The organism is Fictibacillus solisalsi (assembly GCF_900103485.1).
GTDB lineage: Bacteria > Bacillota > Bacilli > Bacillales > Fictibacillaceae > Fictibacillus_C > Fictibacillus_C solisalsi.
The window spans coordinates 1,242,511-1,703,883 of record NZ_FNHW01000001.1; the positions used below are offsets into that span (position 1 = coordinate 1,242,511).

Consider the following 461,373-nt stretch of genomic DNA (forward strand, 5'->3'; position numbering starts at 1 on the left):
GAACTGAAGGAATGGCTAAAAGGGACACATGCCAAATTTATTGTCATGGACGCTGAAAAACATGATTTATTAACAGGGGTTGTCAGCCATTTTCCACATGTCGTGGCGGCCAGTCTGGTACGCCAGGTTGAGCAATATGCCAATTCCCACGCTCAAATCAATGATTTGGCTGCCGGAGGGTTTAAAGATATTACCCGGATTGCATCGAGCAGCCCGGCCATGTGGAAGGATATCATTAAGCATAATAAAGAGAACATACTGCAGCTGATCGATGAGTGGGCTTACGAAATGGAATACGTGAAAGACTTGGTTAAAAGTGAGAATGATCAGGGGCTCTACAACTATTTTTCAGGTGCTAAATCCTATCGTGATGCCTTGCCGATCAAAGCAAAAGGAGCGATTACTTCCTTTTATGACCTTTATGTTGACATCATTGATGATATTGGAGTTATCTCCCGTGTCACCTCAATCCTTGCCGACAACAAGCTCAGCATCACCAATATCCGTGTCATCGAAGCAAGAGAAGACATTTACGGCGTGCTGCGGGTAAGCTTTCAGTCCGAGGACGATCGTCAGTCGGCAAAAGAAAGCTTGGAAAAATTGCAATTTACAACGTATGTTGCCATGTAGTAAATAAGGAGGTTTAAAACATGTTGAAAACGTTGCGGCCTGTATCAGGTTTGCGGGGGACCCTAAACGTTCCCGGAGATAAATCGATTTCTCACCGTGCAGTTATGTTCGGATCCATTGCAGAAGGCACAACAACCGTGAACGGTTTTCTTCCCGGAGATGATTGTTTGAGCACCATCGAATGTTTCAGGAAGATGGGGGTATCCATCGAGCAGAAGGACGATACAGTTAAAATAGAAGGAAAAGGTTTGGACGGTCTGAATGAACCTACGGATATTCTGGATGTTGGAAACTCAGGCACTACGATCCGTTTAATGCTTGGCATCCTTGCCAACACACCTTTTCATTCATGTCTTACTGGAGATTCTTCAATTGCCAAGCGGCCAATGAAAAGGGTGACCGGGCCATTGCGGGAAACGGGGGCCGCCATTGATGGAAGAGACGATGGAAATTTTGTTCCGCTCTCCATCCGGGGTGGTAAAACGAAAGGTTTTCATTATACTTCACCCGTTGCGAGTGCTCAGGTGAAGTCTGCCATGCTGTTGTCCGGTTTAAAGACAGAAGGAACTACTTCTGTAACCGAACCGCATACCTCAAGGGACCATACTGAGCGCATGTTGAAGGCCTTCGGATGTGAAGTGGAGGTAAGTGGGAAGACCGCAAGCCTGAAGGGTGGCCAAACCCTAAAAGGAACACATATTGAGGTCCCGGGTGATATTTCATCTGCCGCGTTTTTTTTGGTGGCAGGGGCCATCATTCCTAACAGTGAAATAACTTTGAAAAAAGTAGGTATGAACCCCACCAGAACAGGTATTATTGATGTTCTCAAACAAATGGGAGCCGATCTGACCATCTCCGGGCTGTCCGGAGAGGAATCAGAGCCCTATGCCGATATTACCGTTCGTACGTCCAAACTTAATGGAATTGAAATCGGCGGAGAAATTATTCCACGCTTAATCGATGAAATTCCGATAATTGCACTCGCAGCAACTCAAGCTTCCGGCACAACAGTAATTATGGATGCAGCTGAATTGAAAGTAAAAGAGAGCAACCGTATCGACACGGTAGTTAATGAGCTTAAAAAGTTCGGAGCAGATATAACTGCTACTGCAGACGGAATGATTATCAAGAAAACTGAACTTCTGCAAGGGGCGGAGACTGACAGTCATGGTGATCACAGAATTGGAATGATGCTGGCGATCGCTGCCTGTCTAAGTGCAGGAGAAACGACACTGTTGAACAGCCAGGCTGTTACCGTTTCATATCCCAACTTCTTTGAACAGCTCGAGCAGCTGCAAAAGGAAAACATCGAAGTATAATATAATAGTAGAAAAAATTTCAGAACAGCATAAACTGCGGAGGAGTGGAATTCTTCTCCGCTCTTTTTCGTGGGAAGAAAAGCAGTTTTAATCCACTTGCACGGTGTACGCCAGAGTATGGTATGATACAATCATTGAGATTATGGAAATCAGCGAAGGAGAAGTAAAATTTATGATTACAGTTACTAATGTAGGTCTCCGGTACGGAGACCGAAAATTGTTTGAAGACGTGAATATTAAATTCACACCCGGCAATTGCTATGGTTTAATCGGCGCAAACGGTGCCGGCAAATCCACCTTTATAAAAATTTTGTCCGGTGAAATTGAAGCACAAACCGGTGATGTTCATATAACACCAGGAGAACGCCTGGCCGTTTTAAAGCAAAATCACTTCGAATATGAAGAAAATGAAGTTCTGCAGACGGTCATCATGGGGCATGCCCGATTGTATGAAATCATGCAGGAAAAAGACGCAATCTACATGAAGCCGGATTTCTCCGATGAAGATGGCATTAAAGCGGCAGAGCTAGAGGGAGAATTTGCTGAATTGAACGGCTGGGAAGCGGAATCGGAAGCTGCTATTCTCTTAAAAGGGCTCGGCATCGGAGAAGACCTTCATTATAAAAAGATGGCTGAGCTTTCAGGCTCGGAAAAGGTGAAAGTTCTTCTTGCACAGGCCTTGTTTGGAAAACCTGACATCCTGCTTCTGGATGAGCCGACCAACCACCTGGATCTTCGTGCGATTCAATGGCTCGAAGAGTTTTTAATCAATTTCGAGAACACCGTTATCGTCGTATCGCATGACCGTCATTTCCTAAATAAGGTCTGTACACATATGGCAGACCTCGACTTTGGTAAAATCCAGTTGTATGTGGGCAACTATGATTTCTGGTATGAATCTAGCCAACTGGCACTAAAAATGGCCCAGGAACAGAATAAAAAGAAAGAAGAAAAAATTAAGGAGCTGCAAAACTTTGTGGCACGTTTTAGCGCCAACGCTTCAAAGTCAAAGCAGGCAACGTCCAGAAAGAAATTGCTGGAGAAAATCTCCCTTGATGACATCCGTCCATCAACCCGCAAATATCCTTATGTGAATTTTTCCATTGATCGTGAAATCGGAAATGACCTTCTTCGCGTGGAAGGTTTGAGCAAAACCATCGAAGGGGAACAAGTGCTAAACAACATCAGCTTTACGATGAATAAAGGGGACAAAATTGCTTTCACAGGTAAAAACGAAATTGCGGTAACGGCCCTTTTTAAAATTTTGATGGGTGAAATGGAAGCAGACAGTGGAAGCTTCAAATGGGGTGTAACCACTTCGCAGGCTTTTTTTCCAAAAGACAACAGCTCTTTCTTTGAAAATAACGAACTTAATCTTGTTGACTGGCTCCGCCAATATTCACCAGTGGATCAGTCGGAAAGCTTTTTGCGCGGCTTTTTGGGACGCATGCTGTTTTCCGGTGAAGAAGTGATGAAAAAGGCAAAAGTTCTTTCAGGTGGAGAAAAAGTACGCTGCATGCTGTCCAAAATGATGCTTAGCGGCAGTAATGTATTACTGCTCGATGATCCAACCAACCACCTGGATCTGGAATCCATTACGGCGCTGAACAACGGATTGATTAATTATAAAGGGGCGGTGTTGTTCACCTCCCATGACCATCAATTTGTTCAGACAATCGCCAACCGAATTATTGAAATTACGCCGAACGGTCTTCTTGACAAGCAGATGACATATGATGAATTCCTTGAAAATGTTGAACTTCAAAAACAAAGAGAAAAAATGTACCAATAAACAAAGCGGCCCTTCTGGCCGTTTTTGTTTTTTTAACTGGATTGATTATAAAACAAAAAGGGAAAAATAGAGAGAAACACCCTTTTAGAAATAATATCAACCGGACGGCGGGGAATAATCGCAGAAGAATTGAATTATTTCCCATTGTCAGAATTCTATTGTTTTTTATCCGGTTTCTAGGTATAGTGTGGTTTAACTGGATTGGGAAAGGATGCTGTAATGTTTCAAAATATTAACTACTTAAGCTTTGGAGAAGCAGGAATTCTCCTGGAGTTTGGCTCTGTCATGGACAAAAAGGTAAATCTTCAAATACATAAAACGGCAAAATGGCTCAATGATCATCCGTTTGACGGCTTTATTGAAACCGTTCCTGCCTACACCACGCTGACTGTTTTATATAATCCTGTAATATTCATCCATCCTAATAAGTCAGCATTTGAATTGGCGGTAGAACAAATCAAAAAAAGGATCGAATTGATGCCGGAAGAAAGCCTCACGGTAGGCCGGACGGTTGAAATTCCTGTTTGTTATGGCGGTGACTTTGGCCCTGATCTTGAAAAAGTGGGAGAGATCAACGGGCTGAGCCCACAGGAAGTCATCTCAATACATACTGAGGAAACATATTACGTGTATATGCTTGGTTTTGCACCAGGTTTCCCGTTTCTGGGAGGAATGGCAAAAAAGATCGCTGCTCCACGTTTATCATCTCCCCGTCTGTCCATTCCAAAAGGAAGCGTCGGAATTGCAGGGGAACAGACCGGCATTTATCCCATTGAAACACCTGGTGGCTGGCAGCTGATTGGCAGAACACCAACACGTCTTTTTACACCTGAACAGGATCCTCCTGTATTGTTACAGGCCGGGGATCAGGTGAAATTTTATGAAATCACGCTGGATGAATATCACGCATGGGAGGCTGAACATGAGCATCACGATTAATAAACCAGGAATGCTGACAAGCCTTCAGGATTTGGGGAGGTATTCCTATCAGCAATTCGGCGTAATTGCCAGTGGTGCCATGGACCCCTTCGCTCATACCGTGGCCAATCTGCTTGTCGGTAACCCGGAAAATGAAGCGACCATTGAAGCAACCCTTCTGGGACCGCGGATTACGTTTGAGATCGATACCTATATTGCCGTATGCGGAGCTGATCTTACTCCTTCTCTAAATGGGAAACGCATTCAAAATTGGCGCCCTTATAAGGTAAATAAGGATGATGTCCTCGAATTCGGCAAATGCAAATGGGGTTGCAGGGTATATATTGCCGTTGCTGGTGGATTCGATACGGAGCCGGTTATGGGAAGCAGGAGTACATACCTTCGTGCTGGTATCGGGGGTCATCAGGGAAGAGCATTAAAAGAGGGAGACAGGCTGAAAACGGGGTCATTCAATCCAACATTTCAGCCTGTTTCGTTAAATTGGAAGATGAGTCGGGGCATGCGCTCTGTCTATGAGAAGATGGGATCTATTCGCGCGGTAAAAGGCAGGCATTTTAATTACTTTACATTGGACAGCCAAAAAGTATTTTTTGAAAAAGAATTTATGATCACGACCAAATCCGACAGAATGGGTTATCGTGCAGAAGGGACATCCCTTCAGTTGGAGCGGAAAGAAGAAATCTTGTCAGAACCCGTATTGTTTGGCACTGTTCAGGTGCCGGCTGAAGGAAACCCTATTATATTGATGGCTGACCGGCAAACGACCGGTGGCTACCCCAAAATCGCACAAACGGCTTTTGTAGACTTGCCCAAGCTGGCACAGGCCAAGCCGGGGGACAAGATCGTATTTCAGGAAATTTCTGAAGAGGAAGCGCAAATCAATTACATCATTCAAAAAATACAGCTCAAATACTTGCAGACGGGAATTCGTCTCAAAAACAGAGAAGGGTGAGAACATGCAATTGTTGGTGGATATAAACTGTGACATGGGAGAAAGTTTCGGCCGCTATAAAATTGGTCATGATAAAGAAATGATGGAGCATATTTCTTCCGCGAATATTGCCTGCGGGTTCCATGCAGGGGATCCTTCCATTATGAAGGAAACGGTCAGGCTGGCACTTAAAAATAACGTGGCGGTTGGTGCCCATCCCGGACTTCCTGATCTGATTGGTTTTGGGCGCAGAAATTTTTCCCTCACACCTCAGGAAGCCTATGATTATGTACTTTACCAAACAGGAGCATTGCATGCGTTTGTACAGGCAGAAGGCGGGAGAATCCGCCATGTTAAGCCGCATGGAGCGCTTTATAACATGGCGGCTGTGAATAAAGAACTGGCCAAAGGGATCGCTGAAGCTGTCTATAACCTGAACCCAGACATTATTCTTTTCGGACTTGCGGGAAGTGAGTTGATCAATGCAGGTAACGAAACAGGCCTTCAGACTTGCAGTGAAGTGTTCGCGGACAGAACCTATCAGCCGGACGGCACCCTCACCCCGAGAAGTCAGCCCGACTGTATGCTGACGAACGATGATGATGCTGTGAACCAGGTCATTAAGATGGTCAAGCAGGGCAAGGTGACCACTCACGCTGGTGATATTTCCATTAAAGCGGAAACCATTTGTATTCATGGAGACGGTGAACACGCCCTTTCGTTTGCTGAGAAAATCAATTCAGCTTTTGAAAAAGAAGGCATTCAACGCATAAACTACGGATGAAACGAGGAAAATAGATGAAACAAAAAAGCAGTTGGCAGCTCCTGCTGGGAGCGGCATTCCTGATGGCAACCTCTGCCATCGGACCCGGATTTCTAGTACAAACAACGGTTTTTACTCAATCATTGCTTGCAAGTTTTGGGTTTGTTATTTTAATATCCATTCTTCTTGATATTGGCGCTCAGCTCAATGTTTGGAGAATCATAGCTGTATCCGAACGAAAGGCCCAGGATATTGCCAATACACTTTTACCTGGCCTGGGTTATTTTATCGCCCTGCTTGTCATGATTGGCGGTTTTGCCTTTAATATCGGTAACGTTGGTGGAGCAGGTCTAGGGCTGAACGTTATCTTTGGCGGACTGTCCCCGCAAGCTGGAGCAGCGATCAGCGGAGCAATTGCCATCTCCATCTTTTTGGTGAAGGAAGCGGGTAAAGCGATGGACCGTTTTGCCCTGATTGCAGGCTTTGTCATGGTCGCTCTTACTGTGTATGTAGCCATTGTTTCGTCACCGCCGGTCGGTGAAGCGGTGGTTAAAACATTTGTTCCCGATAAGATTGATTTTGCCGCCATTGTTACACTTGTAGGTGGAACAGTCGGAGGCTACATCACGTTTGCTGGAGGACACAGGCTGTTGGACGCTGGTGTCAAGGGAGAAGAAGCTATTGGGGAAGTGAATAAGAGTGCGGTCTCAGCCATCGGTATTGCTTCCATCATGCGTATTTTCCTTTTCCTTGCGGCGCTCGGTGTGATTGCAAGTGGTGTAACCCTGGATCCAGGGAATCCTCCTGCATCGGTCTTTAAGCATGCAGCGGGAAATATCGGCTATAAGATATTCGGTATTGTCATGTGGTCGGCGGCTGTTACCTCTATTGTTGGTGCTGCGTACACGTCAGTATCTTTTATCCGCTCATTTCATCCGAGGCTTGAAAAGTACGGTAACCTGCTCATTGTAGTTTTTATTCTTTTATCTACGATTATCTTTATCCAAGTCGGGAATCCAGTAAGATTACTTGTGTTCGTTGGCGCGTTAAACGGCTTAATTCTGCCGATTACACTTGGAGTGATGCTGGTTGCCGCTTATAATAAAAATATCGTCGGTTCTTACAGACACCCCCTGTGGATGACGCTTGTCGGAGCTGTTATATCCATTGGGATGGCAGTGATGGGCGTCCTGGCATTTTTGAAACTGTAGCCTGTATTAATATAAAATAGAGGTGATTATGGTGAAAAGCTTAAACGAGTGGTTTCATGAAGGTTTAACGAACAAAGAATATGTGGACAGTATGACCGTCAACAAGAAGGAACTGCAGTCCATCTATGACCGCTTTACACTTCCTGAAAAAGACAAGGACTTTTACCAGACACTACCGAAGAAACAGCTCAAGGCTGTTGTTCTTACGGCGGACTGGTGCGGAGATGCCATGCTCTGTGTACCCATCATTGAACGGATTGCCGAGTATGCCGGAATTGAATTGAAATATTTAATTAGAGATGAAAACTTGGAGCTGATGGACCAGTATTTGACCAATGGGACCTCGCGCGCCATTCCAAAGTTCATCTTTATGGATCAGGATGGGAACGAAAAAGCGGTATGGGGACCAAGATCCCCAGAGGTGCAAAGCCTGATCGAGCAAGAGAGGGGCAAGCTTCCTTCCAAAAACGATCCGGCATTTGAACAAAAACAGCAGGAGATGTATAGACTCTTTAAAGAAAAACTGACGAGTGATGAAGACCTTTGGCAATCGGTCAATCATAGCCTTAAAAATGAGTTGCAAAAACTTACAGTTTAATGTAATAGACGGAGCCGCTTAACAATTAGAGCGGCTTTTTTGTTTGGGCAAAGTATTTTGCCTTTCGATCCGGCAGCACTATAATTGAGTAAGAAAAATCTGTTAGAGAATAGGGGTTACTGCCATGAGAAGTCAAAATGAACAAACCACCGGCATCTGGTACGCTGCACTTTCTTATTTGATGTGGGGATTTTTGCCGCTATACTGGAAACCGCTGCAATCCGCCGGATCAGGTGATGTTTTGGCCCACCGCATCATCTGGTCTTTTGTATTTATGCTCCTGATCATTGTGATCATGAAAAGAACCTCGGCGTTTGTAGGGAATTTGCGTAGCTTGTTTCTTGATAAAAAAAATTTTTTTGCGGTCCTCGCCTCTTCACTGCTGATCAGTGCCAACTGGCTGATTTACATCTGGGCCGTCAATTCAAACCATGTCGTTGAAGCGAGCCTTGGTTATTATATTAATCCGTTGATTAGTGTTCTTTTGGGAATCATCGTTTTAAAAGAAAAACTCAATGCTTGGCAGGTGGCCTCTTTTGTTGTTGCACTGGCAGGCGTTTGCCTATTGACGGTTCAGTATGGCCGATTCCCATGGGTTGCATTATCGCTCGCATTAAGCTTTGGCTTGTACGGACTGGCCAAAAAGGTGGGAAGCTTCGATTCTATTATCGGTCTGACATATGAAACGATGTTTGTGACGCCCCTGGCGCTCGTCTATATCATTTTCGCGCAGCAAAGGGGTACAGAAGCCTTTGCCGCCCAAAACAGCACAGTGACCCTGTTATTAATGGGAGCAGGGATAGTGACGGCGATTCCATTGCTTTGCTTTGCCCAGGGAGCGAAACGTATCTCCCTTTCCATGATCGGGTTTCTCCAATACATTGCTCCGACGATCATGCTTATTTTGGGCGTTTTCCTGTATCATGAGGATTTTTCTAAGACACGTTTATTTTCTTTTATCCTGATTTGGCTGGCACTTATTATCTTTTCATTTTCCAAAACAAGGTGGCTGGCACGCTTACAGCCTAGAAATAAGCAGAAAACATACGGAATGTGACAATTTTCGGCCGGAATTCGTAACTTCCGGTCATTTTTCTTGTAACTTTACTTTTGACCTATGCCCAGACTGTGCTAAAATAACCATGAAAACGTTTAATACAGAAGTTCGACATATACCTTCGCTTTAATGCAAAAGAGGGAATTTTACCGAGATTTGTAAAAAATCGTTTTGTTGTTGAGCATTCAGGGGATGTAATTCAATGAAGTTAGGTTTGCTTTTGCGATTAAAAACAGGCATTTTGAGAACTTCTAGTCGTTCTCCTAGTTAAGATGTTAAAATTTGCAATTAAAATGCAGCAGGGGGTATCAACCGATGAGTACAAACCGTCCAAGCCAGGATTCTCCTTGGCAGGGATTCTACGGACCGAACCTTGGTTATGTCATTGAGCTGTTTGAGCAGTATACTGCCGATCCCAGTTCAGTTGATGAGGAACTAAGAAAACAGTTTGAAGAGTGGGGTCCGCCACCATCTTCTGATGAAGCAAATCAAGAATCTGCCAACTATCAACAAGCACCAAGCGGAACGTCCATCAGCAAAATCGTGGCAGCTTCGAAACTCGCTGAAAATATCCGTGTATACGGACATTTGGCAGCTGAAATTCATCCCCTTGAAGAAGTGTCTAAAGACATTAAACTGCTTGATCCATCTCATTATGGACTAAGTGAGGCGGACTTGAAAACGATTCCAGCCTCTTTGATTTGGGCAGAAGCACCAAGAGACGTTCAAAATGGCCTGGAAGCCATCCAGCGTTTGAAGGATATCTACACAAAATCTATGGCATACGAATTCAGCCATGTGCATGTGGAGGAAGAACAAACCTGGTTAAATAATATGGTGGAATCAGGATATATTTATCCCGAAATGACAAATGAGGAAAAGATCGAACTATTACAGCGCCTGACTGAAGTGGAAGGCTTTGAAAAGTTTTTGCACAAAACATTTGTAGGACAAAAACGTTTCTCCATTGAAGGATTGGATATTCTTGTGCCAATGCTTGATGATATGATTCATCAAAGCGTGAAAGGCGGTACACAAAACATCATGATCGGTATGGCGCACCGCGGCCGGCTGAATGTGCTTGCCCATACATTAGGCAAGCCGTACGAGAAGATTTTTGCAGAATTCCACCATTCGCCAAATAAGGAGCTCATACCTTCTGAAGGTTCAAGAGGCATTAACTTTGGCTGGACCGGGGACGTGAAATATCACCTTGGTGCTGATCGTTCCATCGAGGAATCCAGCACAGCAAGGGCAACACTTACATTGGCCAATAACCCTTCCCACCTTGAATTTGTTAATCCGGTGGTTTGCGGATATACTCGAGCTGCCCAAGAGGTTCGTACAGAGCCAGGCTATCCAAAGCAGGATGTAAATAAATCATTTGCCATTTCCATTCATGGGGATGCGGCTTTTCCTGGTGAGGGAATCGTTGCTGAAACCCTGAACCTTAGCAGGCTCAGAGGATATCAGACAGGCGGTTCGGTTCATATCATCGCCAACAACATGATTGGTTTTACAACGGAGAGTGCGGATTCACGTTCTACGAAATATTCAAGTGACCTGGCAAAAGGATTCGAAATTCCTATTGTTCACGTGAACGCTGATGATCCGATTGCGTGTATCGCGGCCGTAACGCTCGCTTATCAATACCGTATGCGGTTCCAAAAAGACTTCCTGATTGATCTGATCGGATACAGACGTTTTGGTCACAATGAAATGGATGATCCAGCTGTTACACAGCCGGAAAAATACGAAAAAGTAAACAGCCATCCTACCGTCCGCGCCCTGTTCGCCAAGCAATTGGAAGCAGAAGGCGTTATTCCTGAAGGAAAAGGCGACCAGATGGATCAAGAAGTACAGCAAAAACTTCAGGCAGAATACGAAAAAGTAAAAGGCGTTTCAAAAGACGGAGAAGTAAAAGATGTGGAGGTTCCTGAGTCTATTGTAAAAGGAATCCCGGCAGTGGATACTTCTGTGGCTTTGGATCAATTGAAAGAGATCAATAAGGCGCTCCTTGAACGGCCGGAAGGATTCACCGTTTATCCTAAGCTCGAGAGAATTTTGGCGAGACGGGGAAATGCGTTGGATGAAGGCAACAAAGTCGATTGGGCACTGGCTGAAACCCTTGCGTTTGCATCCATCCTCAGCGACGGAACACCTATCCGGATTACCGGCCAGGATTCTGAACGCGGAACGTTTGCCCAGCGTCATCTTGTCTTGCATGACAGCAAAAACGGCAAGCTGTTTTCACCGCTTCATCATATCCCGCAGGTGAAAGCATCGTTCGGCATCCATAACAGCCCGCTTTCTGAAGCATCTGTTGTTGGATTTGAGTACGGGTACAACGTGTTTGCTCCGGAAACGCTAGTTCTTTGGGAAGCTCAATATGGTGACTTCGCAAATGCAGCACAAGTTTTATTCGACCAATTTGTCTCTGCAGGACGAGCTAAATGGGGGCAAAAGTCAGGACTCGTTCTTCTTCTGCCACATGGTTACGAAGGTCAAGGGCCAGAACACTCCAGCGGCCGTATTGAACGTTTCCTTCAATTGGCTGCAGAAAACAACTGGACTGTAGCGAATCTTTCAAGCGCTGCACAGTATTTCCACATCCTGCGTCGCCAGGCTGCCATTCTTGGAAAGGATGAGGTTCGACCACTCGTTATTATGACGCCGAAGAGCCTGCTTAGAAATCCAAGAACATCTTCTCCTGGAGAGTTCCTTGGCAATGGACAATTCAATCCTGTTCTTGAACAAGAAGGACTTGGGAAGAACACGGATAAGGTAAAACGCATCGTGCTTTCAACGGGGAAAGTGGCAATAGACCTTGCTACAGAAGCAGAAGGAAAAACGGAAGAGCTGGATCATCTGCATGTTTTACGTGTTGAGCAGCTGTATCCGTTCCCTAAAAATGATATCAAGGCCATTTTTGATCGCTACCCTCATCTTGAGGAAGTCGCTTGGGTACAGGAAGAGCCGAAAAACATGGGGTCCTGGGCTTACATTGAGTCCAAATTGCGTGCCCTTGCACCTGCTGGCGCTACTGTTAAGTACATTGGACGCCCTGACCGGTCGAGTCCTTCAGGCGGAGATCCTGATATCCATAAAAAAGAACAAGAACGTATCATAACAGTTGCATTACGAGCTGAGCAAGTAAAACCGATAACTCAAGAGGGAGGCAATGAACGTGATTGAAATTAAGGTACCAGAATTAGCAGAATCCATCTCAGAAGGAACAATCGCACAATGGCTGAAAAATGTTGGTGACAATGTAAAGAAGGGCGATAACATCGTCGAGCTTGAAACGGACAAAGTCAACATTGAAATCAGCGCTGACTATGATGGTATTATCCAGGAAGTTCTTCGTGAAGAAGGCGATACCGTTGAAGTGGGAGACGTTATTGCTGTATTGAAAGAAAATGGAGAAGCTGGCGGTGAAGCAGCACAAGCTACTGAAAGCAAAGAGGAAGCAAAACAGCCTGCAGTTGAACCTATTGGAACCGCACAGGAAAAGCAACCGCAAGAAACCCAGCCAACCGAAGAGCGTAAGGAAACAGATCGTCCTTTGGCATCTCCGGCAGCACGCAAGCTTGCTCGTGAGCTTGGCATTGATCTTTCTAAGGTTGAAGCCCGTGATCCGCTTGGACGTGTCCGTCCTGAAGATGTAAAAGCGGCATCCGAAAAAGCTTCCCAGCCAGAACAAAAAGCACCTAAGGCACCTGAGAAGAAACCTACAAGTGCTCCTAAAACTGCGGATGTACCAGGAAAACCAGTGGAACGTGTGAAGCTTTCCCGCCGTCGTCAAACCATTGCAAAGCGTTTGGTTGAAGTTCAGCAAACTGCTGCCATGCTGACCACGTTTAACGAAGTAGACATGACTGCAATCAACGACATCCGTAAGCGCAGAAAAGATGCTTTCCTTCAGCAGAACGATGTAAAGCTAGGCTATATGTCTTTCTTTACAAAAGCGGTTGTCGGCGCATTGAAGCAGTTCCCGCTTCTTAACGCTGAAATCCAGGGAGATGAAGTCCTTCTTAAGAAGTTCTATGACATCGGAATTGCAGTTGGTGCTGAAGAGGGTCTTGTAGTACCTGTCGTACGTGATGCTGACAAGCTTTCATTTGCCGGTATTGAAAAAGAAATCCTTTCACTTGGTAAAAAAGCAAGAGACAATAAATTAACGCTTTCCGAGCTTCAAGGCGGAACGTTTACAATCACCAACGGCGGAATCTTTGGTTCCCTGATGTCCACTCCGATTTTGAATGCCCCTCAAGTTGGTATTCTAGGAATGCACGGCATTAAATTACGTCCTGTAGCCATTGACGCAGAACGTATGGAAAACCGTCCGATGATGTATATTGCTCTTTCTTATGATCACCGAATCGTTGATGGGCGTGAAGCAGTAAGCTTCCTTGCAAAAGTAAAAGAAATGCTTGAAGATCCTGAATCACTATTGCTACAAGGCTGATTGATGACGCTGGGGAAATGTTTCCCCGGCGTTTTTTCTTTGCTAAAATGTAGGCAAAAGAAGGCTTCCGCATTACAATAAGGGTAGAGAAAATAAAAAACAAAGGGGTTGTATCCTATGGGCATGCCGATGGAATTGAATACAATGATCGTGACAAAGAATAAAGAAATCCGATTGAAATCATCAAACCTATACACACTGACAAAAGAAGGCTACCGACTGTACCCGCTGGATATTCCGCTGGAAATTCGTAAAACAAAAGAAACCAAGCCAGTAGCGATTGCAAAAATCAACGAAATGACCTGGAAGGACGGCCAAACGGAGCTCACTTATGAACTGCTTGACTTGAATACTGTAAATTAATAAATCAAAAATCGAAATATGTCGAACGGAAGTACGATAAAATCCCCCTTTTAGCGAAATGATATGTATAGAGCTCAATCTACAGTAAAAGGGGAGCACGCATGCATGAAATTGGACGAACTGCTAAAAGAAATAACGATCACTGACCGTGTGAATCACCTTCCTTCCGTATCAATCAACGCTATTCAATTTAATTCAAAAAAAATCCGTCCAGGAGACCTGTTTGTAGCGATTAAGGGGTTTGCCGCAGACGGCCATCAGTACATCCAGCAAGCGATCGATAAAGGGGCTGTTGCCATTGTCGGTGAACAGCCTCCCACTCAGTTGGATGTTCCGTACTACCAGACACCGGATTCAAGAAAAGCCCTGGCTCACCTTGCAAGTCAGTACTATGGCCATCCCTATCAAAATCATGTAATGATTGGAATCACGGGGACGAACGGTAAAACAACCACTGCTTATTTGTTAAAGCATATGCTTGAAAAAGCAGGGAAAACTTGCTCTTTGATCGGAACGGTTCATAACATCGTAAATAATGAAAAGATTCAATCAAAGAATACAACACCTGATCCTCTCGAATTGCAAGCCCTCCTTGCCGAGAGCCGTGACGAAGTTGTGATTATGGAAGTATCTTCACATGGCATTGAACAGCAGCGTGTGGAAGGGATACAGTTTGATTATGCGCTTTTTACCAATCTTGGGCATGACCATTTGGATTACCATGATAGTATTGAGGAATATTTCAATGTGAAATCTAAACTATTTAAACAACTAAAGAAAAATGGTGTTGCGGTTATTGCTTCCCATAACGAATGGGGAAGAAAGCTCATACATCGAATTAAAGCAACGGAACATGACGTCTATACATTCGGCCTTGATGATCGTGACGACATGAAACTCGTCCATGTTTGTACAGAATACTTTCCATTAATTAAATTAAAACAAGAATCACTTGAATATACCTTTCAATTACCGCTTCCGGGCCTTCATAATGCCTGGAATACAATCGGCGCATTGCTGACCGTTTCAAAAATGAACCTTTCGCTTGAAAAGGTGATTGCTACATTGGATATGTTCCCCGGTGTACCAGGCCGGTTTGAAACATACAGCCACACTTCAGGTGCTACATTTATCGTTGATTATGCCCACACGAAGGACGCTATAGAGTATTGCTATCAAACCGCCAAACGAGAAAATGCAGAGCGGATCGTCCATGTATTAGGTTTCAGGGGTAACCGCGATGTGACAAAGCGAAGTGAAATTGTCTCCCTTTGTTCCTCTGTCTGCGGCCAGCTTATTCTTACCTTCGATGACTTGAATGGGGTTCCCGAGGAAAAAATGATCAGTGAACTGGAACATTTGAAAGAAAACGGTGCGAAAAACAATGCCATCGTTATCCCGGACCGCACCAAAGCCATAGAATACGCCTGGAAAGAAGCCAGAGCAGGAGATTGGGTTTTTGTTACAGGAAAGGGCCAGGAATCCTACAAACAAAAATTCCAACTTCCTGCTTCCAACGATAAAGAAACCATTCAGTTTTTGCAGCAGGAACGGTTTGCGCTTCCAAAATAAAACGCCTCTTTGAGAGGCGTTTTTTTTACTGGTATTTATGCTGAAGATGCTCAATTTCATTGATTAGTTTTTTTCCTGCCGCAGGTTCATACAGCTGGTATAGGGGATGCAGTTTTTTTATCCACTTCTTTTTCTCTTCTGCATTCAGTGTATGAATCTGAATATCGGATTCTTTTTTGATCGATTTCAACTGTTTTTTATTCATGGAAATGTAATGTTTCTGGTTCCAGGTTACCGTTTCTTTAATTGCGTCGTGAATAATGGTTTGCACATTTCTTGGCAGTGAATTCCAGTAATCGTTGTTGATCAGAATTGCATAACCAAGGAAACCGTGATTACTGATCGTCATGTGATTTTGCACTTTATAATATTTTTTGGAATAAATATTGGAAATTGTATTTTCTTCTCCATCCACTTCTCCGGATTCCAAACTTCTGTATGTCTCATTAAAATCCATCGGAACGCTTTGACTGCCAAGAAGATCGAACTGCTTCTTCAGGACCGAGCTCGACATAATCCTGAAATTACGCCCCTTAAAATCATCAGTCGATATGATGGCATGGTCTTTGTTGGTGATCTGCTTTAATCCGTTCACCCAGAACCCCAGCCCTTTAATGTTATGGCTGTTCAGCGAAGATAGCAGAGTCCTTCCGATTGTTCCGTCCAATCCTTCATTAATCGCCGCTTCAGTAGGGAATGCAAACGGAAGATCAAGAGCCTGCCATTTGGGCGAGATGCTACCCAGCTTTGAAGTGGCAGGAGCAATCATCTGTACGTCTCCTTCCCAAAGAGCATGAAGTTCTTCCTTGTCTGAATAAAGGCTTCCATTTGGAAAGACCTCTACTTTAACTTTATGGTTTGATTTTTGGTCCACCAGATCAGCGAATTTTCGGGCTGCCAGTCCCTTCGGTGTATTTTCTGCGACCACATGACTAAATTTTATTACTATCTGCTCTTTAATTCCTTCCTGGTCATCATCAGATACCAGCTTTCGTTCTGAAAAATCAAAATGAAAACCTATATAAAATGAAAGCAGCAGGCCAGTGATAAGAAATAAGGCAATTCCTAAAAATGTTTTCATTTTATTCTTTTCTCCACGTTCTTTAATTTTCCATCAAGGCTTCTATTTTCTCTTTACAGTCTAGCATATCTTAAAAACCATGATACAATGTTCTGTAGAATTTACGGAAGGAAGACGGTCATGAATGTTCTAAAATTGCCCATCCGGTGGAAGATTATTTTTCTCTCTTTTGGAATCGTTCTCTTTTCCCTTTTGATTGGTGGAATTATTATCACTGGCAAAATCGTTGATATGAGGGAGGATGAGCTTGGAAAGAGGGGAATGATTACCGCCAGGACGGTGGCACAGCTGCCAGAAGTACAAAAACAAATCCAAAAAAAGAATGGTATGGCAGTCATTAACCCCATTGTGGAAAATATCCGCGTAATCAATAACACTGATTATATTGTAGTTTTAAACATGGATGGCATCCGCTACTCCCATCCGGTTCAAAGCCTGGTCGGCACAACGTCTTCCGGTGAGGATGAGGGCCCTGCTTTCGCGGATCATACCTATCTTTCCAAAGCGAAAGGAGAACTTGGAATTGCTGTCCGGGCTTTTATGCCGATAAAAAATGAAAAGTTAGAACAGGTTGGTGTCGTGATCGTCGGCAACATCCTTCCCGGTTACCTTGAAATTTTACAGGGATTGAAAGCACAAATTGCATTGATCATGTTCCTGACCCTTCTGTTTGGGCTTTTGGGTTCCTGGATGCTTGCACGGCATATTAAACAGCAGATGTTTCAACTCGAGCCCCATCAGATCGTGCGTATGTATGAAGAAAGCACTGCTGCGTTTCATGCCATGCATGAAGGAGTAATAGCCATTGATATGAATGAGAAGATCACTATATTTAATGAAAGGGCGAAAGAGATCTTTAATGTGAGCGGCCATCTTCTGGGAAAACCGATACGGAGTGTTATTCGGGATACCCGTTTACCCGAGATTATAGAATATGGGAAAGCGGTGTTCAATCAAGAAATCAATGTGAGCGGAAACATCATCATGAGCAACCGGATCCCCATTAAAGTGGACAAATCGGTAATAGGTGCAGTAGCGATTTTCCAAGATCGGACAGAAGTTGCAAAAATGGCAGAAGAGCTGACTGGTGTAAAAGCATTTGTTGAAGCCCTTCGCATCCAAAATCATGAACATTTGAACAAATTGCATACGATTGCCGGGCTCATTCAGCTGGATAAAAAAAATCAGGCACTGCAGTATGTGTTTGACATTACGGAACAACAGGAAAGCTTGACGCGGCTGGTTACAAAAAAAATCCGGAATGACAGTATTGCCGGGTTGCTGTTAAGCAAAGTGAGCAGAGGAAAAGAACTGAAAATCGAGGTCAATATTGACAGTCAAAGCCATCTCCAAAATCTTCCTCCTCACCTGAATGAGCATGATTTTGTCATCATCCTCGGAAACCTGATTGAAAACTCATTTTATGCCTTGAATGAAATCGATACTTCACCGAAAAAAATTGACGTTAGTATCGAACAGGATAATGACGTATGCGCGTTGCTTGTTGAAGACAACGGACCGGGTATTCCAGAGGAACTCCTTCCCTATATCTTTGAAAAAGGAATCACGACTAAAGGAGAAGATGGACTCGGGATTGGGCTTTACCTTGTAAAGGATATCGTGAGCAAGGGAAAAGGGGAGATTTCTCTTTCAACTTTCCCGTACGGCGGTACCAGCTTTTATATCACATTTCCTATGAAATAAAGGAGAATTGCGATGATTGAAAATAGCATTGACGTGTTGTTAATAGAGGATGATCCCATGGTTTTAGAAATTAACCGGGCATTTATTGAAAAGGTTTCCGGGTTCAAGGTGACGGGAATGGCCACAAATGGGGCGGAAGGGTTAAAACAGATCAAGAAACTGCAGCCAGATCTCGTCGTTCTTGATATCTATATGCCGAAGCGGGACGGAATTCATACCATCCACGAGATTCGAAAACACAAGTCCAAGGTGGATATTATCGTGATTTCTGCGGCAAATGACCGGCAGACCATACAAACCATGCTGCAGCAGGGAGCGATAGATTATATCATTAAGCCTTTTAAATTTGAGAGAATCCAGCAAGCGCTTGAACGGTACAAGGAATTCAGATTGCAGCTAAATACGCAAGGAGAAATGTCACAAAAAGAGGTGGATGCTCTGCTGTCGGTAGCGACAGTTTCCGAACGGAAACAAGAAGAAATACCAAAAGGGCTGAGCCAAAATACACTCATGCAGATCATCGGTTTTTTGAAAGACCAATCCGGAGGAAAATCATCAGAAGAAGTAGCCGAAGGAGTCGGCATTGCACGGGTAACCGCCCGAAGGTATCTTGAATACCTGGAGAAAACGGGGGAAATTAAGCTGGATGTCCAATATGGAGGTGTGGGCAGGCCAATCAACCGGTATTTAATGAAATACAAGGAGATTTAAACAGAGAAAGACCAAAAAGACCAAAAAGGACAATATCACCTAAATATTCACTAAATTTTCAGAAAGCGTTATCATCGTTTTATCGGTGATAACGCTTTCAGTTTTTCATAAGGAGGAAAAACCATGAAACCATTATTCAAAAACCTGACCTTCCAAGTCATAATTGCCATTATTCTTGGTATTACAGTAGGGCTTATTTGGCCGGATGCCGGTAAGCATATGAAACCGCTCGGTGATACATTTATCAATGCCGTAAAAATGGTGATCGCTCCGATTATCTTTCTTACCATTGTCTTAGGGATTGCGAAAATGGGAGACATGAAAAAAGTAGGAAAAGTCGGAGGAAAGGCTTTTATCTATTTTGAAGTGGTAACGACGTTTGCCCTGGTGATTGGCCTTATTGTTGTTAACATTATTAAGCCTGGGGCAGGACTGGACTTTGATAAGCTGCAAAAGGGGGATGTTTCCCAGTTCACTTCCGAAGGTGGAGAAGGGGGCATTAACTGGCTCGACTTTTTCACCCATATCGTTCCTAGCAACATGGTCGATGCGTTTGCAAAAGGTGATATCCTGCAGGTCCTCTTCTTTTCCATTTTGTTTGGAGTGGGGTTAACCGCCTTAAGAGACAAAGGAAAGCCTGTTATTGAGTTCTTCGATAAACTGCTTACGATTTTCTTTAATGTAGTTGGCTACATTATGAAAGCGGCACCTATTGGTGCTTTTGGCGCGATGGCGTTTACGATCGGTAATTTCGGACTTGCTTCTCTTCTCCCGCTTGGGAAATTAATGATTTCGGTGTACACCACCATGTTCCTGTTCGTTGTTGTGGTATTAAATATCATTTGTAAAATGTACGGCTTTAGCTTATGGAAATACCTGAGGTACATTAAAGATGAAATCCTGATCGTTCTTGGAACAAGTTCATCAGAATCAGTGCTTCCGCGCATGATGAATAAAATGGAAAAATTCGGCTGTTCAAAATCCGTCGTGGGTCTTGTCATTCCAACAGGTTATTCGTTTAACCTGGATGGAACCTCCATCTATCTATCCATGGCTGTTGTTTTTCTGGCTCAAGTGTTTAATGTGGATTTAAGCCTGACCCAGCAATTAACCATCATTGCCGTTCTGATGCTTACTTCCAAAGGTGCTGCCGCTGTGACAGGAGGAGGATTTATTGTCCTTGCTTCCACACTTTCCGCCATGCAGGTCATTCCTGTTGAAGGGCTGGCATTGCTGCTTGGTGTTGACCGCTTTATGAGTGAAGCCCGTGCAATCGTGAACTTGATCGGAAATGGGATTGCTACGATTGTAGTTTCTAAAAGTGAGAAAGAGTTCGATGAGAAACAAAGCGAACGGGCGGTACTTGACCTTGAAGCGGCAAGTAAACCCGCATAACAAAAAAAGCGCCCTGCTGGCGCTTTTTTTGTTTCTATCTTCGTTGATTTTCTTCATCTTTTAAGCGGTTTTGTTCGTCCGCCAGACGATTTTTGTTTGCTGAATCGTCTGTAGGCTTCTGGTTGCCCTGTACATTCTTTTCAAATTCAAGAAGACCTTCTTTGTTATTATTTGAATCAGCCATGATGAATCAGCTCCCTTTTTTTGATGTATAGTTTGTTTTCCCTGCAGCAGACGATTAAAACCGTTTAAATCATGATAAAAAGGGTACAGTATTTTTATCAACAGGGAGGGATGGACATGACTGAAAACAAGAACCAATCAAATAATGAGTCTGTAGAACAAAAAGAGAAGGAAACGAGACATCAGGATATTGATCCTCAGCGCGATCCTGATAAATCCGAAAAAAGGGAAGAAGACAAAAATCCTGATGATTTCGAATAGGAAGGCCTGAAATAATCAGGCTTTTCTTTTTGTTTGCCTTCTTCACTTTAAAAACAAAGGATATTGCATTAAAATAATAGGTGACCAGATAAGGAGGAACCAAAATGATTCATCAAACATGGAATAACAAAGAAACCGTTAAAAAAGTAATATGTGTACATACGAACGCTGCAAAGTATATGGTAAACCGTGTGCTCACAGAAGGAAAAACGTATGAAGTGAAAAACGAGACTGACGAATTTTATTTTGTGTTGGATAATTCCGGCAAGATTGGCGGTTTTTATAAAGATTATTTTCAAGTGGTGCAATGAGCAGAGTGCTCATTGCTTTTTTTTGTTTGTGATTAAAACTTTCCGGAGAAGGAGAAAAAAATGGATTCGTGGATTTATGCCTTCTTTACGATAGGTTATGTGGTTTTGCTCTTGATGGGGTTTTACCGGGCCAACCAAACCGGATTATTTACACTCGGCAATCTGCTGATTTTTGTGACGATGGGGCTGGTGTATGACAATGGTGTAATCGCTATTGGAAGATGGATCGGCAGCGGTTCTTTTCTGGAGAAACTAAGCTTTTACCGCTTTGTTTTTCATGCGCTTTTTACACCTATGCTTGTGTTGTTTTCGTACTATGTTATAAGGGAATCTGGGGTGGGGTGGGCTAAAAGCAAAAGTGCAAAACGCTTATTTATTGCATTCACTGTACTGCTGATTGTCCTGGAAATTGTGACGGAAACCATGGACGTAAAATTGAAAGTGGAAGAAAAATTTGGTGCACTTCGCTACGTGGATGCTGAATCTGGCGGCCCTCCGCTCATGGTGCTCCTTACTATTATCCCATTGCTGTCAGCGGGTTTCTATATTTTAAAGCGGCAGCTCTGGATCTGGATGCTCGGAGGGGCGGTCATCATGACGGCAGGAAGAGCCATCCCCCTGGAATTGGACAGTACGGCAGTTACCAATGCGTTCGAGCTTATTCTGCTCATTTGTCTTTGGGCAACCAAATTTTATCTTGATCAAAAACAAAGAGGTGTTGAAGTATAAAAAAGGAAGCCCATGATGGCTTCCTTTTTAATGGATCGGCTGTGTACGATATTTGATAATTACAGCTTTGATGGCGAAATAGGAAATTTCATCACCAAGCTCATCTTTTAATGGCTTTAATTTTTCAGAACCCAGTGTTTCAATTGCATTCAGAATTTTTTCTTCCTGTCCTTGAGGAATGATCCTGTTCCAGTTGAAGCTCATATCTTCTTCCGCACATCGAAGGAGATGGTTTTCAATAGTTTGTACAGAAAGATCTCTGATATTTGCGATGTGTTCAATGGTGTGATTTTCATTAAATAGAGCATAGGAGTCGAGATAACTGTTTTTTTGATGGTTGTCAGCCTTTCTCTCGGAAACCGTCGCCTCTGGCCCTGCTGTCTTTCCTTTTAACGCGTCAAGAAAGAGGGAACCATAGCGTTCAAACTTGACCTGGCCGACCCCTTTGATCTTCAGCATATCCTCTTCCGTTTGCGGGATCTTCTCACTCATTTCCTTCAGTGCACTGTCAGCAAACACAACATAAGGAGGAACATTTTCCTGATCAGCCAGTTCCTTCCGCAAGACTCTGAGGAGTTCAAACAGTTCGTTATTTTGAGCAACCCTGACAACCATCTGCCGTTTTTCCTTCCGATATACTTTTTCTTCCCCTTTGAGTACATGAACGGCCCGCTGGGTGAGCATTAACACCGGATATTGGCTGTCGGATAATTGTAGCAGTCCTTCCGCGGTTAAATAGTCAATCAGCTGCATGATCTCTTTTTGAGAAAGATCTTTCATGAGTCCATAGGTCGATAGGGAAGTCAGCCCAAGCTCCTGAAGCCGTTTGGTCCGGGAACCATTAAGCACTTGGGCGACAGCTGTTTTTCCAAAACGTTCATTCATGCGCTTGACGCAGGAAAAAACCATTTGTGCCTGTGTGGTGATCTCTTTTTGGTCACGCTCATCTGTACAATTTCCGCATTTGCCGCAGTCAGAGGCGGGTTCATCTCCGAAGTATTCCACGATAAACCGCTGGAGGCATTGTTCGGTGTGGCAGTAGTCTGTCATCAACTGAAGTTTTTTGTATTCGCTGCCTTTTCTTGTTTCATCCTGTGTTCCTTGTTCAATCAGAAACTTTTGAAGCTGTACATCCCGTGCAGAAAAGAAAAGCAGACATTCGCTTGGTTCTCCATCCCTTCCGGCACGTCCTGCTTCCTGATAATAGGCTTCAAGATTGCGTGGCAGATTGTAATGGATCACATATCGGACATTCGTTTTGTTGATTCCCATTCCAAATGCATTGGTTGCGACCATGATGGAAGTATCATCATAGATAAATCGGTTTTGTGATTCAGATCGTTCCTCTTCGGACAGTCCTGCATGATATTTTGACGTGCGGTAGCCCTGTTTAACGAGCAACCCGTGAAGCTGGTCCACCTCATTTCTTGTGGAGGCGTAAATGATACCCGGACTGGATTGGTTTTTTTCAATATATTTTAATAGAAATTCCCGTTTCACTTCATCCTTAATGATAGAAAAGGTAAGATTGTCCCGTTCAAAGCCGGTCACTACCGTTTCGCCGATATTCAATTGGGAGCATATATCCTCTGTTACTTCCTTTGTTGCCGTTGCTGTCAGGGCAACGATAACAGGACGGGGATATAAGTTATTGAGCATATCCTTGATTCTAAGATAGCTTGGACGGAAGTCGTGTCCCCATTGCGAAATACAGTGGGCTTCATCAATGGCAATCATCGAAACATTGATCTGCCCAACCAGTCTTCTGAAGCTTGCAGATTCAAGCCGCTCAGGGGCAATATAAATCAGCTGATACGTACCTTTTTCAGCTTGCTGTAACCGCTCCTGAATTTCCATATCCGATAATGAACTATTAATATATGTAGAAGGGATTCCTGCATTTTCAAGAGAATCGACCTGGTCCTTCATAAGGGAAATCAGGGGTGAAATGACGAGTGTCACACCTTCCAAAAGCACTGCCGGAACTTGGTAGCAGAGAGATTTTCCGCCGCCTGTAGGCATGATGCCAAGCGTGTTCTTCCGTTGAAAAATGCTTTTGATCACTGCTTCCTGTCCAGGACGGAAGGACGGGTAGCCGAAATGACGTTCTAATATTTGCTGTGCCAGATTAAGCATAAAATCTCCTTTCCAAAAAAGAGAGAGTAAAACTGCGGTTTAAAAAACATAGGACAACGATTAATTATACAACAATCAGCAAAAACCTGCAGAAATTATAAAAGGTGGTTCTGCATTTTTCGGGTGGATTTGAAGTTAAATGATGGAAACTGGGGAAACATGTAGAAATTTGTAACACAATTGTAACCTTACTAAAATAGTTTTGTTAAGAAATTTTTATATGATAGATTTATTGGTAATGCAAGAAAATTTTAGGGGGAAAGCACGACTTGAAAAAATTACTTATGGGGTTAGGGATTGCCGGCGTATTGGCCGCAAATCCAATTGTTGGACAAGCTGCACTTGGAGACCATACATTAAGATATGGAATGACACATACTGAAGTAAAGGATTTACAACAAACGTTAAAAACAAAAGGCTATTTTACGTATAGCGGAACACCAACTACGTATTTTGGGACCTATACGCAAAGCGCGGTAAAGAGCTTTCAAAAAGCTAAAGGGCTTACGGCTGATGGAATTGCCGGGCCGGCAACATTCAAGGCATTGGGCGTCACGAAATCGTACAGTGCCACAAATATTGTTTCAACAGCTAAACAATACATAGGTGTGCCGTATGTATGGGGCGGTACATCACCATCCGGCTTTGACTGCAGCGGTTATGTTTATTATGTTTTTAAAAAATCGGCAGGTATTACTCTACCAAGAACAACAGCAGAAATGTACAAGCAGGGAACAAAAGTAACGACCCTGAAGACAGGAGATCTTGTTTTCTTTACTACCTATACAACAGGTGCTTCACATGTAGGCATCTATATTGGGAACAACCAATTTATTTCTGCGACTTCTTCCAGTGGCGTATCGATTGTTTCCATGGACAACAGTTATTGGAAGGCGCGTTACTTGGGAGCAAAACGAATCTAATTGGAAAACCGGGGAACTTATGCAAATTAAGTTCTCCGGTTTTTTTATTTTCTTGATAATTGGGTATAAGAGTAAAAGTATGGGAATCAGAACATAAAAAAAGAATTACAGGGAAAAATAGGAAGAGACAGGAGGGAATAAACAAATGACAAACAGTAAACTGCCGCAGTTTTCCGAATCCTATTGGAGAGATTCCTGCACAGTGAAAGGATATGAACCTTTGAATGCTGACGATGAAGCGGATGTCGTTGTCATTGGAGGCGGAATTTCAGGAATTACAACTGCCTACCTTTTAAGTAAAGAGGGTCAAAGAGTTATCCTGCTCGAAGGAGGAAAGCTGTTAAATGGTACGACAGGCCATACAACAGCAAAAGTGACGAGCCAGCATGGTGTCATTTACGATGAATTAATCCAGCACTTTGGAGAAGAAGTTACAAGGCAATATTATGAAGCCAATAATTCAGCACTGAATTTTGTAAAGTCCACCATTCAGGAACATAGCATTGACTGTGATTTTTCCGAACAGGATGCGATTATTTATGCAGAATCCGAGCAGTACCTGGAGCAGGTAAAAAAAGAATACGATGCCTATCAGAAGCTTGGAATTGATAGTGAATATCTGGACTCCATTCCTTTAGATATACCGGTTCTTGGAGCCGTTTCCATGAAAAAGCAGGGCCAATTTCATCCACTTAAATATTTGGCATCCCTGGTTGATGAATTTGTAAAAAACGGGGGGAGAATATTCGAAGGGACCACTGCTTCTGACATTCAAACCGGACCGCAGCCAGTTGTCGTCACAAGGGAAGGGCATAAGGTTCGTTGCCGTCATGCAGTTGTTGCTTCCCACTTCCCATTTTATGACGGAGCAGGATTTTACTTTGCGAGGATGCATCCTGAACGCTCCTACTCCATAGGAGTGAAAACAACGATGGATTATCCAGGGGGCATGTATATCAGCGCAGACAGTCCGACCCGGTCAATCCGATACACCGAAAATAACGGAGAAAAGTTGCTCATTGTCGGTGGTGAAAGCCATAAAACAGGGCAGGATGATAATACCGAAAAGCATTATGAAGCACTTTGTAAATTTAGCGAAGACGTGCTGGCAGCAACCGAAATTCCTTACCGCTGGTCTGCTCAGGATCTTGTAACTTTGGATAAAATCCCGTACATCGGACCCATTACCTCTGTTCACAGCAATATATTGGTTGCCACTGGCTACAGAAAATGGGGGATGACCAGCGGAATTTTTGCTGGCATGCTGGTCAGAGATTTGATTCTAGACCGGGAAAATCCGTACCGGGAAGTCTTTACCCCTTCAAGGTTTAAAGCCGATCCCAGCTTAAAAACATTAGTTGTGGAAAATGCCGATGTCGCCAAACACTTAGTTGAAGGAAAATTGGAGATGCCTGACCGGACGCCCGCGGATCTTGGACCGGATGAAGGCGCTCCTGTTACCTATAATGGGAAAAGAGCCGGTGCCTATAAGGATGAACGGGGACAGCTTTACGTTCTCGATACAACCTGCACCCATCTTGGCTGTGAAGTGGCCTGGAACAACGCGGAAAGGACGTGGGATTGTCCATGCCATGGCTCAAGGTTTTCCTATGAAGGAGAAGTCGTGGAAGGACCGGCTACCGATTCGCTGACGAAATTGAATGACGAATAATGCGTATAATAAAAAGGCTTTCAGTAATTGTTTACTGAAGCCTTTTTTTGTTGGCATGACAGGCTCTAATGAACCCCTCAAGCAAGGTTGCCCGTGACGGGGTATCATTCAATTCCTCGGGATGCCACTGAACGCCTAAGATAAATTGTTTCGGGTTCACTGATTCTACTGCTTCAATCACGCCATCGGGAGCAAAGGCGACCGGGCGGAGAGCAGAGGGGATCGATTTAACTGCTTGATGGTGAAAACTGTTGACCCGCAAATTCGTTTTCCTCCCTGTAATGTCATGCAGCAGGGAATTTTCCACAACAGCAATCGAATGAGTGGGCACACTGCGCGGGGCCTCCTGATGATGTTTAATATAATTTTTCAGTTCGGAGCCCACATCCTGAAACAAGGTGCCGCCGAGAGCGACATTTAAAATGCCCGTCCCCCTGCATATGCCTAAAACAGGCTTGTTCTGCTCTAGTGCTTCGTTTAGCACTCCGATTTCATAATCGTCTTGCTGCGGGTTTACTTTTCCAAGGCTTTGTACTGGTTCTTCTCCAAAAAAGAATGGATCGATATCATCGCCACCTGGAAGCAGGAGACCGTCACAAAGTGCCAGACTTTTGTATGCTGCCTCACGATCCACAGACGGTAAAAGAATAGGTAACCCTCCAGCTTTAATAATGGCTTTACTGTAGGCCAGGTTTAAAATGGAACTGAGGTTTCCATTGTGCATGGAAGAGGAAACTGTTATCCCGACCACGGGAAGAATTCCATTCATGAATAACCATCCTTTCCTCTCATTCGGTTTCTACAAGTATGCCCAAATATAAATGAACGTTTGCAAACGAAGTAAAAGGGTATACATAAACCGGTTAATTATCTAAAAATTCAAAATTCAGGGAGGTTAAGCATGAAGCAAAAATTCTCAGTTTTTTTGATCATGGTTCTCAGTTTTTTGATTGTATTCCAGCCCAGTGGAGGACTGGCAAAGGCGTCACAGAAGCCTGAGAAAAATCATTCGTATTCACAAGTTGCCTATGGCCAGGACGGAATGGTAGCCAGCGCCACCCCTTTCGCTTCCAAAATTGGAGCGGAGGTACTCAAAAGTGGCGGCAATGCGGTAGATGCAGCTGTTGCCATACAGTTTGCGCTCAATGTCACGGAGCCAATGATGTCGGGGATCGGCGGAGGGGGTTTTATGATGGTGTATGATGCCAGCACCAACAAAACTTCCATTGTGGACAGCCGGGAACGTGCCCCGGCGGGAGCTGAACCCGATATGTTTCTTGGCGGGGATGGAAAACCGATTCCCTTTGAAGAAAGGGTCACTCAAGGAACAGCAGTAGGTGTTCCAGGAACGTTGGCCGGCCTTCAAAAAGCACTGGATAAATGGGGAACCAAGCCAATGAGCGTGCTTATCAATCCGGCCATTGGCCTGGCTCAGCATGGCTTCAGGATTGATTCAGTTCTTGCAAAATCAATTGAAGAGAGCAAAGATAAGCTCTCAATGTCAGCGGCTAGAGATGTTTTTCTGCCGCATGGAAAACCATTAAAAGAAGGAGACAAGCTCGTTCAAAAGGATTTGGCCAGAACCTTCCGCCTGATTCGCAAGGACGGACCTGATGTGTTATACAAGGGTGAAATTGGACGTGCACTTGCGCGGACGGTGCAAAAAAAAGGAGGAACGATTAAGCCCTCCGATCTCAGAAAATATCAAGTGACTGTTGATCAGCCGGTATGGGGTGATTATAAAGAATACCAGGTCGCCAGCATGCCGCCGCCAAGCTCAGGAGGGGTTTTCCTCTTGCAGATGCTGAAGTTGCTTGATAGCTACCATTTATCTCAATACGACGTGGAATCGTGGCAAAAGTATCACCTCCTTGCTGAAGCCATGCATCTTTCCTATGCCGATCGGGCAGCTTATGCCGGTGACCCGGAATTTGTAAAGGTGCCAGTCAAGGGGCTTCTGCATCCGGATTATATTAAAGAGCGCCAGGCTCTTATGGGTCTTGACCATATGAATAAGACGGTAAAGGCAGGGAACCCTTGGAAATATGAAAATGACACCCCGAATTACAAAGTCGTTCCCCAAAATGACGACAAAAAAATCGGACAGACGACACATTTTACAGTAGCCGACCGATGGGGGAATGTGGTTTCCTACACAACGACCATTGAGCAAGTGTTTGGAACGGGAATCATGGTTCCGGGTTATGGATTCATGCTCAATAACGAGCTCACGGATTTTGATGCGGTTCCTGGTGGAGCGAACGAGGTGCAGCCCAATAAACGGCCGTTAAGCAGCATGACACCGACCATCATCTTCAAAAATAATAAACCATATTTAACCGTTGGTTCACCAGGCGGCCCAACGATTATCACTTCGGTATTACAGACCATTCTCCACTCTATCGAATATGAAATGGAATTAAAAGCGGCGGTGGAAGAACCAAGAATATATACGAATAATGTGAACAACTATCAGTACGAAAAAGGAATTCCAGCCGATATTCTTTCAGCATTGAATAAAAAAGGTCATGCTTTTGGCCAGCCCGGCGATGAAATCGGCAACGTCCAAAGCATCTTTATCGACAGCAAAGAGGGCTATTTTAAAGGTGTGGCCGACTCCAGCCGAAAGGGTGCCGCCATTGGTGTCACACTAAACAACAGAAAATAATGAAAGAAGACACATGGACAGTCCATGTGTCTTCTTTCAATTTAAAATGCCGATTCATACTCCCGCAAATCTTCCACTTCCGCTACCTTAAACCCGCTGTGTTCAAGTTTGTGGACAAGCTGGTTTACTTGATCTTCCGTAACGGTCCGGTTGAGGGTGATGATGATTCTGCGCACGAACTGTTTTCCAGCATCCTGTGTAAACACACCTTCTATGTTGTATTCTTCTCCGATGGAGGAAAATAATTTTTTTAGTGAGCCTTTACCTTCGGTTGTAGAAACGGTCAGCGAATATCCGCCCTTTTTTATGCCATATGAATCTTCAAGAATATCCATCACTTTTGAGTGGGTGACAATTCCCTGAAAATGGCCGTTTTGGTCAAGAACCGCAAGAAAAGGGAGACGTCTGATGGTAAAAAGAACTTTAAAGAAGGGAGTATCCTCATACACAAAGGCGCTTTTCTCTTTCAGCAGATGACTTACAGGATCAGAGAGTGGTCCATTTCCCTCAATTAAATAATCGGAAGTGGCTTCTTTGTAGATTAACCCCATGAAAGTCTGTTGGGTTTCATCAAGAACGGGTATGCACCTGAACCCCGATTCAACCAGCTTTTTTCGGCTGTCTGCAATAGAAGTATCTGCGGTGACATAGGTAACTTTGGCTTTTGGTACATAGTTCGACTTAATTTTTATCTCCATCTCCCCCTTGAAATCATAAGGGCTTTACTACTACTTTCGTCATGAGTCTCCCGATTCCCTTTTCTGCAGAAGGTATAGTACAAATTTAGACGTGTTTCTTCTCCTTTGGTCAAAAGTCCTGTGTAAATTCTCCCCTTTTTTATCTTCATTTGTCGGATATTTCCTCCTATTGACGCAAGGAGTCAAAAAAACTAACCAGAAATAGGTAAAGGTAATTAAATGCTCATTTTAAGGAGGATAATTAATGAAAAAAAATGCGAACAAAGCCGTTAAAGCAACAACAGCAGCGCTGCTTGCGGCCGGCTTATTTACTGGATCTGCTGCTGCCGCTGCAGCGGAGAGCCATCATTCTTCTCCATCCAAGATACCAGGGGCGTACCAATCTTCAAGCAAAGTGTTTAATGTACCTAAAGTGCCTTTTAAAGGACTGGCTAAAAAAGGAAGTGGCCAGGATGAAATAGGACCTTCTAAACCGAGCTACAAAATGAATGTTTTTTACGATAGTAAAAAGCACCAGATCTCAGGAACGTTAACAGTCAAGTTGAAAAACAACCTGAAGAAAAATCTGAATGAACTATATTTTAATGTTTGGGGCAACGCCGAAGATTTTGCTGAAAATGGTGGCGGCACGGATGTGAGCAATGTGAAGGTCAACGGTAAACAGGCCGTTTACAATGTAGATGGAACAGCGTTACATATCCCTACGGTTAACATTAAAAAGGGGGCTACGGCCTCTGTCAGCATGAATTTTACCGTATCTGTTCCTCATCAGCAGGATCGGTTTGGCTGGTTTAAAAATACCGTTTCCCTTGGTAACTGGTTTCCGATTCTTGCAGTCTATGATAAAGAAGGATGGAATGTAGATCCGTATTTCAATGCAGGGGAATCGTTCTATTCCTTAACCGGCGATTACGACGTAACCCTGACCACGGATAAAAAACAGGTAATTGCGGCGACCGGAGAGGAAATCGGTAAACCCCGAACCGCAGGAAATCTCGCCATCCACAGGTACAAAGCCCATAATGTAAGGGATTTTGCATTAGAGATGGATCCTACGTATAAAGTAAAAAAAGGAATGGTCAACAATGTTAAGATCAATGTTTACTATACGGCAGAACAAGCTGCCTATGCGGATTCAATGCTTGCATCCGGCCTGAAAAGCATTGATCTCTTCAGTGACCATTTTGGAACCTATCCTTGGCCAGAGCTTGATATTGTCGGTATGGAAGGTTGGTTCGGAGGGATGGAATATCCTCAGCTGGTCATGATCAGCATTGCGGGTACCCGCTCACAGGAATGGGTGAAATCCGTTACTGCGCATGAAATCGGCCATCAGTGGTTTTATGGTATTATCGGGGACAATGAATATGATGAGCCGTGGCTTGACGAGTCCTTTGCAACGTTCGCCGCAGCATTGCATGATAATGAGCTGAACCAATTGACAACTCCTCCTGTAGCTAACAAGGAGTTCCACCTTTCTTCACCAGTTTCCACCTTTACCGCATACGGAGATGAGGGTGTCAATGCTTACTACCAGATGATCTATGGTTACGGTTCCCGCACCTTAAATGATCTGCGTGTGAAGTTGGGTGACAAAGTGTTCTATTCAGCTATGAAAGCTTATTTCAAAGAAAAGAAGTTTGGCGTAACCACAACCAAAGATTTTATACGTATTATGGAAAGAGAAAGCGGCAAGGATCTCGGTGACTTCTTCAAGGATCACCGCGTCTATGTATCCGATCAGGAATAATTCAAACGTGTTTAAAAGCTGGCTCTATTTTAAAAGGGCCGGCTTTTTTAATGAACAGATCGTGTGAAAAAGGCAAGCAGAGTAAAAAAGGCAGGAGCAGGGAAGTATGGAAGAAAACGAGACATAAGAAAGGGAGAAACTATGCTTAAAACGTTATTGTTCTGTTCATCTTGTTCCTGCCGGTTATCATGTACGTGTTAAAAGAGAGGTTTGAACCAGCGGCAACTGTGTTCTCATGTCTGGCCTATCTCAGCTTTTTAGCTTTTTCATTATTGCTTCTCTAACGGTCTACGACATGATTGTAACTTATCGTGTGTTTATGACCACGGTGCATCGAATCTTTTTAAACCCGGTTTTCCTTATTTCTTCATCCTATCTGGGATTGCACCTTCTTTATCTGTTATTTTCCGTCATCTTTAAACAGAAAAGCTGATCTTTTTGAAGAATAAGGTAAATACAGGCTATTCAACCGGTGTGTAATCCATTAAGATTAGGATAAAAACGCTTACAAGGGGTATGAATTGTGTTAAAAAAAGTGGGAGTTACCGGATTTTTCGCCCTTTTTATGCTCAATGCCGGCTTAATGCTTTATTTTGGAAGGGAAACATTCCAGGTTACTTCAAACGCACAGCAGCCTTCCCGCTATTCCTATCATTTTGTTTTAATTTCCGAAGAAGTGGACAATGAGTATTGGAGACTGGTAGAAAAGGGAGCGGAAGCTGCATCAGGAAAACATAACATTCATCTGGATTATTGGGGGCCAAAACAGGCGAATAACGAAGATCAGCTTACGTTTATTGACAAAGCGATCGCAAGTAAAGTGGATGGCATCATGACCCAGGGGGTTTCCAGCGACACCTTCAACTATCTTGTCAACAAATCGGTCCAAAAGGGAATCCCGGTTATTACCGTGGATACCGATGCTCCAGACAGTGTCCGTCTGGCTTATGTCGGCTCCGACAATTATCTCGCAGGAAAACTGGCCGGAGAGACAGTGATCAAGCAGACCTCAGGGCAACAAAAAGTAGGGATCGTCACAGGCCGGTTCGAAGCCTCCAACCAGCAGCTTCGCGTAAAAGGGTTTAAAGACGCCGTCTCAAGTGTCTCCCGCATTCAAATTGCCGGAATAGGAGAATCCAACATTACAAAAAGCGGTGCCATACAGGCAACATATGAACTGCTAAAAAACCATCGGGACATTACCGCGTTTTATGGTACCAGTGCTCTTGACGGACTGGGTATTAGTCAGGTGGCCTCTCTGTATCAGCAAAAGAAAAGGCCGTTTATTATCGCTTTTGACACCCTCCCTGAGACATTAACCCTTCTAAACAAGCATAAAATTGATGCAACTGTTGCGCAATACCCTTTTATCATGGGAGAGCGGGCGGTCGAAACACTGTTTGCCATCAAAAAAGGAGCATACCCGGGTTCTCTTCAATATACCAAAACCGATATTATGACAAATTTGAAGGGGAGCCATCCATGAAAACAATACGAAGCAAGCTTATCCTCTATTTTTTTGTCTTTGTTGTGCTTTTTAATGTGGTTTCCATTTCTATTTTTTTCAGCAGCCGTTCCTTTCTCCAGGAATATGATTCCAGCTTTCGGCAATTTCTGCTGCTTAATCAAATCTCTCAAACGTCCAACCAGCTTTATGAAAAAGCAAACCAATTTGTGCTCGGCAGGAATCAGCGTGTGCTGAATGATTTTCAGAAGCTCAGGGTGACATTAAACGAAAAAACAAAGCAGCTTCAAAACCAGAAAGGATTTGGGGAAATTCAGGTGAAATCCTATATCCACATGATTGAAACCTTAATCCAGGAGTGCGAAATGTCGATCGGCTTTGCGATTCGGGATGATATCGACCAGTATTCCCTGCATATTAAGGAAGCCCGTAATACTTCTTCCTATCTTCAGGATACGACTATGTCATTGATCGATCATAAACTAACAGACTATCAAACGTTTTATGATGATTTGGAACGAAGAAAACGCTCTTTCATATGGTTTGCCTTATTTTTGTTCAATACTACCGTATTACTGGCTGTTTTTTTCGCATTATGGTTTTCAAGAGGAATCAACAAGCCGGTTCAAATTTTGTCAAAAGCCGCATCGGAAGTGTCTGCCGGAAAGCTGGATGGGCCTATCATACATATTGATTCAAACGATGAACTTAAGCTTCTGGGTGAGACGTTTAATTTAATGAGAAAAAACATCCGCCAGTATATCGCAGAAATAGAAGAAAAGTCAGAGCTTGATTCCTTATTGAAAGAGTTGGAGCTCAAACATTTGCAAAATCAGATCAACCCGCATTTTCTCTTCAATACACTGAATACAATCTCAAGGACGGCCTATTTTGAGAATGCGGAGGAGACATCCAGGCTTATTCATGCTGTTTCCACACTTCTCCGGTACAGTCTGGGCAATATTAATCAATCGGTTCGATTGCGTGAAGAAATAAAAGTCGTGACAGAGTACTTTTACATTCAAAAAACCCGCTTTTCCGACCGCATCACTTTTTCTGTAAACGTCGCTGAAGAGTGTAAGAAAATTCAGGTGCCCCGGCTTATTCTGCAGCCAATCGTGGAAAATGCATTTATCCATGGCGTCGAGGGGATGGAAGAAGGCGGAAACATCTTATTGAACATTTTTTCAGAGAATGGAAGGACGATTGCCGAGATTCATGATAACGGAGCAGGTATGACTGAAGAACTTGTGACACTGATTACCAATCATCAGGAAAAAAACAGCCAGCATGTAGGCCATTCAACAGGAATTGGCCTGCAGAACGTTATGAGAAGGATGGAGCTTTTTTATCAAGCTGAAAATCTCGTATCCATTTCTTCCGCAAAGGGTCGAGGCACAAGTGTTAAACTAATCTTTCCCATGGAGGAGGGTGATTCACTTGAAGGCAATAATTGTGGATGATGAATCAATTGAAAGGAAAGCACTAAGGAAAATCATTGAAAACCGTTTTCCTGATCTTGAGATTGCTGCTGAAGCGGCAAATGGCAAAATGGCAGTGGAGCTGGCAGAAAAGCACAAGCCGCAACTCATGACGGTTGATATTAAAATGCCGGGCATGAATGGAATAGAAGCGATCCAGAAAATTCGCAAAAAGCTGCCACGCACACAGTTCATTATGGTCACCGCTTATGAGTCTTTTGATTATGCCAAGGAAGCCATGAAACTGGGAGTAAGAGAATATCTATTAAAGCCGAGTACCCATGATGAAACATCAGCGGCAATTCACAGGGTGTTCCAATCCATTTTGGAGGAACAGGAGCGGGAGAGTCTGTTTAGTGAATCTACAGCTGTTGTATTGGAGAATATTCTGTTGAAAATTCTGCAGCACGAGCTGCAGGATGAACCCATTAATATGCTTCAACGACTGTACCCCCACATGGTGAATGCCTATATCACGGTGATGGAAGGAGAAGGAGACCTTTCGGCAGAAGCCATTAAAGGGTTGCTTGATGAACTTTCGCCTTCTCCCTTTATTGCTGTTCCCCATGGAAGTCAGCTGGTTGTTCTTTTCATCAGCGAAAAGAAAGATCCATCGGATGATGCTCTTCTTTTTGCCAAAAGGCTAATTTCCGCCAGTTTCGAAAAATGGAGAATTGGTATCGGGACAACTTACACCCAGTTGAATAAGATCCGACGGTCCTATGAAGAAGCTCTGTATACCGTTATGCGTCTGAAAGTGCAGGACAGCCCCCGCTATGCCTTATTCTCTGAAAATGGTCCAACGCATGAAAGCCCATTTGACAACCTTCTTTCGGCAATATTTAACAATCAACCTTTCGAAGCTTCAGCCATACTTGGCATGCTCATGAATCAGGGAAGATCAGCAGACCTTTATATCGAGCTGAAAGAACGGCTTATTCATGAAGGTTTTGAATCAGCCAATTTGCAATATCCACAGACCAGACAGGCATGGGATGAACTCATTCATGGACTCTGCCAAATGATACAGGATGCTCAAAGAGCAAAGGATCCGGTGTCGCTCGCCAAAAAATACATAGATGAGCATTCACACGAAGCCCTTTCACTGGAGCAGATTGCAGAAATGGTTGGCCTGAGCCCGACCTACTTTACCAAACTCTTTAAAGAGGAAACCAATGTTACATTCATTGAATTTTTAACGGAAGTGCGGCTGAATAAAGCGGTCACGCTGCTGAACAAGAACAAGTACAGCCTGAAAGAGATTTGCTTTATGGTGGGCTATAAGGATCCCAATTATTTTAGCCGTGTGTTCAAAAAGCAGTTTTTGCTCTCTCCAAAACAATATGTCAGGGAAAAGGCACTCAACCAGCACAGAAAGGGATGGGCCGCACCTTAAAAAAGTGAAGATAAAGATAAAAAAGTGCAGAAATTAACGTCCCACTTGAGCGGGTTTCGTTTATATACTTTATTTGTAAGCGTTAACAATACAAAGGGGGAGTTCATTTGAAAAAGAAGGCTTGGATATTGATCGCACTGGCGTTTACACTAATTCTTTCAGCCTGCAGCCAATCCAGCTCAAGCGAGCCGGACAATAAAAAAAGTTCTGGAAAACTGGAGATTTTTAGCTGGTGGACCGGAGCAGGTGAAGAGGACGGGCTGAAGGCACTCATCAAATTGTTTAAAGAAAAAAACCCCGACATTCCGGTTGAAAATGCGGCAGTTGCCGGGGGAGCCGGAACAAATGCAAAAGCGGTTCTGGCGAGCAGAATGCAGGGAAATGATCCGCCTGCCACGTTTCAGGTCCATGGGGGAGCAGAGCTGAACGACGGCTGGGTAGCTGCTGACAAAATGGAACCGTTAGATGATTTGTATGATAAAGAAGGATGGAAGGATAAGTTTCCAAAACAACTGATCGACATGGTATCAAAAGATGGCAAAATCTATTCGGTTCCCGTTGATATTCACCGCGGCAATGTGCTTTGGTTCAATAAAAAGGTTTTTGCTGATAATAATCTTCAAGCGCCAAAAACCTTTGATGAATTTTTTAAAGTGGCCGACAAGTTGAAAGCAAAGGGAATCACTCCTCTTGCGCTTGGAGACAAAGAGCCTTGGACAGCGACCATGATTTTTGAAAACATTCTTCTAGGTACGCTGGGTAATGAAGATTACCAGAAGCTTTGGACCGGTGATTTGAAATTTGATGATCCTAAAGTAAAAAAATCGGCTGAAACCTTTAAAAAGATGCTCTCTTATGTGAATGATGATCACAGCTCAAGAAACTGGCAGGATGCTTCTCAACTGGTCTCCAAGGGAGACGCGGCGATGAACATCATGGGCGACTGGGCAAAGGGCTATTTTGTAAACGACCTGAAATTGAAAGTTAATGAAGATTTTGGATGGGTAGCAACTCCTGGTTCCGAGGGACAGTTTATGATTATCACCGATACATTCGGACTTCCTAAAGGAGTGAAAAACGTAAAAGACGTGAAGCAATTCTTGTCATTGCTTGGCTCTGTTGAAGGTCAGGATGCCTTTAACCCGTTAAAAGGATCCATTCCGGCACGTACGGACGCCGATGAATCCAAGTATGATGAATACGGAAAGCAAACGATAAAAGAATTTAAAGAAGCCAAGCTCGCTCCCAGCCTCGCGCATGGGTCCGCTGCCCCCGAAGGATTTGTAACAAAAGCGAACCAGGCTGTGAATATTTTTGTTACTCAGAAAAATGTGAATCAGCTGATCGATTCCTTGAATCAGGCAAGCAGCGAACTGAAAAAGTAAAAAGTATAAAAAGAGGAGGAGAAACAATCTTCCTCTTTTTCATATCAGCAATCAAACATAGGGAGGAACGGTTTTAATGGAACCCAAAGTCTTGCCTTCATTTCAATCCGGCTCTTCATTGGCCGTTTCAGCGAAGAAACGGAAAAAATGGAATGTCGATCAATGGCTCTCATTTGCTTTTATTCTGCCTTCAATCATCGCTGTTGCGGTATTTGTGTACGGCTTTATTGCCTGGTCAGGTTATGTATCCCTCTCCAACTGGAATTCGCTGGTGCCGGATCTATCGTTTGCCGGCCTGAAAAACTATTTGTTTTTGTTTAAAGATTTCCGCTTCCAGGCTGATTTGCGGAATACCCTTTTTTTTACTTTATTTTTTATTCTCGCTGTTTTGTTCATGGGGCTGCTACTTGCGGTGTTCCTCGATCAGAAAATAAGGGGGGAAAGCCTGTTTCGAAACATTTTCTTTTTTCCAATGGCATTATCGTTCATCGTAACAGGTGTCATCTGGCAATGGCTGTTAAACCCGGCAACCGGTGTGAATCTGTTTCTGAAAAAATTCGGCCTTGATTCTCTCTGGTACACATCAGTTACCGTTATTCCCGGTATTCAATGGAGCAAAATACAGTTTGGTATCCCGGTCGCTGTTATTGCTGTAGTCATTGCGGCCGCCTGGCAGATGACAGGATTTTCAGTTGCCATGTACCTCGCGGGCTTAAGGGCCATTCCGGAAGAAATAAGAGAAGCTGCACGTATGGATGGTGCGACCGAATTCCAAATTTACCGTAAAATTATTTTTCCAATGGTTGCCCCGATTACCGTCAGTGTCGTAATCATTATGGCCCATATCTCACTTAAAATATTTGATCTGATTTATGCGATGACAGGTCCAGGGGCAAACTTCGTAACCGATGTTCCGGGTGTTTATATGTTTGAGACTACCTTCCGCGGCAACTATTATGCCAACGGCGCAGCCATCTCCATCATTATGCTGCTGTCGGTTGCTATCTTTATCGTCCCATATTTGATTTCGAGCAGAAAGGGGGAATCCTGATGGCAATCAGGACTGTCTCAAGAACCATATTGTATTTGCTGCTGATTGTGCTCAGCCTGTTTTATCTCATGCCTGTGTATGTCATGCTGATTACGAGCTTGAAGCCACTGGACCAAATCTCGTTGAGCGAAATGTGGCAGCTGCCGCAAAGCCTTGATTTAAGCAACTATCAGCTGGCATTTGAAAAACTTGCACCGAATCTTATGAACAGCATTTATCTGGTAATACCTGCAACTCTGCTTTCCGCGTTGCTCGGCTCTTTAAATGGCTACGTTCTTTCCAAGTGGAAATTCAGAGGTTCAGACTGGATCTTTACAGCGTTGCTGTTCGGCATGTTTATTCCCTATCAGAGTATTTTAATTCCTCTTATCCAATTTTTAAGGGAAGCCGGGCTTTACAATACCATACCGGGTCTTATTTTTGTTCATGTAGTGTATGGCATTCCGATTACAACGCTGATGTTCAGAAATTTTTATGCCAGCATTCCTGAGGAAATGATCGAGTCTGCAAAAATTGATGGAGCAGGCATTTTCAAAATCTATCAGCATATCATCATACCGTTATCCATTACTGGATTTGTCGTGGTGGGAATCTGGCAGTTCACCAACATCTGGAACGAGTTTTTGTTTGCGGTAACCATCACAACCTCTTCCCAGCAGCCGATCATGGTTGCGCTCCAAAACTTATCCGGCAGCCAGATTGTGCAATGGAATGTTCAAATGGCGGGAGCTTTGCTTGCTGCTCTTCCAACCTTGCTCGTCTATATCTTTTTAGGTAAATTTTTTGTGAAAGGTTTGCTGGCAGGATCCGTAAAGGGCTAAAAGAGGCAGTCATCTCCAACAAGAGGTGGCTGTTTTTTTATGATATGATAAATTTATCAATCATTCATAAAAGTCAAAAAACGAAAGAGGAGAAACGTATTGAAATACGATCTGTCAGAGCAAAACTTGCATGAAAGGTATAAAAAAGAAATCTTTGAACTGTTTGAAAATGAGCCTTATGCCAGCTTTTTGGGAATCAGGCTGACTGAACTGGGGAAGGGTACAGCAGTAGCTGAGATTGAGGTTAAAGATCATATGCTCAATTCGCATGGCACCGCCCATGGCGCCGTTTTGTTTGCACTGGCGGATTTTGTATTTGCGGCAGCCTGTAATTCCCATGGCAAAACATCTGTGGGTTTATCGACCACGATGAATTATATGGCAGCCGGAAAAGCAGGGTCGACCATAAAAGCAACAGCTGTGGAGGAAAAGAAAAATAACCGTACGGCCTGGTATAACATCCGGTTAGAAAGCGACGGAGAGCTTTTGGCGGTAATGGAAGCGCTCGCCTACAGGAAAAATGACTATTTTGTCCCTGTTCAACCTTAATAAACCATTTCTTTTAATCTGTTTAGAACCTAAAGGAAATAGGGTAAATTCTCTAAAAACTCATAACCTTTTTGGAGGAATATAATGAGCATTCAAATGATTGATCAAGAAAAACTGGCAAACGAGTACATGGGAGTCCGCTCCTTTACCGAAAGGCTTGTACAGCCTCTGAACATGGAGGATTTCATTATTCAATCCATGGAGGATGCAAGCCCTCCTAAATGGCATCTCGCGCATACCACATGGTTTTTCGAAAGATTTTTATTGAAGGAGTTCCTGACAGACTATAACGGATTTGATGATCATTTTGACTATCTGTTCAACTCTTATTATGAAACGGCGGGACCATTTCATCCGAGGATTGAGCGGGGGCTGATCACCCGTCCTTCTGTAGAGGAAGTTTTTGCTTACCGGAAGCATGTGGACAAATACATAAAAGAATTGATCATGTCAGACAGTATGGGCGAGATGGGCGATGAAATCGGAAGCCTGCTTGAAATTGGATTGAACCATGAGCAGCAGCATCAGGAACTCCTGCTAACAGATATTAAATACAATTTATCGAGAAACCCGTTTCTCCCCGCCTATCAAAGAAACGAATGTAATGCATCTGAACCTTCAACAGGGCCTGTTTCCTTCATTGAGATGGAGGGAGGTCTTGTCGAGATCGGAAACAATGGGAAGTCGTTTTGCTTTGACAATGAAAAGCCGGTTCATAAAGTATGGCTAGATTCCTACCGGCTCGCCAAAAGACCTGTAACCAACGATGAATTTTGTGCCTTCATCGAAGATGGAGGGTACAAAAAGCCCCAGTATTGGTTGAGTGACGGATGGAGTACCGTTCAGAAAAATCAATGGGAAGCCCCGCTTTATTGGTTTAAGCGGGAAGAGGAATGGTATACCTATACACTAGCCGGGGAACAGCAATTAAATCCCAATGATCCAGTTTGCCATGTCAGTTTTTATGAGGCTGATGCTTTTGCCAGATGGTCGGGAAAACGCCTTCCAACGGAAGAAGAATGGGAAAACGCCTGTACCCTCCAAACCATAGAAGGGAACCTGGCTGATTCTGGAAAATTCCATCCGCAGGCTGCACAACATACAAATGAGAAGCTGTTCTTACAGGCTTTTGGTGATGTTTGGGAATGGACGAAGAGCCCGTATGTATCCTATCCCGGAAACAAACCCTATGAAGGAACTCTTGGAGAATACAACGCCAAATTCATGTGTAATCAAATGGTGCTTCGCGGCGGTTCATGTGCCACACCTGCTTCACACATCAGGGCAACATACCGAAACTTTTTTCAGCCGGAAAAAAGGTGGCAGTTCAGTGGTTTCCGTTTAGCGGAGGACATTCATCAGTAATTTCCTTCTCGTTACATTTTCTCCCCTAATCGGGCAAAAGGTTTAATACCATGAATGAAAGTGAAAAATTAAGGAATGAAAATCAGCATGAAACGGGGGAGACGAATTGGAACGTGAATTTGATTGCATTATTGTAGGTGGAGGAATAGCCGGCCTTCAGGCAGGCATCCAGCTTGGCAGGTATAAACGCAAAACGGTTATTCTCGATGCCAATGAGGGAAGATCAAATCTTTGCAGAAATTACCGGAATATTTTGGGGTGGCCTGATGGTATCAGTGGTGAAGATCTCAGGCAACTGGGAAGAATTCAGGCCGAACGTGTCGGGGTGCAGTTTTTAAACCAAACGGCCATAAAAGCCGAAAATCAGAACGACGGATTTATCATAACTACTAATGCCAATGAAAAACTTATAGGAAAAACCCTGTTGATTGCAACCGGCGTAACGGACAGGCTCCCAAATATTAAAAATATAAAAACCTGCCTTGGAGCTACGGTGTTTATCTGTCCTGATTGTGACGGGTATGAAGTGCAGAATAAAAAAGTCATCGTTCTCGGGTCCGGTGAAGCAGGTGCCAATATGGCAACAACTCTTCATTATTGGTCCTCTTCAATTATTTATATTAATCATGAACAAAAAAAGCTTGAGCCTTCCAAAGAACAAGAACTTACCAAACTGGGTATTGAACATGTACAAAAAGCTATTACCGAGGTTCTGGTAAAAGGAGAAGCTGTGATTGAAGGCGTTGTTTTAGATGATGGAACAACCATAAAGGGTGATCGTGCATTTGTCGCCTTCGGAGGCAACCGGGTGCACAGCGAACTGGCTGAGCAACTTGGTGTACAACTGGAGAATAAGCATATTATAGTAAATGCAAGAACAAAAGAAACAAACATTAAAAACGTTTGGGCGGCCGGTGATGTTGCTGCTCATTCTGAACAGGTAACGATTGCGATGGGCGATGGGGTTCAAGCGGCAATCTGGATTCAGAAAGAGTTACGCAGGAGGGAAAAATGAACGATTTTGATACACAGATCGAACGGTTAAACACCCATTCAGTGAAATGGGACCATACGAAAGAGATTTTTGGCAAAGAAGATCTGTTACCGATGTGGGTGGCAGATATGGATTTCAAAGCACCCCAAGAGGTTATTGATGCCATGAAAACAAGACTGGAGCACGGGGTATTCGGATATTCCAAAGCAACGGAAGATACGATAGACGCGGTAAAACATTGGTTGAAGACCCGACACAACTGGGAAATCGAAAGTGATTGGATAGTGTTTACACCGGGAGTAGTACCCGCAATATCAGCAGCTATTAATACATATACCGAGCCAGGGGACGGAGTGCTGATCCAGTCTCCCGTCTATTATCCATTCGGGGATATGGTTAGAAAAAATGGACGTAAGCTGTATAAGAACTCGCTCCGGTATACAGGCGATAACTATGAAATGGATTTCGGCGATTTGGAGGATCAATTTAAGAACAATAAGATTAAATTGATGCTATTATGCAACCCTCATAATCCCGTTGGCCGGGTATGGAAGAGAGAAGAATTACGTAAGGTTGCAGAACTTTGTATTGCTTATGATGTTCTCCTTTTTTCTGATGATATTCATTTTGATTTGATTTACAAACGGTATAAGCATACCTTGATATCATCTCTTTCAGATGAAATACAAAACCGGACCATTACCGGCATCGCGCCAAGTAAAACGTTCAATTTGGCGGGCCTGCAATTTTCCACCATTATCATTCCAAATGAACGCCTTCGGAACCAGTTTAACACCTATCTTGCGAAAATCGGCTTTTTCTCCCCGGGATCCATGGGTATCATTGCAGCTGAAGCTGCCTATCGGCATGGGGAAGAATGGCTGCAAGGTCTGATGGATTATTTAGATGAAAACCTAAGTTATCTTAAACGGTTTATCTCTGAAGAACTCCCAGAGATCAAAGTCATTGAACCTGAAGGTACCTATCTGGTCTGGCTGGACTGTACAGAATTGAACATGGAGCACAAAAAGCTGGAGGCCTTTATGCAGGATGAAGCAAAGATTGCTTTTGATGAAGGGTATATTTTTGGCAAAGAAGGCGAAGGATTTGAACGCATTAACATCGCCTGCCCTTTGGCCACCTTAAAAGAAGGCCTGAACCGGCTCGCACGAGCGATTAAAAAATATAAGATTGAAAAGCCCTGATCCATCATCAGGGCTTTTTTATATGCCGTAAGGGTTGAAAAAAACCGGCAAAGCTAGTAGAATGGCAAACTGTGTGAAAGATGATGTATTTATAAATAATGTTTGAACAGAGGGGAGGGTCAGGATGCAATCCGTAATGGAACGAAAAGAACAGGAAACCGGACGGGACAGTTTGGAATTTCAGGTGCTGCGTATGCAGAATGATATGAAGGAAATTGCGAAAAAGTGGGATGTTGTTGGTGTAGAACAAACAAAGGAAGAGAATTTGACCATTGTATACAAGGATGAGAACAAACACCAGTGCAAGATCATGCTGAATGACTGCTCCACTTCTTTTCAGGGGATTTGGGATTTTTCAATAGATGCCGTTTATACCAGTGACGAGAGTATTTTTATTGGTGATATAAGAGGCCCTTCAAACAAGGGATATGGATCCATTTGTATTCAGTATCTGAAAGAGCTGGCAGCTGATCATAATATACCTGTTATTCGGGGAGATATTGCCCCTAGGGACTGGGATCATGTGGACCGTTTAATCCATTTTTATGAGAAGCATAATTTTGAAATTGAAGTGAACACAAAAACAAAGACCGGATTTATTGAGTGGAGAGCGTAACGCTCTCCTTTTTTATTGAAAAAAACATAAAAAAGAACGCCTTTTTGAAGAAAAAGCGTTCAGAAATGTGTTTTAACAAAAATGGTCAGTCGATTTGGGAACTGACATACCAAACAGTGGCCTTAAATAAAGCGCTGTGTAGGTACCGAGCATCGCCATGATTCCCCATACATATCCGTGAAGACTGAACGAGGCAATCCCACTGAAATAGGCCCCAACATTACAACCGAATGCTAAACGTGCCCCATAACCCATCAGTAAACCGCCAATAATGGCCGCTATTGCACGCTTCATCGGAATTTTTTTTAATACAAAGAGTCCGCCTAGTGTGGAAGCCAAAAGGGCTCCAACAATTACACCAAAATTCATGACTGAAGTGGCGTCTGTAAAAACGGACTGATGCAGAGGAGCTGCTTTTTCTCCGCCCCAATAGCTCCATTTTGTCACATCGATTCCAAGGGCCATCGCTGCTTTTGAACCCCATAAGGTAAATCCTGAAGTAATTCCCCATGGAGATCCTTTAACGTATAGAGTTGCAGCATTCAATACAGCAAGTACTACAGCTGCGGACATGAGTGGCCATGAACCTAAAAAGATCCGTTTCCAGCCGGATGCGGCAGGAAGTGCTGCCATTTTGGGAGAACGTCTCCTTTTTTCAACGATAACGGTCAATACGGTGATAGCACCAAGTATGACCATTTGCAGCGCCCATCCGCCAAATAAGCCAAGACCGCTGTCATTAATAAGTGAAAACGACTGGAAGGACGGAGTGTCGTTCATCCAGAATCCATAATGCCATGCACCTAAAACCGAGCCTGCGATAAACGCAATCAATGTTAAAAACATTTCAGATCGTCCACCGCCGACTGCGTATAATGTCCCTGATGCACAGCCTCCGCCTAGCTGCATGCCGATACCAAAAAGAAAAGCACCTACAATCAAGCTCGTGCCGACCGGTGACACATTGCCGGCGGGCTCTGCGCCGAACAAAGTGGTGTTTAATGAAAATATGATAGCAAATAAGGTACTGGCTACAGCGAGCATAAGCATGTGCGCCCGGATAGCCTCGCCATTTCCAACAGCCATAAATCGTCTGAAAGCGGATGTAAAACCAAACCTTGCATGAAAGAGTGTAAAACCAAGCAGAAGTCCCAGCCATAGCAGAAGACCCTGCTCCATTCCGCCAATCCTGATTGCGAATATACTAAGGATTACCGCAGCAGCCAAAGCTGAAATAACAATTTTCCGCTGCGGGGAGCCTAAACCGCTATTCTTTTTATTTGAGACAGCCTCCGTTTTTTTCGGAAGAGCATTTGCTGTCATCCCCATCAAATCAACTCCTGATATTTATTTGATACAATTAATTATTTTATACTACAATCAATTTAAAATAAACCATATTGATCAGATATGAATTGTATGTTTTATTTCAGATTACAAAAGATAGTAATGTTGAAGATACTTACCCTTTGTGTTATAATCTATATATAAGATCATTATCAAATTGTTATACAGACTTGCAGCGGGGAACACATTCGATTCCTCGCTTTTTTATTACCAATTGAAGGACTAGGAGGTGTATGATGAACAACGTACATGGCTCAAACATTAAACATTTGCCGATTGCTTATTTTGAGATTGACGAGCAATTGAATATTCTCGCCCGCTCCGATAAGTCACGTGAAACGTTCACTTCTAAGGAAAACTTTTTGGATCTGGTGGATCTGGAGAGCAGGGAGAAAGCGATTTTTCTTCTCGTTTCCGAAAAATTAACGCAAGAAATAGAACTAGTCCTTCAAACGGTAAATTCTCCTTACTCCCTATTCAGCTGCTCCATTCAGTGGGATGACGGAGTCGGTCACCTCGTTTGCATTGAGCAGAGCGGCAAATTAAAGGCATTGGAAAACAAAGTGGAGCAGCAATGCAAAAGGCTGGCTGAAACTGACTTCCAACTGCTGGAACAAAAAGAGGAGCTTGAACAATCGTTAAAGCGTATTTTGGAATTGTCGGCCAATTTTATCCGGTTATCTGAACATGCGGGCTTAGTGCCGCTTTCCGGTGAACTATCTCCGCAGCTTATTAAAGAAAACCATTTATCGCTGACAAACGCAGCCCATGACGGTGATTTCAACATGGTATTCTTTGACTTCAGCAATTTAAACAAACTGACAACCGATGGAATAACTTCACTAAAAGAGCTTATTCACAGTCTGAACCTGGTCGGGGTAATTTGCTATGTCATAGGATTAAAGCCGAGCCATGCTTCCTATATGAAAAACAAAGATATGTATGATAAAACCTATTTTTTAAGAAACCTGGATGAGTTTATACAAATTGATTTGGAATATAATCCGCAACAAAAAGATAATATGATGCTTCATTAAGTAAAAAACATTCGATGATCGAATTCGTTGGGAGGTTTATCTGTTGAGTATCCCTATCTTAAAAGTCAATCATTCATTACTGATTTCCATACAGGAGGAGTTGGATGATCAATCAGCTCTTCGCCTGCAGGAAGATTTGCTTAATAAAATTCAGGCTACAAATGCTAACGGGGTCGTGATTGATTTATCGCTGGTTGACCTGGTAGATTCCTTTATCGCCAAGATTATTGGAGATATGGTGGGGATGTCAGATTTGATGGGAGCGAAGGTGGTGTTGACAGGCGTACAGCCTTCTGTTGCCATTACTTTAAATGAAATGGGAATATCGATGAGAAACATATCCACTGCAGTTGATTTCGAAAAAGGTCTGGCGGCGTTGAATTCACAAAACGACCGGTTTCCAAACTGACAAAGATGAAAAGCAGGCATGCCCTTCATGGGCTGCCTGCTTTTTTATTTTCAATCACGTTTAAAGATGAATTGATAGGGAATGGGTTTGAGAGATGATTAAAACTAATGAAAAGCGGTGAGGTATGTGACAATCAGAGTAACAGTGAATGGTGTAGAAACAGAAGCATCAGATAAATCATCCGTACTGCAGCATTTGACAGCGAGTGATCTAGATATTCCCCATGTTTGCTATCATCCAAGCTTAGGAGCTATTGAAACATGTGATACCTGTATTGTGAGCGTCAATGGTGAGCTTGTTCGGTCTTGCTCTACCGGCCTGAAAAATGGAGACATCATCGAAACGGCTTCTGAAGAGGTAAGAAAAGCGCAAGTGATCGGAATGGATCGGATATTACATAACCACGAATTATATTGCACGGTCTGTGACTATAACAACGGGAATTGCGAGGTCCACAATACCGTTAAGGAAATGAAAATCAACCATCAAAGCATTCCTTTTGAACCCAAAAAGCCATATGAAGCAGACCGGTCTCATCCATATTACCGCTATGATCCCGATCAGTGCATTCTTTGCGGGCGTTGTGTGGAAGCATGCCAGGATGTACAGGTTACCGAGACATTGTCGATTGACTGGGAGCGTGAACGTCCACGTGTTATTTGGGATAATGATGTCCCCATTAATGAATCTTCCTGCGTTTCCTGCGGCCATTGTTCAACCGTGTGTCCATGCAATGCAATGATGGAAAAAGGCATGGAAGGTGAAGCTGGCTATTTGACCGGAATTGACAGGGACACGTTACGTCCCATGATTGAAATTACAAAAGCGGTTGAAACCGGGTACGGTTCCATCCTGGCCATTTCAGACATGGAATCAGCCATGCGCGATGAACGGATTAATAAAACAAAAACCGTTTGCACCTACTGCGGGGTAGGGTGCAGCTTTGAAATCTGGACAAAAGGCCGGGAGATCCTTAAAGTGGAACCACATGCTGAAGCCCCGGCGAACGGCATTTCCACATGTGTAAAAGGGAAGTTCGGCTGGGAATTTGTGAACAGTGAAGAGCGATTAACAAAGCCTCTCATTCGTGAGGGGGATGCCTTCAGAGAAGCGGAATGGGATGAAGCTATTTCACTGATTGCGCGCAAATTTGGTGAAATTAAAAACACCTATGGCCCTGATGCTTTCGGGTTTATCAGTTCGTCCAAATGTACCAATGAGGAAGCGTATTTAATGCAAAAACTCGGCAGGGGTATTATCGGGACAAACAACATTGACAATTGCTCAAGGTACTGCCAGACGCCGGCTACCCTTGGGCTTTTCCGAACGGTCGGTCATGGTGGAGATTCCGGCGGCATCAAGGATATTCAAAACTCAGACCTGGTCATAGGAGTAGGCACAAATACATCAGAGTCGCACCCTGTTTTGGCTACGAGAATCAAGCGTGCACATAAACTTAAAGGACAGAAGCTGATTGTAGCTGATTTGCGAAAACATGAAATGGCCGAACGTGCCGATCTTTTCGTTCGTCCAGCCCCGGGGTCCGATCTTGTCTGGCTGTCAGCTGTCGCCAAATATATCATTGACCAGGGATGGGCGGATGAAGAATTCATCCAAAACCGGGTGAATGGCTATGGCAATTATGTGGAAAGCCTCGCTCCATTTACCTTGGAATTTGCCGAACAGGAAACCGGTATTTCAAAAGAAGAGCTGATTCGCATCGCGGAAATGATTCATGACGCGAAAACCGTTTGTGTTTTGTGGGCCATGGGTGTTACCCAGCACAGCGGAGGCAGTGATACAAGTACAGCCATTTCCAACCTGATGCTGATCACCGGAAACTACGGAAAACCAGGGGCTGGGACTTATCCGTTGCGCGGACATAATAACGTACAGGGAGCAAGTGATTTTGGCAGTATGCCGAACAGACTGCCTGGATACCAGCACATAGAAGAAGAACGAGTACGCAAAAATTTTGAACATGGATGGGGAGTAAAACTTCCGGAGAAACCAGGCTTGAACAATCATGAAATGGTGGAAGGCATGCATTCCGGTACGCTAAAGGCCATGTATTTAAAAGGTGAGGATATGGGGATTGTTGATTCCAATATCAATCATGTTCATTCCGGATTTGAAAAACTCGATTTTTTCGTGGTTCAGGATATATTTCTTTCCAGAACGGCTCAATTTGCTGATGTTGTTCTTCCAGCCAGCCCGAGTCTTGAAAAAGAGGGAACCTTTACGAATACTGAGCGGCGAATTCAGCGCCTTTATCAGGTGCTAGAGCCGCTTGGGGAATCCAAACCGGATTGGCAGATCATACAGGAAGTCGCAAATGCTGTTGGGGCCAATTGGGACTATAAACATCCAAGCGATATCATGGAAGAGGCTGCTCAGTTAACTCCATTATTTGCAGGAGTGACATACGAACGTCTAGAGGGCTTTAAAAGTCTTCAGTGGCCGGTCGCGGAAGACGGAACAGATACACCAAATTTATTCATGGAAGAATTCCCGTTCCCTGATGGAAAAGCCATCGTGTTCCCGCTTCAGTGGACAAAGCCTGTTCATTTTGGAGAAGAATATGATATCCATGTGAACAATGGCCGTTTGCTTGAACATTTCCATGAAGGAAACCTGACGTATAAAGCAAAAGGGATAACGTCCAAAACGCCAAGTGTTTTCCTTGAGGTATCTCCGGAGCTGGCAGCGGAGCGCGGATTGAAAAATGGAACCCTTGTCCGTTTGACTTCACCTTACGGAAATGTAAAAGTGAAATGTCATATTACCGACCGTGTCCAAGGGAAAGAAGTCTACCTGCCGATGAACGATAATGGCGATGCTGCCATCAACCTGCTGACAAGCAGCTATGCGGATAAAGATACGGATACGCCCGCCTATAAGGAAACCATGGCCAAAATGGAAATCTTGCAATCAGAAGGTACAGATCCATTGCCAAGCATCAATCACCGAAATGGAAATCCTCAGCCGCAAATTGGAGTTAATGTTCAGAAAAAGTGGGCAAGAAAAGATTATATATTCCCGGGAGATCTCGTGAAAAAGGAGATGAGATAAGATGGCTAAAGCGACAAAAACCGTCTATCGGCAGGAATTCACGCAAGAAGAACTGCGCAGCAAGGATTTAAGGGAAGTCGAGGATGCTCTCATTGATAATAAAGACGCTCTGCTGGAATCACTGAGCATTTTGAACCACATGCACGAAAGAGGTATTCTTACTCTTTTAAATGGACTCTTCGGCCAGGGAGACAAAGTGCTGAATATACTGGTGAAAACAGCAGATACCCCTGAGACATCGAATACATTGAAAAACCTCCTTCTGTTGACAGGTGTACTGGGAACATTAAATGTAAAACAAATTGAACCTCTGCTTCTTAAAGTGAACTCGGGTGTAGCCAGAGTAGCAGAGATGAATGATACGGAAGAAAAAACGAGTTATTTCAGCCTGGTAAAGGCGCTGAAAGACCCGGAAATCAATCGTGCGATTACCCTGCTTTTGTCCTTTTTGAAGGGAATGGGCGAAAAAACCGAACAAAAAGAACGTCAAACAGAAGAATTTAGTGTTCAAAGAAGAGATCCAGGGAAAAGCCTGGGCTGATTCTCTAAAGATGAAGGGCTCTCCAAAAAAAATGGAGAGCCTTTTTCTTTTTTTCTCCGTCAATTTTCGGCAAAATTAGAAGAAAAACGCTTCTTATTCCCTATCTTTTAACAGATAAGTAATCAAAAGCAGATCTTTTTTTGTTGATTTAAAGAGAACAAAAGGGAAAAGTAAGTGGAAGCAATATGTTTGGTAATTTTAGGAGGTGGTAATATAAAGATACGCTCAAAAAACAAAGGTAAAATTATAGATGGTTTAAAGGAAGGACAGGGAAATAAAAAGGAGGAACTAACATGAAGTACAAAGTAAAAGATTGGCTTCGGCTGACTCCCCGTGAGAGATATCTGCTTTTGTACGCTGTTGCCTTGCTTCAGAAAGAACAAAGAGCTGCTTCCTGATTCCGCTAAATGAAAAGCCTTGAAAAAGCACGGTGCTGGGTGCTTTTTCAAGGCTTTTTTATTGATATTGTTCAAGTTTAGAAAAGAAGTCAATTACAAAATCATAGAATACATTTTCAGCCGGCGCCAATTCTCGCCTTTTCGGCGTGATCAGTCCTACAGTACGCTGCACAAGGGGGAATTCAATCGGCTTTTTTACGGTGTAGCGGGGTGTTGTTTCATAAAATGAACTATCGGGTAAAAGAGTAACACCTATTCCGGCGGTCACCAGTCCTTTGATCGCATCCATGTCTTCACCTTCTGAAGAGATTTTTGGAGTGAAGCCGGCCTCCCTGCAGGCATTCACAACCACTTCTTGCAGCACATACCCCTCCGGAAACAGGACAAAAGAATCATTTCTAAGATCACTGAGCATAAGGCTGTTTTTTTCTGCAAGAGGATGATCAGCCGGCATAAGGGCTGAAATTCTTTCTGTAAACAAGATATGCCCTTGTACATCTGACTGATTGGCTGGAACCGGACCTAAAAAAGCCAGGTCAATGTCCCCTTTTTTTACAGCGTCTATTAAAAAATGATAAGAGCCTTGTCTTAAATGAAACGCGATGTTTGGATGTTCTTCCTTAAATGCGGAAATAATGGTCGGGAGCAAGTGGCTTGCCAAACTGGTAGGAAATCCGATTTTAATGGTACCGCGTTCTGGATCCAAATATTCATCAATCTGCTTTTTTGCATAATCGATGGCCTTTAACGCGGTCGCAGCGTGAGTTAAAAAAAGTTTGCCAACAGGAGTTAACTTTACATTCCTTCCTTCTCTTTCAAACAATTCAACATTTAATTCTGCCTCAAGGTTGGCAATCTGCCGGCTGACGGCAGACTGTGCAACATGCAAATGCTGCGCCGCCTCAGATACGTGCTCACGTTCCGCCACCTCAATAAAATACTGCAATTGCCGCAGCTCCATTTGTCAACCCTCCATTACTTTTCTCTTATTATTCTCAAAATTAGATCAATCTTATCTAAATTATATATTGTTTGGATGAATTATAAAACCTAAACTATAAAAAAGACAACAGAAACGGGGGAGCGAACAATGACATTTCATCAATTACCAAAACGACAGGGCCTCTACCGTCCCGAATTTGAACATGATGCATGCGGTATTGGCTTATACGCCCACATTAAAGGACTAGCTACCCATGATATTGTGAAGAAGGGTTTAAGCATGCTTTGCCAGCTGGACCATCGAGGAGGACAGGGAAGTGATCCACTTACCGGCGACGGTGCCGGGCTTATGGTTCAACTGCCAGACGCGTTTTTCCGAGAAAACTGCAAGGAATTTTCACTTCCCGAAAAAGGAAGCTATGGAGTCGGGATGCTGTTCCTGCCGCAGGACGAGGAAGAACAACTGATCATTAAAGATAAAATCAATCGTTTAATTGAACAAGAAGGCCAAGTCCTTTTAGGATGGAGAAGTGTACCTGTAATTGACGAAAAAATCGGAATACTGGCACAAGAAAGTTGCCCATCGATTCATCAGGTATTTATAAAGGTTTCAGGTGAAGTGAAGAATGGTTTGCCTTTTGAACGGAAATTATACCTGATCCGTAAACAAGCCGAAAGCTGGGGCAAGGAAAGAGACTTGCGTTTTTATTTTTCAAGCCTTTCATCCGAAACCATTGTTTACAAAGGACTGCTAACGCCTGAACAAGTGGATTCCTTTTATGTGGACCTGCAGAATGATGCTTTTGTATCGGCTTTTGCTTTAGTCCATTCCCGCTTTAGTACAAATACATTTCCAAGCTGGGAGCGTGCACATCCAAACCGCTACTTGATCCATAATGGTGAAATCAATACACTGCGCGGCAACATCAATTGGATGAAGGCCCGTGAACAGCAATTTGCTTCAGAAGCCTTCGGAGATGATTTGGCAAAGCTTCTGCCGATTTTGGATACAGATGGCAGTGACTCTGCTGTTTTGGACAATGCCCTTGAATTTTTCGTTCTGGCGGGCAGGGAGCTTGCCCATGCAGCAATGATGCTTATTCCGGAACCTTGGTCCGAAAATAACCCGCATATGACAGAAGAAAAGAAGGCCTTTTATGAATATCACAGCACACTAATGGAACCTTGGGACGGACCTACGGCCATTTCCTTTACTAACGGTCGTCAGATTGGAGCAATTCTTGATCGCAATGGGTTGCGCCCTGCACGTTATTATGTAACAAAAGACGACTATATCATCTTTTCTTCAGAAGTTGGCGTGATTGATGTAGAGCCTGAAAATGTACTATACAAAGATCGTCTCAGCCCGGGTAAAATGCTGCTGATCGACTTGGAGAAAGGCAGAATTGTTTCTGATAAGGAAATAAAGACCGAGCTTTCCATGGCGAATCCTTATCGCAAATGGCTCGATGAGAATTTGATTCGTCTTGATGATGAAGGTCAACCGGAAGAACCACAAGCAGTGGATAACATGACCTTACGCCAAAAAGCGTTTGGCTATACGTATGAAGATGTTCAAAAGTATTTGGTGCCCATTATTAATGAAGGAAAAGATCCGGTGGGATCCATGGGGAATGATACCCCGTTGGCTGTATTATCTGACCGCTCCCAATCCTTGTTTAACTATTTTAAGCAATTATTTGCACAAGTAACAAACCCGCCGATTGATTCTCTAAGGGAGCAGGTGGTTACTTCGACGATTGGCTACCTTGGAGCAGAAGGGAATCTACTGCATACAGAAGCTTCTAACTGCAGGCGCATCCAGCTCGATACTCCAATTTTACCAAGCAGCACACTGAAACTGTTAAAACAAAATTTGCTGCCTGAATTTAAAAGCTGTACATTGCCCACTCTATTTTCTGAAGATTTGGAATCTGCATTAAATACTTTATTCAAAGAAGCGGAGAAAGCCATTGAAGATGGGCATACTCTCCTCATTCTTTCAGACCGAGAAATGGATGAAAAACGCACACCGATGCCTATTTTGCTGGCAACCAGCGGTCTGCACCATCATCTTGTACGTGCAGGATTGCGTACGAAAGTAAGCTTGATTGTGGATTCTGGAGAAACACGTGAAGTTCACCACTTTGCCGCTCTGATCGGTTATGGAGCAGACGCCATTCATCCTTATTTGGCATATGCCACATACCAACAGGCCATTCTGGACGGACACCTTGAAATGTCCTTCGATTCCGTTGTGAAAAAATATATTAAAGGTGTTACAGACGGTGTAGTAAAAGTCATGTCCAAAATGGGGATTTCAACCATTCAGAGCTATCGCGGAGCGCAAATCTTTGAAGCAGTCGGAATTGGTGAAGATGTAATAGACCGCTACTTTACCGGTACTGCTTCTCAGATCGATGGAATTGATCTTGCGACCATTGCTCAGGAAGCGCTGCAGCGCCACGGTGAAGCCTACAATAAGCGGGATACTGAGGCACTGGATTCAGGGAGCGAGTTTCAGTGGAGAAAAACAGGTGAGCACCATGCCTTTAATCCTAAAACGATTCATACGCTGCAGTGGGCTTGCCGCAGAAACGATTACAATTTGTTCAAACAATATTCCTCAGCAGCAAACGAAGAGCGATTGAATTTCTTGCGCAACCTCTTTTCGTTTCCTGCCGGCCAGGGAGTTCCGATTGAAGAAGTTGAGTCTGTGGAAGATATTGTAAAACGATTTAAAACAGGGGCCATGTCCTTTGGGTCATTGAGCAGTGAAGCTCATGAAGCCTTGGCGATTGCCATGAACCGTTTAGGAGGCAAAAGCAACAGTGGGGAAGGCGGAGAAGATGCATCCCGTTATATCCCGGATGAGAATGGGGATTTCCGTCGCAGTGCGATCAAGCAAATCGCTTCTGGCCGCTTTGGTGTCAAAAGCCATTACCTGGTGAACGCTGATGAACTGCAAATTAAAATGGCTCAAGGAGCAAAACCTGGTGAAGGCGGCCAGCTTCCGGGTAATAAAGTATATCCTTGGGTGGCTGATGTCCGTGGGTCTACTCCTGGTGTTGGACTGATCTCACCGCCTCCTCACCATGATATTTACTCGATCGAGGATTTGGCGCAACTGATTCATGATTTGAAGAACTCCAACAGGGACGCGCGAATTTCCGTCAAACTGGTGGCCAAGGCGGGCGTCGGCACAATCGCTGCCGGTGTTGCAAAAGGCTCTGCTGATGTCATTGTTATCAGCGGATACGACGGGGGTACTGGCGCATCACCTAAAACAAGTATCAAGCACACTGGCCTGCCTTGGGAACTTGGCCTTGCCGAAGCCCATCAGACACTGATGCTGAACGGATTGCGTGACCGCGTGGTATTAGAAACTGACGGAAAACTGATGACAGGTAAAGATGTAGTGCTCGCAGCTTTACTTGGCGCAGAAGAATATGGATTTGCCACTGCACCGCTTGTCGTATTGGGCTGTGTTATGATGCGCGCCTGTCACTTGGATACATGTCCGGTTGGCGTTGCCACACAAAACCCTGAACTGCGCAAAAAGTTTATGGGAGATCCTGATCATGTCGTCAACTATATGCGCTTCGTTGCTCAGGAAGTCCGCGAGATTATGGCTGAGCTCGGATTTAGAACGATGGATGAAATGGTCGGGCGCAGTGACATTCTTGAAATGTCAGAACGTGCGAAGAACCATTGGAAAGCAAAACAATTAAATTTGAACAATTTGATTCATACCGTGGATGGTTCAGTAAGAACGTTCCAGACGCCTCAGAATCATAAAATTGAAGAATCACTGGATATGACAACCATACTACCGGCGATCGAACAAGCGCTTGAAGAGCAGGAAAGAGTTTATCTTTCTTTCAATCTTAATAACACCAACCGTGTGACGGGGACGATTTGCGGAAGTGAGGTCTCCAAGCGTTATGGTGAAGAAGGGCTTCCGGAAGATACGATCAATCTGCAATTCAAAGGTTCTGCCGGCCAATCATTTGGTGCCTTTATTCCTAAAGGTATGAGCTTGTACTTGACGGGAGATGCCAACGACTACGTGGGCAAAGGGCTGTCAGGCGGTAAAATTATCGTCACTGCGCCAAAAGAATCCGACTTTTTGTCTGACACAAACGTGATTGCCGGAAATGTTGCGTTTTATGGGTCAACAAGTGGAGAAGCGTATATTAATGGAGCTGCCGGTGAACGATTTGCGGTAAGAAACAGCGGAGCCAATATCGTCACTGAAGGAATCGGCGACCATGGCTGCGAGTATATGACAGGCGGAAAAGTTGTTGTTCTTGGGGAAACAGGAAAGAACTTTGCAGCAGGTATGTCGGGTGGAGTAGCTTATATTCTTGCCAGCGATAAGGAAGCCTTTTTATCACTATGTAATAAAGAGAGCGTGGAGTTTGAATCTTTTGCAACGCATGAGGAGGAAGAAGAGGTAAGGCAGATGATTCTGAGCCATTATCATTATACACTCAGCTCAAAAGCGGCGATTATCCTGAGTAACTGGGATGAATATGCTTCTCAATTTGTAAAAGTCATTCCGAAGGATTATAAACAAATGATCCAACGGATTGCGGAACAGGAAAACTCCGGAAAAAGTCATGATGAAGCCGTAATGAGTGCGTTTCTTGAATCATCATCTTTAAAAAAAAGTCCTTCAGCAAAGAGAAATCAGCTAATTCTTAATTAGGAAAGGGGAGAGGACGTATGGGTAAAACAACAGGATTTATGGAATATGCGAGAGAAGAAGCAAAAGAACGTAATCCTCTCACTCGCTTAAACGACTGGAAAGAACATACCGAACGGATGGATGATGAGACCCTTCATCAACAGAGTGCAAGGTGCATGGATTGTGCAACCCCATTTTGCCACATTGGTATGGATATTGGAGGGATGACTTCAGGTTGTCCCATCCATAACCTGATCCCGGAATGGAATGACCTGGTTTACCGGGGAAAATGGAAAGATGCACTCGAGCGGCTAATGAAAACCAATAATTTCCCTGAATTTACGGGCCGTGTATGCCCGGCGCCATGTGAAGGATCTTGCACCGTAGAGATTTCTTCGCCGGCAGTTACCATTAAGAATATTGAACAAGCCATTATCGATAAAGGCTTTGAGAACGGATGGATTACCCCGCGGATTCCTGAAATCAGGACGGGCAAAAAAATTGCAGTCGTTGGTTCAGGTCCAGCAGGAATGGCAGCGGCTGACCAGCTAAATCAAGCGGGCCATTCCGTGACCGTCTATGAAAGAGCAGAACGTGCCGGCGGACTATTAACCTATGGAATTCCGAATATGAAGCTTGAAAAAGAGGTTGTGGAAAGGCGCATCCAGCTCCTGACACAGGAAGGCATTGATTTTATCTGTTCTACTGAAGTAGGCAAAGATATTACTGCCGATCAACTGAAAGATCAATATGACGCTGTTATTCTCTGTGTGGGTGCCCAAAAACAAAGAGATTTGGTATTGGAGGGCCGTGAAGCAACAGGTGTACATTATGCAATGGATTATCTCACAGGTTCGACACGAAGCCTTCTTAACGAGAATGTTCCGGTTCATCAGCAAATCGATGCAAAGGACAAAGATGTCATTGTTATTGGCGGAGGAGATACAGGTGCAGACTGCGTGGCTACTGCTCTCCGCCAAAATTGCAGAAGCATTGTACAATTCGGCAAGTATCCAAAACTTCCGGAAGCAAGAACACCCGATAACATGTGGCCGGAGCTTCCTAACATTTTTACGATGGATTATGCTTATGAGGAAGCCGAAGCAAAGTTTGGCAAAGATCCCAGACAGTATACAGTTCAGACTAAAAAGCTGGTTGCAGATGAGGAAGGAAATCTCAAGGAACTTCATACTGTACAAACTGTATTTACAACAGACGAAGAAGGAAAAGCGGTACTAAAGGAAGTGCCGGGAACTGAAAAGGTATGGCCGGCGCAGTTAGTGTTCATCGCAATCGGTTTTGAAGGTACTGAACAGCCGCTGCTCCAACAATTCGGCGTAAATTCAAACAATCAAAAAATTGAGGCCAAACATGGAGATTACCGCACCAATGTGGAAGGTGTGTTTGCAGCAGGTGATGCCAGAAGAGGGCAAAGCCTGATCGTATGGGCTATTCAGGAAGGCCGTGAAGCGGCAAGAGAAGTGGATAAATACTTGATGGGAAGTACTGTGCTTGCATAAAAAAACAGCCGTTTGTGAACTGTTGCCCTCTGTTACAGAGGTGACAGTCACTGTCGGCTGTTTTCTTGTTAAAGGGGGTGAAAACTAGGCTTCTTGCTGTGTGGCGCAATGTTCGCATTCCTGAACATAGCATTCATGTTGTTCATCCATCTTTTTCCCGCATTCCCGGCATTGTTTCTCAGGCAAGTTACGATAAAATTCCAATGTCAACATTCAGCATTACCTCCTGTTTTCTGTTAAACACATTGTATTATAACAGTTCCGGAACGTCAATATCTGTTATAGATTATTTTGAAAACACGACAAAAAGACTAGTGCAGCTTAAGAAGATCAGAAAGAACGAGGTACAAAGTCACGCCTTGTGCCTTCGATTTGGTTTATACTAAAGTATATGTGCGCAAGTTCTGTTTTACCCAAGCTTCAGGAAATGCTAAAATAATAACGTTGAGTGAAACAGTGGATGTCCATCTGTTCTAGTACTGTTTTACCTGGAGAATACATTTTTAGAGGACAAAGGAGAAGAAGTTTACGTATGGAAAAAATATTGATATTTGGACACAAAAACCCGGATACAGACACAATTTGTTCAGCGCTTGTTTATGCTGATCTGAAAACAAAACTCGGTGTCAACGCAGAAGCGGTCCGTCTTGGAGAGGTCAATGGAGAAACACAATATGCACTTGATCAATTTGGCACATCTGCTCCACGTCTTGTTGAAACGGTTGCCAACGAAGTGGACAAGGTCATTTTGGTGGACCATAACGAACGCCAACAGAGTGTTTCTGATATTGCCTCTGTGCAAGTACTTGAAGTGATTGACCACCACAGAATTGCTAACTTTGAAACAAGTGATCCATTGTATTATCGCGCCGAGCCGGTTGGATGTACAGCCACTATCTTGAATAAAATGTACAAAGAAAACGGAGTGGCTGTAGATAAGAACATCGCAGGTCTGATGCTTTCCGCAATTATTTCTGATTCCCTGCTGTTCAAATCTCCGACGTGTACAGAACAGGACATTGCAGCAGCGAAAGAGCTTGCTGAAATTGCCGGTGTGGATGCTGAGAGCTTTGGTTTGGAAATGCTGAAAGCGGGTGCGGACCTTAGCGACAAATCAGTGAACCAGCTGATTGCACTTGATGCGAAAGAATTCCAAATGGGAGACAGCAAGGTTGAAATCGCCCAGGTGAATACAGTCGATACAGATGAAGTGTTTGAAAGAAAACAAGAACTTGAAAATGCGATCAACAGTATCGTTCAGGAAAAAGGTCTTGACCTATTCCTGTTCGTTGTGACGGATATCCTGACCAATGATTCCACCGGACTTGCGATTGGTAACAAGGCAGGGGTTGTGGAAAAAGCTTATAATGTAAAACTTGAGGACAATACTGCTGTACTCAAAGGGGTAGTCTCCCGAAAAAAACAAATTGTACCTGTACTTACAGATACATTCAACATTCAGTAAAAATAAAAGAAGCCGGTCTTCCGGCTTCTTTTATTTTTTGATAAACTCCTGTGTCCAGCAATCGTCATTGCCGGTATAACCGATTCCGATATGGGTGTAATCAGGATTTAGAATATTCTTCCGGTGTCCCTCGCTGTTCATCCAGTCGTTGACGACTTGTTCAGGGGACTGTTGGCCGATGGCGATATTTTCTCCAGCCGAATCGTAATCAATGTTCATTTTATCCATTTGGTCAAAAGGGGAACCTTGCGTCGGGCTGTTGTGTGAAAAATAATTATTGTTATCCATGTCATTTGCTTTGGATTGTGCCATATTGGTCAATTGTGGATCGTATTTCAGGTCAGAAAGTCCATGTTTCCTCCGTTCCTGATTGGTGAGTTCTACTACCTGCTGAATCATTTCCTGGCTGAATCCCTGGTTGCCAGAAGGTGGGGCAGCCGGCGGAACAGTTCCATTCATGTCAGGATTGGTTTCCATTTGGGTATCAGGGTTGTTATATGAAATATTTTCTTTTTTTATTTTCGATGTCGTTTTATGCCCTGTGGATGAGCGATAAGGTTGGTTTTCCGATGTGAGATAACCATTGCTCGTTTTAATCGTTTTTTGACCGGATAATGACTTATGATCTTTCTGATCGCTGCGAAGTTCATCCTTACTTACATTGTTGCAGCCTGCAAGAAAGAGAATAATCGCGAAGAATGAAAAGATGATCTGGGAACGCTTCATGTTTGTCCTCCTTTCAAGATGTGCTATTTTTTCCAGACGTCCATAGTATTTCACAATCGGAAAAACCCATACATGATCAGCTTACAGCATCATACAACTGGTCCATTAAGGGAAGTTTATAACCATTGCGATAAGAAAAACGGTCAGTGAGCACTTTTCGTGCTTAAATTACTTTTTGAAAGTATGATGGATGACAGACAGAGAAAAAAGGAGTGTCTTTATGACAAATCAATATCAGCCCTTATTGGATGATTTTACTTTTGATAATGGAATCTCATTGAAAAACCGGGTAGTCATGGCTCCCATGACCAATTTTTCTTCCAACGAAGATGGCACGGTTTCAGAAAGTGAAGTGAACTATTACATCCGGCGGTCCAAGGGCGCTGGAATGGTCATTACGGCCTGTGCTTATGTCAGTCCAAGCGGAAAAGGATTTCCAGGAGAATTTGGCACCCACAATGATGAAATGATCCCAAGCCTTCGAAGACTGGCGGAGAGCATCAAAAAAGAAGGCGCGAAAGCTATTCTCCAAGTTTTTCATGGCGGCCGTATGTGTCCTCCTGAATTGGTGCCTGAAGGCGATGTTGTCAGTGCGAGTGCGGTGGCTCCTGAGCAGCAGACGCCAACCGGTGAGCAACCGCTCCCCCGTGAACTTACAGATGAAGAAATCCAGTCGATCATCCGGGACTTTGGTGAATCGGCTAGAAGAGCTATTGAAGCTGGGTTTGACGGAATTGAAATTCATGGAGCCAACGGCTATCTGATACAGCAGTTCTTTTCCCCGCACTCAAATCAGCGTACGGACAGGTGGGGAGGAACAATTAAAGAGCGTATGGCGTTCCCGCTTGCTGTGATCGACGAAGTGAAAAGTGCAGTGAAGAAGCATGCGAAGGAGCCGTTTCTGGTCGGATACAGGTTTTCACCTGAAGAACCAGAGACACCAGGAATTACAATGGATGAAACATTGTTATTAGTGGATGAACTTGCGAAAAAGCAATTGGACTATGTTCACGTTTCACTGATGGACTTTTGGTCTGTTCCAAGAAGAGGAGTGAATGATACCCGTTCTCGAATGGAAATTATCCAGGAAAGAGTGGGCAGCAAGGTTCCTGTAATCGGTGTCGGCTCCATCTACTCAGCAGATGATGCCTTAAAGGCCATCAAAACGGGAGTACCGCTTATTGCAATTGGCAGGGAATTAATCATCGATCCAGACTGGGTCCAAAAAATTGAAGAAGGGCGCGCTTCTGAAATACAAACAAAGCTAAAAAAAGACGCTCAACATGAATTGGTGGTCCCTGACGCATTATGGCAGGCGATTATTAATACTCCAGGGTGGTTCCCAATAGAGGAAAATCAATAAGAAATGAAACCCCTTTTGTCTTCAGGCAAAAAGGGGTTTTTTTCATGGACATGTATTCAATCTTTGAATGATGCGGCTTCATATTATGGTAGTACCCTACAAAACAGGAGGGCAGATTGGTATGATCCTCCGACATATCTCTTTGGGTCAAAACAAATGTACGGAACAATATAGGGGATGGCTTACTGTATTATGTTCGGTTCAACCTTTAACTTAAACACACCCGAATGATAAAAAAAACATCCCGGATTCGTCCGGGATGTTTTTTTATATCATACTATCTTAAAACCGATTTTTCCAAACTGAGAAGCGTTCTCCATCCGGTCAAAGGCATCTTTATATTGTGACAGCTCATACACCTTGTCAACAATAGGTTTAATATTGTGTTCTTCAATAAATTGCAGCATTTCTCTGTATTCTTCCCCGCTGCCCATCGTTGACCCCAAAAAGTTGAACTGGCCGTAAAAGAACTTTCGGAGATCCAGCTTCACTTCATCACCTGCCGAGGCACCAAATGCCACGATAGTTCCTCCGGTCCTGAGCTGATCGAGCGATTGATTGAACGTGGCAGCTCCTACGCTTTCGATTACAAGATCCATCTTCTGATTTTCAAGCTGGTCGTTCCAATTCTCATTGCTGTCAATGGCTTTTACAGCCCCAAGCTTGAGTGCGGCGTCTCCTTTTTCTTTTGAGCGGGAGGTGACATACACCTCAGCTCCGGCTGCTTTGGCAAACTGAAGTAAAAAGGTCGCGACCCCGCTTCCAATGCCGGGAATCAAAACTTTTTGATTTTCCTTTATTTTGGCCCTCGTGAACAAGACACGATAGGCAGTAAGTGCAGCCAATGATAAGACACCTGCTTCCTCCCATGTAAGGTGAGAAGGTTTTGGCAGGGCGTTTTCCTCAGGGATGACAATCTTTTCGGCGAACGTGCCATGAAACGGAAGGCCAAGAATTTCAAATCCTTTTGGGGGCGCATCACTCGTGTTTCTCCAGCCTGTTCCAGGATTAATAATCACTTCATCTCCGACCTGCACGGAAGTGACGTTTTCACCTACGGCGTCCACAATCCCTGCACCATCGGAACCTATTACCAACGGCGGATCTTCTGGTTGATGTCTTTGAAGAACGAACAAATCACGATGGTTTAATCCTGCGGTTTTCAGTTTAACTCTTACTTCTCCAGCTTGGGGTGTCAGTTCTTCCATTTCTGAAAGATGAAGGCCTTCCAGTCCTTTTTGTTTTTGATGAATAAGTGCTTTCATAACAACCTCCCGTGAATGTAATACTATATGTACGATTATCATTCAGTGTATCAAAGTGAGTGGGAGATGTCCGCTATGTTGTTTTCCATCGGATATTTTTCTTGCTTTTTGTGTTAAGAAGCATATAATATATAGTAACAAACTTACTTTTTGTATGTGAAAAGTTAAAGGAGAATCTCATGAATTTTCATACTGCACCGCAAACCTTTGTTCAGCAAGTTCATTTAATCGTGAAGGATTTGGATCGTTCCTTATCGTTTTATGATGATATATTAGGATTTTCCATTCTCAATCGAAAAGATAACAAGGTCGAACTTACACTGGATGGCACAAGCACCATTTTAACGATTGAACAGCCCCAGAACGCCCAGCCTAAGCAGCCACGCACTGCTGGCTTGTACCACTTTGCATTGCTTGTTCCAACCCGGAAGGAGCTGGCCAAAGTCTTGCGGCATTTGCTCAATATTGGTTATCCGCTTCAGGGAGCGTCTGATCATCTTGTCAGTGAAGCGTTGTATCTGGCTGACCCGGATGGCAACGGAATCGAGATTTACCGGGACCGAGACTCAGGTGATTGGCAATGGAATAACGGACAGGTGGTCATGACAACTGAACCACTCGATGCAGAAGGGTTGCTTGCTGAAAGTATGGGTATGGTATTTGAAGGGCTGCCACCGGAAACCATTATGGGCCATCTCCATCTTCATGTTTCACACTTGGAAGAGGCCGAAGCTTTTTATTGCAAAGGACTTGGCTTTGAGGTTGTCCAGCGACTCGGCAACCAAGCGCTTTTCATTTCAACAGGCAAGTACCACCATCATCTCGGCCTGAATATCTGGAATGGAAAAGGTGCTCCTGCTCCTGCTTCCAATGCTGTGGGAATCGACGAATTTTTGGTTGTATATCCAACGAATGAAGCTAGAAAAGAGGCAGTCATCCGCCTTGAAACTTTAGGATTTGTTTCAACACAAACAGAGACGGATTTTTACCTGACTGATCCGTCCGGAACAAAAATGAAACTTGCTGTAGAATATCAGTAACAAACATTCAAAAACCTCATCACATCGTATAGTATGTGATGAGGTTTTTTTATGATAGAAACAAATTGACCGATTGATATGAAGTCAAAAGTGCTGTTACAAATCCCGCAATCAAAATGGTCACAAATGAAAACAACAAATAGGGATCTTTCAAGACAAGCATGCCCGTTGTAATAATGATTGCATCCAGGATAATCATGAGAAGACCCGGGTTGAATCGAAACCATTTGGACATCAGGAGTGCGAGCAGATCAAGCCCGCCGACACAAGTATTATATCTCATCATTACCCCGACTCCTGTTCCGATCAATGTCCCGCCAATACAGGCACTGATCCAAATGGGAAGGTGGAACAGTCCTTGCAAGGGGAACATACCGTCAATCAGCAGGGAGGAAAGTAGCATACCCATCAGACTGTTAAAAAAATAGAGTTTATTATAGTGCAGCGCCATCAAAAAGATTGGAGCGCTGAGACAGATGATCGTCATCCCCACCTGAAATCCGGCAGTGTACTTCAACAGGAGGGCAAGGCCGATAAAACCTCCGTTCAATATATGCTGTGGCAGGATAAAACCATTAATTCCAATTCCCATTAATGTACTTCCGCAGCCGATGGCTATAAGTTTATTCATAGTTCTTCATCCCTGTCCCTTTATTTATATTACTTTATGTTCAACCACTCTTTATTATTAATTTTCATCCGTTTTCCGTATGAACCGGACAATGAAGTGAAAACTAATTCTATGAAACAGAAACGGAGAAACAATTATGCCCTGTACATCAAGTGAAGAGCTAAAGCAGATTATGATGAAAGCAAAAGAATATACCAAGTTTGGTAAGGTGGCAGACTATATCCCTGCGCTACATAAGGCGGATCCGGACGAGTTGTCTGTTGCAATATCTTATCCTGACGGAAACTGCCTGTCTGCCGGTGATGTGAAGATGAAAATTTCACTTCAAAGCATTTCAAAAGTTTTGGCACTTGCACTGGCGCTTATGGACCAGGGGGAAGATCACGTGTTTTCCAAAGTGGGATACGAACCAACTGGAGATCCATTCAATTCCATCGTAAAACTCGAAATCAGCAAACCATCCAAACCGCTTAACCCGATGATTAATGCAGGGGCGCTTGCTGTTACTCATATGATTAAAGGAGAATCCGTTCAGGAGAGATTTAACCGGCTGCTTGATTTTATAAGGAAGCTCGCTGGTAATCCTGCCATTTCCTACTGTGAGGATGTAGCAGCCTCGGAGCATGAGACTGCGCATCTTAACCGTGCACTGTGTTATTTTATGAAGCAGCACGGTATTATCAATGAAGATGTGGAGCGTTTCATTTATCTGTATACGAAACAATGTGCGATTGAGATGAATTGCCTGGACCTAGCACGAATCGGACTGGTGTTTGCGTTTGACGGAGCCGAGCCGTTAACCAAAGAACAGATTATTCCTGTTTCCGTTGCCCGGATCTGTAAAACCTTTATGGTGACATGCGGGATGTATAATGCATCCGGCGAGTTTGCTGTACGTGTAGGGATACCTGCAAAAAGCTGCGTTTCCGGGGGCATCATGGGAGCTGTTCCGAACCGGTTTGGCATCGGAATTTTTGGTGCAGCCCTAGATAATAAAGGAAACAGCATCGCGGGGGTAAAAATACTTGAAATGCTGTCCAAACAGTATGATTTAAGCATGTTTTAAGTAGAAAAGGGCTTTCCTGCTGATAAGGAAGCTGTTTTTTTATGCACGATGGAGGGTATCTTAAAACTATTTAATGGACCTGTCATCAAAAACTATCGGAAATAAGGGGACATCATTCATGAACATAACGCCAAACCAGCGAATACAATTGCATGGATTCAATAATCTAACGAAATCATTAAGTTTTAATATGTACGATATTTGTTATACGAAAACGAGAGAGGAAAGAGAAGCTTACATTGCCTACATTGATGAAGAGTACAGTGCTGAGCGGTTAACCCGCATCCTTCAGGGGGTCTCCGACCGGATCGGGGCTCATGTCTTGAACATCGCCAAGCAGGATTATGTGCCTCAGGGAGCAAGCGTTACTGTATTAGTATCAGAAGGGCCGGTAGTGGAAGTGCCGACCGATCACCTCGAAGAAAAGCCGGCTGCAATGCCGGAATCCGTCGTTATGCAGCTAGATAAAAGCCATTTGACGGTTCATACGTATCCAGAATACCATCCGGAAGAGGGAATCAGTACGTTCAGGGCAGATATAGATGTTTCTACCTGCGGTGAGATTTCGCCGCTGAAAGCGCTGAATCATTTGATAGATTCTTTCGACACGGATATTATGACGATTGATTACAGGGTAAGAGGTTTTACACGAGATTTTAAAGGACGAAAGCTTTTTATTGACCATGATATCCATTCCATTCAAAATTACATTGATGAAGAACATAAAGAAGAATTTGACATGATCGATTCCAACATTTATCAGGAAAATATCTTTCACACCAAATGCAAATTAAAAAAATTTGATCTAAACAATTACCTGTTCGGCTATAAGAGTGAATCGCTGAGTGAAGAGGAAAAAACAGCAATCACTTCAAGGATTACTGAAGAGATGGATGAAATCTATTTTGGGCGAAATATGAACCGCCGGTAAAAGAAAAGAGACCCGAGAGGGGTCTCTTTTTTTGAAATCCAGCTTTAACGAGGCTGGTTTCTGAGCTGTTGTTCTCCCATAGCGACTAAACGTTTCGTCATTTCACCGCCGACAGAACCATTCGCTCTCGAAGTTGTGTCTGCACCAAGCTTTACTCCAAACTCATTGGCAATTTCCTCCTTCATCTGCCCTAGAGCATTTTCAGAACCCGGTACCAAAAGTTTGTTTCTTGCCATGCTTCAACACCTCCGCTTAAAGTTGAACAGCGATTCGCTGTCCGTTATATAAGATTTCCGAAAATGGGCAGGGGCATTCGTTCTAGGGACAACACTTGTTCAAGAATGGAAAAGAAGGAATAATGCACACACTTAGCCCGGGTGGAGTTCCTGCGTTATAATGAGAAGGAATAAGACATAAGTTCAAGTAAAAAAGGGTGAAGCTGCATGGACATTTTTGATGCAATAAAAACAAGAAGAAGTATCGGGAAAGTGAAAGATCAACCTGTACCGAAAGAGTATATCGAAAAAATCCTGGAATCCGGAACGTATGCGCCAAATCATCACCGTACAAATCCTTGGCGTTTCTTTGTACTGACAGGAGAAGGCAGAAACCGATTCGGGGAACATCTTTCCAGTGTAACCAAGCTTTCAATGAAAGAGCCGCTTTCTGAAGAAGATATTCAAAAACTCGAAAAGACGAAGAAAAAACCGCTTCGAGCCCCAGTCATTATTGCGGTTGGCGTGGAGCCAAATGATGGCCAGAAAATCATCCGTGAGGAAGAAGTTGCTGCGGTAAATGCGGCTGTTCAGAATATGCTTTTGGCAGCACATGCGTTGGGCCTTGGTGCCGTTTGGCGAACGGGAGCCATTTGCTATCATGAAAAAATGAAGGATTTTTTCCAGCTTTCATCTAACGGGGAGATGGCGGGCTTCATTTATCTGGGTTTTCCGGAGGTTAATCCGACAGATCTAAAAAAACAACATTTCAACGAAGTTACTCAATGGATAAACTAGTTTTGCAAGCGAAGAGGCGCTGATTCAATGCTCTCTTCGTTTTTTTGTTGCGAATTGGGGTAAAGGTATCTGTATGTCCAAATCCAGTTGCAAGAGAGGATGACCATTGGTGAAAAAAAGGAAACTTGGCAGTCAGGGCCTGGAAGTATCGGCACTCGGTTTAGGATGCATGGGAATGTCTGACTTTTACAGCGGACAAGACGATGAGGAATCGGTGCGCACGATTCACCGGGCCTTGGAACTGGGTGTGAATTTTCTTGATACGGCCGACATGTATGGTGTAGGGAAAAACGAAGAACTGGTTGGTAACGCCATCAGAGACCGGAGGCAGGATGTGATCCTTGCCACGAAATTCGGCAATGTAAGAGGAGATGACGGTTCTTTTTTAGGAATAAACGGCCACCCGAAATACGTAAAGGAAGCGTGTGAAAAGAGCTTAAGACGGCTTGGAACTGATTATATTGATCTTTATTATCAGCACCGGGTGGATCCGGGCGTGCCTATTGAAGAAACAGTTGGCGCAATGTCCATCCTTGTTCAGGAGGGAAAGGTACGATTTCTTGGCCTTTCGGAGGCTGGGCCGGAAACGATCAGGCGTGCCAATGATGTTCATCCCATCACAGCGCTCCAAACGGAATACTCGTTATGGAGCCGGGATGTGGAGGATCAAAATCTTCCCGCCGTGCGCGATCTGGGAATCGGTTTTGTCCCTTATAGTCCGCTTGGCCGGGGATTTTTAACCGGTCAGATCCAGAACTTTAATGACTTGGCAGAGGATGATTACCGCCGTAATTCGCCACGTTTTCAAGGAGAGAATTTTCAAAAAAATCTCGATCTTGTTCAAAAGATTAAGGAAATTGCCAAAGAAAAAGAATGCACAGCTTCACAGCTCGCACTTGCCTGGCTGCTGGCGCAGGGAGAAGACATTGTGCCGATTCCGGGAACAAAGAGAACCAAGTTTCTGGAAGAAAATATAGATGCACTGGGAGTTCAAGTCACTCAAGAAGATACTAGACGCATAAATGAGGTAGCCCCAAAAGGAGCAGCCGCGGGAGAACGCTATCCGGCAGAAGGCATGAAAAGTGTAAACATTTAATCTACCCAGGAACTCTCTTAGAGAGTTCCTTTTTTATTTATTTGAAAACGGTAGGAGTTCCCTTAAAACCAATCAAGCAGCAGCTTGAAAAGCGGAATCTGGATTCGTTTCTTGAAGTGCTTCAGAAGCAAAAAGCAGATGCTGAAGTCAAAATCAAAGAACTGGTACTCGTTACGAAACGGTTGGACTACCGCATAGCTGAAATTGAGAGAACCAAAACCAATCAACCTCCGGGCCAGGCTGAATTGAAATTCTGTAATAAAAGACCCGTTGTTCAGATCAGGGAACAGGTCGTTTCCCAGTATGAGCTGGAATACTTCATCAGGAGTGGCTTTTTTTTGCGTACAGATTCACGTTTCCGTGCTGTTTAATAAATAAAACATGATCTCCCTGTTCAACTGAATGAAAATCCGGGTAAGATACCGAAAGACTCTCGCCTGAAGAGAGGCGGAGCATATAACGGGGCTGGGTTTGAACGTTCATTCCCCGGTCAACAGCAATTTCAGTATATTCCTTTTGCAGAACGCGGCCTTCCACTTTTGAAAGGTAGAGCTCCTGATCTATATAACCTGACCATGCGGCATAAAGAAAAAAGAGAGCTGAGGCCCAGGCAAGAAGAGTTTTCGTAGTGCTCATTATTTCACCTCCGGTAATAGTATGTCCTATACCCGAATTCCAACTTAAGTGCACAAACAATAAAGGACTTTATGAGTAATTTTCTGAATAATCGGTTAATTATTTGAAATTTAAAAGGAAAAGAGTATACTGTAAGTAATCTTACATACCGACCGGTTAGTAAGTTGAAAGGAGATGAAGCATATGGATTTTTCATATTCTGAGCGGGTTAACAGCCTTCGTAAACGAATTGCAGATTTTATGGAGCAGCATGTTTATCCGAATGAACAGCTTTATGAGGAACAACTTAATCAGCAGGAAAGCCGTTGGAGCGATGTTCCTCCCATTATGGAAGAGCTGAAAGAGAAAGCAAAAAATGAAGGGCTCTGGAATCTTTTTCTCCCTGAGAGTGAATACGGTGCTGGATTGAACAATCAGGAATATGCGCCGCTTTGTGAAGTTATGGGTCGTTCGTTAATCGGTCCAGAAGTGTTCAATTGCAATGCACCGGATACCGGAAACATGGAGGTGCTCGTTCGCTATGGGACAGAGCAACAAAAAGAACAATGGCTAAAACCATTGCTCGACGGAAAAATCCGTTCCTGTTTTTCGATGACCGAGCCTGATGTAGCATCATCGGACGCAACCAATATTGAGGCCCGAATTGAAAAAGACGGTGATGAGTATATAATAAATGGACGCAAATGGTGGTCCTCGGGTGCAGGGGATCCACGCTGTAAAATAGCCATCGTGATGGGAAAGACAAATCCGTCCATGAACCGTTATGAACAGCAATCGATGATTTTGGTTCCACTGGATAGTCCAGGGATAAAAATCGACCGTCTGCTGCCGGTTTTTGGCTATGATCATGCCCCACACGGACACGCCGAAATTACCTATGAAAACGTCAGAGTTCCTGCAGAAAATATTCTTTTGGGGGAAGGAAAGGGATTTGCGATTGCCCAGGGAAGACTGGGACCCGGAAGAATTCACCATTGCATGCGCCTGATCGGTGCAGCAGAACGTGCGCTTGAGGAATTATGTAAGCGTGTTCAAGATCGCGAAGCTTTTGGCAAGCTGATAGCCGAACAGGGGGTGGTCCGCGAATGGATCGCAGATTCACGGATTGAGATCGAACAAGCGCGGCTTTTAACGCTTAAAGCGGCGTATATGATGGACACGGTGGGCAATAAAGCGGCGAAAGCAGAAATTGCGATGATTAAAGTCGTTGCTCCTTCCATGGCTCTTCGTGTCATCGACCGTGCCATCCAGGCTTTCGGAGGTGCTGGAGTTTCCAATGATGTTACGCTTGCCGCGCAATGGGCCAACGCCCGGACCCTTCGTCTTGCTGATGGACCGGACGAGGTACACCGAGCCCAGCTGGCAAAACTTGAATTAAAGAAATATGAAGAACAAGTGGTCCATTAGGAGATGAAACCATGAATGTTATGAAGCTTTTTGACCTGACTGGCAAAACGGCCATTGTCACAGGCGGCGGCAGAGGCCTGGGCCGGCAAATTGCTGAAGCCCTGGCTGAAGCAGGAGCAAACGTGGTGCTTTGTTCAAGAGATGTAGAAGCATGCCACGAAAGCGCGGAGCAGCTCGCCGGCCTGGGTATACGCACGCTTGCATTGAGGTGTGACATCACCAACCCGGATGATGTAAAAAACGTGGTGAGCGAAACCATCCGCACCTTCGGGACCATTGATATATTAGTAAACAACAGCGGGGCCACATGGGGAGCTCCTGTTGCAGAAATGCCATACGAAGCCTGGAAAAAAGTCATCGATGTGAATGTCACAGGGACTTTCCTTATGAGCCAGGAAGCTGGTAAAAAGATGATTAAACAAAAATCCGGCAAAATTATCAATATTTCTTCCGTTGCAGGCCTCGGCGGCACTGATCCCCGCTTCATGGATACCATTGGCTACAACACAAGCAAGGGAGCAGTCATCACCTTTACAAAAGATCTGGCTGTGAAATGGGGACAGCACAATATCAATGTGAATGCCATCGCTCCGGGCTTTTTTCCAACCAAAATGTCAAAGGTACTAATGGAACGCGGAAAGGATGCCATATTGGGAGGAACACCGCTTAATCGGTTTGGTAATGCAGATGACCTGAAAGGAGCAGCTCTGTTTCTTGCTTCCGGCGCTTCCAATTACATTACAGGAGATGTATTGATTATAGACGGCGGAGCTCATGCCATGTAGGTTAACGTAATAAATTCCATTTTATCTTCTGGAGGGTGAATAATGAGTGAGGTAAATACCTGGAAAAGCCATTATCCCAAAACCATTCAGCCAGAGATTCAGATTCCCGAGTATACCATTCCGCAGCTTCTTGAACATACAGCAGAAAAGTATCCCGACAATATTGCCTTGTCCTTTTTTGGTCATAAGTCCACCTATAAAGAGCTGCAGAATCTTGTGCACCGTTTCGCTTCAGCCCTGCAAAAAGAAGGATTGAAGGAAGGGGACAGGGTGGCCGTCATGCTGCCAAACTGTCCGCAATATACCATTGCCTATTACGGAATTCTTGCGGCAGGCGGCATTGTCACACAGGTGAATCCAATGCTTGTTGAACGGGAATTGCTGCATATTATCGAAGACAGTGGTGCGGAGATGATGATTGTCTATGAACCGCTTGTTGACCAGGTGAACAAGGTTGAACAGTTGTTTTTGTTAAAAACGGTAATTTCTGTAAGTTTTGATCAGCAGCCAAAGCTGCAAAATGTTCCCTCTTTCTATCAATTTTTGCAAAAAGGGGATCTCCCATTTCAAAGGGTTCCCGTTTCTCCAGATGAAACAGCGGTTTTACAGTATACAGGCGGTACGACAGGAAGGTCCAAGGGGGCCATGCTGACCCATCGCAACCTCGTCGCCAATGTACTGCAATCGTATGAGTTTTTTAAACTTACTATAGAAATCGGCAAGGAAAAGTATTTAACGGTCATTCCTCTTTTTCATGTGTTTGGAATGACTTCCTGTATGAACATGGCCGTTTACACAGCATCCGAGAGCATCCTGCTTCCAAGGTTTGATCTGGAGGAAGTGCTGGAAACAATCAAAATTGAACAGCCTACTGTCTTTCCCGGTGTGCCGACCATGTACGTGGCCATCACCAATCATCCCCTGGCCGAAAACTATTCGATTGACTCTATTAAAGTATGCAACAGCGGAAGTGCCCCCATGCCGGTGGAATTGCTTCAGGAGTTTGAGAGAAAAACAGGTTCCGCTATTTTGGAAGGCTACGGGTTGTCGGAAGCGTCACCAACAACGCATTGCAATCCTCTCTTTGCCGACAGGAAACCAGGGAGTGTGGGAATCGGGCTGCCTTCAACAGACTATCTGGTGGTAGATCTGGGTTCGGGAACCAAGGAGGTAGAAACCGGTGAACTCGGTGAGCTGATTATCAAAGGCCCGCAAGTTATGAAAGGGTATTGGAACATGCCGGAGGAAACCGAGCATGCCCTGCGGGATGGGTGGCTCTATACAGGGGATATCGCCAAAATCGACGAAGATGGCTACGTTTTTATTATGGATCGTAAAAAGGACTTGATTATTGCGAGCGGTTACAATGTTTATCCCCGAGAGGTTGAAGAAGTCCTTTATGAACATCCTGCGGTCAGGGAAGCTGTGGTGATTGGCGTTCCCGATCCATACCGTGGCGAAGAAGTGAAGGCGATTCTTGTACTGAAAGAAGGAAGAGGCGTGACAGAAGAAGAGATCTTCCATTATTGCAAACAAAACCTGTCCGCCTATAAAGTGCCTCATCTCATCGAGTTCAGAAGTGAGCTTCCCAAAACGAATGTGGGCAAAATCTTACGAAGAGCTCTTCGGGATGAAGCAAGAATTCAATCAAATCAATACAGGAGATGAAAAATAAGAGAATAACGCAGGATGCCTAATTTTTTCTGTAAACAAAAAAGATTGTGAGGATACGAACATGAAAGAAAAAATTACTGAATGCAGCATCTCTTTATTTGAGAAAAATGGATTCAGTGAAACATCCATCCAGGATATCGTGGATGCGCTTGGCGTAACAAAAGGAACGTTTTACTATTATTTTTCCAGCAAAGAGGAATTGCTGATGAATATTCACAATGGGTATATAGATGAACTGTTGTTTCAGCAGGGAAAAATTCTGGAAGATTCTTCAATGACGAGTAAACAAAAGCTGTTTGAAATGGTATATACCTTGATCGGCAGTATCAGACAGGCAGGCGCGAGCGCCAAGGTGTTTTTTCGGGAAATCAAAAACCTGAACGAAGAACGGCTTTCCCAAATTGTGCCTAAGCGGGACCGCTTCCGCTTTAATCTTGAAAAGCTTATTGAGGAAGGGATCATACGCGGGGAATTTCGCGGAGATCTGAATCCGTCCATCGTCACATTCGGAGTACTTGGTGCGGCCAATTGGAGCTACCAATGGTATAACCCGGACGGGGAGCTGTCTGAAAAAGAAGTGGCTGGAATTTTTGTTGAAATGATACTCAACGGCATTGCCAATCATTAATAAAGGATTAGAAGGAGGGCAAAAAATGAGAGTGGAGGATTTGCAGCAAATTACCGTGTTGGGAGCCGGCCAGATGGGGCATCAGATTGCCATGCTCTGTGCGCTTGGAGGATTTGAAACCGTGATTCAGGATATCAATGAACCGGCCCTTAAATCAGCGGAAAGCATACTGCAAGACATTATGAACCGCTGGGTATCCAAGGGACGGTTGTCAGCAGAAGAGAAGGAGAGTGCGTTCAAAAGGCTGCGATTTACAAGCAATTTTGAAGATGCCGTCAGAAATACCGATTTTGTTATCGAAGCGGTAGTGGAAAAATTGGAGGTCAAACGGGATGTGTTCGCCAAGCTGGATGAATTGGCTCCGCCTCATGCCGTCTTTGCCTCCAACAGCTCGACGATCGTCAACAGTCTGATCGCGTCGGAAACCGGCCGTCCGGATAAAGTTGTCAACATGCACTTTTTCTTTCCACCGCTTGTGATGGATTGCGTGGAAGTAGTAATGAGCGAGAAAACGTCAGAAGAAACTGCCCAGCTTGCCATGGATATTTGCAAAAAGATCAACCGCACAGCTGTATTGCTCAAAAAAGAGATATCCGGTTTCATCGCCAACCGGATTTTGGGTGCTTTACAAAAAGAGGCTCTGAATTTGTATGAACAGGGAATCGCGGATTTTAAGGACATTGACATCATCTGCAAAAAAGCACTTAACCATCCGATCGGACCGTTTGAATTAATGGACCTGTCGGGGATTGATGTTGGATATTACGTATCCGAGCAGCGTTATAAGGAAACAGGTAACCCGGAAGACAAGCCGGCTGCCTGCATCGAGGAAAAGGTGAACCAAGGGCATTTGGGCAGAAAAACAGGACAAGGCTGGTACACATACAAAAAAGAAGGAGTGAAATCATAATGGGAAAATTCCTTGATGTCGTGAAAGAAAATGCGGTGGCGGTTATCACCATTCAAAATCCGCCTCTGAATGTTTTGAGTAAAGCAGTTTTTCAGGAACTGGATGATGTGTTCATGGAATTGGAACAAGATCCAGAAACGGTAGCTGTAATAGTAACTGGAGCCGGAGAGAAGGCCTTTGTTGCAGGAGCAGATATTAAAGAATTTCCACAGATGATGGGAAATCCGGACATGAAGAGCTATGTTATGGATGTTCATATGATTCTAAACCGGATTGATTTCTTTCCTAAGCCAACGATTGCGGTATTGAACGGCCTGACGTTTGGCGGCGGGTGTGAACTGGCACTTGCCTGTGATATAAGAATTGCTGAAGAGCATGCACAGATCGGTCTGCCAGAAGTGACGCTCGGATTGTTTCCCGGAGGAGGGGGAACACAGCGGCTTCCGCGTCTCGTAGGCGTAGCAAAAGCAAAGGAAATGATGTTTACGGGGGAACCTGTTACGTCGGAGACGGCTCTCGGAATCGGACTTGTCAATCATGTTGTTCCGTCCGGCGAGGGGCTCAATGAGTCGAAAAAGCTTGCTGCCAAGATTACACGCCATTCCCTGCAGGCCTTATCGAGAATCAAGCGGTCCGTGGATGAAGGCTTGGAAAAACCATTGACTGAAGGCATTGAGCTGGAAGCTTCTCTTTTTCAGGAAGTGTTTCAGACAGAAGACATCAAAGAAGGGGTGCAAGCCTTTTTTGAGAAGCGAAAACCCGCATTTATGCATCGTTAAGCACACAAATAAGGAGAGAACGGTATGCATACCATTGATCTGACCGTACGCTTTTGTGAAACGGACGCTTTAGGCCACGTTAATAATACCAGTTATTTTATTTACCTTGAGGAGGCCAGAGTAAAGTTCTTTGAATCTCTCGGTTTTGGGGTCAGCACGGAAGAATGGAATTTCATTCTCGCCTCCACCACGTGTGATTTTAAGGCACAAGGATATTTCAACGATAAGCTCACCGTTGATACCAGTGTTTCCTCTGTCGGCAATAAGAGCTTTGTTCTCACGCATGAAGTCCGGAGAACAGAGACGAAGGAACTGGTCGCCAAAGGGAGCGCCACCCTTGTATACTTCGATTTTAAAGCCCAAACGACAGAAATTATTCCCGATGAATTGCGCGCGGCCCTGACCCGTCATGCAGGGAGGCTGCCGGTTGAATCGGAATCTTAATTCATTTTCGGATTGAGGAGGGTAACACATGAGTCAGGATACCATCGCGGTCAGAAGTGGAGAAGAGCTCGACACAGGAACACTTGAGCGGTTCCTTCGCCGGTCGTTACACGATCTGCCGGAGGAGCCTTTGGAAATACAGCAATTTTCCGGTGGACATTCCAATTTAACCTATCAGCTGAAAATGGGAAGCTGGGAAGCGGTTCTGCGGCGGCCGCCCCTCGGTCCTGTTGCGCCAAAAGCGCATGACATGGAACGGGAATACAGAATTTTGTCTGAAATCCATGAACTTTTTTCTCCTGCGCCGAAGCCTCTTCTTTTTTCAAATGGAGAGGAAGTGATCGGAAAACCATTCTTTCTTATGGAAAGAAAGCATGGACTTGTGGTCGATTCGGTTTTTCCGGAAGATGTGAATGCCACAGAAAGCTTATGTACACATATTTCCCAAGAAATGGTGAGGCAGCTTGTCCGGCTGCACAGCATTGATTATACAAAAACAGAGCTGATAAACATCAGTAAGCCGGAGGGTTTTATGGAACGGCAGGTACACGGGTGGATCTCCCGATATGAACGTTCAAAAACAGAGGATATTCCCGAAGTGGATCACCTTACACGATGGCTCGCTTCCCACATTCCGGACAACACTGAAGCCTGTTTGATTCACTATGATTATAAACTAAACAACAGCATGTTTGACGCAAACCTGAATGAAATGACCGGTTTGTTTGACTGGGAGATGAGCACGGTCGGCGATCCGCTCGCGGATCTTGGCGTTGCTATGAGCTACTGGATGGAAGCAGATGACCCAGAGCTTTTAATAACAGGGCTTGGAAAACCATCCGTTACGGTCATGAAAGGCTTTTATTCCAGGAATCAGTTTATTGAGGATTATGCGAGTCTAAGCGGCAGAGATGTCAGCTCGATTTCTTTTTACCTGACCTTTGCCTATTTCAAGCTGGCCGTCATCTGCCAGCAGATTTATTACCGTTACCGTAAAGGACAGACTCGTGATTCCCGCTTCTCCGGTTTTCACCATTTTGTAAAAAGCTTGATACTGCACGCATCAGATACGGCGTTTCGGAATTAGGGGTTGAATTAAAAAGCGTGCGATACAAGAGGTGAAATGATGAAGGTACATGTGCTGTTAACAAAGGAAGAAATCAATGCAGAGAGGTTAAGAGAGAATGGAAAAGTGGCGGTTGTTCTTGATGTGCTTCTCGCCACAACAACCATTATTTCAGCCTTGAACGAAGGCGCAAAGGAAGTTATTCCTGTTATGGATGAAAATGAAGCATTTTCTCTCTCTCAATCTCTCAAACACGAAAATTTCATATTAGCTGGAGAACGTGACGCCCGACCGATTGAACACTTTCACTATCCTAGCCCGACCATGCTTTCTCCGCTCGTTCTGGGCAAATCTCTTATTCTCTCTACAACCAACGGAACGATTGCGCTTAAGAAAGCGGAATCAGCGGAACGTGTTTATATTTCATCTCTTCTCAACAATAAAAGAACGGCACAGCAGCTACTGGATTGTCACCTGGAAAGCACGATTGTGATCATTTGTTCAGGCAATGCAGGGGAGGTCAGTCTTGAAGACGTGTACGGAGCCGGACACCTTATCCACTCCTTATTGTACCTCTCGCAACAGAGCATAAATATGAGTGATGCCGCTAAAATGGCCTTTTATTTGTTTTTGGGAAACCAGTACAAAGCCTCTGAGCTGTTGTCCTCTTCCTCTGTGGGGAATCTTTTTGAAAGGTACGGGCTGTTTGACGATCTCCAGCTTGCTGCCACTGCAAATACAGTATCGGTATTGGCGGTGATGAAAAACGGGACTGCCCTGCTGGAAGAGGAGCATGCCTCTCAATCCGAGATCAGAAAAGTGAGGGATATATGATGGAAGATATCCGTACGAGAATCAAAGGATCGCAATTTTTGTTAAAGGGGATGAAGTCGCAAGACATTTTTACCCCCGAAGACTTTTCCGATGAGCACCGGATGATTGAGAAGACCGCCCGGCAATTTATTGAAAAAGAAGTGGAACCTTTCCGGGAACCTATTGAAAAGCAAGATTTTAAAAAAATCATCTCTCTACTGAAAAAAGCTGGGGATCTTGGCCTTCTTGCACACAGTATACCGGAAAGCTATGGCGGTCTTGGACTGGATAAAATCAGCAAGGGCATTGTAGGGGAGGCGATCGGTCACTCCAGCGGCTATGGTGTGGCCCATTCCAATCACACGTGCATTGCGACGCTGCCGATTACTTATTTTGGAACACCGGAGCAAAAAAAAAATATCTTCCGAAAATGGCATCCGGTGAATACATCGGTGCCTATTGCCTAACTGAACCGAACGCCGGTTCCGATGCACTTGCCTCCAGGACAACCGCTGTTCTTAATGAGGAAGGTACTCATTACATCCTGAACGGAACAAAAATTTATATTACAAATGCGGCTTTTTCCGATACGTTTATCGTTTATGCAAAAGTAGATGGAGAGAGGTTCACAGCCTTTATTGTTGAGAAAAGTTTCCCCGGATTGTCACTTGGTCCGGAAGAAAACAAAATGGGAATCAAAGGCTCGTCCACCCGTTCGGTCATTCTTGAAGATTGCCGGGTTCCTGCAGAAAATCTTCTTGGCGAAGTAGGAAAAGGACATGTCATCGCCTTGAACGTATTAAATCTGGGACGATTTAATCTTGGATCGGCGTGCATGGGTGCAGCCAAACACGGTTTGAAAAAAGCGGTCCATTTTGTTCAGGAACGCAAACAGTTTAAACAGCGTATCGCCGATTTTGCGGCCAGCAAAGAAAAAATTGCCAAGCTTGCCGCCCGGCTTTATGCAGCAGAATCACTGCAATACCGAACCGCCCATCTGCTCGAAGATGCGCTTGGGAGCCTTGATGAACATGCGGATTTGAAAACAGTGGGAAACGCGATGAGCGAGTACGCTATGGAATGTGCCATCTGCAAAGTGTACGGGTCGGAAACTCTCGATGTGACGGCAGACGAAGCCTTGCAGCTGCATGGCGGAGCAGGGTTCATTCAGGAATATGGCATGGAACAGCTGTACAGGGATTCCAGGATCAACCGGATATTTGAAGGGACCAATGAGATTAACCGCCTGCTGATCCCCACCCACTTTTTTAGAAAGGAAATGAAGGGCGAGGTGGATTTAGAATCAGCTCTCCTAGAGGCTGCTAGTTATCTGGAGAAGGAGAACGATGATGAGAAAGACGATATGCTGAAAAGCGTGGAAACACTTCGGCACCTGTTTCTTCTTTCAGCCGGACTGGCCTACAAGCGTTTCGGTGAAAAGCTTATGCATGAGCAGGAAATTTTGATGATGCTGGCCGATCTCGCCATTCTCACCTATGCAGCAGAGTCTGCAATTCTTCGCACCATGAAGGAAGCAAAGCAGAACGGGGAAGAACAAGCCTCTCTTAAAATCGCTCTGTCACAGACTTTGCTTGAGGAAAGCTTGTGGGAAGCTGAAAAGCTATCACGGAAACTAATTCTGGAACTGGCCGGGGGAGAAAAAGCACAGCAGCTGCACTTGCTTGTTGTTCAATCGTGTAACCGCTGTCATTCTTATGGTCAAGAAATAAAACGCAACCGGATGATTGCCGAAAAACTATATGATGCAAATCGCTATATTTGCTAAAGGAGACAAAGGATGAAATTTGGAGGTTCGATTGCACTTGTAACAGGGGCAGGAAGCGGTATTGGAAGAGCAGCAGCGATCAAACTGGCAGAAGGCGGAGCAACGGTTCTCCTTGTTGGAAGAACGGTGTCCAAACTGGAAGCTGCGGCTTCAGAAATCAGCAAAATAAGCGGAGCCCAGAAGCCGGAAATCTTTTCTGCCGACGTAACGAAAGAAAAAGATGTGGAAAAACTGGCAGAATATGTTCAAACTCGTTTCGGTGATCTGCACATTCTTGTGAACAATGCTGGCGGCAGCAGCCAGACCTCCATCCTGAACACACCAGTCAGTGAATGGGATTACGTGCAAAGCGCGAACTTAAAAAGTGTCTTTCTCGTTTCTCGCATTCTTGGCAAAGTGATAATCAAAGGTGTAAAAACGGAAAACGAACACAAAGCCAACCGTGCCATTGTGAATGTTGCCAGCTTATCAGGGCATCAGGCTGGTGCACATATCCCCCATTACAGTGCGGCCAAAGCAGGGGTGATCAATTTTACAAGAGCACTCGCCTTGGAGCTTTCCCCCTACAGTATACGGGTGAACTCGGTATCACCAGGATTTATCGAGACACCACTGACCGAGGAAGGACTCGAAAACGAACAATTCGTCAAAGCGATTGAAAAAAATACGGCATTGCGAAGGATCGGCAAGCCTGAGGAGATTGCGAGCATCATCTCTTTTCTCGCGAGCAGTGAGGCTTCCTATATGACCGGATCGGATGTTCTGGCCGACGGAGGCTGGCTAATTAAATAAAACATAGCAGGAGGAATTTGTATGGAACAAGATCATCTATTAATTGAAGCAAAAGGCCCGATTTTAACACTAACACTAAACCGTCCGGAACGCTTGAATTCATTCAGTGAGGAAATGATTACAAGTTTGACAGAAGCTCTGAGAGAGGCTCAGAATTCTGGTGAAATTAAAGTGATTATCCTGAAAGGAGCCGGCCGTTCGTTCAGTGCTGGCGGAGACGTAAAAACGATGGGACAGGCCACACCACAGGATGTTTATGAACATATTGGTAAGCTGAACCAATGTATTTTAACTATGAAAGAAACCGAGATTCCGATCATTGCGGCTGTGCATGGCTTTGCGGCAGGAGCCGGATTTAATCTCGCGATGGCGTGCGATTTGATCGTTGCAGCCGAGAACAGCAAATTTGCGCTCAGCTTTTCACAGGTGGGTTTGATTTCGGATGGAGGAGGATCATACTTTTTGCCAAAACTGATCGGCCCTCACCTTGCCAAGCAGTTCTTTTTCAGCGCAGAGCCGATTCCTGCCGAACGGCTTTATCAGCTCGGGGTGATCAACTATTTGTCGCCGCTTGAGCGAATAGAAGAGGAGGTGGGTCAACTGGCAGCAAAACTTGCCAATGGTCCGGTTGGAGCGTATGGAAAAATGAAAAAGCTGATTGATGCTTCTTATCAGTCTACCCTTGAGGAGATGCTGGAGCAGGAACGGCTGAATCAAACGCTGATGATCACAACAGAGGACCATCAGGAAGGCATTTCGGCCTTCAAAGAAAAAAGGCAGCCTGTATTTACCGGCAAATAGATGTAAAACGCATGCAGGATGAACCATTGACAGGAGGGTCAAAATGAACACAAGCCACTATCCTTATTGGCCGAAACGAGTCAGCAAAACGCTGACTGTCCCTGAAACAACACTGTATGATAACTTGCTCTTTTCCGCACGCCGGTATCCAAAAAAGACAGCGTTATCTTTTTACGGAGCCAGCATGACCTATGAAAAGCTGCTACAGCAGGTGGATCGTATTGCCGGATATCTGCAGCAGGAAATGAACGTTGGGCAGGGTGACCGTGTCATGCTGTTTATGCAAAATTCCCCTCAGTACATCATCTCTTGTTATGCCATCATGAGGGCGGGTGCGGTTGTAGTCCCGTTAAATCCAATGAACACGGTGCATGAGCTGGAGTTCTATATCAAAGACTGTAAGATCGAAGCCGGGATTGTAAGCCAGGAGCTATACCCCCAGATTCAGCCGCTCTTATCAGGCACTTCCTTGCAGCATATTTTAATCGGAGCATATTCTGATTACCTTAGCAGCGAAAGAATCCCTCACCATGTTCCAGCTTCTGTTCTGGAAAGCCGGCATCCGGTGAACCGGAAAAACCATCATTGCTGGCAAGAAGCTCTTGATCGGGAAGTCCCTCCTTCTGACTATGAGGGCCATGCGGATGATATCGTTTGTCTGCCTTACACATCTGGAACAACAGGATTGCCAAAAGGCTGTGTACATACAAACCGGACGATACAGGCCAATGTTACAGGTGCGGTGAACTGGATGAACACCATGTCGGACAGCATTCACCTTGCGACTCTTCCGCTTTTTCATGTGACGGGGATGCTTCACAGTATGCATGCTCCCATTTTTGCAGGTTCCCAAATCGCTGTGCTCACCCGGTGGGACCGAAACGCGGCTGCAGAAACCATTCAATCCGAGAGCGTAAGCCACTGGGTAAGCATCAGCACAATGGTGATCGACTTTCTGTCTCATCCTGACCTTATGGATTATAATTTTTCGTCACTGTCCAGCATCGCAGGAGGAGGAGCGGCCCTTCCGAAGGCAGTGGGAGAAAAACTTTATCAGCTTCTAGGGGTGAAGTTTGTCGAAGGGTACGGCCTTTCCGAGACGATCTCTCATACGCATTTCAATCCGCCTGACCGGCCAAAGCTTCAGTGTCTCGGTATTCCTTCCTTTGATGTGGACGCCCGCATTGTGGACCCTGCTTCATTAAAAGAGCTGGGAGTTGGTGAAATCGGGGAGATCGTCGTGGCCGGTCCGCAAGTGTTTTTAGAATATTATAACCGTCCGGAAAAGACGAAGCAGGCCTTCTTTGAAAAAGACGGTAAACGCTTTTTCAGAACAGGAGATATAGGACGCTTTGATGAGGAAGGCTATTATTTTATGGTGGACCGGGTGAAACGGATGATCAACGCCTCGGGCTTTAAAGTGTGGCCGACTGAGGTGGAATCTTTCCTTTACAACCATTCTGCTGTACTGCAGGCTTGTGTAGTCGGCATTCCTGATCCGAAACGAGGAGAAACGGTAAAAGCTTTCATTATTTTAAAGGAAGAACACAAGGGGAAAATAACGGAACAGGAGATCATTGACTGGTCCAAAGAGCACCTGGCTGCCTATAAATACCCGAGAACCATTGAGTTTAGAGAATCGTTTCCAACAACAGCCAGCGGCAAAATTCTTTGGAGAAAGCTGCAAGAAGAAGAAAAGTCCAAAAGGGAATCTATTTCAGCTTCTAAGTAGTTTTTGCACCAGTTCAGGCAATACAAGAGAAGACAGCGGACAAAAACCGCTGTCTTCTTACATTTCCATTGCACCTTGTACGTTATAAGGAGAAAGATCGAGGTCCGGCTCTTGTCCAAGGGCAAGCATGGCCAGCTGCTTTCCGATGAACGGCCCCATGGTAAGTCCGGAAGCGCCAAGCCCATTGGCAAACAGCAATCCTTCCCATCCGGGAATGGGGCCCACGACCGGAAGGAAACCGGGAGTAAATGGGCGGAAGCCGGTGCGTGCTTCTGAAAATTCCGCATCTGCCAGACCGGGAGCAGTGGCTATTCCTTTTGCAAAAACCTCATTCAATCCGCCGGCAGTAATCCTGGTGTCATAACCCTCAGAATCGTTTTCATGTGTAGCTCCGATTACAATTTTCCCATGATCAAACGCAAGAACATATTGATCACTAGGCGGCATGACAACCGGCCAGGACTTTGTTTTTTTCGAAATATTCAGGTGGGCGATTTGTGCTTTTTGGAAGGTGACCTTCATGTTCATGCCAAGTGGCTCGAGCAATGCATTGGCCCATGCACCCGCACAAATCATCACAGTTTCTGCTTCATACGTTTTCTCCCCTGCTTGAACTCCGGTTATCCTTTTCCCCGTAAAAAGCAGAGAAGCGCTATCCCGAACATGTTGTGCCCCGTGTTTGACCGCACCGCGAATTAATGCATCCCGAAGTGCCCGGCCATCGACGCGGGCAGCTCCGCTTACATGAACCGACCCCATATCACCAGGCAGGAGAGGAAACTTCCGCTTTGTTTCTTCAGGTGTTAACTGTGTAATCTTTCCCATTTCCGGTGCCTCTTCTTTTCGTTTCAAGGCACGTTCTTCCATTTTAATCAATTTTTCTTCGTCCTGATGCAAGCTGATGGCCCCTACTTGGGCATAGCCGGTGTCAACTTCACCATCTGCTTCAAGCTGGCGGATAAGTTCGGGGTAAAATGCTGCTCCATTTTTCGCAAGAGAATACCACGCTTTGTTCCGGCGCTGGGAGATCCACGGACAAATGATGCCTGCAGCGGCATCAGTTGCCTGGCCTTTGTCTTTTCTGTCAATGAGCACAACCTTCACATTTTTTTTACTTAACAGATAAGCAGCGGAGGCACCAAGAATTCCGCCGCCGATAATAATAAAGTTTTGCATGATCAGCATCCTTTGTTTAGAAAATTCCTCTTTTATTATAACCGAATCCTTTCATGGAGAAAAAAGTCCATTTTATGTATAATAAAAGATGTTGAACACTTTGACAGAATGAAAACGAAGTTGAAAGAGAGTGGAACATAATGGGACGTAAATGGAATAATATCAAAGAAAAAAAAGCGTCAAAGGACGCAAATACAAGCCGAATCTATGCTAAGTTCGGCCGTGAGATTTACGTGGCAGCCAAGCAGGGCGAACCCGATCCTGAATCCAACCAGGCATTAAAAGTCGTGCTGGAGCGTGCAAAAACATACAGTGTGCCGAAAACGATAATTGACCGTGCGATTGAAAAAGCGAAGGGTGGTTCTGATGAAACGTATGATGAACTGCGCTATGAGGGATTCGGCCCTAACGGTTCGATGGTGATTGTCGATGCGCTTACCAATAACGTGAACCGTACCGCAGCAGAAGTTCGTGCCGCTTTTACGAAAAACGGCGGTAACATGGGTGTGTCCGGATCAGTCGCTTATATGTTTGATGCGACGGCCGTTTTTGGAGTTGAAGACAAATCAGAAGAAGAAGCAATGGAAATCCTTCTCGAAGCCGATGTCGATGCGCGTGATATTGTACAAGAAGATGATGCTGTGATCGTCTATGCTGAACCGGATCAGTTTCATGCGGTTCAGGAAGCGTTCAAGCAGGCAGGCGTCACCGACTTTACAACCGCTGAGCTAACCATGCTCGCACAAAACGATGTCAGTTTGCCAGAAGATTCTCTGGTGCAGTTTGAAAAGCTGATCGATACTCTTGAAGATTTGGAAGATGTCCGACAGGTGTACCATAACGTTGATTTAGGTGAATAATGATAGTAAAAGACCTTGATAGCCAAGGTCTTTTTTTTTGCTCTCATTTTCTCTCTCTTGATTTCCGGGTTCGGATCAATCTCGTAGCCGGCTGTTTTCTGATCCATTTAATGAATTTGTTTATTTTTTCGTCCTCTCTGAGCAACCGAATGGTATTTAGCCGTGCCGCCAGCTCCTCATTGGTGTATAGAGCATGGATTTGCTTATGACAGGGCAAACAAAGGGAGGACGTCGGTTTAAATGTGCCGCCCATTTCCTTTGGTGTCAGATGATGTATTGTCGTTTCTACGTTTTCTCTCCCGCATAATTCACACTTTCCATGCACGTTTTTTGGCATGTTAATACCTCACTTTTTTCTCTTCTTAACTATGTCACCTTTTTTTGTGAAAATTAAACGTTGAAGGTGCAGACACATGAAACTAGCAATTTTTACACTGAAAAACTTCTTCCAAATTCAGAATAAACTCTCGCAATCTGAATATAGTTTACTAGAAACGAAATGGAAGAAGGGAAATGAAATGAGACTTCAGGAAGTTTACTTCTGGCTGTTGATGATGATCGTTACCACCGTTTACAGTTATTTGTATCTCTCGCCCTTGTTTACTGTCAGCTTTTTTATTACCGGCCTAATTATGGCCAGTCTGGTGTATATGGCGGTCGAGATTAAGGAGGAAGAATGGGATGAGAAACAGCAATAACCGGGTGTTCTCTACAGGTTTGAAGATTTCTCTTTTGAGCGTTCTTCTTTTTTTTATTGCCGGGTTTATCTCATCCGCAGAATTCAAATTTGATGTTTCATCTTCTATTGTAAAAAAATGGTTCAATAACTTTACCGCTGAAGCGATGGTATATGCAATTGGTTCAGAGAATCCGTACTATACGCAGGTGTTACCTAAAGAAAGCAAGCCGCCCGCCCTTTCTTCTGTGATGCTGCAGCTTATGACGAGCCTGCGTCCTGGAGATCCACGCAGCCTTCTCGGGTCGGAGCTTCCTGGCTTTGCCATTTTTGATTCTGAAATTTATATTGCCGGTAAAGGGACCAATTATTCCACATTGCCGATCGAGCCTACGCTTCCTCTGCAGGAGGTGCTGCAGCCGAATGAACCGAACGAAAAAAACGCGGAAGTGCAGCAACCTGAAAAAAATCTTCCGCCTCCTAAGCAAAACACAGAAGGACAAGTTGTTTATATCTACCATTCCCACAGCTATGAATCATTTCGACCTGTGTTAAAAGGAGGAAAGTTCACGAGCACGGATCCGAAGACGAATATTATTTCTGTCGGTGACCGGCTGAAACAGGATTTAGAGACGCGGGGAATCGGGGCAACCCATGATACTTCGAATGTAGGGGAAAAGCTGAACGCAAGGAAATGGGGAACAGGCAAGGCCTATGCACTTTCCCGAGAAACTGTACAGCAGGCTATTTCCCAAAACCGAAAGCTTTCTTATTTCGTTGATATTCATCGCGATTCGCAGCCAAGAAAGTTGACCACCATTTCCATCAAAAACCAAGATTATGCCAGGATTTGTTTTATTGTTGGGCGTGAGCATCCTTCGTTTGAAAAGAATCTGCAGCTTGCCGAAGAGCTCAACCGCCAGGTTAACCAAAAATATCCACACCTGAGCAGAGGAGTCATCATTAAAAACAAATACGAAGGAAACGGCATCTATAACCAGGATCTTTCCAACAATGCCATGCTGATTGAAATCGGCGGCATTGATAATGACTTCCGTGAATTGTATCGAACTACCGACGCGTTTGCCGATGTGTTTGGCGATTTTTACTGGCAGGCGGAGAAGGTGAACGGCGGTGAAACAAAGAAAGAATAAAGAGCTGGAATTGTCAGCTCTTTTTTTGTACAAAGGAGAGGAAGATATGGAAACGATTGAATATGAATGGGTGAAACAGACAAGAAAAATCATGCTGGACGTTTGTGGTAACCTGACAACCGAAATACTTACTGCGAACGTGGAGGGATTTGGCTATCCATCGATCCGCAATCTACTGGTTCATACAGCCGATTGCTACCATGCCTGGCTAGGTTCCTTTCTCTTGTTGCGGACCAGGAACCCGCTCACTCCAAAAGACAGGTTTATGGAGATGAGCCTGGACGACATCCGGGATAGGTTCTTACAAGTTGACCGTTATGTGAAAGAGGTGTGGAGTGAGTATGAAGGAATGATGGAAGAGCCTGTTAAGAGAATTATCCCATGGAGAGATACCGGAGAATCTCTTTCCATGACGCCCCGACAGTTGCTGTTTCATACGGTGAGTCATGAATTTCATCATAAAGGGCAAGTCATGGCAATGATGCGGCAATTGGGCTTAGAACCGCCAAATACTGACGTTTTGGGTGTTGGGAAAGTTGATGAATAAAATTTCAGGTTGACATCGTAAAGCTATTTCTTTAGTATGTTGGTTATAATTAAAATGTTGTGATAATTTCATATTTTTCATTTTCTATCAAGAGAGGTGGAGGGACTGGCCCTTTGAAGCCTCGGCAGCATCGTTTCAGGTGTGCCAATTCCAGCAAGCCCGCGGCTTGAAAGATAGGAAAGGTGTCGGTGATTTTTTTAAAAAATTCAGTAACTCTTTCCTTTTGGAAAGAGTTTTTTTAATACATAAAAAAGGTTGTGTTTAGCATGACAGTATTAGTAACAGCGCCATACAACAAACAGGGCAGAGACGAACTCGAAGAGATGTTTGGAAAAGTGGTCTATTGTTCATGGAAAGACCATGGCCAAGCCTTTCGTGAGGATGAGCTCATTGCTTTGTTAAACGAGACGGGTGCGTCCGGACTGATTGCAGAACTGGATCAAGTTACAGAAAATGTATTTACAGAAGCGGCCGGGCTTGAATTTGTCGGTGTGTGCAGAGGGATGCCCTCCAATGTAAATATAGAAGCAGCCACAAAGCGGGGCATTCCCGTCTTTTATACGCCAGCAAGAAATGCACAGGCTGTGGCAGAAATGGTAGTCGGCTCTCTTATTACGTTTTACAGGCATATTATTGAGGCTTCTAAGTGGCTGAGAGAAAAAAACTGGAAAGACGACTATTTGCAAGCTTACTTAAAATTCAAAGGCCATGAAATTACCGGTAAAACAGTAGGTTTTGTCGGTTTCGGAGCCGTCGGACGTCGGATTGCGACGCTGTTGTCTGCTTTTGAATGCAGAATTTTTTATTACGATCCGTATGTGGATGAACAGGAATTCCCGCAATATGAACAAAAAACACTGAAGGAAGTATTTGCAGAGAGCGATGTCGTATCCGTCCATCTGCCCCGTACAGAAGAAACCATCGACCTGATTTCCAAAGAGTATTTTTCGTTGATGAAAAAAGAGGCCATTTTCGTTAATACATCCCGAGCCGTCGTCGTCAATCGTGAGGATTTGATCTCCGCCTTAAAACAAGAAAAAATCGGCGGTGCTATACTGGATGTCTTTTACCACGAACCTCCAGAAGAACCCGACTATGAGATTATACATCTCAGCAATGTCCTTCCTGTGCCCCACCTTGCCGGCGCAACATATGAAGTCGAGGATCATCACGTAAAGATCATGAACGGTGCGCTGAGAAGATGGCTGGAGGAGAAAACTCTCGATATTCCTGTTTTGTTTAACCGGAACGAATTACAAAGGGAAAAGAAAGGAGCAGTTTCAAATGAGCGATAAAAAGGGATATCTAGTGTTTGATATTGGAACAGGTAACGCCCGGGTGGCTGTTGTGTCGGTTAATGGGGAGGTTCTCGTTATAGAACGAGACGACATACAGTATGAAACGGAGTCACTTTATCCGGACAGCCGCTATTTTTCTCCGAAGCGCTTATGGAATCAGGTGGTCGGACTGGCCAAACAGGCACTTTTAAAAGCAGCGCATATAGAAATAATCGGTATTACATCAACAAGCCAGCGGCAGGGAATTGTGCTTCTTGACGATAATGGCGATCCTTTTTTGGGACTGCCCAATATTGATAACCGTGGACGGGAATGGGAAGCGTCCATTACTGACCGCGATCAATTATTCCGGCTTACGGGCCGTTTGCCTTCAGCTCTTTTTTCCGGTTTGAAATTGTATGGCCTCAAACAGCGCCAGCCGGAACTGTTTGAACGCGTTCGTCAATTTACGAGCATAAGTGAATGGGTGTTGTACCAGCTGAATGGAACAGTGGTGTATGAACCTTCCCAGGCAACTGAAACGCTGCTCTATGATGTTGCCAATAACGAATGGTCACCTTATCTTTGTGATGTATTCGATGTTCCGCTTTCGTTTTTACCAAAAATTAAAGCGTCAGGTACAGTTGTTGGAACGATAACAGAAGAAGCACGACGAAAGATCGGCATTGAACAATCAATCCCTGTTATTGTTGGCGGAGGAGATACACAGCTTGCTGTAAAAAGTACCGGAGCAAATGCAGGTGACATTGTTGTGGTGTCTGGAACAACAACGCCCATCGTACAGATCTCGGACCATTTTGGGACGTCAGAGGAACAGTCCTACTGGACCAATACCCATTCAGAGAAGGGGCAATGGCTTTTTGAGACCAACCCGGGTATCACGGGTTTAAACTATCAAAAGCTAAAATCAATTTTTTATCAGAATGATAGCTATGAAACGATGGATGCTGAAATAAGTGAAATCAAGGGGGACAATGCCTGTGTCTCCGCTCTGGGCTCCTATGTATCCAGCGATAAAAATGCCCTTGCCAAAGGTGGCTTTATCTTTGAAACGCCCATCTCACCAAATTTAAAGAGGGCCCACTTTGTCTGCGCGGCTTTAAAAGAAATCGCCTTTTCAGTGAAATGGAATTATGACTTTCTTACCAAGCAGCAGAAAGATCTTAAGATATGGGGCTGCGGCGGCGGTTTTCAAAGCCGGTTCCTTACCCAGTTTATGGCCAACCTTTTAAACAAGCCGATCCACGTGAAAGAGGGCTTTGAGCACGGATCCATAGCTGGTGCAGCTGTTATTTGCAATGAAACACTTAATCTAGATCAAGAGACAGCAACTTCGCTATCTATTTATGAACCAGAGGGTCATAATATCGAATTTGCACTGTATGAAGAATGGAAACAAACACAGCATTTTTTTGCGGAACTCAGAAATAAAACTGCCGTAACAAGCAGCTGAACGATGCAACCCAGCATCTTTGTCTGCGCGTTTGCTTTAGTCATTTAACGCTTTATTTGAAAAAAGGAGGAGAAGAGAGTGTTAGACAAAATAGGGATACACCCCAAATTAGGTTGGGGTTTTTTAGGAGTAGTGATTTTCATGATGGGCGACGGGCTGGAACAAGGCTGGCTCAGTCCGTTTCTGGTAGACAATGGCGTCACTTTGCAGCAGTCAGCTGCCATTTTTACCGTATACGGTATATCACTTGCCATAGCGTCATGGTTTTCCGGAGTCTGCCTTGAGGCTTTTGGAGCGAAACGGACAATGTTCCTGGGATTGTTGTTCTATGTGATCGGAACAGCTGGCTTTATTACGTTTGGTTTTAATCAATTGAACATTCCTGTTATGTATGTCACTTATTTCATCAAAGGGTTTGGTTACCCGCTGTTTGCTTATTCGTTTTTGACGTGGGTGATTTACCGTACCCCACAACAAAAGCTCAGTACCGCAGTCGGCTGGTTCTGGATTGCGTACTGCCTTGGCATGTTTGTTCTCGGCTCGTGGTACTCCAGTTATGCCATTAAAGAATTCGGTTATCTTCCGACTTTATGGTCCTCGATTTTTTGGGTGGGACTCGGAGCGGTTTTCGCGCTTGTTGTGAACCGTGACCGATTTGAAAAGAAGAAAATCAGCCCGGGGGATACAGCGAAAGAACTATTAAAAGGGATTACCATCTTGAAAACCAACCCCGGAGTGCTAACCGGAGGGATCGTCCGAATTATAAACAGCGTGGGCACCTACGGGTTTCCGATTTTTCTTCCGATGCATATGGCCAAACACGGCATATCAACCAGTGTCTGGCTGCAAATTTGGGGCACCATCTTTCTAGGAAACATTGTCTTTAACCTGATTTTCGGAATTGTCGGAGACAAATTTGGCTGGAAAAACACGGTCATCTGGTTTGGCGGTGTGGGGTGCGGTGTATTTACGCTCCTTCTATACTATTCACCTGTATTATTCAGCGGCAATGTACTTCTGGTGGGTACGATCGGATTCATCTGGGGGGGCCTCCTGGCCGGATATGTACCAATCGGAGCCATTGTTCCTACGGTTGCCGGAAAAGATAAGGGAGCGGGAATGAGTATTCTAAATCTGGCAGCGGGGTTATCGGCTTTTGTTGCTCCACTGGTCGTCAGCCTTTTCATCAATTCGCTTGGAGGAGAGGGAGTTGTCTGGATCTTTGCTGTTCTATATTTTGCCAGTGCGGTTATGACATACTTTATCAAAGTGCCTGGCCAGAATGAGCAGACAGCTCAAAAAGCGGATGCCAATTTCGCATCTTAAAAAAAGAAGAAGAAGAAGAGCATTTTCAAGAAAATGAAGTGCTCTTTTTATTTCATAATTTCACGTACCGTATTTATAATCTTTTAAATAATAATTCAATAAAAAATATTCCATCATAATTACTGTTATAATTCAAATATTTCTGAAAAGGTGGTACACTAAATTTGAAATATCGAAAACTGAGTTTTATATTATAGAACATGGTCGTTACATAACAACCTCAGTTGATATTTTCTTAAGCCCAACCAGCACATGAAAGAGGAGAGATGAAAATGCCTGTAAAATTTCAGGGAGTGATCCCGCCAATTCCAACCATCCTGCATAAAGAAGGGAAATTAGATGAAAAGGGAATGGGAGCACTTATCGACTTTTTAATTGAATCAAAGGTTGATGGGTTATTTTTTCTTGGATCCGGCGGAGAATTCAGCCAGATGCCAATCGAACTTAGAAAGGAAGTCGCAGCCTTTGCAATCCGTTATGTCAATGGACGGGTTCCGGTATTAATTGGAACAGGGACCCCGAGTACACTGGACACCCTTGAGTTAAGCCACCACGCTAAAAATGCGGGAGCCGATGGCATCGTTGTCATTAATCCATATTATTGGACTCTGACAGAGGAGAACCTTTTCAAGCATTTTGCCGATATCGCTGAAGCTATCGATCTGCCTATCTTACTGTATAACTTTCCGGGTCTAACGGGACAGGACCTTACGCCTGAATTTGTACTCCGATTGGTGAAAGCGTATCCAAATATTGTTGGAATTAAAGAAACAGTAGAATCTGTGGGACATACCAGGGAAATGATTTATACTGTTAAGGCATTTAAAGAAGATTTTGCTGTGTTTTCCGGTTATGATGATCATTTTCTTAATACCTTATCTCTGGGAGGAGATGGTTCGATCCCTCTTACCGCCTCATTTGTACCGGAATTCTCTGTAGGTATCTACCAGGCGTTTAAGAAAGGTGATTACAAAAAGGCGATTGAATTGCACAGAAAACTGGCACCAACCCTTTCGCTGTATAAACTGGACTCTCCGTTTGTGAATGTGGCCAAAGAGGCGATTGCTCTTCGCGGGATTGATATCTCGACGGATGTGTTGGCACCCGCGCGGCCATTAAATGAGGAAAAGAAAGCACAAATAAAAGGATTTTTGGAGCAGCTGCTGGATAAATCTGCTGTTTTAGTAAAATAACCATTTGCCACGAGCAAATACGAAAATGCCCAATTTCTTAGGATTACTCCATAGAAATTGGGCTTTTTACTCTGGTTGTTAACTCATAAATTGTATTCCCCAATTTTTCATCGATTCACTAACAGGAGAAATCAAGCCATCCTTAATCAGTTCCTCACATGAAAGATTTATATAAAAGATATGTGTTTAAGTACATAGATTAAAGAGAAGTAAATATTTAATATCTGTACACAAAAAAAGCTTGATTTCTCAGCATTTAAGTTGAAAAATCAGCCTTTTTATGAGGTTTAAGAATCCAAAAACAATAATATTCTTAACATTCGGTTATTGACGAAACAGAAACCCTTCCGATATAATGTTAGAAAATATAACATTGAATTGTAAGGGGTATTTACATGATAGTACAGGATGAGCTTAATCAAAATGTGAATATGCATATGTCGGAAACCGAATTACTTGAGATCCTTCACTTTATTCGAACAAAAAAGGAACAAGAAATTGATAAAATTAAAAGCAAGATTAATAAGTATGTGCAAAAGAAAAATGCTGAGGAAACCTTCTATCAATCACTGTCCCCCATGAGAAAATTATTTACCGGCCGTTCACCGAGCCATCACCAAGCGGTTGAATATATCGCTCATGTAAAAGAGCCTTTACAGCAAATTGAGCACCTAAAGCAAGGGCTTTTTGAACTCAATCATTCCATACGCTCTTTGCAGGAAGAACACAAGAAAGAAATAACGCTATCAACATCCATTTTTAGAGAAGTAAGGAAGAATCATAGAATGGAGAACTTTTCATCATGACGATACAAACATTACATACAGGAATTGATACCATATGGGTGGTTTTAACCGCCGCCATGATTATTTTAATGGAAGGTGGTTTTGCACTGCTTGAAGCAGGGTTTGTACGCCACAAAAATAATGTCAACATCATTATGAAGGTATTTGCGGATATTACCATTGGCACGCTTTGCTTTTATTTGATCGGTTTTGGCCTGATGTATGGAAAAGACGCTTATGGGTTAATCGGAACCAATGGGTTCATGATTAAAGGGGATTTATCCCATTTGAACTTTCTGATTTCTACGGATACATTTTGGCTGTTCCAGGCAGCTTTTGTTATAGCGGTCATTTCGATCGTATCCGGCGCAGTCGCGGAGCGAATCAACTTTCGTGCTTATATTCTTTATGCCGTCCTCATGACCATTTTTATATACCCTGTCGCCGGGCATTGGGTCTGGGGCGGAGGCTGGCTTGGCAGACTCGGAATGCAGGATTTTGCCGGGTCTGGGGTCATCCATGCGCTTGGCGGTTTTTCAGCACTTGCAGCCGCGATGTTTATCGGACCACGGAAAGGGAAATTCACTCCGCAAGGGATGAGTACAGTTTCGTTGCCTAGTAACCTTCCGTTGGCATCGGTCGGAGCTTTTTTGCTTTGGTTCGGCTGGTTTGGATTTAATGCAGGAAGTACGTTGAGCGCAACGGATGCCAGGATTGGCCACATTGCAATTGTAACCATGCTGTCCGCAGCATCAGGAGGAGCGACAGCGATGCTCTTTACATTATTTCGGTACAAGCGGTCTGACGCACCTTCCGTCATTAATGGTTCACTGGCAGGACTTGTAGGAATAACCGCCGGATGTGCCTTTGTCAGTGACGCATCGGCGATAGTTATCGGTGTCGTTTCAGGACTGGTTATGCTGCTTGCGACCCACTGGCTGGAAATCAAACAGATTGATGATCCGGTCGGCGCGTTTCCTGTTCATGCAGCCTCAGGTATTTGGGGAACGATTGCGGTTGGCCTGTTTGCAACCGATAACGGTTTTTTTACTACAGGAAGCTGGCACTTACTAGGGGTTCAATTACTCGGTCTTTTGGTGCTATGCACGTGGGGATTTGTATTAACTTGGTTAAGTTTGAAATTTATTCAGCTATGGATTCCTGTCCGCTCCACTGAAGAAGAAGAAGAAGTGGGACTGGATATCAGCTACCACGGCATGGTCGCCGCCTTTCAGGAACAAGAGTTTATCAAGTATGAGAGCAACTACCTCCATTACAAAGAAGATTAATGCCTGTGCAAAAAAACGCCTTTTGAGGAAGGGCGTTTTTTTACTATACTTTCATTCTTTTTGAAGCACAAATGTTTCTTTATAAAGAACAAAAGTGATATAATAGCAGTACTATCAAACAGGCGGGTGCAAGAGAATGAAATCATGCAAAATGGAAGGGTGCGACAAACCTGTGGCAGGGAGAGGACTTTGCCACATGCATTATAAACGGTGGGCAAGGCATGGTGATCCCGAAGTTACTATGGTAAAAAAGGAATGCAAAGAAGAAGGCTGTGAACGCCGCCATTTTTGCAAGGGATATTGTGAGCCGCACTACCGGCGCATGCGGAAAAGAAAAGCGTAGAAAGTAGAGATCGACCAAATCAACCAGCAAAATAAAATATAAGAATTTTCTTGACAATAATAGATCACGTGCAGCATAATATATTTTAAAAATTGCTAAACGCGTTAACAGGAACCAGTAAATTGGAACGCATGCGTAAGAGAGTGGAATCCACCGGCTGAAAGATTCCATCGTCATGAACCAATTGAGCCTACTCCTCGAGCTGTCAGATGAAAAACCTGACCGTTTACCCACGTTACGGGATCAAAGAGAGCCTCATCATCAGATGATGCTAATCAAGGTGGTACCGCGGATATCAGACTCTTTCCGTCCTTATTACAGGATGGGAAGGGTCTTTTTTAGTTAAGGAAAGGGGCCGGGTTTATGGGCAAAAAACGAATTGTGATCAAAATCGGAAGCAGCTCGCTTACTAACAAAAACGGCGGTCTGAGCCAAAATAAAATCTTGGAACATGCCAGTGCCATCGCTGAACTTCGCAACAAGGGGCATGAAGTGGTTTTGATTTCATCAGGAGCTGTTTCGGCAGGATTCGCAGATCTGGGATATCCGTCCCGTCCGGTGACGACAGCAGGTAAACAAGCGGCAGCTGCAGTCGGCCAAGGACTGCTGATTCAGGCGTACACAGAGGTATTTAAGCAGCACGGCATAATTGCTGCACAACTGCTCTTAACACGAAATGACTTTTATAAAAATGAACAATACACGAACGCTTATGCTACGTTAACCGAGCTTTTAAAGCGGTCAATATTGCCGATCATCAATGAAAATGATTCAGTATCCATTGATGAATTAACCTTTGGAGACAATGATATGCTTTCTGCCCTTGTCAGCGGGCTCGTTCATGCAGATCATCTCATCATTTTGACCGATATCAATGGTTTGTATGACCAAAATCCCCGTACTATACCAACAGCGCGGCGGTATGATTTTCTTGAAGAAATCACAGATAAACACCTTGGGATGACAAATAACCCGTCATCTTCAAAGTTTGGAACCGGTGGAATGAAATCCAAGCTGTTGGCGGCAAAAACCGCTTTAGCCCTTGGGGTTCAGGTATTCGTGGGGACAGGAACCGGTAAATCCAAGCTTCTTCAAATATTGGAAGGCAGGGGTGACGGGACTTATATCGGCAGACAACTAGCTCCGGCGTTAAAAAAACAGAAGCAGTGGATTGCTTTTCACTCTCCGCTCAGTGGTGCGATTGAGGTCGATGATGGAGCAGCCCATGCTATTTTATATGAGGGAAAAAGCCTGCTTCCAGCTGGTGTTAAAAAGATTAGTGGGATGTTTGCTGCGGGTGATGTTGTTGAAATCGTTAATTCAAATGAAGAAGTGATCGGAAAAGGCCAGGTCCAATACTCATCCGATGAACTGCAAAGTATTAAAGGAATGGCGAGCCGGGATGCGAAACTGCACACCAACAATCCACATTCGGAAGTCATTCATCGAAACAAATGGCTATCCATGGCAAAGGAGAAAACAATATGAGTGAACTGCTAATGAAAGCGAAAAAAGCAAAAGAAGCCGTAAGTGACATGCTTACAAAAACCACCGCACAAAAAGATGAAGCACTCAGGCTTATTGCCCGTCAGTTAATTCAGGAAACGCCTTTTATACTCGAGGAAAATACAAAGGACATTGAAACAGCCAGGAAAAAGGGAGTTCATGAATCGTTGGTTGACCGTCTTATGCTTAATGAAGCAAGAATTGAGGATATGGCTGGAGCGCTCAAGCAGCTCACCCACTTAACTGATCCAACTGGTAAGGTCCTGGAGCGATTTGAACGTCCCAACGGTCTTTCAGTAGAAAAAGTCGCCGTTCCTTTAGGTGTGATTGGGATGATTTATGAAGCACGGCCAAATGTAACGGTCGATGCTTCCAGCCTTTGTTTAAAAACCGGAAACGTTGTGCTTTTGAGAGGCAGCTCATCTGCCATTCATTCCAATAAAGCTCTGGTGCGTGTCATCCATCAGGCGCTAGAACAAAGCGATCTCCCAGTCGATGCTGTACAGTTAATTGAAGATACAAGCCGGGAAACGGCGTCCCGGTTGTTCAAGCTTAACCAATACCTTGATGTTCTGATTCCAAGGGGAGGAAAGGCATTGATTCAGACGGTAATCGAAAATGCTTCAGTCCCCGTCCTGGAAACAGGCGCAGGCAACTGCCACATCTATATTGATGAAACGGCTGATCGGCAAATGGCCATCGATATCGTTGTTAATGCCAAAACCCAGCGGCCATCAGTTTGCAACGCTATTGAAAAAGTGATTGTTCATGAGAGCTGGCCAGATGAAAATGTAAAGGAACTAGTTGAGATTCTTCTCCAGCATAACGTGGAAATTCGGGTCAATGGTGCTCTCAGCGATTCGTTTCCTTCTCTTACCTTGGCGACAGAGGAAGATTGGCACAGGGAATACCTGGATTACATTTTGGCGATAAAGAGAGTATCCAGTACGCAGGAAGCAATCGAGCATATCAATTATTATGGTTCAAAACACTCTGAAGCCATTATCACCGAAAATGAAGAAAATGTGAGGCTTTTTTTTCAGCTTGTTGATAGTGCCGCTCTCTACCATAATGCATCTACTCGTTTTACCGACGGCTTTGAATTTGGTTTCGGGGCAGAAATTGGTATCAGCACACAAAAGCTGCATGCCAGAGGGCCAATGGGACTGCCTGCATTAACTTCAAGCAAATATGTGATCCGGGGCAATGGGCAACTTCGTCAGTAATCATAATGTTAAAGGGGCAGCCTGACTTCCGCTGCTCCTGTTCGTTAAAGCGATACTTAAGGATATAATAATAGAAACACAATTGAGAGGAATGACTGTATTGGAAATCACCAGGCATACCATGGAAAAACTGCAAGACCCCACAGGGATTTTGGAGGGGGAACGTTATGAATTTATCATACACGTTGATGTGGAGGAAGATGATGAACTTTATGTGGAAAACGGGATTTATGTCAAATTAATTTATGCCGTTTTGCCTGAGAACTCCCGAATTGTACAATATACACTTTACGAAAACTATACTGATAATGTTCTGGATTTTGAACTGGAGGAAGAGGAAGAACAAGAGCTGGATGCGTTTTGTAAAAACATGTTAAGCACGAGAGAGAGTCATTAAAATGTACAATAAGAGATGACTTAAATGGACAGGTATCGGACCAACCATAAAAGCGAAACGGGAGGGGTATTAACCATAAAAAAGACCGGCTACCTTATTCAGGTAGTTGGCCTTTTTGGTTATTCAACTCTTCTTCTGCTTTATTGACCGTTACCATACGGTGAGCTTCAACAGGCGTTTCCACCGGCCCATTGATGACCGGTTTGTATTCTTCCATGTTATTGTGTCCTGTTCGTTCCGTCATTGTTTTCACCTCTTCTATAGTATGAATCATTTTCATCTTTCTATGTGTTTTGAAAGGTACATTCTGAAGGTGGAATATCTAGCAGAGCTTGTATACTCGGCTGCCGGAGTTTTCCAGCTTCCGTCCATTCTGCAAAATGGATCTTGGCAGTCACCTCCGGCTTTACCCAGTAGGCATCCCGGTGCCGTTCCACAGGGTTCACAAAAGGAAGCTGGGAAGTTTCAATCTTAAGAAGCCTCATAGTTAAATTCCGCCAATCCTGAACAGTAAATTTCCCCGTACCTGTATGACCGATATAAACGAATTGTCCCTGATCATCATATAATCCAAGAAGAACCGCATTCACCACACCGCTGTTCAATGTAAATCCACCGATCACTGCATTTACATCCAGCGTGTTTTTGATTTTCAGCCAAACCTCGTTCTTCTCTCCGATATAGTAGTAGCTATGCAGCTGTTTCATAATAATGCCTTCCATTTCGGAGCTTTTTACCGCTTTAAATAAAGCTTCACCATCAGGATGCGAACGGACCAGCTGCACATGATCATTCGGCGTGATGATGTCAGACAGCAGTGTGATTCTGTCTTCTAACGGCCATTTTGTTATCCACTCACCATTATAAAAAAGAACATCGAAAATCATGTAGGTAATGGGGACATGATGTTGCAGAAGACGAACACGGTCCAGGTTCCTTACCCCATCTCTCCTCATCACTTTATGAAAGCTTGGCCTTCCATTATCTCCAAGTGCAATTACCTCGCCATCTAAGATGACAGATTCGGCCGAACAGTAAGTATGTATAGGAACGAGTTCAGGATAATTCGTTGTCCGTTCTCTTTTCTTCCGATTAAACAGACGTGTGGTTTTGCCATCGAAATAGGTTAGGACGTGTACGCCGTCCCATTTAATTTGAGAAATCCATTTTGAAGAAGAAGGAATGTCTGTCGCGCTTTTCGGTTCCATCGGAAACAGGGGATCCATATGTTCACCTCAGGTATAGATTTATGCTTTTCGTTTACACTAGCAGCATTAGTGATCAATAGCGGGGGAATCGTCATGGAAGTACAAGTGGAAGGCAAAGTCATCCCTATTTCACATCCGGATAAAATAATATGGAATGAAGCCGGTTTTACAAAGGCTGATTATATCCGCTATTTATTAGAAGTCTCCGATTTTCTGCTTCCTTATACAAAAGACCGGATGCTGATGTACTGGCTGTATCCACATGGCATTCACCGATCGAAAGTGGAGAAGCGTTCGAGACCGGAAAAAGCACCGGAGTGGCTGGTAAGCATTTTTTACAAAGAAAAAGAACGAATAGTACTTCATGATAAAGCGACTTTATTATGGCTTGCCAATTGGGGGGCGCTTGAGTTTCACGTACCGTTTGATCAATATACCAAACGCGATTTTCCAACAGATTTGGTGTTTGATTTGGATCATTCTCCGGAAGGATTTGGGGACGTCCTTGAAATCTCATTGGTACTGAAAAAGGTATTGGACGGGCTTGGCCTACACTGCCATGTGAAAACATCCGGAAAAACCGGTTTACATCTTATTGTCCCGATAGAACCTCTGTTTTCGTTCGAAATGACGAGAAGAATAAATCATTTTATCGCACAGTATATTCATGAAAAATATCCAGATAAAGTAACCTTAGAGAGGGTAAAAGAAAGAAGGGGAAACAAACTTTATTTTGACTATCTCCAATTATGGAAAGGAAGGACAATCGCTGTTCCTTATGGTCTGCGGGCTATAGAGAAGGCAATGGTATCGACCCCGGTCACATGGGAAGAAGTAAGTTCAGGTTTTCACCCGAGTGATTTTACTCCATCTGTTGTTCTTCAGAGGATTCGAGAAAAGGGGGACCTGTTTGCAACGACGCAGAAGATTAAAGAAGAGAACACTTCACGTGTATACGAGATATTATCCTTCACAAAAAAACCTTAGACTACATTTCAAAATGAGTAGTATAAGCCTTTTTTGCTTCAAGGGTTATATAGCCAATTCAAAAAAATCCATTAGAATTTACTCCCATAATAGTACATTGAGCCTGCATCTCTAATGTGTTTTTTATTTTTTTAAGGTATAGCTTATTAAATTCATAAGTGATAAAATATCTTGTTGTGTTTAACCGAAAATACTTAAATTTACCATCCCACTAGAGGGTGTGGCAGTAATTCATTCACCAGGGCAGAATAGAAAAACCAGGTGAATCAGGGGGAAAAGACATGAGAAATAAAATAATGGGAGCATTGCTGCTGGTGACGGTTCTTGCTGCGATGGAAGGAACCATCGTCAGTACAGCTGTACCGCGGATCACCAGTGATTTGTCGGGAATTGAGCTGGTGAGTTGGGTATATGCCATCTATATGCTGGCAACGGCAGTGTCCGCACCGATTTATGGGAAGCTTGCGGATTTGTTCGGACGTAAAAAAGTGATGCTGACAGGGATTGTTATTTTCCTTGCGGGTTCTGCACTGTGCGGACTAGCCCAGTCGATGGGGCAGTTGATTCTTTTTCGCGCCATTCAGGGTCTGGGGGCAGGAGCTGTTATGCCAGTCACGATGACCATTATCGGCGACCTGTACACCGAAACCAAAGACCGGGCAAAAGCACAAGGCTGGATTAGCGCGGTTTGGGGTGTAGCCGGGGTTCTCGGTCCGCTGATGGGTGGTTTTTTGGTGGATACTCTGTCCTGGCGCTATATCTTCTTTTTAAACATTCCGTTTGGATTGGTTGCATTTATTATGCTCGCAGCGAACTATAAGGAAGATATCGAAAAGGTAAAGCCGTACATCGATTACAAAGGAGCGGCTATTTTTTCCGTAGGAACCATCGCCTTCTTGTATGCCCTGTTGCAGGGAAGCCAGTCGCAGGAGTGGGGAAGCCCGGTCATCATCGGCTTGTTCCTCTTTACATTAATCGCTTATATCGGATTTTATGGAGTTGAACGAAGATCGCCTGAGCCTTTGATCCCGCTTCATCTCTTTTCCAACCGGAACATTTCACTGATCAACCTTTTAACCCTGCTCGTTGGCGGAGTCGTTATCAGCATTACGGTTTATCTTCCGATCTGGAGCCAGGGGGTTATGAGCAAAAGCGCGACGGAGGCAGGATTTGTATTGATGCCGATGCCAGTTTGCTGGACATTGGGGGCTATTCTTTCTGGCCAGCTTGTCGAGCGTATGAAGCCTAACTGGATCATTACGTTGGGAACGGGAATCGTAACTGCCGCTTCATTGTTCATGTTCTCGCTGACGGCCGATTCTCCTTCTGCCTTTATTTACATGGCAACAGGAATGGTTGGACTGGGCATGGGGCTCATTACCCCGATTTTTATGCTTACGATCCAATCGTCTGTCCAGCAAAAAGAACGTGGAGTTGCAGTGGCACTGAACACCTTTACTAACACGTTCAGCCAGACATTGGGATCGGCGATCTTTGGTACCATTTTCAACCTGACTCTGCTTTCTGAAGCAAAGAAAAAAGGCGAGGGAGACCTGAATTTCAACGCCTCGTTCAGCGAAGGTCATGTACCAGCGGACAAGCTGTCAGAGATGCACGGAATCCTTGCTTCTGCCGTTCATGCCATTCATGGCGGAATGCTTCTGGCTGCAGGCTTGAGCTTTGCTGTATCATTTGCTTTAATCAAACGAAGAAAATCTAAGAGCCAGGAGTATCAATATTTAAAGCATGGATAAATCGTCCATGCTTTTTTTATGACAAATTTTCTCATAAAAGGGTCAAAGGGCGTAAAGAATAGATAAAGAATCTAACTAAGACACTCGCATAGAGTGTGGACGGAAATGGGTGCAAACATGAGAGAAGATTGTGATAGCTCCTCGATGAAAGAGCAAATAGTGAACCATCTCCAGCAGGTTAATCAGAGGATTCAGCATTTTTTACACTCGCTGGAAACAGAGAGTCATTGTTTATTGGGAGATCTTGAGGAACTAAAAGGAGAAATTGAACAAACCCAAACCGTTGCAGCCTCCTTTTATTTGAATTGTTATCTTTCCCCTTACACGGAAAAATTTCTGGAGATCTCTACTTGTATTCAGCATCTCTCCAGTCAAAGACATGGCGCTTTAATCGTAATTGAACGGGAAGAGCCTCTTGAAGCATTGATCAATGCAGGAAACAAAATTGGAGCGGATCTTACGTTTCCCCTGCTGGAATCCATTTTTTATCCCGGCAATCCCCTGCATGATGGAGCGGTATTGGTTAGGGGAGAGACCATTGTTTCTGCTTCAAATGTGCTGCCGGTATCCGGCATAGAAGCAGGAAATAAAAAATTAGGGACCCGTCACCGGGCTGCTATGGGTTTAACAGAAGTGTGCGATGCACTTGTTCTCGTAGTCTCTGAAGAAACAGGAAGAGTCTCGTTTGCGGTGGGAGGTAAGCTATATCCTATTAGTACTTCCAGTTCTATTGTTTAGTTCTATTATACGTGGGGATGAATATACTCCTAAGGATTTCCTATTTCCTTATGAAAGGAAGGCTGGACATGCTGAAAAGCTGTAAAACCTGTAACAATGGATTGGTTTTGCCTATGATTGATATTATCTCTGTTTATCATAAGGGAGCAAGTCTTTACATCCATAATGTGCCTTATACTGTTTGCACCCACTGCAATACCCATGAATTTGTGGATCATTTATCCGAAATCAAACAGGTGGCCAAGAATTTGAATGATGAACACGGAAACCGCACGTTTAAATATGAAACTGTTGAGATCAAGGAAAAGGGGGACAAGCCATCCGTATTTTTATTGGGGGCGCTGGTTGGTGAATCGGGTGCACTATGGTATGCGAGTAAGGATATAAAATAAATGTTAAGAGATAAATACTTGGGTAGCAAACCTTGGATTTATCTCTTAAAAGTTGTTAATCATAACTTTTGCACATAATAGCCGATGATCCTTTGAAAAAAAGCATTAATGGCCGGTGATAAATATCGGTTCTTTAAACGAGTTACGTATACCGTGCGTTGTAATAATGAGGAAGGGATTTTTTTACAAACAATGGAAGGTTCGTTTTGGCGAACTAAGTAATTTTCAGGAATCAAAGTAAGTCCCAAATTCTCTCTAACCAATGTTAATGCAGTTTCAAATCGTTCGATTTCAAATTTAATTGAGGGAGATACTTGTTCATATTCAAACACCTTCAAGATATCATCCCTGGTTTGAAACCCTTCAGTACTAATAATAAAAGGTTCGTTTTCTAATTCTTTAATGGATAGTTCATCTCTTTGTGATAAAGGATGATCCTGATGAATTAGCAGCACTAAATTCTCTTCATATAACGAGACGGATTCTATGTCTGCTTCATTGATGAATTGGTTTGTAATAATAATATGTGTATCATATTTTCTTAACGAATCGATTACATCTTGTTTGCTTAGAACTTCGATTAATTTCACCCGCATGGTCGGAAAACAATTACAATATTCACGTATAACTTCTGGTAACCAATGTTTCACCGACTCTATCATTCCTATCACAAGTTCTCCGTTCCCCAACTCCTTTACTTCCTTCATTTCTTTTTCCAAAATATCCAATTGAGAAAGCAAGGGCATAGTTTTTTTATATAGTATAGCTCCTGCATCCGTAAGACTGATTTTACGAGTATTCCTCTCAAAAAGTGGTGAATCAACAATCCTTTCAAGATTTTTAATTGCAGTACTTAAAGAAGGCTGTGTAATGTGTAATTTTTCTGCTGCTTTTGAATAACTAAGTTGTTCGGCAACAGTCACAAAATAATACAAGTGTTTGATATTCATTAAGATCCCTTTCAATTTATAAATTAAAACTATAAATATATTCAAATTATATATTAGTTTTTATAAATACAAAACTATATAATTGGTTTATATACGAATATTTTAAAATGTTCAGAAAGGGATGGGGTTGATTTGCAAAGAAAATCAGTGACTAATTGCTGGAGTGGAAGAATTGACCATAAAGAACGAAAAAGCAGCTTCCGTTACCACCAGATGGTCGAAGTAGTAGACTCGAGAGAGCTGGTTAAAAAAGTGGATGATACGTGTGTCTTAATCGGTTTTGAATGTGAAGAAGGCGTAAAAAGAAATCAGGGCAGATTGGGGTCTGCAAAAGCACCAGATGAAATTCGAAAAGAACTTGCCAAACTTCCTTGGAGATTTAAAGAGGATGTACGTTTATTGGATATTGGCAATGTAACTTGTACTAATGGAAAACTTGAAACAGCTCAAAAGGATCTGGGTGAAAAAGTTTACCATGTTCTTAGCAAGTCTTTGGTTCCCATCATCATTGGAGGGGGTCATGAAACATTGTATGGGCATTATCTGGGTGTTCGTCAATGTATAGGACAGGAAGCAGACTTAGGTATCATAAATTTAGACGCACATTTCGATTTGCGTTCGTATGAAACCTCATCTTCATCAGGTACAATGTTCCGTCAGATCCTTGAACAAGATCAGAATTGCAATTATTTTGTGTTGGGTATTCAGCCATTTGGTAACACTCAGGAATTATTTGATACAGCGAAAAAGTTGGATGTGCGTTACATGATTGAAGAAGATGTCACGATGAATAACATCAGTAATATTGAGGAATCAATCCATGCATTTATAAAGCAACACGATTATGTTATTTTGACACTTTGTACAGATGTATTGAATGCTGCATTCGCTCCTGGTGTCAGTGCCCCTTCACCATTTGGATTAACCCCTGATATGGTTAGAATGTTAATTCGCAAAATAGCCTCTCATCCTAAAGTACGGTCATTTGATCTTTGTGAAGTGAATCCCGAGCTGGATGAGGGCGGAAGAACCGTTAAGTTAGGGGCTTATTTTGTAAATGAAGCCATTGTAGCAAATACGGAGGAACATACTTTATGACAATAACCATGAATCAAGTGAATACAATCTTTTTGGCTGTAGGATTATTGGTATTAGGTACATATATGGTGGCTAAAATTAAAATGCTAAAAAAGTTTTGCATACCTGCTCCTGTAGTTGGAGGGTTAATATTTGCTGTCATTACTACGATTCTCAAAGCAACCGGGCTTCTTGAGGTCACCTTAGATACATCTCTTCAAAGTCTTTTTATGTTAACTTTCTTTACTACAGTTGGTTTGGGTGCTAGTTTTTCCCTTATTAAATTAGGCGGTAAATTGCTGGTTATTTATTGGCTTGCCTGTGGATTTTTAGCTCTTGCACAAAATTTAATAGGCATTTCACTGGCATCTTTATTCAACATTCATCCTCTAATAGGAATGATGGCTGGTGCAGTTTCAATGGAAGGGGGGCATGGATCTGCTGGTGCATTCGGCCAGACCCTTCAAGATATGGGAATTGAGTCTGCTTTATCCATTGGTATTGCAGCAGCAACATTTGGATTAATATCTGGCGGTTTGGTTGGAGGACCAACAGTAAAGTACTTAATTGGTAAATATAATCTTACGCCTACTGAATTGAATGAAAAGCAATCTTCTAAAGAAGAAAAGGTTGAATCAATTACTACAAATACCTTTTTTATTCAGTTATTAGTCATTACTTTTTGTATGGCATTGGGGACTCATTTAGGGGAATTATTCTCTTCAGCAACAGGGTTTGTACTTCCAAACTATGTAGGTGCCATGTTTGTAGCAGTTATTGTCCGAAATCTTATTGATATAAAAATGCCAGAAATTATTGATATGAAAAGCATTAATTTAATTAGTGATATCACTCTTGGCATCTTTCTATCAATGGCCCTTATGAGTATAAAGCTATGGGAAGTCGCTAATCTTGCCTTGCCAATGCTTATTATTGTACTTGTTCAAGTGATATTTATCGTAGTATTTGGTGTATTTGTCTTGTTCCGATTGTTAGGCAAAAATTATGATGCCGCTGTGATGGTTGCAGGATTCACTGGTCATGGCCTTGGTGCGACTCCGAATGCAATGGCAAACATGGCTGCAGTTACCGATCGATTTGGTCCTTCACGTAAGGCTTACTTAGTTGTTCCTATTGTAGGAGCTTTTCTCATTGATGTTTTTGCGATGCCTATCATTATAACTACAATTAATCTTTTGAAATAAACGCAAAGAGAAAAGTCTTATGTTAATTGGTCATTGATCCAACAGGATGAATGGCCTTCTTTGTTTCTTTTATTATTAGGACAGAGGAATATGTACTTTCAAATCAACTGCAATTTGGCTCGGAGTTATAACCATACGTGCTGTTGAGGGATATGGATTTCTGTAGTTAGTGGTACGTCCATAAGAAAAGCACTATAAACCAAATTTAGGCATTAATAGTTGAAGACGGGCAGGTATACTTTTTTATTTTTAATAGCATTTTCCTTGCAGGCATTTTTAAAGGAACGGGTGTCTGTGGATTTTAAAAAAGAAGGAAAGAGCTTATATAACGGATTCTGCTAGGTAATTCTTTATTTCCATGGACGCGTTAAAATGCTTTATGAATTCGGTGTTATTGTAAAATGTTAAAAAGCTGAAAGAAATATTATAAACAAGCAAAAACCCTGTAATTTAGTCGAACGGACTATATTACAGGGTTATTACAAGTAAGCTCTACTTAATAAGTCAAACCCCTGCCATACGGGTACAGGCCTTCAATTGAAACGGGCAGCTTTCCTCCTGGCTGGGTTCCAAAAATCACATCAACAGCTGCTTTCCATGAAGTTGGAACAGGTGAACCCCAACGCTCAACCGAGTATGTCGAAATGTAAGCGCCGACTTCAGGATAATCTTTTACATCATAAGGGAGGCCGAGGGAAACCGCGGCAACAGGCTTGCCTGTTTTTTGCAGTTCTTTTACCAGCTTTGCCTGTCCGGCAGGGAGCTCACTTGGAGAAAACGTTGGAACGATGATTTGGTCCGCTTGTTCAGCCAGCTTCACTGCCTGTTGAATTTCTGTTGTTGTTGAATCTTCCGAAGTGGTAAAGCTTTTTACATTTCCTGCCGATTTTTCATCGACCATGCTGGCAATACTGTTGATGAAATTGGTGGATCCGTAGATTTCCGGTCCTGTTACGAGTGTTAATTTTTTCTCGGTTGGATTAAAAGGGAGGACATTTTCATTCTTAACGAGCGTGATAGACTTTCTTGCAACTTCGGCAGCCGTTTCTTTATGTGCCGGTTGATTGACGGCTGTAACAGCCTCTTCAAGATCAACATAACGGTGGTCAAAAAGCTTATACTTGATCTTTAAAGCCAGAACTCTTTTTACCGATTCATTGACTCTTCTTTCGGATAATTGGCCGGATTTCATCGCATCACTTAAAGCATTAAAGGTTTCGAGTTGTTCATCCAGATTTCCAGTAGCCATCACAATATCCGCTCCGGCGTTTACCGCCATCACAGCCGCTTGTCCCGCACCCCATTCCTTGGCGATGGCATGCATGCTCATAGCATCCGTAACGATCAGTCCTTTAAATCCCATCTCATTTCTGAGTAACCCTGTTAACACCCTTTTAGAAAGCGTGGCAGGAAGGTCCTTGTCAATCGCGTTAATAATCACATGGGCTGTCATGATGGAATCGACTCCTGCATCAATGGCTGCCTGAAATGGAGGGAGATGTACGGTTTCGAGCGTTTCGCGGTCATATGTAACAGCAGCTAAGCCCAGGTGTGAATCCACACTCGTATCCCCATGACCTGGGAAGTGCTTAGCTGTTGCGACAACACCATTCTCCTGGTAACCCTTAATTTGTGCGGCGGTCATACTGGAGACGAGACTCGTTTTTTCACCAAAGGACCGTACACCGATAACAGGATTGGCAGGGTTCGTATTGACGTCAGCAACCGGTGAGTAGTTCCAATTAAATCCCGTTGCTTTTGCTTCGAGTGCCGTTATTTTGGCCACATCCTTCGCCGCTTTTGCTTGTCGTGTGGCACCAATACCCATTTGTCGAGGAAAAGGTGTTGCATCGGTGACATGTTGTTTTGTCCCAAATTCCAAATCAGCGGAAACCAACAGTGGGAGTTTTGGAGAGGTGTTGGCAGCCCATTTTTGCAGCTGGTTATTATATTGAGCTGTTGTACGGGCATCACGGGCACCATAAACGATAACAGAACCCGCTTTGTAATTTTGTATAAGCTTGCGGGTATCCTCATTCGGCATTTTACTTTCAGTGTCATGTGTCGAAGGCATGACAAGCTGTCCGATCTTTTCCTTATCTGTCATTTTAGTTATGATTTGCTCAATAACCTTATCTTTGGGAGACTTCACTGGACCGGTATTTCCATTTGATTGGTCGGCACTTGCACTAAGAGGTAATAAGAGAGTGGAACCCATAAGTACAGAACTGATAAAAGCACTCATCTTCTTCATTGCACTTTCCCTCCTTAGCATTAAATGTAATCGTTTTCAATGAAAGGGTAGCACCCTTGAACAAGAGGGGTCAATTGCCATTTACATAAAATAGAAAAAATGAATCGTTTTACATATTCATACAGGTGGATATCGGAAGATTATGGTAGATTGGTAGCGTGTATCAAAACGTTTTTGGATAAAAAGCATGAGGAAGGTCTGCCTAGTGATTTAAAAGAGGTTTTCACGTCTTTCACGAGGAATATAAAGCTTGGACGAATCTACTAAAAAGGAGAGTGGGAAAATGGATGTGTTCGTAAGCCAGTATGAGTGGATAAGGCGCACAAGGGAAACATTATTTCGTTATTGCGAAACGTTAGCCTATGAAGATTATGTAAGAGAGTTAGAAACATTTGGCGGTGACTCCATCCGAAACCTGCATGCTCATGTAGCAGATTGTTATCAAACATGGCTTGGAAATCGGGCTCTTGGGCATAAGCTGCCAGAAATTAAACCACAGACCATTAACTGTGTACAGGATATGCGCCAGATTTTTGCGAAAACAGATGATTTGGTTCTTGAATTTCTCCAAGAATATAAAGGGAATTGGGAAAGAAGCATTCAAATCACCAGGAATGGGGAGTGCTGGAAGATCACAGCATTGTGGCTGTTTACGCACACGGCTACCCATGAGTTTCATCATAAAGGACAGATTGTAAAAATCGGCAGGCAGCTCGGATATATTCCGCCAGATACGGACCTCATAGAAGAATTCATTCCTAATTGACAAGTTATTGGAAAGGAATGTCTAGTGTGAATAAAAAGCTGATTAAAAAGTTTAACCGTCAGGCTCAAACTTACGACCGAATGAGGGAAAACCAATTCCAACGAAAATGGAGGGAAAAATTAATTGGAGAGGCTAAAGGACATGTACTGGAACTGGCAGTGGGCGCAGGAGGGAACTTTCCGTTTTACAAGATCGAAAAGATCGATACCATTACTGCGGTAGATTTCAGCCCGGAGATGCTCGGGAAAGCAAAAAAAGCGGCCCGGCAATATCATCTTCCGGCAGCGTTTATTGAAAGCGATATTGACGAGCTGTTCTTTGAAAACCAACAGTTTGATTCGATCGTTTCTACTCTTTCATTTTGTGGATATTCCTCTCCTGCGCGAATCCTGGAAAATGTAAGTAAATGGTGTAAGCCAAATGGACAAGTATTGCTGCTCGAGCACGGAATCAGTTCTAATTTCCTTATCTCGACTTTACAAAGAGCCCTGGACCCCTTGGCTGTTAAAACCGTGGGTTGCCATCAAAATCGAAACATTATGAAGCTGGTTAATCACTCGCCATTGGATATTCAAAAAGCAGAACATCATTGGCTGAATGTTTTTCATCTTATTTGGGCCAAACCACGAAAAGAATAAGGAGTGCTCCAGATGAAGATGGCAGCAGGCTGACAGATACCTGCATTTATTCCATCATTACATAAAAAGCAAATATTATATGACAAAATTTTTAAAGGAGAGTTCAAAATGGGAATGTCAGACTACTATAAAAAACTAAGAGATCAAGTGGGTAATGAACTGATTTTTGTTCCGAGTGTGGCAGGAATTGTTCGAAATAAAGCCGGAGAGATTCTGTTTCAAAACAAAGGTACAGGAGAAAACTGGAGTCTTCCTGCCGGAGCGATCGAACCTGGTGAAGCGCCAGCAGAAGCATTGGTTCGTGAAGTTTGGGAGGAAACCGGCTTGCATGTTATACCAAAAAAACTATTAGGTGTCTTTGGTGGCAATGACTTCCGTTATCAATACCCGGATGGAAATAAAGTAGAGTACAACGTGGTTGTATTCGAATGTGAAGTTCAGTGTGGCGACTTAAAACCGATTGATCCTGAAACCTTCGAATTGCGCTACTTCAAATTGAACGAGACGCCGGAACTTGCTTTGCCATATCCTTCATCCATTTTTGAAAAATCATCTGATGGTGTATCCTTCCAGTGGAACAAAGAGTGGTTGGATAATTTGAAGATTCTTAAATAATTCTGCTTAAACAAGAAGAGATAATTATTATGCTCTTTATGGTGATCGTCAAAGCCTCGAAGAATTCCGAAGCCGGAGAATTGGTCGCCGGCTTCATTCTGATTGATGTGAAGTCTAGGGAAGAAGCCATCGAGTGGGCCATGCGGATGCCGGAACCGCAAGGACATGGGGAAGGCCAGATTGCATTACGTCAAGTATTAGATGCACCGGAGCTGACCGAGAATGCGGAAATGTTGGCCAAGGAAGCGGAATTACGTGAGCTATTGTTTCAAAACGACCGGATGCTTCAGTTGAAGAAGAACTGCGATTTTTGCTTTTTTATATGCCATTTAAGATGTCAGAAGAATTGATTTGCAGCTGGTCTACGTTTATCTTGGCTAGTTACAAATAATTATAATATCTCTCCATAACAAACTTTGAACGATCTCCTCGTACAACGCTGGAAGAAAATTCGATTGGCAATTCCTTTGCGGAATAAGTAATGGATTCCAGTAAAAAAGACGGGGAGCCTGCTGGGATGTTCAACAGTTCGCTCATGGCTTCATTGGTTAGAATGGGCTCGATGGATTCAACTGATCGGTGGATTTCGATCTCAAATTTGCCTCTTAACAATTGAAACAAAGACCCCGAGCAATCTTCCCGCTTCAAACCTGGTGCAACCTTCCAAGGGATAAAAGAGGTGGAATGCTGAAGAGGTTCTGTGCCTCCGTGACGCAAGCGTACCAGCTTGATGACTGGATCCTCTTCATCTATCTCAAGGGCCTGTGCCAAAGAATAATAAGCAGGGATGACTTCAAATGCAAGAACTTTTGAAAAAGACACAAGGCCGGCATCTTTCATCTGCTCTGAAAAGCTCTTCATACTTTGAGAAAGTGCCTCATTGATTTTCGGCTTTGAAACAAAAGTACCTTTTCCCTGAACGCGATGAATTTTGCCGTCCAATTCAAGTTGTTGCAATGCCAGGCGGATTGTTGTTCGGCTGACATCAAACATCCGGCATAATTCGGATTCAGTGGGAAGCTGGCTCCCAATCTGATACGTCTCATTTTTAATAAGCTCTAAAAGTTTTTCTTTAATTAAATAATATAAGGCAGTTCCCGGGCTTCTATTTATCATAATCTCACTCCGATTTATCTCTCCTACCTGAATGGTATATACATATGTTACAACAAATTTATGGATTTATACAAATTTATTGAATACTAGAACTATTACAGAAGAATTCTTTTATCCTAACTACTGTCGTTTTTATTGCAATTACTACCCTAAATTCCTTATTAATTGCTGGGATTCATAGTAAATAGCGGAGATCGATCTAAATATTTAGAAAATTCAGTTGACAAGAGGTTGGAAATCCAATAGATTTGTAATAACAACATAACAAATAAAAGGAAGGAGGAAAATGTTATGACCTATGATGTATTGGTAGAAGGCATCATTTCCACGGATGTTATTTTTTCATCTATTCCTAAAATGCCAAATCCTGGAGAAGAGGTCTATTGCGGGTCGTTTGATTTTACCTGCGGTGCAGCCTATAACACAGCAGTATCTCTTTCAAGACTGGGGCTGAAGGTGGCAGTGATCGGCCCAATTGGCAATGACTTTCTCAGTCAGTTTATGAAAGAGAGTTTGGAGGCGGAAGGCGTTTCCACCTCTCTCATGTTACAAGTTGATCAACCTCTGCGTTGTTTATCTGTTTGCATCAATTATGGCGGAGACCGATCGTTTCTCTCTTTTCAGGACAGCGTTGAAAAACTAAACCTTGCTGATTATGCATGTTCTGTAATTGAAAAGACAGAAGCAAAGGTCTTACATACTTCGGCAGGAAGAGGTAAAAAAGGGGTCATTGAAAGGGCCAAAACCAAAGGAATGTTAATCTCTTTGGATGTCGGCTGGGATGAGGAATGGCTGAAGGACGACCAATTGAGTGAGTTCCTGAAAATGGCAGACATCTTTACACCAAACCAAAAAGAGGCAGAAACCATAACAGGAATAATGAATCCTTATGAAGCCATTGAAAAGCTGGGTAAGCATAACACCTCCGTCGTTATTAAACTGGGAGAGCACGGTGCATTGATGCGACAAAATCATACCATCAAAAAAATAGCGGGTTATCAATGCGAGGCCATTGATACAACAGGGGCTGGAGATGTTTTCTCTGCTGGCCTGTTGGCAGGGATACTAAAGGGATGGTCTTTAGAGGATTCGGTAAAATTGGGCAATTACTGCGGCAGCTGCTCTGTGCAAAGTTTGGGAGGAGCAACCAGCAGTCCAAGCTGGCAACAAGTACAAAAGGTTTTTTTGGAACCTATAAAATAAAACAGGAGGATGAATCATGAAACTGACCATATTAGGCGGAGCCGGGATGAGGACTCCCTTATTAATTGAAGGCTTGTTTAAACAAAATGATCTTTATTTTAAAGAAGTTACCCTCTTTGATGTTGATGAGGAAAGGTTGTCTGTTATGGGAAGCATTTCTCAATTTCTCGTGGACAAATACCACGGAGATTTTACTCTTTCATTTACCACGAATATTAGAGAAGCGGTACGAGGTGCGGATTTTATTTTTTCCGCTATTCGTGTGGGTCAGGAAGAAGGACGCGTTCTTGATGAACAAATTGCTCTAAAGTATCGAGTGCTCGGTCAGGAAACCACAGGACCAGGGGGATTTGCCATGGGACTGCGGACGATTCCCGTCATGCTGGACTACTCCAGAATTATCAACGAGGAAGCACCGGAAGCATGGCTTCTGAATTTTACCAACCCGGCTGGTTTGATGGCCCAAGCCCTCACTACATATGGAAAACATAAAAAAGTAATCGGAATTTGCGATGCGCATGCCGGGATTAAAAATTCGCTGTGCAAGTTTTTAAAGGTGCCTCACACTGACTTGCAAGTTACTTATTTTGGATTAAACCACCTGGGCTGGGTTCCTTCTGTCTATGAGAAAGGTGTGGACCGGCTTCCTGAAATCCTTGATCGTTATGAACACCTATCCCGTATTTCGCACACTTTCCGTTTCTTTGAACCGGAACTGATCCGTAACATGGGGATGCTGCCCAACGAATATTTGTATTACTTTTATTATGCAGATCAGGCAGTAACGAACATTTTGCAATCGAATCAAACGAGAGGCGAGCAAATTGTTCAGTTAAACCGCCCGCTTCTTGAAAGAGTGTCCGAACTTGTCCAGCAGGGCCGCGTGGAAGAAGCCTGGGCTGATTATAAAGGAACACTTGATGCGCGGGGCAGCACGTACATGTCGAGGGAAACGACCGGTCAAATCCATGATGTCCACGAAGATGAAGAAACCGTTGATCTCTCCTTTGAAGAAGAAGGCTATGAAGGTTTGGCCCTCAACATCATCCGCAGTATTGCAAACAACAAACAGCAAATCTTAACGCTAAACGTGCCAAACAATGGGACAATCAGTCAGCTGCATGACGATGACGTGGTGGAAGTTCCTTGTCTTGTAAATAAAAATGGGTATTTTCCAATTACTATTGGCGATGTTCCTGATTTTGCTCTTTCATTAATCCATCCGGTAAAAACGTACGAGCGATTCGCCGTGGAATGTGCAGTAAAGGGAGATTATCAAGCGGGGGTAAATGCCTTGACTGTTCATCCTCTTGTCCCTTCATTTACCTCAGCAAAGGCAATGATGGATGATTATCTGGCGGCTCACCAAGAGCATCTGCCTCAATTCAGGGATAAGAATATTAACGTTTAATATGAGCTTACGAGTTTTCCAGCAAGAATCCAAAAAAAGTTTAAAGGGAGGGTCTGCATTTGAAAAAAGGGAAGGTGCTTTTTCTTTTAATCTTGATTTTTTCTTTATTGGCCGGTTGTAATGCTGCTCCGACAACAAGCGGAAAGAAAAACGAGGCAAAGAGTGAAAAGTTGAGCTGGAATAACAAAAAAGACCTCAAAGGAGAAGAAATCACCTTATTGTGGGTGAATACAGACGGTGCTAATGGGCCGAGAGGAAAAATATTAAAAGAGTTTACCAAAGACACAGGAATCAAAGTGAAGGAAATAGCGGTGGATTACAACTCTCTTTACAACAAGATCACTACCGCTGTTCTCTCCAATTCGGCCGACATCGATTTGGCAGAAATGGATACGATTTGGGCCGGTCAGTTCATGGAAGGTGGGATTGCCTATGATCTGGCGGATGCTGTACCGAAAGACGTTCAGAAAAAATATACGCAATCGTCCCTGAGCTCTGTCATGTACAAAGATCATCTGGTCGCTGTTCCATTTTTTTCCAGCACAAAGCATTTCTACTGGAATAAAGAGCTTCTTGCAAAAGCGGGATATAATGCTCCTCCAAAAACGTGGGAGGAATTTCGGGAAATGTCTAAAAAACTGACGAAGAATGGTGTATATGGTTCTGCCTGGTCATGGAAACAAGCGGAGGGATTAAACTGTGACTTTGTCAGCCTCGTATATGGGTTTGGCGGTAAATTTTTTGATGAAAATGGAGCACCTGTTTTTAATAAAGGCGGTGGTTTGAAAGCGCTTCAATTTATGGTGGATCTCACTCAAAAGGATAATACCGTTGATCCGGCAAGCTTGCAATGGAGTGAGGATGATGTAAAAAATGCATTTTCCACAGGAAAGATCGCCATGATGACGAACTGGGAAGGTATGTATCCCGATTTAAATGATCCATCCAAATCCAAAGTAGTTGATAAAACCGATGTGGGACTAATGCCGGGAAATGGGGACGTGAAATCGGCTGCAGTTACAGGTTCTGAGGGCATTTCTTTAATGAAAGACAGTAAACATAAGCAAGCTGCCCTGGAATTCTTAAAATGGATGAGCACCAAGAAGTTTCAACTCCCATTGTTTAAGAATGACGGAATGTATCCCACAACGGAAGGGTTATATGACGATCCAGACTTAAAGGCGGCGGACAAAACAAAAACTGTGGACAAAGTCATGAAGCAGTTTGAATATGGACAAAACCGTCCAAATGCACCTGGTTACGTGGAGTGGGCGGATATATTATCCGCTGAAATCCATGAAGCACTGTTAGGGAAAAAATCTCCGAAAGAAGCATTGGATACCGCAGCAAAAAAAATTGAGAAAGCGATTGAAGAGTCGAAATAATGATCAGGAAGCGGTTAGGCACTAACCGCTTCTTCTTTCGAAGGAGGATCGAGATGGAAAAACCGGCTGGTAAGTCAGCGAAATTCAGGCTTATGGGTAAAAAACAGAGTAAAGATCTATTTTTTGCTGTAATACTGTTGTTACCCACCTTCTACATACTCTTTAAAACCTTTCTATTTCCCATCTATCAATCGCTGGTCTGGAGTATGTATAAGTATCACATGCTGGATGGTTCCGATGTGGTATTTGTGGGTTTTAGTAATTTTACAGCATTGTTCAAGAACCATGATTTCTGGACGGCAACATATTTTACCGGTTACTTTACTGTCCTCTCCACTGCAGCGGAATTGGTACTTGGCTTGTTTAGTGCCTTGCTGCTCAATCAAATGTTCAGGGGAAGAGTATTTTTCCGGATGATTATCATCATTCCCTGGGCGATGCTGACCCTCGTAAACGGTTTGCTGTGGAAATGGATTTTTCAGCCGGGGAACGGGTCGTTTACGATTATTCTAAAGAAAATTCATGTACTTAGCGCAAGTGAAAACCCATTATGGCTGGCTGACGCCCATCATATTATTAATTCCGTGGTGGTTGCCGATGTCTGGAAAATGACCCCGTTTATGACCTTATTACTGTTGGCCGGACTTCAGGCAATCCCTTCGACACTTTATGAAGCCGCAATGATGGATGGCGCTGGATTCTGGAAAAAACTTCGGTATGTGACCATTCCACAGTTGTTTCCCATCCTGATGATTGCTGTTGTGCTTCGTACCATTGCGGCATTTCGCGTTTATGACATCCTGACCGTTTTCACAGGAGACCCAACCACTTCTATTTCCTACCTGACCTTCAACAAGGCATTCCGTTACTTTTATCTGGGTGAAGCTTCTGCCATGGCATGGGTTTCAACGGCTATCATTCTCGTATTTATTGTCTTGTATATTCGCATGTTAAAGAAAAATTCCCATGAGGTATAAAAGGAGGGATACCCATGTTTGAACCAACGATTGAACAGAGAACCGTCAAAAATGAGGTGGCAACGGTCAAAGGAAAATCCAGGTTGTTTAAGGTGAAAAGCACTGATCTGATTCCTCCCTTTTATTTGTGGTGCGGCTTAATCCTGCTTGCACTATTTACTTTGGCTCCTTTTGTCTATTTGTTTACGTCTTCCATCAGTAAGACCGAAGAGCTGCTTAGCGGTCATTTGGTTCCTCACTCTCCCACACTGGAAAACTATTATCGCCTTTTTACTGGTAATGGGGCTGCCGAATTTATTGCAGCCATGAAAAACAGTATCATAGTTTCCCTTGGCACCACTGTGTTTACACTAGCTTTGGCCATTTTTGCATCGTATGCCTTTTCCAAAGTGGTATTTCCGTTTCGAAATTCTGCTTTATTTACAGTGCTGGCGATGCAGCTGTTGCCGTCCATCTCGATCATCGCTCCGCTCTATGTCATGATGAGAAATGGAATTACTGTTGCCATACCATTCACCAATGTTATTTTGCTTCATACGCCTCCTCTCCTGGATACGGTTTGGTCGTTAATTATTTCCTATACGACCTTTTCACTGCCGTTTGCCATCTGGATCATGACCGGCTACTTTCAAACCATCCCTAAAGCATTGGAGGAAGCTGCGATTATCGATGGGTGTTCACGTATGGGAAGCTTGTTCCGGATCATCATTCCCCTTGCCATGCCCGGGATTGCGGCAACCGCTATTTTTACGCTGCTGTTGGCTTGGGATGAATTTATGTTTGCGAGTGCGTTCACTCAATCCTTTGCTTCCAAAACATTGCCGATCGCTATCCGTGAGTTTATTGGAAAGCACAACATTGATTGGGGACTTATGACGGCTGGGGGTTTTATCGCCTCGCTGCCGCCGGTTCTGGTATCCGTATTTCTTTATAAGTATATTGTCGGTGGCCTTGCAGGTGGAGGTGTGAAGGAATAATGACACACATTTTGATGGGGATTGATGGAGGCGGAAGCAAAACACATGCGGTTATAGCCGATCAGTCCGGTAACCTTCTTGGGAAGGGATTTTCAGGATGCTCCAACTACCAGGTGAACGGGATTGAGCAAGCGTTCGCCAATATTCAGGAAGCGGTTACAACCGCGATGCAGGAGGCCCGGCTTTCAAGCACTGATCTTTCTTTTGTGCAGTACGGGCTGGCAGGCGCTGATCGTGAAATAGATATCCGAACGTTGAAATCAAAGCTTGCAACCCTGCCTTTTAACAAATGGGACCTGGTATGTGACACCATGGAAGGCTTGCGGCTCGGGAGTCATTCCAATACCGGAGTCGTTTTAGTAGCAGGGAGCGGTACAAATGCAGCTGGAAGAAATGAGGAAGGGAATGTGGTCCAAACTGGAGGTTTTGGATATCTCTATGGTGATGGACAGATAGGGGGGAATGCACTCGCGGCAGAAGCATTCAGATCTGCGGTGCGTTCCTGGGAACTTCGGGACATTCCCTCAAGCTTAACCGATCGGATCCCCCGCTATCTCGGATTTCATACGATGGAAGAAATGTGGAATCAATTCTTGGATGACGGGGTAACGAGAGTCGACGGCAGACTGGCGATTGTTCTACATCAGGCCGCAATGGACGGGGATCTGCTTTCGATCCGGATATTACAAAACGCCGGCATCGAGTTGGGCATAGCAGCAAACTCCGTGATCAAGAGACTCGGGAACTTGCCTGTCCCTATTCCCATCGTTCTAACAGGCAGTGTGCTGCAAAAGGGGAAGAATCCTGTAGTGTTGGACGCATTAAGAAAGACGATCGAGAATGAGGGGCACGAAATCGAATTGATTATTCCACATAAGGATCCGGTTTTTGGAGCGGTTTTACTGGCATTTGACCACCTTCATTTGCCGGTTAGCATTGAAATTTTAAACCGATTGGAAGAAGGGTGGATACGTCATGAAAAATGGGCTTAAAGTAGCGGTGATCGGCGGTGGGTCTTCGTATACGCCTGAATTAATTGAAGGCTTTATCGAACGGCATGAAGAGTTTCCTGTACAGGAACTTTTTCTGGTGGATATCAATGAGGGAAAAGAAAAACTTGAAACTATAGGAGAATTAGCACGGAGGATGATTCAAAAAGGCGGCGTTCCCATTCATCTTACGTTAACGTTTGATAGGGAGGAAGCAATCAAAGGAGCTGACTTTGTCATCACACAGCTCCGCATAGGAATGCTCGAGGCAAGATCGAGGGATGAGAGAATTCCCCTCCGTTATCAATGCATTGGCCAGGAAACCACCGGGGCCGGAGGTTTTGCTAAAGCCCTGCGGACCATTCCGGTGATCCTTGATATCTGTCGGGATATTGCAAAATATGCTCCCGAAGCTTTTTTGATTAACTTTACAAACCCAGCAGGTGTTGTAACAGAAGCGGTAAATAAATATTCAACAGTAAAAGTGATCGGGCTTTGCAACCTGCCGATCAACACCAGAAAACAGCTTGCTGAATACTTTAATGTGGAATCCGGCGAAATTGAGATAGAAATGGCAGGAATTAATCATTTAAATTGGACGACAAAAATTCGGGTAAAAAACAAAGATGTTACTGACAGTTTCCTGAATGGAGAAGCAGACCTGAAAGGCTTTAACATGAATAATATTCCTGATCTCGAATGGAATCGTGATTTTTTGCGGGCACTGGGAGCCCTTCCTTGCGGTTATCATCGCTATTATTATAAAGAAGATGAGGTTTTGAAACATCAATTAGAGCAATTGCAGGAGACTGGAACCAGAGCGGATGAGGTAAAAAAGGTGGAGGCCGCTTTGTTTAAACGCTATCAGGATCCCAATCTGTCCATCAAACCGCCGGAACTCGCTCAAAGAGGAGGCGCATTCTATTCCGAAGCGGCGGTTAATATCATGTCCTCCATCTATAACAATAAGAAAGATATTCAGACCGTAAATGTGCAGAATAATGGGATCCTATCCTGTCTTCCTGAGACCGCTTCTATTGAAGTCAATTGCATGATTGACCGGCAGGGTGCTCATCCCATTCAACTTACTACCAAAATCGATGCAAGAATCCGCGGATTGCTGCAAATGGTAAAAGCTTACGAAGAATTAACCATTGAAGCTGCAGTTCACGGAGACTATTCCATGGGACTGCTCGCCTTGACTACGCATCCGCTGGTGAAGAGTGCTTCTGTTGCTGAAAAAATACTTCAAGACATTTTGGATGAAAATAAGACCTTTTTGCCGCAGTTTTTTTCAAAAAGCAAAACGGTATAAGCAACCACTAAAGGAACTGGGAGAAACCTCTCAGTTCCTTTGTTGCATGTGAAGAAGTAACCATGTATCGGTAAAAACCTAAATTTTAAAGTATTTTAAATTTTTCGATAAATTTATTGAAAAGTAAGATTTGGAATGGTTTAATAAAGCTATATATTTCAGTTAATATTTTTTTAAGCTATAGATGAAACGGCGTTTCTTATTACGAAACAATTGGAGGTGGAGTGAATTGCTCGAGACAGTATCTCTGTCGGATTTAACCTCGATTTTATCCCAAGAGCAAATCATGATTGAGGAAGAGAATAACCATCCCCATCCCTTGGGTAATGGTGGGTACATCACCGTTTTTCCTGAAACCGAAGAAGAAATTCAGGGCATTTTACAATATGCCGGTGACCATGGAAAAAAGATAACGATTCAGGGTGGAGGAACAAAAAGGGGATTTGGAGGACAAACTGAAAAAGCTGATATTTTGCTTTCGTTATCGAAATACAAAGGGATTGTTGAACATACGGTTGGCAATATGACAATCACGGTGAAAGCAGGAACTACTTTTCAGGAGTTGCAAACGTACCTGGCTGCGCACCGGCAGCGTGTTTCCCTTGATCCGGCTTGGCCTGAATATGCCACGATTGGCGGAATTATCAACTCGAATGAAAGCGGTCCCAAACGGCTTGGTTATGGTTCCTCACGCGATGTAGTCATTGGATTGCGTGTCGTTTACCCTGAGGGCTCGATCATACGGTTGGGGGGAAAGGTCGTAAAAAATGTGGCCGGTTATGATATGAACAAACTGTTTATTGGATCCATGGGTACGCTGGCCGTTATGTCTGAAGTGATTCTCAAACTGCGTCCGCTTGCGAAGTATGAAAGCTTAATGCTCTTGTCCTTCCCGGATGGAAATTTAGAGGCGGTTCGGCTGTTTGCCACGACTCTTTTGGAATCCATGATGGAACCTGTCACTCTCGAGCTGTTAACACCAGCTCTCTCGGAAAAACTGACCGGTCAACGGGTTTATACGTTGGCGATGAGTTTCGAGGATGTAGAGAGCGCGGTGCATTATCAGGAGGAATTCGTCAAAAGCATTTCTCCTGCACAAGTTCAATTGGACATCTTGCCCCAAGAAAAAGCACAAGCATTTTGGGATCACTTTTATATTCTCAAACCGAATGGAGCCTTACTTTCCACCGACACTAAAACAGCAGCAACTGTCAAAATCGGCGTGACCAACCTTGACGTGCTTCATGTTTTAAAGGAAAGCACCCTCTTGCAGGACAGCCACAATCTGGTGGTTCAGGGGCACGGCGGACTAGGGCATGGCTTGTGTCAAGTGACATTGAAAGGAGCAAGCGATGATATCCTGAGTGCTATTGCTTATTTGCGGCAATTTGTAGAACAGTTTAACGGTTATCTTATCGTGACACATTTACCTTACGTTCTCCGGCAGCAGGTCAGTGTGTGGGGCAATCCACCTTCCTATTTTTATCTGCTGGAAGGAATTAAAGCCAAAGTAGACCCTAAGAGAATTCTCAATGACAAACGTTTTGTGGGAGGGATCTAAGCGTGGGCACAAGGGAAAGCGATGTGAAGGAACACCAGGCATGTACTACCATAAGTCTGAGCAATTATCATTGGAGTGATCCCCCTGACGAAAATAAATGGGCGGATTGTGTGCATTGCGGGATGTGTCTGGAATCATGTCCCACTTATGAACTCACCGGCCAGGAGCAACATTCTCCCCGAGGGCGGGTTCATCTCATCAAATCTGTCGCCGAAGGAAAAATTGAGGTCAATGAGCAGTTTATGGATCCTGTTTTTGCCTGCCTGGACTGCCGTGCATGTACAACCGCCTGTCCGGCGGATGTGGATGTCGGGGGACTGATCGAAGAGGCACGGGGACAAATTCGCCAAGCTATACCATTAACAGGGTACAGAAAAACTGTCAGCAATTTCTTCCTGCATCGTCTGTTTCCCCATCAGAACCGTTTGAACACCGTTGGCGGGTTATTAAAATTTTATCAAAAGAGCGGGATGCAAAAAGTCGTCCGGAAAACTGGACTGTTAAAGATAATGCCTGACCATCTGGCAGAGATGGAAGGAATCATGCCGGAACTGACACAACCCGTACGAAAAAAATACAAGAATCAAAATGTGATTAAGGCAAAAGGCAAAACCAAGCATGAGGTTGCCTTGTTAACGGGGTGTGTTATGGATGTGATGTTCAGTGACATTAATGAGGCTACAATTAACGTTCTTACCCGAAACGGTAATGATGTGGTCATTCCTCAAAACCAAACATGCTGTGGCGCTCTGCATGTTCACGCGGGTGACCGGGAAATGGGAAGAAAGCTTGCCAAACAGAATATCGAAGCGTTTAACGATGCAAAAAAAATCATTGTTAACGCTGCGGGATGTGGCTGCATGATGAAGGAATATGCAGAATTGTTCCGTGAAGAGCCCGAATGGCACGAAAAAGCGCTGTCGTTTTCCGCCAAGGTGGAAGACGTATCAAAATATCTTCATGACACGGGGTATGAACAGCCACAGGCTGAAATAAAAACCCGTATCACCTATCATGATGCCTGCCATTTAGCACATGGGCAAGGAGTGCGTCAGGAGCCTCGAAACATTTTGCTTGATATCCCTGGCGTTGAAATGGTCCATATGCCAAACGCAGACCGCTGCTGCGGAAGTGCTGGAATCTATAATATTACCAATCCGGAAATGGCGGGAGCTGTGCTGGAAAGCAAGATGGAGAATGTACCGGATGACGTGGAGATGATTTCGATGGGAAACCCCGGCTGCATGCTTCAAATGGCGATGGGCGTCCAAAAATATGGACGTAATCAAAAAATTGTTCACACCGTTCAACTGCTCGACTGGGCCTACAAGAAAGAAGATGGCTTAAGGGGGCAGGAATAATGGGACTAAAGGGACTGAAAACAAAAGATAAACACATTAAGAATCTGGCAAAAATCGTGGGCGACCGTTCAATTCTACACCATAAAGAGGATTTGCTGGCATATGACTGCGACGGATTTACAATCCACAAGTATTTGCCAAAAGCAGTTGTTTTTCCTAAAGACACACTTGAAGTTTCCCGTCTTGTCAGCTATTGCTCAGACAACCGGCTGCCTTTTCTAGCTCGCGGCGCAGGCACAGGTTTGAGCGGCGGAGCCATCCCGGTCAACGGAGAAGTGGTCATCAGTCTGGTCAAAATGAAAAAGCTGCTGAGTGTAGATTACGAGAATAAAAGAGCGGTGGTCGAACCCGGTTTTGTCAACCTGAAGCTAACCAACTCTATCTCAGATAAAGGGTATTACTATGCACCTGATCCATCCAGCCAGTATTGCTGTACGATTGGCGGGAATGTGGCAGAAAATGCGGGAGGCGCTCATTGTCTAAAATATGGGGTGACCACAAATCATATTTTGGGACTGGAAGTGGTTTTGCCAAACGGCGAAATCATTGAAATCGGCAATAACGGGATTCCTGATTCACCTGGGTATGATCTCCTCGGATTGATTACAGGCTCGGAAGGAACGCTCGGGATCGTGACAAAAATCACCGTCAGGATTCTGAAAAACCCCGAAGCCAAACAGACCGTGCTTGCCTATTTTGATGACGTTTCAGACGGTAGTCATGCGGTATCGGACATCATCTCTGCCGGTATTGTTCCTGCTGCGCTTGAAATGATGGATAAAACAGCCATTGAAGGGGTGGAGTCCGCAGCCTTTCCTGTGGGACACCCGAGAGATATTAAGGCGCTGCTGCTCATTGAAGTAGATGGCATTGCTGCAGGGATTGATGAGCAAATCAGCCAGATTCTCGACGTCTGTAAAAACCGGAATGTCCGTGAAGTAAAAGTCGCCCAAGATGAAGCAGAACGGGCAAGATGGTGGGCGAACCGCAAGACAGGATTCGGGGCTATGGGTGCCATCTCCCCCGACTATTTGGTACAAGACGGGGTCATCCCTCGCAGCCGGCTGCCGGAAGTGTTAAACAGAATTAACCAGATCAGTGAAGAATCCGGTCTCCGCATCGCCAATATTTTTCATGCAGGGGACGGAAATCTGCATCCGCTCGTTCTTTTTGATGCAAGAATTCCGGGGCAAACGGAATTGGCCCTTTCAGCCGGCAGTGCGTGTTTGCAAGCTTGTGCAGATGTGGGTGGAACCATTACAGGAGAGCACGGCGTGGGAATTGAGAAGAGAGAAGAAATGCGTTTCGTGTTTACTGATGAAGAAATACAGGCCCAGACTGATATTCGAGAGGTGTTTAATCCAGAGAACTTGTTAAACGCCGGCAAGTTATTTCCGAGTCCTGGACGGTGTGCTGAAGTCAAAAAAGAGAGAAAAGAGGCAGCACTTTAAAATTGTGTAAATTTTTCAAAAACAATTGAAAGCGGTTTATATTTTGTGCTATTATTTTTTCAACATCATACAAAACAGCGTTTTGTAATAACAAACAGAAATAGTAAAAGGAGGAACAAGCGATGGAAAATTATGTTCAAAAAGGCGATTTGCAAGTTGCTCAAGAACTTTATGAGTTCATTCAATCTGAGGCGTTACCTGGAACTGGGTTGAATCCTGACACGTTCTGGTCGGAATTTGAAGGACTGATTCTGGACCTCACACCAAAAAACAGGGAATTATTAGCGCGCCGCGATGAAATTCAGGACCAGATTAATGGATGGCATCTGGACCATAAGGACCGGTTCGATTTTGAAGCGTATAAGGCCTTTTTACAGGAAATTGGTTATCTTGAACCCGAAGCAGAGGAGTTTGAAATTACAACTCAAGGAGTGGATGATGAGATTGCGATTCAAGCGGGACCGCAACTGGTGGTTCCAGTGAACAATGCCCGTTATGCAATCAACGCGGCCAATGCCCGATGGGGAAGCCTGTATGATGCGCTTTATGGAACGGATGCCATCAGTGAAGAAAACGGGGCGGAGCGAGGCGCCAGTTATAATCAGATACGAGGTGAAAAGGTCATTGCCTTTGGGAGAGAGTTTCTTAACCAAACCATTCCTTTAAAGGATGCTTCTCACGAAGATGCGGTTCAATATCGTGTGGTCGACGGGGAGTTATCCGTTACGCTACATACCGGGAATACCACAGGACTAATTGATTCATCGAAGTTTGCAGGTGTTCAGGGGACTTTAGAAAACCCAAGCTCCCTTTTGTTCAAGAACAACGATCTTCATTTTGAAATCCAGATTGACCGCAATCATCCTATAGGTAAAACCGATGACGCCGGCGTAAAAGACATCCTGATGGAAGCAGCTATTACCACGATTATGGATTGTGAAGATTCAGTTACCGCAGTTGATGCAGAGGATAAAGTGATTGTTTACCGAAACTGGCTCGGTCTTATGAAGGGAGATTTATCGGCTACCTTCCAAAAAGGAAGCAAATCCATGACACGTACCCTTAACGCTGACCGCCAATATACAACTCCTGCTGGAGAAGAATTCTCCTTGTCAGGGCGATCATTAATGTTTGTCCGCAATGTCGGCCACTTGATGACGAATAATGCCATTTTGGTTAACGGAGAGGAAATTCAGGAAGGGATTCTTGATGGAGTGATTACGAGCCTCTTGGCCAAACATTCTCTTCTCGGCAATGGCACCTATCAAAACTCTTCCAAAGGATCTGTCTACATTGTTAAGCCGAAAATGCATGGATCAGAGGAAGTCCGTTTTGCCAATGAGCTTCTCGATCGTGTGGAAAACATGCTGGGGCTCGAACGCAATACCATTAAAATCGGTGTAATGGATGAGGAACGCCGAACGTCCCTTAACCTAAAGGCATGCATCCGTGAAGTCAAAGACCGGATCGCTTTTATTAATACAGGATTTCTTGACCGAACCGGGGATGAAATCCATACATCAATGGAAGCCGGTCCAATGATCCGTAAAAGTGACATGAAATCATCTGCCTGGCTGCAAGGATATGAAAAGTCCAACGTCTATACAGGTCTGGAGACAGGCTTCCAGGGTAAGGCCCAGATAGGTAAAGGAATGTGGGCGATGCCTGACCTGATGGCAAATATGTTGAAGCAGAAGATTGGCCACCCAAAGGCAGGAGCAAATACAGCTTGGGTTCCGTCGCCTACGGCCGCTACTCTGCATGCCCTTCATTACCATCAAGTGGATGTTTCCAAGGTACAGGATGAATTAAAAAAAGTATCCGAAAATTTACGGGATGATATTTTGGAAATTCCGGTCGTGAACCATGCAGATTGGAGCGCTGAAGATATACAACAGGAATTAGACAACAATGCCCAAGGAATATTAGGCTATGTTGTCCGCTGGGTGGAACAGGGCGTGGGCTGTTCCAAAGTGCCCGATTACTACAATGTGGGGCTGATGGAAGACAGAGCGACTCTCAGAATCTCGAGCCAGCATATGGCGAACTGGCTGCACCACGGTATATGCACTAAAGAACAAGTAAGGGCGACGTTAGAGCGGATGGCCAAAGTGGTAGATGAACAAAACGCCGGAGATCCATCCTATCTCAGAATGTCCGATAACTATGACCATTCAGTTGCGTTTCAGGCAGCCTGCGATCTGGTCTTTAAAGGGTTTGAACAGCCAAATGGTTACACAGAACCTATCCTGCACAGCCGCCGTATTGAAGCAAAAGCCAAATATGCCATCAAGCAGTAGCAGATTACCTGCTCCCATCGGCTTTTTTAGAACGTAAAACTGGTAAAACAGTACTCTCACGGGTACGATCGTGAGAGTACTGTTCAACATTTCGTGAGGAGTTGAGAATATGCAAAACCTTAAGGAAAAATCGCTTGAACTTCACAAACAGTCCAAAGGAAAACTCAGTGTGGAGGTGAAGGTTTCCATTGAAAATGCAGATGACCTGAGTTTGGCTTATTCTCCGGGAGTTGCAGAGCCGTGTAAAGCCATTTACCAGGATCCGCAAAAAATTTACGATTATACGATCAAAGGAAATGTGGTTGCGGTCGTGTCGGATGGTTCAGCCGTATTGGGATTAGGGAACATCGGCGCACGTGCATCGATGCCGGTTATGGAAGGAAAAGCGGCGTTATTTAAGGCTTTTGCAGGAATAGATGCCTTTCCGATCTGTTTAAATACACAGGATGCAAACGAGATTATTCAAATTGTGAAATCATTAGAGCCGACATTCGGCGGGATTAATTTGGAGGATATTTCAGCTCCTAACTGTTTCATTATTGAAGAACGGCTGAAAAAAGAAATGGATATCCCTGTTTTTCATGATGACCAGCATGGAACAGCCATTGTTACGGCAGCCGGCTTAATAAATGCGCTGAAGGTCGTCAACAAACGGATTGAGGATACAAAAATCGTTGTAAATGGAGCCGGGGCAGCAGGAATTGCTGTAACGAAGCTGCTAATCAATATGGGTGTGAAAGATATTATTCTTTGTGATTCCAAAGGGGCGATTTATGAAGGGCGAGCCTATGGGATGAATACCATGAAAGATTGCATTTCTGTACTTACCAACAAAGAGAACGCAGAAGGAAGATTACAAGACGTCATTAAAGACGCCGACGTCTTTATCGGGGTTTCAGTGGCCGAGGCCGTAACGCAGGATATGGTAGAATCTATGGGCAAAGATCCAATTATTTTTGCCATGGCTAATCCTATTCCCGAAATTATGCCTGTGCTTGCCAAGGGAGCTGGTGCGGCGGTTGTTGGAACCGGACGTTCCGATCTCCCCAACCAGGTGAATAATGTACTGGCGTTTCCTGGTATTTTTAAAGGTGCCTTACAGGTCCTTGCTTCTGAAATTAATGAAGAAATGAAAATTGCAGCTGTTTATGCCATTGCCAACTTAATTACAACCGAAGAACTAAGCTATGACTATGTCGTTCCGCATGCCTTTGATAAGAGAGTCGTAGAAGCGGTTGCCAAAGCTGTAGCGGATGCTGCCATTTCTACAGGGGTAGCCCGGATCATTAATATGAAACAACCTTCCAATTACTGAGAGGAGTACCAGAATGCAATATACTAGATTTAAGGTTCAATCTTCTGTTTTAACAGGGGTTTTAACGGAAGACCATACCATCAAAGAAATCAAAGGTGATCTGTTTGGTGAATGGAAATATACAGGACAAACGTTTTCCGAAAAGGATGTTAAGTTTCTTGCTCCACTATCGCCAAACCAAGTCATTGGGATCGGCGCCAACTATGTGTCCAAGACAGACGAACTGCCAAGTGAGCTTCCGGAAATTCCGGTTTTCTTCTTTAAGCCAACCTCTTCGGTCATCGGACCTGAAGAAGATATCATCATACCGGACAATATTGAGCAGGTTAAGTTTGAATCAGAGCTTGCGATTGTCATTGGGAAAGAAGCAAAGAATGTCCCTGAAGAAGAGGTGCTTGAATATGTTTTCGGGTATACGGTGGGCAATGATGTGACCGCACCTCAATATTTCCATGAAGCCGGCCATTGGACCATTGGCAAATCATTTGATACCTTTACTCCACTAGGACCGGTCATTGAAACAGAACTTGATCCTTTCAATGTTACTGTAAAAGCAAAGCTAAACGATGTAGAAAAACAAAACAGTCACACGAATTTAATGATCATTCCCATTCGTAAAATGATTTCCTATCTTACCGGAGTCATGACGCTGAAACCGGGAGATGTGATCTTAACGGGCAGCCCTGTCGGCGCAGAATTTGTGGGAGCAGGCGATGTGATTGAATGCGAGATCAAGGGAATTGGCAAGCTTCGCAACACGTTCGTTGCCGCCAGAGAACGCATTAAAGCTTAAGTAGACCATCCGTGGCCCGGCGGCAGATATGCTATAATTTTCTTATACTTACAGATGAGGTGAAGGGTTTTGGAAAGAGAGAATATGGTGAAGTCCGTCAGCCGGGCACTGGATATCATTACTCTGGTTAGTTTGAAAAAAGGCGGAATGGGTGTTACTGAAATCGCAAAACAAATTGATATAAATAAAAGCTCTGTTTATCGAATCCTGTCCACTTTGGTGCTGTATGGCTATATTGAACAAGATCAAGAAACCGGGCGTTATAAGCTCGGATATAAATTTTTGGAAGTTAGTTCGAAGCTGCTTGAATCCATCGACCTTAGAGCGGAAGCAAAACCGTTTCTGCAAGAGCTGGAAGATGAAACAAATGAAGTCGTCCATCTTGTTGTCTTTGATCAAGGTGAGGTGGTCTATATTGAAAAATTGGACGGCAATGAAACTCTCCGTATGCATTCCAAGGTGGGAAAACGTGCCCCCATGCATTGTACTTCAGTAGGGAAAGCCATTCTTGCTTCACTGCCGGCCAGTGAGGTCGTGGAAATTCTCCAGCGTAAAGGAATGCCTCGTCATACAGACAAAACCATAACAGACAAAGATCTGTTTCTTGAAGAATTAAATCAAGTAAGACAGAGGGGCTATGCGCTTGATTTGGAAGAAAATGAAACGGGCATCACGTGTATTGCAGTCCCCATCTACGATCATTTGGGTATGGTCGTTGGTGCCGTCAGCATCTCTGGGCCGACCCTCCGTATGACCAATGAACGGCTGGAACAGCTTAAGCCCCGCATGCAGAAAATCAGCAAGCAGCTCTCTGCTCGGCTTGGGTATACGAACGAAGATTTTGTCCAGATGGAAAAGGGAAGTTAGTATTTTGATTGAGAATAAGGAAAAAAAGAAGGACGGGTTTTGATCAATCCGTCCTGTTATGTGCCTAATTTTTTAAATATACAGAAAATAAATTGACGTGATTTAATGAAAGCGGTTACAATAAATTTTGAAACTCATCTATTACGGCAGGAAAGGAGTATAAATAAACTACATTAAAACACTACTCTATTTTTATCCATCTCTCTATCATCGATGACCCCACCATTAGCCATTCCTTCAGTTTATGAATCAACTAAGTCGTTCCTTAGTGTTTTTTTATTTAAGAATTTCGAGAAACGTTGTTTTGTAATAACAAACAAAAAGAGGAGGTTTTTTGATGTCATGGAAACAAATCTATGATCCAATTGGAGATAGTATTGGCCTCTCTGCTCTCGTTGCTCTTATCCCTATTTTGTATTTATTGTGGGCGCTGGCAATAAAACGCATGAAAGGATACATAGCAGGATTGACTACATTGATTGTGGCTCTGCTTGTAGCTGTGCTGGTCTATGGCATGCCCGCAGGAATGGCCGCCATGTCCATTTTGCAGGGTGCTGTCTATGGACTGCTTCCCATTGGCTGGATTATCGTTGCATCGGTCTTTTTGTATAAGCTGTCGGTAAAAACGGGGCAGTTTGATATTATTCGAGACTCCATTGTTTCCATAACAGAGGACAGACGTTTGCAGGCACTATTAATCGCCTTTTCCTTTGGTGCCTTCCTGGAAGGGGCTGCGGGGTTTGGTGCACCGGTTGCAATTTCTGCCGCTCTGCTTGTAGGATTGGGTTTTAACCCTCTCTATGCAGCAGGTCTTTGTTTGCTTGCTAATACCGCTCCTGTAGCCTTTGGAGCCATTGGATCGCCAGTTATCGCGATTGAAGGACCAACGGGAATGTCGGCTATTGAGGTTTCGAAAGTGGTCGGCCGTCAGCTGCCTTTTTTATCGCTTTTCGTGCCGTTTTACCTCATCGTTATGATGGCAGGCTTCAAAAAGGCATTTGAAGTAATTCCTGCTATTCTCGTATCGGGGATCTCGTTTGCGGTCACACAGTTCCTTGTTTCCAATTATCTAGGACCGGAGCTTCCGGATATCATCTCAGCATTGGTATCCATTATCGCCTTAACCTTGTTCCTGAAAGTTTGGCAGCCCAAGACATCATTCCGTTTTAAGTCTGAAATGGGGCAGGCAGAAATGGCGGCAGGTAACGCGGAATCCATTCACGTGATTAAATCGGATGGTAAAAAAACCTACACCTTCCCGCAAATTTTAAAAGCCTGGTCACCGTTCATTGTATTAACAATCATCATTTCTGTTTGGGGCATACCGACCATAAAAAAGGCACTAATTGGGCAGTATGAAGGAACAAATACTCTGCTTCAGGGGTTGAATTCTCTTGGGCATTATCTCAGTTTTCATCCAGCCGTCCCCGGATTGAACAATTTAATCATCGACGGAAACGGCCAGCCCATTACGGCCATGTTTAAGTTAGAGCTATTGGCGGCAGCAGGAACGGCCATTTTAATCTCGGCCATTATTTCGAAGTTCATTCTAAAAATCGATTGGAAAAGCTGGTTTTCAACTTTTATTGAAACGCTGAACGAATTAAAGTTCGCCTTGGTAACCATTGCATCGGTTGTAGGGTTTGCCTATGTGGCCAATGCCTCGGGTATGAGTATTACGCTCGGCATGACACTAGCCGCTACAGGTTCTTTGTTCCCGTTTGTTTCTCCGATTCTTGGATGGTTAGGGGTATTTCTGACCGGTTCGGATACGTCCGCTAATTTATTATTTTCAAGTCTTCAAAAGATTACGGCAAACCAAGTGGGGATGGACCCCATCTTAGCGATTGCGGCAAACAGCAGCGGTGGGGTAACCGGGAAAATGATTTCACCTCAATCCATAGCGGTGGCGTGTGCGGCCGTGGGACTGGGAGGAAAAGAATCCGATCTGCTTCGCTTCACTATAAAACATAGCATCATCCTGCTTTTCATCATTTGCTGCATCACGTATTTGCAATCAACGGTATTTTCATGGATGCTGCCGTAGATTGACTCAATGAAAACAAACAGAAGCAGTGATCCAGATCGTAAATCACTGCTTTTGTTTGTTTTCCTTTATTGTTGTATTTCGTTTTGCAGTTTCCTTTTTACAGCTTCTTCAATAACTTCCTCCCACTGCTTAGCATATAAATCCATGTTGAAGTTTTCTTTCCCCTTTTTAATCGCTTTTTTTCCCATTTTAATGGCTTCTTTTTTGTTTTCAAACATCCAGATCATTTTTTCTGCCAGCGCTTATGTCTTATATCCAAGTAGGCAAACGTATTTGCCTGCATCAAAGAGGCATTTGTCAAACCATCACGCTGCAAGTCCAAGGAATTTAGAAGACAGAACATCGTTATTTGATCTTTCATAAAATTCCCTTCTCAATACTTACTGATACGACAAAAAATCCCACATCATTTTTAATTCTATATTACTACAAAAGTTAACGTAAATATAAGAAAAGCTATAATTTGTAAGCATATTCATGGTGAATTACGTTGGATTGCAATGACTATTGTCTGAATTGACTGTGAATTCATTGACAAGCACTTAGAGGTAGGATAAGCTTTGTCGAAAATGAAAGATAAACGTTTGGGTCTATTCAACTACAACAAATATAGGAGGAAATTATGGATACACCGGTACTCGTGATCGAAAGAAAAAAATTGGAAGCAAATATTCAAAAGATGGCAGACATAGCCCGAACACAAAAGGTTCATTTAAGACCCCATACGAAAACTCATAAGAATCCCCAGATTGCGAAGCTTCAGCTGAAAGCTGGCGCCGCTGGCATTACAGTGGCAAAAGTGTCAGAAGCTGAGGTAATGGCGGAGCATGGTATTAATGATATTTTCATCGCTTATCCCCTGGTCTCAAAAACAAAGATTCAAAAAGCCATTGATTTAAGTAGAAAAATAAGGTTGATTACTGCGTTTGACAGTCTCGAAGGGGTACAAAGACTGTCCCAGTCAGCAGAGACAGCTGGCGTTGTGCTCGAAGTGCGGATGGAGATTGATTCCGGTCTTCGCAGAACAGGAGTCCTTTATGATGAGGCGGTTGAACTCGCCAGGAAGGCAAAGGAGCTGCCCGGAATAAAGTTAACCGGGATCTACACCTTCCGGGGACCCATTGTGGATGGAAAGCCAACTTTGGATATTGAGGAAGCAGGAAGACAGGAAGGACAGCTGATGGCGGATTTGGCAGAAAGGCTTAGAGCAAAAGGCGTACCAATCATCGATGTCAGCGTAGGATCCACTTCCACCTCTGCATCCGCTGCAGCAGTAGAAGGGATAACAGAAATCCGTCCCGGTACTTATGTTTTTTATGACAGGATGCAGGAAAAGTATCATTGCTGTTCGCAGGAGGAATGCGCGGCTGCCATTCATGTCACCGTTGTCAGCAAACCGTCCGATTCTCTTTTGATTGTGGACGGCGGAAGCAAAACGTTCGCTACCGATGTGCAGCCAGTTCAGCCCCCTATATTTCTGAATGGATTTGGGGAGATCAAAGGACACCCGGAAATGCTGCTTGAACGGCTGACTGAAGAACACGGAATGGTTGAGGTTCATGGAGAAACGGATGTTCAAATCGGGGATGTACTCCAGATCATACCTAATCACATATGCAGCACAGTGAATCTTCATAATGACGTCTTTTTGAAAAATGAGGATGGGACTCTGGAGAAGCAGGCAGTTCTTGGGAGAGGAAAACTTCAGTAAAGGAGATGTAGGCAATGCTGGATTTAGTCATTCAAAACGGCAGAATTGCGGATGGATCGGGAAATCCCTGGTTTTTTGGAAGCGTTGGCATTAAGGATGGGATCATTGTTGAGGTCGGTGCCGTGAATAGTGAGAGCAAGGAAACAATTGATGCAAAGCGGAATATCATATCGCCAGGATTTATTGATGGCCACTCTCATTCGGACCTGCTTGTTCTTAACCGTCCGATGATGGATATGAAGCTGCAGCAGGGGGTGACAACAGAAGTCGTCGGAAACTGCGGTCTTGCTCCCGCTCCTTTTGTCCCCAAGTATGGATCGTTATTGAAAGAATACATACAGCCTGTCATCGGTGAGACGCAGTGGGAATGGCCATGGCATACTGTATCGGACTATATTAGAGAATTGGATGGAAAAGGAATCTCTGAAAACGTATCAACCTATGTGGCTCATGGCGCCCTCCGGATTGCTGTCATGGGGTTTGCAGGTCGTCCCGCTGAAAAGCAAGAATTGAACATGATGAAGGAAATGCTTGAAGAAGGGATGAAAGCAGGTGCGATTGGCTTGTCGATCGGCCTTTTATATTCTCCAGGAAGGTATGCCTCCAAGGAAGAACTGGCGGAACTATGCCAGGTCCTTCCCAAATTCAACGGAATTTTATCGACCCATATTCGCGGAGAAGGTAACAATCTTATACCTTCCATAAAAGAAGTCATCTGGATTGCAGAAAAAGCAGGTGTTCCTCTACAGGTAAGCCACTTGAAAGCGGCCGGCAGGCGGAACTGGGGCAAGGTGCTTGAAGCAATGGAGCTGCTTGAGGAAGCAAGTGCCAGAGGGCTGGATGTGACTTGTGATGTTTATCCGTATGATGCGGGATCTACATCACTTACCACGCTTCTCCCTCCATGGAGCCTGGAAGGCGGAATTCCCGCTTGTCTGGATCGGCTCAGAGAACCAGCTGCCCGCCAAAGGATAATGGGGGAACTTGGAGAAGAGCAGGAGGAGTGGGACAACCTGGTTGTTTCAACCGGTTGGGATAGTGTTGTCGTTTCTTCTCTTTCCTGCCACATGGAATGGGAAGGAAAGAGCATTGAAGCCATCAGCAATGAAACCGGAAAGAGTCCTGTGGAAGCGGCATTGGATCTGCTGCTAGAAGAGGAAGGAATGGTTTCTATTATTTACTATCACATGTCCAATAAGGAAGTCGAACAGGTGGTGAAATGGGATCGTTCGCTCGTTATTTCTGACAGCCTGGGATGCGAGACAGGTAAACCGCACCCTCGGTCATTCGGAACCTTTCCCCGCCTTTTTTCTAAATATGTACGTGAAGACAAGTCGCTTTCACTAGAACAAGCGATCCGTAAAGTGACATCATTTCCGGCACAGCGGTTTTCCCTGGGTAAACGGGGATTGATTGTTCCTGGCTACCATGCGGATGTAACGATATTTGATGAGAAAAAGATCAGTGACACAGCGACCTATCAGGATCCGATCCAGCATCCCGAAGGAATATCACATGTGATTGTCAACGGGACAATTACCATCAAAAACAAAGAAAACCTCAGACAGAGCGGCGGAATGGCAATTAAAGCCGCTGCGGTAAAGTGTCTGTGCCAACACCACACAAAACAGGAGGCAGCTCATGGCTGACATTGAACTAAGGCTTAAAGAACTTGGAATTGAATTACAAAAAGCTCCACCCCCAGGGGCAGTGTATGTACCGGCAAAAACCGTAGGAAACCTGGTCTATACATCTGGTGCTGATTGCAGGATCAATGGAGAATTAATGTACAAAGGCAAAGTGGGAAGCGATTTGACCGTGGAGCAAGGATATCAGGCAGCAAGGCAAACCATGATTAACCTCCTGGCTGTATTAAAGGAGCATATCGGAGACCTTGATCGGATCAAACAAGTCGTGAAATTGCTCGCATTTGTAAATTCGGCCGACGGTTTCGTGGAGCAGCCCTATGTCATCAATGGGGCGTCAGAACTGCTTGAAGAAGTATTTGGAGAAGAAGGAAAGCATGCCAGATCGGCTATTTCCTCCAATGAACTGCCGTTTAATACCCCAGTAGAAATCGAGATGATCGTCGAGATTGAGTAGAACCGAAAAAGGTTTAAGAAAGGCATAATTCAAGCAAAGGGGAGTAGTACGATGGAAAATAACCAGGGGATTTATTTAGGTGTTTTTATAGCGTTTACAATCCTTATGATAATGGTTGGCTTATGGGTATCAAAAAAGGTCAAAAGCGGGGAAGACTTTCTGATGGGGGGCAGGAGTTTAAGCCTGCCGCTGCTCATCGGAACGACCATTGCTACACTTGTCGGAACCGGTTCCAGTATGGGTGCGGTCGGTTTTGCTTATACAAACGGATGGGCGGGAGCGCTCTACGGCATCGGGGGCTCTATTGGGATGTTTGTTCTTTTGCTCCTGTTTGCTGATGTTCGAAAGTATAACTTTATGACGTATTCCGAGGAATTAAGCTTTTATTTCGGCGGAAACAAATTGATTAAAGGGTTGACCTCAATTATTCTCTATATCGCCTCTATCGGCTGGCTTGGCGCCCACATCATGGGAGGAAGCTTATATCTGTCTTGGATTACAGGCATGGATCCCTTACTGGCCAAAATTATTACCGCTCTTGGTTTTGCTGTTTATACCTTTATTGGCGGATATCTCGCCGTCGTTTATACAGACACCATCCAGGGCGTCATTCTCTTCCTAGGATTTATTCTTCTCACCGTACTTACGCTTATGAAAATTGGCGGATACAGCCATATATCAAGTGAAGCTCCCGCTGAAATGGTATCGTTCCTCGGCGTGGATCAAATGGGAATAATCCCGGCTATATCCCTGGCCGTTGTAATCGCAGTCGGTGTACTGGCCACACCGTCTTACAGACATAGGATTTATTCGAGTGATAGTACAGCAACCGTAAAAAGGGGTTTTTTCGTTTCAGGTATCCTTTTTGTTCTATTCTCGCTTTTCCCTTCTATCATTGGAATGGCCGCGCATATTATGAATCCAGATATCGAAGCGGGATATGCCTTTCCATATCTCGCAACAGAGGTATTTCCCGTCTGGATCGGCGCTATTGTTCTGACTGCCGGTTTAAGTGCGACCATGTCATCAGGAAGTTCGGATTTCATTGCCGCAGTGACTATCCTCCTAGGGGATGTCTACCAGGTTTTCACAGGAACAAATCCAGAAAAGGGAAAGATGATTATGTATTCAAGAATGGCCCTTGTGGCAACTCTTGTTCTTGCTTTCATCTTCACCCTTGGATCAAACAGTATCATCGGATACATATCCAACTTTGTTTCAACTGTTATGTCAGGGCTTCTCGTCGCATCCATACTTGGGAAGTTTTGGCCGCGAGTGACTTGGCAGGGAGGACTGGCAAGTCTGCTTTGCGGTTCGATTACTTCTTTTATTCTATTACAAAGCCCGAAATTACTGGCTTATTGGGGCAATCCTATCCTTCCATCACTGGCCGTAGCCTTTATTGGGGGAGTAGTGATCAGTCTGTTAACCCCACAAAATACCATGTCCAAAGAAGACATTCTAAAGAAACTGGCAAAGGACCGGGAGATGATCAATTCTTCCTCGGCAAAAGAAGTTCTCAGCAATAAGCAGGTAACGCCATAAGATAAAAAGCAGTGTTCCCAGTAAAGCGGGGAAACACTGCTTTTTTGGTTATTCTAACATTTTTCTAGCATTTTCATTTAATGATTGACTAATATCATATAAGAATTTAAGTTCAATAATAGACAAAACGAGATTCAAAGAATCTTCTCTTTTAATGATTATACAGCATTTAGCATAGAAAACATGGGATAATTTAGAAATCATCTCGTAAAAGAGGATATACGGAGGTAAAAGTGATAAAAATACGGGGTGACGAACGTTTGTTCCGTTTTGATTTTTTATATAATATTAAGACTTTCCCTACACTATAATTTCTAATAAATTACATTTATTGATATAATCGGAATGATTAAAAAGTAAAGAGGAGCAACATGAGAAAAAACTACCTTTGGTTTTAATTCCGATTATTGTCATTATGATGTTAACTGGCATCCAGTTGATGGCTCCATTCGACATAGGACAAGTTATAGCTGTGATTGGTCTTCTCAATTATTTCAGGCAGCACAATAGGTTTTATTTTATGGGTTGTTAATAAGTTTCTTTATAAAAGCAAGTGAAGTTAACAGAAAGGGCTTAGGTGTATAAGCCTTTGGCACATATCACAACATCTTTCTACATATAATTAATGGTTTTAAGCGCAAATTATTGAAGCAATTAAAATCAAATTGAATTACATATGTAACAGTACAGCCAGGCTGCCTCTGAATAAAGCGGCTAAGTAAGTTAAATAAAGCTTCTATATAAAAAAGGAGGCTAATAAATGAAAAAGCTTTTAGTTGTTTGGGTAGTTATTCTTGGATTAGTTCTTTCTGGATGTAGTAAGGTGACTAGTAAATCTACCGAAAATTCCCCACAAAATTCGGAGCAAAACAAAAAAACAACAGAAACGGAATTACCAAGTTCCGAACAAAAAACAAAACCTACAGAAAAGACACCACTGTCTAAAAGCTCATCATCTTCAAAAGTAACACAAGCAAGTGAGAATATTACTGGTGTTTGGATGGCAAAAGGAAAACAGGATGGTGTAACTAGCTCTTGGTCCTTCAATAATGGGCAATTAACCGTCAATTACGTGTACCATTTTTCTTATGTAATCGCGAAAAATAAAGGTGGATATATTGTTGTAACGATAAGAAATAGTAAAGGCAAGAACCAGCATGCTTTGTTATTGAAAAGAATGGCAGTCATCTTGAAGGTTTGACTGTTGAAGGAGCGGCTTACAACAAATATTTAGCTGATGGTACAGTTCCCAAAGGACAAATTATCGATTTTACATCCCAAAAAATGCCTGGGGAAGTATGAAAGAAGCTATTGATTTTTATGAAAACACGTATAAGAATACGAATAATGAGATCTCTAAAGAAATAATCTGGGATAATTACCGAAGGGATTTGTGGAATTTGGTTAAGGTAGGAACTTCAGGCAACACGATAACGTTACACTGGACGAATATCGGCGGGGCTGGGGGAAGCTATGATCAATTTGTTAAAAAGGATGGAATCACAGAGGTCACGTTCTTCGATGGAAATGCACAATATCCCGGTCATCCTAGCATGAGATATACGGTTCGAAATTCAGACTATAAAGTGATTAAGACAGAAGAATTGTGGAAGCAATAGTTTCCAAAATAGGTGTTTGTTTCTTTATCGGAAATATGATACGTTAACCCATTTTTTAGTTACAATTAGCGCCGAGCGTTGCTAAAAAATATTCAAAGTCTTTAATAGGAATAACTTCAAAATTGAATTTGCATAAGCGGTTTATTTAATTGATTAAAGAGCCGGAATTTTATTTTAATGTAAGGGGTATTCTTCTAAATACGGATAAAATATTGGTATGTGGGAAATGGAGGGGCTTTTATGACCATAGGATCCCAAAACGATATTGAGGGTCTGAAGCATATTGGCAAAATTGTTGCTATGACGATTAGGGAAATGAAACGTCACACACGTGTCGGAATTACAACAAAGGAACTTGATGATATTGGAGGTAGGTTTTTGGAAAGGCATGGTGCTGTACCTGCTCCAAAAGCAACTTACAATTTCCCCGGGAACACATGTATTAGCATTAACCATGATGTTGCCCACGGAATACCGGGAAATCGAATTATCCAACCTGGCGATTTAATAAACATCGATGTTTCGGCTGAACTAGGAGGCTATTATGCGGATTCGGGACATTCTTTTCCGATACCTCCATACAATCCATTTTTATTACGTCTATGCGAATACACACACAATACGATGATGAAAGTCATCTCTTCACTTAAACATGGAGTTAAATTGAACGAAATTGGAAGGATTATTGAAATCGAAGCTACAAAAGGCGGCTATAATGTTATTAGGAATTTGTGTAGTCACGGTATTGGGAAATCTCTGCACGAAACACCTACAGAAATTCTCCCTATTTATAACAAACATGATAAACGTGTATTAACAGAGGGTTTGGTAATTACAATTGAGCCATTTTTAACTACCGGTGCAGAGCATGTCGTTGAGCAAACTGATGGGTGGACTTTATCTGTGCCTGACAACAGCTATGCGGCACAACACGAGCATACCATAATAATTACAAAGAATCAGCCTGTCATAGTTACTGTTGCATAACCACCCAGACTATTATCCAAAACACCGCTGTTTGCAGCAACTTCCATTTGGTGATAACAGTGAGTAATTGACCATGATTAATCATGATTAATCATGAACAAATAATGTGGTTCTGACTGCAGATATATAAAGAAGTAATCTTACTCTCCAGTAAGATTACTTTTTTATATGGTTTGTAAGAATAAACTATATATAATAATTGGTAAAACCAAATTTTTTGCAAGTTATAAGCGACGAAGATTCGTATAAATAAGGAGCAACTTCGTAAGGAAGTTGGAACCAGTTTGGATCACATACTAGAACGGGATAGGAGTAATATAAATTGTTTTGAAAAATGGACAAAGTGTAATACATTCAAAAACACCAGTTAACAAAAGTACCCTAAAAAAGTCCATTTTCTGGAATTCGATGATAAAATAGTCACAAGTGCAACATCTACTAAAATAAACATTGGGGTTGAAAAAAGATGAAACAATTGGGGACGCTATACTTTTTTTGTGGAAAAATGGGCGCAGGAAAATCAACAAGATCAAAACAATTGGCGATAGATAAACATGCGGTATTGTTGTCTGAGGATGAATGGCTTTCATCTCTTTATCCCAATCAGATCACATCATTTGAGGACTATCTAAAATTTTCACCGCAGCTCAAGCCGTTGGTGAAAAAGCTTGTCCAAAACATATTAAGTGTCGGTACAGATGTAGTGATGGATTTTCCAGCTAACACTCTAAAACTGCGAAAGTGGTTTTTGGATATGACGGCAGAGGTCAATGCAAGCCATCAACTAATTTTCCTTAATCTAAATAACGAGCAATGCTTACGCCAAATTGCACAAAGACGTAACGAACAACCCGAACGAGCAGCTTTTGATACGGAAGCGGTGTTTATTCATGTAACTAGTTTTTTTGAAGCACCAGACGCATCTGAGGGTTTAAATATTTTAGAGTTTAGTGGAAAAGAATAACAAGGAGTTCAACGAAGAAGATAATCTGAGGAGAGGTTTTCTTGTAAGGAGGTACAACTGTTGGACCATCTGATTTTATGACTCAATATGGTCCTATAACTATCGTTTTAATTTCAGCTTTAGTGATGGCATTTGTCGTATCGATCCTTATCAGATTAACAAACAGATTTAAGTAACCCATAAGATTTATCCTTAATTGAATTAATGTTTCATAAGGTGTATTGGAAGGAGTCAAAATGGAGAAAAAGAATTTTAAGTGAGGTACATACAAGCCCCTCCTGTTTTTCCCTGTAAAAGATTTTACGGTATTTTACATTTATTCTAGTATAATAGTTTTATGATTTAGGGGTGATTAATTTGTATAAGAGTAAGATTGAAATAGAGATTATTGATTTTAATGGCGAACAGGTAGAGGCAAAATCATGTAAGGAATGCGAGGAAATAAAACCATTAACAGATTTCTTTAAACAAAAAGGCGGATTAGGTGGGGTACGTGCTCGTTGCAAAGTCTGCTGGTATTCCAGGCATAAAGAAAAACTTAATCAGAGGTCGAGAGAATGGCAGCAAAAAAATAAAGAAAAAGTTAAAGAATATAACCGTGAATGGACAAAAGCAAATAGAGAAAGAATTAATGAACGTGAGCGTAACAGGTACAAGGAAAATCCAGATTTATTTAAGGAAAGAAGACAGATTAAATATCAAAGAGACCCCGAGGCACACAAACAATACCAATATACATATAGGGAGCGGCACAAAGAAAAACATTTAACCTATCAAAGAGCATATTATAAAGGAAATAAAGAAATTTTTCTTGAATCTAATAAAAAATACATGAAGGTAAATAGGGAAGTTGTAAGGGCTCGTACACTACGAAGGAGAGCCAGAAAGAAAAGTCTTCCGGATGATCTTACAGCACAACAGTACAAGTTCATTTTAGAAAGATTTGATTATAAGTGTGCTTTATCAGGACAAAAGTTAGAAGTCCTTGACCTGGATCACTTTATTCCACTAGCAACTGGTTGGGGAGGAACCACACTTGGAAACATGATCCCACTTTCCCCCAGTCTTAATTCATCTAAACAGGATAGAAATCCTTTCGAATGGATAAAACGGAAAGACATTCAGGAGGTCGTTTCTCTTGAGAAATTTCAGGAAGTTGTTGAGTATTTGGCTGAAATTAATGATATGACACCAGATGAATACAAAGAGTATGTGGATGATTGCTTTGCAAATCCAATTTTTATTACAGAAAACAACCTATAAAATGGGTTGTTTTTTTATTTGTATTATTTACAACTCTTGATGGACTGCTTATCGCAAATTTACTGGTATCGTTCTCTAAATACGTAAACAGTTGCCTAAGTTCTTGAAGTGTCATATAAACCGGCAGTTTTTTATCGGATTTGGGTGCTTGTACACCAATCATGAAGTTATGTTCCATGTATTTTTCCTTGATGCAGTAATCACAGAATGATTTTAAAGCGGAAATGCGTCGCTGCAGCGTTCTGGGCTTAATGTGATACTGAATGACTTGTTCCTGGATAAAACGCCGCGTCGTGGCGGGTGTTAAGTCACAAAGCTCAACGGAACGGGCATGTTTGATCAAAAACTCCGCATAGAGCTTGAGATCAAATGGTAGCTTTTTAACGTATTGCGGTGAGTAATTTTTCTCCACGTGCAAATACACCGCGTGAGTTATCGGACGTCCATGAGAGTTATCAGGTCGACACACAATATTATCGTAAACTTTGGCGGCGTAAGTACCGGATATGAGATGTTATAGGAACGTGAGGGAAGGAACTTATGGTACGTTTGTGTTTTATGTTAGTTAACATAATATATATTCTAGGAAGCTATGTAGCGGAAGTTATTTTTTGTATCAATTGATAAGTTTTCTAAGGATATTGAGATGAAATATAAAAAAATGAAACAGCAACCATTCTTTATAACTTTTTGCACATTGCACATGGCATTGAAATCGAATTCGAAGTTTACACACAACCAAAAAAGATTTCTTCCTATCTTTTTTAAGCTGAGTTTTTCAATCTTAACTTAAATGGTTCAATGAGAAATTGGCTTGCGTTTTTTATACTGCCTGATGAGACTATCAATATTCTGTCTGATCAGCAATGTTTTTTCATCCTCGGCTGTTGTAAGATTTAACAGCAAGCCAGGATCACCGATTACGTGAATTTTGTATCACTCTCAGAAAGATTCATGCGTCATGCTGCCGTTTCCCCTGCTACAAATTTGATCCATTTGCTCTTCTTAGGGTTTATTATTATACGTAAAAAGGTTTCATTTCAAATTTTTTATAAATAAAAACCGGATTCTGTTTAACAGAATCCGGTTTTTCATTTATGAGTATTTGATTTTCATGAGTAAATCCTGTTCATAATTGCCGAATTTGGAGCCGAAAATGTTGAGACCCCCTACTTTCTCGGCATCCCGCTTGACACCAAAGGTTACTGAAACATAGGGTCTTTCTTCAAGTTGAAGGGTTTGAACGGTATGATCTGAAATGTACAAACTATCTACGAAACTGCCGCTCTCATTCACCTTCCATTGTTTTAGCATTCCATATTGTGTATTATAGTCTTCCCACCAGGAAGGTGTTAGAAATCCCCGTTCCCCGCCAAAATCTGATGGGCTTGTCCATGTACCGATTTCAATTCCATTGATCCAGCATGTGATATCAGAAGGCCAATCCAGCTTGTGATAAGGAGCTTCTGAACACATTTCCACACTCAGGCTGATTTCTTCCACTTTTGAACCATAGGGTACACGATTTGGAAAGTGATATTCCAAAAATCCTGCCCTGAACCAGATGATTTGCGCATCCTTGCGATCCGGTTCAAAAAAGGAGCGCTGATCATCGATAATGCTGATAATCCCATTCTCGCTTGCAAGACCACAGGTAGGCTCTACTTCGCATTGAACATAATTACCTATCGGCATTTCGAGTGTAATAAACTTCTCAGGCGCTTCTTTTTTACTGGCCAAATCAATTACGATGCGGTCAAATCGTTTGGAACTCATCTTCTGGCTGCCGCGTCCAGGCACGATTTCGGTTGCAATTAAACCCGCTTCTTCCAGCTTTTTAATGTTCACCGCAGCGGTAGAAAAGGGAATTTCCAGCCGTTCGGCTATGTCATTCACATTTTTTGGCCCTTCGGTCAGTACACTCAGCATTTCCATCCGCTGCTGATTACCAAGCGCTTTGCTTACCGCTAATGCTTCTTCTAGTGTTAAATGCAATACTCTCACATAGACCTCCGTTTTATTACAAAAAATGATGTTATAAAAAGATATAATGCATCGGGTACTTATTTGTCAAGGGTTGATCCCCATGGATACTGACAGTCCCTCCTTTTTAACTAGGCCATTTGTATTCGACTAAAGCTTGATTTCACTGGAAAAGTTAGGAAAAAATACACTTAACATATTATTCCAACCGCGTTACGCTTTGTTCGATAAAGTTAAAGGAGGAATGGAAAGAATGAAGATGTTCAAAAAAGGAATCACTGGATTGTTCATTACCCTTTTGACGTTTTCCTTGCTGATCTTACCTGGAGGCTTTAGCAGCAAAGTTCTTGCGGAAACCCATGCGTATGACGGAAAAGCGCCAAGCTACAACAACTGCGATGAAAGTGCCGTTACAAAGAAAAAGTTAAAAATCACAAATGATGATGGATCCTACGCTAATCTTGAACTCAGATTCAGTACTACATGCAAAACAGCTTGGGCCAAAATCACCCTGAGCCGGCCTGCGAAGTCGGATGGTGAGGCAACAGCTTTAGTTGTCCGCAGCACCGACAATAAACAATACGGATGCCATAATACCGGTGGTAACGGGGAGGTCAACAAGGGACAAACTTCCTGCTATACGCCAATGGTATATGACCTTGATCCCAGAAAAGCAAAGGCTGTTGGCTTTTGGCCATACACCCGTGGTGAAACGGACTGGTACTAACCTTAAGGAGGCGCTGATGAATGAAAAAGGTCAAGAGACTACTTATGGTTCTTTCGGTTGTTTTAACTGCCATTCTGGTATCCCTTCATCCTGCGAATTCAACACTAGCTGAAACCCATACGTACGACGGTAAAAGCCCCTATTACAATAATTGCGCGGACAGCGCAGTAACCAAAGACAAGGTGTGGATTGATTCTGTTTCTTACGTTGAATTAAAATACAGTACCTCGTGTAAAACGGCTTGGGCCAAAGTATCGCTCACTAGAAGTGCTACCTCCAACTATGAAGCAGATGCCAGAATTGTCCGCAGTACGGATGGAAAAGCTTATACGTGTGACAGTGCAGGCGGAAACGGAGCTGTTAATAAAGGCCAGACTTCCTGTTACACAGCGATGGTTTATGATTACAATCCCAGAAAAGCACAAGGTCAAGGGAAACATGCCATTGCCAACAGTGATGCGTATAATCAAGAAGAAACCATTTGGTATTAAGTATAATAAAATAATGATATTTTTCTCCTCACCTGAGTATATTTCAATGTGGATAACCATTCACATCATGAAAATGCGTAAGGAGATGAGGAAATGAAAAAGTTTCAAAGTATCTATTGGATTTTCACAGGATTATTGGCGGTGCTAATGCTCGTCGGCTCTATTCCGGATATCGCCAAAGTCGAATCAGCGGTTGACTTGTTTAATCATCTTGGATACCCGGAATACTTGCTTCCATTCCTTGGTGTGGCCAAATTGCTCGGAGTGATCGTTCTTCTATTGCCTGGCTTCACACGTTTAAAAGAATGGGTATACGCAGGATTTGTATATGATCTGGCAGGAGCCACCTATTCCACGATCGCAGTTGGCGATCCCTTCAGCTCCTGGTGGGTAATGATTGTTGGTCTGATTCTTGCTGCCGGGTCCTATGTGTACCACCACAAAAGACTGCAAGCAAAAACAGCGGGAAGTACGGGTTCCTGATGCTAAAAAGGCAGGCTCACATAAAGTGAACCTGCCTTTCCTATTTCTTCATTACTTTTCTTGTCCTCTTGTCTGTTCGGCATTAAAGGTCCATTTCAGGTTTAGAGAATCACCCTGGAACACGTTTTGATCCTTTCCATTATCGACGAATTCGAATTCTACACCTAACATGTCTTTAGAGCCAGGAACAAGTCCTCTTGTACCCCATTCATCACCAAAAATAGATTCGAATTTATTTCTCACTGCTTTTGGATCCATGTTTTTGAGATCTTTAAGTGTAGTTGTCCAAACGACTTCGTCCATTTTATCGATGTTTAATAGGAAATTCACACGGATATGCTCTCCGAAGTCAGCACTTCCGTTGTCACCTTTTGCATCAATCACCGTATAGTCGGTGTTAAGAAAAACACGTTTAATTGGAAGTGTTCCATCATTTTTCAGCTCAAATCCGCGGAACATCTTGTCTCCGGGTTTAAGGTTGCTAAGGTCAACCACCGTTGAAGGATCAACTGATAAATCAAGCGTACCGGCTGCAAATGTGCTGCTCGCCTCCGCTGAATCACTAAAGTATGCGTATGTACCTCCACCGATTAATGATAATCCAAGAGCTGCAGAAGCAACCCCTAACCCCAATTTCTTTTTCAAACTCATGTAACACTCATCTCCTTTTCTCCGCTAACAATTTATATTGAACTTGCTCAGGAGCGTTTCCTGACGCAAAGAACAACCATCTCACTTTAATGTTCTTTTTTAAGAACAACATGTCTTTATCATAGTGTGTATGATCGGATAAAAAAACTCCGAAAATTGTCTGAATTCGGATTGATACTTTAATATTAATACCAATATCTTACTTTATTACCTTATTTCGTACATTTTCATAGTTCTATATAAAGAACGAAAAAATGAAAGAAAAAGAGAGTAATAGTTACTCTCGGCTCTCTTTCTCTTTTAAAGATGAAATAACATGATCAAGTGCTTTGGAATCAACGTTTAACTTTTTTCCTAATGCTTTTTGTTTCTCAAACACTTGTAAATACTCCTTGCTGAGTTTCGCCCTTTTCGCTGATGTTTTCTCTCCATCTTTTTCAGCATTGAGCTTTTTCATTTGGGAATTCAAGGATTCCAGTTGCTTGCGCAGCACTTTTGCTTCTTCCTGATCTTTTTTTGTGGTAACAGTGACCGCTTTCTTCTCTGCTTGAACGTTCTGTTTTTCGACTTTCGTTTTTTCACCAGCCCAAACGTGAGAAGCACCAATGGCCCCTGCCAGGACAATAAGTCCTGCCAAAACAAATACACTCCATTTTTTCATAGTCATACCTCCATATTAGTGATGAAGATAGCTTATGAGAGATAGCCGTCTTTCTTGAATTAAAAGACGGCTTTCCTTGGTTATTCTGTAATTCCTACCTGGTCATAAGCTGAGATAACAGCTGCTTGTTCGGCACTTCCTTCTCCATACAAGTCAACCGCAGACTGGATAAGCGCATGGCGTGAATCAAGAAACGTGGAATTTGGCGTCAAATAGGTAGTTAATGCACGGTAATAAATTTGCGCAAGCTTCGGTTTTCCAATTTTAATACCGGTTAAATAAGCGGCATGGTTGATGATCGACGAATTGATGTGCACGCCGCCGTTATCCAGGTTAAGCGGCAAGTTGTAATATTCATCCATGTTTTTTGGGTACATACCTTTTCCGTTGCCGTACGGTACATAATCCTCTTTAACAGGATACTTGTCCGGCTTGCTTAAGCTGCGGAGTGAAGGACGTCCGTCAAAAATAGCTGCAGGAGCCATCGCATCTTCTCCCACTTCCCAATCGTCCTTATCAATTAACGTTCCAAAAATATCGGAGAACGCTTCGTTCAATGCTCCTGATTGATTTCGGTAAATCAGCCCTGCTGTGTTCGTTGTTACGCCATGTGTCATTTCATGAGCAGCAACATCCAATGCCGCCGATAACGGGATGAAGAAAATGTTGTCACCGTCACCATACGTCATCTGTCTGCCGTTCCAAAACGCATTGTTATAATTCTCACCATAGTGGACCGTAGAAATGATTTCTCCGCCTTTTCCGTCAATGGAGTTTCGGCCTAGTTCATCCTTGTAGAAATGATAAACCTGTTCGGAGTTGTAATGCGCATCTACCGCAGCAGCATCATATTTATCCCTGAATGAAGCATCATTTCCGGAATATAACGTACCCGGAAGCGGAACAGTTCTTGAATCCCACTGGTTTTTAAAATCATACGTAGAAATTGCCTTGAGCCCAGGGTGGGAAATGTCTTTCAGGAAGAATTGCTGTCCATTCTCTCCGCTTGTATGAGAGATATGTAATTGTTTGCGCAGGATACCCTTTATTCCAATCCCATTGCCGGTGCTTGGTGTGAGTTCACCCGCATCCATAATTCCATTATACTGATCAATGACTTTTCCGGTGCTGGCATCCACAAATACAAACCAGTTGCCAGGCTGCTTTCCAAGGAAGTTCACATTAACCTTATAGGCTGTGTAGTGTTTTCCGTTAAAAGGATAAACAACCAGATCACCAGTAGGATCATACTCCAGAACGTCTGGTGCATTTACCGCATTTTTTGCAGTTTTTACTGCCGCATCTTTGGAGACGTAAGGAACCGTATCAAGGGGAGCGGATTCCAATTGATCATTATAGTAGCCCGTTACTCCTTGAACTTCACCCGCTTTGGAATAGTGAACGGTAACCTCTGCTCCTTCAACAGGTACTCCGTTTTTGGTTTGCTGAAGGCGTACGTGTGTCATGCCCAGCTTATCGGTTTCGATTCGCTTTTGTTTGAATGAACTTTCAGGATCTTTCATACCGAGTTTCATCTTATTTGTTTGTAAATAAGAAATGGCATTTGCTTTGTTCTTTGCTTTGAATTTCTGCGACTTAAGCCCTGTCGCAAAAATAGACTCCGCTTTGCCTGCCTTTACTTGCGTCGACAAGACATCTTTGGTTTTAGATTGTGCTGCGGCGGTTGGAGAAGAAACAAATGGCGCGGTAAGGAGTGTAGCAGATAAAAGCATAGGAATAACAACTTTTTTCTTCAATAAAATCCCTCCTGCAAAATGTTGTATTACCATTTTAGTATAGTAGAGTAAAAGAGAAGAAAAAATAGACTGATATTCCTATTTTGTATATTTATTCCATTTTATCGTCTTTTAAAATTTAAGCTATTAAAACTTTATTTCCATAACAAAAAAGAGCCAAATCCACAAAGGACTTGGCTACTCAATGAGGGTATTTCATTAGGGGGTGTGTCAAAATCTTGTTCCCAACGATTATAGATTTATCTTACCATAGCACATTAATAAGTCAACGCTTTTATGCACTAAAAGAAAAAATGGTAAGAACGTCTCGGTTGTCCATCTATTTACCGTTAAAATTTTACTAAAGCATAGTCATATTTACGCTTCAAATATTCTGTACTTTCCATGATAAAAGACTCCTTTGTCCCGCTCTCTGCTCAAACGAAAAAGAGTTCCATAGTTTAATACCTTTCCCGGCTTCAACAATCTTCAGTTTATTATCTTCTACACTAAAAATCTTTAGCATGGGATTACAATCCCGTCACTAAATATGGAGTTTCTAGTTGGCGCCCCGCCTCAATTCCTATGATCACATCAATCAAATTTCTCCGTTTCTGTACAAGCTCCCTCACACTCTCTACAATGTCCATTATCTTGGTGCTTAAAAATTTTTAAAAAAGTCGTACGTAAAATAAACAAAAAAGGTCTGTATCGTTTGGAATTATTACCTTATGGGCCCCTTTATTAAAGCAGGAGATTATTTGGGCAAGTGCATGCAGGAATATAAAATGATTTGTTACTAGCGGCTTTTTGTATTTTTTCCAGGTTTAGTAGTCCCACGAATTGTTAAGTCTCCTGTAATTTCATACTCACCTGGGCTTTTTGAAAATTATCCCTAGTTCCATATTCCCAATTGTGCAAATGAAGTTCAACAATAATTACAATGTGATTTATTATATCAACATTAAATAATCAGGATCCACAAGGCTCCCAAGCTAAATCCATGTTGTTCAAGATACAATAGAGCTCTTTTGTATATCGGGATTTTTTTAATTATGGGATTTCCTTGGTCATCCTGTTTAATCCTTTTATTGCAAACCTCGCAGTACAGAAGATACTTCACTACTTTTTCTGTACCCACATAATTAACAACCCTTACGCCTTTTTCGGGTACAGTGTGCAATCCTTTCTTGCACTGCTTAAGTTTGTCAACACTCATACCAGTCTCCTTATCCATGCAGGTATTTGTAATTTTTTCTATAATTATAAAATAAAAACAATTACAATAGAGAGGTAATTTTAATGGGCCCAATAACTTTTTATAAAACAGTAAATAGCGAGGAATACGGGTTTACCGTCTTTGAGCGAAAATCCACTCAACACTAAATAAATGAAAGGTAAATTAAATATGCCTATAATTAAACATGATATTTTTATTAATGCACCTATCAATGTTTGTTTTGACCTTGCGAGAAACGTAGATGTACACATAGAAACAACAAGTAAAACAAAGGAAAGAGCGATTGATGGTGTTACAGTTGGACTGATGGAAAATGGCGATACAGTTACTTGGGAAGCCATCCATCTTGGAGTAAAACAAAAATTAACCGCTAAGATAATAGAGATGGAAAAACCATATAAATTTAAAGATGCTATGGTAAAGGGAGCATTCCACTCATTTACACATACACACGAATTTATAGAAAGTGGCACAGGGACTATTATGAAAGATACCTTTTCTTATAAATCTCCTTTTGGCATTCTTGGAGTAATAGCAGATAGATTATTTTTAGAAAAATATATGAGAAATTTCATTGTAAATCGTGCTAAAGAGTTAAAAAGGATAGCTGAAAAAAGTAATGGAACCACTTCATTAAGTTAAAATTTAACAGAGCTTATCCATTAAAAAGGAGCAATATGAAAAATTAATATAATAAACTATCATTAGACAAAAAGCGGCAGCGATTAGTTTTTAAAGCCATGGAGTCAAAAGTTAAAAGAACAATTTCAACAGTTCTTAAAAGAAAAACAAAAAGAATTAATGAAGAAAAAGGATTTCCCGAAAAAAAAAGTATAAATTTAATCGAGGTATGATGGTGACGTGATAGAGAGGATTTTTATTTTGGCGAGGTGCCAGGATAGATATCCTCTCTTTACATTTTATGTACAAAAACAACATTCTTTTAGATGTTCAAAAGTCTACCTCCGAAGAGATAGACTTTACTAACATTCGATTTTCAAACCATTAGTTATGATGCTGACGACGCTTTTTCTTTCTTTTACAAATGAAACTAGAAGATGAGCTTGAAGATGAGCTTGAAGATGAACGTCGACGTTTACATTTACATTTGCAATTGAATTTACATTTATTTCTCTTTTTATGAGAAGATGACATTATATTTCACCTCCTCGCCTATCAAATTGAGAATAAGAGAGCATCTCTTATTCTCTCAATATAATATGTAGAAAATAGTAGATTGTGAAAAAAAAACTTAAAAATGTGCGAATAGTACAGTTAGTGTTCATTAAAAATTCAGTTGTTTAATTTTTTTGAGATAAATCAACATTCAAATTTAACAGAGCTTATAATAAAAAAGACCGCGGGCATATAGCCTGCGGCAACAACAATGTTCTAGGGGGTGTTACTTTCATCTACCCAGAAATGTAGCTCTGAAACCTTACATCTGCGAGCTTATCTTTTAAATGTTGAAAAACGTGATCCTTGTCCTGTGTTTTCTCATAGGAATGAAAATGAAGGTGATGCTCTCCTTCTCTTGCAGCTTCAACCAGTTTCTGACCACAGTCTAATTCCTCCAAGATTCCTTATGCAACTTCTTTCTTCCCACTGCGTTTTTAGAATGAAGATGAATTTTACAGGGCTCCTTTACTTTCTTTATGGCATACGCCATAAGCAGTAACATGGTTCGGTTTGTCGTTCTTTCGATAATCCCCTTTACCATTTCTTGCTTGGTTTTCCCGCCATATTCCCAGGTGATAAATCCATCCCCACCCGTGCACAAAATAAATGTTGACCTCCTTCATATACACACCTCCTATTCTCGTGTTTATCCTACAATATTTGTCGAACGAAACATGTGGTATTTGGGCATTGGGGATTTTACACTATTCTTAACAAACAGGTTAACCAGCCTGTTAACAATGAGGAGGGATTCAAATGGTTGCACATGAATTATTGAAAAAAGCACTTGAGGAAATCAGTCATTTGCATGAAGATGAAGAGTTCCTTGTGAAAGACCTATTTAAGGGATACGAATGGAAAAGGATCCCTTTAAACGAGCGGCTTCGCTTAGGCGTATTGTTTTTAAATGAAGTCATGACCCGTTATGAACCATCCATTGAAATCTTAGAAAAGAGCCCTTCCAATCAACAGATATACAAAATAAAGCAGAGTGTAAAGATTTAATAAAGGGGCTGGATTTAAAATTGGGGGCCAAAAAAGGTAAAAGCAAGAATACCATTTACAAAACCTATATTTCTTGGAAGATAATACCCAACGGAATAATTATTATTGGAGGCATACTGGTTTGCATTGCATGGACTGGTGAAAAGGTAAGCTTAGAATGTGCTTCTTTAACAGGGGTATTTGCCCTGCTTGCCGATTACGTCAGTTCTTGGTCCGAATCTGGAGAAGCAAGTCAAAACTTTATTAAACGGCACAAGAAAAACAAATCGCTTATCAGGGAAATAAAGAAGCGTGATCCTTCCTATCTAAACAAAATGGCTCAAGATCGCAAAATCAAAATCTTCAACATCCTAGCAACCACTTTTACCCTTATTTTTTACATGAGTGTTGTTGTTACGATACTCACTTTTCTGATGCCGAGTGTATATGTTTATTCGAAAATGAAAAATTCAGCAAATTTAACGATGCATTCACGCCCATTGCACTAGGGTTTGCTGTAGCTTTAATGGGTCTTAGAAGAAAAACACATGTAAAAAACAATGTAAAAGTATAAAAATAGACAAGATCTTGTTTGAAGTCTATACTTTTACCATCGTCAAAATTTGATCATTGAGTGCAGCATCCATTTACGGGTGCTGCCTTTTTTATGCCCTTCATTTAAAAAGCTGATTAGTTTTAATGAATCTCGTCTTTTTTATTCGGACACAATAAACTTGAGGTGAAAGTTTATGTTGTTTCCTACCTATTTCCCGAAACTGCCAATGGGGTTTTGGTTCGTATCATTTTTCCTTTTGATTTTCGTTTATGGTTTGATTCGAGCATTTGTATTAAGAGCCAGGGATAAAAAGAGAAATGGATAGTTTCTTTACTTACCTTTGTAGAATCAGCTTTGAAAAATGTGTGTCTTTATGTAAAAAAGGGAGAGCTACGCCCTCTCCTTCGTTTCTATGCAATCAGAACCTTCTCGGCCCGGTAGCATTTGTCTAACGACTTTACAGGCTCCCCTGTCTCTTTGTCGTAAAAGGTATTCCCTTTTTTATGATTGTAGCTAATGATCCGAGCAGCGGCTGGCACTTCTCCTTTAACTGCACGGAGGGTATCAATTGCAAACGCATGAACGTTCTTCTTGTTCTCCTCATTTGATTCCATAGCTTGAGCAAGAGGGTCAGTGGCAGATACTCGAATACGATGAATGTAGTATGGCGCGTGAGCTGCATGCTAGCCTGAGCTTACGCCACCAGCCAACAAGGATTGTGTTCCTTCCGGTTTTACGGCTGTTACGTTCTTAGGACGCGGAACACCCATTAGGTCATAACGGTAAGATTCTTCTTTCGTCACTTTACGAAGTTCAGCAAGTAGTGCAATCTCTTCTTCTACCGTCATGCCTACAGCTTCGTTCATATCTACCCAACCGGTTAGTGAGCAGCCGGTTAAGCGGTGCATCTTTTGAATCTCATCCCATTCCGGAAGTTCAAGATCGATGGTTGTCATTCGAACGCCGATGCGTGCGGAAATACGAGCAGCCTGGAGCAAGGTTTCTATTAAGCTTTCCGTTTTCAACATGGTTGATTGCTGGAATAGTAGAGAGGTTGCAGAGGCCTCGATCGTCGAGCAAAATTTCGACACATGGGTTTACTGTTTTAAACCATGGGAAGCGGCGAAGGGCTTCTTTTGCATTGATAAACCCTGGCTCACCTTCATATTTAAGTAGGGAAACGATAAGCTTTAATTGCTCTCGGGAAGGTTTTTTGAAGTAAACAGCGGAGTTATTGGACATCCAGCGATGCTCCAAATGGTAACGACCAGATACAAAAGGAATCTGATTCCCTTTGTCATCAACTACATTCGGATCAAATCGGAATTCCATTTCAGGGACATTCGGATTCGTGGCTTTTAGTTCCTCATAACCGGGCCACCCGCAGCATCATGTACTGAATATCCTCCAGTTAAAAGTTTGTATTTCTGATTGATTGCTGATTGACTTCTACCCAGGCGGTCCATCAAAAATTGAACACCTGCCACCCCATAAGAATCAAGTAAGAACTCTTCCTCCCATTGCGCCTATGGCTTTTTATGGTTTCGAGGCAACTCATCTTGTGATTTCATACTTAAGCACCTCTATAAAGATAACCACCTTCATTAAATGAAGATGGTCAAGTGAGGTGAGGCTAAATGAAAGGGTTATTAACTATCTACCCTTCTACCTCAGCTGTAAACTTAAAAATTATTAATTTAGTAAACTATATAATTGTTTGAATATTTCATGGTATAATTAAAACACTCTAGAATAAGTAGTGGCATTACTACCACGAAGAAAGAACTCCCTCCCCTTGGGAGTTCTTTTTTATGCTTTGCTCTTGTCTTTAATTATAATATAGCAGATCATATACATACCAGAGACCATAAATAAAATACTTATAATATAAGGCACCCATCCTACGGAATCATTTAAAATTGTAGTCAATTTGCCTGGCGGGTCTGACCATCCATTTAACTGGGATGCGTACAAAGAAAATGCTGCATGCATAATCCCAAATATTAAGCCACTCACTGTAAACAAAACTAGGCCGAATATGAATAGTCTGTTTCTCATTTCATCCCCCTTAATATGTAAATATTTTCTATTTTAAGTATAACAAAACCACCCCAAACAGGGTGGCTTTTTTAGATTAGCGAAGATTCTGGCCTTGAATTAATTTGTAGATGTTCACTAGACCGTTACCAAAACTGACATCCAGACCATCCTTACCAAGGTCTACGGAACGTTCCCGAATCATCTTATAGATCATGTCAGGAGATGGTTTAACGCCTTTAGAACGGCAGTATGATTGCATAAAGGCGATGACCCCCGCTAGCCATAGATGTACCTAAAAGCTTTGCATAGCGGTTTACAGGATACGTACTGTAGATATCCACCCCAGGAGCAACGACACAAGCTCTTTCCCGTAGTTGCAGAACACTGCTCGGTCAAGTGCCTGGTCAACGGCTCCTGCGGCAATGACTTCTTCGTATACAGCTGGCCATCCCACAGGCATATTTTCATTGCCAGATGCTGCAACAATGATAATACCGGCTGCCCTTGCACGTTTAAAAGCATCATGGAACTCACGTCCGGGATCTACAGAACAGCCAAGACTCATTGAAATGATATCGACCTTTTGGGAAATCGCCCAGTCGATGACTTTAATAATGGAACCAATATTACCGCTGCCATCGTCACCTAATACTTTAGCTACATATAGCTCTGCTTTTGGTGCGACACCGACAATCCCGAAATTGTTGTCGCAGCCTGCAATGATCCCGGCACAATGGGTACCATGACCAACCTTATCTTTAAAGTTGCTCGCGATCGGGCTGGTGAAATCAATCCCTCTTTTAAAGTTTGGTGCGAGGTCCGGATGAGTGAAATCCATTCCTGTAATCAAGAACGGCAAACCTTAATTCCTTCCCCTTTGGTTACAGACCAAATTTCAGGGGCTTGTACTAAGCTGACACCCCAATCAATCACCTGGCTAGAAGCAGACTTTACATCAAGTACCGTTGATTCAATTCTAAAATCCATGCAATGGCCTGGTATGAACTTTTCTCTTACTTCCATCATCTTCAGTAAATGTCAATTCTCTAACAATTAAGACATCGGGCTTTCCTTTTGCGTATATACTCATAGTTGCATCCCGAAAAAGCTCTAAATAAATCAAAACTTTATTAAGGAATAAATTGTAGGTTCTAGGGAAAGGCTAATTTCGTTCCTATGTTCTAATTATTGTAAGGAGGAATACAAAATGAATGATCTCTATCGCCGTATTTCTAAAGATGATGCCGTTGTACTTTTTGTCGACCACCAAACTGGACTTATTTCTGGTCTCGTACGTGACTATGGGGTTGATGAATTTAAGAATAACGTCCTAGCTTTGGCCAATACCGCTAAATTTTTTGATATACCTGTTATCCTGACCACGAGCTTTGAGAACGGTCCCAATGGTCCATTAATGCAGGGGCTGACTGAGCTCTTCCCGAATGCCCCAATGATCTCTCGCCCAGGTCAAATCAACGCCTGGGATAACGAAGACTTTGTCAATGCTATTAAGGCGACTGGCAGAAAGCAGCTGATCATCGCAGGTGTGGTAACCGACGTCTGCGTGGCCTTCCCAGCACTTTCTGCTGTAAATGAGGGTTATGAAGTATTTGCTGTTGCCGATGCCTCCGGAGCCTTTAGCGAACAGGTCGCGAATGGTGCGCTAATGCGCATGGCCCATGCTGGCGTGCAGATCATGAGCTGGTTTAGCGTGGCGAGCGAACTGCAACGTGATTGGCGTAACGACCAAGAAGGTTTTGGTAATCTACTTGCTGGACATCTGGCGGGTTACGAAAATGTGATTGGGACTTATATGGGAGCCCAGAATGATGTTAAAAAGTAAAATGACCCCGTAATAAATGAAAGAGGGAAGAGCCTAAATTAACGGGAAAAACTCTAAACCACAACTCATGGAGGAATGAACGGGGGGGGGGAAAATGCCCAAGATAACTGTACCTGGTCGAGGCACTTTTGAAGTGGAAAATGGAAAAAAGTTAGTATTGGCACTCGAGGATAGTGGTGTAGATATTCTTCATCGCTGCGGGGGAAGAGCAAAATGTACAACTTGCAGAGTAGAAGTACTGGCAGGTGATTACCTTGAGATAACCAACAAAGAAAAAGTAGCCTTTGCAAATAAAGGGTTAGAGAAGGATCAGTTTATTGATGATTGTCTGCGCTTATCCTGTCAAATCTTTGTAAATGGAGATATTACTGTTCGTCCAATCATGACAGTAAAAAACACTGGTACTGCTGCAGGTCCGAGACCAGCGGACTAAATGTAGACATCATAGCCCAAATCGATATCCACATATGAACTGCTCAACCACTCTATCCACTTGAGTGGTTTTTTTAATGATAATCCATAAAACAATTACATATATTTAATAAAAAATGTAGAAATGAGGGCGTTCTATGTTTATTTATGTAGTTAAAACGGATGATTCCTTATTTTCCATCGCAACAAAATATCAAGTTTCTATAGATAGTATACGGATGATGAATGGATTAAAAACAGATAGATTAGTACCAGGTCAAGATTTACTCATTCCAACGAATATGTATAATGTTCAGCCTGGTGATTCGATATATAAAATTGCACAAATGGCTTTGATTCCAGTTGAAACTATTCGTCTATATAACGGTCTACAATCGGATATGTTAATGGTCGGAATGAGGTTGTATTTGCCTCCCCGACCTAAGTATGAAGCAGATGGCTTTAGTTATGTAACACCATCTACCTCAGAAAGGAATCAAATGATCGTCCAGACCTTTGCACCAATTAATACTTACTTTGGAATCTTCGAGTACCATGTTCAAGAAGATGGAAGTTTGAGTACTTTAAATGATCACCAACTTATTAGGCTATCAAAAGAGAATAAGGTAGCACCCCTTGCGGTTATTACGAATTTGACACCGACAGGATTTAGTCCCGAATTAACAAGGCGGGTATTAAATACTCCTGAAATAAGAGAGCGATTAATTAATAATATCTACAACCTAGTCAAGACCAAAAACTATGCTGGGGTAAATGTTGATTTTGAACGGCTACGTGAAAGTGAAAGGGATTTGTACAGTGGCTTCTTACGTTCGTTAAGTGAAAGGTTGAGGCCCGAAGGATATTATACATCCGTTGCGGTACCGGCTAAAACAAGTGATGATATTCCTTGGTTAAAGGGGTATGATTACGGAGGAATTGGAGCAGCTGTTGATTTTATCTTTATTATGGCCTATGACTGGCACGAAACAAGCACTCCACCTGGACCTGTTGCTCCTATTACGGAAGTAAGAAAAACAATCGAATATGCTCTTAATCACATGCGGGGAAATAAAATTATCCTTGGTGTTCCACGCTATGGGTATGATTGGACAATGATTAATGGAACGGTAGATAGTGCCCGTGCCGTTTCTGTCTCTAGGGCAGTAGAAACGGCTATGAAATATCAAGTGCCAATTCAATACTCTACAGAATATCAGCAGCCTTTCTACCAGTATCGAGACGAAACGGGTAAGAGACACATTGTATGGTTCGAAGATGCGAGGGCTCGTGCTCAAAAACTCCAACTGATGGTTGTCTATCGTTTAAGAGGGATTGGAGCTTGGCAATTAGGATTACAATTTATTCAATCTGCTATTTTAGTGAATGAATTTATGATTCCCAAAAAAATCATTTGATAAACAAAATCTCCTATAATTAGAGATTATGTTTAGTAAAAAGTAGATAAAACTGATCTTTTTTTGAATCCTTTGAGAAACCCTTATTTCGAAAGTAAGGATAACGGATTTACGAGGAGCTTTTTTCTTGAATCATTTACAAATAATATCTACTGACTTATCCGTAACAGTTACTAAATTTAAATTGTAAAGTACAAAATAATTGACTTCTTGAGTTCGATTAACGAAAAGTGTATATTGAGTTTACTACACGGGAAGTAAACTTGGCATCATCTTTGATACGATCCATTTGCTGCAACAATCGATTTTTTAACAAGATTCTTCCTCCTCTACACTGTCCATAAAGCGCCAATCCTCACTTCCGATTGGTCGATAGAAGAACTTGATAACGCCATTTTCATTCTTCGCTTGTTTGTATTCATGAGTTTTATCCTCAAAGTAGATGCCTGCGGAATCTTCCATGGTTTGTGTAGCGATAATTCCAAAGTGGATCTTCAACATATTGCCTGTCACGGGTAATGTAGCTGTTATCATTCAAATCTCCCCTTTACCTCATCCATACAAAAAAGACACCTCAATGTTGAGATGTCCTTTGATATTCGTCATATAAGGTTGTTAATATGTCTAAGCTTGATGCATGTTCAACCCGCAAATTCCATAATGACGTTTTTAATTCGCTTCTCGTCATATTTGGGTCGTCCAATATTGTTTCAAGAGAATCGTCAATCGATTCATATGTATAAATGAGCTGTCTCAATTGATCTCGGTCATAACGAGTTAGCTTTAATTTTCGGGTATCAAGATAAACGTAATCGTCCCGTAACTCCCGAACTTCCTTTTGCATACCGATAAGCTCATAAATATTTAATCTGACATCACCTTTCGTTTTCAGCCAAGGTTGCTCCAGATAGTAAATCGATTTTTGAATATACTGGTTCAATTCAGTGTTTATTTTCTTTTCAAGAACTTTATTTTGTAACGATTTGAGGTCCTTGCTGAATTGGCCAATCAAATGATTATCACCATTCAAAGTATACTCTTTTTTTACTGCAAGAAAGGAATACGGAAAATACCAATTGCAGAACAATAAAATGACTACAATAGCAATCAAAGCTTTAAAAACTTTTCTCTTTATACACTCACCCCCTTAACTCCATATTCAACATACCATTAATTTCTAAATTATGGAATAAATATCAAAAAAATACAGGTACACTGGGTACCTGCCTTCATTTACATTAGGGGTGTTAGGAAACACAAATTTTTTGGCCTAAGCTGATCTTATTGACGTTTTTCACCTTCGGATTCAGGGCCTTAATTTTCGCGGTAGTCGTTTTGAACGTTTCCGCAATCTCCCTTATTATATAGCAACATATGTTCTTATATCAATAGACCTTAAACAAACCTCTAGTTTGAATTGCATAGAACCTGTGTTATGCGCAATTATAATATATCTTATGTAGGGCTTATTAGTCTCCCCCTCTCTTGATGATTAATGACATAAATGTGTTGACCTTGTTTTTGCTATGCAACACTCTAATCAACATTGAAGTGGCAACTAGGATACTATAATATTAATTATGTAATTACTTTGGAAATTCCTTAGGAGGTTTTCCCGTGGATGGTGGTACAGTAACTGGACCAGAGGATTTTATGATTCAATTTGGCCCCATAATTATTGTTTCATTTTCAGCTTTAGTTATCGCTTTCATCATATGGGTTCTTATCAGATTAACAAGAAAAATTGGTAAGGGATTATTACGAACGTTTAGATCTGTATGTATGTTGGACGGACTGGTAGTATATTGACGCGTCTTCGTATGGGGCATTCAAGTGGAAAAATTAGAATCCAATAGTCGCTAAACCATTGAGACACCATATATACCATCTCCCTTACTTAGTCATCAGCTACTTGTTCTTTGTATCTCGCTATACCAGTATTCTGCATCGTCGTTAGCATACTTTGCTTTAAGTATTGTAGGGATCAGAGAAGCGCCAATACCAATGGCTGTAACATTTAGTTTTATGTCCTATTATTCGTAAAATAAGTATTTTACGCAAAATTAAATATTGAACTAGCAATGATAAATATTAATATATCGTGGGTCTTCCCTTATCTCTCTTTGGACTAGGAGATTCCATAATAAGCGACCAAGGGGATGACTTGGTCGCGTAAAAATTGAGGTATCTATTCTCTTTTATATCAACGAAGGTCAACACAATTATAACAGGTGGCACTTAGTTTACTTTAGTATATCCAACAGTTCTTACTTTTTCTAAATCTACCTTTCGAATAAGAACATATGTATTTGAATCATTTGTAATAATGACTTCATCGCCCTCTAAGTCCTTAGTTGCTATCTCTAAAGAATCATATACGAAACCCTTTATTCTCTCATCATTAACTATTATCATGCTATACACTCCATATGCTTCAAATGTGTTCCTTTCTATATATTCTAACAAACTGTATATAAATTGGGCACACAATAATACAAATTTCAACCTACTAAAGAATCTTCCTGGCTTCCTGATCCCTAACATAAAGTAAAATCAAACAGAATCCATGAGAATTCTTCTTAAAAGCATTGGATTATCGTTTAATGAAAAGTTTCCTTCTGGAAAATGCAGATGTTGTCACAGATTTTTATTCGTTACATTATTAATTACTGTTGTTACGCTTGCGTTTTCATCACTACTTGACTCACCATGACCAGGTCCAAAAAGATTCAATATTACAACCCCTACAAGAATTAAAACTATACCAGTAACGCTGGCAACGTTAATTTTCTCTTTCCAAATCAAAATTGATATTATAGTGGTAGCAATAATCCCAAAGCCAGACCAAAGTGCATAAGCGGTATTAAGTGGAATAGTCTTTATTGCTAATGATAAAAAGAAAAAAGAAGCAATAAAAGAAATAATTGTTCCAACTGTAGGATAGATCTTTGAGAATCCTTCAGATGCCTTTAGCATAGATGTACCAGTAAGCTCACTGATAATCGCGAGTACTAAAAATAAATATGACAATACTTAATATCCTCCCTTCCTTTCCAAATGATTTATGATTAGGATATAATTGTAAGTCTACAATAGAATTTATAAATTTATAAGCCTTTAATTTCTCCAATAAATATGCGCAAACTTATATGAATTTAAACTTTTTAAAACATCAAGAAACAACAGAGGTGCGGTTACTCTCACCATCCAATATGGAAGTTTACCCTCTTGCTTTAATATCTTCCAATCCGTGGGATGCAGGATAAATAAATTTACAATTCAAGCATCGAAATGTCTTCTTTTCATTAACAGGTCCCTTCCTAAAACAAAAATTCGCCAGAAGAAGAGAGAATCTTTTAATCGTGATACATGGCAAATTGAATTTCCGGGAGAAAATATACGGGCCAAAAGCAGTTATTGCAACTTGAAACCTTTCACATGCGCCTTGGTAATGGATAATTTCATCCTTATCATTCATATCTTTAGCAAACGCTAATTGATCCTCATACTCTTCTTTTAACTTTAAAAGTCCTAAAAAGAGCCGTGTTCAATAAAAAAGCCGCAATCTTAAAACTAATGTATCCGTTAGCTTACTAACAACTTCAATGTTTTAGAAAAAATTCAACCATTCTATTAAACGCTTTTTGTGCTGATTTTATATTATACTTTTGAGAATATGGATCACAAAATCCATGTTGTCCGTTAAATTTATGTACTTCGATATTCTTTTTTTCTAAGCTTATAATTAAGCCGTCAACATTAAATGATTTCTCTTCTTCTGGAAAAAGAAGCATTGTTGGACATAAAGGTTCTATCCCTAAATAGTTTCTAATTTGAGAACCATAGTATCCAACTATTCCATCGAGACCATCTTCCTCACTACACAACCAAGCAATAGTTGCCCCCACACTAAATCCAACAATATATACTTTTTCATAGTTATCTTTAATATGTAACAGTACATTTTTAATTTGGTTTGAAGCATTCATAAAACCGATATTTTCTATAAAATTACGATATGCAAGCTCTTCTTGAGAGTATTCAAATGGAGCTTCGTCATCTAATAAATTGGGACAAATGACATCAAAATTTTTTTGTGAGAGTGATTGGCAAATATTTATCATATGATTGTTAATTCCATAGATTTCATGAACAATAATGATGACAGTGTTCGAATTATTATGTATGTTTATCATTTTTTCCTCCCATAGCCTTTGATCTTAGTATAAGGTTAAATCTAAAGTTGTACGTATAAATCCTTAGATAAACTGCATCATAGTTTAAGCACATTACTTTCCAATCTTTTTCGTAATTTTAGCATTTTCACAACTTGTTTACTCACAATCGAACCCGTTTTGAATAATTACTTTGAATGAACTGTAAATGCATTCCTTCAGGATTTTTTCTTTCAATAGAAAACTAACAGTATAATTTTTACTCCTAAAGACGACTCTTTCTTGTCAATTACTTAAAAGGACAATACAAATGGATGTATATAGGAATTATCGAAGGTAGCATTAAAAGAAAAAAGCCCATCAGTGCGATGGGTTTTTTTCTTATGTTATTGACAATCATATTAGTTGTCGTTACCCCTTGCTTCCCCTACGAAAATCTAGCTTGATCCTTTCGTGAATTTACGATGAGATATCAGTCACATTTTTTTGTCTTTTTTAAAACCACTAGTAGCCATTTGTTTAATCTAATTCTGTTTATTTTTAGGGATTAAGTGTATTTCCCCTCGCACATTTTTCCGATAGAGAATACTGGTTTTCTCTATCAGTTTTGTTAAGATATTCAAGGCTTTTTTTAGACCTTCTTCTTTCCCTAAGAGAAATTGAGATTCTGCCGATGTCTGGGTTGCTTGATTAGAAATCGTGTTAGCTTCTTCTTCCAACAATCCTTTTAGTATGTGTAATTGCAACTGTCCAAGCTCCCTGTCCAGTAAACGTTCATCCTCCACAGCCTTTTGTTTATTTATCATTTCATCCGCTAATTGATCTATATCCTTTGACTTATAGTGATGGGCATTTTTAAGGATGTCCATATATTCATTCGTTTTGCTTCGAACCAATTTCACGGAATGGTCAGAGTGATCCTTTAAAAAATTAAAGATCAGTTGGCCGCTTTCTAAATGACAGTTATGCAGTAAGGAGTACTCACCTTGAAAGCAATGCCCTTTTTTATCATACTTGCCCAATCGGCTATATTCGTGGCATGTTGGACAGTAAATTAAAAATTCTTCCATAGAATTCACCTCAATAGCTATGGAATAAAAACCCGTCCGTATGGCAACGGACGGGCTAACGGTGTACATTAATTTATACAGATAAAGGGGAACTGCTTTTTTCTTTTTGAACAGGCTCTTCAATGATCACCGCTTCAGTCGTTAAGAACATCGCTGCGATAGACCCCGCATTCTGTAAGGCTGTTCGTGTTACTTTTGCAGGATCAATGATGCCCGCTTCTATCATATTTACCCATTCATTTGTGACGACATTCAGCCCCATGCCGACCACCTCTTTTTTCAACCTTTCAACAACAACGGAGCCGTCGAGACCCGCATTTTGGGCAATAACACGCATGGGTTCCTCAAGTGCTCTAAGAACGATATTGATGCCAGTAGCTACATCCCTTTTTTCCTTGATACCTTCCACGGCTTGGATAACATTCACCAAAGCGGTGCCACCACCAGAAACAATGCCTTCTTCAACAGCAGCTCTTGTTGCATTTAAGGCATCTTCAATCCGTAATTTTTTCTCTTTCATTTCTGTCTCGGTAGCAGCGCCTACCTTAATAACGGCTACACCTCCAGCTAACTTCGCGAGCCGTTCTTCTAACTTTTCTTTATCAAACTCTGAAGTCGTCTCTTTAATTTGCGTACGTATTTGGTGAATTCGACCATCAATATCCTCCTTCTTTCCATTTCCCTCTACGATTGTTGTGCTATCTTTCGTTACATGGATTTTTGATGAACGGCCTAAATGCTCAATTTCGACGGATTTGAGATCTAAACCAAGTTCCTCTGAAATTAATTGTCCGCCTGTTAGCGCGGCAATATCTTTTAGCATTTCTTTTCGGCGGTCTCCGAATCCAGGGGCTTTAACAGCTATACAGTCGAAAGTACCCCGAAGTTTATTAACAACTATGGTTGCTAATGCGTCACCCTCTACATCCTCCGCAATGATAAGGAGCGGTTTGTTTTGTTTTGTCAGAGACTCTAGTAATGGAAGTAGATCTTTAATGGTTGAAATCTTTTTATCGGTTATCAAGATATAGGGATCATTCAACACAGCTTCCATTTTTTCTTGGTCTGTTACCATATAAGGAGATACATATCCTTTGTCAAATTGCATTCCTTCTGCAACTTCGAGTTCAGTTTTTAAACCTCGTGACTCTTCAACGGTAATGATGCCATCTTTCCCTACTTTATCCATAGCCTCGGCAATCAGTTGTCCAATTTGTTCATCGGCGGCTGAAATCGCAGCCACTTGTGCAATGGACTCGTTTGTGTCAATTTTTTTGGAGATCGATTGGAGCTCTGCTACGGCAACCTGGATGGCTTTTTCCATTCCTTTTCGGATGAGCATTGGGTTTGCTCCAGCGGTTACATTTTTTAATCCTTCTCGAATCATGGCTTGTGCCAATACAGTGGCAGTAGTTGTTCCATCACCAGCCACATCATTTGTTTTAGTGGCCACTTCTTTCAATAATTTGGCTCCGATATTTTCAAACTGATCTTCCAGTTCAATTTCTTTAGCTATCGTAACACCATCGTTCGTAATGAGAGGCGATCCAAACTGCTTGTCCAATACTACATTACGCCCCTTGGGCCCAAGCGTACCTTTTACAGCGTCGGCCAATTTATCTACACCACGAAGCATGGCCCGGCGGGAATCTTCACTAAAAAGAATTTGTTTAGGCATGTTGAACCAGCTCCTTTTCAGCAGACTCTTCTACATCATCAATTACTGCAAGAATATCAGACTCATTTAAAATCAAGTATTCTTTGTCATTTTGCTTTATTTCTGTGCCGGCAAATTTAGAATAGATTACTGTATCGCCCTCCTTTACCTCAGGAGGAATGAGTGAACCGTTCTCATAGCGACCTCTACCCACAGCCACTATTTTACCCTTTGTAGGTTTTTCCTTCGCCTGATCGGGAAGTATGATACCACTCGCGGTCGTTTCCTCCTTTACATTGATTTCAAGCAATACGCGACTACCAATGGGTTTTACCATATAAGGCCCTCCTTTTTTATATTTTTTGGTTAGCACTCATTAACCTAGAGTGCTAAACCACTATTAATATAAAATGGTTTTTTTGGGGAATCAAGCTCAAAAAAAAGTGGATTTAGATATTTTTCGCATAAAAATGGTTAAATAAATGAATGTCTTTAATGCTTTTCTGAAAATTTTATGGATTTTCGTAAATTTTTGAGAGAATTATCCTATATTTGGATAAATAAAAAAGAACATCCACAAAAAAACCGCCCACCAATGGATGGGTCGGATGATTATCATTTAATCATTTTCTTTTTTTTGTTCAGTGGATGAAACAAACTTCTTTCCGTTGAAGGAATAAGCGATACACTCTTGTAGTTTTTGATTTTGACTTATGGTCTGTATCAGTTTATAGCCTAATTTGGGAGTCATATGTTTATACCAGTCACCATCGGGATAAACCACTACCGTTGGACCATCTTGGCAGCGACCATTACATAGTGTAAGAGTCGTATGAATGTCATCGGATAACCCTTGATCTTTGATCTCACTCCTAATGGCTTTCGTCGTTTCTTCAGCACCCTTGCGCTTACAACTGGCACCGTTACATAATAAGACATGTTTGTTTACACCTGACAGTTCCATTTTCAAAACACCTCACTCGTGAACTCACGATTTCACTTCAACAACGTAAGGATACACATGGACTTTCCCATTGAATTTAAATTCAGCCCAGATTTTATACACTCCTGGTTGATCAAATTGAGTTTCAAATTTTGTTTCCTTTTCTGAAACTGGATGGACGTGAACGTATTTGTTTCCTTTTTCATCTAGGATCACCACATGTCCAAGCGCTCCTAAATAAGGTTCTGGGAGGCCTTTGTTAAACGAGAAACTTAATGTGACGGGTTCTTTCACTTTAAAAGTCTCTGGTCTTATGGTGACCGTCTGATCTCCTATTGTTTTCGTAAAGGTGGTTTCTGGTTTTAATGTTGCATCTTTATCATGGGCACGATTGGTTCCTACTTCTATCGGTAGTGGCTTCACCATGTATTCTTTATTTTTGGGTTTAATGTCGATAAACGCTTTGTAATTACCCTCCGACAGTTTTTTCGTTACCTGGAATTGCCCTTTTCCTATTTTCTCGGGATGCAAGTGGTAATACTGTTTTAAATCCTCACTAACGATAATCAAATGCATGATTTTCTCATGATTCACTTCTAGTTGGTCAACGGGTTCCCCGACCTTATCTTTTAACTCAATACGTATCTTTCCATCTGTATAAACCATCATAGGATCTACTTCACTTTCTGTTTGCATCTCCCCATTATGTTCCTCATGGATACCGTGTTTGCTCGACTCTTTAGCAGAATTGTGTTCGGTATGATTGTCTGTTGGATTACCAGCTAATGACGCGTATACAGAATATCCACCGATCACTAGTACAAGGATGATAATAGCTGATAATGCCCAACGTATGACGATATTATTTTGCACTGGTGAAAACCCCCTTTACAATTTCACTTTTTGTAATCTTAATGCGTTTAGTACAACCGAAACGGAGCTAAAGGCCATCGCAGCTCCCGCAAGCCACGGTGCTAAAAATCCAAGAGCTGCAACAGGAATACCCAACACGTTGTAGCCAAACGCCCAGAACAGATTTTGTTTGATGTTTCGAATCGTTTTCTTACTCATATAAATGGCATCAGCAATACTGTTCAGATCGCCTCTTATTAACGTGACATCGGCAGCTTCCATCGCCACATCGGTTCCCGTTCCGATGGCCATTCCTATATCTGCAAGGGCAAGAGCCGGCGCATCATTAATGCCGTCTCCTACCATCGCCACCGTTTTGCCTTGTTGTTGAAGCTTTTTCACTTCTTCTGCCTTTCCTTCCGGTAAAACTTCAGCAATGACATGATTAATTCCCACTTCTTTAGCAATAGCGTCCGCTGTCTGTTGGTTATCACCAGTAATCATGATGACATCAAGTCCCATACTCTTCAATCGCGAAACTGCACGTTGTGAAGTATCCTTGATGGTATCAGCAACAGCGATAATTCCTGCATAGTAGTTGTCAATGGCCATCAGCATCGCTGTTTTTCCGTTTCGCTCAAGTTCATCCATAGTCGTTACTGCATCGTTAATGGCTATGTTGTTTTCTTTCATTAATTTGCGTGTACCGATGAGTACCTTCTTGTTGTTAACTACGGCTTGAATACCGTATCCTGGAATGGCATCAAATTCACTGGAAGAAGGAAGGTCGATACCCTTCTCCTTGATTCCTTGTACAATGGCTTGAGCCAGAGGATGTTCTGAATTTTTCTCTGCAGCTCCTACTAGTGTTAATACCTGTTTCTCGGTAAATGGCTGCTTTACCAAAACGTCCGTTAATTCAGGTGTTCCATTGGTCACGGTTCCGGTTTTATCTAATATGATCGTATCAATCCTGTGAGTGGTTTCTAAATGCTCCCCGCCCTTAAACAATATCCCATATTCGGCTGAACGCCCTGATCCAGCCATTATGGATGTTGGCGTAGCTAAACCTAATGCACAAGGACAAGCAATAACGAGTACGGCAATTAGTTTCTCAAGTGCGGCCGCAAAATCCCCAGGGCTCACCCATAGGTACCAGATCAAGAAAGTTAACACAGCGACTCCTACCACGATAGGTACGAAAATTCCGGATATCTTATCGGCTAAACGTTGGATCGGAGCTTTTGACCCCTGAGCTTCCTCTACTACCTTTATGATTTGGGCCAATGCTGTATCCCGGCCTACTTTAGTGGCTTTAATTTTTAAGAAACCATTCTTATTAATGGTAGCTCCAATCACGGTGTCCCCAACCGTCTTGTCGATCGGTATACTTTCACCTGTAAGCATGGATTCATCTAAAGCAGAACGCCCCTCAATAATTTCACCATCTACAGGAACTTTTTCGCCGGGTTTAATATAAACCACATCACCTACTTCCACCTCTTCAATCGGAATTTCTTTTTCTTCCCCGTTTCGAAGAATAGTGGCTGTTTTCGCTTGCAAACCCATTAATTTTTTGATGGCTTCAGATGACCGTCCTTTTGCCTTCGCTTCAAAGAGCTTCCCAAGAAGAATCAGTGTAATTAACACAGCAGAAGTTTCAAAATAGAGCTCTGTCATCTTTTCTTTTGATCCAATGGATAGAATAGAAAGATACAGACTGTAAAAATAGGCGGCTGAAGTGCCTAAAGCAACAAGTACATCCATATTGGCACTTTTATTTCTTAACGCTTTATAGGCTCCCACATAAAACTGTTTGCCTACAACAAATTGGACGGGAGTGGCAAGAGCCAGCTGAACCCAAGGATTCATAAACATCTCAGGCATATAGATAAACGATGTGAATTCAAAGTGAGTCACCATGGCCCAAAGTAAAGGGATTGATAAAATAAGTGAGAAAGTGAACTTTCCTTTTTGTTTTTCAATCTCTATCGCTCGGTGATCCACATTTTCTTGATCATTTTCCTTTTTAAGACTTGCATTGTATCCAAGGTTTTGGACCTTTTTCACCATTTCCACAATTGATACCTCGGAAGGATTGTATTTAACCGTAGCGGTTTCTAAAGCTAAATTCACATTGGCGTTTGTTACACCTGGGAGCTTATTCAAGCCTTTCTCTATTCGTGTAGCACAGGCTGCACACGTCATGCCAGTGATACTAAATTCAGCTTTTTCTGAAACAATCCCATAACCCAAATCCTCAATCTTTTTATGCAAATCAGCTACTTCAATAATCTTTGGATCATAAGAAACGGTTGACTTCTCTAATGCGAGGTTCACACTAGCCTGGTTGACCCCCTCTAGCTTATTCAGTCCTTTTTCAATACGGATTGCACAAGCGGCACATGTCATTCCCGTAATTTGTAAGTTGGTTTCTTTTGAGTGGGTTTCTTTTGATTTTGCAGATTCCATTCCTATACCTCCTATATATACCCAACAGGGGTATAATTCGATTCAAAAGAGAGCGTGCTTCACAGCACGCAAGTTTATCTTAAGCAACTTCATATCCTTGGTCATCAATGGATTCTTTAATTTGTTCTAAGGAAACCTTATTTGAGTCAAACGTAACATCTACTTTTCCTTCGCTTAAGCTAACCTTTACATCGGTTACACCTGCTAGTTTACCCACGTTGCTCTCAATCGAATTCACACAATGATTACAAGACATCCCTTTAACAGTTAACGTTTTCTTTTCCATTTTTGTTTACCTCACTTTTTTTATTTCATTAATTTTTTAACCGTAACAAGAAACTCATCCAGCACTTCTTCATCGCCTTCTTGAATTCGCTCTAACACACAACTTTTCAAATGGCCTTCAAGCAAGATTTTTCCCACACTATTAAGTGCAGATTGTATAGCAGATAGTTGAGTAAGAACATCATCACAATAGGTGTCTCGCTCAATAAGCCCTTTTACACCGCGAATTTGTCCTTCGATGGGATTTAAACGTGTTGTTAGGTTGTTTTTTACTTTTTCAGATTGATGACTTTTACGTTCTTCACTAGAACAACAGCTTTCTGGTAATTCCTCTGGAAGGTTTAGTTCCATGAAACCACCTCCTTTTTCTTTATAATACTATACCCCCCTACCCTATGCAAAGCCCAAATATCAAAAAGGTTACAAGGGCCCATGTTTTCAAGGGGAGATTCTTCACAAGGATTTGTTCCTTTGACTTTTCCATTTACCCCCATGATTTGGCCATATTACGTCCATGCTCCCTATGCCTAAGTCCGGTTTCTTAGTTGTACAAAATGGTTGTGCCCGCCTTTGTATCGTTCTTCTCTTGTTGTTTGAGTAACGGAGAAGGTTCAAATCCCATCTTCTATAGTTTTAGAATCAAGAAAGTCCTGGCTGTCCTTGTCACCTATTTGGATGATAGCTTTTCTCCGCAAATTACCGGCCACCACATGGTTTCGAAGTCTAAACAAGATCACCAGTTTATAAATTAGTTATTTTTCAGTGCTCCGCTGAAAATCGGTTAAGAATGCTATTTTCAGTATACCGACAATCAATTGAACCATCCTGCTGGTTGTTCCGCAAAACGTAATACAATTTTTGTTCTGCGATGACGGATCGGGTAAAGGATCCCATGCATCGCTTTTTAGGTGAGAATTATTTATAAGCGCATGAATGATGAATCCTAAAACACTAAGTAATTTGCGTACAAGTGTAAATATATGTTTAAAACACAAACGTTTACGCAAGTGCACACGAAAAATACAAACGATTTATTTATTCGTTGCGACTTTTGAAGCATTAAACGCGAATTCAGAACCAGAATGTACATTCATTAATCTAATGAATTTAGGTAAATTAAATTGATCACCAACTATTGAGATTGGTACTTTTAAATCCTACTGATACTGATGTAAGCATCTCTCTAAAATCAAATGTTACGAAAATAGCCAAGAAAAAAAACTTTCAAGAAGAAAGTCTGTCTTGAATCTCATCTAGTTATGTCAGCGATCTCTTCAATTTGACCCACGCAATTCCTCATGTGGTTCTAATCTTTTTAGTCTATATGAAACAACCATGATGGTAATCTTGGTCTCTTTGTTTCTATCGAAGCTTACTGCCTAAATCCCATGCAGCGCTCCTAAATTTCCAAGCAGACTTTCCCGTTACAATCACATCTAGTCCCCATTTGTGTGCCCACACCAATCCGCGATTTTCCCCTAGGCCGATGCAGTAAAGATCCAACGGCGCCGATTTGTGAACAGGTGAGGGGCGGCCCTCTAGATCAGCCTTCACGATTTTCCCTAGTCGTTCATCCTGTAGCGCAATTTCTGCACACCTCATCAGAGCTGCCTTGCCGGTTTTTGGATCGACGATTCTCGCACAGTCGCCAATGCTGTATACGGACGGTGCCCCTTGGACGCGATAAGATTCATCCACCAGCACTTGGCCATCAGGAGTAAGTGGCAAGCCCATCATGCGAAGGGCAGGATTCGGAATCAGGCCAATCGTCCATATACATAGACCAACTAGCAGACGATCGCCATTGCTCAACGACACTACTCCTACTTCCTCCCGGATCGCCTTGCGGTTGTAAAGCACTGTCACTCCACATTCGCTAAGTATCTGATCCAGTTTGAGTCCAACTTTCTCAGGTCCTTCCATGAATAAACGATCCTGTGCACTTAGCAAATAGACGGAGATATCGGACGGGTTCAGTCCTAGTGATAATGCTTCTTTCTGCATCTTAAGTGCCAGCTCGGCGGATGTCTCAATGCCACTGACACCCGCCCCCGCAACTGCGACTGTCATCAGTCGTTTTCGTTCTTTCGGATTTGTCTCGCTGGCAGCTTGCTTTAGATTGGCGCGCCAACGCTCTCGGATAACTTTTGCGGTTTGCAGATCGTTTAACGAAATGCCACCCTGATCAGGATCAGGTTGCCGAGCAACACTACCGACCGCCACAACTAAAATGTCATATTGAATTTGGGCATTATTCCCTTGCGCATCCTCATACCGAATCTGTTTATCCGTACTATCCACGGAGGTAACTGTACCTTGCACGAATTTGACTCCTTCAAAAAATTCATAATGCGTCCAAGGAATCATAATCTCTTCTTCGCCAACTGCTGGCCGGAACAACAGCAATTTGCGCACATGACCGGGCTGTTTGTCTAACAAAACAAATCGAATCTGCTGTCCATTTGCCATGCCTTCTGTCTTTTCCTTTATTGCTTTAAGCGCTGCAAGCCCTGCATGGCCGCCACCAATAACGATGCATGTCAAGTCTTTCATCATTCTTTCAACTCCTTTTTTATGTTTCATCCATATAACGAAGTAAGATTCTAATTTGTGACATCAGAAACGAACGAATGAAAAAATTTTTTGCTTAGTTGTCATTAGAATGTTTTTCTACAAAATCAAGGATCCTAGTATTAACTTCGTTACAGAACTCACCATTGATTGCGTAGGTTGAAGAATAGATTAAAACAAATTAACTTGACAAAAAGTAAAGGCTTTTGCTCTAACTCTACAAATCCATTTTTATATTCATTTTCACTTTTGTATACGAAAGTGTACTGTGTCAGCCACAGATATTCCTTTACCATCAACATCAAACGCACCTTCACATTGCCAAATTTGAAAACGATTTGTATAGTCTTGAGCGCCTGAATTCTAATCTAACAAAACAAGAAGTATTACTAGATATTTCGCAGAAGTAACATTTAGTTCATATATCGTTCCGCTGGTGTATTTGGTTTTACACCGATCCAGTTTTTGCTTCAGAATCTAGGAAAATTGGCTACTTAATATGGTGTTTATCCAGATCGTCATACACACCAGCTATGTATGATTTTTATGTTAAGTAAAAAGATTGTTCCAAAGCACATTGATTGACCAAGCTAAAATAGGCATTTTTTAAGTCTGTCTCACTGTTTCGAAGTAACTTAATTTACTAAGTGATCTGTACAGATAATTTTCTTAAGGTGTATTTACATATATTTTTCCTTTCCATCCATACTATAAATGTTTCATTTTGTTAAAACATTTAGGAGATGATCAAATGACAAAACGACAACAAAGTAACTCTAACCAAATTTTAGTTTCAAATTCTTGGGCAGCTATCGAACAAATGAAAAATGAAATTGCCTCAGAGTTTGGAGTGCAACTTGGACCTGATACAACATCTCGCGCCAATGGGTCTGTCGGTGGCGAGATCACAAAGCGTTTAGTCACAATGGCTCAACAACAAATGAGCGGTGGAATACTTCATTAATTTATTTCTTAAAAAGCGATACTTAATGAAAACATCATAAAAGGATGAGGGTTTATAACCACTCATCCTTTTATTTTGATCTTGAGTAATGTTTAGATTTACTCCTGTTATTCATTCTTAATCACAGTACTGATACTTTTTCTGCACCCCCTTCTGTCTCCGCACTTTTTAATATCGGTCTTACAAGAATTTTTATCTGAATTTAATAGGCTCTAAGCTGATCTGAAACTGCTTCGATTTTAATAAATTTCATTAAGACAACAATTACATATTTTTGTATTCTTCACTTCAATTAATTCGTCATTGCTTTTGCAGATAATGCATATATCTGATTACCCTGTAAGGAAAACACTATCCTTATAAAAAACTTCAATAGGTTGACCGGGCTCCGAGGCAAACGGTTTTCTCACTTCGATTGAATCACAAGGCGGCCATATGAATCAAATCCTCTTGCTTAGGCTTATCCGCCGTGATTCCGGATTAGAATTCCTAACATAAACTCCATTTAAATCGGATGTAATCTCCACATGTTCACGGATATCTTTTGGGATAACAATGCGCCTATTCGTTTAAAACTACTCCAGTATGCTTCATAGTCAACAGCTAGTGAAGGCTTATCCAGTGCTCATCATTCAAGTTTTTCTTCACCCCTTCATACAGGAACCGAGTGAAAAAAGAAAGCAAAAAACTATATTACAGTAGAAAAAATTGAAAAATAATCTGGGAGAAAATAACGCTTTAATTTATGGAAAACATAAAAAGGATAGCAACTCTTCCCTTTTTCTGCTTCTTGATGGTGATCTTATATTTCCCATCAGAACCCGATTCTTGTTGAAGGGGTGCGCCATGAAATGCTGATTTACACCGTTAAGGAAATTACATATAAAAAAGCCCAATTAAAGCACCTGATAATAGAGGATGACGTAAGGTCTTCTACTCGGTGCACAGTTGTAGAAAGAAAATCCTATCAGTTATTTTCCTTTTCTGCCGAGATCATTAAAAACATAGGTGTTGGAGTCTCATCCTTCATTTCAGGAATACTCATTAACATTTCATTAGAAGGGCCTGATTTCTTTAATGTATATTGTATGAAGTAAATATAGAGCCCAAGCCTACTAAGAGATTTTATAGACCTTTGTAAATGAAAAACTACAATTATGTGGATAAACTGAAGAGGAAACGCCAGGATGCATCATTCTTCTCTCTCTACCCTAGAGCGATTTGACAATAAGCTCTTTCGCAGCAGTCGCAAACCTCGAAAACTGCTGATCATGGTAATGACAGTGATGGGAAAGAGCCCCATGCGGCTTTAATGAATTAAGTACAAATTCAAATTTCCAGTGATTTTTCAAATACTTTTTTGTGTATCATAATCAGCATCTTGAACCCAAAGTGATAAATATTCCTCTCTTGCTACGCCAATCCGTTTAATCGCTCTGCCACCTGCTTCTTCATTTAGATAACAGGCAGCTGTATCAATCAGTCGATAGCCTGCCATAATAGCGTCATAAACGCTTTGTTCACATTCATTTTGATCTGCGCGATTTGAAAACACTAAAAACGAGTATAGGCATATCAACACCATTGTTCAAAATTACTTTTTGCATTACACCGCCTGTTTTTCCAAAGGGTAAGGAGGAACCGGAGTACCTAAATGACGGACGCCTATCCTAGCCAGGAACGCCCTACAACCCGCGGATAAGGGCACTGGTTAGCCAAACCTGTATGAATGTCACATTCTTCTCCTGGCGACGAAATGCCTGAGGAAAAAAATATTAAATTTCTACAGTACAATCCGTAGCAGGGGATGTATCTGGTTTATGAGTAGCTAATCAAATTATGTTCTCTTTGACACAAAAAAACAGCCTGTTTGGCTGTTTAAATCTTATTGTTACAATATTTGTACCAAATTATTTGATATCTCCTTAATGGCTTCTGGATCAAACCCAATTATCGGGCAAGTATTCCATCCCTTATCCTTCGCTGCGAGCATAAACAACATGGCAGAGAGTGAAGCATTCCGAATGGCTTCATCTTTTTGAGACACTTCACCTCTATTTTTATACATGAGGTTGTATCTTTTAACCTCATAATCATTATCTTTTAAGTTGAATGAAAACATGATTAAAGCGAGTAAACTAATGGACCTATTAAAGCTAATCCTATAGAAATGACAATGAGGGTTAAATTGTATTCATAACCTCCTACTGTATTTGAAAATCCTTTTGCACCACGGGGGAATAACCCCCCGGATAAAATCTTGTTAAAGCCTCCGGCGAGCCTTTAGATTTTCAAGAAAATTTATTGAGCAAGCGCAGGTATTATCTATGGCGCATATACGCAAGACTCATTTGAGTAATTTTCCTTTTATTCTTTGATGAATTCCTTTGTACTTCTCACTGTATCAATTGGGCGCACTAATTTTTCTATTTCTGCACGTTTAGGCTCTAAGAATGGGGGCAAGGATAATTTTTCTCCAAGTGTTTCGTAAGGTTCATCTCCCATAAAACCAGGGCCATCTGTTGCAAACTCAAATAAAATTTGTGGTGCCACTCTTGCGTATAAAGACTCGAAAAAGTGACGATTGACATAACCGGATGTAGAGAATCCAAAACTACTTAATCGCTGGGTCCATTCATCTAATACTGCACGATCCTCTACCCGGAATGCTGTATGATGTACCGTGCCATAACCTTGTCGGGCTTGAGGAAGAATCGTATTATATTCAACAATGACAGAGGCGCCATTGCCACCTTCTCCTACTTCAAATAAATGGAATGATCCTTCCTCCGCAGTCTCTTTAAATAATAGAACTTTTTCCAGCATTTCTTTAAAATAATCAAAGTTCGCAATACGAACAAAGATAGGCCCTAAACCAGTAATGGCATATTCCAGTGGGATAGGACCCTTTTGCCAAGGTGTACCAGATTCCACGCCTTTATTGAATTCATCTGAAATTAATTGGTATTGTTGATCATCAAAATCCACGAAAGAGAGGGTTTTCTTGCCAAATTGCTCTTTAATTCCAGTATGTTGGACTTCTAAACGATCAAAACGTTGTACCCAATATTCTAGTGCTGCATCACTAGGTACACGGAAAGAGGTCTTTGAAATCTCGTTCGAACCATGTACACCTTTTGGAATGCCAGGGAAGTCAAAGAACGTCATGTCTGTTCCTGCACTCCCTTTATCATCAGCAAAGAATAAATGATAGGTTTGAATATCGTCTTGATTGACTGTTTTTTTAACTAAACGCATTCCTAAAACATAGGTGAAAAATTCATAGTTCTTTTCTGCACTACTTGTAATAGCTGTTACGTGGTGTATTCCTTTTAGATGGTTCATTTTATTTTCCTCCTAGGAAATTTATTTTTAATAGTAAGCTTGGTTTAATTGATGGGATCCTGTTCGTTTGTTAATTAATACTCCTCAATGAGTTTTAGATTTTCTTCAATTTCAACTCTACAGTCTTCTAAAAATGGTGGTAAATCTAATTTTTCACCTAGTGTTTCGATGTCTCCATCGATGGTGAAACCTGGTCCATCGGTTGCAATTTCAAATAGAATTCCGTTTGACTCGCGGAAATATAGGTTCTTAAAGTAGAAGCGATCCACTATACCAGTTGATTGGAAGCCACGTGCTCGTACTTGCTCTTCCCAAAAGATAAGCTGTTCTTCGTTTTTTACACGAATGGCTAAATGATGAATACTGCCACGGCCTGGTTTTTTAGACGGACCGTCTAAATATTTCACGAAGATTTCTCCAAAAACCTCTCCTTTGATTGATTGAAAAATCGCTTCGTCATCTGTACGGTTATCTCTGTATAGCCAAATAGGTCTGTAAGTGTGCTTGCTAGTTTATCCCTCAAAACGTGCTTTCCAATAGAATAAACTTGCTTCTGATGGTACGAGTTTTTCCTACTAGTGGAATTTCAAAAAATGATAATTCGGTACCTGGGCTACCTGTTTTATCTCCATAAAAGAAGTGATACATCGATGGATCATCTTGATTCACTGTTACTTTCACACGACGTAGACCAAGCACATGTCGGTAAAAGTGATTATTTTGACTTGCGTTTTTTGTAATCATGGAAATGTGATGATGTCCTGGAATTTTATATATAGATCATTCCTCCATTTTCAATTAACTAGTCAAGTGATAATGAAAAAAATTAATAGCATAGCATTTACCACAAGCAAAGGGATTCTTAATTTTCTAATTTATTTTCAGTATGTTTTTGTAGCTTAGTCATCAGCTTGTATAGTGTTTTTTGCTCATCCTCTGTTATACACTCATTGACAATGGACGTTTGGAAGGTAAGTTGGTGTTCAAAAACTTCATGCATTTTATCTTCCCCTTTTGAAGTAAGGGTAATCCATTTAGTTTTCCAGTCCTGCTTACGCTGTATATATCCCTCTTGCTCAAGTCGAGTGAGCATACGTGAAATTCCCCCCTCTGACACCGTTACTTTTACAGCCAGCTCACTTTGAATGATCGGTTGATAAGTCAAAATCTGATTTAATACATCAAACTGTGCAGCTGTAATACCAAACTGTTTTAAGAATTCATTCGATAGTAAATTACTTTGATGTGTAAAACGAGCAATACGCAACCAGATTAGTGAACCAAGTGTATTTTTTCTCAATTGACTCATTTCCTTTCGTTACTATCACTTTACACCTCAATTGATAGAAATGCAATAAAAGTATCTCAAATTAAGAATATTTTTTACGCATCTATGAATTTCATGCTGAACTATTCTTCTCCTTTAACACGAGAGAATAAACTTGCAGTTGGGATTTCCAGGAGATTAATTGTTGAATAAGAGGAAAAGACCATAATAGGTTCTTATTCAAGACAAAACAGCTTGACTACAGCCTTACGTGATATGGGCCGAATAGAAAGAGCGATCTTTATTTTGAATTACATTTCGGATGAATCATTAAGAAGAAAATACAAAGAGGATTGAATAAAGGAGAAGCCATGAATAGTTGGAAACTTGTCCCTTTTAAATTTTGGGTGTTCTGTGATTACACGCATTAACCATTTGCTAAGTCCACGTCCTCTATATTCTGCAATTACAAAAATATCACCTAGCCAAGAAAATCTGACAAGGTCAGATACAACTCGGGCAAAAACAAAAAATAGGGCTCGTTTTATTTATTATTTCTTCAAATTTACTTTGCGGTCTACAACAGGAACCCTGTCACTAAGCCTACTAGTATCTCTTAGTGATGAATAAGGTTATGTAAAAAGGCATATTTGCTTTTATTTACTTTCGACCGCCAGAATATTCGGTCAGTTAACTTTACCTGTCATCTTTTACTATGTTATATTGGTTTGGACAAACCAATATATGCCTAGTAATCTGCACTTGGGCATATTTATTATGAACTTATGTAAGGATGGTGAGAGATCATTGAAGTAGAAATTGGTAACCATATCGAAACAAAAGATGGGATAAAGGGACAAGTTATAGCCCTACTAACAAACACGGTAGTTATTGATGTATCTACATCTAAAGACAACATTATTAACTTTGATCATCCGAAACAAGTAGTTAGAAAAGCTATGATAAAAAATGTTGAAACTAAATAAATTGGAGAGCGCATCTCTCCTATAAGTAAACAAAAATCCCGCTATTATAAGCGGGATTTTTAATAAAAAGACCATTATTTCTTATTTTCACCTTCATAATTACAAATGCTTACGTATACAAACGTTTGTGCATTGTTAATGGTTCACTCATTGCCTATTTGTATATAACTAAAGTGAAGGATTAAACATAATAAACCTAGGGTTATCAAATAAAGATCCTTCTTGTAATGTTACATCTAAAGTACCTTCTAATATTGGGTAGTCAAAAGATAACGGTTTTTCGCTTAAGGATTGTAGAGTTTTATCAGCAAAATCATAGGCCGATTGTAATGTAATCTGAGATTTAAGTATGGTATCTTTATGTTTGACTGTTTTTTCGTCTGTCCTCTTTATGATGTAACGTCCCTCTATTACTTGTCCTTCATTATAACGCCGGTATGTTTGTCTAAAAATGTAACGAGCTTGCTTCATTCCTGTACCTCCAGTTTGGTCTCTATATATCATCGGGAAGCACATACAAATGTTTAACATCTTTCAAGCATCCTTGTTCTTCTTGTAAAGCCCTGCTGCACGAGTGACAGTACTCCACGAACCGAATAGCCCATGTACAGTATCTATCGAAGGACGTATACCCCTTTTCACATATTCCTGAACGGTTATATATGACTGATCCACTGCACCTCTTTGTAGTGCTCGAATAACTTGTTGCTTTGTATACTTTCCCGCAACTTCACGATTAAAAGGAATACCTGCGGCTTTTAACGCCCTGTTCCACGTACCCAAACTTTTTCTTATCGTGTTTAATGTTGGAGAATAATTTTTCTATCTATAAAGGTTATATGTAATATTATATGCGTTCACATGATAGTAATGCTGCAGTCGTTTGATTATTTCCTCTGGAATAACTTTTTGCAAACTTTCATTTGTTTGGCTAATCCCCGCTTGTTATCAGTATGGTAAGTAAAACATGGACGAAGGAACAAAAAGAAAGATTTTATTCTTTACTGGCGGAGCGGCTTAAAAAGGAGTGCGGTATCTCCCCGCAAGATCTTATGGTTTCGATTACAGAAAACGGAGCGGCCGATTGGAGTTTTGGTCGAGGTGAGGCTCAATTTCTTACAGGTAAGTTATAAACGAAATAGAAGGCTGACGAAACAAGCCTTCTGTTTTTTATTTATGTTAGACTCAATGAGATTATGTCGATTACTAATGTCGTGATCTTTGTTATTCAGAAACTATTTACGTTTAAAAGGAAGGATAGAGAGGTAAATGTAAAGATGGTTAAAAAGACTTATAAGATTCTTCCTATGCCAATTACCTGTAATTGGTTTTTGACATGTCCCTACTATAAAATTCGTGAGAAAGGAGAAAGGAAAATCAACGAAATGGGATCTATTTTGTATGTTCTATTACATGTTTTCATTTCATTAAAAGCATCCTAAAACAAACCCTATCAAACGTATAACCTAAAATGAAATGACAAAGAGCTTTCACGATGATAAAAACATCAAAAGTTGAAGGGAGAATTATCAGTGAAACTGTATCAAGTAAGAAAAGGCCAGTTTGTCTACTTTAACAATGAATTACACAGGGTTTATGGAGTAAAACACATGTATAAGCAATCCGTTCATCTCATACGGCTTAGAGATTTAACACAACACTTAACCAATGCCGTCAGTGTGGAGAAATACAAGCCTAAGGAACTGGACAGCTTTATCTTTAACCATAAGGAGTATACGCTCAGAAGTGATCAAAAAGCACAAGTAGGGGATTATGTTCTGATCCACAATCCAATGCCTGATTCCCTCGATACATATTCTCTAAATGAAATTGATGAGGTAGAAACAGTGGATGCTAAAGGTGTCATGACTAGTAGATCACACGGCATTAAACATAATGAATACATGTTGATGGTTCCCGGACGTTCAAATAACAGCCATGCCATTGATTATCAGGATATTAACCGTGTACCAGATCACTTGCAGAATACTCAGTTTTCTCAGCCAAAAGAAGAGATTCTGCCAACACTAGGAGATATCTACAGAAAGCACGACAGTAACGAACCTTATGAGGCAATGGTCATAGCAATAACTGGTTCAACGGTTTTCCTGGGAAACGGTTTGCAGCTATCTCAGAAAGAACTGATGAACACGGATCAGTGGGAACTACTTTATAATCTGCTTGATAACTAACTCTATTTTGAATGCAGCTTACAGGTTTCAGACATTTTATTAGGAGGATTCTATGGACAGAAAAAACACCGGAAATAGTGTTTTTATTATTTCAATACTTATTACATTGATTTTTATTATCTGGGGTGTGTTTTTTACAGATAATCTCGCCAAAGTTACCAATGCCATTTATAATGGTTCCATTGATTATCTGGGTTGGTTCTATCTTGGTGCCACGTTATTCTTTGTTATCTTTTCCGTTTATTTATTGCTGTCAAAGTATGGAGATATCCGTCTTGGCAAAAAAACAGACAGACCTGATTTTAACACAGCGTCCTGGCTCGCCATGTTATTCGGTGCAGGAATGGGAATCGGAATTGTGTACTGGAGTGTGGCTGAACCGATTACGCACTACACTGCCCCGCCTTACGGAAAAGGATATACGGTCGACGCAGCAAATACAGCAATGAAATTCACATTTTTCCATTGGGGTTTAGACCCCTGGGCTATTTATACTGTGATTGGTTTGGCTCTGGCCTTTTTTCAATACAACAAACGGCTTCCTGCCGCTATTAGTTCGGCATTTCATCCAATATTGGGTGACAAAATTTATGGGCCGATCGGTAAGACCATTGATATTTTATCCATTTTTGCCACAGTTTTTGGAATCGCGACGTCTTTAGGTCTGGGGGCGATGCAGGTTACTGCCGGCATGCATGACATATTTGGCGTTCCCAACGGATTAGTTGTGCAGCTCATCGTGATTGCGGTCGCTACCGTCCTGTTTATCATATCGATCAATACAGGCTTAGAAAAAGGGATTCAATATTTATCGAATACAGCTATGATCTTATCTTTCGCTATAATGCTTGTTATTTTGGTTGTTGGTCCGACCTTGACCATATTTAAAGTTCTTTTTAACACCACCGGTATCTACTTAAGTGACTTTATACACATGAGTTTACGATTAGAACCTTTTGGGGAAGGAAAATGGATAGCATCCTGGACATTATTTTATTGGGCATGGTGGATTGCCTGGGCACCTTTTGTGGGTATGTTTATTGCCCGTGTTTCAAAAGGACGAACAGTCCGGGAATTTGTTATTGGAGTGTTGGTCGTGCCCACCCTGGGCACATTTCTCTGGATGTCCATCTTTGGAGGCTCAGCTCTTGAACTTGTCCAAAAGCAAGATAATCATCATCTGGCAAACTTTATTACAAAAAATGTTTCGTTGTCGATCTTTACATTCTTTGATTATCTCCCATTAAGCTCAGTACTCAGCATTTTAGGGTTCGCAGTGGTAGCCATTTATTATATTACAGTTGCAGATACGGCAACCTTTGTCCTGGGCATGCTTAGCGAGGGCGGAACATTAAATCCATCTAATAAAATTAAAGTAATTTGGGGCGTGATTCAATCGGCCGTAGCGGCTGTATTACTGTTGGCGGGTGGATTAAACGTATTGCAAACGGCCTCTATTGCCGCTGCCCTCCCTTTTGCTGTCATCATGGTGGTCATGTGCTACTCGTTATTGAAAGGTCTAAAAAGTGAAGTTAAAGTACAGCGAGGAAGTAAAGGCAGAGCCCCTGTTCAGCCTTAACATTCATTAAAAACGAAAGGCTGCCCCGATTCATCGGGGCAGCCTTTTTTATTAGTCCTGCAGTTTGAAAAAAGTGCCATTGTCATAGGCTAATCCGTTTACAGTAAGCTTGCGGTGTTCCTGCTCCGGGACGATAAATGATACTTCTTTAAAAGGCAAATCATAGGTTCCTTCCTTATGAACGGTAATCGAAATCTGATCTTTTGATACTTCTGTTTCTACTGTTAAAAACGCAAAAACGTCCTCAAATTGATTACTGATGCCATCGTCCTCATAACATTGATAGGAACTGACTCCGCTTCCCTTTTGAGGGAAAAGCAAGAAGGCTCTCTCATCCTTTTCTTTCGTTTCAAAAGTTACTTCGGCTTGATTGACAGGTATAATGCTTCCCGCTTTTGCAAGTAAAGGTACATAGCTTAGAGGCGCAGGAATTGTAACATGCTGCCCTCCCTCGTACCATTCCCCAGTATGCAGATCATACCATCCTTCAGCATGCTTTGGAAGGTAAACCGGACGTTCACGCTGATTCTTTTCAACCACGGAGGCGACAAGAAGGCTATCTCCGAGCATAAAATCATCATTTTCTTCAAACGTCTGATCATCATGCTCGAAATCCCAAAATGTCGGCCGGATGATGGGCAAATGAGAAGCATGCGCCTCATAGAGTGACGTATACAAATATGGAATAATTTTGTTCCTGAACTTAATGAGTTCACGGATTTCAGGAAGGACTCCCGGATACATCCACGGTTCGTTTACAGTCTCATCATCATTCCACGAATGAATGGTAAACCTCGGATGTACAATACCGTTTTGAACCCATCGTACAAAAAGCTCAGGTTCCGGCGCGGGCCCGGAGAATCCTCCCACATCATGGCCAAAGTTATAAATTCCGGACAAGCTAAGTCCAATGCCCATTTTGTTGTTGAACTTAATGGTCTTCCAGCTGGTTCGGTTATCTCCTGTCCAAGTCTGAACATAGCGGTGCATGCCGACACACCCTGATCTTGAAATCAAATAGGGACGAGTGTCAGGGTTAAATTCTTTTTGAGCTTCATAGGAGGCTTTCATCATAAGCAGGGGCTGCACCGCTCGGATCACATCAAAATCAATGGTTTCACCAAATCCATCACAGCTGGCGGATTGACTCCAAATTTCAAATTCATTATTGTCATTCCAGGTTGCATCAATCCCATATTCCATCAGTTTCTCTTTGACTTGCTGTTTCCACCAGTCATACGTTTCCCGTTTGGTAAAATCAAGATATGCTCCAGTTTCATCCCAGAATTGCGCAATTTCCGGCTGTCCTGTTCCTTGATTTTTGATGAACATTTCTTTTTGCTTTAATTTATCAAACAGCGGATGATTATGAAGCAAACAAGGTTTGATGTTGGCACATAGCTTTACGCCCTGCTCATGGAAATCTTGTGCCATTTTTTGAGGATTGGGAAATTTGGAATCATTCCAGTGAAATACATAACGCTTATCCTCTATGGAAGTATAGCCGGAAGACAACTGAAACGAATCACATAAGATGTCATGCTCTTTACAATGCTGCAGGAACCGGCTGAGCTGTTCCTGAGCATTTGGAGCATCCGTATAACTCATCGTTGAGCCTGAATAGCCCAAGCTCCATTTTGGAGGAAGAATTGTTTTTCCTGTCATCCATGCAAATTTCCGAGTCACATCTTTAACCCGGGGACCCGCAATGATGTAATAGTCCAGGTCGCCTTTTTCTGCTTCATAATACCGGTAATACCCATGGTAATTATCCAGCTCAGAACCCATTTCAAAAATTGAATTGGCCAGATTATCATAAAAGATCCCAAAGGATAATCCCGTTTTCTGGTTCCTTGTAATGTAAAACGGAATATGCTTGTACAGCGGATCTGTAAATTCAGCATCATACCCCATTGCATCAATCGTCTGCATACGATAGCGTTTACCATGCTTGTCCACATGGCCGCTTTTTTCGCCAAGTCCAAAATATTGTTCTTCATGGTTGCGTTTTAAATAATGTGCCGGTCCGTTTGTTCCCAATTCATAATGATAAGCCTGGGTTTTACGGTCACTGGCCAGAGGAATCCACTCTTCTCCCTGACGATAAAACCAGTTCAGTTTAAATGCATCTCTTTTGATTGTTAATTTTAACTTTTTTGTTTTTACTGTATATTCTTCTCCCACAGATTCACACGTGTATACCGGCAGAGCAAAGCCACTTGTGTCCAAACGGCTCCGGCCCTCGGCTGGTATATCATCCATACCGGGTGCCACGCTCCATGTTTTCTTCACTTGCAGGGTGCCGTCCGTGACAAATAACACACGGATTATGTCTTCTTCCAGGATCATTATTTTTACTTCCATATGATCCAGTTCTGATTGGAAATGCAAGATATTGCTTTCTTCTTTTACCAATGTAAAGGCTTGTTTGACTAGAATACTCATAATTTCAACCCGCTTTCTCTTTGATGCTTACAGTCCAAATAGTTTTGGCAATGCCAAACTGACCTGTGGAATAAAGGTAACGATCATTAAGACCATAATGATCACGGCATAAAAAGGTAGTAGTGGCTTTACGACTTGTTCTATTTTTACTTTTCCAACACTGGCTCCGACAAATAAAGCACTCCCTACCGGTGGAGTAATGTTTCCAATGCAAAGGTTAAACGCCACCATGATTCCAAAGTGAACCGGGTCCATTCCAAATGACGATACAATCGGCAAAAAGATCGGTGTGAAAATAAGGACCGCTGGCGTAATATCCATGAAGGTTCCGATAATCAATAGAATGATGTTCATAATGAGCAAAATGACCACCGGATTATCCGTAAAACCTAACAACCCCTGGCTGATCGCTTCGGGAATCCCTGTAAACGACATGACGAGTGATAAAATTGTGGATGTACCGATCAGCAGCATAATGACTGCTGTCATCTCCACCGTTTCAAGCAGCATTTTTGGTAGTTGATTCCATTTAAACGTCCGGTAAACCATCGACAAGATTAACGAATAGGCTACTGCGATCGCCGCTCCTTCAGTGGCTGTGAAAATACCCGCGATGATTCCACCGAGAACAATGACAATCAGCATTAAACTTGGAATAGCCTCCCAAATGACTTTCAAGCCTTCTTTTAAAGGGATCCGCTGGGAAATTAAGTACTTTTTCTTTTTGGCAATTACATATGCGACGACCATGGTGGCAATTCCCCAAAGAATGCCCGGAACATAACCGGCCATAAACAGTGCGGCAACAGACGTGCCGCCGCTTACTAGTGAATAGATGATTAAAAGGCCGCTTGGAGGAATCAATAAACCCGTCGGAGCCGATGCAATATTTACAGCAGCAGAGTAGGTTTGGTCATATCCTTCTTTTTTCTGAATGGGTGACATTACACCGCCGATCGCTGCGGCTGCAGCAACCGAAGATCCTGAAATGGAACCAAACAGCATATTGCCCATGACGTTTGTATGGGCCAATGATCCCGGCAGTCTTCCAGATAAAAGTTTGGCCACATTAATTAATCGAAGCGCAATCCCGCCGTTGTTCATAATAATGCCAGATAAGATGAAAAACGGAATGGCCAGAAGTGCAAAACTATCAAGTCCGGTTACCATTTTCTGAGCTGAAGTAAACACGGCAATATCAAATGGAAACAGGATCAGCATGGTCGCAATTGATGCACCGGCAATGCTTATGGCAATCGGCACCCCGACAAATAACAAAATAAAGAAAATACTTAATAAAAGAATTCCTGCAGTTAACGTCATTGAGATACTCCTTTCTACCCGTGCAGCTGGGTTACAGATTCGCCGTCCATTTCTTTTGAATACAACTCTACTTTTCGTTTTATAATCGCTTCATATATATTGATTACGCTATAACCGATAACAAGAATACCGCTAACTGGAAGCGACAGATAAATGTAACCCATCGGAATGCCCAATGAAGCTGAGGATTGAGCCATCGTAATGTTTACGGTCATAATCCCCCCAACGACCATAACAATCACGGCGAATAAAACAACCAATATTTCAATGAGGATGCTCATCCTTAGAGCTTTTTTAGGCGAGAGCTTTTCTACAATAAATTCAATGGCGATATGCTTTTTATTACCGAACGCATACGCTGCTCCAAGCATGGAGACCCAAATGAGAGAATAGCGGAGCAACTCTTCTGAGATTGTGCTTGGTGAATTCAATACATAACGTGTAAATACTTGCCAAATGGCTACAAGCACCATAAAGCCCATGATGGTGCAGGTAATAAACGCCAACCCCTGGTCCAGCTTCTTTTTTACATTATTCATTGTCCAGAACCTCCCTTCTAGTCTCCTGTAGCTTCTGCTCTGATTTCTTTATAATAACGGGACGTTGCTTTCTTTTTTGCAAATTCCTTATGCAATGGCTCTACTGCTTTTTTAAACGGTTCTTTGTCTGGTTTATTAAATGTGACATTCATCTTTGCTTTGGCCTCTTTTGTTGCTTTGTCAATCGCTTTTTCCCACTCTACTTTGTGAAAGGCAGTGGATTCTTTGGCGGCTTCTGTTATGGCTTTTTTTTGTTTGTTACTCAATTTGTCCCACTTTTTATTGTTCATGATGAGGATATCCGGCACAATGGTATGCTCACTATATGAGTATTGTTTAGCTACCTGACCGTGGTTGTTATCTGTTAAAGCGGTTTCATTATTTTCAGTACCGTCAATTACTCCTTGCTGCAATGCGGTGTACACTTCGCCAAAAGACATTGGGGTGGGTGATCCTCCCATTAGTTCAATCATTTTAATGGATGTCGCACTCGGTTGTACCCTTATTTTCAGTCCTTTTAAATCCTCAGGTTTCATAATGGCTTTATTTTTGGTATAGAAGTTTCTCGTACCCGCATCATAAAATGTAAGCCCTCTGAATCCCACATCTGTTGTAGTTTTATAAATGTCCTGAGCAATACTGCTGTTCATTACCTTATAAAATTGATCTCTGCTATCAAATAAATACGGAAGACTGAAAAGTGAATACACCGGCGAAAAGCTTTCCAGTGCACTGGCACTCACTTTTGCAAAGTCCACGGCACCAGTCTGTGTTAATTCAATCACTTCTCTTTCAGATCCAAGCTGGCCGTTTGGATAAAGCTTGATTTTTACCGTTCCATTCGTTTTCTTATCTACTAATCTTGCGAATTCGACGAGTGATTTATGTACTGGATGTGTCTCGCTTTGATTATGGGCCAACCGCATGGTTATGGTCTGATCTTCACTTTTTGCTGTCGTGCTGCATCCAGAAAACAAGGACAGAACTAAAACGCATACAAAAGTGATTGAAATCCAAGTTTTCATCGGTGAACCTACCTTGCTGATCATTTGACTAGAATCCCCCTTTACATAATGGTTCAAAACTGACAGCGCTTGCAATATCATAAAATAACAACGTTGTTATTTTATGATTTAAGGATTTACTTCTTTACCAGTTCAAATATATAATCGTATTAACAACGTTGTTATTGACCAGTATAAGCCGTATTCTGAAAATTATCAACATTGGATTTAAGGAGGACTGTGATGAGTGTTACCATAAAGGACATTGCACGAGTTTCCGGAGTAAGCTATTCGACCGTATCAAAAGCGCTCAATGACAGCTCTCTGGTAAAACCCGAAACGAAACGCAAAGTGGTAGAAACGGCAAGAGAGTTAGGGTACACCCCAAATCTTTCAGCAAAGAACCTGGTGTCGAAAAAAAGCCGGACCATCGGTCTTGTCTGGCCCGCGATTGATCGTGTTGCTCTTACAGAACTGGTAGCTAAAATCAACGAGATTGTTACCGAGAAAAATTACTTCATGATCCTGTCAGTAAACTCTGCCGACCATGCGGTAAAAATGTTTGAAAGTTTTCAAGTAGAGGGCATTCTTTTATTTGAAGGAGGAATTGAAAATCAGCTTCCTCCACTCTTCTCTTCTTCCGTACCGATTCTAACATATGGCGTGGCTCGAGAAGAACACCCTTATCCAATTGTGGATGTCTACCATAAAAAAGCCATTCGCAAAGCAGTTGAACATCTTGTGTCGTTAGGCCACTCAAACATTCACTATATCGGAGAAAATTCCCACGCTGATAAACGGCAATACGAAAAATGGAACGGCTTTCAAGAAGCAATGGTCAATGCCCAGCTCGCTGTGAATCAAACGGATACAAATGGATTAAGCTGGTATGACGGATACCTGGCAGCACAAAAAGTGCTTCAGCAGGACTTCCTCCCCACCGCTTTGATCAGTGGGAGTTATGACATCAGCATTGGTATTCTTCGGGCAGCGAAAGAACAGCATCTGCGGATTCCTGAAGACCTTTCTCTCGTTTCGTATGATAATATCCCGCAAATGGCCAGCTTAGAAACCGAGTTAACAAGTGTAGGGGTTCCCATTGAAACACTGGCCCATACGATGGTCGATTCGCTACTTTCTCTTATTGATTCCAAAGACACCGCGCATTTTACCCAACGGTTGGAGCCCGAAATACAGATCAGAAAATCTACATCACCTGTATAATTTTTTACCAAAGGGTCAGCTTTCCAAAGCTACCCTCTTTTTCGTTGTTTGGTTAATTTATTTTAAAACACAGTAAAATTTTAACTCGATTTTCATACGACTTTATTATCGATTAGTACCGCATATAAAAATCAGAATAATCTAAATTTACTATTGTAAGCACTTTCAATTAGTGGTACGATTCAACCACCAGTAAAATATTTAGTAAAATTCCATTTCATTTTGAGAGGATACTCTATGGCAACCATAAAAGAAATTGCTCAAAAATCAAATGTTTCCACCGCTACTGTTTCAAGGGTGTTAAATAATGATGATTCAATAACCGTATTAGAGGAAACCCGGCACCGTATCCTGCAAACGGCGAAAGAATTGGGATACCAGACAATCCATGAGCGGCGGAAAAAACAGACACAGACACAGGCGAAAAAATCTGCTCCAAGCATTGGCATCATTGCCTGTCAAACCGTGGAAGAAGAATTGAACGATCCCTACTTTATTTCCATCAGGCAGGGCATTGAAGAAGAATTGTATCGTCAAGGAGTCAGCAGGATCGGTAGCTACCGTTTAAACGATATGCTGACCGTCCCTCAAGAATTTCCTGCTCTCGACGGTCTTCTAGTCATTGGACGCTTGGGAGAAGATGTCTTGAAGCAGGGTTCTCAAAAGATTACTAACATCGTTTACTTAAACTACGTTCCTGATGAAGAACTCTATGATTCAGTGACTGTAGATTTTGAAAAAGCTACGAAAAAGGCACTCGAGCATCTCATGAGTCTTGGACATCACAAAATCGGTTATATTGGTGGTGTTGAGCGGGAGCATTTACAACGGAAGAAAGTAATCTCGGAGGACAAGCGGTTGACCACGTTTGAAAGCATGATCAAGAAAGGCGATTTTGAAGGGAGTGATGCGATTTACATCGGGGAATACACCATGTCATCCGGATATGAACTCATGAAAAAAGCCATTCAGAAAAAGAAGCATCCGAAGGCATTTTTTATTGCGAGTGATCCAATGGCCATTGGTGCATTGCGTGCCTTGCAGGAGGCGGGGTTATCTGTTCCTTCAGATGTGGCGATTGTTGCATTTGATGACATAGAAGCCGCCAGATTCTCCAATCCTCCCCTCTCAACCGTTCGCGTGTACACGAGGGAAATGGGGCAAACCGGAGTTAAACTTCTTATGGACCGCATGAGCGGCAGGAAACTTCCAGTTAATGTGACCCTTCCGACTTCATTGGTCATCCGCCAAAGCTGCGGCTCCCCATTAGCTGTAAATCCTTTTAAGGAGGTGGTTCAATAAGCTGAGATAAAGCAATAAAAAAGGCGAATTCACAAAGAAATGACCGATCTAGTCATCGGAAGGAGTGACTGCCATCACCCACTATTTCTTGCGATCCGCCCGCACTCCCATTCCAAGGAGCAACTATAAATTATATAGTAGCCCCTGATTTTGTGCAAACATTGCTTTTGTTTGTCTGGTTGATGTACCAAAAAATTTGAGGGGGAAATTCTTTGAAAAAGTTAGGTAAAACATTTCTCTTGTCCTCTGCTCTTGTGCTCGCCTTAAGTGCTTGTAATCAACAATCAAGTTCGGATGAGGGCGGAAACGTTCAATTAACCCTGTTTTCCACTGTTACCAATGAATCGGATAAAGCCGCTCTTAACGATGCAATCAAGGAATTCGAAAAGAAAAACCCAAACATTGATATTAAGGAAAACTTCCCGGCCGACAAATACGAAGGGATGCTTCGTGTCAAAATGGCGGCAAACGATATGCCTGACTTATTTGATACCCATGGCTGGTCAAAGGACCGATATGGTGAATATGTTGAAGATCTGCAGGATATGAAGTGGGTCAAGGATCTGGATCCTGCCATGGATAATATCCTTAAGGATCAATCGGGAAAAGTCTATGCCTACCCATTAAATCAAGCGAAAGACGGGATTACATACAACGCGACCCTGTTGAAAAAATACGGTATCACACCGCCTTCAACGTTTGATGAATGGATGAATGCCATGGAAACGGTCAAGAAGAAGAGCAAGGGTGAAGTCACACCGCTTTGGTTTGCCGGGTCCGATAAAAGTTCATTTGGACAATATTTCGATCAGTTCGCCACTCCGCTCCTTGTCACCGACAGTAAGCACGATTATCGAAAAGAATTGCTGAATGGCACATTCAAGGACTGGTCCAAATTTGATTTTCTGCCAGAAAAACTAAAAGAAATGCAGGAGAAAGGCTTGCTGAATAAAGACGTTCTTACCGCACAAAACCAGCAGATGACCGATTTGATGGCACAAAACAAAATCGCATTTGTCATTGGCGGCGGCTTGCTTGGTCCATCCGTCAAGGAACTGAACCCCGATGTGCAGCTCGGTGTCATTCCGATGCCAATCATCTACAAAGGCGACCAGCCGAGCTGGATTGGCGGAGAACGGCATACCTTGGCTGTTTGGAAGGACTCCGAACACAAAAAGGAAGCAAAAAAGTTCCTTGAATTTCTTGCACAGCCAGAGATGGTCAAAAAGATCGCTGAAGCAACCTCCCTGCCTGCCGGCCTAACAAACGCCAAAGCAGATAATTACTTTGCCAAAGACTATGAAAAATATAAAGATGTAAAAGTTGAACCGTATTTTGACCGTGTTTACCTCCCTAGCGGCATGTGGGATGTACTTGGAGCGTCCGGCCAGGAGCTGTTATCGAAATCGATGAACCCTGAGCAAGTGTCAAAGAAAATCGGTGAAGAATATAAGCGATTGTACAAACCGAAAAAGTAAGTGGCTTTTTTCATCCGTGAATTCAAAAGGAGCTGAAATTCATGAATACCGTAGTCGGTGTGAAAAAGGAGAAAGCGGCACTTGCAAAGGTTAACAAACGCACGAAGCATTCTTTACAGTCCTCACTTTGGTGGATGTATTTACCTGCCCTTGCTCTAGTCGTCTTTTTCATTCTTTATCCGTTCTTGAATGGCTTAAAAATTTCATTAACCAATTGGAATGGTTTTTCGCAAACCTTTGATTTTGTCGGTTTAAAGCAGTACAGCCGGTTGTTTAAGGACCCCGATACCTGGCTTGTCGTTAAAAATACGCTGCTTTACGGCTTGGGAAGTACACTGTTTCAAAATATTATTGGCTTATTGTACGCATTATTGCTCAACCAAAGCATTAAGCTACGGGGTCTTACACGAACCATCATTTATTTGCCGGTAATTATCAGCCCGTTGATTATGGGTTATATTTGGTACTTTTTCTTCGCCTATCAAGGCGGCGCGTTGAACGATATTCTTACAGCCATGGGGATGGAAAAAATTAATGCATTGGCTAATCCTGAGGTGAATACCTGGCTGATCGTTTTTGTGAATACGTATCAGTTTGTCGGGGTGGCGATGATTATCTATCTTGCGGGTCTGCAGAGTATTTCTAAGGATTATTATGAGGCGGCCCAGCTCGACGGGGCTTCCGCTTTTAATCAGTTTAAGAATATTACGCTGCCCCTTTTAATGCCTTCCATCACCATCAACATTGTCATCAATGTGATCGGCGGGTTGAAACTATTTGATGTGATTGTTTCACTTACTGGCGGCGGGCCTGGGAATGCATCTCAATCCATGTCAACATTCATGTACGATTTGTACTTTAACCGTCAGGATGCCGGTTATGCAGCGACGGAAGGTGTGCTAATGGCGCTCATCATCCTCATCATAAGCCTCTCTGCCCTGCTCTTTTTTAAACGGAAGGAGGTTGAAGCCTGATGGAGAAGACGAACCGGAAGCCTAAACTATTTTTGTCGGTTATAGCCTTAATTATCGCCCTCTATCACCTGGTCCCGTTCTATATCCTGCTTACCACTGCCTTCAAGGCGAAGGGCGATTTTAGTTCAAAGTGGATATTTCCCAAACAGTTTTCTTTTGATAACTTCCGAGAAGCCTGGGAAATGGCCAATTTGGGACAGTCATTATGGAATACTGTCATCATTACCTTCTTTTCAGCAGGGCTTCTCATCATTTTAGGCTCGCTCGCAGCCTATCCGCTTGCACGGCGTACCACAAAAGCAAACAAGCTGGTTTATGTCTTTTTTATCGCGGTAATGGTCATTCCTCCATTAACTGCATTGGTGCCTCTTTATCAATTGGTGGTTGATATTGGAATGATGAACACACGTACCATTGCTGTGCTTAATAACGTTGCCGCTTATCTGCCACTGGCTATCTTTTTATATGCAGGTTTTATTCGCTCCACCATACCAAAGGAATTGGAAGAAGCAGCAAAAATGGACGGAGCGAATACACTCTCCATATTTTTCAGAGTCGTGTTTCCATTGTTGAAACCAGTCACCGCTTCAATTCTTATCATTTCTTGTGTATACATTTGGAATGATTATCAATTTGCGATTTTCTTTCTCCAGGCGGAAGAAGTAAAAACCATTACTGTTGCCTTATCCAGTTTCTTCGGACAAAATACAAGCAACCTTAATCTCGTAGCTGCAGCGGCCATCATGGCCGTCGCTCCCATGGTTATCCTCTTCCTCTTGCTGCAGAAACACTTTATCCAGGGTCTGGCATCTGGTTCTGTAAAAGGATAAGAAAAAGACAGAGACGAAATGTCTCTGTCTTTCTTATAAAGTCCCGCTAATTGTTGCTTTAAGGGTTAAAACCGCCATTGTGCGTTGTCCGTCTTTCAACACCCCAATTACAGCGGTGCGGGAAAGAACTTCTTGCATTTTTATATTTTATTTTTAAAGTGTTTACGGCAACTCCATTCTGGTATATATGAGACATACTCTGCAGAACACGGTTCACCATTTGTAATTTCAAATGACTTGCTGGATAAATTTAAAATGATTGAGAAAATGGTATTGCTGGCAGCCATTCTTCCAAGATCAGTGGGACAGGTATTGCCATGGCGGCAAATGGAATCAGGATAACCATGATGGTCAGCCAAAAAATGTTTGATTTGCTCTGTATTTACTTTCTCTGTACGATCATTCAGAAGCTCTTTGCAACGCCATAATCTTCCATACGTATCCGGAAACTTTACTCTCCCTGTATCCACCACATTCATCTGGCTGCTTATAAAATGATTGGTATGGCAGAGCCTGCCTTCTTCAGGAAAGAGTACATCAAAATCTGTGCTTGTGGATTCAACATTAAAGGCGCTCCCCTCACTGTCTGCGATTAAAAAATTCGCTGCAGTCCCTCTCTCTGCTCTTGAAATTTGGCCGATGGCTTGAGAAATGGAGCGGCTGTTTAAAATTCCTCGGAGAATAATATGAATAGGAACACCATGAGCGTGTTGCTTGGCGCCAAGCAGGTTCAAACAAACTCCTACTCCTTCACTGTTTAATCCGATTTTCCCTACAATTCCCGCCTCGGTTGCCATAAGTATGGTTGGGCGTGGATCCTGGTTGATTTCAAGCAGAATAACTCCTTGGTTGATTTGTGGATTCCAGTCCCAGTTTTTTGCTAACAAGGTTTCCCTGTTTTCAGTAGCTTTAGGCACAAATGCCATGCTTGTACAGCCATCAGAGTTTAATAAAATTTCACTGCGGGCATTTAATGCAATGATATCCAGCAGGTCCTGTCCAGAACCTTCGCTGATGCCAATGATTTCATCAAAAATTTCCTGGTCGTATTCTGCAATGCTTTGAATATATAACTCGGCAGATCTGCGTGCCTCTGACCAGCCGATGTTGCCCATCTCAAGAAATATCTTTTTATAAGTATCGATGTTATGAATGATGTATTCCCTGGCTTCCACGCCAATCCTTTTGCCCCGTTCCAGGGGAGAGCCTTGAACGCGAATAAGAGGAAAAGTTTTCATCGTCTCACTCCGGAAGGACGCATCAGTTGCTCATTCTTAAATAAAACCTGTCCGTCGACCATGGTCAGCTCAACACCTAAATCTTTTATCCTTGCTGAATCGATCGTTAGCAGGCTTTCACTCAATACAACCAGATCAGCCAGTTTTCCTGCCTCAATGCTTCCTTTCCTTTCTTCGTCAAAACTCGCAAATGCTCCATTGATGGTATAGCACCGAAGAGCTTCCAGCACATCCACTTTTTGTTGTTCTCCCACTTCCTGCCCTGTTTTTGATTTCCTGTTAACAGCAGCATGAATACCAAGCAGCGGATTCACAAAAGTCACTGGCGCATCTGAACCGAAGGCGGCAACGATTCCCTGTTCCTGATAATCACGGGCAGGATACATGACATTTATCCGCTCTCCATAGTATTCCTTGTATACATCTCCGTTTACATACATGAATACAGGGTTTGGAATCGGAATGACTTCAAGCTCTTTCATTCTTTGCTGCAAATCCGGCGAAGCGATTCCGGCATGCTCAATTCGGTGGCGGTGATCGTTTCGCGGATATTCCTTCAGCGCTTTTTCAATACAATCAAGCAGCATCTCAATGGAACGGTCTCCCTGGGCATGGGCAGTAATCTGGAAGCCTTTTTTATGAGCATTTCCTAAATAACAATCCAGGTCTTCCTGGCTGTAATATATAATTCCGCTGTTTTTTGGATCACTTGTATATGGCTGGCGTGTCGCAATAGTTGGACCTGTACTGCTTCCATCAGTAAACAGCTTCACCGGTCCAAGTTTAAAATAATAATCACCTAATCCGGTGACCGTTCCTGCTTGTACCATTTGATGAACAAAATCATGAGAATTCGTCAACGAACCCATGATGGCATAGACTCGAACCCGGATATCTTTATTTCGGACCGCTTGTTGCATGATACGAAGAGTTTCAGAGCCCTTGCCATATGCACCAGCATCGTGAATGCTTGTTATTCCCTCTTTGATAAATGCATCAGAAGCCAATTTCATGGATATACTCAGTTCCTCACTGCTGTAACTGGCAACTTTAAACATTTGCATATGGGCGTTTTCAATCAGCTTTCCTGTAAGTTGACCATTATCATCTCTTTCAATAATGCCGCCTTCAGGATCAGGTGTGTGCTCGTCCATATTTGCGATCTCCAAAGCTTTGCTGTTGGCAATGCACATATGATTGCACGTTCGGATGACAAGAATGGGATGCTCTGTCGATATCTGATCCAGTTCCTCACGTGTGGGAAACCTTTGTTCATTAATTTCCAGCTGGTCAAATCCCCAAGCTCTTACCCATTCTCCTTTTGGTGTTTCTTCCGCTTTCTTTCGGAGATCAGTAAATATGTCCTCCAGGGAATGGATGTGGGATTCAATACAGCTTACACCCAAAAGATTGGTCCCATAAATCGTAAGATGCACATGTGAATCAATAAAACCTGGAACCAATGACTTTCCTTCAAGGTCGATGACTTCTGTTTGTTCTCCAATGTATGACTTTATATCGTCGTTAGTACCAACCGCAGCAATCACGTTTTCTTTGACGGCAACGGCTTGCTGTCTCGAGTTGTGCTTGTCCACCGTAAGCACCTCCCCGTTAATAAAAACAACATCTGCTTTCATATCCTCATCCCTCTCTTTTTAGAATGCTGTTTTCCACTTCTTTTAACGATGCAGACTTTACGGCAAAGGCCCTGGTAATGAAGCTTACGGCCAGCATGACAATGACGTTAATGATTAACGCGATGAATCCAAGACTAATATCGTTGATCATATGAGGAACGTCAGGAAGAAACGTGCTAATCTTAATTTCTTTTGCTGTAACAAAGAGCACCAAAAGAACACTTACAATAATCCCCGCACCGGCTCCATACTTGTTTACGACATTTTTGTTAAACAAACTAAAGAGTAAAGATGGAGCCAATTGTGTAACCAGACTATATGACATGATATTTAACATCGCCAGTGCCTCTCCTCCCGTTATGGTTAATACCAATGCCGCAAAAGAGATTAATAGAATGAATAGTTTCGAAACCTTTAATTGTTGTTTTTCTGTTGCTTGCGGTACGAGGACCTGATAAAAGCTTTTGGTAAGTCCCACCGACGCGGCCATAAGCATGACCGATGCCGGGACCAACGCTGTCAACAAGCCGGCAGCTCCGATCAATCCAATGATCCAGGGATCAAAGGTTTGGATAGCGAGCCTCAATAATGACAAATCACCATCAGCGCCTTCTAAGCCAGGGATCTTGAGCAAAGCCGCAAACCCAATAAAGAATACAAATAACAGCAGAAGTGTATACAACGGCAAGGTAATCGAATTTTTTCGAATGGATTTCTCGCCATTTGCTGACAACACGACGACAAATGAATTAGGCAGCAAATAAAATCCCAATGCATTCAACAGTACAGTAGATATAAACCAGGCAGGACTAAGTCCTTCCGTTGACAAGGTCAACAACTCTGGTTTTACTGCCTGGACATTTTCAAACATTGGCTGAATACCGCCAAAATAATGAAAAGGGATGTAGATTCCAAGAAAGATAACGATCGCAAGAATCATAAAATCTTTAATCAATGCTGTCCATGCTGATCCATGAATACCGGACACCATGACATAGGTGGTCACCACCACAGCTCCAATGATACTTGCTGCCAAAGGAGGAATAGCACCATAAGATGCTTCTCCAACAATAATGCCCAACCCTTTGAACTGGATCACAATGTATGGAACCAGGGCCATGCTGCCCACAATAGCAACAATGATCCCAAGAACTCGGCTGTTGTATTTGGAGGCGAAAAAATCCGGCTGCGAAATAATGTTATGATCTTTCGCATATCGCCATACCTTTGGAGCGAGCCAGTAGGAAAGAACATAAGCCAGAAATATGTATGCAGGAACATAATAGGCTGGAGCACCTTTGGAATAAGCCCAGCCACTGCCACCGAGGAATGTAAATGTGGTATAGACTTCTCCAGCAATAAGCAAAAATATGAACAACGTGCCGAATCCTCTGCCACCAACTGCAAATTGTTCCATATTCATGTCCTTGCCTCTTTTAGCCCGTATACCAAGATACAAAGAGAACAACAGGAACAAAAGAATGATCAGCATTGCACTGTTCATCAGCTATCCCTCCTCCGATTCTCAGGATCCAGTTTATAAATCACAGTTAGTAAAATAGAAGACAACACCATCCAAAATACAATGTAAAACAATAAAAATGGCAATCCAAATACATAAGGTTCAATCCGGTTGGCTGCGGGAATGAACCCCAACAGACCAATAAATGGAACAAAAAGAAGTAGCTTTACTGATTTCAAACAACAACGCCTCCCTCTTTTAATTGATATAGTTTAAAAATTTCAAATTTTTAAACTAATTCCCATTATAATTATTCATACATGAAAATTCATTGGACAATGTGTAAGTATTTTTCTATGATTGGTTAACAAAGTGGTAAATAATGAATAACTCGACAATGAAAACGCAACAATTCCTTAATTTTTCTTACATTAGAGGAAAAGTAATCCAGCTTGTCGAAAAATCTTATAGTTAAAATTTTTTATTTAGGAGGATTTGAATGAAAAAGAAAAAAATCGCGGCAACACTACTATTAAGTACGGCAGCTTTCTTTGGTACGATTTCCCCACAGGTCCATGCTTCTTCCGCTGAGGAAAGGTTTGTTGTTTTGTTCAAAGATACAGACAGCCTCCCCTCAGGGTATGAACAGACCATTAAAGATGCTGGCGGAAATGTTGTGAAATCACTGGACAAGCTTGGAGCGGTTGAAATCAAAACAAATAACCCTAATTTCGCTTCTCAGGTAAAAAAATCGTCCCTTATTCAGGATGCAGCCAAAGAGCATGAGGTAACGCCTGAAACTGCAGTAGATTCAGATTTACTTCCGGATTTTGAAGCGGGGGCAGCAAATGATTTATATCATACATATCAATGGGATATAAAACAGGTAACCCATGACGGTGCATCATGGAAATTGCCAGGGGGTACAGGCAAATCTGTAAATGGAAAAGATATCGTTGTTGGGATTATTGATACTGGCATCGATTATGATCATCCTGATTTAAAACAAAATTATGCTTATGGAAAATCTTTTGTTGCCGGTCATCCTAGTCCAAAAGATGAAGAAGGACATGGAACCCATGTAGCTGGTTCGATTGCGGCTAAAGGAAGAGTGCTGGGGGTTGGTCCGGATTTAAAAGTGGCTGCCTATCGGGTTTTCGCACCAGGTGCTTCTGCCTATACATCTGATATTGCAAACGCCCTAATGACAGCAGCTGATGATAATGTTGATGTAGTAAACATGAGTCTTGGAGGATATGATTGGTTCCAGGATCCTGAATACGCAACGAAAGACATTGTTGCTGATGTCCGGCTGTTTAATCGTGCCATTCAATATGCAATTAAAAAAGGAGTGACTGTTGTCGGCTCAGCAGGAAACAATGCTTCCGATATTTCAAAGCCAGGACAACTTTCCGGTGACAATAACGGAGCGACACACCGCAGTCCAAGCAGCCAAACCATGATTCGGGTATCTTCAAACGGAGAAGCTAAAAACCTGGCTTACTACTCCAATTATGGAGTTGGAAAGATTGATGTCATGGCACCAGGAGGAGACTATGGCCTTGATTGGCTTGAAACAAGAGATCCCGCGTTAAGAGTAGGAACAAAACGTTGCCTGTCCACTGTACCTGGCGGTTATGCCTGGATGCAGGGAACGTCTATGGCGTCACCAAAAACAGCAGCTTTAGCAGGCGTTATTATTGCTCAACATGGAAAGGATGTACTCTCACCTTCACAAGTAAAACACATCATTCAAAAATCAGCAGATGACGTCTTTAAACCTGGCAATGACAGTTATTCCGGATTTGGATTAATTAACGCGGAAAACGCGCTTCGTTAATAAACAAAACACCAGCCTTCTTTTTTAAGGCTGGTGTTTTTATTTTATACCTATTTTTGTATTATAGCGCCCTTTTCTTTACGTTGATTAAGTATAACGACTCTTTGCTCCGATCCAGGCATAAACACACTCAAAACGATTGAAAGTGTTAATCCTGCCATCATAAATCCACCGAATACCCATGGCGACGGACCGAATGATTCTGCCATGGCTCCCCACATAATGGGACCAAAGCCTGCAAGGGCTGCAGCCACCTGATAGCCGACAGACAAGCCGGTATACCGGACATTGGCGGGAAACAGTTCAGAGAACAACGTCCCCTGTGTTGCAAAAATCGCCCCCCACAATACCCCAAGCATGATGGCCTGCATCAGATAAAGCCAGCCGGCACCCTCATCAATAATCGAAAAGTAAGGAACAACGAGGAGAAACATTAACACCAAACCGCCTATGTAAATTAATTTTCGGCCAATATAATCGGATAAATATCCAAAAACTGGGATGGATACCAGCATGGTGGCACAGCCGATTGTGAGCGCCGTTAATGCAGTGTCACGGGAATAGCCGAGATACACGGTGGCAAAAACGAGCAAATAGGACATGGAAAAAACGTTGAAGAACCCATCGCCCACCTTTAAACCTATTGCACGGAGAACGTTCTTCCAATCCTTCCTGAAGGTTTCAACAATCGGCACAGCTGCGATGTTGCCGCTTTCCTTTTCCTTTTTGAAAGCGGGAGTTTCTTCAATTCCGCTTCGTACCCAGATTGCCAAAGCAATTAATACGCCGCTCAGCAAAAAGGGAATCCTCCATCCCCATGCCATAAACTGACTGTCGGTTGTCAGATAACTGATCAACGTTAAGCTGAATGAACCTGTAACCAAGCCGATTGGAACACCCATTTGTGGAATTGATCCATATAACCCGCGCAAGCCTTTCGGGGCATACTCCGTTGCCAGCAAAATCGCTCCTCCCCATTCGCCGCCAAGTGCAATACCCTGAATCAGACGAAGCGCAACCAGCAACACAGGCGCGAGTAATCCAACCTGTGCATAGGTGGGGAGTACGCCAATCAGCATCGAACTGCCTCCCATGCCAATTAATGTAAATATCAAGGATGCTTTTCTTCCCATCCGGTCTCCCATATGACCGAATACGATACTCCCTATAGGTCTTGCAGCATACCCTGCTCCAAAGGTTAAAAAAGCAAGAAGAAGAGAGATAGCCGGATCATGTGAAGGAAAATAAAGCGTCGAAAAAACAAGACCTGTAGCTGTTCCATACAAATAAAAGTCATACCATTCAATGACCGATCCGGCCAGACTTGCGAATAAAATTCGGCTTTTTTTCATGATGCATGCTCCTTTGTTTATGTAATGGTTAAATTGAATAATTCTTTGAAAAGCGGGCTCGAAGCTCCTTTTTCATGATTTTCCCATAGGCATTCTTGGGCAAGGTGTTTACAAAATGAATAATGGATGGCTTTTTATAGCTAGCTAAATTCGCTTTGCAATACTCCTTTATTTCCTGCTCTGTAATGATCTGACCTTCTTTTAAAACGATGGCTGCACAGACCGCTTCACCCCATTCCGGATCAGGAATGCCAAATACATTCAATTCTTCGATTTGTGGATGCTGAAGCAACACGTCCTCCACTTCACGAGGATAAATATTGTTGCCTCCACTGATGATCATGTCTTTTGTTCGGTCCAAAATGTATAAAAATCCTTTATCATCGATGAAACCGACATCCCCTGTGTAGAGCCAGTCATCTTTTATAGCTTTTTCAGTGGCTGACTGGTCATTCCAATAGCCTTTCATCACCAAGTCTCCTTTCACGGCTACTTCTCCAATTTTCCCGGCTGGCAGTTTGCCGTCCTGCTGATTAAAGATGGCAATCTCAACTCCCGTTCGTGCCGTTCCCGCAGATGATAAAACGGTGCTATCCCCCAGTTGATGCTGTTCGCGGCTTAATCCGGTAATGGTCATTGGGCATTCCCCCTGGCCATACACCTGTGCAAAAATTGGACCAAATGAGTGAATGGCCGCTTTTAAATCCTCCACATACATCGGTGCACCTCCGTAAAGAATGCATCTAAGACTATCCAGCCTATATTGTTTTTTCTTATCCGAGTCCGTTAACCGCTTCAAGATGGTGGGCGCCAGAAACGGCAAAACGCTCACTTTATGCTTTTCTATAAGCTCAAAAACACGTTCAGGCATAAAGTTGCTTGATTCTAAAATAACCTGGGTTCCGCCTTGAGCGATAAGAGGTAAAGCATATAAACCAGATCCATGACTTAAGGGTGCCGCATGCAAACCAATATCACTTTGTCTGAAAGGATACAAATCAGTACATAAACTAAGGACCATAAGCAGCAAATTTCGATGTGTCAGCATGGCTCCCTTTGGACGGCCAGTCGTTCCAGATGTGTAAAAAAGCCAGGCCAGATCTTCACCACTAACAGTGGCAATTTCCTCATGCTTATTCCCTTGACTTAGAAAATTCTCGTAGTTTTGGTCAAAGGAAATGAACAGCCGGGCTGATAAATTTCCCTTCATTCCTGCAACTTGTTCCTGATACACGCCATCATAAAAAAAAGCGGCTACTTCACTGTGATTTAAAATATACAAGACTTCGTTTTCATGGAGACGGAAGTTTAGCGGCACAACAACCAGGCCCGCCTTCCAAACTGCAAACATCACTTCAAGGATTTCCGGTCGGTTTGGAGAAAGAATAGCGACTCGATCCCCGGGATTTAAGTTAGCTTTCAGTACAGACGCCAATTGAGTAACCCGATAACTCAGCTGTTGAAATGTTAGAGCCTTTCCTCTATAGACGATGGCATTATGATCCGGATAAGCGGCTGCAGACTTGCTCAACAAATACGCCAGATTCATAGCTGTCATTCTTCACACTCCTTTCACTTTGATAGCGGTTACGCATAGAACTGATTCGTTATGTTATCTCACATAATGATCATTCCTCTCCGTTAAAGATGAAGTTATCAGATTATTCAGCTATTAAATTATCTTCTATAATAGACCTGCCTCCCCAAAAAGTAAATCCTTGTAAAAGTAAAAAGCAACTTCCGAAGAAGTTGCTTATAAATCCGTCATATACCTTTTTTTGTTTCTAAAATACGCCCACTCCCGGAACCCGATCTCCTTTAACCGCTTCTGGACTTCTTCAAATTCATCGCCGACCCGCTTCGGAGTGTGAGCATCAGAGCCGAACGTTACAGCTACACCATGAAACAGAGCCCGTTCAAGTAGTTCATCAGCAGGATACCATCCACCACAGTCTTTGTTCTTTCCAGATGTATTAATTTCAATGGCAATTTCGTACTGCGAAATGGTTTTCAACGTTTTGTCAACGGCCTCGGTTTGGATTGTGGAAAAAGCAGGATAGTATCCTTTCATGGCATCAATATGGCCGAGGATCTGAAAAATCCCGCTTTTGGCCGATTGCTCGATCAAACCATAGTAGGTTTCTTTCGTTTCGTGCTTTTGTTTTTCGGTTAACCCCTCCCAGCGTTTTCTTTTAAAAATACTTAACCCGGTCACATGATGAACCGATCCGATAATGTAATCGAGCGGAAATTGCTCATAGTATTGACGGTACATTTCGACATGCTCAGGGAAAAAGTCTGATTCCACACCCAATAGCACTTCTATTTTTCCCTGGTACTCTTCCTTGAGCTGAATGACCTCCTTGATGTATTGGGGAAAATGACTTTTGGCCATCGCAATACCTGGAAAGAGATGATCTTCTTCGCTGTAAAGATAGGGTGAATGGTCAGAAATTCCGATCATGTCCAAATGGTTTTCAATTGCAGCCTCAATGTATGCGCGAATACAATCTTCCGCATGGCCACAGCGGTCATGGTGAGTATGATAGTCAAATTTCATGTAAACCACCTCTTTTTAAATTAAAGTCTAGTATCTTATTTTTTGATGGAGGTATAAACAATATTGGCGATTTCCCTTGAAAGCGGACCTGTACTTGGATAACTCCCACTTGGGAGTGGTCCGTTATTCTGCTTGTTGGTCAGCACGATAATCTGCAGGTTGTATGCCGGATCAAAAATAACCTGTGTGCCAGTAAAGCCGGTGTGTCCGAAAGCTTTGGAAGAGTAATAGTCTCCCATGTACCAGTTTTTAGCCTTTTCCCAGCCATACCCCTGCCCAAATGCATGCTCCGAAGTGAAGTTTTGAATGGTTTTCGGGGTATACACCTTTTCCTTCCCATAAGAACCGCCGTTCAGCATCATTTGGCCGATGACGGCTAATTCCCTTGCTGTAGAAAACAATCCTGCATGGCCAGCAACTCCTCCATTGGCATAAAAACTGTTGCCATCATTCACTTCTCCTACCAGCGTGTAATGCCGCCAGCCAGGAAACATGTCCGGGTCCTCTTCTACATAATAGCCGAAATCGGGATCATCTATCATTTTATATTCGTACGGATTTCCCCAAGAGGTCGCTGCAATCTTATGCCTCAGTCTGGCATCGGGGGTAAACATGGTATTTTTCAGTTTCAGTGGCTGATAGATTTGAGTTTCCAGATAAACATCAAGCGGCTGGTGAGTGATTTTTTCAATGACAAAGCCCAGGGTCATAAAACTAAAATCACTATAAACGCGTTTGGTGCCTGTTGGGTATTCCAGGGGTAAGTTGTTAATGATCTTCAACACTTGCTTGGGATTTCCGGCATATAAGTAGGTTGGTTTCCAAGGGGTTAATCCTGAAGTATGAGTAAGTAAATCGGCAATCGTCACATGCTCTTTTCCATTTTGTCCGAAGTCAGGGATATACTTTACAACCGGGTCGGAGAGCTTCAGCTTTTTTTCGTCAATGAGCTTCATGATGCCTTGTGTGGTACCCATTACTTTGGTCACAGAAGCTAAATCAAATAGTGTGTTCTTTTTCATTTTACGGGGATGGGAAAGCAGAACACCCATGTCATATTTTTGCGCATCTCCGTACGCGGTTTCTTTTACGACCTTCCCGTTTCTCGCGACCAAGACGACAGCGCCAGGCGTCATTCCGGTTTGAATCGCCTGCTTAGCCACCCCGTCAATTTTCCGTAACGCCCCAGAACTCATTCCTACAGATTCAGCATGCCCGTATGTGAGTTTCGCAACATGAGCAGAAGCCTCCGCTCCGGCAGGTATGGCAGCCGATAGAACACAAAAAGTAATGAAAACACTCAACCACTTCTTCAAAACAATCACTCCTTTACCCTTTTATTTTTACATTCCTCTCCGCTGAAAGTGAACAATCTCCGGGTTAGGGGAATTTGTTCGTCGAATAAAAGCTACATGGGATCTCGTGACAAAAATCTGTGATCGAAAGGCATAGATCACTGAATCTCCAACATTCATTTCATTGTTTTTCTCTAGACTTCCATAATAATCGATATTTTCATAAGACGGAGGCTGAACTCTTGCCTCTTGTTTCAATAGACGTTGAGGGGTATTGCCATAAAACGCTTTTTCCATATTGGACCTAGCGTAAAAACCTCCAGCAATCGTATAAGCCGCGTAATCATCCATATGGGAAATTTCTGAAACATAAACCATACAGGGAGTTTCGTCCAGAGATGGTAAATAGGCATGAAGCGGTGTGGTTCCGGTCATGGCATGCCCTGGCTCTCCATGTGTAATACCATGTTCTTTTAAAAGAGGGATGGTAAAACAGCTGGTTGACCCTGGCGCATTGATATGAGTCACCCGCACACCTTGATCCTCCATGATCCCTCTCGCTTTTTTTAAGGTTTCGAGGTTCGTAGTAAAATCAAAACCCGTTTTATTTTTGTTGAGCTGCAGAACCGGAAAGCTTGTCAGCCCGATCACGTTTATTCCTGGAAGCTTGTTCAATTCAGGGATCACATCATTCATTGTTTTGAGAGGAAATCCTCCATGCTGGCCAGGATACAGCACATCGTGTTCACTGATAACACGAAGTATCACATCCTGCGTTTTTCCAAGAGACAACGCCGCATCAGACAGCTGTTTTGCCCGCTCCAAAGAAAATAGGGTGATCACTTCAGAACAGATTTGGGTAAGAACTGCTTTCCATTGCATGATCCCAGGCTGAACCAAATGCCCGAGGTTACCAATTTGGCAGCCTGCTTCCTTAAGATTAAATCCTTCATCGATATCCACAGCAACTGCTTTTGAAATACCGTTCTGTTCAATGACCTTTCCAATATAACCGCTTCGCCCGATTTGTTTCGTCATATAATACAATTGCAAATCATGCTTTTTGGCACATCGGGAGAGCCTTTGAACATTGAGGGAAAAGGAATCGAGATCAACCACATACGTATTGGGTGGAATGGACCCGTTTTGATGAAGGGCTGCAGCAGTTTTGATTAAAGCTGGGTTTCTCTTTAACATTACGTCTGTAAACATTTGCCGGCAGCCCCTTATGTTATGTCTTCCATTATATGGTGAAATATCGTTATCACGGTGAGTGCGGAGGCTTTCATCGGATTGACGCGGAGACCAAATTCTTTTAAGCGCGGCTGATGTTCAAGGAAACTTCCAGATACCCGGTAAATCATGGGCAACAGTTCATATTTCGATTCAGCGCCAACCGGGTAGGTCGCTGCACCATGGCGGCTTGCGTTTTCAATCACTTTTTGGGCAATAGGCTCCTTCAGCTCTATGATCACATTTTTTGACTGGGAATTGGTAATATACGCTTCTTTTACGAAAGGGACCTCTCCTTTATTTAGTCTTTCGCACAATTCTTCCACCTGTTCATTTTGGATGGCCAGCATGACAGGTGCCATCGTCATGGCGCGAAGCAATTCATGGGCTTCATGTCCTTGAACCTGTCCCCCTCCTGAATAATTGCGCCTATGGAGTGTTTCGATGAAATCTTTCGTTCCCAAAATGACTCCAATTCCTTCCGGCCCCAGAACTTTAAAGCCGGAAAAGGTGGAAACATGAGCCCCATATTCAACGCCTATTCCCTTCATTTTTAAAGCGCAATAGTTATCATCAACCATGATCATCACATCCGGCCGGAGAGCTTTGACGAGAGCGATCACTTCCTCAACCCGATAGGTGTCTGTTGGCTGCTGCCTTGCGTGCTGAACATAAAATACCTTGGTTTCTGTATTTTTTTGCAAGGCTTTAATCAGTTGCTCCTTGTGGTTGTAATTTACCGGTTGCTGCACTAACCCCATTAGGCGAAAGGTTTCCTTTGTGGTCATGTACATCGGTGCATCATGGACAAAAACAGGATCTCCCGGTTCAGCAACAATACTTAACGCTAACCGGATGGCACCGGTGCCGCTTCCTCTTACCAGGGCACACGCTTCACTGCCAAATACATTGGCGATGACTTTTTCCACCTTTGCTGTCGTTTGCGGCCGATGATGGTCAGGATGCAATCCGACATCGCCGAGGGTAAAGAATGAATTGTGGTGAAAGACCCTGGTCATCTCTTCTACCAATCGGAACTGCAGTTTCTTTGCTTCTTCCATTGTTCGGTTCTCCAACACGGAGTCACCATATTTCAGTGGCATACCATTCACCTCCTCTCCTTGATGCTGAACGCTTTTTTTGGATTTTCCATCAACAGCTTCTCGATGACCGATTCTGATACTCCCCATTTTTTCAGTGCGGGAACAAAGGACCGGAGGACAACGTCATACCCTTGTCCTCCGAAAGAACGCAGATGGGATTTTCTTGTAAGATCACTGGAAAGCAGAAGCTGGTCTTCATATCCCTCTTTCAAAAAAAGAAGCAGGGCATTCAAGCGATCCTGATCGGATCGGTAATTTTCTTTACCGATCGTGTCGAGAGCGACATATGCCCCGCTTTTTAATACGTCTAAAACTACTCCGTTATCCCGGTTTAAGTCCTGATGTCCAATGATGACCTGATGAAGAGGCAATCCTTCTGTTATAAATAAATTGATCTGGTCAGCAGCACAAGTACCCAGGGTGGTATGGGTGGAGAGAGGCAAACCCGTCTGACGGGCTGCCTCAATCGCGCCATGGAACAATTCTGATTCAATGGGTTTAAATTCGTTAAAGCTGCTGCCAATCTCGCCAATAACCCCGGGTTTGATGGCTGTTCCAGCAATACCGTGACAAATTTCATCTGTCATCCACTCAGCAAACTGATCACGGGTCCATTGCTTTTTTTCTTCAGGGATAAAAGGGTCCTTATAACAGCCTGTGCTTGCGACAATATGAAGGTCGAGTGTTGTGCTCAAATGTTTCAAGATCTCCGGGTTCCTGCCCATTCCATCATTCGTGACCTCGATCACCGTCCGGCCGCCAAGCGCTTTAAATTGCTCCAAGTCTTCTGCGACTAACTTTTCATCCTGCAGACAGCAATCCTGGTCGTTTTTAATATGACTTAAATCCACATACAGGTGTTCATGACAAGCACAGATGCCCAATTCATCTGGCTCTATCGGGCCTTTCACAGTTTGTATAGGCATGTGTTCTCCTCCTTAGCCTGCAGGCGGTATGTACAATCCAATCCACACGAGGATGTTTCCGAGGATTCCAACGGCAATAGCCCCGATTGGACCCACAGCCATGCGGACAATTGGCCGGCCAGCTGCCTCGTTCAGCAAGTATAGTCCGGCAATCACAAAAAAACCGAATCCTGGGACAATGGCGTTGGCTGCGTTCGCACCGCCGATCAGCAAAGCCACTTCAAGCACCCGTGTCATGGCTGTACGAATGTTTTCGCCCGATTCGCGAATACCCGGGTAGCGGTCAAGCACTTTGGCTAACTGTGTCAGCAGCATTACTTCGGTAAAGATAATGACTGCCCCCAGAATGGCGGCGAGGAAAGGATTGGGTGAAAAAATACCTGCGCCAAAAACAAAGGTAAATCCAACAGGACCATATACCCCCGTTGCAATAGCGGTACTTGCGATTAATGGGACGAACCCAATCGCTTTTGCGAGTGAAGCAATGCCGCCTTCGGAAATCTTGCCGTCAGAAAGCAGGTTAAGAGAAATGGGATCACCGGCAATCATAAGCTGATTGGTGGCAACTGCCACGAGAGCCCCGCTGATCATTAAAACCCAGGAGTACTTCCTGATTTTTGCGACCCGTTCGGTAAACAATGAGGCAAGTATGGAAAGATTCTGGTCTTCAGATTTTTCCTTGATGGCAAACGTAAGCAAAAAGATCATTCCAATGATTAAGGCAATACCTTCTGGACTTAACACGATTTGTGTTCCGTTAATTGAAATCAGTTTTTCGGTGTTGGCAAAAACAATAAGTTGACGCGCAATGGCTGCGACAATAAAAGTAAGTACACCTTTCTTGATGCTGAATTGCAAGGCAACAGCAATGGCTGGAAACACCATAAAAGAAACTACCACCGGTTCGCCGACTTTATTGAATCCATCCACGAAATTAAGAGGCAGCAGTTTAAATACTTCAACGACCGACTGGAGTCCATAATAAATGCCAAGTCCATATAGCGCTCCCGCTATACCAGCCAATATGGCATTCACTTTGCTCCGGTTAAACGCGAGACCGATGATATCAGTACCAAGCAAGATACTGTGAATTAAGATAATACTCCCTGCAATCGAGATCGGAATTCCAAACCCGATGACAAGACCAAAGCTCATGGCAAAAGCAGTTACCCCTAATTCTTTGCGGCTCATCCGTCCTTCCAGATTTTCTGGTACGATCGGACGGAGACCATCATTAAAAACCGCGATGCCCAAATTAGCCATAACTGCAGCAAGCGCACCAATACAAACCATTAACCCCGCTTCCAGCATGATTTATCCCCCTTATTTTTTTGACCTATGTGTATTGTTTCAGCAAAGCCCCCATTACGTATTCCACCGCTTGTTCCTTGTGATCTCCTGTAAAACCAAATGCTTTTGCTCCTGATTCCACCGCTTGTTCCACTTGTTCTTTAACCGGCTTTTTACCAGGCATGGAAATAGTGGCACATTGCGGCTTTCCCAATAGAGCAATGGCCATGGCAAGTGCTCCGCCTCCCCCGGTATGGCAGGCTCCGAGGTAATAATCCGCTCCGCCTGATTTAATGAGCATGGCCGCTTCAAGATCCGATTTTATAACAACGTTAACCTGTTCTCCTCCCGCTGCCTTGACCAACTGTTGAATTTCCTGCTTTTCCACTTGTCCTCCGATTGCAATCCTCATTTGTCTCCCCCTCTGCTAAGCTGATAGCACATTCACAAAATGCAGGTACAAAAACTCTTTTTCTTCTTCCGGCAAGTTTTGATTTAACAGTTTTTCAATCCAGCCGACTCGTCCACGTGCTTCCTCCATTTTCGGAGATTGATAGACTTCCATCATGATATCCGTTGGCGGCGGGAGCAGCTCCTGCTCTCTTTCTATTCTTGTTAGTGCCATTGCGAGATGTGTAATCAGCATGGTGTACTGGTCCGCTTCATTCTCGCTTACAAATTTCTGAATGGTCTTCCGGCAAATGGCATAAGCCGTCTCGGTTATGGAATCGCTGTTTTTTAACAACTCCAGGCGTTCCAGTAATCCTTTCACATGAATCCTCCTTTCAAAAAAGCCTTCATTAGTATTTAGGAAGATGATCTCCCGTTTCTACCAATTCTTGAATCTGTTTTATCTTTTCTAAATTAATCAGGCTGAGTCCATAAGCCCCCTTTTTATTGTCTTTCCGAGCTACACATACAGCTTCCCCCATGTACTCTTCCATCTTTTTAGCTAGAGGCGAAGAAAGCGGCATGGTATGATAGCGTTCATTATCCACCTCATCCAGATTCCAAATAGTAGCGTCGATTGTTTTTGCCTGAATATGCCGAAGCAAATGCATGTAATTCAGCTCGATGTATTGCACATTTTTATTCTTCGTTTCTTCTTTAATCAAAACTTGTTGGTCGGTTGAGAACGGATCTATTCCTATTTTCATGCCGTCTTCAACGCTGATGTATTTTCGGTCTGAAAAAATAACCGCATGTTTGGAAACATAGGAATGGCTTCCAAACGAAAGAAGAGTAGAAAGTTCAGGATGTTCCTTCATGGCTTCGTTTGCTGAAAACCTGGAAACGATGGCAAATTCGTACCTGCCCTGTATCACCTCCTGAAGCCGGAGCTTTGCTCCTCTCATGAATGCAATACTTAATTCCATTCCCTGCACCTGACACTCTGCAGAAAGTCCGGATGCGAGACCTTCGTACTTTTTGGAATAAGGCAATGGCATGATTCCCGTTAATCGCTCCATGCCGCAAAATCTCAACAGCTGAGGGATGTTTTTATACCGTAAAAAAGTTCCCAAATGTCCTTTGGCTTCGAGCCTGATACTTCCGGTTTCCTCCAAGTATTTTAGAACCGTCTGGATCGTACCTCTACCCACACCGTTTACACTCGCCAAATCACCAATTTTTGGAATGCGATGATCCACTTCAATGAATAAGAAAGATTCTGCTATTTTCTGCAGGATCATTCCTTTTTTTGATAAAAGCCGTTCATTCATTTGTGTCATCCCACGCTTTGTACAAAATTTTGTATTTTCAACAACAACATACCATATGTCAAAGAAGGAGACAACAAATTTTTAGAAAATTAAAAAAAGAGCCACCTAACAGGATGGCTCTTGTTCCCTTACTATTTAATTGGATGTTTTATTTCCATACCTCGTTAGCTATAGAAACCACATGTCTGATTTTCTCCCACTGCTGTTCCTCTGTCAGCAGGTTTCCTTCCTCTGTGGAAGAAAAACCACACTGAGGACTGAGACAGATTTGATCCAGTGGCACATATAGGGAAGCTTCACGAATTCGTTTCTTAATAAGCTCGGGATCTTCCAATTCGCCGAACTTTGATGTAATGAGGCCCAGAACAATCTGTAAATCGGAGCGATTCACATGGCGAAGCGGTTCGAAACTCCCTGAACGTTCATCATCAAATTCAAGAAATAACCCGTCCACTTTTAGTTTGCCGAAAATATACTCGGAAGCATTATCATAGCCTCCGCTTGCCGTATAGCTGGACTTAAAGTTTCCTCTGCAGATGTGCATGGTGATGACCATGTCTTCAGGCTTTTTGGCAATGGATTCATTAATGGCACGTGTAAATCGTTCAAGCAATTCATCTATTGAGTAACCTTTCGCGGCAATCTGTTCCTGACCCTTTTCAGAGAAGAAGACAGCCCACGCCGTGTCGTCTAGCTGCAGATACCGGCAGCCAGCATCATAAAAGGCTTGAATGGCTTTTTGGTAAACCGTGATCAGATCGTTAAAAAATTCATCTTTGTCTGGATATACCTTTTCATCAATCGTTCCCCTGAAAAACAGCATGTTAGGGCTGGGGATGGTGAATTTTGCGGCATGGTCCCCTGCAAGATCATGAAGGAATTTATAATCTTCAAGCATCGGATGGTCGCTAAAGTCCAGTTTCCCAACGACCTTGATTCCGTGCGCTTTTGTTTGTACACCGTTAAACTGAATGCCGGCGTCTGTTTCGTAAAGCTCCACGCCTCCTAATTGAGACAGAAAATCAAAATGCCACCATGCACGGCGAAACTCTCCATCTGTTACGGCCTGTAGCCCTGCTTCTTTTTGTTTTTCAACAAGACGGATAATCTCTTCATCTTCAATTTTCCGAAGCTGTTCTCTCGTAATGTCTCCATTTTGGTGAAGGACACGGGCTTCTTTAACTCGCTCAGGGCGCAAAAAACTCCCGACATGATCGGCTTTGTAAGGTCCTTTTGTTAACGTTGTTGTCAATTGTGACAGCTCCTTGAAAATTTTTTAACCCTATTATAACCATAAAATTCAGCTATTTACTATGGTTTTGTCTTAATTCATCAAATTATGAAAATCTTATGTATTTTTGCTATAGCAACGGGGCTCTCCTTGTCATTGAAGGGACAGTATACTCAACTGTCCCACCAAAAGTAGAATATTCACTTAAAATATGACAAAGAGCAGAAGTGATGTGTGCGTGGGTGGGGAAATCACAATCAACGAAAACGGGAAGAACCAGCGTCTTCAAGCTGGGGTTTCGCATTAAACATCCCTTACCAGGGCATATGCAAAGCAAGCCTGTTCAGTGCCAAATAAAAACCCTACCTTTTTAATCATGTGGGGTTTTTATGGTTTACTCAACTAGCGCATCATTTTATTGAATAACTGTTTTTATAGAGAACACGCCTTTATCTCTCGAGCATGACGCACCTTAAACTCATCTTTTTTCTTCAGGATGAGGTAGTACTACGTCGCTGTCACTGCCCCTAGTAGTAACGATGCCCCGCACGCTTGCTCAACACCTCTTCTCATTCCTGAAATGCACCTTATAGTTCGCCTTATCCGGCCGGGTGTAACTTCTTTGACTTTTCAGTATTAAAGATAAGAGTTATCTTTTTTTTCAGCTGGACATAAAACCTCGATGGTAAAACCCCCAGGTGCATTTACATAAAATGTCCAACCATGTGCTCTTTTGGGTGATCCCACTTCAAAACCATCATCTCTCAAACGCTGATTGATCAGGTTTACCTGTTCTTCATTCTCCTGGACAAAACCAATATGAAATGTTTTTGGGTAGTTAACTGCATTACTTTTCATCAATGTAAGGACAAAGCCGTCCTCGTCACTTAGTACTGCGAAGGATTCACCCCTCGAAGCCCTGGTATGTAATTGAAAATATTTCTCCAAGAACTTTCGAGCCTCGTTAACATCTGCAACTGTAAGATTGAGATGGTTTAATCTCATAGAGTTCACTTTCCTTTCTAAATTCGCTTTTTTAGGATTTGTTTTCACAAGCGCAAACTCAAGTGTATTGGTTTTAATATAAAAAAATGATTACTGCCTTAATATTCAATTTACAGCTACAACACAGCAAGTAAAGAACCCTAAATTTATACTTGTAATTATTCCAATCGGAATTTCAACTGCATTTTTAATTAATGATTGGGGTTTTAATTACTTTTGGAGGTTAAAACATTCATATAAAAACTTATCGCTCGCTTCTGTCCCATTTAATTTAGGGTTGTTCCCAATATTGGGATGCTTGTTTATAAGCTCCATTTACTACGCAAAACTTAAAACATTTCTTTCGCTAGCCCTGTTTACAATTTTCACTACATTGATCGAATTTTGTGCTTTAAAAGAAGGGGAAATTATCTATCGAAACGGCTGGAATATCGGTTTCACGGCAATTAGTTATTTCATTGGTTATTTGATTGTATTTATTTATTTTAAATTAATGCGAAAATATAAAATACTGTAGATATGTTCATCTTTCTCAAAAGTGAACACGCTTACGCAACAGGCAGGTTCGGCCTTATTCTTTAGAGGTTATTAGTTTTCTTATATTGATTCAATCGAACCCGAGACGATTTTTCCTTTGAACATCGTAGCTATTCGTTTCGCCCTTCTCGCAATCGCTTCGGCAGAACAAGATGCCTCAACTACTACGATGCTAGCTTCATCCCCGGCTTTTGGCCAAACTTGTTCACCTTTAGAATTAAGCGGTGTTTTTCCATCTGTAATAAAGGAGAGCGTTTGAGCTAATGATTGTTCATCTACCCATCCTGAAATTTCTGCTAAACGACCAGCACGTTCTAATACATCTCCATTACCAAAGGGAGACCAAACATCAAAAATATTATCACATCCAACGGCAACTAATACCCCTTTCTCGTGCAATAAGCTTATCGGCGGAAACCTTCGATCAATCGGAATGCTGGAAATAATGGTTATACCGGCATCAGCGAGTAATTCTGCTATTTCTTCTGCCTGAGATAATGGGATATCCCCGAGTCCAAATGCATGGCTAATCGCAACCTTACCTTGCAGACCGGCTTCTTTTGTTAACTGAGCCAATCTTTTCATAGTGAAAATCCCCAGATGATCGGGATCATGCAAATGCAAATCAATTCCTGCATTTCCTTCTACGGCAAGTTCAACCATCTTTTGTAAAGATGCTTCTATATCGCCGTCCACGGTAGCCGGATCAACTCCACCTACAAAGTTTGCACCTTTGGAAAGTGCCTCCCTTACTAAATCTTTCGTATTCGTTCGCAATAAACCATGTTGCGGAAAGGCAACAATTTCATATGATAGTTTCCCTTCAAATGTTTGCAATGCTTGTTTTACTTCTTCCAAATTCTTCAACCCGACCTCTGGATAAATATCTACATGTGTTCGTACATGCGTTACGCCGGATATCAAATAACGTTCAAGTAACTTTTCCGCACGTTCTTTCGTAGTTGTCTCCAGGGTAGGTAGAACTTCTTTTTCAATTTCAAGTCGTTCAAAGATACTATTGACAGCTGTGACCGGACGCCATCGATCTCCAAGCATCGTTTTGTCTAAATGACAATGTTTTTCGATGAACGATGGAAGCACCAGCTTCTGTTTCGCATCTCTTTTTGGTAAATCATCAGTTATCGTTTCAGCGGACGGTACAATCCTCGCAATCTTTTGTCCTTTGATTAGTAGGTGGAAACATTCCGTCTTTGTCCCTGAAATGACACCATTCTCGAACTGGTAGCCTGTCTCCAACCGTGCATTTGTTATCCAAAAGGTGGAATTCATATATGATCTATCCCTTCTAATTCAATACTTAAAGTGCCCCGAAAACCATATTTCCTTCAAAGAAAACAGCCATCCTTCTTGCTCTCCTTGCAATCGCTTCGGCTGAACAACTCGCATCAACGAAAACGAGATTGGCAGCATCTCCCCTATTTGGCCAAACACGTTCTCCTTCTTTATTTATTGGGGTTATACCACCTGTAATAAATCCCAGGGTTTGTCCAAGTGAACATTCATCAATCAGGTTAAAACGTTCCGCTAATGTCCCTGCTTTTTCCAAACTGTCTCCTTTTCCAAAAGGAGACCAGTGATCTGTGATACTATCGTCACCAAGGGAGACCTTTACTCCTTTCTTCTGCAGGAGAGGAATCGGAATTGTCCTTCCAATAGGAACTGATGATGTAACCGAAATTCCCTGATGTGCGAGTAACTCTGCGACTTCACTTGTTTCTTCAGTTGAGATATCCGCAAAAGCAAATCCATGACTTATGGTAACTCTACCTTGCCATCCGGCTTCTTCGGTCAAAGCGGCTAATCGTTTAAACGTAAAAATACCGAGATGACCCGGGTCATGTAAATGAAGGTCAATGTCTGCATCGCCTTCAACTGCAAGTTCAATTACTGTTTGCAAGGATTTCTCAATATTTTCATCAATTGATGCAGGATCAACACCACCTACTAACGAGGCTCCGTTTCGCAGTGCCTCTCTTACGAGTGAAACCGACTTGCTTCGTAATAATCCATGTTGCGGAAAAGCGACAATTTCAACGGAAGCCTTTCCTTTATAAGCTTCCACTGCTTGTAAAGTTGCTTCCAGATTTTTTAATCCGATAACAGGATCAACATTACAATGTGTACGAATGTGAGTCGAGCCTGAATTCAATAGTAAGTCGATTAATTTTTCCGCTCTTTCCTCTGCAACCGGCAACAAGAGCGGAAGTAATTCTCGCTCTTCCTCCAACCTTGTCAAAAGACCCTTCGTTGGAACCGTCGGTGCTTTCCAAGGACCTCCGTAGTATGTTTTATCAATATGGATGTGCATATCTCTGAAGGATGGAAGCATTAAATAGTTTTTCGCATCCAGGTGAGGTAAATTCGTCATTAATGGTTTTTCAGCTGAGACAATTTCTTTTATCTTCCCATCTTCAATCCGTACATGAAAATGTTCTGTTGTTGTTCCAGTTACTGCACCATTTTCATATTGGTACCCTGCTTCCAAACGGACATTCATTAACCAATAAGCATTGGATGTCATGTTCATTAGCCTTCCTCACATTATGATTGTAAAAAAGTTCTGCTATCAATCACTTAGAATTTAATTCACTCCAATGTTGGTATACCTTAATACTTTCAGCATCTGGTTGTTGAACCATAGGCAACCGGCGATCTTTAATTGGCTTGCAGTATTCATCATAGAATGTTTCCAGTTCAAAGTATTTACGATCATCTTGGTAGTAAGGTGCGTAATCTTCACGTGTGGTAATATAAATTACCTTTTTGGGGCTGCAATAATAAAGAGCCCCCAAACACATTGGGCAAGGACTGGCAAGAATATAAATTTCGCAATCTGTTAAATGTTCCGTTTGCAGTTTTTTACATGCTTCTCTGATGGCAAGCACTTCAGCGTGGGCCGTTGGATCGTTTGTTTGTGCCACCAAGTTTGGACTTTCAGCTATAATTTCTCCATACTGTACGATCACTGTAGCAAATGGACGACCTCCTGCTTCAACATTTTCGCGTGCCAATTCGATAGTACGTTGCACAAAATCCATTGAAATTCACCTCATTTTTATCTTTAAACGTATTGCCAAAAGGATTCGGGTTTATCAATGCCTTCTAAGTCGGTTATAACTTCAGTTGAAGCATCTTAGCGGCTCTTTCTTCACGTGATAGAGAAAGTTGATTGTATACATAGACTTGGCTCGGTAATGGGGGCATAAAAATATAGTGTTTTAATTAGGGTATAATAAATGGCACTAATACACATCGAGCATGGCTCGATGCTTCCATATATTTTGCAACCTTGGAAATTGGTTGTATTCAATCTTTTACAAGCTTCTCGAACTGCCTGGATTTCTGTATGGGTGGTATGGTCAATGGTTGTTAGAACCTGGTTAATTCCAGTGCCTGTAATTTGTCCTTCTTTGACGACAACGGCACCAAGTGGCATACCCGGATTATTTTGCTCATTCACATTGGCGAGGTCAATTTCATAAAATCAGTTTGTTTCATTTAATCTTCCTCTCCTCTTTATTATTTACATTTGTTGTTATTCCTGTTATAGATTTTGTTCGGCTATGCCCCAGCCTCTTTTAATATATCTACAATTTCATGGTATCCATTATTTTGAGCATGCTCTAAAGGCTTTACCCCATCTCCATCGCTAATATTGAGATCGGCCCCATGGTCCACTAACAATTGCACGATTTTTTGATGATCCTTCCCTCCATTGCTTAGAATGATCGCTTCCAATAATGCGGTCCAGTTCAAATTATTAATATGATTAACATCTGTATCAGAATGCGCTAAAAGTTCTTTGACGACGGCAACATGTCCTCGTTCTGAAGCAGGAATAAGTGCTGTTCCGCCATACCGGTTTGTAAGCGTTGTATCAGCTCCCGCTTCAACTGCAAGTTTCACGATGTCTAGAAATCCCTCAGCTCCGGCATATAAGAGCACATTATCCTGGATGTTATTTTGTATATTTATATCTGCGCCTTGTTGTATAAGCACCTCCACAGTTTCTGTTTTATGATTTTTGGTCGCAGCCAATACAGCTGTTATCCCGTGTTCATTCGTTGTATTGATATCTGCTCCATCTTTAAGGAGATTCAGAACTTTTTTCGTATCACCACGTTTAGCGGAATCGATTAATTGTTGATTCATTGTGTCTTCCTCCTTTGCTTTTGGTTGTGTTTCTTTCGACAAGTTTTCCAAGGATTCAGAAATTGATTGACAAGCGGTAAGCAAAAAAATGAACAGCAGAATAAACAACGTTCGCCACATTATCATCGTTCCTTTCCTCCTTTATAAAAATGGTATCATGAAGATATACATACGAAAAATATTAAAAAAATTAATTTCACTTAGGTTTTTCATATACCGCGAAGGGGGTTATTTACGATGGATATCAAACAGCTACGATACTTCATAGCAATTGTTGAGGAAAGGAAAATCTCTGCCGCTGCTAAACGTCTACACATTTCTCAGCCACCATTAAGTCAACAGCTGAAATCAATGGAAGAAGAACTTGGATCCAAGTTAATAGAAAGAGGTGGGAAATACTTTGAAATAACTGAGGCGGGAAAAACGTTATATAAATATGCCTTGCAGGTGACACAATTAATGAATGAAGCTAAAGTGGAGGTAAAAGAAGTGGGAGCAGGGGTAAGCGGAACACTTGAGATCGGTGTTAACACCTTATCTGTGGCTAACTTATCTGAAACTCTTCAACAACTTCAGAAACAATATCCTAAAGTTACCTATAAAATCCAACAAAATGAATCATCGGTTCTCTGCCAGCTTATAAAAGATAGAGCCGTAGAAGTAGCATTTATACGATTGCCACTTGAATTGGATGATTTTTCAGTTCTTCATCTTTATACGGAACCGTTTTATTTTATTACATCCAAAAAAGTGAAATCAATCAACCATGGTGTTTCACTTGATGAAATTCAAAACTGGCCACTTTTCTTACCAAGTACAGAGGGATTAGGTGTACATTATTTAATTTTGGAATCTTTTTCCCACCTTCACTTACATCCCAATATCATTGGGGAGTGTTCCGATATTACGCTTTTATTAGATTTAGTTTCTGCCGGCTTTAGCGCATCAATTGTTCCAGAAACGGTACTTAAACAGCATAAAGGATATCCTATACATGTCCACAGAATTTCCGATACCAAGTTTTCAACCCCAATCAGTTTGATATGGCTAAAAAACCATAGCTTATCCAGGGCTGCTCAGAACTTTATTGAGTTATTCAAAAAAGGAATATCAAATCAATGATGTCATTTACAACATTTCCAATGCCATTATCGCATTTCTGATGTATTTAATGTCAATACCGTATCATTAATATATTTCGCATTCGATTTCCTGTAGGCAATGAAAGGAATTTCGAAAGCTAAACGCAAAAAAAAGGCATCTCAAAGTGGGAAATTCGACTTTGAGATGCCCTTTTTCGTTTGATAAATATGATTTCCTCATTATTCACAAGTGTTATTCTAAATCCCTGTGATACTCACGTAAACCTATCGCTTTCGCGCCTTATACTGCTCCTGCACCAGGAACAAGGAAATCTAAACCCGTGGCAATACCATCTGTCCGTCCACCTTCCCCACGTCGAAGCATTCAGATTTAAAGATGTCTGTTTATACTTGCTTTTCAACAGGGTATTAGAGTTGAAAGGAGGAGAATGCATTGTTTGAACTTTTCACATTAAAACAAATTCAAACCAGTGAAGCCACACTGCGAGTCCGCATTGGCGGAGAAGGACCACCACTACTTTTGCTTCATGGCCACCCCCAGACTCATGTCATGTGGCATAAAACAGCACCCCTTTTGGCCAAACACTTTACAGTGATCGCTCCTGATTTAAGAGGATACGGCGGAAGCTCGAAGCCACAAACGGATGAGAACCACTATCCCTATTCCAAGCGGGCCATGGCAAAGGATATGATATCGCTCATGAATCAGCTTGGCTATAAAGAATTCGCGGCAGCCGGCCACGACAGAGGCGGCAGGGTGGCCTACCGGTTAGCCCTTGACGAACCCGAAAAGGTGACAAAGCTGGCAGTCCTCGACATCGTACCAACCGGTGAAGCTTTCCATAGGACGACGATGGACTTTGGCATGGGGTACTTTCATTGGTTCTTTCTGGCCCAGCCTTACGACCTTCCTGAAAAAATGATTGGTGTAAATCCCGGTCACTTTTACTTCAAAGGAAAAAAGGATCTATTTGACCCAGCGGCACTTAAGGATTATATGCGTTGGATCAAGGAACCCGGAACCATCCATGCGATGTGCGAGGATTATAGAGCGGGCGCCTCGATTGATTATGAGCTTGATATAGCGGACCGAGGGAATAAAAAAATCAAATGTCCCACTCTTGTGCTCTGGGGCAAAAAAGGGATGCTTCCACGTTGGTATAATGTGCTTGACGTATGGAAGGACTGGGCGTACCACGTCGAAGGCAGGGAACTTGATTGCGGACACTATCTGGCTGAAGAAGCGCCAAATGAAACGTATGAAGAGCTTTATCGTTTTTTTCGCAAAAGGGAGTGATGTAATGGAGTCGGGAACACCATTCTCTTTTCCTGGTTATTAAGCCATCGCATGCTACTTAATGTAATGCTTTCGATTTTTTTGTTTTTTATTTAAATTAAAGTGATGAATCCTGTATTGGGATTTTCACTATTTTTCAAATTAAAATTATCTTTTCATTTTAAACCTTTAATAAATGATAAAATGTCTTTATTTAGCTGGTCTGAATGTGTGATGTATAGTCCATGCGGGGCATCTTTATACAAAATAAACCGGTTCTTGGGTAATATCATTGCAGACTTTTGGCCGGAGATTTCTACCGGGATGGATCGGTCTTTATCACCGTGGATAATGAGGACAGGTACGCTAATGGTCCGCATCTCCTCACGAAAATCCGTTTCGATGATCATCTTATTACACTCAATCACTGCTTTTAGAGATGTATGCAACATATCCCACCGAGTCCATTCACCCAATGCGCAAGTATCAGCACGATTGAAGTACGGTAACTCATTCTGAATTAACCAAGTCGGGAAATCTCGTTTCCACGTGTCTCGCACCATGTCAGCAACTTCCTTGGGCACTCCATTTGGGTTATCCTCTGTTTTCATCAAAAAAGGTACAATGGCAGCGACAAGCACGGCACGGTCTACCCGATCGCTGCCATGACGTGTTAGATATCGAACCACTTCACCACCACCCATAGAATGACAAACAAGCGTGACATTCCGAAGATTCAAGTGTTCGATCAATGCAGCGAGATCGTCTGCCAGGGTGTCGAAGTCGTATCCGTTCCCTGAGTCATCGGAACGCCCATGACCACGTCTGTCATATGCTATACACCTCAAGCCCTGATCTGTTAAAAAAACCCTCTGATAATCCCACATTCTAGAACTTAGTGACCATCCAGAAACAAAAACTACCGGATCGCCTGTACCCCAATCTTGGTAAAACAGTCGCAAACGTTCTTTAGTTTCGAAAAATGGCATCGTCAATCCCTCACTCATTTTATAGATTTGTTAAGATCAAAAAATAAGGGCTGTGATCATGAGATTATGTCACTTTAAGTAGAAAGATCTATATTTTCTTTTTAACACATAGGAAAACAAAAGCATCCGAAGCCTCATGTATTGAGAAAACCTTCTTACGGGAGCTATGAAGGCTGGTAAATAGTCATTGTGAACAAATGTCCCGCACTCTCTATCATCACGAATTTGCAATTCGGGTAAGCTTTGAAACTTCTTGTAATTTGATTTGAGGTGTTTTACTAGATCGAGAGTCTGCATAATATTCCTGTTTAATAAACAACTAGATATTTCTTTACCATTAATGTCTTAATGAATACCCACCACACACTCCATTATTTAACAAAATTTACAATATTATTTTATTATTGAATGAACGGTTAGTCAATGGTAAGTTTTTTGAGATCCATGACTTGGAAGTGAAAAAGTTCATCCTTACATAATATATGTTCTAAAAGCCTAGAACTGACTTAGGTTCTTTAATGCACCAATGACTGTATCCACTCTTAACGCATCTCCTTCATTTACACGAGTCGTAGCTCCTAATTTCCTAAAAGAATAACCCATAAAAAATGGGCTAACCAGATAAACTGGTGAACCCTATAATACGAATGTGCCCTATCATTGAAATGTGCGACTCAATACAAATTTCCCATCTCAGGTTCCATACTTGCCCTTGGTAGCTGAACTTCAACATACGTACCCGATTAAAGTACAGTATAACTAGACTATAATGTAAAGCCTGTTTTGCCATGCTTTATAAATTGGCCAGAGTTGCATTTACCGACATGTCCCACCATAGATTATTACAACCGCCCATGATAACGGCAGGAGTGGGCTGATAACGAATAACATACTGGTAAAAGCGACCGGCCATTTCAGTTGTTGTACCTAAATCCCTCTGTTAATTACCTTTTTCTCTCCTAATTCAGCCAAAAACATCGTCCAGGATTTACCTTTTTTGACACCTAATCCTTCTGTCAGACTGTCCCTATTCATAGGATCTTCATTTATTTTTCTCCAAGTAAAACAAACATGTATAAAGGCCGGATATTTTATACCACATTTTCCTCCGCCTCGGTCTCTACTTTTACTGATGTTTTAGTAATGGCACTGAACGCTAACATGACAACAACGTTAACTACAATGGCTGCTATACCGATATCAAGATCTTTTATAAACTGAGGGGCTTTTGGGAAGAACGTCCCCATCGTCGCACTGGATAAGGTTACATAAGCAACCATGATGACACCTGCTATAATTCCGGCAAATGCGCCTGTTTTAGTAACAGGGTTTTTCTTCCACAAACTACAGAACAGGGGAGGAAATAATTGCAGCACAAAGCTGTAAGCCATGATCAGCAACGCAATAATACTGTTTCCACCGTAAAAAGTGAAAAATAAAGAGACTAGTGCCACGATAGGGACAAAAATACGAGTTAATCGCCCAATCTGCTCATCGGAGGTATCCGGTTTGACCGCCTTATAAATATTTTTCGATAATATCGTCGATGCCGTTAGTAATAACATCGAGCAAGGAACAAGTGCGGTTAAGATACCGGCGCCTCCTATGACTCCGACCACCCACGGATCGAACGTTGCCTTTACGATTTTAAAGAGGGCTAAATCTGTATCTGCTCCTTGTAAATTTGGAATTTGTAAAAGGGCTGTGAAACCAATAAATATAATGAACACCAAAATGATTTGGTAAAGCGGTAAAATCGCTGCATTCTGTCGTAACATTCTTTCATTTTTAGATGATAAGCTTGCGCCAAAGACTTGTGGCCACATGTATTGCCCCAACCCGATGGTTAAACAGGTCGAAATATACCAGGATATGCTGTATCCTTCATCAGGGATCAATAAAAACCCCGGCTTTGCCGTTTCCAATGTTTCAAACATCGGCTGGATTCCGCCATGATAATGATATGGTAGATAAATACCTAAGAATAGTATGACAACGAGAAGGAGAATGTCTTTTAAAATGGCTGTAGAAGCTGAACCGTGAATACCGGACAATGTTACAAATATAGTAACAGCAACCACCCCGATGAACACGGCTAGATTTGGTGAAATCAAACCATATGATGTCTCTGAAACAATGATTTTAAGTCCTTTTAACTGCAAAACGATATAAGGAATCATCGAAACGACACCGACCATGGCTACTAAAAGCCCCAATGGCTTACTGTCATATTTCTTTGAAAAAAAGTCAGATTGAGTAAGCACATGATGCTTTTTAGCATAACGCCAAATAGGGGGCAAAATCCAGAACGGCACAATATAGCAAAAGGCATTGAAGATATAAATGATGGGGCCTCCCATTCGGTAGGCTCCTCCGCTTCCCCCGAGAAATACATAGGTTGTAAAAATTTCACCGGCCATTAACACAAACATAATGATCGGACCAAAATTACGGCCACCTACAGCCCATTCCTCTAGCTTCATTTCTTGTCCTTTTCGAGCACGGATTCCTAAATAGAAAGCAAGAAGAAAAGTACCCGTCAGTATGAAAATAGCACTATTCATTTACTTCCCTCCTGTTTATCTAGCAGAATATTAGTGATGGATAAAAATACTGAAGTAAAAATGAGCCAGGCAGTCGCCCAAAAAACGATGGAAGGTAAACCAAGTATATAGGGCTCGATACGGTTTACGACTATAAACGCACCAGCAACAGGGATGAGTCCTAGTATCCAAATTAAAACTTTCACTCTTTAAATTCCCCCTCTGAAAAACAAATGATTTGGAAATGCCGACCTTATGCTCTGTAGAGACAGACCATAAAATACACATGATATTGGTCATTTTGATAGCGCTTTAAATTTCTGGAACACTAAGTGATGCTGCAATAAAAGGGGTTACGATTTATATGAGAAGACATTATGGTTATATTTTCAATAAGGTAGTGAAGCAAGGGATGAACAAAAGCATTAACGTTTCATAGATAGATTATTTGAAAACAAATAATGGGATAGGTATTACAAAAAAGGTTGATCGAAACCTTTTATGTAATACCTAATAAAGCCGGTTTTTCTTTACTTTCGTTTTTATCTATCAGCTTTTCGCATTTTGAGAAAGAACTAGAGAGTTAATCAGTTCTACTACACGGTTTCCTACGTCTGATGTTGAAGAATTTCCATTCATATCCGGTGTCAGGACTTTCTCTTCCACCAAAAGTTGTTCCACTGCATCCAACACTAATTTTCCATAAGTTTCATAACCGAAGAAGTCGAGCATTTGACTCGCAGACCAAATAGCGGCAAGCGGATTTGAAATCTGCTGTCCTGCAATATCAGGAGCTGACCCATGAATCGGCTCAAACATCGACGGGAAGTCTCTTTCCGGGTTAATATTCGCACCAGCAGCAAGACCTATCCCACCTGCAAGTGCCGCTCCCAAATCTGTTAAAATGTCCCCAAACAAGTTCGATGTCACAACGACTTCAAAGCGTTTTGGGTCTTTGATCATCAACATCGCCGCTGCATCGACGAGATATGAAGCCGTTTCGACTTCAGGGTATTCTGCGCTCACTTCTTCAAATACCTGATCCCAGAAAACCATCGAATAATTAAGGGCATTCGCTTTAGAAATACTCGTCAACGACTTCCCGTCTTTTTTTGCCCTTTCGAAGGCGTATCGGATGATTCGTTCTGTACCTTTTCGGGAGAATACACTGTTTTGCAAAACCACTTCATGTTCCTGGTCTTTAAACAGCCAATCCCCTGCACCTGAATATTCGCCTTCACTGTTTTCACGAATGAAAAGCATATCAATGTCCTCCCGTCTCACATCCACAAGCGGCAAGTGCGCTCCTTTTAACAGCTTCACAGGCCGAATATTAACATACTGATCAAAACCTTTGCGGATTCTTAACAGCAGATCCCACAGTGAAATATGGTCAGGGACGCCAGGAAACCCGACTGCTCCCAAATAAATCGCATCATATTCTTTAAGCTGCTCAATTCCATCATCATCCATCATTGTTCCGTTTTTTGTGTAAAATTCGCATCCCCATGGAAAGTAAGTAAAATTAAATTGGAAACCAGAATCCAGTTCGGCTACTTGTTTTAATACCTTGATCCCCTCATCAATCACTTCAGGACCAATTCCATCTCCGGCGATTACTGCTATTTTATATTGTTTCATAATAATGTCCCTCGTTTTCAGCTTTGGTTCCAAACGACCAATTTCAGTTCAGTCATTTCTTCCACCGCGTATTTGATCCCTTCACGACCAGTCCCACTTTCTTTCACACCGCCGTAAGGCATTTGGTCAACACGATAGGTCGGTACGTCATTAATCATAACGCCGCCCACGTGCAGTTCCTGTGAAGCGTACAAAGCATTCCTCACATTGTTTGTGTAAATGCCGGCCTGTAATCCGAAGCGGGAATCATTAACCTGCTCAATCGCCTCTTCCACTGATCCCACTTTGTTCACAACGACAACCGGAGCAAACGCTTCCTGGCAGGATATGTTTAACGTATGATCTGCATCTGTAATAATTGTAGGTTCAAGGATGCCATCCTGCAGTTTGCCGCCCGCTGCAATTGTTGCATGGCCGCTTTTCGTTTCTTCGATCAAACCCAGTACACGTTCAACTTCTCCTTTTGAAATTAATGCGGAAATATATGTGTCCGATTCAAGCGGGTCACCGATTTTTAACTTCTTTGCCGCCTCCGTAAACTTTGCAACAAATTCTTCATACACCTTTTCATGTGCATACACACGCTGCAGGGAAATACAAACTTGTCCTTGGTTAGAGAACGCACCCATGATGCAACGGTCAATAATTTGATCGATGTCAATATCTTTATCTATAATAAGTGCCGAGTTTGAACCAAGTTCAAGCGTCGTTTTTTTCAAGCCAGCCTTGTTCCGGATACCGATGCCGACATTCGGGCTGCCTGTGAATGTGACCATGTTTACGCGGTCATCTTCCACAATCGCTTCCCCAACCGTACTGCCAGGTCCTGTTATGACATTTAATACGCCCGCCGGGAGACCCGCTTCTTCAAAAATTTCGGCGATAAAGAGAGCAGACAACGGAGTTTGTGAAGCAGGCTTCAAGACGATGGTATTGCCAGCTGCAATAGCTGGCGCGACTTTATGAGCGACAAGGTTCATTGGGAAGTTAAACGGCGTGATTGCTCCAATGACACCAATCGGCTCTCTTAATGTGTAACCCATTCGGCCGACACCGCCAACCGCTGCATCAAATGGAATCGTTTCTCCGTGAATTCTTTTTGCTTCCTCCGCCGAAAACTTATACGTTTCAATCGTTCTCGCCACTTCTGCTTTCGCGAACATGATCGGCTTGGCAGATTCCCGAGTTATGATTTCTGCCGCTTCAATTGCTTTTTCTTTTAATAGTGCCGCAACTTTTTCCAAGATGTCCGCCCGGTGATACGCCGGCATTTTCGCCATTACACCCCGTGCGTTATAAGCAGCATCGATTGCCTGGACTGTCAGCTTTTTATCCGCCATCGCAATTTGGGCGATTTCTTCCCCCGAATAAGGAGAGTATAACGAAGCATAATTCGTTGCTTCTACTTTTTCTCCATTGATCATCAAAAACTGCTTCGCCGATTTTGCCTCATTCACTAATCTACTCATTGAGGGCCTCCAATACCATTTCATGAAATTGTACAATTGCTTTTTCCGAAGACGAATATCTTCCTTTATTAAAGGCACGGGAGCGGAAACCGATTTGTTCTAACTCTACAAGTTCCACATCTTCCAGGCGAACTTGTTCAGCAAAAGCAACTAAGTCTTTTTCTTCCGTAGTCAAATTCTCGTCACGGAAATAATAAGTGTATAGAATCAACGTTGTTTCATGATCAATCGGCACCAATTGGATGGTCGCCATATTTCCAGGACCTGGATAAATAGTCAGCATTAAGTTTGGCCACAGCCAGAAGAACGATCCGCCTTGCATTTCAGCCTTATTTAAATCGACTGTGCCATAATTTTTATCCGGTTTAACAATGGAGCCTTGAAGTGAATAATTTTCACATGTAATGATTTGATAATCATCCATATTAAGTGCTGATACAAAGCCTGGGTGAGCGACATGGCAATGGTCACACTCTAAATAGTTGTCAATGAAGGCTTTCCAGTTTGCTTTAATCACCCGTGATGTTTGGTTTGTCCTTTTTAACTCACTTAAAAATGGAAATTTGCTCAAGCGATCGAAGAAATCACCATAAGATTCGGAAAGCGGCTTCGCGTTATCGTCCAAGTTTACGAAGATTAAAGATTCCAAGATTTCCATGCGGACTGAACGTAAACAGGCATCTTGTACACAAACTGCATCTTCCCCTTTAAAGTTCGGCGCTTTGTTTAACTTACCGTCCAGTTTAAACGTCCAGCCATGGTAGGCGCATTGTAAGATCTTCTTCTTTCCCGACTCATTTTTTTCAAGCTTTGTCGCACGGTGCGGACAGACATTATAAAAAGCGCGAATGACTTCATCTTGGCCGCGAGTCAAGATAATCGGCTCGTCTGCAACTTCTGTCGTAAAGAAAGCACCTGCTTTTTCCAACTGGCTGACATGACCCACTAACTGCCAGGATTTAGAGAATACTAGTTCCTTTTCCTTTTCAAATACCTTCGGGTCTGTGTACTTGTCATAAGTCAATGTTCTTTCAAACGTCCGCTTAGTCGCATTTTCTACATTGTTATACGCCATAATTACCTCTCCCTCAAAATAAATAATAATCAAGCAATTGATGGTAAAACTTTATTATTGAACAATTTATTCGATGATCTGGCATGACATTGAATCATCCAGCTTGAACGGATTTACAAGTAAAAGGTTCAGAAGACACTTTAATCGAATCAGTTGGACATCCGTCTAAAGCATCTTTCAAATCTTCTTCCAGTTCATGAGGCACTTCCGTTATCCCTAAGTTGTCATCAAGGATGGCAAATGCGATTCCTTCATCATTGTAATCAAAGATTTCCGGCGCCGATGCTCCACATGCCCCGCAAGCGATGCACGTTTCTTGATTAACTACTGTATATGTAGCCATGTGGATTCCCCTTTATATATTTCTAATTTATATCCATTAAACGGCAGAGCCGCTTTTTTCTTTTTCCCCCATAATGCTCGTGCTGTGAAGAGGTTGGACTTTTGCACTCGGATCGATATATGCTTTTGCATTGCTCACAGCTGTCGGTGCTTCGCCAAAACCGCTCGCAATCAGTTTCACTTTTCCCTCGTAAGTGCAAATATCTCCTGCTGCGTATATCCCTTCGATGTTCGTTTCCATTCTGGAGTTGACAACGATGGTATTGCTTTTGATTTCAAGGCCCCAGTCTTTAATTGGGCCGAGTGATGAAACAAATCCGTAATTAACAAGGACATCATCGACTTCAATTTCGAGTGGCTCTCCGCTCTTCGCTTCTGTCAGAATCACTCTTTCAATTTTTTCATCGCCAGCTAATTGAACCGGAACGTAAGGTGTTAAAATTTCGACTTTTGACTGCTTCATCTGCTCTACACTATGTTCATGGGCACGGAATTTGTCTCTTCGGTGAATAATCGTCACTTTTTCAGCTATCGGTTCAAGCATAAGCGCCCAGTCAACTGCTGAATCGCCCCCGCCGAACACGACCACTTTTTTTCCCGCAAATTGAGTTAAATCCTGTACGAAATAATGTAGGTTAGCGTTTCCGAATTTGTCTACTCCTTCAATATTCATCTTTCGAGGCTGGAATGCGCCGTTTCCAGCTGTAATAATAACTGCTTTCGCGTAATGAGTTTCTTCGTTCGTCGTGATCGCGAACTTTCCGTCACCTGTACGAACGATACTTTCTACCGATTGTTTGAGGCAAATTGTCGGTTCAAACTGATTCATTTGCTCCCGTAATTGATCAACGAGCTCCTTTGCCCTCACTTTTGGGAACCCGGCAATGTCATAAATATATTTTTTCGGGTACAAAGCAGATAACTGTCCGCCGAGCTGAGGAAGACTTTCGATGATTTTTACCGATGCCTGGCGCATACCCGCATAAAAGGCCGTAAACAAACCAACCGGTCCTCCCCCAATAATGGTGATATCAAAAACTTCTGGCTGTTTCATGCAATCCTCCCTCTTGATAATGTTTTCAATTGGCCAGGACAAACTTACTTTTAGCCTGTCAACTTTATCTACATGCAAGTAGTGTGCCAGCTTCCAAAAAGAGCGAGAATACAATGAATATTGAGATTTTTATTTGAAAACGCTGTCAAATCGAGTTACAATTGACTCATTTACAAAAGAGTATTAATCAAATTTAACTCATTAACGTTTAATAAGAGAGGATCATTCTATGAAAACTCCCAATGCAACAGGCAATATTGAGATGACGCTGGAAACACTTTTAAATATTCTTGATCATTCCTCAGATGAAATTTTCGTCCTCAACGGCGAAAAACGGATTCTCTACGTGAACCAAGCATGTGAGCGCCATTATGGGTTAAAGCCAACTGATGTTATCGGAAAATACAATGTCGACTTATTTGAAAAAGGCTATTGGAAGCCATCTATTGTGCCGGAAGTGTATAAAAGAAAAAAGCCATGCTACATGAAACAGCAAACTTATATCGGGGCTGAATTGATGACGTCAGCCATTCCACTCTTAAATGAAGAGGGAGAAATTGAACTCGTCGTCATTACAGCAACCGAAACCCAAACGTATAAAATGTTAAAAGCAAATGAAGCAGGTGATGAGTCAAATACCACTCAAGATGAAGATGAAACAGGCAGAATCATTACGAACAGTGGAAAAATCAACCGAATCCTGACTTTTTGTGAAAAAGTGGCACCAACGGATTCAACGATTTTAATCCAAGGGGAATCAGGAACAGGAAAAGGAGTGCTCGCCCATTTCATCCACCGGATTAGCAAGCGGAAAAGTGGCCCGTTCCTGACAATTAACTGCGCGGCCATTCCAGAAGAGCTGCTCGAATCAGAGTTATTCGGCTATTCAAAGGGCGCATTTACCGGGGCCAGCAATACCGGAAAACCAGGATTGATTGAGGCAGCGGATGGGGGTACTGTTTTCCTTGATGAAATTGGAGAAATGCCGCTCTCTCTACAGGCGAAGCTTTTACAAGTAATCCAGGATAAACAATTCATTCCTGTCGGTGGCAGCGAAATGAAAAAGGTCGATATCCGTATCATCGCCGCAACGAACCAGGATTTAATTGAAATGATCAATGACAAAAGATTCCGGGAGGATTTATTTTACCGGTTGAATGTAATAGATGTTCATCTGCCACCGCTGCGTGAGCGCAAAGAAGATATCATTCCGCTTACGTACAATTTTTTAAATAAATTCAATGAAAAATACCGTGAAAATAAAGTTATATCAGAAGAATGCCTGAACATCTTAATCCATTATTCGTGGCCGGGGAATGTGCGACAGCTAGAAAATCTGATTGAACGGTTAGTCGTCATCAGCGACTCAATCATCCAGGTGGCCGACTTGCCGGATATGATTACCGCCAATGTTGAACAAGTCACCCAGCTCGCTCTCCCCACTTCACTCGACAAAGCGATTGATGAAACGAAGCGTTTCTTAATCAGAAAATCTTACCAAACATTCAAATCGTCCAGGAAAGTCGCGAAAGACCTTGATATCAGCCAGACGAAAGCCTCAAAACTGATTCGGGAATACTGCGTGGATTTGATGAATGACTAAGCGTCTTGATCTTACTTAGATTGGATTTATGGACGGCAATAGAGGAAGGAAAAAACAATTCATATTTATTATGAACTTATGTAAGAATGGATGTGAGGGATTATCGAAGTAGAAAGTTGGTAACCATATTGAAACAAGAAATGAAAAAAAGGACAAGTTACAGCTTTAAACATAAACACTTTCATATACTCAGGTATGTATGTTTGAGTGATACTGTTTGCGTTAAATGAAACAAAAACCTTGTTTTTTTATCAATATCCCCCCTATATTTTTTTAAAAAAATATAGGGGGGATATTTTATAGATAAATTAAAGATTTAATACCAGATGGTTATGATGATTTTTTCTTTTGATCCAGAGAGAAATAACCACCCTCCAGGTGAAAACATTCTTAACTCCATTTAACTTGGCATGCCACTAAATAGGAAGCTTGAGCCAGCTTGTCTTCATAAATTTGCAATTACATAATCCCTTTTAGCATCCCATGCCAGTACATAAGCGGCAGAAAATTTCTCTTTAAAAAATACATGCTGTATCTTTCTTTTGCCTGATTAAAAGGCATCGTTTCAAGAGGTTTTTTATTGTAATCAAATTCAGCCAGAATAAGCTTGTTATAGCCGGTTACGAGTGGGCAAGAAGTATAGCCGTCATAGTTTAAAAACGGCGCCTTCCCTTGGATTACAGAAACAAGATTCCGAGCAGCCAAAGGAGCTTGCTTTCGAATAGCGGCTCCTGTTTTGGAAGTTGGAAGGCTGCTATTGTCCCCTAATGCAAAGATATTGTCATATCGATTGTGCTGCAGCGTATGCTTGTTCACATCCACCCAGCCCTTCTCGTCTGCCAATTTGCTCTTCCGAATAAAAGCGGGAGCTCGCATAGGAGGGGTGACATGCAGCATATCATATCTGATTACCTCGTCTTGGCCAGTCTCAAGGCTTTTAAACACAGCCTCTCTTTGATCCGGCCGGATTTCAATTAAATCTCTTTTGTATTTTACCTTAATGTCTTTTCTTTCTATTACCTCTTCTAAAGCGATTCTGTACTTTTCTACATCAAATATCGCCGGATTTGCAGTACCAAAAATCACTTCTGAGTACTTTCTTACCCCTGACCTTTCGAAGTAATCTTCAGCTAAATACATGATTTTCTGCGGAGCTCCACCACATTTTACTGGCGTGGAAGGATGTGTAAAAACAGCGTTGCCACCCTTAAAACTTCTGATCATTTCCCATGTATAATTTACATGTTCATAGGAATAGTTACTGCATACTCCATTTTGCCCCAACGTCTCTTTTAAGCCCTTTACACCATCCCAGTTAATTTCAATACCTGCCGCAGCCACGAGATAATCATAACCAATTTTTTTGCCACTGCTGGTTGAAATGATATTGTCTTCCGGATAAAAAGCTTCAACTGCCTCCCTAAGCCATTCCGCTCCTTTTGGAATGACGGTAGACATTTGCTTTTCTGTAACTTCCTTTTTGGTTACCCCGGCCCCTGCCAATGTCCATAGCGGCTGATAGTAATGTTTTTCAGCCGGATCAATTATAGCAATATCACCCTGTAACGCTGGTTCCATTCTCAAGAGCCTGGCAACGATTGAGATCCCACCTGATCCTGCTCCCACAACAATGACCTTGTATTGAGTACGCAATGTACACTTCCTCCTCTCTTAATAGGAAAGGAAAAAAGGAACCCATTTCATTTTGATTACATGTGTTCCTTCCTTTTTATCGGCATTTATTCATTACCGCTATCAGTTGATCCCTTCAATTTTTTTGGCATTGTCTTGTCATAATTGGTCTTTAAGCATATTGATTAATGCAGATGGTTTGGTCATACCAATTTTACTTTTTGATTATTTTCGTAAACGACCATCTTACACGGCAAAAAATATCCTGCCAGTTGGTTTTGCTCAATAACTTCCTTTTCTTCTTCGGATTACAAACTTCAAGTATCTTAAAATCTTCTTCACATCTAAACCTTTTTCCTCCAACTTGTCATTCAAATGAAAAGTCCATAACACTCCAAATCTTTCATTCAATAATATACGTTCCAGGTTGTCCGCAATTTCAGTGCCTTTTACTTCAATCCTATAATCAAACATAATTTTAACCTTTTAATGCTTCGGTTCATTACTGCATTGGGAATTACTTCATTTTTTCCTCCTGTCTGTTCTGTTCAGCGTGAAAGAATTGTATATTGTGAAATACTTATCTGTCATCTAGATGCATGTCAAAAAAAACCCTCTTAACTAGAGTTAATTAAAAGGGTTTTGTATGTTACTGCTTAACTTTTATCGTTCGTTCTGCTTTTTCAAAAACATCGGACAGAGAAACCCATTGTTTAGTCCGGTCCGATTCTTGCACTGCTTCCAATATCGCCTGGTTTCTGACACCGTCGGCAAAGTTCGGTAACGGGCTGTATCCTTTGTCAATGCCATCCATCAGTTCCACCATCAAATTGGTAAAGGTGTGCTCGTAACCAATGATATGGGCTGCCGGCCAGTAGGCGCCGGCATAAGGATGAATCTCTTCAGTGCAATTGATGGTCCGGAATCCCTGGAGTCCTTCTTCATCCTCATGAAAATAGACATCAAGATTATTCATGTTTTCCATGTCCCAGCGAATGGATCCTTTTTCTCCGTTGATCTCAAGCCGGTTTCCGTTTCGGTTGCCGCCTGCAAAGCGGGTCGCTTCAAACGTTCCTATGGCACCGTTTTCAAACCGGGCGAGGAATACACTTGCATCGTCTACATCAACAGGGCCTTTTTGTTCGGATGCTCCTGTGCCACTTAATCCCGAACTGTCCTCCACGATGGGTCGTTCTTTAATGAATGTTTCCAGCATCCCGCTGACTTCCTTGAATTCTCCGACTAAAAAACGGGCGAGATCGATGCTGTGTGCTGCCAAATCACCCAATGCACCGGAGCCGCAGACCTCTTTGCTTAATCGCCAAACCAGTGGAAATTCGGGGTCCATGATCCAATCCTGCAAATAGGTCGCTCGGATATGATAGATTCGACCCAACCGGCCACTATCAATCAGTTTTTTTGCCCACTGTACGGCCGGAGCATACCGGTAGTTATGGTTGATCATATGTACCACACCATTTTTATTTACCGCATCCAGCATCCGTTGAGATTGTTCAAGCGTCAAAGCCAGTGGTTTCTCGCAAAAAACATGCTTGCCGGCTTCCGCAGCTGCAATGGCAATCTCTGCATGACAGTTGTTTGGAGTAACAATATCAATGAGATCAATGTCATCGCGTGCAATAAGTTTCCGCCAATCCGTTTCATAGCTTCGCCAGCCCATATTGGCGGCCGCTTCTTTCACGTCTTTTTCATTGCGTCCGCAAATGGCTTGCAGGACCGGCTTGGGGTTTGTATCAAAGTAAAACGACACATCACGGTACGCATGAGAATGCGCTTTTCCCATAAATTTATAGCCTACCAGACCTACTCTTACCTGCTTTTGGTTTACGCCCACCACATTTCAACAGCTCCTTCTCCAATCAATTTGTCCTTTAAAAAGGCTACTGCTTTTGTGAATCCTTCTTCAATACTCATCAATCCATCTTCATGCTCAATGCTGATCGCCCCGTCATAACCAATCGTTTGAAGGGCGCTGACAATATCCCTCCAAGTATCTTCTCCATGACCGTAACCCACGGTTCGGAACACCCAGGAACGATTGGCAATGTCGCTATAACTCTTTGTATCAAGTACACCATTTAAGGGATGATTTTGTCCATCGATTTTTGTATCTTTAGCATGAAAGTGAAAAAGCGCTTTTTCCCTTCCAAGTGCCCGGATGCAGGCGACCGGATCCATCCCCTGCCAAAAATAATGGCTTGGATCAAAGTTTGCGCCAATTTGGTCGCCGCATTCTCTTCGTAGCCGAAGCAGCGTTTCCGTATTGTAAACAACAAACCCGGGATGTGGTTCAATGGCTGCTTTTACGCCATGTTCTTTTAGAAATTCATTTTGTTCCTTCCAGTACGGAATGACTTTTTCGTTCCATTGCCAATTCACAACTTCAGAAAAATCAGTCGGCCAAGGGCATGTAATCCAAACAGGATGGAGGGAAAAATCCGATTCACCCGGACATCCTGAGAAAGTAACCACCTGTTCAACACTCAGTTTTTCAGCTAGACGAACCGTATCCTGAAAGACCCGATGGTGCTCTTGCGAAATATTTTGATTAGGATGCAACGGGTTGCCGTGGCAACTGAGGGCACTGATCTGAATTCCCCGTGACTCCAGTGCGTCTTTAAAGTCCTTCAACTTCACTTTATCCGCCAGCAATTCAGCGGGCTTGCAGTGGGCATTACCAATATAGCCTCCAGTTCCGATTTCGACCGTATCCAGCCCACTTTCCTTTATGTAATCCAAAGCTTCTTCAAACGGCTTTTTTGAAAATAACACAGCAAATACTCCTAATTTCATCGAACTCTCTCCTTTATGATTTGATAATTATTTAACAGACCCCGAGGCCAGTCCTCCAACGATATGTTTTTGAAACGCGATGAAAATAATGATGATCGGTATAACACAGACGGTTGCCACCGCCATCAAGGAGTTCCAATCGGTTCCATACTGCCCGACAAAGGTATACAAATGAACCGTTAATGGCCGGACACTTTTGTCCGTGGTCAAGATTAAAGCAAACAGCAAGTCCCCCCATGCGTGTAAAAAGCAGAAAGATCCAACCGTCAGGAGACCGGGTTTTGCCAGCGGCAGGACGATTTTCCAAAATGCCGTAAAGCGGTTGCATCCATCAATAACTGCTGCCTCTTCAAGCCCTTTTGGTATGGACATGAAAAATGGGCGAAGAACGAGTATGGCAAATGGCATGGAAAGCGTCGCATTGGCAATGATCAGGGAAATAAAGTTGTTTAAAAGATGAAGTTTAGAAAACAAGATAAAGAACGGCAAAGCCAGCATGATGTTCGGAAGCATCTGGACGACCAGCAGAAATCCAATCATCCAGCCCCTTCCTTTCAACTCAAGGCGGGCAAGCGCATAGGAGAAGGGTGAAGCAAACAGCAACGTCAATATCATGGAACCTGTTGCAATAATGACACTGTTTAAAAAGAATCTCAGAATCTCAGTATCTTGTATAAAATTTTTCACATAAGCTTGAAACTGAATCTCGCGAGGGATGATCTGCGGAGTGGTAGACAAAATACCAGACATCGGTTTTATAGATGTGGTGACCATCCAGTAAACCGGGAATAGAAAAATGATTGTCGAAATGACAGCAATGACTGTCGTAAAATATTTATTATTTACCTTCAGGAGCGAATTCATTACACATTTTCCTCCTTTCTGACCAGCCATAAATAAACCAGAGCTACAAGTACCAATAAACCGAGCATAATGGTATTTATGGTGGCGCCAAGGCTAAAATTATAGTTGGTAAATGCCATTTCATAGGAGTAAAACGGCAAGACCGTTGAACTGTTGACTGGTCCGCCTCCTGTCATAATCAATATGATGTCAAAGACTTTAAAGGTGTAAATAATGCCCAGTACGAGCAAGGTCAAAATAGTAGGCTTCATAAGTGGAAGGGTGATGAAAAAGAATTGGCGAACCTTTCCTGCACCATCGACTTTAGCCGCTTCATAGGTTTCTTCTGGCAACGATTGGAGACCGGCCAGCAAAATGATCATGTTAAACGGAATCCCGATCCAGATGTTCGCAATGATGGTGCTGTACAATGAAGTATGATCATTAATCAGCCAATGAATCGGCTGGTCAAGTACTCCCAGCCATAAAAGAAGATGGTTAATGATTCCGTGGTCACCGGCAAACATCCATTTAAATAAGGTACCCGTAATCACCATTGGAATCATCCAGGCAATCAGAATGAGTGCCCTCATTACATTCCTTCCTGGAAATTTCTTGTTGAAAAATAAAGCAAAGGCAAAGCCGGTCGTAAATTGAAAAAAGATACAGAGACCAGTAAATATTACAGAGTTTTTTAACGACAGAAGGAAAATTTTATCTTTCATCACAGTAACGTAATTTTCCAGACCGACAAAGGATTGTTCCTTTAAGATATTTAACGCTGTTAAATCCTCAAACGTAATTTTCAAGTTGTAGCCGATGGGAAACACCAAAAATAATAGCAGGAAGACCCCACCTGGCAAAATGAACAGGTAATTACCCAACGACTTTCTTCGTTTTTCTTTTTTTCTGCTTTCCATAGTGACGTTTCGTTGATGCAAAGAAATATCCGTTTCTACATTCATGAGTCACACCACCTTTTTCTATTGAGTGATATAGGGTTTGATCCTTTTGGCTGCTTGTTTCACCGCCCGATCAGCGGGCATGCTTCCCGTTAAAACCTCCTGCATCATTTTTTGTATTTCTTCAGAGATGGAAGGATAGTACGCACCGTATGCTCTGGCTTTGGCAAACTCCATACTGTTGGCAAATGTTTTTAGTCTGGGATCCTTTTGCCAATAGTCATCCTGGATGTAATCCTTTCGCGGGGGCAAATTCCCTTTTTGAATGAGAATTTTTTTTGCATTTTCTTTCTCCTGCATAAACATAAGCACATTCCATGCTGCCTCTTTGTGTTTGGACGTACTGCTGATGGCATAATTTTCTCCGCCCAAAATAGTGCTGTTTTTCTGGTATCCCGGAAGCTCCACTACATTCCAATTCAGTTTCTTTTCTTTTTCCAGGACAGGAATTTGCCACGTTCCATTTACCATCATCGCGGTTTTTCCGTTGATAAACTGTAAAGCGACATCCTGCTGGGTTTGTGTTAGAACTCCTTTGGACATAGAGTTACTCTCAATCAATTCCTTCCATAGGGAAATTGCATCGACGGATCCTCGCGTATTAAAGTGAGTCAGGTCAGAATCTGCTTGCCAGACAAATGGCAAAAATTGAAACGTACCTTCCTCCTGACTGATCGCCGATACCGCCATGCCATATACATCGTTATGGGTCAATTTCTTTGCTGCGTTTTTAAGCTCGTCCCAGGTTTTTGGCGGTTTTATCCCTGCCTCTTTTAACAGGTCCTGATTATAATAGAGGGCAAGATTGTTGCTTCCAAGCGGTATTCCGTAATTTTTCCCTTTATATACGGTCGATGACAGCGGCCCTTCAAAGTACTTCTTTTCTTGTCCCCATACTTTCACTCTCTTCGTAAGGTCGGCCAGAATCCCAGCCTCTGCCAGCATTTGATGGTCAGGATTATCAATGATCAGAATGTCCGGCAATTCCCCTCCGGCTGCTCCAAGTAGAATTTTCTTCTTGAGCTCACCAAAAGGAACCTCAATTCGTTCGATATCTACATTCGGGTGGGCTTTTTCATACGTTTTAATGGCGTTGTTCATTGCGACAGCCGCTTCACTGCCGTAATAATCCCACCAAGTTAATTTAATTTTTCCATCTTGTTTGCCTTCTGCACTTTCACAGGCAGGTAACACCAGAATCAAGGCTAATAAAATGATAAAAACCGACAGTTTTTTTGCCATTTCATACCCCTCCTTTTGCCATGTTATCAGTTTTGGACCAGGGATAATGGCAGATTCACCACCTTGTGAGTAACAGCTGATTCGATGGCGGCGCAGGTGAGCTCATAACTCTTAATATTATCTTCAATAGAAGTGGCAGGCTGATTGCCGCTGATGATGGATTGAACAAAATGATCCACTGACAACGTTCGGTCATCATAAGGAAGATCGACTAAAGGCACAACTTGTCCTTCATTATTTGAATCATATAAGGTAACTTTATCCTCCATTAGCTCAATGGCCCCTTTTTCTCCGACCAATCGGAACTCTCCATTCCACGGGGTTTCCTTTCCTTTTGTTACCCAGCTTCCCATATAACTGACATGTACATCATCCTCAAATGCAATCGATACATGGGCATTCGGATTTCCCTGAAACCAGCTCCAGGAGGGACGATAGCTTTGTGCGTAAACTTCAACCGGATTTTTATTCAGCAGGTATCTCATCAGATCAAAATGATGGATTGACATATCTTCCAGGAGGATATGATCATATCGGTCTCTCCAGCCTCCAAAGTGGCTTGCTCGCTGAAAGGAATAATTCATCCACTCCACTCTCCCGATTTTGTCCGCATCAAGCAGCTGTTTTACTGTTTGGATCGGAGAGTTCCACCGGTAATTTTGGCTGACCATCAGCTGTTTATGATGGTTTTGTTTAACATTGAGCAATTCCTTTGCTTCTTCAAGCGTATGTGCAAGAGGTTTCTCCATCATCACGTGAAACCCCCGCTGGATGGCTTTTATCGCCAGCTCTTTATGCGTTTGTGGCGGAGTGACGATCAGCACGGCATCGGCCTTAATATCTAAAGCTTGATCAATGCTTGAAAACAACATTTCTCCTGGTAAACCAGTAATCTGTTTCGCTCGCCACAGGTTTTCCTCCATCATATCTACAACAGCAACAAGCTCAACATGTTCATACTTCATGGCCACTTCAAGCCATGATTGACCGAATCCTCCTGAGCCAATTTGAATGATACGTATTTTCTCCATATCTCTAACCTCCCGTTGAATATAATGCTTACTATTCATTTTTCAATTGCTATAATTTTACCTTTCGCCTTTATCGTACTGAATGCGCTTTCTTGTGGCTATTCACAATCTTATTCATAATTCGCACAATCTTACGAGATACAGACGAAGAAAGCGTTGTCATTCGCCCGTATTCCTGTTACCTTAATAGAAAAATATGAATAGATGGAGGAGGACATTATGACCAGAAGTGATTTAAAGGAAGCAACATATATTCCGGATAAGACATTTCCTATTAATATTTTCTTCATCAATAAGTTTCCTCTTCACTGGCACAATCATATGGAATGGATTTTTATAAAAGAAGGAGAAGTAAAGGTTCAAATTGATGATACATTCGTCCATCTGGAAAAAGGAGAACTTGCTTTTGTGAACCCGAAACAGCTGCATGCCGCAGAGGGGCTGACTGACCAGGCTGAGATTGCAGCTATTGTGTTTAATGATGCCCTGCTTCGGAACACGGGCCTTGATTGTACCGAACGCCTTTATCTTTATCCCTATTTAAACAATGAATTAAAGCTTCAAAACTTTTTAAGAAAAGGGGAAGTTTACACGAATGAACTCAGCCGTTCCATTTCTTGTTTGATCACCGAATTTGAAAAGAGCGAGGTCGGTTATGAGCTATTGGTTAAAGCAGAGCTGTTCCGGATTTTTGGTCTTATTTTTCGCTATTATCATCAGCTGAAAGAACAGCCTCCTGCTTTTTCCAAAAAGTCTTATCATCTTACCGGCCTGCTAAATTTCTTGAGGGAACACTATAACCAGGAAATCAGCATTGAAGAAGCTGCGAGGATGGTTAATTTAAGCCCCAATCATTTTTGCAAAGTCTTTAAGAAAATAACGGGAAAAACATTAATTGAATATCTTCATTTGCTTCGAATCAACGAAGCAGAAAAAATGCTAATGGGCTCTGATGCTTCGATCACAGAAATTGCAGGGAATGTCGGATTCAGCAGTATCACCTATTTCGGAAGGGTGTTTAAGAAAATAAAGAATGTTCCCCCCTCTGTTATCCGCAAAAAATAAAAGCCAAACAGCAATGAATCACTGTTTGGCTTTTCTGTTGGCTTGATCATAATTCAAATAATTGCATTTCTCTACAGGCAGCACGGCGTTACCTTGATCATCGGTGCACCAGGACTGTGATTGAAAAGCAAGGAACGTTCCTACCCACGAATTCGATTCTTCAAAATAAAGCATCAAACCGCCATCCTGCCAAGTTCCATTATCCCGTTTCCATCGTCCCACGTTGCCCTGGTTCATATGGATATCATGGATACCATTCCCGGGTGTAAATCCAAAATACTGATCGGGTGTGTTATTCTCGGGGCCCCAGCGCTGGCCAAATGCATAGAGGACTGCCTTTTCCTGCTGTGCTTTTTCAATGTAAAAACTCAACTTTTCATTCAGGTCATTATCCGGTCCCTCAACGTCAGCAGGCAACGGAACCATCTTTTTGGGATCAAATAAATTTCCTCGGATAAAATCAAGCGCGATATCCGGATTGTTATTTTTTATATCCGTAAATCCAGCTGGCAAGTTCGGCAATGCGGCCAAATCTTCGGATTGAAATTGGTCACTAACAAAATACAATACTTCCGAAGGGTAGGATTGTGACTTAATATTAACGGCCACACGGTATTTCGTTTGTTCTTCCCCCTCAACAAGGATCTGGTAATGAGGACTGGCATCACTGCCATACTTGGAATCTAGTATTTTCCCTTTTAACACTCCATAGTTGTTCAATGACATGTACTTCCCCTCCTTGAACCCATATAATTCGTTACACGATCTCTAAATCCTTTTTTATAAGCTTTACAGGAACACTTGTTCCTATAATAATCCAGGAAAGCAAACACCGCAAGTGTCCATTGTAGGAATGATTGCAATAAACAATCTGTGAAATTCTTCCTACTTATTCCTCATTAAAAATAAATCAAAAGCAATGGGTTATTTCTCTAGGAATCTTCTATAATTATACTGTTATTACCATTTAATAGAAAATAGGGAAAAGAGGTTATGTGATGGTATCAAAGAAAAAAGCAGGCTCACTGTTGCTTGCTGCTTTTCTTGGCGGCAATTTACTCCTTTCCACCCAGGCTGTCAATGCTCAATCATCCCCTCATCAGGCACAAACATATCCTAAACAAGAACTTCGTGCAGCCTGGATTGCCAGTGTAACCAACATCGATTGGCCTTCAAAGCCCGGCTTGTCCATTTCACAGCAAAAAGAAGAGTTCATGCGGTACCTGGATGAGCAAAAAGCAATGAACATGAATGCGGTGGTCATGCAAATTAAACCGACTGCTGATGCTTTTTATCCTTCCCAATATGGTCTCTGGTCTAAATATCTGACAGGTGTCCAGGGCAAAGATCCCGGCTACGATCCCCTCTCTTTTATGGTAGAAGAAGCCCACAAGCGGAATATGGAGTTTCATGCCTGGTTTAATCCGTACCGCATTACAATGCCATTAGGCAAAACAGCAGATCTGTCGGATCTAGCAAACTTGCCGGCAGACCATCCTGCAAGACTGCATCCCGACTGGGTCGTTCCCTATGGCCAGCAGCTGTATTTTAATCCGGGGATTCCTAAAGCCCAGAAGTTTATCATTGACGGTATTATGGAAGTGGTAAAAAACTATGATATTGATGCGGTTCATATGGATGACTATTTTTATCCCTATAAAATTGCCGGAGTTCCATTTCCTGATCAGGCCACATACGAAACATACGGAAGCTCGCGTTTCTCGAATATTGAAGACTGGCGACGTGATAATGTAAACCAACTGGTAAAGCACTTGAATGAATCGATCAAATCTGAAAAATCCTATGTGAAATTTGGCATAAGCCCGTTTGGTGTTTGGCGCAACAAAGCTGTTGACCCTACAGGCTCTGATACAGCAGCCGGACAAACGAATTACGACGATTTATACGCAGACACAAGAACATGGATCAACAATGGATATATAGATTATATTGCCCCGCAAATTTATTGGAACATTGGCCTGCCTGTCGCAGATTATGCCAAGCTTCTCGATTGGTGGGCAAAAGAAGTTAAGGACAAACCGGTCCAGCTGTATGTTGGACAAGCTGATTACAAGATCAATACAATAACGAACGGTGTATCCAACTGGCTGAATCCCGAAGAGATGCCCAATCAGTTGCAGCTAAACCGCACGTATGATGAATTTAAAGGGAGTATGCATTTCAGTGCTAAGGATTTACGTAAAAACCCGCTGGGCATCGCTGACCGCTTAAAAAATGATATATACAAATATCCATCACTTGTTCCTTCCATGCCATGGATCGATAATCAGGCTCCAAAGCCACCAATCTTACATGGAATAAGTTATATAAATGATACGGTCTCTTTTGTGATTGAAAAGCATAATAAACACAGTGATGCTACCGCTTATGCCGTTTACCGGTTTGAAGGAAATAAAAAAGGCAGCATTGATGATGCGTCCCACATGCTTACAACCGTCTATAGTCAAAATCAAAGGTACTTGTATACTGATCAAACAGCTGAAGCCGGAAAAACGTATACCTATGTGGTAACAGCACTGGATCGAACCCACAATGAAAGTAAACCTTCCAAAAGTGTAAAGGTAAAAACAAAGTAAAAATAATCCAATTTTCAAGATTTTAAAAATACCACTTGTCATAGAGTGGTATTTTTAATATTCTTAATTTATTTTATATTATTTAATTTAATATCATTATACGGTACGTGAAATTATTTCATTCATAAAAAAAGAGAGTCTCTTCTCAAGTGAATACTCTCATTTTTTACTATTCATTTATCTTTTACCAGAATATAAGCCGCCTTAACCGGTCCATGCACCCCAACAACCAGGTTCATTTCAATATCGGCGGAATTACCGGATTTTCTTACGGATTGCTTGTGCCGCCTGGGTCATCCTCGGAACAATCGTGCTCTTGGGTTCAATGGCAATGTATGTAGTTGGCAGCAGGCTCACAGAACGGCCAATGTCCTTGCTGCTGTATAGCACGACTGTCCCAGATTCAGCCAGTGTCATTTCACTGAACGTGATTCCTATCTAAGAACAGTCCCATCGCTGAAGGTGCAAATTTCGAACCAATGTTATAAAGCGCTGATGAAGCTGCACCAAGGCCAAATGCCTTCATCGCCATCTTTTCAGATCTTAACAGGACAGGCATCTGTGCAGGCAGCACATAGGGTAGATGCATATGGAAGTTCCTTATAGTCGTAATATCCACCGAATAATAGCGGAAGCAGCTCGGAAAATCAAACTTATTCATCAGATGACCTTATGAATAAAACCTGCAACGAGAGGCGCTGCAGGATCCATGTTATTGATTCAAATAATTTAGTGCGGATAAAGTATAAAGCTGTACGGTTTCTATAAGCTGATCGATTTCAACATATTCATCCGCATGGTGCGGTATGTGCCGGTCACCCGCTCCTGTTGTAATAATCGGTACACCTGCCAGATGCAGAAACGTTCCATCTGTAGCTCCCGGGACACCATTAAAAACAGGAGCCTTACCAGTAACCTGGGTATAAGCTTGGGCAACAGACTGAACAAGATCATGTTCTTTTGGAGTCTCCGTCCATGGCCGGTCTTCAATGACTTCCATTGTCGCTTTGAAATCAGGATCCCGGCTTTTTAAGAGGTTAATAATCTCATTTATTTCGTGCGTTAATTGATCATGACTCTGACCGGGAACGGTTCGAATATCCAGGGCGGTCATGCACTGTGAAGGCACCACATTAATCTGTGGATCCCCTTTCACCGGCCCTTGGACAATGGTCGGTGTTATGCTCGGGTAGCCAAGAAACGGATGTTTCCCAAGCCGTTCTTTTTCTTTTTGTTCCAGTTCCTCAAGTGCGACAATCAATCGCGCCATTCTTGTGGTTGGATTGATTCCTGTAAGCGGCATTGCCCCGTGTGCCATCTTTCCGTATGTGTTTAAGATAATTCGCATGGCTCCTTTTTGGGAAATACAAAGCTGGTTTTCCTCCGGTTCACAAATAATGGCACCATCCACCCCAGCTGCCCATCCATTTTTAATAAAGTCCTTAATGCCAATCATCATGTCTTCTTCATCACACGGAATGCATAATATCATTTTTCCTTTAAACTTCGCTCCTGACTTTATTACCGTATGTACTGCACAAATGGCAGCAGCCAGGTTTCCTTTTGTATCGCATGAACCTCTTCCATAAATTCTTCCATCCACGATTTCAGCTCCAAACGGATCATGCTTCCATGTTTCATGATCTCCTTCGGTAACCACGTCCGTATGTCCCTCAAATAGAAGTGTTCTTCCAGATATGCCCGAATCATAGACGGCAATTACATTCGGACGTCCAGGCACTACCTCCTCATAAAATACATCCAGACCCATGTTACTTAAATAATCTACAAGATATTTAGCAACGTTTTCTTCAGTTCCTCCGGCAGCCGGCCTGAACACACTGGGAATTTTTATAAGCTGCTGTGTCAATTGTACGACTTCGCTCTTATCAACATATTGAAGCACAGATTCAATAGCTGTGGTATTCATTCAGTCAGATCTCCTTTCTTATTCCTTCACCAAATCCCTATAAGCCGGGAAACCATCAATTCCTTTTGCATGCTTAATGGCAGCGACGACGGCTTCTGTCATTACCTCAGCTGCAAAGGTTCCAACAAGGTCAACAGATGCGTCAAGTTCCTGAGTGGCTGCTGCAAAGATCGTATCTCCATCCATCATGGTATGCACCGGAAAAATAGTTCGGGCCAAACCGTTTTGGGCCATGGATGCAACTTTGGCTGCCTGGCTTTTTGTTAACTTGGCATTACATGCAACAACACCAATTGTCGTGTTCGTTCCGGGAAGGAGCGGGATGAATGCTTGATCCACCATCAAATCCAAACTGCTCACAATTTTTCCATGATCATCTCTGGGACCTGCCAATACGGTTCCATCACGAGGATCTCTGACTTCTCCGACTGCATTGACGGCAACAATTGCACCAATGACTAATCCGTCTGGAAAAACTCGTGATGAAGATCCGATTCCACCCTTCATAGCTCGATGAAGGCCAGCAACTTTTCCAACTGTTGCACCGCAGCCTGCCCCCTCGTTTCCCCAGGACAGGTCTCCCCGTTTTGCTAGTGTAGCAGCTTCATAACCCATTTTTCCGTCAGGGCGTACAGCCGCATCTCCAACTGGTAAATCAAACAGCACCGCGGAGGGAACAATAGGTACAACACCACTCCCAACGTCCAGCCCTATTCCCTTCTCCTCCAAAAATTTCATGATACCGCCTGCCGCGTCCAACCCGTAAGCACTCCCTCCGGCTAAACATATGGCGTGAACATGATCTACCAGATTCATAGGATCCAAAAGATCCGTTTCTCTTGTTCCCGGAGCCGCTCCGCGAACATCTACTCCACAGACCGCAGCCCGCTCGAACAATATGGCGGTACAACCTGTATAGGCCTGATGATCTTCACAATGGCCCACTGAAATTCCCGGTACATCTGTAATATTTTGATAGTTTTTTCCCACTACAGCTCACCTGAAATTTTGGATTTCTTATTTGCCCCGTGATCAAGTTTCTTCCAGGCCACCACGATGGCAAGTGTAATAATTACTGATACAATTGCTTCTGGAATACCATTTGTCAGGGCAATGGTGACTGCCACCCCCGGAGCAATATACCCACGGATTACCGCCATAAGCAAAACAAGAAGGGTGTTTGTGACAGCCCCGATAAAGCCAGCTACTCCAATGGCTGTGATTTCATTCATTCCTTTTAACGACCGGTAAGCAAGATAAGCTGTAATTCCAATGAATAATCGGGGTACAATCGCAACCAGAGGATCCTTAAATAACGGAATGGTGGCATCCAAAAACGAGGAAACACCGAAGATAAGGCCAATGACAAGCCCCACAAATGGCCCCTGCATGACGCCTCCAATGATTGCAGGGACATGCATGATTGTCGCATTGCCTGCTGCAGTTGGCACCGGTATAAACCCTAATCGGGTAACGCCAAGCAATATTGCAATTGCCCCCAATACACCAGCCGTAACAATTTTTCGTGTCGTAAGACCTTTCTCCATTTTAATACCCTCCTTTTTTTATTCCGTTTAATAAGGAAACGGAAATGTAAGCAGCACGATAGCAAACGCGATACAAAACATTAATGCGGCGTAGTCGGTTCGGGAAGGTTTATACTTTTTGGATACAGACCGTTCTCTTCCGGGAACGTAGCATCTGGATTCCATAGCCAGCACGAGATCTTCAGCCCGTGACATGGCCACATTAAACAAAGGAATAATAATGGGAAAAACATCTTTTGTACGCTGAACGATACGCCACCAAGCCCCTGTGCCAAATTCTGCACCTCTTGACGCTTGAGCCTTCATCATCTTTTCCATTTCCAAGGCAAAAGTAGGGACAAAGCGAAGCGCAATCGTGATAATCAGGGCAAATTCATGCACAGGAAATTTTACTGTTCGCAGCGGACGAAGAAGACTCTCCATTCCATGGGTGATTTGTGTAGTAGACGTGCTCAGCGTCAATACACTGCTTATAAAAATAATTTCGATAAACCGAAGAGCCGATACAATTACAAGCCGGATGCTGTCTGTTGTAATGTGAATAAACCCGTAATCCAGGAGTACCTCCCCTCCGGAAGCCACTTCACTGTAAAATAAAAGCTGCAGAAGAGCGAGAAGTAAAATAAATGGAATAGCTGGCTTTACACCGGATAAACCATAGGAAATGGGAATTCGTGATATATAAAATAAAAGGCATGCGAACATCAGCGCCAGGAAATTTCCGACATAAGTATCACAGATGGCCATGGAGATGACTAGGAGGGTAAACACTGCTAATTTGATACGTGGATCCATACGGTGAATGATGGAACCTGTCGGTACGTATTGGCCAATGGTAATGTTTCGTGTTAGTTCGAATTCAAAACCAGCGATTTTCCTCATCTCCCTCTTGTTAAAGTAAGGCAATGATTTCATTTGCCGCTTCTTCCAGCTGATACGCATTTTGCCGGACAGCAAATCCTTTGGCTTTTAATTGCGCCAGAATTTCAACTGTATCAGGTGTACCGATATAATGCTCCCTGAGCTTTTCAGCTTCAACGAAAACCTCCTCCGGCGTGCCGTCTACAAGATTCCTGCCATCGGCAAGCACATAAATCCGGTCGGCCATGTAAGCTACTTCCTCCATGTTATGAGAGACAAAAATGATCGTCATGTTCTCTTTCTTGTTTAGCGTCTTCAATCTTTCCAACAACTCGTTCCGCGACCGGGGATCAAGGCCGGCAGTAGGCTCATCCAACACAAGAATATCCGGCCGTAATGCAAGGACTCCCGCAAGCGCCACTTTTCGCTTTTGTCCTCCGCTTAAAGCATAGGTGGCCCGGTCTTTCATTTCTTCAAAGGAAAGTCCGACCAATTCCATCGCCCACTTCACACGATCTCGTACTTCCTTGATCGGAAGCCCCATTTTAAAGGGACCATAAGCGATATCATCTCCAATGATCTTTTCGAAGATCTGGTCCTCAGGATTTTGGAAAACCAATCCAACTTTTCTTCTCAGCAATCTGATATCAATCTTCGGATCGGCAAGATCCATCCCATCTACAACTACATCTCCAGCCTGTGGCCTCATCAGCCCGTTAACATGTTGAATCAACGTCGATTTTCCCGAACCTGTGTGGCCGATGACGGCGATACATTCACCTTTGTTTATTTTCAAGCTCACTCCTGCCAACGCGTGATGCTCAAGCGGGGTCCCTTTCATATAAATGTGTTGAAGGTGCTTCACTTCCAAAATGGGCTGCTCTGTCAAATGACCGGCACCTCCCTTTGTGATAGTCTGACGACTTCCTTAACGATCTCGTCGTTATGAATCAACGTTCCATTGAAATCATGATGATGGGATTGGACCTTTCTTGCCATCTGGCTCGCAACCGGGATATCAAGATGGAGCCGTTTCAACTCCTCTTCCTGTTGAAAAATCTCACGGGGAGTACCGTCCATGATGATTCTCCCCTTTTCAATCACAATCACCCGGCTTGCCTGTGCTGCTTCAGACATATGGTGGGTAACCGAAATGATCGCCATGCCTTCGTCATTCAGCTTCCTCACTACCTTTAGAATTTCATTTCGCCCGTGCGTATCCAGCATGCTAGTTGCTTCATCCAACACTAAACAGTCGGGTTTCATGGCAAGAACACCCGCGATTGCCACACGCTGTTTCTGGCCGCCGGATAAATAGTGTGGCGGCCGGTTCCGGAACTCATTCATACCAACTGAGGCTAATGCAAAATCGATGCGTTCTTTCATTTCAGAAGGAGGGATTTCAAGGTTCTCCAGTCCGAAAGCCACATCATCTTCAACAATGGTCGCTACAATCTGATTGTCTGGATGTTGGAACACCATTCCTACTTTCTGTCGGATCTCCCGCATGCTTGACCACTCTTTTGTATTCCATCCATTGACAACTACATCTCCCGAAACTGGAGTTAAAATGCCGTTCAAGTGTTTGGATAATGTGGATTTTCCAGAGCCATTATGGCCTATGATGACTACATATTCGCCAGGCTTCACTTCAAACGAAATATCATGGAGCACTGGTATCTTTGTTTGATTAACAGCATATTCAAATGAAAGGTTTTTCACCTGAATCAGCGGCAGCGCCATGGGACACCCCCTTTTTGGATGAAAGGTCTGTTGCTTTGGAGGCGTGTTTTTTGATTGTAATGACGAGTACAAAACAAATGAGCAGACAAACACTTAAAAAATACAACCCTGATTTTGTAGTGCCGGTGCCATCCTTTAAATAACCGATCATGTAAGGACCAACAAAGCCACCTAAATTTCCAATGGAATTAATCAGCGCAATTCCAACAGCAGCCGAAGCCTCAGTTAAAAAGAGAGCCGGCAGGGACCAAAACGGTCCAAAAAAACTATAGATGCCGATGGTGGCAATGGAAAGCATGATGATTGAAACATACGGATTAGAGGTTAAACCAGAACCGATTAATCCGAGCGCACCAATTAATGGAGGTAGAGCCGTATGCACCTTTCGTTCTCCCGTCCTGTCTGAACGCCTCGCCCAGAAAATCATGCACAAGCCTCCTGCAATATAGGGAACCATGGAAATCAGACCAATCTGTGTGTTGGACAGCAAAGATGAAAAAGATTGGATGATGGTGGGAAGCCAGAAGCCGACACCGTATAACCCGACAACGAGCGTGAAATATATAAAAGAAAGCCTCCACACTTGAGGGTTGCTGAGCACTTGTTTGGTAGTTAATTGCCCCTCTTTTGACTTTTGCTCATTCTCCCGCTGGATTTCTTGGATGAGCCATTTCTTCTCCTCTTTGTCCAACCATTTGGCTTCCTGCGGCCGATCGGTCAGGTAAAAATAGGTGACAACACCAATTAGAATAGCCGGAATCCCTTCCAGAACGAACATCCATCTCCAGCCCGCCAAACCGCCCCACTCAATATGATCCATGATCCATGTGGAAAGTGGAGCTCCAATGATATTGGATGCCGCAAGCGCTGTCATAAACAAAGCAAATGCACGGGCTTGTTCTTTTCCTCTGAACCAATAGGTGATATACAAAATAATACCCGGGAAAAAACCGGCTTCTGCCACACCAAGCAAAAAACGCAATACATACAACTGTCCCGCGTTTTGAGCAAATGCGGTTAAAATAACGACAACTCCCCAGCTAAGCATGATTCGTGCAATCCATTTTCTCGCTCCGACTTTATGAAGCAAAATGTTGCTTGGAATCTCAAATAAGAAATAGCCGAGAAAGAAGATTCCGGAGATTAATCCAAAAGTTGAACTGGCAAGCGCCAGATCTTCATTCATGTCCAGTGCCGCATACCCAAGATTCACACGGTCAAGAAAAGCGATGATATAGAGCAGAAAAATAAATGGGATAACCCTCCAAAACACTTTTTTTGTAGTGCGTTCTTCTAATGAGATGTTCGGCTGATTCACCTTGTTTCCCCCTTTTTATTAGGAATGAGCTAAATGCCTCTTCCGCCATCAACATTTAACACTTCGCCGGTCACTGCTTTGGCAAAATCCGAAGACATGTATAATGCCGCCTGTGCGATGTCGTGAGGCTGGATCAGCCTGCCCAGGGGAACACTGTCCAAAAAGATTTTTTTCTTGTCTTCTTCTACTTTCTGTGCATCACCCGGTAAAAAACGGCCCAGCATAGGAGTTTCCGCAGGTCCTGGATTGATTGCATTCACCCGAATACCATAGGGAGCCAGTTCCAGGGCAAGTGCTTTTGTCAGCATAATGGCTGCACCTTTTGATGCACAATAGGCATTTAACCCCGGTCTTGCCCGTTCGCCCGCAATAGATGCGATGTTAATGATGACGCCACCTTGCTTTTGTTTCATCAAAGGAACAACATGCCGTGTGGTTAAAAAGATGGATTTCGTATTTACAGCCATAATTTTGTCCCATTCCTCTAACTGAAGCTCTTCAATCGGGGTAAAGAATTGAGGAACACCTGCGCAGTTGATCAGGATATGTGCGTCCCCAAACGCTTCTGTCGTCTGCCGGACCATGTCTTGAACACTCTCATCCTGTGCGACATTCGTCGGTACGACGAGAACGCGTTTGTCCAGTTCCATTTCTTCGGCGGTACTTCTGGCAGCATCTTCGTTCAAATCCGCCAGTACAATATTGGCTCCCTGGCTTCCAAATAGTTTGGCAATTTCCTTTCCCATGCCTGACCCCGCTCCTGTAACAACCGCCGTTTTCCCTTCCAACAGATTCACATTCATAGGTTCATCACCACCATCCGTTCGTCTGTTAATTCCCGAATGGCATAATGCGGCCCTTCTTTGCCTATTCCGCTATTTTTTATTCCTCCGTAGGGCATGACATCATTGCGGTAAGTTGAAACATCATTTATAACCACGCCACCATATTGAAGAACTTTTGCAGCCCGCATGGCCAGTTGAAGATCTTTCGTAAAAATCCCGGCCTGCAACCCGTAATCGGATGTATTCGCTGCTTCAAACGCTTCTTGCACATCGTCGTAAGGAACAATACAGACGACTGGGGCAAACACCTCCTGGCATACCACTTTCATGTCAGGCTTTGTGTCAATCAGTACTGCAGGATGAAAGAGTGCCCCTTCCCTTTTAATTTTAACGAGAGAGCGTGCTCCCTGACTGACAGCTTCCCGAACCCATTCTTCTGTACGAATGGCTTCCTTTTCATTAATCATCGGTCCAACATCCGTTTCCTCTTTCTCCGGATCTCCAATGTTTAACTGTTTAACATGTTCCACATATTTTTGTGTAAATTCTTCGAACACCTCTTTTTGGACATAAAGGCGCTGCACCGCTATGCAAGCTTGTCCGGCGTTATGGAAGCTGCGGCTGGCCGTGAGCCGGGCAGCGAGATCCAAATCTGCATCATTATGGACAATGTTTGGTGAGTTGTTCCCGAGTTCAAGCGCAACGGGGCGCAGCCCGCTTTTTTCCTTGATGTGTTTTCCTACTTCCCCGGAACCAGTAAAGGTGTACATTGCGATCCGTTCCTCAGCCAGGAGCCACTCTCCTACTTCACTTCCTGCACCTGTTACGATATTGACATAACCTTTGGGAAGTCCGGCCTCTTCAAGTAAATCAACGAGCATGAAAGTCGCAAGAGGAGTTGATGTTGCGGGCTTGATAACGATCGTATTGCCAGCAGCCAGCGCAGGAGCTACTTTATGTACACCAAGCAATAAAGGGTAGTTAAATGGTGTGATAACGCCAATCACTCCTTTTGGAACCCTGATCGTAAAGCCAATACGGTTTTCAGAGCCTTCTGTTGCCTGAAGTGGAACCATCTCTCCGGCAATCCGCTTCGCCTCTTCTGCTGAAAGGCGAAGTGTATTGATCGTGCGATCCAATTCTCCTTTGGCATCCTTTCTTGTTTTTCCTACTTCCTGAACCAATGAACGTTCGAATTCATCTCTGCGCTTTTCCATAAGATCTGCACTTTTTAAAAGAATGGCATACCTCTGTACCGGAGTAAGGGAATCTTTATGAAAATTCCTCTCGGCAGCATCTACCGCCTGGATGACATGCTGGCGGCCAGCTTTTGAAATTGACGCAATGACTTCACCAGTATATTTGTGATAAACCGGAATGCTCTCTTCGGTTTTGATGTATTCTCCATCAATATACAACGGCAATTCTTTGTTTTGTTCGACTAATGATAAGCTTCGCACTGATTCATCCTCCTTTAGTTATGCTGCACGCTTACTTCTTGCATCTTTTTATGAATTGCATCACCAAGCTCAAAGGTTTTATTTTTTCCTCCTAAATCCGGCGTCCCAATCATCCCTTCAATTAAGACCTCCTCAATGGACGAAACAACCAAATGGTTCATCTCTTCAAAGCCCAAGTGTTCCATCATCAGGCCGATGCTCCAAATTTGGGCGATTGGATTGGCGATTCCTTTGCCAGCAATATCCGGCGCCGATCCGTGTATAGGCTCAAACATGGATGGATAGGCTTTTTCCGGATTGATGTTCCCAGAAGGAGCCATGCCCAGGCCTCCAACAATAGCTGCTCCCAAATCCGTAAGAATATCCCCAAACAAGTTACTGCCAACCACCACATCCAGCTGCTCGGGTCTAGTGATGAAATATGCTGCAAGGGCATCAATATGATAAATATCCGTTTGAACCGAGGGATGCAGACTGCTGACCTCCTTCACAATTTCATCCCAAAAAGGCATCGAATGATTGATTCCGTTCGACTTCGTGGCTGCCGTCAGCCGTTTAGCTTTCCTTTTTTCAGCCAGCTGATAAGCATAGTTGATAACCCGCTCTGTTCCATAACGAGTAAATACATTGTTTTGCACCGCCATTTCATAAGGGGTATTTTCGTGCAGCCGGCCACCCATGTTTGAATATTCACCTTCTGTGTTTTCCCTTACAACAATAAAATCTAAATCACTGTGGTTCTTGTAACGTAAAGGACTTTCCAATCCCTTCAAAAGCTTGATGGGCCGCAGATTGATATACTGTTGAAAGGTCCGGCGAATCGGCAGAATCAGTTCCCATACCGAGATGTGGTCTGGCACTTCCGGCGTTCCAATGGCTCCTAAAAGAATAACGTCATAATCCCGCAACGTATTCAGTCCATTTTCTGGCATCATTCTATGGTGCTTAAGATAGTAATGGCAGTTCCAATCGAACACATCAATAGAGAAGCGGATTCCACCATGCAATTCCTCGATCTTTCTTAAGGTTTTGAGTCCTTCTTTCATTACTTCAGGTCCTATTCCATCTCCCGGTATAGCTGCAATAGAAAAATGCTGCAAAAAATCACCTCTTTTTAAATTTGATGTCTAATGAAAGTATGCAAGTTCCATGCCAATCCCCCTAATTTTGAATATTCTTACTATTTATCGCGTATTTTTACTTAGCCTCCAATAGAGCAGCTACTTATTATGTTTTAAATTGGCACACTTGTATCAAAATGAATCAAGTTAGATCATGTTGTTTCATTTTTCGCCATAAGGTGGAACGGCCTATTCCCAACAATTTTGCTGCTTCGGTCTTATTTTCATATTTGCGAAGTGCATCTTGGATCAACTGTCGTTCATTTTCTTTCAGATTCTCTCTCTTTTCTTCTCTGCCTTTTTTGTTAGAGGTCAGCTTTGGATAAAAGACCTCTGCCTTTTGTGCATTCAATGATGTCCCTTGGTCAAGGAGGATTAATCGTTCAATCACATTTCTCAGCTCACGAATGTTTCCTGGCCAGTCATACTGCTTCAAAAGCGGCAGAAAGCCCGGATCAACGTCAATAATTTTCCGGCTATGCTGTTCATTAAACTGTTCCATAAAGTGATTTACAAGAAGAGGAATGTCGTCCTTCCGATCTCGAAGAGGAGGAAGGTCAAGAGAGAGTACATTTAAACGATAAAAGAGATCCGTACGAAACTTTTTGCTGCGAAGAGCCTCTTCCATTTCAGTGTTGGTCGCTGCAATAATTCTTACGTTAACAGGAATGGCGCGCTGTCCTCCAACTCTCCTTATCGTTTTTTCCTGAAGGACGCGGAGAAGATGAGCTTGAATCTGCAACGGCATCTCTCCCACTTCATCCAAGAACAGTGTCCCGCCATGCGTCAATTCAAACAGCCCTGGCTTTCCTCCTTTTCTCGCACCTGTAAAACTTCCCTCTTCATACCCAAACAGTTCACTCTCCAAAAGGTGCTCCGGAAAAGCCGCACAATTCACCGCAACAAAAGGACCTATTGCCCGTCTGCTCTGCAGGTGGATTCCTTGTGCGAATAATTCCTTTCCTGTTCCAGATTCTCCAGTGATCAGTACGGTTGCATCGGTTTTGCCAAAAATTTCGGCTTGCTCTTTGGCATTCTGAATTGTTTTTGTTTCTCCAATGATGTCATGCAGTGTGTATTTCGCTTCAAGACCATTCTCGTGCAGTCTTCTCCTTAGCTTCATTTCCATTCGTTGAAGATCGGTGATTTCCTTAAAATTTGAAACCGCGCCAACGACTGTATTGTCCAGCAAAACAGGATACCGGTTAATAAGGTACTGTTTATCATGAATGGTGGCGATATCTCCTATTTCCTTTTTTCCTGCCTGAAGCACTCTCAACATATCGGAATGAGGGATAAAATCGGTGATATTCCTTCCAATAACATCTGCCTCCAGCCTTAGATATTTTTTTGCGTGGTCGTTGGTTAAGGTTATTTTTCCATTCCTGTCGACAGCAATTACCCCATCGTGTGCAGAATGCACAATGGCTTGTACCTGCAGCTTTTCTTTTACAAATTCCTTTGTTACTTCCATTAATTGCAATGCTTGTCGGACTGCAGCCATCAATGTGCCGGTTGCAGGATTTACAAAAACCACATTCTCTTTCTTCCAGTGTGGGAACGTTGCTTGCTTATGCCAGGCGGGAATAAAAAGGGAAGCCTGTAATTTTACTGCATTATTCATTTCGTGTTCACTGCTGAAAACAGGAAAGAAGGGCTCATCTATGAATTGTGATTCCATTTCCAGCCATTCCTTTTCTTTTGGAGACACGAAAAGAACGGTGGGTTCTTTATGAGCTTGAGTTCTCATTTCTGCTTCAAGAAAATCCTGCCTTTGCAATGAAAGAGGAATAATTGGCACATTCAAGGACTGAATTTCGTCGACAAAAGGTAATGGTGCGATTACAACAAAAGGATTCATTGATTGATCAATCACAGCTTTCTTGGAATGAAAGCAAGAAGGACTTATCCCTTGCAGATGAAAAAGCCGAATAAGCGACGACTCCAGCATTTCGTTACATTTATATAGGGCAATCACTGTTAAACGCTCCTTTCATTATTAGCACTCTATCATTCTTTTATGAAAAAAGAGCCCGTTATTGGGCCCTTATTCATGTATGTCTATTTACCTCTTTTTTTGTACAGCGGGAATACACATCGAACTTCTTCGTTTCTTAGCCATAATCCTCCCCAGCTTAGTATTCCAACATATACAGGGAATAGTGTGAACGAAAACAATGGATTGTCGAGCCGGAAATGCGTGACAACAGCCCCTCCAAAATACCCGGTCAGCAGGATGGCACCCAATACAGCTGTTTTCGGATAAAGATAAAGCAGAACCGAAATAAGACCAAGAAGTCCAATGGTTACGACGTGATGCTCGGCAAAGCCCAATTCAGTACTGCCATCCACTGCTGCTTTTGCCCTAAACAGTTTGGAAATGCTGTCAAAAAGCATGAAAAGAATGACCAGCCCGCTCATAATCCACCCGGTCCACGTGCTCCCTTTAGAACCAAATGCCATATGATGTCCCCCTTTAACACCCCTTTTCCCCTGAATTTTATTCATATACAGGTTGTCTAAAACCCTTATAGTCCATATTTATGAATTTTTTTGTAGAAGGTGCTTCTCGGGATTTCACAAAGTTTGGCAGCGAGTGTTACGTTTCCTTTTGTCTTCTTCAATGCGTCCATGATAACGTTCCGTTCGACTTGATCGCGGAATGTAAGGGCAGTACTTTCATTGGAAGGTATACAGGTGTTATCCTGAGGATCCAATGGCCGAAGCAATCGTTTCAATTGGCCAGTATTCATCTCAATTTCAGGCAAGACCTGTAAACGCTCCATCACATTAAACAGCTCTCTGATGTTTCCTGGCCAATCATACGCCATCAGAGTATCCATCATATGATCTGTCAGGTTTAGAACCAATCCCTGTTTTTCACAATAATACCGTATGAGATCGGGGATATCTTCCTTTCTATCACGAAGTGCCGGAACAGCCAGCGGATATACGTGGAGCCGGTAAAACAAATCTTTCCGGAACAATCCTTTTTGAACGAGCTGCCCCAAATCCTGATGAGTGGCACAAATCACCCTGAAGTCAGCCGGAATTTCCTTTGTTCCGCCAACAGGCGTAACTTTTTTCTCCTGCAGCACTCTTAGAAGGGCGACCTGCATAGCTGGAGGGATCTCCCCTATTTCATCCAGAAAAATGGTTCCGCCATCTGCCTGCCGAAATTTCCCTACCGTACCTTGCTTTTTGGCGCCGGTAAATGCTCCCGGTTCATAACCGAACAGCTCGCTCTCAAGCAGTTCAGCTGAAAGAGCTCCACAGTTCACCCCAATAAAAGGGCCATTTTTTCGTGGGCTATTATCATGAATCGCCCGTGCAACCAGCTCTTTTCCTGTTCCGGTTTCACCTGATATATAGACACTCAGCGAGCTCAGCGCGACCCGTCTGATCTCTTCAATCGTTTGCTGAAAAGACGTACTCCTCCCCGTTTCACCAGGAAAAACAAAAGTAAGATCCGCTGCAGTTTTCGCCCCCTGCCAGGCGGAGGAGTACTGTTCGGGAACAAGGCTCACACAATAACCAAGGATCCTTTTTTCTTCATTATGTATGGCCATTTGCTTTTCATTTACCAGGCCATAGTGGACAGTTTCCGCAATGTTTAGTCCTGCCAAATTTGCGGATCTTCTGCGGAGCGCTTGTCCCATGGCTAAAATTTTACCGTTTGGGCTGCAGACAACGAGATGGGGATTCATTTCTAAAAGATCCATGCACTGGCGGATGAGTTCCATCTCCCTGTAACTGGACTGGATTCTCAGTTCCTGTTCAATCGCCTGGGACACCGATGCAACAACACCGAGCATATAAGGGTGAGCCGTTTGGACAGGACAGGAGACATCCAATACACCGAGGATACTACCCTCCGGATCATGTACAGGCACTGCCGAACAGCTCCATTGATGGGATGCAATGGAGTAGTGTTCTGTTCCGCTGACAAGTACGGCCTCTTTTGTTTGAAGAGCTGTCCCAATGGCATTGGTGCCTACTTCATCTTCCGTCCACTTAACACCTTCAATAAAGTTGATCTTGGATGCTTCGGCTATGATTTTCCGGTTGCCATTCAGCGAAAGAACATAGCCTTCTGAATCAATTAAAAGCGCCATCATGCCCAGCTCCTGAAACGCCTCTTTCATCCGTTTCATGTGCGGCTCCGCAGCTTCCAAAAAACTGGAACTCTGGTTTTTTCGAAGAAGCAGCTCCTTCTCTGATAAAATATGGCGCCCCTTGGTAAGATAAGGATCCACCTCCACATCCTTGCAGCGGTGCCACGATTCTTGAATGCGCTTATTTAAACGCGCAGGATCAAGCACTCCTTCCTGAACAAATCGCTTCCATGTGCTCAAATAACAGGTAGACGCAAGCATTTTAACCTCCTCTGTTGGCATAAGAGTACGGGAATAAAGCTTGTGCTTATTTAGAATATTCTGTCTGTTTTTCTATTATTATACCGGAGTTTAAAAGCGCTTACAATCCACACAAAAATAAGGCACGGGGTTTCGTGCCTTTTGGGTCTGTTCATCATCGTTTTTAAGAAAATACGACTCCGCCATCAATCATGATCGATTGGCCGGTCATATAATTGGAATCACTAGAAGCAAGATATGAAACAAATTGCGCCACATCCTCCGGTTCTTCCGGACGGCCAAGGGCAATTCCTTCCGAAAACTGCTTGAAGGCTTCTCCTCTATTTAAATCCATATACTCTGCCATTTTTTCATCGATGTGTTCCCACATCTGGGTCCCAACAATGCCAGGACAGTAGGCATTCACTGTAATTCCAAACGGTGCCAGTTCCTGTGCAGCTGCTTGCGTCAGCCCCCTTACCGCAAATTTAGTGGCGGAATACACGCCAAGCAGGCTAAAGCCTTTATAGCCGGCAATGCTGCAGGCACTGATAATTTTTCCGCTTCCCTGTTTTTTCATCTGTTCAGCAGCAGCCTGAATGCCATATAATACACCAAAGACGTTCACATTAAAAATTCGCTCCAATTCCTCGGTGGATACCTCAAGGAGTGGCTTTACCTGGGCGATTCCGGCATTTGACACCATAACATCTACGCTGCCGAACGCTTCATGTGTTCGGGAAACAAGGCCAAATACCTCTTCCCGGTTACTTACATCCGCTTTAACCGCAAGACTTTTTTTGCCCAATTGCTGTATTTCCTGAGAAACACTGTCCGCCCTCTCTTGATTCACATCATTAATGACCACATTAAATCCATCGCTCGCCAGTCTCAATGCGATGGCCCGCCCGATTCCCTGGCCGGCACCTGTGACAATGGCAGTTCTTGTTTCTTCCATTTGCATCCTTCCTTCCTTTTAATCAAGCATGGACAGCCTGGCCCATTGTAGTAGCGATCGCTTCTGAAATAGCTTCAGACAGCGTCGGATGTGCAGCAATAAAATCCTCCAGAACATCTACGGTTAATTCGCCGTGAATCATGAGTGTCCCCTGGCCAATCAATTCTGTCGCCCGCGGACCAACAATGGAAAGACCAAGAACTTCATTGTACTGAGTCTCAATGAGCACTTTGACTTTCCCTGAAGGTTCGTTGAGAATCATCGCTTTGCCGTTGGCTCCAAAAGAGAATTCTCCCACTTTCACCTCTGCGTACTGTTCTCTTGCCTGTTTTTCCGTCAAGCCGACACTGGCGATTTCCGGAGATGTATAGATGCACCGCGGAACAGCTCGGTAATCTGTTCGTTTATGCCTTCCACAGGCGTTTAAGGCGGCAACCGTTCCTTCGTGAAAGGCAACATGGGCCAGCAATGTTCCTCCTGTCACATCACCCGCCGCATAAATATGCGGCACGTTCGTTTGCATAAATTCGTTTACATGTATTCCGCCCCCATCAGCAGCTACTCCAATTTCATCAAGGCCCAGCTCGAATACAAGAGGGGTTCTTCCTACCGAGACCAGTACCTTTTCCGCTGTTAACTCAATCGCCAGGCCAGCCTCTTCATAAACCGCCGTTTTTCTGTCAGCATCCAGCGATTTTAAAGAAGCAGATGTATGTATGTCTACACCGTCCCTGGCCAGCCGGTCCTGAAGAACAGCCGCCATATCCCCGTCTTCTCCCGGTAGGAGCTGATCCGCCATCTCTATAATGGTGACTTTTGTTCCAAACCGGCTGTAAATACTTGCAAACTCACAGCCTATTACACCTCCCCCTACGATCAGAAGAGTTGCAGGAATGGAATCGAGTTCCATCGCTTTCCCGCTGTCAATGACCCATTCCCTGTCAAAAGGGGCAAAAGGAATCTCTGCAGGCTTTGAACCCGTGGCGATAACGCAAGAGTGAAAATCTATCACTCTTTTTGAACCGTCACTTTTTCGAACCTGCAGGGTGTTCTCCGTTTGAAACCGGGCTTCCCCCTGAATGACGGTTATCCGGTTCTTTTTCATCAAATACTGTATGCCTGCAACCAACTGGTCTCTTATTAAGTTTTTCCGCTGTTGGACGGTTTCCCAGTCGATAACCGGCTTAACAGAGGAGAGTGAAATGCCGAATTCCCCTGCATGCTGAACCTTTTCAAGTACCTCCGCGCTTTCAAGAAGAGCTTTTGTCGGCATACAGCCTTTATTTAAACAGGTGCCTCCCAAAGCGGATTGATCAATTAAGATTACTTCTTTTCCCTGCTTTGCAGCAGTAATAGCAGCTACATAGCCGGCAGGTCCTCCCCCGATCACGGCGATTGTTTCCATTTCTTCACCTTCTTTCTATACCAGCATTGAAAACGGCTCTTCCAGATAATCTTTAATCACCTTTAAAAAAACGGCAGCTGGTGCTCCATCCACGAGCCGGTGATCAAAGGTGAGACTGAGCGGCAGGATGCTGCGGCGCTCCAAACTTTCTCCCCGGTATACGGGCTGGTATTCCGCAGCCCCTACACCAAGTATTCCCGCTTCCGGAGGATTCAGGATCGGAGTAAAATGCTCAACACCGTACGCTCCAAGGTTTGTGATGGTAAAGGTTGAACCTGTCATTTCTTCACTGCCAAGCTGATTCTCTCTTGCCTTTTTCGCCAATTCCCGGATCGAAGTGGACAATTGAGACAAAGAAAGTTTTTCAGCATCATGAATGACTGGTACAACAAGCCCTTTTTCCAGTGCGACTGCCATCCCCAAATGAACATGGGTTTTTTCATGGATCGAATGATCAATCAAGGCACTATTCATCAACGGGTGAGCCTGCAGCGCTAAAATTGCGGCACGGGCAATAAAATCTGTTAAGGTGAGTTTCTCTCCAAACCTGCGTTTAACAGACTCTGCACTTTGAGCCTGCAGCATTTTCAGATCTGTAATGTCCGCTTTCATGTAAATCGTCAGCTGGGCGCTGTTTTGCAAACTGCTGTGCATCCGTTCAGCAATCACCTTGCGCATTCCGGTTAACGGCTTGAATGACTGATCAGCCTTGGTCTTCGTTTCATTCTCTCTCCCTGCGGGAAACACCGGCCGGGACTCTTGTGAACCGCTTTCCAGCGCCTTTTGAACATCTTCTTTGGTAATCCTTCCTCCCGGTCCCGTTCCGGCAAGCGTCAGGATGTCCAGATTGGCTTCAGCAGCCATTTTTCTGGCAACCGGTGAGATTTTCACTTTATCACCAGGGGTTCTTACAGGTGAAGGAATTTCCTTTACCTGAGGTGATACCGATGCTTCTGCCTCGGGCTCTGCAGCAATACTAGCGGCTGCCTCGTTTTGGGCATCACCCGGAACGACCTTTTCATCTGGCTGCCCAATGTAGGCGATCGGCGTTCCGGGAGGTACTCCCTTCCCTTCCTCTACGGCAATTTCCAAAAGAATTCCCTCTCCGGGAGACTCAATCTCCATTTCAATTTTTTCAGAATTGATGCTGGCAATCAGCTCTCCTTTTTGTACCGGATCTCCTACTTTCTTGTTCCAGACAGAGACTGTTCCTTCTTTCATCGCCATTCCGAGTTTTGGCATGACAACATTAATGGCCATGTTCGTTTCTCTCCCTTCCTTTATGCTGTTACACGCTGAGCGCGTTTACTCCTAAGAGCTCGGATACCACCTGAACGACCTTTTCCGGAGTTGGAAGGTAAATGTCTTCCAGTGGCGGAGAAAATGGAACCGGTGTATGCGGAGCGGTAATGCGCTTGATCGGGGCATCCAGTAAATCAAATCCTTTATCGGCAACGAGCGCCGCGATATCTGTCGCTATGCTGCACCTTGGATTGGCTTCGTCAATGACGATCACGCGGTTTGTTTTGGCCACTGAAGCCAGAATCGTATCTTCATCCAATGGGGAAAGGCTTCTTGGATCAAGAATTTCAGCCTGGATGCCTTTTTCCGCAAGCTGATTGGCAGCGTTCAGGGCAACCTGGACCATTTTCCCGATTGCAACTATGGTAATGTCGCTTCCCTCACGTTTGATATCTGCCTCACCAAATGAAATGGTGTAATAATCTTCCGGCACTTCGCCTGTCATGTTATAAAGGGTCTTGTCTTCAAAAAAGATGACAGGATCATCGTCCTCAATCGCCTTTAGCAGCAATCCCTTGGCGTCATAAGGAGTGGACGGAACCACCACTTTAATGCCAGGAATGGCTGTAAAAAGTGCATACAGACTTTGGGAATGCTGAGCCGCTGCTCGAAAGCCGGCCCCATGTGTGGTCCGGATGGTAATCGGAACCCTTGCTTTACCGCCAAACATGTAGCGGAACTTTGCCCCCTGGTTGAGAACCTGATCGAGGCAGGACCCGATAAAATCATTAAACATCAGCTCAGCTATCGGCCGAAGTCCCGTGGATGCCGCTGCCATTGCAGCTCCGACATATCCCGCTTCGGTAATCGGAGTATCCAGCACGCGTTCCCGTCCAAATTCCTGAACAAGGCCCTTGGTTACTCCAAGCACTCCGCCCCAGGCTTCATCATCCTGAAGATGGTCGACCTGAGCACCTCCTGCCACATCTTCACCAAGCAGCAGTACATTTTCATCTTTTCTCATCGCAAGCTTCATTGCTTCATTGATGGCCTCAGCCATACTGATTGTTCTTCCCATTGTCCTTTCCTCCTTTTTCGATTAATAGCTTACGTATACATCGTTCAATAAATCGGATGGTTCTGGGTACTCGCTGTCTTCACTGAATTTGACCGCTTCTTCGATCGCCAGATCAACAGCGTTTTCAATTTCGGCCAGTTCATTTTCAGCAAACATCTCTTTTTCCAACAAATATTTTCTGAAATTGATAATGGCATCCTTCGTTTCCTTATGTTCCTTTTTATCTTCTTCCACCTTATATTTCTGTGCATCTCCTTCAAAATGTCCGTAATTACGGTACGTGACACACTCGATTAATGTTGGCCCTTCTCCTCTTCTTGCTCGTTCGACCGCTTCTTCAGCCGCCTTATATACCGCCAGGATATCTTTCCCATCCACCGTAATTCCAGGAATATTGTAGCCGTGCGCCCGGTCAGCGATCGTTTTGCAGCTTGATGCATATGAGAATGGCGTGGCTTCTCCATAGCCATTGTTCTCGGCCACAAACACAACCGGCAGCTTCCAAATAGCGGCCAGATTTATACCTTCATGGAAAGTTCCCTGGTTGTTGGCACCATCACCGAAAAAGCAAACGCTTACATTATTCGTCTTTTTATACTTGGCAGTCAGTGCAGCCCCACAGGCTAAAGGAAAACCGCCTCCAACGATTCCATTCGCCCCAAGCATACCCTTATCAAAATCAGCGATATGCATGGATCCGCCTTTTCCTTTACAAAGCCCTGTCACTTTTCCATATATCTCAGCCATCATGCCATTCAGTCCGCATTCCTTGGCAATGCAATGGCCATGTCCGCGGTGTGTGCTCGTAATGCTGTCATAGTCTGTAAGATGCGAGCAAACACCAACAGCAACCGCTTCTTCACCGGCATAGAGATGCACGAATCCCGGCAGCTTGCCAAGCGAGAACAACTCATGTACCTTATCCTCAAACTTTCTGATCTCGAGCATCTTTCGGTACATCCACTGCGCCCTGTCACTTGTTAAAGATTCTACGTTCTGACTTTGCGTCGCTTCCATACGTCAGCCTCCCTGTCTTCCTTTTTTTAAAAAACTTCACTTAATGATGTAGCAAGATCCATGCCAACTTGAAAAACCCTTTAGAAAAAGGATTTTGTTATATTAGGAAGAAAAAAACGAGACAAAATGAGACGGTTGTCTCATTTTGTCTCGTTCTGTCTCTGATTGTTTTATGAGTTTATTAGTGTTTGCAAAACCGGCACTATGCAATAGAAGTCGGTGAACCAAAGATTGTGGTGTACCCACTGATTGAGCTTAAGATCCGTTCCGTATCTTCGTTATTCATCGAACCATAGCGCTCAACAGCATTTACAATTTTAGGGAACAGGTGAATATCTCCTGCACTGGCAAAACCAGCGATACCCGGGAAGGAAAGAACAAAGTGAACACAGGCATCAATGAGCTCTTGCTGATCGAAAGGCTCATACCATGTAGCATACTTCCGCTCTTGTCCTTCTTCCCAAGGTGCCTTTGCAATGGCTTTAATCACTCGTACTGCCACGTTTTGGCTGTTTGCTTCGGCCATTAGTTCATCAAACGCTGCCCGGTATTCAGGCAGCGAATACATATAATAATTAAGCGGAAGCAAAACGGTATCGAATGAAAAGCGCTTTATGGCTTCCAAATGGGTTACCGGCGCTTGATGTCCATGCCCGGTTACACCAATCGCTTTTACGATCCCTTCTTCTTTTGCTTCAACGGCTGCTTCCAACGCGCCTCCTTTTGCTGTGCATTTATCCAGCTCCTCGATCGTTCCAACGGCATGCAGCTGAAGTAAATCCACTGAATCCACCCGCATCCGTTCCAACGAGCGATAGATTTCTTCCTTCGCTTTTTCTTTCGTGCGTTGTCCTGTTTTCGTTGCTAAAAAGATATCGTTGCGAACTTGGCTGATGATAGGCCCCAATCTCACCTCTGCATCTCCATAATCTGCAGCAGTATCAAAGTGATTTATTCCATGATCCAGCGCATATGATATTGACTGATCCGCTTCTTCCTGCGTTACATTTCCCAAGCTTGCTGCTCCAAACATGACTACTGAACCTTCATAGCCCAAACGGCCAATTTTACGTTTTAACATGGTAAAACCCTCCTTATTTGTGAGCTTTCCCTGGATAAAAAACACATTCTAAGGAGAAATGTAACCAAGCAACAGGAAAAAATCAAATGTTTAGACTTTTCAAAAAATAATTCTTAAGAATATGAGATATTCATATTTCAAAATAAATGTGTTTTCAGCACAATAAATTGAAAAAACCTGCAGACATGAATCTTGTCTGCAGGGCCTTTTCCCAAGTCTCTAATGAATATTATTCTTTCTGAAATTCCCGCCTTTGACTTCCGCTACGTCATAAACCGTTACAAAAGCACCTTCATCTATTTCGTTGATGATTTCTTTAATTTTGCTTTCCTCCAGGCGGTTGATCACGCACGTAATTTCTTTAAATTTTTCCTTTGTGTAACCACCATATACTTCATTATACGTAGCACTCCGGCCCAACCGGTCTCGAATGGTTTCTACCATTAATTCAGGTTCAGTGGTAATAATTTTAAACATTTTTGAGCCGCTTAATCCTTCTTCAACAATATGTATCACTTTCGATGCAATGAAATATGCAATAGCTGACAGGATGGCCCCCTGAAGACCAAATACGAAGGAAACAAAAATAAACACAAATAAATTTAGGAACAGGATAAAATCACTAGTACCAAATGGTAATTTTCTTGAAAGTAATACGGCAAGCATATCGATTCCATCCAAGGCACCGCCATTACGCAAAGCCAGACCCATTCCAAGCCCAAGAATGATTCCCCCGACAACCGTTATCAGCAAGGTGTCTCCTTCAATAATTGCCGGCATATGATGCATAAGGCTTGTCCCAAGTGCAAGCGAAGCAATGCCAATTACGGAAAAAATCGCGAAGCTTCTTCCAATTTGTTGATACCCTAACCAGATAAAAGGAATATTGATAATCGCAATCAGGACCCCCAGAGGCAGATCAAATAACTCTGAACCGACGATACTAAGCCCCGTTACTCCCCCATCTGATACGCTGTTGGGAATCAGAACAGTTTCCAGTCCATATGCCGCAATAAATCCTCCAATAATGATTGCCAAGCCCCGTAAAGTTAGCCATAGTGCTTTGTTTTTTCGTTTTCTAATCGTTCGCATATCAATCCTCTTTCATTCTTTGTCTGATTTAAGTGTAACATAAAGTGTTCTTTTATTACTTTTCCCAAGGATGGAATGAAAGAGTCAAATGGGATAAAATGAGTTATTTTTACTCCTTGTACCCCACTGCAGTGCCTGCCAGGCAGTCATAAAGGGTTCGTTTCTTTTTATTATAGAAAGGGCTGATCAAGTAAATGGATATAAGGCCATAATCCGTTATTAGCAAAAAGGAAATGAACTCTTCGGAGTACGTGGAAGGCAAAATCATGTGCCAAATCGTAAAATGGGCAAGTTCCCATGGCGCAAATTTTAAAGCGGTTCGAAAAAGCGATCGTCCAAGTCCAACTGGCAGACCTCTCTTGTCCCTGACGAGGATTCCCATTTTCCTCTTTCCCCATGTCGCATGAAGATAGACTCCTTCATTTATCGCAAAATAAAGAGACACAGGAAGTGTAATTAGAAAAAATCCAGTCATTTCGGCAGAAAAAGGGCTTTCTCTGAATAAGGGCAAAAGCAAGGGCTGAGCAAAAAAAGAAAAACCAAACACCACCAAGAGATATGCCAAAATGAAAACATAATCCCATAAAAAGGCTTTGATGCGCATGCTAAAGGGAACGTACTCATTCCTTTCAGGTCGATCCATCATTTTATGCCCCCTTATCCCTCACACCGTATTTAATATACCTTATTTGTTTATAAAGGTATTATTTCTAATATCAAAAGAAAAAGACAGCTGTTATAAGCTGTCCTTCCATTATTCCTTAATCCACCGGACGGTTCTCAAAGGGATAATCAACCGGATTCTGGTTATAGTTTGGTCCTGGACGGGCAATCTGGAACGTTGATGTTGCGACAATTTCCGCTGTTTGCTTCAGCTTTTCCTTATCGATCTTGTCCAGGGTATCTTCAGGGGTGTGGTACCATGGCTCCACGGGGCTATGTATGAACAAAGCTGCTGGTATACCGAGTTCATGGAACGGTTGATGATCGCTTCTTCCCAGTTTGCCATAAGGAATGGTTTCATACAAATGTGAGCTTGCCGTTGCGCCAAGATCAGTCACAAGGTTTTTGTTTCCGTCAATTGTATACATAATCAAGCCACCAAGCGGATGGTCAGCCCCGGCATCCCTTCCTCCGATCATATCCATCTGGAAATGGGCAACGATCCGGCTGGCATCACTTGGTGTAAGACTTTCCGCATAGTGATAGGACCCCAAAAGACCTTTTTCCTCACCGCCAAAGGTGACAAACCGGATTTCCGTATCAGTAGGAATTTGAGAATACAGTTTGGCCAGTTCCAGCACACCGGAAACACCAGATGCATCATCATTTGCTCCCGGTCCGCCATGAACGGAGTCATGGTGTGCACCAATTAATATGGTCTTGCCGGTATCCATGCTCTTCATCGCTTTTTTGGAGGAAATAACATTATAAGAGGTTTTTTCCTTTATTCCTGCACCAGTCACTTTGACATTTGCAGTGAGGGTTTCAGATTTTAAGCGCTCCACGAGTTCCAGCCCTTTTGCACGTGTTATGCCGACCGCCGGAATGTTCTGGCCGCTGGCTACCTGTCCAAATTCATTCGAAGAACCAGTATTGTTGAACATAATGACGCCAATTGCTCCCCGATCCATCACGTTTTTCACCTTGTCCACAAACGTGAGATCCCCGCGTTCTACCAAGGCGATTTTTCCTTTTACATCACCAATTTCTGAAGGATTCGCCTTACCAACGTAAACCAGCTGGGCGGTTACATTCCCATTGACTGTTCCGGTAAACCCGTGAGGAGCCTCACCCAGATCACTGCCGTTGATGGAAGCAGAAACTGAATCAACTTCAAATGCACTGAACGTGTAAGGCTGAATTTTTGTTTCGTAACCGAGAGCTTTGAATTGTTTGCTGATATATTGCACCGCTCTCCATTCTCCCTGTGTGCCCGCTTCACGAGGCTGTTCAGATAAATAGGCAATTGTGTTGTACATTCGGTCCGCACTGATGGGCAATCCCGAGTCTTTCTTCGCTTCGCTGGAAACTGCCACGGTGTTTGGAGATGTTTTGGCGTAGACTGCCGATGTACCCATAGACAAGGCCAGTCCTGCAGCAAGTAAGGAAACCATACTTTTTCGATACATGAACTCTCTCCCTTTTGGTTAAATTTTACTACTATTCTAGTATTTAGTAATTATGTCGTTTTGTAAATCAAAAGCCTGTGCCAAATTTCTACAAATATCTACCCAGACACCGGAAGTTCTATATTTACTTTTGTTCCTCCATGTTCTCGTTTTCTAATATCCGCTATGCCCCATTCCATGCCAAAACCGTGCTTTAATCGCTTGTCCACATTTGCCAAGCCGATTCCTGTCGTCTGCTTCAGTTTTTTGGAAGGAAGTGACCGGGTCTGATCCTCAATGCCAATACCATCATCCAAAATTTCTATGATTACTTTATTGCGGGTTTGATAGGCATGCAGTGAAATATGTATCGGTTCGCCTGATGGCTCAAAACCATGCACAATGGCGTTTTCAATAATAGGCTGGATGGTGAAGATTGGGACTTGCATGGCTAGCAGGGGTTTCTCCACTTCCAGCTGAAAATCGATTTTATGGCGGTAACGTGTTTGCTGGATTAATAGATAGTTTCTGACATGCTCGATTTCTTCTTCAAAGGTGACGTATTGTTCGGTATTTTTCAGGCTGTAACGAAGGATTTTAGCCAACAGGTAGGTAACTTCCTGGGTTTGCTCGGCTTGCTCCATATAAGCGATGCGGGAGATCGTATTGAGCGTATTGAATAGAAAATGGGGGTTGATCTGTGATTGAAGAAATTTAAGTTCTGTTTCTTTCAGATCGCGTTCCAGCTGAGTTCTGCGCTGTAGCTCCTTGAACAATTTATCGCTTTTACGGGACAGCTCCTTTTTAGTCAAATAGGCATCACATATTTTAACAATATGATTGGCAGTAACAAAGAGTAATTCGGCAATCGCTTCAATTTCGCTTTTTTTCTTGAAAAGCAGCTGATTGTAATGCGTCCATAGCTCCTCCGTATTCAGCTCCAATTGATTCTTGTCCATTCTCATATCAGAAATGGTGTTCAATTCTGTGTCGGTCATTAAGACCTGGCCGCAAAGAATGGCACCAATGTACCGTCCCCGCAGCACGATAGGCGCCGCAAAATCTACCAATCCGGAATGACAGCGATGAAGAACAGGGCGCTGGCGCTGGGCAGCCATTCTTCCAACATATTCGTCTGAGAGCATGCAGCGGCGGAATCCTTCGGGAGAAGAACGGACATATCTACAAAAGCTTGTGAAGTTACTTGCTTCTGTTATGGGAACACCTGTCTCGTCACAAATCAAAACTGCGACACTGGTCGCATCCGCAAACTTGTTTTGGATTTCCTGCAATATACTGACATCCACCAAATCAAGCAGCTTTTTCACTTCTGTCACTCCTTGTTATTTAAATATTCAGTCTCTTTTTCACATGATTTTATCAAAAGGAAGCCGATTTCGTTTTTCCTTGCGCAAGCTTTCATGATAGGTTCGGTATTTCCTTGGTGGTACTCCCTCGTGCTTGCTGAACACCCTGGAAAAATAATTGATGTCAGTAAAGCCGCATTGTTGGCTGATCTCTGTTATGGAAGAATGGGAGTGGATTAACAGCTCTCTCGATTTTTCAATCCGTTTTTGCGTAATATATTCAGTGACCGTTTTACCGATTTCTTGTTTAAACAGCCGGCTTAAATATTGGGGATGGAGAAATACATGGTCGGCAAGCTGTTTTAAGGAAAGTTTTTCGTCCAGGTTCATCTGAATATACTCTGTCACCGAATGAATGGCATCACTCGGGTTTTCTTTAGAAGCTATGGTTACAGCATAAAAGCCCGTCTGTTCGGTTATTTTGGATAGTGAAGCAAGAATTTCTTTTGGACTTACGGGCTTTAACAGGAAATCCTCGACACCAATTTTTATCGTTTTAACGGCGTAATCAAAATCGTTATATGCGGTCAGTATAATGATTTTCACCTGTGGATACTGATCCTTCATTTCTGCAGCAGCATGGATCCCATCCATCACCGGCATTTTTAAATCCATAATGACGATATCTGCTTGCTCATTCCTCATCTGGTCTAAAGCAGCCCGTCCGTTTTCTGCTTCAAAACACCGGCCAAACTCCAGAGTGCTCCTGGAAACAATATCAACCAATACCTCCCGTTCCAAGGGCTCATCATCAACGACCATGATATTCATTGGGTCACCACCTTTAAAGAGTTTTTTTATTTAGTATGGATGAAAGCGGATACAATTACAAGATAAGCAGTTCAGCAAAAGAAGACCAATCCGGTTTCCAGATTGGTCTCTTGCCACCTTTTTATCAAGCCATAACCAATGCATCAGCGACAGCTTCGGCCACTTCAATATCCTGACTCACCGTCCCGCCGGAAACACCAACCGCGCCGATAATTTCATTCCCGGACACTAATGGAATTCCTCCCCCAAAAATGATGACCCGTCCACTGTTTGAGGTGTTTATTCCAAATAGCTCCCTGCCGTTTGCACATGTATTAGCCAGTGCAGCAGTAGGCTGTTTAAAAGCGACAGAGGTCCATGCTTTATTTAATGAAAGATCCACACTTACAAGAAGCGCATCATCCATTCGGTGGGTGGCAATGAGATTTCCGCCGCCATCCACAATGGTAATTACCATGGGTACACCAAGTTCCTGTGCTTTTCGTTCACCTTGTTCTATCATGGGTTTGACTGTCGATAAAGTAAGTTTTTCCATCATATCCTCCTTATTCTCTTAGCGTTATTCAAGGCATAGCGGAAGGCCTTTTACCAATCTCGCCGCATTTTTCCCTCCCCATCGCTCCAGGCCCGCTGTACCATTCAGATAAGATTGACCCTCGGGAAGTTTTTCATGAAAAATCATGAACTGGTTTCCTTTTATGAGAATAGAAATGGGCAGTGAGGATGAGTGTTCCTGAGGTTCTGCCGAAATCCGGTAAGGAACACCTTCTTCTTCCAGGCCGGCACACATTTCTTTTAAAGAGATGGAAGATGACACTTTTTGGGAAATAATAGGAACAAATACAGCTTTATGATCATCCATTGGTCACCTCTTCGGTCACAGACAAAATAAGTCCCGTGGCAACAGCATTTCTTGGACCTTCTGTTCCTCTGGTATTCGCAAAGCCCGCAACAATAGAAAATCTGGACAGCTCTTCGGTGATCATTTGCGGAATTTCAAAATCAAGTGCCGACCCGCCAAGCATTACTACAAACGAAAGATGACGAAGGTTTTGGGTAGGCGATACTTTTTCCAGCGCCCTCAAGGCGTTAGTTACAAAAACCTTTCGTTTGGCTTCCCGGCGTACATGGCGGATTTTCTCCAGACTGTCCCGTATAGGCAATGGCGTCAGACCGCTTTCCTCGCGTATAACGACTTTGCCAAACGTCTCAGGAGCATACGGCGTTTCCGTAAAGGAAATGGTACCATCCTCAAGCTGCATATGAAAAAGGCTGATCACTTTTCCCAAAGGATACTTCTTTATTTTTTCAGCGAGATCAATGTCCTCCAGCGCCAATTCTGACTTAATGATTAGCGTAACCATATCTCCCGCCCCTGCCAGGTGTGTTGTCGTTATTTGTCCTTTATGGTTAATGACAGCAGCATCTGTTGAACCTCCACCCATATCAAGGATGACCAAAGGCTGTTCTGTTCCCGGTGTTGTCAATGCTCCGCGCATCGCCATTTCCGCTTCAATTCCTCCGACCTCAACCTCAACGTCCAATCGTTGTTGAAGCAAATCAGCTACTTTATGAACAGAGAGTTTTTCTGTTTTTACCATGGAAGCCAGGGCTACCCCTTGTTCCATGGCGATTTCTCCAGCCATCGCACCGCTGATGGAAGTCGGTATGCCAGCATCCACTGCCAGCATGTCTGAAATATGAATGTCACTGGCGTACTGACCCGTCATATTTGCCAGGTCTTGCCTGAGACCGTTCAGCATCCCGCCGACGTTCGTTCCCATTTCGCCCTGAACATCGATCAGATCCCCGATGTTCTCATAGGCCTGCATGATCCTCTCCGCCCCGTCGTTGATCGGGATAGAGACTGAATCCTTGTCCCCAACTAATGTAATGTTTCCTGCTTCTATTTTTCGTTCCACAATTTCTCCCTGAGGAGTCCGAATTACAACTGCGGAACGGACACCGACCAGAGATTTGGCCACAGGGGCAATTTGCCTGGTTTCTTCCGGGCTCAAACTGAATACAGTTGCAAGTCCATATGGGTTGGAAAGCATACGGACCACATGCCCCGAGAGCGCCACCTCTACTGCAGCCAGCTTATGAAGCGGAACTTTTTCAATAAAGGAAACTTCATCCACAATAGGGATTTTTTCCTGTAACCGGTTATGCACCAGTACACCATCGTCCTTTTGGATGATGGCTCCTTTCACAGAGAATCCGTCCTTTACACACCGGTTGATCATATAGGCCACCCATTCATAATCAAAGGACTCTGGAACGACCACAATTAAATCTTTATCTCTCCTTTGTTTTGGCAGCTCATCAATCATGACGGTTTCTCCCACCCCGAGACCACCGCCTCCAGGTGTATCGGGATTATGACCGATCATGGATGATTCAGTAATAATCGTTTCACTGATCAGATCCATCGCAAGATCCCCAATTACAGGCACTGCATCATTCAGGCGGATTCGTGATAGATCCGCAACAGTGATACCTGCTTTTTCCAGCACTTTATCCAGACAGGCGACAATTCCCTTGATATTCTCAGCAGTCCCTTTTACACCAGTTGTCGAAACAAGATGCTGCGACAGAAACAAAGGATTTCTATCTCCAACTTTGGCAATGGCAATCTCGGTCGTTGAATTTCCGATGTCAATTCCAGCGATAATCTCCTTTTCCATCTTTACTCTCCTGCTTGCCGCAGAATGCCCCGTCTTTCGTAAACTTCTGCAGCTTCCAGTACGAGTTTTGCATTTTCTGCCGCTTGGTACTCATTTTCAAGCTCATCCGCTATTTGTAGCAGCTCTTCTTTTGTGGAACGGTTAGGTCGCAATGCATTATATATTTCCAATATGCGCTGATCCGATATGTTAATGAGTTCAGCCGCGCGCCGGAAATTTTGCCCCAGCTGATCACGATGAAGACTTTCGGCAATCTCGGCATGCATGGTGAGCGTTTCGGGACTGATCCGCATGTCCTTGCTCGTAATCCCACCGTTTATCGCCGCTTCGAGTGTGAGATCTTCCAATTTTTTTTGCGTTGGAGTATAGATTAACTCCGACCGTTTTTGCCCTAATGGATAATCTGCTTTTGTTAAGCTTGCCATCAATTTGCCTCCTCCTTGATTGAAAAACTCCATTCGACCTCAACCGGCTTTTTGTTTTTAATCACCTGCTCGGCTTCCCGTAAATGAAGCAGGGCAGCAATCGCCTGGTATCTGGGCCTGGCCATTTGATCATTGACGGACGGGACAGGATCGACACTTTCACCGAGCGCATATAGCGCCGCATTTTTTCCAATGGCCCTGTAGGTTTCCAGTGTAATCGACGGCGATTGTGGAAAAAGTTCCAGATTGCTCAAGGGATCCAGATCTTTTTGATGAATAACGGTCGTGCCTCTGGATTGCAGTCCGATTCCGATACCTGATCCGCTCAGTTTTGCTGCCTGATGGCCCATAAAAGCCAGATCTGCTGTATGGTAACTTCGAATAATGCGTGGCTGCGCCCCTTGCTCTTCAATACCTGAAACAATTTCTCTGAGCACCGTGCTATGATCGACTTTCACAATCGTTTTATTCAGTTCTTTTCCAAAAGCAGGAGAAATCGCAATAACGACTTCGTTGGCCATTGTTCCTTTTTGTGCCGTATCTCCGTCATTCAGATTCATGAGTATTTCAAACGTGCCAATCATGAGCTTTCCTCCTTAATAGTCGCTGGGACTGATCGCCTGGCGGATATTTTTGATTTCTTCCCATCGCTCCCCGCCCAATCGGTAGCCTGTTCCAGGTCCTTTGTAATCGTTTTCATCATTGACCGCACTCAACACCACATTTTGCGCATTGATAATCGCCGAAGTATGCAAATAATCACCTGCCACTTTATGCTTCAGCATATTGAATATCCGCTCAGCGGTTTGCTTATAGCCTCTTTTGGCAAGGATAAGCGCGACCTCAAAACCTGTAATCTCTTCTGTTAAGATTCGCTCCGCCGCCTTCAGATCTTCCACCACATTGCGCTTTGGCATATCAGCACTGCTGTTGGCATAGGTTGCCGCTTCAACTTCTTCATCTGTGATTTTTGGAAAACCAAGGTCTTCAAAGATCGCCTGCATGGATTTCGCTGCCTGATAACGGACATTGATGACTTCCGTTTCCTCCACCGGTTTAAGTCCGCCGTCGACCATCATATCCCGCTGTATGATAAGAAAGTCGTCAATATCCGAGGAGTCCATATTGGAGCCTGCAAACATATCATCACTATTAGGTACTGCGCTGAAACCGGAGAAAATAAAATCAGTCCCAGGCAGCAATTGGCAGAGCATTTTGGCGCTTCGTCTGATTTCCGAATGGGAAAATGTTTGGTCATTTCCCGAGGCGACTTCAAGATCAAACATGGTGGTGGCCAAATTTTCCGCCAGAACCGCCCGCAAACCGCTCGGCACAGCCGCAGGAATGCCGATACAGCTAATGGATCCATTTTGCAGCCCCTGAACGCCGGCTCCCTTTGCCATCATGACACAGCGGACTTCCAGATAAAGCATGGACTTTCCTTCGGCACCTGCCATTTGCACTTCTGAGCCTGTACCAGACGTAAAGCGCATTTTTGCACCTCTTGAAGCATAAGCGGAAGCCAAAAAAGATTTTGACCACGGTGTGTCATCTCCGTCCATAAAGACGGATTCCGTTCCGTAAATGGAAATGGTTTCGGCATAAGTGGTTAGGCCCAGCATGGCCAGCCGCAATTCCGTTGCTTCTTCCAGTGCATCCTGTGTCAGAACTCCTCCTCTTGCAGTCTGCGAACCGACAAGCAAGGCAAGTGCATTAAACGGAGCATAACGAACAATGCCGACGGTGGTCTCCTGTTCATCAAACCCAAGAATTCCCGCTTCTGCGGCATCGGCAGCCATCAGGATCGGATTATCCCGAACATTGGTTACATGGCATTGATTGGCCGGGGTTTTTCTTGCTCTCATTTTCTGCAGGGCCATCATCATTTCAACCACATTCAGATGGTTCAGCACTTCCACCACTTTCGCCGGGGTCATTCCCTTGACGATCGAAATCATTTCCGAACGGGAAACATGAATGTCCACCAGTTTCCTGGCAATCTCGATACTTTCCATTTTCATGACTTCCCCTGCTGCCGACACGTCGATCGTATAGTCGGCAATGAACTGATCCAGCATATCAAAGTCTTGTCGTTCTTTGCCGTCCATTTCCGTGATCCTGCCGTTTTTTATTGTTAATGACGGTGCTGGATCATGAGGACTGGACATAGCAACAAATCCCTGGTCCGGCCATTCCTGTACGAATCCGTCTTTGTTAACTGGCCGCTCTTCAAGCACTTTAAACCGCTTGGAACGCTTTTCTGACATCGTTCGATTCATGACAACAGCTCCTTAAAAATTTTAAATTTTCTGTATCCTTATTTTACAGTGGTAAAAAAACACAGTCTTTGAAAAAAAACTACTTTCTTCTGGATTTATAAAACCTTCAGTCTTCATTTTAGGAGAATCATAACCATGCCTATTTTTCCTTCAGCCTATTGACTGTGCAAGAGGTTGGAGGTAACGTATAATAGTTCATATATGAATTGTTCTAAAATGAACAGTTAATAAACAGAAGGAATGATCGTTCATGGAATTTGAAACACTGCATACCACCCGGTCGGTTCAGCTTCTCCGCTCTTTTTGGAATGTACAAAAAAATGTCATGCGGATTATTCAGCGGACAGCAGCTGATAACGGCTTGTCCGTGCCGCAATATACCATTTTAACCGCCATGATTCTTCATAAGGAACTAACTCAGAAGAATCTTGGAGAAAAGACCTTTTTTGCAAAAAGTACACTTAGTCAGTCGGTGGATGCTTTGGTTCGGGAAGGCTTGCTGCATCGGCAGCCGGTCGAAGACAACCGACGGGAAATCCAACTTTCCATTACCGAAAAAGGAAAGAAACTATTAAAGACGATTCATGAGCAAGAAGATGGCATCCACATGGCTTTCGGGGAGGCTGTTCAAGATCTGGAAGATGACCAGTTTCATAATCTTCTAAAAACACACCTGCACATTGCTCAGCATCTTGAAGAAAAAGAGTAAAGGAGGATAATGCTTCATGATAAAAATACTAAAAAACTTAGCGCCCTATAAGTGGATGGTCGCCGGGGTGTTTGGATTGATTTTCATCCAATCCATGTCTGACCTGTTCCTGCCCACTCTCATGTCGGACATTATCGACAAAGGCGTGGTTCCCGGTAAGTTATCCTACATCTGGGAAGTCGGAGGCTGGATGCTCCTTTTCTCAGCTGTCGGTGCTCTGGCTTCAGTTACCGCAAGCTATTTTTCTTCCAAAGCGGCCATTGGACTCGGGCGTGATATTCGCCTAAAGGTGTTTGAACACGTGGAACGTTTCTCACTGCATGAATTTGATCAGGTGGGAACCGCCTCTCTCATTACGAGAACAACGAACGATATTACCCAGGTGCAGCAAGTGGTTATCATGATGCTGCGTATGGTGATCAGCGCCCCCATCATGCTGGTCGGTGGAATCATCATGGCTGTCTCAAAAGATGCCAAGTTGTCTTTGGTGATTGTGGTGACTCTTCCCGTGCTGGTCGCCTCCATCCTGCTGATTTTATACAAAGCAGTTCCACTTTTTAAAACCGTGCAGAATCGGCTGGACCGCCTGAATCTGGTCCTTCGGGAAAATCTAACGGGCATCAGGGTGATTCGGGCGTTTAATCGTGAATCCGAGGAAAAGAAACGCCTTCAGCACGCGAATAAAGACCTCAGGGATGTCTCGATCCGTGTAAACCGGATTATGGCCTTTATGATGCCAGTCATGATGCTGGTTATGAATTTGACCATTGTCGGGATCATTTGGTTCGGAGGCATGCGAATTGACAACGGCACCATGCAGATTGGTGACTTAATGGCATTCACGCAGTATGCCATGCAAATCATGTTTGCCCTCGTCATGTCATCAATGATGTTTGTCATGGTTCCGCGCGCAGCCGTATCTGCCGCCAGGATCAATGAAGTACTGAACATTCAGCCGGCAATGGAGGATAAGGGGACAGAACGAGCAGACGCTGAGCCGGGAACCCTTGAATTTGATCAGGTCACCTTCAGCTATCCAGGTGCCGAAGAACCCGCTCTCTCCTCTATCAGTTTTAAAGCACAGCCCGGAGAAATTACAGCCATCATCGGCGGAACCGGGTCCGGGAAATCCACCCTGCTTCAATTGATCCTGCGTTTTTATGAGTGTTTGGAAGGAACGATCCGGTTGAACGGTGTGAACGTTGATCATGCCAAGCAAGACGAAATTCGGTCAAAGATTGGTTTTGTTCCGCAAAAAGCGGTTCTTTTTACAGGAACGATTGCTGAAAACATCCGCTATGGAAAACCCGATGCTTCTGATGCAGAAATCCGGCATGCCGCGGAAATCGCGCAGGCTGAAGATTTTATTCTCAAGATGAAGGACGGCTTTGAGTCCAGATTGGAACAAGGCGGATCCAACCTGTCTGGAGGACAAAAGCAAAGGCTTTCCATCGCAAGGGCGCTTATTCGAAAACCGGATATTTACTTATTCGATGACAGCTTCTCAGCGCTCGATTTCAAGACAGATGCCAGGTTAAGGGCAGCGCTCAAGGAAGAGACCAGAAACGCCACCGTCTTAATTGTGGCACAACGTGTCAGTACCGTTATGGATGCCGACCGGATCATTGTTCTTGAGAAAGGAAAAATAGCTGGTATGGGAACACATGAGGAGCTTCTGGAAACCAATGAGGTTTACAGGGAAATCGCATTGTCCCAGCTCACAGAGGAGGAAATTGCATGAGCAGGCCACAAGGCGGCAGAATGGGCCATGGCCCTGGCGGAGGCAGCATGTTAATGATGGGCCAGAAGGCAAAAAACTTCAAAGGAACACTACTCCGGCTTTTATCCTATTTAAAACCAAGAAAACGAAAACTGGTCGCAGTCTTTATCGCAGCTATTATCAGTACCGTTTTTGTGATTATCGGACCGAAGATTACGGGTAAAGCCATTACGGTATTGTTTGAAGGAGCCTATGGAAAATATAAAGGCATACCGGGAGCTGCCATTGACTTTGAAAAAATCGGACAACTGCTTCTCATCCTTGCAGGACTGTATGTGCTCAGCAGCCTTTTTAATCTTCTTCAGCAGTATTTAATGTCGACTGTTGCTCAGGACACCGTGTTTGATCTCAGACGGGATGTTAATCAGAAACTGGAGAAGCTGCCCCTCAAATACTTCGACGGCCGGCCAAATGGAGAAACACTGAGCCGGATGACCAATGATATTGATTTGATCGGAAGCACGCTTCAGCAAAGTTTAACACAGTTCATTACTTCCATCGTGACTATCCTTGGAATTATTATCATGATGCTTTCGATCAGTCCTTTGCTCACACTGCTTTCCATTGTAAGTCTCGGGCTGTCCATGTTTGTTATCCGTCCGATTCTGAAACGGTCCCAAAAACATTTTGCAGACCAGCAAAAGACGTTGGGCCAATTGAACGGCCATATTGAAGAAATGTATACCGGACATCAGGTGGTGAAAGCATTCGGTCATGAAAAAGCGGCCATCTCGCAATTCAAAGGAATCAATGAAGAACTGTACCATGCCGGAAGCAAAGCACAATTTATTTCCGGAATTATAATGCCTATGATGTTCTTTATCGGGAATCTAAGCTATGTACTCATCAGTGTGATCGGCGGGATCCTGGTCACCAAACGGGCCATCTCCATTGGTGACATACAAGCCTTTATTACTTATTCCAAACAATTCACACAGCCTGTGACCCAGACAGCCAACATCGCCAATATCATTCAATCGACAGTGGCAGCTGCTGAGCGGGTCTTTGAACTGCTTGATGAACAAGAGGAACAAAAAGAACAAACAGATATGGTTTTTAAACGAACAGAAGGTGCTGTCCGTTTTGAACATGTGGACTTTGGTTATGGAGATTCATTGCTGATTGAAGATATGAATATCGAGGTAGCTCCCGGCCAGACAGTGGCAATTGTCGGACCAACAGGTGCAGGCAAAACGACCCTCATTAACCTCCTGATGCGTTTTTATGAACTGAATGGCGGATTGATCGAAATTGACGGAACAGATACGAGAAATATGCCACGATCCGAACTCCGCCGCAAGTTTGGCATGGTTCTTCAGGACACCTGGCTTTTTCATGGAACGATTAAAGAAAATATTGCTTTTGGGAAAACGGGAGCAACCGATGAAGAAATTATCACTGCTGCCCGGACGGCGCATGCAGACCATTTCATCCGTACTCTGCCTGAGGGATATGAGACCGTGTTGAATGAAGAAGCGTCCAACATCTCGCAAGGGCAAAAGCAGCTCTTAACCATTGCCCGGGCTGTTCTGGCGGATCCGCACATCATGATTCTTGATGAAGCGACATCCAACGTGGATACAAGGACAGAAATTTATATTCAGAAGGCCATGAACCATTTGATGAATGGGCGCACCAGCTTTGTGATTGCCCATCGCCTCTCGACTATTAAGGATGCAGACCTGATTCTTGTCATGGACCAGGGGAAAGTGATCGAACAAGGGACACACGATACGCTGCTAGCAGCAGACGGTTTCTATGCCGATCTGTACAACAGCCAGTTTTCGGAAAAAGAAGCCGGATAAAAAGAAGACTCCCTTGCTGGATGAAAGGGAGTCTTTATCTTGTCTAAAATTTTTTCAAAATGCCTATTTATTCTGCATGGTTTTTCCCCACTTCGCCAATGATTCAAGAGATGGAATCAAAGCTTCTCCATCCATCGTCAGTGAGTACTCAACTCTCGGTGGAATCTCCATATATTGCTTGCGAAGAATCAACCCATGGTTTTCCATTTCTTTTAATGACTGTGATAACACCATATTGGTGATACCATCCACTCTTCGTTTTAGTTCGTTGTATCGCAAGGTTTTTCCGTTCCATAACGCCCATATGATCGGAAGCCGCCACTTGCTTCCGATTAAGGTAAGGGCAAACGTTAACGGACAATCTTCTTTTCGTTTATACTGTTCCACGAAGCACTATACCACCCTTTACTCAGTTTTTACTGACTTACTCATAAATTACTGCATACTTGTTTTCCATGCTGGTTGTATTACGATTATATCGTAGGTTTTTTTATTTGAGAAAATGAAAGGATGAAAGATATGAACTTAACCTATGAGATTTTGCCCGATGATCAAGCGGTACAATGCAAAGAGCTATGCAATGAACTGATGGGCTACCAAAAGTCCAGGGCTGTGATCAAGCCGGAACTCTTTGACTCCATGAATTTTGAAACAAGAATGCTTCCTTCCATGGGGTCGGCGCTTCATAATCATCTCGTCGCCGTGAAGGATGAAGACGAGATGATTGGCTATGTCTATTCCAATGTTTCTCCCAAGATCACGTACTCCAATGACTTTGCCACATTCTTTGATTTGGATTCTGTTTCAGGCGATTATGTCGGCTGCCTTTCCCAATTTTATATAAAAGACGGATACCGTCAATATGGGGTCGGCTCGAAGTTGTTTGAAATGTCCATGGAGTGGCTCCGGCAATTTAACGAGGTTGAAGATTTGTTCATCTATGTGTCAAATGGAAACGAAAACGCACTCGAATTTTATAAGCGGAAAGGTTTTGTCGTGACTCACGATATATTGGACGGCTTTATTACTGTGTTGCGAAACAGGAAACGTTGATGAAACCCCGCTGTTCGATCATTTGAAAAAATACATATGTTCTTCATTGGAGATAATACTAATAAAAATTTTAAGCGCAGCGGGGTTTTAATGAACAGCAATATTACTGAAAACCAATCTGAAAATTTATCCATTCTCGTCTGGAAGCTGGCGCTTGGGTCTGCCGTTTCCTGGGAAATTTCTAAGTATTTAGGATCCAACCACCCGTACCTTGCTCCTCTTTCTGTTATCCTGACTATCCAGTCCAGCTTTGATCAAACGATTTCAATTTCTGTAAAACGGGTGATTGGAACACTGATAGGAATTTCGGTAACAGTCCTGATTGCAAAATTTTTCAAGGTCGAGGGTTGGAGTCTTGGACTTTTAATTCTGATTGGATGCTTCACCGCAAAGTATTTCAACTTTAGCAAAAAAGTAATTCACCAGGTTGCCCTTACCATACTTTTTGTTTTTGTATTTGAACATCAGACCGGGCACTACGCCTTTGACCGGCTGAGGGATACAATCATTGGCGTACTGGTTGCTGGTGTAATTCAGATGGTGTGGTTCCATTTATTCACAAAAAGGAAAGAGCTCCATTTCTAATTGACCGGAGCTCTTTTTCATATTATATCTACCTTAACTATGATGCCGTCCATTCTATAATCGCCGTTTTCTTTCCGTTATTATCAAGCACGGGCACATTGTTTATATACATAGATCCAGCACTGTTGTACTGATAAGGCGTTCCGTAACTATTTCTATAAAATCCAGTCAGATCATGAACATCGTCAAATACCGATAAATGGACATTTTCTGATCCAGCCTCCATCCCCAAATCAACAATCACTTTTGCAACAGCAGCTCCCCAATCATAAACTTCTGTTACTGTCCGGTAGGGCGTAAATCTTTTTTGATCCGTTTTCTTTTGCAAATGCGCTCGTGCCAATAGAAATGGCCATAGCGGATGTGGCTGCAATAACCAAACATCCGCCTTTTTCAATATATAAGCCCATACACAAAAGGTAAGTCTAATGCAAAAAAGGACCCTGAGTGTCGCCAGAGTCCCTTCCAATATATTAAGTGGCCATCATTTTGATCATTGTCCGATAAAGCAGTTCAGCACCGAGCGTCAAATCCTCCGGAGAGGAATATTCCGCCGGATTATGGCTGATCCCATCCTTGCAGCGGACAAAAATCATTCCATAGTCACAGGCGTAGGAAAGCATCAGTGCATCATGAAACGGACCACTCATTAATTCTGGCAATTCAAGTCCCATCTGCTTGCTTTCACTGTGCATAATTTCTTTGATCCACTCCGCACAATATCTGGGTTCGCTGTTGGTGTCTTCTTGTATGTCATAGGACAAATGGTATTTATCACAGATATCATTGATCTCCTGCCTTAATTGTTTTTCATAGGCGTCCCTGCGATTTTGGTCAATATCCCGCAGATCGATGGTAAAGGTCACTTCCTCTGCTATAATATTTCTTGAATTCGGAAACACCTGTACGTGACCTACAGTACCAACAGTTGGTGCACCCTCTTCCTGCCGGACAATGCGATTAAGAGCAAGGGAGATTTCCGACATGCCCAGGATGGCATCCTGGCGCATAGCCATGGGAACGGAACCTGCATGACCGGCAAAGCCTTTTAATTTAACTGTCCACCACAGCGGACCTGATATACCGGAAACGACGCCAAGCGGCAAGTTCCCTTTATCCAAAACAGGCCCTTGTTCAATGTGCAGTTCCAAAAACGCATGGATGCTGCCGGGTTTATATTGCGATTCGTGAAATTTTCCCGGGTCACAGCCAAATTCACGGAGTGCCTGTTCTCTTGTTACGCCATCCTGGTCTTTACGCTCCAGGTCAGCTTCTTCCAGTTTTCCAAGAATGCCCCTTGAGCCGAACAGCCCGCGGTTAAAACGCCAGCCCTCCTCATCACAAAAGGATACCACTTCAATGGGGCGATCAGGTTTTATTTCCTGTTCACTAAGCGTTGCTACAGCCTCTATAGCAGAAAGGACGCCTGCCGGACCGTCATACCGTCCTCCATACGGCTGTGAATCCAAATGAGAACCCATCATGAGAACCGGGGCATCAGGGTTTTTCCCTTCCATCCGCCCAATCAGATTTCCAAAATGATCGATCCTGACCTTTAAGCCAGCCTCTTTCATCCAAGAGCCAGCCAGTTCAAACGCTTCCTTTTCTACAGAAGAAAGAGCGGGACGGCATACGCCCGTATCACCTATTTTCCCTATTTTCGATAGTTCATTGAGGCGGCCATTCAGTCGTTCACGATTAATCTTCAGTTCTTGAACCTGCATCAGTACTCCTCCTTCTATGTATAAAAAGGCTGTTGTTTATTAGCCAACAACCTTTCAACTCTATTATTCTGCCAACGTGAGATTCTTTTGCAATGAGACCATAATGGAAGAAAAATATTTTCTTGCGTCCGCTGTTTCAATCAGCAGCACCTCTTGATTCCTTTGATTCGCTGCTTCAAAAACAACTGTGGCTCCATCCAGGTTTTCTGTAACTTTTGTTATCGTATAGCCCTGGTTCAGAAGGAGATCAATTTTTGCCTTCTCTTCAAAATATTCCTGTGACGCAGTCATACACCAGCCTCCCTTGCCTCTTAATATTCAAACCTATCTGGATTTAGAAAGAGCTGCCATTTCCTTGTTCTCCACGGCATTAAACCGTTTTCTCTTCACATACTTCCCTTTTCCGAGTTCGCCGACAAACTGTTTATCCTTGATGACAAACTCACCGCGAGACAGAACGGAAACAGGCTCACCGGTCACCCTCATGCCCTCAAAGGCATTATAGTCAACGGCCATATGATGATTTTTCACGGAGATGGTCCGCTCCACTGCCGGGTCAAAAATGACGAGGTCCGCATCACTGCCAACAGCGATGGTTCCTTTTTCCGGGAAGAGACCGAACAATTTCGCAGAACGAGTAGAAACAATATCCACAAATTGATTAAGGGTAATACGGCCCTTTTTGACGCCTTCTGAAAAGAGGACCGTAAAACGGTCTTCGATAAACGGACCGCCGTTTGGAATCTTCGTGAAATCCTCTTTTCCAAGATCTTTTTGTCCTTCAAAATCAAACGAGCATTGATCCGAACCCAGTGCCTGCAGCTGGCCGTTCTTTAAAGCATTCCACAAATGCTCCTGATGTTGCTTTTCACGCAACGGCGGTGACCAGACATACTTGGCACCTTCAAAATCGGGCCGTTCCATCTCGCTTTGATCCAATACAAGGTATTGCGGACAGGTTTCACCGTACACGTTGTATCCTTTGCTTCGTGCTTCCGCTATTTTTTCCACAGCTTCCCTGCAGGTTACGTGAACCACATACAATTGGGAATTGGCAAGCCCTGCCATCAAGCAAGCACGACCAGTTGCTTCGCCTTCAAGTTCCGGCGGACGCGTCAGAGCATGATAGATTGGATCGGTCTTTCCTTCACCAAGCGCCTTTTTTGTCAGAAAATCGATCACATCTCCATTTTCGGCGTGAACCATCACAAGGGCTCCTTGCTCTTTGGCCATCACAAGTGTTTTATAAAGAGTCTCGTCATCGGCCTGAAGCACATTTTTATACGCCATAAAGACTTTAAAAGATGTAATACCTTCCTCTTCAATCACCTGGGGGATTTCCTGCAGCACATCTTCATTGATTTCTCCGATCATCAAATGGAATGAATAATCAATGACCGCTTTATCTTTCGATTTCTTATGCCAGGTTTCTATCGAATTTTTCAATGGTACTCCTTTGTCGGTTAAACAAAAGTCAATGACTGTTGTTGTTCCGCCAAAAGCTGCAGCGATAGTTCCTGTTTCAAAGTCATCTCGGCTTACGGTTCCTCCAAAAGGCATCTCAAGATGGGTATGGGGATCTACTCCGCCGGGAAACAAGTAACATCCTTCGGCATCAATCACTTCGAGTCCATCTGATGGCAAGTCCTTCCCAATGGCGGCAACCTTTCCGTCTTGGACCAGAACATCGGCCACATAAGTATCAGATGCGGTAACAATGGTTCCGTTTTTTATAATCTTTTTCATCGGCTTCTTCCTCCCTTAATTTCCTTTAAAACCGGCCAAAACGGTCTGGCGTTCATTCCATGTCATCGGCGGCTGTTCATGCGTTAGTTCCACCATGTCGATGGCGCCGTCTTCAGGACAGACGATAGAGCAAAGATTGCATCCGACACAATCGTCTTCCCGCACCTGCAAGTAGCGGGTCCCGTCTGGATCGGTCAGCATGTCAATACACTGATGTGAGGTATCTTCACAGGCAATATGGCATTTGTTGCAGTTGATGCATACATCTTGGTTGATTCGGGCGACAATCCGGTAATTTAAATCAAGGTTGCCCCAATCCGAATAGCGTTCCACCGATTTGCCGATCAGATCATGAACAGATGCAATGCCCTTTTCATCCAAATAGTTGTTCAAACCGTCGATCATATCTTCCACTATGCTGAATCCATGGTGCATGGCCGCAGTACATACCTGTACACCGCCCGCGCCCATCAGCATAAACTCAACGGCATCCTTCCAGGTGGAAATACCGCCAATTCCTGAAATCGGCACATTAATTAGCGGATTTCTCGCACATTCTGCCACCATATTCAGCGCAATCGGCTTAACAGCCGGACCACAATAGCCACCGTGAGCGCCTTTTCCAGCCACATGCGGAATGGTATTCCATGTATCAATATCCACGCCAGCCAGGCTGTTGATCGTATTGATCATGCTGATGGCGTCCGCCCCTCCCTGTACAGCAGCACGTGCCGTTACGGTAATATCGGTGATATTAGGAGTCAGCTTAACAATAACGGGTGTCCGTGCGGCTTCCTTTGCCCACATGGTCTGGGCTTCCACAAGGTCAGGCTGCTGACCGGAAGCAGCGCCCATTCCCCGTTCAGCCATTCCGTGGGGACATCCGAAGTTTAATTCAAGCCCATCAACACCCACATCTTCCACCCTTTTGACAATTTCATGCCACTTTTCGCGCTCCGGCTCTACCATAAGCGAAGCAATAATGGCGTGGTTTGGAAACCTTTTTTTCGTTTCATAGATTTCCTTTAAATTGACTTCAAGCGGACGATCGGTAATTAGTTCAATGTTATTAAACCCGGCTACTTTTTTACCGTTAAAACTGACAGCTGCAAAGCGGGCTGTTGTATTGATGATCGGTTCCCCCAGAGTCTTCCATACTGCTCCTCCCCAGCCTGCTTCAAACGCACGCTGAACCTGATAGCCGGAATTGGTAGGTGGTGCAGAAGCGAGCCAAAAAGGGTTTGGAGACTCTATGCCTGCAAGGTTGATTCGAAGATCTGCCATACTTTGAACCTCCTCATTTGAATGGTTAGGCTGTTTCGATAATCGAGTTTCTTAGTTTCTGATGGACCGCATAAGCCGCAGTCTTGCCTTGCTGGGCCGCTGTCACCACCATTGCTTCTCCTTGCCCGTCACCAAAAATGACATCTCCAGCTGCAAAAATCTTTTCATTGGACGTTTGATACGTTTCCAAGTCCACTTTTACGACGCCCCATTGATGTTGAAGGCCAAAAGCCTCCACAAGAGCTGTATGTCGGGTTTGTCCAATCGCTTTAATAACGGCATCCACTTCAAGCAGAAATTCGGATCCTTCTACCGGCACCGGCCTTCTTCGTCCGTCCGGCCCGGGTTCGCCAAGCTCCATCCGAATGCATTCGAGCTGTTTCACAACGCCGTTTTCATCCCCAACAATGCGCACCGGGGCTGTAAGCCAGCGGAACTCAACATTATCCTGTTTGGCAAATTCGTATTCAAAATCATAAGCCGTCATTTCCTCCATTGTACGACGGTAGAGAATTTTTACGTTCTCAGCCCCAAGGCGGACAGAACAGGTAGCGGCATCAATCGCCGTATTTCCCGCTCCAATGACAGCAACCCGTTTTCCGACATACTGATGCGTCAGTTCCTTTGTTTTTGTTTCTTCAACAAACCGGATAGCGTCATGGACACCTTCCAGTTCTTCTCCCTCAATTTTCAGCAATGGCACTTTGGACATCCCAATCGCCAGGATGACCGCGTCATAGGCTTCCAAAATCTCGGCCGGTTCAATGTCTCTACCGACCATTGTGCTGGTCTTAATTTCAACGCCCAGTTCCTCGACCTGCTTTACTTCCCACAGTGAAATACGCTCAGGTAGACGGAAAGACACAATTCCATAAGTATTAAGCCCGCCGGCCCGTTCCTTTGCTTCAAAAATGGTAACTTCATAACCGAAGCGCGCCAGCTCCCGGGCTGCAGACAACCCAGCCGGTCCGCCGCCCACCACGGCCACTTTCAAACCGTTCTTTTGCCCCCGTTCAAACAGGGACTGTTCATTTTTGATGGCCCAGTCGGTCGCAAAGCGCTGCAAATCGCCGATCATGATTGGCTTTGTGGAATGATTCAGCACGCATGCTCCTTCACAAAGCTCTTCTGTCGGGCAGACGCGCGCACAGCTTGCTCCCACAGGATTGGATTCCATGATGGTGCGTGCTGAGCCTTTTAAATTACCGGATGCGATTTTTTTAATAAAAGAAGGGATGTTAATGCCCGTCGGGCACGCCTGAATGCAAGGAGCATCGTAACAGTATAAACATCGGTTTGATTCATCCCTCGCGTCTGCGGGGCTTAATCCTGACTTTACTTCATCGAAATTCCGCTGCAGGTCCTCCAGCGAAATAAACACCTGGCTTCCGTTATTCATCAACCTCGCCTCCCGTGATCTTTTTGATTTATGGTAAAAGCTCAGTCATTTCCCGATACGTTTCCGGACGTCTGTCTCTGAAAAACTGCCATGTATTTCTTACTTCGCGGATCAATTCACGGTCCATGGTTCCAATGACCACTTCATCCTTGTCCCTGCTGCCAATCGCCACAAAACTTCCTCTTGGATCGCAAAGATAGGATTGTCCATAAAATTCTCCAAGGTTCCATGGTCCTTCCATCCCGACGCGGTTTATTGCGCCGATATAATAGCCATTTGCCACGGCATGGGCAGGCTGTTCCAGTTTCCACAGGTATTCGGAGAGTCCAGCCACAGTGGCCGAAGGGTTAAAAACAATTTCTGCTCCATTAAGGCCAAGCAATCTAGCGCCTTCAGGGAAATGCCTGTCGTAACAGATGTAAACTCCAACTTTCGCAAAAGCAGTATCAAATACAGGATAACCGAGGTTGCCCGGTTTGAAATAATATTTCTCCCAAAAGCCATTTCCGCTATTTCCAACATTGACTTGAGGAATATGGTGCTTACGGTATTTTCCAAGATAGGATCCATCTGCATCAATGACAGCAGCTGTATTATAATAAGTAGCGATGCCCTCCCGTTCATAGATCGGAAGAACAATGGCAATGCCCAGTTCTCTTGCTAATGCTTGGAACCGGCTGGTCGTGGGACCGTTCGGAATTTCTTCTGCGGCGTCATACCATTTGGCATTTTGTTCCGTACAAAAATAAGGACCATAGAAAATCTCCTGCAAACAGACGATTTGTGCTCCTTTTTCAGCCGCATGTCGAATCAGTTTGATATGCTTCTCAATTGCCATTTCTTTATGAACCGCTACTGATTCACTGCCATCTGCTTCATTGGAAGCCTGGATGAGACCAATCGTAACCAAGTTTGACATCATATCTCCCCTTTTATTTAATTGTTTGATAGAGCATGAAATGTAGATGTTGGAAGGTTTGTTGTGTGGAAACTGCAAAGGCGGCATGGATTCAAAAAATTTTCTTGCTTGTACTATTCTACAAAGATGGTATGTATTTCTTCTAAAATTCTGAATATTTTAACTATACCTCTTTTAAATCGATTTTTCATCATACAATTTGTTAATTAAATGCCCCCTATTCTTGGACACTATGTAAAATGAATAAGACAGGTGGAGCCATCGTCTGGACATATGCCAATGGCTCCGTTCCTTTTTATAGTGCCGCAATGACTTCTTTTACCGTTTTTCCAAGAATCTCAAGGTCTTCGTCATTGATATTAAGAGGCGGAGCAAGCGTTAGAACATTATTGTATCCGGCAACTGTATCTCCATTTTTGCCAATCAATACGCCCTTTTCCTTGCAGGCCGCAATTACCCCATTGACCTGCTTGGCATTCAGGGGAGTTTTTGATTGCTTATCCTCTACAAGTTCAATACCGATCAGAAGGCCTTTTCCACGCACATTGCCTACTAAAGGATGATCTTCAAGTTCCATCAACTGCTGCAACAGCTTTTCACCCTGAATGTTCGAATGGTCCACGAGATTTTCATTTTCCATAATCTCAAGGTTTTTCAAAGCCACTGCACAGCTTGCAGGATTACCGCCGAACGTGTTCACATGGCGGAAATGATCATATTCCTCTTCTCCTTTAAACGCTTCATAGATTTCTCGTTTAACGGCAGTGGCCGACAGAGGAAGATAGGAACTGGTAATTCCTTTGGCCATGGTTACAATGTCAGGCTGCACACCATAATTCATAAATCCAAATCGTTTTCCGGTTCGGCCGAACCCATTAATCACCTCATCAGAGATAAGAAGGGCTCCATGTTTCTTGCAGATTTCTGCTACCCGTCCCATATAACTTTCGGAGGGGATTAAGACACCTCCCCCGGTGATGATGGGCTCCATGATGACACCGGCAATCGTTTCTGAAAGTTCCCAGGTCATCACACGGTCAATTTCGCACGCACACTCTTCACTGAAAGTTTCCGGTGTATGATAATCCGGATGCCGGTAGCTGTCCGGAGGTGTAACATGCAGAAATCCTTGTGCCAGGGGCTCGTATTTATATTTTCGTTGCGCCTGCCCTGTCGCTGCCAAAGCGCCCATCGAGTTTCCATGATAACCCCTGTAGCGGGCAATAAATTTATGTCGGCCCGCGTCTCCTTTTTGCTGATGATATTGCCGTACAATTTTGAACGCCGCTTCATTCGCTTCTGAACCGCTGTTTGAAAAGAAGATCACATAATCTCCGCCCAGCCACTCATTCAGCTTTTCTCCCAGTTCAACTGCCGGCTGGTGGCTCTGTGTTAAAGGATAATAGGGCAGTTCTTTTAATTGGTCATAGGCAGCCTGGGCCAGCTCCTGACGTCCATATCCGACGTTAACAGACCAAAGCCCCGCCATCCCGTCGAGATATTTTTTTCCCTCCTGATCAGTGATCCATGAACCACTCGCCGATTTTACTACCATGGTAGAAGGGTTATAGCGCTTCATGGAGTGCCAGATATACTTTTCATCCTTTTGTTGAAGCACGTCTTTTTGCTCAGTTTGCATCCTATATTCTCCTCTCTGTTAGACAAAACGGGACGTGATCATCTTTTTACGTGTATAAAAGTTCAATCCGTCTTTTCCGTTTGCATGAAGATCCCCATAAAAAGAATCTTTTGCCCCTGAAAACGGAAAAAATGCCATAGGAGCCGGTACACCCACATTGACGCCAAGCATGCCGGGTTCTGCTTCTTCCCTGAATTGGCGGACTGCTTTTGCATCCTGGGTATAAAGTGTTGCGGAATTTCCAAACCGGGAGGAATTCACAATATCCAGTGCCTGGTCCAGATCGTTCGCACGCAAAATGCTGAGAACCGGCGCGAAAAGTTCTTCACGGGCAATTGTCATTTCCGGAGTGACCTGATCAAAAATCGTGGCGCCAAGAAAGGTTCCATCCGGATGGCGCTCCATATCCTCTCTTCCATCCCGTACCAAAACAGCCCCTTCTTCCTGTCCCTTCTGAATTAAACCAAGCACCTTTTCCCGGTGGCTTTGGCGGATGACAGGGGTCAAAAGGACTTCATCATCCAGTCCGGATCCCATTTTCATGTGATCTGCTTTTTCTTTTAATGCTTCAACAAATGAATCCTGGCGGCCGACCAAAATGACGGCACTGCACGCCATACAACGTTGTCCCGCACTTCCAAAAGAAGAACTGAGCACATTTTGCACGGCTTTATCGAGTTCAGCATCCGGCATGACAATATGGTGGTTTTTCGCTCCGGATAACGCTTGCACCCGTTTGCCCTGGGCCGCAGCTTTTTCATAAACGTATTTGGCTACCGGCTGTGAACCAACAAATGAGATCGCTTTTACGTCGTTGTGATCAATCAATCCATTAACCACATCATGGGCGCCATGAACGATATTGAAAACACCTTGGGGCAATCCTGATTCATGGAGGAGTTCCGCAAGACGGTTGGCTAGAATCGGAGTTCGTTCCGATGGCTTCAGCACAAATGTATTACCACATACGATTGCGAGTGGGAACATCCAGCAAGGAACCATCATCGGAAAGTTAAAAGGCGTAATTCCGCCCACCACCCCAAGCGGATAACGGAACATTTCAGAATCTATGTCTTCAGCGATACTTGAAAGGGAGTCTCCCATCATAAGGGACGGGGCTCCACAGGCAAATTCAACACATTCGATCCCCCTCAGGACTTCACCGTACGCTTCCTTGTAACTTTTCCCATTTTCTTTGACGACAAGCTGTGCGAGACTCTCATGGTTTTTGGTGAGAAGCTGTTGATATTTAAACAGGATCCGGGCCCGTTTTGGAACAGGAACTTTGCGCCACGTTTTAAATGCTGCTTTTGCGGCTTTAACCGCTTCGGCCACTTCTCCCTTTGTTGAAATGGGAACACTCGCCAGCACAATACCTGTTGCTGGATCGGGTACTTCCAGAAAATCGGTTGCCTGGGAATCGATCCACTGTCCATTGACAAAGTTCTTCAGTGTTTGCACGGTATTCGTCGTTACAGCCATCATCTCACTCCTTACTTTTTTAAAAATTCTAAACTTTCAAATTCTATTATATCGGTAGTAGGGTGTTGTTTCATTAGACAAAGTGTAAAATGCTTTACCTATATTCCCGTACATTTCGTAAAGAATTGAATTGAAAAAGCCTGTCTCCAAATTTCTGAAGACAGGCATAACCCAATTTAGTAAAGTTTTAAGAGAGGAGTGGAGTAAGTCCTAAAGCCATGATTAACACTGTAATTAGACGAAGCAGCATACCGATTACAGCCGCACTAAGCGCTTCCTTTGCCGACAGGTCTGAGTTCGCTGACCAGATCGCAGGGATCTGTCCAAAAATATCAGATAACGGCAATCCGGAGGCAGATAAGACAAATGCTCCCACCACGAACCTTGGATCCAAATCGGCGGCAATAGATTTCATTTGATCCATTGCAAGTGTTGGCGACGCCATCACTGCTGTAATCCCAGTAGCTGGATGTACGCCAATCCATCCAAACAATGTTGACATGCCAGTCTCAATTGGATGCCAGATGCCGGCAAAGTCCAAAATACCAATGAGACCGTATATCACTGCAATCGCTGGTATTACAAATAAGAATAAGAGTTCTGCTCCTTCTTTCGCCCCATTGAATACCGTTGGGAATAATGGGGTATGCGGGGTGAAGGAAGGAAGGTCTTTCAAATTTACTGTTTTGGTATTCCGCCACAATGTCTTGCTCAGTACCCAGGGTACTACAAATAAAGGAGCAAAAATGGTGAGAACTACAACGGGAAAAGCGTTAATTCCTGCTGCTGATAAAGCAATTAATCCGAGCAGAAAACAGGAAAATGATTGCTGACATTGAACCATCGTCGCAACCGCAATTTTTTGCTCATCTTTTGTTGCATGCGCCTTCTTTAAAATGGGGCCGGCAATGCGGCCGGCAGCATTTATATCACCTACGATATGATAAAGTCCGGGGATAACGACCGTAGGATTAATCCCCAGCTTCTTTGTAATCGGGACAAACAGCCGGATGAGTGCATCGGTAAATCCGAGACGTTCTAAAATTCTCCCTGTCATCACGCTTAAAATAATGGCCACTCCTACACTTCCTGTTAAAAAAACATTAACGACCGTTGGCTGGACTTTTTCAACCATGGCAGTGAATGCACCGCCAATCCACTCGGGTTTAAAGAAAAGGAGCACGACGAGAACAGCGACTAAGCTGAGGCCAACATATTCAATTTTTCTTTTTTCTTTAACATTCCGGTACCCAATATCATAGACAGACTCCTGGATTTGTTTCATCTTAATACCTCCCTTTAATATTGACTACACGTGTATTTTTTTTACCAAATAATTCTCTGCCATCGTTTTAGCGTATTGTTTTAATCTCTCATTTCCCACTTTCGCTACTGGGACAGATGTGACCCTCTCACGAAAAACAACCACCTCAATTTCTGGGAAAAGCATGTTCATAGAATAGGCAAGGGGTAGACCATTTTCATAGATTTCAAGTACGTGGCAGTTTCCAATAAGGAAATTCAGGCCAAGATCATAACACTCTCTAACTAATGAACTAGAATTGCTTACTCGGCTAATGGATGCAATCACTGTGTCTGTTTGGGGAAACTCCTCCTTTGCTCTTCGTAAATCTTCTATTGAAAATCCGGTATGAGGAAAGATATGCAAAATATTTTGGATGGGCGTATCACGTGTTCCTATTTCAATTCTCCCACATGTGACAAGTGAAGTTTCAATAAGAGAAGAGGATAATCCGCGGATTTCTCTTTCCGCCTCGACCAGCTGTTTCTCTTGTTCGAGATTCATAAAAGCTTCCAGACGGTCAAGAACATCTCCTAAGTTCTTTACTTCAGGCAGTACTCTTCCCGCAAACAAAACATTGCCTTCTTTATTGCCATAGTGAATATCAGAATGATAAACCTTATGGCCATGTAAAAAAGGGATGCCTGGATGAAGTCCATGAAACGCCTCGTGGAGTTCAAATATAGCAATGCCATATAAATCCAAATAGTTCCGCAAGGTAACCCCTCCAGAACTTGCACCATCAGCGATCGGGTGGTGAGCAATTATAGCATCAACTCCTGTTGCAGCTGCTAATTCAATATCTTGCTCCGATAACGTCATTGAAACAGCAAGTTTTTTCACTATTTTCTTTGGATCTCCATAAACTAAGCCCGGTCGTTCCAAAACTTCTTTCCCTTTAATCCCTGAAGACTTCCAAATCACGAAAGGATGGGATTCTTCTTTTTCCGTTCCTTGCAGTACTCGTCCATGTGTTAACACATTAAGTCCCTTCACTATTTCCTGAACGCTGATCATTAATAATCCTCCCCACATTTTTTTAATCTATATAAAAAGCCGCCGGTAAACAAAACGAACACAAAAGAGGCTTCCTCTTTTCATGCACGTTTTATTTACCGACGGCTTGCCTGCCCTCACTTGGAGATCATTTGGCCAGTCAGTTTTGCTTGTCCTTAGTAAGTCTCCACCTCATGTTCCAAAACCACTACCGTAGCGGATTGCTCGGTTAATGGATCGTAATCCTTGAGGATGGTTACCACTTTAAATCCGTATTTTTCTTCAAGCTTCCGTTTAAAATGAACCTTGAATTCATCAATCAACAGTATATCAAACATCCGGGTAGCCTCCCGGTTCTTCTGATCTAATGCCCGTATGGCAGGAGCGCGGCGATGAACTGTCATAATGATAATTTTCTTGCCGAGAAGGTCTACTCGCTGCTCCTTTGTCCCGATATCGAAAAGCTGTAAATTGATATCCTGATAGTCTTTAATTAACTCCTGCTTTAATTGTCCAGTCTTAAGCAGTGACTGTTTCAAAGCATCAGCCTCCTGTAGAACATACTTTTCAACGAGCATCGCAAGAACAATAGGTTTTATCAGAATATTACACCTAGTAAAATGGTAATGCACTAAAGTTAACAGAAATATCAGAAAATATCAAGATGTTTTTCTTCAGTCAAGTTCCAAATATTCATGGGCCATGGCTGCAAATTCAAGGGCCTGCCTCTTTCCTGGCAGCATAAAGTCGCTTCCAAGCAAATTTTCCAGCTGCTTTATTCGATGATAAAGGGTCTGTCGAACAATAAAAAGATGTCCTGCTGTTTCCTGTTTGGATCCGTTGCACATCAGGTAAATTTTTAAGGTTTTTAGCAGTCGGGTTTGATACTTGGCATCATGATCAATGACGGGTTGTAAATAGTCGTTCACAAAATCTTGAAGCTCCTCCCTTTCCCGGATCATGGAAATAAGCCGATACATGTGCAATTCATCGTAAAGAGGACTTATTTTTCCTTCGGCCAGCTTTCTTTGCAGGCGCAGTGCCTTTTGAGCCGTATCATAGCTTTTGTTCATGCTGCTCAGCAGACTGACAACTTTGCCCGCTGTCATGTGCACAGCAGGCAGTTTTTGATTCTGTCTTGCTTGTCTGATCCCTTGAAGAAGCCTTTCTTTCATCGTTGGTTTTTCTTTAAGGTTAATCATGATGAAAATAAGCTGCTCCCTTTTGGAATAAGGAAGAATATAAAATCCAAGTGGTTCAAACGCTGACCGCACAATAATTTGTATGTATGGGTATTGATTTTCAGAATGCCCGGCCTCCCATTGCTGTAACTCTACACAAAATACCGCCGCTCCCTGATGTTTACCTTTCATCCCCAATAAGGAAAGATGTTTTTCTATCTCATCCTCGCGATGCCTTCCTTCCAGCCATTCCTGCATCCAGCTGTTCTCTTCTGCTCTCTTTTTTTCAGCGGCATACATTTCACGCAGCAGCTGGTTGGCCAGCGCGGTGGCCGTCCGGTCACCGAGGAGAACTTCAAGCTCTGTGAAGCTTCGATCTTCTGAGAAAAGAATCAGCTCGGCAAGCTGGTGATCAAGCGCCTGTATCGGCTGCCTGATCAGCTTGCCTTCTTCCTTGTTTGATTTGATCCTGTGAAACAACTCCATTTTCTCTTGTTCCTGAAGAACAGGAACACACAGTTCTTTTTGCTGGCTGCACTTAAAGATCACCTGGGATTTCACCGTTTCATGAAGATGATTCAAAATCAAGGCTTGGGGATCAGAGCCAAGCAGAAGCCTGTTCAGTTCTTGAGAAAAGACTTCAAGTTCTGAAATCATTTGAAAATGCTGCTGAATTAGGAATGTATGAAGGTCTTGTGTAATGTCGATAAAGCGTACTTCTTCCTGAAATACGATGATCGGAAATCCATGTTTGTCAGCCAGTTCCATCACTTTAGCCGGCACTTCCTCCAAATGAGTCCCCAGTTCAATGCATAATCCTGAAACATTATGATCGATCAGGTCTTGCACCAATGACAAAAATGCAGCTTCCTCATTTTTCCACGCCATTCCTGTTGACAGAATCAATTCATTTCCATTCAAGAGATTGCCAATCTGTGTCACTTCCATCACATGAACCCATTTAATCAGCCGGTTTAATCCAGTTTCTCCGGCAATCACAAAGGCTTTTTCAAACATTTCCCTTTTTAAGACATCAGAAACGGTGATTTTTAGATGTAGAACGATAGTGACACCTCATTCCCGGAAAAATATTTTACTATTCACTCTTTTAGTCTACAATAAATCCTTTTTAATTTCGCTATTAATCATTGATGTTGCCATTATCATCAACCTGATCATTATCAAATGTCCGCGTTTCACTGTAATACGTCTGGGTGGCAATATTATTTCCGGTATTGCCAAACCCTGAGCCCGTATACGATTTTTCGCTTCGTTTAGGCTAGATCACTTTGGCATCACCAAAATTTAATACTGAGCTTTGATGAATTTTTTTAATATCAATCGATCCCACTGTTGCACTCATGTCCAACGCCCCCTTGATTTTGTAGAATATCTTATGAAGGAAAAAGAAAAACTCCACAAAAAAAACATGGCCCTATAAAAATGAGCCATGTTTTCCCTTTTATCAAATATTTACGGAATGGCATACACTTCAACCGTAAATTCCTGGCCATCTGTATTTTCCGGATTGGCGATATAAAGGTCTTTCATTTTTTTTATATCTGATTTTGCTTTATTGGTTAAATCATAAAATATGGTTTCATCGATGCCAAAGCTGTCATCATGCATCACATCGAATTTGGCGCTGGCTGGCCCTGAAGAAATCCTCCATTCCAGCTTGTTAGCATATGCAGGGATATCACCGATCTCAAAGTTATCGCTGGATCGATGGTCCTGTCCTGGTTTTGGGGTTCCATAAGAGGAAATGGTCGCCACTTTGACCGGTGCCTTTACTTGCACATTAAACGCATCCCTGTCTAATATGCGGTCATAGGCATACCAGGCACCAAGCCACCTTCCCGCCGCATTATTGGATTCCTTAGAAATCAGGCGGACAGAGAACCAATCCTGTCCGTTCGTAGCTGAACCTTCCCACGTCGACGCGAATGGAAACTCATCGCATTCCTTTCCGGTCCGGTCTTCGTCCTTAAATTCCTTATTGCAGACAGACCGGGTTTTGTTCCGGTTTTTTGCATATTCTTCCGGATGTCTTTTCGTATACATACGTGTAAGCGGCGCTTTCCCAACAGCACCTGGTATTTTCTTGCCCAGCACATACGGTTTTGTCTCCTCGGGATGATCCATAGCGAATTTCCAATGTTCCCCCGCTTCTTTCAGAGGAGCGAATGCCGGATCTGTAATCGGAACATTCAGGACGGGATCTGCCCGGCTGAAAATCGCTCCCTGCCAAAAATGCTGATCCGGAAAGGCAAACATATATTTCGCAGAATCAAAGCGAACGCGCTGTTTGATCCCTTCTATTGTTTTCGTAAATTTCTTAGGTGCGTGTTTGATGGTCAGCTTGGGAGAGAAATCCATATAACCCACCTGGTCGGGATTAATTTCGCTTGGGGATGGTGCATCAGAAAGAAAAGTTTTCAAGCCGTAGTTGACATTTTTCCATTGCGCAATGGTACGTTCGACTGGCGGGGTATCCGGATCAGGCTTACAGTCTCCCGGATTTATCTTCGCCTCGCAGTCAAAATCAATTTTTAATTTGGCTCCGTTCAGTGAAGGGTTGGTCACCAAGATATCGTCAATGCTGTAATAAATCCTCATCTTCCGGCTTTGATTGGAACCGAATCCAATCTCGGTAAACTGGATTTGCACCCCATCATAGGAGCAAATACCAAAACGGCATGACCGCGGCACCTGATAGGTGGCCACATGGGACCAGCAGAACGAATAGCGATTTTTAATATAGCCTGTACTTGATCCGCTGTCAGGGCTCCGCCGGCACTCCTCAACCGTGTTTATATGATCATAGTTAAAGGGTGGGGGTTCCCAGCCAAGCGCCGTAAATACCGGCGGACCCATCGGTGATTCATAGGAAGTACTTGCATTCCTGTCTTCTGTCTGGATTTCATTCAAGCTTTTTTGTCCTTCGTCGCTCTTTTGCTGCATCTGTTTCTCGCGGTATTTTTCAACCGATTTGCCTTTTTTCAGTTGCTGTTCCGCTTTTTCAGCCTGGTCGTTACTGATCCAATACGCTCCTCCTTTATCGTTTGCTTGTGCATTTGCTGCAGGTGCAGCGATTCCAGTAATCAAAAATAACAAGAGAACAGCAGTAACGGGAAGCCTGATCAATCTGGCCATTGCTTTACCTCCTCTTTTATTTTGATTTGGAAGAAGAGGTGCCAAAAGATGATGATTGCTCTGATTTTTGCCTAACAGTACCTTTAATCACCCTCCAAATCGTTGTCATATTACTATAGAAAAATAACTCTTTACAATACTTCCCATAGAAAACCCTTCCAATCTCCTATTCATATGATGATGCAACCGCTCTTATTAGGCCTATGGATGAACGACCAATGGCATAAAAAAAGCATCTTTCCCTTTTTGGGAAAAATGCTTTTAACCTTTATTAATTGACCCATGATCCTACAATGGGATACTGGAATTGACGGTCGTTCAAAGCCCGGACGATACCAATTATTGGTGCAATAATAGCCATCAGTCCGAAGATGATCAGGAATGGAATACCAATGAGCACCCAGGACAGGAATGCAGATATACCGATTAATATTCCAATCACAAAGTGAAAGATCAGTGCTTGAAGAGCCAGGCTCTTCACTTCGCGGTCGGCAATGAGCAAGTAAATGATAAGCGGCACCACAATCGGCGCAAACCAGGTGCTCGCATGAATCAAAATACGTAATCCCTTATTTTCCATATGTTTCGAAACTCCCCTTAACTTTCATACTTAGTATACTCTTATCATATACAAGTTATGAAGTCTTGTAACTGAACCTGAGGCTGAAATTTGCTACGCCTCAAGGCTTAGAAAATCCTCAGGAATCGATAGAACCCTGTAATACCCCTCGCCACAGGGTAAGCTGTTCTTCCCCTTTTTTCTCCGTTAACAGGCGGTCGGCCAGTTGGGTGCCTTCTCCAATGGTAGGTGTATGGCCCATCAAATAGAAACGCAAACCTGCGTTGAGTACCACTTGGTTCCGGTATGGCAATAAAACATCCGATTGCTCTCCTGCCAGTAGTTGTGTCATCAAACCTGCTTGTTCATCTGCATTCAGCACTTCTTTGTTAAGTTCTTTTTCATGTCTCAAACCATAATCAGACGGGTCAATAATGATGGACTCGCTTGATTCCTTGCCGATGTTATAAATAAAGCTGCTTCGATGAACCGGCAGATCCTCTGAACCTTCCACTCCTTGGACAATATAAGCTCTTTCGTAGTTTAATTGTTGAAGACTGGGAACAATCTTATTTACAGCTGTTCGGTGAAAAACACCAAGAATGATGGAATTTGCCCCTGACATGTCCAAGAGCTTTTCCACGGTATTCATGATTGTCCGAACTCCCATTTCCTCACGGATTTTTCGTAAGTCAGCCAGCGGCGGGCACAGTTTGTCAGTCCATGCAAAACCAATATTCACAGCTTTGAGCGCTGCTTGAACTTCACCTTTTGTCTGTGCAATAGGAACAGAAAGCTTTTGCAGAATCGTTTTTAGTGATGTCCCGTTTTTGGGAGGAAGTGATTCGCTGGCGTGCAAAAATACAGGAAGCCCCTGCTGGGATAGTAAAATATTGACGGGTATCGTAGCAGCAAACGAGTTGCGGCCGTTATACGGACCTCCGCAATCCAATATACCGCCTTCTGCCCGGGGCCGCTCAAGCCGCTGAGTATTTCTTCTAAATTCATGAATGAAAGCCAGCAGCTCATCCGGACTCTCGGTTTTTATCCGTTCCGCCATTAAAAAAGCGGCCATTTGAGCTTCAGTGGCTTCACCTGAAGTCATGCATTTTGCTGCTTCAAGTGCTTCCTCATAGGAAAGGTCTTTCGCTCCTCTTTTTCCCCGTCCTACTTCTTTGATCCATTTTTGCATGGCATGCGCCACCTCTCTTCTCAATTTATTTTAGAATTATCTCATTTCTTTTAAAGATAGGGCAACCGTTTCTTTTAAAGAATAGTTATTCAATATTCGTTAACCTTGAATAAAATATGGTTGACATTAAAATTAAGAATCCCTTACCATAAAGTTGTTATAATAAATGAATATAAGGAGAAAACCACATGAAAGTTAATGAAATTACCTATGTCGCATTATTTGCAGCAATTATGGGAGTACTCGGGCTGGTTCCGCCAATTATGCTTTCTTTTACTCCAGTGCCCATTACTCTCCAGACATTTGGTGTTATACTTGCAGGAGGTCTGCTTGGTGCAAGATTAGGAGCAACCAGTCAAATACTCTTCCTGATGATCGTCGCTGCCGGACTGCCGCTTCTTTCTGGAGGCAGAGGGGGCTTAAGTGTATTTGCAGGACCGAGTTCAGGTTATTTAATTTCATATCCAATTACTGCCTTTTGTATCGGATATTTATTATCCCGCTTTCGTCCGTTAAAACTACATCATATTCTTCTCATTAATTTAACAGTTGGAATTCTGCTCATTTATGCCATTGGAATCCCCATACAAGCCTTCATGATGGATATACCTGTTTTGGCTGCTGTTAAGTTAAGCCTCGTTTATATACCAGGAGATGTGATAAAAGCGGTCTTTGCGTCGCTTTTAATCAACAAAATTAGAAAAAACCTTTTTTTCTCCCGCTCATTGGCAACAAATGATATCCATCATGCTTCTAAAAATAGTTAACTGCCAGAGACACGTAATGTGTCTCTTTTTTGAAAGGAGAGTGCATCGTGAAATTCATTACAGAGACCTATAACTCTTTCGCAAAATTATACCCCGAGCAAACGGCAATTCATACTTCTAACCAACAAATCAGTTATAAAAAATGGAACATTTTAATCAATCAAACGGCCCACTGGCTGCATGCCCTTCCTACAGAAACCAAGACCATCGGCGTCCTGCTGCCAAACGGCATTCCTTTTTTACAGATGTTCCTTGGAGCTTGCAAGGCGGGCTGGATTGCTGTTCCATATGATTTAAAATGGAATCTAACAGAACTAAAACAACGAATTCATCTTTCAAACCCTTCTTTCATTGTTACCACACGAGAGATTTACTCAAAAATAAAACAACAGATCCCTAATGTCGTGGTGCTGGAAGAATGCTTACACGAAATTTCTCAATGTAGCACCTCCTTTGAATGGGAGCCAGAAGATGATCTTCCGTTTTATATTGGTTTTACATCCGGAACCACCGGAAGCCCCAAAGCCTTTATTCGCTCTCAGGACTCGTGGGGTGCCAGCTTTGATTGCAATCGCATCGATTTTGAATTAGATGAAACCGATCATATACTTATTCCTGGAGCCTTAATCCATTCTCATTTTCTGTATGGGGCTGTAAGCACACTGTACTTGGGCGGGACAGTTTATTTGTTAGAAAAGTTCTCCGCTGCAAAGGTTTTATCATGGATAAACACGCTTCCCATTACAGCCGCCTATGTCGTTCCAACGATGATTGAAGGGTTATTGAAGGAAATGATTTCTTTCAATAAACCGCTAAAAATGATCTCTTCTGGTGCCAAATGGAATGAAAGATCCAAAATTCAAATCAGGCAAAGCTTTCCTGAACTGTCTCTGTATGAATTTTATGGCGCCAGTGAACTGAGCTTTATTACAGTGCTTTCCGAAAAAGAAGGATTACAGAAAGATCGAACAGTAGGAAAACCTTGTTACGGCGTGGATGTCCAAGTGCGTGATGACGGCGGGGAAATTGTACAACCATATACAACCGGGAAAATCTATGTCAAAAGCAAATACTTGATAAACGGGTACTTTGACCACGAAAGAGTCCTTCAACCCATTCAGGATGAGGAGGGATGGGCTACAGTCCATGATATGGGCTATGTTGACGAGGATGGATTTTTATACATCACTGGTCGTGAACAAAACATGATTTTATATGGCGGAATCAATATATTTCCTGAAGAAATTGAAAAAGTTATTTCCATTCATCCGGATGTTGAAGAAGTAGCAGTTATCGGATTGACCGATTCATATTGGGGCCAGGTGACTGCTGCTGTAATTAAAGGAAAAAGCAATCTCACAGAAATCCACTTAAAGAGGTTCTGTAAGAAGCACTTGTCCTCTTATAAAATTCCGCGAAAATGGTTCTTTCTAAATGAAATGCCCTATACAACCAGCGGGAAGATCGCACGTGCAGACCTTGTGAAGCAGATAGAAAGACAGGTGAGCCATCATTAAAAGAGCTGTCATTGTAAGAGCGATTCGAACTCCGATTGGTAAAGCTGGCGGAATTTTCAAGGACATTCCCTTATATGAGCTTGCAGCTCCCGTTCTAAAATATGCAGCTGCTGGTGTCGAGGAAAAAATCGATGATGTCATTTTGGGAAATGTCGTGGGACCGGGTGGAAATGCAGCCCGGGTTTCTGCATTAGAAGCAGGATTTCCCCTCTCGGTTACCGGGGTCACCATTGACCGCCAATGCAGTGCTGGACTGGAAGCCATTCGACTGGCTTCATACCTGATTCAGGGAGGTGCCGGGCAGTGTTACATTGCAGGTGGTGCAGAAAGCTCCAGCACCTCCACCTACTCTGCCAGAGCCCGATTTGCCCCCGATCACATTGGGGATCCCGATATGGGTGTTGCCGCAGAAAATGTAGCTGACAAATATGATATATCAAAAGAAGTTCAAGATGAATATGCGCTATTGAGTTATAAAAAAAGCTGGGAATCTTATCATGAAGGATATTTCGATCACGAGATGATTCCGGTCGGACCATACAGCCAGGACGAACTATTTCTCAAAAAAAGAAAGATGGAGCTTCTTGTACAAAGAGCAAAACCCCTATTTAAAAAGGATGGGACGGTTACCGCCGCTAACAGTTGCGGGATCCATGACGGAGCGGCTGCTGTCCTTATCATGGAAGAAAACACAGCAAAAAAGAACGGGTTGAAGCCTGTTTTACGATTTATGGATAGTGAGGTGACTGGTGTTCATCCAAAATACCCCGGTGCATCCCCGATTCCTGCGATCAAATCTTTATTGCAGAGAAATAAGTTAACCATTTCAGACATCGATTTATTTGAAATCAATGAAGCATTTGCCTCCAAAGTCGTCGCTTGTTCAAAGGAACTGGCCATCCCTTATGAAAAATTAAATATTCGGGGTGGTGCATTATCTCTCGGACACCCTTATGGGGCATCCGGCAGTATAATGATTACCCGGCTTTTCTATGAGGTTCAAAGAAGAAAAGATGTAAACCATGTACTGGCAGCAATTGGGAGTGGAGGAGGCATCTGTGTGGCTATCCTATTTGAGGTGGTAACATGAGAACAAAGGACCATGAAATTATGTTCAGTAGCGAAAAGGTTCAGGAGTTTGTTCAACTGACCGGTGAACGTAATCCTATCTATCAGAGTATCGATAAGGCAAAAGAGTATGGCTTCAAAACAATACCTCTGCCCCCCGCTATGCCAAACATAGTCTATCAGTGGATTGAAATTCCGTGGAAGCTGGAACATCCTGTAATACTTCGAAAACAGAACTGCGTACTGCATCAAAGGATGTTTATTGGAGAGCGTTATCGTGCAGTGGTAAAAGTTACAGATCAAAATAAACGCCAACACCATTTCTTTGTCCAACAAACCCTCTGCATTTATAACCGGGATGGACAACTTTGCTTTGAAGGGATATCTGATTTGATAGCGGGTGGTTTGTCATGAACATACTCACCTTTCAAATTACTGAAAAGGATATTGAACAATATGCTGTCATTTCTGGAGATACTAATCCCATTCATCTGGATATCGATGCAGCAAAACAGCATGGGTTTCCTGATAGAGTCGCTCACGGGATGTTAACCATTTCCAAAGTACTCGGCGTGCTTTCCAATGATGTCCTTTCCCCCTACGAAGCTATAACAGACTATAATTTCAGTTTTTCAGCTCCAGTTTTTGCAGGGAATCAAATAACGCTCAGCATCAAACAAACCAAGAACAGCATCAGTGTTTCAGGAGAATGTGAAGACAAGAAAGTCATAAAAGGATTCGTCAGGCTAGCGGAATAAACTGCTGTCTAATGTGCAAATGTTTCATCTTCGGCAGGAACTAGAATAAGTAAGAAAGGTCCTTCATTTACTTTTAAAATTACAAGTTCCTCAGTATTGTTTGGCAGCTCATTTTGTCATTCATCATAGTCCATTTTTCTTCACTTGAATATACGTTTTTGCCCATGCAAAAACACCTCCGAATTTTCACTTGTTTAAGTGAAACATTTCGAAGGTGTTTTATTGTGTCTCATTATTCGGTTAGTTTAGGAGATCCGGGGTGTTTCATGCTAAAAGCCATTCTTTTTGATTAAGTAAACTATAGGGCCAGTCAGCAGATCAAGCCCCATCCAATATTTAAAAGGAGAAAGACGAGGATTCGTTCCGAATTCTATTTTAAAAAATATTGTTCCATACTAGCCACGTCTGAAAGGTACGTATCTATTTTAGTGATAAGTTCCGATTCAATGGTTAGCACCGTCGCTAATTCTTCTTCCAGAACACGGCCATCTTCTGAGACAGCTGAATTATGCAGTGAAAGGGTTAGCCCATTTTGACCCACAAGTATTCCATGAATTTGTGTATTCACTTTTCCGTCTACAATTGACTTGACTCGATTGATAACAGCTTCCGTTCCTTCAGCCGTCCCCGAAATTGCTCCGTTTCCAGGCAGGGTCCATTTAACCGATGGATGCAATAACTTTCGAATTCCTTCCCAATTGTGATCTTTGTACGCAGCCAGAAATTGTTCTCCAATTTCAATGTTTGATTGATTATGCATATGTTGCCTCCTGATATCTTTTTTAATAACTTAAAAGGGCAAATGAACCAAAGGATTTCTTTTTGGAGTGCCTGCAAAAATTGTACACCCTGTCAATCATCATGTAAAATGATAATAAATGATATATAAATTCGTTTTTAATGATAATAATACAAGGAGCCAAAAATGGAAATCAATGAGCTGCGAATTTTCCTGACTGTTGCAAGTGAGGGCAGCATAACAAAAGCCGCCCGAAAGCTCGGCTATGTACAGTCAAACGTTACTGCAAGGGTGCAACAATTAGAAACCGAGTTGAATACACAGCTTTTTTACCGCCAGAGAGGAATGTTATTAACGCCTGCAGGTGAGAAGTTATTGAGTTATGCGGAGCAAATTATCCATTTACTTGAAGAGGCACATAAAGCCCTGAATGATTCTGAAGAACCCGTCGGCCGTCTCATGCTTGGAGCCACTTATACCGCCTCTTCAATGTATCTTCCTTCCATACTGGCTGATTTTTTTAAACTTTATCCAAAAGTAGAATTATCGTTAATGACCGATTATTCCGCTCAATTGGTGGAAAAGATTCGTCATTTTCAACTTCATGGGGCATTAGTGAAATCGGAACTAAATGATGAAAGCATTGTGCAGGAGCTTATATTTGAAGAACAACTCGTTTTAATCAGTACACCAGAGATGAAGAATATTGAAGAAGTCTGTAATCAGCCTTTCCTCATGAATACAAAAGGCTGTCCGCAACGAGACCAGCTTGAATCTTGGCTGAAAACAATAGGGATTCATACTATTCGATATTTAGAATTCAATCATCCCGATGCTATTATTCAAGGTGTGATTGCGGGACTTGGAGCCTCTTTGATGCCTAAGTCTTCGATTCTACCGCTTGAAAAAAAGGGGTTCGTACGTTCATTCGAAATTCCAGAACAATACAGTACCACCAAAACCTTTTTCATTCGGCACAAGGATAGTTTAATGACAAGCGCGCTTTCAAAATTAATTGAGATGCTAAAACAAAATTCTGAACATAAAAGGGAGAATTTGTATTGACTTTGCCTGGTACCCCACAAGGAGCAAAACAAAAAACACCGCTGGACTTCACTCCAGCAGTGTTCTGTCATCGCTCTATTGATCTGTTATGAAGATATCCTTGCCTATAGACAATTACTTGAATTCATTACTTTAGATGTGCTTTTTAACTATGTCTTTCACTTTATTAATACCCTTCCATACATCCCCTGGTTCGTCATAAACTAATGTTAAAGGTCCAGTGTAATCAGCGTCTCTTAGTAGAGCTAAACAGTTTTCTAGTTCTTCCTTGTCAACTTCACCATCTCGTGTAGTGAGAGCCTTTACATGGACAGATTTACTTTTAGGAAGTGTTTCCTTTAAAGAGTCCACTTTGTTAGGACCAGAGAAGTTTCCGAAGTCACTTATTAAGCCTGTAAGGTCAGTATGTTCAAGTAAAAACAAACAATTTTCTGATGTAGACGCTAACGACCGAAAATTTTCGGTTAACACCCCTACTCCTTTTTTCTTTGCGTATGCGCATATCTCAGTAAACTGGACCGAGGCACGTTGTAAAGCTACTTTATCTTTTGGACTTGCTTCCCCGCTAACTACTCTTACGTGTTCTGCCCCTACTATTGAGGCAACATCAATCCAACTTTTGATAAAATCCATATCCTTCTCTTTTCGGATGGGATCTGAAGTGGATATATCACCATAGTCAATCAAGAGAGCATAAAACCTTATGCCACTCTCTTTTATGGATTGACCTAGTTTTTGTAAATAATCTAGTTCAGTAGAATGGAAATGTGCATGTACAATTTCCACTGCTTGAAATCCTTTTTCAGACAGGACGCCTGGCAGTTCTACTAGTTCAAGATTTAATGGTTGTTCCTCAACTTCTGTCACAATTTCTTTTTTATCATGATCCCATTTTGACCAAGATAAAGGTCCTAAATGTCTGTGTAAGCTCCAAGATGTTAATGATAAATAGCTCATATATTCGATCTCCTCTCTTATTTATGGACCGCATCTCCTCGCTAAAATCCGTTATGATCATATCTTATTACACTCAATCACTGCTTTTAACAATGTCTGCAACATATCCCCTCCACTCTCATTGCGCAAGTATCATACAATTGAATTTCTACTCCCACTTTCTTTCAGGAAGTTGTAGTTTCTCTCGTAATAAATAAACTTCATCAGAGATTAAAGTTCTAAGCTCATTGTAGTATTTATCCAAGTCTGCATGTGCTCTGTTTTTAAAAGATCCTGTTAATTCAATAACTTTTATATATGTATCTTTATCAGCATAATACGTATTCTGGACCACTAACCCAACAAATTCCTCTTGTTGTTGTGGAGTTAAATCATGAAAATAATGTGCTCCATACTCTAAATGAAATGTAGACGCCATATTATCAATCGGACCGTAAAACATAGATAGTCTTTCTTTATTTATTTCCCTTAAGTTATCTTCATCCCTAATCCTCCTTTGCTCCTCAATTGTGTCATTTATCCCTTTTACTGATGCTTTTATTGTAATCATTACACCAACTAATGTAATAACACCTGAAATTACTCCTCCAATGATTGCTCCCCAAAAAGAGCCAAGATATCCGATCCACGTATCTGGTGATTTTCCGGCAACTTTAAAATGACCAATAAACATTAATTCATTAGTTATAATTGGAACAATCACAGATACAACAATAATCCCAATAATAAATAAGATGTAAAACTTTTTTCCTAGCAATTCTCCTCAACCACCCTTTTTACCTAATGTAACTCATTACTCTTTATCTCTTTTAGTCAATGTGACAGAAGGCCAGGAAACATGCCATAGCGAATACAGAATGGAGGCTTCCCCTCCTGATTCAGCTCATCTTCCGGTCTGTTGTGATGCAACACAACTTTACAGTTCAAACATCTAATAGCCCTTTTCTTTAACAACTTTCCTTCGGACTACATAAATTCGCCAGAAGATGACAAAATCCTTTGATCGTGAATCAATAAAAAAGCACCTATCAAAAGGAGTTTACACTTATCTTTTGTCTATTACTTTAAGTGCAACTGTTGTTATTTTGCTCGGTGGATCAGGGAAATTCAATTTCATCTAATTAATAATCTTCTCTTCACCATTCAATAACATTATCTCTCCTGGTTGCATTTGTCCTGTCCAAGTTGGATCGATTTCTTTTAAATCATCTTTATCACCATCATGTTTAGTTGTTTGTCCAATTACGATTTTTTTGGCCCAGAATCGACATTCATTATACTACTGAAATAGGTAAATTAAATTGACAACCACCCTTTGAGATTGGTGCTTTTAATCCTACTGATAATCAAATGTTACGAAAACAGCCAAGAAAAAAAGACTTTCAAGAAAGTCTTTTAAGCATTACTCGAATAGTTCATTCATTAAATCTTGTACTTCTTATCTTCGGTTTACTGTTTTGTCTTTGAGGATGGTAATTTTATCTCCCTCTATGTTTACCCCATCTCCAGGTGAGGCATCAGCAGGAAAAAGCCTCTTCTCGAAATCTGGCGTTTTATTCCCGGTTTCAACGACTACAAGATCTTCTTCAAAGCGATCAATAATCCCTTTCATTTCTGGATCACATCCTTACTTTGGAGTGACTATGATCTTGGCCAACAGCTTTATGTTAAACGATAAATTTTACTTGGCCTGCCACGAGAGGCAGAGCCTTCAGAACCCATATACTCTGCTAACCCCACTTCTGTTAAACTGGTAACCATCCGTCTAACATTTCTTTCATCAAGACGGAGATGGGTAGCTATTTCTTTTGTTGTGAAACTTCTTAAGCCCATTCTCCTTACAATCGCTGCTAGTTTACTATACATTCGAACACTTACATTTCCTTGTTCTAACTTTTTCAGAAAATCCTTATCTTCAAGCCGATAAGAATAAGTCAACTCATCAATCTTTCCAGCAGATTCGATTATCTGCCCGTCTTCCTGAATAATTACAATTCCGTAATCTCCTCTCTCTTTGGACCACTGCATTGCACTAAGAGCATTAACCTCTGCAGCAAAGACGGTTTCTCCATAACCAATTCCAACTGCGATCGATGACCCCGATTCAAGAGAAAGTTGATCCACCGTCTGAACCAGCATGTTAATATTTCGCTCATTGGCACCACGAGAACTAAAAATAACATATCGCCCATTCCCGCGCTCCATAAGAGAACCGTCTAAAGACTCACTCAACCCAATTAATGATTCCTTAAGACGGGTCTCCAAGTACTGTAAACGATAGGGGCTTCTTGCTTTTTCAGCAATCTTATCAAAATCATTAATATCAATAATTCCAACACTGATTTGAGTATCCTTAAAATAGAAGGCCCTTACCTTTTCCTCCAAAATTCGCATGGTTTGCTGAATTTCCAGAGTTGTAGGCGTATACCAGTAAGCTGGAACACCGGCTTCTATCAAACCTTTATAAACCCCCTCGAAACAAGTTATCGAAACATCAATCATGCCTTCTTCCCATAAACTCAGGTGATATTTCAGTAACTCGTTTGGGTTGGTCTGCATTCCATATCTTTTAATATAGACATTAGAAACGGGGACATTAAGCTGTTCAAGTGCATCTTCTATATTTGTCTCTTCAAGCTCGTCGATGCTAACTCTTTCGACGATTACATTGTGATCAAGAGCCGTATGCAAAAAACAGCGGTAAAGACTTGCTTCTGTATGTTGAATATGTACCAATTGTTCATCAGAATTTTTTATTTTTTTTGCAATCATATAGGAAAGTTTTCCCGAAAAAAGCCAAATATCAACCTGGTCATTATTTTCTTTAACAATGGAACTTGTTTCCAGAAAATGATTGTATGGAAATGGTAAAAATCGCAAATTCTTATCCATTTTCTTCGCGAGAGTTAAAATTCGATCTACTGAAGTTTTAGGACCTACAACTCCAATCTGATACATATGTTCCTGCCTTTCAGTACCTAATCATTAAGCACTTATCTGTTTTGTAATAGGTTACACGATGATTTTCCTTTTTGTCTAGACCAATATAGCTACTTGAATTTACCTATTAAAAAAATTTTTTATAGCTTCTAGACGTATCCTATGCCCACAATCTTCACAAGTGTATTTCCCTTTCATATTCTCTTTAACTAGCTTATATTTCAATGTGCCTTCATATACTTTGAATTTTTTTCTGCAACCTATACAAATTACTTCATAATAAAAAATTTCACATCCCTCCCCTTTCATCGCTCCGTATAAAACCAAGTATAAAAAGAAACCCATGAACACTTCCACTAAAATATAAATTTATTTAACCATGGTGCTGAAGACTCCCCCATCACTGTGAATGAACTTACATTAATATTTCATGTTGCGAATTTTCGAAAAATATATTGCAAAAAACAAACTTTTCAAATAGAATTCCTTTTAGGGTAATTACCTATTATTAACCTTATATTCTGCAATTTAGCTGCACTTTTTCATGGTTAGCCCAATGTCCTAGTTTCTTTTAATTGCTAGGCAAAATTCAACTTATGAAAGTATCAGCTAAAAATACTAGAAAGGAGCTATTAATTTTAATATTAAGCCATTGTGTTTCCAGGTCATTTGAGCAATTTCATTCTATTGTTTTGAACAAATACCCCATTGAGAAAGAGGGAATTTCATGAATCAAGAACAATATTTAAAAAAGAAAATGGGCTTTTGGTCACTTACAGCACTATCTCTTGGTGGAATTATTGGATCAAGCTGGCTTTTTGGACCATGGAATACAGCTAAACTGGCTGGACCAATAGCCATAATGTCTTGGATCATTGCTGCATTCGTCATCATGCTTATCGCCCTTGTTTATGCTGAATTAGGAAGAGTAAAACCAGAAGCAGGCGGGCTGGCCCGTTATCCTCTTTATTCCCATGGAAAATTACTTGGTACAGTAACAAGTTTTTCAATTTGGCTTGGCTACTGCGCTACTGCACCAGTGGAATCGTCAGGAGTTATTCAATACGCTAATCAGTTCTGGCCAGGACTATACGATGTAACTAAGGAGCAACTTACTACAACAGGAATTCTCGCGTCGACAATATTAATGGTATTTTTTGTTGTTGTTAACTATTTTGGTGTGAAATTATTTTCTGTCACCAATACAATTATAACCATTATCAAATTTATAGTACCCTTATTAACCATCATTGCTTTTTTTATGACGGGTTTTCATGCAGAGAATTATACAAGTCATGGGGTTGCCCCTAATGGATATGGAGCTGGCTTAAGTGCAATCTTAACTAGTGGCATATTTTTTGCCTATACAGGATTCGGAAATGTAATTATGATGGGCGGCGAAGTTGTAAATCCAAGACGTAATATTCCACTTGCACTTATCACATCTTTATCATTTTCCGCAATTTTATATGCTTTGCTTCAAATTGTTTTTATTGGTGCTGTTCCGCCAGAAATGCTAGCTAACGGTTGGAGTGGAATTAAATTTGACTCTCCCTTTGCGAACTTAGCACTTATGGCTAATATGGTTTGGCTATCTTGGACCATTACAGCAGACGCAATGATTTCCCCAACTGGTTCTGCGCTCGCCTACACTGCCGGCACTTCAAGACATGTATTTGCAATGGCGAAAAGTGGATTCCTGCCATCTTATTTTGCATCCATTAATAAAAGATTTGGGGTTCCAACACGTGCGCTTACCCTCAACTTCCTTATCGGGTTGCTTTTCTTGTTCCCTTTAAAGAGTTGGACTGCGATAGTAGCAATTGTCGGGGCAATTGGTATTTTTAAGTACGCTTCAGCTTGTGTCACGGTAATGGTGTTTCGTAAAGTTGGTTTGACAAAAGACAACGGTATCCCCGGCATGACTATTATTGCTCCTTTAGCCTTTACCTTTGCCACTTTGCTTATTTATTGGACAAACTGGAGCAGAGTCCAACTTGCCATTTGGGGACTAGTAATCGGACTTGCAGGGTATTTAATCGTTCATTTTATCAATAAACATAAATTGATAGAAATAATAGGCGGGATTTATCTGGTTATTTATATTTTGATGCTCGTTGGTATTTCATCAATCGGAAACTTTGGTGGTCAGGAATTTATTCCAGAACCGTTCATGTCTTATATTGTGGCAATACTAGGATTCATCTTTTACTATTTTGCCGTTTTTAACGGTATTTGGTATATGCGAAAAAAGGGAAATATTCAAGATATAGAAAATACAGACGTAAATAAGGAGAATTCTTATGAAGCTTTGGGGAGGACGTTTTAGAAAGGAAGAGAATCAACTAATGGAGGACTTTAATAGTTCTCTTCATGTTGATAAGAGGCTTTATTCTGAAGATATTAACGGCAGTATTGCACATGTAAATATGCTTGTGAAATGCGGATTACTTACAAAGGAAGAAGGAGAAAGTATTAAAATGTCTCTTCTTTCAATATTGGAAGATATCGATAATAGAACCTTAGCGATCGAAGGGAATTATGAAGATATTCATAGTTTCATTGAAGCAAAATTAACTGAAAGAATCGGTGAAACAGCAAAAAAACTCCATACAGCGAGAAGCCGTAATGACCAAGTTGCTTTAGATATCAGGCTTTACGCTAAAAATAAGGCATTACAAGTGATCGGCTTTATTGAGGGTCTGCAAAATACTCTTAAAGAAAAAGCAGAAGCAAACAATGTGATTATGCCTGGATACACCCATTTACAAAGAGCACAAGTAGTCACTCTGAAGCACCACTTAATGGCGTATTATCAAATGCTGGATCGGGACAGAAAAAGAATTCTTAATGCGATTGAAATTCTAGACGAATGTCCGCTTGGTTGTGGAGCATTGGCAGGTACGACTCATACGATAGACCGAAAAATGACAGCTGAAGAGTTGGGGTTTTCACGACCTGTATCCAATTTCCTTGATGGAGTCAGTGATAGAGATTATCTCCTAGAATTAATGTCAAGTTTTTCGATTATTATGATGCATTTAAGCAGGTTAAGTGAGGAACTGGTTTTATGGAGCAGTCAAGAGTTTAAGTTTATAAGTATTGATGATGCCTATTCAACAGGCAGCAGTATTATGCCTCAAAAGAAAAACCCTGACGCAGCAGAACTTATACGAGGAAAAACAGGACGAGTATATGGTTCTCTAACTTCTCTTTTAACAACCATGAAAGGGTTGCCATTGGCCTACAACAAGGATATGCAGGAAGATAAAGAACCCTTTTTTGATACTTTGGATACTGTGTTATCTTGTCTAGAAATTATGTCAAACATGATTTCTACTATGAAGGTAAATACTAAAAATATGAAAAAGGCTGTGAAATCAGGCTTTCTCAATGCAACAGAAGTCGCTGATTATTTAGTTAGCAAAGGGACTGCATTTAGAGATGCGCATAGTATCGTGGGTTCTATTGTTATTTATTGTGAAGATCATAATAAAGGAATCGAAGAGTTGTCTCTCGACGAATTTAAGAGTATACATCCATTAATTGAAGAAGATTTATTTGAATTTATTGATTATCAAAATATTTTAAATAAAGGGATTAAGGTTGAAATATTGAAATAAACTAGTTTTATTAAGAGCTATAGCATAGAAATTAATGCGAATCTATGCTATAGCTGTTTGGAATAAGAAAGATTAGGACAGGCATTATTATAAGAAATTATCTTTTTAATTTAAAAGACGATCCTTATAATTAGTTTGCTCTGTTAGGCGGTTACCCCCTCAGACACATTGATTCAATGTTGAAGCATCTCCAGATATTCCTCATATAAGGTTGTTAAAACGTCTAAACTTGATACATGTTCCACCCGTAAATTCCATAATGACGTTTTTAATTCTCCTCGTGTCATATTTCGGTCGTCTAAAATCGTTTCAAGTGAATCATCAATGGTTTCATATATATGAATAAGCAGTCGCAATTGATCTCGATCATAACGAGATACCTTTAACTTCCTAGTATCAAGATAAACTAAATCATCACGTAACTCCCGAACTTCCTTTTGCATGTTAATTAGCTCATAAATGCCTAATCTGACATCACCTTTCGTTTTAAGCCATGGTTGCTCAAGATAGTAAATCGATTTTTGAATATACTGGCTTAATTCATTGTTTATTTTCTTTTCAAGTACTTTATCTTGTAACGATTCAAGGTCCTTGCTGAATTGGCCAATCCCATGATTATCACCATTTAAAGTATATTCTTTTTTAAATGCAAGAAAGGAATACGGAAAATACCAATTACAAAACAAGGTAATGACAACAGTAGCAATCAACACAATGAAGACTTTTCTCTTTATACACTCACCCCCTTAATTCCACATTCAATTTACCATAAATTTCAAAATTTCAGAACGGATATCAAAAAAGACAGGTACACGAGGTACCTGCTTAATTGGCATTATCGGTTTTATGAAACACGGATTTTTTGGCCTATGCTAATTGATGTCTTTTCACCATCGGATTCAGGGTAATTTTCACAGTAGTCGCTTTGAACATTACTGCATCCTGCAGAGATGGTGTCTCCTTTAACAACTGAATGGTAAATCGGCTAGATCGATAAGAGTATTGTTTTGCAAAGGTTGGAAGAACAGCTGCACAAAGAGCAACCTTGGAATTGGTGCTTTTAAATCCTACTGATTTGAACATCCCCCTATAATCAAATGTTACGAAAATAGCCAAGAAAAAAGACTTTCAAGAAAGTCATTTAAGCATTATTCGAATAGTTCATTAAATCTTCTACTTCTTATCTTCGCTTTGCTGTTTTGTCTTTGAGGATGGTAATTTTCTCTCCCTCTATGGTTACCCCATCTCCAGGTGAGGCATCAGCAGGAAAAAGCCTCTTCTCGAAATCTGGCGTTTTATTCCCGGTTTCAACGACTACAAGGTCTTCTTCAAAGCGGTCAATAATTCCTTTCATTTCTGGATCACATCCTTACTTTGGAGTAAATGAAGTCTTCGCTGTATACTTTTTCCCTTACCACTTTATACCCTTTGGCTGCCGACCATTCTTTACTGCTTTTGATTTGCCGATTGTGCCGGTATAAACGGTGTCTTTACTCTTGAAATGGAACACCGACTTATAGGAGCCGTTAGGAAGCCCTTTAACCTTTAAATAAATGATCAAGTTTTGCTTAGGCTTTGTATTATCCACGGCAGCGCTCTGCTTAAAGGACTTAGATGCTGATCACCAGAAATTCCGCTAATATAAGCGGAATTATTAATTAGAAATATCTTTACTTTCTTATTTTCAATTTCATAATTCCAAATGCTTGCGTATATAAAAATGTATATGCTTTTAAATTGCTTTACCCATTGTCTAATAACTAATGTGAAGTACTAAGGAGTCAGCCAGCACGGAGGGAGCGGATCAGAGTGATACCGGCAAGAATTATACTAATGATCCCTGTCACGATGGCGATGACAGCCGCAGCTCTTCCATCGCCAGTGCCGAGACCACCAGGGAACATGGTCATATGAATTAAAGCATAGATAATGCAGACCAGGGCCACCACTACGGATATTATGGCCCCGTTTCTCCCCCCATTGCCAATACGACGGATGGAGCGGGATAGAGACAGCCCAGCAAAGATTGCGTTCATTAGCCCCACAAACGCGTCTGCCGTGGACCAGATTCGCCCGGTCGTGATTACATATCCGACTTTACTTTCAGCAAAGGCAATCGTTGGTACAAGTAGAAGTGCGCAGAGTATTCCGAATGAAACTAATTTTATTTTCATATACTCATTCCTCCTCTTTATTGTTTTTACAAACTGAATCTATATCGGCTTTCACTTTACACCAAAAATATCGAGAACTTATGCAGATCTTCCTCTCTTTGCGTGAATTTATTTAAGAACCTACCAAATCACGGTATAATTTCGGTAAGCGATATAACTCTCGTTAATGGAAGCGAACTAAACGGGAAAGATGTGATGGGAATGGAAACGAAATTGTTGCTTGTGGAGGACGAACCGGGCATGCTGGAGGAGATGCAGATCTTTTTGCAACGCGAAGGATTCCGGGTATTGACCGCCTGTACTGGCAAGGAAGCGCTCATAATTGCCCAGTCTCAAAGGCCTGATCTCATCGTGCTTGATTGGATGCTCCCTGAGAAAAGCGGAATCGACGTTTGCCGCGAAATAAGAAAAACCTCGCATTGCGGTATTATTATGGTTACTGCCCGATCGGATGAATCGGATAAAATCGTCGGACTGGAAATCGGTGCGGATGATTATTTAACGAAGCCATTCAGCTTGCGTGAGCTCTCTTCGCGCATCAGAGCTTTACTTCGCCGCTTACGCGGACCTGAAGATAGGTCGATATTTTTGGAAAGAGATAACTTAATTATTTCTGAGGCGAAATGTCAGGTATCTAAAGACGGTAAGCAAATCCAATTGACACCTACCGAATTCAAAATTCTGTTGACACTGGCTGCTAAACCAGGCATTGTCTTTAGCCGTTTGCAATTAATAAAGGCTGCCTTGGAGGATGAGTACATGGGATACGAAAGAACGATGGATTCCCATATCCGGAATCTACGTCGCAAACTAAGAGACGATCCTACCAATCCCCGATATATTCAAACGGTATATGGTTTTGGTTACCGATTCGGTGAACGTTAATGAGGATGACGTTCCGGATGAAAGTATTTGCCAGTATGGTACTTCTCATGCTTATTGTAAGTATCACTTTCTCTCTTACAACACAAATTCACACAGCCAAATTGATCGATCAATTTCAAAGGAAACAGATCGATGCCGACTATTTGAGAGCTACGCCCGAGGAGCAAATCGAAATCTTTAAAACTTATTTCCTTGATAATATGCAGATGGACGTACTGCTTAATGTCACACACGGAGTACGCTTGTTCTTTTTTATTGCAATCGGATTACTCTTCAGTTTTTGGATATCAGGGGTGCTGACCCGCCCGCTTAAAAGGCTTATAGCCGCCATAGAGCGCGTGGCGCAGGGCGACCTAAACGTCAAAGTGCCTGTAGACACGAAGGATGAATATGGGAAAGTCGCTCAAACGTTCAATGATATGACGTTTCGCCTGCGTGAAGCCGAAGAAGCCCGCAGACGATTGGTGGCCGATGTTGCTCACGAGCTTCGCACGCCGCTGTCCATGATGCAGCTTAAACTGGAGAATTATCAGCAGTCCGTTCATCATATCCCGCCAGAAATGCTGCTTCGGATTCATGATGAAGTGATCCGAATGAGCCTTCTAGTAGATGATTTATATGTCTTATCGTTGGCAGAAGCAGGCCGGTTGTCGCTCAATCGCAAACCGCTTGATCTGACCGTTCACCTGGAACGAATGGTGGACGACGTAAAATACGAAGCGGAAGAAAACGGATTAGACGTTTGCCTTTATACGAATTCGATGCCGGTTACCACGATAGCAGATGCGAGACGGATTACCCAGGTTTTCTATAATTTGCTGACCAATGCGATTCGTTACACGCCACGTGGAGGGAAGATTACGGTTGAAATCGAAGATAGGGTCGCTGATGGGAATGCGTACTTTGCACGTGTTTCGGTGAGCGATACCGGCATCGGAATACCGGAGGAAGCATTACCCCACCTATTCGACCGATTTTACCGCGTAGACGAAGCGCGCTCGCGACATACAGGCGGTACGGGGCTCGGATTATCCATCGCCCATCATTTTGTAAAAGCCCACGATGGGTTCATCCGCGTCGCGAGTGAGCCCGATGAAGGTACTACATTTTCCGTTTATTTGCCTTCGGGCAATGGTATTTTAAACAAAGGGTAGAACCCCATGCCCATCAAGCCATCCATTTTTCGGATAAACAAACCCTCAACGTTTTCAATTACGCCAGTGGTTTATATTACAATTAACACTTATTCGATATGCGGCAGGTAAAATGCCCTTTGGCCACCTTCTCATCTAAAACGGGGTCACTGGAGGTTTGATACTCCTTCGAAAGTTCAACGAAAAAAAATTGGATGTTCTTTCGGCATATTCGTGATGAAGTCGGAAACAGCATCTCGCCTTTCCCGAAAAACTTGTATATGTTAGTTAAGGAAGCTGATTGACGTCCAATTACTCTACAAAAGCAGCTGACTTGTTTGCAATATTAAAACACGGAATATCCATCCCCTTTTTCTCTATCATAAATACGAATGCAGATCGAAACAACATACGGGATAAAGAGGTAAGTTGTAGCCCTAGATCATGACAGCTTATTTTTGATATTCATATGAGAATGGGCAGGATGGAACCAAAGAAAAATAAAAGTAGCCCATAGGACTACTTTTATTATTTTCTACCAATAAACTTCTGGCGTTATTTGAATAGCACAACTGAAATGCTTTAAAAAAGGTTCCAATAAAATAAAGTCAATTTTATTATGGACTTTCAAAGCTACTGCACACTGGTTTGCTGTGCTGCCTCCTGTTGTTCAGCTTCTTTCACAATATAGCATTTATGAATCTTGTTGTTGCCCTTAGTGTCCACATAAACTTTATATGGTCCCACCTGGTAAACGTCTGCCGCGTTGTTCCTGATTAGTACCTCTTTCGTGTAAGCCTCCTTCGAATCATCTGCGTATACTTCCGTAACGGTAATTGTCAGTTTGTTTTGATTACCATTGAGTTTCTCTACCGTAGCCTTCGGTGTCGCGTTGACGACAGTGACTACCGGGAGAATTACCGCGCCAAGTAATTCGGAACCATCATACACTACGACTGCATAATTCGCGCCGCCGTCAACATCGCTGCCTTTAACGCTAATCATCGCTTTGCCGTTTGCAAATGTCGCGGAAGCCACTGAAACGCCGTCCTTTTTCAACACCGCTTTGGAACCATCAGGTACATCCGCCGTGAGGGGGATGTTGGCGTTACGCTCACTCACAATACGCTCCACCGGGCTGTGGCTTATTTCAACGCCTAGACTCGTTAAGTCTTCGTATGAATAATTGGAAACGTACTCATACAACTTAACACGGCTATCGGCTGCATAGTCCTCCAGAGGATCCGTGCCTCCTTGGCCGACGAAACCGTTTTCGTTTCCGTGGAGCGCATAAGTGTAATTGCTTGAACCAGTATGGGAAAATAACGTCGTCTCGCCGGTATCGGGGTCTATACCCGTGTTAAACCATACCGCTCGATCTAATGCATTATCTCCAATAGTTGTATCTGTGCGTAATGAAGCCGTCATGTCACTGCTCAAATCCCGCCACAAAATAGAAGGGGCGACAAGGCCACCGTGAACGAGACTTAACATATTGTATCCAGTGTAACCGTTAGCGCTTGTATATGGTCCCGGATCGGGGCTGGTACTCTCATTAAAGATAAATCTCATATTGTCCTGAATCAGCTTCGGCGCTACAATAACATCGTCAACTATGGTAACAGGCGTCCCCGCAAGCCCTCGTTTGGCGTTTGTTACACCGCCAGTCGCAGGGACGGATGTCACGTTCCTATTGGTCAGAGCCACACCTGAGTTGGCGGACACAACGATATAAGTCTTACCGGATTCGATCGTTTTGGCCATTCTCCAAAAATTTTCCGGAACAGTGAAATCTGTAACACGCGCCGGATTAATCGGAGTCCATTTCTGATTCCACAAAGATTTCTTTAACGTCAATGTTTTTAAATGATCATCGTCTATACTACTATCTGTATTAATAGAGAACGTGCCACCAGTATGTTTTGGTAAGGGCTGGATTTCCTTACTGTTGAGCATTGCCAGTTTACCGTCGTCCCGATTATAAAACTCCTGAAACAGTTTGAATTTGGTTTCACCATCACTGAAACGGATTTTGACGGTTGAGCGGTAGCCCGTATCCTTATAGTTTTGGTCTTTCTCCCACTCGGCGGTCATATGCCCGAAGTTTACCGTATACGTCGTCGATATTTTCGGGGAGTCCTTCCGGGCAATTTTCACTGTGGCCACGGCAGGCTTTTCTGCGCTCACCGTGCCGCTAGCGGGGTTGAGTTTAACACTGACGTCAACATCATCGTCAGGGTATTCGTGTGCGATGTTCGCGGCAGAGAAGTCAATCTTTGACACGTCCTTTGGCACGTTAACATCAAATTCGGTTTTGCCCGCTACATTGAAAACATCACCGGCGAAGTCAAACGACGTGAGCTTTGGCGGCAAATCATCCAGCCCCAGATAAGCCTCCGGATTTATTATGGCCCAATATCCTTCTTTTGGTGTACGACTGGAGTCGAATGGCAGCGGGTATCCCGTCCTGCGCCAGCTATTGTTATCAGACACACCCCAGAATGTAACACGTTCTATATTATTGGAATACTTCTTATATAGCATGAACAGCTTGGCGTACAATTTTGCCTGCTCCTTTAATTGCGTCTCGTTAGGGGGAACGTCGGCAGAAGTGCCGTTGAATTGTACGTCGAGTTCGGTTATGCTGATCTCACAACCGGTTTCACTGTATATCTTTAAAACTTCATCTAAATTATCCACCTTGAGTCGGAGGTTGTAATGCCCCTGTATCCCGATGCCCTCAATCAGTTTCCTGCCGTTTGCCTTAGGGTGCTCATTTGCGTATCTTTCGTTAAGCTCGTTGACCATTGAGGCAATCGCGATTGCTTTGTTGGGGAGTTCCTCGTCGTTAAAGTCATTGTAATACAGAATTGCGTTGGGAGCTGCCTCACGTGCAAACAAGAAGGCATCATAGATATAATCCCACCCGTTTCCGCCGTTAGCGTAGGCTTCAAACCATCTGGACGGCCGTTCCGTTGGTTGAATGCCGGAGCGAAGCGCGTTCCGCCAGTCGGTCGGATTTTCGGGATTATCCCTCATTGCTTCGTTAACAACGTCCCAGGTGTTGAGCTTATAAGGACCCTCACTATAGTGTCCGGCAATTGTAGAAATATATCTTTTCAAGCTGGCCCTTGCTTCAGTATAATTCTGACCGCTCTGCGGCCAGCCAGCTGACTGATTGTGCCAGGCCAATGCATGTCCAATCGTATAGAAACCGTCGGCTTTAACTTTAGTTAACATGTTGTCAGCTGATGTGAATGATGGATCGCGAGTTGGGTTGGACCATATGGAGTCGGGTTTCGTGGCGTTTTCAGGTGTTAATGCGTTATAGTGGAACTTCATAAAATCATACTTCGCTGTATCGGTTAAATCGCCCGGGCTAATAGTATTGCCGATAAGAAAATAATCCTTGTAGACTTCTTTCAGCGATACAACCTCTGTCGCTGAATTGCTCGAAGCCTTCTCATTGACACCCTCTGCAGCTGAAGCTTTGATGACCGGTAATGCGGTAACGGGAAATGAACTTAAGGTAAAAACCAACGCTAAAAAATATGTAAGCAGGTTTCTAGCTTTTTTCTTCAAAAAAACTCATTCCTTTCATACCTTTTATCACTCTTTTTTGTTATTTGGAGCTTTGTTTGTAGAACATTATTAGATACAATAACTCATCCCGATGGTCCCATCATATTTTCGATTTATACGAATACTCTGGTTGATTATACATACCTAATACACCATGCCATCATTACATTTGTACTCATGCACACACTCTCTAAAAATGTATTTCTTTTATCATATCCGTACACCCACTTCCCCCTCTGGTTTAAGTAAGTCAAAATCCTAAATTAATTTTGACCTAAAACCTTTATTACTATGGCTTTCACCAATAGTTTCCAACCTCCACCCGCTTCGGCTGCTAATCTTTCATACTTAACTGCTATAGGTGTTTCACGTATGATAGGTGTTTGATTCCTTAGTGTTCTTCAGCACTGACAGGTATATCTTTGAGCTTTGGGTGTGCTTTTCCGCGTTCTTGCCCAACGCAAGCTACAAGTCCCTATATGACATGTTCTATGTCTTTCTGTCTGTTCATTCAGCCTCCACGTTACCATTCGTGAGTTCAAGCTCACTAAACTCTAACAAATACAGGTTTAATAGTAGAAAATTCAATAGCGATTTCCTCCTCTTAAGTTTTGTAATCGCTATCATTTTGCCGAAACTGATTGTTTTATATTATAAAACTACGTTCTCTGAATCGTCGGTCAATTTTTCAGAACCCTTCTTTTAAGAGATTAGTTGTTTTATAATATAAAACTCCGTTTTCACTATTAAATTATCTGATTTCAATCATAGCTCGGTGCCTAATTTATGTCAATAATATTTTCTAAATTTTTCAACTATTCTATCAATTAATATTCCAGAATTATTTATTTTGAATTGGGCTTATTTAAAAGGAAAAATACCCTTTAATAGCACACTCTAAATATAGAAGGTTTTGAAAACACTATCATTTTGCCTTAAATTAGCAGGTCATTCTGTTATCGAATTAAAGCAGTTTTTCCATCTGAACAGTTGTAATAATTGATTTTGGCAGATAATAATCTTAATTTGCTCAATACTTTTTATCCATGCTATTCTTTTCCTAATATAGAAGTTATTATGCAGCTCTTGAAATCATTTAACCAAAAACCTCCAAACCTCACTGAATTGTGAAGCCTGAAGGTTATTTTCTTGCTTTATTTATAATTCACAGCATACCAAGCGCTTTCTTCGTTGCCGGACCTACAAGGCCATCCACCTTCAGCTTCTTGGCCTTCTGGAACTTCCGGACCGCAGAATCTGTATTCTTGCCGAAGATACCATCGATTTCTTTGGTGCTGTAGCCTTTTTGGGTTAAGAGCTTTTGCAATTCCTTCACTGCCTCACCCTTGCTTCCTTTTTTTAAGGTGCCGGTTGAATAGGCCGGCAGTGAAGACCCCTTCCCTTTCAGGCCATAGGCAGATGCGATCGAATCATACGATTTGCTTGAACTCACGATGACTACACGTGTATTCACTTTAACTCTCGTAAACAGCCATTGCACTTCATTGTTGTACATACGGATGCAGCCTGCACTCGCATAGGTGCCAATTGACTTAGCATTGTTGTTCCCATGGATGGCATAGGTGGTTCCCCATGTTCCTCTTGCATTCAATCCGAGCCATCGATTTCCGAGTGGATTTCTGGGATCTCCCCCTGGAATGTGGCCGCTGTAATAGGGCCGGTTTACAATTTTGTTCACAACTTTGAACTTTCCTTCTGGTGTGTAAGACTTTTGCCTTCCGGTTGCCACTTTAAATACACTTTTGAGACGGGAATTTTCATAGTACGCCAATTCATTTTTCGATTTGTTGATGATAATAAATTGGCTGGCGGCTGCTGCCTTGGCCGGGTGGGCAAAGAACAGAAGAAAGCTAAACGTTAACAAAAGCACGACAAATTTTTTCATGGATTCCCTTCCTTACATAAGATTTGCTGTTTGTTGCCAAACAATAAATCATATGCATCATCCACTGAAATAGATTACAAATTTTACAAAAAGATGTCGTTTGCGTTAAAATTCCACTTTTTGTTCACGTATGTTTTTTCTTCAGAATCCTTTTCATTTTGTTCAAATTCATTGATAATATAGAGAATATCAACCTACAAAACAACCATGAGCTTCGAAAGGAGTAACCAATGAGTACATATACCACAAAGGAAAACGGTGTTGTTCCCTCTGTATGCCCACTTGACTGTCCGGACCAATGTGGTCTGCTTCTTCATAAAAAAGATGGGAAAATCATAAAAGTACAAGGAGATCCGGACCATCCCGTCACACAGGGCAATATCTGCAATAAAGTTAGGAATATGCCTGAAAGACTGTATGATCCGAAGCGGCTGACAACTCCACTGAAGAGAATTGGCGCAAAAGGAAGCATGGAATTTGAACCCATCAGCTGGGATGAGGCGATTGATACGATTACATCCAAATGGAAAGAGCTTGTAGCTGACGAAGGACCTGAGAGCATTCTCCCCTATAGCTTTTATGGAAACATGGGGATCTTAAGTGCCGAGGGAATGGACCGGCGTTTTTTCCATCGGCTTGGTGCGAGCCGTCTTGATCAAACCATATGTTCTGTCGCCGGTTCAGTCGGTTACCGTTATACCATGGGCGGTGGTTTTGGCATTGACCCTATGGATACGGTACATGCCAAGCTATTTATTTTTTGGGGGATCAATGCCGTCAGCACGAATATGCATCAGGTGGCGCTCGCCCAAAAAGCAAGGAAAAACGGAGCAAAGATTATTGTGATTGACGTTCACAAAAACCGGACAGGTATTCTTGCGGACTGGTTTATTCCGATTCTTCCTGGAACAGATAGTGCACTGGCCCTTGGTATCATGAACTATCTTTTTGAAAACAACCTGGCCGATATGGATTTCTTAAAAGAGTATTCCACAGGTTATGAAGAATTGATAGAACATGTTAAGCAATATGACCTGCATACTGTAGCTGCTATTACGGGTGTTTCCGCAGATGATCTGAAAAATCTCGCACATGAGTACGGAACGGTCTCTCCTTCGTTCATCCGAATCGGAAATGGCCTGCAGCACCATGACAATGGCGGAATGGCTGTGCGCACCATTGCCTGCCTTCCCGCCGTAACAGGTCAATGGCTGAAACAGGGCGGCGGTGCCATTAAGTCCAATTCCAGCTATCTGTCCCATAATACAGCTGCTGTTCAGCGTCCTGATCTTTTAAAAAACAAAAATACCCGGTTTATTAACATGAACCAAATCGGCAGTGCCCTACTGGAAGCTGAGCCCCGCATCTCGTCATTGTATGTGTATAACAGCAATCCGGTTGTTGTAGCACCTGAAGGAAATAAAGTAAGAAAAGGATTTGAGCGGGAGGATCTGTTTACAGTGGTTCACGATCTATTTCTGACCGAAACCGCTGCCTATGCAGACATTGTGCTGCCTGCCACCTCTTCGTTTGAGAATACCGATTTTTATACCTCCTACTGGCATAAACACGCGCATCTACAAGAGCCGGTCATAAAGCCGTATGGAGATAGCAAATCTAACCCCGACGTATTCCGTCTCCTTGCTGAAGCGATGGGGTTTGATGATCAAGCATTTAAAGATTCAGACGAAGAAATGATTGAACAGGCCTTTGAACACCCGGCCAATCCTTATGTAGAAGATATTAGCCTGCGGTCACTCAAAGTAAGAAAGTTTGTTAAATCCAAGGATATTCCGCTGTTCTCACGAAGACTTTCCACTCCGAGCGGGAAAATTGAATTGTATTCCAAACAGATGGAACGTGACGGCTATCCACCGCTGCCGACCTATATTCCGCTGCCGGAAGACGGGGAGCATCCTTTTCTGTTTGTGCCGGGGCCGAATCACAACTTTTTAAATTCGACCTTTAGCAATAACGATAAGCATATCCTGCTCGAAAAATTACCGAAGGTCCATCTGAATACCCGTGATGCGGCAGATATGGGCGTTGAGGATGGAGACTTGGTCCGTTTATGGAATGATCGCGGGGAATGCCAGCTTCATGTGGCAGTTGGTGAAAATGTTTTGCCGGGTGTAGCGGTAACGATGGGGCTTTGGGCAGACCTGCCTGGCACCAAACAGCTGGTCAATTCCCTGACACCAGACCGGATTGCCGATATGGGAGGGGGCGCCACCTTCTTTTCCGGCAGAATCAGTATTGAAAAAATTTCTCTCGGGAGGAAATCATGTACCAAAGCAGGATCCGGCCTAAAAATGATGACCGAAAAAATGTAAACACCACACTCAGCCAGTCTCTCTACAAAGAAATTAAGGCACTGGCCGCCAAATTTGACCGTCCGGCCAACGACTTGCTCGAAGAAGGCATGCGGCATGTGATTGAAAAATATAAAAAGAAACACACCTAATCAGTTTAAAAGGATGTACATCCCCGTATGGTTGTACATCCTTTTTAGCATTCTGGCCAAAATTGGTAAACTGTCAAATTAATTTTACCCTCAGAACTTACTTGAATTCCTTCACTCTCCAGAGACAACTTTTGAACGGCATACATCTCTTCATCCTTGAACCCAATCTCCCCCTTCGTATTGATGACACGGTGCCACGGAAGCTGGTGTTTTTTGCTCATGGAATGAAGGACCCGGACGACCTGCCTTGCTCCCCTGGGACTGCCAGCGAGCTTTGCAATCTGGCCATACGTCATTACGTTGCCTTTTGGAATACTTTTTATAATCCTTACTACCTCATCAGTAAACTTCATCATTTCCCCTTACATGCTGTTTTCTATAGTGTACATGAAAAACCGGCACAGCTGAACATAGCTGTACCGGTTAAATTATTCTTATTTTTATCTGTTACTTAAATTTGGCTTCCGCCCAGTCTGCATGATCCCAGGAATTCCCGTCACTGGTAGCATTCCTCCCTATTAATGAAATTTATGGACTGTAATGGACGCTCGTTTTTCCCTCCTTTTGTATTTTTCCAGAAACGTTTGTAATCGCTTACATAAAATTTAACAAGCTAAACCGATAAAGTAACTCACCGAAATCTTCACTTTTTTGCGAATTCATGGATTATTTTGTTATTTATTAATTAAATGAGATAAATGTTATACAAACACAGCAAAAACCTCTGCAAAGATGCAGAGGTTCCCGGGATCGAGCTTTTAATATAAATCAAACATGTTGATGTCATATCCCTGTTCTTTCATGTAGTTAAACAGCTGGGCGCGGTGGTGCTGGGCATGGGTCACAATTTCAATCAGCCATTTTGCTTGAGCCGTCCCATGATCCAAGTAGAAGGCCTTTGTTTCTTTATGCAAAAAATCTTCATCTTCAAGGCTTTCCATATAGCGCCTGACCTCAAGCAGTCCTTCTTTCATGAATCCCGTCCACTGCGCCGGATCATGCTCCTTGGATAGGCTCGCTTCGAGTTCCCGAATGTCTTCTTCAGGCTTCTCCTTGAGGATCAGAAGATCGGTGGACGGAACCGACACCAGATGCAGCATCACTTCATGCAAGGAACGCATATTTTCACGGGGCCTGTAGTCAAGATGGTTGGGGGATATCTTTTCGATCAGGTTTGAGGAGGTTCTGACGATCAGTTCAAGTTCTTTCAGTAGAAGTTCTTTCATTTCTTTTGTTCCACTCAATTGTCTCACTCACTTTCCAAAAATATTGAATAAATCGTTGACATGGTCTTCCAGCTTTTATTTCGATGTATTCCCCCGTTTTTCCTTGCAACACTACAAAAACCAGGCCCTTGTTAACAAGGCCTGGCTGCTACTCATGTAAAATATTCAATCTTTGCGTTCGGAAAATATGTGTCAATATCGGATTCCAGACTTTCACGCAATGCATGCTCTTCCTCTTTGCTGTAAATGTATTTTCCGATTCCATACCTTCCCCATTTATACCGCCGTTCTTCCTCATTCATTTCGAGTTTGGTTTTAGGATAGTTTTTTTCAATGACGCGTTTGGCGGGTTTCGTGAAGCGATGCTGTATCAATTCAAATGTGATGTCTTCCCTTGCGCTTTGTGGAAGGGCGGCATCGAGTTTTTCAAACAGCTCACGATAGCCCTCCTGCCAGCCTTCGTGAATATAAATAGGTGCAACAATAAAACCAAGCGGGTAGCCTGCCTCCGCCACTTTTCTTGCGGCTTCTATCCGCAGATCAAGGGGAGAGGTTCCCGGTTCAAAATATTTAATCACATAATCGGCATTCACACTGAACCGAAACCGTGTACGCCCGTTGTGTTTCGCATCCAGCAGATGATCGACATGATGAAATTTGGTAACAAAACGCAATCTGCCCAGCTCCGACTGGCCAAAATACTCAATCGCGTGTTTTAACGTATGGGTTAAATGGTCAATACCCACGATGTCCGAAGTACAAGAAGCTTCAAACCGGGTAATTTGCGGAGCTCGTTCTTCCATGTACTGCTGCGCCTGATCCAATATCTCCTCCACATTGACATATGTGCGGATATACGGCTTGCTACCCATGGTCGTCTGCAAATAACAATAATGACAATGGCCCATGCAGCCTGTTGCAAATGGGATGGCGTATTCTGCAGATGGCTTGGAGGAATCAAATTTAAGCGTTTTTCTAACCCCTACCACAAGGGTGGATTTTGCATTCCGGTATTTTTGAAAATCGGTGTCACCCGGGATGTTTCGAACCTGGTTGTGGGAGGTTGTTTCCCGAATCTCAAGGCCCATATCTTCAAATTTCTTTTTAAGGGTTACACCGAGGGGGTACTCCAATGCTCTTGGTTCAATATATACAAGCTGAGGAACAAACGGTTTATTCTTCAATGAGGACACATCCTTTTACCGATACTGATCATAATCAAAGATTTCTTTATATCTCTCCTCCGCTTGTTCATATGTATCATAAACTGCGTCATCCTCTGCCAATAAATGATACGACTCATGCAGAAATAAAGCCAATTGCTGTTCATTTTCCGGATGCCGGACAATTTCAGCTTCTGTAATGTTTGCCACATTAGGCGTGTGGGGATTTCGATAGATTACATATACCTGGTCCCCTGCTTTGTACTCTCTTTTTTCCATAAGTTCTCCTCCTTTCATGTTCTCTGTCCATTTTATCCTTGCCTTCCCATCCGTTTTTTATGTCAAAAAAGCCCTCCCTTAAAGGAAAGGCTTTTACTCGTCATTTGGATTAATAAGGGCCAGCACCTGGTGATCTTCCCATTGGCCATTGATTTTAACATTTTTCACGGGCCAATCCTTCTTTATGGAATCCGGCTTTTTCCAGCACACGAATCGATCCGATGTTATGGGGCATGACACCCGCTTCAATCCTGTGCAGATTCACTTTATTAAACGCGTAATCCACAATGAGCTTAACGGCTTCCGTTGTATATCCCTTGCCGTTTTTTTCCTTGTCGAGAAAATAGCCGATGAAAGCGCTCTGGAGTGAACCGCGCATCACGTGAAATAAACTTATCGTACCGATCAACCTTCCATCTTGTAAAAAGATTCCAAAATCATATCCCGAATCATTCTTCTGGCGCTGCTCAAATTCATTGATTCGGTTTTGTTGGTATTTCATTGTATAAAATTCATCCGAACGCGCCATTGAAAATTTTTCAAAAAAGTCTTTGTTCCTTTTTTCCAAGTCAAGCAACTCTTTCGAATCATCTCCGGTAAAAGGGCATACATATATGTTGCTCCCAGTTAGTTTTCCCATTATTTCGCTCCTATTCTAAATAAGCCTATTTAAAGAATAAGGAGTTATAAACTTTGTGTCCAGTACAGCTTGAAACTTTCAAACATGTGATACCTTTGTTAGCCGTTTCATGGCTGCCATTCCAATTATTGAAAAACAGCACATAGACGCGGCTGATACCAGTATCCCTGCCCAAATGCCAAAAGGCGGGGCTATATGTAGGGTTTTATATAATAGAAGCACGCCGAGTGATAAGATGAACAGCGTTATGGAAAATAAAAATAAAAGAATATAATGAACAACATAAAACAACATAAAACGGTTACAATTCATGTGCTGTAGTGTGAGTCCATTCCATATAAAATCTACGAATCTTTTCATTTTGCGCCTCCTTATATACATAATAGACGGTCTTTGGTTTAATTATTCATATATTTCGAAAAGTGTTTACATTTATGGTTTTACTTCACACTATTTTCCCGTTACTATATACTAATTATATTCCTATGCGAAAGGTCGGATTTTTTTATGCAAGAACACCCTGTTTTCATTCCCAGACCCTTAGTAAAGCTCAATCAGTGGTTTATCGTTTTGTCTGTAGCTTCTGTCTGGATCACCGGAGCCTATTGGCTGTTACTCCTTCCGCTTGCTGCAGGATTGTCCGGGCTTTTATTACGTTATAACCCGATCATGCAGTTGGGTAAACGTTTCTTAACCAAACCCCTTTCTTCTTATATTCCCGAAGACTGGGACCAGCAACAGTTTAATCAAAAGATAGCCGTTCTTTGCCTCTTCCTTTCCTATCTATCTTACCTGATGAAATGGCAGACAGCCGCCTATGTATTCACCGGCATGGTATTTGCTGCCGCCTTTATTGCGATTCTTGGGTTTTGCATTGGCTGCTTTATCCGTTTTCAATGGCTGCAATTCAGGTACAGAAGACAACGGGCCAAAAGTTAAAATAAAACCACAAAAAAACAGCCATTGGCTGTTTTTTTTTTAAATATGAAAAATATGCTCTTTCGCCAGCAATGCACAAGCTGCGATCATCAATATCCCTGAGATCGCCGTCTCTGCAGAGGACCCTGTTTTCGTATAGATTGGTGAACGAAATCGAATATGTATCGGATATAAAAACTGAATTCCCCTGGTCGTGCAGGCATCCAATATGAGATGGCTGATTACACCTGCCAATAATCCATATTTTATATCCGTGCTGTAACTTGTATATAGCAGATTAGACACCCAGATGACAGCAGCAATAAAAAGCCAGCTGTGCGTTATGGTGCGGTGTCCAAAGGTCTTGCTCACTAGTTTTGAAACTAGTTTTGTTTTCCGTCCTGCCCATGAATTGGGATGGCAGAGATCAGGAAGTAGACTCCCCAATATTCCTGCCCCATAGTAAATGAGCTGATGATCCAATAAAGTAGGTCCTGCTATCCATTGATTGGCCAATGCTGCCGCGGCCAATCCTCCCATTAAATGTGTATTGCCTTTCATTATTCACCTTTTCTAGTTGTTAGTTAACATAATATTATGTCGGTAAACTCAATTATATAAAAAGAAATAAAGAGCAGCAAAGCGCTACTCTTTGTTTTCCTCAGTTACAATCTTCCTCCAGACTTCAACCACTTCTCCGGAATCGCTGATGTCCACAAGATAGGATCCGTTATTATACCGGTCTGCGTTCTTTAACTTTCCGGTCTCAACCGTTACTATACTTCCATTCTTTGTTTTTACGTCCAATGCGGCATCATTTTCTGAAAGTTCCACATCAACCACGCGATGCGGATTGCTCTTAAGCTCCCTCAGCATAACAAGGCCCCTTTTCGCTCTGGTTGATTTATCAAACTCCGTAATCCGCATTTTCTTGATTGCCCCGCGGTGAGTAATCAGTACGAGTGATGCCTTTTCTTTATTCTTCAGTGATTTTCCGCTGACAACAAAATCTCCATCTTTCAGATTAATGCCTTTCACACCGGCTGCACGCTGTCCCACTACATTGATTTCGTTCTCATCGAACCATAATCCATATCCATAATGAGTAGCGATAAAAATATCATCGTTTCCAGTAGTCAGCTGCACATCGACAACTTCATCCTCGCCCTTTACCTTCATGGCCATCAGCATTTTGTTGTAGCGCTGTGCTTTGTAGGAAGAGAGTTCCGTCTTTTTGGCCATTCCCTGCCTTGTAAAAAAGATGAGGTATTGATCATCTGTAAACTCTTTAATCGGCATAATCTTGATCAATTGTTCATCCCGGTCAAACCCGACCATGTTCGCCAAATGCTGGCCCATGTCTTTCCACCGGGCTTCATGAAGTTCATAAACCGGCATATAAATGTAATTTCCTTTGTTGGTGAACATCAACAACGTATCCGTTGTGTTTAATTGTTCAGCCAAGAGAAGACGGTCTGTATCTTTCATGCCAGGCGCCTCACCGTTGGAAGCGGAATATGAACGAAGAGAAGAACGCTTGGAATATCCGTCTTTTGTTACAGTAACCATCACATCCTCAGATGGAATCATCACTTCCATATTGATTTTGATCTCTTCGATTTCGTCTTCAATGACCGTTCGGCGTTCATCTGCATACTTCTTTTTGATTTCTGCCATCTCTTTTTTAATAACGTTGAACAGTTTCTTCTCACTGTTCAAAATACCTGTCAAATGAGCGATTTTCTTCTCAAGCTCTTTTGCTTCTTTTTCAAGGGTTGTCACATCGGTATTGGTCAATCTGTACAATTGCAAGGTCACGATGGCTTCTGATTGCGCCTCCGTGAAGTCATATTGCTGTATCAAATTGTTTTTTGCATCTCTTTTATCCTTGGAACCGCGGATAATCCGGATCACTTCGTCCAGAATGGATATAGCTTTAATGAGCCCTTCCACCACATGCTGCCGCTCATTGGCTTTGTTGAGATCATACTGTGAACGTTTGGTCACAACTTCCTTTTGGTGTTCGATATAAGCTGAAATGATATGCTTTAGGCCCATCAGCTTCGGTGTCTTATTATGAATCGCCACCATGTTGTAGTTATAGGAAACTTGCAGGTCCGTATTTTTGAAAAGATACGCCAGCACACCTTCAGCATGGGCTTCTTTCTTCAGTTCAATAACGATTCTCATTCCGGTTCGGTCCGTTTCGTCCCTTACTTCAGCAATCCCTTCAACCTTCTTGTCCAGGCGAAGTTCATCAATTCGTTTGACGAGGTTCGCTTTATTGATTTCATATGGAATTTCCGTAATCCTGATCTGCTGCCGTCCGCCTTTAATTTCCTCGATCTCTGTTTTCGCACGCACGATGACTCGTCCTTTTCCTGTTTCAAAGGCTTTACGAATCCCTTCCTTGCCTTGCACAATACCGCCAGTCGGAAAATCAGGCCCTTTGATGACCGTCATCAATTCATCAAGCGAAACATCCGGGTTCTCAATCTGCATCGTAACAGCATCGATCACCTCACCCAGGTGATGGGGAGGAATATCGGTTGCATAACCTGCTGAGATCCCTGTAGACCCATTGACCAAAAGGTTCGGATATCTTGCTGGCAAAACGACCGGCTCTTCTATCGTATCATCAAAGTTCGGTGCGAATTCCACCGTGTTCTTTTCGATATCACGAAGCAGTTCTGAAGCAATGGAGGATAGGCGCGCCTCTGTATACCGCATAGCGGCCGCCGGATCACCGTCAACACTTCCGTTGTTTCCGTGCATCTGAATCAGCACATTTCTTACTTTCCAGTCCTGGCTCATCCTTACCATCGCTTCATAAACAGATGAATCCCCATGCGGATGGTAGTTGCCGATGACGTTTCCGACGGTTTTTGCCGATTTCCGGTACGGTTTTTCAGCTGTATTTCCTTCCTGGAACATCGCATATAAAATGCGGCGCTGTACCGGTTTCAAACCATCCCTGGCATCAGGTAGGGCACGGTCCTGAATGATATATTTACTGTAACGCCCAAAGCGGTCGCCAATCACCTCTTCGAGCGGAAGATCCATAAAACGTTCTAATAATGACAAAATCTAAACCTCCTCAGGATACTGATCTGATAAGTTTTCGTTATCAAGAATGTTGGTATCCTCATTTAAACCAAATTCGACATGCTCTTCGATCCATTTTCTGCGGGGCTCTACTTTATCTCCCATCAGAACTGAGACCCGCTTTTCTGCACGGGCCGCATCATCGATTTTCACCCTGATCAATGTTCGGGTTTCAGGATCCATCGTAGTCTCCCACAGCTGATCGGCGTTCATCTCGCCGAGACCTTTATAGCGCTGGATGATATAGCCTTTTCCAACCTTCTTTTGTGCTTCTTTCAGCTCATCATCATCCCATGCATATTCAATGATCTCTTTCTTTCCGCTTCCCTTGCTAACTTTGTACAAGGGCGGAAGAGCGATATACACACGGCCGCTTTCAATGAGCGGCTTCATGTAACGGTAGAAGAACGTCAGAAGCAGCACCTGAATATGGGCTCCGTCCGTATCCGCATCCGTCATGATGATGACTTTTTCGTAATTCAAGTCCTTTTCAGTAAAATCAGACCCTACACCAGCACCCAACGCGTGGATAATGGTATTGATTTCTTCATTTTTGAAAATATCAGCAAGTTTTGCTTTTTCCGTGTTGATGACTTTACCACGAAGCGGAAGAATCGCCTGAAAACGGCGGTCCCTTCCTTGCTTGGCTGATCCTCCGGCAGAATCGCCCTCCACGAGATAGAGCTCATTTTTAGCTGGATTTCTGGAGGTAGCCGGTGTTAACTTTCCGCTAAGCATCGTTTCCTTCCGCTTATTTTTTTTGCCGTTACGCGCATCTTCCCTGGCCTTGCGGGCCGCCTCACGTGCCTGGGCCGCTTTCACAGCCTTTCGGATGAGCATCTCAGCCGTTTGCGGATTTTCCTCGAGGAAGTAGGAAAGATGGCCGGAAACAACACTGTCTACACTCGAGCGTGCATCACTGCTTCCGAGCTTGCTTTTCGTCTGCCCTTCAAACTGAAGTTTTTCCTCCGGTATCCGTACGGAAACAATAGCGGTTAAGCCTTCACGTATATCTGAACCGTCCAGGTTTTTATCTCGTTCCTTTAAAAGGGAAACTTTTCTTGCATAATCGTTCATGATCCGGGTGATGGCAGTCTTTGCTCCGGATTCATGCGTTCCGCCATCCTTTGTCCGGACGTTATTTACAAAAGAGAGGACATTTTCGGCATATCCGTCATTAAATTGAAACGCAAAGTCGACCTCGATATCATTTTGGTCACCTTCAAAACTGACCACCGGATGGAGAACATCTTTATCTTCATTCAAGTAGCCGACAAAAGCTTCCAAGCCAGTATCATACTGAAAGCTCTCACTCTCGCCGCTTCGTTTGTCACTGAGCTCGATTTTTACCCCTTTTAAAAGGAAAGCTGCTTCTCTCAGGCGTTCCCTTAACGTTTCATAATTGTAGTTGGTGGTACTGAAAATGGCTGGATCCGGCTTAAAGTGGATGATGGTACCCGTTTTCCTTGTGGTACCTATTTCTTCAAGTGTAGTTACCGGCTTTCCGCCAAACTCAAAACGCTGCTGATAAATAGTACCGTTTCTGTGAATCGTCACCTCAAGCCATTCAGACAGCGCGTTAACGACGGATGCTCCAACACCATGCAGTCCGCCGGATGTCTTATAGCCTCCCTGGCCAAACTTTCCTCCCGCATGAAGCACAGTCAGGATGACTTCCGGTGTTGGTTTCCCCATTTTGTGCATCCCCGTTGGCATGCCACGTCCTTCGTCACGAACACTTATACTATTATCTTTATGTATCGTGACGTATATATTGTTGCCGTGCCCAGCAAGTGCTTCATCGACGGCATTATCTACGATTTCATAAACGAGATGATGCAGCCCGCGGCTGTCTGTGCTCCCGATATACATCCCGGGTCGCTTCCGGACCGCTTCCAGGCCTTCTAATACCTGAATGGCGTCATCGTTGTAATCTAAATGTGGTTTACTAGCCAAAACACTTTCTCCCTTCAAAAACATACAATAAACTAATCATACCAGAACGTTTGTTTCTATTCCAGAAATCAAAAATAAGTACACCGCTTTCTATTTTATCTTTTCTGCTTCAATCGTGCAAAAACCTTTTGGACTTATATAAAAAACCACCCCATCGTAACGGGTGGTTAAGACTTATCTGGCTAGCCTGGCGTACTCTACTTTGATGCATTTATCCATGATGGAAATTACATTGTGTTCTTTCAAATAGTCATAAGCTTCGTCATTGGCAAGACCGAGCTGTGCCCAAAAAATATCGGCTCCAATCGCTACGGTATCCTTTGCCACTTCGGGTAAATACTCACTTCGGCGAAACACGTTTACAATATCCACATGGCCTTCAATGTCCTGCAAGGTTTTCACAGCCTTAATCCCGAACACTTCATCCACGGTTGGATTGACAGGAATGATTTCATAACCGGCATCTCTCATAACGGAGCTGACCATGTAGGAAGTTTTCATGGGATTGTCCGACAGCCCTACAACAGCGATCCTTTTTTTGTTTTTTAGAATGTCCCTGATTTCATCATTGGTTGGATTTTCAAACCGCATTCTCTTCTCCCCCTTAAACATAAAAGTTTATATTAAAAACCAATATAACAAAATTCATTTGTTACCTTATATATCGACTGAAATCCGACTTTTCAAACACATAAAAAAGCCGTCCCATGATGAGTTGGGCCTTTTCGGTGGAAAGAATTAACCGAAAAGCTCCAAGCCCCTTCGGGATTCCGGCTTTCGTGGAATCATTTAAGTGAGTAAATGGAAGAATATTTTTCCTCAAAGTAACGGATCAAATAATCAGGATTCAATCCCTCACCCGTTACATCCTGAAGAATTTCCATTGGCTTTTTCATTTTTCCATATTGATGAATATTTCGGCTCAACCATTCCTGAATCGGCTTAAGCTCTCCTTTTTCGATCAGCTCATCAAATTCAGGAAGATCCCGCAGCATGGCCTGTTTCAATTGGGCTGCATAAATGTAGCCGAGTGCATAGGACGGAAAATAACCAAAGCTTCCTCCGGACCAGTGAACATCCTGCAGCACGCCTTGACTGTCATTTTCTGGTGTAACTCCTAAGTATTCCTTCATTTTCTCATTCCAGATGCGAGGCAGATCCTTCACTTCAATTTCATCATTAAACAATCCTTTTTCAATTTCATAACGGACAATGATATGCAGTGCATATGTCATCTCGTCCGCTTCGATTCGAATGAAAGAAGGCTCCACGATATTAATGGCTTTATAAAAGGCATCAAGATCAACATGGTCAAACTGGCTGCCGGCTATTTTTTTGAGAGAAGCATAATGGTGCTTCCAGAACCCGCGGTTCCGGCCCACGAAATTTTCCCAGAACAGTGACTGTGACTCGTGAATCCCCATGGACGTGCCAGTACTGAGCGGAGTACCGACCAGGTCTTCTGAAAGGTTTTGTTCATACAGAGCATGTCCGCCCTCATGAATGGTCCCAAACACAGCTGTTCTGAAATCATTTTCTACATAACGGGTCGTTACGCGCACGTCACCTGGATTTAACCCGATCGCAAATGGATGAACCGTTTCATCCAGACGGCCAGCCTGAAAATCATAGCCCATCTCTTTCAATACCTGAAGGCTGAATTTCTTTTGCTTTTCTTTGGAAAATTGTTCAAAAAGAAAAGAAGTTTCCGGCTTTCCTGCTTCTGTTATTTTTTGCAGCAGGGGAACAATGCGGTCGCGCAGTTTGGAGAATGTGGCATCAATAATTTCAACGGATACACCAGGCTCATACATATCCAAAAGGGTATTGTATTTGTTGCCCTCATATCCCCAATAACCGATAAAACGCTTATTGAATTCCACAAGCTTCTCCAAATAAGGCTGGAACATGGCAAAATCAGACTGTTCTCTCGCTTCTTCCCATACACTTTCTGCTTTCGACTGCAAGATCACATACTCTTTGAATTCTTCCGGAGGAATTTTTGCATTTCGTTCATATTCTTTTTTGACTTCCTCAAGTGTCTTTTTGGTTACCTCAGACAACGAGCTGTACACCTGCTCATGAGATAATTCATCTATGTAAGATTTCATTTGTTCTGAAGTGGACATGGAAAACACATCAGCGGATAGTGTGCCAATGACTTCCGAACGCTGGCTGACACCCTTTTTGGGAGCTCCTGTGCGAAGATCCCAATACATCAGGCCTATCGCCTCATTCAAATGCGTCATCTTTTTTACATACTCTAAAAATTCCTTCTCCACTGTTTGCAAGATTTTTGACATTCTTTTCTTCCTCTCTATATCTAAGTAGACTGACTATACCATTCTTACTATTCGCCGGAAAATAAAAAACTCCTTCTACAGTAAAAAACAGCCCGTCTGGACTGTTTTCTCCCTGTGTATTAATGCAATCGTTCCATGTATGCCGATACGCCGTGTTCTCCACGGATGCCAAATTCGAAGTATAGTGCCTGTTTCAGTGCATCGTCAGCTTCGATTAATGCCTGACCATAAGGTTCACCATGCTTTTCGGACAGAGTCTTGATGGTCTCGTAAGCATGCATCAGCTGAAGAATGTAATCCGCTTTCCGGTCCATTTCCATCACCTCTGTAACAGTATGGACCAATAACGGCTTCTTCATGACATCCCGTCTTTAGTTTCTTGGCGGCCTTTTGCCAAAATACTGGTAGTAATCGGTTTTAATATGGCCGTTATAAAGCTTTCGCTTCTTGGTAGCAGGTTTTCCGTAAAGCTGCTCAAAATGTTCATTGGAGGTGATAACATAAACCGACCAAGTGCCGAGCGGCCGGAACACATTACCCATGTCACGGTAAAGCTGTTTCACTTCTTCCTTCTCGCCAATCCTCTCACCGTACGGCGGATTTGAAATGACATACCCGTACTCTTTCCTTGTGGTAAAATCCCTAACCTGCATTTGCTTGAACGTTATAAAATCACCGAATCCCGCTTCCTCTGCATTATTAATGGAAAGCTCAATCATCTTGTGGTCAATGTCTGACCCCTGGATATCCAGCGGTGTATCATATTTCGCCAAGTCGTTTGCTTCTTCAACGGCCCTGTACCAAACCTTCTTATCAATCCACGACCATTCTTCGGATGCAAATTCCCGGTTCAGCCCCGGCGCAACGTTCTGGCCGATCATGGCCGCTTCAATAGGGATGGTTCCTGAACCACAAAACGGGTCTACAAACGGCTTATCCGGGGTCCAGTTGGTCAATTTAATCAGGGCTGAAGCCATCGTTTCTTTGAGCGGTGCTTCACTGTGAAGCGCGCGGTATCCCCTTTTATGCAGTCCGGTTCCACTCGTGTCAATCGTCAGTGTAGCAACGTCCTTTAATAGAGCAACTTCGATCCGGTAAAGGGCACCATCTTCCGGAAACCAGGTTTCTCTCTGATAGGCGCTTTTCATTTGGTCCACGACTGCTTTTTTTACAATCGCCTGACAGTCAGGAACACTGAAGAGCTTGGACTTTACCGATTTGCCGATCACCGGAAATTCGCCGTTCTCCGGGATAAAATCAGACCAGGGAAGCGCCTTCGTCTGTTCAAACAATTCATCAAACGTTTCTGCTCTAAACTCACCAACTAAAAGCTTTACGCGGTCGGCTGTCCTCAGCCAAAGATTGGAACGGCAAAGGGCGGATTCGTCACCTTTAAAGATCACCTTTCCGTTTTCGACTTTTACATCCTCAAAGCCAAGGTCTCTCACCTCATGGGCAACGAGGGATTCCAGTCCCATAGCTGCCGTCGCAATATACGTTAAACTCATAAGAGGTCTCCTTATGTTTGATTTTCCACTACTAATATACCCTAAATTTCTTATGTAAAAATAAAAAGGCCTCTAGGGCCCTCTCGTTTGTTAAGTGTCACCAATAACGTTCTGTAAGCCATGTTCTGTTCCATTGTACTGCATGCGGCTGCCGCCTCGTACTCCGGTGGTAATCATCTATCTCCAGATGGCTTTAACATCTGTTCTTCTTTGCGTTCAATTCCGCAAAGAAAACTCCCCTACCATAATTTGGGTTTCTCGCTCGTGGGGTTTACCGCGTTCCACTCTTTCCGTTTCCGAAAAGACTACGTCACTGTGGCACTTTAAAGGTAGTGTCACCATATCCAAAGGACTTAGGTGAGTTCCCTGCCGTTAATCCAGTCGAAACCAGAATACCCTGGCTTATCGTTTCGCCAGGCACGAACACTACGGCCATCGCAGACCGTGCGAGCATGGACTTTCCTCAACATCTTTAAAAAGATGCCGCGATTACCCGAACGTTATTAGTTTGTAATTTATCAAAGCAGAATTCAGTATAACAGGATACGCTTTAAAAATCAAATGGATAATAATAACTGAATCAATCGTATAACTTGCTTCCGAATACGTGCTTCTCAAGGTTCGATAAACGCTGAAGAATATCAGAATTGATATTCATTGATGAAGTAGGAACTCTTCTTGTCTGTTCAGAAGAATTCTGAACCTCTTTTCGCAGACGGTTGTTTTCCTGAATAACTTTGTCAAATTCTTTTTGGAAGTTCTCATAGTCCTTAATGATCAAATCAAGAAACTTATCAACTTCATCCTGATCATAACCTCTGAATCCTTGTTTAAAATCTTTTTCCAGAATTTCCTTCGCTGTTAAATTCAATCGCTTTTCACCATTCACTGGTCTCACCTCAATATTTAGCTTCTTTTCATTTATACTTTACGGTATAAAGCTTTTGCTTCACACTTGTAAAGCTTAAAACACCGTTGCATCCCATATTGAACGACTTGCAAATACACTAATCTAGCCTATATTTTTTCAAATGTTATAGAAAAAGTCAATTTCTATTCTCAGCGGCTTGCTTCATTCCCAAAACTGCCCTTTCTGATCCTGCTCATCCTGATAAATCAGTTCAAGGTCATACGGTGTGATATATAGTATTTCGTAGGAAGGGTCTTTTTCTTGCCTGCGCCTGGCCGGTTCAAGGTAAAAACGGGGCGTCCCTGGCGTATCTTCATCGTATAAGACAAGCATGCCATCCGTTTTCTCCACGAGAAACCCGTTTTTTGCAGCAAGCTGCTTGGGACTGAAATACGTCTTATTGGAAATTGATTCTACAAAATCAGCCTGCGCGAGGAGAGAATGATACTGCTCCTGCCGGCCCTCATTCCAGTTTGCTTCCTGCTCCAGAAAAGGGGTAAGGACAGCCAATTTCAATTCTGGATAGCTTTCATTCCTTAGATCGACAACCACTTCTCCTGCCCAAATCTCCACTCCGGGCTGGCCGCTGATGATCACCCACTCCAGTCCTTCCTCGAGCAATGCGGTCAGCTGTTTTACCAGCGCTTTTTTTATATAGTGTACCCCTGGATCTTTTTCTTTAAAAATCCCAAGTTCATGGGATTTATATCCAGTTACCAGCAGATTTTTTACCATGAACTTCTCCTTTTTTACTCCATATTTCAAAAAAGAACTAATCAAAAATGATTAGTTCCCTCACGTAGCATGACTTAATTCATTTGCAACAAAAAACGTCAAACCCAAAACAAGAAAAAAAGCAAACACAACCCATTGCCTCACCGAAACATCTCTCCATTACGTAATATACTAGTATATTTTTACAGGAAAATGTCCGATTCCCCATCTGTTTACACACACTCATCACTTATTTGCGAAATTCGTCAAAGCGGCGCACTTTTTGCGCTTGCCTGGGGAATAAATAATTATTTTCCTATGAAAATCTCCATTCCTATTCTACACAATACAGGACAAGATTTAAATACATTTATCCACCAAAATTTATATTTTTTTAGCACAATTCACATTTTTTTCTTAATCGCTGAATTCTGTTTACGAGGGCTGCTTTTTCCTTTTCTTCCGTCCGTTTTAAAAGCCGTTTTTTGTTTTTCCAAACCCCATACGCCGCCTCTGCAAAATGCAGGGCTTTTTGGGCATCCTTTTGCTGATGTTCGTACCATTTCGATAATTCAATAAAGGGAGTTTCGTCATTTTGCAAAGCATCCTGGCATAATTCCTCCCATAACGGTACGGCAAGATCTTCGCGTTTTTGTTTTTTGTAAAGAGCTGCAGCCGCCTTTTTGGCCAGCCTGCTATAGCTGTTTTCAGTCTCGAGAAGCGCGCTGTACTTTTGCAGGGCAAGGTCATGCTGGCCCACCGCTTCATACCATCTCGCACTCTCATATTGTTCCACACTGCTCATTTGTGCACCGCTGCCCTGCAAGAGTTTGGAAATATGGATATAAAGGGTGATGAGAGACAGTACATCCCATTCATTATGGGTCATCACCCCTTTTACAAGTTCGGGATCGTTATTCTTCAGGTATTGAAAATACAGCATGGGTGCCAGGTATCCAGGCGTGTCATGCTCTCGCTTTACATCCAAAATCTCCTTTTCAACCACAGACAGCCGAACCGATTCCAGACTGCTCTTCCACAGTCTTCTCGAACCATGCAGAAGATCAAAATGACCAAAGGCAGGCAATGACGGGACAAAATCACGGATAAGCGTGTGCCGTGTTTTCACCTGCGGCCAGTCAAATGATTTTCCGTTATACGTGACCAGGTTCTTCAATTCCTTCACCTGCGTTAAAAAATAATGGTACATGGCAATTTCGGCACCAGGCCCCGGGAGAAAGTATTGCTTCACCCTCACTTCTTGCTCTTTGACCTGGCTGTGGCCCAGCAGAAAAATTGTATTTCCCGCTCCGCCGCTTAAACCCGTCGTTTCCGTATCGAAAAACAAAAGATCGGAGGGGGCCAGTTGGCCCGACGACAGCGGATGGCCATCTCCCGCCTGCTTCCATCCCTCCATCACCTCTTTCAATTCTTCAAAAGAATAACGCCCCCAGCGGTGGTTGAGGGGATAACAAACTTCTCTGATCAGGCAAAATGCATCCTCATAATAATAGGGAGAGGTCTCAAACGATGCCCAGGTCTCACCATGCTCCAAGTCTTGAACGGGCGGTGCTTTTGCAAGGGGGGCTTTTTTCTCTGAGACCAGGTGCTTCTTAAAACGATTCAGTTTGGACTGCATCGACATGGTGATCTCTCCTTACTTTTTTCAGCAGCTTAAGCGAAAGGTCTTTCGCATTTTCACCCTCAAGCATGGTTCCTGTGCAGGAAGGACATCCTGACTCACAAGGGCAGGTGTCGATGACACGGTACGCTTCACTGATAACGGTATCCCAGATTTTATAAACATTTTCACTCAATCCGATGCCGCCTGGATATCGGTCGTAGAGAAAAATAGTCGGCTTGTCCGAATGGACCGCTTTAATCTGCGGAACCACATGCAAATCACTTGGGTCACACATAACAAACAATGGAGCCACGTTCTTCAGCACATTGGCAATGCCGATCAAACCCTGTTCCATGGAGCTTTCAGCCACATCATCAAATGCCTTCCGGTCAAATTCAAGCCATGTCGCCGACGTATGAAGCTCCTCTTCAGGCAAATAAATCGGTCCGGAACCGATGTTTTCATGCGTTTCAAATTTAATTTTTTTAAATATCGTGGCCATGGCATTGACCGTAACTTCTCCAAAGGCTCTTTCCTGACCTTCTAAAACGGTGTTTTTATCGATTTCAAGGACCTTCAGCGACACGGCCAGATTTGCATCCGTAAAATAGTCTACATCCACTTCCCTGACATAGGCTTTCTTTTCTTCATAATCCAGTTTCTCCACTTGATACTGAACACCCTGATGAAGATAAATGGCTTCTTCATGAAGCAGCGTCATGGAACTGAACCGGTCCATCTCTCCAATGATCCGTACGTTCGCCACATCACTCTGGTCGACAATCACAACATTTTCCTGTGAGGCAGAACGCAGTGAAATATTATGAGCAGGAAAGGAATCATTCATCCAGAAATACCTCTTCCCCTGGTGATGAAGTACTTGCTCTTCAGTTAAAAATTCAAGGATATCCTCGATTTTCACCTCTCCAAATGTGTCCCCTTCACCAAAGGGCAGCTCATAGGCGGCACATTTCACATGATCCACCAGAATAATGAGATTTTCAGGATTAATCCGGGCAGATTCGGGAGAACGGTCGAAAAAATACTCCGGCTGGCTGACAATGTATTGATCCATTGGGCTTGAGCTGGCGACCATGATGACCACCGACTCATCCTGACGGCGGCCAGCTCGTCCTGCCTGCTGCCAGGCACTTGCGATCGATCCGGGATAACCCGTTAAAATACAGGCATGCAGCTGTCCGATATCCACACCAAGTTCCAGGGCATTGGTACTTACAACCCCCATGATCTCCCCGTTGCGCAGGCCTCTTTCGATGGCCCTGCGCTGGGTTGGGAGATAACCGCCACGATACCCCTGGATGGATTTCATGCCGTACTCCTTTTTTGCCAGTTCCTGAAGGTACGTAAGAAGAATTTCCACCCGTACCCGGCTCCGTGCAAACACAATGGTTTGTATCTTGTTTTTAAGAAAGTATCCTGCCAGATCCCTTGCCTCAAGGGTGGCCGATTTCCTCACATTGAGCGGCTTGTTCACGACCGGCGGATTATAGAAAATAAAGTGCTTCCTGCCGCTTGGCGCCCCGTTGTTATCAATCAGCTTCATGGGCGATCCTGTCAGCGTTTCAGCCAAATCCTTTGGATTGGCAATAGTTGCTGATGTGCAAATAAAAAGCGGATTGCTGCCATAAAAAGAACAGATTCTCTTCAACCGCCTGATCACATTGGCGACATGGCTGCCAAACACCCCGCGGTATGTATGAAGTTCGTCAATCACGATATACTTCAGGTTCTCAAACAGCGAAACCCATTTCGTATGATGCGGCAAGATCGCAGAATGCAGCATATCCGGATTGGTCATCACAATATTACCGGCCTTACGGACAACCTGCCTGATGTTGGCCGGTGTGTCTCCGTCATACGTGTAACTTTTAATATCCAGTTCAATTGCATTAATAAATTCGTTCATTTCTGCTTTTTGGTCCTGTGCAAGCGCCTTAGTGGGAAATAGATACAGTGCACGGCTATCCGGATGATTGGCAATCTCCTGCAGCACCGGAAGATTGTAGCACAGCGTTTTACCGGATGCCGTTGGTGTTACAGCCACAAAACTGTTTCCTTCGAGCGATGTTTGAAACGCCGACAGCTGATGTGAATACAGAGAGGTTACCCCCCTGTCCTCCAACGCTTTTCTTATATGTGAATGAAGGGAGTCAGGAATTCCTCCTGTTACCGCCTCTTTTTCTTCGATGGTTTCCCAATGAACAATCTGATTTGAAATAGAAGGCTCCGTTCGTAATAATGCAAGCAATTCCTGCATTGTTTTTTTGATTTCCATATCGTCACCTCATCTATTATTTTACCGAATAAACGTTCGCAAGAAAACCATTATCTGATCATTTGACATCTATACTCTAATTCAAGTATTATTAATTAAAAATTAATTACTTTAATTAAAGTATCAAAATGAAACTGGCCAGATTGAAAAATTCTACATTTGGAGGGACAATTTTATGAATAAAGAGATTATTTCATTGAAGGAAGTCAAAAGCTTCAAGACCCGTTCAGAAGAATTTTTTCCTGTAGAGTGGTTTAAGGAAATGCTGAATCACAGTCCTGTGTTTTACCATGAAGAAACGGAAACGTGGCATGTTTTTAAATATGAGCATGTGAAGCAGGTGCTGAGCAATTATGATTTCTTTTCAAGCGAAGGTCCCAAGACCACTATCTCAGTAGGGGCGAACAATAAAGAAGGAACGTCCCCGGATAAAATCAACCTCGTAAATGTCGACCCTCCCCGCCACCGAAAAAGCCGCTCCCTATTAGCTGCAGCCTTTACACCCCGCAGTTTAAAAAACTGGGAACCGCGCATCCAGCGTATTGCAGATGAGCTGGTTGAAGCGATGCCAAGAAATACTGTTGTTGATATCGTGGAAGGCCTTGCTGCCCCGCTCCCCAGTCTAGTCATTGCTGAACTTTTCGGCGTACCGATTAAAGACCGATTTCAATTCAAACACTGGGTGGATATTCTCTTTCAGCCCTATGACAAACATCATCACGAGGAAATTGACCGCAAAAAACAAGAGGCAGCCTTGGAATACTATCAGTACCTTTACCCGATTGTTCTTGAAAAACGTGAGAATTTGGCGGACGACATTATCTCAGACCTCATCACTGTCGAAGTGGACGGTGAAAAATTCACAGATGATGAGATTGTCCGGACCAGCATGCTGATTCTCGGTGCAGGAGTTGAAACAACAAGCCATATGCTGGCCAATACTTTTTATTCCATGCTTTATGACGTTCCTCAATTATACGAAGAATTGCATAGCAATCCGGAGCTTATTCCGAACACCGTGGAGGAAATGCTGCGCTACCGGTTCCACACCTCCAAGCGGGACCGTACGGTGAAACAGGACAACGACCTGCTCGGAACTCCGGTAAAAAAAGGCGATGTTGTGGTGGCCTGGATGAGCGCTGCCAACTTTGACGAAGAGATGTTTGAAGACGCTTTTTCTTTGAATATCCACCGCCCAAACAATAAAAAGAACCTTACGTTCGGAAGCGGTCCCCATTTTTGTCTGGGTGCCCCTCTGGCAAGGCTTGAATTGAACATTGCATTAAAAACCTTTGTTCAGAAATTCCCTGGGATACAGTCTGTTGAATCATTTGAACTGGAAAAAAATTTAACCGATTCAGCAACCGGCCAATCTTTGACTCAATTACCAATGCACGTCTATTAATATAAAAAGAATCCGTTCTTCCTTCCAAGGGAGCCGCAAAAATAAATGTGGCTCTTTTTCCCATGGAATCTCATCCTTGCCTCATGATGCATTCCGCTTCTATTTAGGGTAAACTATACAAAAAACAAAGTAATATGGCGGAAAGCGGTGCCCAGTTTATGCAACTTCAAATTTTCATATTGGGAATATTGTGGGAAGGCAATAATCATCCCTATGAAATCAAAAAACTTATCCAAAAAAATATAAGTGATGAAGAAATCGTCAAGGTTAACGACGGTACACTTTATTACCGGTTCGAAACACTGTTAAAAAAAGGATACATTGAGAAAATAGAGGTTAGCCGTGAAAATAACCGGCCGGAGAGAACGACCTATGGAATTACCGATCATGGGCGCGATGCCCTAAAAAGAGACATTTATAAAAGCTTCCAAAACTTTAGTAATCTCCGCTCGTTATACGCTTCTCTTCTTTTTTTGAAACACGTAGACATTGGAAAAATTATCGACCTTACGGAGAAAGCAATTGAACGGACAAAAAAGAGATTTCAATTGCAAAATGATTCCCAACTGCCTGAATGGTGGGGAATTTACAGCGAAAAAGTCTCGGAAAACATAGACTTTATTACCTCGCACGCAAGAAGCAACACCGAGTATGATCTCGAATGGCTTGAAAAGCTGCTGATTTTTCTTCGCACAATGGCAACGGATAACGTTTGAGACAAGTTTAACTGGATGTATATTTTTTTGCATTTTCATAATCCTGCATTTCATCCACATCCAAAAATAAACATTCATTCTTAAAATCGATAAATGATCCTTTTCCGATTTGGTGATTATCTAAAAGAGATTTTGCACCCTGGTCTCCCTCAAGGCTTAGCAAACTGGGAAAAACACGGCAAGAAAACAGAACCGGCGGTTGAATAATCCCTTGTAAACGAGCAGCGACAAAGGCTGTATCAAGCCTTTCATACTGACGGATCAGGTCTTCAATTATTTCTTTGGTTACAAAAGGCTGGTCCGCCAGCATGATCACTATAGCATCTGTTTGTAATTGTATCGCTTTCCGTACACCGGTTTTTAATGATTCTGCCTGCCCTTGATTTTTAATTCCGCAGCGGACAAGATTCCACCAGTTTTTTTTCGTATTGCTTCTTAGGGCTGGGGCTATCCATTCAAGACCATCCTCTTTTCTTACAACGACGATCATGCCATCGAGTCTTGAGCTCAAGGCACTCTCCAAACCCAGGCTTCCTATCGTTGAGTGTTTTAAAGGGAGAGCTAATTTATTTACGCCCATTCTCCGGCTGGATCCTGCAGCCAAGTAAATTCCCATAATTTTTCTCATAAGCTGAATTCACCTTTTCGTATATGGATAAAAAAGCACTAATCCTATGTATAAGTAAAGAACTTCTATTTATTACAGGAAATAAAAACTCTTGGCTAGACCAAGAGTCTTTTACATGAGCGGATACTCCACCCGGCATGAACAAGTGTATTGTGAACCAGTTTCATAATATGCGGGGCTTCCGGTGTATCGCTATGTACACAAACGGTCTGTAAATTATATGAATCCTGGTCGAGTACCTTAAGGACCGTTTCAGCAATTTCGAAAGGACTGCCGATCTCTTCTTCGCACCATCCAAATCGTTTTTCCCCATTATTACCATATGGACGATCAGCATAATACTCATTCATGACCCGTAAACCAGCTTGGTCTGCCCTTATGCTTAATTCGGACCGAGGCAATGCATAAATATCGAGTTCAGGGTTGTACGCTTGAATCGCCTCAATGGTGGCACAGCTAATGTCTTCCTGTTCCGAAGCCATCATATAGAGAGAACCATGAAGCTTAATATGTGACATGGACAATCCTGCTATTGTCAAGAACCCATCCAGTGCTCCCAGCTGATAAATAATATAATCATAGACTTCCTGAGCTTCTGCTTTTATTCCGCGGGTACCAACTCCTGCGCGGTCCGGAAATCCAACATGGGCTCCGATACGTACGCCATAAGAAGCGGCAAGATCAATGGTCTTTTTGATGACGTGTGGGTCTCCTGCATGAAGTCCGCAGGCGATATTGGCGGAACTGATAAAAGGCATCATGTCTTCATCTGACCCGTATCGATAAATCCCAAAGCTTTCTCCAACATCACAATTTAAATCCATCTCTTTTTTCAAGCGCCATCATCCCCGTTTAGAAAGTTTTCCTATGTAACTCGAGCTTATAACAAATCCTTTTTGAATTCATTTTATATGTAAGATTTTCTAACGCCTTTTCTTTATCCCATGTAAGATCCGTGTAAGATTAAGCAAATAAAAAAAGCTCTTACGATTCTTCGCAAGAGCTTTTCGCTTAGGATACTTTTCTTTTCGCTTTGTCCTTTATACTTTTTTGGTAGGTAAAGAAATAAACGAATCCTACAAATACGGCTCCACCTATGACGTTACCAATAAAGGCTGGAATGACGTTTGCGATGAAATCCATCCATGTATAGTAACCGGCAAAGATGGCAGCCGGAATGAGGAACATATTAGCGACCACGTGCTGGAAGCCAATAGCAACAAACGCCATGATCGGAAACCAGATTCCTAAAATCTTACCTACAACATCATCAGCTCCATACGCCAGCCAAATGGCCAGACAAACAAGCCAGTTGCAGCCAATGCCCGAAATGAACGTTTGAAAAAAAGACTCCTCCAGTTTTCCCTGTGCAATGGCGAGTGTCTTAGCAAGAAAAGGTCCTGATTCCGTTAGTCCCACCACATGCCCAAAAAAGTAGGCCACAAACAGTGCTCCGATTAAATTGGCAAACGTGACAAAAACCCAATTTTTCAACAAACCTTTCCATGTAATTCTCTTTGCGTACAATGCCATTGGCACAGACATCATATTACCCGTAATTAACTCACTTCCCGCAAGAACAACCAGTACAAGTCCGACCGGAAAAACGGCTGCACCAAGAAAGGAGCCAAAGCTTCCCCAGTCTTTCGGCAGGTTGCCACTGACCCGGATATCAAGCAAAAACCCAAGTGCGATGAAAGCTCCGCCTAAGAAACCGAGGAGAAGGAGCGACAATACCGGTGATCGCGCCTTATCAACGCCTGCCTCAATGGCGATTTCACTAACTCTATCGGGCTTATTAAATGCCATGGTGACGCCTCCCTGTTGATAGTTTTAAAAGCCAAATGAAAATCTTATGTTTTTAGAATGTAGCCCAATAGTAGGAAGTATAAACATTTGAAGGTGTTATGTAAACTAAAATTTTCCTATAAAAAAGCGGCAGAGAGCTTCCCTGCCGCATTTAAGCTATTCAATTATTGGAGCACCTGATCTGTTCTTTTTTCATCGGGCACTTCCTTTTCATTATCGTCAAAATAAACAGCCTGCCCTGTTCTTGCAGATTCATATATTGCTTCTAAAATTTCCGTTACAACGAGCGCTTGTTCCGGTTTCACCACTGGTTCCTTATCATTCAGGAGAGCATCAATCCAAAGTCTTGCTTCATGATCAGCATCGCTTTCCTGGTCTGCATCATAGAACGCAACGCCTTTTCCATCTATTTGAATTTGATTTGTGTATAGTTTGCCAAGATCTTCTCCATTGATCCGCAGGCCATCGTGCATGTCTGCTCCTCCCTCTGTTCCGCATAAAGTACAGCGGGCTTCACCAGTATGCAGCGTATTGAGCGCCCAGCTGGTCTCAAGCGAAATAGTCGCGCCGTTCTTCATCGTAATCATGCCAAATGCAGAGTCCTCCACCTTAAATTTGTCAGGATCCCAAGAACCCCATGCATTGGCTGCATCCTTTTTCTGTCCTAATTTATGAAATGTCGTGCCAAGAACTGCCTTCGGTTCATAATTGTTCATCATCCACAGCGTCATATCGAGTGAATGAGTGCCAATATCAATGAGTGAGCCTCCTCCCTGCTTTTCTTCGTCTAAAAAGACTCCCCAAGTCGGTACCGCACGGCGGCGGATGGCGTGAGCTCTTGCATAATAGATGTCTCCAAAGTCACCGCGCTCGCACAGCTTGTGCAAATGCCAGCTGTCGGCACGGAATCTGTACTGATATCCGATAGTCAGCTTCTTCCCTGTTCGTTTTGCTGCATCGACCATGCGCCTCGCATCGGCCGACGTCTTGGCCATAGGTTTTTCACACATGACATGCTTGTCCGCTTCAAGCGAATCAATCGTAATTTGGGCGTGAGAGTGATTGGGTGTACATACATGCACTACATCCACATCTTCATTTTGAAGGAGTTCTTTGTAATCGACGTAGACTTTTGCATCGGCGGTTCCAAAATCCCTGGCCGCTTTGATCGCTCTTTCTTCCTCAATATCACAAAAAGCGATAAGCTCCGCCTCATCAATCTTGGACAAACTAGGCATATGCTTTCCATTGGCAATACCGCCGCATCCAATGATTCCGATTCTAATTTTTTTAGACATACCTTTTTCCCCCTTAATTATTGATTGAATTGAACTTCCTTCATTTCAGAAACCAAAACTCTTCGTCCTTCACGATTAGACTTTTCTGCTGCTTCATTAATAAGTGTCAGTTCACAAACATCATTTCTCGTTATCGTTGTTTTCTTATCCATTAAGATGGAAGATATCCATTGTTCCATTGGCATGGGGTGTGCTTCAGGCATTTCGTCTGGAGTTACCCAACCGTCTTTCCCAACAGAAGAGCTGTTCAGCCTGACCTGATTTTCCTCGATGAGCAATGCTCCTTTTGTGCCGTATAACTCTAGCTGAAACGGGCTATTTTCCGATAAAAAACCCGTTTCTATCGTTCCAAGAGCCCCGGATTCGTAATGAATCAGCACGGCTGCATTCTCTTCCACCACTCTTTCACTGCTTTGCTGAAAGATGGCGGTGACAGTGGCAGCAGGGCCAGCCAGCCTGTTGGTCAAATAAATGGGATGGGCGCCGAGATCAATCAATGCCCCTCCTCCGCACGCTTCTTTATCAAAGAAATGTTCAGGAAGCCAGCCATTTTTTCCGCCAGCCGAGGGAACCGCCCCGTTATGCGCGAGCCGGCAGCGGATTGAGGTTAAGTCACCAAGCCAGCCCTGATCCAAAGCATGCTGTGCATACAAATAATAGTCCGATGTTAAACGGGGAAGGGAAACCATCAGCTTGATTCCCGCTTTTTCGGCCGCATCATAAATTTCTTCACACTCTGCGGTCGTAAATGCCAGCACCTTTTCCGTAAACACATGCTTCTTGTGCTCGATGGCAGCCATAATGATTTCTTTGTGCTTGTTGGTCGGCGTATTCACGATGACCGCATCAATTTCTGGATTTGCCAATATACCTTCCAAGTCTTTTTCGAATCCCACGCCCAGTTCCTGCGCCCATTTTTTCCCGCGGTCTTCCTCTTCATCCCAAACCATGCGAATGGCAATGGAAGGATTATTGTTTGCGTCTCTGGCATAGTCATCGGCATGAACATGCCATCGGCTCAGCATTGCTGCTTGTATCATTCAAAATCACACTCCTGTTATTATGGTTTGCTGGTTTGTTTTACAGGTATTCTGTTTATCGAACACGTCGAATTTCCTTCAACAAGTTGAGCATCCAAAAATTCTTTTTTTATTCCAAGATTTCCTTTCATCATTTCCACTAAGCGGTTCATGGCCAAGCGTCCCATCTCTCTTTCATTTTGCCGGAGGTGTGTAAATTCCCATCCGCTTAGATTATTATCGTGTGCATCAAAGCAAAGGATGGAGAGATCCTCCGGTACACGCAGACCGAGCTGTTCAGCCGCCCGTTTGGCCAGGACAGCAATATTATGTTCGAGCGCAAACAATGCAGTCATTTCCGGATGCTTCTTCATATGATTCTTGATGATTTCAATGTCTTGCTCAGGCGTGATGTCTTTGCTGAAGGCAGTCGGCAGCGATTTTTTTAAGTCCGTGCACCATAATTGCCGGTTTACGATTTTGTTTTGCTCCTCATAGGCTTGCAGTATGCCCGAAAAACGGTCGACAATCGTTGTGGTTTCAGTGATGGAAGGCGCTAGAACGCCAACGTGTTCATGACCTAAATAAAATAAGTGTTTCATTCCTTGTTTCGCTGCTTTAATATTGTCGGTGGATACAAAAGCTGCCCCGACTCCTTTAAACGTACGGTCAATCAGAACCAGCGGATATTCCGCGATAATCATTTTTAAAATTTCCGTTCCATAATGCTCCGCCTGAGCAGGATAAAGGATTAAACCGTCTACCCCATACTCAATTAGCTGTCTGATTGCCTCTGCTTCTTTTTCAACAGAGCCAAGCGTCCGTTTCAATATCAAGAAGCATCCCTCGCCGGCCGCTTCTTCAATACTGGATATCACTTTTGATACATAGCTGTCATCAAAATCTGTTATGACAAGTCCCACCAAAAAGTTATTTTTACTTTTTTCGAGCGTCTCAGAACTTTCCTCATTGTCCTTCATGTCGGAAACAAACGTGCCTTTTCCACGCTGGCGGAAGACGAGTCCTTCTGTAACCAGCAGCTCGATGGCTTTTTTGCTTGTAATCCTGCTTACTTGAAACGAGTCCGATAACTCTTTTTCAGAAGGCACGCGTTCACCTGCTGCGTATCTGCCATTCATGATGCTGCTTTTAATTGATTGATAGACTTGTTTGTATAAAGGCTGCATAAAACCACTCCAAAACCAGAAATATGTATACGAAAATTTGGAAAACGCATACATATTTATTATACCTAAATGGTCAGACAATTCTAACACCCATGCTTATCTCTGTAACTTTATCCCTTTGACGCTCCACCAAGGCTGAAGCCCTGTGACATGAACCGCTGGGAAAAAATATAAAGCACGATTGCCGGGAAGGTATACAGAATTGAAAAGGCGGCTAGTTTTCCATACTCCACCATGCCAAAGTTTCCGAAAAACTGATAAATGGTAACCGAAGCCGGCAATTTTTCCGGTGTTTGAATCAAAATATAAGGAACAAAGAAATTGCCCCAGCTTCCTGAAAAGGTAAAGATGCCGACTGTACAAATTCCGGGAATCATTAAGGGAGCCACAATTCGTTTGAGTCCTTGCCATACGGAAGCGCCATCAATCCATGCTGATTCTTCAAGTTCAAGCGGAACAGCATCCATAAAATTTTTCAGCATCCAGATCGCATAAGGCAAGCCGGCAGCTGTTAAAAAAAACATCGTTCCCCACAATGAATCTTGAAGCTTCATGTAAATAAAAAGTTGATAAACCGGGACCATGACTGCCGTTATTGGCAAAGAGGTCATGAATAAAATGGTGAACATAAACGGCTTTTTATACCTGAGCTGATACCTGGATAGAGGGTACGCAGCAAGACCTGCCACAAGGACAACGAGCAGCCCTTGTCCCAATGAGAGAAGCAGCCCGATGATAAACGCACGGATATTTACAGGATCCGTTATGACACTCTTAAAATTATCCATTGTAAATGCTGATGGTACTTTAATCGAAGAATTGGCATTGGGATCCACCGAAGCAACAACCACCCAAAGTAGTGGCAGAAGGAACAAAACACCAATCACCGTTAAAATGCTGTACGGCAGCACTTTTTCAACCTTTATCGATTTTCGTTTCATCATTCTCCCTCCTACACTTTAACCTTCATCGATTTTAAATAAAGTACACTTACAAGCACTCCAATTAATAAAAGGATCAGCGAAATGGCCGTTCCATATCCGAGCTGATAGTTTACAAAGGCCTGGTTGTACATAAAAATAGGCAGCGTCTGTGTTGATGTTCCAGGACCCCCTCCTGTCATTGCGTAAATCAATGTGAACACGCCCAACGTTTGAAGAGTAACCAGTATCATGTTGGTAACCACTGAGCCTTTGATCATAGGCAATACGATTTTGTAAAGCACCTGAAACCGTGAGGCACCGTCCACCACCGCGGCCTCTTCAATGCTTTTGGGCACATCATCAAGCGCTGCCTGAAAGACCAGCATGGAAAACGCCGTTCCATGCCAGATGTTTGCGATTATGACGCTTGCCATCGGAAAAGTGAAAAGCCAGGCCACTGGCTTTAAGCCTACCTGCTGAAGCAGTGCATTTAGTGTTCCACTGTCATTTAAAAATGCCACCCAGCAGAATGCCACCACAATCTCTGGTGTTACCCACCCGGCTATGATAATAATTCCGATCACACGACGAAATGCAGGATTTTTTTCTTTCATCAAAAGAGCAAGAATAAATCCAAGCACCTGCTGGCCGATGATGGCCGAAAAAAGCAAATATACAACGGTCTTCATCACGCTGATCCGAAAGTTGGGATCCTGAAACATATTCATGAAGTTGCTGAATCCAACAAACTGTGTGGCTTGGGCCTCACTGCCTGTCAGCGATAAATTGGTAAACGCAAAATAAAAAGTTAAAAGAATGGGTCCAATAAAGAAAACAAGCAGCAATAACCAAGCCGGCAGCAAGAATAGAGCGGAAGCCAACAGCTTTCTGTTTTGTTTTTTACGAGAGGCAGATCCTCCATCAACCGCAGTTGACGGAGAGATCACAGGGTTTGCGTCCACAAGAAATCACTCCTTTCCATACAAGTTAACGTTCGATCACCTTGTCTTTCCCCACAACGCGAGTTACGTTTTTCTTGTAGTTTTCAACCGCCTGTTTTGGTGAAAGTTTATTTGTTACCACATCTTCAACAGTTGACTGAATGACCGTTGATACTGAAGGATATTTATCAACAGATGGCCTGAAATGAGTGTTCTTTAAAAACTCTGATGCCTCTTTAAACATCGGTAGATCCAAATACTCCTTCTCTTTGGACACATCTTCACGCGGTGACAGGTTGTTTTCTTTCAGCAGCAATTTAAGGTTATTTTCTTTGGTGGACACAAATTTAATGAATTCCCACGATAAATCCTTGTTGTCAGATTTTTTTGGAATGGAAAACGCCCATCCACCCGACATGGAAGTCGTTCCCGGTGCCTGTCCTTTTTGTGTAGGCATCGCCGTATAGCCAAGCGTATCAAACGCCTCTGGCCAAGGAGCCGGCCCGTCCTTCCGGTAGTTTCCAGCCTGCCAGATTCCGTCCAGGCCGATCCCAATTTTCCCTTTCGGCATCAGCTGTGTATAGGCGATCGTTCCCCCCTGCCCATTGAGAACCTGTGATAAATTCGGTCCGAGCTTTTCTTTATAAATGGTATCAATGAACGTATACGTATCCAGCAGACCTGGGCTGTCAACAATCCATTTTTGCTTATCCTCATCGTATAAAGGATCTTCAGTTCCGTACAACAGCATTTCAAATGTCTGCATGGATGTGGCTTCACCTGTTGCTTTTCCGGAGTTCATCCACATAGGAATCACGTCAGGGGACTTCTTTTTAATCGTACGTGCAGCGGTTAATATATCATCCCACGACTTGGGCTCCCAGGGGACAGGCAGTCCTGCTTTTTTAAATACGTCCTTGTTGTACCAAAGTCCGCGTGAATCAGTATTAAAAGGCACCCCATACGTTTTGCCGTCCTGTGCTTTTACACCATTTTTAACATTATCAATATAGTGATCCCATTCATTCCAGCTTTTGATCCTGTTATCAAGCGGTTCAAGGTATCCAGCGCTTGCATCGGAGTTCACCATAAAGGTATCTTCTGTCACGATGTCAGGAGCTGATTGATCCGACTTTAGCATGAGCGCTACCTTTGCAAAATAATCACCTTCCGAAGCGCTGATGGGCGATAACTTGATATTTGCTTTCGGATGCTCTTTTTTAAATGCTGGAATTATGTCGTTATTCAACCATTGTGTGAGTCCTTTATTCGTTCCTCCCCCATCACGGAACGTGATGCTGATGGTGTTTTTATCACCTGCTGTTTTTTTCCCTGAAGCAGAATCACTGTCCGAACATGCCGAGCTGAAAAGGACACTTCCTGCGATCACTGTAACAGCCGCCAGTTTTTTATAGCTTTTTACTTTCATTTCAACCCCTCCTCAATAATAATGGAATGTATGTAGATTCTTGGAGGCAAGGATGATAGCGCTTTCAGATGAATGTAAGAAAACATCCCCCTTTCTGAATTTTCAGTAAATAGTTCCTATCCATAACTTAAATGATATAGATGATATATGTCAATATAATATTTAATAAAAAAAGAAGACATTTCTGTCTCCTAAACAATTCTTATGGGTTTTATTGACTATTTCTGGCATTCGGGACACGAAAATGATTTTCTGGAATTGATCTCTGTTTTTTTAATAAGTGATCCACAGCGTCGGCAAGGTTCGCCTTCTCTGTCATATACCAGCAAGTGGTGGTTATATCCACCTGTCTTGCGATCTTCTTTATAGGTAGGATTCTCCATATATCCTCCGTATTCAATCCCTCTTGTGAGTACAGGTTGAATAGCATGAAACAGCACGTGCACTTGGTCATTAGTCAATTCAGTCGCCTTTCTTTCCGGCTGCAGCAGGGCCTGCCAGCAAATTTCATCGGAATAGCAATTTCCAATCCCTGCAATAAACTTCTGGTCAATCAGCACTGCTTTCAATGTTCCCCTTTTTTTGCTTAGCCGCTCTCGAAAGGTTTCTTCTGTAAAATTGGAAGCTAACGGTTCTGGGCCCAGTTCCTCCAATTTATCTTTCACTTGCGCTGATGTTAATAAATGGAGGTATCCCAATCTAAGACCAATAAAATACAGCTTTCGTTCACCAAAAGACAAAATGACCTGCTTGTTTCTGTCGGGATTGTCTTCGTCATTTCCAATGTACATCCATCCTCCGAGCATGAGATGAAGAAGCAGGGCATATCCATTATTCAATTGGAATATCAGATGTTTAGCCCGCCTTCTGATGTCGGTAATCACAGCTCCGCTCACTTGGGCAGTGAAAAGCGATGGAGTAAGATTAATGGATTTTTCTCGGTTGATCTCCACTTGCGTTATGGGCCTTCCTTTTAACTGATTGGACAATATTGTTCTAAAGGTTTCCATTTCGGGCAATTCTGGCATGTTTCAAAACTCCCGTCCCTGTTATTTGACGTTTAGTATTTGCCATTTTTCTTTTGTTCAGACATGAAAGTTTATATTGCTGGTTACAATATCAGGGAAGAACAGGAGGTACAGCATGAGCAGTTTGATCATAAAACTTATAGCGATTCCCGTTGTGTTAATTCTTTCCGCCCTTTTCTTTCCTGGTGTACATTTTGAAGATTATTGGCAAATTGCCGTTGTCGCCATTACCCTGGCAGTTCTTGGTGTGCCACTGGAATATTTTGTCTTAAGAAGAGGAGTGCTCTGGATCAGTGTATTTATTGATGTTCTGGTTTCCTGGATCCTTGTTTACTATGCGTCGAATTTTCAATGGGAGGCATCTATGACTTGGTATGGGGCGTTATTAACGAGCGTGTTGCTCGGTGTTTTAGAATATGTAACTCACCGATTCCTTTTGGCAACCCACAGAGCACATAGCGAACCTGTTTAACCATAAATAAAAAAGGCGGTCATTCCAGGAGTGGAATGACCGCCTTTTTTTCGTACGAAGACTATTAAATGACACGTGTTGTTACAATGCCTTCAATGTTTCTAATTTTTTCTTCCAGTCCCGGAATGACATCTCCGTTTACCTTATTATCAATATCAACAATAGTATACGCATATCCACCACGGCTTCGGTTTACCATGTCGGCAATATTCAAATGATAGCTGGATACCGCTTGAGTGATTTGCCCGACCATATTGGGCACATTTTCATGAAATGCGGCCACTCGAAGCTTACCTGTATATGGCAAAGATGCGTTTGGAAAGTTAACGGAATTCTTGATATTTCCAGTTTCCAAAAAATCTTTGACCTGGCGGGTAGCCATAATGGCACAGTTTTCCTCAGATTCTTTTGTGGATGCGCCAAGATGCGGAATAGAAACCGTATTCTTCATTTTCAGCACATTTTCGTTTGGAAAATCTGTAATATAGCGGCCAACTGTTCCGTCTTCCAGTGCGTCCAGCATATCATCTTCGTTCACAAGCTCACCACGGGAGAAGTTCAGAATATGCACACCGGGCTTCATTTCGTTAAAGGCCTTTTGATTGAACATTCCTTTTGTATCTGGAGTAAAAGGTACATGAACCGTAATATAATCACATTCTGCGTACAGTTGCTCAATTGTCATCGCCCTCTGGACATTTCTTGACAGGTTCCATGCTGTGTCCACAGAGATGAACGGATCAAAACCGATGACATCCATGTCAAGATCGAGTGCATCATTCGCAACAAGCGCACCTATCGCACCTAAACCGATCACGCCAAGTGTTTTTCCTTTGATTTCTTTTCCGACAAACTGCTTTTTTCCTGCTTCAACCAGCTTTGGAATTTGGTCTCCTTCCCGCTCAAGGGTTTTTGTCCAGGCTATGCCTGCAAAAAGGTTACGGGAAGAAGCCATCAGTGTAGTAAGAACCATTTCTTTTACAGCATTTGCATTTGCACCTGGAGTATTGAAAACAACAATTCCCTTCTCTGTGCATTGATCGACTGGGATATTGTTGACCCCGGCTCCCGCACGCGCGATGGCTTTTAATTCATCACCGAATGTTAAAGAGTGCATATTAAAGCTTCGTACAACAATGGCGTCGGGATTTTCACTTTCATTATCAATCTTATATACCTCATTGCTGAAAACCTTCAATCCGCTTTCTGCGATATTGTTCAAGGTTTTGATGGTCTTTACTCTTTCCAATGCAGTTGTGGTCATTTTGGTTCTCTCCTCTTTTTTATGGGTTTTCTGTCTCGCCTTTTTGCCAAAGATAAAAGTGAACATGCCTTGACAAATAAACGAAAAGAGGCAAAGGGATATAATCCCCTTACCTCTGCCCAGGCGAACGGCAACGACACTATGTGCTCCCTCGCGGTGATCCGCGTTTCGCCAGTTACACATAGCCTTTAGATTTTGTACCATTTTATCAGACTTTACTGCACTCATCAACACTTATTTAGTAAAAATTCTGTTAATATAATGCATATAATATAATCATAGTATAATTTCTTTGCTAATTCTAAAAGACCATGGTGATCGGACGTGTTGGGAAAAGGTATATCAGCACAGGCTCCATGTCAGCGGTTATAGCATTTGGGATTATCACCCACGGAGCACTTTCGTTTTACTTTGGTGATATTTTTAAATCATATTATTCACCGAGCAATTTCTCACTACTTTGAAAGATAATAAAAATATAAACACCGCCAATATGTAATGAGGCATAATGAGCAAATTCCAATTTTTGAAAATATGAAATCAAAGGTGTATAATGATTAATAATGTTAATTTTTATTGTCGTAAAATATATGTTTAGCAGTCAACTCATTATCAATTGTAAGAATTGCATGGGAGTAATACTTTTCCCTTCTTTTATCTGTCGGCGAGCCCGGGTTTAACATTAACACTCCGTTATGGCAGTAATTTTTTGGAATATGAGAGTGACCGAAAATGATACAGTCTACATCCACCTCATTAAATGTGGCTATTGCCCTTTTTTCAGTTGTTTGTTTGGCTCCATGGCCATGAACAACACCTATAGTAAATCGATTCACCTTCAACAAAAGGGTTTCATTAAAAAGATCTCTCATTTCAGGTCGGTCAACATTGCCGGTTACTCCCTCAATCGGAGCATACTGCCTTAATTGATGAAATACTTCTGGTGTCTGCCAGTCACCGGCATGGATGATTAAATCAGCATTCTGTAGATCGGCAATTAGTCTCTCAGGTATTTTATTGGCCCTTTTGGGCATATGTGTATCAGATACTACGACAATTTTCACTGAAAAATTCAGCTCCTTATTTTTTTTGATTCATTTAGCATAGGCCATTTATCACAGTGCCAGCAACGAAAACGCTTTATATTTAGATAATTCAATATTTTCATAATTAAATTATAATAAGATATACCTATAATTTTCATTGACTACTAAATATTTTGTAAATTAAAATATTAATAGTTTAAACATATTGGAGGCATCAAGATGGAAGCAACTGTTAAAGTGGAGCAGGATAATCAGCTCCAGACCAAAAAGAAACATCCTCCTGGCCTATACTTGCTCTTCTTCACTGAAATGTGGGAAAGATTCAGTTATTATGGCATGAGAGCAATTCTTGTTCTTTATTTAACAAAGTCCTTGATTAGCGGCGGACTCGGTATGAGTGAAGGCCTTGCACTTAGTATTTACGGATTTTTCACCGGTGCAGTTTATTTTACCCCGCTGATTGGAGGATATTTAACAGACCGATTCTTAGGAAAGCGTCTGGCGATTACCATTGGCGGTGTAACAATGGCCCTTGGTAACTTTGTATTGTTTGCTAATCAAAGCCATGCGGCATTTTACATTGGACTAGCCTTATTGATCATCGGGAATGGTTTCTTCAAGCCTAATATTTCTACACTCGTTGGGGATCTATACCCCCAAAGCGATGCACGTAAAGATGCTGCATTTACCATTTTCTATATGGGAATTAACATCGGAGCCTTTTTCTCTCCATTAATTGTTGGTTTCTTGGCTGAAGATTACTTTAAGACTACGGTAAACGGGGTCGAGCATTTCGGATTTAAATTCGGGTTCCTTGCAGCTGCCATCGGCATGATTATCGGACAGCTTCTGTTCAACCTTCTTGGCAATAAATATCTGGGAGACATCGGTAAAAAGCCGGTTGGCGTTTCACAGAATGCAATCAGCTCAGAAGTGAAAAAGAAGCCTCTTACCAAAGCTGAAAAAAGCCGGATTAAGGTTATCTTTATTCTGACATTCTTTGTTATTTTCTTTATGGCTGGCTTTGAGCAAGCCGGCAGTTCGTTAACCCTTTATACAGACAAATTTATTGACCGTACTGTATTTGGATGGACGGTACCTACATCATGGTTCCAGTCACTCAACCCTCTGTTTATCGTTATCTTTGCACCAATTCTTTCTGTACTATGGGTGAAATTATCAAAAACAAAACGTGGCGATTTGGCTACACCGACCAAAATGGCAACAGGTATGATCCTGCTTGGCGCCGGATTTGCCGTTCTTATCCCTGCTCTTCTACAAACAGGAACAGGCGATACTTCTGCTGTTAAAGCCAACATGATCTTTATGATTCTCACCTACTTCCTTCATACGATTGGAGAGCTGTGCCTGCAGCCAGTAGGTTTGTCCATGGTAAGTAAGCTTGCGCCCGTTAAGCTGGCTTCACTGTTGATGGGTGTTTGGCTTGCCGGCTCTGGTTTTGCAAATATCCTTGCCGGACAATTAGCTTCAACTACTGAGTCACTTGGTTACTTTGAAGTGTTTATGATTATCGGCGGCGTAACGATTTTCCTTGGGTTGATCCTGTTGGGTCTATCCAAAAAACTGGTAAAAATGTCCGCTCAGTAAGGTTTTAAAGAGGATTCCTGGTCCATTTTTAAATGGTCCTGGATCCTCTTTTTTTATTGTGGTTATGTGACTGAAAATTTAAAATTGTTTTACTTTATCACTCTTTTAATTCCCCGAACCTCTTGCCCTGTATAAGCTCAACCTGGTTTTCCAATCGTTCTTCACCCAGCTCGCGACTTGAAGGTATGTAAAGTTTTTGTTAGGTTAGGTAACCGTAAGCACTATCTTGGAGGAAAAACCGGCAGCTGTTTATTAAAAGAGAAAGACCAGCTGCAAATAAAACTTATAAAAGGGGAGATTTGGTGCAAATTGGTGTTATCACTTCGCTAGCTATCTATATGGCTGGCATGCTAGGAATTGGATATTGGGCGTACAAGAAAACGTCGGATCTGTCTGATTACATGCTTGGAGGCAGGGGTCTAGGGCCCGCGGTTACCGCTCTTTCAGCAGGAGCTTCAGACATGAGCGGATGGATGCTTATGGGTGTACCCGGAGCCATGTATGCGACCGGACTATCAAGTATTTGGATTGCCGTAGGGTTATTGATAGGAGCGTATGTAAACTACCTCGTACTCGCTCCGCGCCTGCGAACCTACACTGAGGTAGCGAATGATTCCATTACTATTCCTGACTTTTTGGAAAATCGTTTTAACGACAAAGCCAGGATCTTACGATTTGCTTCAGCGATTGTCATCATCGTTTTCTTTACTTTCTATTGTTCCGCCGGATTGGTGTCAGGCGGCCGCTTGTTTGAAAGTTCTTTTAACCTTGATTACAAAGTGGGATTATTCGTTACAGTCGGCGTAGTGGTTGCTTACACTCTGTTTGGAGGTTTCCTCGCAGTAAGCTGGACCGACTTTGTACAAGGCATTATCATGTTTATCGCCCTTGTGCTCGTTCCTATTGTCGCCTTCACTGACGTTGGCGGTGTTCAATCAACGATCGATACCGTAAAGCAGATGGATGCAACAAAATTTGATCTGTTTAAAGGAACCACAGCTATTGGACTAATTTCCATGCTTGCCTGGGGCCTCGGATACTTTGGACAACCCCACATCATCGTCCGCTTTATGGCGATTACGAACATTAAAGATTTAAAGGTTGCCCGCCGTATCGGAATGGGCTGGATGGGTGTTTCCTTGCTGGGGGCTGTCCTTACTGGTTTGGTCGGAATTGCATGGTTCCACAAATCCGGGATTAAGCTTCACGATCCTGAAACAGTATTTATCAAGTTTTCAACGATACTGTTTCACCCACTGATCACCGGCTTCCTGCTCGCTGCCATTCTGGCTGCGATCATGAGTACGATATCGTCTCAACTGCTCGTTACATCCAGTGCGATGACAGAAGACTTTTATAAAGCCTTTTTCCGCCGGGAAGCTTCAGATAAAGAGCTTGTAACCATTGGACGTTTGGCGGTTTTGTTTGTAGCAATTATCGCTACCCTGCTTGCGTACCACCCAAATGATACTATCCTGTCTCTTGTAGGCTATGCGTGGGCTGGTTTTGGTTCAGCGTTTGGTCCAGCCATTTTACTCAGCCTTTACTGGAAACGGATGACCAAATGGGGAGCACTTGCCGGTATGATCGTCGGTGCTTTAACTGTTATTACCTGGGTTCAGTTCCCGGGCTTAAAGGCGCAAGTTTATGAAATGATTCCTGGTTTCTTCCTCAGCCTTATTGCTGTAATTGTTGTAAGTTTGTTGACGAAATCACCAAGCAACAATGTACAAAACACATTTGCTGAAATGGAAGAAACATTAACAGATGAAGTTAATAAGATAAAGAACGCTTAAAAAAAACGAGGCAGCTCTATGCTGTCTCGTTTTTCATTTAATGTTTATTATGAAGAGAATATTCTTTCATTTTTGCTTCTGCCTCTTCTGCTTTTTTCAATTCACGTTCGTGAATTTTTTTTAGAAACTTGACGGTCATCCATGCAAGAATCATGAAAATAATAAAAATAAATACAGCAGGCAGCAGTTCTAGTTTATTTTCCGGCATCTCTACATCGATCATCAACTACACACCTTCCCGGTTGTCTCTCCTGTCCATTATACACTGTAGACTCCCGGCTAAAAAAGCACCCTTTTTGTCAAAGGATGCTTTTTTTACTATTTATGATTGAGCTATATTTTTCTCCGTGACATAACGGTTCCGTTCATGATTCCTGCACTGCGTGCTGCACGCTCTGTTAGACCTGTTTTCGCAAGGTTCACACATTAATAGATGTTTATTGCATTCGGGATTTCCGCATTTAACATACCGCTCCTCCGGCTTGCCGCAGTGATAGCATTTTCCGACTACCTTTTCCGTTCCTGCACGGTTAACCGGGACTGAAGTTCTTTCATCAAACACATAACATCTTCCCTCCCAAAGATCCCCTTTTACCTCAGGATCATAGCCATAGGAGATGATGCCGCCTTCGAGCTGGGAAACATCCTGGAATCCTTCCTTTAACAAAAAGCCAGAAAACTTTTCGCAACGGATCCCTCCTGTACAATAAGTCAGTACCTTTTTATCTTTGAATTTATCAAAATTATCTCTGATCCATACAGGAAGGTCCCTGAAGTTTTCGATCTCCGGCCGGATGGCTCCCTTAAAGTGTCCAAGGTCGTATTCATACGTATTTCTGGCATCGAGAATCACCACATCCTCCTGCTGCAATGCTTCATGAAATTCTTTCGGGGTAAGATGCTTTCCTGTAAGTTCATTTGGATTTACATCCTCATCCAAACTTAAATTTACAATTTCTTTTTTGACCCGGACCTTCATCTTTTTAAACGCATGATGTTCAGATTTTTCAATTTTAAAAACCATATCTTGAAAACGTTCGTCATTCTTCATATGGTTCATATATTCAGATGTTTGCTCCAAATTTCCGGAGACCGTACCATTGATCCCTTCGTTCGCCACCCAAATTCGTCCTTTCAAGCCGATTGACTTGCAGTAATCGAGATGAGAGGAAACAAATGATTCAGGGTCTTCGATCTCAATATATTTATAAAACAGCAATACCTGATAGTTCACTTATTTTCACTCCAATTGCATAGTTTCAACTCAACTATCATATCAAATTTCCAAGAAAAAGGGCAGACCTCTTCTTAGCAGCCTCCCCCGGTTAAAAGTGCGATTCATCTGTTCTTATAAAAAAGGTCCCGTGCTATTGGCACAGGACCTTTCCGGTTCAGGCAACCCCTTCATCCTTGAAACCTTGTGAGACAGCTTCGTAATGATGTTCCAAGGAAATTCTCTTTATTTTATTGAAAAATCCATCAGGAAGGTCCTTTACGAGCTCCTTGGCAATCTTCCATGCCTGAACTTCTACTAGCAGTTCAATTTTTTTGCGTTTGAATTCATCTTCCGTCGAATCATAAAGCTCCACGAGTTTTTGCAAATAGGGATCTGTGGCGTGTCCTGCTTCATGAGCAAAAATGACACTCGCATACTCTACGAAAACATCCTCATTGGGAAACATCCAATCGCTCTGTGACTGAATTTCTTCAAGATACAAAGTAATGGACTGTTCACCCGCATTATATTTGCCTCCGATATTCCGGTTCAGCGGGCATTTGGCTTCGATGTGAATGTCTACTGAAATATCAAAGTTTTCAACCATTTGGTTTATTTTTTGTACCAATCTTTCATTTACCAGCAATTACTTCCCCTTCTTTTTATTAAAATTACCGCTTCGCTGGGGTATTGTTTTCCTTGGATTTCTCTTTTTGGCTGGCTTCTGCTGAATCTGTGAAGCCGGCAGCAGCTGGTCCTGCTTAATCACTGCCCTTTCGGCAGGCATATTGAGCTTTTTTGCCCATTTTAACAGGACATTTTCCTCTCTCTCGGTAACCAGCGAAATGACGGTTCCTGTTTGTCCCGCTCTTCCTGTTCTTCCCGAACGGTGTATAAATTGTTTTTCGGAATCGGCGAGATCGAAATGAATAACATGTGTTAATCCGCTAATATCAAGTCCTCTGGCAGCAAGGTCTGTAGAAAGAAGCAACGCATGGTTGCTGGAACGAAATTCTCTCATTACCTTTTGCCGCTCCAGTTTTGTTGCCTGTCCGGATAATACACCTACAGTAATTCCCCGGTAAGCCAACTTGGCGGCGATCTCTTCAAGTTTCAAATTGTCCCCAAAGAAAACGATCGCTTTCATGTTCGAATGATGTCGAATTATGCGCCTTAGGTTATCTATTTTATCACGTCTTTCTGAAATTAGGTAGATATTTGCAATGGACTCCCGTGCATCTGTATCCCGGCTGATTTTTATGAAATGCGGAGCATTCATCCACTCTTTAGCCTTCTCTTCTGCTTTGTTGGAAATGGTTGCGGACACAAAAACAAGCTGTCGGTCCTTCATCGTTCCTTTAACAATATTCTGTACTTCATCCATTAATTCCATATCATATACAATGTCAGCTTCATCGACAACAATGGTTTTCACCTCATGAAGCTTCACTTTTTTATTTTTATAAAGCTCCAGGATTCTTCCCGGTGTACCGACTATGTAATGTGGCTTTTTCTTGAGCTTTTCCACTTGCCGCTGCACATTTACCCCGCCGATTAACGTTGTCCCTGTAATGCTGCTTCCCTTCGCGTATTCCTGAAGGACGGAGTGAATTTGCATCACAAGTTCTTTAGTGGGCGCGATAACAACTGCCTGCAATGCCGTCGATGAGCTATCAATTTTGTCAAGTAATGGCAGACAATAAGCGAGCGTTTTTCCTGTCCCTGTCGGTGATTCCACGACAAGGTCCTTTCGCTCAAGCATAAACGGCAGCATTTCTTCCTGAACCGGTGTTAAGGAATCGAAAGCAGCCTCCTTCCAATTCTCCTGCAAATAAGGTTGTAATTCTTGAATCGGTGTTTTTATAGCCATAACGATTAACGTTCCCCTTTTTTTAGTATTCGTTCAGCAGCAAAAAGGATCCGGTTAACATAATCCTCAAGCTGTTCACTATTTTCCTCATGCAATTTATGATGAATGACAACATTGATTTGATTCCGGTAGCTTCCTCTCGGCAAACCATAAATATAGGAAAGAGTTTGTGTAACCTCTCCATCGGTTTTCCACAGTCTTCTCATAGCTGCACCAATCTTGGAGCATTCTGTTTCTATATCCTGTACAGTGGTGTAAAAAGCAACGGAAAAAATACAGCCTGTACTTTCGGTCTCTCTTTCCATTATTTCATCCGCCAGATCTTCTAAACCTGCTTTTAATTCGATTTTCGCGCGGACATCCTTTTCTTTTTTGCCGTTTAACAAAACCTCTAAACTGTATGTCCTGCTCATCGAAGCCAAGTCAATGAGGTCTTTCCGGCCGGTTACTTTTAAAACCCCTTCAAAATCAAGATCGTAAGCCATTCCCTCAAGAATAACTTTTAAGTTTTCATAGATGGTCGGATCAAACATGTTAGTACCCTTTCTTTTAAATCCTTATAATACGGTACGTGAAATTATTTTAATGTATGACAATTTTATTTCTTTTATTTTACCCATTTCATCCAGCCAGCGCGAATTTCTGACGGGCAAAATAAAAAAGACGGTGGCAGTTTCCGTCTTTTATGAAAGAAGCCGATCCAACAAAGTACTCAGGACATAATCAATGGATTTGATCATCTCGGTAAATCGTTTTTCCCGGGTGTCGAGCTGGAAGGCAAATACCGCAATAAAGTTCAGATTATCAAACGTATCATTAATCTGGGGCAGATGGATATACTTTGGACGGTTGTTTTCCACCCACTTAAGCGCAAGGGGTTTCCATTCCTCTGTCAACGTCCGGATTTCGTCGGCAAACGGCTTAACCTCGCCATAGAAGTCCACTTCATACCCTTCTTTTTTTGTTTTGGTAAGATATTGGTCCATTGCTGCTTTGTTTTTACCCAGCAGCTCTTGAGTAAGTTGAATAAGACGTTGTTCCATACGTAATGATTTCACTCCTGACACCTCTATCCTATCAAAACAAAGGATAAAATGCACGAGCTTCCTTTAATGAAGGTTACAGCGTAAAAAGTCCCACCAGCCAATTACGGCGCTGTTTTTTTAACCCTGCAGCTTCTTCCTGGGCTCCATCCGGCATTTTTAAAAGTTTTACTTCAATATCCTCAATTTTTTCTTCTATTTTAACCAATCGCTTCATCATGTCATCCATTTCAGTTGCATGCTGTAAAACCTGGTACGACAACACATCGTCCGCTTTCTCTTCCAGCTTTTTTTCCAGGTTTTCGATCTGGGCCATCAACTGGTCGAACCGTTCATCAAACGCTCCTGCCGGCTGGGCTTTTGGCTCAGGTGCTTTAATCTTTGCAGCTGCGATTTGAATATCGCCCATAAGCAAACCTGCGTCCAGCTGTTTCTTGATTTCCCGCAAATCTTCTATATCCTGCTCGGAAAACAGATAATGACCATGGTCGTTTTTTTGGCACGCAAGATTGAAATGCTTTACCCAGCGCTGAATGGTAGTTGGATTGACACCAAGTTCTTCCGAAACCGTTTTTGTTTTAAACACCATTTCCATTTCTAATTCCCTCCCCGTTTTCTTATAACAGAAGTATTCACTCCTCTTTTGCGTTTCCCTTCACAGGTGACAAAACTAGAACTGATTCGCCAAAGAAAGTGGTTTTATTCAAAAAAACCCGTCTTTCGACACTGTTATCCTGTATGAAACAGGACCTCCTGCCTAACACTACGAGGAGGAGGTGAAGAACATGGAACAACACGAAAACAGCCTGGAGCAGGAACAGGAAAAAATGACAAATGCCCCTGAACAGGAGAAAAAAGAAGGATACGGCGACAAAAAGCTGGAAGGCCCCAACTACCCAGCTACATAAAAAGAAAAGCTGAAGGACCCGTTTAGAGACGAAAAGCATTGGAGGTCTTTGTCATAAAACGTTTTTTGTTTTCTGACAAAGAGTGAAATGAGCGAGTTTCTGGGTCCTGAAGCTGGATCATGAAAAGCTGAAGCTACAAAAAAGTGTCCCGCTCATCAGGGACACTTTTTTATCGTTTGCTTATCCGATCATTTTTATCTTTAAATAACAATTCCTGCAGCAGGATACCGAGCTGCAGCTGCAATTCTTTGTTGTGATACCAGTTTGTTAAGTTAATGTTTTCCGGAATAGTGAGCTTATTGTAATACGGCTGCAGTTTTTTTGCCCTCCGGCTCCAGTCGGGCAGCGAAGGACGGCCATGCTGCACAAGTGGATAAATAAGCCGGAGAAGTTCCGGCTCCCGTCTCCGGTTGGGATAAACATATTGTTCATAGTCATGCCGGGATCCGGTGTGTGGGGTGACACGCGAAAATTCATCCAAAGCATTGGCGACGGGAGACTGAAATAACAGCCAGGCCAGCCTTCTTCCGAGCAAAATACGGTTTTCCACTTTTCGGAAACCATGTACGGAAAATCCATAAATTTCTCCGTTCAAGGTGGGAAAAAGCACCGTGCTGAAATGAAGCCAGTTCTGAAGCCTGTAGGGCATAGACAAAAAAACCCTTCTCCGGTATACCGGGTGCTCAATCACCGGTTTTTGGATCAAATACTGTTCATTAATGATGAGCGATGTCCAAAGCCGCTCTTCATCCCCTTTTTGCCAAAAAGTAAACCATTCGTTTTGCATAAAGGCAGAAACATTAAAAAACCGAAGAAGCGAAAATAGTGGCTCTCCTGCCTCCTTGCTTTTTTCATATAGAAGCAATTGGGGGTATGCATCGGAAAAAATCAGCCAGTTGGCCCGTTCATAAGTGAGAAAAAGAAGGTTTCGATCGTGATTCGGAATGGAACGACTGAGCCATTCACCTTCCAGGTCACACATGTTGTATCCCGCATTTCTTGAAACAAGAGAAGCGAGAAAGGGCCATTTGATTTCCGGATGGTTTCTAAAAAAATGTTCATAAAATACGGTACGTGAAATATTATCAAGATTGCCTGCATCTGTTTTCTGCCGGATATCTTCGACAATCACCTTTTCCCATACACTGTTGACCATATAAACCCTCCCTTCTTTCTTATAGCCTTCGCAACTGTTGGTAAAAAAATTTGTAAGACACAGATAAAAACGCTAAAATGAAAGGATAAGAATCCGTCTGGAGGACCAAAAATGAAGCAGAAAGTAATTATTTACACGCAGGAAACTTGTTCCCCATGCTTTGCTGAAAAGGAATGGCTGGCTTCAAAACAAATCCCATTCGAGGAGCGCGATATCCGCAGGAACCCTCAATACATGAATGAAGTGATTGATCTTGGAGCCAGTGCCACTCCAGTGACCGTCATCATAAACGGAGAATCCAAAAACGTTGTGCTCGGATTTAAACAAGACGAACTGGAATCCTTTCTTCAAATGGGATAGGAAAGTGAACAAAGAGAAAAAGACTATGCCGGCCCCTCATGCTGACATAGTTTTTATTTGCCATTCTTTAAAAGGATGTGAAAACATGGCACCGATTCAATATCCTAACGGAAAAAAAACGTCTTCTTCCCTGCCTTCTCCTGCTTCGAAAAATACTGTTTCTTACGGGAACCGTGGAATGACGCTTGAGGAAGACCTGAACAAAAGCAATGAATTCTATCTGGAACGGGGAATTGCCGTCATTCATAAAAAACCGACACCGGTTCAAATTGTCAATGTTGAATACCCCAAGCGGTCGGCTGCTGTGATTAAAGAAGCCTACTTTAAGCTTGCTTCAACCACGGATTATAACGGCATTTACCGGGGAAAATATATTGACTTTGAAGCAAAAGAAACGAAAAACAAAACTTCTTTTCCGCTTCGCAATTTTCATGAACACCAGATTCGGCATATGGAAGCGATCCTTACTCATGGCGGGATTGCCTTCATTATCCTGCGATTTTCAACATTAAACGAAATCTATCTTCTCGACGCCGGGTACCTGATCCCCTATTGGAATGATCAAACAAACGGAAGAAAGTCGATTCCCAAAAAAGAGATCGAGTCGCTCGGGCACCCCATCTCGTCTGGTTTTTTGCCGAGAATTGACTATCTGAAAATCATTGATAAAATGTACTTTCATGACGAAGAGGAAGGCAAGGTTCATAAATAACGCCTTACTGACGAATAATCATAATGTACATTGCAGTTATTGAAAGGTTGATACAAATATGTCCAATGAATACCGCAGCAGGCAAGAACGAAGGCAGGCAGCCGAAAAAGGCAAACAACCTGCCCCAAAAAAGAAGTTTCCGGTTTTTAAAGCCATTTTAGCTTTTATTGTTATTATGTTTATTATAGGAGCGATCTCGGTCGGAGTCATTATGGCGAAATCACCGAAACTCGATCCTGACAAATTAAAAACGCCTTTGTCTTCCCAGATTTATGATAAAGACGGAAAAATGGTCACCTCGCTCTTTTCTGAGCAGAACCGGGTAAAAGCTGGAATAAAGGATATTCCGCCAAATGTACGGGATGCATTCGTCGCAGTGGAAGATGTTCGTTTCTATAAACATCCTGGTGTTGATGTGCGCCGTATCTTCGGTGCTGCCCTCGCCAATGTAACAGGCGGCTTTGGTTCACAGGGAGGCAGCACGATTACGCAACAGGTGGTAAAAAACACCATTTTAACGAATCAAAAATCGCTGACCCGTAAGATTCAGGAAGCTTACCTGGCGATTAAACTCGAGAAGAAATACTCGAAGGAACAAATTCTTGAAATGTATCTCAATAAAATTTACTTCGGACACAACGTGTACGGGATCGGAACAGCAGCCAAAACCTATTTCGATGTGGACCGGCTCGATCAACTGACGCTTCCGCAAACCGCATTGCTTGCCGGGCTTCCAAAAGCACCAAGTAACTATGATCCATTGAATCACCCCGAAGCTGCAGAAAAACGAAGAAATGTCGTTCTGGGGCAAATGGAAAAGTACGGTTATATTACGAAAGCGGAAGCAGATAAAGCAAAGGCCACACCGGTGACAAAAGGCTTGCACAAAGGAAGCCTTCAGGAAACCCGCATTCATGAAGCTTATCTTCAACAGGTGATCAAAGATATTCATAAGATGGATGGCATGAAAAATGTCGATGTGTTTGCCGATGGACTGAAAATTTACACAAATATGGATACGAAAGCGCAAGAAGCGACCGAAGATGTTCTGCAAAATGCTTCGTTCCTTAAAAACGAAAACAAAAAACTGCAATCGGGCATCGCAATCGTCGACACTAAAACCGGCAGCATCCGCGCCATTGGAAGCGGCCGTGAGGAAAATCTCATGAGTGCCTACTATGCTTCCGGAAATCAGCGGCAGCCAGGGTCCACCATTAAGCCAGTTTTGGACTATGGTCCGGCCATTGATCATTTCAAATGGAATACCGGCCATATCTTAAAGGATTCACCAATTACCATCAATGGTTCGACCATTCATAACTTCAACGATGAAGGGTTCGGCGAGGTCTCAATGCGCACGGCTCTGGTAAAATCAGAAAATACGCCAGCCGTCCGCACATTCATGGAAGTAGGCGAAGATAAAGCTGTTGATTTTGCCAACAAACTTGGCATCAATATTGATTCAGCGCCCCCTGCCTATGCGATCGGAGGATTCCAAAAAGGAATCACACCGCTAAATCTTGCTGGTGCTTACGCTGCCTTTGGAAACGAAGGGGTCTACAATGCACCGACAACGATCCGAAAGATTGAATTTCCAAATGGCGATGTCGTTAAGCCGGATACCAAACCGGTCAAGGCTATGAATGACTTTACCGCATATATGGTTACCGACATGCTTAAAGACGTCATGAAAACCGGAGGAACAGGGGCAATGGCGAATGTCCCCGGCTTAAATCTTGCCGGAAAAACAGGCACCACCAACCTGCCGAAGGATTTCCGTGACGCCAACGGGATCCCTAAAAGTGCAACAAATGACGCCTGGATGGCCGGGTATACTCCGTCCTACTCTGCAGCTGTGTGGACAGGCTACAATAGCAAAAAGGACAACGAAGGGGTTCATTATCTGGATACGAATCAGCGGAACTATTCCAAGCTGATCTTTAAAGAGGTCATGAGCAGGCTTAACCATGACGGTTCAGATTTCAAAAAACCGAATTCAGTTGTCGATGTAACGCTTGAAAAAGGGACCAATAAAAAAGCAGGTGAATTTACACCTGATGACGAGAAAACACATGAATTGTTTGTACGCGGTACCGAGCCAAATGAAGTATCCGACAAATATGATCAGCCGGCATCCATTGAAGGTCTAAAAGCCGAGTTCAATAAAAAGAAAAATGCCATTGATGTAAAATGGAATTATAAAGGCAATGATAAGACTGTTTATAAAGTAACCGCCAGTGTGGATGGCACACAGGCAGCAGATCAAACGATCAAGAATAAGTCCTTTACCGTTCCAAATGCGGAAGCAGGGAAAACATACAGCTTCCAGGTGACCGCCATCAACAGTGAAACGAATAAGGAAAGCCCGCCCGCGCAAACCTCGGTCACGGTACCTGGCGAACAGCCCCCTGAAGAAAATACTCCACCTGATCAAAACAATCCTGGGGATCAAAACAATCCTGGGGATCAAAACCAAGGTGGTAATGAAGACCAGAGCGGAAACCAGAATCGGGATCAGGGTGGTCAGAACCAAAACCAGGGCGGCGAAAATAATCAGCCTGATCAAGGCGATACCGAACAGCCCAATACTACAGAGCCGCAAAATCCGCAAGGTCCTGAAGGAAACCAAAACGGCCAAAGAAACAGCCAGGGTAATGGGAATAACCAAAATCAACGGCAGCAGGAACGCCAGAACGATCAGCAGTTTCCATCCCTTCCCGATCTTAACCAATAAAACAAAAAAGAACGCCGCCCCGGTCAGCCGGGCCGGCGTTCTTTTTATGATTGAAAACGAATGTTGTACCGGTCCTCAAGGTAATTCCACAACCCTGGATAATCAAAAGCGAGATTCCAAAAGCTGGCGCCTCCCAGCCTGTATTCATCGATCAGATCAAATTTGGCTTTCATGCTGCGGTAATCCTCGAACCAGACTTTATGCTCTTTCTTTTCTTTATCATAATATCCAAAATACGGAGCATGGTCCTTGTTGTCATATTGGATCGCCGCTTTTCGCTTGGCCGCGAGCTGTACACCCTGGACCGGGCTGAGCGCCTTGGCCTGCGGCCCTCCCTGAACAAAGGGAAGCTTCCAGTCATAGCCATACAGGTTAATCCCCATGAGGATTTTGCTTCTCGGAATCACCGTTACCGCATAGTCAATCACTTTTCTTACCTCAGTGAGCGGACTTACCGGCAAAGGGGGGCCACCACTGTACCCCCACTCATATGTCATGAGAATCACATAATCCACTGTCTGTCCATGTGCCTTGTAGTCATGGCCTTCATACCAAATTCCCTTTTGTTTCTCTTTGATCTTGGGAGCAAGAGCTGTGGTGGATATATACCCTTCTTTATGCATACGTTCGGTCATGGCGCGCAGGAACCGGTTGTAGCGTTCCCTGTTCTCTCCCCCGATATATTCAAAATCCACGTTAACGCCCACATACCCTTTTTCTTTCATGACTTTCGCTGTATTCTCGATCACCTTATTGCTGATGGCCGGGTTTTTTAATATGGTGGTAGCCAGTTCCCTGCTGAATGCTCCATCTTTGATGGTTGTCAATGAAAGAAGCGGCCGGACATTTTCTGTTTTGATATCTTGTAAAAACGAGCTATCGTCCAAGGGTTTAAGCTCACCATTTTCTTTCACTTCATAGCTGAACAAGGAGATATAGCTCAATGCCTTTGCCGCATGATTAAAATTTTCCTGTGCTTTCTCCGAAGGTTCGGCGAAGGCATTGGTTGTAATCGTGCGTTTACGTTTCTGGGGCACAGTCAGTGCGAGCCCTTCCATCAACTTGCCTTCCGATACTCCGGGATTCGCCTGCATAAGTTCCGCTTTTGTAACGCCTAGCTTTGCTGCAATCTTATCGAACGTGTCTCCTTTTTTTACTTTATATTCAAAGGGCGCAGGAATAAGCAGCGTTTGTCCGACTGCCAGCACATCCTGCGGGCCCAGGGCATTCACTGCAGCAATATTTTGCCAAGGCAAATTATAAAATTGTGACAGCTTATACAGCGAATCCCCTTTCTTGACGATATGGATTTGCATAACTCCCCCTCCTAGACGTTCTCATGACACATTCTATGTGTGAAGAATCTGTCCTTATTCCTGACGGGGGAAACGGGAATAACCGGCAACCTTTTTTTCCATTTCGGAAAACAGCTCATTCAGCTGGATCCACGCTGTAAAATGAGCGGGACGGTTAAAAATCATTTCAAGACGCTCTACCGTATTAACAGGCTTTACAGGGAGGGATGCCACTGTGTCCTGCCATTGAACCAAATTGTCCACTCTTCTTTTATTGGCCCAATACAACGCCTGTATGAAACAGCTCAGCTGGTCGATCATAGGTTTCCTTGCTTCCTGGAGCTTCCGCTCTGAAAATAACTGTCTGATCCTTTCACGCTCGGTTTTCCACTGATCGAACTTGTGCTGCAGCTGCTCAGGGGACGAGCTTTTGCCCTCTAAGTCTTCCTGAAACGGGAATTCTTCCTGTTTGTTGTCCTTGCTAAAAAACAGCGGATGGTTCATGGAATCAGGAATTTTCATCTTTTTTTAAAAGTTGAGCCTTTTTGGCGCTTAGCTTCATTCGTTTTTGGCCCTCCCGGCACAGTTCGAGCAGCGGGCATTCCGGACAGCGGGGACTTTGTGCTTTGCAATGATACCTTCCGAAAAAAATGAGACGGTGATGAGTGACCCCCCACTGTTCTTTAGGCACCTTTTTCATTAATGTTTCTTCAACCTGAAGCACAGAGTCTTTCCATTTGCAAATAGCTAAACGCTTTGTCACCCGTTCCACATGTGTATCCACGGCTATGGCCGGAATGCCAAAGGCAACCGAGACGACAACATTGGCTGTTTTTCTCCCGACACCCGGCAGCTTTGTAAGCTCATCCCGGTCTTCGGGCACCTTGCCGCCATAGTCGTTCAGCAGCATATAACAGAGCTTTTGTATGTTTTTTGCCTTGTTCCTGTACAGTCCTATGGAACGGATGTCATCCTGCAATTCCTCAATCGGCACCTTGAGGTAATCCTCCGGCGTTTTATATTTGGCAAATAACCCTGGTGTGACTTTGTTCACCAGTGCATCTGTACACTGTGCCGATAAAAGGACAGCGATGGTGAGTTCAAAGGGATTGCTGTGATTCAGTTCGCAATGGGCATCGGGAAACATTTCTCCAATGGTCTCTAAGCAATAAGCAATCTGTGTTTTATTCAGCATAGTCATCCTCCTGATTTAATACCCTTGCCCATGCAAAAACAGACGAGATTTCCCTCGTCTATGATTGCTCAAGCCAGTTGTATACGGGAACAGAAAATTGATTCCGGCCTCCAGAGGATTCTGCCGGTCTGGCCGCGGCTTTATTTTGCCGCGCCCTGAACTTTTCTCCGTACGTTCTTGCTTGTTCCGGTGTTTGTATATTATTCTTCTTCCATTCAAACAGAATCCGGTCGATATAACGAAAATTAAGCTTGCCTGTCATGACCGCTTCCTTTAATGCGGAAATGATCAATGGCGAAGTATGCCTGTCCTGATCAATCCAAATTTTCAGGGTTTCGCACTCCATTGGAGATAGCGGCCGTCCGAATTCCCGTTCAAAAATGGTATAGACACTTTGTTCTTCTTTTTCTTTATTGGCTAGGTCGCTCTCGGCTTCCTGACCGGAAAGGATCGAAAGCAATTTTTCCCAAAGCGGATTCAAGGAATACGCTTCGTAGTACATACCTCTTTCATGGTCTTCATATTGGCCGATTTCCAATAACCCCTGCTGAATAAGACCCCTCAGCATTCCCATACACCGGGTCGGGGTAATGCTCATCCTTCCGGAAAGCTCCTCCGGGGTAGGGAAGGGATTCCCCGATTCAATAAATGTATGTACATGCAGCAGGAGCATGCATTCTTCGTCCTGAAGCCCGATTGACCGGTAATGCTTAAAAAGAACATGGGGTATTGAAATCGTTCCTTCTGACAGCCATTTCAAAAATAATGCCTTTTCCATCATAACACCCCTTCTTCATCAGTATACCACGAGTAAGCCTTCTTTCCCCAATCATGATGTTGTCGTGAAAACATCGATGAAGCTTAAGACGGATAGGTGTAACCGCCCTTGCAGACAGGTCCCCTGCCGGGTGAAAGGTGAAAAACCTCCTTAAAGAGGAGGTTTTTAAAATGTTTTTTCTAAAGTATGATCGCTTAAGAATATTTTACATGGTCTAAAAAATCAAGGATACAGGCGGTTTAGCAGACGCGGGAACGGGATGGTTTCACGCACATGCTCAGCGCCGGTAATCCAGGCGACCGTACGCTCAAGTCCCAAACCAAATCCGGAATGGGGCACACTGCCATATTGCCGAAGCTCTAGATACCATTTGTAGGCATCATCTGTAAGGCCATGCTCTTCATAGCGGGATTTCATAAGTTCAAGATCATCAATACGCTGGCTTCCTCCAATGATTTCCCCATAGCCTTCCGGTGCAATCAGGTCGGCGCAAAGCACGACATCATCCCGTTCTGGATGCGGCTTCATGTAAAAGGCTTTGATTTCTTTTGGATAATTGGTGATAAACACAGGCTTGTCAAAGCTTTCGGCAATCGCTGTTTCATGAGGCGCACCAAAATCTTCTCCCCACTCAATATCATCAAAACCTTTTTCTTTTAGAAGTGTAATTGCGTCATCATAGGAAATCCGCGGAAACGGAGCTTTTACATTTTCAAGCTTGGAAAGATCCCGGCCAAGCACGGTCAGTTCAAGCTTGCAGCGTTCAAGCACGGATTGTACCACATGGCTGACAAACTGCTCCTGAATCTCGAGGGATTCTTCATGCTCCACGAAAGCCATCTCAGGCTCAATCATCCAGAATTCGATCAAATGACGACGGGTTTTTGACTTTTCGGCACGGAAAGTCGGACCGAATGAGAAAACCTTGCCAAGGGCCATGGCTGCAGCTTCCATATACAACTGTCCGCTCTGCGAAAGATATGCATCTTCGTCAAAATATTTAGTATGGAACAAAGTCGTTGTTCCTTCTGCGGAACTGCCTGTCAAAATAGGCGGGTCGACTTTTATAAATTCATTTTTGTGGAAAAACTCATACATGGAGTGAATAATTTCGTTTCTGACTTTCATAATCGCATGCTGGCGTTTGGACCGCAGCCAGAGATGGCGGTGATCCATCAGAAACTCTGTTCCATGCTCTTTTGGCGTAATCGGATAATCCACAGCTTCGTGAATGACCTTCACGTCTGAAACGACGAGCTCCACACCTGTTTGAGAGCGGTCGTCCTGCTGGACCTTCCCTGTCACATACAGACTGGTTTCCTGTGTAAGTCCTTTGGCTGTTGTCCAGACGTCTTCAGCCACTTCAGCTTTAACGACCACTCCTTGAACAAAGCCCGTTCCGTCCCGCAGCTGCATGAATGCAATTTTGCCGCTTGAGCGCTTATTGCTCAGCCAGGCACCGATGGTTACTGTCTCATCGATATGGCTTTTTAATTGGGATATTGTTGTTTTCACGTGACACCCTCCAAATCATTCTATGTATAAGTGATTATCATCTAATCACTTATAAAAATCAAATACCCTCATTATCTATTATTTGCTCTTTTTTTTCATGAACCGGGCAATCCGCTCCAAAGCTTCCTCGAATTTTTCAAGGGATGTAGCATAAGAAAGCCTTACATTGTCCGGTGATCCAAACCCTGAACCCGGAACGAGCGCAACTTTCTCTTCCTCAAGGAGTGCCGCCACCCATTCATCCACGCTGTCAAAGCCGGTCATTCTAACCGCTTCCTTCACATTCGGGAATAGATAAAACGCACCTTTTGGTGTCACACATGAAAAGCCCGGAATTTGAATCAGCTTTTCATAGACGGTATTCAGACGGGATTCAAAAGCTTTCCTCATCTCTTCCACGGGTTTCTGGCTTTCCCCGTAGGCAGCAATCGCGCCATACTGGGAAATCGTGGTCGGATTGGATGTACTGTGGCTGTCCAGGTTGGTCATTGCTTTAATGATCGTGCTGTTACCTGCCGCATAGCCGATCCTCCATCCCGTCATGGAATGGGACTTGGAAACCCCATTAATAATGATGGTCTGTTCTTTCAGCTCCGGAGAAAGCTGGGCAATGGACGTATGCTGTGCACCGCCGTAAATTAATTTTTCATAGATTTCATCCGAGATGATAAGTATATTATGTTTTAAACATACTTCTCCGATTTGCCTCAGTTCTTCTTCATTGTACAGAGAGCCTGTTGGATTGCTTGGGGAATTGATAACGATCGCTTTTGTTTTTCCTGTAACTGCTTCTTCCAGCTGTGAAGGTGTAATTTTAAATGCATTGTCTTCCTTGCCTTCCACATAAACCGGTACACCGCCTGCCAGTTTCACTTGCTCGGGATAGCTCACCCAGTACGGTGTTGGAATAATAACCTCGTCTCCGTCGTTTAATAAAACTTGAAAAAGTGAATAGAGCGATTGTTTTGCGCCCGTTCCAACTACAATTTCCTGAGGTGAATAGTCGAGATTCTGGTCTTTCTTAAATTTCTCTGCAATCACCTTTTTAAGGGCAGGCAGGCCGCCGGAAGCGGTATACTTCGTATGTCCTTCCTTCATGGCCCGGTAGGCAGCCTCAATGATGTGTTCAGGGGTATTAAAGTCCGGTTCTCCTGCGCCCAGTCCAATCACATTATGCCCCTCTGCTTTTAATGCATTCGCTTTTGCCGTGATGGCCAGTGTTGTAGATGGTGTAAGTGCTTTTACTCGGTTTGCCAGTTCCATTCTTCTCATCCCTCACTTTTAGATTTCTTGCTTGATGCTGTATTTTTTATAGCGTTCTCCGGTTCGGAAATCGCCGTAGTAAAACGTATACCTTCCGCTTTCATCCAGATAAACGGCTTCCCATACCAACTGGTTGTTCTCCATTCCAAGCCGGAGATTCACCCACTTCTTTGGGTTGAGATTTTTGTCCACATATTTCTTCATTTGCTGCTTTGTCAAACCATCACTTTGTTTCACCAGTTTGGTCATGCCTTTGTTATTAACCAGCACATATACGTTCCCATACTTGCCGGAGGTGCCGCTTAGAACATCGAGTGCCTGATTGCCGTGATAATAATCGATCTGGTCAATCTTTAAATTAAAATCATTTTGTGCAGCCTGTACGGCTCTCTCCTGTGTCGCATCACGGTTTGAAAGAATCTTATTATACAGTGATATGCTCTGCCAGAGGATAATTCCGATACAGGCTATCCCCAGAATAATCCACCATTTTTTCATCACGTGCATCCTTTTTATGTTTTGTAGATGGTAAATATCATTTTATTTTCATCCTGTTCATCGAGTGCCAGACCGAACATGACATCTTTGTGTTTCAATGTTTTGTTTAATTCGGTCACAACTTTGTAAAGATCAGGCGATTTGCCGATCTTCACAGTGGAAAGAACTTTGATTCTGCTCTCCAAGCCTGCTGCCTCCTTACCCAATTCCATCTCGTAACTTACTATATCAGACTTCTGCCATTTTTGGGACAGGCAATCTCCATCTATTTTATGACTGATCGAGCCATCCTTCAAGATCGGTCAGCAGGTCGGCCATTAGACCCTTTTGCACAGGTACCGGCGGCAGAGAGGTAATGAATGACTTGCCGTAGCGCGTTTCCGTTATCCTTCTGTCGAAAACAAACACGACACCCTTATCCCTTTGTGTACGGACCAATCGTCCAAACCCCTGCTTGAAGCGGATAATGGCCTGCGGCAGGGAAAGCTCCATAAACGGATTGCCTCCGTCTCTCTTAAGTTTATCTGCCCGGGCTGCGGTGACCGGATTATCAGGCGGGGCAAACGGAAGCCGGATGATGACAAGACAGGACAAATCTTCGCCCGGAATGTCGATCCCCTCCCAAAAACTGCTTGTGCCGAACAGAATCGACTGTTCAAATTTCTTGAAATTCTTCGTCAAACGTGCACGGCTTCCGCTGTCAATTCCCTGTCCAAACAGAACAAACTCGTCTGAATCCGAAATATTTTTGAACACATTGTATGTTTCCCTAAGCATGTCACTCGAGGTAAACAGAACAAGCATCCTGCCTCTGGTTACTTTGGCAATATGGTAAAGCTGCCGGGCAATAACTGCAACAAAGGTCTCTTGATCGACTTCATTTATAAGCGGGACATCCTCAGGTACCATGAACTTCACCTGCTGATCGTAAGAGAACGGTGATGGAAGATTAGCAGTCATTGGACCAAAATCATCGAGACCCAGCCGGGAGGTCATATACTGAAACGAATTTCTGACCGACAGCGTTGCCGAAGTAAGAACCGCGCTGTTCTTTTTGGCAAAAAATTCATCAGCAAGCATATCTCCGATAACGATCGGTTTGCTGTAAAGATACACGGCATTTTTTGCTCCCTTTGCCTCCACTTCAAGCCAGAATACTTCATCCTCGTTCACCCCCCATAACAGGTGACGCAGTTTTTCCTTTTCCTCTTGCAGCTGGTTTCTCACACCATTAAAATCAGCGACAAGCCCTTTTTGTTTAAAGTTGAAATGGTCTTCTTTTTCTTCACACAGCTGTACCGTCTTTTTTAACAGCTTTTCCAAATCATTGACTTCAAAATGAACACGCTGGGACATCTCCATGATCGCCTGCCAGGCTACGCGTTTTCCTTCTTGTTCGCCGTACCGGTAGCTCACGCGGCCAAAGTCGTTCATACTGCTTTTTTTGGCTTCAAGCACATAGTCACGAAGGGTACGGAACAAATCATCCAGCTCCATTTTAAGATCTGGAAGTTTGAGGGCGATTTTTTCCAGGGATTCTTCCAGTCCTGTCACTTCTGCGGCCTCTGTCAGTTCGTAAAGTTTTTGCACAAGGCCGTTATCTTCCTTTGTTCCCAAGCGTTCAAGCAATCTTGCAAACACAAAATAATCCGTTTGAACGCCGAAATGGTCGCTTACCACTTCTTCCACATGATGGGCTTCATCAATAATTACTTCCTTGTAGGAAGGGAGAAGCTGGGCGTCGGATTTTACATCGGTAAACAAAAGAGCATGGTTTGTAATGACAAGGTCAGACGCCGTGGCTTCTCTTCGTTTCCGATGGTAAAAACATCTGGAAAACCAGGGGCACCGCTGATTCAGGCAGGAGCCCGAATCGCTTTTCACCTGTTGCCAGAACAGCTTGCCGCCAGAAGCAAGGTTTAACTCTTCCACATCGCCCTGGGTGGTTTCAGTCAGCCAGACGAGCAGCTGGGCCTTCGTCAAATTCGTATCGTAATTGTCATCGTAACTGTCATCCAGAGCTTGTTCAAACTTGCGCAGGCAGAGATAGTTGTTGCGGCCTTTGAGGACCGTGGCATGAAAGGGGAACGGCAAAATGTTCTTCAAAATGGGAATATCCCGCTCCATAAGCTGCTGCTGAAGCTGAATCGTATGTGTACTGATGACAATCGGCCGGTCATGCTGCTTTCCGTACACCAAGGAAGGAATAAGGTAGCCAAGCGACTTTCCTACACCCGTCCCGGCTTCAATCACGGCATGCTGGTGATCTTCCATGGCTTCAAAAACCATACCGATCATCTTTTGCTGACTTTCTCTTGTTTCATAATGTTCCATTTCTTCTGCAAGGGTACGCAGCAAGGATTGAGGGTCTACGTCGGCGTCTGCTCCGATGTCCTCTTTTTCAACCGGTGAAAAAGATTTGATCGCGAGCTGCCGGAAATAATCCATTCCTTCCTCATCTTCTATTCTGGAAGACTTCGATATGATGATGTCCTTTACGATTTCCTCCAGACTGCTCTGCATCTTTTTCAAAAAGGGTTCAAGTCGCTGAAGCGTCAAGAGCGGAAGAGCGGTGAGTTTATTGAGTAGCTGAACGAGCAAATGTGCGGTTACTTCAGCATCACTGTCCGCCTGATGGGGGTTTTCATGGACTATCCCCAGATAATCCGCCAACTGCCCCAGCTGATAGCTGTCGGCCTGCAGTAACAAAACTCTGGAAAGCTCCACGGTGTCAAGCATTGGTCCGGAAAACTTCCGGTACCCGCTGTTTTCAAACTCTTCCTGCAAAAAGTTCAAATCAAATAATACATTATGGGCAACGAAATACGAGCCTTCAAGCATCTGTAAAATGGCCGGAGCAACCTCTTCAAACAAAGGGGCATCTGCAACCATTTCGTCATTGATCCCGGTAAGCTGCTCAATAAACGGAGGAATGGGGATTTCCGGGTTCACAAAGGAAGAAAAACGGTCAACGATTATGTTATTTTCAACCACCACAGCTCCGACTTGAATGATTCGGTCACCGCGAGCGGGGGAGTTTCCTGTCGTTTCTACATCAATAACAACATAACGGTTGTTCATCCTTTTCACCTCGGGTCAAACGGCATGCACTTTTAAGCAGTGCAGCTCTTGTATGTAAATAGAAAAACCCCTTGAAGAAGGGGTTAAAGAATCGTTGAAGCCGGTTCATAACCTAGTATTTCTGTAATACGGTTGTTTTCATCCATGATGGCAACCCTTGGCTGGTGGACCGCTGTTTCCTCTTCAGAAAGCATGCAATACGAAATCACTATAACAACATCGCCTTCCTGCACGAGGCGTGCAGCTGCTCCATTCAGGCACATCACTCCTGTTCCCCGGGGACCGGGAATGATGTAGGTTTCAAATCTTGCCCCATTATTATTGTTGACGATTTGAACCTTTTCGTTGGGAACCATGTCAACCGCATCAAGAATATCTTCATCTATCGTTATGCTTCCCACGTAATTCAGGTTCGATTCGGTAACACGGGCGCGATGGATCTTGCCTTTCATCATTGTTCTGTACATAACATCACCTATTGTTCCCTTTCCTTCGGTGTAATCAGTAGATTGTCAATCAGCCTGGCATTCTCAAATTGGACGGCAAGCGCGATGATCATGGTTTGCATGGAGCAGGGAACTTCCTCGAGTTCAGGGTAGGAAAGAATCTCAAAATAATCGACGTTTCCGCTTGTTTCTGTCTCTACATACTCTACCATTTTTTCTTTCACAAGTGTAATATTTTTCTCTTTTTCCAGGAGTTCTGCTGCCAGCTTCAGCGAACGGAATAATACCGGCGCTTCTTTTCTCTCCTGCGGCGATAAGTAAACGTTTCTCGAGCTTTTTGCAAGACCGTCCTCTTCCCGTACAGTCGGGCATGCCACCAGCTCAACTGGAAAGTTCAAATCGGAAATCAATCCTTCGACTACAGCCACCTGCTGCGCATCCTTCATTCCGAAATAAGCTCTGGTGGGGGAAACAAGGTGAAACAGTTTGGTAAGAACGGTCGCCACTCCATCGAAGTGCCCTTCCCTTGTTTTCCCACAAAGTGCATGAACCCTTCTTTTTACGTGCAAAACCACAGACGGGTCATTAGGATACATCTCATGCACTTCCGGATAAAATACCACATCAACAGCATTGTTTTCCGCCACCATTTCATCTCGCGCAAAATCCCTTGGATACCGCTCAAAATCTTCATTCGGTCCAAATTGAAGCGGATTGACAAAAATGCTGGTAACCACACAATCATTTTCATTCCGTGCCCTGACCATAAGAGCTGCATGCCCCTCATGAAGATACCCCATTGTCGGGACAAAGCCTATGCTCTTTCCCGCTGCCAATTGTCCTTGGCTGTATGCCATCATCTCTTGGATGCTTTTTATGATTTTCAATTTATTTCCCTCCGTACAGCGCTTGAGCTTCTTCTTGTTTCATCGAAAACGAGTGCGCTTCATCAGGAAACGTTCCGGCTTTCACTTCGGAAACATACATTTCAATCCCCTTCAGCATTGGATGGGCGGAGTGGGCAAACATTTTCACAAATTTGGGTATATGGTGAAAACCATAGCCGACCAAATCATGATAGACGAGCACCTGACCGTCTGTTTCCTTGCCGGCTCCGATGCCAATCACCGGTATTTTGATTGATTCGGAAATCAATTGGGCGAGCTGTTTAGGTACACATTCAAGAACAAGGGCAAAAGCTCCGGCGTCCTCTATCAGCTTCGCATCGTCCAATAGCTGCCTGGCCTCGGCCGATTCTCTTCCCTGTACTTTATAGCCTCCCAGCACACCGGCCGTCTGGGGCGTAAGACCAAGATGTCCGACAACAGGAACGCCGCCTTCCACCAGATAGCGGATGGTCTCGATGACACTTTTTCCTCCCTCAAGCTTAAGAGCCTGTGAACCTGTTTCCTGCATGATTCTCATGGCGTTTTTAACGGTCTCAGCCCTTGTGCCATGATAGCTCATAAACGGCATATCGATGACAATAAAGGTATCCGGGGCTCCCCGTTTTACCGCTTTGGCATGATGGATCATGTCATCCACTGTAACCGGAACGGTTGAATCATATCCAAGAACCACCATCCCGAGCGAATCACCCACCAGAATGATATCCACTTCTGCTCTTTGAGCCAGTTGGGCGGAAGGGTAATCATAGGCCGTTACCATCGCGATCTTTTCCTTGTTTTGCTTCATTGCAAGAAAACTTTGAGTCGTTTTCATCCTTACTCCTCCTTTTTTAAGGAGGCACAGAGGAAAAACCCCTCGAAGTGATCAGAGGGGTAAAAAGTACGTGTGTTTCTGCAATCCCTCTGTCCCGGTCCTTTATGGATCTAGGCAGATTAATACATTAATCTTTCCTTCACAGAAAGTGCAGTTCCTAAACGCAGGATACCGCCTTTTCTACACCTATTACTTTACCACAATGTTCAGGTTCCGGGAATCTCAATGTCAGCCGAATAAATCGGGTGAATGTTCCCTTCGTCATCCTCAAGAAGCAAAATCCCATCATCAGTGATGCCTTTTGCGATGCCTTCAATCTGCTGATTGAGAGTGCGCACACGAATGCGCCGTCCGATACTGTTTGCGTAGCTTTCCCACAAAAGCTTCACGAGCGCGAATCCATTATTTAAATAATCATGATAAAGTTCTTCCATTTCTTTAAGGATGGCTGAAATGAGGTCCGCCCGTTTGATTTCTTTTCCTGATTCTATTTTCAAGGATGTGGCAATATCCTTGAGCTCATCGTTAAAATCGTCACGGCCCACGTTTACATTGATGCCAGGGCCGATAATGACGGCGTGCACACGGTCAGATTCTGCCTGCAGTTCCGTTAAGATCCCGACAGCCTTTTTTCCATTAACCAGAATGTCGTTGGGCCATTTGATCTCCGGGCGGAGACCGGTAACTTTAGAGATGGCTTTGGTGATGCCGACCGCTGCAAGCAGAGTAAGCTGGGGAGCCTTTTGGAGAGGGATGTCCGGACGAAGAATGAGGCTCATCCAGACTCCTGTTCCCTTTGGCGATTGCCATTGGCGTCCGAGACGCCCGCGTCCTCCGGTCTGTTCATCGGCAACTACCAGCGTCCCTTCATTTGCACCAGATTGTGAAAGTCGTTGGGCAATCTCTTGTGTACTTTTAACAGATTCTTCATACACTATTGTCTTCCCGAGAACCTCTGTTTTGAGCCTGGCATTGATTTCTGCGGCTGTGACTCGGTCCGGTGCGGATTGAATACGATATCCCTTGCGAGGCACCGCTTCAATCACATATCCTTCCTTGCGCAATTCCTCAATATGCTTCCAGATCGCCGTGCGCGAGCAGTTCAGTTTATCGCTGATTTGCTGTCCGGAAACAAACTCCCCCTCATTGTTCATGAGCATTTCCAGCAAATGCTGTCTCATTTTACCTTCCAACTCCTTACCCAACTCAGAATTTCCTCTTTATTGTTTTGCACTGTCTTTTCGATGACACCTTTTTCAATTTCACCAAGAATCTCCTGAATCCAGGGCCCCTTTTCCCTTTCAAACGATTTCACCACGTCACGGCCATTGACTGCCAGTTGCTTTCTCGAATGGATGGGCAGCTTGTGATAGGATTTCTTTAGGTCGCTAAGCTCTTCATTGGCCTCTTTCCCCTGCAGCAGATTCCTTATCCGCAAACAGGACACGGCCCGTTCCTCGCCCAGCTCGTACAAATAGACCGGCTGCCGTACATCCTTGTCCAAAAAACGGAAGAGCAGACCAACCTCCCGGATGAAGGCATTGGACCGTTTCCAGGCTTTTAAAAAACCTGTCAAATCAGAAACCCCAAGCAAAAAAAGAAGAGCGGCCCATCTTTCTACATCCTTTTCTAAACCGGTCCACCCGAATGAAGAAAGGTGGTCCGTCCTGTCTTTGTATCTTTCGAGATCTGGCAATGAAGAAGAAAATCCTTCTTCAAAGATAAACGCCAGGCAGATGGGAGCATCCATCCCCCGAAGCAGCTTTGTAAACTCGACTGCAATCCGTTCTACGGCAATTTCCCTCAATTCTTTGGACAAGGACACACAGGCCCTTTTCGTTTGGCTTTCAAGCGAAAATCCCATGACCGACCAAAACCGGAGGGCTCTCATGATTCGGAGAGGATCCTCTAGGAATCGTTCAACGGGATTTCCGACGGTTTTTATGAGCTGATTTTGAAGATCCTGTCTGCCGCCAAAAGGGTCATGAATTGTCCCGAACCGGTCCATGGCCATCGCATTGATGGTAAAATCTCTTCTTGACAGATCCTCTTCCAGGGAGTCAATATATTCGACTGACGAAGGATGACGGCGGTCCACATACTTCCCTTCTTTTCTGAACGTTGTCACTTCATATGAAACCGCCCCATGCCGAACAATCACCGTTCCGTGTTCAATACCGACGGGGATGGTTTTTGGAAATAAAGAAGAAACCTCTACCGGAAGCGCGGAAGTGGCAATATCAATATCCCCCATCTCCCTGTCCAGCAGAAGATCTCTGATACAGCCGCCAACCATATAAGCCTGAAATCCGGCCTCTTCCAGCCTGTCCATAATATATTGTGCACCTTCAAAAAGATCTTTCATTTGGCATCCTATCCTTTTAAAACGCTATAATATAGCTGCTCATAATCCTCCACGATCTTGGAAGAATGAAAATGATCTCTTACATGCTGCATCGCCTGATAGGAAAATCTCTGTTTCTTGCTTTCATCCGTCAGAATGGAAAGCGATGCACGGGCGATGCCATCGATGTCTCCCAGTTCACAAATATAACCCGTTTCCCCATCCAGAATTACTTCTGGTATTCCGCCGATGTTCGTCCCGACGACAGGTACTCCACAAGCCATGGCTTCAAGCAGAACCAGTCCAAAGCTCTCTTTTTCAGAAAGGAGAAGCTTCAAGTCGCTTATGGAAAATAATTCAGCCACATTTTCCTGCTTTCCCAGGAAGAGGACATGTTCTTCAATGTTTAATTCCTGAACCAGCTTGCAGGCGACTGTAAATTCCGGACCGTTTCCAATCAACAGAAGTTTTGCCGGAATTTCGCTAACGATTTTATGAAACGCTTTAATAACATCAGGAACCCGTTTAACGGTCCGGAAGTTGGAAATATGAATAATGACCTTTTCTTCCGGTTTGATGCCATATCCTTTCTTCAGATGACTCGCATCCTGCTTAAAATATTCACGCTCATCTACAAAGTTATAGATGGGATAAATCTTATTCTCCACACCAAGCAGGCGATATGTATCATTTTTCAAACTATTGGATACCGCCGTCACAGCATCCGACTTTTCAATCCCGAATTTGATCATCTCTTTCAGAGAAGGATCGTATCCAAGGACCGTAATATCAGTCCCATGGAGGGTGGTAACAATCTTTAGCTGTTCACCTGCCATCTGCTTTGCCAAAAAGGCACACACCGCGTGCGGTATCGCATAATGCGCATGGATAATATCCAGCTTTTCACGCTTGGCGACCTCCGCCATTTTACTTGCCAATGCCAAATCGTACGGCGGGTATTTGAAGACGGAATAATTGTTGACTTCCACTTCATGATAAAAAATATTTGCATATACTTTTCCAAGGCGGAAGGGCAGGGCAGAGGTAATAAAATGTATCTCATGCCCTTTTTCAGCCAGCAGTTTTCCAAGCTCAGTAGCGACAACCCCGGAACCGCCGACAGTAGGATAACATGTAATTCCAATTTTCAGCTTCATTTGGTTCTCCTTACAATGTCTTTAATAAATATGGCTTTTTGGTAATGAACCCTTCCGCGTAGGCGACTCCCGCTTCAAAGCCAAACATCTTTTCCCTCGCGCTGACCGATTCAATGTATCCATTAACAAGCGGTGTAGCAAAGCTTTCATCGTTTTTAACGAATTGGCTTTCATAACAATTCAGCGCCGCCACCTTTTTTTCAAAAACAGACGATATATCAACGAGCAGATGAGGCTTGTGGAAACCGTTGATAAAATAAAAATAAATATTTTTCACCCTGTGAGGAGGCAGACGCTCGGGATCCACAACATTTTTCACACCAGCGGAAAATGCCGCTTCTTCCACAAGTATTGAACAATTTCCATGGTCCGGATGGCGGTCCTTTGGATAAGGAACAAAAATGCTGTCCGGTTTTACTCTTCGAATTACCGTCACGATCGACGCGATATGGTCCTCTTTCAGAAAGAGACCGCGGTCAGGAAGTCCCAGATTCAGCCGTTCGGTTACTCCAAGCACGTCAGCAGCTTTCTTTGCTTCTTCTTTCCTTCGCTCCACTGTACCGTTAGACGAAAGTTCGGCCTGGGTAAGATCGCAAATGGTAACACTTCCTCCATTGGCCGTATGATTCGCAATGGAACCGCTCATTCCAATTTCAACATCGTCCGAATGAGCGCCAAACGCGAGCCAGCCTTCTAATTTCATGATGATTGCCCTTCTCTCTCTCTAATAATGGTTCTCCAATTGAAATCGCCGCGCTCCATTGCCCGAATGAACAGCTCTCCGCTCGCCACGTTCGTTGCAACCGGAATCTGATAAACATCACAGAGACGAATGAGCGCGGAAATGTCGGGTTCATGCGCCTGTGCGGTTAAAGGATCACGGAAAAAAAGAACAAGATCCATCTCGTTCTGCGCAATTAACGCACCGATCTGCTGATCGCCACCAAGGGGGCCTGATTGAAACCTGTAGATATTTAGCCCGGAAGCATCCATGATTTTCTGTCCTGTAGTGCCTGTTGCAAACAATTCATGCTTCTTCAAAATCGGTTCATAAGCAACGGTAAAATTAATCATTTCCTGTTTTTTATTATCATGCGCCACCAACGCAATTCTCATTGTTCCCCACCCTTTTTATTCAATAATATTTTCCAAGCCGTAAACAAGATGGTCCACATTCATGACCGCTTCGACCGCCAGCTTGACACCAGGCATGAATGAAGCCCGGTTCATGGAATCGTGCTTAATGGTCAGCGTTTGTCCTTCTCCACCCATAATGACTTCCTGATGCGCAACAAGCCCAGGCAAGCGGATACTGTGAATCCTGATTCCGTCGAGTTCGGCGCCTCTTGCTCCTTTAAGGTCTTCTTTTTCGTCAGGGTGCCCCTGTTGTTTGGATTCCCTGACCTCACGAATCAACTGTGCAGTTTTCAGCGCTGTTCCTGACGGGGCATCCAGTTTTTGATCATGATGCTTTTCAATAATTTCGATATCCGGAAGGTATCTTGAAGCCATCTGTGCAAATTTCATCATCAAAACGGCACCAACGGCAAAGTTCGGTGCAATAATGGCCCCAAGTTCACGTTCGGTGGCGAGGTTTTTCAAGCGTTCAAGGTCCGCGTCGGAAAAACCGGTAGTTCCGATTACCGGGCGAACATTGTGCTCCAGCGCCTGTTCAAGATGAACTTTTCCCACATCGGGTTTTGTCAAGTCAATCAGGACATCCGGATGAGTTTCCGAAAAACACCTTGGCGCATCCTCATACACCGGAATATCAAGCGCAGGCATGTCCGCGACATCCTTTAGCTTCATGCCTTCATTTCTTGAATCAATAACGGCAACAAGTTTAAAATGCGGGGTTTCCGTTACCATCCGGACAGCCTCGCTTCCCATCTTTCCTCGTGGTCCTGCAATGACGATAGATATTTCCTTGTTCATCTTATTGTTCCTCTCCTTCTTCAATCCGTGTCCAACGGTCTTTATCTCTTGTATTGAATTTTTTCATGACCATATCAAACGATTTTTCCATACTAATATCGAGTGAATTGGCAAAACATAGTAAGACAAAGAAAAGATCGCCGAGTTCCTCTTCTATCGTCTGTTCTTTTTCGGTTGATTTTTTCGGTTTTTCCCCATAATAGTGGTTAACTTCACGGGCAAGCTCGCCAAGCTCTTCGGTCATTCGGGCGGTCATGGCCAGCGGGCTGAAATAGCCCTCTTTGAACTGGCTGATGTATGTATCGACTTCTTTTTGCATCTCTTGCATGGTCTTGTTCATCGTATATCACCTCATGTTCAATCCTACGTTAATGTTAGCGGAGAATAAAGCATTTGACAAATTTCTTGAGCGATTGAACGGCCCCCGTTTTTGCTTTATAATGAAAACGCCATCAAGGCAACGCAACAGAATCAGGAGGCACATATGACTTTTCCCATCCGCATCAAAAACGTCTTTTTTATCTTGTTGGGCTCCGCCATCTTTTCTTTTGGCATCGTGCACTTCAACATGCAGAACAATCTGGCAGAAGGCGGTTTTACCGGCATTACCCTTATTCTTTACTTTTTGTTTCATATTGACCCTTCATATTCTAATTTGGCGCTCAACCTCCCGCTTTTTTTTGTGGGCTGGAAGCTGCTTGGAAAAAACGCATTCATTTATACGTTGATCGGTACGCTTGGTGTGTCTCTTTTTCTTTATCTTTTTCAGCGTTTCTCTTCTCTCAGGGTTGACCTAAAAAATGATATGCCCCTCGCAGCACTGTTCGCTGGCGTTTTTATCGGCATCGGACTAGGCATTATTTTCCGCTATGGCGGAACAACAGGCGGAGTGGATATCATTGCACGGCTCGGTCATAAATTTATGGGATGGAGCATGGGAAAAACGATGTTCATGTTTGATTTCGTTGTCATATCCATCTCTCTTGTCTATCTCGATTACAAAGAAGCCATGTATACACTGGTCGCCGTATTTGTCGGGGCAAGAGTGATTGATTTCATGCAGGAAGGCGCGTATGCCGGAAAAGCAGCGATGATCATCTCTGAAAAAAATACTGAAATTGCTGCCCTGATCATGAAGGAAATGGACCGGGGGGCTACCCTTCTTACTGCCAAAGGAAGCTTTACCGGCTCCCAAAAGGAAGTACTGTACTGTGTATTTGCCCGTAACGAAATTGTCCGTCTCAAGCAGGTCATTGAACGAGTCGACCCGCATGCTTTTGTGACCGTCAACGACGTTCACGAAGTCCTCGGAGAAGGATTCACACTCGACGCCGACAAAAACCCAATAGGGATATAAGAAAGGCTGAGGCGTCCGCTTAGAAGCGGCAGACGCTGGAGGCTTTGAACACAAATACGCTTTTTGTATTTTTGGAAAAGGCGAAACGGCCGAGCTTCTGGACGCCGAAGCTGGATCAAATTAGAAAGGCTGAGGCGTCCGCTTAGAAGCGGCAGACGCTGGAGGCTTTGAACACAAAAAACCCTTTTACTGTTCGGGCACACAAAAAACCTCCGCATTCTGCGGAGGTTTAATCAATTTTTAATCATCATTATTCATGCCAACGAACATGAGCACAAAGCGCAAAAGTTCGAGAACGGCAACGAGCGCAGCGGCCACGTATGTGAGTGCAGCGGCATTCAGCACTTTTCTAGCCTGTCGTTCTTCGTTATTACGGATCATGCCGGTGGATACAATTTGGTCCATCGCCCGGCTGCTGGCATTAAATTCAACCGGCAGGGTCACCAGCTGAAACAGCACAGCTGCGGCCATAAAGACAATACCAACCAACAGCAGGTTAGCCGATGTGAAGAGGATACCCGCTAAAATCAGAAGGTACGAAAAGTTGGACCCGAGATTGGCAACAGGCACCAATGCATGCCGAAAGCGAAGCGGTGCATAGCTTTCTTTGTCCTGGATCGCATGTCCCACTTCATGAGCAGCGACAGCAGAGCCGGCAATTGAATGTCCGTAATAGTTTTCTTCCGATAAACGGACCACTTTGGTACGCGGGTCATAATGGTCGGACAGCCGGCCGCCGATCGGCTCGACTGAGACATTGTACAACCCGTTTTGGTCCAATATTTCGCGGGCAACTTCAGCTCCCGTTTTTCCTGTAGAGTTTTCAACTTTTGAATATTTATTGTAGGTGCTTTTCACTTTCATCTGTGCCCAAAGCGGGATAATCAACAAAAGTGCAAAGTAGATGAGAAAAGACATTTATGGCATTCCTCCACTATTATTTATACTTTAATTTTATTAATCTGCAGCCCTGATGTCAATTAGAACGCTCATTCCTCCGGCCTCTCTACAGCCTTTACACTCTCCGTCTCTGCTTTGTATTTTCTCCATCCGACATAAAATAATGTGGAGAAAATAATGCCTCCGATCGAAAAAATCAGCCAGAATAACGAAGGATCGGAAGTGTCTTCTTTTGCATCAAACAGTTTTTCGAAGTCTTCCTGAATCGAAGTGAGTTTTTCACGGCTTTCTTTCGAGGAAATCATGTTAGTTCTTGTCTTTTCGATATATTCTACATCCCGGTCGACCTGTTCAAAGACGGCTTCGGTCACATCCATGCTGACAGCGGGCCGGATCATGTTGTAATTCGCCAAAAATTCATTTGCAGCCTCCTGAAATGACTGATCTTCCTTCTTTTTTAGAGAAAGCTGCATCGATTTGATCGGGTTCATGATTTGGTACTCCGTCTGTTTCCACAGTGGCTGTTGGTCTGACACCAGGGCGTCCATCAGCAGCCGGACGCCGGTCAGGCGGCTGATTTTCACATCACGGGTTTCCTCTGCCCTGCCCAGGGCTTCTATCGTATTTTCCATGGTCATGTCCACCATTCGGATTTTGTCATCCGCAAGATCGCTGTTTGCCACATCTTTGCCAAACTGGGACGACATATAGAAGAGAACCTCGCTTGCTTCTTTATACCGTTCTTCCTTGGCAAGCTCCAGCGCTTTATCCGACAATTGAGTAACATTGTCAAAGTCTGGATGCTGACCGCTGCCGATTGCATGCACAGCAGCCGGCATTAAAAGCAGAAAAGCGCTTAACACTGCAGCGGTTTTTCGTTTTATTCCCATTCCTGTCCCTCCCATACGGTATAACCCATCATATGAGAAAACGGACAAGGATAGACCTCTATTTACCGCGAGGCTGCCTCTCACGGGTGAGTACATAAATCAGTGCAACCGAAAATACACTTAACCAGAACGTCAGGTATCCGATCAGCTGCATATGGTCCGCCAGTATATCGTAACGGGGCATCATTCCGTAAACATAGTCAATAATCTCATTATGGAACACCCACAGAGCAGCGACAGCCATGTGGCGGAGCCGGATTTTATAATATGAGGCGTACAAAAGCCCTTCTATGGCCATCCCCAAATGTGAAAATATCAGCATGTAACTTTCCCAATATAGTGGAGGAGCCACCAGGCCGCCTGCAATATTCATTCCCACCGCCCATAAGCCATATTTAAATAAACTGACGGCAGCCAGTGCTTCCATATACGGAATATTTTTTCCGAATAGAAATGCAACAAGCACAAAGACAAAGAACAGACTTGCTGTCGGGCTGTCCGGCACAAAAAGAACAAATTTCAGAGGAGTCACTGCCAGCTGGTCTTTATACCAATAATAACCGTATGCTGTCCCGAGTATATTGACTATCAGCAAACAGGTTAAAAACCACCTTTGTTTCAGGATTCCGTAAAGATAGATCATTTCTTTTCTCCTAACATGCTGAATGATGTAAAAAAAAGCCGACTATAGAAGCCAGCTTTTCTTCATTGCTATTTTTCCAGTTTGGATATAAAATTAGCCAATTTCTTCAAATCTTCTTCATTGCCCTTGTAAGCGTTGGCCGGCATTGCTCCCCGGCCTTCCTTGGCAATTTTCATAATATCCTCAGGCTTGAGCCCAGTTCCAATCAGGGATGGACCCGTTCCGCCCGACAGCTCCGAACCGTGACAGCCTACACATGACTGACTTTTAAAAACTTGATAACCAGGATCATTTTTATCAATATTGGTCTTAACGATCTTCCCTTGCTCTTTTGCCTTTTCCCAGTCATGGGTTACAACAGACTCCCACGTCAGATATGTAACGGAAATTAGAGCAAGAAGCATTAAACCTGTTGCAACCGGCCGTTTTGAAGGACGTCTTTCAGCCCCTCTGTCCAGCCATGGGGCCAGCAGCAATGCTCCAAACGCAAGACCCGGAATAACAATGGTACCGATTAATACATAATCACCGGCAGCATACTTGTATTTCAATAGCTGGTACAAGAAAAGGAAATACCAGTCAGGAAGCGGGATATACCCGGCATCTGTGGGATCTGCCTTACGCTCCAGCGGAGATTCGTGCGAAATGGTTAAGATTAAATACCCTATTAAAAAGACGGCACCTACCATCCATTCTTTTAAAAGGAAGTTTGGCCAGAATGCTTCTGTCTTTCCGGGATACTCTGAATAATCTTTTGGAATGTTTGGCTTTCGCTCTGCAGGGACACGCGAGTCGCCTACAAATCTCATTCCTTTGCCTCGATGCATCTTTCTCCCTCCCTTTTCGTAGCGTCTGGAAGCTTTCTAAATCAACAATGGACGCTTCCAAAAGCCAACATCCTCTCTTTACATAAAAGAGCGGTTTCAAGCTGAATTTTAAAAATAAAGATAATTAAGAAAACAATTTTACAGCGGTCCGGAGATCCCCTGTTTACGAATCATGATAAAGTGGGCTCCCATCAGCGCCAAAAGTGCAGCCGGCAGGAAGAAAACGTGAATGGCAAAGAAGCGTGTAAGCGTCTGCGCCCCAATGATTTCTCCTCCAGCAAGGAAGGTTTTTGCAATCGGTCCAATAACGGGAATCGTTTCAGCGATCTGGATCCCAACCTTCGTTGCGAATAGCGCTTTCATATCCCAAGGCAGCAAGTACCCTGTGAAACCAAGACCAAGCATAACGAAAAAGATCAATACTCCTACTACCCAGTTCAATTCACGAGGCTTCTTATATGCTCCCTGGAAGAATACGCGTAAAGTATGTAAAAACATCATAACAATTACCAAGCTGGCTCCCCAGTGATGCATTCCCCTAACAATGACACCGAATGCCACTTGATTCTGCAAATAATACACAGATTCCCAGGCATTTACAATATCCGGAACGTAGTACATGGTCAAGAACATTCCAGACAGTATTTGGATGACGGTAATGAAAAACGTCAATCCTCCAAAGCAATAAACAAACGCGGAAAAATGATGGGCGGGATTCACGTGCTCAGGCACTTCATGGTCAGCCACATCTCGCCAGAGCGGCGTAATATCCAAACGCTCGTCTACCCAGTCGTAAATCTTTTGCAGCACTGATTACGCCCCCTTTCGTGGTTTTGCCTTTCCTAGATACAATTTTCCGTCTTTTACCTGGCTGTCATACACATCGAGAGGCGCAAGAGGCGGTGTACCCTTAATATTCGTACCGTCCTTCTCATAACGGCCCCCGTGGCAAGGACAATAAAACTGGTTCGGATGGGCAGGATCAGTATTCCAGTCAATCGTGCAGCCCAAATGTTTACAAACCGGTGAAAGCGCTATTAATTCACCTTTTCCGTTTTTGTAAACCCATGCTGATTGGGTCACCTCTGATTCATACCAGCCGTCTTTCTGCTTGATTTTGAAATTAAAACGCTTTGGTTCCTTGCCGATTTTGCTGACTTCAGTAACCGCTACCATATCCTGGCTCGCACCCTTTTCAAGAATGGGGTCGATGGCAAAACGCACCATGGGCATCAGCATTCCTGCAGCCATGAATCCTCCAACTCCGGTTAATGTGTAGTTCAAAAACTGGCGCCTGGAGATATCTTCCTTAGACATTTCGTTTCCCCCCCTTGCTGTAAATAACGTCCATCCGGACAATTGGTTTACACACATATTACTAGGACATTAACATGATAGCGTAAGTTGACTTTTACTGTCAATATGAACCTGAATCTCCAATGCTTGCTTTTTAGCTTTCCTGCCATTTATGCAAAATGACCTGAAACAGCTGTTTCACCTGCTCCTTCACAATTTCCTCCTGATAATCGGCATCCATCGTCTCCATCGGAATGACAGGCATCCATAAAAGAGTTTCCCCAAGCTCCTGCTCTCTCTTTTTCCACTCCGGATCACTCGTCAGAAAATAAACATGGCGAAGCCCTTCATCCTTGAGTTCCTTCACCCAGGAATGCAGGCGAAGCAGCAACGTTTCACTGTCTTCCTCCATCAAGTACGTGAACGGGGGCAAAAGAAACAGCCGCCCGTGAAGTTGCCGCTCGGTCTCCTCTCCGATCAGCGTCACATAATCTCCCATGCTGGCGCTTGTCCTAATGTGTGAGCCGAACGACACAGGAAGAAGCGGGATGATGGCAGTATCCACAAATTCTTTCGACTGCTGGTAAACAGTAATATCTCCTGAACTCCATTTCATCTGCGAAACTCCTTTTTATGTAGGTATTGTCGTTGTATTCATCATCGTATCAGAAAATAAAAAATAAAGCCCTCTTTTTTTGAAAGAGGGCTACAATTTTCTTAGTTCATCCGTGAGTTTTTGGAACGTAACTTCATCCTTTTGGTCCAGTGCCTGATCAATCTTCACCAGTATTTTCTGTCGTTTAAACTGGGAAACCGATTGATCCAATATGAGCTCCGCCCATAGGCCGTATTTGCGGTCCGTTACCATATTGTCAGGCAGATGCGGATTTTCTTCCAATACGGACGCGTACTCTGGCGTTAATCTCGAGGAGTTAAAATTAAGTTCTATAAAAATATCTTCTTCCTGGTTTAGGCGAATGTCGTGGAATGATTTCTCAGCATCGGTCGTCAGCACGTTTTGTTTGTAAAAACGGAACGGAACCCCATCCGTACACTGAGCTGACATGATAATGGCTTTAGGGCAGTACTCGGCTTTTTCTACAAAGTGAACCTTTTCCATGAGCTGGTCGTCACTGACAAGGTAGTTTAACAACCAGACGCACTCACGTTTTTTTAATTGATAATGATTTAAAAACCATTTAATAAAATCCTTCTTTTCAAGGACAGAAACGGTGCTGCTCATTGTGATCCCCCCATCATTCCTAACCAAAGTATATTACTTTAGTATATTCTTGCCTTGCTCGATAAATCCTTCTTGCCGGAAAGAATAATTGAATTAAAATTCCTCCAGCCTGCTGATGGTTTCTTCCAGATGATAAAGGTTTGGGTTTAATGACAAGGCATGCTTCAGGACTGTGGATGCCTTTTCAGGTTCTCCTTCTTCAATCAGAAACATTCCGTATTCTTCTAAAAAGACTTCATGGTTTTTAAAATAAGGAAAAGCTGATTCATATTGTTCACGTGCGGCATCAAATTCTTCTGCTTCCTTGTAGGCATAGGCGAGGTCCCATGCCATCTCAGGCGTCTCATCTCCCTGTTCCTTTACATGCGTTAGGAGCTCGATGATATCATCAAACCGCTCTTCTTTCTTCAGCTGTGAGGACAGATGAAGAACGGCATCTGCATTGGAAGGGTTCAGCGCAATGACATCTCTTGCAAAACGCTCACCTTCTTCCTGATTACCCATTCGATACAATAGCTTTGCTGCACGGACTTTCAGGTCTTCATTGAATTCATCTTTGGCAATCCCCTCTCGGACGGCTTCCAATGCTTCATCAAGCGCTCCTTCTTCCTCATAGGCAGAAGAAAGCAGGGGATAAAGGGTCGTATAATCAGGATCAAGGTCCTTTAATTCTGTTAGGGCTGTTATTGCCGTTTTAAACTCACCTGTTTTATAGGCTGTCAAGCCATATCCGAACAAGCTGTGCAGTTCTTTTTTGATGTCCAAGCCTTTTTTGTAGTACTCCAGTGCTTCCTCAAACTTGCCTCCTCTGCTTAGCGATTCGGCAAGCCTTAAGTAAAGATCTCCTTCCGGAAGGCTGTTTGCAATCGGTTCAGCTTCTTTAAAGAAGGCAGCAGCTTTCAGGAAATCGCCCCGTTCCAAATAAAGTTCACCGAGCGCAAATGCAAGTACCGGTTCCTCCGGATTGCTCTTTCTGGCTTTCAGCAGCTTTTGCTCTGCCACTTCATGCAAACCCTGCATGAAGTAAAGGTCAGCCTGCGAAAGAAGGGATTGGACATAAGATTCATCATAGGCACTGATTTGCCCCAGTATTTCAAGGGCTTCATCTTCTTTTTCCATTTCAATGAGGAGTTCAGCCGCAAAGATGGTAAGGTCGCCTTCTTCCGGATAGAGCGCTCTCAACTGGGTAACAATCTTTAATGCTTCATCAAGATGGCCCCAATTTTCATAAAGCCTGGCAATGTCATACAAGGTTTGATGATCGGCCTCTTTTCTTAATACTTCAACAAGCTGGATGCCCTCCTGAACATGTCCCATTTCAACAAGGGTAATGGCTTCCTGTAACTTTTCCACTGGCAAAACTCCTTCTCTCACTACAATCGTTCTATACGATTATTATACATGAGAGCAAGGGTGTACTTCAAAAGGTACGTTTGGCCAACCCACCTTCTATAGACAGGCTATGTGGCCACTTCCAAAGATATGATTGCATTCCAATAAAAAAATCCCCGACGGTGAAAGCGCTGTCAGGGAAAACAATAATATGGATAGGAGTGGAGAGAAACCATATTAGTTATAGTATAGCAGGTACAGGATAAAAATCAACCTTATTTTTCGAAAATTTTGAATACAGCAAGAAAGAAGCCCAGGAATGGCTTCTTTCTTGTGATTGATTATACGGTTTCCTTTTTTATACCGGCTGCCGTCTCCAGATAAGTTTCCAAGTGGCTGATAATCTCCTTGTTCTGGATCTCATCGCCTACCGTGATCCGCAGACTTGTAGGAAAGCCGAGCGCTGCTCCCGAGCGGACGATATAACCCCTCTCGAGCAAATGTTGAAACAGCTTATTAGCGTCTTCATTAAAATCAATTAAAATAAAATTACCTTGTGAAGGGTAATAGGACAGGCCATTCTTCTCGCAAAAGTCATAATACTGCTTGAGTCCTTTTCTGTTCCTGTTCAGACATGATGCAAGGAAATCCTGGTCTTTGATGGCTGCTCGGGCAGCTGCCTGGGCAATTCTTGAAGTGTTGAATGGTTCTCTGGCCGGTTCAATAGCGCGAATTATACGCTCGTCCGCTATTCCATAACCGATTCGCAGAGCTGCCAGACCATAGGCCTTTGAAAAAGTACGCATGATCACAAGGTTAGGATATTGTGAGAGGTAGGGAATGGTTTCAGGATAATCCTCCGCCACCACGTATTCATAATACGCTTCGTCACTTACGACGAGAACATGCTCAGGCACCTCGGCCATAAAGGATTCAAAAGCTTTTTGGCTGATGTAATGCCCTGTTGGATTGTTTGGGGAACAGAGCCAGACAATTCTCGTATTTTCATCAATTGCTCCGAGCATGCCTTTTAGGTCATGCTCACCGTTAATTAGAGGGACTTCACGGATTTCTGCCCCTTCGATTATTGCGTTATGCTTATATTGTGGAAAGGTATGTTCCGCCATCACCGTATTGGTGCCTTCACGCAAATAACTTCTTGTAAGAATCTGGACAACTTCGTCCGAACCATTTCCGAAGATGAGTTTTTCTTGCTTAACTCCCAAAAATTCAGAAAGCTCTTCTCTCAGTTCTGCGCTGTAGCCATCCGGATACAATCCAAGATGAGCGGTTTCTGCAATAATGGCATCTCGAACTGACGGGGAGCTGCCATAAGGGTTTTCGTTTGACGCCAATTTTGTAATTTTGGTCAGTCCGTATTCTCGTTTTACTTCTTCAATTGGTTTTCCCGGTTGATAGGGTGTTAAATTCTGCAGTTGTTTTTTCGCCTCCACAAAGACCCTTCCTTTCTATTAACTATACACTTTCTTCACCGGGACCACTTTGGACAGAAAATCAGAAAACGCCGCAATGGCTTTGTCCTTCGTTTCCTCGTTCACAAGTTCTGGCCCCAGCTCTTCAATTTTTTTGACGATGGCACTGCCCATGATAAATCCGTCGCATTTCCCTTCAAACTGCTGCATCTGTTCCCTGCTGGAAAGACCGAAGCCCACAAGTACCGGGACGTGACTTGAAGCCTTGGCATTTTCCAGAAAACGGTCCAAGTCATTGGCAAACGAAGTCCTTGTCCCTGTCACGCCAAGGGATGAAATACAGTACAAAAAGCCCTGGGCAGTTCGGCCGATCTCTTTAAGCCGCTCCCTGGATGTCGTAGGGGCAGCCAGGGAGATGAAGCTCAAGTCATGCTGAAGGCATGCCTCATGAAGCTCTTTACTTTCTTCAAACGGCATATCCGGCACAAGAAGTCCGTCAATATCATGCTGTGCTGCCAGTTCAAAAAATTTCTGTTCTCCCAATTGTAACAAAAGATTGTAATAAGTAAAGATGATAACTGGTATCGTCAGTCCTTTCTCCCTCATATCGGAGACCAGCTTTATCGCTTTTTCGAGCGACATCCCGTTTTTCAGCGCTCGCAGGGATGCACGCTGAATGACCGGACCATCAGCGAGCGGATCGGAATAGGGAATCCCCAGCTCCAGGGCTGAAGCTCCTTCATTTTGCAGGGCAAGAGCAAGGTCAACCGTCGCTTCTAAGGAAGGATCACCCGCTGTAATAAAAGGCACAAAAAGTGGCGTCTTTAGATTCTGAAACTCTTTCATCCTATTGGTCATGGGAATCTTCCTCCTTCTGCTGTTCAAACAGGGTATGAACATCCTTATCTCCGCGGCCGGAGAGGCAAATAATCAAATTTTCATCAGGGCTCATGGCTTTTGCTTCTTTGATCGCCTGGGCAACAGCATGCGCACTCTCTAGTGCACAAAGAATTCCTTCTTCCAGGCAAAGAATGTTCAGTGCCTCAAGTGCCTCCTCGTCGGTAATACATTGATAATCCACCCGTTTTGTGAATTTTAAGTAGGCATGCTCAGGTCCCACACCTGGATAATCAAGTCCTGCCGAGATGGAATAAGGCTCCTGGATCTGCCCTTCCTCTGATTGCAGAAGATACGTAAGAGACCCATGGATAACGCCTTCTCTCCCGTTTGCCATTGTAGCTGCATGCAGCCCTGTCAGGATTCCCTTGCCTCCGGCTTCAACGCCTACAAGCTTTACATCCTCATTGACAAACCCGGCAAAAATGCCGATTGCATTGCTTCCTCCGCCCACACAGGCTACGACCTTATCGGGAAGCTTTCCACCATGCATCTCCTTGTACTGGGCTTTCGCTTCAAACCCAATCACACTTTGAAACTCTTTAACAATTTTCGGATAAGGGTGCGGACCAACAGCGGAACCAATCAAATAAAACGTATCTTCAACCGCTGACACCCACTGCCGGATGGCTTCATTTGTCGCATCCTTCAAGGTCCGTGTGCCGCTGGTTACGGGTATAACCTCTGCACCAAGGAGTTTCATTCGGAACACATTCAATTCCTGTCTTCGGATGTCTTCTTCTCCCATGTATACTTTGCATTCAAGGCCGTAGCGGGCCGCCGCAGTCGCCGCCGCCACACCATGCTGGCCCGCTCCTGTTTCTGCAATGATTTTCTTTTTTCCCATCCGTTTGGCGAGGAGTGCCTGTCCGATCGCATTGTTAATTTTATGTGCGCCGGTATGGTTCAGATCCTCTCTTTTCAGATAGATGCCTGCTCCGCCGAGTCGTTCGGTCAGCTTCCCTGCATAGGTTAATGGAGTGGGTCTTCCTGAATAATGTGTAAGCTCATGTTCAAGATCCTTTTTAAAATCTTCATCATTGATCGCTTCCAAAAATCCTCTTTCCAGGTCCTCAAGGGCAAACATAATCGTTTCAGGTACGAACTTCCCGCCAAACTGGCCATATCTTCCCTTGCTGTCAGGATATACTGTTTTCATTGATGATCATCCCTTCCAATTCTGTAATTGCCTCTTTGCTTTTCTTACCGTCCATTTCAATTCCACTGGATATATCAATTCCATGAGGCTGATACCTCAGCAGCCTGGTGATATTACTTGCTGAAATTCCTCCTGCAATGAAGCACGGTACTTCTTGCACCGAAGCAGCCTCAAGATAAAAGGGTACAGCTTCCCAGTCAAACGCCGTGCCTGTCCCTCCATAAGCACCTTCTACTCTAGCATCGATGACATACCCGTCAGCAACGCCCGCGTATCCTGCCAGCGCCTTCCATCCTTCCTCTTCATGCCTGACCGCTTTCCAAATGATTTTTCCGGTCTTCTTCTTTAACAGCTTTAGAAACTGGGGTGTTTCGTCCCCGTGGCACTGAATCACGTCGAGGGGAAGCACCTTAAGTGCCTGTTCAATCTCTTCTATGGATGAATTAACAAATACACCCACGATTTTTTGAGGAACCGGTTGAAGTTCCTTTATCCAGCATGAGACTTCTTCCGGCCTCACCCTTCGTTTGCTTTGCGCAAAAATAAATCCCGCATACCCTGCAGAAGAACTCTTGACAAGCTCCAAGTCTTCCCTGCTCCTGCATCCGCAATACTTTACCGCGATATTCTTATTCACCATACAGCAGCTGAATTCCTTTTCCCGGAGAAGATGCGCGCATCAGGGTTTCCCCCACTAAAATGGCATCGATATTATGCTCACGCAAAAATTTTAGGTCTTCTGCCGTTTTGATCCCGCTTTCGCTAACGGTCAGTATCCCTTCTGGAATATAGCGAGCGATGGCCTCGGTATGCGTTACATCGGTATTGAAGTTTCTGAGGTCACGATTATTGATTCCGATCAGTTTGGGTGTAAATACATCAAGAATACCCTCGAGCTCTTCCACAGAATGAACCTCTACGAGGCAATCCAGATTTTCTTCACGGGCATATTCATACAGTTCATGGAGCTTCCCGGGCTCCATGGCAGCCGCGATTAATAAAATCGCATCTGCACCAATATGAGCGCTCTCACGAATCTGCACCTTATCAATGATAAAATCCTTTCTTAGCACAGGCAGCGATACCATTTGCTTTACAGCGACAAGATCAGCTGCATGGCCGCGGAAAAAACGCTGATCCGTCAGAACGGAAATGGCAGCGGCTCCCCCTTGTTCGTAAGCTGCAGCAATTTCAGACGGCACATAATGTTCTTTAATGATTCCTTTGGAAGGAGACGCCTTTTTCACCTCGGCGATCAGAGCCGGTTTTTGGCTAGAATTGGAAAGCGCTTCATAAAGGGATACCTTTTTCTGGTTCGGCTGGCCTTCAAACTCGCGGTGTAGCTTTGTTATTTCTTCTTTTTTCACATCAAGAATTTGTTGCAGCATAGGGTACTCCTCCTGTCTGGTTTTGTATTATTTCAAGGTGCTCAAGGGCTTTGCCGCTGGAAATAAGATCCTGGGCATATGCCACGCCCTCCCGGATACTTTCCGATCTTCCGGTGAGGTATAGCGATGCTGCCGTATTATAAACCACAATATTGCGTGCCGATTCAGGTGCATTCCCCTTAAGGACTCGCTGGATTAGAGCGGCGCTTTCCTGGCTGGATGAGACGGTCACTTCCTCCAGCTTCCCGCATGAAAGCCCCACATCTTCAGGTGAAAGGGTAAATTCTGAAACCTGGCCATCCTTCACATCAAAGAAGTGTGTCGGTGCAAAAATCGAACACTCGTCCAGGCCGTCCTCCCCGGTTACAACCAGCGTTCTCTGGTTCTTGAACTGTGAAATGGCAATGGCCATTTTTTCGGCCGTTTCCCGGTTATACGCTCCAATCAGCTGATGTGTAGGATGAGCGGGATTTACAAGCGGCCCAAGGATATTAAACACGGTCCGGAACGAAAGGCCTTTACGCGTCTGACTGGCATGACGAAGTGCCGGATGATAATTCGGCGCAAAAAGAAAACATAAAGAAAACTCATCCAGATTCCGTTTGATTTCGGATACGTCACTGCTCGATTGGATACCAAGCCTGCTCAATACATCCGCACTGCCGCTTTTAGAAGTAACGGCCGAATTTCCGTGTTTTGCGACTTTCACGCCATCTGATGAAAGCATGATCGCTGAAGCCGTTGAAATATTAAAAGTGGAAGCCCCGTCTCCACCGGTTCCGCACGTGTCAAGAAGTTGCGGATAATCGACGTGCAAAGGTAAAGTGTGATCAAGAATCGCAGTAGAAAAACCAATGATCTCGGAAATCGTTTCACCTCTGAGACGCAGTATGGTAAGCAAACTGGAAAGTTGAACTTCTGTCGCTTGCCCTTCCAATATTTCATTCATCATATCGTAAGCTTCACTTTCCGAATACGTTTCTCCCAGGATTCCTTTTTGAAGCAGTTCTTTGATCGCCATTGCTATTCCTCCTTAATGATTGTATGGGCATTAGGGTGCAAGGCGCGTTTCATACCGGGGTTAAATAAATAGGAAGACAAAACATGTGCTGATCCACCTCCATCAGGATGGAGAATGAATGAGGAAAAAAGGGGACAAAAAAACCCATGCACGAAGAGGCATGGGTGATATCTATGTAATAAACCCTCTGCTCCGCTCCACTCATCATTCTCGGCTATTCTCATCTCTCTGCTAAACTCACTCTGGTTCTCTAAATTCTTCTCTAACTCTAATCAATTAAACTAAATCGTTAAAACACAAGATAAAGCATTTCCTTCATTTTGTCAACCCGCAAGGACCGATAGATATTCGATCAACATACAGGCTTCTGATAAAAAAACGGCTCCATGGGATGTAAATTAAATCTTCCAGGATAAAAAATCTGTTCAGTACTGCCTACAAACAGATAACCTCCCGGCCTCAATGCTTCTGAAAATTTACGAAACAGCTCCTCTTTTGCTTCTTCCGTAAAATAAATCATGACATTCCGGCAGACAATCAGATCAAATCCGTCTTCGAAGGCATCCAGCAACAAATTATGGTGTTGAAACCTAATGTTTTTTTTCAGATGAGCCCTTATAGCTGCTCCTTTTTCTGTATCGCTGAAACATGAGGATCTGATTGCTTCCGGCACGTGCTTCAGTGCATTATGATCGTAAATGCCTTCCTTCGCTTTTTTTAGAGCGGCACGGTCAAGATCTGTTGCAAGAATGGAATATTCTCTCCTTGATAAATCATTCTGCAAAAGACAAGAAAGAGTATACGGCTCCTCTCCAGCAGCACATGCGGCACTCCACAGCTTCAATTTCCTTTGCTGGGCGATAAGCTCTGGAAGTATTCTATGCCGAACTGCGTCCCATCGTTCAGGATTTCTGAAAAACTCTGAAACGTTGATGGTCATCCGTTCGAGAAATTCATCCATAAGGCGCGGATCTCCTTCAATAGCCTCATAATAGCCGGAAAAGCTGGTGTAATTTTTTTTATCGCGCAAAGCGGTAAGACGCCTTTTCATCTGAGCCTCTTTATATTGAGATAAATCAATAGACGTCAACAAATTGATCTTCTCAACAAAACGCATGTAATCCTGATCCATAATTTTTCCCCTTTTTTGTGGTGATACTTTGTTTATCGGTTGAAAGGGTACAACCTTTACGTTTGCTGCAAATGAAAAAACCAGCCGCAAAGGGCTGGTTTGTAACGCTTACATTAAATCCAGGAAGAACCTGCTTTTTCATATTGTACGAGCTCTTCTTCATGAAAAAATAATCCGATTTCACGTTCAGCGCTCTCGGGAGAATCTGATCCATGGATCACATTGTTGCTCACCTGAACGGCAAAATCTCCGCGGATTGTGCCTGGTGCAGCTTCGCCCGGGTTGGTTTTGCCCATCATGTTTCTTGCAGTGGCAATTACATTTTCACCTTGCCATACCATTGCAAATACAGGCCCGGACGTAATAAAGTTTACAAGATCACCGAAAAAAGGACGTTCTTTGTGCTCTGCATAATGATTTTCCGCAAGCTCGCGTGAAATGGTCATCAATTTTGCACCAGCAAGCTGAAACCCCTTTTTCTCGAATCTCGAAACGATCTCACCGATCAAATTGCGTTGTACACCGTCGGGCTTTACCATTAGAAACGTTTGTTCCACAATAATTCTCCCCTATCTTCTATGTAGTTGCTTTTGAGGGTCGTCTATAATCTGCAACCCCTAGAAAATAGTAACAAAAATTAAGTTATTTAGCAACGTGTTAAAATTTCCGGCGGCCTATATATTTAGCAATCTTGATCATGCTGTTTTTCGCCTGTCCCGCAGGCAGGCCATCCGCTGCAACAAGCGCATCGGCCAAATAAGACTGTGCCGTATTGGAGGCACGCCGGATGGCTCCGCTCGTCTTTATTGTATCAATAATGGATGAAAGTTCGCTTTCATCCATCGTTTCATAAAACCGGCCGATTTTCCCTTTAAGCCCAGGAAGCTGTTGCATGGCATAAAAAACAGGAAGAGTAATATTTCCCTGCCTTAGATCTCCGCCTGCAGGTTTACCCAGTTCCTTTTCGGTGCCCGTAAAGTCCAGAATGTCATCGGTAATCTGATACGCCATTCCAACTGAATATCCAAAGCGGTACAGCCGCTGCTGAAGCTCGATTGAAGCATTTGAAGCAATTGCGCCAAGCTGGCAACTGATGGCAATAAGCAGGGCGGTTTTTCGTTTGATCCTGCGCAAATACTGCCGGACATTCTGATTCAGATCAAATTGTTCCTTGATTTGCTGGATTTCGCCAAGGGACATTTCCTTCATTGCATAAGACAAAATCTGATGTGCGGCAATTTGATGAATATCCGACATCAGTTCAATCGCTTTGGCAAACAGGAAGTCGCCGGTATACATGGCGACTTTGTTGTCATAAGCTGCCTTTACCGTTTTTGCTCCCCGCCGCAATTCAGCGTCATCAATGACATCATCGTGAACGAGTGAAGCCATATGGATGGTTTCAAGAGCAGCTGCTACCTTTTTGACAGATTCAATATCATAATTTCCAAAATGCCCGGAAAGCACTACAAAAACGGGGCGGATTCGTTTTCCGCCCGCTTTCAGCAACTGGTTTCCTGCTTTCTGCATAATAGGGTGCTGAGAGGAAATGGTCTGTTCCAGTTCTTTTTCAATCTGTTGCAAATCCTTTTTAACATGCGTATAAAGTTCTGTCAGTTTCATCTTCTTCACCTAAATGCCCTGTAAGGAATAATTGAAAAATGTAAATTCAGGAAGAGATTGAATGAAGGAATGCTTATAGGCCAGTTCAAAATAACGCTTCAGCCCCTTAATATGGTTTTCACTCAAATCATAATTAATGCCCTGGAAGTAATGGGACCAAAACGCGGATTCGCCCCCATGCGTACAAAGGACGTCTTCAATCATATCGTGGTAGCCATCCGCCTCTGTGCGGCCTTTACTTTCCGTCATTTGAATCAGGAGTTTCTCCAAAAGAGGAGCTTCTCTCTTGATCGCATCGTTTCTTACTGCCATGACGGCATACGTCATTGGAAGGTTGGTGTTCTCATACCATAGTTCTCCAAGGTCATAGACGTAAATATCTTTTTCCTGCCTCCAACCGCCTTTGATTGCATCCTCTCCGATCAAGAGGCAAGCATCATGGCTTGAGAGCATCTCATCATAATCCGGAGTCATTGTTTCATAGTGAGGATTTATGCCTATAAATTCTTTTAGGATAACCTTCAATAAAACGACTGAAGTTGCCGAGCTTGAGGTCAGGGCAATGCTTCGGCCGTCCAACTCTTCAATTTTTGACTTGGAGAATAAAAGAATGGAACCTACCTTTCCGTACGTAGAAACAGACAGGTTGGGAAAAAGGCTGTACTGATGACTGTTCTCACCAAAGGCAAATGACGATATTCCGCCCAGATCAATTTCTCCCCTTGCCATTCTGCGGTTTAATTCGGCCGGAACCTGCGGAATAAACTGGGCTCCGGTCCTTTCAATTTCCTTTTTATTTAAATAAAAAAACAAAGGAAGAATGTTAGTATATTTAATTTCGCCAATATTCAGCGCCATTACTCTCCCCACCTTCTGAATAATTCATGATGCTTCCCAGGTTGTTACCCCTACAGCAAAACTTTTTATAAAAGCAAATCTCCCAAAGAGAAAACAAACATTACAACACTCAAAATTCCGTTCATTGTAAAAAACGCAAGGTTCAGCTTTGACAGGTCATCGGCAGAAACCATGGAGTGTTCATATACCATAATCGCACCGGACAAAAATACACCTGCGAAATAAACCCAGCCAAAGGAGGATACCGCCCCCAAAACAAGAAAAGCTGTAAAGCTGATCACATGAAAAATACGAGCAATTAGAAGGGCCTTTGGAATGCCGAAATAAGAAGGAATGGAATATAATCCGTGCTTCCTGTCATAGTCCGCATCCTGAGTAGCATAGATCACATCGAACCCGGCAGTCCAAAACACAACACCCGCATACAACAAAAATGCTTCAGCTGATAACGTTCCGGTTGCTCCCACCCATCCGCCAAGAGGAGCAAGGGCAATCGTCCCCCCCAAAATGACATGGCATAAATAGGTAAACCGCTTTGTATACGAATAGAATACCAGAAAGAAAACAGCAAGCGGCAGCAACCAGACAGACAGGATGTTCAGCTGGTATGCACTGACAAAAAGCAGTACAAAAGAACCAGCAATAAACAAAGCTGCCTCTTTCATGCTGATCAGCTTTGCCGGGATCGCCCTCATGGCAGTTCTCGGATTTTTCTGGTCGATTCTCGCATCAATCACACGATTCAGCGTCATTGCCGCACTTCTCGCGCCAACCATCGCAAGGGTAATCCAAACCCACTCCATCAGGGAGGGAAACGTTCCTTCCTCCACAACATTTCCCAGTATTGCTCCTAGAAAAGCAAATGGAAGAGCAAACAAGGTATGTTCGAATTTTATCATTTCAAGAATGATAGCTAATTTCTTAAACACAAGGCAATCTCTCTTTCTATGTTTGTTTAATTCCCATGTGCATAGCTGCCGTTCCGAACGTATATGGCTTAACCATGACACGGGTCAACCCGGCTTCTTCAAACAGGGACTTCAGTTCGTTTCTGTTCAAAAACTCCCCTGCCGATTCCTGAAGCCATGAGTATTCATTGTAGCTTTTAGCAAGAAGCTTCCCAAGAACGGGCATAATCACTGAAAAATAGAAACGAAACAAAGGCCTGATCAGCGGAGTGGTAGGCTGAGAGGTTTCTAGACAAACGACCTTGCCGCCAGGTTTGGCGACGCGGCTCATTTCTTTAACTACTTGCAGATAATCGGGTACATTTCTCAGTCCAAACCCGATCGTTACATAGTCAAAGGTATTATCTTCAAATGGCAGTTCCATAGCGTTGCCATGGATCAGCTCCACATTTTCCATGTTAAGCGATTCTACTTTTTTCTTACCGACTTCAAGCATGTTCTGACTAAAGTCCAGGCCTGTGACATGTCCCTTCATGCCAACAGCCTCAGCAAGCGCAATGCTCCAGTCACCCGTTCCGCAGCAAACATCAAGCGCCATGCTTCCTTCTTTAACGGCCATCTGCTTCATCGTGTCTTTCCGCCAGCTTTTATGCCGTTGGAAGCTGATTACATTGTTCATGAAATCATATTGATCCGATATTTTTTCAAATACCGAATGGACTCTCTGTTCCTTTAATTGTTCCATGGCTTACCCTTCCTCCGGCAATAAATAGTGAGGCCCTTCAAGCAGTCCCCTCATTCTCTTTTCCATGACTGGTTTTAACGATAACGGCTGCTTTTGCGTTTTTAGTTTGTGCCGGGCAAGCAGCACATCATTTTTTATTTGGAGATGATAGTCTGAAAAAAGAGAGTCAGGGCAATGGGAAGTGGCAGAAACAAACAAAAATTCTGTGATAAATGGTATGTATTGCTCTTTCTTCAGATGCCGGGCGACACGGTTTAAAATTCCTGCCTCCATTCCTTTTATACTGTTGGTTACCTCTTCTGGCTTTATATGTTTGCTGTAAAAAAGCCGCATCTTGTTTTCATTGACATCCTGAATCCCCAAAGAAAGTGCACGAATTAAAGACACATCCTCACAGACGGAAAGCATAAAGTAGTAAAGGCTGCTGTAATAGTCTCCTGCGAGTACGGTCAACTGCCTCTCCTTGATATGACTATCCCTGATCTTCAAGATCGTTTCATGCGTGTCCAATGCACATTGAACAAGCATCACCGCAGCATACAACTCCTGCAGTTCCTCTCCCTCGTATCCGCTCTCAGCAAGCAGCAAATAGGTGATCAGACATTTATCCTGGTTTAACTGGGGAACATTAACATATTCCTTCAAAAACGAATGTTCCATTTTCTGTAAAACATATTCATTTAACTTATTCACTTCTTGGATGATCCTCATGTACCTGCCCCCGCATCCTGCAACTAAAGCTTACTCTATCTATTATGTATCATATCATATTGTGCATTCAACTATTGATTACTGCATAAAGAAAACTTGGCTCGTGCCAAGCTTTTTTTATACTTCCGTGTCGACTTCACCGTGCCGTGTATAAATGACGGCTTTGCCCCGAACTTTCACAGCAGACGTATGTTCTGTAAATTGTGCGAGCATAACTTCGCCCTTGTCCAGCTTCTCTGAATGGTGGAATCGGGTCTCTGTCCCTCTTGTCAGACCGATGACATTAACCCCGTTTTCTTTTGCCTTGATAACGAAAAATTCATTCTCGTTTACCTTCATACCGTACACTCCGTTCCTTTAAATTTAGCTCCGAATAAAAGTGAGAACTTCTGCTCTTGCCGCTGCATCATCTACAAAAACTCCTCTTACGGCAGAAGTTACGGTTTTCGAGCCGGGTTTCTTTACTCCGCGCATGGTCATGCACATATGTTCAGCTTCAACAACAACAATCACCCCATGCGGGTTCAGTGTTTCAACAAGAGAATCAGCAACAGTTGACGTGATTCTTTCCTGCAGCTGCGGCCGGCGAGTAACGGCTTCGACTGCACGCGCCAGTTTGGAGAGGCCTGTGACCTTTCCTCCTTTAGGGATGTAGCCAATATGGGCTTTCCCGAAAAAAGGAACCAGATGGTGTTCACACATGGAATAGAAAGGAATATCCTTAACGAGAACCAATTCTTCGTGGTCTTCTCCGAAAATCGTGGCAAAGTGCTCTTTCGGGTCCTGGTTCAGCCCCTGAAAAACTTCCTGGTACATTTTAGCCACTCGTTTTGGTGTATCGACAAGGCCCTCACGCGCTGGATCTTCTCCAATGGCCTCAAGAATCATGGTAACCGCCTTTTCAATTTTCGCCTGATCAAATTCCTTCACTGCATTATCCTCCAATTTCGTTCGTGCAACGTTCCAAGTAGTTTTTACTTAACGATTGCTGTACGTTTTTCTAAACCGATTCTAGCATATGAATCAGGCAAAGGCAAAGGTAGGGGGCTAAAGTCGCATGTTTTACATAAAAAATAAAAGAACCGCACAATGCGGTTCTTGCTTGCCCTATGTATAAGCTTATTTTAGAGCATCCTTAAGGGCTTTTCCTGGTTTGAAAGCAGGTACCTTGCTTGCTGCGATTTCGATTTCTTGACCAGTTTGCGGGTTACGGCCTTTACGAGCTGCGCGCTCACGAACTTCGAAGTTACCAAAACCGATAAGTTGTACCTTATCACCTTCTTTTAGCGTATCAGCAATTGCCTCAAAAACTGCATCAACAGCTTTAGTGGCATCCTTTTTAGAAAGTTGAGTTTGTTCAGCTACTGTGTTTACAAGATCAGTCTTGTTCATTCCATTCACCTCCTCTCAAAGAACGCTGTATCTATGCTCTAAATATTCGGTTGTATTACTATCATAAAGCTCTCGCTCCTGTTTTATACAGGATTTACTAAATACTTTGATGACAAGCCTTATATTAAACGATAAGCTATAAGAATTCAATGTTTTTATGCGAAAAATAGCGAAAAACCCCTTATCCCGTGGCCAAAAGGCCTATTTTTTGGAATAACCTCCTTTCTTTCCATGCAAAAAAAGACTCCAAATAGGAGCCTTTCACTATAAAATAATGGCTATTAATCCTCCGGAACCTTCATTTATGATACGTTCCAATGTTTCCTTCAGTTTGTACCTTGCATTTTCCGGCATGAGTGAAATTTTGCCTTGTATTCCTTCGCGTACAATTGAATTGAGCGAACGTCCAAAAATATCGGAGTTCCAAATGGAAAGCGGGTCCTCTTCAAAATCCTGCATCAGGTACCTGACCAGCTCTTCGCTCTGTTTTTCCGTTCCAATGATTGGTGCAAATTCGGATTCAACATCCACTTTAATCATATGAATCGACGGGGCCACCGCTTTCAGGCGGACTCCGAAGCGAGAGCCCTGGCGGATGATTTCAGGCTCATCGAGGCTCATATCAGATAGTGCAGGAGCTGCAATCCCATAGCCGGTTTGCTTCACCATTCTGAGCGCATCGGCCACCTGATCATACTCCTGTTTCGCGTAGGCAAATTCCTGCATCAACTGCAGCAGATGATCTTTTCCCCTGATTTCCACTCCCACAACTTCTTTTAGAATCTGGTCATATAAATCATCGGGAGCAAAAAGATCAATTTCAGCAATTCCCTGCCCCATTTCAATCCCCGCAAGACGCGCATCGTCAATAAACTCAAAATCGCTGAAACTGCCGACAACCCGGTCCACATCTCTTAATCTGCGAATGTCTTTGACTGTTTCTCTTACGGCTTCCTCGTAGCTCTCTCTCAGCCAGTGTTCCTCCCGGAGGACCATTACCCAGCTTGGCAGGTTCACATTGACTTCAAGAACCGGGAACTCGTAAAGCACTTCTCGCAGCACATTGTTGATATCATGCTCTGTCATGCTTTCCACACTCATCGCGAGGACAGGAATATCATATTTCTCGTTTAATTCCTTACGCAGCTGTTCAGTATCCGGATGGTGCGGGTGAACCGAATTGACCACCAGAATAAACGGTTTACCTACCTCTTTCAGCTCTTCAATGACACGCTCTTCGGATTCAATATAATCGTATCTTGGGATTTCGCCAATCGAACCATCCGTCGTCACCACCACACCCAGCGTAGAGTGCTCCTGAATGACTTTTCTTGTGCCGATTTCGGCTGCCTCATGAAAAGGAATCGGTTCATCATACCACGGAGTGTGGATCATGCGTGGTCCGTTTTCGTCTTCATAGCCTTTTGCACTCGGTACGGCATATCCGACACTGTCCACAAGACGGACATTCACATCAAGGCCCTCTGCCACATGAATACTCACTGCATTGTTTGGAACGAATTTCGGTTCAGTGGTCATGATGGTTTTGCCTGCTGCGCTTTGCGGAAGCTCATCCTGTGCCCGCTGGCGCTCTCCGTCGTTTTGAATGTTCGGAAGCACCACCAGTTCCATGAACCGCTTAATAAACGTAGATTTCCCTGTACGAACAGCACCGACTACCCCGAGATAAATGTCTCCTCCTGTCCGTTCAGCGATATCTTTGAAAATATCGATTTTTTCCAATTCATTTCCCTCCCGATCCAAATAAGTTCCGGATGCTATTCTTGGACATTACATCTATATGATGTTGTCCCAAAAATATGATAAGGAATGAAAGTTTTTTCATACAAAAAAGAGCGTGGACCTGAGTTCGTTGTATAGACCGGGAGAGAAGCACAATTGCTTGTGACCTTCCGTGTGCAAACTGTCCAGGTGTTCACCATGTCCGTTTTTTATATAAAAAACTCTCCTCCTTTTCTATGAATGTATTAAAAAAGGGGAGAGTTCATGACTATTATTTGTGCTGCACCCTATAAACTTAAGGTTTGCCGATCAGGAACTGGGGTTCTCCATTCTTCTCGGTATAGGGAACTGAACGTACAGGAACAAAATAGGAATTCTTCGTCAGCAGTGGACGAATGTCTTTTCCTTCTTTAATATCCTTTGCTTTTTTAAGCGCTTCGTATAAATCGATCGAATAATCCACGTGGACTTTCGAGTCATTGTCCACAATAAACGGAAGGTTTTTTCCGCTGTAAGGGCTTACGACAAAGGGTGCTTCCTTGTACCCCATCTTTTTGTAATCGAGGGTATACCTGCCGCTGGCCAAAATCTTGTCATAGGGAGGATATTTGTGCGTGCGGGTATATTCCTTGAGCCGGAGCTCAAGATCCTGGGCTTTGTTTACGATCACAAGGTCGATCAGCTTAACCTTGGGCTTCGTTTCCGCGTCTATGAGCACATACTGAAAGGTTCCGCCTTTTTCAAACGAATTCCCTGGAGGCTGCTGCATATATTTGGGTGCCAGCCGCCCAAAATCAATGGGATACTTTTCATAAATATCGGTAGTGGCATCCTTATTCTTAATCGGCAAAACGGAGGTATCTTTTTTGTAATCATTCACCGCTCCCTGCACCATTTGAATCTGGTCATGGTATGGGACCCGGTTCTCTGCTTTCTGTTGATCGGGATACAAGCAGCCTGACAGGCTGAAAAGCATGCAGATGCTTGCAATTATTAAACATATTTTTTTCATTCCAGCTGCTTTCCTTATCCTTTCACCGGACCGCTAAAGACGACGAGTACAATTAAAATGCCTGCCGTTAACATGCAAAGATATGCGATAGCTGCCAGTATGTATTTAAAAAAGCCTTTTAACTTTGCCCTGCTGATCATAATCGAAAAAACGGCAATAAACATTAGACCGATGGATGACAGAGCGACCCACATTTTCATTAATCCTGCGTCCATATGTATCCTCCTTTTTACAGCGTAAATTATAGCATAAAATATTAGAAATGCGTAAGCGCTCTTATTTAATTCAATAAGACATAATTTGCAAAAAAAAGGCAGGCTGATGCGCGTTGCACCGCCTGCTTAGATGACTAAGTATTCCGACCTGCAGAGAGATTGGCTATTCGTTTCCCTACTTGTTGTCGAACATTTTGGACAATGTACTAAAATCAAGGGGTACATTGTTATTAATGACAGCACTGACAATCTGGTCTTCTTTTTGTTTGGAAACAGGAACACCGGCCAAGGAGGCTACCTGGGAGATCAATCTTCTTAACGTGCGTTCATCCCGTAAATTTTCATTACTGACCGTTTGGGCCAGTTTGAAAATGTCTTCCTTTTTTACATTCGTTTTCTTTTCAACTTTATCAAAAAATTGATGATTACGATCCATTTTTCGTCCTCCTCCACAACCTATTCACCACTATCCTATGCATCGGTCTAATAATCGTGATTGAAATCAGGAGAAAGACGGTTCGTTTATTCTGCGAGCCCCTCTGAAATGAGGGAAGAAACATCCTCAACCTCATGTGTGCGGCTTCTTTTCATGAGTTCATCTACAGCTTCTTTTGCATCTTTACCATCAAACAGGACATCATGAAGCACGCTCGTTATGGGCATTTCCACCTGTTCCTGTTTGGCGAGTTGGTAGGCTGCTTTCGTTGTTCTTACACCTTCCACTACCATGCCCATTTTTTTCAGGACATCATCAAGCGCCTCACCTTTGCCAAGCATATTGCCCGCCCGCCAGTTTCGGCTGTGAACACTCGTACACGTTACGATTAAATCGCCAATGCCAGTTAGACCAGAGAAAGTTAATGGATTTGCCCCCATTTTCGTTCCCAGTCTTGCGATTTCAGCAAGTCCACGTGTAATCAGGGCCGCTTTTGCATTGTCCCCATAACCCAGACCATCTGACATGCCTGCTCCTAGTGCAATGATGTTCTTCAAGGCGCCCCCAAGTTCAACACCGACTATATCAGGGTTGGTGTAGACACGGAAATTCTGGTTAATAAATAAATCCTGTACAAACTCTGCTTCTTCAATAACAGAAGAAGAAACAGTCACTGTTGTCGGCTGCCTGAGTGAAACTTCTTCTGCATGGCTCGGTCCTGAAAGCACAACAATGGACCGCCGTTTTTCGGCGGGAACCTCTTCTTCAATGATTTCTGATACCCGTTTATAAGTTTCCGGTTCAATTCCTTTGCTGGCATGAATCAGGGTCACAGGCTCATCAAGCAAAGGAACAAGATCACGCAACACATCCCGCATTGCTTTTGTTGGAGCGACAAGCAGCACAGTTCGCACTCCTTCCACAGCTTCCTTCAAACGGTGATAGCCAACAATTTCCTCTGGAAGAACAACACCCGGTAGATATTTTTCGTTTGTATGTATGGTATTAATTTCTTCGATCTGCTCTGGCCTTCTCCCCCACAATCGGACATCATGTCCATTATCAGCAAGTACCAGGGCCAATGCGGTTCCCCAGCTTCCTGCCCCAATTACGGCAACTTTTTCCATTCCTAGTCCACTCCTAATCTATTGTCCTAATTTTCGTTCGTTTCCATTTAACAGTCTGGAAATATTGGTCCGGTGCCTCCAAATGGAAAGCAAGCCAATCAACAAGGCCATGAGTGCTGCCTCAACTGGCACTGATCGAAAAACAAACATTAAAACTGGTGTTAAAATCATGAAAACAATTGACCCTAAAGAAACATATCGTGTTAACGCAATAATAAGAATCACAAGGATACCGGCAATCAGAGAAGGAAAAAACGAGGCCATAACAAACACACCAATCGTGGTTGCGACCCCCTTCCCTCCTTTAAATCCATAATAGACCGGCCAATTGTGTCCGATAATGGCCATACCGCCTGCAACAATGGCCGTGATTAGAGGATAATGAAGAGACAGTGCTATCCAGACCGGAACGATGCCTTTCAGCGCGTCAAGCAAAAGCACTAAAATGGCAGGACCAACCCCTATTACGCGCAGCGTATTGGTGGCACCCGCATTTCCGCTGCCAAGCTTTCGTATATCTCCCTTTTTAAACCCTTTGGTAATGATGTAACTGAAACTGATGGAGCCTAAAAGGTAGGCTCCAATGAATAATAAAAGAATGTCCATAACAAGCTCCTGCACCTAATCATTTTTCTTGCGGGCAATGATTCTGATTGGTGTGCCAATGAAACCAAATGTTTCTCTTACCCTGTTTTCAAGGAAGCGTCTGTAAGAAAAATGAAGAAGTTCAGGATCATTAACAAAGAGAGCAATGGTTGGCGGTTTGGTCGCCACCTGTGTTGCATAATTGATTTTCAGCCGTTTTCCGTTATCTGTCGGTGTTGGATTCATGGCAACAGCATCCATAATGACGTCGTTTAATACGTTGGTCTGAATGCGCAGAGCATGGTTCTCCGCCACTTGGTTGATCAATGGATAAAGGGCATGAAGACGTTGCTTCGTTTTAGCCGAAACAAAAAGAATCGGTGCATAGCTTAAATAAAGGAAATGATCCCTGATTTTTTGCTCAAATTCACGGAGTGTCTTATCATCCTTTTCAATCGCATCCCATTTGTTCACAATAATAATGACTGCTTTTCCTGCCTCATGGGCAAAGCCTGCCACCTTCTTGTCCTGTTCAATGATGCCTTCTTCGGCATTCAGCACCACACAAACGACATCCGCCCGGTCAATCGCCTTTAAAGCGCGAAGTACACTGTACTTTTCGGTATACTCATACACTTTCCCTCTTTTACGCATGCCTGCTGTATCAATAATGGTATACTTTTGGCCTTCACGCGTAAATTCAGAGTCAATGGCGTCTCTTGTTGTTCCTGCAATATTACTGACTATCACTCTCTCCTTGCCGAGGATCGAGTTCACAAGCGATGATTTTCCGACATTCGGGCGGCCGATCAAGCAGAAACGGATGGTTTCTTCATCTTCCTCGCCCTCCGGCTGCTGCGGAAAGTGGCTGAACACCGCATCAAGCATATCTCCAAGACCAATCCCATGAGAACCGGACAATGGATAAGGCTCACCCATTCCCAGTGAATAAAAATCATAGATCAGTTCCTTGCGCTCAGGATTATCGATCTTGTTCACACCGAGGACAACCGGTTTTTTTGACCGATAAAGAAGCTTGGCCACTTCTTCATCCGCAGCGGTTACTCCTTCTTTTCCATCCACCAAAAATAAAATGACATCCGCTTCGTCAATGGCGATCTCCGCCTGCTGCCTCATCAGGTGCAACAGTGGTTCATCCCCGATTTCTATACCACCTGTATCAATAATATTAAATTCACGGTTCAGCCATTCAGCTGAACTATAGATTCTGTCTCTCGTTACACCCGGCATATCTTCCACAATCGATACCCGGTCTCCTACAATCCGATTAAAGATCGTGGACTTTCCCACATTTGGTCTTCCGACGATGGCCAATACTGGCTTTTGCATGTCGACACATCCTTTTAACTTAATAGTTCCCAAAAAAGAAAACCCTTCCGTCATGAAGGGCCTAGAGTTAGCTCATTTATTTTAGCAGATAAAAGTCCAACCCACAACCACAACACGGCGGGACCGCTTATCGGGAAGCCCGCTTCAGCACTCTCCCTTTTCCTGCTTCTGCATAAATGTAAGCTGAAAATTGATGAAGGCCTTCCCAGACAAAGCAGAGTGCAACCGACAATGTCAGAACATCAAAAAATGCCAGGCTGCCCAGTTCCAGAGCAAGTGTCAGTTTTTTTATAATGAAATGATACACCGTTTCACCGACAGCCATTCCGGCTCCCAGCATAAACGGTCTCAGACTTGTTTCCCGCATTAAAAACAGAGATAGAAGGAACAATACCCCTGAAAGCAGCCATTTTACCTCCACAACCATCCATACCGGATCATACATGGAGAAAAGAAGCATGGCATTATAGGCGAGAGCAACCAAACAGGAACAAAAGACAAATGACAGCATTCGTTTAAAATCCAGCCTGAATGCAAAAACAAAACCGCACATCAACAAGAATACAAACGAAAAATGAAGCAGAAGATTCCCTGCTCTCAGTGTAAACCCCTGCAGGATCATCATCATTAAAAGCATTATAGAATACATCGTCCTCCGCCGGCTTGCTTTCATCAAAAATGAGCAGTATGCCCAGCCGATCCATGTAAACCAATAAAAGAAAATACCATCCAAGTTGCTCCCCTCCTCATCCTCCATTATGGCTCAATCGAATAAAACCTAATCACACAGTCATAATAAAAGAAAAGCGAAAGGAGGAAACCAAATGGGAAAAGACCGCCAGGAGAAAAAGCTGAGAGAATCACACCGAGTAGAATCCGATCGTGACCAGTCCTTGAAATATTCAGGTGCGACATCACTTGAAGGACCAGAAGAAGCCAGAAAACGAAACCACCAGAAGGATTAAATTCGCCTTCAAAAAAAGAACTCCGAAGAGTTCTTTCTACAAGATAAGTGTAGAAAGAATGACGGAGTTCTTTTTGATTAGTCTTTTTTAAGCCCTTTGAGCTGATCGCCAATCATATCCGCAAGAGAAAATCCTTTTTCTTCTTTAGGAAAGTTATTTCGGATATCCTTCTGCTCAGTGTCTTCCTGGGCTGCACGAATGCTGAGTGAAATTCTTTTCTCTTTTGTGTCAACATCAAGGATTTTTACAGTAACCGTTTCACCTTCTGACAACACCTCGCCTGGACTACCGATATGGCGGTTGCTGATTTCGGAAATATGGACAAGACCTTCAACACCAGGAGCTACTTCCACAAATGCACCGAAGGAAACAAGTCGTTTTACCGTACCTTGAATCACTTTTCCGGATGATAAGCTGGTAACATTGCTTTCCCACGGTCCAGGTTGTGTTTCTTTGATGGAAAGGGAAACCCTCTCATTATCGCGGTCAACCGAAAGCACTTTTACTTTTACGGAATCTCCTTCCGATACCACTTCAGATGGGTTTTCTACCCGTTTATGCGAAAGCTGGGAAATATGGACAAGACCGTCAAGACCGCCAATATCCACAAACGCACCGAAATCAGTAAGACGCTGAACGGTTCCGTCAAGCACTTGTCCTGCTTCAAGGTTATTGAGCCGTTCTTGTTTCTTTTGGGATTCCAATTCTTCTTCAACCGCACGGTGTGATAGGATCACTCGGTTCTTTTCCTGATCCAGCTCAACAATTTTCACTTCAAGCGTACGGTTTTTGTAATCGCTGAAATCTTCAACAAATCGTTTTTCAACCATTGATGCCGGAATGAAGCCGCGAACACCAAGGTCAACCACAAGACCGCCTTTGACCACTTCATGAACGGTAACTTCAAATGTCTCATTTTGCTCGAACTTTTTGTTTAGCTCTTCCCATGAGTTTACGGTATCCACCGCTTTTTTTGATACGGTCAGCTGATCTTCTGTCAGGGACGTGACTTTCACTGTAATTTTGTCCCCCTCTTTTAGGAAATCTGAAGCTTTTTCCACAAAAACATTGGAAATTTCGTTGACGGGAAGAACCGCATCCTGTTTGTAGCTCACATCAAGAATGGCCAGTTTATCTTCAACCTTTAAAACGGTACCTTCTACGATATCCCCCACCTCAAGGACCTTTGTTTCTTCCAGACTTGTGTTTAATTCGTCAGCCATATGTCACTGCCTCCTCAATTTCGTATAAGTATATATTTTCAACCTTCAGAATGAAGGAAGTATACAGTATGCCTTTTACGATGATTCCTTTAGAAGCTTTTCTATATTTAACATTATAAGGTTTGTTGCGTCCCTAGCGGAAGCTTTTTGCTCCCTCATTTCAGAAAAATCAATCGGTTTACCAAAAATAACGGTTACTTTTTGGCCGCGCTTATACTGTCCTTTGATGGCACATGGAACGACTGCAGCTTCCGATTTTAAAGCAAAAAAACCGGCACCGGCAAGCCCCTGCCCGAGTTCTCCTGTCTTGCTTCTAGTGCCTTCAGGAAAAAGGCCGAGGACCTTTCCCTCTTTAAGCAGATTCAGGCCATTTCTCAATGCTTGCTTATCGCTCATTCCGCGTTTCACCGGAAATGCATTGATATTGGGGAGAAGCGTTTTTAGGATGGGCATGTCAAAAAGCTCTGCCTTGGCCATAAAATGAACATCTCGCGGAGCGGCCACTCCGACGAGCGGAGGATCAAAATTATTAATATGGTTACTGCAGAGCAGAATACCGCCGGTTTGGGGAATATTTTCTCTTCCTTTAACCTCGATGCGGTACATGCTTTTTAAAAATGCGCCGCAGACCATCTTCCCAAATCTGTAAAGGTTCACTTTATTATTCAGCCCTTTCACTCACCAAATGAAGAATTTCATTAACAACATCTTGAATGGACATTGAAGTGGTGTCAAGCTCTATTGCGTCATCTGCTTTTTTCAAAGGAGCAAATTCCCGCTCAGAGTCACGCTTATCGCGCAGGCTGATTTCTTCTTTTAGTTGTTCCAAGCTGGTTTCATACCCTTTATTCCGGTTCTCTTCATATCTTCGCTTAGCACGCTCTTCCACGGATGCCACCAGAAATACCTTCAGTTCTGCATCCGGCATAACGTGTGTTCCAATGTCACGGCCATCCATCACGACCCCGCCTTGAGCGGCCAATTTTTGCTGCCTGCGGACCATTTCCTCACGCACTTCCTGTGGAGTGGCAACAAAAGAAACATTATTCGTGACCTCTGTGCTTCGAATTTCCTCCGAAACATTTTTACCATCAAGAATGACAGCTTGTCCGGCTTCGGTGATCTCAAGCTCAATCTCCGTTTCTTTTAGTAGGAACTTCAAAACACTGCCATCATGCAAATTACTGCCGGACTTCAGCGCTTTATAAGTAAGTGCACGATACATTGCTCCTGTATCTATGTAAATGTAGGAAAGCTGATCTGCGACCAATTTGGCGACTGTGCTTTTACCCGCTCCGGCCGGTCCGTCAATGGCGATTTTTAATTTCTTGTTCATGTTTCCTCCTGCTTATCAAACAACATATTTTGGTACCATACGAACAAAAGCAGGTATTTACCCTGCTTTTTGTAAGCTTAGTAGCATAACTATTCATAGGTAACTTTCCGCCATTAACTATACCATAAAGCTTATTTGTGGTCTATGGTCTCGGTTGTCCTTGGCTGGTTTCCTTTGATGACTCCTTCATAATAAATGCTCTTATTGACATTCCGCTTCCAGCTGTCATTGGTCAGCACCCATTGCGACAACAGAAGAAAAACCAGATGAATCAGAGCCAGCTTTACCAGGAGATTTTCTACTTTTTTCATGGTCAGTCCCCTCCATATTTGGAACTAATATAACCAATCCCCAGTCTCTCTATTCACCTTAAAACCATGAAAAAAGGAAAAGTCAACGACTTTTCCTTTTCCTTGGCATCTTTCTACATGGAAGCGTAATCCGGCTGCCCTTCGCGCAATTTCTTCACTTGCTCTTCATCGCCATTTTGGGCACTGATATAAATGATGTATGTTTCATCGCCGAGCACACCTAGGAATTCATAACAGTATACTTCCTGTTTAATGTCATTCTGAATGATAGCCATGTGCTTTTCCATCACTTTGAATTTCGGATTAAGCTTCGCTCTTGCCTGCTTCTCCGTAATTGTAGCAGAAGGAATCTTCCTGTCATAATGGGAAGTGAGGAAATCTGTGCCCTGGTACCCCATGATATCCCCATTGTCGAGTGCGACTTTGATGGAGACCGTGTCAGGATAAATTCTCACTCCGTCTTTTGTGCTGACAAAGGTAAATACAGCAATATTGTCATACTGATTTGCCGAAACCACTTCCATTTTGCTCTTCATGTGCATGTTAAGAAACTTAATCGCTTCTTCTTGTGCTTTGTTCACACTGATTTTTTGAGCTCCTACTTTACGATCCTGAAGAACCCAGAGCGGGTATCCGCCTTTTTTGGTCACATCCATATACGTGGTGGCTTTTGTATCCGGATTATACATCGTAATGGAATACGCCCGGTATTGAGAACCTTTACCCGTTTCCTTTACAGTAATCTTCACATTCTTCTTTAATTGGAAGAACTTAATCGCTTCTTTTTTTGCTTCTTCTTTTGTGATGTTTCGGCCTTCCAGCTTGTTTACATTTCGCTTTTTCGCATTATGCATGCTCGCCACTTCCGGCCCAAAGTCAGTTTCACCATATCCTTGCGAGGATTTGTCCACCGTTTTGAAACCGTCAATGATCGTATTGTCCTGTGGCTGATCTTTTTTGGACAATGCCATTTCCACATCCGTCCAGCGGATATCCTTTTTGCTCGCCACTGCTTCGGTTTTACGCAACTCATCCTGAATGTTGGAGGAATTTGCATAAAGTTCTTTCAATTTATTGTATTCCTTATCAGTGAGCGGTTTTTTTTCCAAATCCCGCAATGAAACACGATAACTGAAATCTCCCATCTTCGTCAGAAAATCCTCCGTTTTATTAAACGGTAGCAATCCGAGGGGCAACTGTCCAACATTATTGTGAGCTTCAGACGTCAAGCGCCATACCTGTGCCAATGTTGGGGAGATCTGTCGCTTGGAGTTCATTGCAAGCGTCTCCCCAATTTTGTCGTGCAGTGCATCTATATTAAAGTTCAAATCATGGAACGCGCGCTGATAATTATTTTCCGACTGAATTCGGATCGCGTTCTTTTCCTGCTGCTGTTTATATCCCCAATACCCTGTACCTGCAACGGCTACTACTAAAAGAGCAATCAAGACATTTCGTATCAAGGAAATCACCTCCGTTATTTGGTATAGATGTGCTTACCAATTTTTTTAATTTGAGGCCGTGTCCAAATCCAGCCTGATGTGGCCGTATCCGGGTTAAAGTAATAAAGTGCTTCACCGGTTGGATCCCAGCCATTTAAGGCATCCATGACAGCTTTCTTTGCCTTTTCATTAGGAGTCAAATAAATTTGGCCATCCGCCACTGCTGTAAAGGCTCCCGGTTCAAAAATTACGCCTGAAACAGTATTCGGAAATTCGGAGTTTTCCACCCGGTTGATAATGACGGCTGCTACAGCGACCTGACCGATGTACGGTTCTCCACGTGATTCGCCATAAACGGCATTTGCCATTAAATTGATATCATTCTGCGAATAACCGTCCGGAATATTTGCCCCCTGTTTCGGTGTGCGCACCTTCACTGCTGCTTTTGCCCCGGGTTTTGCAGCTTTTCCCTTGGCTCCCTGTTTGGCGGGTGCGCCTTTTGCACCGGTTTTGCCTGTTGATTTTTTAACTTGTTTTTCTTTTGGTACTCCGCCATAGGTGGTGAATTTGTTGCCTTTTCGGATTTGCTTATGCACCCATCCATAATCAAATTTTGTTTGATCGGCCAGTTTCTTTTTTGTTGTAAACCCGGCCAGACCGTCGACTTTCAGCCTGTTTTCATACTGAAAATTGCGGAGCGCCCAGTATGTTCTCCAGCTAAACACACCATCAATCGGACCATTATAGAAACCGATATACTGCAATCTGGATTGAAGCTCGATCACATCATCACCCGTTGCTCCCTTTTGAATGACTTGAGGGGTAAAAGCATGAGTGGTTTCCGGAGTAAATCCGGTCAAAAAACAAAATATCGCAAGTAAAAACAACAGCGTCCGCTTTATGTAACGCATTGAGTTCTTCATGGAAAGTGCCTCCTGTGAAATTTTCTCAGCTTTGTATGATGGTGTTAGCTTTTGTAAATCTCAGCATTTTATACAAAAAGAAACCCATAGAAAAAACCCGAAGAACTCCTCTTCGGGTTTTATGAACCAATATTTTTTTGCCTTGCCAGCCACGCCGTTTTGTGTGCATTGGCGAGTTTTACCTTTTTTAACCCCAGCCACCATAGGAACAGCATGAAAGGAAGCATGGCAATTAAAAAATCCTGTTCAAATGCCAACAAAATCCAATTATATACCCCGTGTAAAACAAACGGGATGCTTACAGATAACACGAGAAACCATTTTTTCTTGGAGCCAGATGAGAACTTGGCTTTCCCAAAGTAATATCCGCTGATGACGCCAAAAAGCGCATGGCTGGATACAGGCATCAATGCTCTTCCCAATGCTTCATTCACCCCATGAACATACAAATAGAATATGTTTTCCATGGAAGCGAATCCAAGGGATAAAGATACTGCATAGACAATACCGTCATATGGCTCATTAAATTCGGCATGCATATAGGCACAATAAAAAACTAAAAACCATTTTAAAAATTCTTCAAGCAGCGCTGACAAAAAGATTCCTTCCGTCAGCGGTGAAACCATAAGTTCTTCTTTAAATCCAAATTGTATCACCATGACGGGAAAAACCAGCAAAGCCCCAAAAATATATAAACGGATCACCATTGAAACAGGCTCTGTCTCGTATTTATCTTTCAGATAAAAAAACGCAAGCAGGGCAATAGCAGGTGCGAGCCCTGCCGAAATGATTCCAAACATAGCAGCCCTCTTTTCAGCTGTTTTCATTCATCGTACCATGGAAAAAGAAGAATGGGAACAACTAGACCCGTTTTATAAACAAATTGTCAATTTTTTAAATTTTTTTTTGTAATCATGTTGAGCTTGAGGTATTGATTTCCGTTCGAGAACGCACGCGTTTACCGGTGTTAAAAGCCTGTTGTTGTAATAATAAAGAGCACCGAAACGTCAAGTGCTCTTGCCCACTGATTAGAAAATGCTTCTGATGCGGTCTTGCTCTTGTGCGGCAAGCAGAACGGCAAGCCGGATTCTTGCCTTTTTGCTGTCATAATCCTTGCCGAGAATTACTCCGTTCTCAACCAGGTCGTATGTGCTTCCCAGGTAATCATATGTCGGATACACTTGGCCTTCTTCTGAACTGGTTGTGATTACGACATGAATGCCTGATTTCACTGCATCCACGATCGCTTCCATCATTAAGGGAGCCACCTGCCCTCGGCCGGCTCCTTCAAGGACAATTCCCTCTACCCCGCTATCTATGGCCGTTTTGATAAATTTCCCGTCAGCCCCAATATAGCATTTGATTATATCCACTTGAGGGACCTCCCTGTGGAGGGGGAACACTTCCCGTCCGATCGGTTTTTGATAAGGAACCACTTTATCGTTATCAATAATCCCCAGATAGCCAAATCCGAATGAATTAAAGCCCTGAAGATTGGAAGCATGCACCTTTTTTACATATCGCGCACTAAAAATACGTTCATTGAACACTACTACGGTGCCAGAACCCTTTAAGTCCGGATCACAGGCAGTGTAAATCGCATGGCGCATATTTGTGTAGGAGTCGCTGCCAGTTTCTCCAGGTGACCGCTGGGAACCCGTAACCACCACCGTACGCTCATCCGCTACCGTTAAATCAAGAAAATATGCGGTTTCTTCGATGCTGTCGGTGCCATGGGTGATTACCACGCCATTATATTGATCCTCACGGTACAGATTTTCAATCGCTTCTTTCAACACCTTCAAATGATCAAAGGTCATGTGCATGCTTGGAACCTGAAACAACGAAAATATTTTGACTTCAATGTCGCGGGGAAGTTCAATCATGTCAGCAAGTTCTTCTCCAGTAAGAGCGCCCGAAGACAAAAGTCCTGATGTTTCATTTGGTTTGCTGGCAATCGTTCCGCCCGTCGTTATTAATGCCACTTTTTTTTTCATATGTATACACCTCTTTCGTATCATAACACAGCGGGTTTGAAGGTAAACAAAAAAAAATAAAAAGCCCCGCGTTATTGCCGCGGAGCTGTAAGGGCTTCTGCAATGAGATTGCCATGAAACCTGCCATTTTCAATGAAAATTTCATTGGCGTTGTTTCCGGCAGCAATGACCCCGCAAATGAACACATTTTTAACGTTCGTCTCCATGGTTTCAGGATGGTGTGCAGGACGGCCGGTTTCCTTGTCGATCTTGATGCCGATTTTTCGCAGAAAACTATGATCAGGATGATACCCGGTCATCGCAAATACAAAATCCGCTTTCACTGAAGCTTCTTCTCCATTTTTCTCATAGATGACATGGTCTTCCCCGATTTCAAGTACATTTGCCCCAAAGTGCATTGCAATTCTTCCATGATTCACATGGGACACAAAATCGGGAAGCACCCAGGGTTTCACACTTGGGGAATAGTCCTCTCCGCGGTATAGTACTGTAACCCTCGCCCCGGCTTTCTGCAATTCAAGCGCCGTATCGACTGCTGAATTTTTCCCTCCAATGACGGTTATGTCCTTATCATAGTACGGATGTCCTTCTTTAAAGTAATGGAATACGTGTCCTTGATCTTCACCTTTTACATTCATGTACGTCGGGTTATCATAATAGCCTGTGGCAATGACGACTGCACCAGCGGTATATTCTTGCCGTTCACCTTTTACCGTTTCTGTCTGGACATTGAATTCAGTGTCACTCTTTCTGTCGACACCGGTGACCTTTTCATACGTGTGAATATTAATTTCCTTTCGCTTCGCCACTTCCCTATAGTAGGTTAAAGCGTGGATCCTTCTTGGTTTTCTTTCTTCATTCACGAAAGGCATATTACCTATTTCGAGCTTTTCACTGGTACTAAAAAAGGTTTGATGCGTCGGATAATTGTAGATGCTTTCTACAATATTTCCCTTTTCAATGACCAAATAGGATAAGCCTTTTTCTTTTACGGCGATTGCTGCGGATAAACCACAGGGACCGCCGCCTATAATCACAACATCGTACTTCATTTCTCCACTCTCCTGGTCTATATCTGTATGGATCTTTTGTCTGCACAACCATAGTATTCAATCGGAGGATTGAATTATCCAATAACAAAAAAATCCCCTATCTGAAAGTAATGATAGGGGATGAGAAGGTTATTTGCAAAAAATTTAAATCCATCCGCGGAAGCGGGAAGCTTCCGCCATTTTGCGTACACCAACCATATAAGCAGCAAGCCGCATGTTCACTTTGCGGTTCGTTGAGGTTGTATACACGTTATTGAATGACTTAACCATCACGGTTTCAAGCTTCTTCTCTACTTCTTCCTCGGTCCAGTAGTAACCCTGGTTGTTTTGCACCCACTCAAAATAAGAAACGGTTACGCCGCCGGCACTTGCCAGCACATCTGGTACAAGGAGAATGCCGCGTTCTGTCAAGATTTTTGTTCCCTCAAGCGTCGTTGGCCCATTTGCTGCTTCCACAACGATGGAAGCTTTTATGTTATGAGCATTCTCGGCTGTGATCTGGTTTTCAATGGCAGCAGGAACCAGAATGTCACAATCCAGCTCCAAAAGTTCTTTATTGGATATGGTGTCTTTAAATAATTTAGTAACTGTGCCAAAGCTGTCGCGTCTTTCCAACAAATAGTCGATATCTAGTCCATCCGGATCGTGCAGGGCACCATATGCATCGGAGATTCCGATTACTTTTGCTCCAGTATCATGCATGAATTTCGCCAAAAAGCTTCCTGCATTTCCAAATCCCTGAATGACCACTCTCGCACCTTCAAGGGAAAAACCGCGTTTTGCAGCAGCTTCACGGATACAGATGGTCACACCCTTTGCCGTAGCAGTTTCACGCCCATGGGAACCGCCGAGAACCAATGGTTTACCTGTAATGAATCCCGGAGAATCAAACTCGCGGATCCGGCTGTATTCATCCATCATCCATGCCATAATCTGAGAGTTGGTGAATACATCTGGAGCAGGAATATCTTTTGTAGGGCCTACAAGCTGGCTGATTGCGCGAACATAACCGCGACTTAAGCGTTCAAGCTCACGGAATGACATGTTTCTCGGGTCGCAAATAATGCCCCCCTTACCGCCTCCATAAGGAAGATCCACAATTCCAGCCTTTAGGCTCATCCAAATCGAAAGCGCTTTTACTTCAGTTTCGGTTACACTTGGATGGAATCTCACGCCACCCTTTGTAGGTCCGACAGAGTCATTGTGCTGTGAACGGTAACCTGTAAATATTTTAGTGGATCCGTCATCCATTTTTACAGGAATGCGGACAGTCAACATACGGATGGGTTCTTTCAACAACTCAAATACTTCTTCAGGGTATCCCAATTTATCCAATGCTTCCCCAATCACGGATTGTGTTGCGGTTAGCACGTTGTTATTGTCATGATTTTCTGATTTGTGATCTGCTGCGTTTTGGGCAGTCATTTGTTTACCTCCCATTAATGTCACCTCTAAAGTTTAGTCAATCTTCAGAGACAGTATACACCTTTGTTTGCTCCATGAGAAGGGAATTTTGAAGAATGTCCCGAAAAACGTAAGCGCTTACGGTACTTTTTTCCCATCTGCAAAAAACTCAACAATAAAGCCCTCCTGGTCCAACAGAAGGGCAACATTTATTTTTTTAGTGAAAGTTCAACAAGCTGTTCAATCATTTCAGGGTAAGAAAGACCCACTTCTTTTGCCGCATCAGGAAACAAGCTTGTAGGTGTCATGCCAGGAAGAGTATTTACTTCTAGAATAACTGGATTTGTTCCATCTTCCGGAACGATAAAATCTACACGTGAATACACCTCGCAGCCCAATGCTTCATGAGCATCTACCGCTTGCTTCTGAAGCAAAGCCGTTGTTTCTTCATCCAGACGTGCGGGAACATAATGGACGCTGCCGCCTGCCGCGTATTTGGATTCATAATCGTAATATTCATTTTTGGGAACAATTTCAACAACCGGGAGAGCTTTGACGTCCCCTTTATCCCCCATAACAGCTACGGTCACTTCTTTTCCTGAGATGAATTCTTCAATCAGAACGGTCTGATCGTGAAGCATGGCTGTTGAGATTCCCTTCAGCATTTCATCTTCGTCCTTTGCAATCGTTAACCCAATGGTCGAGCCTTCATGGTTGGGTTTAACCACCAAGGGAAAACCGAATGGCACATTCAGCTGATCTTCCTTATACAGCTTTTTCTCCAGAACTACTTCCCGGGCGATGCGGATACCGGCATTCTTAAAAAACTGCTTCGATCTTGCTTTATCCATTGCAAGAGCAGAGGCAAGAACACCTGAACCTACATATGGAATTTTCAGCATATCAAGCAAGCTTTGCAAGCGGCCGTCTTCGCCATAGCGCCCGTGCAATCCTATAAAAACAGCATCCACATCAAGATGAATAATGTCATTGAGACGGTCGGGATGAAAGTCAACACCAACCACTTCATGTCCTTTGCTTTCCAGAGCATTGATAATTTGTTTGCCCGAGGAGATGGAAACCTCGCGTTCAGCAGATATCCCGCCATATAATACTGCAATCTTCATTGTAAAGAATCACTCCTACCCCAAATATATGTAATATCAGTATATTCCCTGCTACTCCGTATGAGCTTTTCTTTGAGGAAATCCAATCTATCATACCACGTTTAGCGCTTGATGTAATAGCATACACCGTCTTTTGAACTAAAAAAACTCCCGTATGGACGGGAGTTTAATTAAAATACTTATTAATTTGCGAAATCGCATGACTGTCCATCAGCGCTTTTCCGTATTCGATCACCCGGTGGCTCGTAATGGTAGATGAATTGCCAAACTCGGCCATCAGCGCAATCAAAGTATCCAGTTCGATTTCTGTAAGGTCATGTTCTTCAAATTTCAAGTAAAAACAATCTTCGAACGAGTAGAGAACGCCACCATCCAAATTTAACGGTTTCAGGCGTTTTGCAAGTGCAATCACATCTTCAAAGGAAGAAAACTCATAGAAGATTTCATCACTTTCATCTAGTGTAACCTGCATTTCAATATAGTCATCATCGTATTCATCTTCAAGTTCATACTCGTTATGCCCTTTTGTCACAATGACCACCATTCCTTGAGCCGGTAAAGCAAAAACTTCAACAGCGATCGGTCCGTCTGCTTTAAACCCTACTTCATCGTCTGCTTCGGTCATCATGTCTCGGAACAATTGGTGAACTTTTGGAATGTCCTGCCATATCTCATCCTTGGATATTCCGCGTTCTTTTAAATCATCAAACGTTAGGAAGATTTTGATCTTGTTATAAGTTAATCGCTCTACCCGCATTTCTGGTCCCCCTTACATTCGATTCCGCATCTCTTTACTTACACTATATGAGTGAGAGAGCAGTTGGTGATTAATGTTCCTCTCACTTCTGTGACCAAAGAGGCGGTCGTTTTTCTTCTTTTAATTTTTGGTGAATCCAGTGATCCCATTCCGTTTTGGTGTTCCCTATTATAATGTCTTTAAATTTGGTTTTTATATCATTGGATAAATATTCAAGTCCTAGGCCGCCAAAGCCAATTTGGACGGAGGGATGGTTATGTGCCGCTTGCTCCATCCATTCGATCGTTGACGGCAGGTGCTCTTCGACGGTGCAGGAGACAAATAGCAATTTAGGATTAACTTCCCGGATGACAGTATCTAGATCTTCAGGAGGGATGCCTTCACCGAGGTAAATCACCTCAAATCCTTTTTGCCGCAGGTAAAGTGTGAAAATCAAAAGGCCCAGTTCATGCGTCTCTTTCAGTCCGCATACTGCTATAACCCTTGGAAGATAACTATCCACAGGAAGATGAAACATAATATTACCGATCTTCGCTTTTAAGAAGCTGGAAGCATAGTGCTCATGGGCTACCGTTATTTCTTTGTTTTCCCACATATCTCCAACCTTAACAAGCAAAGAACCCAGAATGTCGATGGTCACTTTTTCGAGGGTAAAAAGGCTGAAGGCCCTGTCCATTACTTCCTTCGCTTTTCGCTCATTGAATGACATCAGAGCGGAAAGAAGCTCGTCCGACAGCTGCATCGCTACATCCTTCTGGCCACTGCTTTCCACAACAATCTGTGATATTTTATTTTCATGGTGTTCGAGCAGGTCGACTGCCTGGCTTATTGTGAAACCATGTTTGATTTTATTCATTAGCCATTTGATAATATAGATATGTTCATCAGTATAAAGCCGGTGGCCCGCTTCATTTCTCTTGGGCTCGATGATCGAATATCTCCGCTCCCATGCACGAAGTGTTCCTGCCTGGATGCCAAGCATTTTAGACACGGCTTTTATATTGTATTTTCCTTCCTGTGATGCCATTTCTATATCCTCCAATAGCTGATTATACCTTTTAGTATAGCGGACAGCTATCCTGGTGTAAAATTTCAAGAATCCTGGCGGACCCGAATTTTACCGATTACCCTTTTTTGGAAGATTTATTATTCATTCCCCTAAGATGTTGTTTGGTAAAACACATTTTAACTGAAAATTGCTAAAAAGGACAGCCCTAAATTAAGGGCCGTCTCAATCTTCATGTATGCTTAAAATCCTGAAACCGGACTGGCTGAGCTTTTCCGTAAATTTTTTAAGGTTAGGGGTTTTTTCTACCTTCATCACCATCCTTCTTACCAATTTATCCGTCTCATCAAAAGTGGTTAATGAAATAATGTTTTCATGAAATTGTTTTGTAATTTCGGACAATCTCGCAATCCTGCCTTCCGCTTCCAAAGAGGCAAAAGAGATTCGCACTCCCGGCATTTTCATGCCAAACGCGCTTTGAAACTGTTCAAGCACATCATATCTTGTGATAATGCCAAGGAGCACATTGTGTTTATCAGCCACCGCAACGATTGGCATGTCATTGACCATAAGAAGTGTTTGTTCAAACATTTCATCCTCAGACACAGCCTGGTTTTTGTACCGTGCAATTTCCCCTGCTCTTGTTTTTAGCAAGAATTGCTCCTTTGACAAAGAGCTTAAGAAGCATGCCTCATAAATAAAGTGGCGTGTGATGATTCCCTGATATCGTTTCTCCTCAACAACCGGTATACCATCGAGGTCAAGCTTTTCCATCAGATCCAATGCCTCCTGGACCGATGCGCTCTTCTGGATAAAATGTGTTTTCCTCAGTGGAATCATATGGCTCTTCACAAACATACCCTATATTTCCTCCCCCATCATGTAAAGTTTCCCGTCTCAATATTTACAGGAGCAGGGTCATCTACATCAAAATTATGAGAATATTTAAAAATCTCTTATTGTAAATCCTGTAAAATTGTCTTATCATTGAAATTACAACCGATAAATTTCAAATGATTGGAGAGGAACAACATGACTTTATTAAAAATCAAGACAAAATCTCTCGTGTTAAATAAAGATCTTGAATATAACGAAAAACTGGGTCTTCCCGTTGAAGTATATTGCCCTCTGGCCCATCAAACCATTGCTTTTGGGCGGATTGAAACGTTGGATGACCATTTTGTTGTGATTAATTCGGAGAAACATGCGATATCCGATTATTTCTTCTTTGGTTGCCCATGTGCTGTCTGAGCTTTCATTTGTGATAAAGATTAATGTTATATTCTGTTTTTATAAACTCCATGACCTGGTGCCTGTTATTCCACATGTCAGGTCTTGGCCATAAATCGTCGCCGCGCTCTATGATCTCTTTCCGTATGCCTTCCAACTCTTCATCCGCTTTTGAACATTTCTTTTTCATCCGTTTCCACTGAATCCCTGCCAGCAAAAAGTATACAAAAATAAACCAGATCATCTGGTCACCTGCCAGGGATGCCAATGCCGCCCGCACACTTTCTGCCTCATTCCACTTAAATCCATACAAATAAATCAAACTTAAGCATCCCATGAGTGAACTGTAAAAGGCCCACCATTTCATCTGCTTGTCAAGCTGGTCTTTTCGTTCCTTTTTTTCAATTAACGTTTGGAGAACCACTTTGCAAATGTCCGAAATATATGGCTCGACCTTCCAATGCTTCAATGCATTCATATAAGCCCCCTCCTGCTTCAAATTATGCTCCTGCCAATTAAATCATTCCGAATGGGCTTTTTGTTTTTGCTCATGAAAAAAGCTGACGGCAGCTAGCCCGTCAGCTTAATTATGAGATTCGATTTGCACTTTTTGGACATCATCTTTTCCGTTAATCGGATTCATGACTTTTGGAAACCAGAGATTATAAGTAAGAATAAAAACAACAAGCAGCATAAATGCCAGAAGGAGGCTCCTAGTCAGCGGCAGCCGTTTTTTCTTTTCAGGGGGTGAGGAAGGGGATGTCTTTTTCCCGGCTTGTGTCGTGTTCACCCTTTTCGCTTTTCTTTGATGAAATTCTTTTCTCGAAGGCAGTGGACGATCCTGGATCAGTCCAGTCTCCTCACTCACGTTCTTCAAAAAAACCACCTCCGTTTTCAGCCCGATTGTTACGGGAAGTCAGCCAGCCTTTTGATATAAGCAGGCCAAGCAGGAAATCAATAAAAAAATGAGCAGTCATGGGTACAATCAAGTTATTGGTTTTTTCATATAAGTATCCGAGCAGAAAACTTAATAGAACCGCCGCAATAAAAAGAACCGGCTTTTTTATATATCGTACATGGAGCACGGCAAATAGTAAACTCGTTAGGCTCAAACCTAAAAGAGGCTGAATGGCACCTCGGAACAGCCACTCTTCGGCAATTGAGATCACAGCCGTCAAAAAGGCAATGTGCCAAATCGGGACCTTTCTGAAGATCCGTTCATTGATGCCGCCATCATCGAGCATTCTTTCGGGTAGAAATAGATGAAGCAGCAGATTGGCCAGCACCACCGCAAGAGCTGTTCCCAGACCGAGCACAAGTACGGGAAACATTTCCCACCTCAACCGCTCCAGATGAAATCCGGTAAACAGCATAATCAATGTTCCCGCAGCAAGAAAAACTCCCTGGGACACATAAATATTAAGTCGCAGCTCCTTGTCGCTCATTTGCCGGATCAGCGCAGATTGATCCCACTTCTTCATGAACACCATCACTTTCCTGATTAAAAATATATCGAAGCTCCTTTTGCCAGCTCATATGTTCTTCCAAAGAACGCTCTTTTTCTTCTTTTCTAAAAAAGGGACCGAGGTCCATTCGGCAAAAACTGCAGCAATTCCTTTCCATGCTTTGGCTGGTTTCGCTAAAAATATCCCCTATTTTTTTCCGTTTGCAATAATCGCCTTTCGTCCATTCTACCATTTCATTCAGTTTTTTGCGCTTGTGGGCTTTTCTGTGTTGAATTTTTGATAGAATGCGATTTCTTGCCGTTTCCGGTAAGGTCTGTCCTGTTCTGGAAAAAAAGCCTTCCTCCTCAAATTGGTAAAACAGAAATCTTCTGGCGCTTTCCCCCATCTCCATGCGTTCGAGCATCTCCAAAAATTGAAGAGGATCACCGGCATGCATCGAAGCGCAATGAATGACTTGGGCTTCGGTTGGATATTCATGATCAATGAACATTTCCGGAAGTTCCGTATCCCCGCCGCTGTACAAAAGCACAGCAAGGCTCGGCTTACCATCCCTTCCGGCCCGTCCGATTTCCTGTACGTACGATTCAATATTGGCCGGCATTTGAAAATGTATGACGTAACGGATATTCGGTTTATTAATGCCCATTCCAAAGGCGTTCGTGCAGCAAATCACATCAAGCTCATCATTTAAAAACTGTTTTTGAATCAACAGCCGGTCTTCATTTTCAAGGCCACCATGATAGGCAGCCACCCTGCTCTCGCCTTGGGCACGAAGCATTTCTGCGAGTTGTTCTGCCCATGACCGGGTTGAAGCATATATGAGCCCGGGTCCCTCCAGGGTAGAAGCGAGCTCCAAAGCCCGGTTCAGCTTGTCGATATGAACCGGGTGCTGTTCAGTGGCGAGTGCTATATTGGGACGGTCAACACTGTACACATGCTCCATACAAGAAGGAATTCCAAGCTTGTCACAAATGTCTCTCCTGACTTCTGGTGTAGCCGTTGCTGTCAATGCCAGACAGGGAGGCTGGCCCAATTTTGAGCGTATGGAAGATAGTTTAAGATAGCTGGTGCGAAACTCGTGTCCCCATTGTGAAATGCAATGCGCTTCGTCTACTACAAAAAGAGAGATCGACAGTTTTTGTAACTCCCTGATCATATAGTCATTTTGCAGTATCTCAGGTGATACATAAATAAACTTGTAATAGGAAAGACGCCGCATAACCCTTCTTTTTTCTTGAAAATCCATAAAGCTGTTCAGGGCTATTGCTCTTTTCTCTCCTGATCGCTTCAGTTGTTCCACCTGGTCTTCCATCAGCGATAATAATGGAGATACGATGAGCACCGCTCCCGAAAAAACATATCCGGGTAGCTGGTAGCACAGAGATTTTCCTGTCCCTGTCGGCATCATTGCCAGCACATCTCGTTTGCACAGAATATCCTCAATGACTTCAAGCTGTCCTGCACGAAATTCACGGTATCCAAATCGATTATATAACAGGGTTTGAAGGTTCAAGAACATCTCCCGCCTTTCCAAGGACCAGCCTGATTTTAAAATACGATATATCTTCCAGTTTTTCTTTAATCACTTTCAGTTTTTTTGTCTTAAGGACAGAATAGGCATTTAAAATCCTTTTTTGTTCTTCCAAAGAAACATAGGGATCGATTGAAAAACGGTCATAGTGGATGGCAATTTCAACGAGATGATCTTCAATTGTGCTTTTTTTCATCCTGCGAATTTTGATGATTTGCTCCATGCTCTTCCTTTCGTTCAAAAGATTCCAAGTTTTTTGTGCCGAGAGAGTTAACGGCTTGTCCAGGTCCAGACCGGCCATCAATTTGTTTAGCACCCTGTACTCCTCATGTGCCTCCTTGGCCCTTTTCATAAAAAAGTGAAGCATGGAACGAAAACGAAGCTGTGCTTCCGCTTCATGTATCTGCAGAGCTTGTGCAACTTGTTTGTTCGTTAAGCCTGTCCGATTATGTCTGCTCAATCTCAGGACAAAATTCTCCGCATCAAGATCGGTCCATTCACAAAGAAGGGCTGACATTTCACCATACAGCTGATCCGCTTCCTTCTGCCTATCTTCCCCTTTTGGGAACCGCTCCTTTACTGAATGTAGAACAGCCGGATCCTGCGAAACTGGCAAAAAAGAAAAATCCTTCCTGATCGCATGAGAAAGTGATTGTATGTAAAGTGTAAGCAATTGGTAGAAAGGCTGCTCTGCCTGTTTGTAGCGCATGCCATCAAACGAAAACAGGTAAGGGTGCAAATGAATGAAATCTTCTGTCACCTGTGCCCCTCTATCTGTAATCGTATAACGATCATTCTCCAGACGGACCAAACCTCTTTTCAGAAGCTCTGCAACCCTGTGTTCAGCCTCATCCCGGAGTAGCCCCGGCAATATTCCAAAAAAAGAAGAAATATTAAACAAATGGCCGTCTGATAGGGTTTGTGATGTCTTTTTTCCGTTAAGCATATGGAGTAGACCGGAAAGGCTGCGCTCCCCATTTAATTTTTGTATCAAGTATAGAAGAAGTCCTTCAGTCATATTCATTAATTTATCACCACGCATATAGTTTACATGAAAAAGCTTAACTATGTTGCTCGTTCATCGGAGTAACTGCCGGGGAATCGAGAGTATTCTAGGAGTGTTTACACAAACGGTCATTTTTTCTATTGAAATAATGGTAGAGAATAACTTACAATATGTATAGCACACATATATTGAAGTATAACAATTTGCATGTATACGTAATATATTGTATCGTTTTACCATGATTAGGAGGTTATAAATATGCCAAAGTACACAATTGTAGACAAAGACACTTGCATTGCCTGTGGAGCTTGTGGAGCTGCTGCCCCAGATATTTATGATTATGATGATGAAGGTATCGCTTTTGTTACACTTGATGAAAATCAGGGTATCGTTGAAATTCCAGATGTACTGGTCGATGATATGCAGGACGCGTTTGAAGGCTGCCCTACTGATTCAATCAAAGTAGCAGACGAGCCGTTCGAAGGCGATCCTTTAAAATTTGAATAGTATTGGACGGACCAAGAAGCCCTTCATTTTAAAGAAGGGCTTTTTATATTCATTAAAAATCATACCAATCCGGCTTGTCAATTGCCTGAAACGAATAATCTCACAGATTTTGTTTGTAAGCAAAAAATTCCTGTGATAAATTATCAGTATTATATAAATATTCAGCAAAATATCAAGAGCGGAGTGATTCTATGTTTACAGTGCTGGCAGCAGATTCGATTGCAAAGGAAGGAATGGCAGAACTGGAGGGCGATCCTGGTGTTTCTGTCATCTACGGGCACGTTAACGAGATTTCCCAACCGGAACATATTGATGCTTTGGTTGTACGGAGTGCCACCATGGTAACCAAAGAGCTGTTGTCGCGTTTTTCCAACTTGAAAATCATTGCCCGCGCTGGTGTGGGGGTAGACAATATCGATATCGATGCAGCCACACAGAGAGGGATATTGGTAATCAATGCTCCTGACGGCAATACTATTTCCACAGCGGAGCATACCTTTGCGATGATTATGGCTCTCCTCCGAAAAATTCCTCAGGCCAATCAATCGGTCAAAGAAAGAAAATGGAACCGTTCGGGTTTCAAAGGAACCGAACTCTCCGGAAAATCGCTTGGCATTGTCGGCATGGGCAGAATCGGCACCGAATTGGCCAAAAGGGCGAGAGTATTTGGTGCAAAGGTGCAGGTTTATGATCCTTTTCTGACCCATGACAGGGCAAAAACACTTCAGGTAACTTCTTTACCACTTGATGAGCTGCTGAGTACGAGCGATATTATTTCTGTACATACTCCGCTCACAAAGGACACCAAAAAATTGATCAACGCTGACAATCTATCAAAGACAAAACAGGGCGTTTACCTCATCAACTGTGCCAGAGGAGGAATCCTTGATGAAGAAGCCCTTTATACCTTCTTAACCCGTGGGCATGTAGCCGGCTGTGCCCTTGATGTTTTTGAAACCGAGCCCGCGGTGGAAAACAGACTTGTTCAACTGGAGAATGTGATTGCCACTCCCCATATTGCTGCATCAACGACTGAAGCCCAGTTGAATGTCGCATCACAAGTTGCTCATGAGATATCCTCCTTTTCCAAGGGAAAACCGGTCAAAAATGCCGTGAATCTCCCTGCCGTTTCCAATGAGGAATTTCTTAAAATCCACCCGTTTTATGAGCTTGCCAAGATGTCTGGCCAACTGCTGTCACAATCTTTCTCCTCCCCCATTAAGGAAATTAAAATTACTTTTGCCGGATCTATCACCAACCATAACACTGGGTTTGTAACCAGAGGGTTGCTGTCAGGGTTTTTGCAGCCAAGAGTAGACCGGATCATCAATGATATTAATGCGGCACTGATTGCCAAAGAACAAGGATTTACTTTTGGCGAAACGTACAGCACGGATGCTCAGGGCTATGAGAACTGGATGGAAGCCCGGGTAATCGGAGAACATGACAGCTTCAGCCTTCAGGCCACTTTTATCAGCGGGTATGGACCGAGAGTCGTCAACATTAACGGATATTCTACCGATTTCGCACCCGAAGGCTTTCTTGTTTATATTGAACATATCGATCGCCCGGGTGTCATCGGAAGAGTCGGCAAGCTGCTCGGCGACCTTGAGGTTAACATAGCGTCCATGCAAGTGGGACGAAAAATGGCAGGTGGAGAGGCCATCATGATGCTAAGCTTTGACAAGGAGCTGTCTCAAGACATTTTGCTGAAAATCAAGGAACTGCCAGACGTCGTGTCAGCCACCAAAATAAATCTGTAACACAAAAAGCACGGAGATCGAAACTCCGTGCTTTTTGCTGTGTTTTTAGTTAAAAGGTAATTTCTTTTCTTTGTCCCTTGTTAAACGTCATAACCGAGGTGTATCCTGTTTCCTTTGCCAGTTGAAACGCTTGATCATAATCTGCTCCTACGTGAGCAGGCTCGTGTGCATCAGAAGAAAAGACGATCGGTATACCTTTATCTTTGCACATCTTGAGTAGAACGGGTTCTGGGTACATCCTCTGAACGGGTTTTCTTAAGCCGGCAGTCGAAATCTCTACACAGGTCTTTGAATTTTTCAGTGCCTCAGTGGCCCGGTCGTACTGCTCAAGCAAAAATTCTTCATCCTTGGGTATGTACTTGAAAATTTTAACAAGATCAATATGGCCAATGATGTCAAAAAGATTGGACTCTGCGAGCGTGACTACCTGATCATAATATTGTCTGTACACCTCATACAGGTCTCTCCGGTCCCATTCTTTTCGGTATTCCGCCAAGTCGATTCCGAAATCGCCCACCCAGTGAACAGAACCAATAACATAATCAAAATCATAGTTTGAGATAAACTGCTCCATCTCATTATGGCTACCGGGTGTGTAGTCCATTTCGATCGACATCTTCACTTCCAAATCGTTGTTCCATGCTTCATGAAACAATTTCACATAGTCTTCCATATCATAGTATCTGCGTTCTTCCATCCAAGGCTTGCTGACAATATCCTTCGTTTGATAGAAATGATAGGCATGTTCAGAAATCCCGAAATTAGGAATGTTTTTAGAACGTGCTTCATCCACAAATTTCTTTAAGTAGTCCAGCGTGAGAGTTCCTTTTTCCAAATGATTGTGATAGTCTGTCGGCAAACCGTTTCCTCCTCTGATTGTACAACCTATTTCTTGGGTAAATCCTTATCCACTTTTGTACCATGAAAAACGGGCTGCTTCAAGTGTTTTTCGAAATTTTCTCTCGATTTCGCCTCTCCGCCTTTTCCTCCAAGGAACAACATTCCAATACAAAGGGTAATCGCCAGTACTACCAATAAACGTCTTCCGTAGTCTTTCATCTCTTCCTCCTGAAACAAGAATCACCCTTTCATGTTATGCGGAAAACGTCTTTTAAGAACCCTCAATTTAGTAGTGTTTTTACCATACGAGATAATAAAAAACAAACGGCAGGAACCGTTTGTTTTTGGAGTTTGTTTCTTATGGAACAAGAAAAATCGGGCGAAATACCTATTCTTCAACAGATAGCGGCAAAAAGATGGAAAATGTGGTGCCTTCGTTGAGCTTGCTGTGAACCGAAATGCTCCCATTGTGGGTAACCACAATATTTTTTGCAATGGCCAGTCCAAGGCCAGTACCGCCCTTTTTTCCGCGTGTTCGTGCTTTATCGGCTTTATAAAACCGCTCAAACACAAACGGAAGGTCTTCTTCTGCGATTCCCGATCCATTGTCAGTCACTTCAATCTTCAGCCCCTGTTTAAAGCGTTCCACCAAAATGGCGACCTTGCCGTCCGAGGCGGTATGGCGAAGAGCGTTATCGATCAAATTGGTCAGCACTTGTTCAATCCGGTCAGGATCAAACCGGGCGGTGCCGTCTGCCTTCAGATTGAGGGTCAGCTCAATGTCGCGTTCTCTGGCAATGCCATAAAATTTCCGGACGACCCGCTCAAAGAACTCGTTAACCGAAATCGTAGCCGGACGCAGCTTCATCTGTCCGGCTTCAAGCCTCGCCAAATCGAGAAGCTCATTAACCAACCGCCCCATTCTCAGCGATTCATCATGAATGATCTTCACAATTTCTTTTTCCTCTTCCCTGGAACCGGCCACATCGTCCACGATGGCCTCACTGTATCCCTGAAGCATCGAGATCGGTGTTCTGAGTTCATGAGAGACATTGGCAATGAAGTCTTTGTTCAGCTTCTCCATCTTCCTCTCTTCTGTCATATCACGCAGAACAGCCACGGCTCCCCTTACAAAGGATTGGTTGTAAAGCGGGGTCATAACGACCACCCAGCTTCGACCTTGAATATCAATCTCGATGTACTGTTCTTTTTCTGAGGTGACAACAATTTGAAACAGCCCGGTAAGCTCCGATGGCAGGGCTTCTTTTTTGTCCGTGTCCATCCCCTGTTCATAATACCAAGCCTGCAGAAAACGCTGTGCAGGAGGGTTCGAAACTAGGATGCTCATCCTGCGGTCAAACGTTATAACGCCATCGGCCATCGAGCTGAGAATTCCAGACAGCTGTTCCTTTTCCTGATTTAACGCAGTAATAAAATTTTTCAGCTGCCTCCCCATCCGGTTGAATGCCATGGCAAGTTCACCGATTTCGTCATGGGTCAGCATCGGCACCTTCATGTCGAATTCACCACGAGCCATATGAGAGGCCGCTTCCCTCATCTTGCGCAGCGGCGCAGTCACACGGCTGGAAAGAAAGAAGGCAAAGATTGTTGTCAGGATAATGGCGATACCAGCCGATAAAAAGATCAGCCGTTTGGTATAGTTGGTGCTTTCAGCTATGTTTTCCAGTGACTGATACACATAAACAGCGCCGGTTTTCCCGTTTTCTATTTTAAAGGGAAGCCCGACGATCAGAAGCCGGTTATGTATTTCCTTCCCTTTTGACATGACTGGAAAATCGCCCTTCTTTACCACTTTTTTACCGTTTTGATAAACAGAGGCGAGGGATTTATTTTTAAAAAAGACACTCACCGGTAGGTCCGCTTCTTCCTGCTTTCTTGATGTTGGTGAGTAATGTTCATTTTTATCCATGATAATCATGGCGTTCAAGGAATAAGCGTCCACTAGCTCCGAGGAAATGCGCAGCGCCTCTTCCTTGCTGTTATAGTCCTCAAGCAGTTCCACCATTTTATGCGTGAGCTTGGTGAGCTGTTCTTCCGCTTGGTTATCGTAGTAACGGCCGACGAACTGTGTCAGCATCACCGTTAAAATGAACAGAACAACTGAAACAAGAAGTAAAATGGTGACCCAGAGTTTTCCGACGACACTCCGCCAGATCATGCTTGCTCTGCAGCCTCAAATTTGTAGCCGACTCCCCACACTGTAGCAATCATTGATGCTGCTTCAGGAGACACTTTATTTAATTTTTCACGAAGTCGTTTGACATGGGTATCCACTGTTCGCAAATCCCCAAAGAACTCATAATTCCAAACATCTTTTAAGAGTTGTTCCCGCGCATACACTTTATCCGGTGTTTTGGCCAGATAATACAGGAGTTCGTATTCTTTTGGTGTGAGGTTGACCTCCTTGCCTCCGGCAATCACACGGTGAGCGTCATGGTCAATGGTCAGATGCGGAAACACAATGATGTTTTTGGCAACCGACTCGGTTTGTAAGAACTTTGTGGAAGAGGACCGCCGGAGCAGCGCTTTAACCCGTAGAATCACTTCACGCGGGCTGAATGGTTTTACGATATAATCATCCGCACCGGACTCGAAGCCCTGGATCCGGTTAACTTCTTCCCCTTTTGCTGTCAGCATAATAACGGGTGTCGCTTTACGCTGTCTTAACTTTTCACATACTTCCATGCCGTCCATACCAGGCATCATAAGATCAAGCAATATCAAATCATAGTTCAGTGTCAGAGCAAAATCCAGAGCTTCTTCTCCGTTTTCCGCTTCATCTACTTCATAATTTTCGCGTTCCAGGTACATTTTTAAAAGTTTGCGGATTCGTTCTTCATCATCCACGATTAAAATCTTCGCTTCTTTTTCCACTGGTGTTCCTCCATTTCAATGAATCTGCACCTCTATCATACATGAACAGCCTGTATATCACAAAACCCTTCATCTCAAAAGGAAAAATTGAAATGAAGGGCCGCTTTTTTTCATATTACGCATAGGAATGAAGGCCGGATATCACAAGATTAACAGCAATCAGATTGAACATGATGATGACAAATCCAATGACACACAGCCAGGCTGATTTTTCGCCATGCCAGCCTCTTGAAAGGCGGAAATGAAGATAGGCGGCGTAAAACAGGAAGGTGATCAGAGCCCAAACTTCTTTTGGATCCCATCCCCAGAACCTGGTCCATGCTTCCTGTGCCCATATCATGGCAAAGATCAGCGCCCCCAGCGTAAATACTGGAAAACCGATCGCAACTGACCGGTAGCTGATTTCATCCACCAATTCCGGTTTCAGGTTCATGAGCTTCGGTTGGATCGCGGCTGCAATTCGCTTTCTTAAAATGAGCCGGACGATGCCGTACAGCACACCGCCTGTAAGGAGCGACCAGATAAAGGTATTGAATTTCCTTGGAGCCTGCTCTCCGTTCATCCACGAAGGTGAGGCAACAAGCGGTCCAAAGTGATCATCTGCTTGAGTGCCGTTTGGCGGTCCGACAAGCGCAGGCACATTGTAGGTCAATTCCACCTTCTGTTCTTTCTTGTCGGTAAAGTTGAACGATGTTTCATAACCTGCCGCTGCAGAAATGGCGCTGACAACAATAAAACCGAACACACATAAGAGAAGGTACATGATGATTTCGAGCATTTTCGTCTTTTTAGTGGAGCTGGTCTGGTCAACAACCCGGATTAGAAAAATCAATCCGGCGACAAAGGAAATGGATAAAATCCCTTCCCCCAATGCAGCTGTTGTAACATGGATTTTTAGCCAGTCACTTTGAAGTGCAGGAATCAGAGGGGCGATATCCTTTGGAAACATGCTGGCATACGCAATAACAAGAAGCGCGATTGGCATGGCAAAAACACCTAACGCGTTGGTTTTGTAAATTCCATACAACAGGATAAAAGCAAACACCATCATCATTCCAAAAAAGGTTGTAAATTCAAACAAGTTGCTGACTGGTGCATGTCCGCTGGCCATCCAGCGGGTCACAAAATATCCGAGCTGGGAGATAAAACCGAGGATAGAAAGAACATAGCCCACTCTTCCCCATCTTCTCGTATAAGCCGCTTTGTTTTCTTTTCCTTTTTTATCGGAAAGAGACATGGCAAAGACAAGCGTTGCAATGAGATAAATAATAAAGGCGATATAAAGCAAAGTACTGCTGAGTTCAGCCATAATAACCTCCTGTACAGGGCTTAAGCACTTTTTTCGTCACTTTGGTCAATCGGCATGACCAGCCCGGATTCTTCTGAAATGTTCTGCATCTCTCTTTTCAAGCCAAACCAGTTTTTGTTGGTATGGGCAGCAATCCATAGTTGGCCGTTTCTCTGTTGAATCCAAATTCTTCGGTGGTTCCAGTACAGCCCTTGGACCACACCGAGCATGAAAATAATGCCGCCGATGATGATGATTGGAAGAGTATTGTCTTTTTTGACGGTCAAAGCTGAAACATTCTTAGTCTCAATCCCTGAAAACGACATTTTGTATTTGTTGTCGGCGGCTTCCACATTTTTCCGTATGCCAATAAACGCCGTTTCCCCTTTCGTTGTCTCCGGGGTAAACATCTTGAAAACAAAGGCAGGGTTATCGGGAACACTATTTTCAGTCGTTGGCTGGTCGTTTTCGTCAAGTTTGAAGTTCGGAAAATATTCAACCATCTCCACTTTGTAGCCGTTTCCAAGATCGTAGGTGGATTTTGGGTTAAACAGGTTTACTTTGATCTCGCCATAGCTTTTTCCTGTTTTTTTATTTTCCAGCTTCAGATTCATCCTATGAAACTCATTTAGCTTGAAATCTACTTGATAAAGAGAAAAATCATTAAAGGACAACGGTTCATTGACTTTAATTCTAGCGTCTCTTTCTTTTTTAAGCTCTGGCTTTGCCCCGACCACATCAGAAGGACCAGCATGGTAAAGGGTGACATTGCTTTGATAGTTTTTGGGCACCGGATTCCCTGTTTTGTCCAAGGCAGCTGAATACTCTTTATCCTTCTTGCCATAAAGTTCCATAATAAATTTGTGGTTTTTCAGATAATATTGTCCATCTTCTGTTTTTGTTCCGGGTACGGCCACTGTCTCACCTTCCCTTATCCATAGGGTCTGATCGGTATACATACCCGGGAAGAAACGAAGCATCGCCCCGATCAGAAAGATGATCAGTCCGGCATGGTTAACATAGGGTCCCCATCGTGAAAAACGGTTTTTCTCAGCGAGAATATTTCCGTTGTCTTCCTTGATCCTATAATGTTTCTTCGCCAGCACACGTTTCACACGGTCCATGGATATTCCGGTGTCGGACACGGCAAAAAGCCTCTGTCTTTTCATAAAGCTCTCGTGCCTGGTTACCCGCTGGTATTTCAGGGCTCTGTAAAGAGGAAACCCACGGTCGATGCTCACAATAATGAGCGAAATGCCAAGCGCTGCAAGCAGCAACAGAAACCACCATGAACCATAAAGATTATGAAATCCAAGCAAATAGAAAATCTGGCCCGGTGTTCCGTATTCCTCTTTGTAGTAAGTTGTCGGGTCCACATTAGGCGGTATGTACATTTCTTGCGGAAAGATGGTCCCAATCGCTGCAGCAATCAAAATCACTATAATGATCCAAATTCCCACTTTAACGGATGAAAAGAAATTCCAAATTTTATCAACTATGGTTTTATTGTAAGTTTGAGAACGAACTGCGCTTCCCTCATACCTCATGTTGATCAATTCGCGCGAATTTTCATTGGTTAACGGCTTTCCGCACGATTCACAGATTTCGGTTCCGAACGGATTGCTATGGCCGCATTCACATTTGATTGTTTTCAATTTTGCACACCCCGTTACGGCTTGATTTTTTCCATAAACGATTTAATCGTCTCATTCGATAATGATTCACTGGTTTTTTCGATGACTTTTCCGTTTTTGTCCACCAGGAACGTGGTTGGTATTGGCCCAATGCCATAAGCTTTGGTGACTTCCCTGGACCCATCAAGTGGAATAGGGAAAGACAAATGAAAGCGGTCAGCAAAATTCTTAACAGAAACGCGGGATTCACCCACATTAACGGCGAGAATCTCTACGCCCTGCTTTTTATAGTTTCTGTATTCCTTTTGCATATAAGGCATTTCCCGCTGACAAGGCTTGCACCAAGTCCCCCAAAAGTTCAGGAATACACCCTTTCCTTTGTAATCTGAAAGCTGTACCTTGTTTCCCTGTAGATCCGTCAACTCAAAATCGGGTGCTTGATCTCCTTTTTGAACACTGCCGCTTTTATCGTTAAACACATTACTATATAGGGTGTAGCCTACCGCAACGGCAATGATGACAAGGAGAATCGAACGAAATACCAGTCTTTGCTTTTTCTTCACGTGCGACGCTCCCATCTTCTGCTTCTAGGTTTCCATCTTAACTATAACGCCTTGTATTTTAGTTATGACCTCTCTTTTTTGACGGTTGTGTGACAGCTTGGTTTCGCAGTTGCTTCACTTCATGAGGAGTCAGTTCTCTGAATTCCCCTGGATTTAAGCCTTTCACGTCCAAAAAAGCATACCGTTCCCTTTTCAGTTTCAGGACCGGATGTCCAATGGCTTCAAACATTCGCCGTACCTGACGGTTTCTTCCCTCATGGATGGTCAACTCAATAATAGCAGTCTGCTTTTTCTTGTCTCCCGAAAGAAATTTAACCCTTGCCGGAGCCGTTTTTCCGTCATCCAGCATGATTCCTCTTTCAAGCTTTTTCAGAACTTCCCGTTCCGGAATTCCTTTTATCTTTGCAATATAAGTTTTATCCACTTTATATTTCGGATGCATCAGCTCATTGGCAAATGTACCGTCATTGGTCATAATCAGGACACCGGATGTATCATAATCGAGCCGTCCGACAGGGAAGATCCGTTCCTCCACGATATCTTGAAAATAATCGGTAACCACTTGTCTTCCTTTATCATCCGAAACCGCCGTAATCACTCCTGACGGCTTGTACATTAAAAAGTAAACGGACTGTTCCCTTTCGATTTGCACGCCGTTGACTTCAATCCGGTCTTTTCCTGTAACTTTTGTCCCAAGCTCCCGGACAACGGTTCCGTTAACTTTCACTTTTCCTTCCGTGATCAACTCTTCTGCTTTTCTTCTTGATGTAATGCCGCTTTGGGCAATTACCTTTTGTAAACGTTCCATGATTTCACCTCATTTAACATCATACTCTCTCGCCCTCCATTTCACAAGGTGCCCAACAGAAAAGCCGTTACCTAAACAAAAAACACCGGATGTTTGGTTCCATCCGGTGTTTTCTATGAAAATACGAGAGTGACAACCACAATTGAAGCGATAAAACCAACAAGATCGGCCAGCAAACCAACTTTCAGGGCATAGCCCATTTTCCGGATGCCCACCGCCCCAAAATAGACAGTCAGCACGTAAAAGGTTGTATCGGTGCTTCCCTGAATGGTTGAAGCAAGCCGGCCAATAAAGGAGTCAGGGCCATGAGCGGCGATCAAATCAGAAGTCATGCCGAGCGCCCCGCTCCCGGAAATGGTTCTCATCAGCCCGAGAGGTACCACTTCCCCGGGGACATGCATCCAATCAAACAGAGGTTTTCCAAAATCGAGAAGAAGTTCAAGCGCTCCTGAAGCACGGAATACGGATATGGAAACGAGCATGCCGACAAGATAGGGGATCATGGAAACAGCAAGGGAGAAACCTTCTTTTCCGCCTTCCACAAAGGCCTCATAAGTTGGCACCTTTTTATAGGTTCCGTATAGCAGAATGAATCCGATCAAAAAAGGAATAAACCAGATGGAAAATGAATTTACGAAACTCATACTCTATTTTTTCCCCTTCCTGATCGACTTGTAATAAAAAAAGCGGTCAATAGAAAGTGCGAACACGGTGGAGACAGCCGTAGCCATCAATGTTGTGCCAACAATGTCTGTAGGGTTTTGTGAGCCGTAGTTCATCCGGATGGCAATAATGGTCGTAGGAATGAGCGTAATACTCGATGTGTTAATCGCCAGCAGTGTAATCATGGACCGGCTCGCTTCGTTTTTCCCTCCGTTTAATAGTTTCAGCTGTTCCATTGCCTTGATTCCCATCGGTGTAGCAGCATTTCCAAGACCAAATAGGTTTGCTACCATATTGGATAATATGTAGCCAAGTGCCGGATGGCCTTCAGGCACATCTGGAAAAAGCCATTTAACAAGCGGGCGGAATAAAAGAGCCAGAAACTCCAACAGCCCGCCCTTTTCCGCAATTTTCATCAGTCCAAGCCAGAAAACAAGGATACTGATCATGCCCAGACTGATGGTGACGGCTTCCTGTGCACTTTTAAAAACAGCTGCATTCACCTTGTCCACATTGCCGCTGAAAATCGCGACAATAAATCCGGTCACCATCATCCCCACCCAGATATAATTAACCATGGTGGGCACCCCCGCTTATGGCAAACAATGAGGCAACCATCTGTTTAAACACATTCCAGATACTCCGGTCTTCTTTTACCAGCCCTTTACCTTCATAGTACAAAGGAAGATTACCAATGATTTGTCCTCCAAGAATTACCTTCATTTTTCCAATTGGTTTAGGCACTGCTCCTTTTTTCCATTTACCTCCTTTTGGGGGCTGATACAGATTCACCGATCTTTGGATTCCCCTCTTCTCCCCCTTCATCAAGGGGTAATTTAGATCTCTTGCCGCTTCTATTTTATTTTCATATGCTTTAAGCTTGATCCCGTCTACCACTCCTTTTTTAACAAGAGTGGTCAGCTTGAACGTCCTATACCCCCAGTTGAACATGGCAGCGTGATCTTCCCAGTCATTGGGATCATTCAACGTAACGGCGATCAGCCCCATGCCGTCCTTTTTGGCGGTGGATACAAGGGTGCGTTTTGCAAGCTTCGTATATCCCGTTTTTCCGCCAGTGGAATAGGGGTAGATCTTCAGCATTTTATTTTTATTCCGCCAGACCCGTTCCCATTTCTCGCCTTCTTGCGGGGACCGGTATATAACGGAGGAAGAAATCTCCCTGAACCTTTCATTTTCCATCGCGTACCGGGTTAGCAGCGCCATATCATAAGCCGAGGAATAGTGATCATCATGGTCATCGAGTCCATGCGGGTTTCTGAACAGTGTATTCTTCATTCCGATTTCACGAGCTTTTTGATTCATCATATAAACGAATCCATCCAGACTGCCGCCAACATATTCCGCGATGGCAACAGCCGAATCATTACCTGAACGGAGCATCAATCCATATACTAGGTCATTCAAGGATATATGCTCCCCCGGTTTTAAATAGAGAGAAGACCCTTCAGTCCGGGTGGCTCTTTCGCTGACTGTGACCCGGTCGGATAGCTTGCCCGATTCAATGGCAAGGATTGCTGTCATGATTTTGGTAATACTTGCGATGCGCATGGGACGGTGTTCATCACGGGCATAAAGGATCCTTCCTGATTCCTGTTCCATTAAAATAGCGGCCCTTGCGGACACACCTGGCCCTGCAGCTTTTACTTGAGGAGGCATGCAGGTCAGCAGAAGTGCAGCCACTATGATAAGCATTGTCCATTTTTTCGTTGAATAGTGCATGATATCCCGTCCTTAGTTGTTTTGTACAAGTTTATGCAAAAAACGGACGGTTATGATTGGTAAATCATTTCCAGTCAATGATCATCACCTGGCAAGAACCGATGTTTCCCCTCAAAATGGGCGTTGTAATTGGTTGCCTCCTGCAGCGCCTTTTCTTCTTCCGGTATTCGGACAGACAGTATGACCGCATTTAAAATAAGGAAGATCACCATCGTAAAGTATGCTTGAAACACTAAAGGAATTGTAATGATTTCAAGGGTGACGATGACATAGTTTGGATGTCTTATATATTTATATGGCCCCTTGGCCACCACATGAGCACCGGGCAATATTATGATCTTTGTATTCCAGAAATGACCTAAAGAGGATATGCACCAAACGCGCGCACATTGGGCCAGAAGAAATAATAAAAAAGGGAACCACCACCAAAATGCAGGCTGCTTATGAAACAAGAGTACTTCCCCTAAAAAGGAAATAAAAAAACAAGTATGTATGCCGACCATCCATTTGTAGTGATCATGACCTGCTTCAAAGGCTCCTTTGGAAAGCAGGTATTTTTCATTTTTTCTGGCGATCAAAAGCTCTGCAAGCCGCTGAATCACCAGCACTGCAAAAAAAATCCAAAACAGCATTGGTCCGCCCCCTTTTTTATCTCCATTGTATATAAAGCAATTCAGATGAAAAACCCGGTCCCAGGGCAGCCATCAGGCCCGTATCTCCTCTTTCGGGCATTCTCGCCATAAACCGTTCCATCACATAAAAGACCGTAGCGGATGACATGTTCCCAAATTCCTGAAGGACGGCCTTGGAAACGTCCGTTTTCTCAAGAGGCATGTCCAATGCATCCACATAGGCATCCAGTACTTTCTTTCCGCCGGGGTGAGCAATAAAATGACGTATGTCACGGCCGGTAAGGGCATTGCGTTCAAGAAATTGATCCACGTTGGGTTTCAGCCAGCCACGGATGATATTGGGAATGTCCCGGGAAAACACGACATACAGTCCATTGTCTTTTACATCCCAGCCCATCACCTCTTCAGAGTTTGGCATAAGGGTTGACATGGTATCTCTCACTTCCGGCACTGCGTCCAGAGATGAGGCGCTCCTCGCCTCGGATTCATCCCCGCAAAGCAAAGCACAGCCGACCCCATCCGAAAATAGTGACGTGCCCACCAGATTGCTTTTACTTTGATCATCATGCTGAAACGTCAGACTGCAAAGCTCCACACTCAACACAAGCACCTTGGCGTCAGGGAACGCTTTGCAATACTCATAAGCTCTTGAAAATCCGGAAGCTCCGCCTGCACAGCCAAGACCCCAGATCGGGATTCTCTTGGTATGCGGGGAAAACGGCAATTCATTCATAATCCTGGCCTCGATGCTCGGTGTGGCGAAGCCGGAACTGGAAATAAAGAAGATGGCATCAATTTCATGATAATCAATCGGACGATTTAAAAACGGAGAGTCCTGCAAGCACTTTCGAATGGCCCGGCCGCCATACCGGGTTGCACTCTCGATATAGGAGTCATTTTTTTCCTGCAGGGAGTGGGGTTCGGCAAACCATTCGATCGGCTTGGCGAAATAGCGCGTTTTAATTTCCCCATTATGAAAGACGTTCAAAAGCCGTTCAATGTCTTTAAACGAACGGCGAAATAAGCCTCTTGCGAATTCAAGTGTTTGTTCCTGTTCTAGTTTATAAGGCAGGTTTGTTGTTTGGACGGATAGAATTTTAGGCATGAAAGAACCTCCGTATGTATGCGTAGTTCCATGAGTTTTCCCTTTTTCCTTTCCTTTTACGCTTGTAAATAGAAAAAAGCCCCATTTTCACAGGAGGCTTTCTTCAGGATTTGATGAATGTTTCAATTTCACACAGATCTTTTTCACTTTGTTCCAGTCCAGGTTCTGAAACAGATCAGAAAATTGATGCTGATCGTTGATATATACTTTCCGCCGTTCAAGGTAGCCATCCGCCTGCAGCAGGCAGGCAAGTGCGGCAATGTCCTTCACAGCGAGCTGTTCTCCATTTTCCATCGTGAGCTGCTCTGTGAGATCCGGCAATTGTTCTTCAAGATATCTCACATACAGCAATTCAAAAGAACGATCCTTCCCATGATAGGTATATATAACTTCCGAACGGTTAAAAAGGTCCTCAGGGGAATTGGATTTTGCTTTTTGCAGCTCATATCCGGCAAACGATCGAATTTTCAACAAATCCTCAGCTCCTTTCATTCATCCATGGTTTCCTGAAACTTTGAAAAAAACAAGTCTGCTTCCTCTTCAATGGACGGGTCATTGACCTGCTCAGGAAGTGGGGGAAGTTCTTCGATGGACTTCAAGCCGAAATGCTCAAGAAAGCTCTTGGTCGTTCCGTACAAAATGGCACGCCCTGTTCCCTCGGCCCGGCCCATCTCGGCGATCAATCCCTTCGTTGAGAGAGTCTGCAGCGGTTTTTCGGTTTTTACCCCTCTTACTTCTTCAATCTCTGCCCGAGTGATGGGCTGTTTATAGGCGATGATGGCCAATGTTTCAAGCGCCGCCTGGGATAGACTTGTGTGTGAAGGAGCTGAGACCAGCCGCTCGTAATAGGATGCATGCTCACGCTTTGTCACAAATTGAAAGGAACCGGCGATTTCGATAATTTCCATTCCTCTTGAGCCGGACCTGTAGTCGTGGAGCAGCTCTTCAAGCAATGGTTCGACTTCTGTCATGCTAACCTGCAGTACATCTGCCATCTGCTTTTTGTCAATGCCCTCCTCTCCGGATACAAAGATCAGTCCTTCAATGACTGCTTTCTGTTCTGCTGATCGATTCAAACTTCATTCTCCTTTGGTGCATAAATAAAGATTTCGCTAAAATTATCTTCCTGCTCGCATTCTACTTCTTTCGTTTTCATAAGTTCCAGGACGGCGAGAAACGTAACAACGAGGTGTTCCCTGCTCGAGGAGGTAAAGAGCTCGGAAAATTTCTTTCTGCCTGAGGTTCTGATGTCCTGAATGATTTGCTGCATCCGCATTTCAATCGGTATTTCCTGACGCTCAATGGTAGTCTTTCTTGGAGCCTTCTCCATTTTTTTTACAAAAATTTTCTGCATGGCCGCCAGCATATCATAAATCGTTACATTGGCAACAGGATTTTGGGCTTCTTCCTCATTTTCATAGGAAGTGAGATCCATTGGCTCTCTGGTGAATATCATGCTTCTTGCCGTTTCCTTTTCTTTCAAATCATGGGCTGCCTGTTTAAATTTCCTGTATTCCACCAGTCTTCGTACCAAATCCTCCCGCGGATCATCATCCTCATCCAGATCAAGCTGATCATCGGTATCTAGAACTTCCTGTTTGGGAAGAAGCATTTTGCTTTTGATGGCTAGCAGTGTAGCAGCCATTACCAAATATTCGCTGGCAACATCCAGTTTTAATTCCTGCATGGTATGTATATAATTCATATATTGTTCCGTTATGACCGCGACCGGGATATCATAAATGTCAATTTCATACGTACCAATAAGATGCAGGAGCAGATCCAGAGGACCTTCAAATGCATCTATCTTCACGCTGTATTTCATTCTCGCAACCTCTGTTTCTACATTGTAGCTTGTATCGGAATTATACCATATTTTAAAGGGAGTTCCTTTTTTGCTTTCTCTTTTTTTAGTAGAATGAAGAAGAACCTGTCCGAAGGAGGACCCGCAATGTACCCTGAAGCTTATATCGACTATCTGGCATACTTTCATGGACCAAGGGATTATTTCGAGTGCCATGAAGTCCTCGAGGAACACTGGAAAAAAGAAGGCATGCAAAATGACATCTGGGTTGGCCTGATTCAGATTGCTGTCTCCCTTTATCACCAGCGAAGGGGCAACTATGAAGGAGGGCGGAGAATGATGGAGAGCGCCATAAAACGCCTTGGCGGCCAGCAAGACAACCTTACGAAACTGGGCCTTGACCATCCCCTGCTGCTTGATCAGCTTAAAAAACGGCTCAGTGATATCTCCGCACGTAGCCCCTACACCGACATGAATCTTCCCGTTACGGATGAACGTCTTCTTGATGTGTGCTGCCAATCCATAAAGAAACATGGCTCCTCATGGGGAGCAGTGAGCGATATGGACAATGACCAGATTATCCATAAACACCGGACCCGGGACCGCAGCGAAATCATTCGAGAGCGGGAAGCACAAAAAAAACGGAAAAACACAGCATCGGAATAAGAAAATGGAAACATATAAAAAAGCCTCCTAAGTGGAGGCTTTTTCTGCTTTTATTCTTCCCAGACTTTTACTTCTTTCATAACATCGCCTTGCTTGATGCGAAGCACGGTATCCATGCCTTCCGTCACCTGTCCGAAAACAGTATGAACACCGTTCAAATGAGGCTGCGGCTCATGTACAATGAAGAACTGGCTTCCGCCTGTGTCTCTTCCTGCATGCGCCATGGACAATGAACCTGCCACATGCTTGTGTGGGTTCCCTTCAGTTTCACATTTAATGGTATACCCGGGGCCGCCTGCTCCTGTTCCCGTAGGATCTCCGCCCTGAGCCACAAAGCCGGGAATAACACGGTGGAAGGTTACCCCATTATAAAACCCTTCGTTTGCAAGCTTTTCAAAGTTTGCTACCGTTCCGGGTGCTTCTTCCGGGAACAGCTCGATTAATATTTTTTCTCCATTTTCAAATTCAATTGAACCTTTTTTCATGTATATTACCTCCTGAATTCAGCATACTTCCTTATTTTATGCTTTTTTTGGCCGAGCGTCCAGTGAGGCTTAATTAATTACCGGCCAGCACGCCGTTTTTTAACGGCAGATCCTGCCTTAGAAGGTCTTCATAGGTTTCTCTTTTGACGACGAGCTGTTCTTCTCCATTTTCCACAAACACAACCGCTGGCCGCGGAATACGATTGTAGTTGTTGGACATGGAATAGCCATAAGCTCCTGTACAGAATACAGCCAGGTAATCACCGGTTCGTGCTTCCGGCAGAAGAATATCCCAAATGAGCATATCCCCGGATTCGCAGCATTTTCCTGCAACCGATACCTTTTTTGTACCTTTTTCTCCCGCCCGGTTGGCAAGTGCCGCCTCATATTGGGCCTGGTATAGTGCTGGTCTGATATTGTCGCTCATCCCTCCGTCGACTGATACATAATGCCTGACCGATGGAATATCTTTTTGTGAACCAACCGAATAAATAGTGGTTCCTGCGTCACCAACGAGCGAACGCCCGGGTTCAATCCAGATTTCAGGTATTGAAACCGAATTTGAAGCAGAAAGGCGTGTCACTTCATTGATCATCGCCTCAATGTATTCTTTGGGCTCCAGCGGTTTATCTTCCTCTGTATACCGAATCCCAAATCCACCACCCAAGTTTAAAACCTCAGGGAAAAAGGACAATTCATTGTTCCATTTGGCAAGGTAATCATACAATTTCTGAATGGCCAAAATAAAACCAGCTGTTTCAAAAATTTGCGAACCGATATGAAAATGGACCCCAAGAAGGGTAATCGCTTCTGAATCCAGAGCTTCGGTTACCGCTTTTTCTGCCTGGCCATTCTGAAGGTCGAAACCGAATTTTGAATCTTCCTGTCCGGTCAGGATGTATTCATGGGTATGAGCCTCAATTCCCGGAGTGATTCTCAGCAGGATGGATGTTTGGGTATTCGTTTTTTCACAGAGCTCATTAAGCATGTGCAGTTCATGGAAATTGTCCACAACAAAGCATCCGATTCCGGATTTCAAGGCATATTGAAGCTCATCATAGCTTTTATTGTTGCCATGGAAATGGATGCGTTCTGCAGGAAATCCAGCGGCAAGCGCTGTATAAAGTTCACCTCCTGAAACAACGTCCAGGCTCAAGCCTTCCTCCGCCACCAGCTGGACCTGCGCGAGGCAGGAAAATGCTTTGCTCGCATACGCAACTTGAGCTTTTATGCCTTGTACTTCAAATGCTTTTTTAAACGCCCTTGCTCGTTGTCTGATCAGTTCCACATCGTAAAGATAAAGCGGTGTACCGTATTTTTGTGCCAGCTGAACCGTGTCGAGCCCGCCGATCGTCAAATGATTATCTTCATTAATCGAGCTTGTGCCGTGTAAGTACATCATAGTCTCCCCTTTTCTATCCTGCAGAGATCCTGTTCCGACGAAAAAAACAAAGACAGCCCATGTCTAAGGTACACTGGCTGTCTACTACCGTACCCCCATTTGCCGGAATAGTTCTCCACTGCAAGCATTGCAGTGACAGTCCGCTGTCTGTTCGGCAGCGGCCCAGCATGGGAACGGATGGAGCATTCCCACACTTCGGCAAATTGGCCTTTAAAATGATATCATCATGTCCATTCACTCCATCATCCTACTCATCCGCTTTGCGCCTCTACCCCATTATTTATAAATGAGGCATATCCAATTGTTATGAACAAATTTATCACAAAATTGGATATTCGGCAACACTTCTTAAGAAGTTGGCTGCTTTTTGCTGTTCTGCGGATGGACGATGCTCGGACGGACTTTGGACAGTGGTACAGCGAGCCGGATCATGATCTGCACAAACGCCTTGGCGTTGAATGGAATAAAAGGCCACAGGTAAGGAGTATTTAAATTTTTCACAAAAGCAAGATACAGGAGGAGCAGGGTGGCGCCTCCGACAAGACCCGGCACATGGAAGATGGCCGTGAGCACCAGAAGGAGGAGCCGGAGCATCTTGTTGGCAACACTGAGTTCATAGCTTGGGGTAGAAAATCCTCCGATGGCCGCGACTGATACATATAAAATGACTTCCGGGACAAACAGACCCACATCGATGGCAATCTGGCCAATAAGCACTGCTGCGATCAAGCCCATCGCCGTCGACAGCGGACTGGGTGTATGGATCGCGGCTACCCTCAGGATTTCAATCCCGATTTCCGCAAAGACGATTTGCAAAAATAAGGGTATATGTGTTGTTTTGTTCGGGCCGATAAAATCGATATCCGGAGGCAGCAGTCCTTCCTGTGAAGCGTAAAGGTACCAGAGCGGCACGAGGATCAGTGAGCCAATAATGCCGGCAAACCGGACCCACCGGATAAAAGCACCGACCATCGGCGTCTGACGGAATTCCTCTGCATGCTGTACATGGTGAAAATAGGTTGTCGGTGTAATGATAACACTCGGGCTCGTATCGGTGATTACCAGAACATGGCCTTCCATTAAATGCTGGGCAGCAACATCCGGCCGCTCGGTATACCGGACAAGCGGAAAAGGATCCCAGCCTTGTTTCACAAGAAATTCTTCAATGGTTTTATCGGCCATGGGGATGCCATCGATATCAATACTCTGAAGTTCTTTTTTGACAAGATCGACAAGCCCTGGATCAGCAATATCCTCAATATACGATATACAAATATCGGTTTTGGAACGCTTTCCAACTTGCATAATTTCATGTCGCAGCCGCTCGTCGCGGATCCGCCGGCGGGTCAGTGCGGTATTAATAATGATGTTCTCGGTATACCCGTCCCTTGATCCACGGACCACTTTCTCAATGTCCGGTTCTTCCGGCTGACGGCCGGGATAGCTTCTAACATCAACGATGAATGCTTGGTCTTCGCCTTCCAAAAATACAGAAATCAGTCCGGAAAGCATTCTGTCAATGGCAATCTCCAGGTTATCCGTCAACTCCACCTGCTGATGGGAAAGGTGATCGTGCAAAATTTCTTTGACATTGGAAGGCGCACGGTGCCCATGATCCATGTCCATGAGCTCCCGCATGATTTCAATGATAAAGAGACTGTCGCAAAGCCCAGTGCAATAATAAATCTGAACTTCCTTTTTTAAGACATGAAGCTTTCTGACTCCTACATCAAAACTGACACCAATCCCGAGCCTCGATTTCAGCTCATGTTCGTTCTCCTGGATTTTTTTACTGATTGGTGTCTTCTGTCTTTCCTTTGATTCCTGCATTAAATCCGCTCCTTTCTAGGATGGTCGCCACCGCCAGGCTGGTGATGGGTGCCCCCTTTTCCACCGCATCATGTCCAGCCATCTTTCCGATATCACCGATGCCAATGACGATCGGCAGGTTTAATTCATCAAGAATGTATACCGTGTCACCGTTAATCCTGCCTGTTTCAATATCAGGGAGCCCGCTCTTATCAATACCAAACTCCGTAAAGTTTCCATAGCGGTCAATGGAGAAGTGGACTTTTGTCCATTCGGAATAACGTGTTTTTGAAGCAACCGCTATGGCCCCGAGTACTTCAATTCCCGGATGTCCGCATACTGCGCGCATAGCAAGTTCCCCCGGTCCTTCTCCACGGAATCCGCAGTCATCAAACATAACGAGCACGGGATCATATGGGGTTTTTAAGATCAGGGATACAAGCTGTTGGCCGGTTAACCTTGAAGGATTGCCCCATGAGTGGGAAATACAGCGTCCTCCAATTCCGCGGGCAACATGCTCTACCGCACGCAGTGCATAAAGATCCCCGTCTGTTATCAGAATGACGCGTTTTTTTCCCACCAGATTCACCCCTTCGGCTTAAATATCAAGGCCACAAGAAAACCGAACAAAATCGCGGATGAAATCCCTGCTGAAGTGAGCTCGAATATTCCCATGGCAATTCCGATAAAACCATGATCCTCTGCTGAAGCCATCGCTCCGTGAAGGAGGTTATGTCCGAAGCTCGTAATAGGGACAGTTGCCCCGGCTCCGGCAAACTTGATCAAATTATCATAGATGCCAAATGCATCAAGCAGTGCACCAAGAACAACAAAGGAAGTTGTTACATGGGCAGGGGTCAGTTTGAAAATGTCGATCAGCAGCTGGCCCACCACACAAATGGCCCCACCCACAAGAAATGCCCACAAATAGTCCATCAGTTGCTTCCCCCTTTGATTCCTTCAAGAGCCACCGCATGAGCAATGGTTGGGATGGATTCTTTTTGTTGAATCATCGTCGGGTTCAGGAGAGCTCCGGTTGCAATCACCAGAATCCGCTTCAGGCTGCCGGACATCAATTCTTTTACCAAATGGCCATAGGTTACAACCGCCGAGCATCCACAACCGCTTCCCCCTGCAAATACTTCCTGGTCCGGCCGGTAAACCATCAATCCGCAATCTCTGTGATTATTGGAAACATCAATTCCTTTTTCCTTTAATAGCATTTTTACAATCGGTGCCCCCACTCCTGACAGGTCTCCGGTGACAATTAGATCGTAATCCTCGGCAGCCATGCCCGTCTCTTTTAAATGGGTCATAATCGTATCTGCAGCCGCGGGAGCCATCGCTGACCCCATATCAAATGGGTCTTTTATTCCAAGATCCTGTACTCTTCCTATTGTGGCCGATGTAATTCTGATCGGAGAGGGTTCATTGCTGATCAGTGCAGCCCCGGCCCCTGTGACCGTAAATGTGGCAGTATCCGGTTTCTGGCCGCCATATTCTGTTGGATAACGGAATTGCCGTTCAGCCGTTGCATTATGCGAACTGACCGCCGCGACAACTCTTTGGGCAAAACCGCCATCTACCAATGCTGCACCTACAGCCAGGGATTCCATGGACGTAGAGCAGGCTCCGAATATACCCAGAAACGGAATTTCGTTGCCGCGCGCCACGTAGTTTGCGGTCACCACTTGATTCAAAAGGTCACCGGCAAGAAAAAAGTTAATGTCATCATTCGTCAGTTTGGCCTTGCTCAAGCAGCTCGCAATAGAATCCTCCATCAAACGCCGTTCGGCAAGCTCCCAGTTTTTTTCATTGCAATGCAAATCATTGTATCTTACATCGAATAAAGCCCCGAGCGGCCCTTCACTTTCCATCGGGCCAACTGCTGTACCTGTCGAATTCAGGTAAACCTCACTACCAAATTTCCACGTCTGCCTTCCTTGCAGCTTCATGTCTTCACTCCTTTACATCAACGTTTTGAACGCATAGCGTATCATTCCAAAAATATAGGCAGCCACAGCTCCGAATACGATAACAGAACCCGCCAGCTTGAATAAGTTGGTTGCGATTCCGAGCACAATGCCTTCACTTTTATGCTCGAGAGCAGCACTTGTTACCGCATTGGCAAAACCGGTGACAGGTACGGCCGATCCCGCTCCTCCAAACTGACCAATCTTGTCATACACCCCAATGCCTGTCAAGAGGGCTGCAATTAAAATCAGCGTGGCGGCGGTTGGATTACCGGCAGTTTCTTCATTAAAATTAAAATAGGTCATGTAAAATTTCATAAGAGCCTCACCAATGACACAAATCAGCCCGCCGACCAAATACGCCTTCAGGCAATTGATAAAGTAAGGCGGTTTAGGCTGAAGGGGTTTGATTTTCTTTGCATATTCTTGTTGTTGTTCTTTATTGGACATTACCTTTTACTCCTTTTTTTTATTGGTTAACATAAACCATCCAGTGAAACAAAGAGCCCAGCACTTTTCCTAAAATAATCGCCATGAGGATGACCAGCAGCCTTTCCCCCATCCCGATCCGTTTCGCAAGGATGGGCATGACATTCAAGACTTCAGTCAGAGCCGCGGCCAGCATTCCGACAAAAACACCACAGAACGCACCTATCGGCACAAGCAGCAGCGGAGAAAGGTGAAAGGATACATCCTTCAGATTTACCCATCCGCCAAGGACAGCACCTAGGATGACACTCCATTCGTACGCCCTGATATAACAAAATGTTTTACTGAGCTGCATCAGCCGGGGAATA

445 protein-coding genes, 1 other RNA gene, 11 pseudogenes, 3 riboswitches and 1 other annotated feature (2 of these 461 cut by a window edge) are annotated in these 461,373 nt (G+C 43.2%); of the genes and pseudogenes, 168 read left to right on the forward strand and 289 right to left on the reverse strand.

The genetic code is table 11. The features are described from left to right. From BLT53_RS06460 to BLT53_RS06520, 13 genes are all read left to right on the forward strand, one after another. Positions 1-630, forward strand: partial view of a prephenate dehydrogenase gene (locus BLT53_RS06460; RefSeq protein ID WP_090233574.1) — the 3' portion only. The gene continues 471 nt to the left of window position 1, outside the view; 630 of the gene's 1,101 nt are visible here — the last part of the coding sequence; its start codon lies beyond the left edge, outside the window; it ends in the stop codon at positions 628-630. A gap of 20 nt (positions 631-650) precedes the next feature. Beyond that, entirely contained in the window at positions 651-1,949 is a 1,299-nt protein-coding gene (aroA, locus tag BLT53_RS06465; protein WP_090233575.1) for a 3-phosphoshikimate 1-carboxyvinyltransferase, read from the forward strand. A 172-nt stretch (positions 1,950-2,121) separates the two neighbouring features. Next, positions 2,122-3,741, forward strand: a complete 1,620-nt coding sequence (locus BLT53_RS06470; RefSeq protein ID WP_090236743.1) for an ABC-F family ATP-binding cassette domain-containing protein — start codon at positions 2,122-2,124, stop codon at positions 3,739-3,741. Between the two features lie 219 nt (positions 3,742-3,960). Beyond that, complete coding sequence (gene pxpB, locus BLT53_RS06475) at positions 3,961-4,680, forward strand: 5-oxoprolinase subunit PxpB (RefSeq protein WP_090233576.1); 720 nt, start codon at positions 3,961-3,963, stop codon at positions 4,678-4,680. Then, positions 4,664-5,632, forward strand: coding sequence for a 5-oxoprolinase subunit C family protein (locus BLT53_RS06480; protein ID WP_090233578.1), 969 nt, complete (start codon positions 4,664-4,666; stop codon positions 5,630-5,632). The genes pxpB and BLT53_RS06480 overlap by 17 nt, the downstream gene beginning before the upstream one ends. A gap of 4 nt (positions 5,633-5,636) precedes the next feature. Next, complete coding sequence (locus BLT53_RS06485; protein ID WP_090233580.1) at positions 5,637-6,395, forward strand: LamB/YcsF family protein; 759 nt, start codon at positions 5,637-5,639, stop codon at positions 6,393-6,395. Positions 6,396-6,409: 14 nt separating this feature from the next. Further along, positions 6,410-7,585, forward strand: a complete 1,176-nt coding sequence (locus BLT53_RS06490; protein ID WP_090233581.1) for an NRAMP family divalent metal transporter — start codon at positions 6,410-6,412, stop codon at positions 7,583-7,585. A 28-nt stretch (positions 7,586-7,613) separates the two neighbouring features. Next, positions 7,614-8,183, forward strand: coding sequence for a thioredoxin family protein (locus BLT53_RS06495; protein ID WP_170834253.1), 570 nt, complete (start codon positions 7,614-7,616; stop codon positions 8,181-8,183). A 124-nt stretch (positions 8,184-8,307) separates the two neighbouring features. Continuing rightward, positions 8,308-9,240: an EamA family transporter RarD gene (gene rarD / locus BLT53_RS06500; protein WP_090233583.1), complete on the forward strand. Its 933-nt coding sequence runs from the start codon at positions 8,308-8,310 to the stop codon at positions 9,238-9,240. A gap of 315 nt (positions 9,241-9,555) precedes the next feature. Beyond that, positions 9,556-12,435: a 2-oxoglutarate dehydrogenase E1 component gene (locus tag BLT53_RS06505; RefSeq protein ID WP_090233584.1), complete on the forward strand. Its 2,880-nt coding sequence runs from the start codon at positions 9,556-9,558 to the stop codon at positions 12,433-12,435. Next, entirely contained in the window at positions 12,428-13,708 is a 1,281-nt protein-coding gene (gene odhB, locus BLT53_RS06510) for a 2-oxoglutarate dehydrogenase complex dihydrolipoyllysine-residue succinyltransferase (protein ID WP_090236746.1), read from the forward strand. The genes BLT53_RS06505 and odhB overlap by 8 nt, the downstream gene beginning before the upstream one ends. Before the next feature lie 117 nt (positions 13,709-13,825). Continuing rightward, positions 13,826-14,071 (forward strand): DUF2584 domain-containing protein, encoded by a 246-nt coding sequence (locus tag BLT53_RS06515; protein WP_090233585.1) that lies wholly within the window; start codon positions 13,826-13,828, stop codon positions 14,069-14,071. Between the two features lie 105 nt (positions 14,072-14,176). Next, positions 14,177-15,643, forward strand: coding sequence for a UDP-N-acetylmuramoyl-L-alanyl-D-glutamate--2,6-diaminopimelate ligase (locus BLT53_RS06520; protein ID WP_170834254.1), 1,467 nt, complete (start codon positions 14,177-14,179; stop codon positions 15,641-15,643). 25 nt (positions 15,644-15,668) lie between these two features. On the opposite strand, the gene BLT53_RS06525 is transcribed toward BLT53_RS06520, so the two are convergent. Continuing rightward, positions 15,669-16,724, reverse strand: a complete 1,056-nt coding sequence (locus BLT53_RS06525; RefSeq protein ID WP_090233588.1) for a DctP family TRAP transporter solute-binding subunit — start codon at positions 16,722-16,724, stop codon at positions 15,669-15,671. A 120-nt stretch (positions 16,725-16,844) separates the two neighbouring features. Between BLT53_RS06525 and BLT53_RS06530 the strand changes: the two genes are divergently transcribed. The 3 genes from BLT53_RS06530 (at position 16,845) to dctP (ending at position 20,534) form a co-directional block, all read left to right on the forward strand. Next, positions 16,845-18,428 carry an ATP-binding protein gene (locus tag BLT53_RS06530; RefSeq protein WP_090233589.1) on the forward strand — a complete coding sequence of 528 codons (1,584 nt, stop codon included), beginning with the start codon at positions 16,845-16,847 and terminating at the stop codon, positions 18,426-18,428. A 12-nt stretch (positions 18,429-18,440) separates the two neighbouring features. Then, a complete protein-coding gene (locus tag BLT53_RS06535) occupies positions 18,441-19,139 on the forward strand; it encodes a response regulator (protein ID WP_090233590.1) in 699 nt (232 codons plus the stop codon). Positions 19,140-19,262: 123 nt separating this feature from the next. Next, the gene (gene dctP, locus BLT53_RS06540) at positions 19,263-20,534 is read left to right on the forward strand and encodes a C4-dicarboxylate transporter DctP (RefSeq protein WP_090233592.1); all 1,272 of its coding nucleotides are present in this window, start codon (positions 19,263-19,265) and stop codon (positions 20,532-20,534) included. A 34-nt stretch (positions 20,535-20,568) separates the two neighbouring features. Here dctP and BLT53_RS24945 read toward each other — a convergent pair whose 3' ends face one another. Beyond that, positions 20,569-20,718 (reverse strand): hypothetical protein, encoded by a 150-nt coding sequence (locus BLT53_RS24945; protein ID WP_170834255.1) that lies wholly within the window; start codon positions 20,716-20,718, stop codon positions 20,569-20,571. Positions 20,719-20,834: 116 nt separating this feature from the next. Here BLT53_RS24945 and BLT53_RS24645 point away from each other — a divergent pair, with 116 nt between their 5' ends. From BLT53_RS24645 to BLT53_RS06550, 3 genes are all read left to right on the forward strand, one after another. Next, the gene (locus tag BLT53_RS24645) at positions 20,835-20,978 is read left to right on the forward strand and encodes a 3-methyladenine DNA glycosylase (protein ID WP_139168374.1); all 144 of its coding nucleotides are present in this window, start codon (positions 20,835-20,837) and stop codon (positions 20,976-20,978) included. A gap of 104 nt (positions 20,979-21,082) precedes the next feature. Continuing rightward, positions 21,083-21,289, forward strand: coding sequence for a DUF6501 family protein (locus tag BLT53_RS06545; protein WP_090233593.1), 207 nt, complete (start codon positions 21,083-21,085; stop codon positions 21,287-21,289). Positions 21,290-21,349: 60 nt separating this feature from the next. After that, on the forward strand, positions 21,350-22,018 hold the full coding sequence (locus BLT53_RS06550) for a hypothetical protein (RefSeq protein ID WP_090233595.1): 669 nt from the start codon (positions 21,350-21,352) through the stop codon (positions 22,016-22,018). Positions 22,019-22,045: 27 nt separating this feature from the next. On the opposite strand, the gene recQ is transcribed toward BLT53_RS06550, so the two are convergent. Next, positions 22,046-24,154: a DNA helicase RecQ gene (gene recQ / locus BLT53_RS06555; protein ID WP_090233596.1), complete on the reverse strand. Its 2,109-nt coding sequence runs from the start codon at positions 24,152-24,154 to the stop codon at positions 22,046-22,048. 269 nt (positions 24,155-24,423) lie between these two features. On the opposite strand from recQ, the gene BLT53_RS06560 reads away from it, so the two are divergent. Next, positions 24,424-25,077, forward strand: coding sequence for a C40 family peptidase (locus tag BLT53_RS06560; protein ID WP_090233597.1), 654 nt, complete (start codon positions 24,424-24,426; stop codon positions 25,075-25,077). 145 nt (positions 25,078-25,222) lie between these two features. Further along, positions 25,223-26,749 carry an FAD-dependent oxidoreductase gene (locus BLT53_RS06565; protein WP_090233599.1) on the forward strand — a complete coding sequence of 509 codons (1,527 nt, stop codon included), beginning with the start codon at positions 25,223-25,225 and terminating at the stop codon, positions 26,747-26,749. Between the two features lie 31 nt (positions 26,750-26,780). On the opposite strand, the gene BLT53_RS06570 is transcribed toward BLT53_RS06565, so the two are convergent. Then, the gene (locus BLT53_RS06570; RefSeq protein ID WP_090233600.1) at positions 26,781-27,518 is read right to left on the reverse strand and encodes a gamma-glutamyl-gamma-aminobutyrate hydrolase family protein; all 738 of its coding nucleotides are present in this window, start codon (positions 27,516-27,518) and stop codon (positions 26,781-26,783) included. Between the two features lie 132 nt (positions 27,519-27,650). Between BLT53_RS06570 and ggt the strand changes: the two genes are divergently transcribed. Continuing rightward, positions 27,651-29,417 carry a gamma-glutamyltransferase gene (ggt, locus tag BLT53_RS06575; RefSeq protein ID WP_090233602.1) on the forward strand — a complete coding sequence of 589 codons (1,767 nt, stop codon included), beginning with the start codon at positions 27,651-27,653 and terminating at the stop codon, positions 29,415-29,417. 41 nt (positions 29,418-29,458) lie between these two features. Here ggt and cbpA read toward each other — a convergent pair whose 3' ends face one another. Continuing rightward, positions 29,459-30,115 (reverse strand): cyclic di-AMP binding protein CbpA, encoded by a 657-nt coding sequence (gene cbpA / locus BLT53_RS06580; protein ID WP_090233603.1) that lies wholly within the window; start codon positions 30,113-30,115, stop codon positions 29,459-29,461. A 244-nt stretch (positions 30,116-30,359) separates the two neighbouring features. Here cbpA and BLT53_RS06585 point away from each other — a divergent pair, with 244 nt between their 5' ends. The 12 genes from BLT53_RS06585 (at position 30,360) to BLT53_RS06645 (ending at position 44,193) form a co-directional block, all read left to right on the forward strand. Continuing rightward, positions 30,360-31,865: a M1 family metallopeptidase gene (locus tag BLT53_RS06585; protein WP_090233605.1), complete on the forward strand. Its 1,506-nt coding sequence runs from the start codon at positions 30,360-30,362 to the stop codon at positions 31,863-31,865. Between the two features lie 523 nt (positions 31,866-32,388). Beyond that, positions 32,389-33,351, forward strand: coding sequence for a sugar-binding protein (locus tag BLT53_RS06595; RefSeq protein WP_090233608.1), 963 nt, complete (start codon positions 32,389-32,391; stop codon positions 33,349-33,351). Further along, positions 33,348-34,793, forward strand: coding sequence for a sensor histidine kinase (locus tag BLT53_RS06600; protein ID WP_090233609.1), 1,446 nt, complete (start codon positions 33,348-33,350; stop codon positions 34,791-34,793). The genes BLT53_RS06595 and BLT53_RS06600 overlap by 4 nt, the downstream gene beginning before the upstream one ends. Next, complete coding sequence (locus tag BLT53_RS06605) at positions 34,771-36,207, forward strand: response regulator (RefSeq protein ID WP_170834256.1); 1,437 nt, start codon at positions 34,771-34,773, stop codon at positions 36,205-36,207. The genes BLT53_RS06600 and BLT53_RS06605 overlap by 23 nt, the downstream gene beginning before the upstream one ends. Positions 36,208-36,314: 107 nt before the next feature. Then, on the forward strand, positions 36,315-37,592 hold the full coding sequence (locus BLT53_RS06610; protein WP_090233612.1) for an ABC transporter substrate-binding protein: 1,278 nt from the start codon (positions 36,315-36,317) through the stop codon (positions 37,590-37,592). A 76-nt stretch (positions 37,593-37,668) separates the two neighbouring features. Then, a complete protein-coding gene (locus BLT53_RS06615; RefSeq protein ID WP_090233613.1) occupies positions 37,669-38,643 on the forward strand; it encodes a carbohydrate ABC transporter permease in 975 nt (324 codons plus the stop codon). Next, the gene (locus BLT53_RS06620) at positions 38,643-39,464 is read left to right on the forward strand and encodes a carbohydrate ABC transporter permease (RefSeq protein WP_090233615.1); all 822 of its coding nucleotides are present in this window, start codon (positions 38,643-38,645) and stop codon (positions 39,462-39,464) included. Before BLT53_RS06615 ends, BLT53_RS06620 begins: the two co-directional genes overlap by 1 nt. Positions 39,465-39,563: 99 nt before the next feature. Next, positions 39,564-40,013 carry a PaaI family thioesterase gene (locus BLT53_RS06625; protein ID WP_090233616.1) on the forward strand — a complete coding sequence of 150 codons (450 nt, stop codon included), beginning with the start codon at positions 39,564-39,566 and terminating at the stop codon, positions 40,011-40,013. A gap of 84 nt (positions 40,014-40,097) precedes the next feature. Beyond that, positions 40,098-41,378 (forward strand): ergothioneine biosynthesis protein EgtB, encoded by a 1,281-nt coding sequence (egtB, locus tag BLT53_RS06630; RefSeq protein ID WP_090233617.1) that lies wholly within the window; start codon positions 40,098-40,100, stop codon positions 41,376-41,378. Positions 41,379-41,484: 106 nt separating this feature from the next. Next, on the forward strand, positions 41,485-42,393 hold the full coding sequence (locus tag BLT53_RS06635; RefSeq protein WP_090233618.1) for an NAD(P)/FAD-dependent oxidoreductase: 909 nt from the start codon (positions 41,485-41,487) through the stop codon (positions 42,391-42,393). Next, positions 42,390-43,577 (forward strand): MalY/PatB family protein, encoded by a 1,188-nt coding sequence (locus BLT53_RS06640; protein ID WP_090233620.1) that lies wholly within the window; start codon positions 42,390-42,392, stop codon positions 43,575-43,577. Before BLT53_RS06635 ends, BLT53_RS06640 begins: the two co-directional genes overlap by 4 nt. Positions 43,578-43,701: 124 nt before the next feature. After that, on the forward strand, positions 43,702-44,193 hold the full coding sequence (locus tag BLT53_RS06645) for a GNAT family N-acetyltransferase (RefSeq protein ID WP_090233621.1): 492 nt from the start codon (positions 43,702-43,704) through the stop codon (positions 44,191-44,193). Positions 44,194-44,265: 72 nt separating this feature from the next. On the opposite strand, the gene BLT53_RS06650 is transcribed toward BLT53_RS06645, so the two are convergent. Further along, positions 44,266-45,522, reverse strand: coding sequence for a YeeE/YedE family protein (locus BLT53_RS06650; protein ID WP_425284654.1), 1,257 nt, complete (start codon positions 45,520-45,522; stop codon positions 44,266-44,268). 254 nt (positions 45,523-45,776) lie between these two features. Here BLT53_RS06650 and BLT53_RS06655 point away from each other — a divergent pair, with 254 nt between their 5' ends. The 4 genes from BLT53_RS06655 (at position 45,777) to BLT53_RS06670 (ending at position 50,599) form a co-directional block, all read left to right on the forward strand. Next, positions 45,777-46,577, forward strand: coding sequence for an STAS domain-containing protein (locus tag BLT53_RS06655; RefSeq protein WP_090233622.1), 801 nt, complete (start codon positions 45,777-45,779; stop codon positions 46,575-46,577). Positions 46,578-46,620: 43 nt separating this feature from the next. Then, positions 46,621-46,986 carry an STAS domain-containing protein gene (locus BLT53_RS06660; protein WP_090233624.1) on the forward strand — a complete coding sequence of 122 codons (366 nt, stop codon included), beginning with the start codon at positions 46,621-46,623 and terminating at the stop codon, positions 46,984-46,986. Positions 46,987-47,112: 126 nt separating this feature from the next. Then, positions 47,113-50,058 (forward strand): formate dehydrogenase subunit alpha, encoded by a 2,946-nt coding sequence (gene fdhF, locus BLT53_RS06665; protein WP_090233625.1) that lies wholly within the window; start codon positions 47,113-47,115, stop codon positions 50,056-50,058. Between the two features lies 1 nt (position 50,059). Continuing rightward, a complete protein-coding gene (locus BLT53_RS06670) occupies positions 50,060-50,599 on the forward strand; it encodes a helical membrane plugin domain-containing protein (RefSeq protein WP_090233627.1) in 540 nt (179 codons plus the stop codon). A gap of 456 nt (positions 50,600-51,055) precedes the next feature. On the opposite strand, the gene gltC is transcribed toward BLT53_RS06670, so the two are convergent. Beyond that, a complete protein-coding gene (gene gltC / locus BLT53_RS06675; RefSeq protein ID WP_090233628.1) occupies positions 51,056-51,958 on the reverse strand; it encodes a glutamate biosynthesis transcriptional regulator GltC in 903 nt (300 codons plus the stop codon). A gap of 129 nt (positions 51,959-52,087) precedes the next feature. Here gltC and gltB point away from each other — a divergent pair, with 129 nt between their 5' ends. Both gltB and BLT53_RS06685 read left to right on the forward strand, forming a co-directional pair. Then, positions 52,088-56,650 carry a glutamate synthase large subunit gene (gene gltB / locus BLT53_RS06680; protein WP_090233630.1) on the forward strand — a complete coding sequence of 1,521 codons (4,563 nt, stop codon included), beginning with the start codon at positions 52,088-52,090 and terminating at the stop codon, positions 56,648-56,650. Between the two features lie 17 nt (positions 56,651-56,667). Beyond that, positions 56,668-58,149 carry a glutamate synthase subunit beta gene (locus BLT53_RS06685; protein ID WP_090233632.1) on the forward strand — a complete coding sequence of 494 codons (1,482 nt, stop codon included), beginning with the start codon at positions 56,668-56,670 and terminating at the stop codon, positions 58,147-58,149. An 84-nt stretch (positions 58,150-58,233) separates the two neighbouring features. On the opposite strand, the gene yhfH is transcribed toward BLT53_RS06685, so the two are convergent. Then, a complete protein-coding gene (gene yhfH, locus BLT53_RS06690) occupies positions 58,234-58,362 on the reverse strand; it encodes a protein YhfH (protein WP_090233633.1) in 129 nt (42 codons plus the stop codon). 319 nt (positions 58,363-58,681) lie between these two features. Here yhfH and BLT53_RS06695 point away from each other — a divergent pair, with 319 nt between their 5' ends. Beyond that, positions 58,682-59,614, forward strand: coding sequence for a manganese-dependent inorganic pyrophosphatase (locus tag BLT53_RS06695; protein WP_090233635.1), 933 nt, complete (start codon positions 58,682-58,684; stop codon positions 59,612-59,614). Between the two features lie 30 nt (positions 59,615-59,644). Here the strand turns inward: BLT53_RS06695 and BLT53_RS06700 are convergent, their stop codons facing one another. After that, entirely contained in the window at positions 59,645-60,340 is a 696-nt protein-coding gene (locus BLT53_RS06700; protein ID WP_090233637.1) for a CAP domain-containing protein, read from the reverse strand. 220 nt (positions 60,341-60,560) lie between these two features. Between BLT53_RS06700 and BLT53_RS06705 the strand changes: the two genes are divergently transcribed. Further along, positions 60,561-61,703 carry an NADH-dependent flavin oxidoreductase gene (locus BLT53_RS06705; RefSeq protein ID WP_090233638.1) on the forward strand — a complete coding sequence of 381 codons (1,143 nt, stop codon included), beginning with the start codon at positions 60,561-60,563 and terminating at the stop codon, positions 61,701-61,703. A 272-nt stretch (positions 61,704-61,975) separates the two neighbouring features. Here the strand turns inward: BLT53_RS06705 and BLT53_RS06710 are convergent, their stop codons facing one another. Then, a complete protein-coding gene (locus BLT53_RS06710; RefSeq protein WP_090233639.1) occupies positions 61,976-62,968 on the reverse strand; it encodes a zinc-binding dehydrogenase in 993 nt (330 codons plus the stop codon). A 179-nt stretch (positions 62,969-63,147) separates the two neighbouring features. Between BLT53_RS06710 and BLT53_RS06715 the strand changes: the two genes are divergently transcribed. Continuing rightward, on the forward strand, positions 63,148-64,008 hold the full coding sequence (locus BLT53_RS06715) for a VOC family protein (protein WP_090233640.1): 861 nt from the start codon (positions 63,148-63,150) through the stop codon (positions 64,006-64,008). 49 nt (positions 64,009-64,057) lie between these two features. Here the strand turns inward: BLT53_RS06715 and BLT53_RS06720 are convergent, their stop codons facing one another. Then, on the reverse strand, positions 64,058-64,639 hold the full coding sequence (locus tag BLT53_RS06720) for a YitT family protein (RefSeq protein ID WP_090233642.1): 582 nt from the start codon (positions 64,637-64,639) through the stop codon (positions 64,058-64,060). 136 nt (positions 64,640-64,775) lie between these two features. Between BLT53_RS06720 and glsA the strand changes: the two genes are divergently transcribed. Both glsA and speD read left to right on the forward strand, forming a co-directional pair. After that, positions 64,776-65,705: a glutaminase A gene (gene glsA, locus BLT53_RS06725; RefSeq protein ID WP_090233643.1), complete on the forward strand. Its 930-nt coding sequence runs from the start codon at positions 64,776-64,778 to the stop codon at positions 65,703-65,705. 118 nt (positions 65,706-65,823) lie between these two features. Continuing rightward, positions 65,824-66,636: an adenosylmethionine decarboxylase gene (speD, locus tag BLT53_RS06730; protein ID WP_090233645.1), complete on the forward strand. Its 813-nt coding sequence runs from the start codon at positions 65,824-65,826 to the stop codon at positions 66,634-66,636. Positions 66,637-66,680: 44 nt separating this feature from the next. Here speD and BLT53_RS06735 read toward each other — a convergent pair whose 3' ends face one another. Then, the gene (locus BLT53_RS06735) at positions 66,681-66,872 is read right to left on the reverse strand and encodes an alpha/beta-type small acid-soluble spore protein (RefSeq protein WP_061970103.1); all 192 of its coding nucleotides are present in this window, start codon (positions 66,870-66,872) and stop codon (positions 66,681-66,683) included. A gap of 207 nt (positions 66,873-67,079) precedes the next feature. Here BLT53_RS06735 and BLT53_RS06740 point away from each other — a divergent pair, with 207 nt between their 5' ends. Beyond that, complete coding sequence (locus BLT53_RS06740; RefSeq protein WP_090233646.1) at positions 67,080-67,649, forward strand: nitroreductase family protein; 570 nt, start codon at positions 67,080-67,082, stop codon at positions 67,647-67,649. Between the two features lie 109 nt (positions 67,650-67,758). Beyond that, on the forward strand, positions 67,759-68,745 hold the full coding sequence (locus BLT53_RS06745; RefSeq protein ID WP_090233648.1) for an aldo/keto reductase: 987 nt from the start codon (positions 67,759-67,761) through the stop codon (positions 68,743-68,745). A gap of 321 nt (positions 68,746-69,066) precedes the next feature. On the opposite strand, the gene BLT53_RS06755 is transcribed toward BLT53_RS06745, so the two are convergent. Next, positions 69,067-69,381: a hypothetical protein gene (locus BLT53_RS06755; protein WP_090233650.1), complete on the reverse strand. Its 315-nt coding sequence runs from the start codon at positions 69,379-69,381 to the stop codon at positions 69,067-69,069. 183 nt (positions 69,382-69,564) lie between these two features. Here BLT53_RS06755 and BLT53_RS06760 point away from each other — a divergent pair, with 183 nt between their 5' ends. The 13 genes and pseudogenes from BLT53_RS06760 (at position 69,565) to BLT53_RS06820 (ending at position 82,998) form a co-directional block, all read left to right on the forward strand. Next, on the forward strand, positions 69,565-70,788 hold the full coding sequence (locus tag BLT53_RS06760) for an acyl-CoA dehydrogenase (RefSeq protein ID WP_090233652.1): 1,224 nt from the start codon (positions 69,565-69,567) through the stop codon (positions 70,786-70,788). Between the two features lie 11 nt (positions 70,789-70,799). After that, on the forward strand, positions 70,800-71,573 hold the full coding sequence (locus BLT53_RS06765) for an SDR family oxidoreductase (RefSeq protein WP_090233653.1): 774 nt from the start codon (positions 70,800-70,802) through the stop codon (positions 71,571-71,573). A 42-nt stretch (positions 71,574-71,615) separates the two neighbouring features. After that, complete coding sequence (locus BLT53_RS06770; protein WP_090233655.1) at positions 71,616-73,241, forward strand: long-chain-fatty-acid--CoA ligase; 1,626 nt, start codon at positions 71,616-71,618, stop codon at positions 73,239-73,241. A 67-nt stretch (positions 73,242-73,308) separates the two neighbouring features. Beyond that, on the forward strand, positions 73,309-73,875 hold the full coding sequence (locus BLT53_RS06775; protein WP_090233656.1) for a TetR/AcrR family transcriptional regulator: 567 nt from the start codon (positions 73,309-73,311) through the stop codon (positions 73,873-73,875). A 25-nt stretch (positions 73,876-73,900) separates the two neighbouring features. Beyond that, positions 73,901-74,785 (forward strand): 3-hydroxyacyl-CoA dehydrogenase family protein, encoded by an 885-nt coding sequence (locus BLT53_RS06780; protein ID WP_090233658.1) that lies wholly within the window; start codon positions 73,901-73,903, stop codon positions 74,783-74,785. Next, positions 74,785-75,564, forward strand: coding sequence for an enoyl-CoA hydratase (locus tag BLT53_RS06785; protein WP_090233659.1), 780 nt, complete (start codon positions 74,785-74,787; stop codon positions 75,562-75,564). Before BLT53_RS06780 ends, BLT53_RS06785 begins: the two co-directional genes overlap by 1 nt. Before the next feature lie 24 nt (positions 75,565-75,588). Next, positions 75,589-76,008 (forward strand): acyl-CoA thioesterase, encoded by a 420-nt coding sequence (locus BLT53_RS06790; RefSeq protein WP_090233661.1) that lies wholly within the window; start codon positions 75,589-75,591, stop codon positions 76,006-76,008. 28 nt (positions 76,009-76,036) lie between these two features. Continuing rightward, positions 76,037-77,095 carry a phosphotransferase family protein gene (locus BLT53_RS06795; RefSeq protein ID WP_090233662.1) on the forward strand — a complete coding sequence of 353 codons (1,059 nt, stop codon included), beginning with the start codon at positions 76,037-76,039 and terminating at the stop codon, positions 77,093-77,095. Between the two features lie 36 nt (positions 77,096-77,131). Further along, on the forward strand, positions 77,132-77,908 hold the full coding sequence (locus BLT53_RS06800) for a 2-phosphosulfolactate phosphatase (protein WP_090233665.1): 777 nt from the start codon (positions 77,132-77,134) through the stop codon (positions 77,906-77,908). Next, positions 77,908-79,673 (forward strand): annotated as a pseudogene (locus tag BLT53_RS06805) (acyl-CoA dehydrogenase family protein). Before BLT53_RS06800 ends, BLT53_RS06805 begins: the two are co-directional and overlap by 1 nt. Positions 79,674-79,685: 12 nt before the next feature. Continuing rightward, positions 79,686-80,465: an SDR family NAD(P)-dependent oxidoreductase gene (locus BLT53_RS06810; RefSeq protein ID WP_090233667.1), complete on the forward strand. Its 780-nt coding sequence runs from the start codon at positions 79,686-79,688 to the stop codon at positions 80,463-80,465. Positions 80,466-80,486: 21 nt separating this feature from the next. Beyond that, the gene (locus tag BLT53_RS06815) at positions 80,487-81,266 is read left to right on the forward strand and encodes an enoyl-CoA hydratase/isomerase family protein (protein ID WP_090233668.1); all 780 of its coding nucleotides are present in this window, start codon (positions 80,487-80,489) and stop codon (positions 81,264-81,266) included. A 43-nt stretch (positions 81,267-81,309) separates the two neighbouring features. Further along, positions 81,310-82,998 carry a long-chain fatty acid--CoA ligase gene (locus tag BLT53_RS06820; RefSeq protein ID WP_090233670.1) on the forward strand — a complete coding sequence of 563 codons (1,689 nt, stop codon included), beginning with the start codon at positions 81,310-81,312 and terminating at the stop codon, positions 82,996-82,998. 57 nt (positions 82,999-83,055) lie between these two features. Here BLT53_RS06820 and BLT53_RS06825 read toward each other — a convergent pair whose 3' ends face one another. Beyond that, positions 83,056-84,174 carry an NAD(P)/FAD-dependent oxidoreductase gene (locus BLT53_RS06825; RefSeq protein ID WP_090233671.1) on the reverse strand — a complete coding sequence of 373 codons (1,119 nt, stop codon included), beginning with the start codon at positions 84,172-84,174 and terminating at the stop codon, positions 83,056-83,058. 140 nt (positions 84,175-84,314) lie between these two features. On the opposite strand from BLT53_RS06825, the gene BLT53_RS06830 reads away from it, so the two are divergent. Beyond that, positions 84,315-85,034, forward strand: coding sequence for a YebC/PmpR family DNA-binding transcriptional regulator (locus tag BLT53_RS06830; RefSeq protein ID WP_090233672.1), 720 nt, complete (start codon positions 84,315-84,317; stop codon positions 85,032-85,034). A 43-nt stretch (positions 85,035-85,077) separates the two neighbouring features. Here BLT53_RS06830 and BLT53_RS06835 read toward each other — a convergent pair whose 3' ends face one another. Further along, positions 85,078-85,371 (reverse strand): hypothetical protein, encoded by a 294-nt coding sequence (locus BLT53_RS06835; protein WP_090233673.1) that lies wholly within the window; start codon positions 85,369-85,371, stop codon positions 85,078-85,080. A 76-nt stretch (positions 85,372-85,447) separates the two neighbouring features. On the opposite strand from BLT53_RS06835, the gene BLT53_RS06840 reads away from it, so the two are divergent. The 13 genes from BLT53_RS06840 (at position 85,448) to BLT53_RS06900 (ending at position 98,227) form a co-directional block, all read left to right on the forward strand. Continuing rightward, positions 85,448-85,732 carry a hypothetical protein gene (locus BLT53_RS06840; protein ID WP_090233675.1) on the forward strand — a complete coding sequence of 95 codons (285 nt, stop codon included), beginning with the start codon at positions 85,448-85,450 and terminating at the stop codon, positions 85,730-85,732. Further along, positions 85,716-86,864: a stage II sporulation protein P gene (gene spoIIP / locus BLT53_RS06845; protein ID WP_090233677.1), complete on the forward strand. Its 1,149-nt coding sequence runs from the start codon at positions 85,716-85,718 to the stop codon at positions 86,862-86,864. The genes BLT53_RS06840 and spoIIP overlap by 17 nt, the downstream gene beginning before the upstream one ends. Next, on the forward strand, positions 86,845-87,411 hold the full coding sequence (locus BLT53_RS06850; RefSeq protein ID WP_244520365.1) for a DinB family protein: 567 nt from the start codon (positions 86,845-86,847) through the stop codon (positions 87,409-87,411). Before spoIIP ends, BLT53_RS06850 begins: the two co-directional genes overlap by 20 nt. Positions 87,412-87,492: 81 nt before the next feature. Further along, positions 87,493-87,591, forward strand: a riboswitch (SAM riboswitch). 86 nt (positions 87,592-87,677) lie between these two features. Then, positions 87,678-88,706: a 2-hydroxyacid dehydrogenase gene (locus tag BLT53_RS06855; RefSeq protein WP_090233679.1), complete on the forward strand. Its 1,029-nt coding sequence runs from the start codon at positions 87,678-87,680 to the stop codon at positions 88,704-88,706. Continuing rightward, entirely contained in the window at positions 88,696-90,162 is a 1,467-nt protein-coding gene (locus BLT53_RS06860; protein WP_090233680.1) for an FGGY-family carbohydrate kinase, read from the forward strand. Before BLT53_RS06855 ends, BLT53_RS06860 begins: the two co-directional genes overlap by 11 nt. Positions 90,163-90,240: 78 nt before the next feature. After that, positions 90,241-91,488, forward strand: a complete 1,248-nt coding sequence (locus tag BLT53_RS06865) for an RbtT/DalT/CsbX family MFS transporter (protein WP_090233681.1) — start codon at positions 90,241-90,243, stop codon at positions 91,486-91,488. A gap of 272 nt (positions 91,489-91,760) precedes the next feature. Next, a complete protein-coding gene (locus tag BLT53_RS06870; protein WP_244520366.1) occupies positions 91,761-92,681 on the forward strand; it encodes a dihydrodipicolinate synthase family protein in 921 nt (306 codons plus the stop codon). Positions 92,682-93,076: 395 nt separating this feature from the next. Continuing rightward, positions 93,077-93,487 (forward strand): hypothetical protein, encoded by a 411-nt coding sequence (locus BLT53_RS06875; protein ID WP_090233684.1) that lies wholly within the window; start codon positions 93,077-93,079, stop codon positions 93,485-93,487. Beyond that, positions 93,484-94,755, forward strand: coding sequence for an ammonium transporter (locus BLT53_RS06880; RefSeq protein WP_090233686.1), 1,272 nt, complete (start codon positions 93,484-93,486; stop codon positions 94,753-94,755). The genes BLT53_RS06875 and BLT53_RS06880 overlap by 4 nt, the downstream gene beginning before the upstream one ends. 136 nt (positions 94,756-94,891) lie before the next feature. Then, entirely contained in the window at positions 94,892-95,098 is a 207-nt protein-coding gene (locus BLT53_RS06885) for a hypothetical protein (protein WP_090233688.1), read from the forward strand. A gap of 95 nt (positions 95,099-95,193) precedes the next feature. Continuing rightward, positions 95,194-95,415, forward strand: a binding site (T-box leader). 46 nt (positions 95,416-95,461) lie between these two features. Continuing rightward, positions 95,462-96,586: a glutamate 5-kinase gene (gene proB / locus BLT53_RS06890; RefSeq protein ID WP_090233690.1), complete on the forward strand. Its 1,125-nt coding sequence runs from the start codon at positions 95,462-95,464 to the stop codon at positions 96,584-96,586. Further along, positions 96,583-97,830, forward strand: coding sequence for a glutamate-5-semialdehyde dehydrogenase (locus tag BLT53_RS06895; RefSeq protein WP_090233692.1), 1,248 nt, complete (start codon positions 96,583-96,585; stop codon positions 97,828-97,830). The genes proB and BLT53_RS06895 overlap by 4 nt, the downstream gene beginning before the upstream one ends. A 91-nt stretch (positions 97,831-97,921) precedes the next feature. Continuing rightward, the gene (locus BLT53_RS06900; RefSeq protein WP_090233694.1) at positions 97,922-98,227 is read left to right on the forward strand and encodes a DUF6509 family protein; all 306 of its coding nucleotides are present in this window, start codon (positions 97,922-97,924) and stop codon (positions 98,225-98,227) included. A gap of 94 nt (positions 98,228-98,321) precedes the next feature. Here BLT53_RS06900 and BLT53_RS24950 read toward each other — a convergent pair whose 3' ends face one another. Next, positions 98,322-98,471, reverse strand: a complete 150-nt coding sequence (locus BLT53_RS24950; RefSeq protein WP_170834258.1) for a hypothetical protein — start codon at positions 98,469-98,471, stop codon at positions 98,322-98,324. 40 nt (positions 98,472-98,511) lie between these two features. Then, a complete protein-coding gene (locus BLT53_RS06905; protein WP_090233695.1) occupies positions 98,512-99,453 on the reverse strand; it encodes an ATP-dependent DNA ligase in 942 nt (313 codons plus the stop codon). 75 nt (positions 99,454-99,528) lie between these two features. Here BLT53_RS06905 and ligD point away from each other — a divergent pair, with 75 nt between their 5' ends. From ligD to BLT53_RS06925, 4 genes are all read left to right on the forward strand, one after another. Next, complete coding sequence (ligD, locus tag BLT53_RS06910; protein ID WP_090233697.1) at positions 99,529-100,422, forward strand: non-homologous end-joining DNA ligase; 894 nt, start codon at positions 99,529-99,531, stop codon at positions 100,420-100,422. 281 nt (positions 100,423-100,703) lie between these two features. Next, positions 100,704-102,176 carry an MDR family MFS transporter gene (locus tag BLT53_RS06915; RefSeq protein WP_090233698.1) on the forward strand — a complete coding sequence of 491 codons (1,473 nt, stop codon included), beginning with the start codon at positions 100,704-100,706 and terminating at the stop codon, positions 102,174-102,176. Between the two features lie 117 nt (positions 102,177-102,293). Beyond that, positions 102,294-102,914 (forward strand): sporulation-specific diadenylate cyclase CdaS, encoded by a 621-nt coding sequence (cdaS, locus tag BLT53_RS06920; protein WP_090236752.1) that lies wholly within the window; start codon positions 102,294-102,296, stop codon positions 102,912-102,914. Between the two features lie 68 nt (positions 102,915-102,982). Continuing rightward, on the forward strand, positions 102,983-103,306 hold the full coding sequence (locus tag BLT53_RS06925) for a YgiT-type zinc finger protein (RefSeq protein ID WP_090233700.1): 324 nt from the start codon (positions 102,983-102,985) through the stop codon (positions 103,304-103,306). A 59-nt stretch (positions 103,307-103,365) separates the two neighbouring features. Here the strand turns inward: BLT53_RS06925 and BLT53_RS06930 are convergent, their stop codons facing one another. Then, on the reverse strand, positions 103,366-104,256 hold the full coding sequence (locus BLT53_RS06930; RefSeq protein ID WP_090233701.1) for a LysR family transcriptional regulator: 891 nt from the start codon (positions 104,254-104,256) through the stop codon (positions 103,366-103,368). Between the two features lie 132 nt (positions 104,257-104,388). Between BLT53_RS06930 and hutG the strand changes: the two genes are divergently transcribed. Both hutG and gltS read left to right on the forward strand, forming a co-directional pair. Beyond that, positions 104,389-105,354: a formimidoylglutamase gene (hutG, locus tag BLT53_RS06935; RefSeq protein ID WP_090233702.1), complete on the forward strand. Its 966-nt coding sequence runs from the start codon at positions 104,389-104,391 to the stop codon at positions 105,352-105,354. Further along, positions 105,351-106,538, forward strand: a complete 1,188-nt coding sequence (gene gltS / locus BLT53_RS06940; RefSeq protein WP_090233704.1) for a sodium/glutamate symporter — start codon at positions 105,351-105,353, stop codon at positions 106,536-106,538. The genes hutG and gltS overlap by 4 nt, the downstream gene beginning before the upstream one ends. A gap of 496 nt (positions 106,539-107,034) precedes the next feature. On the opposite strand, the gene BLT53_RS06945 is transcribed toward gltS, so the two are convergent. Then, on the reverse strand, positions 107,035-108,792 hold the full coding sequence (locus BLT53_RS06945; protein WP_170834259.1) for a glycoside hydrolase family 3 protein: 1,758 nt from the start codon (positions 108,790-108,792) through the stop codon (positions 107,035-107,037). A gap of 283 nt (positions 108,793-109,075) precedes the next feature. Between BLT53_RS06945 and BLT53_RS06950 the strand changes: the two genes are divergently transcribed. The 4 genes from BLT53_RS06950 (at position 109,076) to BLT53_RS06965 (ending at position 111,161) form a co-directional block, all read left to right on the forward strand. After that, positions 109,076-109,558 carry a DinB family protein gene (locus BLT53_RS06950; protein ID WP_090233707.1) on the forward strand — a complete coding sequence of 161 codons (483 nt, stop codon included), beginning with the start codon at positions 109,076-109,078 and terminating at the stop codon, positions 109,556-109,558. A gap of 26 nt (positions 109,559-109,584) precedes the next feature. Beyond that, entirely contained in the window at positions 109,585-110,196 is a 612-nt protein-coding gene (locus tag BLT53_RS06955; RefSeq protein WP_244520368.1) for a class I SAM-dependent methyltransferase, read from the forward strand. Between the two features lie 108 nt (positions 110,197-110,304). Beyond that, positions 110,305-110,811: an NUDIX domain-containing protein gene (locus BLT53_RS06960; protein WP_090233709.1), complete on the forward strand. Its 507-nt coding sequence runs from the start codon at positions 110,305-110,307 to the stop codon at positions 110,809-110,811. 29 nt (positions 110,812-110,840) lie between these two features. Continuing rightward, positions 110,841-111,161, forward strand: coding sequence for a YciI family protein (locus tag BLT53_RS06965; protein ID WP_090233710.1), 321 nt, complete (start codon positions 110,841-110,843; stop codon positions 111,159-111,161). 31 nt (positions 111,162-111,192) lie between these two features. On the opposite strand, the gene BLT53_RS06970 is transcribed toward BLT53_RS06965, so the two are convergent. Continuing rightward, positions 111,193-111,927: a GntR family transcriptional regulator gene (locus BLT53_RS06970; RefSeq protein WP_090233712.1), complete on the reverse strand. Its 735-nt coding sequence runs from the start codon at positions 111,925-111,927 to the stop codon at positions 111,193-111,195. Positions 111,928-112,218: 291 nt separating this feature from the next. On the opposite strand from BLT53_RS06970, the gene BLT53_RS06975 reads away from it, so the two are divergent. From BLT53_RS06975 to BLT53_RS07045, 15 genes are all read left to right on the forward strand, one after another. After that, positions 112,219-113,130, forward strand: coding sequence for a carbohydrate kinase family protein (locus BLT53_RS06975; RefSeq protein ID WP_090233713.1), 912 nt, complete (start codon positions 112,219-112,221; stop codon positions 113,128-113,130). 16 nt (positions 113,131-113,146) lie between these two features. Then, positions 113,147-114,541, forward strand: coding sequence for a 6-phospho-beta-glucosidase (locus BLT53_RS06980; protein ID WP_090233715.1), 1,395 nt, complete (start codon positions 113,147-113,149; stop codon positions 114,539-114,541). A 59-nt stretch (positions 114,542-114,600) separates the two neighbouring features. Further along, on the forward strand, positions 114,601-115,926 hold the full coding sequence (locus BLT53_RS06985) for an extracellular solute-binding protein (protein ID WP_170834260.1): 1,326 nt from the start codon (positions 114,601-114,603) through the stop codon (positions 115,924-115,926). A gap of 53 nt (positions 115,927-115,979) precedes the next feature. Next, positions 115,980-116,903 carry a carbohydrate ABC transporter permease gene (locus tag BLT53_RS06990; protein WP_170834261.1) on the forward strand — a complete coding sequence of 308 codons (924 nt, stop codon included), beginning with the start codon at positions 115,980-115,982 and terminating at the stop codon, positions 116,901-116,903. 14 nt (positions 116,904-116,917) lie between these two features. After that, positions 116,918-117,880, forward strand: a complete 963-nt coding sequence (locus BLT53_RS06995; RefSeq protein WP_090233720.1) for a carbohydrate ABC transporter permease — start codon at positions 116,918-116,920, stop codon at positions 117,878-117,880. Beyond that, positions 117,880-118,872, forward strand: a complete 993-nt coding sequence (locus tag BLT53_RS07000) for an N-acetylglucosamine kinase (RefSeq protein ID WP_090233723.1) — start codon at positions 117,880-117,882, stop codon at positions 118,870-118,872. The genes BLT53_RS06995 and BLT53_RS07000 overlap by 1 nt, the downstream gene beginning before the upstream one ends. Beyond that, the gene (locus BLT53_RS07005) at positions 118,856-120,184 is read left to right on the forward strand and encodes a 6-phospho-beta-glucosidase (RefSeq protein WP_090233725.1); all 1,329 of its coding nucleotides are present in this window, start codon (positions 118,856-118,858) and stop codon (positions 120,182-120,184) included. The genes BLT53_RS07000 and BLT53_RS07005 overlap by 17 nt, the downstream gene beginning before the upstream one ends. Positions 120,185-120,413: 229 nt before the next feature. Further along, a complete protein-coding gene (locus BLT53_RS07010) occupies positions 120,414-121,745 on the forward strand; it encodes an FAD-binding oxidoreductase (protein WP_425284659.1) in 1,332 nt (443 codons plus the stop codon). Between the two features lie 2 nt (positions 121,746-121,747). Then, the gene (locus BLT53_RS07015) at positions 121,748-123,106 is read left to right on the forward strand and encodes a (Fe-S)-binding protein (RefSeq protein ID WP_090233728.1); all 1,359 of its coding nucleotides are present in this window, start codon (positions 121,748-121,750) and stop codon (positions 123,104-123,106) included. Next, complete coding sequence (locus tag BLT53_RS07020; protein WP_090233729.1) at positions 123,106-124,557, forward strand: FAD-linked oxidase C-terminal domain-containing protein; 1,452 nt, start codon at positions 123,106-123,108, stop codon at positions 124,555-124,557. Before BLT53_RS07015 ends, BLT53_RS07020 begins: the two co-directional genes overlap by 1 nt. Before the next feature lie 122 nt (positions 124,558-124,679). Next, positions 124,680-126,857 carry a malate synthase G gene (locus tag BLT53_RS07025; RefSeq protein ID WP_090233731.1) on the forward strand — a complete coding sequence of 726 codons (2,178 nt, stop codon included), beginning with the start codon at positions 124,680-124,682 and terminating at the stop codon, positions 126,855-126,857. A 109-nt stretch (positions 126,858-126,966) separates the two neighbouring features. Then, the gene (gene ystJ / locus BLT53_RS07030; protein WP_090233732.1) at positions 126,967-128,172 is read left to right on the forward strand and encodes an NADP-dependent malic enzyme; all 1,206 of its coding nucleotides are present in this window, start codon (positions 126,967-126,969) and stop codon (positions 128,170-128,172) included. A gap of 13 nt (positions 128,173-128,185) precedes the next feature. Beyond that, positions 128,186-128,965 (forward strand): fumarylacetoacetate hydrolase family protein, encoded by a 780-nt coding sequence (locus tag BLT53_RS07035; protein ID WP_090233734.1) that lies wholly within the window; start codon positions 128,186-128,188, stop codon positions 128,963-128,965. 69 nt (positions 128,966-129,034) lie between these two features. Then, a complete protein-coding gene (locus BLT53_RS07040; RefSeq protein ID WP_090233736.1) occupies positions 129,035-129,832 on the forward strand; it encodes an IclR family transcriptional regulator in 798 nt (265 codons plus the stop codon). Positions 129,833-130,169: 337 nt separating this feature from the next. Continuing rightward, positions 130,170-131,879: an L-lactate permease gene (locus BLT53_RS07045; RefSeq protein WP_090233738.1), complete on the forward strand. Its 1,710-nt coding sequence runs from the start codon at positions 130,170-130,172 to the stop codon at positions 131,877-131,879. A 68-nt stretch (positions 131,880-131,947) separates the two neighbouring features. Here BLT53_RS07045 and BLT53_RS25600 read toward each other — a convergent pair whose 3' ends face one another. After that, a complete protein-coding gene (locus BLT53_RS25600) occupies positions 131,948-132,070 on the reverse strand; it encodes a hypothetical protein (RefSeq protein ID WP_280138795.1) in 123 nt (40 codons plus the stop codon). A 434-nt stretch (positions 132,071-132,504) separates the two neighbouring features. Between BLT53_RS25600 and BLT53_RS07050 the strand changes: the two genes are divergently transcribed. From BLT53_RS07050 to BLT53_RS07085, 9 genes are all read left to right on the forward strand, one after another. Then, positions 132,505-133,593 (forward strand): alanine racemase, encoded by a 1,089-nt coding sequence (locus BLT53_RS07050; RefSeq protein WP_090233740.1) that lies wholly within the window; start codon positions 132,505-132,507, stop codon positions 133,591-133,593. 14 nt (positions 133,594-133,607) lie between these two features. Further along, the gene (locus BLT53_RS07055; RefSeq protein WP_090233742.1) at positions 133,608-135,242 is read left to right on the forward strand and encodes an N-acyl-D-amino-acid deacylase family protein; all 1,635 of its coding nucleotides are present in this window, start codon (positions 133,608-133,610) and stop codon (positions 135,240-135,242) included. Continuing rightward, positions 135,235-135,696 carry a RidA family protein gene (locus BLT53_RS07060; RefSeq protein ID WP_090233743.1) on the forward strand — a complete coding sequence of 154 codons (462 nt, stop codon included), beginning with the start codon at positions 135,235-135,237 and terminating at the stop codon, positions 135,694-135,696. The genes BLT53_RS07055 and BLT53_RS07060 overlap by 8 nt, the downstream gene beginning before the upstream one ends. Positions 135,697-135,747: 51 nt before the next feature. Then, a complete protein-coding gene (locus tag BLT53_RS07065; protein WP_090233745.1) occupies positions 135,748-137,241 on the forward strand; it encodes a sodium:solute symporter family protein in 1,494 nt (497 codons plus the stop codon). A gap of 760 nt (positions 137,242-138,001) precedes the next feature. Then, on the forward strand, positions 138,002-138,442 hold the full coding sequence (locus tag BLT53_RS24650) for a hypothetical protein (RefSeq protein WP_139168377.1): 441 nt from the start codon (positions 138,002-138,004) through the stop codon (positions 138,440-138,442). 97 nt (positions 138,443-138,539) lie between these two features. Continuing rightward, positions 138,540-138,860, forward strand: coding sequence for a hypothetical protein (locus tag BLT53_RS24655; RefSeq protein WP_139168378.1), 321 nt, complete (start codon positions 138,540-138,542; stop codon positions 138,858-138,860). Positions 138,861-139,100: 240 nt separating this feature from the next. Beyond that, the gene (gene map, locus BLT53_RS07075) at positions 139,101-139,847 is read left to right on the forward strand and encodes a type I methionyl aminopeptidase (RefSeq protein WP_090233747.1); all 747 of its coding nucleotides are present in this window, start codon (positions 139,101-139,103) and stop codon (positions 139,845-139,847) included. A gap of 466 nt (positions 139,848-140,313) precedes the next feature. Continuing rightward, entirely contained in the window at positions 140,314-140,811 is a 498-nt protein-coding gene (locus BLT53_RS07080) for a P-loop nucleotide/nucleoside kinase family protein (protein WP_090233749.1), read from the forward strand. Between the two features lie 357 nt (positions 140,812-141,168). Continuing rightward, a complete protein-coding gene (locus BLT53_RS07085; RefSeq protein WP_090233750.1) occupies positions 141,169-142,074 on the forward strand; it encodes an HNH endonuclease in 906 nt (301 codons plus the stop codon). On the opposite strand, the gene BLT53_RS07090 is transcribed toward BLT53_RS07085, so the two are convergent. Continuing rightward, entirely contained in the window at positions 142,055-142,486 is a 432-nt protein-coding gene (locus BLT53_RS07090; protein WP_170834262.1) for a site-specific integrase, read from the reverse strand. The genes BLT53_RS07085 and BLT53_RS07090 overlap by 20 nt on opposite strands. 683 nt (positions 142,487-143,169) lie before the next feature. Beyond that, positions 143,170-144,078 carry an ArsR/SmtB family transcription factor gene (locus tag BLT53_RS07095; RefSeq protein ID WP_090233753.1) on the reverse strand — a complete coding sequence of 303 codons (909 nt, stop codon included), beginning with the start codon at positions 144,076-144,078 and terminating at the stop codon, positions 143,170-143,172. Positions 144,079-144,310: 232 nt separating this feature from the next. Here BLT53_RS07095 and BLT53_RS07100 point away from each other — a divergent pair, with 232 nt between their 5' ends. The 3 genes and pseudogenes from BLT53_RS07100 to BLT53_RS07110 all read left to right on the forward strand — a co-directional run bounded on the left by BLT53_RS07100 (position 144,311) and on the right by BLT53_RS07110 (position 145,758). Beyond that, the gene (locus BLT53_RS07100; protein WP_090233755.1) at positions 144,311-144,784 is read left to right on the forward strand and encodes a DUF2690 domain-containing protein; all 474 of its coding nucleotides are present in this window, start codon (positions 144,311-144,313) and stop codon (positions 144,782-144,784) included. 107 nt (positions 144,785-144,891) lie between these two features. Further along, a pseudogene (locus BLT53_RS07105) lies at positions 144,892-145,275 on the forward strand (DUF2690 domain-containing protein); the annotation flags it as partial. Positions 145,276-145,368: 93 nt separating this feature from the next. Then, positions 145,369-145,758: a DoxX family protein gene (locus BLT53_RS07110; RefSeq protein WP_090233759.1), complete on the forward strand. Its 390-nt coding sequence runs from the start codon at positions 145,369-145,371 to the stop codon at positions 145,756-145,758. 51 nt (positions 145,759-145,809) lie between these two features. On the opposite strand, the gene BLT53_RS07115 is transcribed toward BLT53_RS07110, so the two are convergent. The 4 genes from BLT53_RS07115 to BLT53_RS07130 form a co-directional block, all read right to left on the reverse strand. Then, positions 145,810-146,409 (reverse strand): CalY family protein, encoded by a 600-nt coding sequence (locus BLT53_RS07115; RefSeq protein ID WP_090233760.1) that lies wholly within the window; start codon positions 146,407-146,409, stop codon positions 145,810-145,812. A gap of 277 nt (positions 146,410-146,686) precedes the next feature. After that, positions 146,687-147,070: a hypothetical protein gene (locus BLT53_RS07120; RefSeq protein ID WP_090233762.1), complete on the reverse strand. Its 384-nt coding sequence runs from the start codon at positions 147,068-147,070 to the stop codon at positions 146,687-146,689. An 80-nt stretch (positions 147,071-147,150) separates the two neighbouring features. Beyond that, the gene (locus BLT53_RS07125) at positions 147,151-148,827 is read right to left on the reverse strand and encodes a M4 family metallopeptidase (RefSeq protein ID WP_090233764.1); all 1,677 of its coding nucleotides are present in this window, start codon (positions 148,825-148,827) and stop codon (positions 147,151-147,153) included. Positions 148,828-149,770: 943 nt separating this feature from the next. After that, positions 149,771-150,025: a hypothetical protein gene (locus BLT53_RS07130; protein ID WP_090233765.1), complete on the reverse strand. Its 255-nt coding sequence runs from the start codon at positions 150,023-150,025 to the stop codon at positions 149,771-149,773. A 189-nt stretch (positions 150,026-150,214) separates the two neighbouring features. On the opposite strand from BLT53_RS07130, the gene BLT53_RS07135 reads away from it, so the two are divergent. Then, positions 150,215-150,688 (forward strand): SRPBCC family protein, encoded by a 474-nt coding sequence (locus tag BLT53_RS07135; RefSeq protein ID WP_090233767.1) that lies wholly within the window; start codon positions 150,215-150,217, stop codon positions 150,686-150,688. A 989-nt stretch (positions 150,689-151,677) separates the two neighbouring features. Here the strand turns inward: BLT53_RS07135 and BLT53_RS24955 are convergent. Further along, positions 151,678-151,848 (reverse strand): hypothetical protein, encoded by a 171-nt coding sequence (locus BLT53_RS24955; RefSeq protein ID WP_170834263.1) that lies wholly within the window; start codon positions 151,846-151,848, stop codon positions 151,678-151,680. 133 nt (positions 151,849-151,981) lie between these two features. Between BLT53_RS24955 and BLT53_RS07145 the strand changes: the two genes are divergently transcribed. Beyond that, positions 151,982-152,230: a single-stranded DNA-binding protein gene (locus BLT53_RS07145; RefSeq protein ID WP_090233770.1), complete on the forward strand. Its 249-nt coding sequence runs from the start codon at positions 151,982-151,984 to the stop codon at positions 152,228-152,230. A gap of 20 nt (positions 152,231-152,250) precedes the next feature. After that, positions 152,251-152,718, forward strand: a complete 468-nt coding sequence (locus tag BLT53_RS07150) for a hypothetical protein (protein ID WP_090233772.1) — start codon at positions 152,251-152,253, stop codon at positions 152,716-152,718. Between the two features lie 457 nt (positions 152,719-153,175). Here BLT53_RS07150 and BLT53_RS25865 read toward each other — a convergent pair whose 3' ends face one another. The 4 genes from BLT53_RS25865 to BLT53_RS25370 all read right to left on the reverse strand — a co-directional run bounded on the left by BLT53_RS25865 (position 153,176) and on the right by BLT53_RS25370 (position 155,664). After that, complete coding sequence (locus BLT53_RS25865) at positions 153,176-153,379, reverse strand: hypothetical protein (RefSeq protein WP_090233774.1); 204 nt, start codon at positions 153,377-153,379, stop codon at positions 153,176-153,178. 69 nt (positions 153,380-153,448) lie between these two features. After that, the gene (locus tag BLT53_RS07160; protein WP_090233776.1) at positions 153,449-153,793 is read right to left on the reverse strand and encodes a hypothetical protein; all 345 of its coding nucleotides are present in this window, start codon (positions 153,791-153,793) and stop codon (positions 153,449-153,451) included. Positions 153,794-154,899: 1,106 nt separating this feature from the next. Then, the gene (locus BLT53_RS25365) at positions 154,900-155,064 is read right to left on the reverse strand and encodes a hypothetical protein (protein WP_244520369.1); all 165 of its coding nucleotides are present in this window, start codon (positions 155,062-155,064) and stop codon (positions 154,900-154,902) included. A gap of 54 nt (positions 155,065-155,118) precedes the next feature. Next, complete coding sequence (locus tag BLT53_RS25370) at positions 155,119-155,664, reverse strand: S8 family serine peptidase (protein ID WP_244520370.1); 546 nt, start codon at positions 155,662-155,664, stop codon at positions 155,119-155,121. Between the two features lie 348 nt (positions 155,665-156,012). Here BLT53_RS25370 and ycaC point away from each other — a divergent pair, with 348 nt between their 5' ends. The 3 genes from ycaC (at position 156,013) to BLT53_RS07185 (ending at position 158,477) form a co-directional block, all read left to right on the forward strand. Then, positions 156,013-156,648, forward strand: a complete 636-nt coding sequence (gene ycaC / locus BLT53_RS07175; protein ID WP_090233779.1) for an isochorismate family cysteine hydrolase YcaC — start codon at positions 156,013-156,015, stop codon at positions 156,646-156,648. A 94-nt stretch (positions 156,649-156,742) separates the two neighbouring features. Continuing rightward, positions 156,743-157,081 (forward strand): 2Fe-2S iron-sulfur cluster-binding protein, encoded by a 339-nt coding sequence (locus BLT53_RS07180; RefSeq protein WP_090233780.1) that lies wholly within the window; start codon positions 156,743-156,745, stop codon positions 157,079-157,081. 136 nt (positions 157,082-157,217) lie between these two features. After that, the gene (locus tag BLT53_RS07185; RefSeq protein ID WP_090233782.1) at positions 157,218-158,477 is read left to right on the forward strand and encodes a glycosyl hydrolase family 18 protein; all 1,260 of its coding nucleotides are present in this window, start codon (positions 157,218-157,220) and stop codon (positions 158,475-158,477) included. Between the two features lie 309 nt (positions 158,478-158,786). On the opposite strand, the gene BLT53_RS07190 is transcribed toward BLT53_RS07185, so the two are convergent. Then, positions 158,787-159,011 (reverse strand): hypothetical protein, encoded by a 225-nt coding sequence (locus BLT53_RS07190; RefSeq protein WP_090233784.1) that lies wholly within the window; start codon positions 159,009-159,011, stop codon positions 158,787-158,789. Positions 159,012-159,051: 40 nt separating this feature from the next. Beyond that, the gene (locus BLT53_RS07195) at positions 159,052-159,507 is read right to left on the reverse strand and encodes a hypothetical protein (protein ID WP_139168379.1); all 456 of its coding nucleotides are present in this window, start codon (positions 159,505-159,507) and stop codon (positions 159,052-159,054) included. A 587-nt stretch (positions 159,508-160,094) separates the two neighbouring features. Here BLT53_RS07195 and BLT53_RS07205 point away from each other — a divergent pair. Beyond that, the gene (locus BLT53_RS07205) at positions 160,095-160,286 is read left to right on the forward strand and encodes a hypothetical protein (RefSeq protein ID WP_090233788.1); all 192 of its coding nucleotides are present in this window, start codon (positions 160,095-160,097) and stop codon (positions 160,284-160,286) included. 429 nt (positions 160,287-160,715) lie between these two features. Here the strand turns inward: BLT53_RS07205 and BLT53_RS24960 are convergent, their stop codons facing one another. From BLT53_RS24960 to BLT53_RS07260, 12 genes are all read right to left on the reverse strand, one after another. Then, positions 160,716-160,892 (reverse strand): hypothetical protein, encoded by a 177-nt coding sequence (locus BLT53_RS24960; RefSeq protein ID WP_170834264.1) that lies wholly within the window; start codon positions 160,890-160,892, stop codon positions 160,716-160,718. Positions 160,893-161,114: 222 nt separating this feature from the next. Next, positions 161,115-161,507, reverse strand: coding sequence for a DMT family transporter (locus BLT53_RS07210; RefSeq protein WP_090233789.1), 393 nt, complete (start codon positions 161,505-161,507; stop codon positions 161,115-161,117). Between the two features lie 572 nt (positions 161,508-162,079). Beyond that, positions 162,080-162,673 carry a dienelactone hydrolase family protein gene (locus BLT53_RS07215; protein ID WP_090233790.1) on the reverse strand — a complete coding sequence of 198 codons (594 nt, stop codon included), beginning with the start codon at positions 162,671-162,673 and terminating at the stop codon, positions 162,080-162,082. Positions 162,674-163,176: 503 nt separating this feature from the next. Continuing rightward, the gene (locus BLT53_RS07220) at positions 163,177-163,722 is read right to left on the reverse strand and encodes a hypothetical protein (RefSeq protein ID WP_090233792.1); all 546 of its coding nucleotides are present in this window, start codon (positions 163,720-163,722) and stop codon (positions 163,177-163,179) included. A gap of 73 nt (positions 163,723-163,795) precedes the next feature. Further along, the gene (groL, locus tag BLT53_RS07225) at positions 163,796-165,400 is read right to left on the reverse strand and encodes a chaperonin GroEL (protein ID WP_090233793.1); all 1,605 of its coding nucleotides are present in this window, start codon (positions 165,398-165,400) and stop codon (positions 163,796-163,798) included. Further along, on the reverse strand, positions 165,393-165,716 hold the full coding sequence (groES, locus tag BLT53_RS07230) for a co-chaperone GroES (RefSeq protein WP_090233795.1): 324 nt from the start codon (positions 165,714-165,716) through the stop codon (positions 165,393-165,395). The genes groL and groES overlap by 8 nt, the downstream gene beginning before the upstream one ends. Positions 165,717-165,998: 282 nt before the next feature. After that, positions 165,999-166,343, reverse strand: a complete 345-nt coding sequence (locus BLT53_RS07235) for a (2Fe-2S) ferredoxin domain-containing protein (protein WP_090233796.1) — start codon at positions 166,341-166,343, stop codon at positions 165,999-166,001. Positions 166,344-166,367: 24 nt separating this feature from the next. Further along, on the reverse strand, positions 166,368-167,195 hold the full coding sequence (locus tag BLT53_RS07240; protein WP_090233798.1) for a hypothetical protein: 828 nt from the start codon (positions 167,193-167,195) through the stop codon (positions 166,368-166,370). A 15-nt stretch (positions 167,196-167,210) separates the two neighbouring features. Beyond that, entirely contained in the window at positions 167,211-169,646 is a 2,436-nt protein-coding gene (locus BLT53_RS07245; protein WP_090233800.1) for a heavy metal translocating P-type ATPase, read from the reverse strand. A 79-nt stretch (positions 169,647-169,725) separates the two neighbouring features. Next, the gene (copZ, locus tag BLT53_RS07250) at positions 169,726-169,932 is read right to left on the reverse strand and encodes a copper chaperone CopZ (protein ID WP_090233802.1); all 207 of its coding nucleotides are present in this window, start codon (positions 169,930-169,932) and stop codon (positions 169,726-169,728) included. A 20-nt stretch (positions 169,933-169,952) separates the two neighbouring features. Beyond that, complete coding sequence (locus tag BLT53_RS07255; protein ID WP_090233804.1) at positions 169,953-170,282, reverse strand: metal-sensitive transcriptional regulator; 330 nt, start codon at positions 170,280-170,282, stop codon at positions 169,953-169,955. A 1,011-nt stretch (positions 170,283-171,293) separates the two neighbouring features. Further along, positions 171,294-172,484, reverse strand: a complete 1,191-nt coding sequence (locus BLT53_RS07260; RefSeq protein WP_090236756.1) for an NAD(P)/FAD-dependent oxidoreductase — start codon at positions 172,482-172,484, stop codon at positions 171,294-171,296. A gap of 769 nt (positions 172,485-173,253) precedes the next feature. On the opposite strand from BLT53_RS07260, the gene BLT53_RS07265 reads away from it, so the two are divergent. Continuing rightward, positions 173,254-173,466, forward strand: coding sequence for an alpha/beta-type small acid-soluble spore protein (locus BLT53_RS07265; RefSeq protein WP_090233806.1), 213 nt, complete (start codon positions 173,254-173,256; stop codon positions 173,464-173,466). Positions 173,467-174,823: 1,357 nt separating this feature from the next. On the opposite strand, the pseudogene BLT53_RS25280 reads toward BLT53_RS07265, so the two are convergent. From BLT53_RS25280 to BLT53_RS07295, 5 genes and pseudogenes are all read right to left on the reverse strand, one after another. Further along, positions 174,824-175,073, reverse strand: a pseudogene (locus BLT53_RS25280) (aldo/keto reductase); the annotation flags it as partial. Positions 175,074-175,357: 284 nt separating this feature from the next. Beyond that, positions 175,358-175,531: pseudogene (locus BLT53_RS07280) on the reverse strand (nitroreductase family protein); the annotation flags it as partial. A 302-nt stretch (positions 175,532-175,833) separates the two neighbouring features. Further along, a complete protein-coding gene (locus BLT53_RS07285; RefSeq protein ID WP_090233808.1) occupies positions 175,834-176,811 on the reverse strand; it encodes a ring-cleaving dioxygenase in 978 nt (325 codons plus the stop codon). 74 nt (positions 176,812-176,885) lie between these two features. Then, positions 176,886-177,588: pseudogene (locus tag BLT53_RS07290) on the reverse strand (ring-cleaving dioxygenase). Between the two features lie 85 nt (positions 177,589-177,673). Further along, positions 177,674-178,111, reverse strand: a complete 438-nt coding sequence (locus tag BLT53_RS07295) for a MarR family winged helix-turn-helix transcriptional regulator (RefSeq protein WP_090233809.1) — start codon at positions 178,109-178,111, stop codon at positions 177,674-177,676. A 195-nt stretch (positions 178,112-178,306) separates the two neighbouring features. On the opposite strand from BLT53_RS07295, the pseudogene BLT53_RS07300 reads away from it, so the two are divergent. Continuing rightward, positions 178,307-178,455 (forward strand): annotated as a pseudogene (locus BLT53_RS07300) (Tn3 family transposase); the annotation flags it as partial. Positions 178,456-179,232: 777 nt separating this feature from the next. On the opposite strand, the gene BLT53_RS07305 reads toward BLT53_RS07300, so the two are convergent. Beyond that, entirely contained in the window at positions 179,233-179,535 is a 303-nt protein-coding gene (locus BLT53_RS07305; protein WP_090233811.1) for a hypothetical protein, read from the reverse strand. Between the two features lie 470 nt (positions 179,536-180,005). Here BLT53_RS07305 and BLT53_RS07315 point away from each other — a divergent pair. From BLT53_RS07315 to BLT53_RS07325, 3 genes and pseudogenes are all read left to right on the forward strand, one after another. Beyond that, positions 180,006-180,197: pseudogene (locus BLT53_RS07315) on the forward strand (tautomerase family protein); the annotation flags it as partial. Positions 180,198-180,596: 399 nt separating this feature from the next. Then, the gene (locus BLT53_RS07320; protein ID WP_090233817.1) at positions 180,597-181,256 is read left to right on the forward strand and encodes a hypothetical protein; all 660 of its coding nucleotides are present in this window, start codon (positions 180,597-180,599) and stop codon (positions 181,254-181,256) included. 52 nt (positions 181,257-181,308) lie between these two features. Then, positions 181,309-182,835, forward strand: a complete 1,527-nt coding sequence (locus BLT53_RS07325) for a glycine betaine uptake BCCT transporter (RefSeq protein WP_090233818.1) — start codon at positions 181,309-181,311, stop codon at positions 182,833-182,835. A gap of 51 nt (positions 182,836-182,886) precedes the next feature. Here BLT53_RS07325 and BLT53_RS07330 read toward each other — a convergent pair whose 3' ends face one another. From BLT53_RS07330 to BLT53_RS07345, 4 genes are read right to left on the reverse strand one after another with little or no spacing between them, the layout of a single operon-like run. Beyond that, the gene (locus BLT53_RS07330) at positions 182,887-185,280 is read right to left on the reverse strand and encodes a glycoside hydrolase family 31 protein (protein ID WP_090233820.1); all 2,394 of its coding nucleotides are present in this window, start codon (positions 185,278-185,280) and stop codon (positions 182,887-182,889) included. Between the two features lie 27 nt (positions 185,281-185,307). Then, positions 185,308-186,603 (reverse strand): TRAP transporter large permease, encoded by a 1,296-nt coding sequence (locus BLT53_RS07335; protein ID WP_090233822.1) that lies wholly within the window; start codon positions 186,601-186,603, stop codon positions 185,308-185,310. A gap of 14 nt (positions 186,604-186,617) precedes the next feature. After that, positions 186,618-187,142 carry a TRAP transporter small permease gene (locus tag BLT53_RS07340; protein WP_090233824.1) on the reverse strand — a complete coding sequence of 175 codons (525 nt, stop codon included), beginning with the start codon at positions 187,140-187,142 and terminating at the stop codon, positions 186,618-186,620. Between the two features lie 17 nt (positions 187,143-187,159). Further along, positions 187,160-188,167: a TRAP transporter substrate-binding protein gene (locus BLT53_RS07345; RefSeq protein WP_090236758.1), complete on the reverse strand. Its 1,008-nt coding sequence runs from the start codon at positions 188,165-188,167 to the stop codon at positions 187,160-187,162. Between the two features lie 222 nt (positions 188,168-188,389). On the opposite strand from BLT53_RS07345, the gene BLT53_RS07350 reads away from it, so the two are divergent. From BLT53_RS07350 to BLT53_RS07370, 5 genes are all read left to right on the forward strand, one after another. Then, positions 188,390-189,370, forward strand: a complete 981-nt coding sequence (locus BLT53_RS07350) for a LacI family DNA-binding transcriptional regulator (RefSeq protein ID WP_090233826.1) — start codon at positions 188,390-188,392, stop codon at positions 189,368-189,370. A 237-nt stretch (positions 189,371-189,607) separates the two neighbouring features. Then, positions 189,608-190,672 carry a LacI family DNA-binding transcriptional regulator gene (locus BLT53_RS07355; protein ID WP_090233827.1) on the forward strand — a complete coding sequence of 355 codons (1,065 nt, stop codon included), beginning with the start codon at positions 189,608-189,610 and terminating at the stop codon, positions 190,670-190,672. Positions 190,673-190,884: 212 nt separating this feature from the next. Next, complete coding sequence (locus BLT53_RS07360) at positions 190,885-192,150, forward strand: ABC transporter substrate-binding protein (protein ID WP_090233829.1); 1,266 nt, start codon at positions 190,885-190,887, stop codon at positions 192,148-192,150. A 134-nt stretch (positions 192,151-192,284) separates the two neighbouring features. After that, positions 192,285-193,124: a carbohydrate ABC transporter permease gene (locus BLT53_RS07365; protein ID WP_425284698.1), complete on the forward strand. Its 840-nt coding sequence runs from the start codon at positions 192,285-192,287 to the stop codon at positions 193,122-193,124. Continuing rightward, positions 193,124-193,954 carry a carbohydrate ABC transporter permease gene (locus tag BLT53_RS07370; RefSeq protein ID WP_090233832.1) on the forward strand — a complete coding sequence of 277 codons (831 nt, stop codon included), beginning with the start codon at positions 193,124-193,126 and terminating at the stop codon, positions 193,952-193,954. The genes BLT53_RS07365 and BLT53_RS07370 overlap by 1 nt, the downstream gene beginning before the upstream one ends. A gap of 140 nt (positions 193,955-194,094) precedes the next feature. On the opposite strand, the gene BLT53_RS07375 is transcribed toward BLT53_RS07370, so the two are convergent. The 4 genes from BLT53_RS07375 to BLT53_RS07390 are packed head-to-tail and all read right to left on the reverse strand — an operon-like array spanning position 194,095 to position 198,530. After that, entirely contained in the window at positions 194,095-195,192 is a 1,098-nt protein-coding gene (locus BLT53_RS07375) for a C45 family autoproteolytic acyltransferase/hydrolase (protein ID WP_090233834.1), read from the reverse strand. Continuing rightward, on the reverse strand, positions 195,189-196,829 hold the full coding sequence (locus tag BLT53_RS07380) for an amidohydrolase (protein WP_090233836.1): 1,641 nt from the start codon (positions 196,827-196,829) through the stop codon (positions 195,189-195,191). The genes BLT53_RS07375 and BLT53_RS07380 overlap by 4 nt, the downstream gene beginning before the upstream one ends. Positions 196,830-196,833: 4 nt before the next feature. Beyond that, positions 196,834-198,333: a sodium:solute symporter family protein gene (locus BLT53_RS07385; protein WP_090233838.1), complete on the reverse strand. Its 1,500-nt coding sequence runs from the start codon at positions 198,331-198,333 to the stop codon at positions 196,834-196,836. Further along, on the reverse strand, positions 198,333-198,530 hold the full coding sequence (locus BLT53_RS07390) for a DUF3311 domain-containing protein (protein ID WP_090233839.1): 198 nt from the start codon (positions 198,528-198,530) through the stop codon (positions 198,333-198,335). The genes BLT53_RS07385 and BLT53_RS07390 overlap by 1 nt, the downstream gene beginning before the upstream one ends. Positions 198,531-198,790: 260 nt before the next feature. Here BLT53_RS07390 and BLT53_RS07395 point away from each other — a divergent pair, with 260 nt between their 5' ends. Next, positions 198,791-200,131 carry a S8 family serine peptidase gene (locus BLT53_RS07395; RefSeq protein ID WP_090233841.1) on the forward strand — a complete coding sequence of 447 codons (1,341 nt, stop codon included), beginning with the start codon at positions 198,791-198,793 and terminating at the stop codon, positions 200,129-200,131. A 50-nt stretch (positions 200,132-200,181) separates the two neighbouring features. Here the strand turns inward: BLT53_RS07395 and BLT53_RS07400 are convergent, their stop codons facing one another. The 13 genes from BLT53_RS07400 to BLT53_RS07460 form a co-directional block, all read right to left on the reverse strand. Then, positions 200,182-201,483: an MFS transporter gene (locus tag BLT53_RS07400; protein WP_090233842.1), complete on the reverse strand. Its 1,302-nt coding sequence runs from the start codon at positions 201,481-201,483 to the stop codon at positions 200,182-200,184. A 28-nt stretch (positions 201,484-201,511) separates the two neighbouring features. Continuing rightward, positions 201,512-203,041, reverse strand: coding sequence for an acyl-CoA synthetase (locus tag BLT53_RS07405; RefSeq protein ID WP_244520371.1), 1,530 nt, complete (start codon positions 203,039-203,041; stop codon positions 201,512-201,514). 195 nt (positions 203,042-203,236) lie between these two features. Further along, positions 203,237-204,043, reverse strand: coding sequence for a histidinol-phosphatase (locus BLT53_RS07410; RefSeq protein WP_090233843.1), 807 nt, complete (start codon positions 204,041-204,043; stop codon positions 203,237-203,239). A gap of 35 nt (positions 204,044-204,078) precedes the next feature. Then, entirely contained in the window at positions 204,079-205,359 is a 1,281-nt protein-coding gene (locus BLT53_RS07415) for a serine hydrolase (RefSeq protein ID WP_244520372.1), read from the reverse strand. Between the two features lie 27 nt (positions 205,360-205,386). Then, complete coding sequence (locus BLT53_RS07420) at positions 205,387-206,550, reverse strand: alanine racemase (RefSeq protein WP_090233845.1); 1,164 nt, start codon at positions 206,548-206,550, stop codon at positions 205,387-205,389. Positions 206,551-206,564: 14 nt separating this feature from the next. Then, positions 206,565-207,674 (reverse strand): aminotransferase class I/II-fold pyridoxal phosphate-dependent enzyme, encoded by a 1,110-nt coding sequence (locus BLT53_RS07425; RefSeq protein ID WP_090233846.1) that lies wholly within the window; start codon positions 207,672-207,674, stop codon positions 206,565-206,567. 5 nt (positions 207,675-207,679) lie between these two features. Further along, positions 207,680-208,600 (reverse strand): phosphotriesterase family protein, encoded by a 921-nt coding sequence (locus BLT53_RS07430; protein ID WP_090233849.1) that lies wholly within the window; start codon positions 208,598-208,600, stop codon positions 207,680-207,682. Positions 208,601-208,612: 12 nt separating this feature from the next. Continuing rightward, complete coding sequence (locus BLT53_RS07435; RefSeq protein ID WP_170834266.1) at positions 208,613-209,911, reverse strand: YhfT family protein; 1,299 nt, start codon at positions 209,909-209,911, stop codon at positions 208,613-208,615. 25 nt (positions 209,912-209,936) lie between these two features. Further along, entirely contained in the window at positions 209,937-210,302 is a 366-nt protein-coding gene (locus BLT53_RS07440; RefSeq protein ID WP_090233850.1) for a DUF2620 domain-containing protein, read from the reverse strand. Between the two features lie 15 nt (positions 210,303-210,317). Next, the gene (locus BLT53_RS07445; protein ID WP_090233852.1) at positions 210,318-210,662 is read right to left on the reverse strand and encodes a PRD domain-containing protein; all 345 of its coding nucleotides are present in this window, start codon (positions 210,660-210,662) and stop codon (positions 210,318-210,320) included. Positions 210,663-210,690: 28 nt separating this feature from the next. After that, positions 210,691-211,611, reverse strand: coding sequence for a GntR family transcriptional regulator YhfZ (gene yhfZ, locus BLT53_RS07450; protein ID WP_090233853.1), 921 nt, complete (start codon positions 211,609-211,611; stop codon positions 210,691-210,693). Positions 211,612-211,759: 148 nt separating this feature from the next. Next, positions 211,760-212,863 carry a 5-methyltetrahydropteroyltriglutamate--homocysteine S-methyltransferase gene (locus tag BLT53_RS07455; RefSeq protein WP_090233854.1) on the reverse strand — a complete coding sequence of 368 codons (1,104 nt, stop codon included), beginning with the start codon at positions 212,861-212,863 and terminating at the stop codon, positions 211,760-211,762. Positions 212,864-213,478: 615 nt separating this feature from the next. Then, on the reverse strand, positions 213,479-213,847 hold the full coding sequence (locus BLT53_RS07460) for a VOC family protein (RefSeq protein WP_090233855.1): 369 nt from the start codon (positions 213,845-213,847) through the stop codon (positions 213,479-213,481). A gap of 190 nt (positions 213,848-214,037) precedes the next feature. Here BLT53_RS07460 and BLT53_RS25605 point away from each other — a divergent pair, with 190 nt between their 5' ends. Next, positions 214,038-214,364 (forward strand): CBO0543 family protein, encoded by a 327-nt coding sequence (locus tag BLT53_RS25605; protein WP_280138821.1) that lies wholly within the window; start codon positions 214,038-214,040, stop codon positions 214,362-214,364. 80 nt (positions 214,365-214,444) lie between these two features. Here the strand turns inward: BLT53_RS25605 and BLT53_RS07465 are convergent, their stop codons facing one another. The 5 genes from BLT53_RS07465 to BLT53_RS07485 form a co-directional block, all read right to left on the reverse strand. Beyond that, on the reverse strand, positions 214,445-215,674 hold the full coding sequence (locus BLT53_RS07465; protein WP_090233857.1) for an amidohydrolase: 1,230 nt from the start codon (positions 215,672-215,674) through the stop codon (positions 214,445-214,447). A gap of 28 nt (positions 215,675-215,702) precedes the next feature. Further along, on the reverse strand, positions 215,703-216,926 hold the full coding sequence (locus BLT53_RS07470; RefSeq protein ID WP_170834395.1) for an amidohydrolase: 1,224 nt from the start codon (positions 216,924-216,926) through the stop codon (positions 215,703-215,705). Between the two features lie 49 nt (positions 216,927-216,975). Further along, positions 216,976-217,443: a nucleoside deaminase gene (locus tag BLT53_RS07475; RefSeq protein WP_090233860.1), complete on the reverse strand. Its 468-nt coding sequence runs from the start codon at positions 217,441-217,443 to the stop codon at positions 216,976-216,978. A 110-nt stretch (positions 217,444-217,553) separates the two neighbouring features. After that, positions 217,554-217,841, reverse strand: a complete 288-nt coding sequence (locus BLT53_RS07480; protein ID WP_244520470.1) for a nucleoside deaminase — start codon at positions 217,839-217,841, stop codon at positions 217,554-217,556. Positions 217,842-217,966: 125 nt separating this feature from the next. Beyond that, positions 217,967-218,557, reverse strand: coding sequence for an ankyrin repeat domain-containing protein (locus BLT53_RS07485; protein ID WP_090236764.1), 591 nt, complete (start codon positions 218,555-218,557; stop codon positions 217,967-217,969). A 237-nt stretch (positions 218,558-218,794) separates the two neighbouring features. Between BLT53_RS07485 and BLT53_RS07490 the strand changes: the two genes are divergently transcribed. Both BLT53_RS07490 and BLT53_RS07495 read left to right on the forward strand, forming a co-directional pair. Then, the gene (locus tag BLT53_RS07490; RefSeq protein ID WP_090233861.1) at positions 218,795-219,679 is read left to right on the forward strand and encodes a LysR family transcriptional regulator; all 885 of its coding nucleotides are present in this window, start codon (positions 218,795-218,797) and stop codon (positions 219,677-219,679) included. Between the two features lie 414 nt (positions 219,680-220,093). Continuing rightward, positions 220,094-220,957 (forward strand): alpha/beta fold hydrolase, encoded by an 864-nt coding sequence (locus BLT53_RS07495; protein WP_090233863.1) that lies wholly within the window; start codon positions 220,094-220,096, stop codon positions 220,955-220,957. 155 nt (positions 220,958-221,112) lie between these two features. Here BLT53_RS07495 and BLT53_RS07500 read toward each other — a convergent pair whose 3' ends face one another. The 8 genes from BLT53_RS07500 to BLT53_RS07535 form a co-directional block, all read right to left on the reverse strand. Next, complete coding sequence (locus BLT53_RS07500) at positions 221,113-221,925, reverse strand: alpha/beta fold hydrolase (protein ID WP_090233864.1); 813 nt, start codon at positions 221,923-221,925, stop codon at positions 221,113-221,115. 1,091 nt (positions 221,926-223,016) lie between these two features. Next, complete coding sequence (locus BLT53_RS07505; RefSeq protein ID WP_090233866.1) at positions 223,017-224,489, reverse strand: sodium:solute symporter family protein; 1,473 nt, start codon at positions 224,487-224,489, stop codon at positions 223,017-223,019. After that, a complete protein-coding gene (locus BLT53_RS07510) occupies positions 224,486-224,674 on the reverse strand; it encodes a hypothetical protein (protein ID WP_090233867.1) in 189 nt (62 codons plus the stop codon). The genes BLT53_RS07505 and BLT53_RS07510 overlap by 4 nt, the downstream gene beginning before the upstream one ends. A 343-nt stretch (positions 224,675-225,017) precedes the next feature. Then, positions 225,018-226,109 carry a tartrate dehydrogenase gene (locus BLT53_RS07515; protein ID WP_090233869.1) on the reverse strand — a complete coding sequence of 364 codons (1,092 nt, stop codon included), beginning with the start codon at positions 226,107-226,109 and terminating at the stop codon, positions 225,018-225,020. A 17-nt stretch (positions 226,110-226,126) separates the two neighbouring features. Next, entirely contained in the window at positions 226,127-227,578 is a 1,452-nt protein-coding gene (locus tag BLT53_RS07520) for an aldehyde dehydrogenase family protein (RefSeq protein ID WP_090233871.1), read from the reverse strand. Further along, complete coding sequence (locus BLT53_RS07525) at positions 227,571-228,653, reverse strand: aromatic ring-hydroxylating oxygenase subunit alpha (RefSeq protein WP_090233872.1); 1,083 nt, start codon at positions 228,651-228,653, stop codon at positions 227,571-227,573. Before BLT53_RS07525 ends, BLT53_RS07520 begins: the two co-directional genes overlap by 8 nt. 94 nt (positions 228,654-228,747) lie before the next feature. After that, positions 228,748-228,996, reverse strand: a complete 249-nt coding sequence (locus BLT53_RS07530) for a ferredoxin (RefSeq protein ID WP_090233874.1) — start codon at positions 228,994-228,996, stop codon at positions 228,748-228,750. A 36-nt stretch (positions 228,997-229,032) separates the two neighbouring features. Next, positions 229,033-230,049 carry an NAD(P)/FAD-dependent oxidoreductase gene (locus tag BLT53_RS07535; RefSeq protein WP_090233875.1) on the reverse strand — a complete coding sequence of 339 codons (1,017 nt, stop codon included), beginning with the start codon at positions 230,047-230,049 and terminating at the stop codon, positions 229,033-229,035. 229 nt (positions 230,050-230,278) lie between these two features. On the opposite strand from BLT53_RS07535, the gene BLT53_RS07540 reads away from it, so the two are divergent. Continuing rightward, entirely contained in the window at positions 230,279-231,652 is a 1,374-nt protein-coding gene (locus tag BLT53_RS07540) for a sigma-54 interaction domain-containing protein (protein ID WP_090233877.1), read from the forward strand. A gap of 459 nt (positions 231,653-232,111) precedes the next feature. Here BLT53_RS07540 and BLT53_RS07545 read toward each other — a convergent pair whose 3' ends face one another. The 8 genes from BLT53_RS07545 to BLT53_RS07580 all read right to left on the reverse strand — a co-directional run bounded on the left by BLT53_RS07545 (position 232,112) and on the right by BLT53_RS07580 (position 240,176). Next, on the reverse strand, positions 232,112-233,305 hold the full coding sequence (locus BLT53_RS07545; RefSeq protein ID WP_090233878.1) for an FAD/NAD(P)-binding oxidoreductase: 1,194 nt from the start codon (positions 233,303-233,305) through the stop codon (positions 232,112-232,114). Positions 233,306-233,487: 182 nt separating this feature from the next. Continuing rightward, positions 233,488-233,571 (reverse strand): DUF302 domain-containing protein, encoded by an 84-nt coding sequence (locus BLT53_RS25765; RefSeq protein ID WP_425284699.1) that lies wholly within the window; start codon positions 233,569-233,571, stop codon positions 233,488-233,490. Between the two features lie 362 nt (positions 233,572-233,933). After that, a complete protein-coding gene (locus tag BLT53_RS07555; RefSeq protein ID WP_090236765.1) occupies positions 233,934-235,139 on the reverse strand; it encodes a Gfo/Idh/MocA family protein in 1,206 nt (401 codons plus the stop codon). Then, positions 235,130-236,098 carry a sugar phosphate isomerase/epimerase family protein gene (locus BLT53_RS07560; protein WP_090233880.1) on the reverse strand — a complete coding sequence of 323 codons (969 nt, stop codon included), beginning with the start codon at positions 236,096-236,098 and terminating at the stop codon, positions 235,130-235,132. Before BLT53_RS07560 ends, BLT53_RS07555 begins: the two co-directional genes overlap by 10 nt. A gap of 27 nt (positions 236,099-236,125) precedes the next feature. Further along, positions 236,126-236,962: a carbohydrate ABC transporter permease gene (locus tag BLT53_RS07565; RefSeq protein ID WP_090233882.1), complete on the reverse strand. Its 837-nt coding sequence runs from the start codon at positions 236,960-236,962 to the stop codon at positions 236,126-236,128. After that, the gene (locus BLT53_RS07570; protein WP_244520373.1) at positions 236,962-237,906 is read right to left on the reverse strand and encodes a carbohydrate ABC transporter permease; all 945 of its coding nucleotides are present in this window, start codon (positions 237,904-237,906) and stop codon (positions 236,962-236,964) included. The genes BLT53_RS07565 and BLT53_RS07570 overlap by 1 nt, the downstream gene beginning before the upstream one ends. Before the next feature lie 18 nt (positions 237,907-237,924). Further along, entirely contained in the window at positions 237,925-239,145 is a 1,221-nt protein-coding gene (locus BLT53_RS07575; protein WP_090233883.1) for an ABC transporter substrate-binding protein, read from the reverse strand. Between the two features lie 26 nt (positions 239,146-239,171). Beyond that, positions 239,172-240,176: a Gfo/Idh/MocA family protein gene (locus BLT53_RS07580; RefSeq protein ID WP_170834267.1), complete on the reverse strand. Its 1,005-nt coding sequence runs from the start codon at positions 240,174-240,176 to the stop codon at positions 239,172-239,174. A gap of 219 nt (positions 240,177-240,395) precedes the next feature. Here BLT53_RS07580 and BLT53_RS07585 point away from each other — a divergent pair, with 219 nt between their 5' ends. Then, the gene (locus BLT53_RS07585; RefSeq protein ID WP_170834268.1) at positions 240,396-241,241 is read left to right on the forward strand and encodes an AraC family transcriptional regulator; all 846 of its coding nucleotides are present in this window, start codon (positions 240,396-240,398) and stop codon (positions 241,239-241,241) included. A gap of 18 nt (positions 241,242-241,259) precedes the next feature. Here BLT53_RS07585 and BLT53_RS07590 read toward each other — a convergent pair whose 3' ends face one another. After that, positions 241,260-241,967, reverse strand: coding sequence for a YukJ family protein (locus BLT53_RS07590; RefSeq protein ID WP_090233887.1), 708 nt, complete (start codon positions 241,965-241,967; stop codon positions 241,260-241,262). Between the two features lie 272 nt (positions 241,968-242,239). Here BLT53_RS07590 and BLT53_RS07595 point away from each other — a divergent pair, with 272 nt between their 5' ends. Continuing rightward, positions 242,240-243,838, forward strand: coding sequence for a glycoside hydrolase family 10-like protein (locus BLT53_RS07595; RefSeq protein WP_090233889.1), 1,599 nt, complete (start codon positions 242,240-242,242; stop codon positions 243,836-243,838). 173 nt (positions 243,839-244,011) lie between these two features. On the opposite strand, the pseudogene BLT53_RS07600 reads toward BLT53_RS07595, so the two are convergent. The 32 genes and pseudogenes from BLT53_RS07600 to BLT53_RS07755 all read right to left on the reverse strand — a co-directional run. Beyond that, positions 244,012-244,276: pseudogene (locus BLT53_RS07600) on the reverse strand (LutC/YkgG family protein); the annotation flags it as partial. Beyond that, positions 244,263-244,476, reverse strand: a pseudogene (locus tag BLT53_RS07605) (amino acid dehydrogenase); the annotation flags it as partial. The pseudogenes BLT53_RS07605 and BLT53_RS07600, both read right to left, overlap by 14 nt. A 74-nt stretch (positions 244,477-244,550) precedes the next feature. Continuing rightward, entirely contained in the window at positions 244,551-245,768 is a 1,218-nt protein-coding gene (locus tag BLT53_RS07610; RefSeq protein ID WP_170834269.1) for a M20 family metallopeptidase, read from the reverse strand. An 18-nt stretch (positions 245,769-245,786) separates the two neighbouring features. After that, positions 245,787-246,758, reverse strand: a complete 972-nt coding sequence (locus BLT53_RS07615) for a P1 family peptidase (protein WP_170834270.1) — start codon at positions 246,756-246,758, stop codon at positions 245,787-245,789. Beyond that, complete coding sequence (locus tag BLT53_RS07620; RefSeq protein WP_090233890.1) at positions 246,758-247,315, reverse strand: ECF transporter S component; 558 nt, start codon at positions 247,313-247,315, stop codon at positions 246,758-246,760. Before BLT53_RS07620 ends, BLT53_RS07615 begins: the two co-directional genes overlap by 1 nt. Positions 247,316-247,342: 27 nt before the next feature. Continuing rightward, complete coding sequence (locus BLT53_RS07625) at positions 247,343-248,230, reverse strand: energy-coupling factor transporter transmembrane component T family protein (RefSeq protein WP_244520374.1); 888 nt, start codon at positions 248,228-248,230, stop codon at positions 247,343-247,345. Continuing rightward, entirely contained in the window at positions 248,208-249,065 is an 858-nt protein-coding gene (locus tag BLT53_RS07630; RefSeq protein ID WP_342027846.1) for an energy-coupling factor transporter ATPase, read from the reverse strand. Before BLT53_RS07630 ends, BLT53_RS07625 begins: the two co-directional genes overlap by 23 nt. After that, complete coding sequence (locus tag BLT53_RS07635) at positions 249,062-249,919, reverse strand: energy-coupling factor transporter ATPase (RefSeq protein WP_090233892.1); 858 nt, start codon at positions 249,917-249,919, stop codon at positions 249,062-249,064. The genes BLT53_RS07630 and BLT53_RS07635 overlap by 4 nt, the downstream gene beginning before the upstream one ends. After that, complete coding sequence (locus tag BLT53_RS07640; protein ID WP_090233893.1) at positions 249,879-251,237, reverse strand: MFS transporter; 1,359 nt, start codon at positions 251,235-251,237, stop codon at positions 249,879-249,881. Before BLT53_RS07640 ends, BLT53_RS07635 begins: the two co-directional genes overlap by 41 nt. Before the next feature lie 29 nt (positions 251,238-251,266). Beyond that, positions 251,267-252,040, reverse strand: a complete 774-nt coding sequence (locus BLT53_RS07645) for an SDR family oxidoreductase (RefSeq protein ID WP_090233894.1) — start codon at positions 252,038-252,040, stop codon at positions 251,267-251,269. Next, entirely contained in the window at positions 252,037-253,482 is a 1,446-nt protein-coding gene (locus BLT53_RS07650) for an aldehyde dehydrogenase family protein (RefSeq protein WP_244520375.1), read from the reverse strand. Before BLT53_RS07650 ends, BLT53_RS07645 begins: the two co-directional genes overlap by 4 nt. A gap of 14 nt (positions 253,483-253,496) precedes the next feature. Next, the gene (locus tag BLT53_RS07655) at positions 253,497-254,582 is read right to left on the reverse strand and encodes a tartrate dehydrogenase (protein ID WP_090233896.1); all 1,086 of its coding nucleotides are present in this window, start codon (positions 254,580-254,582) and stop codon (positions 253,497-253,499) included. Positions 254,583-254,745: 163 nt separating this feature from the next. Beyond that, positions 254,746-256,581, reverse strand: coding sequence for a sigma-54 interaction domain-containing protein (locus tag BLT53_RS07660; protein ID WP_244520376.1), 1,836 nt, complete (start codon positions 256,579-256,581; stop codon positions 254,746-254,748). A gap of 83 nt (positions 256,582-256,664) precedes the next feature. Then, on the reverse strand, positions 256,665-257,066 hold the full coding sequence (locus BLT53_RS07665) for a DoxX family protein (RefSeq protein ID WP_090233897.1): 402 nt from the start codon (positions 257,064-257,066) through the stop codon (positions 256,665-256,667). 65 nt (positions 257,067-257,131) lie between these two features. Continuing rightward, on the reverse strand, positions 257,132-258,979 hold the full coding sequence (locus BLT53_RS07670) for a sigma-54-dependent Fis family transcriptional regulator (RefSeq protein WP_090233898.1): 1,848 nt from the start codon (positions 258,977-258,979) through the stop codon (positions 257,132-257,134). A 163-nt stretch (positions 258,980-259,142) separates the two neighbouring features. After that, positions 259,143-259,916 carry an acetoin reductase gene (locus BLT53_RS07675; protein ID WP_090233900.1) on the reverse strand — a complete coding sequence of 258 codons (774 nt, stop codon included), beginning with the start codon at positions 259,914-259,916 and terminating at the stop codon, positions 259,143-259,145. Between the two features lie 22 nt (positions 259,917-259,938). Further along, the gene (lpdA, locus tag BLT53_RS07680; protein ID WP_090233901.1) at positions 259,939-261,321 is read right to left on the reverse strand and encodes a dihydrolipoyl dehydrogenase; all 1,383 of its coding nucleotides are present in this window, start codon (positions 261,319-261,321) and stop codon (positions 259,939-259,941) included. A gap of 15 nt (positions 261,322-261,336) precedes the next feature. Further along, positions 261,337-262,581, reverse strand: a complete 1,245-nt coding sequence (locus BLT53_RS07685) for a dihydrolipoamide acetyltransferase family protein (RefSeq protein ID WP_090233903.1) — start codon at positions 262,579-262,581, stop codon at positions 261,337-261,339. A 28-nt stretch (positions 262,582-262,609) separates the two neighbouring features. Beyond that, positions 262,610-263,641 (reverse strand): alpha-ketoacid dehydrogenase subunit beta, encoded by a 1,032-nt coding sequence (locus BLT53_RS07690; protein ID WP_090233904.1) that lies wholly within the window; start codon positions 263,639-263,641, stop codon positions 262,610-262,612. 21 nt (positions 263,642-263,662) lie between these two features. Further along, positions 263,663-264,658 (reverse strand): thiamine pyrophosphate-dependent dehydrogenase E1 component subunit alpha, encoded by a 996-nt coding sequence (locus BLT53_RS07695; RefSeq protein WP_090233906.1) that lies wholly within the window; start codon positions 264,656-264,658, stop codon positions 263,663-263,665. Positions 264,659-264,860: 202 nt separating this feature from the next. Beyond that, the gene (locus tag BLT53_RS07700; RefSeq protein WP_090233907.1) at positions 264,861-265,739 is read right to left on the reverse strand and encodes an aldo/keto reductase; all 879 of its coding nucleotides are present in this window, start codon (positions 265,737-265,739) and stop codon (positions 264,861-264,863) included. 219 nt (positions 265,740-265,958) lie between these two features. Continuing rightward, positions 265,959-266,831 carry a YitT family protein gene (locus BLT53_RS07705; RefSeq protein WP_090233909.1) on the reverse strand — a complete coding sequence of 291 codons (873 nt, stop codon included), beginning with the start codon at positions 266,829-266,831 and terminating at the stop codon, positions 265,959-265,961. Positions 266,832-266,940: 109 nt separating this feature from the next. Beyond that, positions 266,941-267,474, reverse strand: coding sequence for an RDD family protein (locus BLT53_RS07710; RefSeq protein ID WP_244520377.1), 534 nt, complete (start codon positions 267,472-267,474; stop codon positions 266,941-266,943). A 118-nt stretch (positions 267,475-267,592) separates the two neighbouring features. Beyond that, a complete protein-coding gene (locus tag BLT53_RS07715; RefSeq protein ID WP_090233912.1) occupies positions 267,593-268,963 on the reverse strand; it encodes a M28 family peptidase in 1,371 nt (456 codons plus the stop codon). Between the two features lie 98 nt (positions 268,964-269,061). Further along, a complete protein-coding gene (locus tag BLT53_RS07720; RefSeq protein ID WP_170834271.1) occupies positions 269,062-270,270 on the reverse strand; it encodes a sensor histidine kinase in 1,209 nt (402 codons plus the stop codon). A gap of 39 nt (positions 270,271-270,309) precedes the next feature. After that, positions 270,310-271,080 carry a response regulator transcription factor gene (locus tag BLT53_RS07725; RefSeq protein WP_090233915.1) on the reverse strand — a complete coding sequence of 257 codons (771 nt, stop codon included), beginning with the start codon at positions 271,078-271,080 and terminating at the stop codon, positions 270,310-270,312. A 124-nt stretch (positions 271,081-271,204) separates the two neighbouring features. Further along, a complete protein-coding gene (locus tag BLT53_RS07730) occupies positions 271,205-271,615 on the reverse strand; it encodes a GlcG/HbpS family heme-binding protein (RefSeq protein WP_090233917.1) in 411 nt (136 codons plus the stop codon). Positions 271,616-271,639: 24 nt separating this feature from the next. Next, positions 271,640-271,942 (reverse strand): glycerol dehydratase reactivase beta/small subunit family protein, encoded by a 303-nt coding sequence (locus BLT53_RS07735; RefSeq protein ID WP_090233918.1) that lies wholly within the window; start codon positions 271,940-271,942, stop codon positions 271,640-271,642. After that, complete coding sequence (locus tag BLT53_RS07740) at positions 271,935-273,767, reverse strand: diol dehydratase reactivase subunit alpha (RefSeq protein ID WP_090233920.1); 1,833 nt, start codon at positions 273,765-273,767, stop codon at positions 271,935-271,937. The genes BLT53_RS07735 and BLT53_RS07740 overlap by 8 nt, the downstream gene beginning before the upstream one ends. Positions 273,768-273,769: 2 nt before the next feature. After that, positions 273,770-274,192: a diol dehydratase small subunit gene (locus BLT53_RS07745; protein ID WP_090233922.1), complete on the reverse strand. Its 423-nt coding sequence runs from the start codon at positions 274,190-274,192 to the stop codon at positions 273,770-273,772. Beyond that, positions 274,192-274,776, reverse strand: coding sequence for a propanediol/glycerol family dehydratase medium subunit (locus BLT53_RS07750; protein WP_090233923.1), 585 nt, complete (start codon positions 274,774-274,776; stop codon positions 274,192-274,194). The genes BLT53_RS07745 and BLT53_RS07750 overlap by 1 nt, the downstream gene beginning before the upstream one ends. Positions 274,777-274,788: 12 nt before the next feature. Then, a complete protein-coding gene (locus BLT53_RS07755) occupies positions 274,789-276,471 on the reverse strand; it encodes a propanediol/glycerol family dehydratase large subunit (RefSeq protein WP_244520378.1) in 1,683 nt (560 codons plus the stop codon). Positions 276,472-276,721: 250 nt separating this feature from the next. Here BLT53_RS07755 and BLT53_RS07760 point away from each other — a divergent pair, with 250 nt between their 5' ends. The 3 genes from BLT53_RS07760 to BLT53_RS07770 are packed head-to-tail and all read left to right on the forward strand — an operon-like array spanning position 276,722 to position 280,765. Beyond that, positions 276,722-277,180, forward strand: a complete 459-nt coding sequence (locus tag BLT53_RS07760) for a MarR family winged helix-turn-helix transcriptional regulator (RefSeq protein ID WP_090233924.1) — start codon at positions 276,722-276,724, stop codon at positions 277,178-277,180. Between the two features lie 16 nt (positions 277,181-277,196). Next, entirely contained in the window at positions 277,197-278,921 is a 1,725-nt protein-coding gene (locus tag BLT53_RS07765) for an ABC transporter ATP-binding protein (protein ID WP_090233926.1), read from the forward strand. Next, entirely contained in the window at positions 278,918-280,765 is a 1,848-nt protein-coding gene (locus BLT53_RS07770) for an ABC transporter ATP-binding protein (protein ID WP_090233927.1), read from the forward strand. The genes BLT53_RS07765 and BLT53_RS07770 overlap by 4 nt, the downstream gene beginning before the upstream one ends. Before the next feature lie 63 nt (positions 280,766-280,828). Here BLT53_RS07770 and BLT53_RS07775 read toward each other — a convergent pair whose 3' ends face one another. Further along, complete coding sequence (locus tag BLT53_RS07775; protein ID WP_090233929.1) at positions 280,829-281,152, reverse strand: winged helix-turn-helix transcriptional regulator; 324 nt, start codon at positions 281,150-281,152, stop codon at positions 280,829-280,831. Positions 281,153-281,284: 132 nt separating this feature from the next. Between BLT53_RS07775 and BLT53_RS07780 the strand changes: the two genes are divergently transcribed. Both BLT53_RS07780 and BLT53_RS07785 read left to right on the forward strand, forming a co-directional pair. Then, entirely contained in the window at positions 281,285-281,818 is a 534-nt protein-coding gene (locus BLT53_RS07780; protein WP_090233931.1) for a GNAT family N-acetyltransferase, read from the forward strand. A gap of 90 nt (positions 281,819-281,908) precedes the next feature. Beyond that, on the forward strand, positions 281,909-282,403 hold the full coding sequence (locus BLT53_RS07785; RefSeq protein WP_170834272.1) for an FUSC family protein: 495 nt from the start codon (positions 281,909-281,911) through the stop codon (positions 282,401-282,403). A gap of 37 nt (positions 282,404-282,440) precedes the next feature. On the opposite strand, the gene BLT53_RS07790 is transcribed toward BLT53_RS07785, so the two are convergent. The 17 genes and pseudogenes from BLT53_RS07790 to BLT53_RS07870 all read right to left on the reverse strand — a co-directional run bounded on the left by BLT53_RS07790 (position 282,441) and on the right by BLT53_RS07870 (position 300,983). Continuing rightward, complete coding sequence (locus BLT53_RS07790; protein ID WP_090233934.1) at positions 282,441-282,800, reverse strand: hypothetical protein; 360 nt, start codon at positions 282,798-282,800, stop codon at positions 282,441-282,443. A gap of 76 nt (positions 282,801-282,876) precedes the next feature. Further along, entirely contained in the window at positions 282,877-284,127 is a 1,251-nt protein-coding gene (locus tag BLT53_RS07795; RefSeq protein ID WP_090233935.1) for a M20 family metallo-hydrolase, read from the reverse strand. A gap of 63 nt (positions 284,128-284,190) precedes the next feature. Then, the gene (locus BLT53_RS07800) at positions 284,191-284,418 is read right to left on the reverse strand and encodes a hypothetical protein (protein WP_090233936.1); all 228 of its coding nucleotides are present in this window, start codon (positions 284,416-284,418) and stop codon (positions 284,191-284,193) included. Between the two features lie 33 nt (positions 284,419-284,451). Then, positions 284,452-285,873: a dihydropyrimidinase gene (hydA, locus tag BLT53_RS07805; RefSeq protein ID WP_090233938.1), complete on the reverse strand. Its 1,422-nt coding sequence runs from the start codon at positions 285,871-285,873 to the stop codon at positions 284,452-284,454. Between the two features lie 15 nt (positions 285,874-285,888). Further along, positions 285,889-287,157: an NAD-dependent dihydropyrimidine dehydrogenase subunit PreA gene (preA, locus tag BLT53_RS07810; RefSeq protein WP_090233939.1), complete on the reverse strand. Its 1,269-nt coding sequence runs from the start codon at positions 287,155-287,157 to the stop codon at positions 285,889-285,891. 25 nt (positions 287,158-287,182) lie between these two features. Beyond that, positions 287,183-288,556 (reverse strand): NAD(P)-dependent oxidoreductase, encoded by a 1,374-nt coding sequence (locus tag BLT53_RS07815; RefSeq protein ID WP_090233941.1) that lies wholly within the window; start codon positions 288,554-288,556, stop codon positions 287,183-287,185. A 28-nt stretch (positions 288,557-288,584) separates the two neighbouring features. After that, positions 288,585-289,475, reverse strand: coding sequence for a nitrilase-related carbon-nitrogen hydrolase (locus BLT53_RS07820; protein WP_090233942.1), 891 nt, complete (start codon positions 289,473-289,475; stop codon positions 288,585-288,587). Positions 289,476-289,770: 295 nt separating this feature from the next. Next, a complete protein-coding gene (locus BLT53_RS07825) occupies positions 289,771-291,114 on the reverse strand; it encodes an aspartate aminotransferase family protein (RefSeq protein ID WP_090233944.1) in 1,344 nt (447 codons plus the stop codon). An 18-nt stretch (positions 291,115-291,132) separates the two neighbouring features. Then, positions 291,133-292,596 carry a CoA-acylating methylmalonate-semialdehyde dehydrogenase gene (locus BLT53_RS07830; RefSeq protein WP_090233946.1) on the reverse strand — a complete coding sequence of 488 codons (1,464 nt, stop codon included), beginning with the start codon at positions 292,594-292,596 and terminating at the stop codon, positions 291,133-291,135. 187 nt (positions 292,597-292,783) lie between these two features. After that, positions 292,784-293,881 (reverse strand): hypothetical protein, encoded by a 1,098-nt coding sequence (locus BLT53_RS07835; protein WP_170834273.1) that lies wholly within the window; start codon positions 293,879-293,881, stop codon positions 292,784-292,786. A gap of 24 nt (positions 293,882-293,905) precedes the next feature. Next, positions 293,906-294,916, reverse strand: a complete 1,011-nt coding sequence (locus BLT53_RS07840; RefSeq protein ID WP_090233947.1) for a Nif3-like dinuclear metal center hexameric protein — start codon at positions 294,914-294,916, stop codon at positions 293,906-293,908. 155 nt (positions 294,917-295,071) lie between these two features. Then, a complete protein-coding gene (locus tag BLT53_RS07845; RefSeq protein ID WP_244520379.1) occupies positions 295,072-295,434 on the reverse strand; it encodes a Na-translocating system protein MpsC family protein in 363 nt (120 codons plus the stop codon). Between the two features lie 135 nt (positions 295,435-295,569). Then, on the reverse strand, positions 295,570-297,141 hold the full coding sequence (locus BLT53_RS07850; protein WP_342027870.1) for a PucR family transcriptional regulator: 1,572 nt from the start codon (positions 297,139-297,141) through the stop codon (positions 295,570-295,572). Between the two features lie 76 nt (positions 297,142-297,217). Continuing rightward, positions 297,218-297,343 (reverse strand): annotated as a pseudogene (locus BLT53_RS25770) (hypothetical protein); the annotation flags it as partial. Positions 297,344-297,549: 206 nt separating this feature from the next. After that, a complete protein-coding gene (locus BLT53_RS07860; protein WP_090233952.1) occupies positions 297,550-299,232 on the reverse strand; it encodes a NucA/NucB deoxyribonuclease domain-containing protein in 1,683 nt (560 codons plus the stop codon). 271 nt (positions 299,233-299,503) lie between these two features. Further along, entirely contained in the window at positions 299,504-299,812 is a 309-nt protein-coding gene (locus BLT53_RS07865; protein ID WP_090233953.1) for a DUF4870 domain-containing protein, read from the reverse strand. Positions 299,813-299,930: 118 nt separating this feature from the next. Next, a complete protein-coding gene (locus BLT53_RS07870; protein WP_090233955.1) occupies positions 299,931-300,983 on the reverse strand; it encodes an anthranilate phosphoribosyltransferase in 1,053 nt (350 codons plus the stop codon). Between the two features lie 188 nt (positions 300,984-301,171). Between BLT53_RS07870 and BLT53_RS07875 the strand changes: the two genes are divergently transcribed. Genes BLT53_RS07875 through BLT53_RS07895 form a run of 5 tightly spaced genes read left to right on the forward strand, consistent with a single transcriptional unit; the run spans position 301,172 to position 305,093 of the window. After that, positions 301,172-301,750, forward strand: a complete 579-nt coding sequence (locus BLT53_RS07875) for a biotin transporter BioY (RefSeq protein ID WP_090233956.1) — start codon at positions 301,172-301,174, stop codon at positions 301,748-301,750. Positions 301,751-301,797: 47 nt separating this feature from the next. After that, positions 301,798-303,267 carry an AMP-binding protein gene (locus BLT53_RS07880; RefSeq protein ID WP_170834274.1) on the forward strand — a complete coding sequence of 490 codons (1,470 nt, stop codon included), beginning with the start codon at positions 301,798-301,800 and terminating at the stop codon, positions 303,265-303,267. Beyond that, a complete protein-coding gene (locus BLT53_RS07885; RefSeq protein ID WP_090233959.1) occupies positions 303,263-304,357 on the forward strand; it encodes an acetyl-CoA C-acyltransferase in 1,095 nt (364 codons plus the stop codon). Before BLT53_RS07880 ends, BLT53_RS07885 begins: the two co-directional genes overlap by 5 nt. Next, complete coding sequence (locus BLT53_RS07890; RefSeq protein ID WP_090233961.1) at positions 304,354-304,749, forward strand: FAS1-like dehydratase domain-containing protein; 396 nt, start codon at positions 304,354-304,356, stop codon at positions 304,747-304,749. The genes BLT53_RS07885 and BLT53_RS07890 overlap by 4 nt, the downstream gene beginning before the upstream one ends. Further along, entirely contained in the window at positions 304,746-305,093 is a 348-nt protein-coding gene (locus BLT53_RS07895; protein ID WP_090233963.1) for a MaoC family dehydratase, read from the forward strand. Before BLT53_RS07890 ends, BLT53_RS07895 begins: the two co-directional genes overlap by 4 nt. Positions 305,094-305,463: 370 nt before the next feature. Here BLT53_RS07895 and BLT53_RS07905 read toward each other — a convergent pair whose 3' ends face one another. Then, positions 305,464-305,853, reverse strand: a complete 390-nt coding sequence (locus BLT53_RS07905) for a nuclear transport factor 2 family protein (RefSeq protein ID WP_090233964.1) — start codon at positions 305,851-305,853, stop codon at positions 305,464-305,466. 165 nt (positions 305,854-306,018) lie between these two features. Between BLT53_RS07905 and BLT53_RS07910 the strand changes: the two genes are divergently transcribed. Beyond that, a complete protein-coding gene (locus BLT53_RS07910) occupies positions 306,019-306,897 on the forward strand; it encodes a LysR family transcriptional regulator (RefSeq protein WP_090233966.1) in 879 nt (292 codons plus the stop codon). Positions 306,898-307,029: 132 nt separating this feature from the next. On the opposite strand, the gene BLT53_RS07915 is transcribed toward BLT53_RS07910, so the two are convergent. The 4 genes from BLT53_RS07915 to BLT53_RS07930 all read right to left on the reverse strand — a co-directional run bounded on the left by BLT53_RS07915 (position 307,030) and on the right by BLT53_RS07930 (position 310,812). Next, on the reverse strand, positions 307,030-307,854 hold the full coding sequence (locus BLT53_RS07915; protein ID WP_090233967.1) for a sugar phosphate isomerase/epimerase family protein: 825 nt from the start codon (positions 307,852-307,854) through the stop codon (positions 307,030-307,032). A 148-nt stretch (positions 307,855-308,002) separates the two neighbouring features. Further along, positions 308,003-308,611, reverse strand: a complete 609-nt coding sequence (locus BLT53_RS07920; protein WP_090233968.1) for a hypothetical protein — start codon at positions 308,609-308,611, stop codon at positions 308,003-308,005. Between the two features lie 681 nt (positions 308,612-309,292). Then, positions 309,293-309,466, reverse strand: coding sequence for a DUF3006 domain-containing protein (locus BLT53_RS07925; RefSeq protein WP_090233970.1), 174 nt, complete (start codon positions 309,464-309,466; stop codon positions 309,293-309,295). A gap of 50 nt (positions 309,467-309,516) precedes the next feature. After that, positions 309,517-310,812, reverse strand: coding sequence for a helix-turn-helix domain-containing protein (locus tag BLT53_RS07930; protein WP_090233971.1), 1,296 nt, complete (start codon positions 310,810-310,812; stop codon positions 309,517-309,519). A 709-nt stretch (positions 310,813-311,521) separates the two neighbouring features. Here BLT53_RS07930 and BLT53_RS07940 point away from each other — a divergent pair. Then, positions 311,522-313,123: an APC family permease gene (locus BLT53_RS07940; RefSeq protein ID WP_090233973.1), complete on the forward strand. Its 1,602-nt coding sequence runs from the start codon at positions 311,522-311,524 to the stop codon at positions 313,121-313,123. Beyond that, positions 313,098-314,417 carry an argininosuccinate lyase gene (gene argH / locus BLT53_RS07945; protein WP_090233975.1) on the forward strand — a complete coding sequence of 440 codons (1,320 nt, stop codon included), beginning with the start codon at positions 313,098-313,100 and terminating at the stop codon, positions 314,415-314,417. Before BLT53_RS07940 ends, argH begins: the two co-directional genes overlap by 26 nt. Before the next feature lie 173 nt (positions 314,418-314,590). Here argH and BLT53_RS07950 read toward each other — a convergent pair whose 3' ends face one another. The 5 genes from BLT53_RS07950 to BLT53_RS07965 all read right to left on the reverse strand — a co-directional run bounded on the left by BLT53_RS07950 (position 314,591) and on the right by BLT53_RS07965 (position 316,591). Beyond that, the gene (locus BLT53_RS07950; RefSeq protein WP_090233976.1) at positions 314,591-315,130 is read right to left on the reverse strand and encodes a hypothetical protein; all 540 of its coding nucleotides are present in this window, start codon (positions 315,128-315,130) and stop codon (positions 314,591-314,593) included. 154 nt (positions 315,131-315,284) lie between these two features. Further along, on the reverse strand, positions 315,285-315,500 hold the full coding sequence (locus BLT53_RS07955; RefSeq protein WP_090233978.1) for a hypothetical protein: 216 nt from the start codon (positions 315,498-315,500) through the stop codon (positions 315,285-315,287). Positions 315,501-315,597: 97 nt separating this feature from the next. After that, entirely contained in the window at positions 315,598-315,771 is a 174-nt protein-coding gene (locus BLT53_RS07960) for a DUF3006 domain-containing protein (protein ID WP_090233979.1), read from the reverse strand. A gap of 57 nt (positions 315,772-315,828) precedes the next feature. Next, entirely contained in the window at positions 315,829-316,005 is a 177-nt protein-coding gene (locus BLT53_RS24970) for a hypothetical protein (RefSeq protein ID WP_170834275.1), read from the reverse strand. A gap of 193 nt (positions 316,006-316,198) precedes the next feature. Beyond that, on the reverse strand, positions 316,199-316,591 hold the full coding sequence (locus tag BLT53_RS07965) for a DUF6223 family protein (protein WP_090233981.1): 393 nt from the start codon (positions 316,589-316,591) through the stop codon (positions 316,199-316,201). A 201-nt stretch (positions 316,592-316,792) separates the two neighbouring features. Between BLT53_RS07965 and BLT53_RS07970 the strand changes: the two genes are divergently transcribed. Both BLT53_RS07970 and BLT53_RS07975 read left to right on the forward strand, forming a co-directional pair. Beyond that, positions 316,793-317,476: a response regulator transcription factor gene (locus BLT53_RS07970; RefSeq protein ID WP_090236783.1), complete on the forward strand. Its 684-nt coding sequence runs from the start codon at positions 316,793-316,795 to the stop codon at positions 317,474-317,476. Then, complete coding sequence (locus BLT53_RS07975) at positions 317,476-318,630, forward strand: sensor histidine kinase (protein ID WP_090233983.1); 1,155 nt, start codon at positions 317,476-317,478, stop codon at positions 318,628-318,630. The genes BLT53_RS07970 and BLT53_RS07975 overlap by 1 nt, the downstream gene beginning before the upstream one ends. A 612-nt stretch (positions 318,631-319,242) precedes the next feature. Here the strand turns inward: BLT53_RS07975 and BLT53_RS07980 are convergent. Both BLT53_RS07980 and BLT53_RS07985 read right to left on the reverse strand, forming a co-directional pair. Then, positions 319,243-322,191 carry an endo-1,4-beta-xylanase gene (locus tag BLT53_RS07980; protein ID WP_090233984.1) on the reverse strand — a complete coding sequence of 983 codons (2,949 nt, stop codon included), beginning with the start codon at positions 322,189-322,191 and terminating at the stop codon, positions 319,243-319,245. 1,165 nt (positions 322,192-323,356) lie between these two features. After that, the gene (locus BLT53_RS07985) at positions 323,357-324,097 is read right to left on the reverse strand and encodes a L,D-transpeptidase family protein (RefSeq protein WP_090233986.1); all 741 of its coding nucleotides are present in this window, start codon (positions 324,095-324,097) and stop codon (positions 323,357-323,359) included. Positions 324,098-324,327: 230 nt separating this feature from the next. On the opposite strand from BLT53_RS07985, the gene BLT53_RS07990 reads away from it, so the two are divergent. After that, positions 324,328-326,430, forward strand: a complete 2,103-nt coding sequence (locus tag BLT53_RS07990) for a molybdopterin oxidoreductase family protein (protein WP_090233987.1) — start codon at positions 324,328-324,330, stop codon at positions 326,428-326,430. Then, on the forward strand, positions 326,382-326,561 hold the full coding sequence (locus BLT53_RS07995; protein WP_090236785.1) for a hypothetical protein: 180 nt from the start codon (positions 326,382-326,384) through the stop codon (positions 326,559-326,561). Before BLT53_RS07990 ends, BLT53_RS07995 begins: the two co-directional genes overlap by 49 nt. Before the next feature lie 44 nt (positions 326,562-326,605). Here the strand turns inward: BLT53_RS07995 and BLT53_RS08000 are convergent, their stop codons facing one another. The 5 genes and pseudogenes from BLT53_RS08000 to BLT53_RS08020 form a co-directional block, all read right to left on the reverse strand. Beyond that, on the reverse strand, positions 326,606-326,914 hold the full coding sequence (locus tag BLT53_RS08000) for an MGMT family protein (RefSeq protein ID WP_090233989.1): 309 nt from the start codon (positions 326,912-326,914) through the stop codon (positions 326,606-326,608). 405 nt (positions 326,915-327,319) lie between these two features. Further along, entirely contained in the window at positions 327,320-327,805 is a 486-nt protein-coding gene (locus BLT53_RS08005; protein WP_090233990.1) for a DinB family protein, read from the reverse strand. A gap of 134 nt (positions 327,806-327,939) precedes the next feature. Next, the gene (gene splB / locus BLT53_RS08010) at positions 327,940-328,971 is read right to left on the reverse strand and encodes a spore photoproduct lyase (RefSeq protein WP_090233992.1); all 1,032 of its coding nucleotides are present in this window, start codon (positions 328,969-328,971) and stop codon (positions 327,940-327,942) included. Between the two features lie 15 nt (positions 328,972-328,986). Continuing rightward, positions 328,987-329,229, reverse strand: coding sequence for a transcriptional regulator SplA domain-containing protein (locus BLT53_RS08015; RefSeq protein ID WP_090233994.1), 243 nt, complete (start codon positions 329,227-329,229; stop codon positions 328,987-328,989). 93 nt (positions 329,230-329,322) lie between these two features. Further along, positions 329,323-329,869, reverse strand: a pseudogene (locus BLT53_RS08020) (GNAT family N-acetyltransferase). 507 nt (positions 329,870-330,376) lie between these two features. On the opposite strand from BLT53_RS08020, the gene BLT53_RS08030 reads away from it, so the two are divergent. Then, positions 330,377-330,808, forward strand: coding sequence for a DUF4395 domain-containing protein (locus BLT53_RS08030; RefSeq protein WP_090233997.1), 432 nt, complete (start codon positions 330,377-330,379; stop codon positions 330,806-330,808). A 39-nt stretch (positions 330,809-330,847) separates the two neighbouring features. On the opposite strand, the gene BLT53_RS08035 is transcribed toward BLT53_RS08030, so the two are convergent. From BLT53_RS08035 to BLT53_RS08090, 12 genes are all read right to left on the reverse strand, one after another. Further along, positions 330,848-331,348 (reverse strand): metal-dependent hydrolase, encoded by a 501-nt coding sequence (locus BLT53_RS08035; RefSeq protein ID WP_090233999.1) that lies wholly within the window; start codon positions 331,346-331,348, stop codon positions 330,848-330,850. Between the two features lie 84 nt (positions 331,349-331,432). Next, complete coding sequence (gene parC, locus BLT53_RS08040) at positions 331,433-333,871, reverse strand: DNA topoisomerase IV subunit A (protein WP_090234000.1); 2,439 nt, start codon at positions 333,869-333,871, stop codon at positions 331,433-331,435. Positions 333,872-333,874: 3 nt separating this feature from the next. Further along, entirely contained in the window at positions 333,875-335,848 is a 1,974-nt protein-coding gene (parE, locus tag BLT53_RS08045) for a DNA topoisomerase IV subunit B (RefSeq protein WP_244520380.1), read from the reverse strand. A 174-nt stretch (positions 335,849-336,022) separates the two neighbouring features. Next, positions 336,023-336,439: a CoA-binding protein gene (locus BLT53_RS08050; RefSeq protein ID WP_090234003.1), complete on the reverse strand. Its 417-nt coding sequence runs from the start codon at positions 336,437-336,439 to the stop codon at positions 336,023-336,025. A gap of 194 nt (positions 336,440-336,633) precedes the next feature. Then, positions 336,634-338,151, reverse strand: coding sequence for a carboxypeptidase M32 (locus BLT53_RS08055; protein WP_090234004.1), 1,518 nt, complete (start codon positions 338,149-338,151; stop codon positions 336,634-336,636). A 119-nt stretch (positions 338,152-338,270) separates the two neighbouring features. Next, a complete protein-coding gene (locus BLT53_RS08060; protein ID WP_090234006.1) occupies positions 338,271-338,510 on the reverse strand; it encodes a hypothetical protein in 240 nt (79 codons plus the stop codon). Between the two features lie 12 nt (positions 338,511-338,522). Beyond that, positions 338,523-339,659, reverse strand: a complete 1,137-nt coding sequence (locus BLT53_RS08065; RefSeq protein ID WP_090234008.1) for a THUMP domain-containing class I SAM-dependent RNA methyltransferase — start codon at positions 339,657-339,659, stop codon at positions 338,523-338,525. Between the two features lie 109 nt (positions 339,660-339,768). Next, positions 339,769-340,160: RNase P RNA component class B (gene rnpB / locus BLT53_RS08070), an RNA gene on the reverse strand. A 79-nt stretch (positions 340,161-340,239) separates the two neighbouring features. Further along, positions 340,240-340,548, reverse strand: a complete 309-nt coding sequence (gene gpsB / locus BLT53_RS08075) for a cell division regulator GpsB (RefSeq protein ID WP_420889640.1) — start codon at positions 340,546-340,548, stop codon at positions 340,240-340,242. A gap of 183 nt (positions 340,549-340,731) precedes the next feature. Then, positions 340,732-341,304, reverse strand: coding sequence for an SLOG family protein (locus tag BLT53_RS08080; protein ID WP_090234009.1), 573 nt, complete (start codon positions 341,302-341,304; stop codon positions 340,732-340,734). 373 nt (positions 341,305-341,677) lie between these two features. Then, positions 341,678-342,928 carry a ribonuclease H-like domain-containing protein gene (locus tag BLT53_RS08085; RefSeq protein ID WP_090234011.1) on the reverse strand — a complete coding sequence of 417 codons (1,251 nt, stop codon included), beginning with the start codon at positions 342,926-342,928 and terminating at the stop codon, positions 341,678-341,680. Then, complete coding sequence (locus BLT53_RS08090; protein ID WP_090234012.1) at positions 342,897-345,203, reverse strand: DEAD/DEAH box helicase; 2,307 nt, start codon at positions 345,201-345,203, stop codon at positions 342,897-342,899. The genes BLT53_RS08085 and BLT53_RS08090 overlap by 32 nt, the downstream gene beginning before the upstream one ends. Positions 345,204-345,378: 175 nt before the next feature. On the opposite strand from BLT53_RS08090, the gene BLT53_RS08095 reads away from it, so the two are divergent. Both BLT53_RS08095 and BLT53_RS08100 read left to right on the forward strand, forming a co-directional pair. Continuing rightward, entirely contained in the window at positions 345,379-346,608 is a 1,230-nt protein-coding gene (locus tag BLT53_RS08095) for a cytochrome P450 (protein ID WP_090234014.1), read from the forward strand. Between the two features lie 158 nt (positions 346,609-346,766). After that, on the forward strand, positions 346,767-347,324 hold the full coding sequence (locus BLT53_RS08100; protein WP_090236786.1) for a PadR family transcriptional regulator: 558 nt from the start codon (positions 346,767-346,769) through the stop codon (positions 347,322-347,324). Between the two features lie 7 nt (positions 347,325-347,331). Here the strand turns inward: BLT53_RS08100 and BLT53_RS08105 are convergent, their stop codons facing one another. The 10 genes from BLT53_RS08105 to mutM form a co-directional block, all read right to left on the reverse strand. Continuing rightward, on the reverse strand, positions 347,332-347,952 hold the full coding sequence (locus tag BLT53_RS08105) for an NTP transferase domain-containing protein (protein WP_090234016.1): 621 nt from the start codon (positions 347,950-347,952) through the stop codon (positions 347,332-347,334). A gap of 95 nt (positions 347,953-348,047) precedes the next feature. Further along, on the reverse strand, positions 348,048-348,788 hold the full coding sequence (locus BLT53_RS08110) for a 5-oxoprolinase subunit PxpA (protein ID WP_090234017.1): 741 nt from the start codon (positions 348,786-348,788) through the stop codon (positions 348,048-348,050). A gap of 175 nt (positions 348,789-348,963) precedes the next feature. Next, positions 348,964-349,761 (reverse strand): formate/nitrite transporter family protein, encoded by a 798-nt coding sequence (locus BLT53_RS08115; protein WP_090234019.1) that lies wholly within the window; start codon positions 349,759-349,761, stop codon positions 348,964-348,966. 164 nt (positions 349,762-349,925) lie between these two features. Beyond that, positions 349,926-351,059 (reverse strand): Gfo/Idh/MocA family protein, encoded by a 1,134-nt coding sequence (locus BLT53_RS08120; RefSeq protein ID WP_090234020.1) that lies wholly within the window; start codon positions 351,057-351,059, stop codon positions 349,926-349,928. A gap of 17 nt (positions 351,060-351,076) precedes the next feature. After that, on the reverse strand, positions 351,077-352,099 hold the full coding sequence (locus tag BLT53_RS08125) for a Gfo/Idh/MocA family protein (protein ID WP_090234021.1): 1,023 nt from the start codon (positions 352,097-352,099) through the stop codon (positions 351,077-351,079). Between the two features lie 20 nt (positions 352,100-352,119). Then, positions 352,120-353,265 carry a GntR family transcriptional regulator gene (locus BLT53_RS08130; RefSeq protein WP_170834276.1) on the reverse strand — a complete coding sequence of 382 codons (1,146 nt, stop codon included), beginning with the start codon at positions 353,263-353,265 and terminating at the stop codon, positions 352,120-352,122. A gap of 110 nt (positions 353,266-353,375) precedes the next feature. Next, positions 353,376-354,206: a carbohydrate ABC transporter permease gene (locus BLT53_RS08135; RefSeq protein ID WP_090234024.1), complete on the reverse strand. Its 831-nt coding sequence runs from the start codon at positions 354,204-354,206 to the stop codon at positions 353,376-353,378. Positions 354,207-354,217: 11 nt separating this feature from the next. Continuing rightward, entirely contained in the window at positions 354,218-355,072 is an 855-nt protein-coding gene (locus BLT53_RS08140) for a carbohydrate ABC transporter permease (protein WP_244520474.1), read from the reverse strand. Between the two features lie 103 nt (positions 355,073-355,175). Next, a complete protein-coding gene (locus BLT53_RS08145; protein ID WP_090234026.1) occupies positions 355,176-356,558 on the reverse strand; it encodes an extracellular solute-binding protein in 1,383 nt (460 codons plus the stop codon). Between the two features lie 218 nt (positions 356,559-356,776). Continuing rightward, positions 356,777-357,586, reverse strand: coding sequence for a bifunctional DNA-formamidopyrimidine glycosylase/DNA-(apurinic or apyrimidinic site) lyase (gene mutM, locus BLT53_RS08150; protein WP_090234027.1), 810 nt, complete (start codon positions 357,584-357,586; stop codon positions 356,777-356,779). A 115-nt stretch (positions 357,587-357,701) separates the two neighbouring features. Between mutM and BLT53_RS08155 the strand changes: the two genes are divergently transcribed. After that, a complete protein-coding gene (locus BLT53_RS08155; protein ID WP_090234029.1) occupies positions 357,702-358,058 on the forward strand; it encodes a DUF2512 family protein in 357 nt (118 codons plus the stop codon). A 64-nt stretch (positions 358,059-358,122) separates the two neighbouring features. On the opposite strand, the gene BLT53_RS08160 is transcribed toward BLT53_RS08155, so the two are convergent. After that, positions 358,123-359,322: a phosphoglycerate dehydrogenase gene (locus BLT53_RS08160; RefSeq protein ID WP_090234030.1), complete on the reverse strand. Its 1,200-nt coding sequence runs from the start codon at positions 359,320-359,322 to the stop codon at positions 358,123-358,125. A gap of 110 nt (positions 359,323-359,432) precedes the next feature. After that, positions 359,433-359,511: riboswitch (ZMP/ZTP riboswitch) on the reverse strand. 377 nt (positions 359,512-359,888) lie between these two features. After that, positions 359,889-360,386: a metallophosphoesterase family protein gene (locus BLT53_RS08165; RefSeq protein WP_090234032.1), complete on the reverse strand. Its 498-nt coding sequence runs from the start codon at positions 360,384-360,386 to the stop codon at positions 359,889-359,891. Positions 360,387-360,587: 201 nt separating this feature from the next. Between BLT53_RS08165 and BLT53_RS08170 the strand changes: the two genes are divergently transcribed. Beyond that, entirely contained in the window at positions 360,588-361,976 is a 1,389-nt protein-coding gene (locus BLT53_RS08170) for a peptide MFS transporter (RefSeq protein ID WP_090234034.1), read from the forward strand. A gap of 302 nt (positions 361,977-362,278) precedes the next feature. After that, positions 362,279-363,772 carry a sodium/proline symporter PutP gene (putP, locus tag BLT53_RS08175; RefSeq protein ID WP_139168381.1) on the forward strand — a complete coding sequence of 498 codons (1,494 nt, stop codon included), beginning with the start codon at positions 362,279-362,281 and terminating at the stop codon, positions 363,770-363,772. A 37-nt stretch (positions 363,773-363,809) separates the two neighbouring features. Here the strand turns inward: putP and BLT53_RS08180 are convergent, their stop codons facing one another. The 7 genes from BLT53_RS08180 to BLT53_RS08210 form a co-directional block, all read right to left on the reverse strand. Further along, on the reverse strand, positions 363,810-363,995 hold the full coding sequence (locus BLT53_RS08180; protein ID WP_090234037.1) for a hypothetical protein: 186 nt from the start codon (positions 363,993-363,995) through the stop codon (positions 363,810-363,812). Between the two features lie 99 nt (positions 363,996-364,094). Beyond that, the gene (gene trhO / locus BLT53_RS08185) at positions 364,095-365,006 is read right to left on the reverse strand and encodes an oxygen-dependent tRNA uridine(34) hydroxylase TrhO (protein ID WP_090234039.1); all 912 of its coding nucleotides are present in this window, start codon (positions 365,004-365,006) and stop codon (positions 364,095-364,097) included. 157 nt (positions 365,007-365,163) lie between these two features. Next, the gene (locus BLT53_RS08190) at positions 365,164-365,634 is read right to left on the reverse strand and encodes a hypothetical protein (RefSeq protein ID WP_090234040.1); all 471 of its coding nucleotides are present in this window, start codon (positions 365,632-365,634) and stop codon (positions 365,164-365,166) included. Continuing rightward, a complete protein-coding gene (locus tag BLT53_RS08195; RefSeq protein WP_090234042.1) occupies positions 365,635-366,858 on the reverse strand; it encodes a DEAD/DEAH box helicase in 1,224 nt (407 codons plus the stop codon). A gap of 5 nt (positions 366,859-366,863) precedes the next feature. Beyond that, positions 366,864-367,391 (reverse strand): hypothetical protein, encoded by a 528-nt coding sequence (locus tag BLT53_RS08200; RefSeq protein ID WP_090234043.1) that lies wholly within the window; start codon positions 367,389-367,391, stop codon positions 366,864-366,866. Between the two features lie 150 nt (positions 367,392-367,541). Continuing rightward, positions 367,542-367,916 carry a YppE family protein gene (locus BLT53_RS08205; RefSeq protein WP_244520381.1) on the reverse strand — a complete coding sequence of 125 codons (375 nt, stop codon included), beginning with the start codon at positions 367,914-367,916 and terminating at the stop codon, positions 367,542-367,544. Between the two features lie 61 nt (positions 367,917-367,977). Then, entirely contained in the window at positions 367,978-368,496 is a 519-nt protein-coding gene (locus BLT53_RS08210; protein ID WP_090234046.1) for a MerR family transcriptional regulator, read from the reverse strand. A gap of 190 nt (positions 368,497-368,686) precedes the next feature. Between BLT53_RS08210 and BLT53_RS25610 the strand changes: the two genes are divergently transcribed. Next, the gene (locus tag BLT53_RS25610; RefSeq protein ID WP_276203847.1) at positions 368,687-368,809 is read left to right on the forward strand and encodes a hypothetical protein; all 123 of its coding nucleotides are present in this window, start codon (positions 368,687-368,689) and stop codon (positions 368,807-368,809) included. A gap of 169 nt (positions 368,810-368,978) precedes the next feature. Here the strand turns inward: BLT53_RS25610 and BLT53_RS08215 are convergent, their stop codons facing one another. Next, positions 368,979-369,965 (reverse strand): DUF2515 family protein, encoded by a 987-nt coding sequence (locus BLT53_RS08215; protein WP_090234047.1) that lies wholly within the window; start codon positions 369,963-369,965, stop codon positions 368,979-368,981. A gap of 111 nt (positions 369,966-370,076) precedes the next feature. Here BLT53_RS08215 and BLT53_RS08220 point away from each other — a divergent pair, with 111 nt between their 5' ends. The 3 genes from BLT53_RS08220 (at position 370,077) to BLT53_RS08230 (ending at position 373,771) form a co-directional block, all read left to right on the forward strand. After that, positions 370,077-370,325, forward strand: a complete 249-nt coding sequence (locus tag BLT53_RS08220) for a glutaredoxin family protein (RefSeq protein ID WP_090234049.1) — start codon at positions 370,077-370,079, stop codon at positions 370,323-370,325. 85 nt (positions 370,326-370,410) lie between these two features. Then, positions 370,411-371,037: a Holliday junction resolvase RecU gene (recU, locus tag BLT53_RS08225; RefSeq protein WP_090236788.1), complete on the forward strand. Its 627-nt coding sequence runs from the start codon at positions 370,411-370,413 to the stop codon at positions 371,035-371,037. A 58-nt stretch (positions 371,038-371,095) separates the two neighbouring features. Further along, positions 371,096-373,771 (forward strand): transglycosylase domain-containing protein, encoded by a 2,676-nt coding sequence (locus tag BLT53_RS08230; RefSeq protein WP_090234051.1) that lies wholly within the window; start codon positions 371,096-371,098, stop codon positions 373,769-373,771. Positions 373,772-373,815: 44 nt separating this feature from the next. On the opposite strand, the gene BLT53_RS08235 is transcribed toward BLT53_RS08230, so the two are convergent. The 19 genes from BLT53_RS08235 to BLT53_RS08325 form a co-directional block, all read right to left on the reverse strand. Then, entirely contained in the window at positions 373,816-375,087 is a 1,272-nt protein-coding gene (locus BLT53_RS08235; protein ID WP_090234052.1) for a glycosyl hydrolase family 18 protein, read from the reverse strand. Positions 375,088-375,141: 54 nt separating this feature from the next. Further along, on the reverse strand, positions 375,142-375,570 hold the full coding sequence (locus tag BLT53_RS08240; RefSeq protein WP_139168382.1) for a YpoC family protein: 429 nt from the start codon (positions 375,568-375,570) through the stop codon (positions 375,142-375,144). A 4-nt stretch (positions 375,571-375,574) separates the two neighbouring features. Continuing rightward, positions 375,575-376,261, reverse strand: coding sequence for an endonuclease III (gene nth, locus BLT53_RS08245; protein WP_090234055.1), 687 nt, complete (start codon positions 376,259-376,261; stop codon positions 375,575-375,577). Positions 376,262-376,319: 58 nt separating this feature from the next. Further along, positions 376,320-377,039: a DnaD domain-containing protein gene (locus BLT53_RS08250; RefSeq protein ID WP_090236789.1), complete on the reverse strand. Its 720-nt coding sequence runs from the start codon at positions 377,037-377,039 to the stop codon at positions 376,320-376,322. 222 nt (positions 377,040-377,261) lie between these two features. After that, a complete protein-coding gene (gene asnS / locus BLT53_RS08255) occupies positions 377,262-378,554 on the reverse strand; it encodes an asparagine--tRNA ligase (RefSeq protein WP_090234057.1) in 1,293 nt (430 codons plus the stop codon). A gap of 78 nt (positions 378,555-378,632) precedes the next feature. Beyond that, the gene (locus tag BLT53_RS08260) at positions 378,633-379,817 is read right to left on the reverse strand and encodes a pyridoxal phosphate-dependent aminotransferase (RefSeq protein ID WP_090234058.1); all 1,185 of its coding nucleotides are present in this window, start codon (positions 379,815-379,817) and stop codon (positions 378,633-378,635) included. An 18-nt stretch (positions 379,818-379,835) separates the two neighbouring features. Beyond that, entirely contained in the window at positions 379,836-380,315 is a 480-nt protein-coding gene (locus tag BLT53_RS08265) for a hypothetical protein (RefSeq protein WP_090234060.1), read from the reverse strand. Between the two features lie 14 nt (positions 380,316-380,329). After that, positions 380,330-380,500, reverse strand: coding sequence for a YpmA family protein (locus BLT53_RS08270; RefSeq protein WP_090234061.1), 171 nt, complete (start codon positions 380,498-380,500; stop codon positions 380,330-380,332). A gap of 85 nt (positions 380,501-380,585) precedes the next feature. Beyond that, on the reverse strand, positions 380,586-383,396 hold the full coding sequence (gene dinG / locus BLT53_RS08275; protein WP_090234063.1) for an ATP-dependent DNA helicase DinG: 2,811 nt from the start codon (positions 383,394-383,396) through the stop codon (positions 380,586-380,588). A gap of 83 nt (positions 383,397-383,479) precedes the next feature. Further along, a complete protein-coding gene (panD, locus tag BLT53_RS08280; RefSeq protein WP_090234065.1) occupies positions 383,480-383,863 on the reverse strand; it encodes an aspartate 1-decarboxylase in 384 nt (127 codons plus the stop codon). Between the two features lie 8 nt (positions 383,864-383,871). Further along, positions 383,872-384,729, reverse strand: coding sequence for a pantoate--beta-alanine ligase (gene panC / locus BLT53_RS08285; RefSeq protein WP_090234066.1), 858 nt, complete (start codon positions 384,727-384,729; stop codon positions 383,872-383,874). A gap of 1 nt (position 384,730) precedes the next feature. Further along, positions 384,731-385,564 (reverse strand): 3-methyl-2-oxobutanoate hydroxymethyltransferase, encoded by an 834-nt coding sequence (gene panB, locus BLT53_RS08290; RefSeq protein WP_090234068.1) that lies wholly within the window; start codon positions 385,562-385,564, stop codon positions 384,731-384,733. A gap of 206 nt (positions 385,565-385,770) precedes the next feature. Continuing rightward, positions 385,771-386,757, reverse strand: coding sequence for a biotin--[acetyl-CoA-carboxylase] ligase (locus tag BLT53_RS08295; protein WP_090236791.1), 987 nt, complete (start codon positions 386,755-386,757; stop codon positions 385,771-385,773). Beyond that, positions 386,742-387,929: a CCA tRNA nucleotidyltransferase gene (locus tag BLT53_RS08300; protein ID WP_090234069.1), complete on the reverse strand. Its 1,188-nt coding sequence runs from the start codon at positions 387,927-387,929 to the stop codon at positions 386,742-386,744. The genes BLT53_RS08295 and BLT53_RS08300 overlap by 16 nt, the downstream gene beginning before the upstream one ends. A gap of 8 nt (positions 387,930-387,937) precedes the next feature. Further along, positions 387,938-389,065: an N-acetyl-alpha-D-glucosaminyl L-malate synthase BshA gene (bshA, locus tag BLT53_RS08305; RefSeq protein ID WP_090234070.1), complete on the reverse strand. Its 1,128-nt coding sequence runs from the start codon at positions 389,063-389,065 to the stop codon at positions 387,938-387,940. A 10-nt stretch (positions 389,066-389,075) separates the two neighbouring features. Further along, a complete protein-coding gene (gene bshB1, locus BLT53_RS08310; protein ID WP_090234071.1) occupies positions 389,076-389,768 on the reverse strand; it encodes a bacillithiol biosynthesis deacetylase BshB1 in 693 nt (230 codons plus the stop codon). Beyond that, on the reverse strand, positions 389,765-390,181 hold the full coding sequence (gene mgsA, locus BLT53_RS08315; RefSeq protein WP_090234073.1) for a methylglyoxal synthase: 417 nt from the start codon (positions 390,179-390,181) through the stop codon (positions 389,765-389,767). The genes bshB1 and mgsA overlap by 4 nt, the downstream gene beginning before the upstream one ends. Positions 390,182-390,196: 15 nt before the next feature. After that, entirely contained in the window at positions 390,197-391,000 is an 804-nt protein-coding gene (dapB, locus tag BLT53_RS08320) for a 4-hydroxy-tetrahydrodipicolinate reductase (RefSeq protein WP_090234075.1), read from the reverse strand. 1 nt (position 391,001) lies between these two features. Further along, positions 391,002-391,340, reverse strand: a complete 339-nt coding sequence (locus BLT53_RS08325; RefSeq protein ID WP_090234076.1) for a nucleotide pyrophosphohydrolase — start codon at positions 391,338-391,340, stop codon at positions 391,002-391,004. 144 nt (positions 391,341-391,484) lie between these two features. Here BLT53_RS08325 and BLT53_RS08330 point away from each other — a divergent pair, with 144 nt between their 5' ends. Continuing rightward, the gene (locus BLT53_RS08330) at positions 391,485-392,357 is read left to right on the forward strand and encodes a YitT family protein (RefSeq protein ID WP_090234078.1); all 873 of its coding nucleotides are present in this window, start codon (positions 391,485-391,487) and stop codon (positions 392,355-392,357) included. Positions 392,358-392,597: 240 nt separating this feature from the next. Here the strand turns inward: BLT53_RS08330 and BLT53_RS08335 are convergent, their stop codons facing one another. The 33 genes from BLT53_RS08335 to BLT53_RS08495 all read right to left on the reverse strand — a co-directional run bounded on the left by BLT53_RS08335 (position 392,598) and on the right by BLT53_RS08495 (position 419,956). Further along, complete coding sequence (locus BLT53_RS08335; RefSeq protein WP_090234079.1) at positions 392,598-393,275, reverse strand: zinc metallopeptidase; 678 nt, start codon at positions 393,273-393,275, stop codon at positions 392,598-392,600. A 71-nt stretch (positions 393,276-393,346) separates the two neighbouring features. Continuing rightward, complete coding sequence (locus BLT53_RS08340; protein WP_170834277.1) at positions 393,347-394,147, reverse strand: sporulation protein YpjB; 801 nt, start codon at positions 394,145-394,147, stop codon at positions 393,347-393,349. 58 nt (positions 394,148-394,205) lie between these two features. After that, complete coding sequence (gene lhaT / locus BLT53_RS08345; RefSeq protein ID WP_090234082.1) at positions 394,206-394,790, reverse strand: lipoprotein heptaprenylglyceryl N-acetyltransferase LhaT; 585 nt, start codon at positions 394,788-394,790, stop codon at positions 394,206-394,208. Positions 394,791-394,858: 68 nt separating this feature from the next. Next, positions 394,859-395,617: a menaquinol-cytochrome c reductase cytochrome b/c subunit gene (locus BLT53_RS08350; RefSeq protein ID WP_090234083.1), complete on the reverse strand. Its 759-nt coding sequence runs from the start codon at positions 395,615-395,617 to the stop codon at positions 394,859-394,861. Between the two features lie 138 nt (positions 395,618-395,755). Then, entirely contained in the window at positions 395,756-396,427 is a 672-nt protein-coding gene (gene qcrB / locus BLT53_RS08355; protein WP_061970636.1) for a menaquinol-cytochrome c reductase cytochrome b subunit, read from the reverse strand. A 3-nt stretch (positions 396,428-396,430) separates the two neighbouring features. Beyond that, positions 396,431-396,934, reverse strand: a complete 504-nt coding sequence (locus BLT53_RS08360) for a Rieske (2Fe-2S) protein (RefSeq protein WP_061970638.1) — start codon at positions 396,932-396,934, stop codon at positions 396,431-396,433. Between the two features lie 133 nt (positions 396,935-397,067). After that, positions 397,068-397,529, reverse strand: a complete 462-nt coding sequence (locus BLT53_RS08365) for a YpiF family protein (RefSeq protein ID WP_090234085.1) — start codon at positions 397,527-397,529, stop codon at positions 397,068-397,070. A gap of 90 nt (positions 397,530-397,619) precedes the next feature. Continuing rightward, on the reverse strand, positions 397,620-398,156 hold the full coding sequence (locus tag BLT53_RS08370) for a ReoY family proteolytic degradation factor (RefSeq protein ID WP_061970642.1): 537 nt from the start codon (positions 398,154-398,156) through the stop codon (positions 397,620-397,622). Between the two features lie 93 nt (positions 398,157-398,249). Further along, complete coding sequence (locus BLT53_RS08375; protein ID WP_090234086.1) at positions 398,250-399,509, reverse strand: tetratricopeptide repeat protein; 1,260 nt, start codon at positions 399,507-399,509, stop codon at positions 398,250-398,252. Positions 399,510-399,829: 320 nt separating this feature from the next. Then, positions 399,830-400,942 (reverse strand): histidinol-phosphate transaminase, encoded by a 1,113-nt coding sequence (gene hisC, locus BLT53_RS08380; protein ID WP_090234087.1) that lies wholly within the window; start codon positions 400,940-400,942, stop codon positions 399,830-399,832. Positions 400,943-400,960: 18 nt separating this feature from the next. Beyond that, complete coding sequence (trpA, locus tag BLT53_RS08385) at positions 400,961-401,779, reverse strand: tryptophan synthase subunit alpha (RefSeq protein ID WP_244520382.1); 819 nt, start codon at positions 401,777-401,779, stop codon at positions 400,961-400,963. Beyond that, a complete protein-coding gene (gene trpB / locus BLT53_RS08390) occupies positions 401,769-402,977 on the reverse strand; it encodes a tryptophan synthase subunit beta (protein WP_090234089.1) in 1,209 nt (402 codons plus the stop codon). Before trpB ends, trpA begins: the two co-directional genes overlap by 11 nt. After that, positions 402,958-403,617, reverse strand: a complete 660-nt coding sequence (locus BLT53_RS08395; RefSeq protein WP_090234091.1) for a phosphoribosylanthranilate isomerase — start codon at positions 403,615-403,617, stop codon at positions 402,958-402,960. Before BLT53_RS08395 ends, trpB begins: the two co-directional genes overlap by 20 nt. After that, entirely contained in the window at positions 403,607-404,365 is a 759-nt protein-coding gene (gene trpC, locus BLT53_RS08400) for an indole-3-glycerol phosphate synthase TrpC (protein ID WP_090234093.1), read from the reverse strand. The genes BLT53_RS08395 and trpC overlap by 11 nt, the downstream gene beginning before the upstream one ends. Further along, positions 404,346-405,386 (reverse strand): anthranilate phosphoribosyltransferase, encoded by a 1,041-nt coding sequence (gene trpD, locus BLT53_RS08405; protein WP_090234095.1) that lies wholly within the window; start codon positions 405,384-405,386, stop codon positions 404,346-404,348. Before trpD ends, trpC begins: the two co-directional genes overlap by 20 nt. Positions 405,387-405,738: 352 nt before the next feature. Continuing rightward, positions 405,739-406,518, reverse strand: a complete 780-nt coding sequence (locus BLT53_RS08410) for a CheR family methyltransferase (RefSeq protein WP_170834278.1) — start codon at positions 406,516-406,518, stop codon at positions 405,739-405,741. Positions 406,519-406,631: 113 nt separating this feature from the next. Next, positions 406,632-407,075 carry a nucleoside-diphosphate kinase gene (gene ndk, locus BLT53_RS08415; RefSeq protein WP_061970659.1) on the reverse strand — a complete coding sequence of 148 codons (444 nt, stop codon included), beginning with the start codon at positions 407,073-407,075 and terminating at the stop codon, positions 406,632-406,634. A gap of 100 nt (positions 407,076-407,175) precedes the next feature. Next, positions 407,176-408,141, reverse strand: coding sequence for a heptaprenyl diphosphate synthase component II (gene hepT, locus BLT53_RS08420; protein ID WP_090234097.1), 966 nt, complete (start codon positions 408,139-408,141; stop codon positions 407,176-407,178). 9 nt (positions 408,142-408,150) lie between these two features. Beyond that, entirely contained in the window at positions 408,151-408,999 is an 849-nt protein-coding gene (locus tag BLT53_RS08425; protein WP_090234099.1) for a menaquinone biosynthesis protein, read from the reverse strand. 65 nt (positions 409,000-409,064) lie between these two features. Next, on the reverse strand, positions 409,065-409,928 hold the full coding sequence (locus BLT53_RS08430) for a UbiA-like polyprenyltransferase (RefSeq protein ID WP_170834279.1): 864 nt from the start codon (positions 409,926-409,928) through the stop codon (positions 409,065-409,067). 16 nt (positions 409,929-409,944) lie between these two features. After that, on the reverse strand, positions 409,945-410,652 hold the full coding sequence (locus tag BLT53_RS08435) for a demethylmenaquinone methyltransferase (protein ID WP_090234101.1): 708 nt from the start codon (positions 410,650-410,652) through the stop codon (positions 409,945-409,947). 3 nt (positions 410,653-410,655) lie between these two features. Further along, complete coding sequence (locus tag BLT53_RS08440) at positions 410,656-411,363, reverse strand: heptaprenyl diphosphate synthase component 1 (RefSeq protein ID WP_090234103.1); 708 nt, start codon at positions 411,361-411,363, stop codon at positions 410,656-410,658. A 117-nt stretch (positions 411,364-411,480) separates the two neighbouring features. Continuing rightward, entirely contained in the window at positions 411,481-411,702 is a 222-nt protein-coding gene (gene mtrB / locus BLT53_RS08445) for a trp RNA-binding attenuation protein MtrB (protein WP_061970674.1), read from the reverse strand. Positions 411,703-411,726: 24 nt separating this feature from the next. Next, the gene (gene folE / locus BLT53_RS08450; RefSeq protein ID WP_090234105.1) at positions 411,727-412,293 is read right to left on the reverse strand and encodes a GTP cyclohydrolase I FolE; all 567 of its coding nucleotides are present in this window, start codon (positions 412,291-412,293) and stop codon (positions 411,727-411,729) included. Between the two features lie 189 nt (positions 412,294-412,482). Further along, positions 412,483-412,755 (reverse strand): HU family DNA-binding protein, encoded by a 273-nt coding sequence (locus BLT53_RS08455; protein WP_061970679.1) that lies wholly within the window; start codon positions 412,753-412,755, stop codon positions 412,483-412,485. Between the two features lie 264 nt (positions 412,756-413,019). After that, complete coding sequence (gene spoIVA / locus BLT53_RS08460; protein WP_061970681.1) at positions 413,020-414,498, reverse strand: stage IV sporulation protein A; 1,479 nt, start codon at positions 414,496-414,498, stop codon at positions 413,020-413,022. A 295-nt stretch (positions 414,499-414,793) separates the two neighbouring features. Beyond that, positions 414,794-415,510, reverse strand: a complete 717-nt coding sequence (locus BLT53_RS08465; protein ID WP_090234106.1) for a hypothetical protein — start codon at positions 415,508-415,510, stop codon at positions 414,794-414,796. Between the two features lie 14 nt (positions 415,511-415,524). Further along, the gene (locus BLT53_RS08470) at positions 415,525-415,725 is read right to left on the reverse strand and encodes a DUF2768 domain-containing protein (protein ID WP_090234107.1); all 201 of its coding nucleotides are present in this window, start codon (positions 415,723-415,725) and stop codon (positions 415,525-415,527) included. Positions 415,726-415,900: 175 nt separating this feature from the next. Next, entirely contained in the window at positions 415,901-416,161 is a 261-nt protein-coding gene (locus tag BLT53_RS08475) for a stage VI sporulation protein F (RefSeq protein ID WP_061970689.1), read from the reverse strand. An 86-nt stretch (positions 416,162-416,247) separates the two neighbouring features. Further along, positions 416,248-417,288, reverse strand: coding sequence for an NAD(P)H-dependent glycerol-3-phosphate dehydrogenase (locus tag BLT53_RS08480; protein WP_090234109.1), 1,041 nt, complete (start codon positions 417,286-417,288; stop codon positions 416,248-416,250). Between the two features lie 18 nt (positions 417,289-417,306). Continuing rightward, positions 417,307-417,894 (reverse strand): glycerol-3-phosphate 1-O-acyltransferase PlsY, encoded by a 588-nt coding sequence (gene plsY / locus BLT53_RS08485; protein ID WP_090234110.1) that lies wholly within the window; start codon positions 417,892-417,894, stop codon positions 417,307-417,309. 15 nt (positions 417,895-417,909) lie between these two features. Further along, the gene (gene der / locus BLT53_RS08490; protein ID WP_090234112.1) at positions 417,910-419,223 is read right to left on the reverse strand and encodes a ribosome biogenesis GTPase Der; all 1,314 of its coding nucleotides are present in this window, start codon (positions 419,221-419,223) and stop codon (positions 417,910-417,912) included. A 127-nt stretch (positions 419,224-419,350) separates the two neighbouring features. Then, positions 419,351-419,956 (reverse strand): YphA family membrane protein, encoded by a 606-nt coding sequence (locus BLT53_RS08495; protein ID WP_090234114.1) that lies wholly within the window; start codon positions 419,954-419,956, stop codon positions 419,351-419,353. Positions 419,957-420,047: 91 nt separating this feature from the next. Between BLT53_RS08495 and BLT53_RS08500 the strand changes: the two genes are divergently transcribed. Further along, positions 420,048-420,188, forward strand: a complete 141-nt coding sequence (locus BLT53_RS08500) for a YpzI family protein (protein WP_074440490.1) — start codon at positions 420,048-420,050, stop codon at positions 420,186-420,188. 77 nt (positions 420,189-420,265) lie between these two features. Here BLT53_RS08500 and rpsA read toward each other — a convergent pair whose 3' ends face one another. From rpsA to BLT53_RS08570, 14 genes are all read right to left on the reverse strand, one after another. After that, complete coding sequence (gene rpsA / locus BLT53_RS08505; protein ID WP_090234115.1) at positions 420,266-421,411, reverse strand: 30S ribosomal protein S1; 1,146 nt, start codon at positions 421,409-421,411, stop codon at positions 420,266-420,268. A gap of 75 nt (positions 421,412-421,486) precedes the next feature. Continuing rightward, the gene (locus BLT53_RS08510) at positions 421,487-422,068 is read right to left on the reverse strand and encodes a lysophospholipid acyltransferase family protein (RefSeq protein WP_425284661.1); all 582 of its coding nucleotides are present in this window, start codon (positions 422,066-422,068) and stop codon (positions 421,487-421,489) included. Between the two features lie 4 nt (positions 422,069-422,072). Next, complete coding sequence (gene cmk / locus BLT53_RS08515; RefSeq protein WP_090234117.1) at positions 422,073-422,747, reverse strand: (d)CMP kinase; 675 nt, start codon at positions 422,745-422,747, stop codon at positions 422,073-422,075. Between the two features lie 131 nt (positions 422,748-422,878). Next, complete coding sequence (locus BLT53_RS08520; RefSeq protein WP_090234119.1) at positions 422,879-423,058, reverse strand: DUF5359 family protein; 180 nt, start codon at positions 423,056-423,058, stop codon at positions 422,879-422,881. Between the two features lie 113 nt (positions 423,059-423,171). Beyond that, positions 423,172-424,521 carry a germination protein YpeB gene (gene ypeB / locus BLT53_RS08525; RefSeq protein WP_090234120.1) on the reverse strand — a complete coding sequence of 450 codons (1,350 nt, stop codon included), beginning with the start codon at positions 424,519-424,521 and terminating at the stop codon, positions 423,172-423,174. Positions 424,522-424,535: 14 nt separating this feature from the next. Beyond that, positions 424,536-425,423, reverse strand: coding sequence for a spore cortex-lytic enzyme (gene sleB / locus BLT53_RS08530; RefSeq protein WP_090234122.1), 888 nt, complete (start codon positions 425,421-425,423; stop codon positions 424,536-424,538). A gap of 119 nt (positions 425,424-425,542) precedes the next feature. Further along, a complete protein-coding gene (gene prsW / locus BLT53_RS08535) occupies positions 425,543-426,223 on the reverse strand; it encodes a glutamic-type intramembrane protease PrsW (RefSeq protein WP_090234123.1) in 681 nt (226 codons plus the stop codon). 228 nt (positions 426,224-426,451) lie between these two features. After that, complete coding sequence (locus tag BLT53_RS08540; protein ID WP_090234124.1) at positions 426,452-427,420, reverse strand: asparaginase; 969 nt, start codon at positions 427,418-427,420, stop codon at positions 426,452-426,454. 71 nt (positions 427,421-427,491) lie between these two features. Beyond that, positions 427,492-428,472, reverse strand: a complete 981-nt coding sequence (locus BLT53_RS08545) for a YpdA family putative bacillithiol disulfide reductase (protein WP_090234126.1) — start codon at positions 428,470-428,472, stop codon at positions 427,492-427,494. Between the two features lie 144 nt (positions 428,473-428,616). After that, positions 428,617-429,897 (reverse strand): Glu/Leu/Phe/Val family dehydrogenase, encoded by a 1,281-nt coding sequence (locus BLT53_RS08550; RefSeq protein ID WP_090234127.1) that lies wholly within the window; start codon positions 429,895-429,897, stop codon positions 428,617-428,619. A gap of 188 nt (positions 429,898-430,085) precedes the next feature. Next, positions 430,086-431,003 (reverse strand): D-alanine--D-alanine ligase family protein, encoded by a 918-nt coding sequence (locus BLT53_RS08555; RefSeq protein WP_090234129.1) that lies wholly within the window; start codon positions 431,001-431,003, stop codon positions 430,086-430,088. Positions 431,004-431,169: 166 nt separating this feature from the next. Next, positions 431,170-431,760 carry a genetic competence negative regulator gene (locus BLT53_RS08560; protein ID WP_090234130.1) on the reverse strand — a complete coding sequence of 197 codons (591 nt, stop codon included), beginning with the start codon at positions 431,758-431,760 and terminating at the stop codon, positions 431,170-431,172. An 82-nt stretch (positions 431,761-431,842) separates the two neighbouring features. After that, positions 431,843-432,787, reverse strand: coding sequence for a MerR family transcriptional regulator (locus tag BLT53_RS08565; RefSeq protein ID WP_090234132.1), 945 nt, complete (start codon positions 432,785-432,787; stop codon positions 431,843-431,845). A gap of 204 nt (positions 432,788-432,991) precedes the next feature. Beyond that, entirely contained in the window at positions 432,992-433,624 is a 633-nt protein-coding gene (locus BLT53_RS08570) for a CBS domain-containing protein (protein ID WP_090234133.1), read from the reverse strand. A 174-nt stretch (positions 433,625-433,798) separates the two neighbouring features. Between BLT53_RS08570 and BLT53_RS08575 the strand changes: the two genes are divergently transcribed. Then, positions 433,799-434,017 carry a hypothetical protein gene (locus BLT53_RS08575; RefSeq protein ID WP_090234134.1) on the forward strand — a complete coding sequence of 73 codons (219 nt, stop codon included), beginning with the start codon at positions 433,799-433,801 and terminating at the stop codon, positions 434,015-434,017. A 4-nt stretch (positions 434,018-434,021) separates the two neighbouring features. Here the strand turns inward: BLT53_RS08575 and BLT53_RS08580 are convergent, their stop codons facing one another. The 5 genes from BLT53_RS08580 to BLT53_RS08600 all read right to left on the reverse strand — a co-directional run bounded on the left by BLT53_RS08580 (position 434,022) and on the right by BLT53_RS08600 (position 438,017). Beyond that, a complete protein-coding gene (locus BLT53_RS08580) occupies positions 434,022-434,474 on the reverse strand; it encodes a DUF2663 family protein (protein WP_090234136.1) in 453 nt (150 codons plus the stop codon). Between the two features lie 105 nt (positions 434,475-434,579). Continuing rightward, positions 434,580-434,873 (reverse strand): hypothetical protein, encoded by a 294-nt coding sequence (locus BLT53_RS08585; RefSeq protein ID WP_090234137.1) that lies wholly within the window; start codon positions 434,871-434,873, stop codon positions 434,580-434,582. Continuing rightward, a complete protein-coding gene (locus BLT53_RS08590; protein WP_170834280.1) occupies positions 434,857-435,477 on the reverse strand; it encodes a CPBP family intramembrane glutamic endopeptidase in 621 nt (206 codons plus the stop codon). Before BLT53_RS08590 ends, BLT53_RS08585 begins: the two co-directional genes overlap by 17 nt. After that, a complete protein-coding gene (locus BLT53_RS08595) occupies positions 435,416-436,975 on the reverse strand; it encodes a RecQ family ATP-dependent DNA helicase (RefSeq protein ID WP_090234140.1) in 1,560 nt (519 codons plus the stop codon). Before BLT53_RS08595 ends, BLT53_RS08590 begins: the two co-directional genes overlap by 62 nt. Then, the gene (locus BLT53_RS08600; RefSeq protein WP_170834281.1) at positions 436,950-438,017 is read right to left on the reverse strand and encodes a YpbB family protein; all 1,068 of its coding nucleotides are present in this window, start codon (positions 438,015-438,017) and stop codon (positions 436,950-436,952) included. Before BLT53_RS08600 ends, BLT53_RS08595 begins: the two co-directional genes overlap by 26 nt. 240 nt (positions 438,018-438,257) lie before the next feature. Here BLT53_RS08600 and BLT53_RS08605 point away from each other — a divergent pair, with 240 nt between their 5' ends. Continuing rightward, positions 438,258-438,506 carry a ferredoxin gene (locus BLT53_RS08605; protein ID WP_061970751.1) on the forward strand — a complete coding sequence of 83 codons (249 nt, stop codon included), beginning with the start codon at positions 438,258-438,260 and terminating at the stop codon, positions 438,504-438,506. Positions 438,507-438,697: 191 nt separating this feature from the next. Beyond that, the gene (gene serA / locus BLT53_RS08610; protein ID WP_090234142.1) at positions 438,698-440,269 is read left to right on the forward strand and encodes a phosphoglycerate dehydrogenase; all 1,572 of its coding nucleotides are present in this window, start codon (positions 438,698-438,700) and stop codon (positions 440,267-440,269) included. A gap of 49 nt (positions 440,270-440,318) precedes the next feature. On the opposite strand, the gene BLT53_RS08615 is transcribed toward serA, so the two are convergent. The 16 genes from BLT53_RS08615 to BLT53_RS08685 all read right to left on the reverse strand — a co-directional run bounded on the left by BLT53_RS08615 (position 440,319) and on the right by BLT53_RS08685 (position 454,262). Next, a complete protein-coding gene (locus BLT53_RS08615; protein ID WP_090234144.1) occupies positions 440,319-441,128 on the reverse strand; it encodes a histidinol-phosphatase in 810 nt (269 codons plus the stop codon). 26 nt (positions 441,129-441,154) lie between these two features. Beyond that, positions 441,155-441,328 carry a hypothetical protein gene (locus BLT53_RS24975; RefSeq protein ID WP_170834282.1) on the reverse strand — a complete coding sequence of 58 codons (174 nt, stop codon included), beginning with the start codon at positions 441,326-441,328 and terminating at the stop codon, positions 441,155-441,157. Between the two features lie 169 nt (positions 441,329-441,497). Further along, positions 441,498-443,288, reverse strand: coding sequence for an ATP-binding protein (locus BLT53_RS08620; RefSeq protein ID WP_090234145.1), 1,791 nt, complete (start codon positions 443,286-443,288; stop codon positions 441,498-441,500). Beyond that, on the reverse strand, positions 443,285-444,004 hold the full coding sequence (locus tag BLT53_RS08625; protein ID WP_090234146.1) for a response regulator transcription factor: 720 nt from the start codon (positions 444,002-444,004) through the stop codon (positions 443,285-443,287). The genes BLT53_RS08620 and BLT53_RS08625 overlap by 4 nt, the downstream gene beginning before the upstream one ends. Before the next feature lie 115 nt (positions 444,005-444,119). After that, positions 444,120-445,313: a c-type cytochrome biogenesis protein CcsB gene (gene ccsB / locus BLT53_RS08630; RefSeq protein WP_090234148.1), complete on the reverse strand. Its 1,194-nt coding sequence runs from the start codon at positions 445,311-445,313 to the stop codon at positions 444,120-444,122. Between the two features lie 20 nt (positions 445,314-445,333). Then, positions 445,334-446,947: a cytochrome c biogenesis protein ResB gene (gene resB / locus BLT53_RS08635; RefSeq protein ID WP_090234149.1), complete on the reverse strand. Its 1,614-nt coding sequence runs from the start codon at positions 446,945-446,947 to the stop codon at positions 445,334-445,336. 14 nt (positions 446,948-446,961) lie between these two features. Next, a complete protein-coding gene (gene resA, locus BLT53_RS08640) occupies positions 446,962-447,504 on the reverse strand; it encodes a thiol-disulfide oxidoreductase ResA (protein WP_170834283.1) in 543 nt (180 codons plus the stop codon). Between the two features lie 43 nt (positions 447,505-447,547). After that, on the reverse strand, positions 447,548-448,297 hold the full coding sequence (locus tag BLT53_RS08645; RefSeq protein ID WP_090234152.1) for a pseudouridine synthase: 750 nt from the start codon (positions 448,295-448,297) through the stop codon (positions 447,548-447,550). A 113-nt stretch (positions 448,298-448,410) separates the two neighbouring features. After that, complete coding sequence (locus BLT53_RS08650) at positions 448,411-448,941, reverse strand: spore maturation protein (RefSeq protein WP_090234153.1); 531 nt, start codon at positions 448,939-448,941, stop codon at positions 448,411-448,413. A 3-nt stretch (positions 448,942-448,944) separates the two neighbouring features. Next, positions 448,945-449,538, reverse strand: a complete 594-nt coding sequence (locus BLT53_RS08655; protein ID WP_090234155.1) for a nucleoside recognition domain-containing protein — start codon at positions 449,536-449,538, stop codon at positions 448,945-448,947. Then, entirely contained in the window at positions 449,531-450,700 is a 1,170-nt protein-coding gene (locus BLT53_RS08660; RefSeq protein WP_244520383.1) for a D-alanyl-D-alanine carboxypeptidase family protein, read from the reverse strand. The genes BLT53_RS08655 and BLT53_RS08660 overlap by 8 nt, the downstream gene beginning before the upstream one ends. Positions 450,701-450,774: 74 nt before the next feature. Beyond that, complete coding sequence (locus BLT53_RS08665) at positions 450,775-451,332, reverse strand: isoprenylcysteine carboxyl methyltransferase family protein (RefSeq protein ID WP_090234156.1); 558 nt, start codon at positions 451,330-451,332, stop codon at positions 450,775-450,777. A 16-nt stretch (positions 451,333-451,348) separates the two neighbouring features. Beyond that, the gene (locus BLT53_RS08670) at positions 451,349-452,437 is read right to left on the reverse strand and encodes a type III polyketide synthase (RefSeq protein WP_090234158.1); all 1,089 of its coding nucleotides are present in this window, start codon (positions 452,435-452,437) and stop codon (positions 451,349-451,351) included. 87 nt (positions 452,438-452,524) lie between these two features. Beyond that, on the reverse strand, positions 452,525-452,911 hold the full coding sequence (locus BLT53_RS08675) for a hypothetical protein (protein WP_139168383.1): 387 nt from the start codon (positions 452,909-452,911) through the stop codon (positions 452,525-452,527). Positions 452,912-452,925: 14 nt separating this feature from the next. After that, positions 452,926-453,513 (reverse strand): SMC-Scp complex subunit ScpB, encoded by a 588-nt coding sequence (scpB, locus tag BLT53_RS08680; RefSeq protein WP_090234161.1) that lies wholly within the window; start codon positions 453,511-453,513, stop codon positions 452,926-452,928. After that, a complete protein-coding gene (locus BLT53_RS08685; protein ID WP_090234163.1) occupies positions 453,510-454,262 on the reverse strand; it encodes a segregation/condensation protein A in 753 nt (250 codons plus the stop codon). The genes scpB and BLT53_RS08685 overlap by 4 nt, the downstream gene beginning before the upstream one ends. Positions 454,263-454,388: 126 nt before the next feature. Between BLT53_RS08685 and BLT53_RS08690 the strand changes: the two genes are divergently transcribed. Beyond that, on the forward strand, positions 454,389-454,907 hold the full coding sequence (locus BLT53_RS08690; protein ID WP_090234164.1) for a DUF309 domain-containing protein: 519 nt from the start codon (positions 454,389-454,391) through the stop codon (positions 454,905-454,907). Positions 454,908-454,957: 50 nt separating this feature from the next. Here BLT53_RS08690 and BLT53_RS08695 read toward each other — a convergent pair whose 3' ends face one another. The 8 genes from BLT53_RS08695 to BLT53_RS08730 all read right to left on the reverse strand — a co-directional run. Beyond that, the gene (locus BLT53_RS08695; protein ID WP_090234165.1) at positions 454,958-455,392 is read right to left on the reverse strand and encodes a peptidylprolyl isomerase; all 435 of its coding nucleotides are present in this window, start codon (positions 455,390-455,392) and stop codon (positions 454,958-454,960) included. A 73-nt stretch (positions 455,393-455,465) separates the two neighbouring features. Next, entirely contained in the window at positions 455,466-456,791 is a 1,326-nt protein-coding gene (gene lysA, locus BLT53_RS08700) for a diaminopimelate decarboxylase (RefSeq protein WP_090234166.1), read from the reverse strand. 103 nt (positions 456,792-456,894) lie between these two features. After that, positions 456,895-457,073: riboswitch (Lysine riboswitch) on the reverse strand. Between the two features lie 69 nt (positions 457,074-457,142). Continuing rightward, positions 457,143-458,624 (reverse strand): spore germination protein, encoded by a 1,482-nt coding sequence (locus BLT53_RS08705; RefSeq protein WP_090234168.1) that lies wholly within the window; start codon positions 458,622-458,624, stop codon positions 457,143-457,145. Then, positions 458,584-459,183 carry a stage V sporulation protein SpoVABEA gene (gene spoVAEA, locus BLT53_RS08710; RefSeq protein ID WP_090234169.1) on the reverse strand — a complete coding sequence of 200 codons (600 nt, stop codon included), beginning with the start codon at positions 459,181-459,183 and terminating at the stop codon, positions 458,584-458,586. The genes BLT53_RS08705 and spoVAEA overlap by 41 nt, the downstream gene beginning before the upstream one ends. Positions 459,184-459,188: 5 nt before the next feature. Next, positions 459,189-459,539 (reverse strand): stage V sporulation protein AE, encoded by a 351-nt coding sequence (spoVAE, locus tag BLT53_RS08715; protein ID WP_061970794.1) that lies wholly within the window; start codon positions 459,537-459,539, stop codon positions 459,189-459,191. Continuing rightward, entirely contained in the window at positions 459,539-460,558 is a 1,020-nt protein-coding gene (gene spoVAD / locus BLT53_RS08720; protein WP_090234171.1) for a stage V sporulation protein AD, read from the reverse strand. The genes spoVAE and spoVAD overlap by 1 nt, the downstream gene beginning before the upstream one ends. A 12-nt stretch (positions 460,559-460,570) precedes the next feature. Then, positions 460,571-461,026, reverse strand: coding sequence for a stage V sporulation protein AC (gene spoVAC, locus BLT53_RS08725; RefSeq protein WP_090234173.1), 456 nt, complete (start codon positions 461,024-461,026; stop codon positions 460,571-460,573). Between the two features lie 19 nt (positions 461,027-461,045). Beyond that, positions 461,046-461,373, reverse strand: partial view of a stage V sporulation protein AB gene (locus tag BLT53_RS08730; RefSeq protein ID WP_090234175.1) — the 3' portion only. It continues 95 nt past the right edge of the window; 328 of the gene's 423 nt are visible here — the last part of the coding sequence; its start codon lies off the right edge, out of view — the gene reads right to left on this strand; it ends in the stop codon at positions 461,046-461,048.

What these genes read in the sequence shown, in the direction of transcription:
- BLT53_RS08440 (WP_090234103.1), bottom strand. Translation starts at nt 411,363, where the DNA reads ATGAGGATCATCCAAGAAGTGAATAAGTTAAATGAATATGTTTTACAG.
- BLT53_RS07400 (WP_090233842.1), bottom strand. Translation starts at nt 201,483, where the DNA reads ATGAAAAAAAGCCGAATTTTATTCGCAAGTCTGGCCGGATCGGTCATT.
- BLT53_RS07780 (WP_090233931.1), top strand. Translation starts at nt 281,285, where the DNA reads ATGAACTTAACCTATGAGATTTTGCCCGATGATCAAGCGGTACAATGC.
- ccsB (WP_090234148.1), bottom strand. Translation starts at nt 445,313, where the DNA reads ATGGCTGAACTCAGCAGTACTTTGCTTTATATCGCCTTTATTATTTAT.
- spoVAD (WP_090234171.1), bottom strand. Translation starts at nt 460,558, where the DNA reads ATGAAGCTGCAAGGAAGGCAGACGTGGAAATTTGGTAGTGAGGTTTAC.
- rarD (WP_090233583.1), top strand. Translation starts at nt 8,308, where the DNA reads ATGAGAAGTCAAAATGAACAAACCACCGGCATCTGGTACGCTGCACTT.
- recQ (WP_090233596.1), bottom strand. Translation starts at nt 24,154, where the DNA reads ATGCTTAATCTGGCACAGCAAATATTAGAACGTCATTTCGGCTACCCG.
- BLT53_RS07410 (WP_090233843.1), bottom strand. Translation starts at nt 204,043, where the DNA reads ATGAAATTTGACTATCATACTCACCATGACCGCTGTGGCCATGCGGAA.
- BLT53_RS07675 (WP_090233900.1), bottom strand. Translation starts at nt 259,916, where the DNA reads ATGGAAGAAACAAGAACTGCCATTGTCACAGGTGCCGGCCAGGGAATC.
- BLT53_RS06640 (WP_090233620.1), top strand. Translation starts at nt 42,390, where the DNA reads ATGAACGATTTTGATACACAGATCGAACGGTTAAACACCCATTCAGTG.
- BLT53_RS08120 (WP_090234020.1), bottom strand. Translation starts at nt 351,059, where the DNA reads ATGTCTAAAAAAATTAGAATCGGAATCATTGGATGCGGCGGTATTGCC.
- BLT53_RS06970 (WP_090233712.1), bottom strand. Translation starts at nt 111,927, where the DNA reads ATGATAAATAGAAGCCCGGGAACTGCCTTATATTATTTAATTAAAGAA.
- BLT53_RS08180 (WP_090234037.1), bottom strand. Translation starts at nt 363,995, where the DNA reads ATGATCGATGTAGAGATGCCGGAAAATAAACTAGAACTGCTGCCTGCT.
- BLT53_RS07365 (WP_425284698.1), top strand. Translation starts at nt 192,285, where the DNA reads ATGTATTTACCTGCCCTTGCTCTAGTCGTCTTTTTCATTCTTTATCCG.
- BLT53_RS07135 (WP_090233767.1), top strand. Translation starts at nt 150,215, where the DNA reads ATGCCTATAATTAAACATGATATTTTTATTAATGCACCTATCAATGTT.
- BLT53_RS08055 (WP_090234004.1), bottom strand. Translation starts at nt 338,151, where the DNA reads ATGTCAAAAATCTTGCAAACAGTGGAGAAGGAATTTTTAGAGTATGTA.
- BLT53_RS07685 (WP_090233903.1), bottom strand. Translation starts at nt 262,581, where the DNA reads ATGGCCATTAATGTTGTCATGCCAAAACTCGGAATGGCGATGAAAGAA.
- BLT53_RS08455 (WP_061970679.1), bottom strand. Translation starts at nt 412,755, where the DNA reads ATGAACAAGACTGATCTTGTAAACACAGTAGCTGAACAAACTCAACTT.
- BLT53_RS07705 (WP_090233909.1), bottom strand. Translation starts at nt 266,831, where the DNA reads ATGCGAACGATTAGAAAACGAAAAAACAAAGCACTATGGCTAACTTTA.
- BLT53_RS08060 (WP_090234006.1), bottom strand. Translation starts at nt 338,510, where the DNA reads ATGAAGAAGCCGTTATTGGTCCATACTGTTACAGAGGTGATGGAAATG.
- BLT53_RS07865 (WP_090233953.1), bottom strand. Translation starts at nt 299,812, where the DNA reads ATGGAAAATAAGGGATTACGTATTTTGATTCATGCGAGCACCTGGTTT.
- BLT53_RS07930 (WP_090233971.1), bottom strand. Translation starts at nt 310,812, where the DNA reads ATGTATCAGATTGGAGTTGTAGGTCCTAAAACTTCAGTAGATCGAATT.
- groL (WP_090233793.1), bottom strand. Translation starts at nt 165,400, where the DNA reads ATGCCTAAACAAATTCTTTTTAGTGAAGATTCCCGCCGGGCCATGCTT.
- BLT53_RS07860 (WP_090233952.1), bottom strand. Translation starts at nt 299,232, where the DNA reads ATGGCCAGATTGATCAGGCTTCCCGTTACTGCTGTTCTCTTGTTATTT.
- BLT53_RS08560 (WP_090234130.1), bottom strand. Translation starts at nt 431,760, where the DNA reads ATGCGGGTAGAGCGATTAACTTATAACAAGATCAAAATCTTCCTAACG.
- dctP (WP_090233592.1), top strand. Translation starts at nt 19,263, where the DNA reads ATGAAACCATTATTCAAAAACCTGACCTTCCAAGTCATAATTGCCATT.
- gltS (WP_090233704.1), top strand. Translation starts at nt 105,351, where the DNA reads ATGACAATAACCATGAATCAAGTGAATACAATCTTTTTGGCTGTAGGA.
- spoVAE (WP_061970794.1), bottom strand. Translation starts at nt 459,539, where the DNA reads ATGGACTATTTGTGGGCATTTCTTGTGGGTGGGGCCATTTGTGTGGTG.
- BLT53_RS06740 (WP_090233646.1), top strand. Translation starts at nt 67,080, where the DNA reads ATGGACATTTTTGATGCAATAAAAACAAGAAGAAGTATCGGGAAAGTG.
- BLT53_RS06915 (WP_090233698.1), top strand. Translation starts at nt 100,704, where the DNA reads ATGAGAAATAAAATAATGGGAGCATTGCTGCTGGTGACGGTTCTTGCT.
- BLT53_RS07355 (WP_090233827.1), top strand. Translation starts at nt 189,608, where the DNA reads ATGGCAACCATAAAAGAAATTGCTCAAAAATCAAATGTTTCCACCGCT.
- BLT53_RS08105 (WP_090234016.1), bottom strand. Translation starts at nt 347,952, where the DNA reads ATGAGAAAAATTATGGGAATTTACTTGGCTGCAGGATCCAGCCGGAGA.
- resA (WP_170834283.1), bottom strand. Translation starts at nt 447,504, where the DNA reads ATGGGAGCGTCGCACGTGAAGAAAAAGCAAAGACTGGTATTTCGTTCG.
- map (WP_090233747.1), top strand. Translation starts at nt 139,101, where the DNA reads ATGACCATAGGATCCCAAAACGATATTGAGGGTCTGAAGCATATTGGC.
- panB (WP_090234068.1), bottom strand. Translation starts at nt 385,564, where the DNA reads ATGAAAACGACTCAAAGTTTTCTTGCAATGAAGCAAAACAAGGAAAAG.
- BLT53_RS06930 (WP_090233701.1), bottom strand. Translation starts at nt 104,256, where the DNA reads ATGAATATCAAACACTTGTATTATTTTGTGACTGTTGCCGAACAACTT.
- BLT53_RS08500 (WP_074440490.1), top strand. Translation starts at nt 420,048, where the DNA reads ATGGGAAAAGACCGCCAGGAGAAAAAGCTGAGAGAATCACACCGAGTA.
- BLT53_RS06485 (WP_090233580.1), top strand. Translation starts at nt 5,637, where the DNA reads ATGCAATTGTTGGTGGATATAAACTGTGACATGGGAGAAAGTTTCGGC.
- BLT53_RS07565 (WP_090233882.1), bottom strand. Translation starts at nt 236,962, where the DNA reads ATGAATTCGCTCCTGAAGGTAAATAATAAATATTTTACGACAGTCATT.
- BLT53_RS08220 (WP_090234049.1), top strand. Translation starts at nt 370,077, where the DNA reads ATGAAGCAGAAAGTAATTATTTACACGCAGGAAACTTGTTCCCCATGC.
- BLT53_RS06670 (WP_090233627.1), top strand. Translation starts at nt 50,060, where the DNA reads ATGGCTAAAGCGACAAAAACCGTCTATCGGCAGGAATTCACGCAAGAA.
- recU (WP_090236788.1), top strand. Translation starts at nt 370,411, where the DNA reads ATGGCACCGATTCAATATCCTAACGGAAAAAAAACGTCTTCTTCCCTG.
- BLT53_RS07335 (WP_090233822.1), bottom strand. Translation starts at nt 186,603, where the DNA reads ATGACGTTAACTGCAGGAATTCTTTTATTAAGTATTTTCTTTATTTTG.
- BLT53_RS06720 (WP_090233642.1), bottom strand. Translation starts at nt 64,639, where the DNA reads ATGAATAAACTTATAGCCATCGGCTGCGGAAGTACATTAATGGGAATT.
- BLT53_RS08365 (WP_090234085.1), bottom strand. Translation starts at nt 397,529, where the DNA reads ATGAAATGGAGTTCAGGAGATATTACTGTTTACCAGCAGTCGAAAGAA.
- BLT53_RS07080 (WP_090233749.1), top strand. Translation starts at nt 140,314, where the DNA reads ATGAAACAATTGGGGACGCTATACTTTTTTTGTGGAAAAATGGGCGCA.
- BLT53_RS06570 (WP_090233600.1), bottom strand. Translation starts at nt 27,518, where the DNA reads ATGAATGGAATTCTTCCCGTGGTCGGGATAACAGTTTCCTCTTCCATG.
- BLT53_RS07470 (WP_170834395.1), bottom strand. Translation starts at nt 216,926, where the DNA reads ATGACATCCAATGCTTATTGGTTAATGAATGTCCGTTTGGAAGCAGGG.
- BLT53_RS07215 (WP_090233790.1), bottom strand. Translation starts at nt 162,673, where the DNA reads ATGATAAACATACATAATAATTCGAACACTGTCATCATTATTGTTCAT.
- BLT53_RS07405 (WP_244520371.1), bottom strand. Translation starts at nt 203,041, where the DNA reads ATGACAGCTATGAATCTGGCGTATTTGTTGAGCAAGTCTGCAGCCGCT.
- BLT53_RS07485 (WP_090236764.1), bottom strand. Translation starts at nt 218,557, where the DNA reads ATGAATCAACAATTAATCGATTCCGCTAAACGTGGTGATACGAAAAAA.
- BLT53_RS07375 (WP_090233834.1), bottom strand. Translation starts at nt 195,192, where the DNA reads ATGAAAACTTTTCCTCTTATTCGCGTTCAAGGCTCTCCCCTGGAACGG.
- BLT53_RS24645 (WP_139168374.1), top strand. Translation starts at nt 20,835, where the DNA reads ATGACTGAAAACAAGAACCAATCAAATAATGAGTCTGTAGAACAAAAA.
- BLT53_RS07560 (WP_090233880.1), bottom strand. Translation starts at nt 236,098, where the DNA reads ATGAAATTAGGAGTATTTGCTGTGTTATTTTCAAAAAAGCCGTTTGAA.
- BLT53_RS08210 (WP_090234046.1), bottom strand. Translation starts at nt 368,496, where the DNA reads ATGGAAATGGTGTTTAAAACAAAAACGGTTTCGGAAGAACTTGGTGTC.
- BLT53_RS08195 (WP_090234042.1), bottom strand. Translation starts at nt 366,858, where the DNA reads ATGGCTATAAAAACACCGATTCAAGAATTACAACCTTATTTGCAGGAG.
- cbpA (WP_090233603.1), bottom strand. Translation starts at nt 30,115, where the DNA reads ATGGAGATAAAAATTAAGTCGAACTATGTACCAAAAGCCAAAGTTACC.
- BLT53_RS06470 (WP_090236743.1), top strand. Translation starts at nt 2,122, where the DNA reads ATGATTACAGTTACTAATGTAGGTCTCCGGTACGGAGACCGAAAATTG.
- BLT53_RS24655 (WP_139168378.1), top strand. Translation starts at nt 138,540, where the DNA reads ATGAAAGAAGCTATTGATTTTTATGAAAACACGTATAAGAATACGAAT.
- pxpB (WP_090233576.1), top strand. Translation starts at nt 3,961, where the DNA reads ATGTTTCAAAATATTAACTACTTAAGCTTTGGAGAAGCAGGAATTCTC.
- BLT53_RS06895 (WP_090233692.1), top strand. Translation starts at nt 96,583, where the DNA reads ATGAGTGAACTGCTAATGAAAGCGAAAAAAGCAAAAGAAGCCGTAAGT.
- BLT53_RS06755 (WP_090233650.1), bottom strand. Translation starts at nt 69,381, where the DNA reads ATGAGCACTACGAAAACTCTTCTTGCCTGGGCCTCAGCTCTCTTTTTT.
- copZ (WP_090233802.1), bottom strand. Translation starts at nt 169,932, where the DNA reads ATGGAAAAGAAAACGTTAACTGTTAAAGGGATGTCTTGTAATCATTGT.
- BLT53_RS07960 (WP_090233979.1), bottom strand. Translation starts at nt 315,771, where the DNA reads ATGAAAGGAATTATTGACCGCTTTGAAGAAGACCTTGTAGTCGTTGAA.
- BLT53_RS06810 (WP_090233667.1), top strand. Translation starts at nt 79,686, where the DNA reads ATGAAATTTGGAGGTTCGATTGCACTTGTAACAGGGGCAGGAAGCGGT.
- BLT53_RS07460 (WP_090233855.1), bottom strand. Translation starts at nt 213,847, where the DNA reads ATGAGATTAAACCATCTCAATCTTACAGTTGCAGATGTTAACGAGGCT.
- BLT53_RS06950 (WP_090233707.1), top strand. Translation starts at nt 109,076, where the DNA reads ATGGATGTGTTCGTAAGCCAGTATGAGTGGATAAGGCGCACAAGGGAA.
- BLT53_RS06545 (WP_090233593.1), top strand. Translation starts at nt 21,083, where the DNA reads ATGATTCATCAAACATGGAATAACAAAGAAACCGTTAAAAAAGTAATA.
- BLT53_RS07425 (WP_090233846.1), bottom strand. Translation starts at nt 207,674, where the DNA reads ATGCCACTGAAATATGGTGACTCCGTGTTGGAGAACCGAACAATGGAA.
- BLT53_RS07890 (WP_090233961.1), top strand. Translation starts at nt 304,354, where the DNA reads ATGAGAACAAAGGACCATGAAATTATGTTCAGTAGCGAAAAGGTTCAG.
- gltB (WP_090233630.1), top strand. Translation starts at nt 52,088, where the DNA reads ATGACATTTCATCAATTACCAAAACGACAGGGCCTCTACCGTCCCGAA.
- BLT53_RS08030 (WP_090233997.1), top strand. Translation starts at nt 330,377, where the DNA reads ATGCAAGAACACCCTGTTTTCATTCCCAGACCCTTAGTAAAGCTCAAT.
- BLT53_RS07490 (WP_090233861.1), top strand. Translation starts at nt 218,795, where the DNA reads ATGGATATCAAACAGCTACGATACTTCATAGCAATTGTTGAGGAAAGG.
- BLT53_RS07430 (WP_090233849.1), bottom strand. Translation starts at nt 208,600, where the DNA reads ATGCCTATACAAACTGTGAAAGGCCCGATAGAGCCAGATGAATTGGGC.
- BLT53_RS24975 (WP_170834282.1), bottom strand. Translation starts at nt 441,328, where the DNA reads ATGAAAGACTACGGAAGACGTTTATTGGTAGTACTGGCGATTACCCTT.
- BLT53_RS07995 (WP_090236785.1), top strand. Translation starts at nt 326,382, where the DNA reads ATGTACCAAAGCAGGATCCGGCCTAAAAATGATGACCGAAAAAATGTA.
- BLT53_RS25600 (WP_280138795.1), bottom strand. Translation starts at nt 132,070, where the DNA reads ATGGGAAAAAAAGCGATTAAAAAGGGGAAAGAAAACTTCAACATGGAT.
- BLT53_RS07840 (WP_090233947.1), bottom strand. Translation starts at nt 294,916, where the DNA reads ATGATCAGCGTTCAGGAAATAGTGAAGGGACTTAATGTGTTAACACAT.
- BLT53_RS06905 (WP_090233695.1), bottom strand. Translation starts at nt 99,453, where the DNA reads ATGGATCCCCTGTTTCCGATGGAACCGAAAAGCGCGACAGACATTCCT.
- preA (WP_090233939.1), bottom strand. Translation starts at nt 287,157, where the DNA reads ATGGCAGATCTTCGAATCAACCTTGCAGGCATAGAGTCTCCAAACCCT.
- BLT53_RS06760 (WP_090233652.1), top strand. Translation starts at nt 69,565, where the DNA reads ATGGATTTTTCATATTCTGAGCGGGTTAACAGCCTTCGTAAACGAATT.
- BLT53_RS06715 (WP_090233640.1), top strand. Translation starts at nt 63,148, where the DNA reads ATGAATTTTCATACTGCACCGCAAACCTTTGTTCAGCAAGTTCATTTA.
- BLT53_RS08340 (WP_170834277.1), bottom strand. Translation starts at nt 394,147, where the DNA reads ATGGGAATAAAACGAAAAACCGCTGCAGTGTTAAGCGCTTTTCTGCTT.
- BLT53_RS07350 (WP_090233826.1), top strand. Translation starts at nt 188,390, where the DNA reads ATGAGTGTTACCATAAAGGACATTGCACGAGTTTCCGGAGTAAGCTAT.
- BLT53_RS07570 (WP_244520373.1), bottom strand. Translation starts at nt 237,906, where the DNA reads ATGAATGTAGAAACGGATATTTCTTTGCATCAACGAAACGTCACTATG.
- BLT53_RS06945 (WP_170834259.1), bottom strand. Translation starts at nt 108,792, where the DNA reads ATGAAGAAGATGAGTGCTTTTATCAGTTCTGTACTTATGGGTTCCACT.
- BLT53_RS08035 (WP_090233999.1), bottom strand. Translation starts at nt 331,348, where the DNA reads ATGAAAGGCAATACACATTTAATGGGAGGATTGGCCGCGGCAGCATTG.
- BLT53_RS07785 (WP_170834272.1), top strand. Translation starts at nt 281,909, where the DNA reads ATGAACAGCAATATTACTGAAAACCAATCTGAAAATTTATCCATTCTC.
- BLT53_RS08540 (WP_090234124.1), bottom strand. Translation starts at nt 427,420, where the DNA reads ATGAAAAAAAAAGTGGCATTAATAACGACGGGCGGAACGATTGCCAGC.
- BLT53_RS07060 (WP_090233743.1), top strand. Translation starts at nt 135,235, where the DNA reads ATGGCTGACATTGAACTAAGGCTTAAAGAACTTGGAATTGAATTACAA.
- BLT53_RS07975 (WP_090233983.1), top strand. Translation starts at nt 317,476, where the DNA reads ATGAGGATGACGTTCCGGATGAAAGTATTTGCCAGTATGGTACTTCTC.
- BLT53_RS07500 (WP_090233864.1), bottom strand. Translation starts at nt 221,925, where the DNA reads ATGCCATTTTTCGAAACTAAAGAACGTTTGCGACTGTTTTACCAAGAT.
- BLT53_RS07715 (WP_090233912.1), bottom strand. Translation starts at nt 268,963, where the DNA reads ATGTATCGAAAAAGTATGGTTTCCTTACTTGCTGCAGGACTGGCCTTG.
- BLT53_RS07745 (WP_090233922.1), bottom strand. Translation starts at nt 274,192, where the DNA reads ATGGCAAGCTTAACAAAAGCAGATTATCCATTAGGGCAAAAACGGTCG.
- BLT53_RS07325 (WP_090233818.1), top strand. Translation starts at nt 181,309, where the DNA reads ATGGACAGAAAAAACACCGGAAATAGTGTTTTTATTATTTCAATACTT.
- BLT53_RS07750 (WP_090233923.1), bottom strand. Translation starts at nt 274,776, where the DNA reads ATGATTGGCACGTTTGAAATACTCATGAATCTGAATGACGGAGATACG.
- BLT53_RS06835 (WP_090233673.1), bottom strand. Translation starts at nt 85,371, where the DNA reads ATGCCAAAAAACGTGCATGGAAAGTGTGAATTATGCGGGAGAGAAAAC.
- aroA (WP_090233575.1), top strand. Translation starts at nt 651, where the DNA reads ATGTTGAAAACGTTGCGGCCTGTATCAGGTTTGCGGGGGACCCTAAAC.
- BLT53_RS07395 (WP_090233841.1), top strand. Translation starts at nt 198,791, where the DNA reads ATGAAAAAGAAAAAAATCGCGGCAACACTACTATTAAGTACGGCAGCT.
- BLT53_RS08410 (WP_170834278.1), bottom strand. Translation starts at nt 406,518, where the DNA reads ATGGATCAGGATTACATGCGTTTTGTTGAGAAGATCAATTTGTTGACG.
- BLT53_RS07760 (WP_090233924.1), top strand. Translation starts at nt 276,722, where the DNA reads ATGGAATTTGAAACACTGCATACCACCCGGTCGGTTCAGCTTCTCCGC.
- BLT53_RS06840 (WP_090233675.1), top strand. Translation starts at nt 85,448, where the DNA reads ATGAAACTAGCAATTTTTACACTGAAAAACTTCTTCCAAATTCAGAAT.
- BLT53_RS08335 (WP_090234079.1), bottom strand. Translation starts at nt 393,275, where the DNA reads ATGTCTTTTCTCATCTACTTTGCACTTTTGTTGATTATCCCGCTTTGG.
- BLT53_RS06515 (WP_090233585.1), top strand. Translation starts at nt 13,826, where the DNA reads ATGGGCATGCCGATGGAATTGAATACAATGATCGTGACAAAGAATAAA.
- BLT53_RS08160 (WP_090234030.1), bottom strand. Translation starts at nt 359,322, where the DNA reads ATGACCACAACTGCATTGGAAAGAGTAAAGACCATCAAAACCTTGAAC.
- BLT53_RS07370 (WP_090233832.1), top strand. Translation starts at nt 193,124, where the DNA reads ATGGAGAAGACGAACCGGAAGCCTAAACTATTTTTGTCGGTTATAGCC.
- BLT53_RS07535 (WP_090233875.1), bottom strand. Translation starts at nt 230,049, where the DNA reads ATGAAACAGCCAGAAGTTTTTGATATCACCATTATTGGGGGAGGACCG.
- BLT53_RS06535 (WP_090233590.1), top strand. Translation starts at nt 18,441, where the DNA reads ATGATTGAAAATAGCATTGACGTGTTGTTAATAGAGGATGATCCCATG.
- BLT53_RS07255 (WP_090233804.1), bottom strand. Translation starts at nt 170,282, where the DNA reads ATGGAACTAAACCTTCCAGAGGAATTACCAGAAAGCTGTTGTTCTAGT.
- BLT53_RS08690 (WP_090234164.1), top strand. Translation starts at nt 454,389, where the DNA reads ATGTACCCTGAAGCTTATATCGACTATCTGGCATACTTTCATGGACCA.
- BLT53_RS08520 (WP_090234119.1), bottom strand. Translation starts at nt 423,058, where the DNA reads ATGAAAAAAGTAGAAAATCTCCTGGTAAAGCTGGCTCTGATTCATCTG.
- BLT53_RS07620 (WP_090233890.1), bottom strand. Translation starts at nt 247,315, where the DNA reads ATGGAGAAAGGTCTTACGACACGAAAAATTGTTACGGCTGGTGTATTG.
- BLT53_RS07895 (WP_090233963.1), top strand. Translation starts at nt 304,746, where the DNA reads ATGAACATACTCACCTTTCAAATTACTGAAAAGGATATTGAACAATAT.
- BLT53_RS07515 (WP_090233869.1), bottom strand. Translation starts at nt 226,109, where the DNA reads ATGAAACAATATAAAATAGCAGTAATCGCCGGAGATGGAATTGGTCCT.
- BLT53_RS07635 (WP_090233892.1), bottom strand. Translation starts at nt 249,919, where the DNA reads ATGGCGCTGCCGCTGATTCAGGTGAAAAACCTTTCATTTGAATATGCT.
- BLT53_RS06695 (WP_090233635.1), top strand. Translation starts at nt 58,682, where the DNA reads ATGGAAAAAATATTGATATTTGGACACAAAAACCCGGATACAGACACA.
- BLT53_RS08145 (WP_090234026.1), bottom strand. Translation starts at nt 356,558, where the DNA reads ATGAAAGTAAAAAGCTATAAAAAACTGGCGGCTGTTACAGTGATCGCA.
- trpB (WP_090234089.1), bottom strand. Translation starts at nt 402,977, where the DNA reads ATGAAAACAGTATATCCTGACAGCAAGGGAAGATATGGCCAGTTTGGC.
- mgsA (WP_090234073.1), bottom strand. Translation starts at nt 390,181, where the DNA reads ATGAGAATTGCGTTGGTGGCGCATGATAATAAAAAACAGGAAATGATT.
- BLT53_RS07440 (WP_090233850.1), bottom strand. Translation starts at nt 210,302, where the DNA reads ATGAGGATTGCAATCGGAGGACAAGTGGAAAAGCAGGAAATTCAACAG.
- BLT53_RS08435 (WP_090234101.1), bottom strand. Translation starts at nt 410,652, where the DNA reads ATGGAACAATTAAAGGAACAGAGAGTCCATTCGGTATTTGAAAAAATA.
- BLT53_RS07055 (WP_090233742.1), top strand. Translation starts at nt 133,608, where the DNA reads ATGCTGGATTTAGTCATTCAAAACGGCAGAATTGCGGATGGATCGGGA.
- dapB (WP_090234075.1), bottom strand. Translation starts at nt 391,000, where the DNA reads ATGAACAAGGAAATATCTATCGTCATTGCAGGACCACGAGGAAAGATG.
- BLT53_RS08555 (WP_090234129.1), bottom strand. Translation starts at nt 431,003, where the DNA reads ATGAAGATTGCAGTATTATATGGCGGGATATCTGCTGAACGCGAGGTT.
- BLT53_RS07590 (WP_090233887.1), bottom strand. Translation starts at nt 241,967, where the DNA reads ATGTCATTGAACAACTATGGAGTGTTAAAAGGGAAAATACTAGATTCC.
- BLT53_RS07710 (WP_244520377.1), bottom strand. Translation starts at nt 267,474, where the DNA reads ATGGATCGACCTGAAAGGAATGAGTACGTTCCCTTTAGCATGCGCATC.
- BLT53_RS08565 (WP_090234132.1), bottom strand. Translation starts at nt 432,787, where the DNA reads ATGGCATCACAGGAAGGAAAATACAATATAAAAGCCGTGTCTAAAATG.
- BLT53_RS07730 (WP_090233917.1), bottom strand. Translation starts at nt 271,615, where the DNA reads ATGGAAAAACTTACTTTATCGACAGTCAAACCCATGATAGAACAAGGT.
- BLT53_RS07595 (WP_090233889.1), top strand. Translation starts at nt 242,240, where the DNA reads ATGGTATCAAAGAAAAAAGCAGGCTCACTGTTGCTTGCTGCTTTTCTT.
- BLT53_RS08130 (WP_170834276.1), bottom strand. Translation starts at nt 353,265, where the DNA reads ATGCAGCCTTTATACAAACAAGTCTATCAATCAATTAAAAGCAGCATC.
- BLT53_RS08090 (WP_090234012.1), bottom strand. Translation starts at nt 345,203, where the DNA reads ATGGAAATCAAAAAAACAATGCAGGAATTGCTTGCATTATTACGAACG.
- BLT53_RS06490 (WP_090233581.1), top strand. Translation starts at nt 6,410, where the DNA reads ATGAAACAAAAAAGCAGTTGGCAGCTCCTGCTGGGAGCGGCATTCCTG.
- BLT53_RS08100 (WP_090236786.1), top strand. Translation starts at nt 346,767, where the DNA reads ATGCAACTTCAAATTTTCATATTGGGAATATTGTGGGAAGGCAATAAT.
- BLT53_RS07985 (WP_090233986.1), bottom strand. Translation starts at nt 324,097, where the DNA reads ATGAAAAAATTTGTCGTGCTTTTGTTAACGTTTAGCTTTCTTCTGTTC.
- BLT53_RS06995 (WP_090233720.1), top strand. Translation starts at nt 116,918, where the DNA reads ATGTTTGAACCAACGATTGAACAGAGAACCGTCAAAAATGAGGTGGCA.
- BLT53_RS08470 (WP_090234107.1), bottom strand. Translation starts at nt 415,725, where the DNA reads ATGGACGCAGGATTAATGAAAATGTGGGTCGCTCTGTCATCCATCGGT.
- lpdA (WP_090233901.1), bottom strand. Translation starts at nt 261,321, where the DNA reads ATGGAAACAATCGCCGTGATCGGGGGAGGACCTGCCGGCTATGTAGCT.
- BLT53_RS08135 (WP_090234024.1), bottom strand. Translation starts at nt 354,206, where the DNA reads ATGAAACGAAAATCGATAAAGGTTGAAAAAGTGCTGCCGTACAGCATT.
- BLT53_RS08065 (WP_090234008.1), bottom strand. Translation starts at nt 339,659, where the DNA reads ATGAGTTTAACGTATATTGCGACGGCAGCTATGGGACTGGAATCCCTC.
- BLT53_RS07870 (WP_090233955.1), bottom strand. Translation starts at nt 300,983, where the DNA reads ATGCAAAAATGGATCAAAGAAGTAGGACGGGGAAAAAGAGGAGCGAAA.
- der (WP_090234112.1), bottom strand. Translation starts at nt 419,223, where the DNA reads ATGCAAAAGCCAGTATTGGCCATCGTCGGAAGACCAAATGTGGGAAAG.
- BLT53_RS07465 (WP_090233857.1), bottom strand. Translation starts at nt 215,674, where the DNA reads ATGAATTCCACCTTTTGGATAACAAATGCACGGTTGGAGACAGGCTAC.
- proB (WP_090233690.1), top strand. Translation starts at nt 95,462, where the DNA reads ATGGGCAAAAAACGAATTGTGATCAAAATCGGAAGCAGCTCGCTTACT.
- BLT53_RS07180 (WP_090233780.1), top strand. Translation starts at nt 156,743, where the DNA reads ATGCCCAAGATAACTGTACCTGGTCGAGGCACTTTTGAAGTGGAAAAT.
- hepT (WP_090234097.1), bottom strand. Translation starts at nt 408,141, where the DNA reads ATGAAACTGACAGAACTTTATACGCATGTTAAAAAGGATTTGCAACAG.
- trpC (WP_090234093.1), bottom strand. Translation starts at nt 404,365, where the DNA reads ATGCTGCAACAAATTCTTGATGTGAAAAAAGAAGAAATAACAAAGCTA.
- BLT53_RS07285 (WP_090233808.1), bottom strand. Translation starts at nt 176,811, where the DNA reads ATGAACCATCTAAAAGGAATACACCACGTAACAGCTATTACAAGTAGT.
- BLT53_RS06990 (WP_170834261.1), top strand. Translation starts at nt 115,980, where the DNA reads ATGGAAAAACCGGCTGGTAAGTCAGCGAAATTCAGGCTTATGGGTAAA.
- BLT53_RS06980 (WP_090233715.1), top strand. Translation starts at nt 113,147, where the DNA reads ATGAAACTGACCATATTAGGCGGAGCCGGGATGAGGACTCCCTTATTA.
- BLT53_RS08550 (WP_090234127.1), bottom strand. Translation starts at nt 429,897, where the DNA reads ATGACTGCCCAAAACGCAGCAGATCACAAATCAGAAAATCATGACAAT.
- BLT53_RS07115 (WP_090233760.1), bottom strand. Translation starts at nt 146,409, where the DNA reads ATGAGTTTGAAAAAGAAATTGGGGTTAGGGGTTGCTTCTGCAGCTCTT.
- BLT53_RS06960 (WP_090233709.1), top strand. Translation starts at nt 110,305, where the DNA reads ATGGGAATGTCAGACTACTATAAAAAACTAAGAGATCAAGTGGGTAAT.
- BLT53_RS07120 (WP_090233762.1), bottom strand. Translation starts at nt 147,070, where the DNA reads ATGAAAAAATGGAGTGTATTTGTTTTGGCAGGACTTATTGTCCTGGCA.
- BLT53_RS07735 (WP_090233918.1), bottom strand. Translation starts at nt 271,942, where the DNA reads ATGGATGATCATAAAGCTGTATTTGTTCCTATTATTTCCCAAAAAGTG.
- BLT53_RS08230 (WP_090234051.1), top strand. Translation starts at nt 371,096, where the DNA reads ATGTCCAATGAATACCGCAGCAGGCAAGAACGAAGGCAGGCAGCCGAA.
- BLT53_RS24955 (WP_170834263.1), bottom strand. Translation starts at nt 151,848, where the DNA reads ATGAAGGAGGTCAACATTTATTTTGTGCACGGGTGGGGATGGATTTAT.
- BLT53_RS08080 (WP_090234009.1), bottom strand. Translation starts at nt 341,304, where the DNA reads ATGGTAAAAAATCTGCTGGTAACTGGATATAAATCCCATGAACTTGGG.
- BLT53_RS06530 (WP_090233589.1), top strand. Translation starts at nt 16,845, where the DNA reads ATGAATGTTCTAAAATTGCCCATCCGGTGGAAGATTATTTTTCTCTCT.
- BLT53_RS06705 (WP_090233638.1), top strand. Translation starts at nt 60,561, where the DNA reads ATGACAAATCAATATCAGCCCTTATTGGATGATTTTACTTTTGATAAT.
- BLT53_RS07185 (WP_090233782.1), top strand. Translation starts at nt 157,218, where the DNA reads ATGTTTATTTATGTAGTTAAAACGGATGATTCCTTATTTTCCATCGCA.
- BLT53_RS25365 (WP_244520369.1), bottom strand. Translation starts at nt 155,064, where the DNA reads ATGCAATCATACTGCCGTTCTAAAGGCGTTAAACCATCTCCTGACATG.
- lhaT (WP_090234082.1), bottom strand. Translation starts at nt 394,790, where the DNA reads ATGATCTATCTTTACGGAATCCTGAAACAAAGGTGGTTTTTAACCTGT.
- BLT53_RS07110 (WP_090233759.1), top strand. Translation starts at nt 145,369, where the DNA reads ATGAAAAAGTTTCAAAGTATCTATTGGATTTTCACAGGATTATTGGCG.
- bshB1 (WP_090234071.1), bottom strand. Translation starts at nt 389,768, where the DNA reads ATGAAATTAGAAGGCTGGCTCGCGTTTGGCGCTCATTCGGACGATGTT.
- nth (WP_090234055.1), bottom strand. Translation starts at nt 376,261, where the DNA reads ATGCTGAATAAAACACAGATTGCTTATTGCTTAGAGACCATTGGAGAA.
- BLT53_RS07340 (WP_090233824.1), bottom strand. Translation starts at nt 187,142, where the DNA reads ATGAATAATGTAAAAAAGAAGCTGGACCAGGGGTTGGCGTTTATTACC.
- BLT53_RS06815 (WP_090233668.1), top strand. Translation starts at nt 80,487, where the DNA reads ATGGAACAAGATCATCTATTAATTGAAGCAAAAGGCCCGATTTTAACA.
- BLT53_RS07505 (WP_090233866.1), bottom strand. Translation starts at nt 224,489, where the DNA reads ATGAATAGTGCTATTTTCATACTGACGGGTACTTTTCTTCTTGCTTTC.
- trpA (WP_244520382.1), bottom strand. Translation starts at nt 401,779, where the DNA reads ATGACCAATAGGATGAAAGAGTTTCAGAATCTAAAGACGCCACTTTTT.
- BLT53_RS07830 (WP_090233946.1), bottom strand. Translation starts at nt 292,596, where the DNA reads ATGGCTGTAACGACGAATACCGTGCAAACACTGAAGAACTTTGTCAAT.
- BLT53_RS08115 (WP_090234019.1), bottom strand. Translation starts at nt 349,761, where the DNA reads ATGGCATTTAATAAGCCCGATAGAGTTAGTGAAATCGCCATTGAGGCA.
- BLT53_RS24950 (WP_170834258.1), bottom strand. Translation starts at nt 98,471, where the DNA reads ATGACGGAACGAACAGGACACAATAACATGGAAGAATACAAACCGGTC.
- BLT53_RS06925 (WP_090233700.1), top strand. Translation starts at nt 102,983, where the DNA reads ATGCTGAAAAGCTGTAAAACCTGTAACAATGGATTGGTTTTGCCTATG.
- BLT53_RS07835 (WP_170834273.1), bottom strand. Translation starts at nt 293,881, where the DNA reads ATGAAACAAATCCAGGAGTCTGTCTATGATATTGGGTACCGGAATGTT.
- mtrB (WP_061970674.1), bottom strand. Translation starts at nt 411,702, where the DNA reads ATGAAGGTAAACGAGAATGAATTTTTCGTTATCAAGGCAAAAGAAAAC.
- BLT53_RS06525 (WP_090233588.1), bottom strand. Translation starts at nt 16,724, where the DNA reads ATGAAAACATTTTTAGGAATTGCCTTATTTCTTATCACTGGCCTGCTG.
- BLT53_RS08370 (WP_061970642.1), bottom strand. Translation starts at nt 398,156, where the DNA reads ATGAGCAGCACCGTTTCTGTCCTTGAAAAGAAGGATTTTATTAAATGG.
- BLT53_RS07700 (WP_090233907.1), bottom strand. Translation starts at nt 265,739, where the DNA reads ATGTTAAAACGTAAAATTGGCCGTTTGGGCTATGAAGGTTCAGTAGTC.
- BLT53_RS08670 (WP_090234158.1), bottom strand. Translation starts at nt 452,437, where the DNA reads ATGCCTAAAATTCTATCCGTCCAAACAACAAACCTGCCTTATAAACTA.
- BLT53_RS06780 (WP_090233658.1), top strand. Translation starts at nt 73,901, where the DNA reads ATGAGAGTGGAGGATTTGCAGCAAATTACCGTGTTGGGAGCCGGCCAG.
- BLT53_RS07100 (WP_090233755.1), top strand. Translation starts at nt 144,311, where the DNA reads ATGAAGATGTTCAAAAAAGGAATCACTGGATTGTTCATTACCCTTTTG.
- BLT53_RS06520 (WP_170834254.1), top strand. Translation starts at nt 14,177, where the DNA reads ATGAAATTGGACGAACTGCTAAAAGAAATAACGATCACTGACCGTGTG.
- BLT53_RS06585 (WP_090233605.1), top strand. Translation starts at nt 30,360, where the DNA reads ATGAAAAAAAATGCGAACAAAGCCGTTAAAGCAACAACAGCAGCGCTG.
- BLT53_RS06875 (WP_090233684.1), top strand. Translation starts at nt 93,077, where the DNA reads ATGATAGTACAGGATGAGCTTAATCAAAATGTGAATATGCATATGTCG.
- BLT53_RS08050 (WP_090234003.1), bottom strand. Translation starts at nt 336,439, where the DNA reads ATGCGGTTTGAAAATCCAACCAATGATGAAATCAGGGACATTCTAAAA.
- BLT53_RS08170 (WP_090234034.1), top strand. Translation starts at nt 360,588, where the DNA reads ATGGAAGCAACTGTTAAAGTGGAGCAGGATAATCAGCTCCAGACCAAA.
- BLT53_RS07740 (WP_090233920.1), bottom strand. Translation starts at nt 273,767, where the DNA reads ATGGAAAAGGAGATTATCGCTGGAATTGACATCGGAAATTCAACGACC.
- BLT53_RS07725 (WP_090233915.1), bottom strand. Translation starts at nt 271,080, where the DNA reads ATGAATATCATGGTCGTTGATGATGAGCCCTTGGAACGGGAGGTATTG.
- BLT53_RS07540 (WP_090233877.1), top strand. Translation starts at nt 230,279, where the DNA reads ATGAAAACTCCCAATGCAACAGGCAATATTGAGATGACGCTGGAAACA.
- groES (WP_090233795.1), bottom strand. Translation starts at nt 165,716, where the DNA reads ATGGTAAAACCCATTGGTAGTCGCGTATTGCTTGAAATCAATGTAAAG.
- BLT53_RS07420 (WP_090233845.1), bottom strand. Translation starts at nt 206,550, where the DNA reads ATGTTTACAGACGTAATGTTAAAGAGAAACCCAGCTTTAATCAAAACT.
- BLT53_RS08395 (WP_090234091.1), bottom strand. Translation starts at nt 403,617, where the DNA reads ATGGTGAATAAGAATATCGCGGTAAAGTATTGCGGATGCAGGAGCAGG.
- yhfH (WP_090233633.1), bottom strand. Translation starts at nt 58,362, where the DNA reads ATGTTGACATTGGAATTTTATCGTAACTTGCCTGAGAAACAATGCCGG.
- BLT53_RS06800 (WP_090233665.1), top strand. Translation starts at nt 77,132, where the DNA reads ATGATGAAGGTACATGTGCTGTTAACAAAGGAAGAAATCAATGCAGAG.
- BLT53_RS08660 (WP_244520383.1), bottom strand. Translation starts at nt 450,700, where the DNA reads ATGCACTATTCAACGAAAAAATGGACAATGCTTATCATAGTGGCTGCA.
- BLT53_RS07065 (WP_090233745.1), top strand. Translation starts at nt 135,748, where the DNA reads ATGGAAAATAACCAGGGGATTTATTTAGGTGTTTTTATAGCGTTTACA.
- BLT53_RS07525 (WP_090233872.1), bottom strand. Translation starts at nt 228,653, where the DNA reads ATGGCGTATAACAATGTAGAAAATGCGACTAAGCGGACGTTTGAAAGA.
- BLT53_RS07910 (WP_090233966.1), top strand. Translation starts at nt 306,019, where the DNA reads ATGGAAATCAATGAGCTGCGAATTTTCCTGACTGTTGCAAGTGAGGGC.
- ycaC (WP_090233779.1), top strand. Translation starts at nt 156,013, where the DNA reads ATGAATGATCTCTATCGCCGTATTTCTAAAGATGATGCCGTTGTACTT.
- BLT53_RS08250 (WP_090236789.1), bottom strand. Translation starts at nt 377,039, where the DNA reads ATGGAAAAGGCATTATTTTTGAAATGGCTGTCAGAAGGAACGATTTCA.
- BLT53_RS06830 (WP_090233672.1), top strand. Translation starts at nt 84,315, where the DNA reads ATGGGACGTAAATGGAATAATATCAAAGAAAAAAAAGCGTCAAAGGAC.
- BLT53_RS07145 (WP_090233770.1), top strand. Translation starts at nt 151,982, where the DNA reads ATGGTTGCACATGAATTATTGAAAAAAGCACTTGAGGAAATCAGTCAT.
- BLT53_RS07520 (WP_090233871.1), bottom strand. Translation starts at nt 227,578, where the DNA reads ATGAGTAGATTAGTGAATGAGGCAAAATCGGCGAAGCAGTTTTTGATG.
- BLT53_RS08620 (WP_090234145.1), bottom strand. Translation starts at nt 443,288, where the DNA reads ATGATCTGGCGGAGTGTCGTCGGAAAACTCTGGGTCACCATTTTACTT.
- BLT53_RS06505 (WP_090233584.1), top strand. Translation starts at nt 9,556, where the DNA reads ATGAGTACAAACCGTCCAAGCCAGGATTCTCCTTGGCAGGGATTCTAC.
- BLT53_RS07670 (WP_090233898.1), bottom strand. Translation starts at nt 258,979, where the DNA reads ATGCTTGCGTCTACCTGTTATTTGAGCACATGGAAGCGATTTGTTCAG.
- BLT53_RS07345 (WP_090236758.1), bottom strand. Translation starts at nt 188,167, where the DNA reads ATGAAAACTTGGATTTCAATCACTTTTGTATGCGTTTTAGTTCTGTCC.
- BLT53_RS06685 (WP_090233632.1), top strand. Translation starts at nt 56,668, where the DNA reads ATGGGTAAAACAACAGGATTTATGGAATATGCGAGAGAAGAAGCAAAA.
- BLT53_RS07530 (WP_090233874.1), bottom strand. Translation starts at nt 228,996, where the DNA reads ATGGCTACATATACAGTAGTTAATCAAGAAACGTGCATCGCTTGCGGG.
- BLT53_RS07025 (WP_090233731.1), top strand. Translation starts at nt 124,680, where the DNA reads ATGGAAAATTATGTTCAAAAAGGCGATTTGCAAGTTGCTCAAGAACTT.
- argH (WP_090233975.1), top strand. Translation starts at nt 313,098, where the DNA reads ATGAAGCTTTGGGGAGGACGTTTTAGAAAGGAAGAGAATCAACTAATG.
- BLT53_RS08570 (WP_090234133.1), bottom strand. Translation starts at nt 433,624, where the DNA reads ATGTTTGTGAAGAGCCATATGATTCCACTGAGGAAAACACATTTTATC.
- BLT53_RS07940 (WP_090233973.1), top strand. Translation starts at nt 311,522, where the DNA reads ATGAATCAAGAACAATATTTAAAAAAGAAAATGGGCTTTTGGTCACTT.
- BLT53_RS06550 (WP_090233595.1), top strand. Translation starts at nt 21,350, where the DNA reads ATGGATTCGTGGATTTATGCCTTCTTTACGATAGGTTATGTGGTTTTG.
- BLT53_RS07045 (WP_090233738.1), top strand. Translation starts at nt 130,170, where the DNA reads ATGTCATGGAAACAAATCTATGATCCAATTGGAGATAGTATTGGCCTC.
- spoVAC (WP_090234173.1), bottom strand. Translation starts at nt 461,026, where the DNA reads ATGTCCAATAAAGAACAACAACAAGAATATGCAAAGAAAATCAAACCC.
- BLT53_RS06900 (WP_090233694.1), top strand. Translation starts at nt 97,922, where the DNA reads ATGACTGTATTGGAAATCACCAGGCATACCATGGAAAAACTGCAAGAC.
- BLT53_RS06650 (WP_425284654.1), bottom strand. Translation starts at nt 45,522, where the DNA reads ATGGGGATGACAGCAAATGCTCTTCCGAAAAAAACGGAGGCTGTCTCA.
- BLT53_RS07190 (WP_090233784.1), bottom strand. Translation starts at nt 159,011, where the DNA reads ATGATAACAGCTACATTACCCGTGACAGGCAATATGTTGAAGATCCAC.
- BLT53_RS08475 (WP_061970689.1), bottom strand. Translation starts at nt 416,161, where the DNA reads ATGGATCGTAATCATCAATTTTTTGATAAAGTTGAAAAGAAAACGAAT.
- BLT53_RS08695 (WP_090234165.1), bottom strand. Translation starts at nt 455,392, where the DNA reads ATGAAAAAAGGTTCAATTGAATTTGAAAATGGAGAAAAAATATTAATC.
- BLT53_RS07380 (WP_090233836.1), bottom strand. Translation starts at nt 196,829, where the DNA reads ATGAAAGCAGATGTTGTTTTTATTAACGGGGAGGTGCTTACGGTGGAC.
- BLT53_RS08360 (WP_061970638.1), bottom strand. Translation starts at nt 396,934, where the DNA reads ATGTCTAAGGAAGATATCTCCAGGCGCCAGTTTTTGAACTACACATTA.
- BLT53_RS07915 (WP_090233967.1), bottom strand. Translation starts at nt 307,854, where the DNA reads ATGAGCTATTTATCATTAACATCTTGGAGCTTACACAGACATTTAGGA.
- serA (WP_090234142.1), top strand. Translation starts at nt 438,698, where the DNA reads ATGTTTACAGTGCTGGCAGCAGATTCGATTGCAAAGGAAGGAATGGCA.
- BLT53_RS07665 (WP_090233897.1), bottom strand. Translation starts at nt 257,066, where the DNA reads ATGGCATTTGGTTCTAAAGGGAGCACGTGGACCGGGTGGATTATGAGC.
- BLT53_RS25610 (WP_276203847.1), top strand. Translation starts at nt 368,687, where the DNA reads ATGGAACAACACGAAAACAGCCTGGAGCAGGAACAGGAAAAAATGACA.
- prsW (WP_090234123.1), bottom strand. Translation starts at nt 426,223, where the DNA reads ATGTTTGGAATCATTTCGGCAGGGCTCGCACCTGCTATTGCCCTGCTT.
- BLT53_RS25865 (WP_090233774.1), bottom strand. Translation starts at nt 153,379, where the DNA reads ATGGAATCAAATGAGGAGAACAAGAAGAACGTTCATGCGTTTGCAATT.
- BLT53_RS08200 (WP_090234043.1), bottom strand. Translation starts at nt 367,391, where the DNA reads ATGTTTGATCCGACCATCTATGAAAACTTAAAAGTTATTCTTGAGGGA.
- BLT53_RS06565 (WP_090233599.1), top strand. Translation starts at nt 25,223, where the DNA reads ATGACAAACAGTAAACTGCCGCAGTTTTCCGAATCCTATTGGAGAGAT.
- BLT53_RS07435 (WP_170834266.1), bottom strand. Translation starts at nt 209,911, where the DNA reads ATGCTGGAAGCGGGGTTAATGGTTTGTATTGGTGCGCTTGCTGCAGTT.
- yhfZ (WP_090233853.1), bottom strand. Translation starts at nt 211,611, where the DNA reads ATGAATGAACGGCTTTTATCAAAAAAAGGAATGATCCTGCAGAAAATA.
- BLT53_RS07695 (WP_090233906.1), bottom strand. Translation starts at nt 264,658, where the DNA reads ATGGAAGCGACGCAAAGTCAGAACGTAGAATCTTTAACAAGTGACAGG.
- BLT53_RS06495 (WP_170834253.1), top strand. Translation starts at nt 7,614, where the DNA reads ATGGTGAAAAGCTTAAACGAGTGGTTTCATGAAGGTTTAACGAACAAA.
- BLT53_RS06645 (WP_090233621.1), top strand. Translation starts at nt 43,702, where the DNA reads ATGCAATCCGTAATGGAACGAAAAGAACAGGAAACCGGACGGGACAGT.
- BLT53_RS07795 (WP_090233935.1), bottom strand. Translation starts at nt 284,127, where the DNA reads ATGCAGGTTCAAGAACTGAAGATTAATCGTGAACGACTGAATGGCCGC.
- BLT53_RS08300 (WP_090234069.1), bottom strand. Translation starts at nt 387,929, where the DNA reads ATGAAAGATCTTTTTGAAGGTGCACAATATATTATGGACAGGCTGGAA.
- BLT53_RS07575 (WP_090233883.1), bottom strand. Translation starts at nt 239,145, where the DNA reads ATGGCAAAAAAACTGTCGGTTTTTATCATTTTATTAGCCTTGATTCTG.
- BLT53_RS08645 (WP_090234152.1), bottom strand. Translation starts at nt 448,297, where the DNA reads ATGGAACGTTTACAAAAGGTAATTGCCCAAAGCGGCATTACATCAAGA.
- BLT53_RS07610 (WP_170834269.1), bottom strand. Translation starts at nt 245,768, where the DNA reads ATGAATACCACAGCTATTGAATCTGTGCTTCAATATGTTGATAAGAGC.
- BLT53_RS06880 (WP_090233686.1), top strand. Translation starts at nt 93,484, where the DNA reads ATGACGATACAAACATTACATACAGGAATTGATACCATATGGGTGGTT.
- rpsA (WP_090234115.1), bottom strand. Translation starts at nt 421,411, where the DNA reads ATGGCTGACGAATTAAACACAAGTCTGGAAGAAACAAAGGTCCTTGAG.
- BLT53_RS06825 (WP_090233671.1), bottom strand. Translation starts at nt 84,174, where the DNA reads ATGCAAAACTTTATTATTATCGGCGGCGGAATTCTTGGTGCCTCCGCT.
- BLT53_RS07970 (WP_090236783.1), top strand. Translation starts at nt 316,793, where the DNA reads ATGGAAACGAAATTGTTGCTTGTGGAGGACGAACCGGGCATGCTGGAG.
- BLT53_RS07260 (WP_090236756.1), bottom strand. Translation starts at nt 172,484, where the DNA reads ATGAAAGACTTGACATGCATCGTTATTGGTGGCGGCCATGCAGGGCTT.
- BLT53_RS07020 (WP_090233729.1), top strand. Translation starts at nt 123,106, where the DNA reads ATGGGACTAAAGGGACTGAAAACAAAAGATAAACACATTAAGAATCTG.
- BLT53_RS06775 (WP_090233656.1), top strand. Translation starts at nt 73,309, where the DNA reads ATGAAAGAAAAAATTACTGAATGCAGCATCTCTTTATTTGAGAAAAAT.
- BLT53_RS06795 (WP_090233662.1), top strand. Translation starts at nt 76,037, where the DNA reads ATGAGTCAGGATACCATCGCGGTCAGAAGTGGAGAAGAGCTCGACACA.
- BLT53_RS06770 (WP_090233655.1), top strand. Translation starts at nt 71,616, where the DNA reads ATGAGTGAGGTAAATACCTGGAAAAGCCATTATCCCAAAACCATTCAG.
- speD (WP_090233645.1), top strand. Translation starts at nt 65,824, where the DNA reads ATGAACATAACGCCAAACCAGCGAATACAATTGCATGGATTCAATAAT.
- panD (WP_090234065.1), bottom strand. Translation starts at nt 383,863, where the DNA reads ATGTACAGAACAATGATGAAAGGCAAGATCCATCGCGCCCGTGTTACC.
- trpD (WP_090234095.1), bottom strand. Translation starts at nt 405,386, where the DNA reads ATGGCGATCAAAGAACTGCTTCAAAAAGGAATCCTGGGAGAAACGTAT.
- BLT53_RS06855 (WP_090233679.1), top strand. Translation starts at nt 87,678, where the DNA reads ATGACAGTATTAGTAACAGCGCCATACAACAAACAGGGCAGAGACGAA.
- BLT53_RS07330 (WP_090233820.1), bottom strand. Translation starts at nt 185,280, where the DNA reads ATGAGTATTCTAGTCAAACAAGCCTTTACATTGGTAAAAGAAGAAAGC.
- BLT53_RS08425 (WP_090234099.1), bottom strand. Translation starts at nt 408,999, where the DNA reads ATGGCGCTGAATATTGGCGAAATTAAATATACTAACATTCTTCCTTTG.
- BLT53_RS07305 (WP_090233811.1), bottom strand. Translation starts at nt 179,535, where the DNA reads ATGAAGCAAGCTCGTTACATTTTTAGACAAACATACCGGCGTTATAAT.
- BLT53_RS08665 (WP_090234156.1), bottom strand. Translation starts at nt 451,332, where the DNA reads ATGCTGTTTTGGATTTTTTTTGCAGTGCTGGTGATTCAGCGGCTTGCA.
- hydA (WP_090233938.1), bottom strand. Translation starts at nt 285,873, where the DNA reads ATGAAAAAGATTATAAAAAACGGAACCATTGTTACCGCATCTGATACT.
- BLT53_RS06735 (WP_061970103.1), bottom strand. Translation starts at nt 66,872, where the DNA reads ATGGCAAGAAACAAACTTTTGGTACCGGGTTCTGAAAATGCTCTAGGG.
- BLT53_RS07480 (WP_244520470.1), bottom strand. Translation starts at nt 217,841, where the DNA reads ATGCCACTTGGTGCCGTTGTCGTCAAAGAAGGACAAATTACAGGCACT.
- BLT53_RS08215 (WP_090234047.1), bottom strand. Translation starts at nt 369,965, where the DNA reads ATGGTCAACAGTGTATGGGAAAAGGTGATTGTCGAAGATATCCGGCAG.
- BLT53_RS07645 (WP_090233894.1), bottom strand. Translation starts at nt 252,040, where the DNA reads ATGAATGTGAATCTGTTGGAAGGGAAAACGGCGGTTGTTACAGGAGCG.
- BLT53_RS08655 (WP_090234155.1), bottom strand. Translation starts at nt 449,538, where the DNA reads ATGGTTAATTATATCTGGGTGGGGATGATGGTGACCGGATTTATTGTC.
- BLT53_RS06790 (WP_090233661.1), top strand. Translation starts at nt 75,589, where the DNA reads ATGCATACCATTGATCTGACCGTACGCTTTTGTGAAACGGACGCTTTA.
- BLT53_RS07765 (WP_090233926.1), top strand. Translation starts at nt 277,197, where the DNA reads ATGATAAAAATACTAAAAAACTTAGCGCCCTATAAGTGGATGGTCGCC.
- ystJ (WP_090233732.1), top strand. Translation starts at nt 126,967, where the DNA reads ATGCAAAACCTTAAGGAAAAATCGCTTGAACTTCACAAACAGTCCAAA.
- BLT53_RS08575 (WP_090234134.1), top strand. Translation starts at nt 433,799, where the DNA reads ATGACTTTATTAAAAATCAAGACAAAATCTCTCGTGTTAAATAAAGAT.
- BLT53_RS07955 (WP_090233978.1), bottom strand. Translation starts at nt 315,500, where the DNA reads ATGTTCAAATCAGTAGGATTTAAAAGCACCAATTCCAAGGTTGCTCTT.
- BLT53_RS08095 (WP_090234014.1), top strand. Translation starts at nt 345,379, where the DNA reads ATGAATAAAGAGATTATTTCATTGAAGGAAGTCAAAAGCTTCAAGACC.
- BLT53_RS06655 (WP_090233622.1), top strand. Translation starts at nt 45,777, where the DNA reads ATGAACAACGTACATGGCTCAAACATTAAACATTTGCCGATTGCTTAT.
- BLT53_RS07130 (WP_090233765.1), bottom strand. Translation starts at nt 150,025, where the DNA reads ATGAGTGTTGACAAACTTAAGCAGTGCAAGAAAGGATTGCACACTGTA.
- BLT53_RS06965 (WP_090233710.1), top strand. Translation starts at nt 110,841, where the DNA reads ATGCTCTTTATGGTGATCGTCAAAGCCTCGAAGAATTCCGAAGCCGGA.
- BLT53_RS06710 (WP_090233639.1), bottom strand. Translation starts at nt 62,968, where the DNA reads ATGAAAGCACTTATTCATCAAAAACAAAAAGGACTGGAAGGCCTTCAT.
- BLT53_RS07580 (WP_170834267.1), bottom strand. Translation starts at nt 240,176, where the DNA reads ATGGAGAAAATACGTATCATTCAAATTGGCTCAGGAGGATTCGGTCAA.
- BLT53_RS08240 (WP_139168382.1), bottom strand. Translation starts at nt 375,570, where the DNA reads ATGAACCATCCGCTGTTTTTTAGCAAGGACAACAAACAGGAAGAATTC.
- BLT53_RS07035 (WP_090233734.1), top strand. Translation starts at nt 128,186, where the DNA reads ATGCAATATACTAGATTTAAGGTTCAATCTTCTGTTTTAACAGGGGTT.
- ligD (WP_090233697.1), top strand. Translation starts at nt 99,529, where the DNA reads ATGGAAGTACAAGTGGAAGGCAAAGTCATCCCTATTTCACATCCGGAT.
- BLT53_RS07585 (WP_170834268.1), top strand. Translation starts at nt 240,396, where the DNA reads ATGACCAGAAGTGATTTAAAGGAAGCAACATATATTCCGGATAAGACA.
- BLT53_RS06820 (WP_090233670.1), top strand. Translation starts at nt 81,310, where the DNA reads ATGAACACAAGCCACTATCCTTATTGGCCGAAACGAGTCAGCAAAACG.
- BLT53_RS07245 (WP_090233800.1), bottom strand. Translation starts at nt 169,646, where the DNA reads ATGGAATCTGCAAAATCAAAAGAAACCCACTCAAAAGAAACCAACTTA.
- BLT53_RS08650 (WP_090234153.1), bottom strand. Translation starts at nt 448,941, where the DNA reads ATGAGTTTCGTAAATTCATTTTCCATCTGGTTTATTCCTTTTTTGATC.
- glsA (WP_090233643.1), top strand. Translation starts at nt 64,776, where the DNA reads ATGCCCTGTACATCAAGTGAAGAGCTAAAGCAGATTATGATGAAAGCA.
- BLT53_RS07755 (WP_244520378.1), bottom strand. Translation starts at nt 276,471, where the DNA reads ATGAATCGAACGATGTCAGAAAAGCGTTCCAAGCGGTTTAAAGTGCTT.
- BLT53_RS08350 (WP_090234083.1), bottom strand. Translation starts at nt 395,617, where the DNA reads ATGCATCGAGGCAAAGGAATGAGATTTGTAGGCGACTCGCGTGTCCCT.
- cmk (WP_090234117.1), bottom strand. Translation starts at nt 422,747, where the DNA reads ATGAACAAGAAATTAAAAATCGCCATTGACGGACCGGCCGGAGCGGGT.
- BLT53_RS06785 (WP_090233659.1), top strand. Translation starts at nt 74,785, where the DNA reads ATGGGAAAATTCCTTGATGTCGTGAAAGAAAATGCGGTGGCGGTTATC.
- BLT53_RS08605 (WP_061970751.1), top strand. Translation starts at nt 438,258, where the DNA reads ATGCCAAAGTACACAATTGTAGACAAAGACACTTGCATTGCCTGTGGA.
- BLT53_RS07625 (WP_244520374.1), bottom strand. Translation starts at nt 248,230, where the DNA reads ATGAAATCATTGCCTTACTTTAACAAGAGGGAGATGAGGAAAATCGCT.
- BLT53_RS08265 (WP_090234060.1), bottom strand. Translation starts at nt 380,315, where the DNA reads ATGAAAAAATGGTGGATTATTCTGGGGATAGCCTGTATCGGAATTATC.
- BLT53_RS08000 (WP_090233989.1), bottom strand. Translation starts at nt 326,914, where the DNA reads ATGAAGTTTACTGATGAGGTAGTAAGGATTATAAAAAGTATTCCAAAA.
- egtB (WP_090233617.1), top strand. Translation starts at nt 40,098, where the DNA reads ATGAGCATTCAAATGATTGATCAAGAAAAACTGGCAAACGAGTACATG.
- BLT53_RS07770 (WP_090233927.1), top strand. Translation starts at nt 278,918, where the DNA reads ATGAGCAGGCCACAAGGCGGCAGAATGGGCCATGGCCCTGGCGGAGGC.
- BLT53_RS08705 (WP_090234168.1), bottom strand. Translation starts at nt 458,624, where the DNA reads ATGCAGGAATCAAAGGAAAGACAGAAGACACCAATCAGTAAAAAAATC.
- BLT53_RS08125 (WP_090234021.1), bottom strand. Translation starts at nt 352,099, where the DNA reads ATGATACAAGCAGCAATGCTGAGCCGATGGCATGTTCATGCCGATGAC.
- BLT53_RS07265 (WP_090233806.1), top strand. Translation starts at nt 173,254, where the DNA reads ATGACAAAACGACAACAAAGTAACTCTAACCAAATTTTAGTTTCAAAT.
- bshA (WP_090234070.1), bottom strand. Translation starts at nt 389,065, where the DNA reads ATGAAGCTGAAAATTGGAATTACATGTTATCCTACTGTCGGCGGTTCC.
- dinG (WP_090234063.1), bottom strand. Translation starts at nt 383,396, where the DNA reads ATGAACAACCGTTATGTTGTTATTGATGTAGAAACGACAGGAAACTCC.
- lysA (WP_090234166.1), bottom strand. Translation starts at nt 456,791, where the DNA reads ATGTACTTACACGGCACAAGCTCGATTAATGAAGATAATCATTTGACG.
- BLT53_RS06700 (WP_090233637.1), bottom strand. Translation starts at nt 60,340, where the DNA reads ATGAAGCGTTCCCAGATCATCTTTTCATTCTTCGCGATTATTCTCTTT.
- BLT53_RS07005 (WP_090233725.1), top strand. Translation starts at nt 118,856, where the DNA reads ATGAAAAATGGGCTTAAAGTAGCGGTGATCGGCGGTGGGTCTTCGTAT.
- BLT53_RS08260 (WP_090234058.1), bottom strand. Translation starts at nt 379,817, where the DNA reads ATGGAACTGGCAAACCGAGTAAAAGCACTTACACCATCTACAACACTG.
- BLT53_RS07235 (WP_090233796.1), bottom strand. Translation starts at nt 166,343, where the DNA reads ATGGAACTGTCAGGTGTAAACAAACATGTCTTATTATGTAACGGTGCC.
- BLT53_RS06860 (WP_090233680.1), top strand. Translation starts at nt 88,696, where the DNA reads ATGAGCGATAAAAAGGGATATCTAGTGTTTGATATTGGAACAGGTAAC.
- BLT53_RS08685 (WP_090234163.1), bottom strand. Translation starts at nt 454,262, where the DNA reads ATGAAATACAGCGTGAAGATAGATGCATTTGAAGGTCCTCTGGATCTG.
- sleB (WP_090234122.1), bottom strand. Translation starts at nt 425,423, where the DNA reads ATGAAGAACTCAATGCGTTACATAAAGCGGACGCTGTTGTTTTTACTT.
- mutM (WP_090234027.1), bottom strand. Translation starts at nt 357,586, where the DNA reads ATGCCAGAATTGCCCGAAATGGAAACCTTTAGAACAATATTGTCCAAT.
- BLT53_RS07925 (WP_090233970.1), bottom strand. Translation starts at nt 309,466, where the DNA reads ATGAAAGGGATTATTGATCGCTTTGAAGAAGATCTTGTAGTCGTTGAA.
- BLT53_RS08155 (WP_090234029.1), top strand. Translation starts at nt 357,702, where the DNA reads ATGAGCAGTTTGATCATAAAACTTATAGCGATTCCCGTTGTGTTAATT.
- BLT53_RS07905 (WP_090233964.1), bottom strand. Translation starts at nt 305,853, where the DNA reads ATGCATAATCAATCAAACATTGAAATTGGAGAACAATTTCTGGCTGCG.
- BLT53_RS06975 (WP_090233713.1), top strand. Translation starts at nt 112,219, where the DNA reads ATGACCTATGATGTATTGGTAGAAGGCATCATTTCCACGGATGTTATT.
- BLT53_RS06870 (WP_244520366.1), top strand. Translation starts at nt 91,761, where the DNA reads ATGCCTGTAAAATTTCAGGGAGTGATCCCGCCAATTCCAACCATCCTG.
- BLT53_RS07475 (WP_090233860.1), bottom strand. Translation starts at nt 217,443, where the DNA reads ATGGATTTTGTGCAACGTACTATCGAATTGGCACGCGAAAATGTTGAA.
- BLT53_RS08235 (WP_090234052.1), bottom strand. Translation starts at nt 375,087, where the DNA reads ATGCAAATCCATATCGTCAAGAAAGGGGATTCGCTGTATAAGCTGTCA.
- BLT53_RS07875 (WP_090233956.1), top strand. Translation starts at nt 301,172, where the DNA reads ATGAAAGTTAATGAAATTACCTATGTCGCATTATTTGCAGCAATTATG.
- BLT53_RS07050 (WP_090233740.1), top strand. Translation starts at nt 132,505, where the DNA reads ATGGATACACCGGTACTCGTGATCGAAAGAAAAAAATTGGAAGCAAAT.
- BLT53_RS08580 (WP_090234136.1), bottom strand. Translation starts at nt 434,474, where the DNA reads ATGAATGCATTGAAGCATTGGAAGGTCGAGCCATATATTTCGGACATT.
- BLT53_RS24650 (WP_139168377.1), top strand. Translation starts at nt 138,002, where the DNA reads ATGAAAAAGCTTTTAGTTGTTTGGGTAGTTATTCTTGGATTAGTTCTT.
- BLT53_RS07385 (WP_090233838.1), bottom strand. Translation starts at nt 198,333, where the DNA reads ATGAACAGTGCAATGCTGATCATTCTTTTGTTCCTGTTGTTCTCTTTG.
- BLT53_RS08085 (WP_090234011.1), bottom strand. Translation starts at nt 342,928, where the DNA reads ATGTCGATGCAGTCCAAACTGAATCGTTTTAAGAAGCACCTGGTCTCA.
- gltC (WP_090233628.1), bottom strand. Translation starts at nt 51,958, where the DNA reads ATGGAGCTGCGGCAATTGCAGTATTTTATTGAGGTGGCGGAACGTGAG.
- BLT53_RS06620 (WP_090233615.1), top strand. Translation starts at nt 38,643, where the DNA reads ATGGCAATCAGGACTGTCTCAAGAACCATATTGTATTTGCTGCTGATT.
- BLT53_RS08325 (WP_090234076.1), bottom strand. Translation starts at nt 391,340, where the DNA reads ATGAACAAGACCATGCAAGAGATGCAAAAAGAAGTCGATACATACATC.
- BLT53_RS07825 (WP_090233944.1), bottom strand. Translation starts at nt 291,114, where the DNA reads ATGCAAACTGAGCAAAAAGACGTGCTTCAACAAAAGGATGAAAAGTAT.
- BLT53_RS08590 (WP_170834280.1), bottom strand. Translation starts at nt 435,477, where the DNA reads ATGAAGAAGTGGGATCAATCTGCGCTGATCCGGCAAATGAGCGACAAG.
- BLT53_RS08480 (WP_090234109.1), bottom strand. Translation starts at nt 417,288, where the DNA reads ATGGAAAAAGTTGCCGTAATTGGGGCAGGAAGCTGGGGAACCGCATTG.
- spoIIP (WP_090233677.1), top strand. Translation starts at nt 85,716, where the DNA reads ATGAGAAACAGCAATAACCGGGTGTTCTCTACAGGTTTGAAGATTTCT.
- BLT53_RS07000 (WP_090233723.1), top strand. Translation starts at nt 117,880, where the DNA reads ATGACACACATTTTGATGGGGATTGATGGAGGCGGAAGCAAAACACAT.
- BLT53_RS24945 (WP_170834255.1), bottom strand. Translation starts at nt 20,718, where the DNA reads ATGGCTGATTCAAATAATAACAAAGAAGGTCTTCTTGAATTTGAAAAG.
- BLT53_RS06765 (WP_090233653.1), top strand. Translation starts at nt 70,800, where the DNA reads ATGAATGTTATGAAGCTTTTTGACCTGACTGGCAAAACGGCCATTGTC.
- BLT53_RS07965 (WP_090233981.1), bottom strand. Translation starts at nt 316,591, where the DNA reads ATGAAAATAAAATTAGTTTCATTCGGAATACTCTGCGCACTTCTACTT.
- BLT53_RS07800 (WP_090233936.1), bottom strand. Translation starts at nt 284,418, where the DNA reads ATGACTGCGTCACAGGAATATTTTGAAGAGAAGGCAAAAATTGATCTC.
- BLT53_RS06885 (WP_090233688.1), top strand. Translation starts at nt 94,892, where the DNA reads ATGAAATCATGCAAAATGGAAGGGTGCGACAAACCTGTGGCAGGGAGA.
- plsY (WP_090234110.1), bottom strand. Translation starts at nt 417,894, where the DNA reads ATGGACATTCTTTTATTATTCATTGGAGCCTACCTTTTAGGCTCCATC.
- BLT53_RS07220 (WP_090233792.1), bottom strand. Translation starts at nt 163,722, where the DNA reads ATGGAAGAATTTTTAATTTACTGTCCAACATGCCACGAATATAGCCGA.
- BLT53_RS08015 (WP_090233994.1), bottom strand. Translation starts at nt 329,229, where the DNA reads ATGGAAAAAAGAGAGTACAAAGCAGGGGACCAGGTATATGTAATCTAT.
- BLT53_RS06600 (WP_090233609.1), top strand. Translation starts at nt 33,348, where the DNA reads ATGAAAACAATACGAAGCAAGCTTATCCTCTATTTTTTTGTCTTTGTT.
- BLT53_RS08545 (WP_090234126.1), bottom strand. Translation starts at nt 428,472, where the DNA reads ATGAAGTACGATGTTGTGATTATAGGCGGCGGTCCCTGTGGTTTATCC.
- BLT53_RS06480 (WP_090233578.1), top strand. Translation starts at nt 4,664, where the DNA reads ATGAGCATCACGATTAATAAACCAGGAATGCTGACAAGCCTTCAGGAT.
- BLT53_RS07820 (WP_090233942.1), bottom strand. Translation starts at nt 289,475, where the DNA reads ATGTCAAACTTGGTTACGATTGGTCTCATCCAGGCTTCCAATGAAGCA.
- BLT53_RS24960 (WP_170834264.1), bottom strand. Translation starts at nt 160,892, where the DNA reads ATGATAATAGTTAATGATGAGAGAATAAAGGGTTTCGTATATGATTCT.
- cdaS (WP_090236752.1), top strand. Translation starts at nt 102,294, where the DNA reads ATGAGAGAAGATTGTGATAGCTCCTCGATGAAAGAGCAAATAGTGAAC.
- BLT53_RS07990 (WP_090233987.1), top strand. Translation starts at nt 324,328, where the DNA reads ATGAGTACATATACCACAAAGGAAAACGGTGTTGTTCCCTCTGTATGC.
- BLT53_RS06615 (WP_090233613.1), top strand. Translation starts at nt 37,669, where the DNA reads ATGGAACCCAAAGTCTTGCCTTCATTTCAATCCGGCTCTTCATTGGCC.
- BLT53_RS07160 (WP_090233776.1), bottom strand. Translation starts at nt 153,793, where the DNA reads ATGTTGAAAACGGAAAGCTTAATAGAAACCTTGCTCCAGGCTGCTCGT.
- BLT53_RS08600 (WP_170834281.1), bottom strand. Translation starts at nt 438,017, where the DNA reads ATGAATATGACTGAAGGACTTCTTCTATACTTGATACAAAAATTAAAT.
- BLT53_RS07815 (WP_090233941.1), bottom strand. Translation starts at nt 288,556, where the DNA reads ATGAATAACGGAAGCCAGGTGTTTATTTCGCTGGAGGACCTGCAGCGG.
- ggt (WP_090233602.1), top strand. Translation starts at nt 27,651, where the DNA reads ATGAAGCAAAAATTCTCAGTTTTTTTGATCATGGTTCTCAGTTTTTTG.
- BLT53_RS08465 (WP_090234106.1), bottom strand. Translation starts at nt 415,510, where the DNA reads ATGAAAAAAATATGTTTAATAATTGCAAGCATCTGCATGCTTTTCAGC.
- BLT53_RS08330 (WP_090234078.1), top strand. Translation starts at nt 391,485, where the DNA reads ATGACTTTTCCCATCCGCATCAAAAACGTCTTTTTTATCTTGTTGGGC.
- BLT53_RS07690 (WP_090233904.1), bottom strand. Translation starts at nt 263,641, where the DNA reads ATGGGAAGAACAATCAGTATGGCTGAGGCCATCAATGAAGCAATGAAG.